Below are 454026 nucleotides of genomic sequence, written 5' to 3'. Positions count from 1 at the left end.
ATCCACAATGCCTCGTTCGACATCAGCTTCATCAATGCCGAGCTCGACCGGATCAAGCGCGCGGCGATCCCGCGCGAGCGGCTGGTCGATACGCTGCTGCTGGCACGGCGCAAGCATCCCGGCGTGTCGAACCGGCTCGACGATCTCTGCTCACGCTATGCGATCGACAATTCACGCCGCACCAAGCACGGCGCATTGCTCGACGCCGAGTTGCTTGCGGAAGTCTATGTGGATCTGGTCGGGGCGCGGCAATCGCAGCTGCTGCTGGCTTCGGAATCCGAGGAAACTCGCGCCAATGGGGCTGCCGATGCGCCCCGGCGTCAACGGCCGGCGCCGCTTCCACCGCGGATTTCAGACGCCGAGCGCGAGGCCCACCGGGCCTTCATCGCAACGCTCGGCGACAAGGCGATCTGGAACGAGTTCTTGCCCGCTCCAGCGGTCGCTTCGGCTGGTTAAGCCTGGCCGCCCGGCTGAGCGGCCATTTGCCGCTCCATGTTCTGACGATAGAGGCCGACGAAGTCGACCGGATCCAGCATCAAAGGCGGGAACCCGCCGTCGCGCACGGCAGTGGCGATGATCTCACGGGCGAACGGGAACAGCAGGCGCGGGCATTCGATCATGACCAGCGGATGCAAATTGTCCTTCGGCACGTTGGAGATGCGGAACACGCCGGCATAGGCGAGCTCGAACGAGAACATGATCTTGCCGGCGGTCTCGGCCTTGCCCTCGACTGACAAAGTCACCTCGAACTCCTGTTCGCTGAGGTTGTTGGCGCTGACATTGATCTGGATGTTGATCTGGGGCGGCTGGCTCTGCTGCTGGAGCGAGCTGGGCGCATTCGGGTTTTCGAAGGAGAGGTCCTTGGTATATTGCGCCAGGACGTTGAGCTGGGGAGCCTGGGCCGCCTCGGGAGGGGTGCCGTTACCGTTGGTCATAAGAGTGTCTCCTTACCCGATTGGGCTGAATTTCGCGGCGGTTGGCTAACATAGGGCTACCTCGTTCCACAAGGACGAACGGTCCCGGATGGGGAATTCCGGCCACGCCCACAACTGTGGCGTCCATCCCACCGATCCAGCGCAACCGCGGCTTAAACGATTGAAGATGCGCGATTTCCGGGCAGGATCGGGTTTCCCCTTAAGCATAAAACGCGCTACACTCGGTGCTGTGCCAAAAGGCGCCATTGGCCGGGCAAGATTTCGTGCCTACATCCCACGGACCTGACGCGCGGACCCGAAATGGTGATGTAGACTTGCCGTTCCGGTATGGAACGGTCTACTGGCCGGATCGATTTTCCCGGCACGACCCTTCGAGACGGCCCCTTCTACAGACGACCAGAAAGCGAATACGACGTGGACATCTACACCATCATCTTCCTGGCGCTGGCGGTCTTCATCTTTCTGAGGCTGCGCAGCGTGCTGGGGCAGCGCACCGGCAACGAGCGGCCGCCGTTCGACCGCAACGCGCTCCAGGGTGCCCAGGACAAGAACGTCGTCACCATGCCGGGCAAGGTCATCGACCAGGCCCCCTTGGCGCCGACGGCCGAGCCGACCCCGCCCTCCGACCGCTGGAAGGGCCTGACCGAGCCGGGCACCGTGCTCGCCCAGGGTCTCGACTCCATCGTCGAAAAGGATTCCACCTTCGATCCGCGCCATTTCATCTCCGGCGCCCGCGGCGCCTATGAGATGATCGTGCTGGCCTTTGCCAATGGCGACCGCCGCGCGCTGCGCGACCTGCTGTCGTCGGAGGTCTATGAAAGCTTCGACGCCGCGATCAAGGAGCGCGAGAAGAACGAGCAGAAGACCGAGACGCGCTTTGTCTCGATCGACAAGGCCGAGCTCGTCGGCGCCGAGCTGCGCGACCGCACCGCCCAGCTCACGATCCGCTTCGTCTCGCAGATGATCTCGGCCACCCGAGACAAGGCCGGCAACATCGTCGACGGCAGCGCCGACACGGTCGCCGACATCACCGACATCTGGACTTTCGCCCGCGACATCACCTCTCGCGATCCGAACTGGAAGCTGGTTGGCACCGGAAGCGCGAATTAAGGTTTTCCTGAAGACCAGCGCGACGGCGCTTTGCGCAGGTGCCGTCGCGCTGTCGTCGTTTTCACTCGGCGCCGAGGCGGCGCGGCGCCACTATCGCAGCCATCACCATCATCTCCCGGAATTGCCTGCCGCGCCGCCGCGCGCCTTGCCGTATCCGCAGCTTCCCCTGCCGTTCGAGATTCCCGGCGCGCAATATCTGCCGCTGGCCTGGGCCGACGTGAAGGGCTGGAGCGACGACAATCATCTCGCCGCCTACAAGACCTTTCGCGCGAGCTGCCGTCCGATCAGCGCGCAGACCGGCGCTCCCGAACCCAAGGCTTTAGGCGCCTCGCTGGGCGAACCCTGCCGGGTCGCCAAGTCGCTCGAGCTTGCCGACGACGCCAAAGCCAAAACCTTCTTCGAAGAGAATTTTGCACCGCTGCGGATCTCGCGCCTCGGCGAGCCCGACGGTTTCGTCACCGGCTATTACGAGCCGGTGCTGGAGGGATCGCGCACGCAGACCGAGGTCTACAACGTCCCGGTCTATCGCCGCCCCTCGAACCTGTTCGTGCGCGGCTACAAGCAGGATTCGGTCAGCCTGCCCAACAAGGGCCCGGTCTATCGCAAGATCGGCCGCCGCAAGCTCGTACCCTATTATGACCGCGCCGAGATCGAGGACGGCAAGATCGCCGGCCGCGGACTCGAGATCGCTTGGCTGAAGGACCCGACCGATCTGCTGTTCGCCCAGATCCAGGGCTCGGCGCGGATCAAGTTCGACGACGGCGGCACGGTCCGGCTCAATTACGACGCCTATAACGGCTATGCCTACACGGCGGTCGGTCGCATCCTGATCGAGCGCGGCATCATTCCGAAGGAAGAGATGTCGATGCAGAAGATCAGGGAGTGGATGGCCCAGACCCCTGACGGTGCCAGGGAGCTGCGCCGCCAGAACCGCTCCTACATCTTCTTCCGCGAGGTCAATCTGTCCGACAAGGAAGAGGCGGTCGGCGCGCAGGGCATTCCGCTGACGGCCGGACGTTCGATCGCGGTCGACAAGTCGCTCCACGTCTACGGCACTCCGTTTTTTATCGAAGGCGAGCTCCCGATCGATTCCGAACGCGCGAAGACGCCGTTCCATCGGTTGATGATCGCGCAGGACACCGGCTCGGCCATCATCGGGCCGGCGCGCGCAGATCTCTATTTCGGCGCGGGTCAGGAGGCCGGCCGCGTCTCCGGGCGGCTGCGCCATGCCATGCATTTCGTGATGCTGGTGCCGAAGGGCCTCGATCCCACGGCGCGCGGCGCGCGGCTGCCTGTGCCGGATCCGCGGCCCTCGGAGAAAATTGCAAAACTGTTTCCGCAAACCGATCCTGCGAAGGACAAGCCGGCGGCAGCCGTGGCGCAAAGCAAGAGCGAGACGGTCGCTGTCGCCGGTCCAGTCCCGCTGCCGGTGCCGCGTCCCGTGATCGAGCCAGTTCAGGAGCCGCGGCGGCCGGTGAAAAGTCGTTCCCATCGGCAGCAATGAAGCGATCGTCCCGCTCGCCCGTGCTGGAGCCTCGTCCCTCGCCGCGCCGTCGCGCGCTGAGCGAGGAAGAGCGCGCTGCTGTGGGATACGATCGCAAAGCAGGTCAAGCCGCTCAGGAAGCCTCGTGTCGCCAAGGCACAGGCTTCACCGCGCACCGAGCCTTCTCCTGCAGCGCCCGCCACGCGGCTTGCGCCATCGCCACGTCCGATTGCCGCTGCCCCGGCACCGCGTGCGGCGAAGCCGGCGGTGCCGCCGCTCGCGCCGCTCGGCAAGCGCGAGCGCACAAAGCTGTCGCGCGGGCGCAGCGAGATCGAGGCGCGGCTCGATCTGCACGGCATGACCCAGATGCGGGCCCATCGCGCTCTGAGCGGCTTCCTGCACCGCGCCCATCATGACGGCCTGACTTTCGTGCTCGTCATCACCGGCAAGGGCCGCAGCGGCGGCGAAAGTGGTGTGCTGCGCCGTCAGGTGCCGGAATGGCTGAGCCTGCCGGAATTCCGCGCCTTCGTCGTGGGGTTCGAAGAAGCCGGTATCGGCCACGGCGGCGAGGGCGCGCTTTACGTGCGGATCAGGCGGGCGAGATATTAGGGAGCATGATCCGGAAAAGTGGGCCCCGGTTTTCCGACCGGATCATGCTTGGCTAGAAAGGCCGCACGATTCCGACGCGCGGGATCAGCGTGAGGATCAGACCGAAGATATTTGTCTTCTGATCTTCCGCCGGAATCAGCGGCGTCTCGTGAACTGCGGGCAGCATCTTCACCGCGTGCAGGATCAGGAACATGCAGACCGCCCAGTTCGAGATCCAGCGCGAATAGTCGAACACCGTCGCGAACATCACGAGACAGGCGAGGCTGACGCCGGCGAGCGCCGCGACCACGAGACGGCGATGCGTGTCGTTTGCGAGCGCGCCGATCAGGTCCGCAAAATAGCGCCACAGCGGAGTGTGCAGCCAGATCAGCAGCAAGAACACGGGCACGCCGAGGATGTTGTGCGGCAGGCGGCCCCAGGTGTCGGAAATCTCCTTCGCCAGCGGCTGATACCAGATGTAGGCAAACTGCAGCAGGTCGGTCCGCGACGGATCGGCCATCCGGCTCTTCAGATAGGCGACGAAATCCGGCTCCGGGATCGGCATCGTTCCCCAAAATTGCGCGGCGAAGAACAGCGCGGAGACGGCAAGCAGGGCGATGATGCCGAACGCGACATTGGTGCGATCGCAGCCGTGCGTCAGATAATGCCTGATCATGACGATGGTGATGATGGTCGGCACATACATCAGGAGATGGATGTGGTGGATCAGGACGAGAACGATCGAGAACAGCGCAGCCAGCGCCACGAACAGCAGCGAGCCCGCCGGCAGCAGCAGCAGGACGATCGCCAGCGCGCAGCCATAGATGTCGAAATGACCGAGCGTGTGCATGAAGTTCTTGAGGAAGAACGGCGAGCCCGCGATGAAGACGAACAGCGGCAATGTCTTCGCGGTGAAGCCGAACGTCGTCTGGAATAGTCTTGCGTACAGTCCCAGCGTCACCAGCCATGTCGCGCCGCCGAGCGCGAACACCAGCCATAGCGACACCTTGTCGGTGAACAGCGCGACGATCGTCCCGATCAGGGCGCGCTTGATAAAGCCGAAATGATAGTCGACGAGGAGGTGGATGTAGGGGACGTAAGGCGGCAGCTGGATCTTGTGAACGAAAACGCCGACGATGACCGCGGCGTTGACCGCGAGCAGGATGCGCCAGGGGTTTTTCTGAAAGTCAGCGAGCATATGGCACTCGACGCGCGGCACCTTCCGCTGTCGTCCCGGCGAAGGCCGGGACCCATAGCCACGAATGTTTGCTTTGAGCCAAGGCTGGAGCCGCTATCTCTTCCAACAATAACCGCTGGTGGTTATGGGTCCCGGCCTTCGCCGGGACGACGGCGGAATAAATAGCGCGGCCCGGTCAAATTACAAAATGAACCGGCTCAAATCCGCGTTCTTGGCGAGGTCGCCGACGTGCTTCTGCACGAAATCGGCATCGACCCTGACGGTCTCGCCGCTGCGGTCGGGGGCGGTGAAGGAGATCTCGTCCAGCACCCGCTCCATCACGGTCTGCAGCCGCCGCGCGCCGATGTTCTCGACGGTGGAATTGACGGCGACCGCGACGTCCGCAAGCGCGTCGATGGCGTTGTCGGTGATGTCGAGCGTGACGCCCTCGGTCTGCATCAGCGCGACATACTGCTTGATCAGCGAGGCCTCGGGCTCGGTCAGGATGCGGCGCATGTCGTCGCGGGTCAGCGCCTGCAGCTCGACGCGGATCGGCAGGCGGCCCTGCAATTCCGGCAACAAATCGGACGGCTTTGCGACGTGGAAGGCGCCGGAGGCGATGAACAGGATGTGGTCGGTCTTCACCGCGCCGTGCTTGGTCGAGACCGTGGTGCCCTCGATCAGCGGCAGCAGGTCGCGCTGCACGCCCTCGCGCGAGACGTCGCCGCCGGCGCGGCCTTCGCGGGCGCAGATCTTGTCGATCTCGTCCAGGAACACGATGCCGTTGTTCTCGACCGCGCTGATTGCCTCCAGCGTCAACTGATCGCTGTCGAGCAGCTTGTCGGATTCCTCGTTGACGAGGATCTCGTGCGAGCTCTCCACCGTCAGCCGCCGCGTCTTGCTGCGCCCGCCGAGCTTGCCGAAGATGTCGCCGATCGAGACCGCGCCCATCTGCGCGCCGGGCATGCCCGGGATCTCGAACATCGGAAAGCCGCTGCCGCCCCCTTGCGTCTCGATCTCGATTTCCTTGTCGTTGAGCTCGCCCGCGCGCAGCTTCTTGCGGAAGGAGTCCCGCGTCGCGGCGCTGGAATTGGCACCGACCAGCGCGTCGAGCACGCGCTCCTCGGCGGCGAGCTGTGCGCGTGCCTGCACGTCCTTGCGCTTGCGCTCGCGGACCTGAGAGATCGCGACCTCGACGAGATCGCGCACGATCTGCTCGACGTCGCGACCGACATAGCCGACCTCGGTGAATTTCGTTGCTTCCACCTTCAGGAACGGCGCGTTGGCAAGCTTGGCGAGCCGCCGCGCGATCTCGGTCTTGCCGACGCCGGTCGGGCCGATCATCAAAATGTTCTTCGGCAGCACCTCCTCGCGCAAGGAACCTTCGAGTTGCTGCCGCCGCCAGCGGTTGCGCAGCGCGATCGAGACGGCGCGCTTGGCATCGGCCTGGCCGACGATGAAACGGTCGAGTTCGGAAACAATTTCGCGGGGGGAGAAGTCTGTCATGGGACCTTAGCTAGGATCAGATGCGGGGCGGGACAAGCCGCTTTTTTTGCCGTCAGATGATCGGCGGACCCGATTGCCATTGTTTCACCGCCTCGATCGGATGGATCAGCATCAGGATATTGAGCGTCAGATTGTCGCGAATATGGAGCGCCAGCATGATTTCGAAGGCGAGCCCGAGCAGGACGGTCACCGATACAGGCAGCAAGCGCGCGGCGAGGAAGCCCAGCATCATGGACAGATTGTCAGAAACCGAATTGACGATGCTGTCGCCGAAATAATCCAGCGAGATCGTGCCGGCGCGGTAGCGTTCGATGATGAAAGGCGAGTTCTCGACGATCTCCCAGGCGCCTTCGATCAGCATGGCGACGATCAGGCGCGCGGGCCAGGACAGAGACACGAATGGCAGCCGCGCGAACAGCAGCCAGGTCAAGCCATAGAACAGGAACCCGTGCAGGATGTGCGAGAAGGTGTACCAGTCGGCGATGTGCTGCGAATTCTCGGAGCTGTTCACCACGCCATGCCACAGCTTGACATAGCCGCAGGTGCAGATCGGCACCCGGCCCATCGCGAGCAGGATCGAGGCCTGCATCGCCAGCAGCAGCAGCGCGATGCCGACCCAGGCGAGCGGCGGAAACGCGGCCCTGCTCTCATGCGTGGTTGCCAGCGTCATGGCGCGCGCACCATCAGCAGCGCCGGCCCGTCGGGCGTCTCGACGATGCGGTCGCGGACAAAGCCGGCCTTCTCATAGGCACGCACGGCGCGCGCGTTGAGCGGATCAGGATCAGTGACGATGCGCGGCAGGCCCTGCCGCAACTGCGCGTCGGCGAATTGGCGGATGAATGCCGAACCGTGCCCGCGCCCGATCATGTCGCTTTCGCCGATGAATTGATCGATGCCACGCGTGCCCTCCGGTTGCGGCCCAAGACCCGTATTCCAGGCGGTCAGGCGGTAGCATTGAAGATAGCCGAACGGCTTGTCGCCGGCCAACACGATGAACTGGTCCATGTCCGGCTCATCAAGATCGCCGCTCACGAGCGCGAACTGCTCGTCCGGATCGCCCCACCAGTCCCGCACATGTGCCTCGCCCAGCCATCGCCGGATCAGCGGCAGGTCGTCCGCGGTCATCGGGCGGAAGGTGTAGGCGGGGGTCATGGCCTAGCGGCCAACGGGTGGTGCACTCCCTCTCCCGCCTGCGGGAGAGGGTCGGGGAGAGGGTGCTTCCGCAATGGGACAGCCCCCAAGAGGACAGAACCCTCACCCGCGCCTTCGGCGCGACCTCTCCCGCAAGCGGGAGAGGTTACAGCCAGTTCTGAGCCCCGCTGTTCAATCACAGCCCTACCCGGCCGACAGCGCTTCGACGGTTACATTGCGGTTGGTGTAGACGCAGATGTCGGCGGCGATGTCGAGGGAGCGGCGGACGATGGTCTCGGCGTCCTTGTCGGTGTCGAGCAGGGCGCGGGCGGCTGCCAGCGCGTAATTCCCGCCGGAGCCGATCGCCATCACGCCGGCTTCGGGCTCCAGCACGTCGCCGGTGCCTGTCAGCACCAGGGAGACGTCCTTATCGGCCACGATCATCATGGCCTCCAGCCGGCGCAAATAACGGTCGGTGCGCCAGTCCTTGGCGAGTTCGACGGCGGCTCGGGTCAATTGCCCCGGATATTGCTCGAGTTTGGCTTCCAAACGCTCGAACAGCGTGAAGGCGTCGGCCGTTGCGCCGGCAAAGCCGCCGATGACGTCGCCCTTGCCGAGTTTCCGGACCTTCCTGGCGTTGTGCTTGATCACGGTCTGGCCGATCGAGACCTGGCCGTCGCCGCCGACCACCACCGTGCCGCCCTTGCGGACCGTCAAAATCGTGGTGCCGTGCCAGACCGGCGAGCTGTTTGGGGAGTCCTGCATGAATGATCCTCGTTGTCCGGCCTGATTTAGGCGGTCGGGGCCAAGGGGACAACTGGCGCACAACGGGCCGCTCCGGGACCAATTTCGCTCACCATAGGCAGAAGTAGAGGCCCGGCCAGCCGTTCCCGCAGTAGCGAAGGCGTCATTTGGCTGTTAAAAGACCGGCGTTTTCGGCCCCGAACGAGGATGAAAGCTAGTTTTGATGCGCACCGCGACGATCAAGCGCAAGACCAAGGAAACCGACATCGAGGTCACCGTGAACCTCGATGGCTCCGGCGTGTCCAATATCGCGACCGGCATCGGCTTTTTCGACCATATGCTCGATCTCCTCGCCCGCCATTCCCGCATCGACCTCACGGTCAAGGCGGTCGGCGATCTGCACATTGATCATCACCATACCACCGAAGACACCGGCATCGCGCTCGGCCAGGCCGTCAAGCAGGCGCTCGGCAACATGGCGGGTATCACCCGCTATGCCGGCGTGCACATGCCCATGGACGAGACGCTGTCGCGCGTGGTCATCGACATCTCGGGCCGCCCGGTCCTGGTGTTCAAGGTCGACTTCCCCCGCGACAAGATCGGCGAGTTCGACACCGAGCTGGTGCGCGAGTGGTTCCAGGCCTTTGCCATGAACGCCGGCGTGACTCTTCACGTCGAGACCCTATATGGCGATAACAGCCACCATATCGCCGAGTCCTGCTTCAAAGGTCTGGCACGGGCGCTGCGGACTGCCGTTGCGATCGACCCGAAGACGGTGGGCGAAATCCCTTCCACCAAGGGCTCGCTCGGCGGCTGACGTCTTTCGGCCGGCGGCGCGCGCCGCTTGCGGTATCACTGAATTCCTAGGGAACGGGGCATCGCCATGTCCGTCTACACAGTTCATGCTCCCTCACCTGCCGGAGCCGATCTGCGCGCGACCGACAAGTTCGTCTTCGTGCGCGACGGCTTCCATTTCTGGGCGATGATCTTCGGACCGTTCTGGCTGCTGTGGAATCGGCTGTGGCTGGCGCTGATCGGCTGGCTGATCTTCGTGGCCGCCTTCAATGTCGGGCTGTCCAGCCTCGGCGTCGGCCGGTCGTCGATCTTCTTCGCCGACGTCATCGTCGCGCTCCTGATGGGATTCGAGGCCTCCAGCCTGCGCCGCTGGACGCTGTCGCGCGGTAAATGGCGGCAGCTCGACGTGGTCATTTCCGACGATGAGGATACCGCCGAGCACCGCTTCTTCGAGCGCTGGAGCCAGAAGCAGCGCGGCATCGTCAACGATCAATGGGCCGTCGATCGCGGCGGCCCACCGCCGACCCGCAACGTGCCGGGTCAGCAATTCTCCAATCCGCCGCCGATGCCGGCGGGTGGCATCATTGGTTTGTTTCCAGAACCGGGAGGGTCAAGATGAGCGTCGCCATCATCGATTACGGTTCCGGCAATCTGCATTCGGCTGCCAAGGCGTTCGAGCGCGCCGCGCGCAGCATGGACAACCCGCAAAAGGTGTTCGTCACCAGCGATCCGGACCAGGCCTACAGCGCCGACCGCCTGGTGCTGCCGGGCGTCGGTGCGTTCGCCGATTGCCGGCGCGGGCTCGATGCCGTCAACGGCATGGTCGAGGCGATCACCGAAGCGGTGCGCGTCAAGGCGCGGCCGATGTTCGGCATCTGTGTCGGCATGCAGTTGTTCGCCACCCGCGGCAAGGAGCATGTCATCACGCAAGGCCTGAACTGGATCGGCGGCGACGTCGAGAAGATCACGCCGCGCGACGAGAGCCTGAAGATCCCGCACATGGGCTGGAACACGCTCGATGTGCTGCGCGAGCATCCGGTGCTGGACAAGCTGCCGCTCGGCCCCAAGGGCCAGCACGCTTATTTCGTGCACTCCTACCACCTCAATGCCGCCAACGAGGCGGACGTGCTCGCGCGCGCCGATTACGGCGGGCCTGTCACCGCGATCGTCGGCAAGGATACCGCCATCGGTACACAGTTTCACCCCGAGAAGAGCCAGCGCTTTGGTTTGGCCCTGATCTCGAATTTTTTGCGATGGAAACCGTGATCCTCTTTCCCGCGATCGACCTCAAGAACGGCCAATGCGTGCGCCTCGAACAGGGCGACATGGCGCGCGCGACCGTGTTCAACCTCAATCCCGCCGCGCAGGCGGCGAGCTTCGTCGCGCAGGGCTTTGAGTATCTCCACGTCGTCGATCTCGACGGCGCGTTTGCCGGCAAGCCGGTGAATGCGCAGGCCGTCGAGGCGATGCTGAAGACGATCACGATTCCGGTGCAGCTCGGCGGCGGCATTCGCGATCTCGCGACTGTCGAAGCCTGGCTCGACAAGGGCATCACCCGTGTCATCATCGGCACCGCCGCGGTGCGCGACCCCGAATTGGTGAAGGCGGCCGCCAGGAAATTCCCCGGCCGCGTCGCGGTCGGGCTCGATGCACGTGACGGCAAGGTCGCCGTCGAAGGCTGGGCTGAGACCTCGCAGGTGACGGTGCTGGAGATCGCACGGCGTTTCGAGGATGCCGGCGTCGCCGCCATCATCTTCACCGACATCGCGCGCGACGGGCTGCTCAAGGGCCTGAATCTCGATGCGACCATCGCGCTAGCGGATGCGATCTCGATTCCCGTGATTGCCTCCGGCGGCCTCGCCTCGATCGAGGACGTCAAGGCGATGCTGACGCCGCGCGCCAAGAAGCTCGCCGGCGCGATCGCCGGCCGCGCGCTCTATGACGGCCGGCTCGATCCCGCGTCCGCCCTCAACCTGATCCGCAACGCGCGCGCCGCCTAGGAGACATCCAATGTTCAAGGTGCGCGTGATCCCCTGCCTCGACGTCAAGGACGGCCGCGTCGTCAAGGGCGTCAACTTCGTCGATTTGCGCGATGCCGGTGACCCCGTTGAAGCGGCGATCGCTTATGACGCCGCCGGCGCCGACGAGCTCACCTTCCTCGACATCACCGCGACCCATGAGAATCGCGGCATCATGCTGGACGTAGTCCGGCGCACCGCTGAAGCCTGTTTCATGCCCGTGACCGTGGGCGGCGGCGTCCGTGAGGTCAACGACATCAAGACCCTCCTGCGCGCCGGCGCCGACAAGGTCTCGATCAACAGCGCCGCGGTGTCTCGGCGTGAGTTCGTCAAGGAAGCCGCCGAGAAATTCGGCGGGCAGTGCGTGGTGGTCGCGATCGACGCCAAGCGGGTCAAGCGCGCCGGTGGCGGAGAGCGCTGGGAGATCTTCACCCATGGCGGCCGCAACTCGACCGGCATCGACGCCATCGAATATGCCCAGGAGGTGGTCTCGCTCGGCGCCGGTGAAATCCTGCTCACCTCGATGGACCGTGACGGCACGCGGCAGGGTTTTGACATCCCGCTGACCCGGGCGATCGCCGACAGCATCCCCGTTCCCGTGATCGCCTCGGGCGGCGTCGGCAATCTCGACCACCTCGTCGACGGTATTCGCGACGGCCACGCCACCGCCGTGCTGGCCGCCTCGATCTTCCACTTCGGGGAATTCACCATCCGCGAAGCCAAGGAGCACATGTCCCGGCGCGGGCTGCCCATGCGCCTCGATGCCTGACGACTCCCGTCCATAAAAATGCTACACGATCGGCGGGGAGCGACTTATCCCGCCGGATAGACGGCCAATACCGGCCAAGGCGCGTTTTCCGAGTATTTGTATGCCGCGTTTCACGATCCACGATCTGGCCGAGACCATCGACGCCCGCGCGGCAGCGGGTGGCGAGGCGTCCTATACCCGCAAGCTCCTCGACAAGGGCGCCGAACATTGCGCCAAGAAGTTCGGTGAGGAAGCAGTCGAAACCGTAATCGCAGCAGTCGAAAACGATCGCGCGCATCTGATCGCCGAAGGCGCCGACCTGCTCTATCATTTCCTTGTGCTGCTCAAGGCCCGCGGCGTAAAGCTGGAAGAGGTTGAGGCCGCATTGGACAAGCGGACCAATATGTCAGGGTTGGAAGAAAAGGCGTCGCGCAAGGGCGGCAGCTAGCCGAGGTGGAGAGTCGCGTCATGGATATCCGCGCACCCGAGCAGCAGTATAATCCGTACCGCGTCTATACGCGCGAGGAGTGGTCGCGACTCCGCGACGACACGCCGATGACGCTGGAGCCGGGCGAGTTCGACCGGCTGCGCTCGCTGCACGACCGCCTCGACTTGCAGGAAGTCGAGGACATTTACCTGCCGCTGTCGCGCCTGCTGTCGATCTATGTCGATGCGATGCAGCGGCTTTATTACGCGGAGCGCCAGTTCCTCAACATCCGCGACCGCAAGATGCCCTACATCATCGGCGTCGCCGGTTCGGTCGCGGTTGGAAAATCCACCACGGCCCGCGTGCTTCAGGCGCTGCTGGCGCGCTGGTCGCCGCGCCCCAAAGTCGAGCTGATCACCACCGACGGATTTCTGTATCCCAACGCCGTGCTGGAGCGGCAGGGCATCATGCAGAAGAAGGGTTTTCCGGAGAGCTACGACCTGCCGTTGCTGCTCAGCTTCCTCTCCGACATCAAGGCCGGCCGCCGCCATGTGCGCGCGCCGGTCTATTCGCATTTGACCTACGACATCGTGCCGAACCAGTGGGCCGAGATCGACCAGCCCGACATCCTGATCGTCGAGGGCGTCAACGTGCTGCAGACCGGCAAGCTGCCGCGTGACGGCAAGGCCGTGCCCGTGGTGTCCGACTTCTTCGATTTCTCGGTCTATATCGACGCCGACGAGGCCGCGCTACGGCAGTGGTACATCCGGCGCTTTCTGTCGCTGCGCGACACCGCGTTCACGAATCCGAAATCCTACTTCAACCGCTACGCGCTGTTGTCGGACGAGGAGGCCACCGCCACCGCGATCGCGATCTGGGAACGCACCAACCTTGCCAATCTCGAGGACAATATCCTGCCGACCCGCCCCCGCGCGACCCTGATCCTGAAGAAGGGCGCCGACCACACGGTGTCGAGCGTGGCGCTGAGGCGGCTGTAACAGCCTTGATGAACGCGGCTCTTTAAATTTCGGGCTGAGTATCTTTTGTTGCAGACCGGCGAGGGGTAGTTGGTTATGGCTTTCGGAAACGCACACGGGCCCCATGGTTGATCGTCTCAGAAGCGCTGCCGAGCATCTCGAAGCACCGATATGCCCGGACTGCCATATCGAGATGAAGTGGTTCCGTTCCGAGCTGCTGGCGGACGAGCCGACCCCGATCATCGCGCATCTCTTCGTGTGTCCACATTGCAAGCGCGCGGTCCAGGCAGACACCAAATTCAAGGGCACGGCAGTGCCGCCGGCCAAGCTGTCCGCGCCGCGCTTTGCTGCTCACGCCGCATAGCATTCGGCGTCGGCCGAATTCGGCGCTCGGCTGACCGCCGGGTCGTCACTCGACATGACGGTCATTTCCGGGTCTCCTGTCGCGCTTTCGAGCCGATGAAGATGTGCCACGTCGTGAGAAACATCGCGGCGACGAGTGGGCCGATGACGAACCCGTTCGCTCCGAAAGCCGCAAGGCCGCCCAAGGTGGCGAGCAGCACGACATAGCTCGGCATTTGGATCGACTGGCCGACCAGGATCGGGCGGAGAAAATTGTCCGCAAGACCGATCACGAAGGTCCCGAATGCGAGCAGGATGATCCCTTTCGTGACTGAGCCTGCCACAAGCAGATAGAGCGCGACCGGAACCCAAACCAGGGCGGAGCCAAGCACGGGCAGGAGCGAGAGCAGCGCCATGAGGGCGCCCGCGAGCAGCGGCGCCGTCAAGCCGAGCAGCCAGAAAATCAGCCCGCCAAGCGCTCCCTGGATCAGGGCAACGAGAACGATCCCCTTGATCGTCCCGCGAACCGCGAGGGTGAACGCATTCAGAATCTCGGTGGTGTGGCTCGGCCGCAGCGGGAGCGCGTCGCGGATCCGTGCGTTGAGCTCGTCACCATCGCGGAGCAGGAAGAACAGCAGGTACAACATCACGAGCAAGCTTGCGACGAACTCCAGCGTCAACTGACCGATGTTGATGGCGTGCCCCGCCAGCTGTTGGCCGGCAGGGACGACCAGACTCGATAGACGTTCTTTCAGAGCCGAGAAATCGATGCCGGCCAAGCGATCCGCCAAGGAAGCGGCCCAAGCGGGCAGCGCGGATTTCAGCTGCTGCAGGGGATGAGCGAAACTGATCTCCCCAGTCTGAGCGCGCTGATACAGCTCCCCGCCCTGGTCGATCAGCGAGGCGATGACGACCGCCACGGGGATGAGGACCATGACGATCACGACGACGACAGCGAACGATGCCGCAAGGTTGCGGCGTCCCGGAAGCGTTTCCAGGGCGCGTCGATAGAGTGGTGCGAAGATGATCGCTAGAAGCGTGGCCCACAACAGCGCGCCGGAGAACGGCCAAAGCACCCACCCGAACGCAAGGGAGACCGCGGCAAGCAAGATGAGGAATGAGCGGTCTTCCGATGTTCTCACTGGTTCGCCAGCCCTTCTGTTGTCAAAGCATGATCCGGACTGATGTCGGGGCCGTCACTTGTCTGCTTTCGCAGTCCAGTCGGCAAGCTTGATCCGTCCTGCAAGGGTTGCGGGACCCGAGCTGCCCGCCTTGTAGACGAAAGCTTCGCCTTCCTGCACGTCCCCGGCATCCTTGCCGAAGGCATCGGCGATGTTGGTCTTATGGGTGACCAGGAAGGTGTTAGTGCCGGCTTTAGGCGGCGCGTCGACGAACTGCCGCACGGCTTGGCCCGCCTTTGCATTTGCACCCGTCGGATTTGCCATGCCCGACGCACTCGCGTTGCTGCTGTCCGTCAACGCATCGACCGGCTTGACCTCGCGGCCGGAGATCAGTCTCCCCGCCTCGATCGCGCGGTTCAGCCTGCTGGTGTAGACCTCGCCGATCGGGATCGCGAGTTCCTTGATGGCCGCCCCGATCTGGCGCGCCATGTCGCGGCCCTTTTCACTGAGCTGACGCTGGGCGCTCATGTCGTCGAATTTGAAAGGGTAGACATCCTTTTGGCTGTCGTCGGTGGCGGTGTGGCGAAACACCAGCACGTAACCGCCTTGCTTGAGCGAGGCGATCAGTTCCGGGCTAGCGGCCGCGGTGGCTTGAGTGGAACCACAGAGAAGGATCACGAAAGCGAGGCGGCACAGCACGTTCATGCGAAATCCTCTGTTCAAAATGCCCCAGAGGATGGTGACGCGCGACGCAGTCGATTTCAATTGTCGATTGCGGGCCGGGATCGGATTCCTATGAAATCCGGGTCAAACCGCCAGCTGCCGCGCCGCCGCCAGTCCGGCCAGCGCCCCTTCCAGCTTCTCGCGATCGAGCGGCTTGATCAGAAATCCGTTCATGCCCGCCTCAAAGCAGGCGTAGCGATCTTCCACCAGCGTATTGGCGGTGAGCGCGAGGATCGGCGTGTGGTGGCCGCCTGTGGCGGCCTCGTGCGCACGGATGCGTTTTGTCGCCTCGATGCCGTCGAGTTGCGGCATCTGGATGTCCATCAGCACGAGATCGTAGGGCGTGCCGGCCGATGACGCGCCGAGCCAGGATTCCAGTGCGGCCTCGCCATGGACGGCGATGACGACGCGGTGCCCGAGTTTCGTCAGCAGCGAGCGCATCAACAGCGCGTTGATTTCGTTGTCCTCGGCGACGAGAATTGATAGGCCCGTCGCCGGTACCGCGCCGGTGGATGGGGCCGATGGCTCCGGCGCGAGATCGGGCGAGGCGACCTCCGGGGGCAGCGCCAGGCGTGCGGCGAGTGAGGCCGCGCGTAGCGGCTTCACCAGGAAGCCGGTGAAGGCCGGCGAGAGCTTCTCGTGGCGCGAGCCCGACGTCAGCAGCACGAGGCGTTGCGTCGCATGGCTGCGTGCGGCCTCGCCGAGGCGGTCGGCGATGGCAGCGCCGAGCGCGCGATCGATCAGCACCGAATGCCATGAGCGCTCGGGCAGCAGCGCTTCCGCCACCGCGGCGTCCGTCACCATGCAGGTCTGGCCGCCCCAGCGCTCCAGCCGCCGCGCGATCAGCGAGGCCTCGATGCCGTCGGCAATCAGCAGGATTGACTTGCCCGCGAGATCGGGACTCGGGAATGCCGCCTGTTCCGTATCTACGGCGGATGACGCCAGCGGGACCGCGACCTCGAAGGTCGACCCCTTGCCCGGCTCGCTCGTGAGCGTGATGCGGCCGCCCATGCGCTTGACGATGCGTTCGCTGATGGAGAGACCGAGGCCGGTGCCGCCATGGGTGCGCGCGACGCGTTCGTCGGCCTGCTCGAACTCGCGGAAGATGCGCTGTTGCGCCTCCGGCGCAATGCCGATGCCGGTGTCGCGCACCAGAAAGCTGATCTCGTTCGGCCAGATGCCGGGTTCGACGATCAGCGCAACGCCGCCGCCCGCAGTGAACTTGATGGCGTTGCCGGCAAGGTTGAGCAGTACCTGGCGCAGCCGCGCGGCATCGCCGACCACTTCGAGCGGCAGCCGCTCGTCGACATAGGCGGCGATCTCGAGCTGCTTTGCCTGCGCGCGCGGCGCGAGCAGTTCGGTGATGTCCTCGATCAGGCCCGAGAGCGCGAAGGGACGCTGCTCGAGATCGAGCTTGCCGGCTTCGATCTTGGAATAGTCGAGCAACTCCTCGATCAGCGCCATCAGCGCTTCGCCGGAGGTCTTCACGGCCTTGGCGTAGGTCGACTGCTCCGGCGTCAGCGTGGTGTCGAGCAGCAGCCCGCCCATGCCGATGATGCCGTTGAGCGGCGTGCGGATCTCGTGCGAGGCCATCGCCAGGAAGCGCGATTTGGCGCGGTTGGCGGCGTCAGCCTGGTCGCGGGCGTCGGACAGCGCACGCTCGGTCTCGGTGCGGTCGGTGACGTCGCGTCCGACGCTCTGCAATTCGGCGGGTTGGCCGGCATCGAGGCGGACATAGCCTTCGCGCCAGGCGATCCAGCGCGCGCCGAGCGGGGTTGCGATCTTCTGATCGTGAATCCGCGTGCCGTTGCTTTCGCGGGCGCTGTCGCCCTGCTCCAGCACCTCGAAATCAAAGCGCGTGCCGACCAGCGCGCCGCGCGCCTGTCCGGCAAGCGCGCAATAGGCGTCGTTGGCGAAGGTGATGCGGCCGCTTGTGTCGCGCAGCACGATCAGATCGCCCTGCTGTTCGAACAGGCTGCGAGCGCGTTCTTCTGCTTCCTTCAGCTCCCAATTACGGTCGATCAGCGTTTCGTTGTGGGCGGCCAGCGCACGCATCCGCTTGTTGACGAAGCGCAGGCGCATGCTGAGCGTGGCGAGGCCGAGGCAGGCGAGCGCGAACAGGAAGCTGGCGCCGATCGCAAACGCATTGGGATCGTAGCCGGAATTCTCGGACCGGCTGCCGGAGACAAACCCGTAGGCGCCGCCGAAGGTCGCCGAAAAGATCATGGTGGAGCGGATCGCGAAGGCGATTCGGGGGTACTGTCGCCTGAAGCGGCGCATGCGCACCTTGATCCGGAACGTCCGATCCATCGCCACCGACCCGACTCTTTTCTTAAAACGCTGTGCTCGCTGTAAACGACGATGTGCCGCCGACCTTGCGAACAGTTTGATGCCCTGCGACCGCCTCCAAACAAGGTTGACGAGGCGTTAACGGCTCAAGGTGAGGCGGCTCAAAGCGAAGCGGCCTGGAGATGGCGGTGGCCGCCGCGGGCGCCGACGATCAGCGCCGCCGCCTCGCGCTGCGAGAACGTCTTCGAGCGTACATAGATGCGGTAATCCGCCGGCCCCTCGGTGGAGAGATAGACCACCTGACCGCCGTCGACGGGCTGCGCGGCAATCGAGATCAGGCGAGTCGAGGGGTTGGCCTGGCAGGATTCCGATTCCGAACCGGGGCCGTCGTCAACGACGGCGAAGTCGGCAGCGTCCGCGTCCTCCGTGATCTGAACCCGCACCGTGGCGCGCGCGGGATCATCGGTGAAGGCGACATGCATGCCGGCGGTCCAGAACAGCGACGTCAGCTCGACCGAGGTGTCGCCGAGGGCGATGCAGGGATGCGAGACCGATCCGATCTCACTGCGCGCGAACACCGCGGCCGCCAACAGGGGAATAACCGAGGCCAGGATCTTGAAACGCAACATGACACGCTACTCGCCGGGCCCTGGGGAAACTCGTGGCGGGAACTGATGGGCCTTATGGTTTGCAGAGCGTAAAGGAAACTCGTTACCGCCGGGTTGATGCGCGGGATGATCACGCCAGCTGGCGCACATCCTCCGCGAGTGCGCGGTAGGACAGCGCCTCGGCGAGATGCAGCCGACCGATCTTGTCGGCGCCGTCGAGATCGGCGAGCGTGCGCGCCACCCGCAGCACGCGGTGATAGCCGCGCGCCGACAGCCGCATGGTCTCGGCGGCGTCGCGCAGCAGCTTCTGGCCTTGCGCATCCGGCTTGGCGATCTCCTCCAGCACCGAGGCCGGCGCTTCGGCATTGGTGCGAACCTTGGGCAGGCGGGCATCCGCGTAGCGCGCGAGCTGGATGTCGCGCGCGGCGGCCACGCGCGCGGCGACTTCGGCCGAGCCCTCTGCCGGCGGCGGCAGGATCAAATCGGCAGCGGTCACCGCGGGAACCTCGATGCGCAAATCGATACGGTCCATCAGCGGCCCCGAGATGCGAGCCTGGTAGTCGCCGGTGCAGCGGTCGATGCGGCCGCGCTTGCAGGCATAGCCGGGCTCGAACGCATTGCCGCAGCGGCACGGATTCATCGCCGCGACCAGCATGAAGCGTGCCGGATAGGTGACGCGGTGATTGGCGCGCGACACCGAGACCTCGCCGTTCTCCAGCGGCTGGCGCAGCGAATCCAGCACGCGCGGATCGAATTCGGGGAGCTCGTCGAGGAACAGCACGCCCTGATGCGCGAGCGAGATCTCGCCGGGCCGTGCGCGCATGCCGCCGCCGGTAAGCGCGGCCATGCTGGCGGAATGATGCGGGGAGCGAAATGGCCGCCGCGCCGTCAGCGCGCCGCCCTCGATCTCGCCGGCAACAGAGGCAATCATCGAGACCTCGAGCAACTCGCCCGGTGACAGCGGCGGCAGGATCGAGGGCAGGCGTGCCGCCAGCATCGATTTGCCGGCGCCGGGCGCGCCGATCATGAGCAGATGATGGCCGCCGGCGGCCGCGATCTCCAGCGCCCGCTTGGCGCTCTCCTGGCCCTTGATGTCGCGCAGGTCGAGCGGCGAGGCAGCGGCTTCATGCACCTTCGGCACGGGCCGCGACAGCACCTGCGTTCCCTTGAAGTGGTTGGCGATCTGGATCAGCGAACTTGCGGCGATGATCTGGATGTCCGGGCTCGCCCACGCCGCTTCCGAGCCGCAAGCCGCCGGACAGATCAGCCCCTCCTCGCGCACATTGGCGCCGATCGCGGCGGGAAGAACGCCGGCCACCGGCGCGATCGATCCGTCGAGGCCAAGCTCGCCCAGAACGGTGAAGCCGGTCAGCGCATCCGGGGGGATCGCGCCGATCGCTCCCATCAGCCCGAGCGCGATCGGCAGGTCGTAATGGCTGCCCTCCTTGGGCAGATCCGCGGGCGCGAGATTGACGGTGATCCGCCGCGCCGGCAGCGCCAGCCCGGAGGCGATCAGGGCCGAGCGGACCCGCTCGCGCGCCTCCGACACCGCCTTGTCCGGGAGACCGACGATGGCGAAGGCCGGCAGACCGGGCGCGACCTGCACCTGCACGTCGACCGCGCGGGCCTCGATTCCCTCAAAGGCGACGGTAGAAACCCGCTGAACCATGCCCGAACCAGCCTGCCCTTTTGCACAATTAGGGGTAGCAGAGCGGGCCACTTCTGGCAAGAACAATACGGGAACGTGTTGAGGGGGGCCGCAAGGCCCTAACCGATCGTAAACACGACGAAGACACTACGCCTCGAATGCAAACTGCTCCGCTCAGCACATTCCAACGAATGTCCGCTACTCCTAGGGCTGCGGGATGGGCCGTGGTCTAACGGGTGAACAATTCAAATGCTTGCAAATCGCCGGAGAAGCGAACGACGGATGTGCACGCGGCTCGCCAAGATTCATTTTGGCGCGGGTTCGCTGCCGCGGGACTGCACGATCACGGATATTTCGGATGGCGGCGTGAAAGTCGTGGCGGAATTTCTGGAAGTGCCGCCGCAATTCACCATCATCTTCGCGCCCGACTATTCCCGCCAGTGCCGCCTGCGCTGGCGCATCGGCTGCGAGTTCGGCGCTGAATTCACCGACTGAGCTATCGGAAGCGCCCCGCCTTAACGGGACTTTAGCGTTAATCGGTAAGCATCTCTGATCAGTCGCCGAGTGATCAGAGTATGTCCAAGCGTTCGTCCGTCGCCTCTCCTCCGGCGAGATATCTGTTTTCCGCGCTTCTGATCCTGGCCCTCGGCGGCTGTCAGACCACCGGCATCGAGGACATCACCGGCGCGCTCGGCGGAAAGTCGGACACGGCCGGCTGGGCCGACGCCAAGCCGGAAGCAAAGCCGGACATGGATGCGCTGCGCGAGCGCTATCGCGCCAAGCCTGGCGATCCCAACGTCGCGCTCGAATACGGCAAGGCGTTGCGCCAGACCGGCCAGCGCGCGCAGGCGCTCGCGGTGCTGGAGCAGGCCGTGCTCGCCCATTCCACCAACAAGGCGCTGCTCGCCGGCTATGGCCGGGCCCTTGCCGACAGCGGCAGTTTCCAGCAGGCGTTCGACGTCCTCGGTCGGGCGCATTCGCCCGAGGATCCCGACTGGCATATCCTGTCGGCGCAGGGCGCTGCGCTGGATCAGCTCGGTCGCAACGAGGAGGCGCAGCAATACTACGGCGCCGCGCTGAAGATCGTGCCGGACGAGCCTTCGGTGCTGTCCAACCTCGGGCTGTCCTACATGCTGCAGAACAATCTGCCGCGGGCAGAGGAAACGATGCGCCGGGCGCACGAGCGCAATCCCACCGATTCCCGCGTGCGCGCCAATCTCGCGCTCGTGCTGGGACTGCAAGGAAAGCAGGCCGAGGCCGAAACCATGGTGAAGGCGGACCTGCCGCCGGATCAGGCGGCGGCAAAGGTCACGGCGCTGCGGCAGTTGCTGGTGAAGAAGCAGCAGCGGGCCGAGAAGTAACCCGCCCGCGCGCGTGTCAGGACGCCTTGGTCAGGACGCTTTGCGATGCGGGGCTGACGCGCGCCCCGACCTGCCCTTCAGCCTCTTCAGCAGCGGCCCGAGCAGCGAACGCTTCGGCTTCTTCACTTCGCCGCGCCCGGCGAGGCGGTTCGCCATGTTCTGGAACAGCTCGGTGGTGCGGTGGCTCTTGGAGACCTCCGCGATCATCTGGCCGTTGTTGGCCGCGGTCGAGAACAGCTTCGAATCGAACGGGATCACCGCGATCGGCTGGCTCTCCATGGTCTTGGCGAAGGCCTTGACCTCGATCTCCGCCCGCTTGGGCATGCCGACCTGGTTGATGCAGTAGAGCGGTGGCCGGTCGTTCGGCCGTGCCGCCTTCAACACGTTCAGCATGTTCTTGGTGTTGCGCAGGTTCGCAAGATCGGGCTCGGCCACGATCACGATGTCGTCCGCGTTGACGAGCGCACGCCGCGTCCAGCCCGACCATTGGTGGGGAACGTCGAGCACGATGCAGGGCGTGGTCATGCGCAGTGTGTCGAACACCGCGTCGAAGGCCTCCGCGCCGAAATCGTAGACGCGGTCAAGGGTGGCAGGCGCAGCAAGGAGGCTGAGACGCTCGGTGCATTTGGAGAGCAGGCGCTCCATCAGGGCCGTGTCCGGCCGATCCTGCGACAGCACCGCATTGGCGATGCCCTGCGCCGGGTCCTGGTTGTAGTCGAGACCCGCGGTGCCGAAGGCGAGGTCGAGATCGATCACGACGGAATCGAGCGCGAGGTCGCGGGCGATGGTCCAGGCCACATTGTGCGCGACGGTGGAGGCGCCGACACCGCCCTTGGCGCCTACCACCGCGATGACGCGGCCAGTGATGATGGTTTCGGACGCCGAGAACAGGCTGCAGATCGAGCGGACGACGTCGAGCGTTTCGACCGGTCCCACCACATAGTCGTTGACGCCGCGGCGGACCAACTCGCGATAGGGCGCGGTGTCGCTGGGATTGCCGATCACGACCACACGGGTGCCGGGATCGCAGACGCCGGCGAGATCGTCGAGGCCCTCGAGGATGTCGCGCGTGCCGTCGGATTCGATCACGATGACGTTCGGCGTCGGCATCGTTTCATAGACTTCGATGGCCGCAGCGAGGCCACCGTCCTTGGCGGTGAGATGCGCCTTGGCGAGACGGCGATCCTGCCCGGCCGCGGTCACCGCGGCGAGCGTCTGCTCGGTCTCGCAAAAGGCCTGCACGGAGATGCGAGGAACCGGCGCAATGTGTTCCTCGGGGTGCTGCGGATCGTCCGCTTCTTCGTCGTGGACGCGTGTCATCTGCCTGTGTCGCTGAGTTTGGCCTTGTCGGCGTCTGGATTCATGGTCGCGATCGGCGTCCCCTTGCGATAGCGCTCGAAGGCCATGTCACGCCGTGCGTTATAGGCCGGCGTCTCGGACCGCGGCTGCTCAAGGTCGGCCGGATTGTCGATCATTGCCGCGAGGTTGCGCTGGTTGGCGCAGCCCAGATTGAAATAGGGCCGGTTCTCGTTGTAGCCGGGGTCGAGGATGGAGGGGCCGATATCTTCCGGCCACAGACCGCAGGGGCCGGCGACCGCAGCGATCCGGGAATAGCTCAGGCGGATGGTGGGCAGTAGTCCGGGATCCTCCGGCCGATAGGGATGCTGGACGATGGCACGCGCGGGTACGCCGCCGGATGCGAGCACGGAACGGATCTCGTGATAGGTCGCTGCCGCCGCGCGCGAATTGGCGGCGTGGACGGGGACGTCGACGACGACCGAGCCGGTGCCTTCGCGCACCCAGTCCCGGGCAATGCCGGCGACGTCCGCGTGCTGCGCGGCCGAGAGGCCGCCGCGAGCCTTGCCGACGAAGATCACGATCGACTTCTTGGCTTCCTCGACCGCGATCGGGTGACGCTGGCGATAGTCGGTCGGCACCGTCTGGGTGACGATCTCGCCGGTGGTGTTGCAGGCGCCCAGCATCACGGAGAGCCCCGTCAAGGCCAGTGCGACGCTCAACTTGCGACGTCGCTCGGCCATGGTCTTCGTCATCGCTTCATCCCCTCGTGCCCCGTCTCTTGTCCCGTTCCCCAAGCCGTCCGTTCGTCATCAGTCGATGATGAAGCCGAAATCGCCCGGCGTGCCCGCGATCGGATCGACGCGGCGCGCGATGCCATAGAGGCGGTTCATGCGGCCGAGCAGCGCCGTCTGGGCATCAGACGCCGGCGCGAAGCCGTCGTCGGGCCGGGACAGTTCCTTCTGAGCCACCGCGCGCACCACATAGGGGGTCACGATCACCATCAGCTCGGTCTCGTTGTTGACGAAGTCCTGGCTGCGGAACAGCGCGCCGATGATCGGCACCTGGTCGACGCCGGGCAGGCCGTTGATCGCCTGTTTGGTCTGCTGCTGGATCAGGCCGGCCATCGCCATCGAGCCGCCCGAGGGAATTTCCAGCGTCGTTTCGGCGCGGCGGGTCTGGATCGAGGGGATGGTGATCGAATTGGTCGAGGTCGAGGACAGCGCCTGGGTAACGGTGATGGCGCTCTGGTTCGACAGCTCGGACACCTCGGTCATCACCCGCAGGCTGATCCGGCCCTCGCTCAGCACGACCGGGGTGAAGTTCAGGGAGATGCCGAACTTCTTGTAGGTGATCTGGGTGGTGCAAACGTGGGTGACGGGATCGCAGGCGTAGCCCGACGGAATGGGGAATTCGCCGCCGGCGATGAAGGTGGCGGATTCGCCGGAGATCGCGGTCAGGCTCGGCTCGGCGAGCGTGCGCATGACACCGGCACTTTCCATCGCGCGCATCGTGGCGCTGACGGTCGCGAAGCCCTTGGTGAGGCCGGCGACACCTAATCCGTTGTTGCTGACGATCGGTCCGCCGCTGACCGAGAACGGGTTGGAATTGTTGAAGTTCACCACCGCGGTGCCGGCGTTCAGGCTGGCGCTGAGATCGACGCCCAACTGCTTGACGATATCGCGGCGCACTTCGCCGACGACGACCTTGAGCATCACCTGGTCGCGGCCGCGCACGACGATGTTGTTGACCACCTTGTCGGAGCCGCCGACCAGTTTCGCGGCGACGTCGCCGGCCTGCTGGGCCTCGACCGGGCTGGACACCGAGCCGGTCAGCATCACGCTGTCGCCGACGCCTTCGATCTGCACGCCCGGCAGCGCCTGACGCAGCGCCGTGCGCATGCCGTTGAGATCGCGCTTCACCGCGATGTCGTAGGCGGCCACCTGCTGGCCGTCGGCGGCGAAGAACACGACATTGGTCTGGCCGACCTGTCCGCCGATGATATAGGCGCGTTGGGCCGAGCGGATCACCGCATTGGCGATCTTGGGATCGGCGACCAGCACGTCCTTGACGTCGCGCGGCAGGTCGATGACGGCGGACTTGCCGACGCCGAGCGACAGGAAGCGCGTCTTCGCCGGCACGATGGTCCCGACCGGCGACAGATCGAGATCCGTTGCCTGCATCGGTGCCTGGTCGCCGACCGGTGCATCTGCGGCGCTGGCGACATCGGGGGCTGCGAGGAGCCCCAGGATCAGCACCGTCCCCGTCCAGAACGAGCGTGCGCGATTCCCCCGAATGCGCATGCTCGTCCGATCATCCCCAAAGTTCATCATATCCCCATCACTTCTGTGACGTCAGTTGCCGCGCCTGTACGCCGTAGCGGATCACGTTGACCCCGCCGGACCGCTTGCTCGCCTGGTCCTCGGGCGCGCTGTCGATCGAGTTGGCATCGACGATGCTGCGCAGCGCGAGCGTCAGCGTGCCGCCCTGGCGTGCTGCCGATAGCGTGGCGACCTGGTCGGGTTTGAGCTCGAGCGTGACGGTCCTGCCGACGACGGCGTTCTGGCCGTCTTTTTCCTTCGGCGCCTGGTCGATCGCGAGCACGCGGATATTGGTCAGGATCGCTTCGGACAGGATGAGGTCGTTACCGCCGGCCCCGTCAGGATTCTTCAGGCGGCGGGTCAGCATGATGTCGACGCGGTCATTCGGCAGGATGAAACCGCCGGCGGCAGTCTCGGCTGAAATCTCGGTGGAGACGGCGCGCATGCCCGACGGCAGGATCGCGGCCATGAAGCCGGAGCCGTCGGCCTTGACCAGCTTCTGCTCGCGGATCGGCTCGCCCTGCATCAACGGAACGCGTGCGATCGAGCCTGCGATCTGGGCCTGCGCCTCGGGCCTGTTGTCACGGCGGATGAAGGCGCTGCTCGCGGTCGCCGCCGGCCAGACCTGCCATTGCAGGTCCTCGGGCTTCACGGCTTGACCGAGCTGGATGTCGTTCTTGGCGACGAGGACCTCGACCGTCGGCAGCTTTTCGGCGACGGGGAGAACGGGTGCGGGCCTGTTGTCATAGCCGCTCGCCAGATACGCAGCGACGCCGCCGGCGCCCAGTGCGATGACGAGAACGACAATGCGTGCGGTGTTCATACGCTTCTACTCTTACGCGGGGCACTCGAACCGCACCTGGCGGGTTCCCCGTGTCGATGAGTAGGCAGTAAAAGTATAAGCGGTGTTGCGAGGCCGAACGTGATCGACGGCCGCGCTGTGGTCTTTCGGCAGATGGTGAACGTCGCGTTAGCCGGTCGGCCACTGGCCCCGTAGTTTCACGCAGTGCTGCCACTGCGTTCGAATGATGCGCGCCGCGTCAAGGTGAATGGGTGGTTAGTGATGCGTGAGGTGATGCCGCACATGCATTACGTAGCCCGGATGGAGCGAAGCGCAATCCGGGGCCGCTGAAGATGGTGTGGCATCCCGGATTTCGCTGCGCTCCATCCGGGCTACGGGCCAATGCCTACTTCGTCCGCTTCCGCTCGATCACGTCCCAGAGCTTTGCGGCGACGTCCGGTCCGCCGAGCCGCGCGATGGCGCGGATGCCGGTCGGCGAGGTCACGTTGATCTCGGTGAGATTGCCGTTGATGACATCGATGCCGACGAACAACAGCCCGCGCTCGCGCAGCGCCGGGCCGACGGTGGCGCAGATCTCACGCTCGCGCGGCGTGAGCTCGGTCTCCTGCGCGGCGCCGCCGCGCACCATGTTGGAGCGGAGGTCGTCGGCGGCCGGGACGCGATTCACCGCGCCGGCGAACTCGCCGTTGATCAGGATGATGCGCTTGTCGCCGTGCTTCACCTCGGGAATGAACTGCTGGATCACCCAGGCTTCCTTGAACGTCACCGAGAACATGTCGAACAGCGAGCCGAAATTCATGTCCTGCGGCATCACGCGGAACACCGCCGCGCCGCCATGGCCGTGCAGCGGCTTCATGACGACGGCGCCATACTTGTCGCGGAACGCGTTGATCTCGTCGAGGTCGCGCGAGATCAGCGTCGGCGGCATCAGCTGCGGAAAGTTCATCACGAACAGCTTTTCCGGCGCGTTGCGCACCGAGGCGGGATCGTTGACGACGAGTGTCTTCGGATGGATGCGTTCGAGGAGGTGCGTCGAGGTGATATAGGCGAGGTCGAACGGCGGATCCTGGCGCAGCAGCACCACGTCGAAGCCGTTGAGCGCCTCGCGCCTGGGTTCGCCCAGGGTGAAATGGTTGCCCGGCTCGTCGCGCACGGTGAGCAGCTGAACGGGAGCGACGATCTCCTCGCCGACCATCGAGAGCTTGTCGGGCGTGTAATAGGACAGGCCGTGGCCGCGCTTCTGCGCCTCCAGGAGCAGCGCAAAGGTGGAATCGCCCTTGATGTTGATGCGGGCGATGGGGTCCATCTGGACGGCGACGTTCAGTTTCATGGTCTGCCTTTCAGGTCGAGGCGTCGAATGCCGCCAACACATGGCGTGGAAGTGACCGCGGCGCAATCAGCATGGCATCGAATCGCATTTCAAATTCCGCATGCTCGGGATGCGCGACGAGCCAGCCTTGGGCGGCATCGATGATGCGCTGCTGCTGGCGCGGTGTCACCGCGAAGGCGGCGTCGTACAGCGTCGCGCGCGCCTTGACCTCGACGAAGGCGATCAAATTGCGGCGGCGCGCCACGATGTCGATCTCGCCATGCGGCGTGCGGAAGCGCTTGGCGAGGATACGGTAGCCCTTGGCCATGAGATAGGCCGCGGCGCGGCTTTCCGCAGAGACGCCGGTGCGAAACGCGGCGACGCGCTCGGGCGAGGCGATTTTCGGTTCCGCCGGGACGTTAGTCTTCGCCATCGCCGCCCCGCAGATCTTTGGCAAGCTCGAGCGCGCGGGCATAGACCTCGCGGCGCGGCCGGCCCGAGAGCGCGGCCGCATGCGCCACCGCATCCTTGACGCTGTTGGCGGCGAGCTGCTCGCGCAGAACGTCGTCGAGCGCATCCGATGTCAGCATCTCGGCATCCGCCGCAGGCGGAGCGATCACCAGCACGAATTCGCCGCGCGTCTCCAGCGTGTCGGCATCGCGCGCGAGCTCACGCAGCGTCGCGCGCGAAATCTGCTCGTGCAGTTTCGTCAGCTCGCGGCAGATCGCGGCTTCGCGGGTCCCCATGATCTCGGCCAGCTCGGCGAGCGTGTCCTGTACGCGGTTGCCAGAATCGAACATCACCAGTGTCGCATCGATGCGCGCCAGCTCGGTCAGGCGCGACCGCCGCGCGGCCGATTTCGCCGGCAGAAAGCCCTCGAAGAAAAAGCGGTCGGTCGGCAGCGCTGCGACCGACAGCGCCGCCAGCACCGAGGACGGGCCGGGCAGCGCGTAGACGGCGTGGCCGGCGGCGCAGACCTCGCGCACCAGCTTGTAGCCGGGGTCCGAGATCAGCGGCGTGCCGGCGTCCGACACCAGCGCGATCGAGCCGCCCTGCGAAAGCCGCTCCAGGATCTTTGGGCGGGCCGCTTCCGCGTTGTGCTCGTGATATTGCTTGAGCTGCGCGGAGATGTCGTAGCGCTCGGTCAGGCGCCGCGTGATCCGGGTGTCCTCGCAGGCGATGATATCGACCCCGGCGAGGGTCTGCAGCGCCCGCAGCGTGATGTCACCGAGATTGCCGATGGGGGTCGCGACCAGGTGCAGGCCCGGCGCGGCCTTCGGCGCAGCAAGCCGATGGGCGTCGATGGAGAAACCGCGCGAGGCGGGCTCCATCGTCTCAGGTGTATTTATCGGGGACGGCTTTGCGCGCATAATCAGACGAACTTAGGCATGATCCCCGAGGCTGGGAACCGGTCCCCGGAAAAAGATCGTGCTGGGCAAGGGGCGAGGAAGGACTGGAATGTGATCCATTCGGCACACATTCCCAAGGGAATGAAGCGTCAGCGCCATATTCGCGGCGGAAACGCCGCCTTGATGCTGAGTGACGGACGGCGGACAGCTAGCCAGAACTTGAGAGGAAGCCGCGTTAAGCGGGCATTATCCTTTTGTTTGAGTTAACTATTTGCCGACAATATGCCTGAATCCATGGCTGGTGTCGTGGAAAGAATATCGTGAGCGACTGGCGACGGTCGGTCAGAAGAGAAACTGTCATGACGGGCCCACGTGATCCCAGATCTTCCTTTTCGGAGGAGTCTCCCGTTCAGGGGCCCCTGATATCGGGGGCAACCCGGCGAAGCGCGCTCGGCCTGTTGCTCAGTACGCCGCTGCTGTCGGCCTGCGCCGGCGTGCAGCAGAGCCTGAGCCAGTTCTCCAATCCGTTCAGCAGTTCCTCCCCGCCTCCGGCCCAGCCGGCCGGCCCGCCGCAGCAGGCAACGACCGCCGGCACCGGCGGGGTGAAGGTTGCCGTGATCCTGCCGCTCTCGGCATCCGGCAATGCCGGCCTCGCCGCGCAGTCGATGCGCAACGCCGCCGAGATGGCGCTGGCCGAGTTCCAGAATCCCAACATCCAGCTCCTGATCAAGGACGACAATGGCAGCCCGCAGGGCGCGCAGGCGAGTGCGCAGCAGGCCGTGGACGAGGGCGCCGAGATCATCCTGGGGCCGCTGTTCGCGCAATCCGTGCCTGCGGTGGCGCAGATCGCGCGCACGCGCGGCATCTCGGTGATGGCGTTCTCGACCGATTCCAGCATCGCCGGCCGCGGTGTCTATCTGCTGAGCTTCCTGCCGGAGTCCGACGTCAACCGCATCGTCGAATATTCCGCCAGCATCGGAAAGCGCTCCGTCGCCGTGCTGGTGCCTGACAATGCCTATGGCAATGTGGTCGAGGCCGCGGTGAAGGCGGCGGTGCCGCGCCGCGGCGGGCGCATCGTCGCGTTCGAGAAATACGGCGCCGATCGCACCACGCCGGCCCGGACCGTGGCGCAGCAGCTCGGCAGCGCCGATGCGCTGTTCATCGCCGATGATGGCGACGCCGTTGTCTCGGTCGCCGATGCGATGAGCGCGGCGGGTGCGAACCTCCGCAATATCCAGCTGCTCGGTACTGGCCTGTGGGACAGTCCGCGCGTCTATGCCAGCTCAAGCTTGCAAGGCGGCCTCTACGCCGCGCCCGACCCGGCCGGCTTCCGCGCCTTCTCCGGCCGCTATCGCACCAAATACGGCGCCGAGCCCGTGCGCACCGCAACGCTCGCCTATGACGCCGTCGCCCTGGTCGCCGCGCTGGCGCGTACGCAGGGCACGACGCGCTTTTCGTCGGACGTGCTCACCAATCCCTCCGGCTTCGCCGGCATTGACGGCCTGTTCCGCTTCCGCGCCGATGGGACGAACGAGCGGGGCTTGGCGGTGATGAAGGTCACGACGGGCGGCGGCGTTGCGGTGGCGGGCTCGCCGAAGAGTTTTGGAGCGTAGCTGTGTCCTGGACGACGGAGAGACCTTACGCCGCGAGATCCGCGACCACTGCGTCCAGCACCGGAAAACCGCTGCTGGTCACGCGCAGCCGACCCGTTGCATCCACCGTGATCGCGCCTTCTTCGCGCAGCAGCGTGATGCGCTTGGGATCGAGCGAGCGGCCTGACAGTGCGCGGTAGCGCTCGGGGTCGATGCCCTCGGCGAGGCGAAGTCCCATCAGCAAAAATTCGTCGGCGCGCTCTTCGCTGTTGAGGAGGTCGTCGGTGACGTTGCCATGGCCGTTGGTCTCGACCCGCATCAGCCAGGCTTCGGGACGCTTCTCGGTGGCGGTTGCGTGCCTGATACCATCGATATCGAGCCGGCCATGGGCGCCGGGGCCGATGCCAGCATATTCCTCGCCGCGCCAGTAGACCAGATTGTGCCGGCACTCGGCGCCGCGCCGCGCGTGATTTGAAATCTCGTACGCGGGCAGGCCGAGCTTGTCGCAGGTCTCCTGCGTGACGTCGTAGAGCGCGCGTGCGACCGCTTCATCCGGCGTCTTCAGCTTGCCGGCTTGATGCAGGCCGAAGAACGGCGTGCCTTCTTCGATCGTCAATTGATAGAGCGACAGATGCTCGGCCGCCTCGTCGATCGCGAGACGCAATTCATCGGCCCACATCGCCGGCGTCTGGTCGGGACGGGCGTAGATCAGGTCGAACGAATAACGATCGAACGAGCGGCGCGCGATGGCAACCGCGTCGAGGGCCTCGCGTGCGCTGTGCATGCGGCCGAGCGCCTTCAGCGAGGCATCGTCGAGCGCCTGCACGCCGAGCGAGACGCGATTGACGCCGGCGGCGCGATAGCCGGCGAAGCGCGTAGCCTCGACGCTGGTCGGGTTTGCCTCCAGCGTGACTTCGACGTCTTTCGCCACGGTCCAGTGCTTGCCGATGGCGTCGAGCACAGCGCCGACGGTTGCAGGCTGCATGAGCGAGGGCGTGCCGCCGCCGAGAAAGATCGAGGTGACTTCGCGGCCGGGCGAACGTTGCGCGGTCGTTTCGATCTCACGTGCGAATGCTGACGCAAAACGCGCCTCGTCGATCGCGGCGTGGCGAACGTGGCTGTTGAAGTCGCAATAGGGGCACTTCGACAGGCAGAACGGCCAGTGCACGTAGACGCCGAAGGCTTCCTTAGCGCGGCTCAAGGCAGATCTCCGCCAGTTTCACGAAGGCGCGGGCACGGTGCGACAGGCCGAGACCGAGCGGCGGCAGGCCGTGCTTCTCGATGCTCTCCATCTCGCCGAAGGTGCGGCTATGGCCGTCGGGCAAAAACATCGGGTCGTAGCCGAAGCCGGCGGTGCCGCGCGGCGGCCACACCAGCGTGCCGTCGACGCGCGCCTCGACCTCTTCGAGATGATCGTCGGGCCATGCAACGCAGAGCGCGGAAACGAAATGCGCCTTGCGCTTGGCGGGCGTGGTCGCGCCGCGCTCCTGCAACAGACGCTCGATCCGCGCCATCGCCGCGGCAAAATCCTTGTTTGGACCGGCCCAGCGCGCCGAGTAGATGCCGGGCGCGCCGTCGAGCGCGTCGACCACGATGCCGGAATCATCGGCGAAAGACGGCAGCTTCGTCGCCTGCGCTGCCGCGATCGCCTTGATCGCGGCATTGCTGCGGAAATCGTTTCCGGTTTCTTCCGGCTCGGGAAGACCTAGCTCGCCGGCCGAGACCGCGTCGATGCCGTAAGGCGCGAGCAGCTCCTTCATCTCGGCGAGCTTGCCGGGATTATGGGTCGCGATGACGAGCTTTCCGGTGATTCGGCGATGCATCGGCCTATTGACTACGCTACCGCCAGTTTCTGCAAGTCCACGAGACGCGCGACGCCCTTGCGCGCCAGCGCCATCAGCGCCAGGAACTCGGCCTCCGTGAACGGCTCGCGTTCCGCGGTGCCCTGGACTTCGATGATGCGGCCATCGCCCGTCATGACGAAATTGGCGTCGGTGTCGGCTTCGGAGTCCTCGGCATAGTCGAGGTCGAGCACGGGCGTGCCCTTGTAGATGCCGCAGGAGATCGCGGCGACGTTGTCGCGCAACACATTGGCCTTGACCATGTTGCGCGCCTTCATCCAGGTGATGCAATCGGCGAGGGCGACCCAGGCACCGGTGATCGAGGCGGTGCGGGTGCCGCCGTCGGCCTGCAGCACGTCGCAATCGACCGTGATCTGGCGCTCACCGAGCGCTTCGAGATTGATGATGGTGCGAAGCGAGCGGCCGATCAGGCGCTGAATTTCGACGGTGCGGCCGCTCTGCTTTCCGGCGGAGGCCTCGCGGCGGGTGCGTTCCGAGGTCGCGCGCGGCAGCATGCCGTATTCGGCGGTGACCCAGCCGCGGCCCTGGCCCTTCAGCCATGGCGGCAGGCGGTCTTCCAGCGTGGCGGTGACCAGCACGTGGGTGTCGCCGAACTTCACCAGGCACGAGCCTTCCGCATATTTGACCACGCCGCGCTCCAGCGTCACGGGGCGCAATTCGTCGGGCGCACGGCGGCTTGGCCGCATGGGAAATCCTCCAAAACTCTCGGAAAGGGGCTGTTGGCGGTGCTTGTAGGTGGGGTGAGGGTGGGCGGCAAGGGGGAAGATCGAGGCCTTGTCCACCCCCGATTTTCAATCCGCGAACGCCACGCTTGTCAGAAGCCCCAGGGATAGACAAATTACCTGTATCTGAGAGGAGTTACCGTCTGTGGCCCATCACGATCCGATCCATCTGATCGCGCCGCGCGCGGGCCTCGCCCAGCTCAACGAGCGTTCCCGCGACATCTTTCGTCAAATCGTCGAAAGCTATCTCGCGACCGGAGAGCCGGTGGGCTCGCGCAATATTTCGCGCCTGATCGCCATGCCGCTGTCGCCCGCCTCGGTTCGTAACGTCATGGCCGACCTGGAACAGCTCGGCCTGATCTACGCCCCGCACACCTCCGCCGGCCGGTTGCCGACGGAACTCGGCCTGCGCTTCTTCGTCGATGCCCTGATGCAGGTCGGCGACCTCAATGATAGTGAACGGCAGGCGATCCAGAGCCAGTTGACCTCCGTCGGCCACGCGCAATCGGTCGAGGCTGCGCTCGAGGAGGCATTGACGCGGCTCTCCGGCCTGACCCGCGCAGCCGCCGTCGTGCTGACGCCGAAATCCAATGCGCGGCTGAAACATATCGAATTCGTCCGCTTGGAACCGGAAAAGGCATTGGTGATCCTGGTCGGCGAGGACGGGCAGGTCGAAAACCGCGTGCTGACGCTCCCGCCGGGGGTTCCATCCTCGGCGCTGACTGAAGCCGGCAACTTCCTCAATGCACGTATCCGTGGCCGGACCCTGGCCGAGGCCCGGCTGGAGCTCGAGACCGCGCTCGGAGAGGCGCGGACCGAGCTCGATCAGCTGACGCACAAGGTGATCTCGGCCGGCATCGCCAGCTGGTCGGGCGGCGAAAACGAGGACCGCCAGCTGATCGTCCGCGGCCACGCCAATCTCCTCGAGGATTTGCATGCGCTGGAGGATCTCGAGCGCGTTCGCCTGCTGTTCGACGATCTCGAGACCAAGCGCGGCGTGATCGACCTGCTCGGCCGGGCCGAGACCGCGGAAGGCGTGCGGATCTTCATCGGTAGTGAGAACAAGCTGTTCTCGCTGTCGGGCTCGTCCACCATCATCTCGCCCTATCGGGATGCCGCCGGCCATATCGTCGGCGTTTTGGGCGTGATCGGGCCGACGCGGCTGAATTATGCCCGTGTGATCCCGACCGTGGACTACGCTGCCCGCATCGTCAGCCGGCTCCTGGGGGGCTGACCGGCGTCTCTCCCGATCACGGGCGCTTGATTTTCGGCGCCCGAAGCACGATATCCGGGCCAGAAACCCCCTGAGACGAATGCGAAAAGAGAGCCGATGACCGATCGAGACCGGCAACCCGAAGACACGAGTGCTGCGGCCGGCGAGCCCGTGGTGTCAAAACCCTACATCATGCCCGACGATCCCGAGCCCGGCTCGGTCGAGCTCCTGCAGAAGGAAGCCGCCGAGGCGCGCGACCGCATGCTGCGGACGCTGGCCGAGATGGAGAATTTGCGCAAGCGCACCGCCAAGGAGGTCGCTGACTCCAAGCTCTACGGGGTCACCGGCTTTGCCCGCGACGTGCTCGACATCGCCGACAACCTCCAGCGCGCGCTCGATGCCGTTCCGGCCGAAGCCCGTGCGGCGGCCGATGCGGGCCTGGCCTCGCTGATCGAAGGTGTCGAGCTGACCGAGCGCTCGCTGCTCAGCGCGCTGGAAAAACACGGCGTGAAGAAATTCGACCCCTTGGGCCAGAAGTTCGACCCGAACTTCCAGCAGGCGATGTTCGAGGTGCCCGATGCGTCGGTGCCCGCAGGCACCGTCGTGCAGGTCATGCAGGCCGGCTACACCATCGGCGAGCGCGTGCTGCGTCCCGCCTTGGTCGGTGTCGCCAAGGGCGGCGCCAAGGCTGCGCCCGCCAACAGCAACGAGCCGAACGGCGCTGCCAACTGATCGATCCTCATGGTGAGGAGGCGCGCGCGAAGGGCGCGCTCCTCAGGATGAGGGTCTGGCAGTTCGGTCGCGCCTGTTACGCGCTCGCCGCGATATCCGCGGACTGAATGCGCTTCACGCCGGCCTTGGCCATATCGGCCCAGGCTTTTGCGAGCGAGCCCTGATTGTCGATGCCGCGGCAGGCGTCTTCCACCACATAGACCTCGAAGCCCGCCTTGCGCGCGTCGAGCGCGGTCCAGGCGACGCAGAAATCCGTCGCGAGCCCCGCAACGAAGACGCGCTTGATCTTGCGCGCCTTCAGATAGCCGGCAAGGCCCGTCGAGGTCTTGCCGTCGGCTTCGAGGAAGGCCGAATAGCTGTCGACGTCCTTGTGAAAACCCTTGCGGATGATGAGCTCGGCGTGCGGGATCGCAAGGTCCTTCGACAGCGCGGCGCCGTCGGTGCCCTGCACGCAATGGTCTGGCCACAGCACCTGCTTGCCGTAGGGAAGATCGACGGTCTCGAACGGCTTCTTGCCGGCGTGGACTGACGCAAAGGAAATATGGCCCTGTGTGTGCCAGTCCTGCGTCATCACCACGTTCGAAAATGCTTTCGAGATCTTGTTGATGACGGGCACCACCTGCTCGCCTTCCTTCACGGCAAGGCTGCCGCCGGGAAGGAAGCAGTTCTGTACGTCGATCACGAGCAGCGCGGATGCATCGTCCGGCTTGATCGATGCAGCTGCCAGAATTGCGGTTGGCGCGAGGGCCACGAGAGCGCTCGTCCCGAGCGCCGCCAAGATTTGTCGCCGATCCAGCATCATTCGCCTCCCTCCAGGATGAACTCAACGGAAGGGGAGCCTAGTTCCGTTCGTATACGAACAGAAGCCCGAAAATGCAGCCGGCTTTGGTGAGTCGTTGGGCTGCTGACCGGATATCGTCGTCGTCCCGGCCCCGTGCGCAATTGCGCACTAGGCCGGGACGACGGTTAGTGTCGGGTCAGCCCTTCGGCTGGATGCCGTCGCGGACCGCGCGGAAGCGGGTGAAGGCGGCCGGCCACTGCTCGCGCGGGGCGCTGGCGATGATGCGCAGCGAGGCGCCGCCGCTGCTGAAGCGGATCCACTGCACCACGGTCACCGGCGTCTTGTCCTTGCCGCTGACGCCGTCGATCCGGGTCTCGAAACCCTGCTGGCCGCTGATGCGGATCGGCTCGGACATGGTGACCCGCGACTCCCGCACGCCGGGAATCTGGAGCGCCGCCTCCTGGGCAAAGCGGGCGCGGTCGTCGGCGGCTTGCGGGGTGGCGCCAATCACACCGAGGATGATGAAGGGCTTCGATTCATAGCCGGTACTCTCGTCGCCGTCGGCCAGGATGATGCTCGAGCCCGGCGCCAGCGTGCGAATGTCCTTGAAGTCGGCGAGATCGGTGATCTTGAACGGCATCAGCGCGATCTGCTCTTCGGCCGAGACCTGCTTGCGGGTGACGACGCTCGCGAACATCTGCCGCACCGCCTCGTCGGTGTAGATCTTGATCGCATTCTCCGGAATCTGCACCGCGACATAGCCGGAGAAGCCGGCGCCCGGCACGATCATCGAATAGCGCCGCACCGGCGTCTCGCCGGCCTTGCCGCTCTCGGTGGTGAAATAGGCAAGACCCGCGGGCGTCTCGATCTTGTCCTGCTTGACGCCGTTGGCTCCGGCCGGATTGGAGTTGAAGGCGCTCACGACCTCGCCATAAGCCGCCGGCGGCAGCTCTGTGATCAGCACCTTGACGCTGCCGTCCTCGCTCTCGAAGCCGGGAAAGGTCTTGGCCGTGTTAAGACCGACCAATGGCACCATGCCGAGGCGCAGGCCAGGCGGGAAAACGGCGTCGGCAGCCAGAGCCGGAAGCGCAGAGGCGACGAGGAGGGCGAGCGCGGCGAGGGGACGGATCAGCTTCATGGGCACTCTGATTGGTTCACATTGAGGCCGTTCGATGGTGGCCGGCCGGCCGCTTTGTCGCGCGAGGCAGCCCGATGACGAGCCCAACCGGCTGCCCGCCTTTTAGCGGGTTTGGACTTGCCGCAACAGGGCGGGGCGGAATGCGGTAGCGGATGCCGGTCGATCGCGGCACCTGTTAATAATTCCTCACCTGCAAGGGCGGTGCAGCCCGGATATGTTCTTCCAAAACCCAATGTTTTCACGGCCGAAACTTGCGTTCGGTCCTTGCGGGCACCTCCCCCCCTCCTATATGACCCCCAACCATCGCAATATCGCGAATGTTTGATCTTAGGGGGTTTCGGTTCGGGTGCCTTCTGGGCCCAGCCAGCCTGCCGCAAAAACAAGGATATAGGACCATGGGAAAGGTCATCGGGATCGACCTCGGCACCACGAATTCGTGCGTCGCCGTAATGGATGGCAAGAACGCCAAAGTCATCGAGAATTCCGAAGGCATGCGCACGACGCCTTCGATCGTCGCCGTGACGGACGACGGTGAGCGCCTCGTCGGCCAGCCGGCCAAGCGCCAGGCCGTCACCAATCCCGAGCGCACGTTCTTCGCAGTGAAGCGCCTGATCGGCCGCCGCTACGACGACCCGATGGTCGAGAAGGACAAGAAGCTCGTTCCGTACAAGATCGTGAAGGCTTCCAACGGCGACGCCTGGGTCGAGGCCGACGGCCAGACCTACTCGCCCTCGCAGGTCTCGGCGTTCATCTTGCAGAAGATGAAGGAGACCGCGGAAGCCCATCTCGGCCAGAAGGTCGACCAGGCCGTCATCACAGTGCCCGCCTACTTCAACGACGCCCAGCGCCAGGCGACCAAGGACGCCGGCAAGATCGCGGGTCTTGAAGTGCTGCGCATCATCAACGAGCCGACCGCGGCCGCGCTCGCCTACGGCCTCGACAAGACCAAGGCCGGCACGATCGCCGTGTACGACCTCGGCGGCGGCACGTTCGATATCTCGATTCTCGAAATCGGCGACGGCGTGTTCGAGGTGAAGTCGACCAACGGCGACACCTTCCTCGGCGGCGAAGACTTCGACATGCGCCTGGTCGGCTATCTCGCCGACGAATTCCAGAAGGAGCAGGGCATTAACCTGCGCAACGACAAGCTCGCGTTGCAGCGCCTGAAGGAAGCCGCTGAAAAGGCCAAGATCGAGCTGTCGTCGACGACGCAGACCGAGATCAACCTGCCCTTCATCACCGCGGACCAGACCGGCCCGAAGCATCTGACGATGAAGCTTACCCGCGCCAAGTTTGAGGCGCTGGTCGATGACCTCGTTCAGAAGACCGTCGAGCCCTGCCGCAAGGCGCTGAAGGATGCCGGCCTTACCGCCGCCGAGATCGGCGAAGTGGTGTTGGTCGGTGGCATGTCGCGCATGCCGAAGGTCCAGGAAGTCGTGAAGCAGCTGTTCGGCAAGGAGCCGCACAAGGGCGTCAACCCGGACGAAGTCGTGGCGATCGGTGCCGCGATCCAGGCCGGCGTGCTTCAGGGCGACGTCAAGGACGTGCTGCTGCTCGACGTGACCCCGCTGTCGCTGGGCATCGAGACGCTGGGCGGCGTGTTCACCCGCATCATCGACCGCAACACCACGATCCCGACCAAGAAGAGCCAGGTGTTCTCGACCGCCGAGGACAGCCAGAACGCGGTCACCATCCGCGTCTTCCAGGGCGAGCGTGAAATGGCGGCCGACAACAAGATGCTCGGCCAGTTCGACCTGATGGGCATTCCGCCGGCCCCGCGCGGCATGCCGCAGATCGAGGTGACCTTCGACATCGACGCCAACGGCATCGTCAACGTCTCGGCCAAGGACAAGGCCACGTCCAAGGAGCAGCAGATCCGCATCCAGGCCTCCGGCGGTCTGTCGGAAGCCGACATCGAGAAGATGGTCAAGGACGCCGAGGCCAATGCCGAGGCGGACAAGAAGCGCCGCGAGGCCGTGACTGCCAAGAACGACGCGGACGGACTGGTGCATTCGACCGAGAAGGCACTGGCCGAGCACGGTTCGAAGGTCGCCGAGACCGAGCGCCGCGCCATCGAGGATGCCGTCAGCGACCTCAAGGAAGCGCTGAAGGGCGACGATGCCGAAGCGATCAAGGCCAAGACCCAAACGCTGGCCCAGGCTTCGATGAAGCTCGGCGAGGCCATGTACAAGCAGCAGGCCGAGGCCGACGCCAAGAAGGATGCGGCCAAGGACGACGTCGTCGACGCGGAATTCACCGAAGTCGACGACGACAAGAACAACAAGAAGTCCGCCTGAACCCTGCGAGGGTGATGATGCGGACGGCTTGGACCCCACACGCGCCAACGGCCTCCTCCCTCGCGGGGGAGGCCATCGTGTCGGGCTCGACGGGCCAAGGCTCTAAAGTCGGCCCCGTTACGATCGATCAATTCCCAGCCGTTATTCTGAACACTGCCGTGCAATCCTCTGCCGCGAGGCGGAAGGGTGCTTATATCGCTGCATGGCGACGTTGCTTCGCTCCGACTTGAATCGCGATCGGATAGACCGAGCTCATCATGTCCACGTCCACCAAGCGCTGCTACTACGAAACCCTCGAAGTCGAACGCGATGCCGACGATTCCGTCCTGAAATCGTCGTTCCGCAAGCTGGCGATGAAGTTTCACCCCGACCGCAATCCCGGGGACGACACTAGCGAAGTCAAGTTCAAGGAAATCAACGAGGCCTACGAGGTCCTGAAAGACAGGGACAAGCGCGCGGCCTATGACCGTTACGGCCATGCCGCCTTCGAGCAGGGCGGCGGTGGCGGCGCTGGTTTCGGCGCGGGCTTCGCCTCCTCCTTTTCCGACATTTTCGAAGATTTGTTCGGCATGGCTGGACAGCGCGGCGGCCGTGGCGGCCGCGAGCGCGGCGCCGACCTGCGCTACAACATGGAAATCACACTCGAGGAAGCTTTTGGCGGCAAGACCGCGCAGATCGAGATCCCGGTCTCGGTCACGTGCGAAGCCTGTTCGGGCATCGGGGCCAAGGCCGGCACCAAGCCGAAGACCTGCTCGACCTGCGGCGGCGCCGGACGCGTAAGGCAGTCGCAGGGCTTCTTCACGCTGGAGCGCACATGCCCGGGCTGCCAGGGGCGCGGCCAAATGATCGAGGACGCTTGCCCGTCCTGCTCAGGTCAGGGGCGCGTCACCCGCGAACGGACGCTGTCGGTGAACATCCCCCCGGGCGTCGAGGACGGCACCAGGATCAGGCTCGCTGGCGAGGGCGAGGCTGGGGTCCGCGGCGGCCCGCCCGGCGACCTCTACATCTTCCTGTCGCTGGCCCAGCACCAGTTCTTCCAGCGCGACGGCGCCGATCTGCATTGTCGTGTGCCGATCTCGATGGTGACGGCGGCGCTTGGCGGCGAATTCGAGGTGCCGACCATCGAGAAGGGCAAGACCAAGGTGAAGGTCCCCGCAGGGACCCAGTCCAGCCGCCGATTTCGCATCGCATCAAAAGGCATGCCGGTGCTGCGCTCGCGCCAGATGGGCGACATGTACGTTCAGGTCGTGGTCGAGACCCCGCAGAACCTCACCAAGAAGCAGCAGGAATTGCTGGCCGAGTTCGACAAGCTCTCCTCCGGCAATACCCAGCCGGAATCCGAGGGTTTCTTCACCAAGGTCAAGGATTTCTTCGGTAATCGCGCGAGTTGACGCGTCTTGACCGTGCCGCCTTCGGCCTATACGTCTTTATGACCATTTTCTGACACGCCGCGGTCACGCGGTCCCGGCCGGTCCCGACATGCCATTGCCATCGTCCGCGCGTGCGTTGAAGAAGCCCCGTCTCGATGACGAGGTGCGTTTTCTCCGGTCATGGATCGAAAAGCCCCTCCACATGGGCGCGGTGATGCCGTCGGGCAAGCTGCTGGCCCGGACCATGGCCCATTACGTCGACGTCAATTCGGACGCACCGGTGGTCGAGCTCGGGCCCGGCACCGGCGCCATCACCTCGGCTCTGGTCGAGCGCGGCGTCGACCAGAAGCGTCTCGTCCTCGTCGAATACAATCCAGGCTTCTGCGCCCTGCTGCGCGACCGCTATCCGCAGGCCAAGGTGGTGCAGGGCGATGCCTACCGCCTGCGCGATACGCTGTGGAACGTGCTGAGCGCGCCGGCCTCCGCGGTCGTCTCGGGCCTGCCGCTGGTCACAAAACCGATGCTGACGCGGCTGCGGCTCATCCGCGACGCCTTCACGGCCCTGGCGCCCGGTGCGCCCTTCGTCCAGTTCACCTATGCGGTGGTGCCGCCGATTCCGAAATCGCTGCCCGGCGTGTCCACAGAGGCCTCCGAACGGATCTGGATGAACCTTCCGCCGGCCCGCGTCTGGGTGTATCGCAAGGACTAATTCCGCCGGCATTCCTGTTTGCGTGGCGGGCTCGTTTCGCCGAACGCATGGAAGCGGATGTCCGCACCGAAGATCCTGATCATTCCCGGCTCTCTGCGCACCGGCTCGCACAATGCGAAGCTGGCAGCGGTCGCCGCCTATGCATTCGACCAGGCCGGTGTCGACGTCACACGCATCTCGCTCGCCGATTTTCCGCTGCCGATCTATGACGGCGACCTGCAGGCCAAGTCCGGTGTGCCCAAGCACGCGATCAATCTCAAGCGCATGATCGGCGCGCATCATGGCGTGCTGATCGTCTCGCCCGAATACAATGCCTCGGTGCCGCCGCTGCTGAAGAACGCGATCGACTGGGTCAGTCGCGTGCATGAGCTGCACGAGCCGCGCGGCGAGGTGTTCCGCAACCGCGTCTTCGCGCTCGCCGGCGCCTCGCAGAGCCGGCTCGGCGCGGCTCGCGCGCTGCAGGCGTTGCGGCTGATCCTGACCTCCTGCCACGCCAATGTGATTGCCAGCCAGCTGACGCTCGCCTTTGCCGACCAGGCCTATGACGATATGGACAGGCTGAAGCACGAGGGCGATATCGCCGCGTTGAAGGAACTGGTGCGGCAGTTGATCGATTTTTCCCAACGCATGATGTGAGGTGACATGACGCCAGCCGAGATTGCCCCGAAAGACCGCCTGATCGTCGCGCTCGATCTGCCCGGCGTTGATGCCGCGGAAGCGATGGTCAACCGGCTCGGCGACAGCGTCACCTTCTACAAGATCGGCTATCGGCTCGCTTATGCCGGCGGCTTGCCGCTGGTCGGCAAGCTCGCCGACAAGGGCAAGAAGGTCTTTCTCGATCTCAAGCTGCACGACATCGGCAACACCGTGGCGCAGGGCGTCGACAGCATCACCAGGCTCGGCGCGACCTTCCTCACCGTGCACGCTTATCCGCAGACCATGAAGGGTGCCGTCGAAGGTCGCGGCAGCTCGAACCTGAAGATCCTGGCCGTCACTGTTCTGACTTCCTACAACGAGGACGATCTGCACGCGGCGGGCTTCAGGCTTGGCGTCTCCGAGCTCGTCGAAGCGCGCGCGCAGCAGGCGCAGGTGCTCGGCATCGACGGGCTGGTGTCGTCGCCCGAGGAAGTCGGAGCCTTGCGCAAGATCGTCGGCCACCAGATGAGCCTCGTCACGCCCGGCATCCGGCCGGCGGGCGCTGCGAGCGGCGACCAGAAGCGCATCATGACGCCGGGCCGCGCGATCGCGGCCGGCGCGGACTATCTCGTCGTCGGGCGGCCCGTGGTGGAAGCCGCGGACCCCAAGGCGATCGCCGAGGCGATCCAGGGCGAGATCGCCGAGGCACTCGGAGCATGATCCGGGAAAGTGTGCAGCGGTTTTCCGATCAGATCATGCTCAAATAGAAACCCAACAACGCAGGGAGAAGAACAATGGCAAAAGGCTACTGGATCGGACGCGTCGACGTGAGCAGTGACGAGGGCTACAAGCCCTATGCCGTCGCGAATGGTCCGATCTTCAAGAAATGGGGTGGCCGCTTCGTCGTCCGCGCCGGCAAGTTCACCACTGTCGAAGGCAGTAGCCGCACCCGCAACGTCGTGATCGAATTCCCGGACTACGAGACCGCGATCGCCTGCTACAACTCGCCGGAATACCAGGCCAACATCAAGGTGCGCCAGCCGCACTCCATCGCCGACCTCATCATCATCGAGGGCTATGACGGCCCGCAGCCGTCAGACGGCTGAGGCCCCATCGAAGCTGAGCCGCTGTCTTGCTGTCCGCTTCCGAGCGGCGGCAAACATATGAGCAACAGGTCGTCATGCCCGGGCTTGTCCCGGGCATCCACGTTCTTCGTGCCGTGTGGTGAGGCGTGGATGGCCGGGACAAGCCCAGCCATGACGCCGTGGAGCCCTTCGCACCTGAACTCTCGCGTGCGATAGCCCCCTCCGGGGGCCGTAAGAGCTTGCCCGTCAGCCTAATCCCCCTCGGTTGCCGGAACTGCGTCCCCCCGCTACAACGACCGTGAGAGGATCGCACCATGTCCGACATGCGCTTGATTGTTGCTGGAGCTGGCGGCCGGATGGGCCGGGCGCTGACGCGGGCGATTGCCGAGAGCAAAGGCGCGGTGCTGGCCGGCGCGCTGGAGGCGCCGGGCTCGGAGCTGCTCGGCAAGGATGCCGGCGTGCTCGCAGGCCTGCCGGCCAACGGCATCAAACTTTCCGGCGATCTCTGGGCGTTGTCGAAGGACGCCGACGGCATTCTGGACTTCACCGTGCCCGCGGCGACCCTCGCCAATGTCGCGATCGCTGCCGAGCGCGGCCTCGTGCACGTGGTCGGAACGACCGGGCTGTCGGGCTCCGACAACGCGGTGATCAAGAGCGTCACCAACCGCGCGGTGGTGGTGCAGTCCGGCAATATGAGCCTCGGTGTCAATCTGCTCGCCGCCGTGGTCAAGCGCGTCGCCAAGGCGCTCGACGAGAGCTTCGACATCGAGATCGTCGAAACCCATCATCGCATGAAGATCGACGCGCCCTCGGGCACGGCACTGATGCTGGGTCAGGCGGCAGCTAGCGGCCGCGGCATCGCGCTCGACGAGCATGCAGACCGCGGTCGCGACGGCATCACCGGCGCGCGCAAGCCCGGCGACATCGGCTTTGCGTCGTTGCGCGGCGGCACCGCGGCCGGCGATCACAGCGTGAGCTTCCTCGGCCCGTTCGAGCGCCTGACGCTGTCGCATCACGCGGAGGATCGCATGCTGTTCGCCCACGGCGCGCTGAAGGCCGCGCTCTGGGCGCATGGCAAGAAGCCGGGGCACTACTCCATGGCCGATGTGCTCGGCCTGTCTGACATTTGAACGAAGCATGTTCCGGAAAAGTGTGAAGCGGTTTTCCGACAAGATCATGCTTAGACAACGAACGAAACGGAAAGCAGTCAATGAGCGAACGTCTTCTCGTGCTGGTGCGGCACGGCCAGAGCGAATGGAATCTGAAGAACCTGTTCACGGGCTGGAAGGACCCTGATCTCACCGAGCTCGGCGTGAAGGAAGCCTCGGAAGCCGGCCGCAAGCTGAAGGCGCAGGGCCTCGTATTCGACGTCGCCTACACCTCGGTATTGACGCGCGCACAGCACACGCTCGATCTCATTCTCGGCGAGCTCGACCAGAAGGGCCTGCCGACGACGAAGAACCTCGCGCTGAACGAGCGCGACTATGGCGATCTCTCCGGCCTCAACAAGGACGACGCCCGCAAGAAATGGGGCGAGGACCAGGTGCTGATCTGGCGCCGCTCCTACGACGTGCCCCCACCCGGCGGTGAAAGCCTGAAGGACACGCTGGCGCGCGCACTGCCGTATTACGTGCAGGAGATTTTGCCCGGCGTGCTCAACGGCAAGCGCACCTTGGTTGCCGCTCACGGCAATTCGCTGCGCGCGTTGATCATGGTGCTGGAAAAACTCTCGCCCGAAGGCATCTTGAAGCGCGAGCTCGCGACGGGTGTGCCGATCATCTACCGCCTCAATGCGGATTCGACGGTGGCGTCGAAGCTGGACCTGGCTGGTTAAAGACGTTCGCGCGCGACGGAGCCGGCTAAATACTCAGCCGTCGTCCTGGCGAAAGCCAGGACCCAAAACCACCGTCGTTGGTTTTGCGATGACTGGTGGTTGGCAGTCGGCGCCAAAACATCTCCCTGGGGTAATGGGTCCTGGCTTTCGCCAGGACGACCACGTTGAGGCAATTGCAAATGCTCTACTGCATCCCCAGCTGTCCGGCCTCCCAGCCCAGCATCGCCTGCTTGCGGGTGATGCCCCAGTGGTAGCCGGTGAGCGTGCCGCTCTTGCCGAGTGCGCGGTGGCAGGGCACGACGAAGGACACCGGGTTCTTGCCGACGGCGGCGCCGACGGCGCGTGAGGCTTTCGGGCTGTTGATGTTGCAGGCGATGTCCGAATAGGACACCGCGCGACCCATCGGGATCTTCAGCAGCGTCTCCCACACCCGGACCTCGAAATCGGTGCCGATCATCACCACGCGCAGCGGCTGATCCGGCCGCCACAGTTTTGTGTCGAAGATGCGCTGCGCCAATGGCGCGGTGCCTTCGTGATCCTCGACGTAAGTTGCGTTCCGCCATCGCCGCGTCATGTCGGCAAGCGCCACCTGTTCCTCACCGGGATCGGCGAAAGCGAGCCCCGACAATCCGCGATCGGTCGCGATCACGATTGCGGTGCCGAACGGCGAGTGATGGAAGCCGTAGCGCAAGATGAGACCCGCGCCGCCGTTCTTCCATTCACCCGGCGACATCGCTTCGTGCGTGACGAAGAGATCATGCAGCCGGCCCGGACCTGACAGACCGGAGTCGAGCGCGGCGTCGAGGATGCTTGCGGAGTCCCGCAGCAGGCCCTTGGCGTGATCGAGCGTGAGCGCCTGCATAAAGGCCTTCGGCGTGATCGAGGCCCAGCGGCGGAACAGATGGTGCAGCTCGTCCGGCGTGACGCCGGCCGCATCCGCCATCGCCTCGATGGTCGGCTGTGTGCGCCATTTTTCGGAGATGAAGGCGATCGCCCGGCGCACGGAATCATAGTCGCGCAACGCGGCGTTCTGGGAGCCCGGCCCGGCCAGGCGCTGGTCATGTATCGCGAGTGTCATCATGAGCACAAATGTAGGAGAGGGCGGGGTGCCAAACCACCCGATTTCCGATCCGCAGATCAGGTGACCGGATTGTAGGTCGGACCCCGCCTGGCGGCATTTAATGCCTCAACCAAACCCTTGTAAAAACTTGCCTTTTCGTCCGGTCCCAGAAAGCGGGCGATCTGGATCTGGTGACCTCGCGAGATCAGATAGAGATGCTCGATGCCAAAATCCTCGTCGATTTCCATGTCGAGCCGGACCCAGAGCGGATTGAAGGTCCACTCGACCACCTGGCCGTGCTGGCTGACGCGCCGCACGCGCAGTTCGGATGGCGTGACCACGATCTCCTCGCTGGCTCGCGCCGCGCGGAAATTGGCCTTGAAGGCCCACCAGATCACCAGCACATCGAAGCCGAAAAAGCCGAACACCGGCCACGCGCCCATCATCAGGAAGACGAGGCCGGTGACGAAGCTGACGGCGCTCAGGAACAGCATCACGGCGAGGAAGCCGGTGCGGTTCAGCGAGCGGTGCGGCGTCAGGCGCGCGGAAAAGATCTGAGGCTCAGCCTCGCTTCCGGATCGTTCCCGCTCAATTTCGTTGCCTGTGCTCATCGTCCCTCAGTATATCCCGATCATGGCGAAAATCACCCGCAAGCCGGCCCCGCGCAAAACGTCCGTGCCGAAGAAAAAGGCAAAGCCGGTCGCGGCAAAACCGAAGGCGGCCGCGAAGAAATCGCTCAAAGCCATGAAGCCCTGGACGCCGCCCGAGGTCCACGAGGCCTTCAGCCGTTTCCGCAAGGCCAATCCCGAGCCGAAAGGCGAGCTCGAGCACGTCAATCCGTTCACGCTGCTGGTCGCCGTGGTGCTATCGGCACAGGCGACTGACGCCGGCGTCAACAAGGCGACGCGCGCGCTGTTTGCGATCGCCGACACACCGCAGAAGATGCTGGACCTCGGCGAGGAACGCCTGCGCGAGTACATCAAGACCATCGGCCTCTACCGCACCAAGGCGAAAAACGTGATCGCGCTGTCGGCAAAGGTGCTCAGCGAGTTTGGCGGCGAGGTGCCGCGCACGCGCGCCGGGATCGAGTCGTTGCCCGGCGCCGGGCGCAAGACCGCCAATGTCGTGCTCAACATGGCGTTCGGCGAGCACACCATGGCGGTCGACACGCATGTCTTCCGCGTCGGCAACCGGACCGGACTTGCGCCCGGCAAGACGCCGCTGGAGGTCGAGCTCGGTCTCGAAAAGGTGATCCCGGCCGAGTTCATGCTGCATGCCCATCATTGGCTGATCCTGCATGGCCGCTATACTTGCATCGCGCGCAAGCCGCGCTGCGAGGTATGCCTGATCAACGATCTCTGCCGGTGGCCGGAGAAGACGGTCTGAGACTGGCGTTCGGAAAGTGTTTTTGGAGTCTATCGTGAGTCAGCAGGAACAAATCCCGTCGTCGCCACCTGCTGCCACACCGGCGCCGCCACCGAAGCCAACGCAGCCACCGGCGAGTTCGCTCTGGAGCCGACTCGCGATTCCGCTGTTCGCGGTGATCGTCGCACTCGGCTTCGTCGCGCTGGCAACCCAGCGCTTCGACGAATGGGTGGGCAATTCGGTGGTCCAGACCACCAACGACGCCTATGTGCGCGCCGAGCTGACGCGGCTTGCCAGTCGCGTCTCCGGCGAAGTGCTGACCGTCGGGGTCACCGACTTCCAGCGCGTCAAGGCCGGCGATCTCCTGATCCAGATCGATCCCGCCGACTATGAGGCGCAAGTCGCGCAGTCCGAAGCGGCGGTCGCCGCCGCGCAAGCCGTGCTCGACAATCTGGCCAATCAGATCGAGCTGCAATATGCGACGATCGCGCAGGCGCAGGCCGCGCGGCTCTCGGCCGAAGCCATGGAGGTCGAGGCGCGGCAGGAGCAGGAGCGCCAGCAATCGCTGACGCAGACCGAATCCGGTACGCGGCAGCGCTTCGAGCAGGCGGTCGCAGGCTATGCCAAGGCGCAGGCCGATGTGCGCGCAAGCCGCGCCGTGATCGCGGCCCAGCAGCACCAGCTTGAGGTGCTGCAAGGCACCCGGAAACAGCGCGCCGCCGATCTCGAAGCGACCAAGGCAACGCTGGCGAGTGCGAAGCTCAAGCTCGGCTACACCAAGATATCGGCGCCGTTCGACGGCGTCGTCGGCGAGCGGCAGGTCCAGCCCGGCGACTACGTCAATATTGGCGCCAACCTCATCAACATCGTGCCGTTGCCGAAGGTCTATGTGATCGCGAACTACAAGGAGACCCAGCTTACGCACGTCGCACCGGGCCAGCCGGTCGAGATCACCGTCGACAGTTTCCCGCGCGAGAAGCTGCGCGGCCGGGTCGAGCGCATTGCGCCCGCGACCGGCGCGCAGGTCGCGCTGCTGCCGCCGGACAACGCAACCGGCAATTTCACCAAGGTCGTGCAGCGCATTCCCGTGCGCATCCAGTTCGACGACAACCAGCCGTTGCTGGGGCGGCTGGTGCCGGGCATGTCGGTCGTCACGAGCATCGACACCAAGGCCGGCAATGGCGGAAAATGACGATTCCAGCCGCGGGCCGCTCTCGCGCGGCGGCGTCGCCCCGCAGCCGCTGTTTGCGGTGGCGGCGGTGCTGCTCGGCTCGTTCCTCGCCAATTTCGACAGCCGCCTGACCACAATAGGCCTGCCGGACCTGCGCGGCGCGTTCTCGCTCTCGTTCGACGAGGGCGCCTGGCTCTCCACTGCGGGCATCGGCTCGCAGATCTTCATTGCGCCTGCGGTGGCCTGGCTTGCCACCGTATTCGGCCTGCGCCGCGTGCTCGGCATCCCCAGCCTCGTCTATGCCGCGATCTCGCTGATCATCCCGTTCGTGCACGACTATCCGACATTGCTCGCGCTCAGCGTCGTGCATGGCCTCTTGCTCGGCACCTTCGTGCCGGCGACGCTGATGATCGTGTTCCGTAATTTGCCGATCCGCTGGTGGCTGCCGGCGATCTCGATCTATTCGATTCGCGTCGGCTTCGCGCTTGATACTTCGAGCTCTCTGGTCGGCTTCTATGTCGACCATCTCGGCTGGCAATGGCTGTACTGGCAGAGCGTCGTGATCGCGCCGTTGATGGGCCTGATGGTCTATTGGGGCACGCCGAACGAGCCGGTGAATCGCGCTTTGCTGCGCGACGCCGATTGGGGCGGCATGCTGCTGCTCGGCGCCGGCGTCTCGATGATCTATGCCGGGCTCGACCAGGGCAACCGGCTGGACTGGCTGGGGTCGGGGACGGTGATGGCATTGATCACTGCCGGCGCGGTGCTGGTCGCGGGCTTCCTCGTCAATGAGGCCCTGGTGCGACAGCCATGGGCGCATATCAACGTGCTGTTCTCGCGCAATATCGGCCTGGGGTTGGTCCTGATCCTGCTCTACACGCTGACCAGCCTGTCCAACGCGTCGCTGGTGCCGAATTTCCTCGCCACCATCGCCCTGCTCAGGCCGGAGCAGAGTGGCTTGCTGCTGCTTACCTACGGCGCGTTGCCGATGTTCGTCCTGGTGCCGCTGTCGATCTGGCTGCTGCGGCATTTCGATACGCGGACGGTGGTGGTCATGGGATTTGCCTGCTTCGCCGCCGCCAATCTCTGGGGCACGCAGCTCAGCCACGATTGGGCGCGCGAGGATTTCGCCGGCATCGTGCTGCTCCAGGCGATCGGGCAGTCGCTGACCTTGCTGCCGCTGATCATCACGCTGCTGTCCAACTCCGATCCGAGCCGTGCCACCTCGTTTGCCGCCTATATCCAGATCATGCGGCTCGGTGGTGCCGAGATCGGCGTGGCGTTGATGGGGACGTGGCTGCGCGTCCGCGAGCAGATCCATTCCTTCTATCTCGGACAGAATCTCGGCGTCGGCGACGTCGATGTGGTCCGCATGCTGAAACAGCTCGCCGACCATTTTGCGGCCCATGGTGCCGGCTCGGCACAGGCACGCGCGGTCGGCACGCTCGCCGGCTTCGTCCAGCGCGAGGCCAATGTGCTCGCCTATATCGACGGCTTCTGGCTGTGCTTTTGGGTCGCAATGGCCGCGCTCGGCGTCGTCGCGCTGGTTACCCGTGCGCCGCCCGGCCCGTTCACGCCGGCGCCGTTCGGCTTCGCCAGGATGCTGTTGCGGAAGTGCGGGGTGAAGGTGACGTAGACACCCTCACCGCATTTGCCGCGCCGGCTCGATCAGCTCGGGCCGCGGGCCCGATAGCCGCTTGTGCATGTGAACCATGAAGGCCATGGCGAAGATCGGCGTCGCCAGATTGACGATCGGGATCGAGACGAAGGCTGCGATGAACAGGCCCGCGGTGAAGATGGTCGCGGCATTGTCGCGCCGCATCGCCTTGGCTTCCTCCGGCGAGCGAAACCGCATCGCCGCGAGCTCGAAATATTCGCGGCCGAGCAGCCAGGCCGTGGCGAGGAAGAAGACCAGGAAACCGGCGCCGGCAAAAAGCACCAGCGGCAGCGCGACCAGATAGACCAGGATCGTCAGCAGCGCGGTCTTGACGCCCTCGTAGATCGCCTGGCTGAACGGCAGCGCGACGCCCGGCCGCTCCGCCGGATAGTGCTCGCGCTCGACGATGTCGGCGACGTCGTCGACGAACAGGCTCGCCACCAGGGAGGTGATCGCGGGCATCAGGAACACAGCCCCGAACACGACGCCGAGGCCCGCGGCGATCGAAATGATCCAGGACAACACCTCGAGCGATGAGTGCCAGCCCGGACCGAGCAGGCCCTCCAGCCACGCCTCGCCATAGGTCGCAAACCAGCTCAGGAGCCGCTGCAAGCCGACCGCCAGCACGATGATCAGCACCAGTGCGACGCCGATCGACCGCCACAGGATCGAGCGCATTGGCGGCGAGATCATTTGCGACAGCGCCTTGACGGCGGCATCCAGCATGGGAGCACCTCTCGGGAAAACCACCCGCGAGAGGTAGACACAGCAGGCCCGTTCGGCAAGAGAGATCGGCGGCACTAGCGCAGTGGCGGATTGACCGCTCGCATCAACGAAGCCACGATGAATTCGGCAAGACTGTTGCTTCATCAACCCGCTTGACAACAAGCGGAACCAGCCGGGCAAAGGAACAGGCTCATATGGCGATGGAAGAACCGGCGGCCGGATTGCCGCTTGCAGGCGTGCGCGTCGTCGAGATGACCCACATGGTCATGGGCCCGGCCTGCGGCATGATCCTGGCGCAGCTCGGAGCCGACGTGATCAAGGTCGAGCCGCCCGCGGGCGACAAGACCCGGAGCCTGGGCGGCATGGGCACCGCCTTCTTTCCGCTGTTCAACCGCGGCAAGCGCAGCGTGGTGCTGGATTTCGAGAAGCCCGAGGATCGCGACACCATGCACCGGCTGCTGGCGACGGCCGACGTGTTCCTGGAGAATTTTCGCGACGGCCAGCTCGAGAAGCAGGGGCTTGGCGCGGACGAATTGCGCCGCCGGCATCCGGGTCTGATCATCGCCGGCCACAAGGGTTTCCTCTCCGGTCCCTACGAGCACCGCCCCGCGCTCGACGAGGTCGTGCAGATGATGGCGGGCCTTGCCGCCATGACCGGCACCAGCGAAAAGCCCCAGCGCGTCGGCTCGTCCGCCAACGACATCATGGGCGGCATGTTCGGCGTGATCGCGATCCTCGCGGCGCTCTATCAGAAGCGCGGGGGACAACGCGACGGCGCCGACATCCGCATCGGCCTGTTCGAGAACTGCCTGTTCCTGGTCGCCCAGCACATGGTCGAATACGAGATGACCGGCAACAAGCCGCGCTCGATGCCGGAGCGCGAGCATGCTTGGCCGATCTACGACATCTTCGAGACCGCCGGCGGCGAGCGTATCTTCATCGGCGTCGTCACCGAAGGCCATTGGCAGAGCTTTTGCCGCGAGTTCGGCCTGACTGAATTCCTCGATGATCCCGCCTTGCGCACCACGACCGATCGCATCCTGGCGCGCGGGCGGATCATTCCGCGCGCGGCCGGGATCATCAGGCAATGGGACGTGGCAAGACTGTCGCAGAGGCTCGATGCGCTCAACATCTGCTTCTCGCCGATCAACCGGCCCGAGGATCTCTTCACCGATCCGCATGTGCTGCGGCCGGGCGGCCTCGTCAACAATGTCACCGCCGACGGCAAGCCGTTCCGGGTGCCGGCGCCGCCGATCGAATGGAACGGCAGCCATATCGGCGAAGGCCTGAAGGTCGCGCCGCTCGGCGCCGACACCGCGGTCGTTCGCGCCGAGATCGACAACGAAAATGAAGACGTCACGTCAAAAACAACAGGGAGGCGCGCATGAGCCGGATCCAGGAGATTTACCCCGCGGAGCGCGTCAGCCTGCGCGAGGTGGGCTTGCGCGACGGGCTCCAGCTTGTGAAGCAAATTCCGTCGACCGACGCCAAGCAACGCTGGGTGCGCGAGGAATATGCCGCCGGCGTGCGGCATTTCGAGGTCGGCTCGTTCCTGCCGGCAAAGACGTTTCCGCAGTTCGTTGATGTCCGGGACGTCGTCGCAACCGTAGCTTCATTGCCCGGCGCGCATGGCACCGCGCTTGCGCTCAACGAGCGCGGCGTCAACGAGGCGCTGGAATCCGGCGTCGGCGAGATCGCCTCGGTGGTCTCGGCGACGGAAGAGCACAGCCAGGCCAATGCGCACCGCTCGCGCGAGTCCGCGATCGCCAATCTGAAACGCTTGTGCGAGCTGCGCGATGCCACCAGCCACAAGCCGCTCGTCAACGCGGCGATCTCGATGGCGCTGGGCTGCTCGATCACGGGGGCGGTTGATCCCGCGGAAGTGCTGCGGCTGGTCGACAAGTGCCTCGAGGCCGGTGTCGATTTCGTCGGCATCGCCGATACCGTCGGCTATGCCGGGCCGAAGCAGGTGGCGGAGCTGACGCGTGCCGCGGTGAAGCTCGCAGGGTCAAAGCCGATCTGCATTCATCTCCACGACACCCGCGGCATGGGTATCGCGAACGCGGCCGCGGCGCTCGACGAAGGCGCGCGTATCCTCGACGGCTCGCTCGGCGGCCTCGGTGGCTGCCCCTTCGCTCCCGGTGCGACCGGCAATGTCGTGTTCGAGGATGTCGTGTTCCTGTGCGAGAGCAAGGGCTTTGCGACGGGTATCGATTTGGAGAAGTTGATAGCAGTGCGCAGGATCCTGCGCGAGGAGATGCCGAGCGAAGTGCTCTACGGCGGCGTCGCGCGGGCGGGCTTGCCGCGTGGGAATGCGAAGGCAGCCTGAGGCTCTTTCTTCACCTCGCCCCGCTTGCGGGGAGAGGGAGAAGTATCAGCCATGCCGGTGCGCCTGCTTGCGCGCTTTCGCCTGCTTGCCGTCACCCGTCGGGATCATGACGACGCGGCCGTAGCGGACGCCGCGTTCGGCGATGATGTGGTCGGCGAAATGTCTGACCTCGCCGGCGTCGCCGCGCAGTGCCGTCATCTCCATGCAATTGTTGTCGTCGAGATGGACATGCAGCGTCGCCAGCGCGAGGTCGTGGTGGCCGTGGAATTCCTGCACCAGGCGTTTTGAGAGATCGCGGGCGGCGTGGTCGTAAACATAGACGAGGCCGGCGACGCAGGGCCCGGTCTGGGCAGTGTCCTCGCTGCTCTGTTGCAAGCCGGCGCGGGCGAGGTCGCGAATGATCTCGGAGCGGTTCTGGTAACCGCGCGCTTCCGCCGCCGCGTCGATCTCCGCCAGGAGATCGTCCTCGATCGTGATCGTAATTCGCTGCATCAGAATGCTCCCTCGCGCGCTCGATGCGGTTTTACACGGATTCAACGACGCTCACAGCCGCGTTGCCCGCAGCCGCAGCGCATTTCCGACCACGCTGACCGAGGACAGCGCCATCGCGGCCGCGGCGATGATCGGCGAGAGCAGGACGCCGAAGGTCGGATAGAGGATTCCGGCCGCGATCGGAATGCCCGCTGCGTTGTAGATGAAGGCGAAGAACAGGTTTTGCCGGATGTTGCTCATCGTCGCCTGCGACAGTTTTCGCGCCCGCACGATGCCGGTGAGGTCGCCCTTCAGCAGCGTGACGCCGGCGCTCTCCATCGCCACGTCCGTGCCGGTGCCCATGGCAATGCCGACTTCGGCAGCTGCCAGCGCCGGCGCGTCGTTGACGCCGTCGCCGGCCATCGCGACGCTGCGGCCGGCCTTCTGCAGCTTTGTCACCACCGCGCTCTTCTGATCCGGCAGCACCTCGGCCTCGACATCGGCGATGCCAAGCCTGCGCGCGACGGCCTCCGCCGTGGTGCGGTTATCACCGGTCAGCATGATGACCTTGATGCCTTCGGCCGCCAATGCCTTCAGCGCCTCCGGAGTGGAGGCCTTGACCGGATCGGCGATCGCGAACAGGCCGGCAAGCCGGCCGTCGACCGCCATGTTGATCACGGTCGCGCCATCGCCGCGCAGCCGTTCGGCCTCGCCATCGAGCGCGTCGGTGTCGATGCCGATCGACGTCAGATATCTGGCATTGCCGAGCACGATGGTTTTGCCGTCGACCTTGCCGGTGGCGCCCTTGCCGGTCGGCGAATCGAATTGTTCGACCTGGCCCAGCGCCAGCTGCTTCTCCTTCGCCGCGCGCATGATCGCGTCGGCCAGAGGATGCTCGCTGGCGCGCTCGACGCTGGCGGCCAAGCGGAGGATGTCATCTTCCGCAAAACCGGCGGCCGGCACGATCGCGACCACCTTCGGCTTGCCCTCGGTCAGGGTGCCGGTCTTGTCGACCACCAGCGTGTCGATCTTCTCCATCCGCTCCAGCGCCTCGGCGTTCTTGATCAGCACGCCCGCTTGCGCACCGCGGCCGACGCCGACCATGATCGACATCGGAGTCGCCAGGCCAAGCGCGCAGGGGCAGGCGATGATCAGCACGCTGACGGCGGCAACGAGGCCGAAGGCCAGCCGCGGCTCCGGCCCGAACCAGGCCCAGGCCGCGAAAGCAGCGACCGCGACCGCAATCACGGCCGGCACGAACCAGCCCGCGACCTGATCGGCGAGGCGCTGGATCGGCGCACGCGAGCGCTGCGCGTCGGCCACCATCTGCACGATCTGCGACAGCAGCGTCTCGCGCCCGACCTTGTCGGCGCGCATGATGAAGCTGCCGGACTGGTTGAGCGTGCCGGCGATCACCTTCGCGTCCGTCTCCTTGGTCACCGGCATGGATTCGCCTGTTACGAGCGACTCGTCGAGCGAGGAACGGCCTTCCAGAATGACGCCGTCGACCGGCACTTTTTCGCCCGGCCGCACGCGCAAGCGGTCACCGGCATGAAGTGCGTCAATCTCGACCTCGTGCTCGCCGCCGTCAGCATCGACGCGGCGCGCTGTCTTGGGGGCGAGCTGCAGCAGCGCCTTGATCGCACCCGACGTCGCGTCGCGGGCGCGCAGTTCCAACACCTGCCCGAGCAGCACCAGCACGGTGATGACGGCCGCGGCCTCGAAATACACCGCGATAGCGCCTTCGTGGCCGCGGAACGTTGCGGGGAAGATCTGCGGCGCGATGGTGCCGATCAGGCTGTAGACATAGGCAACGCCCGTGCCCATCGCGATCAGCGTGAACATGTTGAGGTTGCGCGTCAGCAGCGACTGCCAGCCGCGGACGAAGAACGGCCAGCCGGCCCACAGCACCACGGGCGTGGCGAAGACGAGCTGGATCCAGTTCGACAGCGTCGCATCGATCCAGTTGTGCGGGCCCGCGAGATGGCCGCCCATCTCCAGCACCACCGCCGGCAAAGCCAGCGCGCCGCCGATCCAGAACCGCCGCGTCATGTCGGCAAGCTCGGGATTGGGGCCGCTCTCCAGGCTCGCCACTTCCGGCTCGAGCGCCATGCCGCAGATCGGGCAGGTGCCGGGTCCGGCCTGGCGGATCTGCGGATGCATCGGGCAGGTGTAGATCGTGCCTGCGGGCATCTCGGGCCCGGGCGTCTTGTCCTTTGCGAGGTACTTTGCGGGATCGGCGGCGAATTTGGTGCGGCAGCCGGCCGAGCAGAAATGGAAGGTCTCGCCGTGATGGTCGAAGCGGTGCTTTGAAGTCGCGGGATCGACGGTCATGCCGCAGACGGGATCGCGGACTTTTGCCGCGGCGCCGTGGTCATGCGCGTGATCGCCGTGCGCGCCGCAGCAGGAGGCAGCGGCGGGCTTGTCGACCGGGGCAGCTTTACTGGAACAGCCGCATCCGGAATGTGTTTCCGGCTTGTGATGGTGTTCGTGTTCGGCGTCGTTCATTGCCACGCTCCGGCCTTGCAAGTTATACCCTAGGGGGGTATATAGTCCGCATGCGCAAGGACATCAAGGCATCGCTCGGAAAACGTCTCGGCCGGATCGAGGGGCAGGTTCGCGGCCTCTCGAAAATGGTCGAGGAGGACCGCTATTGCATCGACATCGTCACGCAGATCTCGGCGGTCCGCGCCGCACTGCGCCGGGTCGAGGAAGAGGTTTTGAAGGACCACGTCGCCCATTGCGTCGAACATGCGGTCGCGAGCGGCGACAAGGCCGACCAGCGTGAGAAGATCGCGGAGCTGATGGCGGTGATCGGGCGAGCGGAGCGGTAGGTCGCCGTCATTGCGAGGAGCGTAGCGACGAAGCAATCCAGACTGTTCGGGCAGAGGCAGTCTGGATTGCTTCGCTGCGCTCGCAATGACGATGCTGGAGGAACGGCTACGCCGCCATCTCCAGCGCGTGTCCCCGTGCGCGGTACTTTGCGAGATCGTTCAGCAGCACAAAATGTTCGGAGAAGGCAACGCTCATCTCCGCAGCCGCCTCACGCATCACTTCTTCAACCGAAACCGGCGCCTCTTCGTCAATCGCTTCAGGAACGAGCGGCGGCGCACTGAACGTTTCTGGAAACACACTGAATGTGCCGGCTACCTCCTCGAGCGGCTTCTGCTTGTCGGCCCAGTGCAAGGCGGTGTAGTCGAAGCCGTGCACGATGGTGGGTTTGACGACTTCGAAATAGGGCGAGATGTCGAAGTCGCGGGGCATGTAGAGCGAGGAATCGCGGATGTGAAGGATCTCGCGGCGGGCGGCGCGGCTGCCGGCCTTGGTGATCTTGGGCAGGATCGGGTAACGCACGGCGTCGAAAGCCTGCGCGATCAGGGCCGAGCAGATGATCTTGGTCGGATCGCCGGAGCCGATCGAGATCATGCGGCGGCGCCAGCGCTGCGGAATCGGCAGCGGAAACAGAAAGCGCATCAGGTCGACGATGTTCTTGGTGTCGTAGCCGAAGCCGATGCGGTTGATCGCATAGCGGCAGACCGTGGTGCGGTCCTCATAGGACAGCCCGACCGGGCGGCAGAGGCGGGTGTGATAGGGGAAATATTTCGACAGCGGCGCGGAGGTGACGCCTTCGCCGATATTCGCCTCGATCAGCACGTGCGGCTCGCCGTCGGGCTCTTCCGCACCCTCGATCGGTCCGACATAGAGTGCGCCGTGGGACCAGGTCGACTGCGTCAGATATTTGATGATGCCCGAGATGCGGTTGTTGCCCTCGACCAGCAGCACGTCGCCGGGCTCGATGACGCCGCGCAGATGCTCGGGGTCGCTCGGCGTGAACGGCTCATAGCCCGGCACCTCCTTCGAGAGGTACGCGGCAATCAGCTTGCCGACTGAATCCAGGACCGTCCCCATTTCAAAACTCCCCCACGGCCTTTTCCGGCCGTCTTTTTCTCTTCTCTACCATGGTCGGAACGTGTTGCAATTCGGTTCATCGATCTGTGACATCAAGCACGATTGATTCACCATGATGGTTGCCGCGCAACATCAGATACGGCAAGGTTCGCTAGCTGTTCCCGTTTGCTGCAAGTCTCCGGAAACCATGCCATGACAATCACGCGCCGCAGCTTCCTATCGGCATCGGCGGGCCTTGCCGCGATGCCGGTCCTGCGCGCAACCGCCGCGCCCCTTCCGCGCGAGGCTGACATTGTCGTGATCGGCGCGGGCGCGGCCGGAATTGCCGCGGCGCGGCGCATCATGGCGGCCAATCGCAAGGTCGTGGTGGTGGAAGCTGCGTCGCAGATCGGCGGGCGCTGCATCACGGATATGACGACCTTCGACACGCCGTTCGATCGCGGCGCGCGCTGGATGCACAATCCCGATACCAATCCGATGATCCGGCTGGCGCGCAGCGCCGGGCTCGACGTTCTGCCGGCGCCCTCAGGCCAGAAGATGCGCATCGGCCGCCGCAACGCACGGGCCGGCGAGACCGAGGAGTTCCTGGCGGCGCTGGTGCGTGCCAACCGCGCCATCGACGAGGCCGCGCGTGGCAAGCTCGATACCGCCTGCGCCTCGGTGCTGCCGAAGGATCTCGGCGACTGGGCCGGCGCGGCCGAGTTCATGCTGGGCGCGAGCTTCGCCGGCAAGGACCTGAAGGAGCTGTCTGCGATCGACAAGGCGCGTGCACAGGATCGCAACGCCGCGATCGCCTGCCGGCAGGGCCTGGGGACCCTGATCGCTAAACTCGGTGAGCAGGCGCCGGTCGCGCTGTCGACGCCGGCGAGCCGGATCGTCTGGAGCAATCGCGACGTCAGCGTGGAGACACAGGCCGGCAGGATCGCCGCCCGCGCCGCCATCATCACGGTCTCGACCAATGTGCTGACCTCGGGCGCGATCAAGTTTGGGCCCGACATTCCGAAGCGCACGCTCGATGCCGCATCGAAGCTCACGCTCGGAAGCTATGATCATATCGTGCTGCAACTGCCGGGCAATCCGCTGGGCCTGTCGCGCGACGACATCCTGATCGAGCAAAGCAACTCGACGCGCACGGCGCTGATGTTCGCCAATATCGGGGGATCCTCGCTGTGCTCGATCGATGTCGGCGGCTCGTTCGGCCGCGATCTCACCCAGCAAGGCGAAAAGGCGATGACGGCCTTCGCCAGAGAATGGATCACGAAGCTGTTCGGCAGCGAGGTGGCCGCCGCCGTGCAGAAAGCCAGCGCGACGCGCTGGAACGCCTCGCCTTTCGTGATGGGTGCGATGTCGGCGGCCTCGCCCGGCGGTCAGCTCTCGCGAAGAATTCTCGCCGAGCCGATCGGCAACATGTTCCTCGCCGGCGAAGCCACGCACGAGACGCTGTGGGGCACCGTCGACGGCGCCTGGGAAAGCGGCGAGCGCGCCGCGGACGCAGCCTTGCGCAAGATCGGCGCGCTGAAGGACGAGCCGGCCGACGTGCCGACGCAGTCGACGAAGAAGCGCAGGGCGAGGCCGCAATAAGCTTAACTCGTCGTCCCGGCGAAGGCCGGGACCCATAACCACAGGATGTGGTTTGGCGAGGACTCGGAGTTACCAGTTCGCGTAACAAAAGCCGATCGGGACTATGGGTTCCGGCCTTCGCCGGGACGACGTGGATGATTCAGCGCAAAATCCCATCCAGCGCCGGCAGTCCCGCGATCACGGCCAGCGCGATCAGCCCGTAGCAAATCGCGCGAAACACTTTCTCGCTGGCACGGCCGAACAGCGACGCGCCGAAGGCGACGCCGATCGCATAGACCGGACCGACGATCAGCGAAAGCACCAGCGATTCGCGACTGATCAGGCCTGTGGTTGCATAGCTGACCATCGAGAAGAAATCCGACGCGCCAAAAAACAGCAAGATGTTGGCGCGCGCGACGATCGGGGCGATGGGCCGGCCGAGCCAATAGCCGACGATCGGCGGGCCGCCGGTCTGGGCGAGGCCGCTGCAGAAGCCGGAGAGGCTACCGATGCCGACCGAGAGCCAGGCGTGGTCCTTGCCGCGATAGCGCCAGCCCGACAGCAGCAGAAGCAACAGCGCGGCGACGAAGCAGGAGATGATCCATCGTGTCGTGACGGGTTCGAGCACGCTGAGGAAATAGGTGCCGACGGGGACGCCGACCAGCGCGCCCAGCACGAGCACCGCGGTGGCCTTGCGATCCGCCTTGCGCCAGGCGTCAGGCAGCAGCGGCGCGGCCGCGACGAAATCGATCACGAGGAGCAGCGCGGCAACGAGACGCGGCGCCGCGATGCTGCTCGCCAGCGGCATGAAGATCAGCGCCGAGCCGAAGCCGGAGAAGCCGCGCGCGGTGCCCGAAACGAAAGCGACGGCGCAGAGCGCCGTCGCAACAGTGAGGCTGACGTCCTTCGGAAGAAAGTCAGTGAGATTCATGCTCTACTATTTCTCGAGCATGATCATGCTCGCAAAGTGCCGCCGGTCTTCTTCGTCACCTCCGCCACGATTTTCGCGGCGACGGCCTCGATCTCCTGGTCGGTCAGGGTCTTCTCGCGCGGCTGGATCGTCACCGCGATTGCGATCGACTTCTTGCCGTCGTCGATGCCCTTGCCTTCGTAGACGTCGAACACGTTCACGGCGGTGATCAGCTTCTTGTCGACGCTCTGAGCCGCGCGCACGATGTCGCCGCCCTTCACGGTGCGGTCGACGATGAAGGCGAAATCGCGTGAGACCGGCTGGAATGCCGACAGCTCGATCACGGGCTTGGCGCGGGTCGGCTTCTTCTTCGCCTCGGGGATGCGGTCGAGGATCACCTCGAACACCATCAGCGGGCCACCGGCGCCGAGCGCATCGAGCGCGCGCGGATGCATCTCGCCGAAATAACCCAGCACGTTCTGCGGTCCGATCTGGATCGTGCCGGAGCGCCCGGGATGTAGCCAGGACGGGCCGCCCGCGACGATCTGAAGGGCCTGCATCGGAGCGCCGGCAGCCGCGAGCACCGCGAGCGCATCGGCCTTGGCGTCGAACAAGTCAGCCTGCGCCGAACCCGACCAGTGCCGTCCGAGACCCTGCGATGATGCAAAACCGCGGCGGACGCCGCTCGCCGCCATGAACTGATCCTGCGGGCGGTCGCCTTTGAACACCTGCCCGACCTCGAACAGGGCGACATCGCCAAAGCCGCGATCGGCATTGGCCTGCGCCGCCGCGATCAGGCCGGCCAACAGGGTCGGGCGCATGTCGGACAAATCCGACGCGATCGGGTTGGCGACTTCGAGTTCGCGCTGGCCGCCGCCGAACAGCTGTGCGGCAGATTTGGTGATGAAGGACCAGGTCACCGCTTCGATGATGCCGCGGCTCGCGAGCGCCCGCCTGGCGCGGCGGGTGCGGAGCTGGAGCGGGGTCAGCACGGATTTTCGTGCGTCCTCGCCCCGCTCGAACGGCGTCATCGGCACCTTGTCGACGCCGTGGATACGGACGACTTCCTCGACGATGTCGGCCTTGCCGTGCACATCGGTCCGCCATGACGGCACCGCGACCTTCACGACGGGGCCCGGGCCCGCCATCATGAAGCCGAGATGGGTCAGGATGCGCTTCATCTCCGGCATCGGTACTTCGATGCCCGAGAGTCGCTTGACCTCGGTGACCGGAAAATCGATCACGCGGTCGTCGCCGAAGGTCTTGCCGACCACGACGTTCTCCGACGGCGTGCCGCCACACATCTCCATCACGAGTTTCGTCGCGAGCTCCAGCCCCGGCACCATGAAGGCCGGATCGACACCGCGCTCGAAACGGTAGCGCGCGTCCGAATTGATGCCGAGCTTGCGGCCGGTCTGGGCGATGTTGATCTCGTTCCACAGCGCCGATTCGATCAGCACGTCGGTGGTGCCTTCGTCGCAGCCCGAGGCCTCGCCGCCCATGATGCCGGCGAGCGATTCGACGCCATGCTCGTCCGCGATCACGCAAATCGTGGGATCGAGGTTGTAGCTGCGGCCGTCGAGCGCGAGCAGCGTCTCGCCGTCACGGGCGCGGCGCACCACGAGATTGCCGTTCACTTTCTTCGCGTCGAACACGTGCAGCGGCCGCGCGCGGTCGTAAGTCATGAAGTTGGTGATGTCGACCAGCGCGTTGATCGGACGCAGGCCGATCGCGGTCAGCCGCTTCTGCAGCCATTCCGGCGAGGGCCCGTTCTTCACGCCGCGCACGAGGCGTAGCGCGAAGCCCGGGCAGAGCGCGGCGTCCTCGACCGTAACATTCACCGGACACGGGAATTCGCCCTTGATCGGCTTGATGGTCGGGTCCTTGAACTTGCCCATGTCGGCAGCGGCGAGATCGCGCGCGATGCCGTGCACGCCGGTGCAGTCCTGCCGGTTCGGCGTCAGATTGATCTCGACCACGGGATCGCCGAGGCCGGCCCATGCGGCGTAAGCAGCGCCGATCGGCGCATCCGCGGGCAATTCCATGATGCCGTCATGGTCGTTGGAAATCTGCAATTCAGCCGCCGAGCACAGCATGCCGCGGCTCTCGACGCCGCGGATGGTGCCGACACCGAGCGTGATGTCCTTGCCGGGAATGTAGGTGCCCGGCGGCGAGAACACGCTGACGAGACCTGAGCGCGCATTCGGTGCGCCGCACACGACCTGCACGGGCGCGCCACCGTCGCCGGTGTCGACCATGCAGACGCGCAGCCGATCCGCGTTCGGATGCTGCTCGGCCGAGATCACCTTCGCGATGGTGAAAGGCTTCAGCGCCTTCGCCTTGTCCTCGATGTTCTCGACCTCGAGCCCGATCATGGTGAGCTTCTCGGCGAGCTTGTCCAGCGGCTCGTCGGTCTCGAGATGTTCCTTCAGCCAGGAGAGAGTGAATTTCATGGCTGCGTGCCTCGGCTTTTGTCGGTGTTCACTGAGTTGCTTTGGTCGGTGTCAATGTTCCCTCCCCCCTTGTGGGGGAGGGTCAGGGAGGGGGGTAAGCCGCGGGCTCCGGCGGATGCCGCCTGGCGGATTGCCTCAACAACTCCCTCCAGATTTGTCATCACCTGCTCGTTGGTGAAGCGCAGAACCTGAAACCCTTCGGCAGCGAAGAATGCGTCGCGCCGTCGATCCGCCTTTTGGCGCTCTTCGAAATCGTGGGATTCCCCATCGACCTCAATGATGATCTTTGATGAGAAGCACACGAAATCGGCGATGTAGTTTCCGATCGGCGTCTGACGACGGATGCCGACACCATCCATCCGGTTAGCTTTTAGATAGCGCCACAGCAGTGTTTCGGCGCGCGTCATCGCTTGGCGAAGTTGCTTCGCCCGGCCGCGCTGACGCTGGCTTACAACTGCGTGCGGCATCCGCGGCTACCCCCCTCCCTGACCCTCCCCCACAAGGGGGGAGGGAACGGAGAGAGTCTTCGTGCGTCCGAGCAAGCCCATCACGAGCTCAGCCCTCCCGCCAGCGTCGGCACTTCGAGCGGCTTGAAGCCGTAATGGGACAGCCAGCGGACGTCGCTGTCGAACAGCTGGCGCAGGTCGGCGATGCCGTATTTCAGCATGGCGATGCGGTCGATGCCCATGCCCCAGGCAAAACCCTGGTACTCGTCGGGATCGATGCCGCAGGCGCGCAGCACGTTCGGATGCACCATGCCGCAGCCGAGAATCTCGAGCCAGTCCTCGCCCTCGCCGAAGCGGATCTCGCCCTTGTCGCGGCGGCACTGGATATCGACTTCCAGCGACGGCTCGGTGAACGGGAAGAACGAGGGGCGGAAGCGCATGTTGATGTGATCGACCTCGAAGAACGCCTTGCAGAATTCGTGCAGGATCCATTTGAGGTGGCCGAGATGGGAGTGCTTGTCGATGACGAGGCCTTCGACCTGGTGGAATTGCGGCGTGTGGGTCGCGTCCGAATCGATGCGATAGGTGCGGCCCGGGCAGATCACGCGGATCGGCGGCTTCTGGCTCAGCATGGTGCGCACCTGCACCGGCGAGGTGTGGGTGCGCAACAGCATGCGGGAGCCGTCCTCCTTCGGATGGAAGAAGAAGGTGTCGTGCATCTCGCGCGCGGGATGTCCTTCCGGAAAATTCAGCTTGGTGAAGTTGTAGTCGTCGGTCTCGATATCGGGCCCTTCGGCGACCGAGAATCCCATATCGGCGAAGATCGTGGTCAGCTCGTCCCAGACCTGGCTCAGCGGATGGATGCGGCCGGCCTCGGCCGGCGCATCGCGCAGCGGCAGGGTGACGTCGATGGTTTCCGACGCAAGCCGCGCGTCGAGCGCCGCCGATTTCAAGACGTCGCGCCGCGCGGCGAGCGCCTCGGTGACCTTGTCCTTGGCCTGGTTGATCGCAGCGCCTTGCGTCTTGCGTTCGTCCGGCGACATTTTTCCGAGCGTGGCAAGCAGCGCCGAGATCGAACCCTTCTTGCCGAGGGCAGCGACGCGCACCGCTTCGAGGGCGGCCTCGTCGCCGGCGGCGGCGATCTGGTCGAGGATGGATGTTTCGAGCATTGCGAGGTCGGACACGGTCAAATCCCTGCTGCCAAATTCGGCTGGGTTGTCGCCGCCCGAAGGCCGTAACGTCAAGCGAAAAGCCGGTCATTTCGGGCTGACGAGCGGCTAGGTTGAACCTCGCGCGGGGGGCTGGCACCAAGGGGAAAGCGAGGAGGCTTTCGCGATGCTCTCAAGATCCTGTCTGGCTGCTCTCGCCGTCGTTCTCTCCGTCGCGAGCACCCCGGCGCGCGCCATGGTCTGCATGGAGAAGTCGATGACGCTGGACGAGGTCGTCGACGCCATCGCTGCCCAGAAGGGCTGCGAAAGCGCGATGAAAATGTTTCAGGATTGCCAATTGACCGCGAGCGGCGATGTCCAGCTCGGCGCCGCCGTCGAGAAGAAATGCGAGGCGGACTTCATGCCCGGCCTCAACACTGCGCGGAAACAGGCTTACCAACGCGAGATGCGCGTGTGCGACCGGAAGTACCGGAATAAATCCGGCACCATGTATCTGTCATTCACGGCATTCTGCCGGGCGGAGATCGCCCAGCGCTATTCGCAACGCGCGCTGAAGGCCGGCGGGGCCGGCCGTTAGGCCTCAGGCCGCCAGAGCGGCTTTGGCCTTCTCGGCGATCGCCTGGAACGACGCGGGCTCGTTGATCGCGAGATCCGACAGCACCTTGCGGTCCACGGTGATCCCGGACTTGGCCATGCCGTCGATAAAGCGGCTGTAGGTCAGGCCGAACGGACGCACGGCAGCGTTGATGCGCTGGATCCAGAGTGCGCGGAACGTCCGCTTCTTGCGCTTGCGATCACGGAAGGCATACACGAGAGCCTTCTCGACCGCCGGCTTGGCGGTGCGGATCGTGTTCTTGCGGCGGCCGCGGAAACCCTTGGCGGCCTTGTAGACTTTCTTGTGCTTGGCGTGGGCGGTCACACCGCGTTTGACGCGAGCCATGACAAAAATCCTTCGAAAGATGACTTGATGTTCGGATCGCCGCGAAAGCTGCGGCGCGGGTGGCAATGATCGTGGACGCGATCAGGCGTTGGGCAAGAAGTACTTCTTGACGTTGTCGCCGTCGGTCTTGAACAGCACGGCGGTGCCGCGCAGCTGCCGGATCTGCTTCTTCGTCCGCTTGATCATGCCGTGACGCTTGCTACGATGCGCGAACATCACTTTGCCGGTGGCAGTCACCTTGAAGCGCTTTTTAGCGCCCGATTTGGTCTTCAGCTTGGGCATTTGGCTCTCCTAATGGCCATAGCAATCCGCCCGCAAAGGCGGCTGGCCGTCAAAATGCTCGTTAGAGCGTTGATTGTGCTCAGGTTTTACGAACAAGCGCGAAACCCGCACGGACACCGCCACGGCAGCCCTTAATCAGCCGGGCAATGAAGGCTGGGCTTATGACAGAGGACGGGCGAATTGGCAACGATGAACCGGTGGAACCTAGCCGCCGACTATCCGGGATTGCTATCTTCATGTCCGAGCCGTGTCGCCCGGAGCAGGATTAACATGCCCTATTTTTCCCAATCGCTTCCGTCTTTGACGGATGTCGCTCGTCCGCGCTGCCTGGCGCTGTTGGCCGTGCTCGCCATGGCTGCGTTTCCCTCGACTGCCGATGCGCGCATCCGCGGCTATGACGGCGTCTGGAACGTCACCTTCGCCACCACCCGCGGCAATTGCAGCTCCGGCTACAGCGTTCCCTTCACCGTCGCCGGCAGCCGGGTGTCGTCCGCAGGCGGTGGCCGGGTCTCCGGCAAGGTCAATCGCAGCGGTGCCGTCGCGGTCCAGGTTTCGGTCGGGGCGTCCCATGCCAGCGGCGGCGGCCGGCTCGCCGGCGTGAAGGGCGCCGGTTCGTGGAGGGGTATCATCTCCGGCGATCAGTGCAGCGGCACCTGGCAGGCGACGAGGACGTAACTATCGCTAACAGGACGGGTGCCCAGGGAAAACAAAACGGCCCGCCGGACATCCGGACGGGCCGTTGAACTCTCAATCCTGAACAACTCGCGTCAGCGCGGCGCCAGCACCATGACGACCTGACGGCCCTCGAACCGCGCGTCCTGCTCCACCTTGGCGAGCTCGGCCACGTCGGTCTTGATCTTGTCGAGCAGCTTGGTACCGATCTCCTGGTGCGCCATTTCGCGGCCGCGATAGCGCAGGGTGATCTTGACCTTGTCGCCCTCTTCGAAGAACCGCTGCATGGCGCGCATCTTCACTTCGTAGTCGTGGTCGTCGATCATCGGGCGGAGCTTGATCTCCTTGATCTCGACGATCTTCTGCCGCTTGCGGGCTTCGGCGGCTTTTTTCTGCGCGGAATATTTATACTTCCCGTAGTCCATGATCTTGCAGACGGGAGGGCTGACGTTCGGCGAGATCTCGACCAGATCCATGCCGGCTTCCTGGGCCAGGCGGATAGCCGCGACGGTCTCGATGGTGCCCTTGTTGTCACCGGTCTGATCGATCAGCTGGATCTGCGCATTGCGAATGTCGTCATTGATGCGCGGCCCGTCTTTGGCGGCAGTGGGCGGGGCTTTATTGGGACGGCGAATGGGTGGTTCTCCAAAGTTATGAAAAGAGGCGGCTATTTTGCAGGAAGATACGCTTGCCGGCAAGCAATCGCTCGTGCGGCGGTCGAAAAAGCCTCAAATGCGAGGCATTTTGGCCACGGCGGGGCACGCAGACCGACATAGACACCTTGCTTCTGTTCCGCAAGCGTCCCAAAGGGCAAATGCCGACGTCCGGCTGCTGCGGAGCACGTCCGGACAGCTCAAACTGCACAGCCAGAGTAAACGTTCCATGACCCCTGCAATTCCCGATGCCGTGCTCGACTTCATCGATGTGGGCGAGGGCCCGTCCGCACGCCGGATCGCGGTGCGCCGCCGCGCCAGCCAAAAATCTGGTCAAGGACCGGGACTGGTCTGGCTCGGCGGGTTCAAATCGGACATGCGGGGCAGCAAGGCTGTGGCGCTGGACGATTGGGCTCGTGATCACGGCCGTGCCGTGGTCCGGTTCGATTATTCCGGCCATGGCGAATCCGGTGGCGATTTCGCCGACGGAACCATCGGGCGCTGGCTCGAGGAAAGCGTCGCGGTATTCGAGCGGTTCTGCGACGGCCCGCAAGTCCTGATCGGCTCGTCCATGGGCGGCTGGATGGCGCTCCTGCTCGCGCGCGAAATCAAAAAGCGGCAACAGAAACAGCAAGCCAAAGCCTCGCTGGCGGGCCTGGTGCTGATCGCGCCGGCGCCCGACTTCACCGAGGAGCTGATGTGGAAGAATTTTCCGGCCGCAGTGAAGAAAGAGATCGAGACCAAGGGCGTCTGGCTGAGACCGTCGGATTATGGCGACGGCTCGCCCTATCCGATCACGCGGAATCTGATCGAGGAGGGGCGCAACCACCTCGTGCTCGGCAGCGCCATCGATCTCGGCTGTCCCGTCCGCATCTTGCAAGGTGCTCAGGATCCTGACGTGCCTTGGCAGCATGCGTTCGCACTGACCCATCGCCTGCCCGCCGACGACGTCGTGCTGACGATGATCCAGGACGGCGATCACCGCCTCTCGCGCCCGCAGGACATCGCCCGCATTCTTGCCGCGGTGGCCGAGATCGGGTGAAATCGCGACCTAGCACTCGGTGTCATCGCCCGACTTGATCGGGCGATCCAGTATTCCAGGCGCTCGTGCTCAAGCCGAGAAGCCGTGGCGTACTGGATGCCCCGGTCAAGCCGGGGCATGACTGAGAAAGGGAGGGGAGAATCGCCGATGACCACTATCGCCATGCTGCGCGCCTTCTGCGACGCCGTCGAACAACGCAACGGAAAAGCCTTCGCGGATCTCTTCACCGAGGACGGCGTCTATCACGACGTGTTCTATGGCGCCTTCGCCGGCCCCGAAAAGATCGCCGCAATGATCGACGACTGGTTCTATCGTACGGCAACCGACTTCCGCTGGGACATGCATGATCCAGTCTCGAACGGCACCACGCTCTACGCGCGCTACACGTTCAGCTATCGCTCGACCTTGCCGGAAGCGAACGGCGCGCGGGCGATGTTCGAGGGCGTGGCGATCATGATACTTCGCGACGGCAGGATCGTCAGCTATCACGAGGTCGCCAACACCGCGCCGGCGTTTGTCGATTTGAAGTTTGCGCCGGAACGGATCGCGAAGATCGTCGCCAGGCAGGGCGCGGAGCTCAGGGCGCGTCCCGAGATGAAGCGGCATCTCGCCTAGCCGTCATTCCGCGTCCTTACCGCTTCGACGGATTTACCATCGGCTTGCGCTGCGCCAGCGCCGCGACCGTGGCAGTGCCGATCGGGCCCTGCTCGTCATAGAGCCAGCATTCGCCGATCGCCACACCGTCGGTGGCTTGGTGGTTCACCACCTCGAAGCCGATCCAGTTCGTCACCGGCAGGCGGTGCAGATAGATCGTGACGTCGCTGTTGATGTAGCCGAGGCCCTTGTCGCCGGCGTTCGCGAACGGACTGGCGAAGTCCGCGCCGGTGGCGACATGGACGAACGGCGTCATCGGCACGCCCGCGACCAGCTCGCGCACCTCGCTCATCCAGAGTTTTCGTGGCCCGAGCGAGCCCATCTGGCCGACGATCGGTCGCGTGGTCCATTTGCCGTTCATGCCGAGCCTGGGATCGGTCGGCTTGGGAATGTCGGCCGGCTTCGGCACGTCCCAATTCGGCGGCGACCAGACATTGCCGTCCGGATTCTGCGTTCGCCGCAACAGCTGGAACGAGGCGCGCGCCATGCCGACGCCGCCGGAGACAAACTCCGCTTCCACGACGCGGATGCGCATCCCGTCGCGCACGAGACGCGTCGTCACCTCGATCGGTTTGTCGATGGTCGGCAGCCGAAACATGTCGACGGTCAGCCGCGCCGGCACGAATTCGGGGCCGGAATGGCGCTCCTCGATGGCGAAGCCGAGCAGGCCGACGATGACGCGCCCGTGCAGCGATTTCGGATCCCACGGGCCGTTGGCGACTTCCGTCGGATGGAATGTGTCGCCGTCGCGGGTGAAGAAAGGCATGTTTGTCATGACGCGCGAGCTTGAAGGAACGTGTGGGGAAATCAAGATGCTCAATCCTCACGGTGAGGAGGCGCGAAGCGCTCTCACAACAACGGTGTCATCGCCCGGCTTGACCGGGCGATCCAGTACTCCGAGACGGCTGTGGTTCAATCGAGAGGCCGCGGCGTACTGGATGCCCCGCTTGCCGCCTACGCTAAAGCTTCGGCGCCCCTGGATCTCAACCCCGGCGAAGCCTTGGCGTAGCCGGGTCGCGGAGCATGACAGCGGAGGATTAGGAGGCGGTGCGCCACTCCTCACGCACGCTCTCATCGCGCTCGCTCGCGATTGCCGTTGCTCTCATCGCCTCGAACTCATCCCGCGGCATCAACTGCCCCAGCGCCCACACCGCAGCCCCGCGCACCAGCGCGCTCTCATCCTCCAGCAATCGCCGCGCCTCGTCCGCCAGTGCCGCATCGCCGGAGTTACCGATCGCGATCAGCACGTTGCGCAGAAACCGATCGCGGCCGATGCGCTTCACCGGGGATTTCGTGAACAGCGCACGGAACGACGCGTCGTCGAGCCGTGCAAGCTCGGCAAGACCTGGCGCGCGCAAAGCGTCACGGGCGGCAAGCTTTGCCTCACGGCCCTCCTGCGCGAACTTGTTCCAAGGACAGGCGGCGAGGCAATCGTCGCAGCCATAGATGCGGTTGCCGATGCTTTTACGAAACTCTTGCGGGATGGGTCCCTTGTTCTCGATGGTGAGGTACGAGATGCAGCGCCGCGCATCGAGCTTGTAGGGCGCGGGGAAGGCCGCGGTCGGGCAGATGTCGAGACACGCCCGGCACGAGCCGCAATGATCGATCTCGGAATCGTCGCGCGGCAGCTCCAGCGTGGTGTAGATCGCGCCGAGAAACAGCCAGGAGCCGAACTCGCGCGAGACCAGATTGGTGTGCTTCCCCTGCCAGCCCAGATGCGCGGCTTGCGCCAGCGGTTTCTCCATCACCGCCGCGGTGTCGACGAACACTTTCACTTCGCAAGGCTTCACCTCACAAGGTGCGGTCGCGACCAGCCATCGCGCCAGCGCCTTCAGGCGCTTCTTGATGAGGTCGTGATAGTCGTCGCCCTGCGCATACACCGAGATCGCCGCGCGCGTGCGCTGTTGCAGGATCGCGAGCGGATCCTGATCGGGGCCGTAATTGACGCCGAGCATGATGACGCTGCGCACGTCCCGCCACAGCCCGCGCGGATCGACCCGGCGCTCCGGCTGCGCGGCGAGCCAATCCATGTCGCCATGGCCTCCGGATGCGATGAATTCGAGAAAATGCTGTCCGGCGCTTTCGATCGTGCCGGGCTCCGTGATGCCGATACAGTCGAAGCCGAGCGCGCGTGCCTCGTTTGCAAGCGCCGTACGAAGCTCATCAATGTCGATGCTGGATTTGATCATCGATGCATCCACGCGCGTCATGGCCGGGCTCGTCCCGGCCATCCACGTCCTTGCGTCGCGTAACAGAAAGAACGTGGATGCCCGGGACAAGCCCGGGCATGACGTTCACCATCAGAAGTCCAGGTCCACGTAGGTCCGCGACGCCGGCACGCCGGCCAGCCATTCGCTCAACAGCGGACGGAACGACGGGCGGGATTTCACCCGTGCGTACCACGCCTTTGCCGCGTCGTCCTCGCTCCATGGCACGTCGCCCAGATAGTCGATCGCCGAGAGGTGCGCCGCGGCGGCGAGATCCGCGTAGCTGAGCCGGTCGCCGGCGAGGAAATTACGCGTCTGCGCCAGCCAGCCGATATAGGCCAGATGATAGCGCACATTTGCCTTGGCCGCGCGCATCACGTCGGCCGAGGGCGGGCCGCCGCCGTTGTCCTCGCTCATGAAGCGCTTGTAGATGCGCTCGGTGACGAGCGGGTGGGAGACTTCCTCGAAGAACTTTTCGTTGAACCAGGCCATCAGCCGGCGGACCTCGACGCGCTCGCCGATCGTGTCCGGCATCAGGCGCTTCAGTCCCATCTCGGAGCCATAGGCCTCGTCGACATATTCGGCGACGATCGCCGCGCCCGGGATCGGAGGCTGCTCGTCGTCCACCAGGACGGGCGTCATGCCCGCCGCATTGAGCAGCAGAAATGCTTCGCGCCGCTCCCAGCTGCGCTCTTCGATCAGCTTCAGCTCAAGCCCGTATTCTCCCGCGATCAGGCGGATGAACCGCGAATGCGGGCAGAACGGATGATGAAACAGCGTAAACATGAAGCCTTTGACTATGTGATGGTGCTTAAGAATCCATCAATGTTTGTGCGGCGCCACACTAGTCATTCAAAACCGCGAAGCAAGGGCGCGCCGCCGCATTTTGCGATTGCAGCAAGGGAGCGGATGGGCGAGAAGAGCCCCGCTTTTCCAGCCGAAATGGACCGTAAATATGTCAGATGCAATACGGGCAGTGATCCTCGGCATCATCGAGGGTGTGACCGAGTTCCTTCCCGTATCCTCGACCGGCCATTTGCTGCTTGCGGAGCGCTTCTTCCATCTCGGCGAGGGCGCGTTTTGGGATTCGTTTACGGTCCTGATCCAGCTCGGCGCGATCCTCGCGATCGTCGTGTTGTACTTCAAGAAATTGTGGGACGTCGCGATCGGCATGTTCACGGGCGACGCCTATGCACGCCGCTTCGTGATCGGCGTGCTGGTGGCGTTCCTGCCCGCTGTCATCGTCGGTCTCGTCGCCGGCAAATACATCAAGAGCATGCTGTTCAATCCGTGGGTGGTGTGCTTCTCGCTGATCGTCGGCGGCGCCATCCTGCTTTGGGTCGACAAGCTCGATCTCAAGGCGCGCGAGCACGACGCCACCCGGTTTCCGCTGCTGATGTATCTCTATATCGGCATCGCGCAGTGCATCGCGATGATCCCGGGCGTCTCGCGCTCCGGTGCCAGCATCGTCGCGGCGATGTTCCTGGGGGCCGACAAGCGCGCGGCGGCGGAGTTCTCGTTCTTTCTCGCCATCCCCACCATGATCGGGGCGTTCGCCTACGATTTCTACAAGAACCGCTCCGAGATGACGATGGACCACATGGGCATCGTCGCGATCGGCTTCGTGGTGTCGTTCGTCACCGCGATCATCGTGGTGAAGACATTCCTGGAATACGTCACCCGCCACGGCTTCGTGGTGTTCGCCTGGTGGCGCGTGATCGTCGGCACGCTCGGCCTGATCGCGCTGGCACTGGGGCGGTAAACCCGAACGTCAAACAACTGCAGTCCAGACATTGAAGTTCGTCATGCCCGGCCTTGTGCCGGGCATCCACGTTCTTGGCGCCATTGAATGGCGTGGATGGTCGGGCCTTCGCCTCGCCGAAGCGGCTTCGGCCGCACAGGCGGGACAAGCCCGGCCATGACGGCTGGGATGGTTACGCGCTCTTGCGCTGGAATTGCCCGGCGGCGCGGAAACGCCAGAGATATTGCGGGGCGATCGCTTCCAGCGAGTCGGGCGTGATGCCGAGGCCTTCCAGCGTTAGCCCAGCGGCCTTCGCCGCATCCGACACCACATTATCGCGCGCGAGCAGCGTGACCTGGTCCGGCGTCAGCTTCAGCGCGCCCGGCGCGAATTGCAGGAAGTTGGCCTTGAAGCGGGCGAGGCCAAACGGCAGCGGCATCAGCATCGGCTTGCGATCGGCGATCTCGAGAATGGCCTCGATGATCTCGCGCATGGTCAGCACTTCCGGGCCGCCGAGCTCGTAGGTCGCGCCCGCCTTGGCCTTGCCGTCGACGGCATCCGCGACCGCGGTGGCGACGTCGCCGACATAGACCGGCTGCATCTTCGTGTCGCTGCCGATCAGCGGCAGTACCGGCGACATCCGCGCCAGTGCCGCGAAGCGGTTGGTGAACTGATCCTCGGGGCCGAACATCACGGAGGGGCGGAAGATTGTCGCCGACGGCACCGCGGCCAGGACTGCGGCTTCGCCGGCCGCCTTGGCCCTGGCATAGCGCGAGGGCGATTCCGCGTCGGCGCCGATCGCCGAGACATGGATCAGCTGTGCCCCGGCGGCCGCGGCCGCCTTGGCGATGGTCTCGGCGCCCCTGGCCTGGACGGCATCGAAGCTCTGCGCGCCGCCTTCGGTCAGGACGCCGACCAGATTGATCACGACCTGCGAATCACGCAGCGCCGCCTCGATCGAGGCCGGATAGCGGACGTTGGCCTGGACGGTGTGGACCTGACCGACCTTGCCGGACGGCTGGAGGTACCCGGCCAGCTCCGGCCGCCGCACCGCGACCCGGACCCGGTAGTCGCGCCGGCACAGCGCGCGGACGACATTCCGGCCCAAAAACCCCGATCCGCCGAAAACCGTGACGAGCGTGTCCAGATTCGATGCCATGGGATCCATTCCTGGGGTCCATATCCTGCGGGAAGAGTGCGTCTCGTCAGGCTTGTATCGGGCCGGTTTGCGATGCGCAATCCGCATCCCGAAGCGGGGTTCAAGCATGAATTGACAACCGCGTCACCGAACCGTAGTAACCGCCTCCGTGCCTAACCGGCATGCCCAGGTGGTGGAATTGGTAGACGCGCTGGCTTCAGGTGCCAGTGGCTTAACGGCCGTGAAGGTTCGAGTCCTTTCCTGGGCACCATCTCCTACTCAAGCGATTGAAATCGCTTTTGCAGGGAATTTGAGCTGCTGACCGGTACACAAAACCGAGGCACGGCGCTCATGGCGTACCGAATGGCCTACATCGCTCGTCGGGTCGGCTCGGATCGCAGGCGATCTGGAGGCGGCTGGCTTCAGTCGCTCAGGCAAGCGCTACGTGCCGAAAGGTCGGCAAAGCTGATGACCCCAAGCGCCTAAGAGGTCTCAGTGCTCGTTGACTGCAGCACCGAGCTTGATCAGGCTCAGCGAGCGGTTCGCGGTCTCGCGCAGGCGGCAGTAGCTCGCGTCGCCCGGGTACATGCCGGGCTCGACCTTGTCGAAGACCGCGCAGAAGCGATCACGCGACGCGGCGAAAGTTTTCTGCGAGTCATTGACCGCCTGGATCACGTCGGCGAACCCGCCGGCCTGAACCTTCTTTAGCGCCTCACTTGTTTTCTGGGTCCAAATGGCGAGTTCGCGCGCCGCGCATGCTTTCCATTTGGCGACGTCGTCATTCGCGCCCTTTGCCGCTTTGATGCAGGGGTCGGCGACGAGCCCGACGCACGCGCCGCCGAAACCGCCGGTTTTCTCCGCGGTCTTCAGGCAGCCATCGATCACCGCAAGGTCGGCTGGCGCGGTGCCTTGGGCGAAAGCTATCGATCCGAGCGGGAGGCTTGCGGCGAGCATCGCGGCGGCAAGTTTGAGCTTCATTGGAGATCTCCGTTCGGCGCATCGAAAATATGGAACACAATACCACCGCGAGCGCATGAAGCTCAGCGAGACGGTAGACCGGCGGGTGTGGCGGAAGGGCCGGACGGCGAGTGCGAAGGGAAACGAGGGGGTATGCGCTTCGGCTCCGCCCTCTCCAATCAATGCCTTTGAATGCGCCTTGACCTGACTTACGAGATTTCGACCAATAGGTGATACATGCAACTTTGGTCATCAAAGGCCCAGGGTTGGTTCACCTGAATGTGGAACAGGAGCTACGCTGACGAATAATGACGGCGGCACCGGCCGGACGCCACGAGTTCGTTCATCACGCTCTCGAGCGTCTCTCCCAAATCGGCGCTCACGGCCATGCCGGACCCTCCGTTCAATGTCTAATAACTTTTATTGGGCGCTGAAACTTTCAAGTCTAAACAGCTGCTTAGCGGCCTCGGAAGCCCGCCGTCGCGCCAAAATTCATTCCGCCAAACCCCATCGATTGCACCGTCCGAATTTACCCTACTTTAGACAAACTGGCCCTAAGTCAGCGGGCAGGCTCGCATCCGACCGTCGGCGAGCGCGGAGCCATCGGGCTCGCTTTGTCGTGAGGGAAGCGGTGGATCAGCACCAGGTCTGGCACGAGCCGGCATTCGACAAGGTTGCGAACGCGATCAGCCCGTTCTTCCTGAGATCGGGGATTTATCTGTTCCTGATCTCGTTCATTTGCCTGTTCTACGTCCTGAACGCACCGCTTCTGCTCGGTCACTACGATCTGGGCTGGCATCTCGCGGCTGGAGATCTCATCCGGGAACGCAACGCCATCCCGCTCCAGGATCCGTGGTCGTTCACCCACGGCGACAAGCCATGGCTCAATCTGTCCTGGCTCTGGGACGCGCTTGCCAGTGCGACGTTTCAATACACAGGCTTCGGCGGCCTCGTCCTGTCGACGGTCGCCTGTGGCGCAGCGATCGTCGGCATCCTGACTGCGATCTCTCTCGGCTACGGCGCGTCGGCCATCGCAGTCTGCGTCTCGGTCTTCCTGGCCTGCCTGCTCTATCCCGCTTACGAAGCTTCGCCGAACATGTATCTCGCGGTCTCGCCGAATACATGCACGATGCTGTTCTGCGTCGTCTTCTATCGCGAATGCCTGAGACGAACGCGATGGTTCGTGCTTCCCGTGTTGATGGTGCTCTGGGCCAATCTGCACGGCGGTTTTCTGCTGGGCTTTTTGGTGATTGGCGTCTTCTGCGGCGCCGCCTTGCTCAGAGGGGCCTGGGCCGACCTCAGGGTCCTTGCTCTCGCGGCGATCGCGTGCCTTGCCGCGACATTCGTCAATCCGCTCGGCTGGACTATCTATGCCGGTGCCGCCGCGACGATGGGGCACTTCGTCCAGGGCAATATCGGCGAATGGCTGTCCTACTATCACAACATGGAAATGCCGGGCAGCATTCCCGGCATCCTGTACATGCTGGCCTTTGTCGCGCTCGAGCTCCGCTACAGAAACTCCAGGCCCATCCCGCTCGAGCCGAGGTTGATGTCCTGGCTGTTCCTGATTCTGGGGCTGTATCAGTTCAGGTACATCGCTTTCTTCTTCATCTTCTCGACCGCGCCGATGGCGCTTCACCTCAGCCGCTTGCTGCCTGAGCGTCTCACTGGTCGCGACGTGCGGGGAGCGTTGCTGGCCGCCGGCATCGTCGGTCTCGGCACCCTCCCGATGGCTTACTTGCGCGTGGCGCCGGCGCTCGCACTTCCGCCGATGCTGTCGAGCGAAGATGCCGGCTATCTGCAAAGGCATCTCGAAGGCCGGCGGGTCCTGAACAATTGGAACGTCGGCGGCTATCTGATTTTCGCGACGCACGGGACCGTTCCCCTGTTCGTCGATGGCCGCGCCGCGACCGCCTACCCGGACGATTTGCTGCGTGACTATTTCAAGCTGGTGAGCTGGGAGATCGACGAAACCGCGTGGGACCTGGTGCTCGACAAATACCGGATCGACGCCGTGCTGTGGGTCAAGGCGCACCAACAGCTGCGGCAGTTCCTGGTGGAGCGGCGAGGCTGGCGCGAGCAATACACCGGCGCCTACGAGACCGTTTACGTCAGGCCGCAATCCGGTTTGGCCGGCGAAGCCAAAACACAATGACGACCAGCGCCGCAGCTCTGCCCGCCATCGCGCCCGCCGTCAAAGCCGAGAGCTTCGCGATGCGGTACGGCGCCTTGTGCGCATTGCTGCTGCTGGCCGCGGCAGTCCGGCTGCCGCTCGCCTTCTGGCCGAACATCGTTCACGTCGACGAGCTGTATCAATATCTGGAGCCGGCCTGGCGCCTGCTCGGAAACCAGGGGGTCGTCACCTGGGAATGGCGCGACGGCATTCGGAGCTGGTTTCTGCCGACCTTGCTCGCAGGGCCTGTCGCTCTCGGAGACTGGCTTGCGCCGGGCGGGTGGGGCGCCTTCGTCGTGCCTCGCCTGGTGGTCGGGCTCGCCTCGCTGTCGATCGTCGCAACCGCCTGGCATTTCGGCGAACGCATCTCCAGGTCGCATGCCGTCGTTGCGGCGTTTGCCGCCGCGGTCTGGTTCGAGCTGGTCTACTACGCGCCCCACACGCTGAGCGAACCGCTTGCGACGGCCGCGATCCTGCCGGCGGCTTATCTGCTGACGGGCGAACTGGCGCGAAACCGGCTCTTCACCGCAGGTGCACTGCTTGCTCTCGCCTGTGTCTGGCGCTTTCAATATGTGCCGGCTTGCGCGGTGTTTGCGTTGGCGGCGTGCTGGCGCGACCTGCGAAACGCGATCGCGCTGGTCGCGGGCGCATGCGTCGTCCTGGTGCTGTCCGGCGCCCTCGACCTGGTTCACGGCTCAGCGCCGTTTGCGTGGCTCGTCCGGAATATTCAGCAAAACCTCCTGTATGACCGCGCATCCGAATTCGGTGACGCGCCGGCGGCCGCTTACGTTCTCCAGGCTTCAATTCTGTGGTCGGGCACGACGCTGCTGATGCTGCTGGCGCTCTGGCGCGGTTGGCGACATGCCCCCCTGCTGATCGTCGCGGCCGTCGTCAACGTCGCGTTTCACAGCATGATCGTGCACAAGGAATACCGTTTCATTTTCCTGTCGATCGTGCTGCTGATCATCGCGGCGGCGCTTGGCTCCGCCGATTGGGTCCAGATGATGCGCCGGCAGCGCGCGTGGCGCTCCCGGGCCCTTGCCGTCGCATGTGGCGGCTGGCTGCTGCTCTCCCTCGGTCTGTCGGGCGCTACGCTCATCATGCGCGACAACTGGATGCGCGGCATCGGCGTGGCCCAATTGATGGCGGAGCTCGAGGCCGATCCTGAAGTCTGCGGTCTGGCCCTGTACGCCATCAACTATCCCTTTGTGCCCGGGCGTGGGCAGCTCGCGGCCCGCAAGCCGATCTATTCCTTTTATCGGGACGACCCCCTGGCCAAGGGACGACTTCCGGCTGTGGTGCAGACGCACCAGGCCGGGTTCAACCGCATCATCGGCCCGGCGACCTTGGCCAGCGAATTGCCGGCGGATTTCTCGCCACGAAGTTGCGCGACAATGAGCGATGACAAGCCGGCCTGCGTCTTCGCGCGCCGCGGCGCTTGCGATGCGCCCGCCAGCCCCTTCGGCGTCAACGACGTACTCGTACGCCTGAATTACTAGCCGCGCCTGACGCTTGCGCCGGCAGCTGCCAGCGGATACATCGCGGCCGGCCCTCGCCAGCATCTGTCCCGGGGATTAGCCTGCCTAGGCGCATCGATTCGATTGAGGTTTGAAACGCCATGACCGTACGCCTGCACCGCGGCGACCTGCCCGATCTGTCCCGCTACACCGGAGCGGTGGCGATCGACACCGAGACCATGGGCCTGAACCCGCACCGCGACCGGCTCTGCGTGGTGCAGCTCTCGCCCGGCGACGGCAGCGCAGACGTGGTGCAGATCCCCAAAGGGCATACCGACGCGCCGAATCTGAAGGCCCTGCTGGCCAATTCCGCCAACACGAAAATCTTCCACTTTGCGCGGTTCGACGTCGCGGTGCTGTACCAGACGTTTGGTGTCATGACCGGGCCGATCTACTGCACCAAGATCGCCTCCCGCCTGATCCGCACCTATACCGACCGCCATGGCCTCAAGGACCTCGTGCGCGAGGTGCTCAATGTCGACCTCTCCAAGCAGCAGCAATCGAGCGATTGGGGTTCCGACAGCCTGACGGAGCCGCAGCTCGCCTACGCCGCTTCCGACGTGCTGCATCTGCACGGCTTGCGCGAGCGGCTCGATGCCATGCTGGTGCGCGAAGGTCGCACCGCGCTGGCCAAAGCCTGTTTCGACTTCCTGCCGACCCGCGCCCTGCTCGATCTCCAGGGCTGGGCTGAAGAGGACATTTTCGCGCATTCCTAGGCTTTCGCGTGGCGGCCGGATTGGGCGGTCGCCCCGTTTCAGACACTTTCGTGACGGCCTGTCGCAGGCTGCATATTTTGGCGTTGCCGGCTACAATGGGGCGCCCGCCAACCGGACAAGGCGAGCGACACCTCAGGAGCCCAGGTGAATTCGGCCCATAATGTCACCTATGATGCCGCGCTTGCGGCGAAGTTCGCCAGCGCGGCGCGCCACAGCCGCCTGGTGCGGATTCTGCGCATCGCGGTGCCGGCGACAGTGGCTGCGGCAATGGGTCTGCTCGTCCTCATCTCGACCATCTTCAACCCGTTCCAGATTCCCGTGAAGCTCGACTCCGGAAATCTCGTGGTGACAGGCACCAAGATCACGATGGAATCACCGCACATGTCCGGCTTCACGCCGGACCAACGGCCCTACGAGCTCTGGGCCAAGACCGCGACCCAGGACATCACCGATCCCGATCATGTCGATCTCCATGATTTGCGCGCGAAAGTGCTGATGGAAGACCAATCGACCCTGTTCCTCGATGCCCGCACCGGAAGGTTCGACAACAAGCAGCAGCAGCTCGACCTGCACAAAGACATCTTCCTGCGCACCTCGACCGGTTACGAGGCGCGGCTGAACTCGGCCTTCGTCGACATGGGCAAGGGCACGGTCTCCTCGGACGAGCATGTCGACGTCAAGCTGACCAACGGAACGCTGACCGCGGATCGGCTGCGGATCACGGAAGGCGGCGACGTCATCCGCTTCGAAGGCAATGTGGTGATGCACCTCGACAAGCTGGACGATCCCGCCGCCAGCGCGCCTGCGCCGGCCGAGCCCGCGTCGCCGGCGAAGACACGTACGCCCCAGAACAAGTCTGCCAATTCAAAGTGATTTTCATGATCAGGTTTTTTCCGCGCAACGACGACAAGCGGCGCGTCATCCCTGGTGCGGCCGCGCTCGCTGTCGGCATCATCGCACTGATCGCAACCGGTGCGGCAAGCGCGCAGAGCACGATGCAAGGCGTGCCCAACGCGATGCAGGGGTTCTCGCAGAACCGCGATCAGCCGATCCAGATCGAAGCCGCCTCGCTCGAGATGCGCGACAAGAAGAAGGAGGCGACCTTCTCCGGCAATGTGAAGGTCATTCAGGGCGACACCACCATGACCTCGAAGACGCTGGTGGTGTTTTACGATTCGGGCGGCGACAAGCCGGCCGCGCCGCAGCCTGCGGCGAAGTCGGCAAAGGGGGCGCCGATGCAGTCGGCGACGCCGGGGCCGGGGGGCAACTCCTCGATCAAGCGGCTGGAGGCGCGCGGCAATGTCGTCGTCACCCAGAAGGACCAGGTGGTGACGGGCGAGACCGCCGTGTTCGACACCAGGACCAACCTCATCACCATGCTTGGCGGCGTCGTCCTGACGCAGTGCAAGAACGTGCTGCGCGGCGACCGGCTGGCGGTCGACATGACCACCGGCGTGTCGCGTGTGGAATCCGACAGCGGCCGGGTGCAGGCGCTGCTGCCGCAGGGCGGCGGCAATGATTGCGGATCCGGAGGCGCGGCCAAGCCCAATGCGGGACCTTTGCAATTGCCTGGCGCAGGTAAGCCCAAGTAAGTCAAAGTAAGTCAAAGTAAGTCAAAGTAAATTTGAAGAATGATTTCAGATGGTTGGGTCGAGCGCTGCCGATCCGAGGTTGAAGCTTGCCCGCCGAGACTGTATCTAGCGCGAAGGGCTTTCGAAGCGGGGTCCGCCGCTTTTCGGGCGTGTTTCACTGGGCATGAGACATCCCTTCATTCATGCTGCGTCGGCGAATCCTGAGGCCGGCGCGGCAGATCGCGCGAAGACCGCGCAGGATCGTCGCGAAAGGCTAGAAGGCGGGGATGGTCGATCTCTTCAGCATGTTCCGTCGGCGCCCCGCCAAACGCGGCCGGCCAGGATTTGCGCGCCAGGACATCACCGCGCTCGGTGACAGCGTCGGTGGTCTCGTGGCCAGTCCCGTACGGGACGCGCCGCCGATCGCCCGTAACCAGCCGATGCATGCACCCGATCAGTTCCATGGCGACTATCAGGCCGAGCAGCCCCGGGCCCAGGCGGTTCACCCCGTGAGGGCCGCCGGCAGGCCCAACGGCGCGGGCGGGCCTCAGCTCTTGAAGCGGCCGGGCTTCCTGGCTGTGCATAGCGTGGAAAAGAGTTTTGGCAGCCGCCAGGTCGTGCGCGGCGTCAGCATCTATGTGCGCCGCGGCGAAGCGGTCGGCCTGCTCGGCCCCAACGGCGCCGGCAAGACCACCGTGTTCTACATGATCACCGGCCTGATCAAGGCCGATCGCGGTGCGATCGAGCTCGACGGCCACGACGTCACCAAGCTGCCGATGTATCAGCGTGCGCGGCTCGGCATCGGCTATCTGCCGCAGGAAGCCTCGATCTTCCGTGGCCTTACCGTCGAGCAGAACATCCGCGCCGTGCTCGAAGTGGTCGAGCCCTCGCGCAAGAAGCGCGAGCAGCAGCTCGACTCGCTGCTCGACGAATTCAACATCACGCGCCTGCGGAAATCGCCGTCGATCGCGCTGTCCGGCGGCGAGCGGCGCCGCGTCGAGATCGCGCGCGCGCTGGCGACGCGCCCGAACTACATGCTGCTCGACGAGCCCTTTGCCGGCATCGATCCGATCGCGGTCGGCGATATCCAGGACCTCGTCCGCCACCTCACCAACCGCGGCATCGGCGTGCTGATCACCGACCACAATGTGCGCGAGACGCTTGGCCTTACTGATCGCGCCTACATCGTCTATGCCGGTGAAATCCTCACCGAGGGGAGCCCGGATGAGATCGTCGCCGATCCGGACGTGCGCCGCCTTTACCTTGGCGAGGAATTCCGCCTCTAGCCCGTTTTTCCATTTCGTCAAGACGTGTACATCGGGCTTGGACTAGGATAAGCAAAAATCGGACCAACTTTTTGGGATCGGTTCTTGCTTCATGGCGCTTTCGCAGAGATTAGAGTTCCGGCAATCGCAGTCGCTGGTCATGACGCCGCAGTTGATGCAGGCGATCAAGCTGCTGCAATTGTCCAATCTCGATCTCACGACGTTCGTCGAAGAGGAACTCGAGCGTAACCCCCTGCTGGAACGGGCCAATGACGAGCCGCCCGCCGGCGAGGGCCCGGCCGAGACCGGCCAGTTCAACGATAGCGACGGCGGCCACAACGACGAGCCCGGCGGCGGCCCGGGCGAAGCCTTCGAGCCCGGCCAGGAAGAGTGGATGAGCAAGGATCTCGGCACCCGCGCCGAGATCGAGCAGACCATGGACACCGGCCTGGACAACGTCTTCTCCGAGGAACCGGCCGAGGCCGCCGCCCGCAACGCCCAGGATGCGGCGCCGACCACCTATACCGAATGGGGCGGGGGCGCCTCCGGTGACGAGGACTACAATCTCGAAGCCTTCGTCGCCGCGGAGATCACGCTTGGCGACCATCTCGCCGAGCAGCTCTCGGTCGCCTTCACCGGGGCCGCGCAGCGCATGATCGGCCAGTATTTGATCGACCTCGTCGACGAGGCCGGCTATCTGCCCCCGGATCTCGGCCAGGCCGCCGAACGGCTTGGCGCGTCGCAACAGGACGTCGAGAACGTTCTTGCCTTGCTGCAAAAATTCGACCCGCCCGGGGTCTGCGCGCGCAATTTGAGCGAATGCCTGGCGATCCAGCTCCGCGAGCTCGACCGCTACGATCCCGCGATGCAGGCCCTGGTCGAGCATCTCGACCTCCTCGCCAAGCGCGACATCGGAGCCTTGCGCAAGGTCTGCGGCGTCGACGACGAGGACATCGCCGACATGATCGGCGAGATCCGCCGGCTCAATCCCAAGCCCGGCATGAAGTTCGGCTCGGCCCGGCTGCAGACCATGGTGCCCGATGTCTATGTCCGCCCGGGTCCCGATGGCGGCTGGCATGTCGAGCTCAACAGCGACACCTTGCCGCGCGTGCTGGTCAACCAGACCTACTATTCGCAGCTCTCGAAGAAGATCGGCAAGGACGGCGACAAATCCTATTTCACCGACGCGCTTCAGAACGCGACCTGGCTGGTGCGCGCGCTCGACCAGCGCGCCCGCACCATCCTGAAAGTCGCAACCGAGATCGTGCGCCAGCAGGACGGCTTCTTCACCCATGGTGTGGCGCATCTGCGACCGCTGAATCTGAAGGCCGTCGCCGACGCCATCCAGATGCATGAATCCACGGTGTCGCGTGTCACCGCCAACAAATATATGGCGACCAATCGCGGCACGTTCGAGCTGAAATATTTCTTCACGGCCTCGATCGCTTCGGCCGATGGCGGCGAGGCGCATTCGGCCGAAGCCGTGCGCCATCACATCAAGCAGCTGATCGATGCGGAGGCGCCGTCCGCGATCCTGTCCGACGACACGATCGTGGAACGCTTGCGCGGCTCGGGCATTGATATCGCCCGCCGCACGGTCGCGAAGTACCGCGAAGCCATGCGCATTCCTTCCTCGGTGCAACGCCGTCGCGACAAGCAGAGCGCTCTTGGTAACGTCCTCTCCACCGCCATGGCCGATCGCTCCCGCAATCCCGAACCGGCCTGATTGCGCCGGCGCCAAATCGCGCTACTCTCGATCTGCTATCGGGCCCGATCCTGGCCAGGCACGAACCAAGCGAGGTTCACATGACTCTCCGCATCTCGGGAAAGAGCGTCAATGTCGGCGAGGCCCTGCGCGGCCGCGTCACCGACCGGACTGAAGAGGTCCTGCGCAAATATTTCGACGGCAATTACTCGGGTCACATCACGCTGAGCAAGGACGGCTTCGGCTTCCGCACCGACTGTGCGCTGCATCTTGATTCGGGAATTACGCTCGAGGCCGATTCGAACGCACCGGACGCTTATGCCAGTGCCGACCAGGCGCTGCTGATGATCGAGAAGCGGCTCAAGCGCTACAAGAGCCGGCTCAAGGACCGCTCCGCCCGCAAGGCCCATGTCGCCTCCGCGGCGCTGGCCGCCATGGATGCCACCAGCTACGTGCTGGAGGCACCGGGCGAGGGTGAGGACGAGGACGAGATCACCGGCTACAGCCCCGTCATCATCGCCGAGGCCACCACCTCGCTGAAGCCGCTGTCCGTCAGCGAAGCGGTCATGGAACTCGACCTCAGCGGGGCGCCTTGCTTGGTGTTTCAGCACGGTTCTTCGGGTCGGGTGAACATCATCTACCGCCGGGCCGACGGCAATGTCGGCTGGATCGACCCCCCGGGCACCAAGGCGGACGGCAAGGACGGCAAGGCCTGAGGCCGTCGGGCGACGCCCCTGGGGCTCCGCGCCGGGGCCCCTTTCGGCCTTAACAATGACCGGGGCAAAGCTGCACGCGGGAGTTGGCACCGGGATTGCGTTGGAGTAGAAGCCCCCCACATCAGGGGCGAGCTAAGTCCCGCTTCCTGCTTCAACTTCTCGACGTCGGCCCGCCCAGGTTCTTTGTCCAGGCTGGCCAATTCGGAACCTGACGTTTTCATTCACCTCGGAAGACTTCCATGCCGATTACCGATCTGGTCGCGCCCGAGGCGATTCTCCCGGCATTGAAGGTCAACAGCAAGAAGCAGGCGCTTCAGGAACTCGCGGCCAAGGCCGCCGAGCTGACCGGGCAGAACGAGCGCTCCGTGTTCGAGGTGCTCCTGCAGCGCGAAAAGCTCGGCACCACCGCGGTCGGCTACGGCGTCGCCATTCCCCACGGCAAGCTGCCCAAGCTGGAAAAGATCTTCGGCCTGTTCGCGCGCCTCGATCGCCCGATCGATTTCGAATCGATGGACGGCCAGCCGGTCGATCTCGTCTTCCTGCTGCTCGCCCCCGAAGGCGCCGGCGCCGATCACCTCAAGGCGCTGGCCCGCATCGCCCGCCTGCTGCGCGACCAGGACATCGCCAAAAAGCTCCGCGCCTCGCGCGATGCCCAGGCGATCTATTCCGTGCTCGCGCTGCCGCCGGCGACTGCGGCGTAACAAGTTAGAGCCTATATCGAGACGCTGCTCGCTCCTTTTGCACATACTGCGGCGAGCGTGCCCCGGTAAATTTGCGAGCGGGCTAGCCCTTGATGACATTCCTCGTACTCGCCGGCATGTTGGGATGGTTGGCCAGCGTGGTTTGGCAATTGCGGCTTGCGAGTACCAAGGGAAAGGTTTGGAGTCCCAACGGCTATGTAACCCGCGCAAGCAACGAGACGGTTTTCGGCGCCTCCGTGTGCTTCTACTGGGTCGCACTCGGGTGGGGAGCCGTGATGCTATTTTGCATGGTGATATCGACTATCAGGCAAATCTAGAATGGAGCGCGCCTCAGATTTGAGCGTGGCTCGTCGCCTTTCGGCTGATAGCCAGCAGTGAAGGCGCTCGCCCGCATCGCCCGCCTGCTCCGCGACCAGGACATCGCGAAGAAGCTTCGCGCCTCGCGCGACGCCCAGGCGATCTATTCGGTGCTCGCGCTGCCGTCGGCGACCGCGGCGTAACGCTGAGAGCCAATCGTCGATATCTCGATGCTCGGACCTCGCCTTGCGACGCTGAAGTTTGAACGTCGTCATGGCCGGGCTTGACCCGGCCATCCACGCCTTACCTCGCAGCACCAAGAACGTGGATGCCCGGGTCAAGCCCGGGCATGACGGCGAGTTTGATGCGCACAAATAGAAACGGGCACGCTCTCGCCTGAGAGCATGCCCGCTTGAAATCCTATTCGTGCGACGTGCGTGCGCTCAGTGCACGCTCACCGCTTGCAGCTCGTTGCTCCAGGCGTTGGCGATCGCGGCTTCGCGGCTGTCGGTCAGCATGATCGGCGTGCCGTCGGCGGCGTGGAGCGCGAAGAGCTTGAGGCCCGGCGCGATCTTCGGCGCTTCGGGAAACAGGCCCGGCACATCCTCGGAGCGGATCTGCTTCACATAGGCGATATGGCCTTCGCCGAGGGTTGCCAGCGTCTCCGGCGAGACGTTCTTGGCTTCGTATTCGAACGCAACGTGACCTTCACTCATGGTCTCGACTCCTTCACAGAAACTAAGCGGTCGAGTCCGCTACTCGTTCCATTATTCGTGCTCATTGATAGCGATTGTCTTAACGATCCTCTCCGGTTCCGGCCGGGCAAGATCGATCGCCAGCAATCCGTTCTTCAGATCCGCACCCAGCACCAACATCCCCTCCGCCAGCACGAAAGTGCGCTGGAAGTGGCGCGCGGCGATGCCGCGATGGATGTATTGCCGGGACTTGTCGTCCTGCTGCCGTCCGCGAATGACGAGCTGGTTTTCCTCAATGGTTACATCGAGTTGGTCGCGGGTGAATCCGGCGACCGCCAGCGTGATCCGCAAACGCTCGGGCTGGCCCTCCGATCGGTCGCACCTCTCGATATTGTAGGGAGGGTAACCGTCGGCGCCTTTGACGACCCGATCGAGCACGCGCTCGATCTCGTCGAAGCCCAGAAGGAACGGACTGGAAAGCGTGGGAACACGAGACATAGTTTACAAAGTCCTCTCGAAGCGACTTTGGTGCATCAGGGCCCGTCAAGGCACCCCTTGACCAGCAATATGGGCATATCCGCGTGTGGGTTCAAGGACGTAGCGGGGGCTGTGGATTGGCAGCTCACCCACTCTGCCATGCACGAATGCTGACTTGCCGCCATGGCGCGAAACGCCTGCGACAAGCCCGGCAAGACGAATTGCGGCGCGATTTTTCTCAACGAAAACAAACTCCCTTCTACTGTGCATGGGGTTGTTTTCGCGCTTTTTAATCGACGGCCCCGTGGAACCGGTCAGGCCTCGATCCGCGTCCGGCCGTCGCCGCTGAACAGATGCAGCTTTTGGCGCATCGCTGCGACGCGGATCTTCTCGCCGATCGGCGGCGCCTCTGAGCCGGGAATGCGGACGATGACCTCGCCGGGGGGCAGCTCGCCGGGATTGGCGGCGATGCGCTGCTCGTCCTGAGCCCGCGTGCCGTAGACGAAGGTTTCGGCGCCGACGCGCTCGATCGCTTCGACGGTCAGCGGCAACACGACGCCGTCGGCGGGCGTCTGGTCGGTGATGACGAAATCCTCCGGGCGGATGCCGAGGATGCCGGCGTCAGCCGCGCCGCTGCCGGCGAGCTGCGACCGGATCTCCTCGGGCCGCGTCGACATCAGATTCATCGGCGGCGCGCCGATGAACGAGGCGACGAAGGTCGTCGCCGGCTTCTCGTAGATCGCGAGCGGATTGCCGACCTGCTCGACCTGACCGCCATTCATCACCACGAGAACGTCGGCGAGCGTCATCGCCTCGAGCTGGTCGTGGGTGACGTAGATCGACGTGGTGTTGAGCCGGCGCTGCAATTTGCGGATCTCGACCCGCATCGCGATGCGGAGTTTGGCGTCGAGATTGGACAGCGGCTCGTCGAACAGAAACACTTTCGGCTGGCGCACGATGGCGCGGCCCATGGCGACGCGCTGGCGCTGGCCGCCGGAGAGCTGGCGCGGCTTGCGCTCCAGCATCGACGTGAGCTCGAGCACGCGCGCGGCTTCGTCGACGCGGCTCTTGACCTCGGCCTCCTTCATGCCGCGGTTGCGCAGGCCGTAGGCCATGTTGTTGAAGACGCTCATATGCGGATAGAGCGCGTAGTTCTGGAACACCATGGCGATGTCGCGGTCGGCGGGCTCGATCTGGTTGACGATGCGGCCGCCGATGTCGATCTCGCCGCCGGTGACGGTCTCGAGGCCTGCGACCATGCGCAGCAATGTCGACTTGCCGCAGCCGGATGGGCCGACCAGCACGCAGAATTGTCCGTCGCCGACATCGACGTTGACGCCCTTGATGGCCTCGAAGCCGCCGGGATAGGTCTTGCGGACGTTGCGCAGGGTGACGTTAGCCATGAGATTTACTTTTCCGTCTCCACGAGTCCGCGCACGAACAGTTTCTGCATCGCTACGACGACGAACACCGGCGGCAGCATCGCCAGCACGGCGGTCGCCATCACGATCGGCCATTCGGTCAGCGCGTCGGTGGTGGTGATCATCTTGCGGATGCCGACCTGGATGGTCTGCATGTCGTCGCGGGTGGTGATCAGCAGCGGCCAGAGATACTGATTCCAGCCGAGGATGAAGAGGATCACGAACAGCGCCGCCATGTTGGTGCGCGACAGCGGCAGCAGCGTATCCCAAAAGAAGCGCAGGGGACCGGCGCCGTCGATGCGCGAGGCCTCCAGCAGCTCGTCCGGCACGGTCATGAAGAATTGGCGGAACAGCAGCGTCGCGGTGGCCGAGGCGATCAGCGGCAGCGACAGGCCCGCATAGCTGTCGAGCATGTGCAGATCGGCGACGATCTTGTAGGTCGGATAGATGCGAACCTCGACCGGCAGCATCAGGGTGACGAAGATGATCCAGAAGATCGGCATCCGGAACGGAAAGCGGAAATACACGATCGCATAGGCCGAGATGATCGAGATCGCGATCTTGCCGACCGCGATCAGCAGCGCCATCACCAGCGAGTTCAGCATCATGTTGCCGACGGGCTCGCGGGTCGAGCCGCTCGTGCCGACGAAAATGGTCTGGTAGTAGACCTCGAAGAAATGACCGCCCGGCAGCAGCGACATCTGCCCGTTGGCGATCAGCGCGTTGTCCTGGGTCGAGGCGACGAACGCGATGTAGACGGGGAAGGCGACGATCGCGATCCCGATCCAGAGGATGATATGGGCGATGTAGCGCCGGAAGCCCTCTTCCTCGACCATCAGTAGGTCACCTTGCGTTCGACGAAGCGGAACTGGATTCCCGTGAGCACGATAACCATGACCATCAGGATCACCGATTGCGCCGCCGAGCTGCCGAGATTGCCGCCGAGCAAGCCGTCGGAATAGACCTTGTAGACCAGCGTGACCGTCGACGTTCCCGGACCGCCGCGGGTCATGGTGTCGATGATGCCGAACGTGTCGAAGAAGGCGTAGACGATGTTGACCACCAGCAGGAAGAAGATGGTCGGCGACAGCAGCGGGAAGGTCACGGTCCAGAACCGCCGCATCGGACGCGCGCCGTCGATCGCGGCGGCCTCGAACACGCTCTTCGGGATCGCCTGCAGGCCGGCGAGGAAGAACAGGAAATTATAGGAGATCTGCTTCCACGCGGCGGCGAGGATGATCAGCGCGGCGGCCTGGTCACCGTCGAGCAGCGGATTCCAGTCGATACCCATGTTGCGCAGATAGCGCGAAAGCACGCCGAGCGAGGGATGCAGCATGAAGATCCAGAGCACGCCGACCACGGGCGGCGCCACCGCATAGGGCCAGATTAGCAGCGTGCGATAGAGCATCGAGCCGCGCAGCGGCTTGTCCGCCATTACGGCGAGCAGCAGCGCGAAGGACAGCGACGAGACGGCGATGGCGAACGAGAAGAAGAACGTTCGGACGATCGCCTCGAAATAGGCTGCGTCCTTGAACAGGTCGATGTAATTCTCGAACCAGACAAAGGTGGTCGACAGCCCAAACGCATCCTGGAGCAGGAAGGACTGGATCACCGCCTGCAGGGCCGGCCAATAGAAGAAAATCAAGACGATCGCGAGCTGCGGCGCAACCAGCGCGTACGGTAACAGCCTTGACTGGAAAATGGCTTGCTTTTGCATGATGCCAGCAGAGCGGCAGGCCGGGTCGCGGCCTGCCGCTCATTGCCTCACTTGACGGCGGTCTTTTCGAACTGCCGCAGCATCGTGTTGCCGCGCTCGACGGCGGCATCCAGCGCCTGCTTGGCGGTCTTCTTGCCGGCCAGCGCCTGCTCGATCTCTTCCGACCAGACGTCACGGAGCTGAACCATGTTGCCGAGGCGCAGACCGCGTGAGTTCTCGGTCGGCTCCTTGTTGGTCAGCTCGAGCAGCGGGGTCTCGAGGTAGGGCTGATCCTTGTAGAAGCCCTCGGCCTTGGCCTTCTCATAAGCAGCCTTGGTGATCGGCAGATAGCCGGAGGCCTTGTGGATATAGACCTGGCGATCGGTGTCCGAGAGGAAGGTCAGGAACTTCGCGACGCCCTTGTATTCCTCGGCCGACTTGCCGCCCATCACCCACAGCGAAGCGCCGCCGATGATCGAGTTCTGCGGCGCGCCTTTGACGTCCGGATAATACGGCATCGGCACAGCGGTGAAGGCGAACTTGGCCTGCGCCTTGACGTTGCCGAAGAAAGCCGACGAGGTCAGGTAGATCGGGCACTCGCCGGAGGTGAAGCGACCCTCGCCGGTGTTGGTGCGGCCGGCGTAATCATACGTCTTGGTCTTCTGCAGCTCGACCAGGGTTTCGAGATGCTTGACCTGAAGCGGTCCGTTGAACTCGAGCACGGTGTCGAAGCCGTCGAGGCCATTAGCCTTGCTGGCGAGCGGCACGTTGTGCCAGGCGGAGAGCTGCTCGAGATTGACCCAGGTGACCCAGGAGCCGGAGAAGCCGCAGGTGTCGTGACCGGCAGCCTTCAGCTTCTTGGCGGCCTCGAACGTTTCGGGCCAGGTCTTCGGGATCTCGACGTTCGCCTTCTTCAGCTCGTCGAGGTTCACCCACATCACGGTCGAGGACGAGTTGAACGGGAAGGACAGCATTTCGCCCTTCGAGGTCGAATAGTAGCCGGTGATGGCGGGCAGGTAGATCTTGGGATCGAACTTCTCGCCGGCGTCGGCCATCAGCTTGTAGACGGGCTTCACGGCGCCGGTCGCGGCCATCATGGTCGCGGTGCCGACTTCGAACACCTGCATGATGTGCGGGGCGTTGCCGGCGCGGAACGCCGCGATGCCGGCGTTCATCGTATCGGGATAGTTGCCCTTGTAGGTCGGGATCACCTTGTAGTCGCTCTGCGACGCGTTGAAGTCGGTGGCGAGCTTGACGATGACGTCGTTGTTGGCGCCGGTCATCGCGTGCCACCACTGGATTTCGGTCGCGGCCAAGGCCGGCGAGGCCGATAGTCCAACCGTGAGTGCAATAGCGGCAGCTGCTCCAAAGTGTCGAAGAGCCATCAAGTAAACCTCCCTTGGCCGTTCTCTTAGGCCGTCAAAAATGATCGCTTGCGCTAGCAGCGCCATATGACGTTCACATGACTGTGTAAGCGGCCGAAACGAAAGCGGCAAGCGCGGCAAAAGGGAAGCCGTCAAATAGGCGAATGCCGCGCGCGCAGCGTCCTCCGTTCGCGGTGCACAGAGCGCCCGCGCCGCAGTGCGGCATTGCCGTCGGATTTGGAGGGCGAGGGCCCTACCGCTTGCGCTCGGGTCCGCAGACCGTGCCCTGCTCGACCATCGCGTCGATCTCGGACCTGGAGTAGCCGAATTCGCCCAGCACCTCGGCCGCGTGCTGGCTGAATTTCGGCGGCAGGCGCCGCAGGCTCGGCTTGCTGCGATCGAGCCGGATCGGCGACGCCACGCCCTTGTACCAATCCTTCTCGATAATATCGCCGCGCGCGATCGTGTGCGGGTTGGTCAACGCCTGGTCGATCGTCTGCACGGGGCCTGCGGGCAGGCCCGCGGCGAGGAGGCGATTGCACAGCGGCTCGGCCTCGTGCTGGCTGAACACCGCGCCGAGCTCGGCCCGCAACGCCTCGCGATTGGCGATGCGGTCCTTGTTGCGCGCAAAGCGCGGATCGGTGCCGAGCTCGGGCTTGCCGATCTCCTTGGCGAGCTTGCGGAAGGTGCCGTCATTGCCGACGCCGATGAAGATATTGTCGGTCTTGGTCGGGAAGATCGCATAAGGCACGAGGTTGGGATGCTCGTTGCCGGTGAGCGCCGGCGGCTTGCCATGCATGAAATAATTCGCGGTGTGCGGATGCATGATGGCCAGACCGGTCTCGTACAGCGTGGTCTCCAGGAACTGGCCCTGGCCGGAGCGCTGCCGTTCCGCCAGCGCCATCAAGATGCCGATCGCCGCATAGAGGCCGGTGCCGATGTCAACCAGCGGCACGCCGATCCGCATCGGTCCGCTCTCGGGCGAGCCGGTTGCCGCGATCATGCCGGTCATGGCCTGGATGATGGCGTCATAGCCGGGATTGCCGCCGCGCGGGCCGTCGGCGCCGAAGCCGCAGATCCGGCAATGCACGAGGCGCGGGAATTTTTCGCGCAACACCTCGTTGCCGATACCCCATTTCTCCAGCGTGCCCGGCTTGAAGTTCTCGATCAGGACGTCGGCGCTCTCCAGCATCTTGAGCAGCACGGTCCGGCCGCCCTCGGAGGCGAGGTCGAGGCCGATCGAGCGCTTGTTGCGGTTGATGCCGATGAAATAGGCCGCGTCTTCCTCGTGGAAGGGAGGGCCCCAGTCGCGCACCTCGTCGCCTGCGGGCGGCTCGACCTTGATCACGTCGGCGCCGTGGTCGGCGAGGATCTGGGTGCAATAGGGACCGCCGAGCACGCGCGTGAGATCGATGACGCGCAGGCCGCTCATTGCGCCCGTGGCAGCTCCAGAACTGACGGCTTCAGTCATGCCTTCGGGTCCCCTGTGTCGATGTGATCACAGGCCTAACGAGGTTCGTCCGAGCCGGCAATGGCTTCCCGCGTAGGGCGTCATGCAGGCCGGTTGCCGCAATCCCGCGGCATGGCAAATGAAGGCTAGGCAAATCAAGGGAAGCGGCCGGCCCGAGGGGTATCCCGGGCCAACCGCTTCACCGAACCGATCAGACGACCGTCAGGCGAACGTCGACATTGCCGCGCGTCGCGTTGGAATACGGGCACACTTGGTGCGCCTTCTCGACCAGCGCCTCGGCTTCCGCACGGGCGAGGCCCGGCAGCGAGACGGCAAGGTCGATATCGAGACCGAATCCGCCGGCCGCGCGCGGGCCGATACCGACGGTGGAGGTCACGGAGGCGTCGGCCGGAACCTTCGGCCCGCCCTGCGAGGACACGAACTTCATCGCGCCGATGAAGCAGGCGGCATAGCCCGCCGTAAACAGCTGCTCGGGATTGTTGCCGGCGCCGCCTCCGCCGCCGAGCTCCTTCGGCGTGGTGAGCTTGACGTCGAGCGCGCCGTCGAGGGTCGCAGCATGGCCGTCGCGGCCGCCGGTGGCCTTTGCGCTGGTCTTGTAGAGGACATTCGCTGACATTTTGGTCTCCCTGTGTTTCGGGTGGGGCGCGATCCTTATCGCAAACAATTAGATTGCGCACAATTGAAATTATGGCGTCTCACATTTAATTGTTGGCAATTGAATGTGGCGCCGGCCGGCCCCAGAATGGAGCTGGTCCTGTGAGATTCTCGATGCCCCGGAAACATTCAGCAGCGGACGCGCCGCTGCGCCTCGACAACCAGATCTGCTTCGCGGTCTATTCGGCCGCGCATGCCTTCAACCGCGTCTACAAGCCGCTGCTGGACCGGCTCGGCCTGACCTATCCGCAATATCTGGTGATGCTGGTGCTGTGGGAGCGCGACGACGTGCCGGTCAAAAGCATCGGCGAAAAGCTGCACCTGGATTCGGGCACGCTGACGCCGCTGCTCAAGCGCCTCGAGGCCGCCCACCTCGTCAAGCGCACGCGCTCGAGCGAAGACGAGCGTCAGGTGCTGATCGCATTGACACCGCAGGGCCACGCCCTGAAGGACAAGGCCCGCGCCGTGCCGCAATCGATCCTGGCAGCGTCGGATTGCTCGGTCTCGGAACTGGTCGCGATGAAGGATGAGATTGTGGCGTTGCGCGATCGGTTGAATGCGGTGATCGGGGAGTAGGGGGAGTTCGGCCCTCAGAAATGTTTCTTCGCGAACGCGCGCCCAGAGCCAGATTTGAGATAGCGCTCGAACGCGAGGGCGCGCGCGGCGTCATCGAACGCGAAATAGGTGCGAATTCGCCAAGGTCCATATTTTGAGGTGTGCGGCACCTCGCCAGCGTTATGTTTCGTCAAACGAGCCCGCAGGTCGTCGGTGATGCCGACATAGAAGTGCTCGTGGTCGAGACTTTCGAGGATGTAGACGTATTTCATTCCGCTTCCTCCCGAGGGCAGGATAGCAGTTCCCGGGAGCCTCGAGATGCTTGCCTCGTCCGCCGTCGCCCTGCGGGCTATGGCGGGACAGCCTTCGCTCACTTCGCTACGAGGGACTTCCCGGGCTTGCCCAGCCGTAGCTCGCGAAGCGAGCGAAGGCTGGTGGAGCCAGGCGGGATCGAACCGCCGACCTCTTGCATGCCATGCAAGCGCTCTCCCAGCTGAGCTATGGCCCCTTAACTGTCCGACGCGCCTTGGGCGACGCGTCGGGAAAGACCCAGAACCACAGTTCTGGAATTATCTCAAGTCTCTTCGTCACCGCCGACATCACCAATGATGTCGGTGACGTCCTCATCGCCTTCTTCGTCGTCGGCGATAAAGGTCGAATCATCGTCGTCATCGTCCTCGATGGTCTCATCGACTTCGATGTCGTCCTCGGATTCGGGCACAACGGCCTTGACCTTGCCGGTGTTCTCCTCGGCATCGGCCTCCTCGAGCGAGACCTCCTCGACCTCCGCCGGCTCCGGCGTGGCGTCGGCGGCAGCGGCTGCGTGGCGAGCTTCGGCGCCACGGGGCGCGCGAGCCGGCGCGATGGGCGCGATCGGCACGACTTCACCGGTATAGGGCGAGATCACCGGATTCTTGTTGAGGTCATAGAACTTTTTGCCCGTGGTCGGGCAAATACGTTTAGTTCCGAGTTCGGACTTGGCCACGGCAGAGGAATCCTGGAAATGTCTGAAAAGCGGTGCTTCACTTGGCTAGTTGGCGGCCCGCTGTCAATAGCGCATTGCGGGAGAACGACATGCCCGTGACGGCGGGGAGACCATGTGATACCTGCCCCGCGAGTCCCACAGGGACGTTTCGGGCCTATCCAAGGACACAAACTTGACCGATTCCGACAAGCCGACGCCGCTCCAGTCGCGCGCCAGCGGTCCCCTGACCGGGAAAGTAAGGGTGCCCGGAGACAAGTCGATCTCCCACCGCGCCCTCATCCTCGGCGCGCTCGCGGTGGGAGAGACGCGGATTTCGGGCCTCCTGGAGGGCGAGGACGTCCTTAACACCGCCAAATCCATGCAGGCGCTCGGCGCCAGGGTCGAACGCACCGGGGATTTCGCCTGGAAGGTGAACGGCGTGGGTGTCGCAGGCTTTGCGGAGCCCAAAGCGCCGCTGGATTTCGGCAACTCCGGCACCGGCTGCCGGCTCGTCATGGGCGCCGTTGCGGGCTGCCCGATCTCTGCGATTTTCGACGGCGATGCCTCGCTGCGGAGCCGGCCCATGCGCCGGATTCTGGACCCGCTGGAAAAGATGGGTGCGAAGGTCGTCTCCGGCGGCGAGGGCGGCCGTTTGCCGCTGACTGTCCAGGGTGCGCGCGATCCGCTGCCGATCACCTACAAGACGCCTGTCGCCTCGGCCCAGATCAAATCCGCCGTGCTGCTCGCGGGCCTGGCTGCGCCGGGCACCACGACCGTCATCGAAACCGAGGCCAGTCGCGACCACACGGAGCTGATGCTCAAGCATTTCGGCGCCGAGATCACCTCGGTGCAGGAAGGTCAGCACGGCCGCCGTATCACGCTCGTGGGCCAGCCGGAGCTGCATGGCGCCAATGTCGTCGTGCCCGCCGATCCCTCGTCGGCGGCGTTCCCCGTGGTTGCTGCGCTGATCGTCGAAGGCTCCGAAATCGTCCTGTCCGATGTCATGACCAATCCGCTGCGGACCGGTCTTTTCACCACGCTGCGCGAAATGGGTGCCTCGATCGAGGAAAGCGAAGTTCGCGGCGACGCCGGCGAGCCGATGGCGAAGCTGCGCGTACGCGCCTCGAAACTGCGCGGTGTCGAAGTGCCGCCGGAGCGCGCTCCGTCGATGATCGACGAATATCTGGTGCTGGCGGTGGCGGCCGCCTTCGCCGAGGGCACGACCATCATGCGCGGCCTCCAGGAGCTGCGCGTCAAGGAATCCGACCGTCTCGAAGCTACTGCCGCGATGCTCCGTGTCAACGGCGTCAAGGTCGAGGTCTCCGGCGATGATTTGATCGTCGAAGGCCGCGGCCACGTTCCCGGCGGCGGCGTTGTGGCCACCCACATGGACCATCGCATCGCGATGTCCGCGCTGGTGATGGGCTGCGCCTCTGACCAGCCCGTGACCGTCGATGACACCGCCTTCATCGCCACCAGTTTTCCGGATTTCATCCCGATGATGCGTTCGCTTGGGGCCGAGTTTTCATGATCATCGCTATCGACGGGCCCGCGGCGTCGGGCAAGGGCACGCTCGGCAAGCGTCTTGCCCATCATTACGGCTACCGTCATCTTGATACCGGCGTGATCTATCGCGCGGTGGCCTATTCCCTGATGCAGTCCGGGCATGATCTCCGGGACGAGGCGGCGGCGGTCGCCGCGGCGCTGGAACTCGATCCCGAAAAGTTCGGCAATCCCGCCCTGAAGACCCAGAAGGCCGGCGAGGGCGCCTCCATCGTCTCGGCGATCCCCAGGGTGCGCGAGGCCCTGGTCAGTTTTCAGCGGCAATTCGCCGCCGACCCGCCCGGCGCCGTGCTCGATGGCCGGGATATTGGAACCGTGATCTGCCCCCATGCCGACGTGAAAATCTTCGTCGTCGCCGACCCCAAGGTCCGCGCCCGCCGCCGGACCATGGAGGCCAAGGCGCGGGGCGAGGAGGCCGACGAGGCGGCCGTGCTCGCCGACATCATCCAGCGCGACGAACGCGACAAGAACCGGGCGATCGCGCCCCTGAAGCCGGCCGCGGATGCTTACTTGCTAGATAACTCCCAACTGGATATAGAAGGCGGCGTCCGGGCCGCCATCGACATTATCGAGGCCGTCCGAGCGGGCCGGTCGCGGGGTTAAGCCGCTGCCGTCATTGGAGGAAGCGCCCGCTCCCGCTCTTTGAGGTCGATACTCTCGGTCCCTGCTTGGGGCCGACGCGATCCAGGCTCCGGACAAAAGATTTCCACGTATCGAACGCGCGGGCCTCAGCCGGCCCGCTCCCGCTGTTCCGCCTCCAGGTCGGAGCAGCGAGCGGTCGCTCGAAGGTTCTGCGGACCTTCCGACACTGCGCGTACGATGCGCCCAAGAACCCAACGGCCGGCACGACATCCGCAACTGGAGAACAAATGGCTTCGACTTCTGCTGATACCTATAGCCCGTCGCGCGACGATTTCGCCGCGATGCTCGACGAGTCCTTCGCAGGCGGCAACCTGCAGGAAAGCTCCGTCATCAAGGGCAAGGTTGTTGCAATCGAAAAGGACATGGCCGTCATCGACGTCGGCCTGAAGACCGAGGGCCGCGTTGCCCTGCGCGAATTTTCCGGCCCCGGCCGTGACAGCGAGCTCAAGGTCGGCGACGAGGTGGAAGTATTCCTCGACCGGATCGAGAACGCCCTCGGCGAAGCCGTGCTGTCGCGCGACAAGGCGCGCCGCGAAGAGAGCTGGGGCAAGCTCGAGAAGGCCTTCCAGAACAACGAGAAGGTCAACGGCGTCATCTTCAACCAGGTCAAGGGCGGCTTCACCGTCGACCTCGACGGTGCCGTGGCCTTCTTGCCGCGCTCCCAGGTCGACATCCGTCCGATCCGCGACGTTGCGCCGCTGATGAACAACTCGCAGCCGTTCCAGATCCTCAAGATGGACCGTCGCCGCGGCAACATCGTGGTGTCGCGCCGCACGGTTCTCGAAGAGACCCGCGCCGAGCAGCGTCAGGAGCTGGTGCAGAACCTCGAAGAAGGTCAGGTCATCGACGGCGTGGTCAAGAACATCACCGATTACGGTGCGTTCGTTGATCTCGGCGGCATCGACGGTCTGCTGCACGTCACCGATATCGCGTGGCGCCGCGTCAACCATCCGACCGAGGTGCTCTCGATCGGCCAGACCGTGAAGGTCAAGATCATCAAGATCAACCACGAGACGCACCGCATCTCGCTGGGCATGAAGCAGCTGCTGGACGATCCGTGGCAGGGCATCGAAGCCAAGTACCCGCTGGGTGCCCGCTTCACCGGTCGCGTCACCAACATCACCGACTACGGCGCGTTCGTCGAGCTCGAGCCGGGCATCGAGGGCCTGATCCACGTCTCCGAGATGTCGTGGACCAAGAAGAACATGCACCCCGGCAAGATCGTTTCGACCTCGCAGGAAGTCGAAGTGCAGGTGCTGGAAGTCGATTCCGTCAAGCGCCGCATCTCGCTCGGCCTCAAGCAGACCATGCGCAACCCGTGGGAGGTCTTCGTCGAAGGTCACCCGACCGGTTCGACGGTCGAGGGCGAGGTCAAGAACAAGACCGAGTTCGGTCTGTTCCTGGGCCTCGAGGGCGACGTCGACGGCATGGTCCATCTCTCCGACCTCGACTGGAAGCAGCCGGGCGAGCAGGTGATCGACAACTACAAGAAGGGCGACATGGTGAAGGCCGTGGTGCTCGATGTGGACGTCGAGAAGGAGCGCATTTCTCTTGGAATCAAACAGCTTGAAGGCGACCCCTTCGCCGAGCCGGGCGATGTCAAGAAGGGCGCGGTAGTGACCTGCGAAGTGATCGAAGTGAAGGAGAGCGGCATCGAGGTGAAGATCACCGGTACCGACTTCACCACGTTCGTGAAGCGCTCGGAGCTTGCCCGTGACCGCAACGATCAGCGCGCCGAACGCTTCGCCGTCGGCGAGAAGGTCGATGCCCGCGTGATCCAGTTCGACAAGAAGGCCCGCAAGGTCCAGGTGTCGATCAAGGCGCTCGAAGTCGCCGAAGAGAAGGAAGCCATCGCGCAATACGGCTCCTCCGATTCGGGAGCGACGCTCGGCGACATCCTCGGCACCGCGCTCAAGAACCGCGACACCAAGTAAGCGAAACGCAGGTTTCACTGCATCAAAGCCCCGGCGCGAGCCGGGGCTTTTTTGTTGCTATCGTCGTCCCGGCCCCCGTGCGCAATTGCGCACTAGGCCGGGACGACAATGAGTGTGTCGCTACGTCGTGGCCCATGCCGCTAGCGGCCTTGTTTTCTTCTAATTGCGCCGCAATTGATGTATCCAGATAAGCCAATGGTGACGCTGCGACGGCACAACGCGCTTGGCCTTTCATTTGGAGATATTGAGATGTCGCTCGATTCGGACATCATCGTCGATCGCCGCAGGATCCGCCGCAAGCTGACGTTCTGGCGCGTATTGGCCGCGCTGATCGCGATCGCGGCGATCGCAGGCTTCGCGCTGGTCGCGACGCCGGGTGCGCGCGGCACGTTCGCGTCCGCCGGCTCGATCGCTCGGGTCCAGATTGACGGCCTGATCCGCAGCGATTCCGATCGCACGCAGGCGCTCGAGCGGTTGGAAAATTCGCAGGCTGCCGCCGTCATCGTTCACATCAATTCGCCGGGCGGCACCACCGCCGGCTCCGAGCAGCTCTATGATTCGCTTGTACGGCTGAAGGCAAAGAAGCCGCTCGTCGTGGTCGTCGAAGGCCTCGCCGCCTCCGGCGGCTACATCACCGCGATCGCCAGCGATCACATCATCGCCCAGCAGAGCTCGCTGGTCGGCTCGATCGGCGTGCTGTTCCAGTTTCCGAACGTCTCGGAGCTGTTGAAGACCGTCGGCGTCAAGGTCGAGGAGGTAAAATCCACGCCGCTGAAGGCCGCGCCCAACGGTTTTGAGCCAACCAGCCCCGAGGCACGGGCCGCGCTCGATGCGCTGGTGAAGGATTCCTACGCCTGGTTCAAGGGATTGGTGAAGGACCGGCGTGGCATGGATGACACGCAGCTCGAGAAAGTGGTTGATGGCCGTGTCTTCACCGGACGCCAGGCGATCGATCTCAAGCTGATCGATCAGATCGGCGACGAGAAGACCGCCGTGACCTGGCTGGTCGAGCAGAAGGGCGTCAAGAAGGGGCTCTCCGTGCGCGATTACAAGCTGCAGCCGCGCTTCAGCGATCTGCCGTTCCTCAAGACGGCGGCCGCAGTCACGCTGGAAGCACTGGGTTTAGGCTCGATTGCGCATCAAATCGGACAAACCGGCGTCGTGCAGGCGGTCGATCGGCTTGGAATGGATGGAATGCTGGCTTTGTGGCAGCCGGCGGCATCGAACTGACCGGCGCCGGGCGAGCCTCAGAGGTTTTTCCCGTTCGGCGCGTGCAGGGCCAGCCCGCTTTTTCGGCATTTGTCACGTATTTTCACGACGCTCAACCTTCATTTAGCGTCTTGACAGATCACGGTATTTTCACGGAAATGGTCGTCCGCACGCTCCCGGGTCCTATCTCTCGATGATCAAATCCGAACTTGTTCAGCGTATCGCCGAGCACAACCCGCATCTGTACCAGCGGGATGTCGAGAACATTGTGAATGCGATTCTCGAAGAGATCGTAGCGGCTCTCGCGCGCGGTGACCGCGTCGAGTTGCGCGGCTTCGGTGCCTTCTCGGTCAAGCATCGCCCTGCGCGCGCAGGGCGCAATCCGCGCACCGGCGCCCATGTACCTGTCGATCAGAAGAGCGTTCCGTTCTTCAAGACCGGCAAGGAAATGCGCGAACGGCTGAATCGCGACCACCCGGATCCAGGCGCGCCAGACTGAGGTCCACCTCAGGGTTTCCCGCGGCCGCGCGCGATGCGGCCGCAAGCTTGATTCAAGGCGAGCGAGCCGAGATGCGAAAATTCCTGACCGCGTTGGTCGTGATTCCGCTGGGCCTGATCCTGATGGTCTTTGCCGTCGCCAACCGGCAATTCGTCACGGTCTCGTTCGATCCCTTCGTTTCCAACGACCCGTCATTCTCGGTCACGCTGCCGCTGTTCCTGCTCCTGATCGTGGTGGCTGCGCTCGGGGTCCTCGCGGGCGGTTGTGCCGTCTGGTTCGGCCAGCGGCACTGGCGGCGTGCGGCGCGCCGGCATGACGCGGATGCCCGGGCCGCGCGAAGCGAGCTGGCTGATCTCCGGGCCCAGGCGGCCGCAGCAAGGCCTGAGTCCCAGCGCCTTCCCATTCCCTCCGGGATGGGGCTTTACGGGCCCGTCGGGCGAGACAAGCAGCGCGCGACGTTGTAGAAGCGGCCGCAACCGAAAAGCCCGTTTTCCGGCCGCGGACCTGCGGCCTCCATTTGCTTTGAGCCCATCCGTCGAGAACATGTCCCTGCTCGTCAAAATCTGCGGCCTGTCCACGCCCGAGACGCTCGAAACGGCGCTCGAGGCGGGTGCCGACATGGTGGGATTCGTGTTCTTCCCGCCGTCGCCGCGGCATTTGTCGCTGGAAGCCGGCCGGGAGCTCGGCCGGCAGGTGAAGCGGCGCGCGCTCAAGGTCGCGCTCACCGTCGACGCCGACGATGCCACGCTCGACAACATCATGGACGCGCTGTCGCCGGACATTTTCCAGCTTCATGGCACGGAGAGCGTAGCGCGGCTGCGCGACATCAGGCAGCGGTTCGGTCGCCCGGTGATGAAGGTCGTGCCGGTCGCAACGTCAGCTGATCTCGCCGTGCTGCCCGGTTACGCAGAGGTTGCCGAACGCATCCTGTTCGACGCGCGCGCACCGAAGGACGCGACCCGGCCCGGCGGCCTCGGTGCACCGTTCGATTGGCATCTGCTCGGAAACCTCGAGCTTGCGCTGCCGTATATGGTCTCGGGCGGCCTCAGCGCCGACAACGTCGCCGAAGCCGTTCGCGTCACCCGAGCCGGTGGTGTCGACGTCTCCTCCGGTGTCGAGAGCGCCCCGGGCGTGAAGGACCCCGAGATGATCAAGGCCTTCATTCGCGCTGCGCGCGCGAGCCAAGATGCAAGTCAAGAGTTGAGCGTCCGATGAATGTTGTAAAACCCAATTCCTATCGCAGCGGCCCCGACGAGCGCGGCCATTTCGGCATTTTCGGCGGACGCTTCGTTGCCGAAACCCTGATGCCGCTGATCCTCGATCTGGAGAAAGCCTACACCGAGGCCAAGGCCGATCCGGCCTTCCAGGCCGAGATGAACGGCTATCTCAAGAATTATGTCGGCCGGCCCTCGCCGCTCTATTTCGCCGAGCGTCTGACCGAGCATCTCGGCGGCGCGAAAATCTATCTCAAGCGTGAAGAGCTCAACCACACCGGCTCGCACAAGGTGAACAACGTGCTCGGCCAGATCATGCTGGCGCGGCGGATGGGCAAGAAGCGCATCATCGCCGAGACCGGCGCCGGCCAGCACGGTGTTGCCACCGCGACGCTGTGCGCGCGCTTCGGCCTCGAATGCATCGTCTATATGGGCGCCGTCGACGTCGAGCGGCAGCAGCCCAATGTCATCCGCATGGAGATGCTGGGCGCAACGGTGGTGCCGGTGCAGTCGGGCACACGCACGCTGAAGGACGCCATGAACGAGGCGCTGCGCGACTGGGTCACCAACGTGCACAACACCTTCTACTGCATCGGCACGGTCGCGGGTCCGCATCCCTATCCGACGCTGGTGCGCGACTTCCAGTCGATTATCGGCAATGAGACCAAGGTGCAGATGCAGGAGATCGAAGGCCGCCTGCCGGATTCGCTGGTCGCCTGCATCGGCGGCGGCTCCAACGCGATGGGCCTGTTTCATCCGTTCCTCGACGATTCCACCGTCGAGATCTTCGGCGTCGAAGCTGCGGGCCACGGGCTGACGCAATTGCATGCGGCATCGATCGCGGGCGGCCGTCCCGGCGTGCTGCACGGCAACCGCACCTATCTCCTGATGGACGCGGACGGCCAGATTCAGGATGCGCATTCGATCTCCGCCGGCCTCGACTATCCCGGCATCGGGCCTGAGCACTCCTGGCTCCACGAGATCGGCCGCGTGAACTATCTCTCCGCGACCGACGACGAGGCGCTCGCAGCGTTCCAGTTGCTGTCAAAGCTGGAAGGCATCATCCCCGCGCTCGAACCGGCACATGCCATCGCCAAGGTGATGGAGCTCGCGCCGAAGCGGACGAAAGATCACCTGATGGTCGTCAACCTCTCCGGCCGCGGCGACAAGGACGTCCCGCAGGTTGGCGACATCCTGAGGGGCAAGAGCAAGTGACCACGCGTATCGATACCCGTTTCGCCGAGCTGAAGAAAGCCGGCCGCGCGGCCTTCGTGACTTATGTGATGGCCGGCGATCCCGATCTCACGACGTCGCTCAATATCGTCAAGGCGTTGCCCAAGGCAGGCGCTGACGTCATCGAACTCGGTATTCCCTTCACCGATCCGATGGCGGATGGTCCCTCGATTCAGGCTGCCGGTCTGCGCGCGCTCAAGAACGGCATGACGTTGAAGAAGACGCTGGAACTGGTGCGTGATTTCCGCAAGGACGACAACGTCACGCCGCTGGTGCTGATGGGCTATTACAATCCGATCTACATCTACGGCGTCGACAAGTTTTTGGCTGATGCCAAGACGGCCGGGGTCGACGGTCTGATCATCGTCGATCTGCCGCCCGAGGAAGACGAGGAGCTCTGCATTCCCGCGCTGAAGGCAGGCCTGAACTTCATTCGCCTCGCGACCCCGACCACCGACGACAAGCGCCTGCCCGCGGTGCTCGCGAACACATCAGGCTTTGTCTATTACGTCTCTATCGCCGGCATCACCGGTGCGGCAGCGGCGGACGCGAATGCCGTCGGTGAAGCTGTCGCGCGCATCAAGCGGCATACCAAGCTGCCGATCTGCGTTGGTTTTGGCATCCGCACACCGGAGGCGGCACGCGCCATTGCCGAGAAGGCCAATGGTTCGGTGGTCGGCACCGCTCTGGTCGATGCCCTCAAGAACAGCCTCGATGCGGACGGGCACGCCACCGGCAAAACCGTCAACGCCGTCGCTGAGCTGACGGCGGCACTGGCCCAGGGCGTCAAAGGCGCGCAACAGGCGGCGGAATAGGCCTTAATTCCGCTGCCAAGTCCGACGAGCAAGTCCGACGAGCAAGGCGGACGATACGGCGGCTTGCCGGGCCGGGTCCCGGCCGCCATATAACCCTTCAGGCGGTCCCCAAGCGGGATCGCACATCGGAGCAAACCATGAACTGGCTTACCAATGTGGTCCGGCCGAAGATCCGCAACATGCTGCGGCGGGAGACGCCGGAGAATCTGTGGATCAAGTGCCCGGATTCCGGACAGCTCGTGTTCTACAAGGACGTCGAGGCCAACCAGTTCGTCATCCCCGGCTCGAACTATCATATGCGCATGAACGCGGTGGCGCGTCTGAAGTCGATTTTCGACAACGAGACCTGGTACGACGTCGCGCTGCCTGACGTCACGCCCGATCCGCTCAAGTTCCGTGACGAGAAGAAGTACGTCGATCGCATCAAGGATGCCCGCGCGCGAACTAACCTCAACGACGCGATCAAGGTCGGCTACGGCAAGCTCGAAGGCGCCGCCGTCGTCGTCGCCGTGCAGGATTTCGACTTCATGGGCGGCTCGCTCGGCATGGCCGCGGGCGAAGCCATCGTGCGCGGACTGGAACTCGCGGTCGAGAAAAAGTCGCCGTTCATCGTGTTTGCCGCCTCAGGTGGCGCGCGCATGCAGGAAGGCATCCTGTCGCTGATGCAGATGCCGCGCACCACGGTCGCGGTGCAGATGCTGCGTGAAGCAAAACAGCCCTACATCGTCGTGCTGACCAACCCGACCACCGGCGGCGTCACCGCGTCTTATGCGATGCTCGGCGACGTGCAGATCGCCGAACCCGGTGCGCTGATCGGTTTTGCCGGCGCGCGTGTGATCGAGCAGACCATTCGCGAAAAACTCCCCGAGGGCTTTCAGCGCGCCGAATACCTCAAGGAGCACGGCATGGTCGACATGGTCGTGCATCGTCACGAATTGCGTCCGACCCTGGCGCGGCTCTGCCGCCTGTTGACCAGGGCGCCGGCACTGGAGAGCGCATCGAAGCCGGTGCAGCCGGTCGTGAGCCCGGCGCAGATCGTATCGGCTCCCGAAACGGCGCCGGCCGCGCCGCACGCGTGAACGCTTCCTCTGACCGCGCCATGCCGTCGCTTGACGAATTGATCGGGCGGCTGTCGGCCCTGCATCAGAAACGCATCGATCTCGGGTTGGAGCGGATGCACCGCCTGCTCGAGCGGCTCGGTCACCCCGAGCGCAATCTGCCGCCGGTGATCCACATCGCCGGCACCAACGGCAAGGGCTCGACGCTCGCTTATCTGCGCGCGACGTTGGAAGCCGCCGGCCTGCGCGTCCACGCCTACACCTCGCCCTATCTCGTGCGCATCAACGAATGTTTCCGGCTCGGCCGGGTCGGTGGCGGCGTGCTGGTCGGCGACGACGAGTTGCGCGCGGCGCTGGAAGAGGTCGAGCGTGTCAATGCCGGCGAGCCGGCTACAGTGTTCGAGCTCAAGACGGCGGCTGCGTTTCATCTGTTTGCGCAGAACCCGGCCGACGTGGTTCTGCTGGAGGTCGGCCTTGGCGGCCGACTCGATTCAACCAACGTGGTCGATACACCGGTGGCCTGCGTGATCACGCCTGTCAGCATGGACCACATGGACTTTCTCGGCGATACGCTGACGTCCATCGCCGGTGAGAAGGCCGCGATCATCAAGCGTGGCGTGCCCGTGGTTTGCGCCGAGCAGCCGGCCGAGGCGATGGACGCGATCGAGGCCCAGGCCAAGCGCATGCGCGCCCCGTTGTTTGCCGCGGGCGAGAGCTGGCATGTCAATGTCGAGCATGGGCGGCTGGTTTATTCCGATGAGCGCGGCTTGATGGATCTCACCGCGCCGCGCCTGTTCGGCCGCCACCAGTTCGACAATGCCGGCCTCGCGATCGCGACGCTGCGGGCCACCAGCGCTTTCAAGATCAACCAGGCGGCGTTCGAGGCCGGGATCGTCGGGGCTGAATGGCCGGCACGGATGCAGCGCATCGCTTCGGGCGAGCTGCTCGCTCTCGGCCCGCAAGGATCGGAGATCTGGCTCGACGGCGGCCATAATGCGGAAGGCGGCCGCGTCGCGGCGGCCGCGCTCGGCGATCTCGAAGAGCGGGTGTCGCGGCCGCTGGTCGTGATCGCGGGCATGATGGCCAACAAGGACGCGCAAGGTTTTCTCGCCAATTTCGCCGGTCTGACGCGTCACATCATCGCGGTGCCGATTCCCGACACCGACAACGCGATGCCGGTCGACCGTCTCACCGATGCAGCCCGCAGCCTCGGCATGCGCGTCGAGCCCGCGCCCGGCGTCGAGGCCGCACTGCGCGCCTTGGCGAAGCTCGCCTACGAAGTGCCGCCGCGCATCCTGATCACCGGCTCGCTCTATCTCGCCGGCCATGTGCTCGCCATCAACGGCACGCCTCCTGCATAGAGGTTGGGTAGCCCGGATGGAGCGAAGCGCAATCCGGGACTGTACCGCAAGTGACGAAGGCCCCGGATTACGCTTCGCTCCATCCGGGCTACAGGAAGACCCATGCGTTTTGCCGCGATTGCCGACGTCCACGGAAATTACCTCGCGCTGGAAGCTGTGCTCGCCGACATCCGCGCGCAAGGCGTGGCCGACATCGTCAATCTCGGCGACATGCTGAGCGGTCCGCTCGATGCGCGCCGCACCATCGAGATCCTGATGCAGCTCGATGCAGTGCACGTGCTCGGCAATCACGACCGCTATCTGCTCGACCGTCCGCCGGAGAAGATGGGCTCGTGGGATCGCCCGGCCCATGCAGCGCTCAATGCCGCGCAACTCGACTGGCTGCGCGCGCAGCCGATGACGCGCGTGTTTCGCGAGCAGGTTTTCATGTGTCATGCGACGCCCGACAATGACGAAGTCTACTGGCTCGATACCGTGCATCCCGACGGCGCGGTGGCGCTGTCGCCGCTCGATCGCATCGAGCAATTTGCGCAAGGCATCGCGCAATCGCTGATCCTGTGCGCCCACACCCATCTCGCCCGTGCCGTGCGGCTTCGCGACGGAAGGATGATCGTCAATCCCGGCAGCGTCGGCGGCCCGGGCTTCCGCGACAAGCATCCATTCCCGCATGTCGTCGAGGCCGGCACGCCGCACGCGCGCTATGCAATCCTTGAGCTAACCGATGGTGCCTGGCAGGTCACGTTCCGCCATGTCGTCTACGATCACGAGGCGATGGCCGCGCTCGCTCGCCGCAATGGCCAGCCGGAGTTGGCGAACGCGCTGGCGATGGGATGGATCAGATAGCCATCGCTTCGTAGCCTGGATGGAGCGAGGTGCAATCCGGGAATCGTGCCACAAATGACGACGGCCCCGGATTACGCTGCGCTCCATCCGGGCTACCGGCTACAGCTGTTTCAGCAGCTTCATCGGATCGGCCACCTTCTGCTTCAACTGCTCGAAGCTGCATTGCCGCGGGGCCTTGTCGGGGCGCCAGCGCAGGATCGAGGTGCCGTGGCGAAAGCGCTCGCCGCTGAAATGGTCGTAGCAGACCTCGATCACCAGCTTCGGCTTGAGCGGACACCATTTTGCCGACCGCTCGGTGGACCAGCGGCTCGGCCCGCCCGGCGCGTTGCCGGTGAAGCCGGGCTCGCCGATCAGCGCCTCCAGCCGATCGGTCAGGTCAGGCTTTTCCGTCGCCTTGATTGCCGAGGTAAAACCGACATGGTGCAGGAGAGCTTCGTCATCATAGAGTCCGAGCAGCAGCGACCCCACCACGCTCCGGCCGGCGATCTTGTTGGTGGCATAGCGGAAGCCGCCGACCACGCAATCGGCGCTGCGGAATTTCTTGATCTTCTGCATGCCGTCGCGATTTCCCGCCTGGTAGGGCAGGTCGATGCGCTTGGCGATGACGCCGTCCGAGCCGCCGCCGGATTGCGCCAGCCATTTTTTCGCGATGGCATAGCTCGTCGTCACCGGTGAGAGGCGGAAGAGGCTGCCTTTCAGATTGGCTTTGGCAAACGCTTCCAGCGCCGGTCGCCGCTCACTCAGCGGCTGCTCGGCAAGTTGTTTCTCCCTGGCCGTCGCAAGCAGATCGAAGGCGAGATAGAGCGCCGGCGTTTCCTCCGAGAGCTTGTTCACGCGGCTCGCCGCCGGATGAATACGTTGCAGCAGCGCGTCGAAGGAAAACCCCTTGCCGTGCGGCACGACGATCTCGCCGTCGAGCGTGAAGCGATCCGCCTTCAGCTTCAGTGCCGCGGCGACAATCTCGGGGAAATAACGCGCGAGGTCCTCGCCGGATTTCGAGCGCAGATCAATGCTGCCGCCGTTGCGCGACAGCAGACAGCGGAAGCCATCCCATTTCGGCTCGTATTGCCACTCCTTGCCGCGCGGGATCGCGTCGACCGAGCGCGCCTCCATCGCCACGAGGGATGTCGATTTTCGCGCGCGTCTTGCAGGGGAAGGCACAGGCAGGGACTCGTCTTACGCTGGAACTGTCCCATCAACGCAAAACGGCCGGCTTTCGCCGGCCGCTTCCAAAAATATTCTTCCGCGAGGCGGATCAGACCGCGGAGGTGATCCACTGCTGCAGCTTCGCCTTCGGCGCCGCGCCGACCTGACGGGAGGCCATCTCGCCGCCCTTGAAGATCATCAGGGTCGGGATCGACATCACGCCATATTTCGATGCGGTCTTCGGGCTCTCGTCGACATTGAGCTTCACGATCTTGACCTTGTCGCCCATCGCGCCGGCGATCTCGTCGAGCGCGGGTGCGATCATGCGGCAGGGGCCGCACCATTCGGCCCAGAAATCGACGACCACGGGGCCGTTTGCCTTGAGCACTTCGGCTTCGAAATCGGTGTCAGAAACCTTACCAACGGCCATGGGAGTACCTCGTACCTGAGAGAAGGGGGCGACGGGAATCGCGCCCGAGATCATGGCGTCAACCTATGAATGGCTCCTTGCCGGGTCAAGGACGCTCACACCGAGATGAAGAGATGCCAGCGCCGCGTCCAGCGCGGGAGCCGAAACCTCCATATATTCAAGGGCCTCGGTCCAGAGCAGGACGGCGCGGACCGGCTTTTGGGGATAAAGCCTCGATAGCACCGCCCGGTAGAGCGCCAGTTGCCGGACATAGGCGACGGGCGCCGCATCGGCGCTCCTGGGAGCAGCCTGATTGGTCTTGAAATCGACGATCAGGACCTCGTCCGGCCGAACGACCAGCCGGTCGATCTGGCCGGACACCAGCGCCGGGGCGCGGCCCGGCCGCTCCAGCCTGCCGACGATCGCGACCTCCGCCCGGCTGCCGGCGGCAAACACAGGCGCAAACCGTGGCTCGGCGATCAAGCCGAGCACCTTGTCGGCCAGCGCGGCGCGGTCGGCCTCCGCCCAGTCCGCGGCATTGCGCGTCATGAAGCCGAGCGCGGCCTCGCGGCGGCGCTCAATGGCGATGTCGGGCAGCGATTGCAGCAGCCGGTGCACGAGCGTGCCGCGTTGCAGCGCGAGCGCGCGGGACTGCACTGATTCGCTCGACAGCACCGCGCGGCCTTCCCCGGACGACCGGCCGGAGGGACGCACCGGATCATCATCGATGGTCTCGCGCGGTGCCGGTGTCCGCAGCCAGTCCGGCAGCGCGGTGGTCTGGTCCAACGAGGTCGCGGGCGTGCCCAGCGCCACAACATCCTCCGGTCGGGAGAAGCGCGTCACCTTGCCCAGCGGCGTCTCGATTGTCTCTTTCGCCAGGCCCGAGCCGGCGAGCCCGGTGTCGACCAGATCGTACCAGCTCAGCTTGCGGACCGTTTTCCTGTTGCCGGGCATGCAGCCGCCGACGATGAGCCGGTCGGCCGCGCGCGTCATCGCGACGTAGAGCAGGCGGCGGTACTCGTCCTCGGTCTCCTCGAGCATCGCGTTGCGTGCTTCCGCGACGGGCTTCGGATCATCCGCCTTGCGTCCGGCCCAGACCACCACCTCGCTGCCATTACCGCGCGGGACGTGGATCAGTTGCAGCCGTTGGCTATCGGAGGGCGAAGAGGTCGTGTCGACCATGAACACGACCGAGGCCTCCAGCCCCTTGGCACCGTGCACGGTCATCACCCGCACCTCGTCGCGCGAAATCTCCATGTCGCGCTTCACCTCGGTATCGGCCGAGCGCAGCCAGGCCATGAAACCCTGCAGAGAGGCCGGCGCCTTGCGCTCGTAGTTCAGCGCGAGCTCCAAAAATTCGTCGAGCGCGTCATTGGCCTCATGACCGAGCCGGCGCAGCATGCGCGCGCGTCCGCCGTCGCCCCCGAGCAACCAGGCGTAAAAGGCGAACGGCGTCTCCTCGCGGGCTCGGGTTTCGCAGGCTCCAAGGCGTTTCAACGCCACACTGAATTTCTCGCTTGTCCCGGCATGCTCGCCAAGCGCGCGGCGCAGCGATCCCTTGCGATCCCAGGCAAGCTGGAACAGATCGTCGTCATCGAGCCCGAACAGCGGGCTCTTCAGCGCCACCGCGAGCGCGAGATCGTCCTGCGGCAGCAGCAGCGCGTCCGCGAGGTTCATCAGGTCGATAATCCCGATGTGCTCGGTCAGCTTGAGCCGATCGGCGCCGGCGACCGGAACATTGGCGTGCTTCAGCGCCTGGATCACCGCGTCGAACGCATTGCCGCGCCGGCGCACCAGGATCAGCATGTCGCCATAGCGCAGCGGACGCCGCTCGCCTTCGTGCCCGGTCAGCGTGCCGCTCTCGACCAGCCGCTTGATCTCGGTCTGGATCCGGCGCGCGAGCTTCACCTCCGGGCTGGTGGCGGCGACGCCGTCGAACGGTGCGCGCCAGCCCTCGATCTCCTGCCTGTCGTCGGCTTCCGCAAGGTCCCACAGCTCGATCACGCTGGGGCCTGCGTCGCCGAGTGCATTGTGCAGGGGATGACCGGTCTCGAGCGAATGGATGCTCTTGTAGATCGCGGGCTCGCGGAAGACGTGGTCGACCGAATGCAGGATCGCGGCGCCGGAGCGGAAGGAATAGGTGAAGGCGACCGGATCGAATTTCAGCCCGGCCGCCATGAACTTGCGGTGCAACTCGCGCCGGCGCGCGTCGAATTCCCGGGGCTGAGCGCCCTGGAACGAAAAGATCGACTGCTTCTCGTCGCCGACCGCGAAGACCGTGCGGTTCAGGCCTTCTCGCGCGCCTTCGCCGGCCGTGAACTCCGAGATGATATGCGCGACGATGTCCCATTGCCGCGGGCTGGTGTCCTGGGCTTCGTCGATCAGCACGTGATCGACGCCGCGGTCGAGCTTGTAATGCACCCAACCTGAAGAGACGCGATCGAGCATCGCCAGCGTCTTGTCGATGAGGTCGTCATAGTCGAGCAGCCCGCGCTCCTGCTTCTCGCGGCGATAGTTTGCGGCGGCAGCAGTCGCGATATGCAGCAGCGCTGCGGTGCGGTCGCGCAGGGTCACCGCGCGACGCGTCTCGACCAATCCGCCGACGCGCTGCGCCTCGTTCTCGAACAGGCGTGCGACGGACGGGTTGTGATCGCAGAACTTCTTGGTCAGCACCGCCTTGCGCGGCAGCTTTTCGTCAGTCAGGAAGACGCTGAGATAGGCATCGACCTGCGCGCCGCCGGAAAACACCTTCGCCTCGCGAAGCCGGCAGGCCTGGTCGTTGTCGGACTTGCTGCCATCCTCCAGCGCAAAGGCGATGTCGTCCCACCGCGATCGCGGCAGGAACGGACCGTCGACAATCTCGGTCTCGACGTCCTCGATGCGATCGCTGGCGGCCACGCCCAGCGCGGCCGCCATCTGCGCGGCGGCCAGCTCCGCGCTGCCGGCTTCATCGGTCCATGCCATGAAATGATCGCGGCTCAGGCAGGCCTCGCGGACCACCTCCTTGAAGGTGACATCGGCGGCGCTCGCCATCGCGGTCAGCAGTGCGCGGCCGGTCACGCTGTCAGGGTCCCGCGCGGCCTCCAGCAGCACCTTCAGATTGGCGCGTTCCATCATGTCGGTCTGGTCGCGCTCATCGATGACGGCGAAGCGCGCCGGGACATTGGCCTCGAACGGAAACTGCTGAAGCAGGCGGGTGCACAGGGCGTGAATGGTCTGCACCTTCAGCCCGCCCGGCGTCTCCAGCGCACAGGCGAATAGCTTCCGTGCGTCGCGACGCAATTTTGCAGTGGAGTGCGGGATGCCGACCGCCTTGATCGCTGCATCGAGTGCCGTGTCGTCGAGCGTCACCCAAGGCCCGAGTGTGGTGAACACGCGCTCGGCCATGTTGGCGGCAGCCGCCTTGGTGAAGGTGATGCAGAGGATCTTTTCCGGCGGCACGCCCGCGAGCAGCAGGCGGATCACCCGCTGCACCAGCACATGTGTCTTGCCCGAGCCGGCATTGGCCGACACGAAGGCCGACGCGGTCGGGTCCGATGCGCGCGCCTGTCGCGCGCGCACCTCGTCCGGGATGGGGCGCGGTGCCTTCACCATTCCTCGATCCCCAATCCGCCGGCCGCGGACCATTCCTTGATCCGGGCAAGATCGTCATAGGCGCCGTAGCGGTTGGTCCACATCGGCAGGTTCAACGAGGTGTAGGGCTGGTTCTCGTCCTCGAAGGCGCGAATCAGCGCCTCGAGCTTGGCCCTGGCCTCAGCAGCCGCGGTGTCCGGCGGCTGCGGCTCGTCGCCTTGCTTGAACTTGAGCTCGAGAATGCGTTCTTCGCCCGGCGGATTGTTGCCGCTCAGGCGAACATAGACGAGCTGGCTCACGGACGCGCCGGCATCGATGTCGGGAAAACCGCCCTCGCGCAGGATCGCGGCTTCCAGCGTGAGTTGCGGCGACAGGCCCATGCGGACCTGCTTGCCGGTCGGTGGCTGGCCGGTCTTGTAATCGAGGATGGCATAGCCGCCGCCCTGGCGCCGTTCGATGCGGTCGGCGCGCGCGGAGAGACGGAAGCTGCGCCCTTGGTCGAGCGAGATCGAAATCTCGCCGCGTGTTTCCGCGGCGATCGCCTCGATCGCGTCGCGCCGCGCCGTCTCCCATTCGCCGAACCAGCGCGCGATGCGCTGGAAGCGCGGCCACCACAGCGCCCGCGCCTCGGGTCGCTCCATCAGCGGCGCAAAGTATTTTTCGCCGATCGCGCGCAGCACGCGCGCGGGATCATCGGGCAGATCCTTGGCGTAGCGTTCCGTGAACTCCCCGAGCGCATCATGGATCGCCGAGCCGCGGTCGGCGGCCGATAGCGGCATGTCGACGGGATCGAGCGCGTCGAGCCGCAAAATGTGTTTTGCGTAGATCGTATAGGGATCGCGCAACCAGTCCTCGATCCCAGTCACAGACATCCTGAGCGGCCGGGTCGCGCGTGGCGGTCGCGGCTCGGGCTGCTTGATAGGCCTCACCTCGTCAGGCTGGTCCAGCGCGGCCGCGAACTGCACATATTTTTCACCCGCGCGAATGGCGGCCTTCCAGTGCGCATCGCCCGCCACCGCCTCCAACCGGTGCAGGAAGCGCGAAGCCACCGCCGGCGCACCGCCGGCCTTGGCGGAGTGGGTGAGGATGACCTCGTCGCCACCGAGCAGTTGCGCAAAATCATGCGCGGAGAGGCCGATACGGCGTTCCGGCAGATCGAGGCCGAGCTGGTGCCGCATCGGTCGGCTCAGCCACGGATCGATGCGCGGCGCCGGTGGCCAGACGCCCTCGATCAGCCCACCGACGATGATGCGGTCGGCCTGCATCAGGCGCGATTCCAGCGGGCCGTAAATCTGGAGCCGCGCGCCCGGCCTGTCCCGCCGCCGCACCGCGCGATCGCTGAACGCGGTCTGGAACACGTCTGCGTAGTCGGGCAGCGTGACTATCAATCCGCTGGTCGTGCCGCCGCGCAGGAGATCGTCGAAAGCGCTCGCGAGCGCGAGGCCTTCGCGCTCCTCGAACGCCAGGGGGATACCCTGCTCGTCGCGCGACAGCTCGATCATGATCTCGCGATGCCGATGCGCGAGTTCGGCGAAGTCAAACGGTTTTGATGACGCAAGACTCTCGATCGGCGCCAAGGCTTGTCGTAGGCCATCGATCAGCGCCTGAATGCGATCGAGGTCTTCCGCCTTGAGACGTGCGCGCGGCTCGGCCTTGTGCAGCGCGGAGACCTCGCTGCGCCACAGCTTTGCCAGGTCCTCGCGAAAGCGATTGAATTCGCGCAACAGCCCGGCGGTGGCCGCAGGCGGGCGCGTGCCGCGCAACAAAGCGAGCTCCAGGCTTTCGATCGCCGCCTTCCATGCGCCAGGCGCCCGGCCGAGCCGGCACAGCGGGTGCTTCAGCATTGCGAGCAGCGTCGGCGGCTCCAATCCCCTGGTCGCAGCCTCCGCTGTCAGTCGCGCAAAGACGCCGGCGGACGTTTCCATCAGGACGTCGCCGCCGGAATCGTCGAAAGCGAGATCCCACCGTGTCAGCGCAGCCATCACCCGCCGCGCCAGCGCACGATCGGGCGTGACAAGCGCCGCAGATTTGTCGAGATGCCGCGCCTCGCGCATCGCAATGGCGATGGCGAGCGCTTCCATCTCAGGGTTGGGAGCTTCGACAACCGCGAGGTTCTTCATGCCGCCGGTAATCTTCGCGGCCACATCCGGCTGCTTCAACCGGTCGTGCCAGATCTCGGTCTTGGCCGACGGCCGCATCGATTCGGACGCCAGCAGATCGCGGCCGCCTTCCGCCGGAGGCTTGAGGATATCGACGTCGCTGCGCTTGATGCCAAAGCGATCCAGCAGCGCGTGCATGGCATATTGCGGATGGTTCGAGACCGGGTGCTCCGCGAACTTGCCGAGCGAGTCGCGGACGCCGCCGATGCTGCGCCATGCATCGTCGTCGAGATCCGTGTCGAGGCCGGGCAGCACCACGGCGCCATGCGGCAGCGAGGCGACTGCGTGGAGAAATCTTGCCGTGGCCGGCATCGAGCCGGTCGAACCGGCCGCGATCACGGGGCCAAGGGGATGCGCGGTCAGCCGCCTGGCTTCGGCATCGATCAGGAGGTCGCGGCGGGCAGCGGGCTCGATGCGTTTGATTTCGGCGAGATGACCTGGCCAAGCGATGCGCGCGATGCGCAGGAATTCGAGCGAGTGCTGCCAGTACCGGTCGAGCATATCGGGCACCAGGCCATCGAGCGCGCTCCAGTCGACGCCGCGCGTGACCATGTCGTCGATCAGGCGCGCGAGATCGGACGCCAGCGCCAGCGTCGAAGCGGGGCCGCCGACGACCAGCGGAGACAGCACCGGGCCCTTGGCCCAGGCCGCGACGAGCTGCGCCAGCGTCAGCCGCCGTTCGAGCTCGCCGAGCCGCGGCGGAATGTCGAGCGGCGTTGCGCCGGAAAATTGTTCGCCCTTATCGGCGAAAGCGAGTTCATCCTCGTCGATGTCGCCGAGCGCGACGATGCGCGGCAGCACGACCGCATCCGCCTTCATCTCGTCGAGGAAGATCTCGCGGACGACGCGCATGGCGCGCCGTGTCGGCAGATACAGCGTAGCGTCCGCCAGCCGTGCCGGCTCCTTGCGCGCCTCAAAGCCCTCGACCAGCCGGCCGTCGAGCAGGCTTGAGACGACGGTGCGCAGGAATGGAACTGAGACTGGAACGCTGAAAACGCGCATGAGCTGCCTGATTCGGGAATCAGGCGCCAATATAGGGAGGCGGACTCAAATGGATATGGGGCGGAGGCGGATAGTCCCCGCTCTCCCGCTGTCATTCCGGAGCGGTGCGCAGCACCGAGCCCGGAATCTCGAGATTCCGGGTTCGCGCTTACGCGCGCCCCGGAATGACGAGGCAACTCTTACGCCACGCTCTCCAGAAACGCCTCTTCGGCCGCGTGCACGGCATCAGGCGTGCCGACATGCATCCAGACACCGTCGAGGCGAAGGCCGAACAGCCGCTCCTGCTCGTTGGCACGGTCGAACATCTTGGTCAGCGAGAACTCGTCCGTCGGGGCATCGGCGAAGATCGACGGCGACAGGATCGCCGCGCCGGCATAGACGAATGGAACGACCTCTTTTTCCTTGCGCTTGCGCAGGGCGCCGTCGGCCAGCATGCCGTAATCGCCGCGGCCGCTATAGCCGATGCTGGTCGCCGTCGGCGCCATCAGCAGCAAGATGTCCATGCGCTCGGGGTCGAAGTTTTCGGCCAGCCGCGTCAGGTTGGAGCGAACGCCGTCGATCCACAGCGTGTCGGAATTGACGTGAAAGAACGGTGCGTCCCCCAGCAGCGGCAGTGCCTTGACCACACCGCCGCCGGTGCCGAGCACCTGGTCGCGCTCGTCCGAGATGGTCACGCGCGGATGCTGGCGGGATGCGGTGTGATCGATGATCTGGTCCGGCAGATAGTGCACGTTGACCACCGCCTCGCTCACGCCGGCCTGGGCAAGCTTGTCGAGCACGTGGTCGAGCAGCGGCTGGCCGGCCACCGGAACCATCGGTTTCGGCATCTTGTCCGTCAAGGGACGCATGCGCAGGCCGAACCCTGCGGCGAGCACCATGGCTTTGGTCGGTTTGACGGGCATCCTTCGCTTTCTCAGACCCACTGATTTCGCGTTCGCAGCAATCCTAACACGAGGCTCAACTGACCGCACCGCGTCTTAACCGCCTTAACCACCTGCCGTGACGCTTGTACGACGGGTGTTGCCGTTACGCCCCGATGGATGTGGAACGCGCCTTTTTCTTCTTGTCGCCGAGCTTGAGAAAGTTGACGCCGATCTGGTCGCCATTGACCCAGGCGAGCTCGCAACGCCGGTACGCAAGTCCGGTGGACGATAGCAGCAGAAAAAACTCCTTCAGATGCAGGCCTTCGACCGAGCCGTCGATGGTCAGCTTGGCGCCGCTCTCGGAGACGTCTTCCATGGTGCAGTCGCGCCGCCAGGTGCCGTCGATACCCATCATCTGGGCCGCGATCCCGCGCTCGAAAACAACCCGACTGTTGCCGCGCTCGTCCGTCTTCACCGCCATCTGCCCTGCTCCAGCCCCGTAATCATCCGGCTGCCTCGCCGCCAGATTACCGGCGTCTTGGCTAACAGCCGGTAAATCGGGTTCCAAATCAGCCTTTTCAGCCTCTATTGGCCGTTCAGCCTTGGACGGGCCTTTGGGGCGGCGGGACATTGGCGAGATACCAGTCGCGCAGATGAGCGAGCGTGGGATGCGCCAGGGAGCGCTGGAGATAGGTCCAGATCCGCGGCTGGTGACGCAGATAATGCGGCTTGCCGTCGCGGCGGTTGAGGCGGGCGAAGGTGCCGAGCAGACGCGTGTTCCGCTGCGCTGACATGATGGCGTAGAGCTCAGCGAAGCCGGCCGCGTCGAAGCTCGCGTCGCTCGTGCGGCGCGCCTTGATGTAGCGCGACAGCAGCGTCAGTTCGATCGCCTCAGGCACGTCGATGCGGGCGTCCTGGAGCAGCGACACCACGTCATAGGATTGCGGCCCAAGCACGGTGTCCTGGAAATCGATCACGCCGACGCGTTCGATGCCGGTGCGATTCCCGAGCCAGATTAGGTTCGGCGAGTGATAATCGCGGATGATCCACGTCTTCGGCGAGGCCTGCGGCTTCTGCAGCAGCTCGCGCCACATCGCGAAAAACCCGGCGCGCTTCCCGTCGTCCAGCGGTGCGTTGCGATCGGGCAGGTACCATTCCGGCATCAAGCCGATTTCGATCAGCAACGCCTCGGTATCGAAGACGGGAATGGCGTAGGTCTGCCCCGTGAGCGGCAGTGTTTCCGGCAGCGTCTTGCCGTGGAGCACGGCCAGCAAATCGACCGCGGCTTCGTAGCGTTCGGCGATCGGGTGGGGCGGATCGCCCTCGATCACGCCTTCGCTGCCGAAGTCTTCGCTGATCAGGAATCCGTGGTCGAGGTCGGAATGATGGATCGCGGGCGCAGAAATTCCTTGCGCGCGCAGGCCCTCGTCGATGGCGACGAAGGGTTTGATGTTTTCGGCGAGATGCACCGCGGCGCTGTAGGATTTTCCGTTGTACATGGCAGCGCCATCTGGACGCTGCGGAGAATTCATGAGGATGACGATCTCGTCGTCGCGCAGCAGCCTTGCATAGGAGCGGGTCGAGGCGTCGCCCGCCATTCGTTTGCGCGTTGCCTCCATGTAGCCGGATGCATCGAGAAATTCGCGCAGCGCCTTCAGCCGTGCGACGGTGGCGGCAGCCTTGCCATGGCCGGTGATGTCGGCCGCGCGTGCATTCGAGCCCAGTGCCGGCCGGTGCGTCAGCGCGATATCGATGCGGTCTTGAGGCATCGCCGATGGTGCGCGCTCCGGCCATTCGATCAGGACGAGGGTTGCTTCCGGCAGCGGCGACAGCCCGATCTCTTCGAGCTCGCTCTCGTCCTCGACGCGGTAGAGGTCGGCATGCATCACCGGGAATGGCGGCAGCTCGTAACCCTGCACCAGTGTGAAGGTCGGGCTCGGCACTTCCAGTGCATCGTCGCCGGCGAGGTAGCGGATCATGGCCCGCGCCGCCGCGGTCTTGCCGGCACCGAGATCGCCGGTGAGCGTGATGACGTCGCCGGGGCCGACCAGCAGCGCGAGGTCGGCCATCAGTTGCGCAGTGGCCGTCTCGTTGTGGAGCGCGACGGAGAATGTGGTTGGCGCACTCATTCGGCGGCGTCGCGATGCGCCGCCTGGTCGGTCGGGAAGTCACAGATCACGACCGTGCCCCTGCCCACGATCGAATCGACCCGGATATTGCCGCCATGCAGCTCGACGAAGGAGCGCACCAGCGACAGGCCGAGCCCGGCGCCGCGATGACGCGAGCCTTGCGAGCGGCTTTCGAACCAGTTGAACACCTTGTCCTTCATGTCGGCAGGTATTCCAGGCCCGGAATCTGTCACAGTGAAGACCACACTGCGTTCGGTGCGGCGGGCGCTGATGCCGACGGTGGAATCCGGTGGAGAAAACCCGACGGCGTTGGCGAGGAGGTTATAGAGCACCTGCACCACGCGCTTCTCGTCGCCGGTGAAGCTGCCGACATCGGGCGCGATCTCGACCTTGAGGCGGATGCGGTCGGTGGCGAGCCGGTCCTGGAGACCCTCGGCGGCGAGCTCGATGGTCTTGCTGACGTCGACCGGGCCGAGTTCCAGCTTCATGGCACCGGCGTCGATGGTGGCGAGATCCAGGATGTTGTTGGTCAGCGCCAGCAGCGCATTGGTCGATTTGGTGACGTAGTCGAGATACTCGGCCTGTTTCGGCGTCAGCGGCCCGGTCGAGGGATCGCTGAGGAAATGCGCGAAGCCGATGATGGTGGTGAGCGGCGAGCGCAGCTCGTAGGAGACGTGGTGGACGAAATCCACCTTCATCTGGTCGGCCGCCTCCAGCGCCTCGTTGCGCTCGCGTAGCGCGCGCTCGACGTTCTCGGTGTCGGTGATGTCCTGGAACGTCAGCATCGTGGCGCCGTCGTGCAGGGGCCGGATCATGCCGTCGAGCACGCTGCCGTCCTTGCGCTCCAGCTTCAGCGGAACGTCGGCGCGGCTCTCGATCGAGGTGACGGCCTCGCGGATCTGGCGCCAGACGATCGCGTCGTCGAACAGCTGATGGCACCAGCCCTCGACCGTCTGGATGTGCGGCTCGTCGCGCATGGCGTCAGCGGACAGCTTCCACATCCGGACGAAGGCCGGGTTGAACAGCTGCGCTTTGCCGTTGCTGCCGAACACCGCGACGCCCTCGGCGAGGCTGTCCAGCGTCTCGCGCTGGACGCGGATCATGCCGTCGAACCGGCGGGCGAGTTCGAGGCTCTCGGTGACGTCGTCGAACAGATAAGTGACGCCGCCTTCCGGGTTCGGCGTGGTGACGACGGAGAGTGCGCGTCCATCGGGCAGGTACCAGGTGTCCTTGGCAGCCTCGACCGCGCGATAGGCTTCGTGCAGCTTGGCCTTCCAGGCGCGGAAGTCCGGCTGCTCCGGCAATTTGCGTGAGGAGCGGAGCTTGTCGAGCACGCTGGAATCATCAGGGTTGGCATCGAGAAAGGTGCGGTCGAGGTCCCACAGCTGGCGGTAGGAATCATTGTAGAAGGCCAGCCGGCGCTGGCCGTCGAACACGGCAACGCCGGAGGAGAGCTGGTCGAGCGTGCGGCGATGCGCTTCCGCCATCCGCACCAGCGCCGAGCTCAAGGCATCCGCCTCGCTGGCATCGATGGCAACGCCGACATTGCCGCCGCCCACATTGACGGCGCGCACGTCATAGATGCGCCGCTCGCCGCCGATCACGATCGGCAGCCGCGAGGTGAAATTGGCGGTTTCCTTCAGTCCGCGCTCCATCGCGGTCCGGTCGGCGCTGTCGAGCAGCTCGAGCTTGCGCTCCTGGGCGTCGGTGATGCTGGCTGCCTCGGTCGCACGGACATAGGCGGGGTTGGCGTAAGCCAGCGCGCCGTTCTCGCCCTTGGCCCAGATGGGCCAGGGTGCGGCGGTCGCGAATCCGCGCAGCATCTCCGTCTCGTCGGAGAGTGCCTTGTAACGCAGATTGGTCTCGGCCAGATCACGGCGGAGCCCCGAGAGTTCGCGTATCCTGACGATGGCCTGGCCACCGATGGCGCGGCCGATGGCCTCCAGCGTGTGGCCATGCGCGGTGGTGAGGGTCAGCTGGAACCCGTCACCGCGGTCGCGCAACGCATCGACCGCGTGATCCATCTGCAGCGCCGGTTCCGGCGGCAACCAGGTTCCAAACGCGAGCACGCGCTGTGGAGAAGAGTCCCGCGGCAGCACCAATGAGATGTCACCGGAGATCTGCGCGCGATTGTCGCCGGCGGGCCAGGAAATCAGGATCTGCGGCTCGGCGAACAGAAGTGCGCCGAAGCGGTCGGCCTGGAGCTGGAGTTCCCCGATCCGGGCGCGCAGCCGCGCCTCGTTCCTTGCCGTGCGCACGCGCGTGCGCATCAGGAGGATCGCGGCGACCACCGAGAAGCCGAGCAGGGCCAGCGCGGTGGCCAGCACCGCGAGCTCCTGCCGGTTGAAATCCAGCAACGTTGAGAGTGTGTCGACGAGGTCGGCGGCCTCAGCCGGCGCAGCCGGCAGCAGCGCCGCGAGAGCGCTTCCTAACAAGCCGTTGCGCACGAGCGATGTGCACGACAGCAGCGTCCGACGCATCGACACGATCACGCCTGACATAGTTGCCCCAAGATCGCACGAATTTGCGCGCGGCGACCCCCGTCGCGCGCGAATCAAACGACAATACCCTCACCGTGACTCCACCGGTAAGAGTCCAGATCGTGAACGCAAAGCCGGTCCCAAAAAAATGCGGGGCGCGGTGTTCCAGTTCACGTAGTTCCTCGGCTGATTCGGCGGGAATTGCAGCGCGCTAGCGTCCGGTTGAGCCGAATCCGCCGGCACCGCGGTCGGTCGCCGACAATGTCGCGACGGGAACCAGCGCGGCCTGCACCATTGGCGCGATCACCATCTGCGCGATGCGCTCGCCGCGCTTGACCGCGAAGGCGGTCTGGCCGTGATTGATCAGGATCACCTTGATCTCGCCGCGATAGTCCGCGTCGATCGTGCCCGGTGAGTTCAGCACGGTGACGCCGTGCTTGGCCGCAAGCCCCGAGCGCGGCCGCACCTGCGCCTCGTGCCCGGGCGGCAGTGCGATAGCGAGGCCCGTCGGCACGAGCGCGTATTGGCCGGGCGCCAGCGTCAGCGGCTCGTTCTCGGCCACCGCCGCCATCAGGTCGAGACCGGCGGCATCGGCTGTCTGATAGGCCGGCAGCGGCAGCCCCTCCGCATGGGGCAGGCGTTGCAATTCGACCGTGACTTTGGTGCTCAAGATGCGGGCTCCCGGGATTTGCCGGTCACGCTCTTTGCGATATGCGCGACCAGTTCAATGGCGACCTGTTCCTTGGTCATCACCGGCCAGGAATCAACTGCAATCTCGCCATCCTTCTCATCGTGCTTCTCACCTTTCTTGCGGCTGATGAGGTGCACGGTGTTGCGGTCCCCGCCCATCACGCCTGTTGCGGGGGAGACGTCGTTGGCGACAATCCAGTCGCAGCCCTTGCGGGCAAGCTTCGACTTGGCGTTGTCGATGAGGTGCTCGGTCTCGGCGGCAAAGCCGATCACCAGCGGCGGACGCTGGTCCGTCAGCTTGGCAATCGTCGCGAGGATGTCGGGGTTCTCGACCAGCTGGAGCGGCGGCATACCGGCCGAGGTCTTCTTGAGCTTCTGCTCGCCTTCATTGGCGACGCGCCAGTCGGCGACGGCGGCCGCGAAGATCGCGATGTCAGCGGGGAGCGCGGCCTGCACCTGCTCCAGCATCTGCCGTGCCGATTCCACATGCTTGACCGTCACGCCCTGGGGATCGCTGAGATCGACCGGGCCGCTGACCAGGATCACCTCGGCGCCCGCAGCCTGTGCGGCGGCGGCGATGGCAAAGCCCTGCTTGCCGGAGGATCGATTGGCGATGTAGCGCACCGGATCGATCGGCTCATGGGTCGGACCCGCGGTGATCAGCACGCGCTTGCCGGCGAGTGGGCGCGGCACTGGCGGCCGCAGCAGGCGCTCGGCGGCGACCGCGATTTCGATCGCCTCGGACATGCGGCCCATGCCGGCTTCACCGGCTTCCGCCATCTCGCCTGAATTCGGCCCTATCAGCATCATGCCGTCGCGCTGAAGCTGCGCGACATTGCGCCGTGTCGCCGCGTTGTTCCACATCAGCGGGTTCATCGCCGGCGCGAGCAGGACCTTGCGGTTGGTCGCGAGCAGGATGGCGCTGGCGAGATCGTCGGCATGGCCGTTGGCCATCTTGGCCATCAAATCCGCGGTCGCAGGCGCAACCACGATCAGGTCGCACTCGCGCGCCAGCCGGATATGACCGGCGTCGAACTCGCTCTGGGGATCGAACAGGTCGGTGTAGACGCGCTCATGGGAGAGCGCGCTCACGGCCAGCGGCGTGACGAATTGCTGCGCCGCCTTGGTCAACACGCAATGCACCTCGATCCGCCGCTCCTTGAGCCTTCGGATCAGGTCGAGCGATTTGTAGGCCGCGATCCCGCCACCGATGATCAGGGTGACGCTGGCTTCTGGAGCGGCGCCGCTGCGCTGGGGCGTGGGGGCGGGAGACGTCGCGGGCGGCGCCGTGAACGGCGTCAGGGGCTCCTCGCGGCCCTCGATCAGCTCCCCGAGGATGACCCGGACCTCTTCCTCGACCGACCTGCGGTTCTTGGCCGAGCGCAGCCTGAGGTAAGTTTTGATGCCTTCGTCGAGCTTGCGAATGGTCAGGCTCGCCATGGCGCCCTCCAGCACAAATGATAGCGATGCTATCATTTGCATGATTGCAGTGCAATCACAGATTCCGGACGGCGATCAGGATGCCGATGAAGGTCGCGGCGATGATCCAGAGCGCCACGGTGCGCCAACGGTTCTTGCGACCCTCGCTGCGGCCCATCGCCGCGATGCTTTCCGGCGACAGCCGGATGCCATCCCGCGTCATGGTCTCGAGCTGTTCGAGCACCGCAACCGAGCGCTCGGCGATGTCAGGCAGACGCATCAGGATGCGCGCGAGATCGCCGCCGCCCGCAATTGCGCCCTGGACCCGGCCGATCGGTCCGAGATTGCGCTCGATCCATTCCCGCACCACGGGGTCGGCGACCTTCCAGATGTCGAGCTTCGGATCGAAGCCGCGCGCCACGCCCTCGACCACCACCATGGTCTTCTGCAGCAGGATCAGCTCGGGCCGCGTGGTCATGTCGAACAGGCCGGTGACCTCGAGCAGCAGCGTCAGCAGCCGCGCCATCGAGATCTCTTCCGCCGTGCGGTTGTGAATGGGCTCGCCGATGGCGCGGATCGCTTGCGCGAAGTTCTCGACCGAGTGATGCGCGGGCACGTAACCCGCCTCGAAATGCACTTCCGCGACACGACGATAGTCGCGGGTGATGAAGCCGAGCAGGATTTCGGCGAGGAAGCGCCGCTCCTTCATGCCGAGCCGGCCCATGATGCCGAAATCCACCGCGACGAGGCGGCCCGCGTCATCCAGGAACAGATTGCCCGGGTGCATGTCGGCGTGGAAAAAGCCGTCGCGCAGCGCGTGGCGCAGGAAGCTTTGAATCACCTTGCGGCCGAGATCGGGCAGGTCGACCTGCGACTCTGCGAGGCGCTTGTGATCGTTCAGCGCGATGCCGTCGATCCACTCCATGGTCAGCACGTTATGCGTGGTACGGTCCCAGTCGACGGTCGGCACGCGGAAATCAGGATCGTCGCGCGTGTTCTCCGCCATCTCCGACAGCGCCGCGGCCTCGAGGCGCAGGTCCATCTCCATCGCGACCGAACGCGACATGGTGTTGATGACCTCGATGAGGCGCAGGCGCCGCGCCTCGGACGAATAGGATTCGGCCTTGTGTGCGACAAAAAAGAAGTCGGAGAGGTCGCGGCGGAAGCGTGCGGCCACGTTGGGGCGCAGCACTTTCACGGCGACTGCCTTGCGGATGCCGTCGCGCAGGACTTCGCCGCGATGCACCTGTGCGATCGAGGCGGCTGCGACCGGCGCACTAAGGCTCGCGAACACATCGGTCAGCGGCCGTTCCAGCGACGTTGCGATCGCAACTTCCGCTTCGGCTTGCGAGAACGGTGGCAGGCGGTCCTGAAGGCTTTCAAGGTCGCGCGCCATGAGGACGCCGACGACGTCGGGGCGGGTCGCCAGAAATTGTCCGAGTTTGAGATAGGCCGGGCCCATCCGGGTCAGCGCGCGCGACAGCCGCGGGCCATGCTTCGGACCGCGCCGTTCGATCAGGCGCGCAAGTTTCAGCGCGAGCTGTCCGTGCGGCGGGACCAGGCTCGGATCGACGGCGCCGAACACGCCCTCGCGCGCGAATACGAACGCGGCGCGCATCAGGCGCGCACTATGGGTTATGGCAGAGATCACAAACGCCAGCCCGAATGCAGTGCGACGATGCCGCCGGACAATATCTGCCAGTTCACGCGGGCGAAGCCGGCGTCGCGGATCATGTCGGCGAAGGCGTTGGGTCTTGGGAATTTGCGGATCGACTCGACCAGATATTGGTAGGACTCGGCGTCACCCGTGATCATGCGGCCGAGCGGCGGGATCACCTTGAACGAGAACAGGTCATAAAGGCGGTCGAGCCCGGGCATCTCGACGGTGGAGAATTCCAGACAGAGGAAGCGGCTGCCTGGTTTGAGCACGCGATACGCCTCTTCCAGTGCGAGATCGATCCGCGGCACGTTGCGAATGCCGAAAGCTATCGTATATGCGTCGAAGCTGCGATCGGCGAAGGCGAGCGCTTCGGCATTACCCTCGACGAAATCGACCCGGGTCTCGAGATGCCGCTTTGCGGCACGCTCGCGGCCCACCGCCAGCATCTCGGTGTTGATGTCGCAGACGGTGGCATGGAAGCCCACTCCTGCGGCCTTGGCGGCGCGGAACGAGATGTCGCCGGTGCCGCCGGCAACGTCGAGCAGCGCGAACGGCCGGTCGCCTCGCGGCGGGTCGAGCGCGGTGATCATGATGTCCTTCCAGACCCGGTGCAGTCCGCCGGACATCAAATCGTTCATCAAATCATAGCGCGACGCCACGCTGTGAAACACATCGTTCACCAGCGTCTGCTTGTCGCCCAGGGGAACGTCCCTGAAGCCAAAATGCGTGGTTTCGCCCGGCCGATCCATTACTCTACTCCACGAGGCGGACCATAGCGCGCCCGCCGCAATGGCGCTATCACACCGCCCTGATAAGGTGAATGCCTGACCATGCCCGAATTGCCCGAAGTCGAGACCGTCCGCCGCGGCCTTCAGCCTGTCATGGAGGGTGCGAAAATCCTCGTCGCGGAGGCCCGCAGGCCGGATTTGCGCTTTCCCTTCCAGCCGGATTTCGTGGCCCGACTGAAGGGACAGGTCGTCACCGGGCTCGGGCGCCGTGCAAAATATCTCATGGCCGATCTCGCCTCCGGCGACGTGCTGTTGATGCATCTGGGCATGTCAGGCTCGTTTCGCGTCATCAAGCCGGACAACGAGGCGGCGCCCGGCGAGTTTCACTATCCGCGAGCCAAGGACTCCACGCATGACCACGTGCTGTTTCGGATGTCCTCCGGCGCCGACATCATCTTCAACGACCCGCGCCGCTTCGGTTACATGAAAGTGATCGCGCGCAGTGCGCTCGACGAGGAGCCGCTGCTGCGGGGGCTCGGCCCCGAGCCGCTCGGCAACGAATTCGACGCCGCGATGCTGGCGCGGTCCTGCGCCGGCAAGACCACGAGCCTGAAAGCCGCGCTGCTCGATCAGCGCGTGGTCGCCGGGCTCGGCAATATCTATGTCTGCGAAGCCCTGCATCGTTCGCATCTGTCGCCGCGCCGGATCGCCGCGACGCTGTCGACAAAAAAGGGCGAGACGACGGACCACGCAAAGCGATTGGTCGGCGCGATCCACACCGTGTTGAATGACGCGATCAAGGCCGGCGGATCATCATTGCGCGACCACCGTCAGACCTCCGGCGAGCTCGGCTATTTCCAGCACTCGTTCAAGGTCTATGACCGCGAGGGCGAGAAATGCAGCACGCCGCGATGCGGCGGCACAGTGAAGCGTTTTACGCAGAACGGCCGGTCGACCTTCTGGTGTCCGAAATGTCAGAAGTGAAAATCAGGCTCGTAACCCAGAGGCCGCGAGCTTCTGCGAGGATGACGAGCCCACCACGATCGTCATTGCGAGCGCAGCGAAGCAAGCCAGAATCTTTCCGACGAAACAATCTGGATTGCTTCGTCGCAAGGGCTCCTCGCAATGACGGCACGATAGAGCGTTCTCACAAGCGCGAAGCGAAGCAATCCGGCCGGGCTGGTGGCCGGATTGCTTCGTCGCTAAGGTCCTTCCGGATGGTGAAGGGCCGGCTGCCGTCTGAGCGATTGCCCGCTCAGGACGCCAGTGTCGTGGTCTCGTCGGCCGCAAGCTCGGCGGCGACGTGCAACATTCCGTCCGCGGCCGCGATAACCTGGTCGATCAAGACATTGGTGGTGGCGGCGAGCTCGAGCCGGGTCTCGATCCAATGCCAAAGGCCGCGGATCTCCTCGGTCGATTTGCCGTTCGGCGCAAACTCGCTGACCGCAAGGCCGCTTGCGAGCGAATCCTGGTGGTCGTTGCGCATCACGATCAGGGGACGCGCGAGCACCTCGGCGAGATCGAGGGCTGCTTCCTCGGCGAGGGTGTTGGCAGCGTTATCGATGCGCTGGCCGCGGATCGGCGTCTGGTTCAGCACGAAGCTGTAAGGCCGCTTCCAGGCGCGCGCGACGCTCAGCGTCGAAACCGTCGCCTCGATGTCGGCAACGCTCGGGCGGGCCGGGATCAGGCAGAGGTCGCAATGGCGGATCGCAGCGGTGGTCGCGGCGCTGAGGCCGGCGGCGGTATCGACGATCGCGAGCTGGAGGCCGCTGTCGGCCAGCATTTTCAGGCGCGGCTCGATGTCGGCGGCGTGATAGATCGGCTCGACGACGAGATCGTCGGCGGTGCGGCGGCGCTGCCAGTTGGACAGTGTGCCCTGCGGGTCGGTTTCGATCAGGCGGACGGTGAAGCCGGCCTGCTTGGCTGCCAGCGCGAGGCCGATGGCGAGCGTGCTCTTGCCGCTGCCACCCTTTTGGGTGGCCAGTACGATCGTGTGCATTGAAGATCAATCCTTTGGAGTGCTCGAGTCTCGGGAAACGCCACGCGAACGTGCATCGATCTCGATGCTGAGCTCTTCTCGCTCAGGACGTGCCGGCCCGATCCAAAGGGGATCGCGGAGGTCCGAATCAGCAGTAACGATGATGGCGGAATCGGAAATGCCAGCGAATCCGTACCATTACTGGACCCGTACTCGTACGTGTGCTGTGCTTGCGGCCGTGAATAACTAAGGACAAGCGGCATGGGCGGAAACTGGCGCGACCGGACGGCGACGAATTTTGAATGCCAGAAGATGCCCGCGGTATCGAGCCGCGGCATGGTGGTCAGCAACCATCCACTGGCCTCCAGCGCCGGCGCGGAGATGCTGGCCGCCGGCGGCAACGCCATCGACGCCGCGATCGCGACCCTGTTCACGCTGACCGTGGTCGAGCCGATGATGGTGGGCATCATCGGCGGTGGCATGGCGCACATCCGGCTCGCCGACGGCAGCCACCGTTTCATCGACGGGCAGAGCACCGTGCCCGGGGCGGTGCTTGACACCAGCTACACCCCCACGCCGGGTTCCGCGCATGACGTGTTCGACACCGTCGGCAATGAAAATCTCAACGGACCAAAGGCGGTCGCTACACCGGGTTCGCTGAAAGCCTGGTGCGAGACGCTGCGGCGCTTCGGCACCATGAGCCTTGCCGACGTCATGCAGCCCGCGATCAAGCACGCCGCGCGCGGCTATGCGGCGACACCCTATCTGCACGAATGCATCAGCGAGAGCGCCGCCGAGATGCGCAAGGACAAGCCGATCGCGGCGATTTACTTGCCTGATGGAGAGCCGTTGAAGGTCGGTGAGCGCGTGGTGCAGGCCGAATATGCCGAGACGTTGCGGCATATCGCCGACCACGGCGAGCAGGCGCTCTATGAGGGGCCGCTTGGCGACATCCTCGTCGACTACATGAAAAAGGCCGGCGGATTCATCCGACGCAACGATCTCACCAGCTACAAGACCATCGAACGGCAGCCGATCCGCGTCGATTACCGTGGCTGGACCATCTTTGGCCCGCCGCCGCCTGCGGCCTCCGGCGTGCATATCGCGCAGATGCTGAACATCCTGGAGGGTTACGACATCGGTAGCCTTGGCTTCGGCACGCCGGAAACGATCCACTATCTCGCCGAGGTCCTGAAGATCGCATTCGCCGATCGCGCCGCGGCCAGCGGCGATCCGGATTATGTCGGCGTCCCCGTGCAGCGGCTGACCTCAAAAGCTTATGCCGAGGAACGCCGCGCTGCGATCGATCCGGCGCGGGCGCAGAGCTGGGGCGCCGGCGTGTCGCAGCTTGAAGGCGCTCACACCACGCACATGACGGCGGCCGATGCGTTCGGCAACGTGGTTGCGACCACGCAGACCATCAACAATCTGTTCGGCGCCAAGATCATGATCCCGGGCCTCGGCGCCGTCGCCAACAACTACATGAACCTGTTCGATCCGCGTCCAGGCCACGCCCTGTCGCTGGCGCCGGGCAAGCGGGTGACGACCTCGATGTCGCCGATGATGGCGCTGCGTGACGGCAAGCTGCGCTACGCGCTGGGCTTGCCCGGAGGAAAACGAATCTTCCCGAGCGCGATGCAGGCGCTGGTTAATCTGATCGACCACGGTATGAGCTTGCAGGAAGCAGTCGAGGCGCCGCGGGTCTGGACCGAGGGCAATGCGCTCGAAGTCGAACAGAAGGTGCCGGGGAGCGTGCGCGCGAAGCTCGAGCGCCTCGGCCACAAGGTGCAGCCTGTCGCAACCGTCGCCGGCGGCATGAACGGCATCGCCTTCCACCACGACGGCACCATGAGTGGCGCCGCTTGCTGGCGTGCGGACGGCACGCCGGTCGGAATCTCGGGTGGTCTCGCGCAGGCCGGATCAGGTTCCGGCTGAGCTAGCTCTCGTGCCCCGGACGCAGCGCAGCGCTTCTTCAGCGGTGCGCTGCCAGAGCCGGGGCCACGACTTGTTGCATGCGGTGTGGATGCACGGATCCTGGTTCAGCGGCGCGGCATTTCATGCCGCATCGCGCCCGGGACAGGAGAGTTACTTGCGCACGCAGATCACACGCACGACGGCGGCTTTCGCATCCGTCGAGGTGCCGTTCGCCGTGACACCATTCGCTTTCAGAAAATCACGTACGGTTTCCGCGGAGACCATCACCGCCTGCGACGCCGGTACCGATGTCGCGGGACCCGCAACCATCGCCGGCTTCAACAGTGCGATGCCGGCGAGCTTGCCGTCGCCGTCGATGGCGGGGCTGCCGGAAAATCCGACAGCCGGCGGCGGTGAGAGCGGGGAATCGCCGCCACCGACGGATGCCAGCGCCGCCTTGAGGCTCGACGCACCGGCGGCTCCGCCCTGGCTCTGCGGATCCGCGATACCGATGATATCGACACCCGTCTTCGCCGCGCCGGCGGCGAGGCTGAACGGCTTCAGGCCGCGGGCGCCGTAGATATGCAGCAGCGCGAGATCGTGTTCCCGGTCCTCGGCGAGCCGGTCGGCGCTGCCATAGCCGGCGATCGTGATCGCGAGACAGGAATCGGTGACGAGGCGGTCGGTGACGATCGCGCCATCGTCGCTGACGACGAGTCCGGTGCCATATTCGACGGTCTTGCGCGGCGGCGGCCCGGCCTGTGGTCCCGACGGAAATGCATTGAACGCGCTCGACATCGCGATCACGACCGGCTCGACCGTGTTCTCGGTCGCCTGATCGTAGAGGATCGTCATGATGCGGACTTCATCGCCCCTAGAGGTGCCGCGCACGTAAAATTTCTTCAGGCCCTGCAAACCCGACAGCACGAAGAAGTCGGGCTTCACCACGGTGTAGTCGACCTTGCGACCCGGCTCCTTCTTCTCCGCTTCGGCAAGCTTGGCGGTGGTCGGGTTCGTCTCCTTGCGCCGGCTGAGCAGCACCTGCACCGTGCCGGTCGGCGAGGTCCATTTCGAGCCGGTTGCGTCGGTCGCCTGCTGTGGCACCAGTTTTGAGGGAATGCCAAGCCGCGCGCCGCTGGTCATCTCCGTCACGATCTTCCAGCCGACGCTGTCCTGCTTTCGTCGCGCGGTCTCGGCGAGCGCGGCGCGTTCCTGCGGATTGAGCACGCCAGTCGGCTTGCCGCCCTTGGCCTTCTGATACTCCTTGATTGCCTCGACCAGGCGCGCGCTGACGTCGCCGGTGATGGCGCCGTTATATTGGCCGACCCAGGCGAGGTCGGACTGCAGCGACAGCCGCTCCGCCTGCGCCATGGCATCGGCCGTCGCAGCCGGCGTCTGCAATGCAGGAGGCCGGATCGGAACGGTCTGGACCGGCTTTGGCTTGGTGCCGGGGATCTGCGGTGTCGTCATCTGGGCGTGTGCGCCTGTCGCAGCCGCAAACATCAGTGTTGCCGCAAGCATCGATCTCATGACAAATCCAGCCAGCCCATTGAACGCAATGCCATTGAAGCACATCTCGTTGGTCGCGAACAATGTTGCGGTGGTTCAGGCCGGCGATAGAGGCACAGACTCAGGCCCTCATCCTGAGGAGCGGCCTCGAGGCCGCGTCTCGAAGGATGGCTCCCGGCGATAGCAGGGCCTGCATGGTTCGAGACGCGCGTTCCGCGCTCCTCACCATGAGGGTTGAGAGGACGAAGGATAACGATGCTGAGCCCGGACGAACTCGAACGTTATGCCCGCCATATCGTCCTGCGCGATGTCGGTGGCCCCGGCCAGGCTGCGCTGAAGCGGGCCTCCGTGCTGGTGATCGGCGCCGGCGGGCTCGGCGCGCCCGCTTTGATGTATCTGGCGGCTGCCGGTATCGGCACGCTCGGCGTGGTCGATGACGATGTGGTGTCGCTATCGAACCTCCAGCGCCAGGTCATTCACACCACGCCCGATATCGGCCGGCACAAGGTCGAGAGCGCGGCCGAACGGATCACGGCGCTCAATCCGCATGTCCGCTTCGTCGGCCACGCCACCTGGCTCAAAGCCGACAATGCGCTGTCGCTGATCGGCGACTATGACCTCGTGCTCGACGGCTCCGACAATTTCTCGACCCGCTATCTGGCCTCGGACGCCTGCTTCTTCGCCAAGAGACCGCTGATCACGGCGGCGCTCGGCACCTTCGATGGCTCGCTGACCACCATCCGCGCGCATGAGAAGAACGAGCAGGACGAATTCAATCCGACCTATCGCTGCCTGTTCCCGGAGGCGCCGCCGCCCGGGACCGTGCCGGCGTGTGCAGAAGCCGGCGTCATGGGCGCGCTCGCGGGCGTGATGGGCTCGATGATGGCGCTGGAGGCAATCCGCGAGATCGTCGGCTTTGGCGACGGCCTGGTTGGCCGTCTCCTGATGATCGATGCGCGCGCGATGCGCTTCGAGACGCTGCGTTACGCGCGCGATCCAGCCAATCCGCTCAATGGCGATGGGCCTGTGATCACTGACCTCAGCGCCCATCGCACCTGATCGCAGCTGCTACGCCGTGGCCGGCTTCTCGCTGTCGAGATGCGCCATCTGCTCGGCCGCGTAACGCGTACCGGCGGCGACATCGGGCGGGAAGGCCTTTGCCAGCACCGCGAGATGAGCCGGCGTCAGCGTGACCTTGGCCGCACCGAGTGCCTCGCTGAGGCGGTTGCGGGTGCGGGCGCCGACCAGCGGCACGATCTCTTTCCCTTGCGCCGCCACCCAGGCGATCGCGACCTGTGCCGGCGTTGCGCCAATCTCGGCGGCGATAGCGCGCAGCTGCTCCACCAACGCGAGATTGGCATCGAGATTCGATCCCTGGAAGCGCGGCGTCATCAGCCGGTAATCCTTGCCTGTCTTGCCGGCGTCCTTCGACCAGTGGCCGCTGATCAGGCCGCGCGCCAGCACACCGTAAGCCGTGATGCCGATGCCGAGCTCGCGGCAGGTCGTCAGGATGTCGCGTTCGATGCCGCGCTCGATCAGCGAATATTCGATCTGGAGATCGGCGATCGGGTGCACGGCATGCGCGCGGCGGATGGTGTCGGAGCCAACCTCGGACAGACCGATATGCCTGATGTAGCCGGCCTTCACGAGATCGGCGATGGCGCCGATGGTCTCCTCGATCGGAATGTTGGGATCGAGCCGCGCCGGACGGTAGATGTCGATGTAGTCGGTGCCGAGCCGCTGCAGCGAATAGGCCAGGAAGTTCCTCGTTGCGGCCGGCCTCGTGTCCATGCCGGTGAATTCGCCGGCAGGACCGCGCAGCGCGCCGAACTTGACGCTGATCTGCACCTTGTCGCGCGGCACGTCCTGGAGCGCTTCGCGCACCAGCATTTCATTGTGGCCCATGGCGTAGAAATCGCCGGTGTCGACCAGGGTGATGCCGGCATCCAGCGCCGCGTGGATCGTGGCGATGCTCTCGCCGCGATCGGCGGGGCCGTAGACCTCGGACATGCCCATGCACCCGAGACCGAGAGCGGAGACGGTGGGGCCGGTTGAACCGAGTTTGCGCTGTTCCATGATGGCTCTCCAAGGCGCTGACTGCGCCGCGTGACGAGGCCTGATATGCGCCTGATCGATTGCGCCGATAAGCTGGACAATCGAGAATGGCTTGTTCACACTAGCGAACAATGGCTGAACCCGACCTGCGTGATCTCGACGTCTTCGTGGCGGTTGCCCGCACCCGCAATTTCCGGCGTGCGGCGGTCGAAATTCGCGTGTCGGTGTCGAGTCTTAGTCAACGATTACGTGACCTGGAGGAGCGCCTCGGCGTCCGCCTGATGAACCGCACCACCCGCAGCGTCGCCCTGACCGAGGCGGGCGAGCTGCTGCTTTCGCGCGTAGCGCCGGCGCTGCGCGATGTCGGCGACGCCCTGGATCAGGTCCGCGGCCTGCGCGAAGTGGCCTCGGGCCGGCTGCGCATCAACGCGCCGCCGCCCGCGGTCGATCTCGTGCTGGCGCCGATGATCGGGCCGTTCCTCAAGGCCTATCCGCAGGTCGACCTCGACATCGTCTCCGAGAGCGGGTTCGTCGACATCGTCAGCGCGGGCTTCGATGCCGGCGTGCGTTATGGCGAGCATCTCGCGCAGGACATGGTGGCGATCTCGCTGAGCGGACCGCAGAGCTATGTCGTGGTTGCTTCGCCCGATTACCTCGGACGCCGCGGCAAGCCTGAGCATCCGAAGGATCTGCTCGACCATGATTGCATCCGCGCCCGCTACTCCAGCGGTGTCATGCATGATCTGGAGTTCGAGAAGGCCGGTCAGCTGGTGAAGGTCGATCCGCCCGCAAAGCTGATCTCGACCAACATGGGACTTTCCATGCGCGCTGCGCTCGACGGTGCCGGTATCTGGGCAACGCTCGATGGTTATGTCGGCGAAGCCCTGAAGTCGGGCGCGCTGGTCAGCCTGCTCCAGAACTGGTGCGAGCCGTTTCCGGGCCCGTTCCTATATTATCCAAGCCGGCGCCAAATGCCGCCGGCGCTGCGGGCCTTCATCGATTTCGTCGCCGACTGGCGCAAGCGCGAAACGCGCTGAGACACTGAATGCTCAGAGCATGCTCGGCAGCACGCGATCCGGCGGCTTGTGCGCGTCGAGGAAGGTGCGGATGTTGATGATCACCTTCTCGCCCATCTCGACGCGGCCCTCGATCGTGGCCGAGCCCATATGCGGCAGCAGCGTCACCTTGCCGGCCTTGGCGAGCCGCACCAGCTTCGGATTCACCGCGGGCTCGTGCTCGTAGACGTCGAGGCCGGCGCCGCCGATCTCGCCGCCTTCGATCAGCTTGATCAGCGTGTCCTCGTCGGTGACCCCGCCGCGCGCGGTGTTGACGATGTAGGCGTCCTTGCGGATCAGCTTCAGCCGGCGCGCCGACAGCAGATGGTAGGTCGCCGGCGTGTGCGGACAGTTCACCGAGATGATGTCCATCCGCGCCAGCATCTGGTCGAGGCTTTCCCAATAGGTCGCGCCCAGCTCTTCGGCGATCTTCGGCGCGACCGGCCGGCGGTTGTGATAGTGGATCTGCAAGCCGAAGGCGCGGGCGCGGCGTGCGACCGCCTGGCCGATGCGGCCCATGCCGATGATGCCGAGGCGCTTTCCCCCGATGCGATGACCGAGCATCCAGGTCGGCGACCAGCCCGGCCAGGGTTTTCCTTCCGTCAGGATCGAGGCGCCTTCGATCATCCGCCTGGGCACGGCGAGGATCAGCGCCATGGTCATGTCGGCGGTGTCTTCGGTCAGAACTTTCGGCGTGTTGGTGACGGTGATGCCGCGGGCATGGGCGGCCTCGACATCGATGTTGTCGACGCCGTTGCCGAAATTCGCGATCAATTTCAGCTTGCAGTCGGGCTGGTTGACGATGTCGGCGGAGATGTGATCGGTCACGGTCGGAACCAGTACGTCGGCGGTACGGGCGGCTTCCGCGATCTGCTCGGGCGACATCGGCGCGTCGTCGAGATTGATCCGCGCGTCGAACAGCTCGCGCATCCGGGTCTCGATCGAGTCCGGAAGCTTGCGCGTCACCACGACGAGGGGCTTTTTCTTCACCGACATTTCCTGCCCTCATGAGGCGTTGCGAGCCGCCTCTGTCGCCAAAGGCCGGCCGTTGAGGCCTCATTAACCCGGTTGTTCGACACTGCGCTTGCCGTGTCGTCCCCCGGCGTTTCCTTCAAGCTCTCCCGACATTTCCGGCCGGAAAATCGGGACAAACCGGTTGTTCAGATGTCCGTCCTCTCTAGCAGAAGGCCGGGCCAAGACAAGAACCACGGGTAAAGGGCTCGGGAACACCGGCGTGGGGCGGGCCAGGGGCGACAGCGGCCTGGTTTTGGAATTTTGGGGTGAGGGCCCGGCTCGGTCGGACCTTCGACAGGAGACGGGTTGATGGCGTTGGGGCGTTTTTGTTCGGTGATGGCGCTCGTTTGCACCTGGTTGAGCGCTTCGGTCAGTCCCGGGCATTCGGCAAAGGACAGCACACCCCAGACGGCCTCGGGCCTCCCGGTGCCGCGCTACGTCAGCCTGAAATCGGATCACGTCAACGTCCGCGCCGGCCCGACCAAGGACAATGACGTCGCCTGGGTCTACACCCGCTCCGGCCTGCCGGTCGAAATCACCGCCGAGTTCGAGAACTGGCGCCGGGTCCGCGATTCCGAGGGCGCCGAGGGCTGGGTCTATCACTCGCTGCTGTCGGGCCGCCGTACCGCTGTCGTCACCATGAAGCACAAGGACGACCTCGCGCCGATCTACGATCGCGCCGATCCCGACAGCGCGGTTGCGGCCAGGCTCCAGGCCGGCGTCGTCACACAGGTGAAGAAGTGCACCGCAAACTGGTGTCACGTCCTCGGCAACGGCTTTGACGGCTGGATCCAGCAGGAGCGCCTCTGGGGCGTCTACTCGGACGAGCAGGTGAACTGATCTGGTTGTCGTCCCGGCGAAGGCCGGGACCCATAACCACAGGCAGTAGTTTGAGGAAGACTGGTGGTTACACAGTCGTCCCGCGGTACAGATAGCTGTGTCTACCGATAAATCACGCGGTATGGGTGTCCCGGCCTTCGCCGGGACGACGCGAGATTCGAAGCTCAGCGCTTCTTGCGCAGCCGTACGACCATGTCGATGCGGGCGATCTCGTAACCCGCAGGCACCTCCGGCATCTTGGACAGCGCCAGATGCGGATCCTCGATGTCGACCAGCTCGTGGCTGTTCTCGAGATAGTAGTGATGGTGGGTCGTGACGTTGGTGTCGAAATAGGTCTTGGTGCCGTCGACGCTGACCTGACGCAGCAGACCGGCGTCGGTGAGCTGGTTCAGCGTGTTGTAGACGGTCGCCAGCGAGACCGGCACCTTGGCCAGCGCCGCTTCTTCGTAGAGCATTTCGGCCGTGAGGTGACGTGCACCCTTGCCGAACAGGAGCCAGCCGAGCGCCATGCGCTGGCGCGTCGGGCGAAGCCCTGCGGACTGGAGCATTTCGTTGACGTCGTGCCACGGGCAACCGGTCAAAGCCGGCTGGCGGCCGGACATAAGAGCCGCCGCGTGGGCCTCGTCGTCGCGATGGGGCGCGTTATTTTCGTTCATTTCCAGCTTCGGGCACGCGTGAACACTGTGGTTCTCAAACATATATGGAGAGATAGATGCAGATGCAAGTTTCTCGCAACTAGAGTGGTTCTAATTAGCGCGGGAACCGGCTTGGCGGCCCGTCATTTTACCTTCATGAGAGCGCTTTGCTACCCGAAATGGCCTGTGTTAGAGAGCCCGCGGTTCCGCTTAACCGATTTTGGCGCGACCCGGCATTGAAGGCCGCTCGCTATCCATTCGGGGCCCTTCGGTATTCTCGTCTGACAATGGCAGCAGATGTTGCTTTTCGAACAGGATGGGGCCCATTTTCGCCGGAAACGCCGCTCAATCGGGGTTAGAACACAAAGGCTTCCGCATGCTGAACAGGCGCAACGGTTACGAATATGAAGATCTGCTGGCATGTGCCCGCGGCGAGATGTTCGGCCCTGGCAATGCGCAATTGCCGCTGCCGCCGATGCTGATGTTCGACCGCATTACGGACATCAGCGAGACCGGCGGTGAATTCGGCAAGGGGGTGGTGCGCGCCGAGCTCGACGTGAAGCCCGACCTCTGGTTTTTCGGCTGCCACTTCAAGAACGATCCGGTGATGCCCGGCTGCCTCGGGCTCGATGCGCTGTGGCAAATGGTCGGCTTTTATCTGGGCTGGAGCGGCGGGGAAGGTCGCGGTCGCGCGCTTGGCCTGAATGAGCTGAAGTTCAGCGGCCAGGTGCTGCCGGAGGCCCGCAAGGTTGTGTACAACATCGATATCAAGCGCGTGATGCGTTCAAAGCTAGTGCTCGGTATCGCCGACGGATGGCTTTCGGTCGATGACCAGATTATCTATCGCGCGAAGGATCTGAAGGTCGGCCTGTTCAAGCAGGGCACGAGCCTGGGCTGAGCGCATCACCACGAAGACAACGATTGAGGCGAGGCTGTCATGAGGCGGGTTGTGGTCACCGGGATGGGCATTGTCTCCTCCATCGGAAACAACACCCAGGAAGTGCTTGCGAGCCTTCACGAGGCGAAGTCGGGCATTTCGCGGGCTGAGAAATATGCCGAGCTCGGCTTCCGTTCGCAGGTGCAAGGTGCGCCGACGCTCGATCCTTCGACGATGGTCGACCGCCGCGCAATGCGTTTCCTCGGTCAGGGCGCGGCGTGGAATCACGTCGCGATGGAACAGGCGATCCAGGATTCCGGTCTTTCGCCTGACGAAATTTCCAATATTCGCACCGGCATCATCATGGGCTCCGGCGGTCCGTCCGCGCGCACCATCGTCGAGGCCGCCGACATCACCCGCACCAAGGGACCGAAGCGCGTCGGACCGTTCGCAGTGCCGAAGGCGATGTCCTCCACGGCCTCCGCAACGCTTGCGACCTGGTTCAGGATCAAGGGCGTGAACTATTCGATCTCGTCGGCCTGCGCCACCTCGAACCATTGCGTCGGCAACGCCTATGAGACGATCCAGATCGGCAAGCAGGACGTCATCTTCGCCGGCGGCTGCGAGGAGCTGGACTGGTCGCTGTCGGTGCTGTTCGACGCCATGGGCGCGATGTCCTCGAAGTACAACGACACGCCGGCCACGGCCTCGCGTCCCTACGACGTCAACCGCGACGGCTTCGTGATTGCCGGCGGCGCCGGCGTGCTGGTGCTGGAAGAGCTCGAGCATGCCAAGGCGCGCGGCGCGCGCATTTACGGCGAGATCGTCGGCTACGGCGCGACGTCCGACGGTTACGACATGGTCGCACCATCAGGCGAGGGCGCCGAGCGCTGCATGCGCATGGCGATGTCGACCGTGAAGACCAAGGTGGACTACATCAATCCGCACGCGACATCGACGCCGGCCGGCGATCCGCCGGAGATCGACGCGCTCCGCAGGGTGTTCGGAAGCGGCGAGAAGTGCCCGCCGATCTCGGCGACCAAGGCGCTGACCGGTCACTCCCTGGGCGCAACCGGCGTGCAGGAAGCGATCTATTCGCTGCTGATGATGAACAATGGTTTCATCTGCGAGAGCGCCCACATCCAGGAGCTCGACCCCGTGTTCGCCGACATGCCGATCGTGCGCAAGCGCATCGACAACGTCAAGATCGGCACCGTGCTGTCGAACTCCTTCGGCTTCGGCGGCACCAACGCCACGCTGGTGTTCAGCCGGCTGGACGTGTGACGTTACTGTCGTCGACGGATAGTTAGTCATGGCCGGGCTTGTCCCGGCCATCCACGTCTTTGCTACTGGTTCGGAAGAGCGTGGATGCCCGGGACAAGCCCGGGCATGACGGAGAGCGGAGGGTAATTGCGAGATGGAAGGTTTAATGAAAGGCAAGCGCGGTCTGATCATGGGCATCGCCAATGATCATTCGATCGCCTGGGGCATGGCGAAGACGCTGCATGCCCACGGCGCCGAGCTCGCCTTCACCTTCCAGGGCGAGGCTCTCGGCAAGCGTGTCAAGCCGCTGGCCGAGCAGCTTGGCGTCGACATGGTGCTGCCATGCGACGTCGAGGACATCGCCAGCGTCGACGCTACGTTCACGGCCTTGCGCGAAAACTGGGGCCGGCTGGATTTCGTGATCCATGCGATCGGCTTCGCCGACAAGAATGAGCTCAAGGGCCGTTACGCCGACACCAGCCGCGAGAATTTTTCGCGCACTATGGTGATCTCCTGCTTTTCCTTCACGGAAGTGGCAAAACGCGGCGCTGAGCTGATGACGGAGGGCGGCAGCATGATCACGCTGACCTTCGGCGCCTCGGAACGCGCGATGCCGAACTACAACGTGATGGGCGTGGCCAAGGCGGCGCTGGAAGCCTCGGTGCGCTATCTTGCGTCCGATTTCGGGCCGCGCGGCATCCGCGTCAACGCGATCTCCGCCGGTCCCATCCGCACGCTCGCCGGCTCCGGCATCGGCGAGGCGCGCGCGATGTTCGCCTTCATGCAGAAACATTCGCCGCTTCGCCGCGGCGTCACGCTCGACGAGCTCGGCGGCTCGGCGCTGTATCTGTTATCGGATCTCTCCGGCGGCGTGACCGGCGAGATCCACTATGTCGATTCCGGCTACAACATCGTCCTGATGCCGAGGCCGGATGATTTGAAGTCGGAAGACTAACCCGCTGCGATCTTCTCCGCGCGCTGGAACGCCGGCCGCGCCATGCAGCGGGCGAGATAGGCGTCGAAGGCCGGGCGCGACGGCACCATCTTGAACAGGCGCACCGCGAAGTTCAGGCCCGAGCCGATCGTGATGTCGGCGGCCGAAAACTCCTCGCCGAGAATCCACGGTCCCTTGGCGAGCGCGGCTTCCAGCACGTCGAAGACCTGCGTCGCGCTGCCCCAGGCCGCGGTCGAGGTCGGGATCTCGATCTTGGTGAAGATCTGGATGATGGCGGGTTCGATGCAGCCCGGCGAGAAGAACAGCCATTGCAGGTAACGCGCACGGCGCGGGTCGGTCACGGCTGGCGCCAGCCTGGTCTCGGGATAGCGGTCGGCAATGTAGGCGCAGATGGCGGCGGATTCGCCGAGCGCGGCATCGCCGTCGGTCAGCGCCGGAACCTTGCCCATCGGATTGACCTTCAGATAGTCCGGCGCTTTCTGCGCACCGGTCGAAATGTCGGTCAGCATGCGCTCATAGGGCAGACCGCTTTCTTCCATCAGCCAGAGCGTCGTGAACGAGCGCGAGCGGGGCGACCAGTAGAGCTTGATCATGGGAGCGGACCTTTCAGCGACGGGAGGCGAACAGCGCGCAATTCATGGCGCGTTTGCCGCGCATTCGCAACGCACTACGCTCAGGTACAGAATGCTCCGGCTCAGTCTTCCTTGAGATAGCCGGGCAGACCCCGGTCGAGCCTGTCTGCGACGAGTGTTCGTGTCCTCTCGCGCAACGCGGCGTTGGCCGAAGCTGCCGCGGGCGGGTCGGGGAACATTGAGTTGTCGAGTTTGGTCAGCGGGTCTTCGGTCAGTCGCATACTTGCGGCGAAGTTCGCGCCGAAATTCACAAAGGGGCGCTTGATTTCCTCATAGCTTCTGCCGTCGATCAGGTTGATCGAGATGTTGGCGAACAAATGCGAATGCCGGATCAGATTTCCGAGCCCCTGATTGAACGTGCCGATGCCGTTTAACATCAGGCGGGTGCCCGGAAGTTCTCCCTTGTACGTGGTCGCAACCAGATAGCGATCGCAGCTCCCGTTCGGAGTGATGCCGCGCACGATCGCTGGCAGACGTTCGTTAGGATCGGGAATGAATCGCGATTTCGGATTGTAAAAGGGTTCGAAGGTTCCCTTGGGGTAGGCGATCCTGCGAATACCGGGATCGCCACCCGTTGCGGCTTTAACCCGCGCAAACACGAGATCGTCGAGACCCCAGTCGATGGGAACTTCGGTCTCCTCGTTCTCGAAAATGGTCAGCCCGAATTTTTGGACGGAATAGCGCTCGCCGATCACCGAGATCACGCCAAGCCGGCACGGGCCGCTCTCGAGCGCGACCGGCTGCTTCGCCACCGGTTTGGCTTTCGCGGGCTTCTTGGCAGCTGGTTTTGCCGGTGCGGCCGCTGCGGGAGATGCGGTGGTTGCGGAAGGAGTTTGCGCTGCTGCCGGAGCCAGAAAGGACAGCAGGACGAGCACTGAGGCAGCAAATCGAAACATGGATTCCAGGGGATTAGCGGCAGGGGATCAGCGACAGGAGGTCATCGGACGCGCCACATTAGGTTGCGATCGTGACAACCGCAAGCTGCAGCCGGGGATCTCTGCCTATCCGGTACGTCCCTGCCGCCGCCACCGATAATACTTCATCACAAACCCGTTCGACGGCTCGATCTCTTGCTTCTCGAACACAAAGCCTTCGCGCTCGTACCAGCGCCAGGCCTTTTCATTCTCGCGGACGCAGCGCAGATATATCTCGTCGGGCATTTGTGTGCGCGTGAAGGCGAGCAATTGGCGGCCGAGCGATTGGCCCTGATAGCCGGGCGCGACGAACAGCATGTCGAGATAGAGTTTTGGCAAATGCAGCGCCAGCATAGCGGCGATCGTGCCGCTGTCGTCGGCGACGAACAGGCTCCAGCCGTCCTCGATCTCGCGCCGGACGCGTGCACGCAGGTTTGCCAGCAGGAACTCGCTCGCCTCGCCGAGCCCGGTCGAGACCCAGCTCTCCATCCAGACACGGCCGATCTCGTCGTATTCGTCCGCGCGGGCCGGGCGGATGGTGGGATGCGACATCGAGGCCTCAGGTCGGCTTGCTGCGCACGGATGGGCGTGCGCGCACCTTGCCCGCCGACAGGCACACCACCTCGGAGATTTGCAGCAGCTGCCGCGCCAGTGGGCTGGTCTTGCGCCAGACCATGCCGATGGTGCGCGACGGCTGCGGGTCGCGGAAGCGCGCGAGCGAGACCGAGGCCGATCGCGTCTCCACCGACACCGCCATCTCCGGGATCAAGGTGACGCCGATGCCGGCGCTGACCATCTGGACCAAGGTCGACAGCGAATTGGCATCCAGCATCTCGCGCGGCGGTGCCGATTGCATGTTGCAGAATGACAGTGCCTGATCGCGGAAGCAGTGCCCTTCCTCGAGCAGCAACAGCCGCATCTCGCGCATCATCTCCCGCGATGGGGCCGGCGTGCCCTCATCCGCGCTCGGCCGCACCAGCAGGAATTTTTCCTCGAACAGGGCGACCTCGGTGAGCGAGGGCTCGGACACCGGCAACGCAACGATGGCGGTATCGAGCCGGCCTTCCACCAGTTCCTGGATCAGCCGCGGCGTCATCGTCTCGCGCACGCGGATGTCGAGCTCCGGATGCATGCGCGTCAGGTTCTTGGTGATCGTCGGCAGCAGATAGGGCGCGATCGTCGGAATCATGCCGATGCGCAGCCGTCCGGAGAATCGGTCCTGCGAGGCGCGGGCGAAATCGCCAAGCTCGTCGACCGAGCGCAAAATGTCGCGGACGCGCTGCGCGAGCTCCTCGCCAAATCGGGTCAACGCCACCTGCCGGGCGCTGCGCTCCAGCAGCAGACCGCCGAGCGCCTCCTCCAGCTCCTTGATCTGCATCGACAGGGCAGGCTGCGAGATCGAGCAAGACTCAGCCGCGCGCCCGAAATGATTGTGACGCGCCAGGGCGTCGAAGTACCGGAGCTGGCGCAGGGTGAGGTTTAGCATCAGAAAATCTTATCGCTGCGATCATTAAAGTCAACTTCCCCTGATCGAACGCGAAGCTTAGAGTGCTTCTACCTGGTCAAAGGCGCGAGTTCGACGCCACCAGAGGAGGTATTCATGGACGACTCTTCAAAGTGCCCGTTTTCGGGTGGAAAACGTGTGCCGGCGAACCGCGATTGGTGGCCGACCCAGCTCAGCATCGAGATGCTGCACAAGAATTCGGCCAAGTCCGACCCGATGGACAAGGACTTCGACTACGCCAAGGAATTCAAGTCGCTCGACCTGAACGCGGTCATCAAGGACCTGACCGCTTTGATGACCGAATCGCAGGAATGGTGGCCCGCCGACTTCGGTCACTACGGCGGCCTCATGATCCGCATGGCCTGGCACAGCGCGGGCACCTATCGCACCACCGACGGCCGCGGTGGCGCCGGTGCCGGGCAGCAGCGTTTCGCGCCGCTGAACAGCTGGCCCGATAACGCCAATCTCGACAAGGCACGCCGTCTGCTCTGGCCGATCAAGCAGAAATACGGCCGCAAGATCTCCTGGGCCGATCTGATGGTGCTGGCCGGCAACGTCGCGCTGGAGTCGATGGGCTTCAAGACCTTTGGCTTTGCCGGCGGCCGCGTCGACGTCTGGGAGCCGGAAGAGCTGTATTGGGGTCCGGAAGGCACGTGGCTGGGCGATGAGCGCTACAGCGGCGAACGCCAGCTCGCCGAGCCGCTCGGCGCGGTGCAGATGGGCCTGATCTACGTCAATCCGGAAGGCCCGAACGGCAAGCCGGATCCGGTCGCCGCGGCCAAGGACATCCGCGAGACCTTCTCCCGCATGGCGATGAACGATGAAGAGACCGTCGCGCTGATCGCCGGCGGCCACAGCTTCGGCAAGACCCATGGTGCCGGCGATCCGTCGCTGGTCGGACCGGAGCCGGAAGCAGGCGCGCTCGAGGATCAGGGCCTCGGCTGGAAGAGCAAGCACGCGTCGGGCCACTCGGGCGATTCCATCACCAGCGGTCTCGAGGTGACCTGGACGACGACACCGACCAAGTGGAGCAACAACTTTTTCGAGAACCTGTTCAATTTCGAATGGGAGCTGACGAAGAGCCCGGCCGGTGCGCAACAGTGGACGGCCAAGAACGCCGACGCCATCATTCCCGACGCCTTCGACAAGTCGAAGAAGCACCGGCCCACGATGCTGACGACCGACCTCTCGCTGCGTATGGATCCGGCCTATGAGAAGATCTCGCGCCGCTTCCTGGAGAATCCGGACCAGTTCGCGGATGCCTTTGCCCGCGCCTGGTTCAAGCTCACCCATCGCGACATGGGCCCGATCCAGCGCTATCTCGGCCCGCTGGTGCCGAAGGAAACGCTGATCTGGCAGGACCCGATCCCGGCCGTTAATCACGAGCTGGCCAGCGAGCAGGATATCGCCTCGCTGAAGACCAAGATCCTGGCCTCCGGTCTGTCGGTATCGGAGCTGGTCTCGACTGCCTGGGCGTCGGCCTCGACGTTCCGCGGCTCGGACAAGCGTGGCGGCGCCAACGGCGCGCGCATCCGCCTCGCCCCGCAGAAGGATTGGGAGGTGAACGAGCCGGCTCAGCTCTCGAAGGTCCTGGGCAAGCTCGAAGCGATCCAGAAGGACTTCAACGCGTCATCCGGTGCGAAGAAGGTCTCGCTGGCGGACCTCATCGTGCTCGGCGGCACCGCCGCGGTCGAGAAGGCCGCGAAGGATGCCGGCGTCGACGTCAAGGTCGGCTTCACGCCGGGCCGCATGGATGCCTCGCAGGAGCAGACCGACGCCGCTTCGTTTGCTCCGCTGGAGCCGCGGGCCGATGGCTTCCGCAACTTCATCGGCAAGCGGCAGCAGTTCATGATGCCCGAGGAGGCTCTGGTCGATCGTGCGCAGCTGCTCCGGCTTACCGGCCCGGAGATGACGGCGCTCGTCGGCGGTCTGCGCGTGCTCGGTGCCAATGCGAATGGTTCGAAGAACGGCGTCCTCACCTCGAAGGTGGGAACGCTGAGCAACGACTTCTTCGTCAACCTGCTCGACATGAGCACGCAGTGGACGCCGGCCGGCACCGACGGCACTTATGAGGCCCGCGACCGCAAGACCAATGCGGTCAAGTGGACCGGGACGCGCGTCGACCTGATCTTCGGCGCGCACTCGCAGCTTCGCGCCTACGCCGAGGTCTATGCCACGTCGGATTCCAAGGAGCAGTTCGTCAAGGACTTCGCCAAGGCCTGGACCAAGGTGATGAACCTCGACCGGTACGACATCGCGGCTTGATCGCTGAGTTCAGCAAGCGGTAATGAAAAGGGCGGCTGAGAAGCCGCCCTTTTTTTGCTCGAAATTTGCGGCGTCTACACCCCGAGCGTGCCGCCCTTCGCCGCAGCGTAACGCTCGCTGATCTTGCTCCAGCTCACCGTGTTCCACCAGGCCTTGAGGTAGTCGGCACGGCGGTTCTGATAATTCAGATAATAGGCGTGCTCCCAGACGTCGTTGCCGAGCAAAGCGCGCTTGCCGTCAATGATGGGATTGTCCTGGTTCGGCCGCGTCTCGATCGCCAGCTTGCCATCCTTGTCGACGATGACGAACACCCATCCCGAGCCGAACACCCGTCCGCCGGCAGCGTTGAAGTCAGTCTGGAATTTTTCCATGCCGCCGAGATCGCGATCGATCGCGGCCAGCACTTCGCCCTCCGGCTTGCCTCCGTTCGGTCCCATGATCTGCCAGAACATCGTGTGGTTGGCATGGCCGCCCATGTTGTTGCGCACGCCGGTGCGGATCGCTTCGGGCACCGCGGCAAGATTGCCGAGAACGTCGCCGATCGGTTTGTCGGCAATCCCTGGGTTGTCCTTGGCGAAATTGTTGAGGTTGGTGATGAAGGCCTGGTGATGTCGGTCGTGATGGATCTCCATGGTCTTCGCGTCGATATGCGGTTCGAGCGCCGCGGTCGGATAGGTCAACGGAGGCAGCATGAAGGGACCTGCTGCGGCGGCCGGTGACGCGGCTTGAGCGAACACACGCGGGGCGGCGGCGACCGCCGCAATGCCGGTGGCGGCCAGCATGAGATGGCGCCTGGAGATCGATGACATTTGAACTTCCTTCGCTTCATGGGTGAAGACGCCGATGAGATGCGGCGCGGGCAGTGCGCTCAGTTACGGGTCAAGCCGCATTGCCGGTTTCAGCCAAAGGCATTTTGATGCTGCGGCGGAATCGCACATCGCCGAGGCGCGCAAACACTCTAAAGGCGCACAAACAAAAAGGGCGGCCGCGAGGCCGCCCTTCGTGTTTCTGGCAGGCAGCGAGATTTACTCGCCGGCCGCTTCGCGCGCGGGCTGCTGGCTCTCGCCCTTGCCCTCGAGGTCCTCGCCGGTCTCCTGATCGACCACCTTCATCGACAGGCGGGTCTTGCCGCGGTCGTCGAAGCCGAGCAGCTTGACCTTGACCTTGTCGCCTTCCTTGACGACGTCGGAGGTCTTCTGCACACGCGCCGAGGCGAGCTGGCTGATGTGGACGAGACCGTCCTTGGAGCCGAAGAAGTTCACGAAAGCGCCGAACTCCATCACCTTGACGACGGTGCCGTCATAGATCTGGCCGACTTCCGGATCGGAGGCGATCGACTTGATCCACTTGATCGCGGCCTTCATGGCCTCGCCATCGCTGGAGGCGACCTTCACGGTGCCGTCGTCCTCGATGTTGACCTTGGCGCCGGTCTTCTCGACGATCTCACGGATCACCTTGCCGCCGGTGCCGATCACTTCGCGGATCTTGTCGGTGGCGATCTTGAACGTCTCGATGCGCGGCGCATATTCGCCGAGCTCGGCGCGGGCATTGGTGAGCGCCTTCGACATCTCGCCGAGGATGTAGATACGCCCATCCTTGGCCTGGCCGAGCGCGACCTTCATGATCTCCTCGGTGATGCCCTCGATCTTGATATCCATCTGGAGCGAGGTGATGCCCTGCTCGGTACCGGCGACCTTGAAGTCCATGTCGCCGAGATGGTCCTCGTCACCGAGAATGTCCGAGAGAACCGCGAAGCGCTTGTCTTCGAGGATCAGGCCCATCGCGATGCCCGCGGTCGGCCGCTTCAATGGCACGCCGGCGTCCATCAGCGCGAGCGAGGCGCCGCAGACCGAAGCCATCGACGAAGAGCCGTTGGATTCGGTGATCTCCGACACCACGCGCGTGGTGTAGGGGAATTCGTGGTGCGGCGGCAGCACCGGGTGGATCGCGCGCCAGGCGAGCTTGCCGTGGCCGATCTCGCGGCGCTTGGTGCCGCCGAGGCGGCCGGTCTCACCGACGGAGTAGGGAGGGAAGTTGTAGTGCAGCAGGAACGTCTCTTTGTACGTTCCCGACAGCGCGTCGATGTACTGCTCGTCCTCGCCGGTGCCGAGCGTGGTCACGACCAGCGCCTGGGTCTCGCCGCGGGTGAACAGCGCCGAGCCGTGGGCGCGGGGCAGCACGCCGACTTCGGCGACGATGTTGCGCACGGTCTTGGAATCGCGGCCGTCGATGCGCTTGCCGGTGTCGAGGATGTTCCAGCGAACGATCTTGGCTTCGAGCTCCTTGAACACGCCGCCGATGCGCAGCTTGTCGTATTTCGGCTCCTGCCCTTCCGGGAAGTAGTGCGCGATCACCTTTTCCTTGACCTTGCCGACCGCGGCGTAGCGATCCTGCTTGACCGGAATGGCGTAGGCGGCGCGCAGTTCCTGCTCGACCATGCCGAGCATTTCCTTTTCGAGCGCCGAATTGTCGATCGTGGTGACTTCGCGCGGCTCCTTCGCGGCCTTTTCGGCCAGCTCGATGATCGCGTTGATCACCGGCTGGAAGTGGCGGTGACCGAACATCACGGCGCCGAGCATGATCTCTTCGTTCAGCTCCTTGGCTTCCGATTCCACCATCAGCACCGCGTCCGCGGTGCCGGCGACGACGAGGTCGAGCTGGGTGTCGACCATCTCGTCGAGCGTCGGGTTGAGGATGAACTCGTCATTGGCGAAGCCGACGCGCGCGGCGCCGATCGGGCCCTTGAAGGGAGCGCCCGACAGGGTCAGCGCAGCCGACGAGGCCACCAGCGCGACGATATCGGGATCGTTCTCCATGTCGTGCGAGAGCACGGTGACGATCACCTGGGTCTCGTTGCGCCAGCCGTCGACGAACAGCGGACGGATCGGACGGTCGATCAGGCGGGAGACCAGCGTTTCCTTCTCGGTCGGACGACCCTCGCGCTTGAAATAGCCGCCGGGAATGCGGCCGGCTGCGTAGGTCTTCTCCTGGTAGTCGACGGTCAGCGGCAGGAAGTCGACGCCTTCGCGGGGCGACTTCGCGGCAACGACGGTGGCGAGCACCACGGTCTCGCCGTAGGTCGCGACGACGGCGCCGTCGGCCTGGCGGGCGATCTTGCCGGTTTCAAGCTTGAGAGGGCGTCCACCCCAGTCGATCTCGACTGAATGCTTATTGAACATAGAGGTCTTCTTTCATGGGTTCTCGAAAGAAGGACGGGTCGAAAAACAAAAACCATGCGCAAGATTGCGGGACGTTGATCGAAGCGGGCGATCAGCGTCCTGCGATCCTGCCATGGTTTTTGGATTTCGGATGGCGTCCATCCCTTCGTGTCATACGGGCGCCTTGCCCGTTGTGCCCAGCCGCCGGATTGCTGCTGGACTGTCAGTCGGCACGAACGCGAACACCGAAGCGCGGTGTTCGCTCATCATGCCCCGGATGCTCGCCCTCAACGGCTCGCATCCGACGCGCACGCAGCCTCGACGAAAAACCTTTAAACAAACGCTTTCGTTCGAAATCACGCGCGAAAACGCGCGCCGGTTGGCGCGCGCAAGAACTCTTAACGACGAATGTTGTGCTTCTCGAGCAGCGCCTTGTAGCGCGCCTCGTCCTTCTTCTTCACATAGTCGAGGAGCGAGCGGCGGGTCGAGACCAGCTTCAAGAGACCGCGACGCGAATGGTTGTCCTTCACGTGGGTCTTGAAATGGTTGGTGAGGTTGGCGATGCGTTCCGACAGGATCGCGACCTGAACCTCTGGCGAGCCGGTATCGCCGGCCTTGTTGGCATTCGTCTTGATGACTTCCGCTTTGCGTTCTGCGGCAATCGACATCGGTCAATTTCTCTCGTTGCGATCGGCGCTGGCAGTCAGGCCGGTCAGGTTGAACACACGCTTGGGGATGATTTCGCCATTGCCGACTTCGGCAAGCGCGAGAAGCCGGCCTGCCACCGTGACATAGACTGTGCCGCTACAAGTGGGCGCATCCCGTCCGCGCAACAAAACGGCTTGGCCCCGATGGAGCCTTGCCGCATCAGCCCGAGTGACGGCCAGTGCCGGGATGTCGTCCAGCGCGGTCTCAACGGGCATAAGCGCGTCGGCGAGGCTACCCTCGCCGGACGCGGCTCTATCGCACAAAGCCTCCAACTGATCCAGCGGAATCATGTCGTTCTCGCCAAATGGGCCGACCAGGGTCCGCCGCAGCGCGCAGATATGGCCGTAAGTGCCGAGAATCCGGCCCATATCGCGGGCCAGCGCGCGGACATAGGTGCCCTTGCCGCACTCGGCCTCGAACACGGCCCGGTCGCTATCCGGTTGATCTACAAGGCTTAAACGGTGAATCTCGACCGGACGGGGGGCAAGCTCCACGATCTCGCCGTCGCGGGCGAGGTCGTAGGCGCGCTCGCCCTGGACCTTGATCGCGGAGTAGCGCGGCGGGATCTGCTGGATCACTCCGGTGAAACGGGGCAGCAGGGCCTCGATGGCCTCCCGGGTCGGGCGCTGGTCCGAGGTTGCGGTCGCCCGGCCCTCGATGTCGTCGGTGTCGCGCTCCTCACCCCAGCACACCATGAATCGGTAGCGCTTGCGGCCGTCCATGACGAAGGGGACGGTCTTGGTGGCCTCGCCAAGCGCGATCGGCAGGCCGCCGGAAGCCAGCGGATCGAGCGTGCCGGCATGGCCGGCGCGTTTGGCGTTGAACAGGCGCTTGAGCACCGCAACGGCCTGCGTCGAGGTCATGCCGATCGGCTTGTCGAGCACGACCCAGCCGTGGACGTCGCGGCGGTCGCGGCGCGGCTGATTGCCCTTCTGCTTGTTGGCGCGCGGATCGTTATTGACGCGGCGCGGCTCCTGATGCGGCTGAGAATTGCCGCTCACGTCCGCAAAATTATTTTTCTGCACGTCGAGCTGATCGGTCTCTTCGCCGCCGATCGTGCCGTGAGCCGGGTCCATCGTCATCGTTCTTCTTCCCGATCCGAATCCGGATCCTGTTCCAGGTCCTTCTGCACCGCGGGTGTTCGCAAAAGCTTCTCGATCCGTTCCGCTTCGTCGAATCGTTCGTCGACGCGGAAGCGAAGGTCAGGTGCAAATTTCAGGTTAACGCGCCGCGCGACCTCGCCGCGCAGGAATTTCTTGTTGCGCTCAAGCGCAACGAGGACGATCTCGGTGTCGCGGCCACCAAGTGGCATCACATAGACTGTTGCGAGCTTCAGGTCGGGCGACATCCGCACCTCCGGCACGGTGATGATGTGGCCTTCAAGGTCAGCATCATGCACGCTGCCTTGCGCCAGAATCTCGGCTATCGCATGGCGAACCTGCTCGCCGACCCGCAACTGACGTTGCGAGCCGCCGGACGCGGAACTCTTTTTCTGATGATGGCGGGGCATGGTCTGAAAATCACCTCGTCGTGCCCGCTTTTGGGACACGGGCATTGTCATTTGTCTTGCTGAAACGAAGAGGGGTGGATGGCCGGAAAAAATCTGGCCATCGCACTCCCGCAATTCAGTTCAAAAAAGATCCAGGCGCTTCGGTAAGATTTGGACTTACAGGGAGCGCTGGATCGTCTCCACGCGGTAACACTCGATGACGTCACCGGCGCGCATGTCGTGATAGTTCTCGAAGGCCATGCCGCATTCCTGACCGGACTGGACTTCCTTCACTTCGTCCTTGAAGCGCTTCAGCGTCGACAGCTTGCCTTCGTGCACGACGACGTTGTCGCGGATCAGGCGCACGTTGGCGCCGCGTTCCACGGTGCCGTCGGTGACGCGGCAGCCCGCGACCTTGCCGACCTTGGAGATGTTGAAGATCTCCAGGATCGCGGCATTGCCGAGCATGGTTTCCCGCAGGGTCGGCGCGAGCAGGCCGCTCATGGCCTTCTTCACGTCGTCCACGAGGTCGTAGATGATGTTGTAGTAGCGGATCTCGATGCCGTTGCGCTTGGCGGCCGCAGCGGCTTCCTTGTTCGCACGAACCGAGAAGCCGATGATCGCGGCGTTGAAGCCTTCCGCGAGCGTCACGTCCGATTCCGAGATGCCGCCGACACCCGCATGCAGGATACGCGCGGCGACTTCGTCGGTGCCGAGCTTCTCCAGCGAGCCGAGGATCGCTTCCAGCGAGCCCTGCACGTCAGCCTTGATGATCAGCGGGAATTCCTTGCGGCCCGCCGTCTTCAACTGCGACATCATCTGCTCGAGCGAGCCGCGCATGCCGGAGATCGAGGCAGCCGCGTTCTCGCGCTTCTGGTGCGCGCGGTAGCTGGTGACCTGGCGGGCGCGGGCTTCGTTCTCGACCACGGCGAGACGATCGCCGGCTTCCGGCGGACCGTTGAAGCCGAGCACCTCGACCGGCACTGACGGACCTGCCTCCTGCACCGTTTCGCCCTGATCCGAGATCAGTGCGCGGACGCGGCCCATTTCGGCGCCGGCGACGATGATGTCACCGACACGGAGCGTGCCGCGCTGGACCAGAACGGTCGCGACCGGACCGCGGCCGCGATCGAGCTTGGCTTCGATCACGGTGCCTTCGGCCGGGCGATCCGAATTGGTCTTGAGGTCGAGGATGTCGGCCTGGAGCGCGATCATCTCGAGCAGCTTGTCGAGATTGGTCTTGTTCTTGGCCGAGACTTCGACGTCGACGACTTCGCCACCGAAGGATTCCACCTGCACCTCGTGCTGGAGCAGCTCGGTGCGCACGCGCTCGGGCTTGGCGTCGGGCTTGTCGATCTTGTTGATGGCAACAATGATCGGCACCCGCGCCGCCTTGGCGTGGTTGATGGCTTCGATCGTCTGCGGCATCACGCCGTCGTCGGCTGCAACCACCAGCACGACGATGTCGGTCACCTTGGCGCCGCGGGCGCGCATCGCGGTGAACGCGGCGTGGCCGGGCGTGTCGATGAAGGTGATCTTCTTGCCGCTTTCGGGCGACAGCACCTGATAGGCGCCGATATGCTGGGTGATGCCGCCGGCTTCGCCGGAGACGACGTTGGCGTGGCGGAGCGCGTCGAGCAGCGAGGTCTTGCCGTGGTCGACGTGACCCATCACGGTCACCACCGGTGAGCGCGGCTCGGTATCGGTGGAATCGTCGATGGCGTCGAACAGGCCTTCTTCAACGTCGGACGCGGCAACGCGCTTGACGGTGTGACCAAGCTCCTCGGCGATCAGCTGCGCAGTGTCGGCATCGATCACGTCGGTGATCTTGTGAATCGCGCCCTGCTTCATCAGCATGCGGATGATTTCCACCGCGCGCTCCGACATGCGGTTGGCGAGCTCCTGGATGGTGATCGCTTCCGGAATGACCACCTCGCGGATGAGCTTTTCTTTCGGCTCGTTCGCGGCATGGCCCTTCAGGCGCTGGGTGCGGCGGCGGAACGAGGCGATCGAGCGCTCGCGGACGTCGTCGGCATTGAAGGCGGTGACGACCGTCAGGCGGCCGCGCTCCTTCTGCGGGCCGGGCTTGTGGGTGGGCTTGGGAGCGACCACAGGCCGCGCAGCGCCGCCGGGGCCGCGACGGATCTGGCGCGGACCCTCGTCCTCGTCCGGTCCGGCTGCGACAGCGGGGGCGCGGCCCACCGGGCCTCCCGGCCGCTGCGTGGTCGTTCCGGGCCGTGCGGTCGTTGTTCCCGGGCGTGCCGTGGTGGTTGTGCCGGGTCGCGCCATCGGCGCTCCGGGTCGCGCTGCAGGAGCGGCCGAGGTCGCGGTTGCAGGGCGCGCCGTAGATTGCGGCTGCTCGCCTTCGCCAAAACGCTTCTTGGCCTCGGTTTCGGCCTTCCGCTTGGCTTCCTCTTCGTGGCGGTGACGCTCCTCCTCGGCCTTGCGGCGGGCTTCGGCGGCCTCGCGATCGGCCCGCTCGGCGCTTTCGCGGACGGCGCGGCGCTGGGCCTCTTCCTCGGCATGGCGGCGCTCTTCGACTTCGCGCACCTTGGCATCGGCCAGGGCGCTGGCGCGGGCGGAACGTTCGTCCTCGGTCAACGTACGCAGCACCACGCCGGAGCCGGCGTTGCGCGGCGGCGCGGGGCGGGCCGGAGCAGGCTTGGGCGCGGCGGCGGCCGGCGCGGGCTTCGCCACCTCGGCCACCTGCGGCTCGGGGCTGCCGTCGACACGGCGCTTGCCACGCTTCTCGACCACGACCTGCTTGCTACGGCCATGACTGAAGCTCTGGCGCACGGTGCCCGTTTCGACGCGCGGCTTGAGCGATAGCGTCTTGCTCGGAACGCTCAGCTTCTTGTCGCCAGGGGTCTTGGTATCAACCATTAAGCAGTCCTAATCCTGATCTTGTTGTCTTGTGCGTTGCCGCACCGTGCTATCGGGTGGTCGTTGTCTCTCAGAAATCCTGGCCGGGCTTTTCGGCAGTCCTGTCAGCGTCCGCCATCCGGTATCGGACCAGCATCTGGCTACGTGACAGGAATGACTTGCTCGCCGGGCCCGCGAGCAGGGCAGCATGTATCACATTTGACCGGGTAAGTGCCAAATCCAATTCTGTCGATTTTAGTGCGGTGACGACGGGAATCTGCGGCTTGGCGCCGCGATTTCCCTCATTTTGACGCGCCAGCATGTCCAATTTGCGGATTCCGTCCGCGGCCCCGTCGCTGGCATGGATCAGGACCTCGACCGTACCTTCCCGAAGCGCGCTTTCGACCTTGCCGAAACCGGCGACGATCTGGCGCGCCTTGGCAGCAATCCCAAGGGCTTCGACCACGCTCCGGACCAGGAGCGCCTCGAGGTCGGCGGGAAGCGTCTGAGGGATGCGCAGCTCGCGCTTGAAGGCTTTCGTAAAATGGTGACGCCGAACGGCTTCCGCAACCACCTCGCGCGAGGCGGTGACCCACATCCCGCGTCCGGGCAGCTTGCGCTTGAGATCGGGAACTATATGCCCTTGGGGCGAGACGACGAAGCGGATCAGCTCGTCGATCGGCCGGACCTCGCGGCTGACCGCACACATCCGCATGGTCGCGGACCTTTCGGTCCGCGGTCCATGGTCGAGTTCGAGGTCAGTATCGGCGAGCATCCGGGTGACATCCTCCTTCGCCCTAAGCCGGCTGATCTTCAGTCGCCTCGGCCTCTTCAGCGGGCTTGGCGAGATCGGCCTCGGTGATCCAGCCGGCCTTGACGCGGGCCTGCATGATCATCGCTTCAGCATCGTCACGGGAGATATCGAGGCCATCGAGCGCGCCCGGATATTTGGTCTGCTCGCCGCCTTCCTTGCGCTCGGTCCAGCCGACCAGATCGTCCGTGGCGCAGCCGGCGAGGTCGTCGACCGTCTTGATGTCGTTCTCGCCGAACTTCACCAGCATCTTCGAGGTGACGCCGGGCACGTCCTTTACGGCGTCCTCGACGCCGAGCTCCTTGCGCCTGGCCTCGAGCTCGGCTTCGAGCTGTTCGAGATATTCACGGGCGCGGTTCTGGAGTTCCTGCGCGGTCTCCTCGTCGAAACCTTCGATGCCGGCGAGTTCCTTGACATCCACCATCGCGAGTTCCTCGACGGAGGTGAAGCCTTCGGACGCCAGCAATTGGCCGACCACTTCGTCGACGTTGAGCGATTCCATGAAGACGCGGGTGGAGTTCTCGAAATCGGCCTGGCGGCGCTCCGATTCCTCCTGCTCGGTCAGGATGTCGATGTCCCAGCCGGTGAGCTGCGAGGCCAGACGCACATTCTGGCCACGGCGGCCGATCGCCAGCGAGAGCTGGTTGTTGGTGTCGGGCACGACGACCTCGATGCGCTCGCGGTCTTCGTCGATGACGACCTTGGAGACCTCGGCCGGCGCCAGCGCGTTGACCACGAAGGTCGCGATGTCGGGCGACCACGGGATGATGTCGATCTTCTCGCCCTGCAATTCGTTCACCACCGCCTGCACGCGCGAACCGCGCATACCGACGCAGGCGCCGACCGGATCGACCGAGGAATCGCGGGAAATCACGCCGATTTTTGCGCGCGAGCCGGGATCGCGGGCGACCGCCTTGATCTCGACGATGCCGTCATAGATCTCGGGCACTTCCTGCGCGAACAGCTTGGCCATGAACTGCGGATGGGTGCGGGAGAGGAATATCTGCGGGCCCCGGGTCTCGCGGCGGACGTCGAAGATGTAGGCCCGGACGCGGTCGCCGTTGCGGAACACTTCGCGCGGCAGCATCTCGTCGCGGCGGATGATGGCCTCGCCGCGGCCAAGATCGACGATCACGCTGCCGTATTCGACGCGCTTGACGACGCCGTTGACGATGTCGCCGATGCGGTCCTTGAATTCCATATATTGCCGGTCGCGCTCGGCTTCGCGCACCTTTTGCACGATCACCTGCTTGGCCGACTGCGCGGCGATGCGGCCATATTCCAGCGGCGGCAGGGTGTCGGCGATGGTGTCGCCGACCTGGGCACCGGGATTGGCGCGCTGCGCATCCACCAGCGAGATCTGGTTGGAATGGTTTTCGACCGTTTCGACCACCAGCATGTGGCGCGACAACCGCAGCTCGCCCTTCTTCGGGTCGATCTCGGCATGAACGTCGGTCTCGCTGCCGTAACGGGCCCGCGCCGCCTTGGCGATGGCATCCTCCATCGCCGCGATGACGATGCCGCGGTCGATCGATTTCTCGCGCGCAACGGCGTCGGCGATCTGAAGCAATTCAAGTCGATTGGCGCTGACTGCCATGGCTAGTCTCCTTCGTCAGGATCGATCTCGCCTCGTCGCGCGCGTTCGGCGGCCAGGCGATGTTTCTTGGTATTGGTCGGAGCCGGCTTCTTCGTAGGGGCCGGCGCCGGCTTCTTAGTCGGCTTGGTGTTCTTGGTCGTCTTTTCGCTGATGCTGGCGTGCGGTGCCGCCGGCGGCTCAAGGCCGAGATTGCGGCGCATCTCGCGTGCCTGGGCCTTGCCGCGGCGCATGGATTCCGCGATCAGCTCGTCGGTCAGCACCAGCCGAGCCTCGGCGATGTCTTCCATCGTCAGGAGAACGTCGGCAGCCTCGGTCCCCTTGACGTCGTCGCGATGCAGATGCAACCGGTCGCCTTCGACGGGGCCGATCGTGCCGCGGAACCGCTTCCGCCCCTCGTGGGCGACCGCCATCTCGATCTTCACCAGATGGCCGGCATAACGTTCGAAATCGGAGCGGCGCACCAGCGGGCGGTCGATCCCCGGCGAGGAGATTTCCAGCCGGTAGGCGCGATCGACGGGATCGGCGACGTCGAGCACGGGCGACAGCGCCCGCGAGATCGCCTCGCAATCCTCGATCTGCATGGAGCCGTCCGGCCGCTCGGCCATGACCTGCACGGTGCAGCCGGATTCCCCGGAAATGCGGATCCGCACCAGGCGGTAGCCCATGCCTTCGAGCACCGGCCCGGCGACCGCGGACACCCGTGCCGCCACGCCCGGCTCGACCACGAGCCTCGGCTCGGCCAGCAATTCGGCATCCGTGGAACCAGGGTTCGGTTCGGTCATGTCAGAGGTCAAGGCGCTCGATATGGTTAAGGCTTGGTTTAAGATCTCAAAGCTCGCTTCGGAACTCTCCCGACAGATCGCCGGGCCGCATATCTTCCACCAAGCCGCCTTCAGGTAATAAAAAAGAGCGGGTCCTTTCGGGCCCACTCTCACTACGCGGATCGTATGAGAAGATGAATTGGCGCTGATATAGCCCTTTCCGTCTTCCCGGACAAGGCCCATGCAGGGCAGGCTAGGCTTTTTGCGCCCGGCCCGCGGCCGCGCGCAACGCTTCCTTCACCTCCGAGGCCTAAATTCCCTGATTGTGGGGCGGCTTGGACCGAGGGCGCACCCGCGGCGTGCCCCGTACGAGTTTGCGTTTCATGACCGTTGCCACGTCGCTCATTCCCGGACTGGACGATATCGTCAAACGCGGCGACCCGCGGCGTCGCGGCGAGATCGCGCACGCCATCTCCCAATTGTTCTTTCAGGACGCCGAGAACCTTCGTCCCGATGTCATCGATCTCTTCGACAACCTGCTGATCGATCTCGTCCCGCATGCCGAGCTCGCCTCGCGCGTCGATCTCGCCGAACGCTTCTCGCGCCTGAACAACGCGCCGCGGCACCTCGTGAGCCAGCTCGCGCGCGAAAACGAAATCGCGGTGGCGGGCCCCGTGCTGCGCCATTCGCCCGTGCTCGACGACGCTGCTCTCGTCGAGATCGCGCGACTGAAGGGCCAGGGCCATCTGCTGGCGATGAGCGAACGCCCCACGCTGTCGGCCGTCATCACCGACGTGCTGGTCGAGCGCGGCGATCGCGACGTGGTGCGCCGCGCCGCGGGCAATTCCGGCGCGGCGTTCTCGCCCGGCAGCTATTCCGAGCTGATCAAGCGTGCCGCGCAGGATGGCGTGCTGACTCTCAGGATCGGCCAGCGTAGCGATCTTTCGGGTGAGAACCTGAAACAACTTCTCGACGGCACGCTCGACGTCATCCGCCGTCGCCTCTCGAGCGTGGTCAATCCCGTGCGCCAGGTCGAGATCAAGCGCGCCATGGCGGCCATCGAGGAAGCCACGCTGCCGCCGGGCCCGCGTCGCGATTTCTCGGGGGCGCAGCGCACGGTGCTGGCCTTGCATCGCGAGGGTCATCTTGGCGAGAGCGCGCTGCTTGGATTCGCGAAGGCGCACAAATACGAGGAGGCGATCGCCTCGCTTTCGGCGATGTCCGGCGTCCGCCTCACGGTCCTCGACCGCCTGATCACGGGTGACCGCTACGATCCAATTCTGGTTCTCGCGCGCGTACTGAATGTCAGCTGGCCGACGGTGCGGGCGCTGATCCTGATGTGGTACGGCCCGAATCGCACGCCAGCCGACGCCGATCTTGAGCAGGCGCGCGCGAACTTCACGCGGCTGATGCCGACGACCGCCGAGCGCGTCGTGAATTTCTGGCGCAATCGGCAGACGATCTAGACCCGCCTGAATCGCAGATACGCCGCCTTGCGTCCCTCGCGCGCGGCTTTCCTGCCGTAACGCGTCATGGTGTAGCCAGCCCAGGGCTGCCGGAAATCATCAGCGCGCTCCGCAAGCCAGACGAAATCCGTCGAGCGCGACAGATGCGACAGCGTCCAGGCGCAATAATCGTCGATGTCGCAAACGAAACGAAACTCGCCGCCGGCTTTCAACACGCGCGCCATCGCGGCGATGGTCCGGTCCTGGACGAAGCGCCGCTTCCAGTGCCGCCGTTTCGGCCAGGGATCGGGATGGATCAGGTCGATCCGCGACAGCGAAGCCTTCGGCAGCCAGGCCAGGAGCTCGGCAGCATCGCCTGCGAACAGGCGGATGTTGCCGATGTCGGCGACCTCGATCTGCGCGAGGATCTTCGCCATGCCGTTGACGTAGGGCTCGCAGCCGATGAAGCCGGTTGTTGCGAAGTTTTGCGCTTCCGCCGCAAGATGCTCGCCGCCGCCGAAGCCGATCTCGAGCCGCAAATCGTCGGCTGCGGGCACGAAGATCTCGCGGGCATCCGCCGGTGCTTCGCGATCGATGGCGAGCGCAAGACGCGGCAGCAAATGATCGATCAGCTCGGCCTGGTGCTGCCTGAGCTTGTGGCCCTTGCGGCGTCCGAAGAAGGCGCGCTCGCTGTCCTCGCGATCGGGATCTGATTTGCGCTCACTCATCGTAGCGTCTGGTACAGGCGATGAAGCAGCCGCGCGCGCGGTTCGAGCGACGAGACATAGAGCTGCTCATAATGAGTGTGCGCGCCCTTACCGTCGACGCCGAGCCCGTCGAGCGTCGCGGTGTGGGCGGCGGTGAAATTACCGTCCGAGCCGCCGCCGGTGTGAACGTCGACCAGCTCGAAGCCGATCTCCGTGGCAACCGTCTTCGCATGTTCGTACAGCGAGGCGCCGGCATTGCTCTTCTCGTAAGGCGGACGATTGAGCCCGCCCGTGACCTTGACGGTGACGCCATCCGTCTTCGATGTCAGGGCGAGGATCTTGCCGACGAATTCATCCGCGTCCTTCAGGCTCAGCACGCGCAGATCGATTTCGGCATAGGCTTCTTCCGGCGTCACGTTGGGCCGCGTGCCGCCGCGCACCACGCCGACATTGACGGTGACGCCGCGCGCCAGATCGTTCATCGCTTCCAGCGCCAGGATGACGTTGGCGAGCTCGCGGATCGCGCTGCGGCCATCCTGGGGCCGCGTGCCGGCATGCGCGGGCACGCCCTTGATGAACACTTCGAATCGCCCGACGCCCTTGCGGCCGGTGACGATCTTGCCGCCGTCGCGGGCCGGCTCCGTCACCAGCACGTACTTCGCTTTGCGCCCTTCGGTCTCGATGAGTGCGCGAGAGGTGGGGCTGCCGATCTCCTCGTCGGAGGTGAACAGATGGGTGATGCCGAGCGGCGAGCGATCGGCCGTGGCACAAAGCGCGCGAAAGGCGTGATGGGCGATGTAGGCGCCGCCCTTCATGTCGTAGATGCCGGGACCGAATGCGCTGTCGCCTTCGACCTTGAACGGCAGGCGCTCGATGAATCCCATGGGGTGAACGGTATCGAGGTGGCTCAGCACCAGGATGCCGGGCCGGTCCTGACCCCAGGTCGAGCGCGCCACGAGATGATCGCCGCAGCCATCGACGCCGGCGATGCGCTCGAGCGTAACAGGGAGGTCGCGGTATTGCTCCGCGACCATCGAGACCAGCTTGTTGACCTGTTCAGGCGCGTCCGTTGGCGTCTCGACCTCCACCCAGCGGCGGATGCCATCGAGAATAGTTTGGGAATCGAACCAATTGGAGCTGACCATGAGCGCATCTGTGCCTTTGAATCGCATCATCGAGGAAGACGCGCATCAAAGCGCGGCCACAAATGACGACATAGGCCAGATTTGACGCAGCCTCAAATCGAATTGAGATACCGCCTCAGCGCTTATCGGGGCCTTCGCGGGCCGCGATCTGCTCGACGAGATCGACGATCGAGCGGCGCATCTTGGAATCGGTGATTCGGGTGAACGCCTTGGTCAGGGCGAGTCCTTCGGAAGTCGCGAGGAAATCCGAGACGTAAGACGGCGATGCGCCTTCTGCGAAGCCGTCCGGCCCCGCCACGCCGCTCGGACCGCCCTCGAACAGGAACGACACCGGCACCTGGAGAATTTCGGCAATTTGCTGGATGCGGCTCGCGCCGACCCGGTTTGTGCCCTTTTCGTATTTCTGAACTTGTTGGAAGGTCAGGCCCAAAGCTTCACCCAGCTTTTCCTGGCTCATGCCCAACATGATGCGGCGCATCCGCACGCGACTGCCGACATATTTGTCAACAGGGTTGGGCGCTTTCGACATTTCCTCAGCCCTCCAAACATCACCTTCGGCGCAATCAGGAATGCCTCAGGTGTAAGCAACGTCAAAATCAGACCCTGTTATTGGGAAACATTGCGGAGAAATTTAGCAATACCCACTGTCTTTTGCAGCCGGTGCAGAATGAGGAGGCCGCGTGCAGTCTGTCAACCGTGGGACTACGGTTGTCAAAAGTTATCGGCCGCGGCTGCGCGATCAGAGGTGCCGTTTGGCAACACGTCGGCGGACCGCCCAAAACACGGCGAGCGCGACAAGCATGGCCGCGGGTACATCGCCTACGCGTGCATAGATGGTCGGCGGGATCGCGGCGGGCAGATCTGCATCCAAAATACCTTCGATCCCGAGACCGAGGCTGGCGACGACGCGTCCCACCGGATCGATCACTGCGGAAACGCCGGTATTGGCGGAGCGAACCAGCGGCAATCCGAGCTCGATCGCGCGCATCCGCGCCTGTTCGAGGTGTTGGTAGGGGCCGGTCGAGATTCCGAACCAGCCGTCATTGGTGAGATTCACGATCCAGCCCGGACGTTCATTGCGTCCAGCCACCTCACCGGGGAAGATAGCTTCGTAGCAGATGAGCGGCAGCGCGGACGGCGCACCGGGGACCGGGAGCGCATGCCGCACGGTGCCGGGAATGAAGCCGCCGCGCACACGCGTGAGTTGCTCGAAACCGAGCTTCTCCATCAAGCCCTGATAGGGAAGAAATTCGCCGAACGGCACCAAATGCAGCTTGTCGTACATAGAGAGCACGCTGCCGTCGTGGTCGATCACGTAAATCGAATTATAGGCGCGTGTGATCGGCGTGCCCCGCGGCAGGTCGGGCGCGCGGACCGAGCCCGTGATCAGCACCGTGCCCTTGGGCAGAAGCTCCGCGATTTGCGCCATCGCGTCGGCTTCGCGAGTCAGGAAGAACGGGAAGGCGGATTCCGGCCAGATCAGGATGGTGGCATCGCGCACGCCGGTCGATTGCGGCCCGGAGGCGCGGTCCGACAAGGCCAGATATTTCTTCATCACCTCCGCCTTGGCGGCGTAGTTGAACTTCGCGTCCTGCTGGAGATCCGGCTGCATCAGGCGCAACTTGGTGCCCGCGACCATCGTGGTCGGATGCAGCGACAGGCGGATCGCGCCGAAGATGCTCATGACAAGCAGGAGCGCCACGGCTGCGGCCGGTGCGCGCCACGCCAGGCGGCGATCGGGCGTGCGGTCGATCAGCGCCGCCGGGCTCGCGAAGATCGCAACCGTCAGGAACGTCATGCCCCACAGGCCGATCAGCGACGCCGTTTGTGCCAGCGGCAGCGGCTCGGAGAGCGCATAGCCGAACGCGTTCCAGGGAAAGCCGGTCAGCGCATGACCGCGCAGCCATTCGGTGATGGTGAGGCTTGCCGCCAGCGCAAGCACGCGCGTCGCATTCTTTGTCCAGAGCAGGCGGGCGAGCGCAAAGCCCATCGCCGTGAATATGGAAAGATAGGCCGGCAGGCCCAGCACCGCGAACGGTGTCAGCCAGGCGAATACATCGGCGTCGACGAAGAAGGCGTAGCCGATCCAGTAGAGGCCGGGCACGAAATAGCCGAGTCCAAACCAGTAGCCGGTCAGCGCTGCGGCCGGGACGCCGCGATATCGTCCGGCGCCGGCGCCGTCGATCAGCCAGACCAGCACCGGGAAGGTGATGAACAGCACCGGGAACGCGTTGAACGGCGCCAGCGCCAGCACCGAGAGCGCGCCGGCAGCCATCGCGACGAGCGCGCGCTTCCATCCCCAGGTCAGGATGATGGCAAGCGCGATCTGGCGAAATCGCTGGAACGGGCTCACTGCGGACCGGTCCCGTCGCTCGGCGGCGGGGTGGGCGTGTCGCTGGCCGCCGGCTGGCTGCCGTCCGGCGCAGCCTCGCGGCGCCGGCTCTCGCGCTGGGTGCGCGGCGCGGGACGCTCCTTTCGCGTCGAGATCCGCAGTCGCTTGACCCGGCGCGGATCGGCATCGAGCACCTCGATCTCGTAATGGCCAGGGCCCGAGATCACCTCGCCGCGCACCGGCAGGCGCCCGACGAAGCTGACGAGATAACCGCCCAGCGTCTCCACTTCCTCGCCGGCCTCCCCGGTGACGAAATCCTCGCCGATCACGGTGCGGACGTCGTCGAGGCTGGCGCGGGCGTCGGCGATGAAAGCGTTGTCGGGCAGCCGCACGATCGAGGGCGGCTCGTCGCTGTCATGCTCGTCGTCGATCTCGCCGACGATCTGCTCGACGATGTCCTCGAGCGAGACCAGGCCATCACTGCCGCCATATTCGTCGACCACCAGCGCCAGATGGATGCGGGTGGCCTGCATCTGCGCGAGCAGGTCGATCGCCCGCATCGATGGCGGCACGTAGAGCAGCTTGCGGATGATGCGCGCTTCTTCGAGCGGCAGCGCGAGATCGACCGTACGCAGATCGAGCCCGGCCGGCAGCGGCTTCTTGCGCTTGGTTTTCGTCACCCCCGACACGCGCGCACGCGCGGTCATGAAGGCGAGCAGATCGCGGATATGGACGATGCCGACGGGATCGTCGAGCGTCTCGTTGTAGACTACAAGGCGCGAATGGCCGGCGCTCTCGAAGCGGTCCATCAACTCGCCGAGCGGGATGTCGCGCTTCACCGCGATGATGTCGGCGCGATGCACCATGACATCGGCGATGCGACGCTCGTGCAGGCCGAGGATGTTGCGCAGCATGGTGCGCTCGACCGTCGAGAAGCCGGTGTCGTCCGGCGTCGTGGCGTCGAGCACGACCTGGAGGTCGTCGCGCACCGAACCCGCCTTCCAGCCGAACAGGCTGCGAATGGCACGCAGCAGCCAGCCTTCCGCGGTCGGGCGCATCACCTCGCCGGGCGTTACCACAACCGGCAAATTGGCCGTGGTGCGCGGATTGTCTTGAATCGGGTCCGAATCCGGCATCTCAATGCGTCCCTGGGCGGTCGGCATAGGGGTCGGGAATGCCGAGATGAGCCAGGATCTCTCGTTCGAGCGCTTCCATTTCCTCGGCGTCGTCTTCATTTTCGTGGTCGTAGCCGACCAGATGTAGGAAACCGTGCACGGCGAGATGGCTCAAATGATGATCGAACGGCTTTTGTTCCTCGTCCGCCTCACGCCGCATGGTCTCGTAGGCGATCGCGATGTCGCCGAGCATGCGCGGGGCATCGCCCGGTTTCCATTCGCCTTCCGGCTGCAGCGCGGGAAACGACAGCACGTTGGTCGGCTTGTCGATGCCGCGCCAGTTGCTGTTCAGCGTGCGGATGCCGGCATCATCGGTCAGCATCACCGCCACTTCCGCCTCCGCAACGTCTTCGTCGACATTCTCGGCGGCGGCCGCCACGGCGCGCTGGATCACGGCTTCGGATTCGGGCTCCCGCTGCCAGCAATCGGCGACGACGAGGACCTCGGTGATGGGAAGGTTGGAGTGTGACATTGTCCTTGTTCGGAACGAAGGGGCGGCTAGTCCGCGCCCATATGGTCCGGTTGCTGTCTCGTCAGGATTTACCGGCGGCCGGCCGCTGCGGTGCCCCTTCGTAGGCGGAGACGATCCGCGCCACGAGTTCGTGGCGGATCACGTCTTCGGCCTTGAAATGAACTTGCGCAATGCCTTCGACGCCGCTCAGCAGGCGCGTCGCCTCGGCGAGGCCCGAGGTCTGGCCGTTCGGCAAGTCGATCTGCGAGGGATCGCCGGTGACGATCATGCGGCTGTTCTCGCCGAGACGGGTCAAAAACATCTTCATCTGCATCGACGTGGTGTTCTGCGCCTCATCCAGGATGATGGCCGCGTTGGTCAGCGTGCGACCGCGCATGAAGGCAAGCGGCGCGATCTCGATCTCGCCGGTCTGCAGCGCGCGCTCGACGATACGCGCGTCCATCAGGTCATAGAGCGCGTCGTAGATCGGGCGAAGATAAGGATCGACCTTCTCGCGGAGATCGCCGGGCAAAAAGCCGAGCCGCTCGCCGGCTTCCACCGCCGGACGGGACAGGATGATCTTGTCGACTTCCTTGCGCTCGAACAGTTGCGCGGCATGGGCGACCGCGAGCCAGGTCTTGCCGGTGCCGGCGGGGCCGATGCCGAACACCAACTCGTGGCGCTTCAGCGCGCGGATGTAGGAATCCTGCGCCGCCGTGCGCGCGCGCACCGGGCGCTTGCGCAGATTGATGCTGTCGAAGGTGGATTTGGCCGACTTGGCGTCGAACTCGAACAGCGAGCCCTGCGCGATCACGGCTCGGATCGCGCCCTCGACCTCGCCCTGGTCGAGATCCTGTCCCTTCACGGCCTGGGCGTAGAGCGTCTCCAGCACGCGGCGCGCCGCATCGCAGCCGTCGCGCGAGCCGCCAATCGTGATGTGGTTGCCCTTGGAATCGACGACGACGCCGAGCCGCCGTTCGATCTGTGCCAGATGCTGGCCGTAAGGGCCGACCAGCGCGGATGCGGCGCGGTTGTCGTCGAAGTCGATGACGACCTGGGTCTCGGGTGGAACCTGCATGTCGCGGTCAAATTTGCGGTTAGGAGCGATGGAAGAAGACGAATCCGATGCGCTTTTGGGCAAGGGTTCAGGCTCCAGTGGCGATGGGCGATAAAGCGGGCTCGTGCGCCATGGCGAGCTCGCCGAGGAAGCTGTAGCGTTCGAGACTGTCGATCCGGACCGGCAGGATCTGTCCGATGATGTCGGGCGAGGCCATCACATGCGCGGGCTGGAGGAATGCGGTCCGGCCGACGATCTGGCCGTCCTTGCGGGCCGGACGCTCGAACAGCACATCGACCGTTGAGCCAATCGCAGCCTTGTTGAAGGCCGATTGCTGGCTGTCGATCAGTTCCTGGAGCCGCTCCAATCGCTGGTCCATCTCGGAGGGGGACACCGTCTCCTGCATGTCCGCGGCCGGCGTTCCCGGCCGGGCGGAGTATTTGAACGAATACGCCGCAGCGTAGCCGATTTGCGTGACGAGCGCGAGGGTCGCGAGAAAATCTTGCTCGCTCTCGCCTGGGAAGCCGACGATAAAATCTGATGAGAAAGCAATGTCTTGGCGTGCGGACCGGAAACGGTCGACGACACGCCGATAATCATCGGCGGTATGTTTCCGGTTCATGGCGGCCAGAATCCGGTCCGAGCCCGACTGCACCGGCAGGTGCACGAACGGCATCAGCGCGCCGAGATCGCGATGGGCTGCAATCAAGCTGTCATCGACATCGCGCGGATGGCTGGTCGAATAACGCAGCCGCGCGACGCCCGGGAGCGCCGCGAGATGCTCCAGCAGTCTGCCAAGCGGCCAGCTTTTTCCGTCCAGTCCCTCGCCGTGATAGGCGTTGACGTTCTGCCCGATCAGCGTGAGCTCGCGCACGCCGTTCTCGGTGAGCCGCTTCACGTCGTCGACAATCTTTGCCACCGGCCGCGAGACTTCCGAACCACGCGTGTAAGGCACGACGCAGAAGGTGCAGAACTTGTCGCAGCCCTCCTGCACCGTGACGAAAGCGGAAATGCCGCGGGCGCGGATCGCGCCGGGCTTGGGCTGGGCCAGGAAGCCGAACTTGTCCTGGGCCGGGAATTCGGTCTCGATGGCGCGGCCTTCATGGCCGGCGCGCTTCAACAGCTGCGGCAAATGATGATAGCTCTGCGGTCCCACCACGACGTCGACCGCGGGTGCACGGCGCACGATCTCCTCGCCTTCGGCCTGTGCCACGCAGCCCGCGACCGCGATCTGCATGGTCCGCCCGTCGCGCGCGGCGGCGTCCTTGGCGACGCGCAGGCGGCCGAGCTCCGAATAGACCTTTTCCGAGGCCTTCTCGCGGATATGGCAGGTGTTGAGGATGACGAGGTCGGCGTCATCAGCGCTGGCCGTCTCCACGAATCCTTCCGGGGCCAGCGTGTCCACCATGCGCTGGGCATCGTAGACGTTCATCTGGCAGCCATATGATTTGATGTGCAGCTTGCGCGGCGGCGTCATGGAATCCGGAAATGAGGTGGAGGACCGCCCTCAGATATAGGCTGGAGCCGCGAAAATCCAGCGATTGGGGGGTCTTTTCGGTCGTCATTCCGGGGCGCGACGCAGTCGCGAACCCGGAATCCGGAGGTTTTGGCACGAGATTCCCGGTTCGATGCTGGCGCATCGCCCGGAATGACGCCGAGAGGCGGGATTCAGCCCGCCAGGGTATCCGCCGCGACCCGCCGGACCAGTTCCGGCAATTGCCGCATATCGTCGAACGTCGATCCGGCCCCGGCGGCCCGTAGTCTTTCAGCGTGGCCTGGCGGGCAATGGCTGCCACCGTGAAAGCCCAGCACGGTCATCCCGGCGGCATGCGCGCCGGTCACCCCGGGGACGCTGTCCTCGATCACGAGGCACCGCTCCGGCGCGAATTTCATCTGCGCGGCGGCGAACAGGAAAAGATCGGGCGCGGGCTTGCCGCGTGCGACCTGGCTCGCGGAAAAGATGTTCGGAGCAAGCAGATCGTAGAGACCGGCGCAGGTCAGGCCATGGTGGATCTTCTCCGGCGTGCCGCTCGACGCAACGCATTTGGGCAAATCGATTGCGCCAATCGCTGCGGCCACATGGGTGATCGGCTGCAAATCGCTGGCATAGAATTGCAGCGTCGCCGCATTCACCTGGCTCTCGATATCGTCGGGAAGATTGCGGCCGATCTCCTGTTCGACCATTCGCCGTGCGTCTTTCTCGGATACGCCGAGGAAGCGGACCAGCACCTGTTCCGATGTGATCGGATAGCCGTGCCTCGACAGCACATCCGCATGCGCGCGACAGGAGATCACCTCGCTGTCCACGAGCACGCCGTCGCAATCGAAGATGACGAGATCGACGGGCACTTAATTCGTGGGTTTGTCGTCGTCGAGCGGGACGCAATAGAGTTCGAGCCGATGATCGACCAGCTTGTAACCGAGCTTGCGGGCGATCTCTGCCTGGAGCTTCTCGATCTCCTCGGAGGTGAACTCGATCACCTTGCCGTCGCGCAGGTTGATGAGGTGGTCGTGATGGCTGTCGCGCATCTGCTCGTAGCGCGCGCGCCCTTCGCGGAAATCATGGCGCTCGATGATGCCTGCATCCTCGAACAGTTTGACGGTACGATACACGGTCGAGATCGAGATCTTGTCGTCGACGGCGACACAGCGGCGGTACAGTTCCTCGACATCGGGATGATCGACCGCCTCCGCAAGCACGCGGGCGATGACACGGCGCTGCTCGGTCATGCGCATGCCGGTGGCGGCACAGCGCGCCTCGATGCCGGACGCCTTGGAAGCGGGGGAAGGTTTAAGACCAGTCATGTGATGTCCGCCTGACGGGGCGCTTTCTGCCATCAATGTTACGACAAGTCACGTCGCATCAGAAGTGCGTTCAATTGTTCCCCGTTCGGCTGCTTATAGTAGCGTTCGCGGCGTCCGACCACCATGAATCCGGCTCGGTCGTAGAGCCGCCGCGCCGGCTGGTTATTTTCCTCGACCTCGAGAAATATTGTGCGCACGCCGCGCCCTGCCAGGTGGCCGAGATGGGTCATCAGCAGCGTGCGAGAGAGGCCGCGGCCGCGATGGGCCTGGTCGACCGCGATCGAGAGGATCTCCGCTTCGTCCGCGCCGATCCGCGACACCGCGAAGCCCACGGTGTTGCGGCCGACGCGCAACCGGTGCACTAGCGTGTTGCGCTCGCTGAGCATGCTCTCGAACTCGCCTTCGCCCCAACCGCGTGCGAAGGAGGCGCCGTGGAGCTGCGCGAGCCGTGCGACGTCGCGCGCGACAGCCGGCTCGACGACGGCCGTGCCGCCGCGCCACCATTCCGAGATCCATCTCATCATGAGCTTGCGGCTTGTGCTGCAAGCGGCAGTTGTGCGGACGGCTTTGCGTCGGGCGCTCGCAGATAGAACGGCCGCGCCGGATTTGTCGCGGGATCGGCCGCGGCGCCAAGCCATGCGACCCAGCCGATGTCGGGCGCGGGCTGCGCGTCGACCGCGACCGGCTGCGGCATAGCTTTCGGCCAGCGCTCGGCGAGGATCTTCGCGGCATTGCCGACCAGATGCGGCGCGCCGAATTGCGAAGCCGCGATCGCCTCGTCGATGGGAGCGACGCCCGGCCGCACCAGCTGGCTGCCGTCACCGGCCACGATCTGGAAATAGACGTGGTCGTGCCGCGCGTCGATCGCCGAGATCACCGGCGCCGCTCCGCTCTGGCCGACGACGGCGGCGGCATAGGCCGACAAGGTGGTCAGGCCGATGGCGGGCCGCTTCGCGGCAAGCGCAAGGCCGCGGGCCGCCGAAATGCCGACGCGCAGGCCGGTGAAACTTCCGGGGCCCATGGTGACCGCGATGCGGTCGAGCGCGGTGAAGGCGAGATTGGCTGAGTGCATCACGCGCGCGATCATCGGCATCAGCGCTTCGGCGTGGCCGCGCTTCATCAGAAGCTGCTCCTGCGCGAGGAGCTGGCCGGAATCGGTGTCGAGAACGGCAACCGCGCACGCTTCCAGCGCGGTATCGATGGCGAGGATCAGCATGGAACGATCATAGCATCATCCCGGTCGTCATGGCCGGGCTTGACCCGGCCATCCACGACTTTGCGCCCCAAGAACGTGGATGCCCGGGACAAGCCCGGGCATGACGGAGTCCAAATTGATGGGTCGCGCGTGCAATTTACATCGGCCGGACTTCGACCACGTCGGGGACGAAGTGCTTGAGCAGGTTCTGGATACCGTGCTGGAGCGTTGCGGTCGATGACGGACAGCCGGCGCAGGAGCCCTTCATGTTGAGATAGACGATACCGTCCTTGAAGCCGCGGAAAGTGATGTCGCCGCCGTCATTGGCGACCGCCGGCCGCACGCGGGTCTCGATCAGATCCTTGATCATGTCGACCGTCTCGGCATCGGCCTCGTCGAAGAATTCGTCCTCGTCGTCGAGATCGACATCGCTCGCGGCCGCACCGTCGGCGAGCAGCGGCGCGCCGGACATGTAGTGCTCCATGATGGCGCCGAGGATCGCGGGCTTGAGCTGCTGCCATTCACCGTTCGCCTTCGTCACGGTGATGAAGTCCGATCCGTAGAACACGCCGGTGACACCGGGGACCTCGAACAGCTTTTCGGCGAGCGGCGAGCGTGCGGCCGATTCGCGGCTCGCAAATTCCATCGGACCGCCGTCGACCACGACGCGGCCGGGAATGAACTTCAGCGTGGCGGGATTGGGGGTGGCTTCGGTTTGAATGAACATGGTTTTCTCCAGACGTCGCCGGTTCAAGGCCGGCGCGTGCTCTATCCACTAGCAGATGGCGACGGCGAACGCACGGTCAAGGGGTAAGTTGGCCGTTCACCTGTTATATCAGCGGGTTAGTGTAGAGGTGCCAAACTCCCGCGGCGTCATGGCCGGGAGCCCGGGCATGACGAGGGCCTGGGTTACGACAGCGAATCCACGCTCTGGTCGCTCAGCGCGCCGGAAATGACCGTCACCGGCACCGGGAACGTGCCCAGCGCGTGCGCGAGCAGGTTGACCAAGGGCCCCGGGCCCTCCGCGCCGGGGTTCGCTGCGAGCACCAGCATGGCGATGTCGGGGTCCTCGTCGATGACCGCCAGCAGCTGTTCCATGGCGCCGCCTTCGCGGATCACCCGTTCCGGCGTGATCGCGGCGATGCCGTTGGCGCGGCCGGCGGCACGGTCGAGCGCGGCTTCTGCCGCCTCTTGCGCTTCAGCGCGCATGATGTCGGCGACCCCCAGCCATTCCTGGCTCTGCTGTTCGGGCTCGATGATGCGGAGCATCACCACGCCGCCGCCGGCGCGGATCGCCCAGCGGCTGGCATAGTAGACCGCGCGATCCCATTCGGCGGTGTCGTCGACGATGACGAGGCATTTGGGCTTGTGACCCGGCTCGAAGCAAAGTCGCTTGCTGGTCATGCATGTCCCGGAATGTGCACGGCTGACATGCTGCCACACTCCGTCGTGCTTGGGGAGAGCAGAAGCGGCCGGCGCGGTGGCGTCGGCCGCGTTTGCGCGAACGCGCCTTAGCGCGGGCGAATGAAGCCGACGATGTCCTTCGAGAGCTTCATGGTCTCGTCGGCGATCGCGCGGGCCCGGTCGGCGCCGTCGTTCAGGATCGCGTCGATATGGCCGGGGTCGGCGACGAGGCGCTTCATCTCGCCGGCGATCGGCGCGAGTTTGGTGACGCACAGCTCCACCAGCGCATTCTTGAAGCTGGAGAACTGGCCGCCGCCGAAATCCCTGAGCACGTCGGCCTTGGAGCGGCCCGAGAGGGCTGCGTAGATGCCGACGAGATTGTCGGCCTCGGGGCGCGCTTCGAGACCCTTCTCCTCGGTCGGCAGCGGCTCCGGGTCGGTCTTGGCCTTGCGCACCTTCTGCGCGATGGTGTCGGCGTCGTCGGTCAGATTGATGCGCGAATTGTCCGACGCATCCGACTTCGACATCTTCTTGGTGCCGTCGCGCAAGCTCATCACGCGCGTCGCCGGGCCCGTGATCAGGGGCTCCGGCAGCGGGAAGAACAGACCGTCGTTGGCGCCCTGGCTGCGGATCGAGTCAGCGAAGTCGTTGTTGAATTTCTGCGCGATATCCCGCGAGAGCTCGAGATGCTGCTTCTGGTCCTCGCCGACCGGCACGTGGGTGGCGCGGTAGAGCAGAATGTCGGCCGCCATCAGCACGGGATAGTCGAACAGCCCGACGGACGCGTTCTCGCGGTCCTTGCCGGCCTTCTCCTTGAACTGGGTCATGCGACCCAGCCAGCCCATGCGCGCGACGCAGTTGAAGATCCAGGCGAGCTCGGCGTGGCCCGAGACCTGGCTCTGGTTGAACACGATGTGCTTGCTCGGATCGATGCCGCTGGCGATGAACGCCGCGGTGACCTCGCGGGTGTTGCGCGCGAGCTCGACCGGTCCACCCCAGACGTCCACGCCCTGCGTGATCGCGTGCATGTCGACCACGCAATAGATGCAGTTGTGGGTTTCCTGCATCTTCACGAAGTTGACGATCGCGCCGAGATAATTGCCGAGGTGCAGATTGCCCGTCGGCTGGACACCCGAAAAAACCCGTTCAACGAATGGCATGGTTAGCTGTCCTGGCAAGCTTTCCTGGAGACAATCGGGCGTCGTTTCCAACAGCGGCGCTGCCCCGTCAAGGGTATTTCGCTAACCTCAGGCGCCGGGATCGGGCTGGGCGGGGCGCTTCAAGGCACCGGCCGCCTCGCGCCAGGACGCGACGCCGAGGATTTGCAGGAGCAAGCCATAGACGACGATTCCGGCGCCGATCTGTGAGCCCAGCGCAATGAAGCGGATGAGCCCATGGGCCTCCGAAGGCAAGAGGCCCGCGGTCAGCCAGAGCAGGGCGCCCATGACGAGCGCGGCGAGCACGATTCGCGGCAGCCGTTTGCGGGCGGCGGCATCGACCGAGAAGCCGAATTCACTGCTGCCTTTCCGGAGCAGCGAGATCGCACTGCTCCAGGCGCCGGCGGCAATGCTGGCGGCGATCCCGCTTGCGCCGAGGAAGTGACTGAGCAGGATCGCGAGCGCGACCGCGACCACGAACCCCTTCGCTGTCGCCAGCAGCGGCGTCATGGTGTCGCTACGGGCAAAATAGGCCGGGGACAGCGCCTTGATCAGCACGTGAGCCGGCAGTCCCAGCGCCAGCCACATCAGGGCGTGCGCCGTGGCCGCGCTGTCCTCCGCGCCAAAGGCACCGTGTTCGAACAGCAGCCGCACGATCGGCTCGGCGAGTACGATCAGGCCGAACGTCGCCGGCAGCGCCAGCCCGGTCGCGAGTTCCAGTGCGCGCGATTCCGCATGCGCAACCGCATTACGATCGCCGCTCCTCACCGCGCGCGTCAGCTCCGGCACCAGCACCGTACCCATGGCGACCCCGACAATGCCAAGCGGCAGCTCGATCAGACGGTTGGCGAAATAGAGCCAGGAGACCGCGGCGGGCGTGGCGGAGGCGATGATCGCGCCGGCCACCATCAGCCATTGCGGGCCGGAGCTTGCGATCATGCCCGGGATCGCCTTGGCGAAGAAGCCGCGCATGTCCTTGTCGAAGCTCACGCGCAGCGGTGTCGCCAGACGCGCGCTTCGCTGCGACAGCAGCATCAGGAGCTGCAATAGGCCCGCGATGCCGACGGTGGCCGCCAGCATCCACGCGGCGACGATTGCATCGGCGTGCCACAGCAGGAGTGCTGCGATCGCGGCGATCAGGGCGATGTTGAACAGCAGCGGCGAGAACGCGGTGAGTGCAAAGCGCCCCTGCGCATTGAGCAGGCCCATCAGCACCGTGACGGGTCCCGCGAAGGCGAGATATGGCAGCATCAGCCGCGCATTCTGGACGGCGAGATCGAGCGATGCGCTGCCGACGAAGCCCGGCGCGATGATCATGATGATCAGCGGCATCAGCAGTGCAATCACGATCGAGATCGCGATCAGGCCCGCGCTCACGGTGCCGAGCACGCGTCCCGCGAACGCCGCCGCAGCCGCCTCGCCTTCGCGGTCACCAACGCGCAGCCAGGCTGGGATCAACGCCGCATTCAGCGCCCCCTCGCTGAGCAGGCGCCGCACCACATTGACGAGCTGAAATGCCGCCAGAAACGCGTCCGCCACGGCGCCGGTGCCGAGCAGCGCCGCGATCAGGGAATCGCGTGCAAAGCCCAGCAGCCGTGAAGCCAGCGTCCCCGTCGAGACGGTCAGGAAGGAGCGGATCATCGGAACAGCATAATACCGTTGCTTGCCCGCGAAGGGCCGGTCGTGATAGGCCGCGAGCCAGATTTCAGACCGACAGGAAGCGGATTTCCGCGGGTATCGCAATCCGCCAAACAGGATCAAGGTGAATGGCTGACGTGAAATATGACGTTCTCGGCATTGGCAACGCGCTGTTCGACGTGCTGGTCAAGACCGATGAAGCCTTCTTGGGCAAGCACGGCATGACCAAGGGCAGCATGTCCCTGATCGACGAGGCGCGGGCCGCCGCCATCTACAAGGACATGGGCCCGGCGACGGAAGTTTCCGGCGGTTCGGCTGCCAACACCATCGTCGGCATCGGCAGCCTCGGGGCGCGCGCCGCCTATGTCGGCAAGGTCAAGGACGACCAGATCGGGAAGCTCTACGTCCACGATATCCGCGCGGCCGGCGTCGCCTTCAACACGCCCGCGGCGAAGGACGGCCCTGCGACCGGCTGCTCCTACATCCTGGTGACAGATGATGGCGAGCGCACCATGAACACCTATCTCGGCGCCGCGCAGGACCTGTCGCCCGCCGATATCGACCCGGCCGAGATCGCCGCGGCCGGCATCGTCTACCTCGAGGGCTATCTCTGGGACCCCAAGAACGCCAAGGACGCCTTCGTCAAGGCGGCCAAGATCGCCCATGATGCCAGGCGCAAGGTGGCGCTGACGTTGTCGGATTCCTTCTGCGTCGATCGTTACCGCGACGAGTTCCTCGGGCTGATGCGCAACGGCACCGTCGACATCGTGTTCGCCAACGAGTCCGAACTGCATTCGCTCTACCAGACCTCGGATTTCGACACCGCGCTCAAGCAGCTGCGCAACGACGTCAATCTCGGCGTGGTCACTCGCAGCGAGAAGGGTTGCGTGGTGGTGACGCCAACTGACGCAGTCGCAGCGCCGGCGTCTCCGATCGCGAAACTCGTCGACACCACCGGCGCCGGCGACCTCTTCGCTGCTGGCTTCCTGTATGGGCTGGCGCGCAACCTGCCGTTCAAGCAGTGCGGCGAGCTCGGCGCGCTCGCAGCCGCCGAAGTGATCCAGCACATCGGCGCGCGGCCGCTTGTGTCGCTGAAGGAGCTCGCGGGGCAACGCGGCCTGACCGTGTAACGCTCTGCTCTCTCTCCCGTCATTGCGAGGAGCGCAGCGACGAAGCAATCCAGATTGCCTCTGCGGAAAGATTCTGGATTGCTTCGCTGCGCTCGCAATGACGATTGGGTTGGCAACCTACGCAGTCTTCGCGGCTTTCAGCCCAAGCCGTTGCTCCACCTCGTCGCGCATCAGGAATTTCTGGATCTTTCCGGTCACGGTCATCGGAAACTCGTCGACGAATTCCACGTATCGCGGAATCTTGTTGTGGGCGATCTGTCCGTCGCAGAAGGCGCGCACCTCTTCCATCGTCAGCGTCTCGCCGGACCTGACGCGGATCCAGGCGCAGAGCTCCTCGCCGTAGCGGGTATCCGCAACGCCAAAGATCTGCACGTCCTGAATCTTGGGGTTGCCGATAGAGGAATTCCTCGATCTCGCGGGGATAGAGGTTCTCGCCGCCGCGGATCACCATGTCCTTGATGCGGCCGACGATGTTGCAATAACCCTGATCGTCGATAATGGCGATGTCGCCAGTATGCATCCAGCCGTTGGCGTCGAGCACATCCGCGGTCTTCTCCGGCTCCTCCCAATAGCCCAGCATCACGCTGTAGCCGCGGGTGCAGAGCTCGCCCCGTTCGCCGCGCTTGACGATCTTGCCGTCGAGATCGACGACCTTGACCTCGACATGCGGATGGATTCGCCCGACCGTCGAGACGCGGCGATCGAGCGGATCGTCGACGGCGCTCTGGAAGCTGACCGGGCTCGTCTCGGTCATGCCATAGGCGATCGTGACCTCGCCCATGTTCATCTCGCTGTTGACGCGCTTCATCACCTCGATCGGGCAGGGTGCACCGGCCATGATGCCGGTGCGCAGTGATGTCAGATCGAAGTTTGAGAATTCGCCGTGGTCGAGTTCGGCGATGAACATCGTCGGCACACCGTACAGCGCTGTGCATTTTTCCTGCTCGATCGTCCGCAGCGTCGCGAGCGGATCGAACCCCTCGCCGGGATAGACCATCGTTGCGCCAAGCGTGACTGAGGCGAGGTTGCCCATCACCATGCCGAAGCAATGATAGAGCGGCACCGGAATGCAGATGCGGTCCGCTTCGGTCAGGCGCATGGCGCGGCCGACGAAATAGCCGTTGTTGAGAATATTGTGGTGGGTCAGCGTCACGCCCTTGGGCGATCCCGTCGTTCCGCTGGTGAATTGGATGTTGACGGCATCGTCGAATTGCAGGGCGGCAGCGAGCGCGGCGAGCTGCTCGCGGTGCAGGGTTCCACCCATGCCGGCGACCTCGTCGAACGGGATCGTGCCCGGGCAGGCGGGGCCGCCGATCTGGATTACGATGCGCAGGGCCGGTAGCCGCGCGGCGCGCAATTGCCCGGGCTTGGCGCTCGCAAGCTCCGGCAACAGCGTGTTGAGCATATCCATGTAGTTGCTGGTCTTGAACGCCGTCGCGGTGACGATGGCGCTACATCCGACCTTGTGAAGCGCGAATTCCAGCTCGCTCAGCCGGTAGGCCGGATTGATCGTCACCAGGATGAGACCGGCCTTGGCAGCGGCGAATTGTGTCAGCGTCCATTCCGGCCGGTTCAGCGACCAGATGCCGATCCGTTCGCCGCGTTCGAGGCCGAGCGCGACAAAGCCGGCGGCGAGCGCGTCGACCCGCTCGGCAAACTCCTTCCATGTCCATCTCACGCCGTGGCTGGGCGAGACCAGCGCCTCGCGATCGCTCCAGCGCCGCGCGGCCTGATCGAGGCTGCGCCCGATCGTGTCGCCGAGCAGCGGCGTGTCGGAGATGCCGCAAACGTAACTGTCGGCTTTGTCTGCCAAAATGGTGTCCTCCAGCCAGCTGCGTGACGGCCGGGACAACAAGCCCGGCCGTGACGCGTCGTGAGAGTCAGGCGCGCCTCATGCCGCCTTCTGCCCGCTGCCGGCATCGAGCCCGGCATAGACGCCGCGCTCGAAGCCGGCAAAAGCCTCGAGACACTTTGCGTCGGCGAACGGCAGCAGCTGCATCAGGATCACGCCGGTGACGTCGCGCGCCGGGTCGATCCAGTAATAGGTGTTGGCGAGGCCAGCCCAGGCAAGGCTGCCTGCGCTGCGCCCCTCGGTGGTCTTGGCGGTGTTGATCATGAAGCTGAGGCCCCACTTCTTCACCTGCTCGGGGTAGAGATCGACGTCGTTGGTGTACATCGGCGCCGCCGTGGTCATCTTGCCCATGGCGAGGTCGCCGATGTGGTTCTGCCCCATCGTCGCGACGGTCTCGGCCTTCAGCACCTGATTGCCGTTGCCGCGGCCCTTGTTCAGGATCATCTGGGTAAACCTGATATAGTCGGCTGCGGTCGAATAGAGGCCGCCGCCACCCATGTGGAATTCGGGCTCCTGCTCGAGCTCGAACGGGATCGCGGCGAGTTGGCCATCCTCGCCGCGCGCATGCATGCCGACCAGGCGCTTGCGCATGTCGTCGGTGATCTTGAAAGCGGTATCGCTCATGCCGAGCGGTGCGAACAGATTGTCGCGCAGATAGGCATCGAGGCGCTTGCCGCTGACAGCTTCCACCGCCTTGCCGACGAAATCGATATTGGTGCCGTATTCCCAGCGCGTGCCCGGATCAGTCATGATCGGCGTCTTCAACGCCGCGTTCTGGCAGGTGGTGATGGCGGGGATGCCGTTCTTGTCCAGATAGACCGCGAGATCGCCGTTCCACATGTTGTAGCAGAAGCCTGCCGTGTGGGTCATGAGTTGGCGCAGCGTGATCGGCCCCTTGGCCGGCCGCAGTTTTGGTTCGCCCTTGGCGTCGAAACCTTCGAGCACCTGCGGCTTGGCGAGATCGGGCAACACGTCGCCGATCGGCGCATCCAGCGACAGCTTGCCTTGCTCGACGAGCTGCATCGCGCCGGCCGATGTCACCGCCTTCGTCATCGATGCGATCCAGAATACGCTGTCGGCGGTCATCGCATCCGGCTTGGACAGGTCGCGCTTGCCGAACGCGCCCTGATACAGCACGTCGGTACCGCTGGCGGCGATGGCGACGACGCCCGGAATCTCCTTGGCTTCGCTCTTCTGGCGCAGAATCTGGTCGATCTCAGCTTTGCCTTGCATACGCGTTTCCTCCGGTTTGATTATTGTTGGAAGCGATCGATTGTCCTCCCGCGGGCGCCGCGCGGCAAGCACATCCACATACCTGCCGCGGTCGCGATGTCGTGACTTGACGGTCCGTCACCCACGCAGGACGACAACAGGCCGAACCGCAACACGCCGTCACAATCTTCGGTGGATGGCCGCAACCAGCCGTGACCTTGGATGGCCTGGGCGAAATGTTTCAAAAGTTTTCGAGCACTTGAAACATTTTGTGAGTTGTGGCGTTCAGCACCGGGCTCAATCGCGGGCCAACGTTAAGACTTGATGCAAATTTGGCGGCCGCCCACCGGCCGTGAGGGGACCTCAGATGATTTCCACCTGGAGCGAATGGAAGCGCTATCCCCGTCCCGGACGGGGCGAAAACCTGGAAGCGCCGATCGCGCCCGGCATCTATGAGGTCCGCATCGCCGGCACCGGTGCGCTCTATTCGTTTGGCGCGGTCGACAATCTGGCGCAGGCGCTTGCATTGCTGCCGGTCGGTTCAAAGTCCTGGTTCGGCCGCCGCAACGCCTCCGACGTCCCCGATCTCGAATACCGGACCTGCGCGACCTCCTCGAAGGCCGACGCCAAGGCCGCCGCCGAGCGCATGATCGGGCGGCGCGAGACCTATTTGAGCGGCGCGGCGTAAGTCCGCCGCTCCGAGCCTGGCTTCCAGCAGATGCGCGTTGCGGGACGGTGCATTGCGCGCCGCCTGTCCCTATATTGCGGGCGAACCTGAAAAGCCCTCTGGGAGCAACGCCATGACCCCGACCGCCACCGCACTTGCTCAGCACGCCACGTCCAATCTGCGCGACCGGTTGAAGGACCCGTCGCTTCTGAAGGAGGCCTGCTACATCGACGGCGCCTGGGTCGGCTCGCCGGGCTTCGCCGTCAACAATCCCGCGACCGGCGTCGAGCTTGCAAAGGTTCCGCAGCTCTCCGCGGATGATGCCACCAGGGCGGTCGAAGCGGCCGAACGCGCGTTCCCAGCCTGGGCCAAGCACACTGCCAAGCAGCGCTCCAATATTTTGCGCAAATGGTTCGAGCTGATTGTCGCCAATCGCGAGGACCTCGCGCTGATCCTCACCTCCGAGCAGGGCAAGCCGCTCGCCGAAGCGCTCGGCGAGGTCGACATCGGCGCCGCCTATATCGAGTTTTTCGCCGAGGAGGCCCGCCGCGTCTATGGCGAGACCATCCCGACCCAGCGGCCCGATGCGCGCCTGCTTGCGATCAAGCAGCCGATCGGCGTCTGCGGCGCCATCACACCGTGGAATTTCCCGAACTCGATGATCACCCGAAAGGTCTCGCCGGCGCTGGCCGCGGGCTGCACCGTGGTGCTGAAGCCCGCCAACGAGACGCCACTCTCGGCCTTGGCGCTGGCCGTGCTCGCCGAGAAGGCCGGCATCCCCAGGGGCGTGCTCAACATCATCACCGGCGATGCAGCGCCGATCGGCAAGGTGCTGTGCGAGCATCCGGCCGTGCGTTTCGTCGGCTTTACCGGCTCGACCGCGGTCGGCAAAATTCTCTACCGGCAGGCCTCCGTCGGTGTGAAGCGGCTCGGCCTTGAGCTCGGCGGCAACGCTCCGTTCGTGGTGTTCGATGACGCCGATATCGATGCGGCGGTCGAAGGCGCAATTGTCTCGAAATACCGCAACATGGGCCAGACCTGCGTCTGCGCCAACCGCCTCTACGCCCAGGACAAGATCTACGACGAGTTCGTGCAGAAGCTGTCGAAGAAGGTTGCGGCGATGAAGATCGGCGATGGCACGGAAACCGGCGTCACGCAGGGTCCGCTGATCAATTTGAAAGCGGTCGACAAGGTCGAGCGCCACATCGCCGATGCCGTCAAGCGCGGCGCCAAGGTCGTCACCGGCGGCAAGCGCAGCGAACTCGGGCGCTCGTTCTTTGAGCCGACCGTCCTTGCCGACGTCAAGCCGGACTCGCTGGTGGCGCAGGAGGAAACCTTCGGCCCGCTCGCACCGGTGATCCGCTTCAAGGACGAGGCCGACGTCATCGCGATGTGCAACGCCTCGCCGTTCGGATTGGCGTCGTACTTCTACTCCCGCGATCTCGGCCGCGTCTGGCGTGTCGCCGAGGCGCTGGAATCCGGTATGGTCGGCGTCAACACTGGCCTGATCACCACCGAAGTCGCCCCCTTCGGCGGCGTCAAGGAAAGCGGCCTCGGCCGCGAAGGCTCGCATCACGGCATGGAAGAATATGTCGAGATCAAATACGTGATGATGGCGGGGGTGTAGGGCTCGCCATTTCTTCGTCGTCCTGGCGAAACCTGGCTTTCGCCAGGACGACATCCGAGTGTGCGGCAGGCTAGCGGCGTAGCCCGGATGGAGCGAAGCGTAATCCGGGGCCTCTGTGGTTTGTGGCACGATCCCGGATTGCGCTTCGCTCCATCCGGGCTACGCGCTAATTACCGCCTCAACACCGCGATCGTCCGGTTCGCAAAGGTCAGCCGCTCCGCCATCACGGACACGAAATAGGTCAGCAGCTTGTGGCTGAGCGCGGGATCCTCGGTCTTGATGGCGTCGAACTGGTGCGTATTCAGCACGTAGAGCACGCTGTCGACTTCGGCCTGGATGGTGGCGCTACGCGGTGTCCGTGACACCAGCCCCATCTCGCCGATCGTGGTGTACCGGCCGAGGCTGCGCACGCGCGTGGTGCGGTCGTCGTCGGCCGGAATCATGATGCCGACGCGCCCGTCGAGGATGAAATGCATGGAATCGGCGGGATCGCCGGCCTGCACGATGACCTCGCCGGCTTCGACCTCGATGCGCTGGCAGCGGCGGATCAGCTCGTCGGCGCCGTCCTCGCTGCCGAGCATTCGCGTGAACCAGTCGCGCAGGCTGGCTTCTTCCTGCGCCAGCTCCTGATGCTGCGAGATGAGCTCGTTTTCGCACCATTCCAGCGCGTGATCGAGCTCGGGAATGATGGTGACGCCCTCGCCGACGAAGTCGCTGGAGCGCAGCACCTTCTCGGCCGCAGCCGACAGATGCACCAGGATCAGCTCGACGCCCAGTTCGCCAGCGCTGCGCTTGATCTGGGCAAAGCTATACGCGGCCGATGAATCGACGCCGGTGACGAGCTTGAAGTCGAACAGCAGATAGCGGCATTCGGGGCGTTCCTGCAGCAGCCGCTTGACGTGCTGATAGAGCCGGTTGGCCGAGCCGAAGAACAGATAGCTCTGGAGATTGAGGCCTTGGATCTTGCCGCCATGGGCCAGCAGCACGTCCTGGTCGTCGCGCGAGCGGTCGAGCGAGGAGCGGTACTCCGAGCCGTCGAAACTGTATTTGATCGACTCCACCCGCGCGGCGCTGAATGCAAACGTCGCGCAGCCGATGATGACGCCGATCAGGATGCCCGGCACGAAACCCCAGGCGACGATGATCGCGATGATGGCGATCAGCGACAGATATTCCAACTTCGACAGCCGCTTGCGCGACTCGATGATCCATTTGTGCAACTGGTCGGCGCCGAGATAGAGCAACAGGCCGCCAAGCACGAATTTGGGGATGAAGCCGAGCAGATCGGGCGCGACAGCGAGCATCAGCAGTGACAGCGCCGCGACGGTGAGGCCGGACAGACGCCCGCGGCCGCCGCTGGAAAAATTCAGCATCGAGCGGCTGGTCGAGCTGCAGCCTGGGTAGCCGCCCAGCATGCCGGTCAGGATATTGGCGGCGCCGGTGACGTTCAGCTCACACTCCAGATTGGCTTCGCGATGCGTGGCCACCTCGATGCCGGTGGTGTTGAACAGCGTGCTCGAGGCCGTGACGAAGATGACGGCGACGACATTGCCAAGCAGGTCCGGGATGGCAAACCAGGGATACCGTGCGAGATCGTCGGTATGCCAGGGCAGCATGAAGGCCGCTTGCGGCGGGGGCTGAAAGGTCCAGCCCAATGTGCGCGCGTCATCGAAGGAAACGCCGGTGACCCAGAACGCCAGATGCGCGGTGAGCATGCCCGCGACCAGGATGATCGGCAGTCCGAACGGGCTGCGCGAGCGGTGCCAGGTGAGATACAGCACCAGCGCCATCACGCAGGCGGCACCGAGCTCCAGCAAGATGGTGCGGTTGGCGAAGTGCGACAGTGTCGCGAATTGCAGCGGATGGTCGGTGATCACCCGGACCGCACCCATGACGATGAGAAGTCCGGTTGCGCCGAGGAAGCCGCCGACCACGGGATAAGGCACGTAGCGGATGGCGCGGCCAAGCCGCGTCAGGCCTAGTCCACACAGCACCAATCCTGTCAGCATGGTCGACAGGCCGAGCGTGATCAGGATCGGCGACAGCAACGGTGCCGACAGGTTCGCCGTCTCGATGCGTTCGACCACGGAGGCCGCCAGGATACCCGTCACCGCCGCGGTCGAGCTGTCGGGGGCTGCAATCGCGAAGGGCAGGGAGCTGCCGAGCCCGACGACGGCCGCAAGCACCGCGGAGCTGACGAAAGTTGCCGTGATGCCGTAGGACAGATAGGGCGACAGCGGCCCCGCGAAGATCAGCAGCGAGTAGGACAGTCCGAACGTGACGGTCAGGACGCTGGCGGCGCTCCCGCCCAATATATCATTCAGCGCGCGCTTGAGCGCCGGATTGAGCCCGGTCGACGGAGTGAAGCCAATCGCTGGATCTGTCACGCCGTGACACTCGCTCGTGAATATTCCCCTCCGAGAGGTAGACGACTCGGACGGTAGCGCAACAACTTTCTTTCAAATGTGGAGTACCCGACAGTTTCGGGAGCATTCGGTGAGGATGCGGTCCACGGCGTGCGAACGGCCAATCATGCGCAGCAGGCGGATGGAGAGTCACCGAGCAGGCACACATACTCGGTGTCGTCCCGGCGAAGGCCGGGACCCATACCCCCAGGCAGATGTGTGGCGAAGATCGATTGTTCGGAATTAGAACCGTCAGCGATCGATAGACCTCGCGGTAGGGGTCCCGGCCTCCGCCGGGACGACGATAGCGCCTGCGCTAAATCTTCAGCTCGCTTCCCGTCACCCGGCAATACGCTTCCAGATACCGCTTGCTGGTCGCGTCCACCACGCTTGCCGGCAAAGGCGGCGGCGGAGCGTCGCCGTTCCAGCGGCCGGCGCGGCGTTCGACGTCGAGATAGTCGCGCAAGGGCTGCTTGTCGAAGCTCGCCTGCGGCTGGCCCGGCTTGTAGGCGTCGACGGCCCAGAAGCGCGAACTATCCGGCGTCATGACTTCGTCGATCAGGATGATCCGGCCGTCCTTGTCGCGGCCGAATTCGAACTTGGTGTCGGCGATGATGATGCCCTGCTCGCGGGCGAGCTCCTCGCCGAGAGTGTAGATCGCGCGGGTCATGCTCTCGAGCGTGTAGGCCGTCTCGTCGCCGACGACCTCGCGCATCTTCGCGATGGTGATGTTCTCGTCATGGCCGGTCTCGGCCTTGGTCGCCGGGCTGAAGATCGAAGGCTCCAGCTTCTCGCTCTCGACGAGACCCGCCTTCAGCTTCTCGCCGGCCAGCGTGCCGCTTGCCGCATATTCCTTCCACGCCGATCCCGAGAGATAACCGCGGATCACGCATTCGATCGGAAACACCGTGGTCCGGCGGCACAGCATGGCGCGGCCGAGAATTTCTGCGCGATGCGGCTTCAAGTCCGGCACGGCGCCGATGATCTCGTCGGTGTCGGCGCTGATCATGTGATGCGGCACTACGCCTTCGAGCTCGTTGAACCAGAACGCGCTGATTTGCGTCAGCACCGCGCCCTTCATCGGGATGGTCTCGCCCATCACGACGTCGAAGGCGCTGATGCGGTCGGTGGTGACGAGCAGCAGGCGGTCGTCATCGACGGCGTAGATATCGCGCACCTTGCCGCGCCCGATCTTGGGCAGGGGCAGGTCGCTGGAGAGCATGGCGGTCATCGGCAGAACTTTCGGAGCAAGGCCTTGCGACTGGGAATCCGGCCGCACCTGATCGCGCGACCGGAAAACCGGGATAGCCTATTCCGGCAGCGGAATGAACTCATGTTCCTGCGGAACTGCCGCGAAGCGGCCGGTTTTCCAGTCCTGCTTGGCCTGCTCGATCCGCTCCTTGCTGGAGGACACGAAATTCCACCAGATGTGGCGCGGGCCCTCCAGGGCATCGCCGCCCAGAAACATCATCCGCGTGGCCTTGAGCGCCTTCACCGTGATGCGGTCGCCCGGACGGAAGATCAGCAGTCGCGGCCCCTCGTAGCGCTCGTTCGCGATCTCGACCTCGCCGTCGACGACGTAGATGGCGCGCTCCTCGTGATCAGGATCGAGCGGCACGGTGGCGCCCCCGACCGCCGTGACCTCGGTATAGAACCATGGCGAAACCATCGACACAGGCGAGGTGATGCCGAAGGCCGAGCCCGCGATCACCTTCGCGGTGAAGTCGCGCTCGGAGACCATCGGCAGGTCACCCGCGCCGTAATGCTGGAACGACGGCGCGATCTCTTCCGATCCCGCCGGCAGCGCGATCCAGCTTTGCAGGCCCAGCATCTTCTGCCCCGAGGCGCGTTGTACATCCGGCGTACGCTCGGAATGCGCGATGCCGCGGCCGGCTGTCATCAAATTCATCGCGCCGGGCTGGATATCCTGGATGTTGCCCTCACTGTCGCGATGCATGATCGCGCCGTCGAACAGATAGGTGACAGTGGCAAGCCCGATATGCGGATGCGGCCGCACGTCCATACCCTTGCCGGAGACGAATTGCACCGGCCCGAAATGGTCGAAGAAGATGAACGGCCCCACCATCTGCCGCTTGCCGTGCGGCAACGCGCGCCGCACCGCGAAGCCGTCGCCGAGATCGCGCGTGCGCGGCACGATGACGAGATCGAGCGCATCGCAGGACATGGGATCGCCGAGCACGGGATCGTTCGAGGGTTGCCAGCTCATGATGGACTCCTTTTGGCTTTCTTGGTCCCGACGCTAGCAGAAATTTACACCGCCGTCGCGACAAAGCCGGGTTCAGACGTTGTGACGGCAGCAGTGCCGCATGCACGACTGTCATCGTCCGCGAAAGCGGGCGATCCAGTACGCCGCGGCCTATCGGTTCAATCATGACCGTCTCGGAGTACTGGATCGTCCGGTCAAGCCGGACGATGACAGCTGTGGTGCGGATGGTGCTTGAAAAAATCAACCCGACGGACGATGTTCGGCTCGCCCATACCGATGGCCACAGCATCTGATGACATCAGCCGCCCTTGAACTCGCATTCCGCGCCGCTTCTGTGGCGTTGCTATTAGTGCTGACGGCATCGCTTGTCAGCGATTTCCGCAATGTGCTGGCAGCCCGGCTCGGTGCGGCCTTTGCGCTCGGCTCGGCCGCGCATGCCGCGAGCTATTCCGTCGGAATATCGTCGTTGGTCCCGGCATGGCATGCGCCGCTGATTGCGTTGTCGACCGGCAATATCGTGGTGTTCTGGCTGTTCACGCGCGCGCTGTTCGACGACGAGTTTCGCCTGCACCGGCGGCACGGATTGACCTGGGGGTTGGTGACAGCCTTCAGCTTCGTCAGCTGTCTCTGGATCGCACCGAGCGGACATGTCCGGTTCGCCGTCACCGCGGTGAACCTGATCGTGCTCGGCTTCATTGCGCTCGCGATCATGCAGACGATCGCCTCATGGTCGGCCGATCTGGTCGAGCGCCGCCGTCGCGTTCGCGTCTTCATCGTCTGTGCCGCCGCGCTCTATGGCGGATTGAACGCGCTGCTCCAGATCCTCGTCGTCGGCAGCGACGTCGGCGATGTCGCCAACACCGTCAATACCGGCATGCTCGCCAGCATCGTCGCGGCCATCGCCTATGCGATGATGCGCGTGGATGGCGCCGACCTGTTTCCAGCCGCCACGGATGCTGCGCCGGCGATCGCGGCGAGCCAGCCTGTTGGCGAGGACGCCGCCGACCAAAAGCTCATCGACGCCCTGATGCGGCTGATGGCGGACGAGCGGATCTATCGGCAGGAGAACATCAGCATCGGCGTGCTGGCGGGCCGGCTGAAAATTCCCGAATACCGGCTGCGGCGGCTGATCAACCAGAGGCTCGGCTACCGCAATTTCAATGTGTTCCTGAACAACCACCGGATCGAGGAGGCCAAGGCCGCGCTGGCCGATCCCGCCCAAGCCGAGGTCCCCGTCATCACCATCGCGATGGATTCCGGCTTCCAGTCGCTCGGCCCCTTCAACCGCGCCTTCAAGGCCGTGACCGGCGTGACGCCGACGGAATATCGGCGGCTCAAGGTGAATGCTGTCTAATCTTTAGTGCACTGAAACATCTAGGTTATTTTGGAATCGGCGAGCGTCTCGCGGTTTTCGGCTACGCCGTTTCCAGATCCGGCGAGCGGGCATCGCGTGAATGCCGCCTCGTCTCCGGCACACGCCTCAAGCCGGAGCAAGCCTGTGACCCGCCGCCGCAAGATTGTCCTTCTCACCACCACCGTCGTCTTTGCCGGCCTCGCGCTCGGCGCGGTTCGCGCCCATGACGTACCCAAGGTCGCCACCGGCTTCATCGCCGACGTGCTCTGTTCCGAGACGTTTGTCTCGGGCCTCGATGTCAGGCGTAATTTGTCCGAGACCGCCGATGCGATGCCGGGCGCCGGTCTGCTCACCTGGGCGATGGAGTATCAGGTCGATCGCGCACGCAAGGACGTCACGGTGACGCTGTTCGGCATTGGCCGCAGCCATGCCGTCTATCGCGAGGGCCTCGGCTGCACGCTCGAGCACGGCACTGATATCGCCGACGTCAGGCTGCCGCCTGATGACAGGCAGCCGGCTTTGCTGCCCGAGATCGCCGGGCCCGCGGTCGTATCGCCACAAAGCCCGAAGCTGTCAGCCGCGCTCGACCGCGGGTTCGCCGAGCCGACATCGCCGCCCTTCCGCCGCACCCGCGCGATCGTCGTCATGAAATCGGGCCGCATCATCGCGGAGCGCTATGCGGACGGCATCGGACCGGAGACGCCGCTGCTCGGCTTCTCCATGACCAAGTCCGTGATCTCGGCTCTCACCGGGATCCTCGTGCGCCAGGGCAGACTGAAGCTCGACGAGCCCGCACCGGTCGCCGCCTGGACAAATCCGGACGATCCGCGTCACGCCATCAGCGTCGATCAGCTGCTGCGCCACACCGCGGGCCTGGCGCTCGGCAGCTCGCTTCAGGCCTCGCTCGGCTCCGCCTTCGAGCCGGTCAATCGCATGAAATTCATCGAAGGCGATATGGTCACCTATGCCGCGAGCATGCCGCTTGCGACCGCGCCGGGCACCGTGTGGAATTATCACGACGGCAACACCATCATGCTCGCGCGTCTGATCCGCAACGCCGTCGGCGGCAATCCAGCCGATGCGCTTGCCTTCGCGCGCCGCGAATTGTTCGCGCCGCTCGGCATGCGCCACGTCACGCTCCAGCTCGACGGCGCCGGCACGATCAAGGGGTCGAGCGAGATGCTCGCATCCGCGCGCGACTGGGCACGGTTCGGCCAGCTCTATCTCAACGATGGCGTCGTCGGCGGCCGGCGCATCCTGCCCGAGGGCTGGGTGAATTACTCGGCGTCGGCGACGCCAGGCGCGTGGGTCGGTATCGGCGCCGGCTTCTGGACCAACCAGGGCGACAGCTTTGGCGCGACCTTCCGCGTCAAGCACGGCTGGCCGCGCGATGCCTTCTTCGCCAAGGGCACGATCGGGCAGTATACGATCGTGATTCCGTCGGAACGTCTGGTGATCGTGCGTTTAGGCCGTTCCCCGAACGCACCGCCAGAAGCGGACGGTGTGTTCGATCTGGTGCGCGACGTGGTTGCGGCTACGCGCGAGAAGGGAAAGTTGGCGCGGACGAATTGAGGTGCTCTCTTCCCTTCCCCTTGTGGGAGAAGGTGGCGCGAAGCGCCGGATGAGGGGTATGCTTCCGCAAGCGCAATTGTGAGAGGTGTGCTCGCGGAGAGAACCCCTCACCCGTCTCGCCGCTGCGCGGCGAGCCACCCTCTCCCACAAGGGGCGAGGGTGCACCGCTCGTGTAGCGCAATTCTACTAACGCCCCAGCTCCGTCGCCTTCGCCACGCGATCGAACCGCTCCAGCGTCATGATCGCGTCCGCGAATTTCTCCGCGCGCGCGTTCAGCACCGGGCGGGCCAGCGTCAAAAACTTCTGCTGCATCGCCTGCGCATCGGGGAAGGAGGTCGGCTCTCCCGAGGGATCGGCATAGAGCCGCTCATGCACGCCGTCGTCGGTGGTGATACTCACGCGCGCGCCGAAGGGGTGGGTGCGGCCGATCTCGAGGCGGTCGTCCTGCACCACGTCGAACTTGTCGGCGAGCGCGTCGATGGCTGCGTCGCCCAGGCGGTTGTAGTCGTCCCAGCCAAATGAGCCCTGGTCGAGCGCGAGCGCGCCGGTGAAGAACATCGAGAACTGGCCGCCGACGATCGAGGTCGGGTGCCGCTTGGTCGCGGCGTCGCCGGTGAGCGTGATGCCGTTGCGATGCAGGCCGATCTCGACGCGCTTGACCTGATCGGGCGTCAGATTGTGCTCGCGCCGCATCGCGATCAGCGCGTCGATCGCGGCGTGGGTGTAGCGGCAGCTTGGATACGGCTTCACGCCGATCTTCATGGTCTCGTAGGTCTTGCCGAGCTCGGCGACCGCCTTGTCGGGATGCGCATCGTCGGTGTAGCCGGCGAGCAGGCCGTGCTTGCCCTCGACCGATTCCGTCGCGCCGACGAAATCGTTGCGCGCCAGCGTCGCGGCGATCACGCCATTCATCGCGGCGGCGCCGACCTGGTAGCGCTTGTTCCAGGCGCCGTTGACCAGGAATTGCAGCGAGCCCGCGGCCTGGCTGCCGGCGACGCCGAAGGCGGCGATGAGCTGTTGCTCGGACAGGCCAAACAGTTTGCCGGCGGCCGCGGCTGCGCCATAGGTGCCGGCGGTGGCGGTCGGATGAAAGCCGCGGGCATAATGCGAGGTCGGGTCGAGCGCGTTGCCGAGCCGGCAGCAGACCTCATAGCCCGCAACGATCGCGGTCAGCACGTCGCGGCCCGACGCGCCGACCATCTCGCCGATGGCGAAGGCGGCCGGAACCACCGGGGCGCTCGGGTGCAGCGAGGAGTCCGCATGGGTGTCGTCGAAGTCGAGGGAATGGCCGAGCGCGCCGTTGAGCAGCGCCGCGACTGCCGGCGTCCAGGTCTTGCTGTCGCCGAACACGGTGGATTCGCCTTTGGTGTCGAGCGCGAGCGCCTCCAGCATCTTCAGGATCGAGGGGGTCGATTCCGCTTCGCTGCGGGCCCTGATCGCGCTGCCAAGGAAGTCCAGCGTCAGCACTTTTGCGCGATCCAGCACTTCCGCCGGAATATCCTGGAATTTCAGGTTGGCGACATAGGCGGCGAGCGTTGCGGTTTCGTGAGCCATCGTGTTTCCTCGTTTTGGCGCGCAAGTTAGGCGGGCTGATTTGGCCTTTCAAGCGGCCTCGGGGCCGCGGGCATCAGCTATGCTTTTGGCTGGCTTTACCAGAGTTGGACCGGGATACGCGACCATGGCATTCGCAGGAGAGCTGTTCGACCGGGTCTGGTCGCGAAAGACCCAATTGGGGTTGGCGATCCGGGTCACGGTGGCGGCCACCGGCGCCTACGCGCTCGCCACCGCGCTGCATCTCTTGTTGCCGCTCTGGGCCGTCCTCACCTCCATCATCGTGACCCAGATGAGCGTCGGGCGCTCGCTGAAGGCGACGCGCGATTACATGCTCGGCACCATCGGCGGCGCGATTTATGGCGGCGCTATCGCGATCCTGATCCCCTATTCCGGTGAACTGGGCCTGCTGGGTCTGCTGGTGCTGGCCGTGGCGCCGCTTGCCTTTGTCGCATCGATCTATCCCAATCTGAGCTCTGCAACGGTGACGGCCGTGATCGTGCTCGTGCTTCCGTCGATGCATCATGCCGATCCCATGGCCTCGGCGATCGATCGCGTCAGCGAAGTCGCGGTCGGCGCCATCACTGGGTTGCTGGTCTCCTTCCTGGTGCTGCCATCGCGCGCGGTGCGGCAAATCCGCGCCAGCGCGGCGAAGCTGCTCGAACTGATCGCGGAGGCCTTCACCGAATTGCTCGCGGGCCTGACGCGCGGCCGGGACAACGACGCGCTGCATCGGATTCAGGACGGTATCGGCACCGCAATGGTCGGCATGAACACCATCGGTGCCGAAGCCGAGCGCGAGCGCTCGGCGCGATTGTCGAGCGGGCCGGACACCGGCCCGTTGTTGCGCACGATCTTGCGGCTGCGCCATGACGTCGTGATGATCGGCCGCGCGACCGTGGTGCCGTTGCCGGCCGAGGTGCAGACACGGCTTGCCGCGCCGCTGACGGAAGTCTCGACCGTGATCGCGCGCTTCCTGCGTTCGGCCGCCGCGGCCTTGCGCGAAGGCGCCGGCGCGCCGCCGATCCACCCCGTGCATGTCGCGCTCCAGCACTATGCCGAGGCGGTCGCCGCCGTGCGCCAGGACGGCCTGATCCGGGGCCAGCCCAGCGACACCGCGGAGCGCTTTTTCGCGCTCGGCTTTTCGCTGGAGCAGATGCACCAGAATCTCTGCGATCTCGATCGCGTCGTCGGCGAATGGTCGGAGGCCGCGGCCGACAAGCCCGCGCGCGTGGCGGAGTGAGCTAACTCCGCATCAAGCCCTTGCCTTCCATGCGCCAGACCAGCAAATCGATGCGGTCCTGGCCGAAGAACGGCTCGTTGTCGAACACGAAGGTCGGTACGCCCCAATGGCCGGAGCCGGCATGGTCCTTCTCGTTCTCCGTGATCACCTGCTCGTAGCGATCCGGGTCTGCGGTGATCGCGGCATCCATTGCGGCGAGATCAAAGCCGGCCTTGTCGGCGGCGCGCGCGAGATGATCGCCCTCATTCCAGCCCGCCACCGAGCCGTCCCACAGCACGCGGGCGATCGCATCGGTGAATGCGAGCGAGCGGTCCTCGAGCTGCGCCATGGCACCAAGCCGGGTCAGGCGGTGGATGTAGGGCTGCTCCGCCGCGACATCGAACGTCACCTTGTCCTGCACGATCGGATCTGGCCTCGGAAAGCGGAACGGAATGCCCTCGTGCTGCGCCACGCGCGTGCTGTCGAGCACCACATAGCGAATGAAGTTCGGGCTGGCCTTCTTGAAAAACCCGGGCACACGGACTGCGAGCGGATAGACCGGCCGCAAATTCACCGCCAGATCGTAGGTTTCGACCAGCTTGAGCGTTTTCGGCAGCGCCAGATAGCTGAACGGGCTGCGGAAGGAGTAGAAGAGATCGACGGAGAACGTCATCGGGCCGGCTCCGCGATCCGGCTCATCATGCCGCGGACCACGAGCTTGTGGAAGGGCATAATAACCGCAAGGTAGCTGCGGCCGAGCAGATTATGCGTCCGCACCAGGGTAGTCGAGGTGACCTGCCGTCCCGTCGCTTCGCCTGTCACATCGACCACGAGCCGAAAATCGAGGTGGGAATCGTCGAAGCCGGCGACCAGCCGTTCCGGCGTTTCGCTGAGCACCGGAAACGGGCCGATCAAACCGCCCGGCGCCGGCGCGCCCTCGCCCGATGTCTTCAGACCGAATGGCGCCACCAGAATATTGCGCAGGCGCATCAGTGCATCGATCCAGCGCAGTCCGTGCAACACCATCCTGGTGCAGGCCTCGCGGGCATTCACCGGTGCTGTGCCGATCTCCACGCGAAAGGCGTCGATGAAATGCGCACCGGCCAGCAGCGTGCCGGCATCGACATTGGGAGTGACTTCGCGGACGGTTCCGTTCATCCCGCCAGTTTGCGCGTCAGCATCCGGAAGCGCAAGATCAGAAGTCCGGCATAGACGAACGATCCGATCGACAATCCGATCCAGACACCGACCGCGCCGAGATCGGCGTGAAAGGCAAGCCACCAGGCGATCGGAAAGCCCACGCACCAATAGCCGATCGCGGCGAATACCAATGTCATCCTGGTGTCATTGATGCCGCGCAGCGCGCCGCCCATGATGGTCTGGATAGCATCGGCGATGAAGAAGGTCGCGCCGACCAGCAGCAGCTTCGCTGTCAGCTCGACGCTCGCCATGCTCGCATCGCCGCTCCCGAAGAACAGCCGTCCGAGCTGATAGCGGCCGAAGATGATCGCGACGGTCAGGGCCGAGACGAACGCGATCCCGATCACGGCCGCGACGAGACCTGCGCGCTTCACCGCGAGCGGCTCACCGCGGCCGAAGGCATGGCCGACCCGCACCGTGGCCGCCATGCCGATGCCGAGCGGGACCATGAACAGCACGGCGGTAACCTGGAGCGCGATCTGATGCGCCGCGAGCGCAGTGGTCGAGATCAAGCCCATCAGCAGCGCCGCCGAAGAGAACAGGCCGTATTCCAGCAGCAGCGAGAACGAGATCGGGGCGCCGATCGCGATCAGTTTTCGCATCAGGGGCCAGTCGATCCGCCAGAAATGGGCAAGCGGACGATAGTCCGCGAACGGCTTGCGCAGGCCCGCAATGGCGAGCGTGGCGACGAACGTGCCGAGATTGACCAGCGTTGTCGCAAGCCCCGCGCCGAACAGGCCGAGCTCCGGCAGGCCGAACAGGCCATGGATCAGGACGTAGACCAGCGCGGCATTGACGGGGATCGCCGCGAGCGTGATCCACAGCGGGGCCTGCGGCCGGTTCACCGCGCTCATCATGCTGCGTAGCGCGATGAAGCCGAGCGCCGGCGCGATGCCCCAGGCCAGCCCGTTCAGATAGCGCTGGGCGAGCGCGGCCGAGTGCGGCGCCTGACCGAGTGCGACCAGGATGTGCTCGCCATAGAGCGGCGAGGCCATCATCGGCAGCGAGATCAGCAACGCGACCCACAAGCCGACGCGCAAGGAGCGGCGGATGCGTCTGATATCGCCGGCGCCAAAGGCTTGCGCGACCAGCGGCGACACCGCCGCCATCAATCCGAGCCCGAAGGTGAAGCTGACGAAATAGACCGTATGCGCCAGCGCTGCTGCTGCGACCGCGCTCTCGCCGAGCCGCCCGATCAGCGCGAGATCGGTCGTGATCATCGCGATCTGCCCGAGCTGCGTCAGCATCATCGGCACGGCCAGCCGCAGCGTCTCGACGAATTCGTCGGCGAGAGGATTTAGCGGCACGCCGGCTTGCGGCTGCGTACGGGGTTGGATGGTGTCGAGCATGGCCGGGTCAATAGCACAGCCGGGCGACGAAAACATGGCTTCCGCTTCTTCCCCTCTCCCCTTGCGGGAGAGGGTGGCTTGCCGCGTAGCGGCGAGACGGGTGAGGGGTTGTCTCCGCGAGTCCATCTCTCGCGATGTGAATTTGCGGAGAGAACCCCTCATCCGGCGCTTCGCGCCACCTTCTCCCGCAAGGGGAGAAGGGAAAAGCGTCTCACCCCTTCCGTTCGGGCACGCGCCTGATCTTCGCGCCGAGCGCATTCAGCCGTTCGTCGATGCGCTCGTAGCCGCGCTCGATCTGGTCGGCGTTGTTGATCGTGGAGGTGCCCTCGGCGCAGACGGCCGCGAGCAGCATGGCCATTCCGGCGCGAATGTCGGGTGAGGTCATCGTCGCGCCGTGCAGCCGGCTCGGCCCTGCGATGATGGCGCGATGCGGATCGCACAGCACGATGCGCGCGCCCATCGCGATCAGCTTGTCGACGAAGAACATCCGCGATTCGAACATCTTCTCGAACATCAGGATCACGCCCTCGCATTGCGTTGCGGTGACGATTGCGATCGACATCAGGTCGGCCGGGAAGGCCGGCCAGGGCTGGTCTTCCAGCTTCGGCACGTGGCCGCCGAAATCGTCCTGGATCTTCAGCGTCTGGTTCGAGGGCACGATGAGATCGTCGCCCTCGATGCGGCAGACGATGCCGAGCCGCTCGAACCCCATCCGGATCGAGCGCAGATGCTCGACGCCCGCGCGCGTGATGCGAAGCGGCGAACGCGTCACGGCCGCAAGCCCGATCAGCGAGCCGACCTCGATATGGTCGGGCTGGATCCGGTAGGTCGCACCGCCCAGCGTCGCCGGACCGTGCACGATCATGGTGTTGGTGCCGATGCCCTCGATTCCAGCGCCGAGCGCGACCAGGAAGTTGGCGAGGTCCTGCACATGCGGCTCGGACGCGGCGTTGCGCAAATAGGTGGTGCCTTCGGCGGCGACGGCCGCGACCAGCGCGTTCTCGGTCGCGGTCACGCTGGGCTCGTCCAGGAACACGTCGGCGCCGGTCAGTTTCGAAGCGCGGAATTCGAGTCGGTCGGTCGCGGTGACCTTGGCCCCCAATTGCTCGAGCGCCAGCACATGCGTGTCGAGCCTTCGGCGGCCGATGACGTCGCCGCCAGGCGGCGGCAGCATCACTTCGCCGCAGCGGGCGAGCAGGGGGCCCGCGAGGAGGATCGAGGCGCGGATGCGGACGCACAGCTCAGGATCGAGATCGGCGGCGCGGATGCTCTTGGCGTGAATATGAAGCGTGTTGCGGGCCGTCCATTCCGCCGCCGCGCCGACCGAGCGGATCAGTTCGACCAGCGTCTCGGTGTCGCGGATCCGCGGCACGTTTTCCAGCGTCACCGGATGCTCGGTGAGCAGGGCTGCGGCGATGATCGGCAGCGCCGAATTCTTGTTGCCGGACGGCTCGATCGAGCCCGAGAGCCGGTGACCGCCCTCGACGATGTACTGGATGGGCGCCACGGGGTTCTCGCTGTCCTGTTGGTGGGGCGGGTTTCGAGGCGGAAACTACAGAGAATTGAGCGCGGTAGCAATTGCGCCGGCCGCGGCTCGAGCCTGTCCGAAGGGCCTTAAAACAGCCCGATGATATTCGCCACCACATAGAGGATCGCGATCAGAATCAGCGCGCCGATCACGACAAAGGAGATTTCGATCGCGACGGCGCCGGTGCCGAGCGTGGCCGCCACGGCCGCGAGGAGCCGTTCCTCCCGAAAAATGAGCGCAAGGACCGAGAGCAGGATCGCGAGCAGGCCGAGCGAGATCGCGGTGACCGAGGAGGCTTCGCTCCAGCTTCGTCCAGCCGATTTCTCGACCTTCGGAGCCTGATACTCCATGCCCTTCATCCGCGCGATCACGCGGTCCTTGATGCGGTGTCCGGTGTCGACGATGACCTGATCCGCCGGTGGTGGCGGAAACACGAGCGGCACCACCCAATGCGGCAACACCGCCGCCATCAGCGCCAGCATGCCGACAATGCTGCCGATGATGCCCAGACGGCGAGATGGCACAGCGGAACTGGTTGCTACGGAGCTGGTCATGGCGTGGCGCTTCCCGGCCGGAACAGGTCTCGCGGGTTCATGCCACTTCGTCGCGATCGCGGGTGGTGAGGTTCAGGGGGAGCCGAGCACAAGCTCCTGACGGCTCGGCCTCGTGGTTCGAGACGCGCCGCAGGCGGCGCTCCTCACCATGAGGGTTTAGAGTTTCGCGCGAAGCGAGACCTCATCCTGAGGAGCCCGCCAAAGCGGGCGCGCGAAGGATGGGCCGCAACAAGATCGCCGGTACGACCGATCTCAGATATCGATCGTCGCGCTCAGCGAATGTTCCTGGATGAAGTCGCGGCGCGGTTCGACCACGTCGCCCATCAGCTTGGTGAAGATGTCGTCGGCCTCGTCGACCTCCTTGACCTTCACCTGGAGCAGCGATCGCGCATTGATATCCAGCGTCGTTTCCCAGAGCTGTTCCGGGTTCATCTCGCCCAGACCTTTGTAGCGCTGCAGCGTGACGCCCTTGCGGCCGGCGTCGGTGACGGCCTCGAACAGATCGACCGGCCCGTAGACCATATGCTCGACGTCCTTGCGCCGCAGCTTGCCGGGGCGGGCATAAACGTCCTGGAGCTTCACCGTGTACTCGTCGAGCTTGCGGGCTTCGACCGAGCCCAGGAAGGCATCGTCGATGAGGGCGACTTCCTTGACGCCGCGCACCGTGCGCTCGAACTGGAAACCCTGGCCTTCCGCATATTGACCGATCCAGCCGCGCTCGACCTCGTCGGCGAGTGTGTCGAGCCGGGCGGCGATGTATTGCGCGGCGGCGGCTGCTTTCTCCGGATCGCCGTAGATCGCCTTGTTGAGCACGCCGGTGATGGCGGCCTGCTCGATCACCTTGCGATTATAGCGGGTGTGCAGGCTGCGCAGGATACCGCGGACGGCGCGGGCGTCGTCGACTAGCGAGCGCAGGTCGCGGCCGGTGCGATCGCCGCCGCTGCCGGGAATATAGAGGCAATCGTCTAGCCCGGTGTCGATCAGATAATCTTCCAGCGCCCGCTCGTCCTTCAAATATTGCTCGGACTTGCCGCGGTTGACCTTATAGAGCGGCGGCTGGGCGATGTAGAGGTAGCCGCCGTCGATGATCTCGCGCATTTGCCGGTAGAAGAAAGTGAGCAGCAGCGTGCGGATGTGGGCGCCGTCGACGTCGGCGTCCGTCATCACGATGATCTTGTGATAGCGCAGCTTCTCGATCGAGAACTCGTCGCTGATGCCGGTGCCGAGCGCGGTGATCAGCGTGCCGATCTGCTCGCTGCCCAGCATCTTGTCGGGACGCACGCGTTCGACATTGAGGATCTTGCCGCGCAACGGCAGCACAGCCTGGAATTCGCGGTTGCGGCCCTGCTTGGCGCTGCCACCTGCCGAGTCACCCTCGACGATGAAGAGCTCGGATTTCGCCGGGTCCTTCTCCTGGCAATCGGCAAGCTTGCCGGGCAGCGAGGAGACCGAGAGCGGGCTCTTGCGCGTCAGCTCGCGCGCCTTTCGCGCGGCTTCGCGGGCGGCTGCCGCCTGGATCACCTTGCCGACGATCATCTTGGCTTCGGAAGGATGCTCCTCGAACCAGGCCTGCAGCGCCTCGTTGAGCACGTTCTCGACCACGGGGCGCACTTCCGAGGACACCAGCTTGTCCTTGGTCTGCGACGAGAATTTAGGGTCCGGCACCTTCACCGAAAGAACGGCGGTGAGGCCTTCGCGGCAATCGTCGCCGGTGAGCGCGATCTTTTCCTTTTTCGCGTTGGCCTCCGCATAGCCGTTGACCTGGCGCGTCAGCGCACCGCGGAAGCCGGCGAGATGGGTCCCGCCGTCGCGCTGCGGGATGTTGTTGGTGAAGCACAGCACGTTCTCGTGGTAGCTGTCGTTCCACCACAACGCGGCCTCGACGCCGATGCCGTTGGCTTCCGCGCGCACCATGATCGGCGCCGGCACGATCGCCTTCTTGTTGCGGTCGAGATATTTGACGAATTCCTCGACGCCGCCGGAATAGTGCATCTCCTCGCGCTTCTCGACGGCGTGACGCATGTCGGAGAGGGCGATGTTGACGCCGGAGTTGAGGAAGGCGAGCTCGCGCAGCCGGTGCTCCAGCGTGGCGAAATCATACTCGATGTTCTTGAAGGTTTCGGTCGAGGCCTGGAACGTCACCTCGGTGCCGCGCCTGCCGGGCGCGTCGCCGACCACCTTGAGCGGCGCGACCGCATCGCCATGGGCGAATTCGATGTAGTGTTCCTTGTTGTCGCGCCAGATGCGCAAGCCGAGCTTGCTCGACAGCGCGTTGACGACGGAGACGCCGACGCCGTGCAGGCCGCCGGAAACCTTGTAGGAATTCTGGTCGAACTTACCGCCGGCATGGAGCTGGGTCATGATGACCTCGGCTGCCGAGATGCCTTCGCCCTTGTGGATGTCGACGGGAATGCCGCGGCCGTCGTCGCGCACGGTGACGGAATTGTCGGCATTGAGTACGACGTCCACGCGCGTAGCATGACCCGCGAGCGCCTCGTCGATCGCGTTGTCCACGACCTCGTAGACCATGTGATGCAGGCCCGAGCCGTCATCGGTGTCGCCGATATACATGCCGGGGCGCTTGCGAACGGCGTCGAGACCCTTCAGCACGCGGATCGATTCCGCCCCGTAATCGCTCGGATTTGAGGGTTCGTTTTCGGCAGGCGTCTGCCGAGCAGGTTCTGTCATGAGAGGCCTTCGAGATGTCGCCCGAATCAGCGGCGCAAAAGGCGCTGATATGCAGGCTATTTGTGCCACGAAAGACGGATTGCGCCTAGCGCAAAGTATCTCCCGGCAAGTCTTTGATGAGATAGGGTTTTTGAGCCTATTTTCAAGCCTCACGATGGCCGATTCCGGCCGCTGCAAAAAGCCTGATTCTAGGCCCTGTTTTTAGCCCTCAGAGACGTGGATTTTGCGGGGCGGAGAAGCGATCTGAGAGGGCCGTGGCGCCCCGGAACCGGCCAGCGGGTTCAGTAGATCTGATCCGGCTTCTGATCGTCGTCATCCCACCTGAGGGACCAAGCTTCGCCCGCAGCCAGGGTGATGGTGTCGGTACGCGACAGATGGCCGGACACGCGCAGCTCGTAGGAATAGGTGCCAGGCGGCAGATCCAGCGTTTGTGGGTGATTTGCGCCGCCCGCGATCTTGACGGTCCTATCGTTGATCGTGAGCGAAGCCACGTCAGGTACAAGATAGCCGAATATCAGCCGCGCTTGTCCGGCTATCGGTAGGAAGTTGGCCTTGGCCGCGGCCTCGGTATTCCGCTGCACAAGCTCGACCGTGGTCTCGTCCTTGGCACGGGCCAGCTTCAGGGTGGCCGGCCCCTTTGGGGAGACGAAGGCGAGTTGAGCGTGATCGGCGGCGACCATCGTGCCGTGCGGCTTTTCCTCCCAGCCGCGCTTTGCGAGCTCCGTGCGGTAGAAGGCCAGCACATCGCTGAGCTCGGCTTGCACATGGGTTTCGTATCCGACACGCAGCGGGACTTCAATGCCGGTCGCACGGGTGGTTTTGGAGGCGAAGAAGTTGTGTTGCTTCGGCACCGGCATGTCGGCGCCGGGATCCGCCGGTGTGAGTGCGGCCGAAGTTTGCGGCCATGGATGTGGTATCCATCCGCCCGCGCTTGCGGCGGCCAGACCGCCTGCGAGAAGCACGACGCCGCACAGCGGCAGCAAGCGGCGTGCCGGCCCTCTCATCATGCGCCTTACGGTCGCCATCTCCGTTCTCCGCATCAGCGCCCCTGGCTCAATACATCTGCAGCGGCAGCACGTCTCCGCTTGGTCCCACCAGGAGGCCCCAGGCATCGCCGGCGGCTACGGTGAGCGTCTCGGTGCGAGCAGGACGTCCGGGCAGGCGCAGCGCGTATTGGTACTTGCCGGGCGGCAGATCGAGCATCGGGCCTTTTGGCGACTGCGGACCGCCGGCGCCGGCCGCGATCTTCACGGTCTGATTGTTGATCGTCAGCGATGCTTCCTTCGGCCCCATATTGCCGAGCATGAGCCTCGCCTGTCCGGCCTTCGGCATGATGTCGGCCTTGGCCGCGGCCTGCGGATTTCGCTGCATCAGGCTGACCGTGGTTTCGTCCCTGGCGCGGCCGAGCTTCAGCACGGCCGGTCCCTCCGGCGAGGTGAACGCGAGCTCAGCCCGCTCGGCCGTCACGATCGCGCCGTCGGTCTTTTCCTGCCAGCCCCGCTTGGTCAGCTCCGCGCGATAGAACGCGAGGACCTCGCCAAGCTCGGCGGGGACGCTGGCTTCGAGCTCGGTCCGGAACGACTGGTCGCTGCCGGGGAATTTGGTGGAGCTTAATCCGGTCGAGCTGCGCTGCGTCGGCACCGGCAGGGCGGAATCGGGATCGGGCGTGAGCGGCTCCTTCGATTTGGTCTGGATCGTCTTGGCCTGGGTCGATTTGGCCTCGGCGGGCTTCGCCGCGGCGACGACCAGACCGGAGCCGTTGGCGCTGACATTCACCTTCGGCCCCATCTGCATCACGGTCATCGAAATCGACTTGCCGCTCTTGGAGAATTCCATCATCGCCATGTTGGGCTGGTTGATGACGGAGGGCTGCTCTTTCCAGCCCGCTGGCTTGAGCGATGCGCGGTAGAACGCGGTGAGCGCCTTCACGCTCGAGGTCGAGGAGAATTCGAGCCTGCCGTCCTCGCCCTCGAAGTTCACGCCTTCGGCGTTTTCGGGCAGCGGCACCGGAGTCTTGCTGTCGGCGAGCGCATTCAGCGGCGCGTCAGACAATGCGGCCGCCTGCACCTTGCGCCTTGCTTCGTCGGCGGTGATCAGCTGCTTGGCCGCACCTAACGCATCCCCAAGGAACTTTTCGTCCGCCTCTTTCTTCGCCTTTGCACGGGCGGCAAGCGCGGATCCCTTCACCTGCACGGTGAGGCTGACCATGGTGAAATCGTATTTGCGGCCGAGCCGCAGCACGCCGGTTTCCTCCGCCGAAGAGATCTTGATCGCGACCTCGTCGCCGGGCGCGAGTGGCGCGCTGCCGTCCTCCTGCCAGCCGCGCGCGGCAAGCTCGCGGTGATAGAAGGCGAGCACGGCGGGCAGCTCGGCCATCGCGGCGGCCGACATCTCGCGCTTGTCGGAGCTTGCGCTGCCGAGGCCCCTGGCCGTCTTGGTCGGGCTCGGCCGCGGCAGGCCGGCCAGATCGCTATCGGCCTTGAGCTCGCTGGGTAGGGCGAAGGGCGCGACCCGGATATCGACATTGGTGCGGCCATCGTCGCGGCGCGTCAGCGTCAGCATTACAGGCTTCTGCTGATAGAAGCCGGTCTCCTTGCTATCGGCGTGCGCGTAGAACGCGCGCAGGCCGTTGGGAGCGGTTTCATCCAGGCTGGTCGTCCAGCGCGCAGCGGTTTCCGGCGTGAGCTTCTGCCAGCCGATCGCAGCCATCTGGCTGGCATAGAAACCCGACGTTGCATCGAGCGGCGTCGGCGCGACGCAGCCGAGATAGGGTCGGGTCCCGTCGAACACGATGTCGCTTGCGCCTTCCGGAAACGGCACGTTCCCGTAGATCCGGTCGGTCGTGTAGTAAACCACGGACTGGTCGGGCCGGCCGGGCGCCTGCGTGAAATGAACGGAAAGGCCCTGTCGTCCCTTCCTGAACTTCAGCAGGGTGCTTTTCTCCTCAAGCGGCATCACATAGGACACCCAGCCGTTGGCGCTCAGGAGCTTTTGGATCGCGGGCAGTGTCACGGCCTGCGGCGTCGGTACGCGATATTCGACGCGATAGGGATCGGGGCGCGAGGTGTCTTCCACCGCACCTTCGAGCTGCGGCAGCGCGTGGACGTCGACGACGCCCTCGTCGGCGCCGGCTGCGATCGAGCAGCTCGCCATCAGGAAGAGACCGCATGCAAGCAGCCGCCATCGTGCCGGGACTTGCATCCCGCGCGGGATCATCGCCATCGTTACGTCTCCAGGATGCGGCGCGTCGCCTGGGCGCGCGCGATTGCAACGGCTGCGACACCGTCGGCGAGCCTCAGACGAGAAGTCGCGGCAGGAACCGGGCAGGTTCAAACATCCCGGACCAGTCAATACAGCTGGGGCGGCGACCATGCCTCGCCGTCGCGCCCGACGGTGAGCTCCCAGGCGTCGCCGGCCGCGACGGTGAGGACGTTGGCATGGGCGGGGCGGCCGGGCACGCCCAGTTCGTAGGAATATTTGCCGGGCGCCAGATCCAGCGAGACGGCGTTAGCGCCGGCGGCGCGCTTGATGGTCCGCGCGTTGATCCCGAGCACGGCTTCCGTCTCGCCGATGTTGCTGAACACCAGCTTCGCCTGGCCCGGTTCGGGCATGACATTCGCCCGGGTTGCAGTATCCGAGTTCTTCTGCACGAGATGGACCAAGGTGCTGCTGTCTTTGCGGCCGAGCTCCAGCATGGCCGGCCCGAGCGGAGAGGCGAACGCGAGTTGCACGTGATCGGCGGAGACGACGGCGCCATCGTGCTGCTCCTGCCAGCCGAGCTTTGCGAGCTCCCTGCGGTAGAAGGCGAGAACGTCGCTGAGCCCGGCGGGCACGGTGGCTTCGAGCTTGACGCGAAGCGGCGCTTCGACGCCCCGCATCAGGGTGGTGTGGATTCCTCTAAAGCTGTAGCGGGTCGGTGCGGGCAGCCTGGCATCGGGGTCCGGCGTGAGTTCGGCCGAAAACAGCGGCTGCGGCATCCAGGCGCCGGCGCTCGCCGCGAGCATGCACGTCGCGAGCAAGACGATGCCGCACGCAAACGCCCACCATCGTGCCGGGGCCTGCGCCCCGAACCTTGCCGCCCGCATCTCACTCTCCAGGGGTTCGCGCGTCCAGGGTCTCGCGCGTGATGTCATTGCGCGATTGCAAAACGGCTGCGACACCGTCGCCGCCGCCTCCGGCAACTAGTCGCGGCGGAAATGGGGCTGGTTCAACGGCGGCGACTAGCGCCGGGCCGATACCTGTCCGCTTTCGACGTCAAAGATCTCGCCCCCAGCGCCGATCTCGGCGAAGGCGGCGGGGTCTGCGCCGGTCAACCACACCTGCGCGCCGAGTTTGCGCAACTCGTCGAACAGCGCCGCGCGCCTATTAGGATCGAGATGCGCGACGACCTCGTCGAGCAGCAGCAGCGGCACGATGCCGGTCATCTCGGCGACTAGGCTCGCATGCGCCAGCACCAGCCCGATCAGCAGCGCCTTCTGCTCGCCGGTCGAGGCATCGCGCGCCGGCATGCTTTTCGGCGCGTAGATCACCTGCAGATCGGTGAGATGCGGACCATCCGTGGTGCGGCCGGCGATGGCGTCACGCGGACGGTTGTCGCGCAGGATCTGGCGGTAGCGGTCCTCGACCGAGGTCGCGGTCTCCGTCAGCAGCGCGTTCTCCATCCAGCCGTCGAGCGCGGTCTGCGCCGAGGGGAAGGCGGAGGCCTGCGCGCGCGCGTTCAGCATGCCGGTGAGACGCGCCGCGGTCTGGCCGCGGGTTGCGGCGACCGCGACCGCGAGCTCCGCGGTCTCGCGCTCGATCGCGTCACACCAATGGTCGTCGTAATTGCGCGTCTCGAGCAGGCGGTTGCGCGAGCGCAGGGAGCGTTCGAGCGCGGAGACGCGGCTGGAATGGTCGCTGTCGATGGCAAGCACCAGGCGGTCGAAGAAGCGCCGCCGCTCGGACGCCGCTCCCATGAACAGCCCGTCCATCGCCGGCGTCAGCCACACCATGCGGATGTGGTCGCCGAACGACGCCGCCGAATTGACCGGCTCGCGGTCGATGCGGCAGCGCCGGCTGACCGCGGCGTCTGCGCGCGGCGGATCGATGCCGGTGCCGAGCGTGGCAAGGCCCAGCGCGCCCTCGACCTGTGCCGACACCGCCCAGGAGCCGTCGCCCTGGTTGTCGGCGACGTCGTCCAGCGTCGCACGCCGCAGGCCGCGGCCCGGCGACAGGAACGAGATCGCCTCGATGCAATTGGTCTTGCCCGCTCCGTTCGGCCCGACCAGCGCCACCAAGTCAGCCTTAGCCTCGAGCCCCGCCGCCCGGTAATTACGAAAATGCGTCAGCGTCAGGCGATGAATGCGGGAGGGGGTCATCAGGTCTTCGTCATGGCCGCGATTCTTCCCCTCTCCCCTTGTGGGAGAGGGTGGCGCCTCACGAAGTGAGGCGACGGGTGAGGGGTATGTTACCGCAGGGCGAGCTTTGCAAGAACGTCGTCCAATACAGAGGTGGGCCGCTGCAACACGTCATTGTTCCAGTAGCGCGCGATGACAAAACCTTCAGCGGAGAGAGCCGCATCACGCGCTGCATCGCTTCGTGACTCTGCGTGCTGACTGCCGTCGATCTCGATCACGAGGCGCTTCTCGAAGCAGACGAAGTCGAGAATGTAGCTTTTGAACGGAACTTGTCGGCGAAGCTTGTAGGCGGACAATCGACGATCCCTGAGCAGGCGCCACATTGCGGCTTCCGCATCCGTCGGTTCATGCCGCATGTTCTTCGCGAATTGGCGGAGACGCTTGGGGACCGGCCGATGGGATGGCTCCTGCGGCACTAACCCCTCACCCGGCTGAGTTTGCATCTGCCAGCCGAGTAGCCCTCTCCCACAAGGGGAGAGGGCGCAGCAACGGGCATCGCGCTTGTTTCGAGAAGGGTAGCTGCCGCTTCACGAAGCGAAGCCGGGTGAGGGGTTGCCTCCACATAGATGGTATCGCGAGAGGACTCCTCACACCCGCATCGGCATCAGCACGTACAGCGCGCTCTTGTCGTCGCGGTCTTGCACCAAGGTGGGCGAGCCGGGGTCGGCGAGCCGGAGCGTTGCGACGTCGCCTTCGATCTGGGCGGCGATGTCGAGCAGGTAGCGGGAGTTGAAGCCGATATCGAGGGCGTCGGAAGCGTATTCGACCTCGAGCTCTTCGGTCGCGCTGCCGGAATCGGGATTGGTCACCGACAGCACCAGCTTGCCCGGCGACAGCGAGAGTTTCACGGCGCGCCCACGCTCGCTGGAAATCGTCGAGACGCGGTCGACCGCGTTCTCGAAATCCTTCTTGTCGACGACGAGTTCCTTGTCGTTGCCCTGCGGGATGACGCGGCCGTAATCGGGGAAGGTGCCGTCGATCAGCTTCGAGGTCAGCACCACATTGCCGATGGTGAAGCGGATCTTGGCCTGCGACAGCTCGATCGTGACCTCGGCCTCGTTGTCCTCGATCAGGCGCTGCACCTCGCCGACCGTCTTGCGCGGCACGATCACGCCGGGCATGCCCTCGGCACCCTTGGGCTGGACCAGGTCGAGCTGGGCGAGGCGGTGGCCGTCGGTGGCGACGCCGCGCAGGGTGGCGGCTTTGGCCGAGCCTGCGGCATGCAGATAGATGCCGTTGAGATAATAGCGGGTCTCCTCCGTGGAGATCGCGAATTGGGTGCGGTCGATCAGCCGCTTGACGTCCTTGGCGGCGAGACTGAACGAATGCGACATGTCGCCGGCGGCGAGATCCGGAAAATCATTCTCCGGCAGCGTCTGCAGCGTGAAGCGGGAGCGGCCGGCGCGGATCGCCAGCACGGCGCGGTCGCCGTCGGCCTCGAGCACGATCTGCGAACCGTCCGGCAGCTTGCGGACGATGTCGTAGAACATGTGCGCCGGCACGGTGGTGGAGCCCGCGGTCGCGGTTTCCGCCGCGAGCGTTTCGGTGACCTCGAGGTCGAGGTCGGTCGCCTTCAGCGACAATTTCGCGTTCTCGGCCCTAACAAGCACGTTGCCGAGGATCGGAATCGTGTTGCGGCGCTCGACCACGCGGTGGACGTGGCCCAGCGACTTCAGGAGTTGCGCGCGTTCGACCGTAACCTTCATTGCACTACTCGCCCGATCCCCAAGGAAACACACATCTGGAAAAGCCGGGCGGCTGGACGCGCGCCACGGCACCGAAGACCCCGGAAGGCCGGATCATCCAGCCGATATGACCAAAGCCGTCAGGGTCGCGCAAGGTGGCGCGGATGGCCCCCGGATTCAAGGGATCGGGAGGCAGTTCCCCACGATTTACCGATGTTTCCGCAACGCGCTGAACGCCTCGCCGGGCACGGACGTCTCTGCACCCGTCATGGCCGGGCTTGTCCCGGCCATCCACGTCTTGGTTCGCGGTCCTAAGAACGTGGATGCCCGGGACAAGCCCGGGCATGACGACCTCCGATGCAGCTTGGGATGGGGCCGGAAGAAAATAGGCGTTTATTCCTGAAGCTGGCGCTTGAGCGATTCGACCTCGTCCGACAGCGCCGTGTCCTTGGAAACCAGGGCCTCGATCTTGCGCACGGCGTGCAGCACCGTGGTGTGGTCGCGCCCGCCGAAGCGGCGGCCGATTTCCGGCAGCGATCGCAGGGTCAGCGTCTTGGCGAGATACATCGCCACCTGGCGCGGACGGACCACGTTGGCGGTCCGGCGCGAGGACAAGAGGTCGGAGCGGCTGACATTATACTGCCGTGCCACCACGCGCTGGATGTCCTCGATCTTGATCCGCTTCGGCTCCTGCGGCCGGATCAGGTCGCGCACCTCGTGCTCCGCCATCTCCAGCGTCACCGGCCGGCTGTTGAGCTTCGAATGCGCGAGCAGGCGGTTGATCGCGCCTTCGAGATCGCGGCCGTTGTGGGTGATGGCGCGGGCCAGATAGGTCAGCACCTCCTCCGGCACCTCGAAGGTCGCATGATGGGCGCGGGCCGCGGCGACGCGCGACTTGAGAATGCCGTGTCGCAGCTCCTCGCCGAGCGAGGCCATCTCGACCACGAGGCCGCCGGCCAGCCGCGAGCGCACGCGGTCGTCGAGGCTTTCGAGATCGGACGGCGGACGGTCGGCCGCGATCACCACCTGGCGGCCGGCATCGATCAGCGCGTTCAGCGTGTGACAGAACTCGGCCTGGGTCGACTTGCCCTGCAGGAACTGGAGATCGTCGATCACGAGCACGTCGATGCCGCGCAACGCTTCCTTGAAGGCCAGCGCCGTCTGCGTCTTCAGCGCGGCGACGAAACCGTACATGAATTTCTCGGCGGTGAGATAGAGCACCTTGCGCTCGTTGCCGGAATTGCCGGCCCAGGTCACCGCCTGCAGGAGATGCGTCTTGCCGAGGCCGACACCCGCATGGATATAGAGCGGATTGAACATGACGGGATCGCCGCGACGACCCTCGGCGACCTGACGCGCAGCCGCATGCGCCAGCGTGTTGGAGCGACCGACGACGAAGCTTGCAAATGTCAGGCGCGGATCGAGCGGCGAGCCGCCGAGCGCATCATGATTGGCCGAGACCGGCGCGGTCGCGGTCGAACGCAGCTCCGGCGCAGGCGAGCGGCGCGTTTCGATCGGCGCGGGCGCTTCCTTCTGCTGAACCACGGGGCGCACGGCCGAGCGCACGGTGAGATCGATGCGATGCACTTCGGGCATCTCGGCCTGCCAGCACGACAGCACGCGCTCGGCATAATGGGCCTGGATCCAGCTCTTCAGGAAGCGGGTCGGCACCGACAGACGCACGCTCTCGTCCTGGACGCCTTCCAGATCCATGCGCGCGAACCAGCTCGTATAGACGTCCTCGCCAACGTTCGAGCGCAGCCGACTCTTCACGCGTGACCAGCGATCCTGTTCCGGGGTTGTCATCATTTGAGAACTTTTCTTGAGAGATAAGGTTGCGTGGTGAGCGCCATGCAGAGTTCCTGCCAGGGATACCTGCCCAGGGATATTTGCGATGGCGGGACCTCAAGCGATTTCACCTGCAGGCATGGCTCGACCGTTCGGCGGAAACGCCGCGTCCGATCAGCAATGTCTAGAGATGGAGGGGTCGCGAGGTCAGCGCGTACTCGGCGCTCCGTGACACGCGGGAGGCTTGGTGTCCGACGGATCTAAAACGGCATCGCTGGAAGTCGAAATGCTGGAAGTCGAAATGTGTTTCAATACCGCGTTGAGTTCGTAAGACATGATACCTCCCCGTCCTGCCGTAATTGCTCACGACAAGGTCCTGCGTGTCTAAACGACACCCGCGTCTTAGTCGGATGCCTGCCCGTGTACTCGTCGTCCGCTCGGCTTCGCCATCATGCCTGTCGGGGCAGCTTTCAAGATGTCTCTTAAGCGCAAGAGATAGATCCCGCTTGGAGACATTCAGACAAAGAGCTACCGTCCCACATTGCTGTGGGTTTTGATCCGACAATCGCTTGTTGAAGCGCCGCCTACGTGCACATCGCCGCCGATTTGCACGCTCGCCCCGTTTCCGATACCGCGCTGGTCTCAAGATCGTGGGCGCCGCTGACCTCTTAAGGAATACACTATGCGGAAAGACTCGCAACGGAATTGATTCACACTTGAGGCATCAAAAATCTTGATCTGCGTTAACGCCACGCAGACTTGTGCACAGGCTTCAGAGCAAGTTTTTGGAATCGTGCTCAGAATCGAAGACGCCACGTTTGATGTGACAATTCTCCGCCACCGCCAAAAATTTTTTACAAAAGCGTCACGCGCGCGACGCGCGGGTGAATTTTCCAAATGCTTGGCGTCACTATGTCGATAAGTTGTTAGCGAGCCATCGTTTTTTGAGTCTCGTTTCACAGGGTAACTCCATCGCGTGACGCGATCCGGGGAAACTACGGTGTGCAGAACTCGCAGGCACACGAATTCAACTTGCGCCCGGCTCGCAGGGGTTTTTTGCACCGCGGTGGAAGTTTCCGCTGTTGCAAAACCATTCGCAGGTAAAACTACGGACGCATCATGGTGCAAACGCCGCAATCCTCCGATCGAAGGTCGTTCGCCGCGTGACTGCTTGCGTGAATATGAGGGGCAACAAAAAAGCCCGGCGCGATGCCGGGCTGTTTGACGGGTGTGATGTGCGATGTGATCGCCCGATCGAATGACTCGACCGGACGGCGTGCCAGAACGCTTGCGAGCTTACTTGGCGAGCTTGGCGATCTGCGCGGTGAGCCGCGAGACTTTGCGGCTGGCATTGTTCTTGTGAATGATATTTCGCTGCGCGGCGCGCATCAAAGCGGGCTCGGCATTCGCCAGCGCCGTCACGGCAGCGGCGCGGTCGCCGGTCTTGATGGCTTCTTCGACGTTACGCACGGCACCGCGCATCTGGGTGCGGCGCGACTTGTTGACGGCGGTGCGGCGGGCGATCTTGCGCGTTGCTTTCTTGGCGGAAGTGGTATTGGCCATGGTCTCAATGTCCTTTGCGGGTACCGGTCGCGTCTTGGTCGGGTAGCGCCGGCTTGCTTGACCGCGTAATCGACGCTCGGATTTAAGGTGTTCGGTTGCTAGGCCGTTCCCGGAACATGAGCGACAGCCTTTCGGCCGTCTCTGAGGCTCAAGGGGCCTCTGGGCCCAAAGAGCCTGCATCTGCTCAAAGAACAGCGGCGGCAGGATTGCGCCCGCCGCCAGTTGGCGCCCTTATAGAGAGGGTCTTTGGCACCGTCAACGCTTTCCCGGGCTGGACAAGCAGCCCCTTAGGGCGCGGATGAGTGCCGTAACGCCCTGAAGAGGTTGAATTTCTGCCGTCTCCCTTGTATTGGCTGGCGGCGTTCCGAGGGTCGTCCGATCGGACGACCATAGAGGGTGAGGCATGATCCGCGGCTTTTTCCGACTGATTGGGCTGTTGCTGCTCGCCGGCGGGTTCATCTTCATGGTCTACGACGGCGCCCGCTGGGTGGCCGACCAGACCCTGCGGTTCACCCGCTTCGGCCAGTTCTGGAACGACATCAATCAGGCCAGCCAGACGGCATTCCGGACCTGGGTCGAGGCCAAGGCGCCCTGGCTCTGGACCTCGGTGATCCGCCTGGTGCTGGATCAGCCGGTTTTCGCCGTCCTCGGCATTCTCGGCATCCTCCTGATGATCCTGTTCCGCCCGCGCAAGCCGCTGATCGGCTATTCCCGGGATTGAGCTTTCAATCCGCGCGACTCGAACCGGCGCGCGGGCGGCGTAACAGGGCTGCCCCTTTGCGCGTAAAGACTTATATTCCCAACTGATCACGAGCACGCCGCCTGAGCGCTTGGCTCATCGCCTTGGCTCAATAGCTTGTCCCAGGCGACCGACAGCTCGTTCTTGGAGATCCGTCCATGCTGTTCATGCGCAAGACCACCGCATTGCCGAGCGCCACGGAAGCGCTGCCGGGCCGTGCGCAAGCCATTCCGACCGCGACCACCCATTTCGTCAACGGCGCGAAGTTGCAGCCGCCTTATCCCGCCGGTCTCGAGCAGGCGGTGTTTGGGCTCGGCTGCTTCTGGGGCGCCGAGCGCAAGTTCTGGGAGCTCGGCGACGGCGTCTACGCCACCGCTGTCGGCTATGCCGGCGGCCACACGCCGAACCCGACTTATGAAGAGACCTGCTCGGGCCGCACCGGTCACACCGAAGTGGTGCTGGTCGTGTTCGATCCGAACAAGGTGCCGTACGAGAAGCTGTTGAAGACGTTCTGGGAGAGCCACAACCCGACGCAGGGCATGCGTCAGGGCAACGACGTCGGTACGCAATATCGAAGCGCGATCTACACCTATTCAGACGCGCAGAAGAAAGCGGCCGATCAATCGAAGGCGCTCTATCAGAAGGCGCTTGCTGCAAAAGGTCTCGGCACCATCACCACCGAGATCGCACCCGCCGGCGAATTCTACTTTGCCGAGGACTACCATCAGCAATATCTCGCCAAGAATCCCGCCGGCTATTGCGGCCTGGGCGGCACCGGCGTGTCCTGCCCGATCGGGGTGGGTGTGAGCGCGTAAGTCTAACCACGAACTCGCTGCACCTCTCCCGCTTGCGGGAGAGGTCGACGCGACTCGGGCGATGCGAAGCATCGTCCCGAGCGCGGCGGGTGAGGGCTCTTTCCTCTAGGGGACTGTCTCGTCGTGGAGAAACCCTCTCCCCAACCCTCTCCCGCAAGCGGGAGAGGGAGCGCACTGCGCCCTTAGCCGCATCGCCACCCACCCCCCCTCAACGCTTTATTAACCATAACCGGTGCATCACTGGATCTGTCTCGTTTCGAGGGATAGGTCCGGTGCCGGTTGCACGCGCGTTTCGATGGTCGATTTCGGCAGTGTCCCTGGCAGCGTCCGCCGCGCTTGCCCTTGGCGGCTGCATGCAGACCGCCGGCCCCGTCGCGGTGATGCAGCCGCGCGCCGATCTCGACTCCATGGCCTATGGCCAGCCCTATTACGCGCCACAGCCGGTCGCGGTCGCCGACGGTGGCGGCGCCATCGGGGCGTTGCGCAATTCCTTTGCCTCTTCGCCTGCGCCCATGCCGGTCGGTTACGCCGCACCGATGGCGGCGCAGGTCCGCTACGATTCCTCCTACCATCTCGACGCCGGCGACAGGCTGCGCGTCGTGGTCTATGGCCAGGAAGGTCTCACCAACAGCTACGCCATCGACGCCGGGGGCTCCATCACGATGCCGCTGATCGGCGGCGTGCCGGCACGCGGTCGCACGCCGGCGGGACTTGCCGGCGAGATCGCCGCGCGGCTGCGCAATGGCTACATCCGCGAGCCCTCGGTCGCTGTCGAGATCGAGGCCTATCGCCCGTTCTTCATTCTCGGCGAAGTCTCCGCGCCCGGCCAGTATCCTTACGTGCCGAACATGACGGTCGAAAGCGCCGTCGCGATCGCCGGCGGCTTCTCGCCTCGGGCCAAGCGCGACGTGGTCACCGTCACGCACACTGAAGCCGGCGGCGCCATGCGCGCCGTGGTGCCGCTCGGCACCCCCTTGAGCCCCGGCGACACCGTGTTCGTCGGCGAGCGCTGGTTCTAGAGCGTTTTCGAGCGAAGTGGATACCGGTTCGCGTTAAGAAAACGCGTCAAAAATGAATCTAGAGCTTCGGCTCTGATGCAATCAGAACCGAAGCTCTAGCTCACCTTCTGAAATCCAGCCGCCCGTTCGGAAAACACCCGTCAATGCGCGCGGCATCGACCACGAGCCCGACCCATGGCCGCGTGATCGCGGGATTGGTTAGGTTGATGTATTTCCCCACCAGGCGCGCGCCCTCGCGCGCAGCATCGATCAGCCCGTGCCGTCGGCCGTGATCCCAATCGAAGCGCAGATAGACGCGTCCGCCTGCGACCCGCACCTCCGCGCGCCCGTCTTTCCACGTCTCCGGCGTATCGCCGGCGATGGTCGGATCGGCGCCGCCATTCCAGCGGCTGGCCCACGGGCCTTCCAGAGGATCGGACAGCGCCTGAATGTCTGCCCAATGCGCCGCGTTGACGTCGGCCGCATCGCCCGAAACTAAGGCGATTGCGGCATAATCCATGACGTCGCGATCATCAGGCGCGGGCACGTCCATGGTACCGAACGGATTGCGGATGACGATGTTCGTATTGGCCTGCTGCATCACGATCTCCCGGCGTGAGGTGGCTTGATCAGCCAGCTCTATCGCCGCGCGGCGTGATGCAGCCACCCGATTCCTGCTCGCCATTCCGGGCGCGCGAAGCGCGAGCCCGGAATGACAGCGGAAACAGCCGCGCGCGCTACGATTTCAAATGCCTGGCGAAAAATTCCATGCTGCGCGGCCAGGCGATGTCGGCGCTGGTCTTGTCGTAGCTCGCCCGCTCATCGCAATGGAAGCCGTGCTGGGCGCCCGGATAGACGAAGACCTCGACGTCCGGCCGCTTCGTCTTGATGGTCTCGACGTCGGTCAGGGGAATGCCGGCATCCTTCTCGCCAAAATGCAGCTGCGTCGGCGCTTTTGGTGTCTCGTCGGCAAAGCGCACGACGGCGCCGCCGTAATAGCCGATAGCGGCCTTCAGGCCCGACAGCCGCGTCGCCGCGACAAAGGCGACGCTACCGCCCAGGCAAAAGCCGATGATGCCAACCGGGCCGACGCTCTTCACCGCAGCGATCGCCGCCTGCGTGTCGCGCAGCATCGCGTCCCAATCCGGACTGGCGACGAACTTGCGCGCTTCCGCGATCTCGTCAGGCGTGTAGCCGGACTGGAAGCCGGGCGAGGTCCGATCGAAGATCGACGGCGCGATCGCGACATAGCCTTCCCCGGCGAGGCGATCGCAGACCGAGCGGATGTGATGGTTGACCCCGAAAATTTCCTGGATCACCACCACCGCGCCTTTCGGGCTGCCCGCGGGGTCAGCGCGATAGGCACTGAGCTGGAAATTATCGGAGGCCGTCAGCTTGATGTCTTGTCCCACGCGGGTTGTCCTTTTTAGTTAGTCTTCGATTGCGGGTTCCGCTCGTTCCACAAACTCGTCATGCCCGGGCTCGTCCCGGGCATCCACGTTCTTGGTGAGGCAGGAAAGACCGTGGATGGCCGGGACAAGCCCGGCCATGACGATGTGGCAGCTTCAACGCATGATGGCGCAGAGAGGATTGCTCTGCGTCTCACTCCCACATCCAGTTCTCGCCGTAATCCTCCTTCCATCCCGCCAGCCGGCCATGACGAAACTGCAGGAACAGGCGGTGACGGTTGGAGATCAGTCCGCTGCCGCCGATATTGCGAAGCGCGAGATAGATCTCGTTGCCGGGGCGGCCCCTCACATATTGCAGGGGTTGGCCGAGGGCGCGCGCGGTTTGCCCGGCATCCATGCCGAAGGCGAGCGGGGTGTTGTTCGACAAGGTCGCGACGAAGGGCAGGCGGGGCGGTGTCCCGCCGAATTGCTCGGCCTGCGCGGATACTGACAGCAACACCGCGCCCGCAGCCAACATCGCTCGCTTCATTGCCAGTGTTCCTGTCCGATCTATTCCGGCAAGTTCTTCAGGAAAGGCAGCACCGCGTCAACAAAAGCCTGCGGCTGATCGATGTTGACGGCGTGCCCGGCGGCGGGGATCACGGCCTTTTGTGCGCCGGGAATTTTCGCGGCCATATAGTCGGACGCGGCGAGAAACGGCGTGTCGTCGGCGCCGACCACGATCAGGCTGGGCACCTTGATCTCCGGTAGCAGCTCGATCACCTTCGCATCGCGCTGGGTCAGCATGCCGCGTGCGGCGAGCGCCAATCCCCTGGCACTGCGATGGTTCGCGGTGGCGCGCTCGCGCGTCGCCGCCTTCAGCACGTCGAGCCCTTCGCGATCGAACTTGTCGGCAGTGGCGAGCGCCCGCGCATTCCAGGCCTCGCGTGCATCGTCCTTCTTGAAGCCCGGGCCGGTGTCGATAATCAGCAGCGCGCGGGCGCGCTTTGGGTACGCGCGAGCAAAGGCGAGCGACATGTAGCCGCCGAGCGACAGCCCACCGATGATGGCGCGCTCAGTGCCGACCGCATCGAGGATCGCCGCCATGTCGCCGACTGTGAGCGCTTCGCTGTAAGCGGCGGGATCGTCGGGATAATCGGACTGGCCGTGACCGCGCATGTCCCACAAGATCAGCTTGTGATCCCTGGCAAGCGCCTCGACCTGCCCATGCCACATCGCCGAGGTCGATGAGTAGCCGTGGGTGAGCAGCAGCGGCGGACCTTCGCCATGAACCTCGTAGTAGATTTTGACGCCGTCCCGATCGATCCCAGGCATTGCATCCACCCTGTTATCTCGTTTCTTCGCTCATCCTAACGCGGTCGGTTACTCGGAGGAAACCGCCGTGACGCGATGGCCTGCATGCTTGGCGTGCACTCTGTTGCGTTCAGCCGCTGCTTCACCGCTGGTCTCGCAACGCACAAGATGCGCGCGTCGCGTTTGTTTCGATCGATTCCAAATTGCATTTGCCTCCGCGCCTGAACGCGATCATTCTTGCGGACAAGGCTGGCGCCGGCCCGGTGGGCGTCCGCTACTCAAGTTGCCGCCGTAAGCGGCTTCATGCACCGGCAGGGGAAGACGCCTATGCCAACTCTCACCATCAACGGGCGGAGTCTGTCCGTGGATGCGGCGAACGACACGCCGCTCCTCTGGGCGATCCGCGAGCAATTGCAGATGACCGGCACCAAGTTCGGCTGCGGTGCCGGCCTGTGCGGGGCCTGCACCGTGCACGTCAACGGCGAAGCCGTGCGTTCGTGCCAGACCATGATCAGCGATGTCGCCGGCAAGAAGATCACCACCATCGAAGGACTCGCTGCCAAGGGCGACCATCCCTTGCAGAAGGCATGGATCGCCGAGCAGGTTCCGCAATGCGGCTACTGCCAATCCGGGCAGATCATGCAGGCGGCATCGCTGCTGGCGAAGAATCCGAACCCGACCAAGGAAGAGGTCGTGGCGCATATGGACGGCAATCTCTGCCGTTGCATGACCTATTCGCGGATCCAGAAGGCAATCATGCGCGCCGCAACCGAGATGCGCACCGCATCCGCCTCCGGCAACGAGCGGAGGCCCACATGAACAAGCACATCAAGAGCGTCACAGCCGAAACGACTGATCTTAGCCGCCGCTCCTTCCTGGTCGGCACCGCCGCCACCGGCCTCGTGCTCGGCTATGCCGGCGTGCCCGGTATCGGTGAGGCGCTTGCCGCGCCTTCGGCCTTCGAGCCGAGCGTCTGGTACGCGATCGCGCCCGATGGTCTCGTCACCGTCACTTGCGGCAAGGCTGACATGGGCCAGCACATCGCCTCCACCATGGCGCAGATCGTGGCCGAAGAGTTAGGGGCCAAATGGAGCGACATGCGCGTCGCCCTCGCCTCCAACGATCCGAAGTTCAACGATCCCGTGTTGGGCGCACAGATCACCGGCGGCAGCTGGTCGACCATGATGAACTTCGAGGCCATGAGCCGGGCTGGCGCAGCCGGGCGGATGGCGTTGAGCGAAGGTGCGGCTGCCGCGATGGGCGTGCCGGCGTCGGAACTCGTGGTGCGCGATTCCATGATCTCGCATCCGAAGTCGAAGAAGCAGATGTCGTTCGCCGATGTCGTCAAGAGCGGCAAGGCGACCAAGACCTTTACGCCGGACGAGCTCAAGGCGATCAAGCTGAAGACGCCGGATCAATACACCATGATCGGCGTGTCGGTGCCGCAGCTCGACATTCCCTCCAAGACCAACGGCACGGCCAAATACGGCATCGACGTGATGCTGCCGGGCATGGCCTATGGCGCGGTGGTGACGCCGCCGGTGCGCTTCGGCGCCACGGTGAAATCGGTCGACGACAGCGCCGCCAGGAAGGTGCCGGGTTTCATCAAGGCCGTCACCCTCGACGACAAGACCGGAACGACCTCGGGCTGGGTCGTCGCGGTTGCCAGCACCTATGCCAACGCCAAGAAGGCGGCGCAGGCGCTCAAGATCGCCTATGAGGGCGGTCCGAACGCGAAAGTATCGAGCCAGTCGCTGCTCGACGAGGCCAAGCGGCTTCAGAAGCTGGAGGATTCCGGGCAATTCTTCGTCAAGGACGGCGATCCCGCGGCGGCGTTCGGCACGGCGACCAAGGTGCTGGAGGCGGAGTACACGACCAGCATCAACATCCACGCGCCGATGGAGCCGATGAACGCCACTGCGGAGTTCAAGGGCGACATCCTGCACATCTATTCCGGCAACCAGTTCGCAACGCGCTCCGGCGCGATCGCGGCGGGTGCGGCCGGGATCGATCCGAAGTTCGTCGTCATGCACCAGATGTGGCTCGGCGGCGGCTTTGGCCGCAGGCTCGATGCCGACATGATGATTCCGGCGGTGCAGGCGGCGAAGGCCATCGGCAAGCCGGTGAAGGTGATCTACACGCGCGAGAACGACATGACGATGGATTTCTCGCGTCCGCTCACCTACCAGAAAGTGAAGGCGGGCGTGGACGGCGACGGCAAGCTCGTCGCGCTCAGCCATGACGTGGTTTCGGCCTGGCCGACGGCTCGCTGGGGAATCCCCGATTTCCTGACGCCCTCGGTGGACAAGAAGGGTCCGCTCGATTCCTTCACGGTGAACGGGGCCGACTTCTTCTACACCGTGCCCAACCATCATGTGCGCGCGATCAAGAACGAGATGGCGCACAACGCCACGCCGTCTGGCCAGCTCCGCTCGGTGGCACCGGGCTGGACCTTCTGGGCGGTCGAAAGCATGATCGACGAGATCGCGGCTGCGGCGGGCAAGGACCCCGCGCAGTTCCGCATCTCGCTGCTCGACGGCGCCGGCAAGAACGACGGCGGCGCGCAGCGGCTCCGCAATACGCTGCTCGCCGCAATGGGCCTTGCCGGCTACGGCAGCAAGAAGCTGCCGAAGGGTGAAGGCATGGGCGTGGCCTGCGTCTCGTCGCAGGAACGCGCGACCGCAAGCTGGACGGCCTGCGTTGCCCATGTCGCTGTGGCGTCGTCGGGCGAGGTGACCGTGAAGAAGCTCACGGTCGCAACCGACGTCGGCACGCAGGTGCATCCCGACAACATCCGCGCTCAGGTCGAGGGTGCGGCGCTGTGGGGCCTGTCGCTGGCGATGTACGAGAAGGCGACGCTGAAGGACGGTGGCATCGAACAGACCAATTTCGACAGCTACACGCCCTTGCGCATGAGCCAGGTGCCCGAGGTCGCGATTGCCGTGATCGCCAATGGCGAGAAGGCCACCGGCGTCGGCGAACCCGCGGTGACGGTGATTGCACCCGCGATCGGCAACGCCATCTTCAACGCCTCAGGCGCCCGCGTCCGGGCCCTGCCGATCACGGCCGAAGCCGTGAAGGGCGCGATGAAGGCGTAAGGCTGGTTGCGATTGTTGACCTGACATGATCCGCCGGGGGGGCAGCCCCCGGCGGTTTCGTCGTTAAAAAATCCCTGTGTTTGCAAGCACATCTTTACTGTGCATGGGGTTGTTTTCGAGGTTTTTGATTGGAGCCGCCCGGGAAGGCGAACTCCGTAAAATTGTCCCTGATTCCGCAGGGTTCCATTGAGCACGCCTCTTAAGGGCCGGAGAACCTGATCCGGCTTAGGCTTTGGCCCGAAACACGCCCGTGCTCTTGGGGAAGCCATGAACGCCTCAGCCAAACCAGCCGCCAAACGCCGGCTTCTGCTCGCCTCCGACCGGAGCGACGAGAGCACCGAACTCGCCAGCATCCTCAAGGCGGTCGGCGACGTTGCCACGGTGACGACGCAGGAGCTCCCCGAGCAGCCCTCGCGCGATCTCTCCGGCCTCGTGGTCGACATCAATTTGCGCTCGCCCGAGAGCGTGCAGCGGGTGCGCAACAAGCTGCGCGGCGACGCCTATCGCGCGATGCCGCGACTGTTCGTGCTTGCGGACGCCCTGCATCACGGCACCATGCAGGCCTGGGCGCTGGGCGCCACCGACACCATCTCGCGGCCGCTTCAGCCCGAGGACATCCTGCAGCGCATCCGTGCGGCCTTCCCCGACACCGCCGTCTATGACGCGACCGATCGCGGCAAGACGCTCAACCGCGGCGTCGAGGCCGCACACGTGGTGCTGAAGAAGATGTTCGAGAAGCTGCCGCTCGGCGTGCCCCTGACCTTCGACGACGTCATCGCCGCCGAGAGCAAGATCCTGAAGGCAATCAAGCACTCCTCGCTGCGCGAGTGGCTCACCACGGTGGGCTGCCACCATGTCGGCAGCTACCGCCACTGCCTGTTCGTGACCGGATTTGCGGTCTCCTTCGCCCAGCATCTCGGCATGCGCGAGGACGACCAGCGCCGGCTGACCCGCGCCGCGCTGCTGCACGACGTCGGCAAGGCGTTCGTCCCCTCCGCGCTGCTCGACAAGCCCGGCAAGCTCACCGACGAGGAGATGGCCGAAATCCGCCAGCATCCGCGCCGCGGCTATGACGCGCTCGCAGCGCAGGGCGGCTTCCCGCCGGAGATGCTGGACGTCGTGCTGCATCACCACGAATTCCTCGACGGCTCCGGCTATCCCAACAATCTCTCGTCGAACCAGATCAGCGATATCGTGCGGGTCACGACGATCGTAGACATCTACGCGGCACTCGTGGAGAAGCGCGCCTATCGCATGCCCTTCACCCACGCGCGAGCGTTTGCGATGATGGAAGGCATGGGCGGCAAGCTGGACCAGCAGCTGTTGCAGGCGTTCCGCCCGGTGGCGTTGGGATCGTTCTGAACTCGGTGTCGTAGCCGTAGGGTGGGTTAACGTAGCGTAACCCACCATGCTTCCGCATTTGCCGGACGAAGTTGGTGGGTTACGCCTTCGGCTAACCCACCTTACTTTACGCCTCACCCAACCATCTTCCTCAGCTCCGCCTTCGCGACCTTCTCCAGCGTCGAGCGCGGCATGTCGTCGACAAAGCGGATCTCGCGCGGCACCTTGAAGTCGGCGAGGCCGGCGCGGCAGGCGGCCATCACGGCGTCGTGCAGATCGGGCCGCGCACCGGCGACGCCCCCTTGCGGGATGATGAAAACGACCGGCACCTCGTCCAGCATCGGATGCGTCTTCGCCACCACGGCGGCCTCGCGCACGCCAGGGACGACTGCAACCACCTGCTCGATCTCGGACGCGGCGACGTTCTCGCCGCCGACCTTGAGCATGTCCTTGCTGCGGTCCCCGAAGCGGATGTAGCCGTTCTCCAGCCGCACCACCCGATCACCGGTGAGAAAGAAGCCGTGCTCGTCGAAGCTTTCGCGGGTCGCCTTCTCATTGTGCAGATATTCGGCGAACAGCGACAGGCCGACGATCCCCTTGATCGAGAGGTTGCCGGTGTCGCCGACCTCGGTCGGCCTGCCGTCGTCGTCGGTGATGCGGATTTCATATTCCGGCGCGGCGCGGCCGATCGACATCGGAATGTTGGGCTGGTCGATCTCGCCGACGATGCCGTGGGTGATGGTCTCGGTCATGCCCCACCAGCCGATGATCTTGACGCCGAAGGCGGCGAAGGCCGGCGGTTCGTTGATCGCGGTGCCCCACAGACGGAATTTGTGATCGCGCGGGATTTCCTGCTCGAGCAGCGCCTTCATGCAGAACGGGATCGTCGAGGTCCAGGTCGAGCCGTGCTCGCGCGCGGCGCCCCAGAACCGGCTGGCGGAAAAGCGCGGCTGGATCACGCAGGTGGCACCGACCCATAGCGTCGCCAGCATCGAATAGGCCAGCGCGTTCGTATGGAACAGCGGCAGATAGGTCTGATGCACGTCGCTTGCGTGCAGGTCCTCGTGCGCGGCGTTGATCTTGGCGCCCCACAGCGCGTTGGCGTGGGTCCACAGCACCGCCTTGGGGCGCGATGTCGTGCCCGAGGTATATTGCACGCTGCACGGCGCGAGCGGATCGGTCGCGCGCCTGGGACGGTTGGCACTGTCGGCGAACAACTCCTCAAAGCTGTCGTCGCGTGCGACCGATTTTGCGGGCGCCGCGCCCGAATCGTGCGAGGTCACGGCCATCCAGCGGATGTTGCGGCAGTTCTGCGCGACCATCTCGGCATAGGCCGGCTGCGTGATCGCGGCGACCGCGCCGCAATGATCGGCAAAATAGTCGAGCTCGGCCGGTGCCGAGCGTGTGTTGGTGGTCACCGCGATCGCGCCCAACTCGACGCAGGCAAACCAGGCCAGCAGCGCCTCGATGCAATTGTCGAGGTGAATAAGCACATACTCGCCCGGCTTGACGCCGCGCTTCGCCAGTCCCGCCGCGAGCGCGCCGACCCGCTCGTGAAACTCACCATAGCTCCAGCGCCGCGCGGGCGCGTCGAACGGCGCCCAGATCAGGAACGGATGTGAGCTGCGCACCTCAGCCCGCATCTTCAGCAGCCAGGGCACGTCGAGCCCGTCGAATGGGCCCACGATTCCGGCGGCGGCTTGCGAATTCGGCATGTGTCCTCCCGTGCAACCTGCATCTTGTCGTCGGCCGCGTTTTGATAATTGCGTCTTCCTGCTCTTTCCGTCGTCATTGCGAGCGTAGCGAAGCAATCCAGAATCCCTCCCCGGAGATAGCCTGGATTGCTTCGTCGCAAGGACTCCTCGCAATGACGGTGCGTGGGGCGGGCGACTTGGCCTTACCGGCCGTCAGTCCTCATACGACGAAATCTCGATCAGGCTGCCATCCGGATCCCTGCAATAGACCGAGCGCAGGGTGCCGCGGGCGCCCTGCTTGGGAACCGGGCCCTCTTCGATCGCGACGCCATGTGCCTTCAAATGCGCCACCACCTCGTCGGGGCTGGCGGAGGTGAGGAAGCACAGATCCTCGCTGCCGGCGGTCTGGTGGTCCGCGGTGAACCACTCCACCTTGTCGGCATCGCGAGGCCGGACGTTGATCTTCTGGTTACCGAATTGTAGCGAAGTCCGCGGCGCTTTGCCGCCGCCGGGGTCGAACACCTTGACTTCCATGCCGAGAATCTTGCCGTACCACGCGGCGGTCACTGCGACGTCCGCGACGTTGATCACGAGATGATCGAGGGCTTCGACCTTGACCGCCATGCCTTATCCTTTCGTCGCGATGCGCCCCGTGCACTTTCCGCCTGCGGCAAGCTTTGTTACAAGCGCGCCGACGCCATTTTCAAGCTATCTGGCTTCAAGAACAACACTTGGGAGAACCCTTGAGATGATCACTCGCCGTACCGCGCTGAGCCTGCTCGCCGCCAGTCCGCTTGCAGCCAGCCCGCTGTCGAAGGCGCTTGCCGCCGACTACCCGACCCACCCGGTGAAATGGGTGGTCGGTTATCCGCCGGGCGGGGCCACCGACATCCTGGCGCGGCTGATCGGTCAGCGGCTGTCGGAGAAGTTCGGCCAGCAATTCGTGATCGAGAACAAGCCGGGTGCCGGCAACAATATCGCCACCGAATCGGTCGTCAACGCCGAGCCCGACGGCTACACGCTGCAACTGGTCAATCCGGCCAACTACATCAACGCCTCGCTCTACACCAATCTGAAGTTCAACTTCGTGCGCGACATCGCGCCGGTCGCCTCGTTCCAGCGCGTGCCGAACGTGATGACCGTCAACAAGGACGTGCCGGCCAAGACCGTCGCCGAATTCATCGAATACGTGAAGGCCAATCCCGGCAAGGTCAACATGGCATCCTCGGGCAACGGCACCTCGGTGCATCTGTCCGGCGAGATGTTCATGGCGCTGACGGGCTGCAAGATGCAGCACGTGCCCTATCGCGGCGCCGCGCCAGCGATCACCGACATGCTCGGGGGCCAGGTGCAGGTGATCTTCGACAACATGCCCTCGATCATCCAGCACATCCGGTCCGGGGCGCTCCGCGCCATCGGCGTCACTACGGCGGAGCGCTCGCCGCAGCTGCCCGACGTGCCGGCGATCGGCGAGACCGTGAAGGGCTACGAGGCGAGCGCGCTGTTCGGCATGGGGGCGCCGAAGAACACGCCCAAGGAGATCATCGCCAAGCTCAACAGCGAGATCAACACGCTGATAAAGGAGCCGGACATGGCCAAGCGCCTGGTCGAGCTCGGCGGCGAGCCGCGGGCGCAGACGCCCGAGGCGTTCGGCGAGGAGATCAAGGCCGAGACCGAGAAATGGAAGAAGGTCGTCGAGTTCGCCGGCCTCAAGGTCGAGTAGCGATCTTGTGATGTCCGTGATTGGAGCCCTGCCCCGTTCGGCAGGGCTTTTTTCTTGCGTATCAAGGTTTCTTGCACGCCAGCCTCGTTGATCTGGAATAAAACGGCTTGGCGAAACCTGATGCTATATGGCGCGTATCTCGCGCTGTGAGGATAGGAGTTGGGATCATGCGCAAGACGCAATTGGCACTGCTGGGCCTCGGCGCCACACTCCTGGCCGGCTTCTCCGCCGTCACGCCTGCAGCGGCGCGCGACTATCCCTGGTGTGCCCAGGGCGGTGAGTATGACTATCCGGGCGAATGCTCCTACAGCACCTATGAACAATGTCAGGCTAGCGTGTCCGGCCGACTGCTGTACTGCGATCGCAATCCCCGCTTTGCCTACAGCCAGGTTTCGCCGGCGCAACCGCGGCCGCACCGGCGACCGCGGCCCGTCGCGCCGTACTAGCGAGCTGGCTGATTTCAGCCCGGACAGAGCGCTTCGTATAGGCCCAACCGCTCCATCCGGCCTGCGTTGCCGCTACCGCTTCGCCTCAGCCTGTTCCGTACCGTTGCACGAGATCAGCATCGTATACGGCCGCGCGTTGCCTGCGATGTCGGTGGTCTTGATCTCGCCCTTCGGTTCGGCAGTCTGGTAGGGCACCACGGAGTTGTCGAGGAAGTCACGCAGCGCGCCGGTCTTGATCGCGAAGTTGATGTTCTCGGGGATGTTGCCGGTCGCAGCCGCGACCCGTAATCCGTCCAGCTTTCCCGTAACGACGCCCACGATCTGCCCGGTGGTGTCGAACAGCGGGCCGCCGCTATTGCCGGGCTGCACCGGCGCACTGATTTGCAGGAAACGCGAATCGTTGCGCATGCCGCTGAGCGAGCTGACGATGCCGGTCGTCACGGTGAAGTCCGAAGTCAGCAGCCCATGGAAGGGAAAGCCGATCGCGACGACGGAATCGCCGGAGCGGATCGAGCGATCGCGGATGCGGGCGAACTCCTTGAACGTGGTCGTCGACGGCGCCTGCAGCAACGCGAGGTCGTTGTTGGCGTCGCTCGACACCACGCGCAACACCATTCCGGCTTCACCCGTGAGATTGCCCTTTATGTCGCCGACGCAGCCATTGATCACATGGTTATTGGTGACGACGTGTCCGCTGGCACTCACGACAAAGCCGGTACCGCTTTTGGCTCTGGTGGGCTTGCTAGCCGACGGGGATGCCTGTTTGTCCGGCGCGGCCTGCGGCTTTGCCGCAACCTTCGTAAAGTCTCCAGCCTTGCTCAGCCCGTCGGCTTTGACCTTGGTGACGCAATTGGCCAACGCCGCGATCACGGGCCCGGCCGAGGTCAGGTCGAAGTTCAGGACGGTGCGGCCGCTCGTCGCCACCATCAGGCTCGCCTTCTGAAACGTTCGTACCACGTTGGCAGGCATGACGGAGCTGAGCATGTTCGTCTGGTTGGCCGTGGCGAACAGTCTGGCCTGCTCCTGTCCGTCAAAGATGACGTCGATCGCGGCGTTCTCGCCCTTGGTGAAGCGGTAGCTGGGACTCGCAAAGCTCAATATCCACGAGCCCCCAGAATTCTGGCCGACCACGAGAATGACGCCGTTGGCATAAGGCGCCGTCGCGGCACAATGCGAGAAGGCTCCCGTTTCGTCATTGCTGAACGCGCCGCCGACCCAGTTGCCGATTTTTACGCTGCCGAATGGCCCGGCCGCGTGCGCTGCGGTGACGACGCCAAGCTGCAATAAAGACGCAACGATGAATGACTTAAGCCACATACTTTCCCCCAGAGCGCATTCGCGCGCATCTTATCTGTGGGAGGAGGTGACGCGCAACCGGCAGTTGTCCGGCGAGGGACCAGTGTTGAGAGGCGGCGTTCGGGCTTGCCTTTACTTTGCGATCCGATATACTTTGCATTACAAAGTAATGGAGCCGGTATTCCCGGCAAGCATGGGCGGAGCGAGGTTTTGGCGTTGCCAATGCGCGATCTCGACAAGGCACTGGCCGACATCGTGGCGATCCGCAGCCAGATTGCGGCCGGCACGGCATTCCGCGGCTACGGCCCGGCGACGATGGCCGCGACCGGCGCGGTCGCGCTTCTCACCGCGATCCTGCAATTCTGGTTGCTCGATGATCCCACCGGCGAGCCGCTCGGTTTCTTCTTCGGCTGGTTCATAGCCGCCGCGCTCTCCGGCCTGATCATCGGCGTCGAGATGCGTGCGCGTTCGCGCCGCCATCATTCGGGCCTCGCCGATGCGATGATCCACCAGGCAGTCGAGCAGTTCCTGCCCGCAGGCGTTGCCGGTGTGCTGCTTGCGGTGGTGATGTGGAAATTCGCAAGCGAAACGTTGTGGCTGCTGCCCGGCCTGTGGCAGATCCTGGTGTCGCTCGGCATTTTCGCCTCCGTCCGCTCGCTTCCACGCACCGTGGCGCTCGCCGGCGCCTGGTATTTCATCTCCGGCTTCGCGGTGGTCGTGCTCGCGAGCCAAACCCACACGCTGTCGCCATGGACCATGGGCCTGCCTTTCGTGATCGGGCAGTCGGTGATGGCGGGCATTCTTTATTTCGCATCCGGAGACCATGATGTCGAAGATTGACAGCGCACCCTTCTCTTATGAAGGACTGGACCGCGTGATCCACGAAAAGGCGAGGCTCGGACTTCTGACCTCGCTGATGGCGCACCCGAAGGGTCTGGCGTTCGCCGATCTCAAGCAGCTCTGCGGCCTCACCGACGGCAATCTCAGCCGGCATCTCGCCGTGCTCCAGGAAGCCGGCCTCGTCGAGGTGACCAAGGGCTATGAGGGCAATCGCCCGCACACGACCTGCCGCCTGACCAAGGCCGGCCGCCGCCGCTTCCTCGACTATCTCGCCGTGCTCGAACGCCTGGTGCGCGACGCCGCCAAGGCCGCCGGCCGCGAGACGGCGCCGCTCGGCCGTCTCGGTATCGTCTCGACCTGATCCCCTTCCCTTTTTTTGACCGGAGACTTTGCAATGCAAAGTGACCTTGCGTCCCGCAACGAGAAGCTTCACGTCGGCATCATCATGGACGGTAACGGCAGATGGGCGACGCGGCGCGGCATGTCGCGCGTGCGCGGCCATGAGGCCGGCGTCGAGGCGATCCGCCGCATCGTCGAAGCCGCGCCCAAGCAAGGTATCGGCACGCTGACGCTCTACGCCTTCTCGACCGACAATTGGCGAAGGCCGAGGGCCGAGGTCGGCGCGCTGATGACGCTTCTGCGCTTCTATCTCGCCAACGAGGTGCAGAGCCTGGTCAAGAACGGCGTGCGCCTCACCGTGATCGGCCGCCGCGACCGCCTGCCCGACGGCATTGCCAATGCGATTGCGCGAGCGGAAGACGCCACCGCGCAGGGCAGCACGCTTCATCTGCGCATCGCCGTCGACTATTCCGCGCGCGATGCCATCCTCAACGCGGCGGCCAAGGCGGCGGCGTTGACGAGTCTCACCCGCGAGGCGTTTTCGCAGCTCGTCACCGGCGAGGCCGGTTTGCGCGACGTCGATCTCATCATCCGCACCTCGGGTGAGAAGCGGCTGTCGGACTTCCTGCTCTGGGAAGGTGCCTATGCCGAGCTGCACTTCACCGAGCGGATGTGGCCCGAATTCGACGCGGGCGATCTCGCCGCCGCCCTGGCCTCCTTCCACGGCCGCGAGCGCCGCTTCGGCGGCCTTCAGGCGATCGTGCCGGAGGAGGTGCCGTCACTCTCTCGCGTGTGACGCCCGGCACTCGGCAACGAACTGTTCGTTTTCGGCCGCAAGATTGGCCGCAATGTCCAAGCGGTAAGCGCGCGGTCTCAGTTAGGTGTGCATTCGATGCAACCTGCCGAGAGCCTCGCGCATGTCACAGTTGTTGCTGGATGCCATTGTCGAGCCAGCCGAAGCCAACGCCACGGTCCGTATCAGGCCGGCCAGCGCGTCCGATCTCGAGAGCCTCTCGATCTATTTCACGGGCCTCTCCACGACATCGCGCAACAAGCGTTTCATGGGTGCGCGGGCGGACTTTGCCGTGGTCGCGGCCGAATGCGTCGCCAGGACCAGCCATCCCGATCAGTTCACCCTGCTCGCCGAGATCAGGCAGGAAGGGGAAGGCACGATCATCGGCGAAACCAGATACGCGTACGATGCGGCTGCACGGCATGGTGATTTCGCCATCTCCGTTGCCGATGGCTTTCAGCGCAAGGGCGTCGGCCTCCGGATGATGACGGCCTTGGAGAGGCACGCGAGCGATCTCGGTCACGAGATGATTGCAGCTGAGACCGCGCGCGTGAACGCCGAGATGCGCGGCCTTGCGAAGAAGGCGGGGTTCGAGGACACCGGTCTGGGAGACTGGCAGTCGGTCCACCTGGCGAAGCGGCTGTCGCGGGTGCGGGGCTTGCCGCAAATTTGAGCAAGCACGCGACGCCGATCGTGCCCTACTATCTCCCTGCGGCGGGAGCTTTGGTCGGATGCGCGCAGTTCTGGATTATTGCACCGGTGGGACGGAGCGGCAGGTTGCGGCCGGCACGATTATCGTCGCCGAGGGCGGCACCACCGGTCATCTTTTTGTGCTGATGCAGGGCAAGCTCGAGGTGCTCAAGGGCGAGATGGTGGTCGCCACCGTGGTCGAGCCCGGTGCGGTGCTGGGCGAAATGTCGGTGCTGCTGGGACAGCCGCACACTGCGACCGTTCGGGCCTGCTCTGATTCCGTCGTCTACGAATTCGAGGATGCCGCCTCGTTCCTCAAGCAGGAGGCGGGCGTGGCGCTTCTGATCGCCAAAATGCTGGCGCAGCGGCTCAATGTCGCCAACACCTATCTCGCCGATCTCAAGCAGCAATATGCCGGCCACGGCACGCATCTGGCCATGGTCGGCGAGGTGCTCCAGAGCATGATCAACCTGCCGCCGCTCGAGGTCTCGCCAGGCTCGGATCGGCAATCCGATCCAAGAATGTGAGCCAGTCGGGCGGCGCCTCGATCGGAGCGGCGGGCCGCTTCAGCGGCGCGCCAAGATCGATCCATTGCGCCTCACCGGCCGCAAGCCAGAACGCCCTGTCCGCATCGAGGTCCAGCACGATATATGTCGGCGGGCGGCCGGGTTGCAGGCCGGTATTGAAGACCCAGGTCTGGCCGAGCCGGTCGAACCACGAGCCATCGGTAATGAACGGCGACTGATGCACATGGCCCGAGATCACCATCGAGGGCTGGTACTGCATGATCCATTGCACCAGCTCGACGTCGCCAAAAAAACGCTTGCCGCCCCAGCTCGTCGGTGAATCCGCCGGCGGCGCATGATGTATCCAGATCCAGCGCTGCGGCCGGCCGGCCGCGGCGGCGGCGAGCTGCGCGACGAGGCGTTCCTTGACCAGCGGCCCATCCCACCATGGGCACACCGTGAACAGCGTGTCGCCGATGGTGAGGCCGTCACCGTCGCAGGCAACGCCCAACTCGCGCACCTCCGAGATCCAGCGCGAGATCTTTTCGCCTTCCGCATTGCGCTCGTCGAGATCGTGATTGCCCGAGCAGAGGATCACGCTTGTCTTCGCGGCGAGCAGGGCGAGGTACTTCTTCACCACCACGATCTGCGCGCGAAAATCCACCATCGAGCCAATGTCGAGCGCATCGCCGGCGAAGATCACGAGGTCGAATTGCGGAGCGGCGCTGACGAGCCAGTCGAGCTGAGGCAGCGAATAGTGCAGGTCGGCCACGACCAGGCAGCGCATTGGAAATCCACGGGTGAGACGTCAAAAATGCTCGGGGATTGCAAAATGTCTGAACGCAAGAAGCGGACCAGTGGCATTTCTTGCCAATTCAACGCGGGCAGTATGCTGCGGCCCATCCGCGGGTGCAAGCATCGAAGCGTTGCCGGGCTGGACCGGATCATCGAATTCTGATGTCGTAGCGTATCCTCAACAGCTCGCGCCCCCAACAGCTCGTTTCCCATGACCTCGTTCAAGACCATTTGTGCTCGCGCGGAAAAGCGCAAGGGCGGGCCCAAGGCGCTCGAAAAGCTGATGCCCGAAAAGCCCGACCTGAAAGGCCTCGCCAAGCGGGGCGACGACCGCATTCTCGCAGAGATGACGAAGCGTGTGTTTTGCGCCGGCTTTGCCTGGAGCGTGATCGAGACGAAATGGGACGGGTTTGAAGACGCCTTCCTGCGTTTCCAGCCGGCCAAGCTCACCTTCCAGCCGGAGGATTATTGGGAGGCCCTGCTGCGCGACGCGCGCATCGTGCGCAACGGTGCCAAGATCATGTCGGTGCGCGACAACGCCGCCTTCATCCAGGAGATCGCAAAAGAGCACGGCAGCTTCGGCAGGTTTCTGGCGAAGTGGCCGCCGTCCGACCAGATCGGCCTGCTCGATCTCCTGAGCAAGCGTGGCAGCCGGTTAGGAGGCAATACCGGTCAGATGCTGCTGCGGTTCGTCGGCTGGGACGGCTTTGTGACGTCCAGGGACGTCGTGGCGTGCCTGCGCGATGCCGGTCTCAACATTGCCGAAGAGGTCAAGTCCAAGGGCGATCTCGCAAAAGTGCAGGCGCAGTTCAACGCCTGGGCCGAGGAGACCGGGCTGTCCTACACATATCTGTCACGCATCTGTGCACTGTCTGTCGGCGAGAACAGAAGCGAGTAGCGAATTCGGCTCTTGGAATGTCGAATCATGTGCGTCCTGTGGCGATCTCGTGCCGCAAGCGCGGCAGATGCGACGCGCGATCACGAAATGCATTTCTCAGGAACATTTGTGCGCAGCACCTGTTCGGGACATTGAGCCAGGCGAACATCGGCGCAGGGAACGCCCGCTCTGGCTCAGCTCAATGAAACCGACGTGACAGAAACGGAGCAGCTCATGAAGCTCACATCCGAACAGGTGAAGCAGACCGTCAACCAGCTCGGCGCTCAGGTGCTGCCCGACGAGCATCCCGCCATGCCGCAGCTCAACAGCATGTTCGGCGAGCACACTTTCTTCGTCGATGAGACGGGGCTGAAGGTCGTCGAGCCGACGGCACCGCCCGGCACGGAGCGCCAGAGCGGCGAAGTCGTCAGCCTCGCCGATTGGGGCGATTCCGAGCTGACCCGCCTGATGGCGCACGAGCCCGAGCCGACCGGCGTGATCGTGGTGTTCGAGCACGTGAGGCATTGACCAGCCCCGTCGGATCGACCTTCGGTGGCGAGTCTGAAAACCCGCCACCGTACATTCACGGCGAGCGCGCTCTGCGCGCCTGTCGGCGTTCGCCAAAAGCCCGTCAGTTCGGTTCAGATGCCGAGAGTCAGCTGCGGCTCCGCATCGTCCCCGACCTGGAGGGAAGACAGCGATACTCCCAGCAGCCTGACGCTCTTGGGCAGCGGCATCTCGACTTCGAGCAGGCCGCAAGCTAGGCGCTCAAGATCGTCCCGGCCTGCGACCGGCGAAAGAGCGGACCTGCTTCGCGTGATGATCTCGAAGTCGGCGAATTTTATCTTCAAAGTGACGGTGCGGCCACGGCTGCCCGTCGCCTCGCAATGGCGCCACACTTTGTCGACGAGCGGCTTGAGCTCGGCGACCAGCGCGTCGAATTCGGTGAGATCGTTTGAAAACGTGGTCTCCGCGCCGATGGACTTGCGGACCCGGTTGGCCCGGACCGGCCGTTCGTCGACACCGCGCGAGATCCAGTAGTAATAGGCGCCCGACTTGCCGAAATTCGCATTCATGAACTCCAGCGTCTGACGACGAATATCGAGACCGGTGAACATGCCGAGCGCGTTCATCTTCGCGCCCGTCGCTGGACCTATCCCATGGAATTTTCCGACCGGAAGCGTCTCGACGAAGGCGGGTCCCATCTCCGGTGAGATCACGAACTGACCGTTGGGCTTGCGATGATCGGAGGCGAGCTTGGCCAGGAACTTGTTGTAGGAGATGCCGGCCGAAGCGTTGAGGCCCGTCTCGGCCTTGATCCTCTCGCGGATCCTAAGTGCGATGTCGCGCGCCAGCGGGATGCCTTGCAGATTCTCCGTCACGTCGAGATAGGCCTCGTCGAGCGACAACGGCTCGATGATCGGGGTGTGCTCCGCGAAGATGTCGCGGATCTCCCTGCTGATCGCCTTGTAGACCTCGAAGCGCGGTTTGACGAAGATCAGATCGGGACATTGTCGCTTCGCCGTCACGGATGGCATGGCGGAGCGAACGCCGAACTCGCGGGCCTCATAGCTGGCGGCCGCGACGACGCCACGTTCTGCGGAGCCTCCGACCGCGACCGGCTTTGCGCGCAGCTCCGGATGATCGCGCTGTTCCACGGACGCGTAGAAGGCATCCATGTCGATATGGATGATCTTGCGGACGGGCGGGGCTTCGTCGGTCGCCGTGTCGGATTCGCTCATGGCAGGATGATACAATTGAGCGGCGCGATGCGCGAGGTGAGGTGTGATTCACACAGCAATCTCAGGCTTGTGAGTGGCGAGCATGGGCATGCGATCTAATATGAGGTCGGGAGGACAGCCCATGCAATACAGCTCCGAACTCATTCGAACGATGCGTCAGGCGCTCGAGGCCGTGATGGCGAGCGTGCCGCCCGATCAGTCGGTGTTCGGCCTGAAGGCGGCCGTAGCCGAATGCATCCTGAAGACGGCCGCACACGGTCAGACGTCTTACGACGGACTGGTCACGTCGGCTTCCGACCAGGTCCAGGCGATCATCTCGATGCTGACGTGAGGGTCGGCTCGGTGGAGCAGGCGATGACCCAGCACGCACGGTAAAAAGGCCACTCGGGTGAGGGTGCCTCCAGTGCGGACTGGAAGAGACTGGCGCACCCGACACGATTCGAACGTGTGACCTTTGCCTTCGGAGGGCAACGCTCTATCCAGCTGAGCTACGGGTGCAGTCGAGGTTCATTTAGCCGATTGGCGAGAGGCGGGCAACCGCTTCCGCCGTCTCCGGCTAGGCTGTTTTACCGGCCACACGGCCAGGAACCGGCACGCCGCCCCGCCCGAGGTCGGCGAGGCAAGGGCGCCTGGCCTCGTAGAAGGCCTGCCAGTGCGTATTGGTGCGTCACCTCGGAGGCGGCGACGCCGGTCAGCCGCACGGCATAGGAATCCGCAACGTCAACCGCGTTGGCTGACGTTTTCCCCGGCTTCGCCATCTCAGGCCACCGCCGCCACCGGCAAGGCATGGCTCGGGCCGAACAGCTTTCGCACTTCGCTGGCCGGCTTCGGTCTGCTGAAAAGATAACCCTGCATCTCCGTGCAGCCGAGCGCGCGCAGCATCTCGCGCTGCGCCTCGGTCTCGACGCCTTCCGCGACCGTGGTCATGTTGCTGGCGGCGGCGATGTTCACCACCGCCTGCACGATCACGGGCGCGCCGCCCGTCTCGGCGATATCGGCGACGAAGCAGCGGTCGATCTTGATCTTGTCGAACGGGAAGCGCTTGAGATAGCTGAGGGAGGAGTAGCCGGTGCCGAAATCGTCGAGCGCGATGCGCACGCCGATGGCGCGGAGCTGGTGCAGGATCGAGAGCGCTGCCTCGTCGTCGCGGATCAGCACGGCCTCGGTGATCTCGAGCTCGAGCCGGCACGGGGCAAGTCCGGAATCGGCGAGCGCGCCGGCGATTCGCAGTGCCAGCGTCTCGCATTTGAGCTGTACCGGCGAGACGTTGACCGCGACGCGCACATGCGCCGGCCAGGTCGCGGCCTCGTTGCAGGCCATGCGCAGCACCCAGTCGCCGAGCTCGTTGATCAGGCCGGTGTCCTCGGCAATCGGGATGAACTCTGCCGGCGACACCATGCCGCGCTCGGGATGCCCCCAGCGCAGCAGCGCCTCGCAGCCCGTGACATCGTTGGTGCGCAGGTCGACCAGCGGCTGATAGTGGATCTCGAAACCGCCGTTCACCAGCGCCTGGCGCAGATCCTGCTCCAGGCTCAGGCGCGCCTTGGCGCTCGCATCCATCTCCGGCTCGAAGAAGCGGTGGGTGCGGCGTCCTTCGGCCTTGGCGCCGTACATCGCGAGGTCGGCATTCTTGATGAGCTGGTCGAGATCGGTGCCGTCCTGCGGCGCCATCGCGATGCCGATGCTGGCGTCGGTGGAGAGCTGATGGCCGAAGCAGTGATAGGCCCGGCGGATCGCCTCGAAGATCCGCGTCACGAATGACACCACGTCGGCGGATGAACTGATCCCGGTCTGGATCACCGCGAATTCGTCGCCGCCGAGCCGCGCGATCAAGTCGCCCTGTCCGAGGCAGCCGCGGATGCGCGCCGCAATCCCCTTCAACAGCTCGTCGCCGACGTGATGACCGAGCGAATCGTTGATGCCCTTGAACTCGTCGACGTCGATATAAAGCAGCGCGAACTGATTGCCGCCGCCGACCTTCTCAAGTTCGCGCTCGATCTGCTCGCGGAAAAGCGCCCGGTTCGGCAGGTCGGTGAGCGCATCGTAATGCGCCATATGCGCAATCTTCTCGTCGGCGCGCCGCCGTTCGGTGACATCCTCGACCACATTGATGAGGTAGCGCGGCTCGCCGGATTCGTCGCGGATTCCGATACGGGTCGAGGTGATGTAGCGCATCCCCTTGGCCTGGCTCTGCCAGGCATGCTCATCCTTGAATAAGCCCCCGCCCGCCTTCAGCGCCTTGCTGTCGTCGTCGGTGACGATCCTGGCGGAGGCATCCGGATAAATGTCGAAGGGGGTCCTGCCAACGATGTTTTCGCCTGATTGGCCGAATTGCTCTTCGGAGGTCCGGTTGACCAACAGATATCGCCGCGTGTGAGCATCCTTCACCGTGATCTGCGATGGAATGTGGTCGATGATCTCGCGCAGGAACATGTAGTTGCGGTCGCGTTCCTGCTCCAGCTTGCGGCGCTCGGTGATGTCTTCGATCGTGGCCACCCATCCGCCCTGCGCGAGCGGGGTGTTGATGACCTGGAAAGCGCGGCCACTCGGCAATTGATGGGTTCTCGTGGAGACCGTGCCCTCGGCGACGATCCTCATGACGTCGGCGCAAAATGCCTCGACATCGCCGTCGAACGCGCCGCGCTCCCTGCGATGATACATCGCCTCGCGGATGTGACAGCCGGGCTTGATGACATCGTGAGAGAGGCCGAACATGTCGGCGTAGCGGCGGTTGCAGGTGACGATGAATCCGGGGGCATCGTACAGGATCAACCCTTGCGACATGTTGTTCAAGGCGGTGTCGAGCCGCCCGCGCTCCGCCTCCAGCCGTTGCTGCGCCTCGCGATTCTGCCGGTTGATCTGGCGAACGATCAGAAACAGGATCAGCGCAATCACCGTGGCCGAAAGCGCGGCGGTGGTGACCATGAAGCCGGTCTGCTGCCGCCAGTCGGCCAGCGCGGCTCTCGTGGTGTTGGTCGCGACGATGACCAGCGGGAAATGCGACAGCGAGGCCCCGGAGCCGAGGCGCTCGTCGCCGTCGATCGGGCCCTTGACGCGCAGGGTGTGCCGGCCACCTTCGGCAAGCATCTTGCGCATCAGCGGCGCGTCCTTGAAGTCCCTGCCGATCAGCTCTTCGACATGCGGGTAGCGCGACAGCATCTTGCCATTGCGGTCGAACAGCGAGATCGCCGTGCCCTCTGCAAGCGCAACGGACGCGAAATAGTTCTGGTAGCTGTCCGGATCGATCCGGCGGACCATCGTGCCGAAGAAGCTGCCGTCCGCGCCGCTCAGCCGACGCGCGACAATCGTGGTCCATTTTCCGATGATGAAGCTGCGGACCGATTCCAGCGCCACCGGTTCGGCCATCGGATTCGATTTGAAGGTCTGAAAGTAGGCGCGCGAGGAGATGTTGATCTTGGGCAGCGGCTGGGCCCGCGACCAGTTGATCAGTTCGCCGTCGGCATCGTAGATCGCGATGTCGCCGAGGTAAGACACCGGGCCGATCTTGCTGCGCAGCATCTGGTTCGTCGCGGGTCCGGACATGCGCTCGCGGAACATCGCGGCCGAACTGATCTCCGGCAGATTCATCTGCCCGATCACATCGGCAGCGACGACGTCGGAGTCTTCGAATTGCTGATCGAAGTGCCGCGCGATCAGCTGCACCGTATTTTCCAGCTCGCGCTCGCGGTTGACCAGGGTACGTTCGCGAAATTCGCCGACGGCCATGGCGGTCACGGCGAAGATCCCGGCGACCAGCAACACGCCGCACAGGGTGAGCCACAGCACCGGTCCGCGCCGAATGGCCGCCTCCCAGCCGTGCTTCGCGGCTAGGAACATTCCGGCTGCAATCCCTGCAAAGACCTGGCGCATTCCCCCTCCCTGGAGGGACAGGGATACACCACACAAATGGCGTAAAGCTTAGGAAAGCCAGTTACCTGAGCGTTAATCTCGTTGCGTGATCGCAATCGTGTTCAGCGAGCCGCTGCGCTGCATCATGAATCGCGCGTTAATGCGAGCTGCCCGCACTCTTGTCGCCGCCGAGACTGCGCAGCCGTCCGACCACGCCGGTCGGAAAGAAGTAGACGCTGGCGATGAAGAGCAGCCCAAGCCACAGCAGCCACCGGTCGGGATGCAACAGCCCGGGCAGCAGCGGCAGGCCGGCTTCCGACGCCGCCTTGGAGGCAACGCCCATCAGCGACTGCAGATAGTTCTGGGCGAGGATGAAGATGGTGGCGCCGATGATCGCGCCGTAGATCGTGCCCATGCCGCCGATCACGACCATCAGGAGAATGTCCAGCATGATCGAGAAGCTGAGCGAAGTATCGGGGCCGGCATAACGCAGCCACAGTGCATTGAGAATGCCGGCGCCGGCGGCGACCAGTGCGGCGATGCAGTTGGCGTAGGTCAGGTGGAATACGGTGCGGAAGCCGAGCGCCTCGGCGCGGAAACGATTTTCGCGGATCGCCTGCAGCACGCGCCCGAACGGCGAGTTCACCACCCGCAGCAAAGCGAGGATCATCAGGGCCGAGACGGCGAACACCAGATAGTAGGTCAGGATGCGGCCGTTGACCTCGAATCCAAGCACGTTCTTCGAGATCAGCACCGTGCCGGGCCTGAGCAGCTCGGGAAGCTGAAAGCTGCGGCCGTCTTCGCCGCCGGTCAGCCAGGACAGCTGCGAGGCCAGCACCTGGAAGGCGGATGCGACCGCGAGCGTGATCATGGCAAAGAAGATCGCGGCGACCCGCAGCGAGAACAGTCCGATCGCAAGCGCAAGCAGCGCGGCAAGCGGCAGGCCGACCACAATGCCGGTTGCGACCGCGCCCCAATTCGGGCCCATTCCGTACAGCGCGATCGCGATCGCGTAGCTGCCGATCCCGTAGAACATGGTGTGTGCGAACGACACCGAGCCGGTATAGCCGAGCAGCAAATCGTAGGAGGCGACGAGCGCGGCGAAGACGCAAATCTTGGCCGCAACGTTCAGTGCCTTCGCCCCGGGAAACAAGAACGGCGTCGCCACCAGCGCCAGGACGACGAGGACGAGAACGAGCGTGAGCACGCGGCTGCGCGGCGGATCGCCTGACAGGATCATCATCGGCTGGTCACCGCATAGAGGCCGCGCGGCCGCCACATCAGAATGGCGACCATCAGCAGGATATTGGAGACGAGGGCGAGCTTCGGCACCAGGAAGCCGCCGTAATTGGCAATCATCGCCACCAGGATCGCGCCGATGAAGCAGCCGCCGATCGAGCCGAGGCCGCCGATGATGACGACGATGAAGATCAGGACGGTGAGGTCGTCGCTCATGGAGGCGTGGACCTGCTCGCGATACAGCGCCCACATCACGCCGCCGAGGCCGGCCAGCGCCGATCCCGTCATGAACACGCCGAGGAACAGACGGCGGATGCGATAGCCGAGCGCCTCGACCATCTCGCGGTTCTCGACGCCGGCACGGATCAGAAGGCCAAGCTTGGTCCGGTTGAGCACGAGCTGGATCGCGATGAAGACGGCGAGGCCGATCAGCGTCGCCAGCACGCGGTATTTCGCGATCGCGACGTCGCCGAGGATGAAGGAGCCGCGCAGCGACGTCGGCAGCGGTGTCGGGATGATCTGTGGCCCCCACACCGCATAGAGCGTCTGCTCGGCGACGATCAGGCCGCCCGTCGTCATCAGGATCTGTTTCAGATGCTGGCCGTAGACGGGCAGGATCAGCACCCGCTCGACGATCAGGCCGAGCGCGCCGGACACAGCCATCGACAGCAAGGCCGCCGGCGCCAGCACCGCGAGGTTGATCCACAGCGAATCAGCCTGGAGGGAGGCCGCGAACGGCGCCAGCACCAGGGTCGCGACATAGGCCCCGACCGCGATGAAGGCGCCATGGCCGAAATTGAGCACGTCCATCAGGCCGAACACGAGCGTGAGCCCCGAGGCCATGATGAAGATCATCATGCCCATCGCGAGGCTCGCGGCCGTCAGCGTCAGCCAAGTGCTGGGTGAGCCGATCAGCGGGATCATCACGAGGGCGACGGCGATCGGCAGCAGGATCGGCGCGATGTCGCGCTTCGGCTTCGGCAGCGGATCGGTTGCGGCGAGCTCGGTCATTGATGCGTCTCCAGGCTCAGACCGAGCAGTCGCTCCTGCAGCGGCACGTCGGAGGCCAAGGCCGCCATCTCGCCGCGATGAACGATGGTGCCGTTGTCCATCACCAGCACGTCGTCGCCGAGCTCGCGGGCGGCAAAGAAATTCTGCTCGACCATCAGGATGGTGGCGCCCTTGCGCTTGATCTCCTTCAGGCACTCGATCAACGCCATCACGATTGCCGGAGCCAGGCCCTTGGTCGGCTCGTCGATCAGCAGGAGCTTGCGCGGTTCGACGATGGCACGGGCAATCGACAACATCTGCTTCTGTCCGCCCGAGAGACTTCCCGCGCGGGACAGCCAGAACCGGCGCAGCGCGGGGAAGAAGCCGAAAATCCAGTCGAGCTGGGCGTCGTCGAGCGGTCCGTCGCGCGCCGCCAGCACGAGATTTTCCTTCACCGTGAGGTCGGAGAACACCGCCATGCTCTCCGGCACGTAGCCGACGCCGAGCCGCGCGATGTCGGGCGTCGCACGGCTCTCGATGCGCTCGCCGGCGAGACTGATCTCGCCGGAAGAGGCCTTCCAGAGGCCCATGATGGTGCGCAGTGTCGTGGTCTTGCCGGCGCCATTGCGGCCGAGCAGCATCGTGGTCTGCCCCTGCGCGACAGCGAGATCGATACCCTGGAGGATGTGATAGCGGCCGATATGGGTGTGCACCCCGGAGAGCCTCAATAGATCGGTCACGCGGCGCTCCCTGCAACATTCTTGGGCGCGACGCCGAGATAGGCCTCCTGCACGATCGGTGACGCGATCACTTCGGCAGGCCTGCCGTCCGCAACAAGCTGCCCGTTATGCAGCACGATGATGCGGTCGGCGAGCGATCGCACCACATCCATCTTGTGCTCGACCAGGAGAATGATCCTGCTCTTGTCCTGCTTAAGCTGCGCGATCAGGTTCAGCACGACCGGCACCTCGTCGATGCTCATGCCTGCGGTCGGCTCGTCGAACATGAACACCTTCGGTTCGAGCGCCATCATCAGCGCGACCTCGAGCTTGCGCTGATCGCCATGCGACAGTGCGGTCGCGGCGACGCCACGGCGGCCGCCAAGCGCGACCTGATCCAGAATAGCATCGGCGCGGGCGATCAGATCGCGGCGGACCATCCATGGCCGCAGCATGTCGTAGTGAGTGCCGTCGGCGGCCTGCACGGCGAGGCGGACGTTTTCCTCCACCGAGAGATTGGGAAAGAGATTGGTGAGCTGGAAGGCGCGCCCCAGGCCGGCACGCGTCCGCATCGGCGCGGAATGCTGGGTGATGTCGGTGCTGTCGAACAGGATGCTGCCGCTCGATGCGCGGAGCTGACCGGAGATCAAGTTGAAATAAGTGGTCTTGCCGGCGCCGTTCGGCCCAACGATGGCGGTGAGCTCGCCCGGCCGGAAACTGCAGGTGACGCTGTTGACCGCGACATGGCCGCCGAAGCGGATAGTGAGGTCGCGGGTTTCAAGGGTCAGCGTCATGGGTCTAGCAAATGGTGAGAGAGGAATATTTCCGCGATCGCGCCGCGCTCCCTCTCCCGCTTGCGGGAGAGGGGTGGGGAGAGGGTGTCTCCGCAATCGAGAGCCCCCAAGAGGACAGAGCCCTCTCCCGGCCTCTCCCGCAAGCGGGAGAGGTGAAGAAGCACCTACCGCTTGTTCTTGATCGGAACGTTCATGTCCTCGATCTTCAGCTCGCGCACCGGCTCGAGCACGGCCCAGGCGACATTCGGATCGACCTTGACCTTGAAGTGATACATGCTCTGGAGCGCCTGATGGTCTTCCTTGCGGAACATCATCTTGCCCTTCGGCGTGTCGAACTCCAGGCCTTCCATGGCGCTGATCAGCTTCTCGGTGTCGGTCGATTTCGCCTTGGTGACCGCGGCGACGACGGACATCGCGGCGGCGAAACCGCCCGCGGTGAAGAAGTCCGGCGGTGCATTGAAGCGCTTCTGGTGCTCGGCGACGAACCAGTCATTCACCGGGTTCTTCGGGATCTCGTAGAAGTAATAGGTCGCGCCTTCCATGCCGGGCAGGCCCTTATAGGCCGCGAGCGCCGGCAGGATGTTGCCGCCGGTGGACAGTTCGATGCCGTAGCGCTTCGGATCCATGTCCTGGAGTTTTGCCAGCGGATTGCCGGCACCGGCCCAGATCACCCAGATCACCTTGCGGCCCGGCTTGTCCTTCAGCGCGTCGAACAGGCGCTGGCCGACCGCGGTGAAGTCGGTGGTGGAGGTCGGGGCATATTCTTCGGCGGCGAGCGTCGCGCCGGTCTTGCCGAGCGCCTCCTTGAAAGCGGCGACGCCGTCGCGGCCGAAGGCGTAATCCTGCGCCAGCGTCGCGACGGTGACGCCCTGCTTGCCGATCGCGACCGCGTTCGAGATCGCATCCTGCGACGAGTTGCGCGCGGTGCGGAAGATGTAGCGATTCCACTTCTCGCCGGTAATCTGATCCGCGACCGCGGGCTCGACGATCAGGATCTTCTTGTTTTCCTCGGCGACGGGCAGGATCGCGAGTGCCGCGGCCGACGAGGTCGTGCCGATCGCGATGTCGGCCTTGTCGTCCTGATAAGCTTCCGCGAGCGCGGCCTTGGAAAGATCCGGCTTGCCCTGGTCATCCTTGGTGATGACGACGATCTTGCGCCCGTCGAGCGTCATGGTGCCCTTGGTGGCGTATTCAAAACCCATCTGCAGGCCGGTCTCGGTCTGCTTGGCATAGGCCTCGAGCGGGCCGGTCTTGCCATAGATCAGCGCGACCTTGAGATCGTCGGCCTGTGCGGAGGTGCCCGCGGCGAGGGCGAGGATGGTCGTTGTTATGATGAGCGATCGGCGCACGATGGTCCCTCCTGATGAATTCTTTGGCCATAGCGATTTGCACAACCGTGCGGACATTGCAATTCCACCTTCCGGCGGGACCAGGAAGGGCATGTGTGACATTGTCCCGGACCGGCCGCGCCGGATCGCTTCTGCCGAGGAAATCGGCAGATGCAATTGTTGACCTCACCCGTGGAACGGGCTGCTCAGGCTTTGCAAAGTAACGATCAGGCCCGGGGTTACCGCCGGTATCCGTTCGCCCGGGAATAGCCCTGCCGGTTCTGTTGCGTCGAGCGGTTTGTGACGCCGGCGCGTGCTTCGCTGGAGATGGGCGTTGCGAGCTTCAGCTCCTCCAGGAAGATCGGCCGGGAGAAATAGTAGCCCTGCGCGTACCGGATTTTGGTCGCAGCCTGAAGGTAGGCGAGCTCCTCGTAGGATTCGATGCCTTCGGCAATCACGGTCATGCCGAGCGCTTCGCTCAGGGATTCGATCGCGCGCAGGATGCCCTGGTTGCGTGGGCGCTTATGGATATCGGTGATGAAGGAGCGGTCGATCTTGATCTCGTCCGCGGTGATGTCGGCCAGCGCCGAGAGCGAAGAATAGCCGGTGCCGAAATCGTCGATCGAGATGGCGACGCCGAGCTTGCGGAACATCGGCAGGATCTCGGCCTGGAAATGATTCTTGGCGACGAAGGCGTCTTCCGTCACCTCGATCATGAAGCGCTGCGGAAAGCCGGTGTCGTCGAGCGCCTGGGCGAAGCTGCGCATGAATTCGGGGTTGCCGGCCTGCTTGGCCGCGACGTTGATGCTGATGGTCGCCTCCGCACCGAACGTCTCGTTGATCAGGTCGATCGACTTGACGATCTCGGCGAGCACGAGATGAGTCAGCTCGTCGATCAATCCGAGTTCGGTGGCAAGATTGATGAACGAGCCCGGCGCCTGGATCACGCCCTCGTCGTCGCGCAGCCGTACCAGAGCCTCGATGCCCTTCACGTCCTGCGTGCGGATGTCGACCTTGGACTGGAAGGCGCAGCAGAAGCGTTTCTCGAGGATGGCGAGCCGCAGCGACTGCTCGATCTTCATTCGCGCCAGCGCCTCGCGCTCCATGCTGGAGTCGAAGAAGGCCGCCGATCCCTTGCCGTCATTCTTGATGCGGTACATCGCGATGTCGGCGTTCTGACGCAGTGTCTCGAAGCTGCTTCCGTGATCGGGGTAGAGGCTGATGCCGACGGAGGTTGAGGCGAACACTTCCGAATTGTCGATGAAGAACGGCGCCGTCAGCCGCTCCAGCGTCGATTGCATAAATTCGGCGACTTCCTCCTGGCTCTGGATCGGCGACAGCAGCAGCAGGAATTCGTCGCCGGAGATGCGCGACAGCATGTCCGAATCGCGCAAGCCGCGTCCAAGCCGCTTCGACAGCTCGACCAGCAGCGCATCTCCCACCGCGTGGCCGTAATAGTCGTTGATGTGCTTGAAATTGTCGACGTCGAGAAAGGCGAGCGCAAAGCGCTCGCCGACGCGACCCTGCGCGAGCAGGCTGGTGGCGCGATGTTCGATAACGCGCCGCGAGGGCAGGCCAGTCAGCTCGTCGAAATAGGCCGAGCGGAACAGCTGGTCCTCGAAATTCTTCTGCTCGGTGATGTCGGAGGAGGCCGAGATCAGCAGCTCGCGTCCGTCGAGGCGGATCGGCCGATGAGTCGTCAGCAGCACCTGGCGTGTGGCTCCGTCGTGGAGCGCTTCTTCGGCGACGACCGCCTGGCCGGAGCTCAGGGCCTGTCGGCAGGCTTCCAGGCGCGACGCGAGATCGCGCGAGGGGCGGCTGCCGTCCATGCCGAGCTGGGCGGCCGCGACATCGTTGACCAGGAGAAGTTCGCCTTGCGCGTCCTGCACGGTCAGGCCGGCAGGCAGCATTCTAACGATTTCCTTGAGGAATCCGAGTTCGGCTTCACTCGCGCCGGAATATTTGTTGTCGTTCATAGAAGTCATGAATCTTGTTGTTTCAGCGCGACTTTGCAATGGCCGCGATCTTGCGTGGTTCCCTCTTAAGTTTGGTTAAGGGGTCCGGAGAATTACGGTGGTGTTTTGCGGCGATGCGACGCGCGCAGCCCATCGTCATTAACAGGGCGTCAACGCGTTCGGCGAAACCGCGAACGACGCACGCGAACGGGTTTCGTTTGCGCCGTGTCTAACCGTCCTTGGGGATACGGCATTGCATGGTGCAATGGAGTCCGGTCCTGAGATAGGAGACCTCCGTCTTGCCGTCGAAGGCCGACAGCGCCGACTTCAACAGCTTGGTGCCGAAACCTGGCTCGGAGACCTTGTCGACGCTCGGGCCCTCGGTTTCATCCCAGGTCACGGTCAGACGGTCGTCGCTGACGGTCCATGACACCTGCAACAACCCGCGCGGCGCGGAGAACGCGCCATATTTGCCTGCGTTGGTGGCGAGCTCGTGAAACATTAGCGACAGCGTGACCGCAAGCTTCGGCGGCAGGAACAGCCGTTCGCCGTTGAGCGTGAAGCGGACATGGCCATAAGGGCCGAGCTCGGAGATCAGGAGGTCGCGAATGTCGCAGCCGGCCTTGTCGATCCGCGAGATCAAATCGTCGGTCGCGGCAAGCGACCGCAGCCGCGGATCGATCCGGGCCCAGATTTGCGGCTGATCGTGCAGCACCTGATGCAGCACGGCATGCACCGTCGACAGCTTGTTCTTCAGCCGGTGCTGGAGCTCGTCGACCAGCAGCTTGCGGTAGTCTTCTTCCTCGATCAGGCGCCTGGAAATCCGGCGCTGCTCGACGAGGAGCGAGCGATAGTGCTCGACGCCCCAGATGGTGAGCGCGCAGACCGTCCAATACAGCGCCAGCAGGGCGAATCGCGCGTTATCGGCAAAGGCATCGCCGAAATTCACGACGACGCCGAGCACGCCGCCGACCAGCGCCGTGATGATGCCGATGCGGAAGCCGCCGAACGCGGCCGCAAAGAACACGGCCGGGAAATACGGCGTGAAATAGACGTCGGGCCGCACATGGGCGAGGGCCCAGCGCGCCAGCGTCGCAACCAGCAGGCAGGCGACCGCAAACGCAAGGCTCAGGCCGAGCGACGGCGGTGCTGCGCCGTGCCAGCCTTTGCGGAATTCGTCGATCAGCTTCCCCATGCGCAGTCCGGTCGCGATATGCGTTCGACAATCGAGCGGTCGCCGGGAATGTTACGCATGTCGCCGGCCCCAAGCAAAGCTTGCCTTGTCGGAAGCCGGCAGGAATAGTGCCTGCTGCGGCGCCGACCGTCGCGGCGCCGTCGTCGATTGGTGTCCGCCATTTGGCGTCAAGGGGTTCGAAAACAGGGACATTCCATGGGCAGGCTGGATGGCAAGGTCGCGGTGATCACGGGCGCGACGAGCGGGATCGGGTTGCGGACTGCTGAAGTCTTCGTTGCCGAAGGTGCCAAAATTGTGATCGCGGGCCGGCGCATACCGGAAGGCGAGGCGCTGGCGAAGCAGCTCGGGGCGAATTGCGTCTTCCGTCAGACGGATGTGACGGTCGAAGCGCAGATGCAGGCGCTGATCGCGCTCGCGGTGGACACATTCGGCCGCATCGACTGCCTGTTCAACAATGCCGGCGGCCCGGCGCAGACCGGCGGCATCGAAGGCCTTGAGGTCGAGCGCTTCGACGCGGCGATGGCGACCCTGCTGCGCAGCGTCATGCTCGGCATGAAGCACGCCGCGCCCCACATGAAGAAGCAGGGCTTTGGCAGCATCATCAACAATGGCAGCATCGCCGGCCGTCTCGCCGGCTTCTCGTCCTCGATGGTCTATGGTGCGGCCAAGGCGGCGGTGATTCATCTCACCAAATGCGTGGCGATGGAGCTCGGCGAATCCAACGTCCGCGTCAACTCGATCTCGCCCGGCGCGATCGCGACCGGCATTTTCGGCAAGGCGCTGGGGCTTTCGACCGATGCGGCGGAGAAGACGCCGGCGGTGATGCGCGAGGTCTACAAGACCGCGCAGCCGATCCCGCGCGCGGGCCTTCCCGACGACATCGCCCACGCAGCAGTGTTCCTGGCCAGCGACGAATCCAGCTTCATCAACGGCCACGACCTCGTCATCGACGGCGCGATGACCGGCGGCCGCAACTGGAGCCAGCAGCAGCAGGGCTACGTGGCCCTGCGCAAGGCGTTCGATCAGGGGGCGTAGGCGCCACGGGCGACGAAGCCGTAGGGTGGGTTAGCGAAGCGTAACCCACCACTTCTGTCACTGCGGACACCAAAGAGGTGGGTTACGCCTTCGGCTAACCCACCCTACGAGAGCGATGTTCACACTGCCTTCACCCGCACCCGCAATCCATCGCGCGGTTTCGGGATCGGCCACATCTGCCAGTCCGGCTTGTAGCCGGGCTCCAGCGATACCTCGATGTTCTGCAAGAAGTGCCGCGCGAAGCATTTGGCTTGCATGTAGGCGAAGTGCAGGCCGAGGCACATATGCGCGCCGCCGCCGAACGGTACCCAGGCGAAGCGGTGGCGATTGCGCTGGGCCTCTTCGGTGAAGCGCAGCGGATCGAACCGGTCCGGCTCGGGCCAGATGTCCTTCATGTGGTGGGTGTAGAGCGGATTGACGCCGATCGCGGTGCCGGCCGGAATCGAAAAGCCCTTGAAGGTGAAATCGCGCATGGCGCGGCGCGGCATCGAGGGCACCGGCGGCTTGATCCGCAGCGCTTCCTTGAACGCCATCTCCGACAGCGGCATCTTTTCGAGATCGTCGAAGCTGCTCGGCGCATTAGGGGCGAGCCCCAGCGCCATGACCTCCGCGCGGAGCTTGTCCTGCCAGTCGGGATTCGCGGCGAGCTCCCCGATGAACGACGTCAGCGACGAAGTCAGCGTGTCGTGCGCCGCCATCATCAGGAAGCTCATGTGGTCGATGATGTCCTGTTCCGAGAGCAGCGCGCCGTCCTCGTGGGTTGCACGGCAGAGCTGCGAGAACAGGTCATCGCCGCCGTGATTGCCGCGTCGCAGCGGAATCTGCTCGCGGAAATAAGCGACGATGCGCTTGCGTCCCCTGACGCCGGCCGCCATCTGCGTGCCGGGCAGCGGTCGGCGGATCGGGGCGACGGCGGCGGCGACCATGTCGACGAAGGCGCGGTTGATCTCGTCGACCTCCGGCCCGATATCGGCGCCGAGAAAGGACGCGGCGGCGAGATCGAGCGTGAGCTGCTTCATCGCCGGATAAAGCTGCATCTCGCCGGGCTTCGCCTTCCACTGCGCGACGCGGGCGCCGATGCCGCGGTCGAGATCGCTCAGATACGATTTCATCGGGCCGGACTTGAACGCGACCGATAGCGCCTTGCGGTGCAGCCGGTGCTCCTCGAAATCCAGCAGCATCAATCCGCGCGGAAACAACAGGCCGAGCACCTTGTTCCAGCCATGGGTCGAGGAGAACAGCTTTTGCTGGTCGAACAGCACGAGCTCGTTGGCCTCGGGGCCGAGCAGCACGACATTGGTCTCGCCGAAGAAGTGCGTGCGATAGACCAGGCCGTATTTGGCGCCATTCGCCTCGATGTGCCCCTTGGGGTCGGCGAGCACCTGGAAGGTCTTGCCGATGATCGGCCAGCCTTCGTCGCCGGGGATATGTGTCAGCTCGTTGCGCTTGGGCGGAGTGAAGCCGAGCACAGGGGCGGCCACATTCTGCATCGACATGTCGATTGCTCCGATTGGCTGGACCCGGCCAACATAGCACAATCCGGTGACGATGACTCCGCGCTACCGCTTCGCCGCTTCCTTCTGCAAATCCGGGGCGTTGACGGCCGGAATCGCGACGCGGCCGGCGCCGGTCACCTTCAACGCCTCGGCGGCCTTCTCGTTTTCCATGATCTTGGCCATCACGGCTTGGCCCGCGCGTTCGAAGATCGCGCGGTTCTCGATCACGAATTTTTGCGACTTGCGCAAGCCGTCGATGTAGCCGTTGATCTCGGGCACGACGTAGCGCGCGACAAGGTCCCAGCTCCGGCGCGTGTTCTCCGGATTGGCCCAGTCGTGCACGAAGCCGATGACGGCGCCGACGCCGCCGGAGACCTGCATCACATTCTTGATCATCTTGACGAGGTCGTCGGGCGTGCCGATGACGGAGGCCGCGCCGTCGACGAAGGCGGTCTTGTCCACGGCCTCGTCCGGCGAGGCGAACGCGGTGAGGCCCGGCCGTTGCAGCGTGCCGACATTATATTCGTTGTGCCAGCGCATCAGACCGGGACCGGCCTCGCGGCGGGCCTGCTCGCGGGTCTCGGCGACATGCCAGGTCAGCAGCACGCGCCAGTTCGCGCGATCGACCTTGGTGCCGTGCTTTTTCGCCGCGTCCTCGGCGAACTGCCATTGCTGTTGCAGCGACATCAGCCCCTGCGTCGTCATCGAACCCAGCGAGATGATGCCGATGCCGTATTTGCCGGCGAGCGTCATGCCGGAGGGCGAGATCTGCGACGCCACCACGAACGGCATCTCTTCCTGCAGCGGCAGGAGCTGCAGCGCGGCGTCGTTCATGGTGAACCAGTCGCTCTTCGCGGTGACGCGCTCGCCGTTGAAGAGGCGGCGGATCACGCCGATCGCCTCGTCCTGGCGGTCGCGCTGCGTCATCGGATCGATGCCGAGCGTATGCGCGTCGGAGGCGAGCGCGCCGGGACCGGAGCCGAAGATGGCGCGGCCGCCAGTCATGTGGTCAAGCTGCACCATGCGCTGCGCGACGTTGTAGGGGTGGTGATAGGGTAGCGACACCACGCCGGTGCCGAGCTTGATCCGCTTGGTGCGCTCGCCGGCCGCAGCCAGGAACATCTCCGGCGAGGCGATCATCTCCCAGCCGGAGGAATGATGCTCGCCGCACCAGAACTCGTCATAGCCGAGCGCATCGAGCTGCTCGACCAGATCGAGGTCGCGCCGGAACTGGAGCATCGGATGCTCCCCGATCGGATGATGCGGGGCAAGGAAGGCTCCGAACTTCAGGCGCGCCATGGCATTCTCTCCGGCTTTCATTTCTTGTTTGTTTGTGGCGCGAAGCTACGTGCTGAACGCAGCGAGCGCAATCACGCGATGTCCCGCGCGGTGGAATGCAGCCATGCGATGGAGCGCTCTCTCGTGGAAGACGTAAGGCCTCGCGATATCTGCCTCGGAGGTCATCGCGCGTTCGCGCGCCGATGCATCAAACCGTCACAAAGCAGATCGATTCATCGCGCGAGCTGGTGAGCGACCTTCAAGGCACCAAAACGTCTTTCTGATCGGCCTGCTCCGGCTTCACCCTGACCTTGCCGTGGAAGTCCTGCAATCAGCGCGCGCAGGAATGCTCGCGTCGCTCGCGCGGTTCCTAACATTAATCATGATCTGCGCCGCGTTCCTGGCGTGGATGCGCCGTTCATCTGCACGAAGTTGAGGCATTGCGGTCAATACGTGCGGATTTCTGCAGGTTTTCCGGCGATTTAGCGCGTCATCGACAGCACACGGTCTTTTTATTTTGCGCTGCAGCAACTATTTGGTTTGGGTGGACGTTGAACGTCGCCTGCCAGGAGCTGCCGTGTCGTTAACCAGAAATGTCGATCTCTTGAGACGTCTGCCAAAGCTGGACGGATTGCGCTTCGCCGAGTTTGGCCGGAGCGCCGATGCGTCCAGTCCTTTGCAAGAGGTCACGGGCTTCGGCGACAATCCCGGCAATCTGCGCCTGTTCGCGTTCGTGCCGCCGCAATTGCAGAAGCCGCGCGCGCTCGTCGTCGTGCTGCACGGCTGCGGCCAGACCGCGGCAAGCTACGACCTCGGCGCCGGATGGTCGACGCTCGCCGAGCACTACGGCTTCGCGCTGCTGATGCCCGAGCAGCAGCGCGTCAACAACAGCAACACCTGCTTCAACTGGTTCAATCCGGAAGACACGGCACGGGACAGCGGCGAGGCGTGTTCGATTCGCGAGATGATCGCGCACATGATTGAAACGCATCGCGTCGATCCCAAACGCATCTTCATCACGGGCCTGTCGGCGGGCGGCGGCATGACGTCGGTGATGCTCGCGACCTATCCTGAAGTCTTCGCGGCCGGGGCGGTCATCGCGGGGCTTCCCTACGGCATCGCGACCAATCTGCGCGAGGCGCTCGACGGCATGTTTCATTCCCCGGAGCGGCCGGCGCGCGAACTTGGCGATCTGGTGCGGCGGGCCTCGACTCATCGCGGGCCGTGGCCGAGGATCTCGGTGTGGCACGGCAGCGCCGATCGCACCGTCAATCCCGGCAATGCCAACGAGATCGTCAAGCAATGGCTCGACCTGCACGATCTGCCCGAGGCGCCGATGGCGGAAACCGACATCGACGGCTATCCGCGCCAGGCCTGGTGGAACAAGGACGGCGAGACCCTCGTCGAGTCCTACGCCATCACCGACATGGCCCACGGCACGCCGCTCGGCCTGGCCGACAACGACCAGCGCTATGGCGTAGAGGGCGCGTTCCTGATCGAGGCCGGCATCTCCTCGTCCTATCATATCGCCAAATTCTTCGGCCTCACCGGCTGGATCCCGGACGCGGCGAAGAAGGTCGAGCCAAAGCCGACGCCGGCCCGCTCGTCCGCGCCGCATCTGGCCCGCTCGATCCGCGCCGCGGTCGCCGAACAGCCGGCCGAGCCGAAGCGCGAGGAGGCCCGCGGCTTCGATCTCGGCCAGATCATCACGCGCGCGCTCACGGCCGCGGGATTGATGAAGTAACTCAGGCCGTCGCGCCGATCCATTCGATCGGCGTCGCCGTCACCTCGCCGCCGGCGACCTTGCGGGTCATCTCCTGATAGGCCTTGAAGAAGTCGCGCGATTGCAGCGCCTTTTGCGCGGCATCGTCGCTGACGCTGGCGAGATGGAAATAGCTGCCATTGTCGCGGTTCTTCAGGACGCGATAGCCGATCCGTCCTTTCAGTTCCGGATCGGCGTCGATCGCCTTGATGAAGCGGCCGACCTCCTGGTGCCAGGCCTCCGTCGTGCCGTTCTTGAATTCGTACCGGATCATGAAGTGCTTCATGTGACGCTCCCTGTTGGCGTTGTGCGTCATCATCTGCGTGTTGGATACGATCCTGCAAGTATGGACAAAATTGATAGTATGGACTTTTTCGGCGTCGCTCCTATTCTTCATCTCGCACATGGAGGAAACGACATGGCCAAGGAAGGGACAAAGCCAGTCCCCGCGCGCAGCTGCCCGGTCGCGGCCTTTCAGAAGATGATCAGCGGCAAGTACAAGCTGCGCATCGTCTGGGACCTCAAGGACGGCCCGCGCCGCTACGGCGAGATCAGGAGCGGCCTGTTGCGCGGCACGGAAGGCAGCGCGGAGATCACTCCGCGCGTGCTGAGCCGTGAATTGAAGGCGCTGACGGCGAGCGGCCTGATCGATCGCAAGGATTTTGGCGAGGTGCCGCCGAAGGTCGAGTATCGCCTCACCCGCAAAGGCAAGAGCTTCGTGCCGGTCGTCGCCGCGATCCGTGACTGGGGCGACCGTAACCTGAGTGCGCCCCGAGTGCTCGCGGACGCCGCCGAGTAGGGCCTACATCTCGCCGGTGATGAACGGATTGGTCATCCGCTCCTGGCCGATGCTCGAGCCGGCGCCGTGGCCGCAGATGAAGCCGACATCGTCGCCGAGCGGCAGCAGCTTGGTCTTGATCGAGTCGATCAGGGTCGCGTGACTGCCGCCGGGCAGATCGGTGCGTCCGACCGAGCCGGCGAACAGGACGTCGCCGACATGGGCGAAGCGCAGATCCTTGTTGAAGAACACCACGCTGCCGGGCGAGTGGCCGGGGCAATGATAGATCTCGAACTGGAGATCGCCGATCGCCACGCTGTCGCCTTCGTCGAGCCAGCGGTCCGGCTCGAAATTGCGCACGCCGGTCATGCCGAAGCGCGCGCCGCTCTCGACCACGTTGTCGAGCAGGAATTTGTCCGCGACGTGCGGGCCCTCGATCGGCACCTTCAGCGCGTCGCGGAGCTCGTCCGCGCCGCCGACATGGTCGATATGGCCGTGAGTTAGCCAGATCTTCTCCACGGTGACGCCGGTCTGCTTGATGGCGTCCAGGATCTTCGGCACGTCGCCGCCGGGATCGATCACCACGGCCTTCTTGGAAGGCTCGTCCCAGATGATGGTGCAATTCTGCTCAAACAGCGTCACGGGAACGATGATCGCGCCCGCTTTCGCGCCTGCCTGGGCCTGTGTCTCGTTTTGCTCGGTCATGGCGCCACAATGCCGATTTTTGCCATGTCGCCAAGCAAAAGATTTGTCCCCATGGCTCGGGAACAGTCGCGGACATCGTCACACAGCTGTCCCAATTCGCCTGCTGTTTTGAACCGGGGCGCTCCTTCCGCGTTCTCCCGCGCGAGAAGCAGTTTTTGGATGGATTTCCCGCATGGCTCAGAGCGGCAGCAATTGGTGGCGCGACGGCATCTTCTATCAGATCTACCCGCGCTCCTTTCAGGATTCAAATGGCGACGGTGTCGGCGATCTCGCCGGCATTTTGCAGCGGCTGCCGTATGTGAAATCGCTCGGCGTCGACGCGATCTGGCTGTCGCCGATCTTCCCCTCGCCAATGGCCGATTTCGGCTACGACATTTCCGACTATACCGGCATCGAGCTGCTGTTCGGCACGATGGCGGATTTCGATGCGCTTCTTGCCGCCGCGCACGACAACGGCCTCAAGCTGATCCTCGACCTGGTGCCGAACCACACCTCGGACCAGCATCCCTGGTTCGTCGAAAGCCGCGCCTCGCGCGACAATCCCAAACGTGACTGGTACATCTGGCGCGACCCGGGCGAGGGTGGCGGCGTACCGAACAACTGGCTGTCCGAGTTCGGCGGCAGTGCGTGGCAGTTCGACGAGACGACCGGTCAGTACTACTATCACGCCTTCCTCGCCCAGCAGCCGGACCTCAACTGGCGCAATCCCGATGTCCGCGCGGCGATCTATGACGTGATGCGGTTCTGGCTCGAGAAGGGCGTCGACGGCTTTCGCGTCGACGTGATCTGGCACCTGATCAAGGACGCCGATTTCCGCGACAACCCGCCCAATCCGCATTATGTCGAGAGCCGGCCGCCGAACGAAAGGATCCTCACACAATATTCCACCGACCAGCCGGAGGTGCACGACGTCATCGCCGAGATGCGGCGCGTCACGGATGCCTATGCTGCCCGCGTCCTGATCGGCGAGATCTATCTGCCGCTGCATCGCCTGATGGCTTATTACGGTAACGATCTCACCGGCGCGCAGATGCCGTTCAATTTCGCGCTGCTCTCGACCTTCTGGAGCGCGCGCTCGATCGAGAAGATCGTCGAGGACTACGAGAAGGCGCTGCCGAAAGGCGCATGGCCGAACTGGGTGCTCGGCAATCACGATCGCCCGCGCGTCGCAAGCCGCGTCGGGCCGGAGCAGGCCCGAATCGCAGCCATGCTGCTGCTGACGCTGCGCGGCACGCCGACGCTGTATTACGGCGACGAGATCGGCATGCATCAGCTCGCGATCGCCCCCGAGTTCGTGCGCGACCCCTTCGAGAAGAACGTACCCGGCATCGGTGTCGGTCGCGACGGCTGCCGCACGCCGATGCAGTGGGATTCCTCCAACTTCGCCGGCTTCTCGGACGTCAGGCCATGGCTGCCGCTGCCGGAGGATCACATCCACAACAACGTCGTCGATCTCGAAGCCGATTCACGTTCGATCCTCACGCTCTACAAGCGCCTGATCGCGTTGCGGCAGGCGTGTCCGCCGCTGGTTGCGGGCGACTATCATCCGATCGCGGCGCAGGGCGATCTCCTGGTCTATCGCCGAGAGGCCGAGGGCAGGGCGGTGATCGTGGTGCTCAATCTCGGCCCTGAGCCGATCCCGGTCACCACCAGCGCGATCAAGTTTGGCAGCGAGATTCTGCTGTCGACATTCCTGGATCGCGAGGGCGAGCGGCTCGAAGGCGTGCTGGATTTGCGCGGCAACGAGGGCGTGATCATCACGCCGCCATGACCGTCGTCCTGGACAAGCGAAGCGCAGAGATGGGCGACGCACTTTCCTCGTCATTGCGAGCGCAGCGAAGCAATCCGGAATCTTCCCGCGGTGACAGTCTGGATTGCTTCGCTGCGCTCGCAATGACGATCGTGGAAGCGGCGCAACTCCAGCATCTCCACATCACCCCGGATGCTTGTTGCCCCGTATCGTCTTGTCGATATCGCTCCGCTTCAGCAGATAATCCAGCCCGCCGACGCGATACCAGCGATAGCCGTAGGGTTCCAGCACGACGCGGTGCTGGCCGCGCTTGTCGGCATGGCTGTGGTCTTCCGCGAGCAGATTGATCAGGTGCTTGCCGGCCTCGCCCGGCAGCCCCGCCGAGAACGCGATCTCGCGCGGCTTCTCGTCGAGATTGTGCACGAACAGCACGGAATTGTTGCGCCAGTCGTAGCGCATGATGAAGACTGCGGGATCGCGCGTCGGAATGACTGTAAAATCGCCCCAGCCGATCTCCGGCACCTCCTTGCGCATGCGGACGATGCGCTCGGTCCAGTTCAGCATGGAGTTGGGATCGCGCCGTTGTTTTGCGACATTGAGGTGCTCGAAACCATAAGGTCCCTCGTCGATGACGGGCAAGGCCGGCTTGTCGCTGGTGGTGAATCCGCCATGCGGCTCGGTCGACCATTGCATCGGCGTGCGCGCGCAATTGCGTTCCGGCAGCGAAAGATCATCGCCCATCGCGATCTCGTCGCCATAGCGGATCACCGGCGTCCCCGGCAGCGTGCACATCAGGCTGTAGGCGAGCTCGAGCCGCCTGCGGTCGCCGCCCAGCATAGGTGCCAGGCGACGGCGAATGCCGCGGTCGTAGAGCTGCATGTCCTTGTCGGGACCGAAGCGCTTGAACACGATTTCGCGCTGCGCCTTGGTCAGCCGCCCCAAATCGAGTTCGTCATGATTGCGCAGGAACAGGCCCCATTGCGCCGAGGCGGGCCGCGGCTTGGTCGCCTTCAGCGCTTTCCCCAACGGGCGTGAATCGGACGAGGCCAGCGCATAGAACAGATGCTGGTTGACCTGGAAATTGAACATCATATGCATGCGGTCGGCATCGCGGCCGAAATATTCCATGTCCGTCTTTGGCAGCACGTTGGCCTCGGCGAGGATGATGGCATCGCCCTGCCGCCATTGCAGGAATTCACGAAACGTCCGCAGCATGTCGTACTGCTCGGCCGGCTTTTTCACCTTGGCGCCTTTGGTCGAGATGACGAAAGGCACGGCATCCATGCGAAAGCCTGAGACGCCGAGTTGGATCCAGAAGCCCATGATCTTCAAAATCTCGGCCTGCACGCGCGGGTTCGAGGTGTTGAGATCGGGCTGGAAATCGTAGAAGCGGTGGAAGTACCAGGCGCCGGCTTCCTTGTCGCGCGTCCAGGTCGATTTCTGAACGCCGGGAAACACCATGCCCTGATTGGCGTTGGCCGGCTTCTTGTCGGACCAGACATACCAGTCGCGGTAGGGCGAGTTCTTGTCGCTCCGCGCCGCCTTGAACCAGGGATGCTGGTCGGAGGTGTGGTTGACGACGAGATCGATGATGACGCGAATGCCGCGCTGCTTGCAGCCATGGGTGAACTCGACGAAATCGCCGAGCGTGCCGTAGCGGGCATCGACGCTGTAATAATCCGCGACATCGTAGCCGTCGTCGCGGCCGGGCGAGGTCTGGAACGGCATCAGCCAGATCGTGGTGATGCCGAGGCCGTGCAGATAATCGAGCCGGCGCAACAGGCCCTTGAAATCGCCGATGCCATCGCCGTTGGCGTCCATATAGGTGCCGACGGACAGGCAATAGATGATGGCGTTCTTGTACCAGAGATCGTCGATCATGCGCGCGCAGCCTCGGTGGTTCCGCCGAGGTGCGGCGGCTGCGTAATAAGTGCGAGGGAGACTTGAGGTTCCCCGCTTTTACTCAGGTGTCGTCCCGGCGAAGGCCGGGACCCATACCGCGTGATTTCTCCGTGAGGCGCGGTGCACCTACCGCGGGCCGCAACCATTAGCCTTCGCTAAACTCCTTTCCGTGATTATGGGTCCCGGCCTTCGCCGGGACGACATTTGAGAATGGAGCAAGGTGTCCGCGTTCGGAGGAATCGGCTATCCTCCCGCCATGGACAATCCCGCCCGCATTGCCCTCGTGCCACCACCCGACCGCCGTCAATCCGAGACAGCGCTGGCCATCGCGCGCGGCACGGCGCGATTGTTGGGCTCGCTCGGCTTCACCTGCATCAGCGAATTGCCGTTGCCCTCGGGGCGGCGCGCCGATCTCGTCGCGCTGAACGAGCGCGGCGAGATCTGGATCGTCGAGATCAAATCGTCGGTAGAGGATTTGCGCGCCGATCAGAAATGGCACGAATACCGGGCGCATTGCGACCGGCTGTTCTTCGCCTTCACGCAGGAGCTGCCTTGCGAGATCTTTCCGCAAGATACGGGGCTGATCATCGCGGACGCCTATGGCGCGCACCTGCAATGCGAGGCGCCCGAGCACAAGCTCGCTGCGGCCACGCGCAAGCAGATGACGGTGCGGTTCGCGATGGCGGCGGCGTTGCGGATCAACCGGCTGGTCGATCCGCAGGGGCATGCGGAGTTTTGGGAATAGGCCGGTCTCGTGTCCCGGACGCGCTGCAACGCTTCAGCGTTGCTGCGCAGAGCCGGGACCCAGCAGGCGACGATTCGAGCTGAGGCATGGGTCCCGGCTCAGCAGCGCATCACTTCGTGCTGCGCTGCTTCCGGGGCACGGAAGGCGTGACTATCAGCGCGGCGCGCGCTTGGCCAGGATCCGCTGCAACGTACGCCGATGCATGTTGAGCCGGCGCGCGGTTTCCGAGACGTTTCGGTTGCACATCTCGTAGATGCGCTGGATGTGTTCCCAGCGCACGCGGTCGGCCGACATCGGATTCGCCGGCAATTCGGACTTGTCCGAGCCGGTCGACAGCAGCGCCGCGACGACGTCGTCGGCATCCGCGGGCTTTGAGAGATAATCGACCGCGCCCATCTTCACCGCGGTGACGGCAGTGGCGATGTTGCCATAACCGGTCAGCACGATGGCGCGGGCGTCGGGACGCTTCTTCTTCAGCGCCGAGACCACGTCGAGACCGTTGCCGTCGCCGAGCCGCAGATCGACCACGGCGAATGCCGGCGCCGCCTTGCCGATCTGCGCCAGACCGTCCGAGACGGTGTCGCATGACGTCACCGCAAAGCCGCGCGTTTCCATGGCGCGCGACAGCCGCTCCAGAAACGGCTTGTCGTCCTCCACGATCAGCAGCGAGCGGTCGGTCTGTTCGTTCAGTTCGGCGATGGCGTTCAAGGTTTGGTCCTCTCTCCAGCGCGTCTACATATGGCGGCGCAATCGGGCGGTGCCAAGGGCGCCAATAGTCGATCGGCCCCGTTGTGCGACGCAAGGTCGCGGCCTATCCTATTGTTTCTTTGAAGGTCTCGATAGTCTCAAAACGCTCTCTCGGCCACGTGATCTGGACCACTGCGCCATGATCCGGAAAGGTCCGGTTGGTAAACGAGACCTTGGCGCCGGTGCGCTCCAGCAAGGTGCGCGCGATGAACACGCCGAGCCCGAGGCCGCCGCCTTCGTCCCGGTTGCGCCGCCGCGACAAATAGGGCTCGCCGATCCGGTTCAGGATGTCAGGCGGAATGCCGGGACCGTCGTCGGAAATCACGAGCTCGATCGTGTCCTTGTTCCACCACGCATTCACCTCGACGGTGGTGCGGGCGAAATCGACCGCGTTCTCGACGATGTTGCCGACGCCGTAAAGGATCGCCGGATTGCGCGAGCCCACCGGCTCGGCCACGATGGCGACGGCGATGCGCACCTTGATATCGACCCCGAAATCGCGGTGCGGCGCCACCACCTCCTCGATCAGCTCCGACAGCTTCATGCGGTCGAACGGTGCGCCGGTGGAGGAGAGCTGGGTGATCTTGCTCAATATGTCGCGGCAACGCTGCGTCTGCTCGCGCAGGGTCTTCAGGTCGGCGGCAAAGTTCGGCTCCTTCACCGTCTTCTCCAGCTCGCGCGAGATCAGGAAGATCGTCGCGAGCGGCGTGCCGAGCTCGTGCGCTGCGGCCGCGGCCAGGCCGTCGAGCTGGGTCAGATGCTGCTCGCGCGTCAGCACCAGCTCGGTCGCGGCCAGCGCGTCGGCGAGCTTGCGCGCCTCCTCGGTGACCTGGAACGAGTAGAGGCTGGTGACGCCGATCGCGAGCGCGATCGAGAGCCAGACGCCGACGAGATAGATCGGCGGCAGCACCAGCGGATCGTCGGAATCCCAAGGCAGCGGCAGATGGAAGAAGAACAGGACCGAGGCGCAGGCGACAGCGAGCACGCCGAGGCCGAAAGTGAAGCGGGCCGGCAGCGCGGTCGCCGAGATCAGCACGGGTGCGAGAAACAGGAACGAGAACGGGTTCTGGAGTCCGCCGGTGAAAAACAAGAGACCCGCCAGCTCCACGATGTTGAGCGCGAGCAGTCCGGCCGCCTGCATCGGCTCCAGCCGCTGCAGCGGATTGGACACGGTCTGGAGCCCCAGATTGAGCGCCGCCGACAGGGCGATGATGCTGACGCAGGGGACGATCTCGACGTTGAATTCCAGCCCCTGCGCCACGATGAAGATCGCGGCGAGCTGGCCCAGCACCGCGAGCCAGCGCAGCCGCAGGATCGTATCCAGGCGGATATGCCGCTGCGCGGGGCGAAAGTCGGAAGCGGCAAGTTCGGTCATTTCGGCCAATGGGGCGGTGCCTTCTCGATCACAAGCGCGCGGCTCACGGAACCACCGGATTACAAGCCTTGCGCTCTCCGCTGCAATAGCAGAAGAACGCCCAGCATGACCGAGAATGACAAGGCTTCAAGCTGGCCGACTGTCGCGGATCGCAGCCTCTCCGCGGCAATCGCGGTCGATCACCTCGTCAAGGTGTACAAGCAGACCCGCGCCGTCGACGACATCTCCTTTTCGCTTCCGCGCGGCAGCATCACGGGGCTGCTGGGCGGCAACGGCGCCGGCAAGACCACGACCATCGCGACGATCATGGGCCTCGTGCTGCCGACCTCCGGCCGCGTGCAGGTGCTCGGGCATCGAATGCCGGAGGAAAGTGCTTCCGTGCTGGGGCGGATGAATTTCGAGAGCCCCTATGTCGACATGCCGATGCGGCTCACGGTGCGTCAGAACCTCACCGTGTTCGGCAAGCTCTATGCGGTGAAGAACCTCTCCGAGCGCATCGCTGAGCTGGCCTACGATCTCGATCTCACCGAGTTCATCGACCGCGCTAACGGCAAGCTCTCCGCAGGACAAAAGACGCGCGTTGCGCTTGCCAAGGCGCTGATCAACCAGCCCGAGCTGCTGTTGCTGGACGAGCCGACCGCCTCGCTCGATCCCGACACCGCCGACTGGGTTCGGGGTCATCTGGAGCGTTATCGCAAGGCGAACAACGCCACCATCCTCCTGGCCTCGCACAACATGCTCGAAGTCGAGCGGCTCTGCGACCGCGTCATCATCATGAAGCGCGGCCGCATCGAGGACGACGATACGCCCGAAGCCATCATGGCGCGCTACAACCGCACCACGCTGGAAGAGGTGTTTCTGGACGTCGCGCGCGGCCGGGTGAACGGCGCGCAGGAGGACGCACGATGAGTGACTGCATTCGTAGCCCGGATGGAGCGCAGCGTAATCCGGGATTCGCGCATCTGGCCCGACCGGCCCCGGATTGCGCTACGCTCCATCCGGGCTACGGGAGGCCGCCATGAGCGAGCTCACCGTTCACCGCGGCATCTCCCTGCATCGCATCGGCGCGATGATCCTGCGCTATTGGTACCTCTTGCTGTCGTCCTGGCCGCGGCTGCTCGAGCTGCTCTACTGGCCGGCGCTGCAGGTCATCACCTGGGGCTTTCTTCAGCTTTATATCGCGCAGAATGCAAACTTCTTCGCCCGTGCCGGCGGCACCCTGATCGGCGCCGTTATCCTCTGGGACATCCTGTTTCGCGGGCAGCTCGGCTTCTCGATCTCGTTCCTGGAAGAGATGTGGGCGCGCAACCTCGGCAATCTCATGATGAGCCCGCTGAAGCCGATCGAGTTCCTGCTGTCGCTGATGATCATGAGTCTGATCAGGCTCGCGATCGGCGTCATCCCGATGACGCTGCTCGCGTTGTTCCTGTTTCACTTCAACGTTTATGCACTCGGCGTGCCGCTGATTGCGTTCTTCTGCAATCTGATCTTCACGAGCTGGTCGGTCGGCATCTTCGTTTCCGGCCTGGTGCTGCGAAACGGCCTCGGCGCCGAGAGCATCGTCTGGACCTTGATGTTCGGCATCATGCCGCTCGCCTGCGTCTACTATCCCGTCAGCGTGCTGCCGGTCTGGTTGCAATATGTCGCCTGGACGCTGCCGCCGACCTATGTGTTCGAAGGGATGCGCGCGCTGCTGATCGAAAACACCTGCAGGACCGATCTGATGCTGGGCGCGTTGGCCATCAACGTGGTGCTGTTGGTTGCATCTTTTGGGGCATTCCTTGCCCTTTTGCGCAGCGCCCGGATGCAGGGCTCGTTGCTGTCAGGCGGCGAATAACGTCACTTTCTCGTGGATTCAGCCCGGTTTGGGCACCTGGGCCACGTAGATGTACGGAACCATGCATTGACGCAATATTACGCATTCGGCAGTATGCTGCGATGCGAAGAGGAATATAGCGATGCCGATTGGTGAGTTTGGCGGCGCGCCGCCCCTGGTGGCCGAAGGCAGTCCGGTCCTGACGACGCCGATGTACTGGATGTACGAGATGGGGCAAGCCTCTCTCAATCCGGCGCGTGCGATCACGGACGCAACCAAGCTGCTGTTTCAAAATCCCCTCAATCCGTGGGCACGCACCGAGGTCGGCAAGTCGGTTGCCGCGGCTTGCGAATTGTTCGAACGCACCACGCGCCGCTACGGCAAGCCGGAATGGGGCCTCAACGATACCGAGGTCAACGGCATCCGCGTCCCCGTCGAGGTTCGCTCGGTCTGGGAAAAGCCGTTCTGCCGCCTGCTCTACTTCGATCGCAAGTTCACCCGTCCGCTGCGCAGTCCGCAGCCGCGCGTGCTGATCGTGGCACCGATGTCCGGCCATTACGCGACGCTGCTCCGCGGGACGGTCGAGGCTTTCCTGCCGGCGCATGAGGTTTACATCACCGATTGGGCCGATGCCCGCATGGTGCCGCTCAGCGACGGCCGCTTCGATCTCGACGACTACATCGACTACGTCATCGAGATGCTGCATGTCCTCGGCGGTAACACGCATGTGCTGGCGGTGTGCCAGCCCTCGGTTCCCGTCGTCGCTGCCGTTTCGATCATGGAAGCGCGGCGTGATCCCTTCGTGCCGACCTCGATGACGCTGATGGGCGGTCCGATCGACACCCGTCGCAATCCGACCGCGGTGAACAACCTCGCCCAAGAGCGCGGCATCGACTGGTTCCGCAACCACGTCATCACCAAGGTGCCGTTCCCGCATCCGGGCATGATGCGCGACGTCTATCCGGGCTTCCTGCAGCTGAACGGCTTCATCAGCATGAATCTCGACCGGCATATGGACGCCCACAAGCAGCTGTTCGCCAATTTGGTGAAGGGCGACGGCGACCTCGTCGACAAGCATCGCGACTTCTACGACGAATATCTCGCGGTGATGGATCTCTCCGCCGAATATTACCTGCAGACCGTCGACACCGTGTTCGTGAAGCATTCGCTGCCGAAGGGCGAGATGACCCATCGTGGAACACGCGTCGATCCCTCAAAGGTCACGCGCGTCGCGTTGATGACGGTCGAAGGCGAGAACGACGACATCTCCGGCATCGGTCAGACCGAAGCAACGCACGCATTGTGCAGCTCGATTCCCGATCATCGCCGCGTTCATTATGTCCAGAAGGGCGTTGGACATTACGGCGTGTTCAATGGTTCGCGCTTCAAATCGGAAATCGTGCCGCGCATCCATGACTTCATGGTGTCGGCGGCGAATCCGAGCTCATTGCAGGCGCTCGCGGCCGAATAATCGCGTTTTTCGGCTTTCCCGCTGAAAATCGACGCCCTGTCGGAGGCTCCGACAGGGGTGAGTTCCCGCCAGATTCGCGGTATTTAGGTAGCTTTGTAGGAGTGAGTCCAACCTCACCCCTTGGGGGTGCCGCATGCGCCTGACGGGGGCGAAAAAAGCCGGTTCCAACCCCAGTCTGTAGGGTCTCCCGGACGCCAGACCCCTGTATATTGGGCAAATGATTTGTTTTTGCGCCGAGCGCTTTCCCTGGCGGCGGTTATGGCAGAATCCGGGCGCTCTCCTGCCCCCCGGACTGACAGACATGGCCACTCGCGCACTCCTCTATCGTCGGCCCCACGAGCCGAAGACCCTCCTGATCACCCATGGATCGCAATATTTTGCGATTCGACTGCGCCGGCATCGCCGCGCGCGCCGTTACACGCTCAGAATTCATCCGAGCGATCGCGAAGCCATCCTCACCATGCCGCCGCGCGGCACGCTCGCCGAAGCAAAAGACTTCGCACAGCGTCACGGCGCATGGATCGCGGCACGTCTCGGTCGTTTGCCGAAGGCCGCACCGTTCCAGCCTGGCACAGTGATACCGCTTCGCGGCGTTTCTCATCGCATCGTTCATCGCGCCGGCACGCGCGGTACGGTGTGGACCGAAGTGCGCGATAGCGGTGAACGCATTCTCTGCGTCGCCGGCGGCGTCGAGCATGCCGACCGTCGCATCAGCGACTTTCTCAAGCGCGAGGCGCGCCGCGACCTTCAGCGTGCCGCGGAATCCTATGCCGCCGAGCTCGGGGTCAAGGTCAAGCGGCTCTCGATCCGCGATCAATCCAGTCGTTGGGGCTCCTGCACCTCGGCCGGCTCGTTGTCGTTCTCCTGGCGCCTGATCCTCGCGCCGCCCTACGTGCTCGACTACCTCGCGGCCCACGAGGTCGCCCATCTCGTCGAGATGAACCACTCGGCGCGGTTCTGGCGCGTCTGCGGCAAGGTCTGCCCGTCGATGGAGCGCGCCAAGAAGTGGCTCGATACGTACGGCAACGACCTGCACCGGTACGGGGTCGAGGATTAGGCTCTCGCTGCCAACTCCATCCGACACTGTCATCGCCCGCGAAAGCGGGCGATCCAGTATTCCAGAGACAGTTGTTATTGAATCAAGAAGCCGCGGCGTACTGGCTTCCCCGCCTCCGCGGGGAATGACAGCCCAGCGCGCGATTCCAGCGTCTGTGCTGCCCGCGCAAGCCGTTGATTTCGTTATCCTCGGCTACTGTGCATGGGGTTGTTTTCGCAGTTTTTGTTTTGAGGTCACCCGGACCTCAAGCACAACCTAGCGATTCCCGCCAAACAGCCGGTCCATCAGCCAGCCATCGAGTCCTGCGGCTGCTTCCGGTCGCGCATTGGCGCGCGTGGGGGCTGGACGATAGCCGCCGTTGTTGGCCGGTGCCGGTGCGGGCGCTGCCGCCGTTGGCGGCGACACTTGCGACGTCGCCTGCGCGAGGTTCGAGAGGCCCCAGCCACCTGGAGAGCTTGGCAAGGCTGCCACCGGCACGCCCTCGTGCGCCGTCTTCATGAAGCGCGACCAGACTTCGACCGGCAAGCCGCCGCCGGTCGCCTTCTTGGTCGGCGAGTTGTCGTCATTGCCGAGCCACACGCCGGTGACGAGGTTGGCGGTGTAGCCGATGAACCAGGCGTCACGGTAGTCCTGGCTGGTGCCGGTCTTGCCGGCCGCCGGCCAGCCCGGGATCTCCGCCTTCTTGGCGGTGCCGCTGATCAGCGTTTCCCGCATCATCGCGTTCATCATGCCGACATAGCGCGGGTCGACCACCTGGTTGTGCTCGTCCGCCTGGCGCATGTAGAGCAGCTTGCCACTGAGCGTCCTGATCCGCGTGACGACATGCGGCGTCGCCGTGAAGCCGCCATTGGCGAAGGGTGCATAGGCGCCGACCAGCTCGACCATCGAGACTTCGGAGGTGCCGAGCGCGATCGAGGCGTTGGGCTCGAGTTTCGAGGAGATGCCGAGCCGGTGCGCGGTGCGCACCACGTTCTTCGGCCCGACCTCGAGGCCGAGGCGGATGGCGACCGTGTTGAGCGACATCGCGAGCGCCTGGGTCAGCGTCACCGCGCCGAAATATTCGTGGGTGTAGTTCTCAGGCTTCCAGCCCTTGACCTCGATCGGCGCGTCCTGGCGGAGCGTGTCGGGCGTCAGCCCCTGCTCGAGCGCGGTCAAGTACACGAACGGCTTGAACGAGGAGCCCGGCTGGCGCCTGGCAGTGACCGCGCGGTTGTACTGGCTCTCGGAATAGTTCCGGCCCCCGACCATGGCGCGCACCGCGCCGTCAGGCGTCATCGCCACCAGCGCGCCCTGGCTGACATTGAACTTCACGCTCTTGGCCGCGAGCTCGTCGATGATGGCGGCTTCGGCCACGCTCTGGAGCTTCGGATCGATCGTGGTCTCGACCTTGATGCTCTCGTCGATCTGCCCGACCAGATCGTCCAGCACCTCGCCGATCCAGTCGGCGACGTAATTGACCGTGCCGGCGCCGACCGGCTTCACATTGTAGGAGGGTTGGCCGATCGAGGCCTGCGCCTGCGCCTCGGTGATGAATTTGGCGTCCGCCATCGCCGTGAGCACGATTTTCGCGCGCGCTTCTGCGCCCTCGGGGTTGCGGTTCGGCGCGAGCCGCGAGGGCGATTTGACGAGGCCGGCCAGCATCGCGGCCTCCGCGACGGTGACGTTCTTGGCCGACTTGCCGAAATAGCGCTGCGCGGCGGCTTCGACGCCATAGGCGCCGGAGCCGAAATAGACACGGTTGAGATAGAGCTCCAAAATCTCGTTCTTGGAATGCTTGCGCTCCAGCCAGATCGCGAGCTCCGCTTCCTGCAGCTTGCGCGCCATGGTGCGCTCTTGGGTCAGGAACAGGTTTTTCGCCAATTGCTGTGTCAGCGTCGAGCCGCCCTGCGACACGCCGCGATGGAGCACGTTGGTGACGAGCGCGCGCAGGATGCCTACGGGGTCAATTCCGAAATGCGAATAGAAGCGGCGATCCTCGATGGCGATGAACGCCTTGGGCAGATATTGCGGCAGATCCTTCAGCGCGACATTGGCGCCCGCCATCTCGCCCCGTTGCGCCAGCATGCTGCCGTCGATGCCGACGATCTGGATCGTCGGTGGCCGCTTGGGGATTTCCAGCGACTGGATCGGCGGCAGATGAGCGCCGACCCAGATCACGACGCCGATCACGGCGATTGCGCCCCACAGGCCCAGCACCGCGCCCCAATAGACCAGGCGGCCTAGACTGGCGCCAATGCGCGACTTGGATCGCCGCTTGGCGCTGCCGCGGCCGGCCGGCGCCTTCCGCTCGCGCGGCTGCTCGTCGCCGGCATCCTCGCTCTTGCGCTTGGCAGATGATTTCGTTGGTTTCTTCGGCTTGTCATCGCCGCCAGGAATGCGGTCGGCCGCGGTCAGGCGCAGATCGGCGAGTGCCGCAGGCAAGCCGAACAACGGCTCCTTCCGCCCACCCTTTTTCTTTCCCAACCCCATACGCAAACGCCCGGTCAGCCCGCCCCGCCGCACGCTAGCGGTCGCTGTTTAAGGCCCGGTTACCCAGAGCTTAACGCGTGATTAGGAGGTGCGGCATTCGGTGGCCGCAGTTCCGCTGGTCCGACGGCGGCGGTAGGATCGCCGGCATAAAACAAGAGGGAACTCAGATGGGCCACATCGATCCGACCAAGGAGATTTTCGCGCAGTTCCGGGACAACGACCGCCCCGGCCCGATCCACATGCTCAACCTGGTGCGCTTGCGCAAGGAGGCGGCCTATCCGGATGGCCGCAAGACGAGCGGTGCGGAAGCCTATGCGGCCTATGGCCGCGAGAGTGGCCCGGTGTTCGAACGCCTCGGCGGCCGCATCGTCTGGCAGGGCAAATTCGAACTGATGCTGATCGGCCCCGAGACCGAGCGCTGGGACCATTGCTTCATCGCCGAATACCCAAGCGTCGCCGCCTTCGTCGAGATGATCCGCGATCCCGTCTATCGCGAGGCGGTAAAGCACAGGCAGGCCGCGGTGGAGGATTCACGGCTCATTCGGCATGCGGTGCTGCCCGTGGGAAAGAACTTTGGCGAGGTGCCGGAGTAGAGCCACGTCGTTCCGGGGCGATGCGAAAGCATCGAACTCAGGTGCGCAATTGCGCACCTGAGAATCTCGAGATTCCGGGTCTGGCGCTCGCGCGCCAGCCCGGAATGACTGTGCGGAACTAACCCGCCGGACCCGCATCCTCCAGGATCGGGCCGAACAGCTCCCAGCGTTCGCCGTTGAACTTCATCATCTGAAGCTGCTTGTTGACGCGGTAGTCGGTCGCCGAGGTGTTGGCCTTGATGCCGGGCAGGGCGATATCGCTGGTCACGTCCTTTAGCGACGCCGCCTGCTTCATGACATTTTCGCGCGTCAGGTTGTCGCCGCACTGCTGCAGCACGTGGGCCAGAAGCTGGGCGGTGCCGTAGCCGTAGGTGTTGAAGTTCGAATCCTTGTCGCCGTCCGGATAGTACTTCGCCATGAAGTCGAAATACTTCTTCAGGCCGGCATCGTCCTTCCAGGTCGGGTCGAGCGGATCCTTGCCGTAATTGACACTGATCACGCCCTTGGCGGCGTCGAGACCGGCAGGCTTCATCACCGCGCCGACCGAGGTGGCGTTGATGTCGACGATCTGCACCGGCTTCCAGCCGATCTCGCCGATCTTCTTGATCGCCTGCGCCGCCTGCTTCGGCGTGCTGGCGCTGAAGAACAGATCGGCGCCCGCATCCTTGATCTTGAGGATCTGCGAATCGACCGTCGGGTCCGAGACTTCGTAGGAGGACTCGTTGACGATCATCTTGGCGGCCTTGTCGCCGAGTCCGGCCTTGATGCCGTTCAGATAGTCCTTGCCGAGGTCGTCGTTCTGATAGAGCACGCCGACTTTGGCGTTGGGATATTCCTTCAGGATGTACTGGCCGTAGATGCGGCCTTCGACGAAATAGTTCGGGTTGTACCCCATCGTCCACGGAAAGTTCTTCGGGTCCGTGAACTTCGAGGCGCCTGTGGCCGCGAACAGCTGCGGCACCTTCTTGGAGTTGAGATACTTTTGCACGGCCGCATTCGATGGCGTGCCGATGATCTGGAAGGTCAAGAGCACCTCATCGCTCTCGACCAGCTTGCGCACCTGCTCCACCGCTTTCGGCGGCGAGTAAGCGTCGTCATACTGGATCAGGTTGATCTTGCGGCCGTTGATGCCGCCCTGGTCGTTGATCATCTTGAAATAGGCGGCCTGGGTCTTGCCGATCGACGCATAGGCCGACGCCGGTCCCGAGAACGGCACGGTCTGGCCGACTTTGATCTCGGTATCGCTGGCGCCCGGATCATATTTCTTCTGGGCATTGGCCGCCGGCATCGACAGCGCCAGGGTCAGCGCCGTTGCAGTGGCCAGATGCAGAATTCCATTCCTCATTCGCATTTCCTCAGTGTTTATCGCCGGTGATCAATCGGTGCGCTTGTGCGCACCTGATGCCACCGCTGAGGGCGATAGTGGAGGAGGCATTGTTGCAACGCAAGCTGGGCGTGCGCCGGTAGTTCGTAGCATGCGCGGCTTCGTAGCAGGTTCGTAAGGTGGGCCGGCCCCGGCGGATGCGCGAAGCGCGTCCGCCGGGCGTGACCCACCCTATGAAATCTCCGAGAGACTAACCCGCTGGACCCGCATCCTCCATGATCGGGCCGAACAGCTCCCAGCGCTCGCCGTTGAACTTCATCATCTGCATCTGCTTGTTGACGCGGTAGTCGTTCGGCCCGGTGTTGATCTTGATGCCGGGCAGCGCGAAGCTCGGGGTGAAGTCCTTGATGTTGGCGACCTGCTTCATGACGTTCTCGCGCGACAGGTCGTCGCCGCACTGCTTCAGCACTTGCGTCAGCAATTCGGCGACTGAATAAGCATAGGTGTTGACGGTATTGAGCTTGTCACCTTCCGGAAAATACTTGTCCATGAAGGCAAAGAAGGCCTTCACGCCCGGATCGTCCTTCCACTGGGGATCACTGGGCTCCTTGCCGTATTGGGTGGAGATGATGCCCTTGGAGATCTCGAGGCCAGCCGGCTTCAGCGTCGCCGAGATCGGGCTCGCGTTGATGTCGAGAATGTGCACCGGCGTCCAACCGAGCTCGGCCACCTTCTTGATCGCCTGTGCCGCGAATTTCGGCGTAGAGGCGTCGTAGAAAAGGTCGGCGCCCAGCGACTTCAGTTTGACCACCTGCGAGTCCACCGTTGGATCGGTGACCTCGTAGGACACTTCGCCGACGATCATGCTGGCGGCCTTGTCGCCGAGCCCGCTCTTGAGGCCGGCGAGATAGTCGCGGCCCATGTCGTCGTTCTGGTAGAGCACGCCGATCTTGGCGTTCGGATGCTCCTTGAGAATGTACTTGGCGTAGATGCGCCCCTCGGACACGTAGTTGGGATTATAGGCGATGGTCCAGGGATAGTTCTGCGGATCGTTGAAGCGCGCAGCGCCGGTCGAGGCCAGCAGCTGCGGGATCTTCTTGCCGTTGAGATATTTTTGCACGGCGGCATTCGCGGCTGTGCCGATGATCTGGAAGGTGAACAGCACCTCGTCGCCTTCGACGAGCTTACGCACCTGCTCGACCGTCTTCGGCGGCGAATAGGCGTCGTCATACTGGATCAGATTGATCTTGCGGCCGTTGATGCCGCCCTGATCGTTGATCATCTTGAAGTAGGCGGCCTGGGTCTTGCCGATATTGGCGTAGACGGAATAGGCCCCCGAGAACGGAACGGTCTGGCCGATCTTGATCTCGGTGTCGCTCGCGCCGGTGTCGTATTTCTTCTGGGCGAGAGCTTGGTTGGCGGAGAACGCGAAGGCGAGCGCCGCCGTGGCAGTGATGAAGGCTCTGCGATTGCTCATGTGGGTTGTTCCTCCTGACGGAATTTCCGACCGACGGTCTTTTCCCGTTGATTGCCAACGGTCGCCATCGCTGTCGGAGATTGTGGAGGAACGGCAGGCGACGCGCAAGGATCGCGGCGGCGCGCTATGGCGTCTCAGGTCAGGAACAACGCTAACAGCGCGAGCGCCGCCGGCAGCGCCTGCACCATCAGGATGCGCGTGCTGACGGTCGCCGCGCCATAAGCGCCGGCCACGATCACGCAGAGCAGGAAGAATGCCTTGATCTGGAACGCGAAGGCCGGATTGCCGTGCACCAGCCCCCAGACCAGGCCTGCGGCCAGGAAGCCATTATAGAGCCCCTGGTTGCCGGCCAGCACCTTTGTGATCGCTGCCTTCTCCGGCGTGTTGCGGAAGACCTTCAAGCCCTGCGGCTTGTCCCAGAGAAACATCTCCAGGATCAGGAAGTAAGCGTGCAGTGCGGCGACCAGCGCCACCAGGATATTCGCGATCCAGATCAAGTTGAGCTCCCCCAGCGTCAGCTTTCGGGTGGACGTTAGCACGGCGGGCGTGGCAAGTGCGATGGCGTGTTTCGATGCCATGGTGCTGCAATGCCCGCGCGACCGACCAACCCACCTGTAAGCTTCGGCCTCGATCGGCTGGCGACGCCGATCGGGATTGCGCTGCTGGTCACCGACGCCGCGGGCGCCTTGCGCGCGCTCGACTGGGAGGATTACGAGCACCGCATGCGCGGGCTTTTGCGCCTGCATTACGGTGTGGTGGAGCTGAGTGACCAACTCGCGCCCGCGGCCATGCGGACCGCGCTGTCGGGCTATTTCGACGGCGACCTCGGCCAGCTCTCAGGCATCGCCTGGCGCATTGCCGGCACGCCGTTTCAGCAGAAGGTCTGGAATGCGTTGGCGCAAATCCCTGCCGGCACCACGATGAGTTATGGCGCGCTCGCTGCCAGGATCGACATGCCCAAGGCCATCCGCGCCGTCGGCCATGCCAACGGCTCCAACCCGATCAGCGTGGTGCTGCCTTGCCACCGCCTGATCGGCGCCGATGGTTCTCTGGTGAAGTATGGCGGCGGCCTCGAGCGCAAGCGCTGGCTGCTGCGGCATGAAGGCGTGGCGGTTTAGGTCTGCCCGCTCACGCCGCCGGCTGAACCGCCTTGTCGCCGGCCATCACGTGGGTCAGCGCGCTCTTGATCGCGGCCTGGCGCGTCGGCGCGCTGATCTGTGCGCCCAGGAGATCGGTGACGTAGAACACGTCGCGGGCGCGCTCGCCGAAGGTCGCGACATGGGCCGAGGCGATGTTGAGGTTGAGCTTCGAGATCGCGGTGGTCAGCTCGTAGAGCAGGCCCGGGCGGTCGAGACCGGACATCTCGATCACTGTGTAGCGGTCGGACCATTGGTTGTTGATGGTCACTTCCGGCTCGATCACGAACGGCCGCGCCTTGCCGCGCACGGTGCGCCGCGCCACCACTTCGGGCAGACGCAGCTTGCCTTCCAGCACGTCCTCGATCATCTCGCCGATACGGGTGGCGCGCCGTCCCTCGTCCTCGTCGCGGTCGTATTCCCTGGAGATCGAGATGGTGTCGAGCGCGCGACCGTCGGTCGTGGTGTAGATCTGGGCATCGACGATGTTGGCACCGGCCGAGGCACAGGCGCCTGCGATGATCGACAGCAGCCACGGATGGTCCGCGGCGAAGATGGTCAGCTCGGTGACGCCACGCACCTCGTCGAAGCCGACATTGATCGCGAGCTTGTGGCCGGCCTGCTCGCTGGCGCGGACAAAGCGCGCGTGGCGGATCTTGCGCGGCAGCTCGACCTTGAGCCAATAGGCCGGATAGTGCCGGCCGATATAGGCGTCGAGCTCTTCCGCCGGCCATTTCGCGAAGGCGTTGCGGAATTCGGCGTATGCGGCCGTGAGGCGCTTGCCGCGGTCAACCTCCGAGAAGCCGCCCGTCAGCACCGGTTCGGTCTCGTAGTACAGCGAGCGCAAGAGCTGCGCCTTCCAGCCGTTCCACACGCCCGGGCCGACGCCGCGGATGTCCGCGGTGGTCAGGATCGTCAAGAGCTTCATCTGCTCGACCGACTGCACCACGGCGGCGAAATTCTCGATGGTCTTGCGGTCGGAGAGATCGCGCGACTGCGCGACCGTGGACATCGTCAGATGCTCCTCGATCAGCCAGGCCACGAGCTCGGTGTCGGCCGGACTGAAGCCGAGCCGCGGGCAAAGCCGTCGCGCCACCTTGGCGCCGGCGATCGAGTGATCCTCGGGCCGGCCCTTGGCGACGTCGTGCAGCAGCGTCGCAATGTAGATCACGGAGCGATGCTCAGGCCGGATCTTGCGCATCAGGTCGCTCGCCACCGCGAATTCCTCGATGCCGCCGCGCTCGATGTCCTGGAGGAAGCCGACGCAGCGGATCAAATGCTCGTCGACGGTGTAGTGATGATACATGTTGAACTGCATCATCGAGACGATCTTGCCGAAGGCGCGGATGAAGTGGCCGAGCACGCCGGTCTCGTTCATCCGCCGCAGCACGATTTCCGCATTGTCGGATGTCAGGATCTCCATGAACAGCCGGTTGGCCTCGGGATTCTCGCGCATCTGCGCGTTGATCAGGCCGAGCGAGCGCGTTACGTCACGCATCGCGTCCGGGTGGAAGGCGAGATTGTTCTTCTGCGCCAGGCGGAAGATGCGGATCAAATTGACCGGATCGTGCTTGAAGACGTCGGGCGCGGCGACGTTGATGCGGTTGTTGTCGACGATGAAGTCGTCGCTGTCGGGCACCCGCCGCTTCACCGCGGTGGGGCGTAGCCGCGCCATCATCCGGCTCAGCACCGGCGCGGGCTTGGCCTGCTGGTCCTCGAGCTTGGCGCAGAGGATGGCGGTGAGATTGCCGACTTCCTTGGCGACCAGGAAGTAGTGCTTCATGAAGCGCTCGACGTCCTGCATGCCGGGATGCGAGGTGTAGCCGAGCCGGACCGCGATCTCACGCTGGAGGTCGAAGGAGAGGCGCTCTTCGGCGCGGCCGGAGTGGAAGTGAAGATTGCAGCGCACCGACCAGAGGAAGTCGGCGCAGCGGCGGAAGGTGCGGTATTCCTGCGCGTCGAATACGCCGCGGCCGACCAGCTCGTCGGTGTCGCTCACGCGGTAGACGTACTTCGCGATCCAGAACAGCGTGTGCAGGTCGCGCAGGGCACCCTTGCCGTCCTTGACGTTGGGTTCGACCAGATAACGCGATTGGCCGCCGCGGCGATGCCGCTCCTCACGCTCGGCGAGTTTCGCGGTGACGAATTCCGACGCGGTGCCTTGCACGACCTCCTTGTCGAAGCGGGCGACCAGCTCGTCATAGAGCGGCCGGTCTCCGGTGAGGAAGCGTGTCTCCAGGATCGCGGTGCGGATGGTCATGTCGCCCCGCGCCTGCCGGATCGACTCGTCGACCGAGCGCGTGGCATGACCGACCTTCAGCCCCATGTCCCAGAGACAATAGAGGATGGCCTCGGCGACCTGCTCGCCCCAGGCGGTCTGCTTGTAGGGCAGGATGAAGAGCAGATCGATGTCGGACTCGGGAGCCATCAGGCCGCGGCCATAGCCGCCGGTCGCCACCACCGCCATGCGCTCGGCACCGCTCGGGATCGGCGAGCGGTAGAGATGGCGGGTCGCGGCCGAATACAGGATGCGGATGATCTCGTCCTGCACGTGGCACAGCCGCTCGGCGCAGCGCCGGCCGTGGCGATCCTTCAGCAGGATCGTCTGTGCCGCGGCGCGCGACGCAATCAGCTCGGCCTTGAGCAGTTGCGCCATGGCCGTGCGGAACGCGTCCTCGCGTCCCTGGTGCTTCTCGGCAAGCGCATCGACCGCGGCGGTGATCCGCGCGGTGTCGAAACGATCGTCCACCTCGGCCTTTTGCTCAGTCGCGACGCTGTCCATGTCTCACCGGATATAAGAGGCGGCAGGCGCTGTCACCCGCCATTCTCTCGCAATGGTCGTTCCATGCTGGAAAGGTGCGGCTTTGGGCAAAGCTGTTCTCAGCCGGCGCGCTTTCGAGGGATGGATTTTCTCGTTGACCTCTAGATATAACTCATTGAAAAACAATGAAGTTTTGAGGAGGCCGGGCATGACCAGGTTTACACGACGCATACTGCTGGCGGGGGCGGTCGCTCTTGCCGTCTCCCCCGCGGCGCGGGCGGCGGATCCGCTCAAGGAAATCCGTATCGACTGGGCGACCTATAATCCTGTGTCGATGGTCCTGAAGCAGAAGGGGCTCCTGGAAAAGGAGTTCGCCAAGGACGGCATCACCGTCACCTGGGTGCAGTCGGCCGGCTCCAACAAAGCGCTCGAATTCCTCAATGCGGGCTCGATCGATTTCGGCTCGACCGCGGGCTCGGCGGCGCTGGTCGCGCGTATCAACGGCAACCCGATCAAGTCGATCTACGTCTATTCGCGGCCCGAATGGACGGCGTTGGTGACATCAAAGGATTCCAAGATCGCTGATGTGGCCGACCTCAAGGGCAAGCGCGTCGCGGTGACGCGCGGCACCGATCCGCACATCTTCCTGGTGCGCGCATTGCTTGGCGCAGGTCTCACCGAAAAGAACATCACCCCGGTGCTGCTCCAGCACGCCGACGGCAAGACCGCGCTGATCCGCGGCGACGTCGATGCGTGGGCCGGGCTCGATCCGATGATGGCGCAGGCCGAGGTCGAGGACGGCGCGAAACTGTTCTACCGCAAGGCCGACGCCAACACTTGGGGCATCCTCAATGTGCGCGAGCAGTTCTTGAAGGACTATCCGGACGCGGCCCGCCGCGTGCTTGCCGTTTACGAGGAAGCGCGAAAGTATTCGCTGGCGAATTACGACGAGCTCAAGAAGACATTCATCGCCGTGACCAAGCTGCCGGAACCTGTCGTCGACAAGCAGCTCAAGGAGCGCACCGAGCTGACCCACAGCCGCATCGGCGCGCCCCAGCGCGAATCGATCCTCGCCGCGGGCCTCGCTTTGCAACAGGCCGGCGTCGTCGACGCCAAGGTCGACGTGAAGGCAACGCTCGATGCTCTGATCGACGACCAGGTGCCATTGCCGACGAATTGAAGGCAGGTGCGTGGCAAACTCGGTCGTCGTCCCGGATCTGCGCTCCGCTTCGCTGCGCTTGTCCGTGACGACGCCGAGAGTGCCGCGCGCCCTTGCAATCCCCGATCAGACGCGCTTCCTACGGCCATGATCTTCGACGCGCCAGTGCTGCAACAAACCTCGGAACCGGCCGAAAGCGCCGCCGCGCCTTCGTGGTTGTCGCGCTATGCGGGGCCGACACTGGGATTGCTGTTGCCACTGACCCTCGCGCTTGGCTGGGAACTCCTAGTCTGGCTCGGCTGGTCCAACGGCCGGCTGGTGCCGCCGCCCTCGCGCGTGTTCGCCACCATCGCTGATCTTGCCCGCTCCGTCGAACTGGGCCGTCACATCGCCGCGACACTGTGGCGCGTCGGCCTTGGCTTTGCGTTCGGCGTGGTCGCGGGCACCTTGCTCGGCGCCATATCCGGCTATTGGTCGCTGGCGCGGCGGCTGCTCGATCCGACCGTACAGGCGCTGCGTGCAATTCCATCGCTGGCCTGGGTGCCACTGTTCATCCTCTGGCTCGGCATCTTCGAGACCTCGAAGATCGCGCTGATCGCGGTCGGCGTGTTCTTCCCGGTCTATCTCGGCGTGATGGGCGCGATCCTCATCGTCGATCGCAAGACGTCGAGGTCGGTCGCACCTTCCGTCTCTCCGGACCTGCCATGATCCGCCGTATCCTGCTGCCCGCGGTGCTGCCGGCCTATGTCGTGTCGTTGCGCGTCGGTCTTGGTCTGGGCTGGATGTTCGTGGTGGCGGCCGAGCTGATCGGCGCGTCCGAAGGCCTCGGCTACCTCCTGCTCGACGGTCAGCAGCTCGGCAAGCCCGCGCAGATCCTCGCCGCCATCGTGATCTTCGCGATCCTCGGCAAGCTCACGGATTGGCTGATCGAGATCGCGGCCGCGCCCTTCCTGCGCTGGCAGGACGCCTTCGGGCGTACGACGGGAGCATAAGGCGATGCTGGCGCTCGACCGGGTCAGCAAGACCTATCCCAACGGCGTGCAGGCGCTGGCGCGCTTTTCCGCCGAGATCAGGCAAGGCGAGATCGTCGCCATCATCGGCGGCTCGGGCTGCGGCAAGTCCACGCTGCTGCGCGCCATTGCGGGCCTCGACCGCGCAAGCTCGGGCACGGTGACGCTCGACAACGAGCCGATCGCCTCGCCGCATGCCAAGATCGGCATCATCTTCCAGGAGCCGCGGCTGCTGCCCTGGCTCAGCGTCGCCGACAATATCGGCTTTGGTCTTGCCGATGGGCCCGCGACCGAGCGGCGTGAAAAGGTGACGCGTGCGCTCGAGCGTGTCGGGCTCGCCGAGAAAGCGCAGGCCTGGCCGCGCGAGCTCTCGGGCGGGCAGGCACAGCGCGTCGCGATCGCCCGCGCCCTGGTGCCGCAGCCCGAGGTGCTCTTGCTCGACGAGCCGTTCTCGGCGCTCGATGCCTTCACCCGCAGGGACCTCCAGGATCATCTGCTCGATCTCTGGGCCGACACGCGGCCGACGCTCATCCTCGTCACGCATGACGTCGACGAGGCCGTGGTGCTGGCCGACCGGGTGCTGGTGATGCGGCCGCGGCCGGGCCGGCTGTTCGACCAGATCGAGATCAATCTCGGCCGGCCACGCGACCGCAATTCGCCACTGTTCGAGAATTTCAAGCGAAGTGTGCTGACGTCACTCGACCGTTCGCTCGACCGCAGCGTGCCCGACCGTGACGCAACCCAGGGTCCCGGTCAGGCCATGTGGTGGTGACAATTTCTCTCTGAGCCGGTACATCGCAATCCGGTACTTCGCAGAGATGATTTTCCCGGGAGAGACAAAATGGACGCCGCAGCACTGCGCCAGATGCAGGCCCCGATCAAGGAGCGCTACAAGACCGACCCCAAGACCGCGATGATCACGTTGAAGGCCAAGGGCTCGACCGACAGCGAAGGCATCGCCTGCAAGGTCGAGACCGGCCGCGCCATTGCAATGGCCGGCCTGCATCCCGCGACCGGCGGCTCCGGCCTCGAGCTCTGCTCCGGCGACATGCTGCTCGAGGCGCTGGTCGCCTGCGCCGGCGTCACGCTGAGATCGGTCGCGACCGCGATCGAGGTGCCCTTGAAGACCGGCAACGTCTACGCCGAGGGCGATCTGGATTTCCGCGGCACGCTCGGCGTCGACAAGGAGACCCCGGTCGGCTTCGCCGAGATCCGTCTGCGCTTCGACGTCGACACCGATGCGCCGCAAGACAAGCTCGACCTGCTGCTCAAGCTCACCGAGCGCTACTGCGTGGTGTATCAGACCATCAAGAACGGGCCGAAGGTCTCGGTGTCGATGCAGCGGATGTAGCGAGCGAAGGCCGCTCGCCCCCACAATTAGTGTCGTCTCGGCGAAGCCCGGGACGACAAAGAAAAAAATGTCCCCCGAGCTCCACTTCATCCTCATCCTCCTGCTGCGCATGGCGATCGCGGCGGCGTTCGTCGTGACGGCGTCGATCATCACCGAGCGCTCAGGGCCGGTGATCGGCGCGCTGGTCGCGACCTTGCCGGTTTCGGCCGGACCATCCTACGTCTTCCTCGCGCTCGACCATGATGCCGCCTTCATCGCACAGGGCGCACTGTCGAGCTTGCCGGTCAATGCAGCGACGGTCTTCATGTGCGTTGCCTATGTGGTGCTGGCACAGCGGCGCAGCCTGCTGGTGAGTTGCGGAAGCGCGGTCGCGGTCTGGATCGTGTTCGCCTCGATCATCAAGCAGTTCGACTGGTCGCTCACCGCCGGGCTCGCCGCCAATCTGATCGCGTTCGGCATCTGCATTCCGCTGCTGGCGGGCTATCGCTACGTCAAGATGCCACTGGTGACGCGGCGCTGGTACGACGTGCCGATGCGGGCCGCGCTGGTCGCGACCCTGGTCGCCATTGTCGTCTCGACCTCGGGCTGGGTCGGTCCCGTGATCAGCGGCATCATCGCGCTGTATCCGGTTGTGTTCTCCAGCATCATGTTGATCCTGCATCCACGCATCGGCGGTCCGCCGACCGCCGCGGTGCTGGCCAATTCGGCCTGGGGACTGCTCGGATTCGGAATGGCGATCGCGGTGTTGCACGTTGCGGTCGTGTGGTTCGGCTCCGCCACCGGTCTTGGGCTTGCACTCGCCACGTGCATCGTTTGGAATCTTACGCTGTGGGGGATCGGGCGGCGTACGCTGCACAAGGCGCGATAAGCACCGTGACACTACGGATAGCGCAATATCGAGTCGCGAACGGCCTCCTTCGGTGAAACCCGTTTGCGCCAACAGCGCGTCCATGTTCCGCAACGCGTTGAACAACAAGTCTCATTTCAAGTGACGCGATCGCGGCTGCCGCGTGCGAGCGAACGTTCGTGCAGCGCCAAGTTGCTCCTTTTGCCTGTCGATCTCCAAAAATCCGTTAGAACTTTATTCGACTTTTTCCCGTACGACTGACCTTGCGTACCCGCCTCGGTCTTCGCCATGCGACTTTTACCGGCGGAATTGTCGATTGGAATTCGGCACGTGTTGCCGCCGTCACGTCCCGTGATCCCCGTTACGCCATTTCATAATTTGGAGATTCCCATGTTTGGCCGCAAGTCCCGCAACGACGCGGATGCTAAGCTCGCTGCCATCGGCCGCTCGCAGGCCATGATCGAGTTTGCCATAGATGGCACGATCCTGAGCGCCAACCAGAATTTCTTGAACGCCCTCGGCTACTCCCTCGACGAGATCAAGGGAAAGAAGCATGCCATGTTCATGCCGGCCGATCAGCGCGAGAGCGCCGAGTACAAGGCGTTCTGGGCTGCATTGAACCGTGGCGAGTATCAGGCACGCGAGTTCAAGCGGATCGCGAAGGGCGGCCGTGAGGTCTGGATCGAAGCATCCTACAATCCGGTGCTCGACGGCAACGGCAAGACGGTGATGGTCGCAAAGATTGCGACCGACATCACCGAGAAGAGGATCCGGAGCATGACGGACGCGTCGAAGATCGCCGCCATCAGCCGGGCCCAGGCCGTGATCGAGTTCAAGCTCGACGGCACCATTGTCACCGCCAACGAGAATTTCTGCAACGCGCTCGGCTATTCGCTGACCGAGATCCAGGGCAAGCATCACAGCCTCTTCGTGCCACAGACTGAGCGCGACGGCACGGCCTATCGCGAGTTCTGGGCCGCGCTCAACCGTGGCGAATACCAGGCCGGCGAGTTCAAGCGCATCGGCAAGGGCGGTCGTGAGGTCTGGATTCTCGCCTCCTACAATCCGCTCCTCGATGAGAACGGCAAACCGTTCGGCGTCGCCAAATTCGCGACCGACGTCACGGCGGAGAAGCTGAAGAATGCCGACCTTGCCGGCCAGATCTCGGCGATCGAGAAGGCGCAGGCGGTGATCGAGTTCAACATGGACGGCACGATCATCACCGCTAACGCCAATTTCCTCGGCGCCCTCGGCTATTCGCTGGCTGAGATCAAGGGCAAGCACCACAGCATGTTCGTGGAGCCGTCGGAGCGCGATGGCAATGGCTATCGCGAGTTCTGGGCGGCCCTCAACCGCGGTCAGTACCAGGCGGCCGAATACAAGCGTATCGGCAAGGGCGGCAAGGAGGTCTACATCCAGGCCTCGTACAACCCGATCATGGATCTCAACGGCAAGCCGTTCAAGGTCGTGAAATATGCGACCGACGTCACGAAGCAGGTGCTGGTCCGCATGGGCAACGAGCGCGTCCGCGGCATGATGGAATCGGTCGCCGCCGGATCGGAGGAGCTGAACGCCTCGGTGCGGGAGATCTCCGAGGCCATGACCAAATCGCGCGAGACGGCGATGAGTGCGGTGGAGCAGGTCGCGTCCGCTGATGCCCAGGCCCAGCGCCTCACTGAAGCGGCGCTGGCGATGAGCGGGATCGTCGAGCTCATCAACAACATCACCGGGCAGATCAACCTCCTGGCACTTAACGCCACCATCGAATCCGCCCGCGCCGGCGAAGCCGGTCGCGGCTTCGCGGTGGTCGCCTCGGAGGTCAAGAGCCTCGCTAACCAGGCCAAGCAGGCCACTGACAAGATCGGCGCTGAGATCGGTAGCCTCAACGGCATCTCCGGCGACGTCGTGAGCGCGCTCGGTTCGATCAAGCAGGCGATCACCAGCGTCAGCGAATATGTGACGTCGACCGCCGCCGCCGTCGAGGAGCAGAGCACGGTCACGAACGAGATGTCGAATAGCATGCAGCGCGCGGCAGCCGAGGCAGCGGCGATCACGGCAAGGGCGTAAGGCGCCTAGAACCGTAGGAGGTCCTACGGCACCTCATTCCTTCGGCAGCTTGGCCTTCAAGGCATACAGCGCATCGAGCGCTTCGCGTGGCGACATCTCGTCCGGATGCAGCGCCTTCACCGCGGCCATCAGCAGTTCGGCCTCGCTCGGCGGCGCGGCCTCCGCGGCGGCGCGCGAGGGCACTGCGAACAGCGGCAGATCGTCGGCGAGCGCGCGCGCCGTCTGACCGCGGTCCTGGGCTTCCAGCTTCGCCAGTACCGATTTGGCGCGCGTGATCACGGCGGGCGGCAGGCCCGCGAGCTTGGCGACCTGGATGCCGTAGGAGCGATCGGCCGAACCCGGCAACACCTCGTGCAGGAATACGACGTTGCCCTGCCATTCCTTCACCCGCACCGTCGCGTTGAACATCCGTGGCAGTTTTGCGGAGAGCGCCGTCAGCTCGTGATAATGCGTCGCGAACAGCGTGCGGCAGCGGTTGCTCTCGTGCAGGTGCTCGATTGCGGCCCAGGCGATCGAGAGGCCGTCGAAGGTCGCGGTGCCGCGGCCGATTTCATCAAGGATCACGAGCGCGCGCTCGCCGGCCTGGTTCAGGATCGCAGCCGTCTCGACCATCTCGACCATGAAGGTGGAACGGCCGCGGGCGAGATCGTCGGCGGCGCCGACACGCGAGAACAGGCGATCGATGATGCCGATCCGCGCGCGTGTCGCCGGCACGAAGCTGCCGATCTGGGCAAGCAGCGCAATCAGCGCGTTCTGGCGCAGGAAGGTCGATTTACCGGCCATGTTCGGACCCGTCAGCAACCAGAGCTGGCCGGATTTTTGCGCAGGGCCTGGCGAGAGGTCGCAGGCGTTGGCGATGAACGGCTCGCCATTGCGCTTCAAGGCCTGCTCGACGACGGGATGGCGGCCGGCCTCGATGGCAAAGCCGAGAGACGAGTCCACCTCGGGTCGCACATAGTTCTCGTCGATCGCCAGCTTGGCCAGCGACGTCGCGACGTCGAGCAGCGCAAAGGCGTGGGCGGCGGCGCGCAGATCCTCGCTGATTACCAAAGCCTTGGCGCAGAGCCGCTCGAAAATTTCGAGCTCGAGCCCGAGTGCGCGGTCGCCGGCATTGGCGATCTTTGCTTCGATCTCCCCGAGTTCCGAGGTGGTGAAGCGGACCTGGCCGGCCAGCGTCTGGCGGTGGATGAAGGTTGCGTTCAGCGGCGCCGACATCAGCTTGTCGCCGTGCTGCGCGGTGACCTCGACGAAATAACCGAGCACGTTGTTGTGCCGGATTTTGAGACCCTTCACACCCGTGTTGTCGGCGTAGCGCGCCTGCATCGAGGCCACCACCAGGCGCGAGGCGTCGCGCAGGTTTCGCGTTTCGTCCAGCGCAGGCTCATAGCCCTGGCGAACGAACCCGCCGTCGCGCTTGATCAGTGGCAGTTGATCGTCGAGCGCCCGGGCGAATTCCGCCGCGAGCTCGCGCGATGGCCTTTGCAGCGCCGCCATCACCACGACGATCTCCTGCGGCGGCTGGTCGAGTTCGCCAAGCCGCGTCAGCACCTGGTCGGCGGCGACGATGCCGTCGCGCAGGCCGGCGAGGTCACGCGGCCCGCCGCGGCCGACGGATATACGGGCCAGCGCCCGCGACATGTCCGGGGCGCCGCGCAGGATGCTGCGGATGTCCTCACGCGCGGCCGAGTCGGCAACGAAGCTGCCGACGGCATCGAGCCGCCGCGCAATCGCCGCCGCATCGGTCAGCGGCGCGGCAAGCCGCTGCGCCAGCAGGCGCGAGCCGGCCGAGGTCACCGTGCAGTCGATCGCATCGAGCAGCGAGCCGCGGCGCTCGCCGGCCAGCGTCCGCGTCAGCTCGAGATTGGCGCGCGTCGCCGGATCGATCGCCATGGTCGCACCCGAGGCCTCGCGCGCGGGCGGCGACAGCGGCGGATGCTTGCCGACCTGGGTGCGGTCCACATAGGTGACGGCGGCGGCGGCGGCAGTGGCTTCCAGCCGCGTGAGCTGAGAGAGTCCGTCCATGGTCGCGACTGCAAAATAGTCGCACAGCCGCTTCTCGGCGGTGGCGCCGTCGAAGACGTCGCGGGTCAGCGGCGTCACCGCCGGCAGCTCGCGCAGGGTCTGTCCGAGCTCGCTATCGTTATAGAGCGCGTCGGTGACGATCACCTCGTTCGGATTGATGCGCGCCAGCGTCGCGGCGAGTTCGCCGCCCGAACATTCCGTCACCGTGAATTCGGCGGTCGAAATGTCGATCCAGGCGAGGCCAAAGCGGTCACCGCCCGCCGATGAGCGCGCACGCGCGAGCGCCAGCAGGTAATTGTTGGCGCGCGCGTCGAGCAGCGTGTCCTCGGTCAGCGTGCCCGGCGTGACCAGCCGCACCACGCCGCGGCGCACGACGCTCTTGTTGCCGCGCGCCCTGGCGGCGGCGGGATCCTCGGTCTGCTCGCACACCGCGACCCGGTGGCCGGCGGTAATCAGCCGGTGCAAATAATCCTCGGAGCGCTCGACCGGCACGCCGCACATCGGGATATCGGCGCCCTGATGCTTGCCGCGCTTGGTCAGGACGATGCCGAGTGTCCTGGAGGCGATCTCGGCGTCCTCGAAGAACAGCTCGTAAAAGTCGCCCATCCGGTAGAACAGCAGGAGGCCCTGATGCGCCGCCTTGATTTCAAGGTACTGTTCCATCATCGGCGTGACGCGCGCGGCAGTCTCCGCCTGCGGCGCGGGCGTATCGTCGGGGGGCGGTACAGGGATCGGTTGTTGCATTGTCATGGGCGGCGCAACCTACAAAATTTCGCCCCGCGCTCCTATCGCTTTGGCCGGCGAGGCAAGGTTTTCCACGTTGTCCGCACCCCGGCATGCGCAACTCGCGTGCGCACCCCAGGAACACGCGCGTATCGGTCAATTGACCTGCCGCGGGCGCCCTCCTAAAAACTCCGTCGACATTGAAGAATTTGGCCGGATCGCGGCATTCAGGGAGAACAACGATGCGTGACGTCTTTATCTGCGATGCCGTGCGGACCCCGATCGGCCGTTTCGGCGGCTCGCTCGCCAAGGTGCGTGCCGACGACCTTGCGGCGGCCCCGATCAAGGCGCTGATGGCCAAGCATCCCAATCTCGATTGGGCAGAGGTTGACGAGGTCTTCTTCGGCTGTGCCAACCAGGCCGGCGAGGACAACCGCAACGTAGCACGCATGGCGCTCCTGCTGGCGGGCCTGCCGGATTCAGTTCCCGGCCAGACCCTTAACCGGCTCTGTGCCTCCGGCCTCGATGCGGTCGGTGCCGCCGGTCGCGCCATCCGCTCCGGCGAGATCGAGCTTGCGATTGCTGGCGGCGTCGAATCCATGACGCGCGCGCCCTTCGTGATGGGCAAGGCGCAGGAAGCGTTCTCGCGCTCGGCTGAGATATTCGACACCACGATCGGCTGGCGATTCATCAATCCGCTGCTGAAGGCGCAGTATGGCGTCGACGCGATGCCCGAGACCGGCGAGAACGTCGCCGAGGAATTCCAGGTCTCGCGCGCCGATCAGGACGCCTTCGCAATCCGCTCGCAGCAGCGCGCGGGCGCCGCGATCGCGGCCGGCTATTTCGCCGAGGAGATCATCCCGATCACCATTCCCGGCGGCAAGGCCGGGCCTGTGACCGTCGACAAGGACGAGCATCCGCGTCCCGAGACCACGCTGGAAGCGCTGACGAAGCTCAGGCCGATCGTGCGCAATCCCGGCACGGTGACCGCCGGCAACGCCTCCGGCGTCAATGACGGCGGCGCCGCGATGATCCTGGCGTCCGAGGCCGCCGTGAAGAAGCACGGCCTGACGCCGCGCGCGCGCATCCTCGGCCTCGCCTCGGCCGGCGTGCCGCCGCGCATCATGGGCATCGGCCCGGTGCCTGCCACTCGCAAGCTGATGGAACGTCTCGGCAAGAAAATCAGCGATTTCGACCTGATCGAGCTCAACGAAGCCTTCGCCTCGCAGGGTATCGCCTGCATGCGCCAGCTCGGCGTTGCCGACGATGCCGATTTCGTCAATCCGCATGGCGGCGCGATCGCACTCGGTCATCCCCTCGGCATGAGCGGCGCGCGCCTTGCGCTCACCGCTGTGCACGGCATGGAGAAGCGCGGCGGCAAGCTGGCGCTCGCCACCATGTGCGTCGGCGTCGGCCAGGGCGTTGCCGTCGCGATCGAGAAGCTGAATTGACCGGACGCGCCAGACTCGTCATGCCCGGGCTTGTCCCGGGCATCCACGTTCTTGGTGCCGCGAGAAGAAGGTCGTGGATGGCCGGGACAAGCCCGGCCATGACGCAAGGTGAGGGAGCAGCCCATGATCATCGCGCGCGAGCAGGACGTCACGGCCGCGGCATTGGCGGTGATGGAGCAGACATCAGATCCCCGGCTGCGCCAGATCATGGTCTCCCTGGTCAAGCATCTGCACGGTTTTGTTCGCGACGTTCGCCTGACCGAGAAGGAGTTCCGCGACGCCACGGCTGTTATCGCCGAACTCGGCAAGCTCTCGACCGACACGCATAACGAGGTCGTGCTGATGGCAGGCTCGCTCGGCGTCTCGCCGCTGGTGTGCCTGCTGAACAATGGCGATGAGGGCAACACGGAAACCGACCAGTCGCTGCTCGGACCGTTCTGGCGGCTGAACTCGCCGCGGGTGGAAAATGGCGGATCGATCGTCCGCTCCGAGACCCCGGGCGCGCCGCTGTTCGTCAACGGCCGCGTCGTGGACAAGGACGGCCGTCCCGTCGCCGGCGCCGAGGTCGACGTCTGGCACGCCTCGCCGGTTGGTCTCTATGAAAACCAGGACCCCGAGCAGGCCGACATGAACCTGCGCGGCAAGTTTACGACCGACCAGGACGGAGCCTTCTCTTTCCGCTCCGTGATGATGGTCGGCTATCCCATTCCGACCGACGGCGTGGTCGGCCGGCTCCTGGAGGCGCAGAGCCGGCATCCCTATCGTCCCGCGCACCTGCACGCCCTGGTCTTTAAGCCCGGATTCAAGGTGTTGATCTCGCAGGTCTACGACCCCGCCGATCCGCATATCGACAGCGATGTGCAGTTCGGCGTGACGAAGGCCTTGGTCGGCAAGTTCCTGCGCCATGACACGCCACATCCGACCGAGCGCGACGTCGCGACGCCCTGGTATTCGCTCGACCATGTCTACCGGCTCGAAGCCGGCGAGGCCGTTCTGCCGCATCCGCCGATCAAATAGGGCTCAAACCCGCTTCCCCCAATTAGTTATATCCTATAATGATTGGCGGAAGCGTTGACCGGTCGAAAAAGGACCGGGGAGGAGTTCGCCAATGACATTCATCTATCCCGTCGACAGCAACACGGCGCATCCGTTGCCGCTGTCGCCCGAGTACAAGAGCTCGATCAAGCGCGCACCGAACAAGCCCTTGATCCCGATGCGCCATACGCTGTCGGAGCTGACCGGCCCGGTTTACGGCCACGAGACCGTGCGCAAGGGAGACAACGACCTCACCACCCAGCACACTGGCGAGCCGCTCGGCGAACGCATCATCGTGCACGGCCATGTGCGCGATGAGGACGGCCGCGGCGTGCCGAACTCGCTGGTCGAAATCTGGCAGGCCAATTCCTGCGGCCGTTACGTTCACGTCCGCGACCAGCATCCGGCTCCGCTCGATCCGAACTTTACGGGCGCCGGCCGCACCGTGAGCGACGCCTCCGGGTACTATCGCTTCGTCACGATCAAGCCTGGCGCCTATCCGTGGGGCAACCATCACAACGCCTGGCGTCCCGCACACATCCATCTCTCGGTGTTCGGCCATTCCTTCGTCACGCGTCTCGTGACGCAGATGTACTTCCCGGCCGATCCGCTATTCCCGTTCGATCCGATCTTCAATTCGGTGCCGGACGAGAAGGCGCGGGCGCGGATGGTGTCGTCGTTCGATCTCGAGAACACGCAGCCCGAATGGGCGCTGTGCTACCGCTTTGACGTCGTACTGCGCGGCAAGAACGCCACCCCTATGGAGAACCATTAAGTGCAGGACAATGGGATCACGCCGTCACAGACTGTCGGCCCGTTCTTCAAATACGGCCTGACGCCGACCGGCGAGTATGCCTGGAACGATGCGTTCACCAACTCGACCCTGACGCCCGACGTCACCGGCGATCGCGTCCGGATCGAGGGCCGCGTGTTCGACGGTGACGGCGTCGTTGTGCCCGATGTCATGCTGGAGATATGGCAGGCCGATGCGCAGGGGCGCTTCGCCGATCCGCAGGACAAACGCGCGCTGCCGAATGCGAGCTTCCGTGGCTTTGCCCGCTGCGGCACCGACAAGGATGGCAATTATTCCTTCGAAACCATCAAGCCGGGCGCTGTGCCCGATCCCGATGGCAAGCCGCAGGCGCCGCATATCCTGCTTGCGGTGTTTGGCCGCGGCATGCTGCGGCATCTCTATACCCGCATCTATTTCAGCGACGAGGCCGGTAATGCCGCCGATCCCGTGCTGGCGGTGGTGCCCGCCGACCGTCGCGCCACGCTGACGGCCGTGCGCGAGGCCGGCAAGCCGGTGTACCGGCTCGACCTGCGGCTTCAGGGCGACAACGAGACGGTGTTTTTCGACGTGTGAGCCCAGCCTCGTCCCGGACAGGCGGAGCGCCGATCCGGGACGACAGCGGAGGACGGGCCTGATTTCGCTGCCCGAAACCGTTCACCTGACGCCGTTTCCCGTAGTTTTTCGGAGTTCGCGCGATGCAATTTCCGCGCGATGCAATCCCGTGTTTACCGTAATCCTTTAGGGTCCGTTGGATTCGGCGCCGCCCCATTGGATTGTTCCATGAAAATTCGCCTTTCGCTTTCTTCCGCAATCATTGCTTTCGGCGTCGTTCTGGCCCTCGGCTTCACCGCCGTGGTCTCCACCAGCCTCTACGCCTTGAAAGAGCTCAAGGTCGGCGGTCCGCTCTATTCCGACATCAAGCTGGGCAACGATCTCATCGCCGACATCCTGCCGCCGCCGGAATATGTGATCGAGGCCTATCTCGAGGCCACTCTCGCCATGCGCGAGCCCGACCAGCTGGCGGCCCATGGCGAACGCCTGGTCCAACTCCGCAAGGATTACGACGAGCGCAAGGCATTCTGGGTCACCTCCAGCCTCTCGGCCGACCTGAAGACGGCCCTGGTGTCGAAATCCGACGGCGAGGTGCAGAAGTTCTGGAAGCTGTTGTCCGACCAGCTCCTCCCCGCCCTCAAGGCCAAGGACCCGGTCGCCTCCGAGCGCGCCTACGCGCAGCTCAAGGACGCCTACACCGCGCATCGCGCCGTCATCGACAGCATTGTCGAGAGCGCCAACAAGCAGAATGCCGACATGGAGAAGCTGGCCGCGGACCGCGACAGCTCCATGCTTTATATCCTCCTCGGCGTTTCCGCCGCCGTCCTCGCCTTCACTGCGGTGGGCCTGCTCGGCGTCGCCCTCGGCGTGGTGCGCCCGATCGTGCGCATGACGAGCGCGATGCAAAAGCTCGCGACCGGCGATCTCGCCGCCGACATTCCTTTCGCGCACCGGCAGGACGAGGTCGGCTCGATGGCGGGCGCGCTCCTGGTGTTCAAGCAAGCGGCGGTCGAGAATTCCCGCCTGCGCGAGGAGCAGTTGCAGAAGGAGCAGGAGGCGGCGCTCGCCAAGCGCGGGGCCCTGCACCAGATGGCTGAAACCGTCGAGCGCGAGACCGGCCGCTCGGTCGACACCGCGAGCGCGGCGACGCAAGGCGTGGAGCGTGCCGCCTCCAGTCTGTCCGAGATCGCAAAGTCGCTCTCGACACAGTCGCAGGCGGTCGCAGCCGCGTCCACCCAGGCCCTCGGCAGCTCGCAGACCGTCTCGGCCGCAGCTGAAGAACTCAGTGCTTCGATCCGAGAGATCGCAACCCAGGTCGCGCGGACCAGCACGGTTACGAAGTCCGCGGTCGCCGGTCGGGAACAGGCGCGCTCGACCATCCAGGCGCTGGCCGGATCGGTGAAGAAGATCGCAGAGGTCTCCGACCTCATCGGCGGCATCGCCGGCCAGACCAATCTGCTGGCACTCAACGCCACGATCGAGGCGGCGCGCGCCGGGGAGGCCGGCCGTGGCTTCGCGGTGGTCGCCGCCGAAGTGAAATCCCTGTCCGACCAGACCGCCAAATCCACCGAGGAGATCGCGCGGCTGATTGCCGAGATCCAGGCCTCGACCCAGGCCGCAGTCGATGCCGTAGAAACCATGGGCGGCCACATCGTCGAGATCGACGGCGTCGCCACCTCGGTTGCCGCGGCGATGGAAGAGCAGGACGCCGCGACCCGCGAGATCACGCGGTCGATCTCCGAATCGGCTTCCGCGGCCAAGGAGGTCTCGGCCAAGATCGGTGATGTCAGCCGCGACGCCGCCTCCGTGAACGAGCGCGCCGCCGAGGTCAGGCAGGCGATCGTCGGCATGGCGGCCAATCTCGAACAGCTCCGGTCGGTTGTCGTCAGGACCGTGCGCGACTCGACCGCTGCGGCTTGAGTCGGCTGCTGAGGCCGCTGGCGCCCGGCAGCGCGGTTGTGCAGAATGGAGCAACGCGACGGGGGTCGGGCGCTCATGACAGATATACGATTGCCGGAGGTGGCGGACGCGGCAAATCTCACCGCGGCGCTGCGCAAGGCCGGCGCATTGGACGCCGGTGCCGTGCGCGAGGTCAAGGTACTGCATGAGCGCGACACGGTCGTGTCGCATATCACCCGACTCGGCCTGCGCTATGTCGGGGAATCCGCCGGGTCGCCGCAGTCACTGATTCTCAAGACGCCGCATGCTGCGTTCGCAAAGCCGCTGGCAAATGCCGGTCGCCACGAGGTGGCCTACTACACACAGCTTGCAACCAGAATGCCCGCGCAGTTGGTGCCGCGCTGCTTTGACGGGAATTTCGACGAGGAGAGCCTCGCCTGGCATCTCCTGCTGGAGGATCTCACCGATAGCCACGAGATCGCGACCCAATGGCCGCTGCCGCCATCGCGCGGTCAGGCGATGGCCATCGTCGCCGCGCTCGCGCGCTGGCACGCGGCGTGGTGGGACCATGCTGGTCTCGGCGAGACCGCTGGGGTCTGGGCGAGCACCGACGATACGGCCGAGCATATGGAAACGTTCGCATCCCATTACGACAGGTTCGCCGATCAGCTCGGCGATCGTCTCAGTGAAGAGCGCCGCACGCTCTACCGCCGCTTCATCGATCAGTCCGACAGGATGTCATTGCGCTACCACTCGCACCGTCACCTCACCGTCACCCATGGCGATGCCCATATCTGGAATTTTCTGCTGCCGCGTGCCGGCGTGTCCGACACCGTCCGCATCTTCGACTTCGACCTGTGGGATATCAACGTGCCGACCCACGACCTCGCCTACATGATGGCGCTGCACTGGTATCCGGAGCGCCGGCAGGCGTTCGAACGCTTTCTGCTCAACCATTACCACGACACGCTGATCGCGCACGGCGTCAGCGGCTATACGCGCGGCGCGCTCGATCGGGACTATCGCTGGTCGGTGCTCTGGCACATCACCAAACCGGTCCGGCAATGGAGCATCAACATCCCGCCGGTGATCTGGTGGAATAATCTGGAACGCGTAATGATGGCGGTCGAGGATCTGGGCTGCGAGGAGTTGTTGGGGTAGGGACGCGCAACACCATCGGAGTCGTCCCGGCGAAGGCCGGGACGACGGCGTTACTCCATCACCGCATGTTCCGGCCCGGCCGCCTGCTTGCGCAGGGTGGCCTTGGTCGAGCCGATCAGCAGGGCGAGCGGGATGGTGCAGAGGATGAAGAACATCACCAGCTCGTAGTCGTGCGCGAAGGCGATGATCTGCGCCTGCACGCTGACCATGCGATCGGCCATGGCACGGCCGGCGTCGGTGGAGAGATTGATCATGCCGCTGACGCTGGGCATCTGGAGTGCATGGTTGAACGGATTGATGTGCTCGGACAGGATCGCGTAGGTCCGCCGCGTGCCCTGTGTCAGCTGGGCGATGACGACCGAAATGCCCACCGAGCTCGCGACGTTGCGCATCAAGGTCAGCATCGCGGTGCCGTCGGTGCGCAGCTCATTCGACAAGGTCAGAAACGCCACCGTCGATAGCGGCACGAAGACCAGGCCGAAGCCGAAGCCCTGGATGACGCTGACGGTCACGATCTCCGGCACCTGGGTCAAATCGGTCCAGCCGGTCATCTGGAACAGCGAGGCCGCGGTCAGCGTCAGGCCTGTGATGATCAGCGTGCGCGCCTCGATGTAACGCATCATGCGGCCGACCAGCATCATGGCGAAGAAGGTGCCGAAGCCGCGGCTCGCCAGCAGCAGGCCTGCGGTGATGATGGGATAGCCGATCACGTTCTGCATATAGGGCGAGGCCAGCGCCATGGTCGAGAACAGCACGAGCCCCATCACGACCATGAACATGCAGCCGGTGACGAAGTTGCGATCCCTGAAGAGCGCGAAGCGGATGAACGGCGTCGAGGTCGTGAAGGAATGCGCGATGAAGAAGTAGAAGGCGACGGCCGAGACGATGAACTCCGCAAGGATCTCACCCGATTCGAGCCAGCCCAATTGCTCGCCGCGGTCGAGCGCGAGCTGAAGCGAGCCGATCGCGACCGCCAGCGCAGCGAAGCCGAACCAGTCGAACTTGAGGCTGAGATCCTTCCGGGTCTCGTCCATGAAGATGATCAGCCCGATCACGGTGATGGCGCCGAACGGCAAATTGACGAAGAACACCCAGTGCCAGGAATAAGTCTCGGTCAGCCAGGCGCCGAGCGATGGACCCATGATCGGCCCCATCATCACGCCCATGCCCCAGATCGACATCGCCTTGGCGCGTTCCTGGAGCGTGTAGTAGTCGAGCATCACCGATTGCGACAACGGCACCAGGGCCGCGCCGAACACGCCTTGCAGCAGGCGGAACAGCACCATCTGGTTGATGTCCTGCGCAAGCCCGCACAGCACCGACGCCATGGTGAAGCCGGCCGAGCAGATGATGAAGATGCGCTTGCGGCCGAAGCGGTTGGCGACCCAGCCCACCGGAGCCGTCATGATCGCGGCGGCGACGATGTAGGAGGTCAGCACCCAGTTGATCTGGTCCTGCGAGGCCGACAGCGTACCCTGCATATAGGGCAGGGCGACGTTGGCGATGGTGGTGTCCAGCGCCTGCATGATGGTTGCCGTCATGGCGCAGATCGTCACCATGTTCCGGCGCAGGCCGGGAACCATCAAATGGGCATTGGGGCCGGACATCGGATCAGTCCTTGTCTCAGTCTTTGTCCGAATCTTTGTCTTGGCTCGCGGTCGCCGACAGGCCGAGCAGGCCGGCGAGCGAGCGCTTGTGGCCGGTGTCGATGGTGGCGTAGACGCTCATGCCGGCCTTCAGCTTGCGCACGTATTTGTCGGTCTCATCGAAATAGATGCGGATCGGCACGCGCTGCACCACCTTGACGAAATTGCCGCTGGCGTTCTGCGGCGGCAGGATCGCGAATTGCGCGCCGGTGCCGGGCGAGAGCGAGCCGATCTTGCCCTTGAAGACATGGTTCGGGAACGCGTCGACCTCGAGCGTGACCGGCTGTCCTTCGGTGACGTACGTGAGGTCGCTCTCCTTCGGATTGGCGTCGACCCAGGGATGGGCGACGTCGATGATGGAGAACACCGGCGTGCCGGCGGCGACGTAGCGGCCGAGCTGGATCTGCTCCACCTGTGTTGCCACGCCATCCATCGGCGCGCGGAGCACGGTGTGGTCGAGGTTGCGCTGGGCATCGTCCAGCTTGGCTTTCGCCTGCGCGTAGGCGGGGAATTGCTCCAGCGGCAACTCGGGATTGCCGAGCAATTGCGTCCTGGCATTGGAGAGTTGCTGCTTGATGTATTGCGCCTGCGCGCCGGCGGTAACCAGTGCGTTCGAGGCGTTGTCGAGATCGAGCTGCGAGCCGTAATTGTTCTTCACCAGCGACTGCTTGCGCTCGACGTCGCGCTGTTTCAGGTCCATGCCCTGCTGGGCGAGATTGAGCATGTCGCCGTAGATCTTGATGTTGGCAACGAGATTGTCATAGGTGATGCGGGCTTGGGCGAGTTGCGCTTTGGCTTCTTCCAACGCATGACGAAACGGAGCGGGGTCGATCTCGAACAGCTCGTCGCCGTGCTTGACGATCTGGCCTTCCTTGACGACGACCTTCTGGATTTTGCCAGAGATATCGGGCGTCACCAGCACCTTCTGCGCGCCCACATAAGCATCGTCGGTGCCGACATAGCGGCCGCCATTGAGATAGAAAGTGAGGCCGGCGACCGCGACGACGACCGGCAGCACGACCAGGAGCAGCACGCGGCGATAGCGGCGCAGGCCCGCCAACAGGCGGCGGCGCGGATTGGTGCCGGCTTTCTTGGTGGGCTTGCCGCCGTCGATTTTCTGCTCGGGCTGGAATTTGAGAACCTGATCAGCCATAGCGCTGCTCCTTACGCGCTTGCTCCGCTCCGCTGGTCTGGATCGCGGTACGCACGTTTTCTTTGATTGTTTCGAGTTGGGTGAGGAGCCGATGGGCGTCCGCCGGAGTGATGCCGTCGAGCGCGTTGGCCGTGAGCTCGGACTTCAGCCCGCTCATCCGCCCGAGCAACTGCCGCCCGGCCTTCTTCAGGTACAGCCGCTTGACGCGGCGGTCCGAAGGATCGTTGCGTCGCTCGATCCAGTTGCTGTCACAGAGTTTGTCGATCAGGCGCGTCAGCGTGATCGGCTGCACCTCGAGAAGCTCGGCGAGTTCCGACTGCTTCATGCCTTCGCTGCGCTCGACCTTGGCGAGCACCGCCCATTGTGCGCGGGTGATGCCGAAGCGCGAGGCTTCCTTGTCGGCATAGACCCGGAGCAGGCGATAGAGCTCGGCGAGCGTAAACAGGAAATTCTGGTCCACGGGGCCTGGGCTCATGAGCTTGGTCTCCAATAAGCTTGGAATATAATAAGCAAGCTTATGATTATTTCATGGCGGGTTTGCGGGATACTGTCCCGCAGCAAGAGCATGGCTGATCGCCGCATCGCCGGTCCTGCTTTGGGTTCCCCTTTCGAAATGCTAGAACGCCGGTCGCATGACGCTCGCAAAACCTGCATTTCCCGCGCCCGACCACGATCACGGCCGCTGCACCGCGGATGCGCTGGCGCATGCCGAGGCCGTCTGCGGAGAGCGCGCGCAGAAATTCACGCCGATACGCCGCCATGTATTGGGGGCGCTGCTCTCGAGCCACCGCCCGCTCGGCGCCTATGAGGTGATCGACGAGCTGGCGAAATCGATGCCGCGGCCGGCGCCGATTACGGTGTATCGTGCTCTCGATTTTCTGATGGCCAACGGCCTTGTGCACCGCATCGAAAGCCGCAACGCGTATCTCGCCTGCGCCGCTCACGACCACGATGCGACCTCGGCGGTGACGTTCCTGATCTGCGAGCGCTGTGGCTTGGTCGGTGAGATTCCGTCGGCTTCCTTCGCCAAGGACCTCAACGCCGCCGCGCGCAGCTCAGGCTTCGCTCCCAAATTGTCCGTGGTGGAAATCACGGGCGTTTGTGCGCATTGTCAGAAAGCTGCATAGAGCAACAACGGCGCAAAGCCGGTTTTTCAGGAAGAAATGTCCTCACCTCAAGCCATACCGTCCGCCGGTCGTCCCCTTAGTGCCGGCGCCATTGCCCTGATGCTCATGCTGTGCCTGACCTGGGGGTTCAACCAGATCGCGGTGAAGCTGGTGCTGCCGGACATTCCGCCGATGCTTCAGGCCACGTTCCGCTCGATGGGCGCGCTGCCGGTGCTGTTCATCATCGGCAGCTTGCGCGGCGTTAAATTCTTCGAACGCGATGGCACCTGGAAGCCGGGCGTGATCGCCGGACTGATGTTCGGCATCGAGTTCGTGCTGATCTTCCAGGGCCTGCGCTTCACACCGGCGTCGCGGGCGGTCGTGTTCCTCTACACCGCGCCGTTCTTCGTCGCGCTCGGCTCCTACCAGGTGCTTGGCGAGCGACTTGGCGGGACGCAATGGCTGGGGCTCGCCATCAGCTTTGCCGGCGTCGCACTCGCGATCGGGGTGCCGCAGCCCAATGTCGATTCGCATGTTCTGCTCGGCGACCTCATGATCGTCGGCGGCGCCGCGCTGTGGGCGGCGACCACGCTGGTTGCCAAGGGCACCCGGCTGCGGTTCGCCGCGCCCGAGAAGGCGCTGGGCTATCAGGTCGCGACGTCGATCCCGATCCTCGGGCTGGCCGCCTGGCTGTTCGGGGAGACCATCCCCCACACCCCGTCGCCGCTGTCGCTGGGCCTGATGGCCTTCCAGGCGATCTGGGTCGTGGGAACCACGTTCACGCTTTGGTTCGCACTGGTGAAGAGCTATTCGGCCAGCAAATTGTCGGCTTTTACCTTCATCACCCCTTTGTTTGGCGTGGTGGGTAGCTATTTCATCATGCACGACACGCTGAACCTGACATTCGGGGCTGCCGCCGTCCTTGTCATTGCTGGGCTTTTTCTGGTTAACCGTCCCAGTCAATCCGCTGCGGCGCCGCGCGATGCATTGCTGAACGTCACCAAAACCTGATATTTGGACGCCATGAACAAGCTCGAAAACACCATCGATTCCGACGTTGCGGGCCCCGCGCCCCGGCACAGGACCACCCAGGTCAAGGTCGGCGACGTTGCGGTCGGCGGCGGCGCGCCGATCGTCGTGCAGTCGATGACCAACACCGACACCGCCGATATCGACGGCACCATTGCCCAGGTCGCGGCGCTCGCCCGCGCCGGCTCCGAAATGGTCCGCATCACCGTGGACCGTGAGGAGGCCGCCGCCGCCGTCCCGCACATCCGCGACGGCCTGCTCAAGCGCGGCATCACCACGCCGCTGATCGGCGACTTTCACTATATCGGCCACAAACTGCTCGCGGCCTATCCGGCCTGCGCCGAGGCGCTCGCCAAATATCGCATCAATCCCGGCAATGTCGGCTTCAAGGACAAGCGCGACACCCAGTTCGGCGACATCATCGAGATCGCCAACAAGAACAACAAGCCGGTGCGCATCGGCGCCAATTGGGGTTCGCTCGACCAGGAGCTGCTGACCAAGCTGATGGACGAGAACGCCGCGTCCGCCGATCCGCGCGACGTGCGCGCGGTGACGCGCGAGGCCATGGTGCAGTCCGCGCTGCTCTCGGCCGCGCGCGCCGAAGAACTCGGCATGCCCAAGAACCGCATCATCCTCTCGGCCAAAGTCTCGGCCGTGCAGGATCTGATCGCGGTCTATCAGGATCTCGCCAGCCGTTCCGACTACGCGATCCATCTCGGCCTGACCGAGGCCGGCATGGGCACCAAGGGCATCGTGGCGTCCTCGGCCGCGCTCGGCATCCTGTTGCAACAGGGCATCGGCGACACCATCCGGATCTCGCTGACGCCGGAGCCCGGCGGCGACCGCACCCGCGAGGTGCAGGTCGGTCAGGAGCTCTTGCAGACGATGGGCTTCCGCACCTTCGTGCCGCTGGTTGCGGCGTGCCCCGGCTGTGGCCGCACGACTTCGACCACATTCCAGGAGCTGGCCAGCTCGATCCAGGGTTTCATCCGCGACGAGATGCCGACGTGGAAGACGAAATATCCCGGCGTGGAAGAGCTCAACGTTGCGGTGATGGGCTGCATCGTCAACGGCCCCGGCGAATCCAAGCACGCCAATATCGGCATCTCGCTGCCGGGTACGGGCGAGGCGCCGGCTGCCCCGGTGTTCGTCGACGGCAAGAAGTTCCGCACCCTGCGCGGCCCGACCATCTCCGCCGACTTCAAGGCGCTCGTGATCGACTACATCGAGCAGCGCTACGGCCAGGGCGCCAAGGTGCCGGTGACCGCGGCGGAGTAGGTTTACTCCGCTTTTGCGGCGTGTAGCCCGGATGGAGCGCAGCGAAATCCGGGTTCTCGCAAACTGACGAACTCAACCCGGATTGCGCTTCGCTCCATCCGGGCTACGATGTCCCCAATCAAGAGCGATCGGGAGACACGCCATGAGCTCACTCGCCGGCAAGCAGGGCCCGCGCTATCGGCATACGGCGGATGACGGGGCGCCGTATGAAACCATCGCGGTCGAAAAGCTCACCCCGATCATCGGCGCGGAAATCTCCGGCGTCGACATCGGCAAACTCGTCTCCGACGATGCGCGGTCCAACCGGCAGGTGGACGAGGTCCATCGCGCGCTTGCCGAAAACCTCGTCATCTTCTTCCGCGACCAGCACATCACGCCGCAACAGCATCTCGCCTTCGGCCGCAAGTTCGGCGAGCTGCATTTTCATCCTGCCGCGCCGCACGAGGATGAAGACCCGGCTCTGATGAAGATCTATGCGGATGCGAACTCGCCGCGTGCCAACGGCGAGGGTTGGCATTCCGACGTGTCCTGCGATCTCGAGCCGCCGATGGGCTCGATCCTCTACATCAAGCAGTGCCCGCCGCGCGGCGGCGACACGCTGTTCGCCAACATGTACGCGGCCTACGAGGCGCTGTCGGATCGCATGAAGGCCTATCTCGACGGCCTGACCGCGCTGCATGACGGCGAGCCGATCTATCGCGGGCTCTACGCCAATTACGGCGTCGCCGACCGTCCGTCCTATCCGAGTGCCGAGCATCCCGTGGTGCGCACGCATCCGATCACCGGCAAGAAGGCGCTCTATGTCAACCGCGGCTTCACCCGGCACATCAACGGCATCCCGCGCGACGAGAGCGACGCGATGCTCGCCTATCTCTACCAGCACGCGGAGAACCCGCTGTTCCAGTGCCGCTTCCGCTGGACCGAGAATGCCATCGCGTTCTGGGACAATCGCTGCACCCAGCACCGCGCGATGTGGGACTACTGGCCGCACACGCGCTCCGGCACGCGCGTGACCGTGAAGGGGGAGCGGCCGGTTTAAGCCGCCTGCGCACCGCGTTCCGCGTTGACGTCCTCCCGCGTCCGCGCCAATCTTGCCGAAAACAAAGACCGTCGGGAGGATCCGCCATGCTCCGCGCCGAGGACAACAAATTCATGACCGAGTCCGGCCCCGGAACGGGCATGGGCGAATTGTTGCGCCGGTTCTGGATTCCCGTGCTTCTGTCCGAAGAACTTCCCGAGCCCGACGGCGAGCCGAAGAAGATCATCGTTCTCGGCGAGGAGCTGCTCGCCTTCCGCGATACGCGCGGCGTCGTCGGACTCATCGATCAATACTGCCCGCATCGCGGCGCCAATCTCTGGCTCGGGCGCAATGAGGAATGCGGCATCCGCTGCGTCTATCACGGCTGGAAGTTCGACACCGACGGCCGCTGCGTCGACATGCCGACCTCCTATCCCGACCTCAACGCCAAAGACCTGATCCGGATCAAATCCTATCCGGCGCGCGAATGGGGCGAGATGATCTGGGCCTATATGGGCCCGGCTGACGCGATGCCCGAGCTGCCCGATCTCGAAATGGCACTGCTGCCGGCCTCGCACCGCTATGTCAGCAAGAAATGGCAGGACTGCAACTGGGTGCAGGCGCTGGAAGGCTCGATCGATACCGCGCATTTCACCTTCGCCCATCTCTCCTTCGACAAGGAGGAGGACGAGATTCTGGACATCAAGAAGCATTTCGTGAATCCGATCGCGCGGATGTCGAGCGATCACATGCGCTGGATCGCGGAGGATCCGCGCCCTGTGATCAAGATCGCGCCACACGCGGCGGGCCTCACCATCGCCGGTGGGCGGCTCACCGGGGGCGACAACATCTACTGGCGCATCGCACAGTTCCTGATGCCGTTCCACGCCTATGCCCCGAGCGCGATGCCGGGTGAGAACATCTTTGGCCAGACATTCGTGCCCGTCACCGATACCAAATGCTGGATCTACACTTATGCCTGGAATCCAGAGCGGCCGCTGACGCAAGCCGAGCGCGACGCCTTTGACCGCGGCAACGGCGTGATCGCGGAGGTCGGCGACGATTACGTGCCGCTGCGCCACAAGGGCAACGACTATCTGATCGACCGCAAGCTCCAGAAGACCAGGAGCTACACCGGCATCAAGGGCGTCTCCGAGCAGGATGCGGCCGTGCAGGACAGCCAGGGCCCGATTGCCGACCGCACCCGCGAGCATCTCGGTCCGACCGATCTCGGCATCATGCATTTCCGGAAAGTCGTGATGGAGCTGGCACGAGGGCTTCAGCAGGGCGAGCCGCCGCCGCAGGCCGCGCATCAGGATCGCTACGCCGTGCGCTCGGGCGCCTGCGTTACCAGCAAGGCCAAGGACCTTTCCGCGGTAATGCTGGAGCGTTTCGGTGACGTTACAGGCTTTGTCGGCCGGCCGCGAATCGCGGCAGCGGAGTAGCGCTTGGGGCAGCCGCGCAACATCGTCGCAAGTCTCGTCTCGACGCTGGTCGCGTCGATCTTGCTATGGTCGCTGGCGCCTGCAGGCACGGGTCATGCTGCTATCGCGCGGAAACTCGTGAAACCCAAGCCGCCGCACGCGCCGGTCAAATGTGAGATGCCGAAATTTCGGATCGTCGTGGATGTCGGGCACACTCCGGACTCCTACGGCGCGTTGAGCGCACGCAACGACACGGAGTTCGGCTTCAACTTCCGGCTCGCAAGTCTGATCACGGCGAGGCTCAAGGCCGAAGGCTTTGCCGCGGCCCGCCTGCTCGTCACGGACGGCAAGGCGCGGTCGAGCCTGCTCAAACGCGTCGATACCGCGAATGACGCCCGGGCCGATCTCTTCCTGTCGATCCATCACGATTCGGTGCCGGACAAGCTGATCGAGACCTGGGAGTTCGACGGGGCGAACAGCTATTTCAGCGACCGCTTTTCGGGTCACTCTCTGTTCGTGTCGCAGCGGAATCCGCACTACGCCACGAGCCTGATGCTGGCCCGGATGATCGGCCGGCAGCTGAAGGATCAGGACCTGCATTATGCCGGCCAATATGCCCTGCCGGTGATGGGTCGCTACCGGCGCCAGTTGCTCGATAAGGATGTCGGCGTCTACCGCTATGACGGGCTCGTCGTGCTCTCGCAAACCCGCAGCGCCGCAGTGCTGCTCGAAGCGGGCTCCATCATCAACCGCGACGAAGAGATGGCGATGAACTCCCCGGAGCGTCAGGAGATCATCGCGCGCGCCGTGGCGGTGGCGATGAAGGAATTTTGCGAGAGGCGGTAGTTTGCGCCGCCAGCAATGACGGGAATCTACAGCGGCCCGCCCCGATACTCGCGGTTCGCCAAACTCGCCTCCTCCAGATCCAGATCCCGCTCGATCCGCCGGCGCGTCTCGTCGGTGATCTGGCCGTCGCGCAGCAGTTCGTGGATGAATTTGCGCTCGGCGGCGATCAGGTCACGTGTCAGCGCGGTGCCGGCGGCGGAGACGTCGTGGTGGGTGGGATCGAGCGAATCCGGTAGCTGGTTGACCCGGATCTCGTGGCGGGCGCGCAGGAGCCGCATCACCTCGTCCGATACGTCCTTCTCCTCGGTCAGCGCGTCGAGCGACTTCAGGGCGGCATCGAGGGCCTGGCGCCGTGCTGCGATCTCGGACTCGTGCTCGGCGGCATGCTCGCTGCGACCGGCTTCCGCGACGCCGAGCCAACGCACCACCGGAGGCAGCGTGAGGCCGACGCCGATCAGCGTGATGAAGATGACGCCGAAGGCGACGAACAGGATCAGGTCGCGAAACGGAAAGGCCTCGCCGCCGGGCAGCGTAAACGGGAGCGCCAGCGCTGCTGCCAGCGACACCGCGCCGCGCACGCCAGTGAACGCAAGCACGAACGGCCATTGCCATGGTGGTGACGGATCGCGCGCGCGCAGCGACTTGCTGAGCATTCGTGGCAGATAGGTCGCGGGATAAAGCCAGGCGAAGCGCGCGATCACGACGACCGCCAGCACCACGGCGGTCGCGATCATGATGTCGTCGAGCGGAAACGCCTTCGACTTCTCGTAGAGCGCGCGCATCTGGAATCCCGTGAGCAGGAACAGCAGGCCCTCGATGAGGTAGATCACGAGGTCCCAGAAGAAGATGCCTTGCAGGCGCGTCGATGCCGAGATCAGCAGCGGGCCGTTCCAGCTCACATAGAGGCCGCAGGCGACGGTTGCGATCACGCCGGAGCCGCCGAGATGCTCGGGCAGCCAATAGGACACGTAGGGCGTGATCAGCGAAAGTGTCAGCTCGACCTGCGGGTCCCCCGACCATTTGCGGAACCGCAGGGAGAGCCAGCCGACACCGATGCCGAAGGCGATCTCGCCGGCGACGATGAGCAAGAACTCGCCGCCCGCCAGAGGCAGCGAGAAATGCCCGACCATGATTGCGGCGAGCGCGAACCGATAGAGGATCAGCGCTGTGGCATCATTCGCGAGCCCTTCGCCTTCGAGAATGACCATCAGCCTGCGCGGCAAATGCAGCCGGCGCGCGATCGCGAGCGGCGCCACCACGTCGGGCGGCGCGACGATGGCGCCGAGCAGGAAGCCGATCGTCCAGGGCAGGCCGATGAAATAATGCGTGGCGGTTGCGACCAACGCCGCGGTGAAGATCACCGCGCCGACCGCGAGCATCACAATGGGGCGAAGATTCTTTTTGAATTCGCGCCAGCTCATCGCGACGCTGGCCGAGTAGATCAGCGGCGGCAGCACCATCAGCAGCACCAGTTCCGGCGGCAGTTCGACCGGCGGCATGCCCGGCACGAAGGCGAGGCCGACGCCGGAGAGCATCAGCAGAATGGCGGGCGCGATGTTGAAGCGGCGCGCGACAAGCGCGGTGCCCGCCAGCACGGCGAGCAGGATGAGAAAGGTCTGAAATTTCGCTTCCATGATGATCTGTCTTCACCCGGAAGCGGTCGCAAGGTCAATGCGTGCGGCTTACGCCAGCCGATCGGCCACCATGCGGCCGATGCGTGCGAACGCGGTTTCGATCTGCGCCGCAGTCGGCGTGCCGCCCTGGGTGTAGGCGGCGATCAGGATCGGCGCATCCGGCTTCGTGTCGGGCTTGGGCCAGGCCACCGCGATGTCGCCGGAGGCGTCCTTGCCGTTGTTGCCGGTCTTGTCGCCGATCTTCCAGCTTGCGGGCAGCCCGCCACGCAGCCGGTTCGCGCCGGTCTTGCAACCCACCAGCCACTCCGTGAGCTGCGCGCGCGAGGTGGTCGACAGCGCCTCGCCCGTCACCAGCCGGCGCAGATTGCCGGCCATCGCCGCCGGCGTGGTGGTGTCGCGGGGATCGCCGGGCGGTGAGCGGTTGAGCTCGGGCTCGTTGTGGTCGAGCCGCGAGGTGGTGTCGCCGAGCGACCGCCAGAAGGCGGTGAGTGCGGCGGGACCGCCGATCCGCGCCAACAGCAAATTGGCGCAGGTGTTGTCGCTGAGCTCGACGATCGCCTTGCACATCTCGGTGACCGACATCGCGCCGGCGGCAATGTTTTGCTTGGCGACCGGTGCGTACTCCAGCAGGTCGGCGTTGCCGTACGGAATCATGGCCGCAAGCTGATCTTCGCCTCGATCGACCCGGGCCAGTACGCAAGCCGCGAGCGAAGCCTTGAATGTCGAACACATGACGAACCGTTCGTCGGCGCGCCACGCGAGCTTTGCGCCGGTCGCGAGGTTCTCGGCATAGACCCCGATCCGGCCGCCGCTCTCGCGCTCATAGGTTTCGAGCTCAGGCTGCGCGTCCGCGGCGAGCGCAGGGGAGGCAGCAATCCAGCACAGCGAGGCGAGCAGCGAACGGCGGTCGAGAAGCATGGGGGACCTTGAGCGAGACTGGGGCGGGGGGAGATGCGGCATGCAGTCCATCCGCATCGTCGTTGCGAGCGCAGCGAAGCAATCCAATCTGCCTCCGCGGAAAGACTCTGGATTGCTTCGCTGCGCTCGCAATGACGGAGGATGTGGGACGAGTGCGCCCGATTTCGGGCAGCGGAAGATTAGGCCCCCCTCACTCCCGCAGGTCGTACCGATAAGACTTCGACACGATCTGCCAGCCATCGGCGAGCTTCATCGCCACGAGATAGTCGGTGAAAAAACGCGGCGGCAGTTGGCACCGGACCTTGATGAAGGCGGTCTTGTCGTCGGAACGGTCGATGGTGACGATGAAATCCTCGCGCGGCTTGCCTTCGGCCTTGCCGGAGGGACGCTTGCGCACGCGGTCGAGCCAGTCCGGCACGGTCAGCACCTGCAGTTCACCCTTCTCGACCCAGCGCAAATCGGCGGAGGGGTGGAAGATGGCGCCGAGTTTTTCGGCATCGCCCTCGTAAAGTCCGTCGAAATAGGATTGCACGACGGCTTCGACGCTCGAACGGTTCTGGCTCATGGGTCATCCCTTTGAATGATGGCTTAGGGTGAACTTAGTCGTACACGTCAAAATGCGCTATGGGAGGGCGTGCCATTTGCGCAAGGACACTGTGATGACCGGATCAGAGAATACGAACGCTTCCTTCCTGATCGGCGAATGCTACTGCCGCGCCGTGCGCTACGAGGTGGCGGACGCGTTCTCCTATGCGATGAATTGCCACTGCTCGAACTGCCGCCGCACCACCGGCGCCGCCTTCAAGCCGTTCGCCGGCATCGAGCAGAGCAAGCTCCGCATCCTCAGCGGCGAGGACCAGCGCACCATCTACGGTGACGACACCACCCATGACGCCCACTGCGCCCGCTGTGGCTCGCTGCTTTATTCCCGGGTGCGCGACGGAAAATGGGTCCATATCGCCATGGGAACCCTGGTCGATGCCCCCTCGATCCGACCGAGCGCCCACATTTTCGTGGGCTCGAAGGCGCCCTGGCACGAGATTACGGACCATCTGCCTCAATATCGGAGCCACATCGGGGATGCCTGAGGGAACCTGCTGTGGGACTGTTTCTCGGCGAACCGCGCCCGGACTGGCGCGACAAACAAAAGGGGCCTTTCGGCCTGCCGCCGGCGCCAGCTTCGTGACCTCCGTCACAAGCGCCCGCGGCGGACCCTGCTAATAAAGCCGTCTCAAAGGGGCTTGAAATGCCCTGAACCCGGAAGTCGTGTCATGCGCAAGTTGCTCAGACTTTGCCCCCTTCTCCTTGCGGTCGCGCTGCTATTCGGCGCCGGGCCCGCTTTCGCCGGGAAGCGCGTCGCGCTGGTGATCGCCAACTCCGCCTACCAGCACGCGCCGTCGCTTACGAATCCCGTCAATGACGGTTCGGTGATGGCCAGGACGCTGAAGGAGGCCGGGTTCGACATCGTCGATTCCCGGCACGACCTGACGGCGCAGGAAACCCGGCGTGTGCTGCGCGAATTCGCCGACGGGACCCGCGATGCCGATATCGCCGTGGTCTACTATGCCGGCCACGGCATCGAGGTCGAAGGCTCGAACTATCTGATCCCTGTCGACGCCAAGCTGGAGCGTGACACCGACGTTTTTGACGAGGCGCTCTCCCTCGACCGCGTCCTGGTCGCGGTCGAACCGGCCAAGCAGCTTCGCCTAGTGATTCTGGATGCCTGCCGGGACAATCCGTTCGGCAAGACCATGAAGCGCACGGTTGCCTCGCGCGGTATCGGCCGCGGTCTCGCCCAGGTCGAGCCGACCAGCTCCAACACGCTGATCGCCTATTCGGCCAAGGCCGGCTTCACCGCGCAGGATGGCGATGGTGCGAATAGCCCCTTTACCGTGGCGCTGTCGAAGCATCTGACGACGCCCGGCCTCGACGTCCGCCGCGCCTTCGGCTTCGTGCGCGACGACGTGCTCAAGTCGACGGGTAACAAGCAGGAGCCGTTCGTCTATGGCTCGCTCGGCGGCGAAGACGTGCCGCTGGTGCCGGTGAAGGTGACCGCCGCAGCTGCCGCGGCCACGGCGAATCCTCAGGCCGACATCCGCCGCGATTACGAGCTCGCGCTCCAGGTCGGCAACAGGCCGGCATGGGAGGCGTTCCTGGCCCAGCATTCCGACGGCTTCTATGCGAGCCTCGCCAAACTTCAGCTCGAAAAAATCGGCGCCGAGCAGGCTCATGCGGCGGCCACCGAGAAGGCCAAACAGGCCGAGGCCGAGCGCGATCGTCTTGCCGCACTTGGCGCGCAGAAGGATACGCAGGCCAAGGCAGCCGCCGATGCGAAGGCCGCCGAGCAGGTACAGCTTGCGGCGCAAAAGGCCAAGGAGCAGGCGCAGCAGCAGGCGGCCGCAGCCGAGCAGCAGCGCGTCAATCTCGCCGCCGCGGCCCCGAGTGCAGCGCCCGCCAGCACGGCGAGCCCCGCCGGTACCAACGTCGCGTCGCTGACGCCGGCCACCGCTCCGGCCGATCTCAGCCGCTCGGTGCAGACCGAGCTCGGCCGCGTCGGCTGCTTCTCCGGCGCCCCCGACGGCAACTGGACCACGTCCGCGCAGCGCTCGTTGTCGCAGTTCAACCGTTACGCCGGCACCAAGCTCGACGTGAAGGTGGCGAGCACCGATGCGCTCGACACGGTCAAGTCGAAACAGTCGCGCGTCTGTCCGCTGGTTTGCGAGCACGGCTTCAAGGCCGACGGCGACAAGTGCACCAAGATCGTCTGCCGTGATGGCTTTGCGATCAACGACGACAACGAATGCGAGAAGCAGCGTGCCGCCAAGTCAGCCAAGCCTGCGACCGCCAAGCCTGCGACCGCAAAGCGTGATGATGGCGACGAGCGTCCCGCACGGCAGCGTCGTCAAGCCGGCGGTGAGGCTGCCGGAGCGGCGGGCGGCTTTGGTGGCGCTGCGGGCATCGCTGCTGCCGCTGGCACTAGCCGCCGCTCGAGTGGCGGACAGCTGTTCTGCAATAACAGCGGCTGTCGTGCGGTCAACCGCGGCTGTCATCTCGAATATCGCGGCGGCGGAGGCCCCGGCAACGATGCCAATGCCGAGGTCTGTAACTAGGATTGCGGGAGTGAGTTCAGGCCGAGATCGCGCTCGCCGCAATGTTGACCGTCAGCGCCAGCAAGGCCGTGTTGTAGATGAATGAGATGATGCCGTGCGCGGTGGCGGTGCGGCGGATGGTCTTGTCGGATATGCCGACGTCGGAGACCTGCGCAGTCATGCCGATCACGAACGAGAAGTAGACGAAGTCCCAATAATCGGCGTGGTCTTCCTTGTCGCCACTGGGAAACTCAAGGCCACCCGGCGTTGGGTGACGATAATAATCATGCGCGTAATGCAGCGCGAAAGTTGTATGCACCGCGGCCCAGGACAGCGCGATGGTGGTGATCGCGATGGTCAGCTCCGCGGCGCCGCGGTGGGCGCCGAGTTCGGCCACAATAGCGGCGATGCTGGCGAACGCGCCGGTCGCCGTCACCAGCAGGATCACGAAGCGGCCGTCGTCCTGCATCGCAGCGGCGCGGCGGATGTGCTGGTGGTCGTTGCACAGCATCATCGCATAGACCAGCACGAGATAGACCGCGATCAGCGCATCCCAGCCGAGCACAAGCCGCGTCGTCAGCCGGGGTGAGCCCGGCAAAAGCAGGCAGACGAGGATACCGACACCAAGGGAGATGAACGTCCGCGGCCGCGCATAAATCAGCCGCATCGGCCGCGACATCTTGCGAAAGCGGGCGAGGGCCGGGTCTTCCTTGCTGCCGCCCGTCATCGCACGGCTAGTTCTTGCGTTCGGCGACGAACCGCGCAGCCGCTTGCAGCACGGCGGCCCGTTCGCCGAAGATCGACACGGCGCTGTCGGCTCGCGCGAGCAGGTCGCGGACGCGCTGCTTGGCGCCTTCAATTCCGAGCTGGGTGACGAAGGTGGTCTTGCCGAGCGCCGCATCGGCGCCGGCAGGCTTGCCGAGCGCGGCGGCGTCGCCTTCGACGTCGAGCAGGTCGTCGGCGATCTGGAAGGCTTCGCCGAGCGCGCGGCCGTAATCGTCGAGCGCCTGATATTCCTTTTGCGAGGCTTGGCCGAGGATCGCGCCGGCGATGCAGCCGTAGCGCAGCAACGCACCGGTCTTCATCTGCTGAATACGGGCGACGTCGATCGGTTCGTTGCCGCCAAAGCGGCCTTCGCCGGCGAGATCGAGGATCTGGCCGCCGACCATGCCGCCGATGCCGGCGCAGCGCGCGAGCGCGCGCGTCAGCAAAAGCCTCACATTGGCGTCGCGATGGATCTCGTCGCGGGTAATGATGTCGAAGGCGAGCGTCAACAGGCCGTCGCCCGCGAGGATCGCGGTCGCGTCGTCGGTCTTCTTGTGCAGGGTCGGGCGGCCGCGGCGCAGGTCCGAATTGTCCATCGCGGGCAGATCGTCGTGGATCAGCGAATAGCAGTGGATGCATTCGAGCGCCGCACCCGCGAGCAGCGCGGCTTCGCGCGGCACGCCGAACACGGCCGCGCTCTCGACCACCAGGAACGGCCGCAGGCGCTTGCCGCCGTTGAGGCTCGAATAGCGCATTGCGTCCATCAGTCGCTTGGGCCGGGCGATCTCATCGGGCAGGATGTCGTCCGACAGCAGGCGCCCGAGCAGGGCCTCGGTGTCATCAGCGGTCTTGTCCAGACGTTTGGCGAAATCGGACGGGGACGTGCCGGTCATCAAGAAGGGCTCCAGAACTAAAATTCGGCGGGACAATCCTTTATGCGCCCGCCTCAGTCAATCGTTTGGAAGGCCTAAAAAGTGCTGGAAAACGCCCGAATTATCACAGACTTAATGCCGGGCCCGTGGCCGCGTTTCGTTCTGCGCCGGAAAGGTTGATTTGCGCGTCGTCAAAACCCTTCTCCTGGTGCTCGCGGTCGCGGTTCTCGCGCCCTACGTCATCGCGCCGTTCTACCGTGCCGGCCATCCCGTTTCGACGCTGATGGTCTGGCGCTCGCTTCGGGGTGCGCCGATGCAGCGGGAATGGATCGATCTGGCGGCGATGTCGCCCTCGCTGCCACGCTCGGTGGTGGCGGCCGAGGACGCTCATTTCTGCAAGCATCACGGCATCGACTGGGGCGCGTTGCGTGAGGCGATCGACGATGCCAAGGAGGACGGCACCCCGTTCCGGGGCGCTTCCACCATCACCCAGCAAGTGGCGAAAAACCTGTTCCTCTGGCAGGGGCGGGACTTCGTCCGCAAGGCGCTGGAATTCCCGCTGGCGCTGTGGATCGATCTCGTCCTGCCCAAGGCACGAATCCTGGAGATTTACCTCAACATCGCCGAACTGGGACCGCAGGGCCAGTTTGGGGCCGAGGCGGCCAGCGCCTATGCCTTCGGCAGGCCAGCCGCCAGTCTTTCCCCCCGGGAGGCCGCTCTTTTGGCCTCGATCCTGCCAAATCCGGTCAAGCGCAGCGCGAGGACGCCGGGACCGGGCGTCCGGCGGCTGGCCGGGACCTATGTGGCGAGAGCGCAGGCCAGCTCGCTTTCGACCTGCTGGCGGGAGAATCGCTGATTTCGGGCCCTTTTCGGGCGCATTTTCCGGCCCAGAGCCCTAGATTTAAGGCAAGCCTTCCTCTATAAGCCCGGCCTTGACCGGCATTCAGCTCGCCTCGGTTTGCGGGTGCTGAGCCGTCCCCTCGTGGACGATGCCCTGATGACACCAATCCCTAGAGGATACTGAAATGGCCGTTCCGAGAAGAAAAACCTCGCCGTCGCGCCGTGGCATGCGCCGCTCGGCTGACGCCATCAAGAAGCCGACCTATGTGGAAGACAAGGACTCCGGCGAGCTCCGTCGTCCGCATCATCTCGACCTTAAGACCGGCATGTACAAGGGCCGTCAGGTCGTGAAGAAGAAAGAGTCCTGAATTCGGGACCTTTCCCCAGGCAGGATAATTTCGCCTGCCTGATTTCGGCCAACCCATGAGATATGACAGTGACGGCGGCGGAGCTAATGCTTCGCCGCCGCATTGTCCTGTCTGGATATCTTGATCGAGAAGGCATTTCGCCGATGGTCGGTTTCCCGCTGCTCCTGATCCCGCTCGCGGTCTACAACATCATCGCCTTCCTGATGCCGAGCGTGTCCTTTACGGACGTGCTGTTCAAGGTGCCGATGATCACGGGCGAGGCCTGGCCGGTCACGCTCTCCGACGTGATGCTCGCGCTAGGCGTCGTGCTGCTGCTGCTCGAGGTGGTCAAGGGCGCGCGGCCCGGCTCGAAATTCCTGATGGATCATTTGCTGTCGCTGATCGTGTTCGGCGCGGCTGCGGCCGAATTCGTGATGTGGCCCAAATTCGGCAACTCCACCTATTTCCTTCTGGTGCTGCTCGCGATGGCGGATTTCCTCGGCGGCATCGCCCAGCGCACGCGCCGCCGCGTGGCTTATGTCGCCGAAACGGCACCAGCGCCGCGCAAGGCCAGGCGTCAGACTGAAGTGCCAGTCGATGAAGCGGTGGTCGAGCCCAAGTTCGAGCCGGTCGTTGCGCCGCCCGCATCCGCACCTTCCGCGCAGTCGGTTGCCGAATCCGTGCTGATGGATCATCCCGCGCCGAAGCCGGTCCAGAGCCCGGCCTCGCCGGAAATCCCCTCGCCGCATTTGCAGCCGGGCAACGGCACCCAGCCGTCTCCCGACGCGCCGCGCTGATTTACTTCAAGCCACCTGCCGCGTGCGCGCGGTGACGCTTGGAAGCGAGCGCTTGCTGCCATAGGCGACCTGCGCATCCTCGGAAGACACGCGGCGCAGCCGGCTCGTCTGCGGCAGGTGCTCGGCATTGGCGATGAGCTGGGCGACGAAGCTGGGATCGGGGCGCGGCAGCGGTGCCTTGTGCACCCACTGCAAAACCGGCATCAGCGGCACCACAGCCGAGCCTGTGCCGTTGTCCGCCACGTCCGCTTGATCAGTACTCAACATCGCAATCACCGTTGACCCGGCCAATTGTCGCGTTTCGAGACGCTGGCGCCGGTGCGTGTCATGTACTCGCAAGGCCTATGCCGGACGGGCCGATTTGGTTCCTGCGAGTGAGAAAACGTGGTTTCCAAATTGTTTATCAACTTTGCCTAGGGTCAATGGCGAATCTGGCTTTATCCTGTGCCGACTCAGGACTCCCCGCTGTCCCGAAACGAGGCGATTTTGACCCCCGCATTGCCGCAAGCCTCCGACATCCTGGCCGCCCTCGGCCAGGCCGTGTTCGCCTGGGACATCGCCAGCGATGCCATTGTCTGGGGTGAGCAGGTCGGCGCCATCTTTCCCGGGATTCCCGCCGAACGGCTGGCCACCGGCGCCGAATTCGCCAGGCTGATCGAGCCCGCGCAATCGCTGCGGAGCGCCGCGCTGGCCCAGACCTCAGCCGTGCATGGCGCCGACGGCACGCCCTACCGGGTTGAGTACGGCGTGCGCATGAGCGCCACGGATCCCGTGGTTTGGATCGAGGAGACCGGCCGCTGGTTCGCCGGCCCCGACGGCCGCCCGGTGCGTGCGATCGGCTCCGTCCGCATCAACAATGAACGCCATGCCCGGGACGAGGAACTGACGAAGCTCGCCCGGCTCGATCCGCTGACCGGCGAGCTCAATCGCTCGCATCTGATCGCCGCGCTGGCCGAAGCCATCGAGGAGACGACCCGTTTCCGCTCGACCGCGGCCTTCATGCTGGTCGGCATCGATCATCTCGCGCGTGTCAACGAAGCCTTCGGCTTCGACGTTGCCGACGCTGTGATCCTCGACGTCGCCACGCGCATTCGCGCGCGGTTGCGCGGCGGCGACGTGCTTGGCCGCTTCTCCGGCAACAAGTTCGGCCTGATCCTGAAGAACTGCACCGTCGACGACATGAACGTCGCTGCCGAGCGCTTCCTCGCCGGCATCCGCGACGAGGTGGTGCCGACCAAATCCGGCCCGGTGTCGGTCACCGCCTCGATCGGCGCGGTCAGCGTGCCGCGCTATGCCCGCAACACCGATGAAGCCGTCAATCGCGCCCACGAGACGCTGGACACCGCGAAACAACGCCGCGTCGGCTCGTTCGCAGCCTGGCGCCCGGATGCCGCGCGCGACGCCCAGCGCCGCGTCAACATCCGCGTCACCGACGAGATTGTCACCGCACTGAATGAGCGCCGTATCAAGCTCGCCTATGAGCCGGTGGTTGCTGCCCTCTCGCGCGAATGCGCCTTTCACGAATGCCTGGTGCGAATGGACCAGGGCGACGGTCAGGTGCTGCTCGCGCCAGACATCGTGCCGGTCGCAGAAAGGCTCGGCCTGATCCGCCTGGTCGATCACCGCGTGCTCGAGCTCGTCGTCGCCGAGCTCGCGGCCGCGCCCGGCATCTGCCTCAGCCTCAATATCTCGCCGGACACCACCATGGATCCGGATTGGTGGGCGGGAATCGAATCGCTCATGCGCGCCCATCCCGGCGTCGCCGAGCGGCTGATCGTCGAGATCACCGAAACCGTCGCGATTCAGGACATCGACGATGTGCGTGGCTTCGTCACCCGGCTGAAGAACTTCGGCAGTCGCATCGCCATCGACGATTTCGGCGCCGGCTACACTTCGTTCCGCAATCTGCGCAAGCTCGGCGTCGACATCGTGAAGATCGACGGGGCCTTCGTGCAGAACATCACTCGTTCCGCCGACGACCGCGCCTTTGTGCAAACCTTGATCGACCTCGCCCGCCGCCTCGACATCAAGACGGTGGCCGAATGGGTGCAAGACGAAGAAGCTGCCAACATGCTGCGCGACTGGGGTTGCGACTACATCCAGGGCCGCCTGATCGGGCTCGCCTCATCCGAGCGGCCGTGGGGCGCGCCGCCGCCGGACAGCGCGTTGCCCGCAGCAGGCTGAGACACCCTACCAAGCCCTCACGCCCCCTCATCCAGCGCCACGAGTTCGCGCTTCTTGCGCAACGCGGGTAATAGCGGCGCCATCAGCAGCACCAGCGCGAGCGTAAGACACGCTGCCGAGATCGGCCGCTGCACGAAAGTCCAGAGGTCGCCCTGCGAGAGGATCAGCGACTTGCGCAGATTGTTCTCCATCATCGGCCCCAGCACGAACGCCAGCACCAGCGGCGCGGGCTCGAAGCCGAGCTTGCGCATGAAATAACCGATGATGCCGAATGCGATCATCACGTAGACGTCGAACACGTTGTTGCTCGAGCAGTAGACGCCAAGGATCGTGAACAGGATGATCAATGGAAACAGGATGTTGTAGGGCAGCTTGAGCAGCTGCACCCACATGCCGATCAGCGGCAAATTGAGGATCAGCAGCATCACGTTGCCGATATACATGCTGGCGACGATGCCCCAGAACAGGCCGGGGTTTTGCGTGATCAGCAGCGGCCCCGGTTGCAGGCCGTGGATGACGAAGGCGCCGAGCAGCAGCGCCATCACCACGTTCGGGGGAATGCCCAGGGTCATCAGCGGAATGAACGCGCCGCCGGCCGCCGCGTTGTTGGCGGATTCGGGACCCGCTACGCCCTCGATTGCGCCATGGCCGAAGTGCTCGGGCGTTTTCGACAGCCGCTTCTCCAGCGCATAGGACGCGAACGAGGCCACCACCGCGCCGCCGCCCGGGAGAATGCCGAGCAGGAAACCGAGCAACGTGCCACGCGCCACCGGGCCAGCGCTCGCTTGCCAATCGGCCTTGTTGGGCAACAACTGCGTGATCTTGGCGTTCATGATGTCGCGCTTAATCGCCTGCTCGGTATTGAGCAGCACCTCGGCGACGCCGAACAGGCCCATCACCACGGGCACGAGTCCGATACCGTCGATCAGCTCCATGCGGCCGAACGTCAGCCGCGGCTGCGCCGTGATGCTGTCGAGGCCGATCAGTCCGAGCACGACGCCGATACATGCCATCAGGAGCGCCTTCGGCATCGATCCCTGAGTGAGGAAGGTGAGCACGATGAGGCCGAGCACCATCAGGCTGAAATATTCGGCAGGGCCGAACGCGATGGCGATGTTGGCGAGCCGCGGCGCCACCAGCATCAGCGCAACGAGCGAAAATGTGCCGGCGATGAATGAGCCGAAGGCCGAGATGCCCAGCGCAGGGCCCGCGCGGCCCTGCTTCGCCATCTGGTGTCCGTCGATGCACGTGACAACCGAAGCAGCTTCGCCGGGGATGTTGACCAGGATCGAGGTTGTCGAGCCGCCATACATCGAGCCGTAATAGATCCCCGCCATCATGATGATGCCGGATTCCGGCGTTCCCGACAGTGTCACCGGAAGCAACAACGACATCGCCGAGATCGGCCCAATGCCTGGCAGCACGCCGACCAGCGTACCGATGAAGACGCCGATGAAGCAGTAGAGCAGGTTGATCGGCAGCAGCGCGACGCCGAACCCATGCGCGACGTTGACAAGCGTATCCATGCGATCAACCGATCCCGAACAGGCCCGAGGGTAGCTGGATCAGCAGCAGCCGCTTGAGTACCCACCACATGCCGAGCGGCACCAGCGCGGCGATTGGGATCGCCAGCGTCCAGCGCACGGGATCGATCAAGCGCAACAAAAGCAGCATGAGCGGGATCGACGACAGCAGGAATCCCAGCGGCTCGAGAGCAAAGGAGAACGCGGTGAGGCAGACGATGACGAGAAGCGGCTTGCTCCAGCTCACATTGTCCCAGCGCGAGGCCAGCGTCGGGCCGCCCTCCGCAATAGCCGAGATGATAATGCTGACCGCGAACACGCACATCAGGATGCCCGTGTAGAACAGCACGTAGCCGGAGCCGGGGTCATTGATGGTGCCGAGCTTGAGCTTCACGCCCTGCCAGATCACGAAGCCGCCCAGCGCGAGCCCGATCAAGCCGCCCCAGATTTCGGAGTTGTTGAGACGGAGTTTGACGGAGGTTTGGTCGTTCATCGATACCCTCTCGGCCGTGCTCCGGATGCTACGCAGCGCGAAGCGGCGCGCTGCAGATCCGGGACACGGAAGTGGCTCAATCCTACTTCTTCGCAAGCCCGAGCGTGTCGATCACCTTGCGCTCTGACTCCGTGACCTCAAGGACGAACTTCTTGTAGTCCTCGGTATTCTTGTAGCTCGGCACCATGTCGTATTTGGCGAGCGTGGCGATTACCGCGGGGTCCTCGACCGCCTTCTTGAAGGCATCGTGCAGCTTGGCGACGATCTTGGGATCCATGCCCTTGGGCCCTCCGATGCCGAACGGGGAATCATAGACCATGGGATAGCCGAGTTCCTTCAGCGTCGGCACGTCAGGATAGTTCGGTGATCGCGCGCCGGTCCACACCATGAGAAGCTTCAGCTTGCCGGCGTCGACCAAGGGCCGCCAACCGGTGGAGTCGGCCTGCAGCATGGTGTGCTGGCCGAGTACCGCGGCGTTGGTCTCCGCCCCGCCCTTGAACGGCACCTGTGTGAGCTTGATGCCGGACATCGCGGCGATCTGCTCCATGCCGATATGAAGCGAGGTGCCGGTACCCGGCGTCGCGTAGGTCACCTTGCCCGGATTTGCCTTTGCGAACTCGACCACGTCCTTCCAGGACTTGAACTGCGACTCCGCGCTGGTGGTTACGCCGAACGTATAGCCGGTGAGGTGAACGATATAGGTGAAGTCCTTCGCCGGATCCCACGACACCTCCTGCATCAGGGGCAGGCGGAAAACGGTGATCGGAAGCTGTGAAATGGTGTAGCCGTCCGGCCTCGCGGCCGCGGCCATGGTGGCAGGTCCAACCGTGCCGCCGCCGCCGGCCTTGTTGTCGATCACGATCGGTTGCCCCAGGACCTTGGAGGCGCTGTCGGCGATCGCGCGCATCGAGATGTCGGTCGATCCGCCGGCCGGCCATGGCACGATCAGCGTGACCGGTTTGGTGGGATAGTCCTGCGCACCGGCGGCAGTCGAGAGCAACGCGCCCACGACATGCATGGTGGCAAAGGCGATTGTCTTCAGCCTGTATCGCGACATCGAACTCCTCCCAAGCAGTGGCCACGTTCGGGCCGCCGTTTCTCATTGTTATGACGGGATTGTCCCCGAAATCATGGGAGATGAAAAGCGCATTGCGAGGGCGCGATACGGTGATCCCGCCGAAAAGCGCACGTGCGACAATTGGTCGTTTGGAGGCGTGCCGAGATACGGAATTTGCCTTCGGCTGAGCCCTTACGCGACGCGGCGGACTGCGCTCAGCGTCTCGATCATGCGTCCGACCTCCGCGGCCGGGGAGGGCTTGCCGAAATAATATCCCTGCACGGCGGTGCAGCCGCATTCGCGGACGAAGTCGAGCTGTTCGATCGTCTCCACGCCTTCTGCCGTGGTCTCGACGCCGAGCACCGAGCCGAGGCTGGCGATGGTGCGGACGATCGCCACACTCTCCGGGCTTTCGCCGAGCGTGCCGACAAAGGAGCGGTCGATCTTGATACGGTCGAACGGAAACTTGCGCAAATAGCTCAGAGAAGAATAGCCGACGCCGAAATCGTCGAGGCTGACGCGCACCCCTAACGCGCGCAGCTGGTGCAGGATCCCGATCGTCGCCTCGCTGTCGTCGAGTAGCGCCGTCTCCGTGACCTCGAGCTCGAGCCGATGCGGTGGCAAGCCGGCCTCCGCAAGCGCGCTCGTGACCATTGTCACCAGCCCGCGCGAGCGGAACTGCACCGGCGACAAATTCACCGCGATGGTGAGATCGGGCCAGGTCGCGGCGGTCGCGCAGGCCGTGCGCAGGACCCACTCTCCGATCGGAACGATCAGCCCGTTCTCTTCCGCGATGGGAATGAATTCGGCCGGCGAGACGAGGCCACGCGTGGGATGTTTCCAGCGCAGCAACGCCTCGAAGCCGGTAAGTTCGGTGGTGTCGAGCCGCACCTGCGGCTGGAACGCCAGGTGGAATTCACGGGCCTCGAGTGCGCCGCGCAGATCGCGCTCCAGCGCGTGCCGGCTGCGAGCCTCTTCTTCCATTTGGGGCTCGAACAGCCGATAAGCGCCGCGCCCCTTCGCCTTGGCCTGGTACAGCGCAAGGTCGGCGCATTTCATCAGCTCGTCGGCATCGAGCCCGTGATCGGGCGCGATTGCGATGCCGACGGAGACGCCGACATGGATCGACTGGTTCTCCAGCGGCGGCGGGTGACCGATGATCTCCACCAGGCGGCGTGCGAGCCTTTCCGCCGATTGCGGCTGCGGTCCGCGCTGGAGAACCGCGAATTCGTCGCCACCGAGCCGCGCGACGGTGTCGTGCTCGCCGACATTCTCCTTCAGCCGCGCCGCGACCCAGCGCAACAGCCGGTCGCCGGCCGCGTGGCCGAGGCGGTCGTTGACGGTCTTGAAATTGTCGAGGTCGAAGCACAGCACGGCCATCGCGCCGCCGGCGATCGCGACCTGGTTCAGCCCCTCGCCCATCTTCTCGCGGAACAGTGTGCGGTTGGGCAGGTCGGTGAGCGAATCGTGCCGCGCCATGTGCGCCACGCGGGCCTGGGCCTTGTGACGCTCGGTGACGTCCTCATAGGTGACGACCCAGCCGCCATGCTCCATTCGCTTGTGATTGAGCTTGATGATGCGGCCGTCGCCCAAATAGCGGTGCAGCGTGTGCTCACCCTCGCGCAGCCTCTCGACATAGTCGGCATAAAGCTGCGCGGCGGTGGTGTTTGGATGGATGCCGAGCTCGCAGCTGTGCTCCATGATCTCGCGCATCGACACGCCCGGCTTCACCAATTCGGGCGACAGTCCGTACATCTCGATATAGCGCCGATTGCAGACGATGACGCGCAAGCTCGAATCGAGCATGCACAGACCCTGGCTCATGTTGTTCAGGGCCGCGTCGAAGCGCCGATACTGCTCGCTCAACTCCTCGACTGCGTGCTCGCGCTCGGTGATGTCCTCGTAGGTGGCCACAAAACCACCCTCGGCCAGGGCGCAATAGCGAACCGAGATCGTGGTGTCGTTCGACATCCGCCGGCGTATCGGCGAGGTGTTGCGGTCGGCAATCCTTGCACTGGCGGCTTCCAGGAGTTGTTGCGGACTGTACTCGGACGAGAACGCGCCGTTTGCCATCGAGCGTTCGATCAGTTCGCCGAGGTGCGTGCCCGGCTTGGCTTCCTCCGGCGAGAGCCGATAGATCTTCCGGTAGGTGGTGTTGCAGACGCGCAGGCGCATGTCGCTGTCGTAGAAGGCGAGCCCGTGCGCCATGTTCTCCAGCGCCGCATCGAGCATGAAGTTCTGCTGCCGCAGCATCTCCTCGTATTGCAGCCGCTCGGTGACGTCTTCGTGCACGGTCACCCAGCCGCCGTCGGGCAGGAAACGGGAGATCGCCTGCACCATCCGTCCGTCATAGCGCATCACCAGCAGGGTTTTCGCCGTCCTGGTGCGCACGTCCTCCAGTCTGGTGCCGTGGAATTCTTCGCCCGGCATGCCCGGCAGGTTGCCGCGCAACATCCAATGTTCGATCACCGTGCAATGCGAGATGCCCGGCTTCACGATGTCAGGGTCGAGATTGTAGAGGTTCAGGAAGCGATCGTTGCAGACGACGACGCGGCTGTCGGCGTCGTACATGATCAATCCGTGCGACATGTTGGCGAGCGCGTGCTGGCTGCGCTCGGTCTGCACGCGCAGTTCCGCCTCGACCCGGGCGAGGCGGCTGACGTCGTCGCAGATCGTCATCCAGCCGCCGCCGGGGAGCGGCTTTAACTCGAGCGCCATGACGAGGCCGCTCGCGAGCGTCTGTTGAGTCCGGAACGGCTGGCCGGCGGCGATCCGCGCCATGCGCGCGGCATAGAGTACGTCGACTTCTTCCGCGGGGATGTTGCCGAGGGCCACGCTGTGGGCGAGCACGTCACGGTAGCTCGTGCCGACCCGCACTTTCTCGGCCGACATGTTGAACAGGCTGAGATAGCGCTGATTGACCAGCACGATCCGGTTGCCGGCGTCGTAGACGCAGACGCCTTGCTCCATGTGGTCGAGCGCAAGCTGGCTCAGCCCGACCAGGGCCTTCGGGCCGTGATCGCGGCGTGCATCAAGCTCGTTGTCGCGGATCGATGTCATGGGGCGGCGGGGTCTCGGCGGGCAATAGACCTAACGCAAGGTAATTCAGTCGCCGAGGCTAACGAAGAGGCGGGAAAATTCCCTTAAGCGCCGTAGTTTACGGAGGGTGACCAGGAGATGCAGGAATGCGTCGAATGCAGAGGGGAGTGCAAGGCGGCCTGCGTAATTGCGCGCTGGGCCCGCATGACATCTGGTTCAAAACACGAACTACGGCCCATACAGCACGAGTTCCGTATCCGTGAGGTCGGCGAGCTGCGGCCGGTGCGGGCCCTTGAAATATTTGCGGCCGCGACGCTCGGTGTAGATGCCGACGAGGCCGGGAACCGGGCCGTTGGAATCGACGGCGACCGCGATCTTGCCGAGCCGCAGCAGCAGCCGGCCGATGCGGCCCGCGCATTCGGTGTATTCGGCCGCGTTGCGGCAGTAGATCAGCTTCATCGCGGGCGGCGCAATGATGCCACGCCGGATGCGCACCGGTTGCAGGATGAAGGGGAACGTTCCATTTGGCGTGCGGCAGACGAGGCTGAGGCAATTGTAGCGCGCATGCCGCGTCAAGAGATCAGTCTCGGCATCGGAAAGCCCGTCGATCGTTTTGGCGTGCTGCGAGATGACCTCGATCTTGCTCCAGCGCGGGACCCGCGCCAGAGCAGGCACCGAGAAGAATATCCCCCTGCAATAGGCGCGAAAGCCCTGCGTCTCGATAATCGGCCAGGTCCACGGCGCCGGGCTGATGTTGAGATAGGTGACGTCCTTGTGCCGCTGCGCGATCTTGGTCAGGAGCGGGGCGTAGTTCCTGTAGGCCGGATCGACGTACCAGCTCGACAAATTGCACTGGATGGCGGTCTCATCGCCGTCCCTCCGCGCCGTGTAGATCAGCAGCAGCACGCCGACCGGCGTACCATCATTGTCGAGCATGTAGCCGAAGCGCGGGAAGCCGTCCGGTACCGGCCGGAAGGCTTGCCGGCGCAGTCCCTGAATCCAGTAGCCGCGCGAGCGGCCGACGAAGCCGCGCGTCAGCAAGTCCGCGACCGCATCGACGTCGGACTCGGTGATCTCGCGGCATCGGACCTTGGTATGGATCACGCTCGTCTTTCCCGTGGAAATGACCGGCCTCGTTCCGTTAGCGCCAGCCTTCGCCGTGGGCATCGGCCGCGATCTGCGGCTGCAGGCCCATGATCTCCCGCACCTTGGCGGGCCAAGCGGAAGGGTCGGTGCCGTGGGTGTGGAACATGGCGACGGCCAGGCGGTCCATGCCGAAGGCGACGCAGCCGGTATGGGCCGGCTCGCCATTGGCGTCCTGGATGTCCCAGGTCGTGCCGAAATGCTCGCGGTGATAATTGAAGCTCATGCAGGCGGTCGGCTGCTCTTCCGAGCGCAGCGGGATCAGCAGTTCGAACTTGAGCTGCTGCTGCTTCTGGCTCACGGCCTTCATCTGACCGACGCGGCCGAAGAACGGATCGCTGGCATAGTCGACGCGGAAGCTGAGACCGAGATCGGTCGCAATCGCTTGCGCGCGCACCATCCAGCGCTCGCGGAAATCAGCGACGTCATCGGGGCTGCCGATGCAGACATATTCCCGCATCCGGAACGATTGCAGCCGGTCGAGATGTTTTGACGGTTCACGGCGGAAGCAGTCGGCGGCGACGTCGAAACGCAGGCCACCCTTCGGCAACTGGCCGCGGCTCGCCGCGATCGGATAGACGGGGTAGCAGGCCGCCGGCGACAGCACGAGGTCTGCCGGCGAGAGCGAGCTGGTCCAGTCGCCGCCGGCATCAAAGCGGCTGACCGCGGCGTTGATCTCGCGCTCGGTGCCGTGCAGGCCGCAGACGCAGCCGAGCAGGTTCGGAAAGCTCTTGAGGTAGCCGGACTTCTCGAGCTGTGAACGGCTCATCACCGGTGGGAATCGCATCACCTCGGTGCCGGCTTCACGATGGCTCGTGATCAGTGCGGCGAGCCGCTCGACGATGCCCTCGTAAAGCGCGGTGCGGGCGTAGACGCCGTCCGAGCCCATGGGGTGGAACAGCTTGTCGGCGAGATGATCGAGCGGGTCCGCGATTTGCGGGGCGATCTCGGGCGAATTGGGGAGGACGGCAATGTTCATGGTTCGATGTCCTGCTATCTCAAAATTGTTCTTGTTGGTCTAGTCGTGAAGGCACGTCAGTCGTGAAGGCTCAAGGGTACGCCGCTCATCAGGGTCGACGTCGCGGCATTGGCCAGAATGCGGTCGTTGTTGATCATGATCGGCGACGACAGCACGTCGCGAAGATGGCGGCCCATGGTGAACTCACCGTCGTTGCGGTAGCCGGAAAGGCCTGCGGTGCGCATCGCATGCATCACGGTCTCGACCGCGAGCTCCGAGGCCTGCACCTTCAGAAGCGTGATCGAAGACTGGAAGTCGAGCGAGCCGAGCGCGCGTTCGTCGTGCTCGGCGCGAGCAAAGGCGTCGATATTGGCCGATATCAGCGCCCGCAGCTTGGCCAGCGACATCTTGGCGGCGGTGAAATGCGCGGCTGCCGGGGGCATCTGGCCGCCTGAGGTGCGGGCCGCCTTGCGGACGAAGGCCTGCGCACGTGTGACCGCGGCTGCAGCGATACCCGCCCAGGCCGAGGACCAGCACAGATGCGCGAACGGCGTCATGGTCTGGGCGTGGATCTTGTCGTAGGCTTCCGGAAAGACGCGGTCGGTCGGGCAGTCGACCTTCAGCTCGAAACCGGTCGAGCAGGTGCCGCGCATGCCGAGGGTTTCCCAGCCCAGCGTCCGCTTCAGCGAATAATCGTCCCTGGCGAGCGCCAGCAGCACCTGGTCGGACGCGGAAGCATCGGTGGCGCGGCGGGCGATGGTGACGAGGCCGTCGGCCTCGGCGCCGTAGGAGATCACGGTGGCGTCGCGCAGCAGCGAGACGGTGTCGCCTGCGACGTCGACGGCGGCTGCGCTGGCGCGGATGTTGCCGCCGTTCTGGCCTTCGGTGGTGGAGGAGGCGAGCAGCCACTGGTCGCGCGCGACCCGGCGCATCATGGTTTCCATCCAGGGGATGCCGTGGCCGTGCCTGACGACGCAGGCGACCTTTGTCGTGTGCATGGCGTAGATCATCGCCGTGGAGGCGCAGGCCCGTCCGAGCGTGTAGCAGACGTCGGTGACGTCGTGGATCGAGGCACCGAAGCCGCCGAACTCGGCCGGGATCATGACGCCGAGCAGCTTCTGCTCACGCGCGACATCGAAGGCCTTGTGGGGGAAGCGGGCATCGCGATCGACCCCCTCTGCGTCGGCAGCCGCCGTGGCAGCGGTTCGAGCGGCGCGTTCGACGAGGGAGGGACCCTGCTCGAGAAAGCTCGTCTGCGTCTCGTCGACAGTGAGGACTGCTTCACGCACGTTCATACTCGTCCGCCTCCGGTTTGCCGTTCAGGATCGCCGGCATCATTCGCGATGCCGCTTGAGCGATCCTTCGACCATCTTTGCTTATGAGATGAGGCTACGGATTTAATTCAAATTCGTCGATGAAATAGAGGGTAAACAAAGCCCAATTCCGAACGAACAGTTAAGTTCGGGTTGTTTGCATCGTCCGGATTCCCGCGATCGCATTAGGGATCTGTAAGAAGCCAGAAATCCAGACAATCTGAGTCATCGTTTACTAAGAAACGCGAAGTAATGGTGGTGTCCATTGCGGGATCGGCCTGCCGTGCCCATCGTAGCCGGCAACCGGTCCGACCTTTGTCGACAGATGGGAATTTACCGATGCAGGCTTTCGATACCGATTTGCGCAATCGCATCATCAAGCTGGTGAAGGGCATCCTCGCGCAGAACTCGCTCTCCGCCGAGGTCACGTCGCAGGCCAAGCTCGTTGACGTCGGCCTGACCTCGATGGACATGGTCAATCTGATGCTCGGCGTTGAAGCCGAGTTCGACTTCACGATTCCCCAGGCCGAGATCACACCGGAGAACTTCCAGTCCGTCGAGACGCTGGAGCGCATGGTCTCGGCTCAGCTGCAGTCGGCGGCCGCGGCTTAGTCAGGCGCGCTGGCGCGCGTCCTCCTGACGGCACTTCCGCCCCATCACCCGTTCCAAAACCCACATAAAACTGGCATAGCTTCTCCACGGAATCGCCAAGGCGCGAACGGGGTGGAGCAAGCATGACGCAGGCGGTATTGGGCATCATCGGCGGTTCCGGCATCTACGATCTGCCGGGGCTGGAGGATGCTCGCGAAGAGGTGATCAACAGCCCCTGGGGTGAGTCGTCGGCGCCCTTGCGGCGCGGCTCCATTGCCGGCCTGCCGATCGTGTTCCTGCCGCGCCACGACAAGGGCCACCGGCTGTCGCCCTCCGACATCAATTATCGCGCCAATATCGACGTCCTCAAGCGCGCCGGCGTCACCGACCTGATCTCGCTGTCGGCCTGTGGCTCGTTCAGGGAGGAGCTGCCGCCGGGAACCTTCGTTCTCGTCGACCAGTTCGTCGATCGCACCCACAAGCGCGAGAGCTCGTTCTTCGGCCGGGGATGCGTCGCGCATGTGTCGATGGCGCACCCGGTCTCGCCGCGGCTGCGCATCCATCTTGCCACGGCGGCCGAAGCCGAGGGCATCGCGTTTGCGCGCGGCGGCACCTATGTCTGCATGGAGGGACCGCAATTCTCGACCTATGCGGAAAGCACGACCTACAAGACGCTGGGCTATTCCGTGATCGGCATGACCAACATGCCCGAAGCGAAGCTCGCGCGTGAGGCCGAACTTTGCTACGCCACCGTTGCGATGGTGACGGATTTCGATTGCTGGCATCCCGATCACGACGCCGTCACCGTGCAGGACATCATCCGCGTTCTGAGCTCGAATGCCGACAAGGCAAAAGCGCTGGTGGCGCGGCTGGCGAAAGACTTCCCGCGCGAGCATGAGCCGTGCCCGATCGGCTCGGACCGCGCGCTCGATACCGCGCTGATCACCGCGCCCGAGGCGCGCGATCCCGAGCTCTTGAAGAAGCTCGATGCGGTGGCCGGGCGCATCCTGCGCACGTGATACGAAAGGCAGAATGCCATGAAGGTCGACGGCAAGCATTTTCGCAGCATCTGGCGTGAGCGCGACGGCTGGTCGGTCGGAGCGATCGACCAGCGCCGGCTGCCGCATGAGTTCATTGTTGCGAAGCTGACCTCATGCGAGGACGCGGCCCTCGCCATCCGCGACATGCTGGTGCGCGGTGCGCCGCTGATCGGCGCGACCGCAGCTTACGGCATGGCGCTCGCGATGCGCGAGGACGCCTCCGACGCCGGCCTGAAGCGTGCCTACGACACGCTCGTAGTGGCGCGGCCGACCGCGATCAATCTGAAATGGGCGCTGGACGAGATGCGCGCGAGCCTCGCGCCGATCGATCCGCTGGAGCGCGCCGAAGCTGCCTATGCGCGCGCCGACGAGATCGTCGAGCAGGACGTCGAGATCAACCGTGGCATCGCCGGCAACGGCCTGAAACTCATCGAGGCGATCGTCGCAAAGAAGAAGCCGGGCGAGACCGTCAATTTGCTGACCCATTGCAATGCCGGATGGCTCGCGACCGTCGACTGGGGCACGGCGACGGCGCCAATCTATCTCGCGCATGAGCGCGGCATCAAGATCCATGTCTGGGTCGACGAGACGCGTCCGCGCAACCAGGGCGCCTCGCTCACGGCCTGGGAGCTCGGCCATCACGGCGTGGCGCATACCGTGATTCCCGACAACACCGGCGGGCATCTGATGCAGCACGGCATGGTCGATCTCGCCATCGTCGGCACCGATCGCGTTGCCGCCAACGGCGACGTCTGCAACAAGATCGGTACATATTTGAAGGCTCTGGCCGCGCATGATAACGGCGTGCCGTTCTATGTCGCGCTGCCGTCGCCGACGATCGATTTCGCCGTCGATGACGGCATCCGCGACATCCCGATCGAGCAGCGCAGCGGCACGGAAGTCACCGATATGACCGGCCGCACCGCGGACGGAAGACTTGAGACGGTGCGCATCGTGCCGGAGGGCTCGCCGGTCGCGAACTATGCCTTCGACGTCACCCCGGCGCGGCTCGTCACCGGCCTCATCACTGAGCGCGGCGTATTGAAGCCCGATCGTGCTTCACTTGCCGCCGCGTTTCCGGAACGGATCGCCGCCGCGGCCGAGTAGGTCTGGTTCGGCGATAGCTCGCCACAGTCGTCATTGCGACCGCAGCGAAGCAATCCAGAATCGTTCCGCGGCGGCAGTCTGGATTGCTTCGCTGCGCTCGCAATGACGGAGAATGATGCTCTAGCTCAGCTTCAATCCCGTCGCGGCCTGGAGCTCGGCGATCGCCTGGGCGCCGCTGGTCACCTTGATCGTCGTCATGCCCATCTCGCGTGCCGGCTTCAGATTGACGCCGAGATCGTCGAGATAGACGCAATTGTTCGGATCGACCTTCAGCGTCTCGACCATCAGCTGATAAATGCGCGGGTCGGGCTTGCGCAGGCCGATCTTGGCGGACTCGATGACATGGTCGAACAGCACCATCACCTCGGCGACATAAAGTGAGCGCCCGGTCATGCTGCCGATCGCATTGGCCGGCAGATTGTTGGTAATGCAGCCGGTCTTGAATTGCGCCTTGATGCGCTTCAGCGCTTCGACCATCTCGGGGCGCAGATCGCCCTGGAGCAACGGCAGCACATCGCGGCCGCGCACCTCCGCGCCGAGCGCCAGCGACTCCGTCGCGAACAAATGATCGAACGTGTCGATATCGACCTCGGCGCGCTCGAACTTGGCCCAGGCATTTTCCAGATGATTGGCGGCGTTGGTGCGCCGGATGATGTCGATGGGCAGGCCACGCTCTGTCTCGAACCGCGTGAACGCTTCGAACGGCGAACTCGTCAGCACGCCACCAAAATCAAAGATCACAGCCTCGATCGTCAAGATCCCGCCCTCGTCTGTTCCTTTCCAAGAGCGCTAGCATGCGCTATCGGCAAGGGCCAGTCCGAAGCAATCCCACCGCCGTCAACGATGCCGACACCGAAGCGTGTTCCCATGAAAAAGCTCGTAACCCTCATTACATCCGCGCTGCTGCTCGCCACGCCCGCCTATGCCATCGTTGGTGGCGGCACGCCGCAGGCCGATGGTGTCGCGCGCGCCGTCGTCACCATCGTCGGCTCCCGCGGCAATTTCTGTACCGGCACCCTGGTTGCGCCAAAGCTTGTGCTCACCGTTGCCCACTGCGTGCAGCCAGGCGCGGACTACAAGATCGTCGATCGCGGCACCGACGGGCAGCCGCAATTGCTGAACGTCCGCACCGTCGCGATCCATCCGAATTTCAACATGCAGGCAATGCAGGCGCATCGCGCTACCGCCGACTTGGCGCTGCTGCAACTGGAAATTCCACTCAAGGGAAAATCGACGGTGCCGGTCGGGACGCCGAATATACCGATCCAGGTCGGCAGCCGCTTCGTCATCGCCGGTATCGGCGTCACAGTGCGTGGCGACGGCAAGAGTGGCGGCGCGACGCGTGTTGCCGGCCTCGTCGCGACGGGGCAGCCCGGCACGCTCCAGATCCGGCTGGTCGACCCCGTAACCAACGGTGTTCGCGACGGAATTGGCGCCTGCACCGGTGATTCCGGCGGTCCCGTGTTCGAGGACAAGGCGACCGGATCCGTGCTCGTCGGCGTCATCAGTTGGTCCACGGGGCCGAACGGAGCCGCCGGCTGCGGCGGGCTGACCGGTGTCACGCCGCTCACGCTCTATCGCGACTGGATCTTGCAGACCGCGCGGAGCTGGGGTGCGGCGCTGTGATTTGACCGCGTCCTGATCTATGTCATCTTGAAGCGGAAGCGCGATGGGCAACCACGTCCGTCGCGGAGGAAACGCGCCGCCCAATCAAGGGCGGCCACAAAAACAAGCAAGGCATAGAAGCAACAATGAATGTCGCTGTTCGCAGTCACGCCACGGCCAAACAGGCTTCTGAACATTTCGACGTGCTGATCGTCGGCGCCGGTATCTCGGGCATCGGTAGCGCCTATCACATGACCAGGCAGCTTCCGGATGCGAGCTTCGTCATCCTGGAAACGCAGGCGACGTTCGGCGGCACGTGGACCACGCATCGCTATCCCGGCATCCGCTCCGACAGCGATCTCCACACCTTCGGTTATAGCTTCAAGCCCTGGGTCGGGCCGCCGATCGCGACCGCCGACGAAATCCTCGCCTATATGAACGAGGTGATCGATGAAAACGATATCGCGCGACATATCCGCTACAAGCACAAGATCAATTCCGCGAGCTGGTCGAGCGAGCAGAACCTCTGGACCATCGAGGCGGTGACGACCGACACTGGCGAGCCAAAGACCTTCACCGCGAATTTTCTCTGGATGTGCCAGGGCTATTACCGCCATTCGGAAGGCTATACGCCGGAATGGAAGGGTACGGATCGCTTCAAGGGCCGCATCGTTCATCCGCAGACCTGGCCTGATGATATCGACCTCGCGAACAAGAAGGTCGTCGTGATCGGCTCCGGCGCGACGGCGGCGACGCTGGTGCCGAACATCGCCGACAAATGCGCGCATGTCACGATGCTGCAGCGTTCGCCGACCTATTTCCGTCTCGGGCGCAACGCCATCGAGATCGCGGAGGAGCTGCGCCGGCTGCAGGTCGACGAGGCCTGGATCCACGAGATAGTCCGCCGCAAGATCCTGTTCGAGCAGGACGCCTTCACGAAACTCTGCATCTCCAAGCCCGAGCAGGTGAAGAAGGAGCTGATCGGCCAGATCAGCGCGGTGCTCGGTCCGGAGTACGATGTCGACACCCATTTTACTCCGAGCTATCGGCCGTGGCGGCAGCGCATCGCCTTCGTGCCCGATGCCGATCTGTTCAAGGGCATCGCAAGTGGCAAGGCGTCCGTCGTCACCGACGAGATCGAGTGTTTCGTCGAGAACGGCATCCAGCTCAAATCCGGCAAGCTGCTCGAAGCCGACATCATCGTCACCGCAACCGGATTCAATCTCGCGGCGCTCGGCGACATCGCCTTCGAGGTCGACGGCAAGCCGCTCGACTTCGGCGACACCGTCACCTATCGCGGCATGATGTTCACGGGCGTGCCGAACATGGTCTGGGTGTTCGGCTATTTCCGCGCCAGCTGGACGCTGCGCGTCGACCTCGTCGCCGACTTCGTCTGCCGCCTGCTCGGTCACATGAAGGCCAAAGGCAAGAAGAAGGTCGAGGTCAAGTTACGCGCCGAAGACCACAACATGCCGATCCTGCCCTGGATCGATCCGGAAAACTTCAACCCCGGCTACATGATGCGCAACATGGACCTGCTGCCCAAGCGCGGGGACAAGCCGGAATGGCAGCACAGCCAGGATTACTGGACCGAAAAGGACGAGATCCCGAAGACGGATCTGGATGGCGGGGAGTTTGTGTACGGGTGAGGAGAGGCAGGTGTCGCTACAAGCTTCTCCGTCGTCCTGGCGAAAGCCAGGACCCATTACCCCAGGGAGAAGTTGCGGCGCGAGCTTGTCATAAAGAATCGTCGCCAAACCACGTACTGTGGTAATGGGTCCTGGATCGGCGCTCCGCTTCGCTGCGCTTGTCCAGGACGACGGCGGTGGAGGCGTCAGGAATTCCTTCTTGTCGCATTCGTTGCAATCGCCGCCGCCGCAGTCCGGTTCTCGACCCCGAGCTTGGAGTAGATCTGCTCGAGATGCTTGTCGACCGTGCGCGGGCTCAAGCCCAAAATCTGCGCGATGTCGCGGTTGGTCTTGCCCTTGCTGAGCCAGGCCAGCACCTCGCCTTCGCGGGTGGTGAGGCCGAGCTCGCTGGTGAATTCGGGTGGCGGCGCGGTGCCGGACTCCCTGGACAGCCGAAGCAGAAACTCGTTCGGCGCGGTCTCGCCCATGTAGTACAGCCGGAGCTGAGGATTGTCGGGCAGGGAAGCCGCCTGAGATTTCGAGCTGCCCTTGCCCTTAGCCTGCTCCAGCCATTGCAGCAATGATACTGGCAGGACGAAGTCGTCGTCGGCCTGCGCGCCGTGGTGGTCCGTCAGCAGCTTCTGCGCCTGCGGGGTCGCCCACAACAATTTGCCCTGGCGGTTGACCGCGAACAGGAATCGGCCGGAGACGTCAAGCGCGGCGCGTGCGCTTTGCGTCAGCCGCGCATTGCCGAGATGAACGCGGATGCGCGCCAGCATCTCCTCGATCACGATCGGCTTGGTCACGTAGTCGACGCCGCCGGCTTCCAGCCCGCGCACGATGTGCTCGGTCTCGGCGAGCCCCGTCATGAATATCACCGGGACATTGGCAAGGCCCGCATCGCGCTTGAGGCGGCGGCAGGTCTCGAACCCGTCCATGCCAGGCATCACCGCGTCGAGCAGCACGATGTCAGGCGTGATCTGGTCGACGATGCGCATTGCGGCCGCGCCGTCGAGCGCCACCATTACCGTCATCCCGGCGCTGTCGAGCGCGTCGGTGAGCAGCCGCAGCGTCTCCGGGGAGTCGTCGACAACGAGCGCGACGTCGCGCTTTTTCGACTCAGTGCTCATACGCATGCAACGTCTTCAATGTGGCCATGTACTGGTCGAGATCGAAGCGGTCGATCAGCGACCGCATTTCCGCGACGAAGTCGGCATGTTCGGGGTGCTCACTGCCGATCTCGTCCAGCTTCAACTGGATAGCCTTGACGTAGCCGATCTGACCGAGCCCGATCAGCGCCTCGATGTGTCGTACAGGCGGCCGCGAGCCGCTCTCCGGCCGCCATAGCGGCACGGCGATCTCGTCCGAGCCGTATTGCCATTCGATCTTGAGAAGCTGGCGGATGCCTTCCAAAAGCCTGGGAATGTCGATCGGCTTCATCAGATAGCCGTCGTGGAAAGGCTGCGCCAGCGGTGCGCCGTGGGCCTCGAGCGCGCTGGCGGACACCATCAGGATGCGCGCCTGATGGTGGCCGTTCGCACGCAACGTCTCTGCGACCGTCCAGCCATCCATACCAGGCATGGAGATATCGAGCAAAAACAGATCGGGCCGGCAGTGTTGGGCCAGCGCCAGGCAGCCAGGTCCGTCCGGCGCGCTGAGCAGGATGAAGCCGAGTGGTGTCAACACCTCGCGCAGGAGGTCGCGATGCACGGGATCGTCGTCGGTAATGAGGATGGTCTTGCGCGTGCCGTGATAGCCGGAGATCGGGGCCTCCACCGGCGCAATGCGCTGCGGATTGGTGACTTCCGAGAGCAGCATCTTGACCTTGAACGTGCTGCCGCTGCCGACCGTGCTCGAGACCTTGATGTCGCCGCCCATGACGCCGGCGAGCAGCCGGCTGATGGTCAGGCCCAGCCCGGTCCCGGTCTGCGGCTGCGAGACACCGAGCGCGCCGCGTTCGAAAGGTGCGAAGATGCGTTCGAGATCGTCGCCCTGGATGCCGGGGCCGGTGTCGATCACCTCGAACTCGGCGACCGGGCTGCGATAGTGCACCACGAACTGCACACTGCCGGCCTGGGTGAACTTGATCGCGTTGGACAGCAGATTGATCAGCACCTGGCGCAGCCGCTTCTCGTCGGCATAGACCACGACCGGCAAATGCGCCGGCCGCCTGAACACGAAGTCGATGCTCTTGGCCGCGGCTTGAAGGCGGAACATGCCGACGAGCTGGTCGAGGAATTCGCTCAGGCGCACCTCGTCGCGCGACAGGTACAGCCGCCCCGCCTCGATCTTGGAGATGTCCAGAATGCCGTCGATCAGGCCGGAGAGGTGATCGGCACTGCGGCGGACGACGCGGACCTGGTCGCGCGGCTTGGTGCTGAGCGTCGTGTCCTGCTCCAGGAGTTGGGCATAGCCGCTGATCGCATTGAGCGGCGAGCGCAGCTCGTGGCTCAGGCCCACCACGTAGCGGCTCTTGGCGAGGTTGGCGGATTCGGCGATTTCCTTGGCGCGCTGGAGCTCGGCGTCGGTGCGCTTGTGTGCGTCGATCTCCTGGATCAGCAGCGTGGTCTGGCGCCGGGTCTCGGCCTCTGCGGCCCGTCTGCTCTGCTGCGCCAGCACGAACAGCCAGGCCACCACGCCGATGATGATGCTGAGTGAGAAGAACACCTTCCAGAGCACGTTGGAGACGAGCATGTTCTCGCCAGGCACGCTGACCGAGGTCTGGAGGTAGATCAGCCCCAACACCAGCGCGACGAGGCCAGCCGAGACCATGAACACACCGATGTAGTGACCGAACTGCGAATTGATCCGCTGATAGATCGGCTGCGGCAAGATCCTGGCGAGCGCGTCGGCGAATTGCACCTGCGCGCGCGCATGCGGTTTGCATAGGTCATGGCAGCGCGCGTCGAGCGAGCAGCATAGCGAGCAGATCGGGCCGGCATAGGCAGGACAGGAGGTCATGTCCTCCGGCTCGAAATGGTGCTCGCAGATGCAGCACTGGATCGATTCGATATTGGCCCAGCTCCTCTTCGGCTTGCGCGCGATGTAGTATTTTCCGTCGGTGAGCCAGGCGATGACGGGTGCGGTGACGAAGGCGACCGTCAGCGCGACAAAGGCCGCGAGCGCTTTCATGGTCGAGCCGAACAGGCCGTAGAATGCCGCGATCGAGACGATGGTCGCGATCGTCATCGCGCCGACGCCGACCGGATTGATGTCGTAGAGATGGGCGCGCTTGAACTCCATCTGCGGCGGGCGCAGGCCGAGCGGCTTGTTGACCACGAGATCGGACACCAGCGCGCCGACCCAGGCGATCGCGACATTGGAATAGAGCGCCAGCGTCTGCTCCAGCGCCTTGTAGACGCCGATTTCCATCAGCAGCAGCGCCACCATCACGTTGAACACCAGCCAGACGACCCGGCCGGGGTGGCTATGCGTCAGACGCGAGAAGAAGTTCGACCAGGCGATTGAGCCTGCATAGGCGTTGGTGACGTTGATCTTGAGCTGCGACAGGATCACGAACGCGCCGGTGAGTGCCAAGGCCATGTCCGGTTGCGACAGCACGTAGCGAAACGCTTCGAGATACATGTGCGCAGGCTCGGCGGCCAGCTCGCTGGAGAGACCGTGGCTCAGCGCGAAGAAGGCGAGAAACGAGCCCAATAGCAGTTTCAGCGCGCCGAAGATGATCCAGCCGGGGCCCGCGATCAGCAGGGCGGTCCACCACGACGTTCGCGAGGTGCGGCGGTCGCGCGGCAGGAACCTGAGGAAGTCGACCTGTTCGCCGATCTGGGCCACCAGCGAAAACACCACGGAGGATGCGACACCGAACAGCAGCAGATCGAAATGTCCGCTGGGGTCGCCGTGCTCGCCGGCGAATTTGCGCCATTCCGTGAACGAGTAAGGATTGGCCCAGGCGATCGCGGCAAAGGGCAGGATGTGCAGGATGATCCAGATCGGCTGCGTCCAAAGCTGGAAGCGGCTGATCAGCGTGATGCCGTAGGTGACAAGCGGGATGATCGCGACCGCGCTGATGAGGTAGCCGATCGGGCGGGGAATGCCGAAGCACATCTCAAGCGCCGTGGCCAGGATCACCGCCTCGATCGCGAAGAAGATGAAGGTGAAGGAGGCGTAGATCAGCGAGGTGACGGTCGAGCCGATATAGCCGAAGCCGGCGCCGCGGGTGAGCAGGTCAATGTCGATGCCGCATTTGGCGGCATAATAGGCAATCGGAACGCCGCAGCAGAAGATGATGGTGGAGACGACGAGGATCGCTGCGGTGGCGTTTGTGACGCCGTAGTTCAGGGTGATTGTGCCGCCGATCGCCTCCAGCGCCAGAAAGGAGATGGCGCCGAGTGCAGTGTTGGCTACGCGAGCGGCGGACCAACGGCGCGCGCTCTTGGCGGTGAAGCGCAGCGCGTAGTCTTCCAGCGTCTGGTTGGCGACCCATTGGTTGTACTGGCGCCTGACGCGATCTATTCGCTGCCGCCCTGCCACTTAAGCCCCACTCCCACTCCCGAACTTACCGGACCCCTCGCAAAACCCGTACCAAAAGCCTACGTCGTCATTTTGCGGTGCAGTATACGCGATCTTGCGTATGCTTGCAGTGCACAAATTCGAGCCATCCTCACGGCACCAATCGCGTGTCCTCGAACAACAGTGGGGTGCTCATGTCAGACGAAGCGAACAAGGGCCTGTTATCGCCGCTCCGGCGCAAATTATTGATGGGAATGGCGGCCGTCCCGGCCATCACCATGCTGCCGCGAGCATCCTTTGCGCAGGCCCCGGCGACCTCGGCGGTCAATACCACGGGCCTCGCGGTCACCGACACCGAGGTGACGGTCGGCATCCTGCATTCGGCGACCGGCACCATGGCCATCTCCGAGACCGGCTCGATTGAAGCCGAAAAGCTCGCCATCGAGCAGATCAATGCCATGGGCGGCGTGCTCGGGCGCAAGATCAAGTTCATCCAGGAGGACGGCGCCAGCGATTGGCCGACCTTTGCCGAGAAGGCCAAGAAGCTGCTGGTCAACGACAAGGTCGCGGCGATCATGGGCTGCTGGACCTCGGCGTCCCGCAAGGCCGTGCTGCCCGTCATGGAGCAGTACAACGGCATGCTCTATTACCCGACCTTCTATGAGGGTCTCGAGCAGTCGAAGAACGTGATCTACACCGGCCAGGAAGCCACTCAGCAGATCCTCGCCGGCCTGAATTGGATCGCCAAGGAGAAGGGCGCGAAGTCGTTCTTCTTCATCGGGTCCGACTACATCTGGCCGCGCACCTCGAACAAGATCGCGCGCAAGCACGTCGAGAACGTGCTGAAGGGCAAGGTCGTCGGCGAAGAATATTATCCGCTCGGCAATACGCAGTTCAATTCGGTCATCAACAAGATCAAGCTGACCAAGCCCGACGTGATCTTCACCGACGTCGTCGGCGGCTCGAACGTCGCATTCTACAAGCAGCTCAAGGCGGCCGGCATCGACCTCTCCAAGCAGGCGCTGCTGACGATCTCGGTGACCGAAGACGAAATCGACGGCATCGGCGGCGAGAACATCGCGGGCGCCTATGCCTGCATGAAGTACTTCCAGTCGCTCGACAATCCGAACAACAAGAGCTTCGTCCCGGCGTTCAAGAAGATGTGGGGCGAGAAAACCGTGATCGGAGACGTCACCCAGGCTGCCTATCTTGGCCCGTGGCTGTGGAAGTTGACGGTGGAGAAGGCGGGCTCCTTCGACATCGACAAGATCGCGGCGGCGTCGCCGGGCATCGAGTTCAAGGGCGCTCCGGAAGGCTATGTGCGCATCCACGAAAATCATCACCTCTGGTCGAAGACCCGGGTGGGACGCGCCAAGCTCGATGGCCAGTTCGAACTGATCTACGAGACCGCCGATCTGGTCGAGCCGGATCCGTTCCCCAAGGGCTACCAGTAAGACTGGGGTTACCAGTAAGACGCGGCGCCTGCCGCGGCTTCCCCCGAGATCAAGCGTCTCCCTGGCGTGGATCGCAAGTCCCACGCCCAAGACCCCCGCGTCGCGAACCTGCTCGCGACGCGGGACCCTTTCCCGACGGAGGACATCGATGTTCGGCGACTACTCGCTTGGTGACCTTGGCTCCATCTTCGTCATGCAGGGCTTTGCAGGACTGATCCTGTTCTCCGTCTACGTCCTGATGGCGCTCGGTCTTGCGATCATCTTCGGCCAGATGGGCGTCATCAACATGGCCCATGGCGAGTTCATGATCCTTGGGGCCTACGTCACCTGGATGACCTCGAATTTCTTCCAGTCCTATTTGCCGAGTTTGTTCAGCGGCTACTTCTTCCTCGCGATGATCCTGGCCTTTGTCGCGTCCGGTGCGCTGGGGATGCTGGTGGAATGGGTGCTGATACGGCATCTCTACAAGCGCCCGCTCGACACGCTGCTTGCGACCTGGGGCCTCAGCCTAATGCTGCAACAGGCCTATCGCTCCGTGTTCGGCGCGCGTGAGGTCGGCGTAGAGCTGCCGCAATGGATGCTCGGCTCGCTGCACGTCACCGACAGCATCGAAGTGCCGATCAACGGCGTCTTCGTGATGTGCCTCACCGTCCTGATCACCGTCGGCGTCGCCTACGTGATGTACAAATCGCGCTGGGGTCGACAGGTGCGCGCCGTTGTGCAGAACCGCATCATGGCCGGTGCCGTCGGCATCAACACCGAAAAGGTGGACCGCTACACGTTCGGCCTCGGCTGCGGCATTGCCGGTGTCGCCGGGAGTGCCTTCACCATGATCGGCTCGACCGGGCCGACTTCCGGACAGCTCTACATCGTCGATACGTTCCTGGTGGTCGTGTTCGGCGGCGCGGCAAGCCTGCTCGGCACCATCGCATCGGCCTTCTCGATCTCGCAGACCCAATCCACCCTCGAGTTCTTCCTGTCGGGCTCGATGGCCAAGGTGCTGACGCTGCTTGCCGTTGTCGGAATCCTGATGCTGCGGCCGCAGGGTCTCTTCGCCCTCAAGGTCCGCAAATAACAAGAAGCAGGCAAGTCATGGTCATCAACTCACGCTTCTTCAATCGATCCGAGCTCATGGGCTTCCTCGTGTTGGCCGCCGTGCTGTTCGTGATCCTGCCGCTCTCGCTGGATGTGTTCCGTCTCAACCTGGTCGCGAAGTATCTGACCTACGCCTTCGTCGCGCTCGGTCTCGTGCTGTGCTGGGGCTACGGCGGCATCCTCAGTCTGGGGCAGGGGGTGTTCTTCGGCCTCGGCGGCTATTGCATGGCGATGTTCCTCAAGCTCGAGGCCTCCAGCGTCGAGAATACCAAGATCCAGTCGACGCCAGGCATCCCGGACTTCATGGATTGGAATCAGATCACGTCACTGCCACTGTTCTGGCAGCCATTTCACAGTCTCACCTTCACCATCCTCGCCATCATCCTGGTTCCCGGCATCTTCGCGCTGATCATCGGCACCGCGATGTTCAAGCGCCGCGTCGGCGGCACCTATTTCGCGATCATCACCCAGGCCGTCGCGGCCATCCTGACCATCCTGATCGTCGGTCAGCAGGGCTACACCGGTGGCATCAACGGCATGACCGACCTGCGCACCCTGAAGGGTTGGGACATCCGGCCCGACCACGCCAAGGTCATCCTGTACTTCGTCGAGGTAGTGCTGCTGTTCGCCTGCATCGGCATCGCGCAGTTCATCCGCCTGACCAAGCTCGGCCGCATCCTGGTGGCGATGCGCGAACAGGAGGACCGCGTCCGCTTCTCCGGCTACAGCGTCGCCAACTTCAAGATCTTTGCGTTCTGTATGGCCGCGGTTTTCGCCGCGATCGGCGGGGCCATGTTCGCGCTCAATGTCGGTTTCATGTCGCCGTCCTTTGTCGGCATCGTGCCGTCGATCGAGATGGTGATCTACACCGCGGTCGGCGGACGGATGTCGATCTTCGGCGCGATATGGGGCGCCATTCTGGTGAACTTCGCCAAGACCAGCCTTTCGGAGTCCTTCCCGCAACTCTGGCTGTTCGGTCTCGGCGCGCTGTTCATCGCGGTCGTGCTTGCTTTCCCGAACGGCCTGTCGGGGCTCTGGGCCGACTATGTGCAGCCGCGCATCGATCGCCTGTTCGCCTCGCGCAAGAAGCCGGGCTGGAGCGACAATTCGGTTGCCGACGGCGCACCCGCAGAGTGAGGAGACCATCATGCTCGTCGGTCATCACGATGCCGATGCCACGCTGGCAGTAAGGAAATAGATCATGCTCGTCGGTCATCACGATGCCGATGCCATGCTGGCAGTGAGGAGATAGATCATGCTCGTCGGTCATCACGATGCCGATGCCATGCTGGCAGTGAGGAGATAGATCATGCTCGTCGGTCATCAGCCCAAGGAATTCCTGCTCGCGGTCTCCGGGCTGACGGTTTCCTTCGACGGCTTCAAGGCAGTCAACGATCTCTCGTTTTACATCGAGGAGAACGAGATCCGCGTCATCATCGGCCCCAATGGGGCCGGCAAGACCACGGTGCTCGACCTGATCTGCGGCAAGACCAAGGCGACCGAAGGCTCGATCCAGTTTCGCGGTACCGAGCTGACCAAGCTCAAGGAGAACGAGATCGTCAAGGCCGGCGTCGGCCGCAAGTTCCAGACGCCGTCGGTGTTCGAAGACCTCACCGTGTTCGAGAATCTCGAGATCTCGTTTCCGCGCGGCCGCACCGTATTCGGCTCACTCACTTTCCAGCGTGACCAGCCGGTGAAGTCACGCGTCGAGGAGGTCGCCGAGATGATCTTCCTCAAGGACAAGCTCAATACTTATGCCTCCGAGCTCAGCCACGGCCAGAAGCAATGGCTCGAGATCGGCATGCTGCTGATCCAGGACCCCGACCTCTTGATGCTCGACGAGCCCGTCGCCGGCATGAGCGTCTCCGAGCGTGCCAAGACGGCCGAGCTGCTCAACCGCATCATCAAGAACCGCTCGGTGCTGGTGATCGAGCACGACATGAAGTTCGTCGAGGACATCGCGCACAAGGTGACCGTGCTTCACCAGGGCCAGATCCTCTCGGAAGGGACCATGGAGAAGGTGAAGAACGACCCCAAGGTCATTGAAGTTTACTTGGGTCATTGAGGAGCACGCTGATGCTGGCAATTTCCGATCTTCACGTCGCCTATGGCCAGAGCGAGGTGCTGCACGGGCTCAACGTCAAGGTCGCGCCTAACGAGATCGTGGCGATCATGGGCCGCAACGGCATGGGCAAGACCACGCTGATGAAATCGCTGATGGGCATCCTGCCGGCCAAGAGCGGCTCGGTGACCATGGACGGCGCCGAGCTCGGTGCCTTGCCGAGCTACGCGCGCGTCGCCAAGGGCCTCGCCTATGTGCCGCAAGGCCGCATGATCTTCTCCACCATGACGGTGAAGGAGAACATCGAAACCGGCCTCGTGGTCTCCGGCGGAACCGAGGTGCCCGGCGACATCTACGAACTGTTTCCGGTGCTGCTGGAGATGAAGGACCGCCGCGGCGGCAATCTCTCCGGCGGCCAGCAGCAGCAACTCGCGATCGCTCGCGCGCTGGCGACCAAGCCAAAAGTGCTGCTGCTGGACGAGCCGACCGAAGGCATCCAGCCGTCGATCATCAAGGAGATGGCGCGCACGCTCAAGCGCATCCGCGACGAGAAGGGGCTTTCGATCGTCGTGTCCGAGCAGGTCCTGAGCTTCGCGCTCGATATCGCCGACCGTGTGCTGGTGATCGAGAACGGCGAGATCGTCCGCGACGATCCGCGCGACGCCGTCGACGCCGCGCAGGTCTCGAAATATCTGTCCGTCTAACCAACCGTGTAAAAGGGGAGCATCTCGATGCCAGAGACACTGATCAAGGTCGATCTCACCAAGTCGGCCTATGAAAATGACATGGTGCATAACCGCTGGCACCCCGACATTCCGATCGTGGCCTGGGTCAATCCCGGCGACGATTTCATCATCGAGACTTATGACTGGACCGGCGGTTTCATCAAGAACAACGATTCCGCCGACGACGTCCGCGACATCGATCTGTCGATCGTGCACTTCCTCTCCGGCCCGATCGGGGTCAAGGGCGCCGAGCCCGGCGACCTCCTCGTCGTCGACCTGCTCGACGTCGGTCCGATGAAGGAGAGCATGTGGGGCTTCAACGGCTTCTTCTCCAAGCAGAACGGCGGCGGCTTCCTCACCGATCATTTCCCGCTGGCGCAGAAGTCGATCTGGGACATCAAGGGCCTCTACACCTCGTCGCGGCATATTCCGGGCGTCAACTTCGCCGGCCTGATCCATCCCGGCCTGATCGGCTGTCTGCCCGATCCGAAGATGCTGGACACCTGGAACAAGCGCGAGGCCGAGCTGATCGCGACCAACCCGACCCGTGTGCCCGGCCTTGCCAATCCGCCGTTCGCGCCGACCGCCCATGGCGGCCGCGCCAAGGGCGACGTCAAGGACAAGATCGGCGCGGAAGGCGCGCGCACGGTGCCGCCGCGTGAGCATGGCGGCAATTGCGATATCAAGGACCTCTCGCGCGGCTCGAAGATCTACTTCCCGGTCTACGTGCCCGGTGCCGGTCTCTCGATGGGCGACCTGCACTTCAGCCAGGGCGATGGCGAGATCACCTTCTGCGGCGCGATCGAGATGGCCGGCTGGCTGCATCTGAAGGTCGAAGTTATCAAGGACGGCATGGCGAAGTACGGCGTCAAGAATCCGATCTTCAAGCCGTCGCCGATCACGCCGAACTACAAGGACTATCTGATCTTCGAAGGCATCTCGGTCGACGAAGCCGGTAAGCAGCACTATCTCGACGTCACCATTGCCTATCGCCAGGCTTGCCTGAATGCGATCGAATATCTGAAGAAGTTCGGCTACTCCGGCGCCCAGGCCTATTCGATCCTTGGCACCGCACCGGTTCAGGGTCACATCTCAGGCGTGGTCGACGTGCCCAACGCCTGCGCCACGCTATGGCTGCCGACGGAGATCTTCGACTTCGACGTGATGCCGTCCTCGGCAGGTCCGATCAAGCACATCAAGGGCGATATCCAGATGCCGATCTCGCCGGACAAGTAACCCCTGCGCGACGTGATGCGGGACGGCGTATCTGCCGTCCCGCATCCGCCGCGGAATGGTTTCTCTTACAGGCAACAGCGTAGGGATGATGCGATGCCGGTCTATGAATATCTCTGTGACGATTGCGGTCCGTTCAAGGATATGCGCCCGATGGCCGAATGCGACGATCCGCAGGTCTGTCCAAGTTGCGAAATCATGGCCCCGCGGGTCATTCTGACCGCGCCGAATTTCTTCTGCATGCCGTCGGAGACGCGCAAAGCTCACGCGGTCAACGAGCGCAGCACGCATGCGCCGCAGACACTGGCGCAATACAAAGCCGCGCACGGTCCCGGTTGCGGCTGCTGCTCCACGGGCAAGAAGTCATCGAAAAACGCATCGGACAAGAAGCCGGCGCGGCTGGTGACCAAGACCAGGAGCGGCGCCAAGGGCTTCCCCACCGCGCGGCCCTGGATGATCAGTCACTGATTCACGCGGCAATCTCAAACAGAGTAGAGGAGCAATTCAATGCTTCACGGTGACATCTCCAGCAGCAACGACACCGTCGGCGTCGCGGTGGTCAACTACAAGATGCCCCGCCTGCACACCAAGGCCGAGGTGCTCGACAATGCCCGCAAGATCGCCGACATGGTGGTGGGCATGAAGACCGGCCTTCCCGGCATGGATCTCGTGATCTTCCCGGAATACTCCACCCAGGGCATCATGTACGACTCCAAGGAGATGTATGAGACCGCTTGCGCGGTGCCCGGTGAAGAGACCGCGATTTTTGCGGAGGCCTGCCGCAAGGCCAAGGTGTGGGGCGTGTTCTCGCTGACCGGCGAGCGCCACGAGGAGCATCCGAACAAGGCGCCCTACAACACCCTGATCCTGATGAACGACAAGGGTGAGATCGTGCAGAAGTACCGCAAGATCATGCCGTGGGTGCCGATCGAGGGCTGGTATCCCGGCAACTGCACCTATGTCTCCGACGGCCCGAAGGGAATGAAGGTCAGCCTGATCATCTGCGACGACGGCAACTTCCCGGAGATCTGGCGAGACTGCGCCATGAAGGGGGCCGAACTGATCGTGCGCTGCCAGGGCTACATGTATCCGGCCAAGGAGCAGCAGGTCATGATCTCCAAGGCGATGGCGTGGGCCAACAACGTCTATGTCGCGGTCGCCAACGCCGCCGGATTCGACGGCGTCTACTCCTATTTCGGTCACTCCGCGATCATCGGCTTCGACGGCCGCACCCTCGGTGAATGTGGCGAGGAGGACTACGGCATCCAATATGCCCAGCTGTCGAAGCATCTGATCCGCGATGCACGCCGCAACGGTCAGTCACAGAACCATCTCTACAAGCTGGTCCATCGCGGTTACACGGGTATGATCAATTCCGGCGAAAGCCCGCGCGGCGTAGCGGCCTGCCCCTATGATTTCTACAAGAACTGGATCGCCGATCCCGAGGGGACACGGGACATGGTCGAGGCGATGACGCGCGCGATGCCCGGGACCGCCGAATGCCCGATCGACGGCATCCCGGATGAAGCGGCGCCGAGCAACTACTGAGCCGTGGCCCCAAACCAGTGTGTGTGAAGGGGTGCCGCTCGCTCCCATTGGGACGCGGCGCCGCCCCAGATGGTCAATGATTGATGTGAACGACAGTCAATACTGCGACCGAACCGCACACGCACACGTCGTGGATCGACCAGGCTGCGCCGGAAAAGCGTGCCTCTGGTGCAACATGGTCAGCTGAATCAGTCCGGTTTTGCTGCCCCCCAGCGATTCCGCCGATTCCGTAGTTCCACGGAGTGGCCCGGCGGCCTAGTTTGCCGGCGGCGCCGCTGGGGAGCGCTGGACTGAGGGCATCAAAGTGGAATTTGGGCCGCCGACGGCTGGTCGAATTGGGCTGCGCCTTGCCGTGGTCGCTTCGTCTGTCGTGGGGGTCGTTCTCAGCCTCGGCCTATCGGCGATACCAGCGCAGGCGGACTGCGCGCCCGACCCGGCGGCAAGCGGGCAGACCGTCACCTGTAGCGGCACCGATGCCGACGGCTTTGTGGCAGGCGGCGGCGTCACCAATCTGACCGTAAATGTGCTGACTGGTGCTAGCGTCAACGATAACGGCACGGCGGCGATCAACGTCAATGACACCAACGTCATCACCAACGACGGCACGGTGTCGGCGGGCTCGGTCCTCACCGGCATCAATGGCGGCAATTCGAACACCGTGACCAACAACGGCGCCATCACGGTGCTTGATAACGGCCTCGGTATCTCCGCGCTCGATCACAACATCATTATCAATGCCGGGACCGTCACCACAGGCGACCACGGCAGTGCGATCTCGGTAGGAAACAACAATAGCGTTAGCAACAGCGGTGCGCTGTCCATCGGCACATCGGGCGCGGGCATCTTCGCGGTCCAGAGCAACACGATCACCAACGCCGCGACGGGCACGATCACCGGCCTCGATGATTCAATCGGGATTTACGCTTCGTTCGGTGGCACGACCGTGACCAATGCAGGCGCGATCAAGGTCGGCGATTCCTCGGGCTTCTCCGGCGGCATCGTTGCGATTATGGATAACAACACGGTCACCAACGCTGCCACCGGCACGATTTCCGTCGGGCAGAGTGCCGCCGGCATCTTTATGCAGGGTAATTTTCAAACCGTCAGCAATTTCGGCGCCATCACGGCCAGCGACTTTGGCGTTGGCATCGCCTTGTTCGGTGATGACGGCAAGGTGACCAATAGTGGTTCGATCAAGTCGGGCGACGGCGCATCCGCCGGCATTGCGGTGCAAGGCAATCGGACCGCGATCAACCAAAACGGGACGGTCAGCGTCGGTCTGGGCGGTGCGGGCATCGCGTTTACGGGCCTGTCCTCCACGATCAGCAACAATGGACGGATCACAGGGGCCGATTTCGCCGAGGGCATCGTAGCTCTCGGTGATTCCAACACCATCATCAACAGCGGTACGATCACCGTCGGCGATTCCGGCTTAGGCATCGACGTGAGCTCGTTCACGACGACAAACCAGATCGTCAATACCGGAACCATTACCGTCGGTGCTGGCGGTGTCGGCATCAGCGCGAACGGCGGGGCCAACGTCTTCAACTCGGGGACCATCAACGCTGCGGCCGGAATTGCTGCAATCGAGTTTTGTGTCTGCGGCCCCAACACGCTGACGCTCGGACCCGGCAGCATCATCAACGGCCTGGTGCTAGGCACCGGCGCCGACACCTTCCAGCTCGGCGGCACCGGCAAAGATACGTTCAACCTCGACCTGATCGGTCCCCTTCTTCAGTATGACGGCTTCTCGACCTTCAACAAGGTCGACAATTCGAACTGGAGCGTGACCGGCACGGGTAATCAGGACTGGAATGTGCTGGGCGGCACGCTCACGCTGGTCGGTACCATCAACGGCAATGTAAGCGTCGCGACCGGTGGCACATTCGGCGGCGTCGGCAGTGTCAACACGATCAACGTCAATGGTGGCACGCTGTCGCCGGGCAGCCCGACCGGAATGCTCAACGTGAACGGCGATCTCACCTTCACGGCGGCGTCGGCGTACATGGTGCAGGTCTCAGGTACGAGCAACGGCATCGCTGTGGTCACCGGGACCTCCACGCTCAATGGGGCCACGGTTACAGTCGTCCCGACCGGCTCGATCGCGAAACACTACACGATCCTGACTTCGGCGACGCTTCCCGACAAATTCAATCCGGCCGTCGCGGGTCTGTCTTCGAACCTGAAGGCCAGCCTGAGCTACGATCCCAACAACGTCTTTCTGGATCTCTCGCTAGGCTACGGTACAGGTCTCAACGTCAATCAGCAGAACGTCGCCAACGCGCTGACGAGCGTCTTCAACCGGACCGGCAGCCTTCCCGTGGCTCTCGCGAATCTCTCGCCGACGGGGCTGACACAGGCCTCCGGCGAGTCGGCGACGGGCACGCAGCAGACGAGTTTCAACGCGATGAACCTGTTCCTCGGCCTGCTCACGGACGTGTTTGGCGCGGGGCGCAACGGGACGCCGGGTGCGACGCCCTTCGCCGAAGAGACGAGCGCGAATGCGTATGCTGCGACCGGCAAGGGCACACGCGACAGGAACGCACGCGACGCTCTTGCCTCGATCCATCGCAAGACGCCGCCGGCGAGTTTCGAACAACGCTGGGACCTGTGGGCGGCCGGCTATGGTGGCTCGCAGACCACCGACGGCAATGCCGGCCTCGGCTCAAACAACACCAGCAGCAGCGTCTACGGCACCGCCGTCGGCCTCGACTACCGCTTCTCGCCGTCCACGATCGCCGGCTTTGCGCTTGCGGGCGGGGCAACCGGCTTCAACGTCAACGGACTCGGCTGGGGCCGCTCCGACCTGTTCCAGGCCGGCGCCTTCGTGCGTCATACGGCGGGGCCGGCCTACATAACGGCCGCGCTGGCCTATGGTTGGCAGGACGTCACGACCAACCGCATCGTCACCGTGGCCGGCGTCGATCAGTTGCGTGCGCAGTTCAACGCCAACGCGCTCTCGGGCCGAATCGAGGGCGGCTATCGCTATGCCTCGCAGTGGATCGGCCTCACGCCCTATGCGGCGCTCCAGGCCACCGTGTTCAGCCTTCCGAGCTATTCGGAGTTCGCTGTGGTCGGCAGCAACATCTTCGCGCTGAATTATGCCGCCAAGGACGTGACCAGCACCCGCACCGAGCTCGGCCTGCGCGCGGACAAGTCATTTGCCGCAGCCGGCGGCCTGATGACCCTGCGCGGCCGCGTCGCCTGGGCACATGACTACAATCCGGATCGCGCCGTCGGTGCGGTCTTCCAGACGTTGCCGGGATCGGCGTTCGTGGTGAACGGCGCCGCCCAGGCGCACGATTCCGCACTGACCACGGCGGCGGTGCAGATGAGCTGGATGAACGGCTGGTCTGCGTCGGCGACTTTCGAGGGGGAGTTCTCGAACGTCACCCGCTCTTACGCCGGCAAGGGCGTCGTCCGCTACGCGTGGTGACGGTCTACCGCTTCTGCTGCGCCGGCTTGCGCGGCGGTCGCGGAGCGGCGGCGGGGGTGGGTGTCCCGCTCATCTTGTTGGCGGCTTCGCTGACGTCGAGCAGCGAACGGCGGATGTCCTCAAGGAAGTTTGCCGATTTCTTCTTCATGGTGTCGGCGAGCTCGTGCAATCCCTGGATCTTTTCGAACAGCTCATCCGCCTTGCCGTCGGCAAAGCCGGGCACCACGCCCTCGATCTTTGTGACCGCCTTGTCGAAGCCCGCGAAGGCGCTGTCGACCTTGGCCATGACGGAATCGATTTCGCCGCCCTTGCTCCGGAGATCGGCGGTGTATGTCTCGAACGTGCGCAGGCCCTCCTTGATCGCCGGGGCGTTGGTGACGATGGTGCGATCGACACTATGCAGGGTGTCGACGATCGATTCGGCGTCGCTGAGATCAGCGGTCAGCACGGGGACGCCGTCCGAGTCGAGCGGCACTGGCGGCGCCGAGGGCGCGCCGCCGATCAGCGACACCGCGGCGACGCCGGTGAGACCCTGGAACTCGATGCCCGCGACGGTGTCCTTGCGGATCGGCGCGGAGTTGTCGAGCATTACCAGGGCCACGACCTTGCGCGGATTGTCCAGCTTGATCGACAGGATCTGGCCTGCGGGGACGCCGTCGAAATTGACCGGCCCGCCGCGGCGCAATCCGCTGGCGGAGCCGCCCTCGAATACGACGCGCAACGGGCTGCGGCTCTGGAGGGTGCGCCATTTCTGCACGCCGAGCACGCCGCCGAACGCCACGGCGATCACCGCCAGCGTCGCCGTTCCGATCACCAGATTGCTCGCGCGTGCCATGCGGGATGATTTTACGGCCAAAGCGGGGAAGTTGGAAGGATGATGCTGTGGCCGCAATAATAGGATGGGCGGGTTAGGGAAGCGTAACCCGCCACTTCCTCTCGCGTTTGTCGCAAGGATTAGCGGATTACACTGCGCTAATCCGCCCTACGCGACATCAATGCCCGGCGGCGCGTTTGGCCGCAGCATTGTTCAGCACGATCAGGGCATCGACGGCGACGCCTGTTTTGGCATTGATCAGGAACGGATTGACGTCAATCGAGGCGATCCGGTCGCCGGCGTCCGCGATCAGGTTGGACAGGCCGACCAGCGCCTTCACCGCGGAGGCCTCGTGCAAGGCCGGCTTGCCGCGATAGCCGCGCATCTTGATACCGGCCTTGGTCCGGCCGATCAGAAGCCGGGCCTCAGCCTCGTCCAGCGGCGCACCGGCGAGCGCGACGTCCTTCATCAGCTCGATGTCGATGCCGCCGGTGCCGAACAGCACGACCGGACCCATCTCGGCATCGAGAGAGGCGCCGACCACGAGTTCCAGATCGGCCTTGACCTGTTGCGCGATCAGGATGCCGTCGAGCTTCGGCTTGCCCTTCAGCTTGTTCACCCGCGCGGTGATGTCGGCGAATGCCTTCTTCACTTCGGCCGGGTTGTTGAGATTCAGCACCACGCCGCCGATGTCTGATTTGTGCAGGATCTCGGCGCTGACGACTTTTGCCACGACCGGGAAGCCGATCTGTTTGGCGATCTTCACGGCCTCGGCTGCTGTCTGTGCGATTGCCTCCTTCGAGATCGGGATGCCATAGGCCTTCAGGAGCTTCTTCGAGGCGACCTCATCGAGCGCCGCGCCGGTTGCCGATTTCAGTGCCTTCTCCAGCACAGCACGCGCGGCAGGCTTCGAGCTCGAGACGATATCGGGCACTTCCTTGCGCAGCTTGGCGTAGTCGAGCAGCGACTTGATCGCATTTACCGCGCGATCCATGCCTTGCAAGACGGCGAGATGCGGCAGCGATTTGCGCAAGGTCTTGGTGAATTCAGTAAAGCCGATCGACATCGCGCTGATATAGATCACCGGCTTGCCGGCCCGGCTCGCCATCTCGTCGACGATGCGCAGATTGCGCTCGCGCAGCTCGTGCGGCGCCTTCGGCAGCTCGGCATCGATGATGACGATATCGATATCGGGGTCGTCGATCATCAGCCCGATCGATTTCATGTAGACGGAGGGATCGACCACCGCGGCAAAGCCAGCGTCGAGCGGATTGCCGACGATCGAGCCCGGCCCGAGCATTTTTGCCAGCTCCGAGCCGACATGCGAGCTAAGTGGTGCAAAATTCAGGCCTTCTGCATCGAAGGCGTCGATCAGCATGCCGCGCTTGCCGCCGGATAGCGTCACCGCAGCGAGCCGGTCGCCCCTGGGCACAGTGGCGTGGACGAAGCATTCGGTGGTCTCGATCAGTTCGTCGAGCCCGTCGACCCTGATGACCCCTTCGCGTGTTGCAATGGCGTCGAATGTCTCGATCGAGCCCGCAAGCGCGCCGGTGTGTGCCATCGCCGCCGCGCGGCCGCCCTCGGATGCCCCGAGCTTGAGCGCGATCACCGGCTTGCTCGCGGCGCGCGCCGCCTTGCAGGCGTCCCGGAATGCCTTGGTGTTGCGGACGCCTTCGAGGTAGACCACGATCACCTTGATGCTCGGATCCTCGGCGAAATAGCGCATCAGGTCCGGCGTCTCGAGCCCGGCCTCGTTGCCGGTCGTCACCATGTAGCCGACCCCGACGCCGCGATCTTCCAGTGCCTGGCGGATCGCCATGACGATGGCGCCGGACTGCCCGGCAATCGCCACCGCGCCCTGTTCCATGGTGACGATACGGTCGTCGATATTGGTGAAGAGCTTTTCGCCGGCGCTCAAATTGCCGAGGCAGTTCGGGCCGGTGACCGCCAATCCCGTCTCGCGCACGGCCGCTTGCAGTTCGGCGGCGAGCTTCTGGCTCTCCTCGTCCTGCAACTCGCTGAAGCCCGAGGTGACGATGGTGGCCGAGCGCGCGCCGGCCGCGGCGGCATCGCGGATCACCTGCACGGCAAAGCGCGCCGGCACCAGCACCAGTACGTGGTCCGGCTTTTCCGGCAGGCTTGCAAAGTCCTTGTAGCAGGGGACACCCCAGATGGCGTCGCGTTTGGCGTTGACCGGATAGAGCCCGCCCTCGTAGCCGTATTTGACCAAATTGTTCCAGATGCGCTCGGCATAGTTGCCGGGCTTGTCGGTCGCGCCCACCAGCACGATGTTGCGCGGATGCAGCATGGCGTGGATGCCCTTGACGATGTCGCCGGCATCGGGCGGCGGAGACCATGGGCGCGATGAACCGGAGGCGGCAGATACGCGAGCTTCCATGGTGTGACCTCACCTGTTGTTCTTGTTGGCGGTGCGTCACTCTGTTCTATGGCGAGTTCTTCGGACTGGCAACCAGTTGGGCGGGTATGCCGTGCGATGGAATGAGCGCGCATCAAGCTCTGGTGATCGGCGATCGATGAAGACGCGAAGACCGTAGACGACGTCGACACGCGGACAGGTCGGGGGCGGATTCAAGAGGGGGCGGATCGATTGCTAACCGCTATTCATCGGCTCCGATCAGGGCGGCATGAAGGATGTAGCGCTCGGGGCCGGACGCGATGGCGTCGAACGGCCAGCAGGTCGCGAGCACGAGCTCAAAGCCCTGAGTTGCGAGACCGAGACCTGATGCATCGAAACGAACGACAGCGGAGGAATCCGCGCGATAACGAAAGTGCTTGCCGTCACTGCGTGTGACATCGATTACGTCACCAATGGCGACATTCCGCAGGAAGCGGAAATGAGTGTCGCGGTGCGCTGCATATACGGCAACACCCCGCTCGCCCGCGTCAGCCGTTTGGCGGAGATGGCCGGGACCAAAAGCGAGCGCCTGGCCGCTCGTGCCTTCCAGCACGATCGCGCTGGCGCCGATCCGCCTGACCTCGATCCGCGCGACCGGCCAGGTGTCGGCCCATGACCATGGCCTGACGACCTCGCCGGTCGCAACGCTCCGGTCGAACGCGCGCTCCAGCAGCACCTGCGCGAGCCACGCTTTGGCATGGATGTAGGCGCCGTCGCCGAACAGGATGATGCCGATCAGGGCGAGAACCAGGGGAGAGATGAAGCGGGGCATTGTTTCCACACTCGTCATTGCGAGCGAAGCGAAGCAATCCAGAATCTTTCCGCGGAGGCAGCCTGGATTGCTTCGCTGCGCTCGCAATGACAACAAAAAAGGCGCGCGCGGCCGTTGGTGTGGGACGGGCAGCCGCGCGCGCTAACAGAGGAGTTCGGGGGGCTCCTCTCTCAAGCGGCGTCAGCGAGCAAGGACTGACGCCGGTTGAACACGAACAGGATTAGGGCGAGCACGACCAGGATCAGACCTGCGGTCATTTTCAGCTCGGCCGAGGTCGCGGTCTTGGGCAGGCGGATCGCATCCGGTGCAGCAGGCGTCGGCCGCCTCGTGGCCGGTTGGTTGCGCGCATCGGCGTGACGCTCGTGGAGCTGCGCCCGGGCCTGATGTGGCTCGCCAAAGACCTTCGCGAAATCCCAACCGGCCGGCAGGTTTATCGGCAATTCGCTGAGCTTGAGCGGCTCGCCTTCGGGACGGCTCGGCGTCTTGTCGACCGCGACGAGGCTGGTGAGCCGCGTAACGATCTGATGGTCGAGCGCCAGTGCCAGGATCGCCTTGTCGGAGTCTTCGGGCGTCATCTCGCGCAGGGTGCGCGCCACTTCCGCATCGTCGATCTTGCGCTTGGCCCAAAGCTTCGACAGGCCTTTGCCTTCGGCCGCATTTTGCAGCGGCAGCGTCACCGACCATGGGCGATCGGCGACGCGGCCTTTGATCTCGACCGAGCCCGCGAGCGTGTCGAGCTTTGCCGCCAGCACCAGCGGCTCGTCGCGATAGACATCGGGAATGATCGCCGGTGTGACGTCGGCCTTGGCTTCGGAGAACTTCGCGCTCAGGCCAGTCACGGCCGGGTTCTCGAGCTTGGCAAACAGGCCGCGCATGCGCTCCTCGACCTGCTCGACGGAGCCGATATGGGTGAAGGCACCGCGGCCGAGCTCGGCGGCGCGTGTCATCAGATAGGTGTTGGGCGCCGACCCGATGCCGACCATGAACACGCGCGAGCGGCCGCGCATCGCCGTGATCGTTTCGAACAATTGCTGCTCGTTGCCGATTGCACCATCGGTCAGGAATACGACCTGACGAACCATGCCGGCGTCACTGACCTTGTCGGTCAGCGCGGCCCGCATCGCCGGCACCATCTCGGTGCCGCCACGCGCCTGCAGCGCGCTGACGAACGAGGTGGCTTCACCGACACGCTCGGCATCCGCGGCCACGGAGGCCGGAAACAGCACGTCCATGGTGTCGTCGAAACGGATGACGTTGAAACGGTCGGTCGGCTGGAGTCGGGAGAGTGCGTAGGTGAGGCTCGCCTTGGCCTGAACGATCGACGTGCCGCCCATCGAGCCGGAATTGTCGATCACGAATACCACCTCGCGCGGCCGTGGCTTCTGCGTCGCCTGCTCGGCGGCGGGCGGGGTGACGAAGGCGAGCAAATAATCGGCGTCGCCGACGCGCTCGCGGAATATGCCGACCGACGGCGCCATCACGGCGGCCGGCTTCCAGGTCAGTTCGAAATCGCGGTCGGCAGGCACCGCACCGTCGGCAAGCGAGACGATTCGCGTCGTTTTGTCCGGGCTCTCGACCTTGACGTTATGGTGAGGGCTCTTGATCTCGCCGAGCGCAAAGCCGGCGTTCAGGCGGACCGTGATGCTGGTCGGGTTGACCGGCGCATCCTTGGCGGGATCCAGCACGGGCGGCGAGATACGATCGCGGTCCGGCACCGGGTCCGAACTCGTCGCGCCCCAGCCGGAGCCATCGTTGCGGAAATCGACGCTCTGGACGATCGGCGCCGGATTGTAGCGCGGCCCGACCACCAGCGGCAGGCGGAGCGAATATTCGTTGCCGGATTGGTGCACCGGCTCCTGATATTCGATTTGCACCAGCACGGTTTCGCCGGGGCCGATATTGGCGACCGAGTTGGTGAAGATGTTCGGCCGCTCCTGTTCCGTGAGCGCGGCCTTCTGGCCGGCGCGGCGCGCCTCTTCGTAGATCACGCGCGCCTGCTGCCGCTCCTTGATGTCACCGACGATGACGCGGTCGCCGACCACCATCTTCAGCGAATCGACGGCACCGCCGGTGGGGAGCGGATAGACATAGGTCGCCTCGACCCAGTCCTTGGTCGGGTTGCGGAAGATTTGGGTGACTCGTGCTCGCAGTGTCGGGCCCGAGACCGTGATGTCGACATCGATGCCGAGGTGGATCGCTTCCGTGTAGGCCCCGTCCTCCTTCAGAAGCAGGGTGCCGGACTTGGCGTCACCGGGCTGAAGCAGGCTGGCCTGCTCCGTCGTTGCCGACCAGCCCGGCTGGAAACTCACCAGCAGGGCCACGAAGGCGACCAGCATCACCGCGATGCCTTGCGCCAGAAGGAACAGTCCGACCACGATGAGTCTGCCCAGCCAGGGGTGTTCGTTGCTGTCGACTGCGTCGTAATTGTCCATTTGGCCTGCTCCCGAAGGGTGTTTGACGATGGCGAGCATCGGTCGGGAGAGGGCGATCGCGCGAGCAGAATGATCGGCAATGATCCGCCGCGGCCGGCCCGCGCGGCCTGCCGCCGGGTGGCCAAGTGCGGTTTTGTGCTGGTTTGTCCGCCCTGCTAGGGTGTCGTCCTGGAGCAGGGCCACGATGCAGACGCAGGACAAATTCGCCGACAAGCAGCTTTCGGACGAGCAGAGTCGCGAGATCGCGGAGACCATTCGGGAGGAGCTCGCCAGGCGCCGGATCTCCCGGCAGGCGCTGGCCGAGCAGGCCAAGCTCAGCCTGTCCACTCTGGAGAAGGTGCTCGGCGGTCGACGGCCGTTCACGCTGGCGACCACGGTGCGGCTGGAGCAGGCGCTGGGCGTCTCCCTGCGCAGAAGCGCCGCCATGGTGGCGCCCCCGGCCGTAAGCGATGTCGCGCCCGACAGCCTCGGCTCCTATGCCCATCGCGCGGTGACCTGGCTCGAGGACGTCTACATCACGCTGCGACCGTCGTTCGGCGACAAGGACGCGATCTTCGCCTACCGCACCGAGATCGTCTGGGAGCCGAAGGTCTCCTCACTGGTGTTCCGCGAGGGGGAGCGGACCGATGCCGCCTATGAACACACCGGCGAGGTCGCGGTGCCGCATCAGTCCGGCTTCATCTATCTCGTCATCATCAAGCACGGCCAGCATCGTGTGATCACGGTGTCGCGGCCGACGGTCGCCGGCGAGATGTACGGGATCATCTCGACGCTCCGCGCCGGCCCCGGCTCGCAGCTGACGCCGATCGCAGCGCCGATCGCCTATGTGCCGCTCAGGAATGTTCAGAAGCCGTCGCTGGGACGGATCGGGCCCGACGATGAAAACCACGCGTCGTACCGAAAGCACCTGCGACGCACGGTCGAGGAGTCCTTCGCGCTGTTCCTGCCGGGATAGCCTCCCTCGCCGGCGCACACAAAAGAATAGCGGCCTTTCGGCCGCTATTCTCGTCGAGGTCCGCGCGATCGTCGCGAGCTAGCCGCCGGTTTCGGCACTGATGATGTCGCCGAACAGCTCCCACTGGCCCTTCTTGAACCGCCACATCTTGAGCTGCTCGATCGGCGCGAAGTCCGTGGCGGAGGTGTTGATCTTGATGCCCGGGATCAGGGTGTCGGGGACGAAGTCCTTGAGGCTCGCTGCCTGCTTCATCACATTTTCACGGGTCAGATTGTCGCCCGCCTGCTTCAGTACCTGCACCATCGTCTGGGCCGCCGCATAGGCGTAAACCAGATTGGCGTCCGAAATATTTGCGCCAGGCATGTACTTGTCGATGAAGACCATGAACTTTTTCATGCCCTCATCATCCTTCCACTGCGGATCCGAGGCATCCTTCAGATAGCCCGCCGACAGCACGCCTTCGGATGCCTCGAGGCCGGCCGGCTTCATCACCGCGCCGATCGACACCGAGACATCAGTCATGAGATGCATCGGCTTCCACTCAAGCTCCGCGATCTTCTTGATCGCCTGCGCCGCGAATTTCGGGGTCGCGATGTTCACGAAGACATCGGCGCCGGTCCCCTTGAGCTTGACGATATGAGCATCGATCGAGGGTTCCGACGTCTCGTAGCTCTCTTCGGCCACGATCATTTTCGATGCCTTCTCGCCGAACACGTCCTTGATCCCGGCGAGGTAGTCTTTGCCGAAATCGTCGTTGGCGTAGAAGATGGCAACCTTCCCGTCCGGCTTCTCCTTCAGAATATATTTGGCGAAGATCTGGGCTTCGACGCGGTAGCTGGGCTGGAAGCCCATGGTCCAGGGAAAGTTCTTGGGGTCGTTCCACTTGCTGGCGCCGGTGGCAAGGAACAGCTGTGGCACTTTCTTGGCATTTTGATATTTCTGCACGGCGGTCTGGGTCGGCGTGCCCAGCGCGTTGAACACCAGGAAGACCTCGTCGCTCTCGATCAGCTTGCGGATCTGCTCAACGGTCTTCGGCGGCGAATAGCCGTCATCGTAGGAGATCCAGTTGATCTTGCGGCCGTTGATGCCACCCTGATCGTTGATCATCTTGAAATAGGCTTCCTCGGTCTTGCCGATGACGCCGTAGGCGGAAGCCGGGCCGGAATAGGCCTCGACATTACCGATCTTGATCTCCGTGTCGGTGACGCCCGTGTCGTACGCTTTTTGGGCATGGGCGCTTTGGGTTGTGAGCAGCGCCAACGCCGTTGCTGCGGCAAGCAGGGGGAGTTTCTTGTTCATGAAAATTCCTTAAATCCCTTGAGGTTTCTTCTGGGTCGGAGCAGGCACGTCGAAAAAGAAAAGCGCCCGCGAGAGGGCGCTTTGATCAGGCGTTGGCGGCTATCTTGTCGACTTCCGAGGCGCCTGAGAATTCCTTGCGCAAGGTCGGCTTGTGGATCTTGCCGGTGGCGTTGCGGGGTAACGCATCGACGAAGCAGACCTGGCGTGGACATTTGAAGCGCGCGAGATTCGCCGCGCAGTGCGCGAAGACATCGGCCTCGGTCAACCGATGGCCGGGCTTGATCGCGACGATGGCGAGGCCAACCTCGCCCCATTGCGCATCGGGAATGCCGATTACGGCGGCTTCCGCGATGGCGTTGAGTTGGTGCAGGACGTTCTCGACCTCGGCCGGATAGACGTTCTCGCCCCCGGAGATGTACATGTCCTTCCAGCGGTCGACGATGTAGTAAAAGCCTTCCTCATCGACGCGTGTCGCGTCTCCTGTGTGCAGCCAGCCATCGGTGAACGACGTCTTATTCGCCTCCGGCCTGTTCCAGTAGCCGGGCGTGATGTTGGGTCCCTTGACCCAGAGTTCGCCGAGCTCGCCGACATCGGCGTCGCTGCCATCAGGGCGAACAATGCGCACTTCCGTGTGCAGCACCGGCTTGCCGGCGGAGCCGGCCTTCCGTGCCGCATCCTCGCGGTCGAGCACCAGCACGGCCGGCGAGGTCTCGGTCATGCCGTAACCCTGCTGCAGTGCGACGCCACGCGCCTCCCAGACTTTGAGCAACGGCACCGGCATTGGTGCGCCGCCGACACCGCCGACGATCAGGCGACCGAGGTCGGTGGTCGGGAAGGCCGGGTGCTGGGCCATGAACTGGTAGATCGCGGGCACGCCGAAGAACACGTTGATGCCCTGCGCGGGATCATTGATCAGACCAAGCGCCGTGCCGGGATCGAAGGCGCGCATGATCATCACGGTGCCGCCGGCATGCAGCACCGGATTGGTGTAGCAATTCAGACCGCCGGTGTGGAACAGCGGCAGCACGGTGAGCAGCACCGAGGACGGCCCGATGCAGGCGGGGCCGCCGAGATTGACGCAATTCCAGAACGTCATGCCATGGGTGATGGTGGCGCCCTTGGGATGGCCCGTGGTGCCCGAGGTGTACATGATGGTCGAGACATCATCGAGGGTAACCTCCTCGATTGTCTCAAGCGGCTTTGCGGCGGCGATACCGGCCTCGTAAGTCCCGCCGGGACCAAGCAGCAGGCTGGTCTCAATGCCGCAGAGCTTTGCGACGGCAAGCGCCGTTTCGGCGAGATCGGTGTCGTGGATCATCACCTTCGGGGCGCAATCGCCGGTGATGAACTGGAGCTCGGGAACGGTGAGGCGGGTGTTCAGCGGTACGAAGACCGCACCTAGCCGTCCGCAGGCGAATTGCACCTCCAGCGTATCGGTCGTGTTCAGTGCCAGCACCGCGACCCGCTCGCCGCGTGAGACTTTCAACGTGTGGCGCAGGAATGACGCGAGACGCGAGATACGCGCATCGAGCTGCGCATAGGTGAAGCGGCGCTCGCTCGCGAGGTCGATCACCGCAATCTTGTTCGGCGTGCGGCGGCCATGGTGGGCGATCCAGTCATAGTAACGAACGGCCAAGAATTCCTCCCTCGGCGGTCTGGTGCCGCCCGCGTCCCTATTGCCGTGCACCATGCCCGGCATGGCCCTGGGGCCAGCCGGAGTTTGTGCACCGCGCCTTTTTTGATCCGGAGTTGGCGCGCGAGCGGTGAAAATCGTCTTGCGTTGAGTTGCTAGAGCGGGCCTGCTCGGAGGGGAGCCCCGGCCAGCCACTCCGCGCAAGTGAGCCGCCAAGGTTCCGGCCATGGTGGACGAGACGAATCCGCCAGCAAGGCGAGAGTGCGATGATGAGCCCGTTCTATACCGCCGAGCATGACGCCTTTCGCGAGGTGATGCGCCGCTTCGTCGACAAGGAGATTGCGCCCTTCGCCCACGAGTGGGACGAGGCCGGCGAATTCCCGCGCGCGCTCTATCGCAAGGCGGCCGAGATCGGGCTCTTGGGGCTCGGATTCCCCGAGGAATATGGCGGGATCGCCGCCGACCAGTTCATGAAGATCGTCGCCAGCCAGGAGCTGGCGCGGGCTGGCGCCGGCGGCGTCAGCGCCAGCCTGATGAGCCATACGATCGGTTCGCCGCCGATCGCGCGGGCCGCGCGTCCCGAGGTCAAGGCGCGCGTGCTGCCTCAGCTGCTCGCGGGTGAGAAAATCTCCGCGCTCGCGATCACCGAGCCGGGCGGCGGCTCTGACGTCGCGGGCCTCAGGACCAAGGCGCGGCGCGATGGCGATCACTACGTCGTGAGCGGTGAGAAGACCTTCATCACCTCGGGCATGCGCGCCGACTATCTGACCGTTGCGGTGCGCACCGGCGGCGAAGGCGCCGGCGGCGTCAGCCTGCTCCTGATCGAGGGGGATACGCCCGGCCTGTCGCGGACAAAGCTGAAGAAGATGGGCTGGTGGGCCTCTGACACCGCGACGCTGCATTTCGACGATTGCCGCGTGCCGGCGGAGAACCTGATCGGCGAGGAAGGCCAGGGCTTCAAGATCATCATGCGGAATTTCAACAGCGAGCGCATGGGCATGGCTGCTGGCTGCACCGCGTTCGCGCGCGTCTGCCTCGACGAGGCGATTGCCTATGCCAAGGAGCGCAAGACCTTTGGCAAGCCGCTCGCGCAGCACCAGGTGATCCGCCACAAGATCGTCGACATGGCGCAGAAGGTCGCCGCATCGCAAGCGATGCTGGAGATGCTGGCCTGGCGGCTGGAGCAGGGCGAAAGCCCGGTTGCCGAAATCTGCATGATGAAGAACCAGGCGACCCAGACCATGGCGTTCTGCGCCTCTGAAGCCGTGCAGATTTTTGGCGGCGCAGGCTTCATGCGCGGCATCAAGGCCGAGCGCATCTACCGCGAGGTCAAGGTCAACGCCATCGGCGGCGGCACCGAGGAGATCATGAAGGATCTGGCCAGCCGGCAGATGGGGTTGTGACCTCGGTCGTTCCGGGGCGACGCGAAGCGTCGAACCCGGAATCTCGATATTGTAGGACTCATCTCTGGATTCCGGGTTCGCGCTTCGCGCGCCCCGGAATGACAAAGGGAAAGAAATGCTGTTTACCGCCGACCACGACGAGATCCGCCGGTCCTTACAAAAATTCATCGCCAACGAGATCAATCCTCATGTCGATGAATGGGAGAAGGCCGAAATCTTCCCGGCGCACCAGCTGTTCAAGAAGATGGGCAGCCTCGGCTTTCTCGGGCTGAACAAGCCGGTCGAATTCGGCGGCTCCGGCCTCGACTATTCCTATGCGCTGATGATGGCGGAGGAACTGGGCGCCATTACCTGTGGCGGCGTGCCGATGGCGATCGGGGTGCAGACCGACATGGCGACGCCGGCGCTGGCGCGGTTCGGCTCGGACGAGGTGCGGCGCGAGTTTCTCAGCCCGTCGATCTCAGGCGATTACGTCGCTTGCATCGGCGTCTCCGAGCCGGGCGCGGGTTCTGACGTCGCCTCGATCAAGACCAATGCGCGCTCCGACGGCGACGACTACGTCATCGATGGCGGCAAGATGTGGATCACCAACGGCACTCAGGCCGACTGGATCTGCCTGCTCGCCAATACCGGCGACGGGCCCGTTCACCGTAACAAATCGCTGATCTGCGTGCCCATGAAGACCAAGGGCGTCACCGTCGCGCGAAAGCTCGACAAGATGGGCATGCGCTCCTCCGACACCGCGCAGATCTTCTTCGACAATGTCCGCGTGCCCAGACGCAACCGGATCGGCGAGGAGGGCAAGGGTTTCACTTACCAGATGATCCAGTTCCAGGAGGAGCGGCTCTGGGGCGCGGCCGCCTGCCTGAAGGCGCATGAATACATCATCAACGAGACCATTGAATATACCCGCAACCGCAAGGCGTTCGGGAAGTCGATCCTCGACAACCAGGTCGTTCACTTCAAGCTCGCGGAGATGCAGACCGAGGTCGAGCTGCTGCGCGCGCTGATCTATCGCGCCGCCGAGGCGCTGGTGGCGGGCGAGGATGTCACGAAGCTCGCGACCATGGCCAAGCTGAAGGCCGGGCGACTCGGCCGCGAGCTCACCGACGCCTGCTTGCAATATTGGGGTGGAATGGGCTTTACCAACGAGACGCCGGTCAGCCGCGCCTATCGCGACAGCCGCCTGACATCGATTGGTGGCGGTGCCGACGAGGTCATGCTGATGGTCCTGTGCAAGATGATGGGCACGCTGCCCGGCAGCAAAGGAAGTTCCTGATGGTCACGCTCTATCACTGCGACGGCGCACGCTCCTTCCGTCCGCTCTGGATGCTGGAGGAGATGGGGCTACCTTACGAGCTCAAGATGCTGCCGTTCCCCCCGCGGGTCTTCGCTAAGGAATATCTCGGCATCAATCCGCTCGGCACGATTCCCTTCATGGTTGATGGCGAGACCAAGATGACGGAATCGTCCGGCATCTGCCACTATCTCGGCATCAAGCATGGACCGACACCACTGATGGTCGGGCCGGAAGATCCCGCCTATGGCGCGTTTCTGAACTGGATGTATTTCAGCGACGCGACGTTAACCTTCCCGCAGACGCTGGTGCTCCGATACACACAGCTCGAGCCGGAAGAGCGCCGCAATCCGCAGGTCGCCGGCGACTATGCCAAATGGTTCTTGGGCCGGCTGCGCGCCGTGGAGGCAGCGACCGCAAATACCGAGGCCTTGTGCGCCGGCCGCTTCACGGCCGCCGACATCGTGATCGGCTACGCGCTCCGCCTCGCGGAAAATATCGGGCTTGCCAAGGATTTTGGGCCAAATGTCGCAGCCTATTGGGCGCGCTTGCAGCAGCGCGATGGTTTCAAGCGCGCGGTTGCTGCGGAGCAACAGGCCGGCCTCGAGCAGAACGTGGCGCCAAGGGTGAGGGCTTAAGACTGGTCGTCCCGGCCCCGTGCGCAATTGCGCACTAGGCCGGGAGGGCGGTAGTTGAAGAGTTCCGGGCCCTCCGCCATCCGTCCCGGAGTGCCGAGCTTTTGCGCTTCATGATAGCGCTATCCCGCCGTGACAGCGCCCAGATTTCCGCTAAGGTGACCTCCGTCCGCAGCGGCCAAAGAGTCGCGCGAGGAGGATCCCAATGGAAGATAACGGTCGCGAATCCGACCATTTGATGCTGATCACGCCGGAGCGGGTGTTCTACGCTGGCCTGCTCGGCCGCCCGCGCAAGCGGACGCCCGGCTGCTGCCATGTCTATGTCGCGGTGAAGGGCAGCCTGCATCTGACGATCGATGATGCCCTCGCCACCGGCGAGCTGTTCGTCACTCTGCCGAACCAGCGGCATTCCATTGCCAGCGACTACCGCACCGCGATCAGCGTGACGCTGGAGCCGGAGAGCATGCCTGATGGCGTGATCGCGGTCCTGGCCGAGCGGCTCACCGGACCCGACAGGGCGGTCTATGCCCGCAAGATCCTTGCCGCCTACACGCTGCTGCGCCAGCGCCGCTACGGCGACATCACCACTGCCGAATTCGACGAGATGTGTTTTGGCGAAGCGCTGCCGCGCCGCGTGCTCGACCCCCGCGTGACGCGTGCGGTCGCCCGTATCGGCCGCTTCACAGGTGAGCCCGTGACGGCGGACACATGCGCGGCGGACGCCGGACTTTCCGCTTCGCGTTTCCTGCATCTGTTCAAGGAAGAGACCGGCATCTCGTTCCGCTCCTTCCGCGCCTGGAAGCGCGCGCGGCATCTGCTGCACTTCGCCAACCAGGACCTCAACCTCGCCCATCTCGCGCAGGACATCGGCTATCCCGACAGCACCCATTTCAGCCACTCGATCCGCCGCTTCTATGGACTGAAGCCCCGCGCGATCTTCGTCGGCTCGCGGGATCTTGCGATTTATCGCAGCAGCGAGACGGTGAGGCTGGCGGAGGCGAGCTGATATCCTTCGTAGGGTGGATTAGCCGAAGGCGTAATCCACCAACTCTGTCTCCAAGGAAGCTCAAGAGGTGGGTTACGCCTTCGGCTAACCCATCCTACGACTCGTCGCTTTCCAGCTTCTCCGCGCAAGAAGCCGCATGCCGCCCATCACATGATCGCAAACGTTGAATTATCAACGTGCGAGACATTCAAGGCATGAGCGACAAGGCCGTCATCACCTGCGCGCTGAACGGCGTGCTCACCGATCCGAAGCAGCACAACGTGCCTGTGACGCCCGAGCAGATGGCGCGCGAGGCCAAGGCTGCGTTCGATGCCGGCGCGTCCATCATGCACATCCATCTGCGCCAGCAGGCGCCGGACAAGGGGCATCTGCCGTCCTGGGAGGTCAGCGTCAGCAAGGAAATCCAGCAGGCGATCCGCGAAGCCTGCCCCGGCGTGATCATCAACCACACCTCCGGTGTCTCCGGGCCGAACTACAGCGGTGCCTTGGATTGCATCCGCGAGACCAGGCCGGAGATCGCGGCCTGCAACGCCGGCTCGTTGAATTACCTGAAGGTGAAGGCCGACAACAGCTGGGCCTGGCCGCCGATGATGTTCGACAACGCGGTCGAGAAGGTGAAGGACTATCTCGACGTCATGAACGCGGTCGGCACTATCCCCGAATTTGAATGTTTTGACGTCGGCATCGTCCGCTGTGTCGGCATGTACCGCCAGGTCGGCATGTACAAGGGCCCGCTCGAATATAATTTCGTGATGGGCGTCGCCTCCGGCATGCCGTCGGATCCCGATCTGCTGCCGATCCTGATCAAGCTGAAGCGTCCCGAGGCGCAGTTTCAGGTCACCGCGATCGGTCGCGAAGAGATCTGGCCGCTGCACCAGCGTTGCGCCGAACTCGGCGGCCATCTGCGCACCGGTCTCGAGGATGCCTTCTATCTCGCCGACGGCAAGAAGGTGACGTCGAACGGCCAGCTGATCGAGGCCATCGCCGCCTGCGCCCGCCGTGCGGGCCGCGAGATCGCGAGCCCGGCGGAAGCGCGGAAGATTTTTGGTACGAATCGCTAAACGTCGTTCCGGGGCGTGCGAAAGCGCGAACTATGGTGCGCAATTGCGCACCTGGGAACCTCGAGATTCCGGGTTCGATGCTTCGCATCGCCCCGGAATGACGGAGTAAAACTGTGTCCATTCTCGAAAGCACCATTTCCCCCGGCAGCGCCGCCTACCGCGCCAACCGCGACGGCATGCTTGGCCTGATCGACCGCATGCGCGCGTTGGAAGAGCGTACGCGCGAGGCGTCGGCTGCGGCGAAAGACCGATTCCACAAGCGCGGCCAGCTGTTGCCGCGCGAACGCGTCGCGCTGGTGCTCGATCCCGGCGCGCCGTTCATCGAGCTGTCCACGCTCGCCGGCTTCATGTTCGACGTCTCAGATTCCGAGAAAAGCGTGCCCGGCGGCGGCGTCATCGCCGGCATCGGCTTCGTCTCGGGCATCCGCTGCATGGTCAGCGCCAACGATTCCGGCATCGATGCCGGTGCGCTTCAGCCCTACGGTCTCGACAAGACGCTGCGGGTGCAGGAGCTCGCGCTTGAGAACAAGCTGCCTTACGTCCAGTTGGTCGAAAGCGCCGGCGCCAATCTCCTGCGTTACCGCGTCGAAGACTTCGTCCGTGGCGGCAACATCTTTCGCAATCTCGCGCGGCTCTCGGCGGCGGGGCTGCCCGTCGTCACCGTGACGCATGGCTCGTCGACCGCGGGCGGCGCCTATCAGACCGGCCTGTCCGACTACATTGTCATGGTCCGTGGCCGCACCCGCGCCTTCCTTGCCGGGCCGCCGCTGCTGAAGGCCGCAACCGGCGAGATCGCGACCGAGGAGGAACTTGGCGGCGCCGAGATGCACACGCAGGTTTCCGGCCTCGGCGACTATCTCGCCGAAGACGACCGCGACGCCCTGCGCATCGCGCGCGAGATCATGGCGGCGCTGCAATGGGAGCGGCCGGACCAGGGAGCTGCGCAATACAAGCCGCCGCGCTACGACCAGGACGAGCTGCTCGGCATCATGCCGATGGACCACAAGCGCTCCGTGGACATGAAGCAGGTCATCGCGCGCATCGTCGATGATTCCGATTTCACCGAGATGGCGCCGAACTACGGCCCGGCCACCGTCTGCGGCCATGCCCGCATCGAGGGCCAGGCCATCGGCATCGTCACCAACAACGGTCCGCTCGATCCGGCGGGCGCCAACAAGGCGACGCATTTCATCCAGGCGTGCTGTCAAACCCGCACGCCGCTGCTCTATCTCAACAACACCACCGGCTACATGGTCGGCAAATCCTACGAAGAAGCCGGCATGATCAAGCACGGCTCGAAGATGATCCAGGCGGTGACGTCGGCGACGGTGCCGCAGATCACCATCTATTGCGGCGCCTCGTTCGGTGCCGGCAATTACGGCATGTGCGGGCGCGGCTTCCATCCCCGCTTCTGCTTCTCCTGGCCCAATGCCAAGACGGCCGTGATGGGCGGTGAGCAGGCCGCCGAGACCATGGCGATCGTCACCGAAGCCGCAGCAGCTCGCCGCGGCAAGCCGGTCGAAAAAGAAAAGCTCGATGTTATGAAGGCGCAGATCGTCGGCGTGTTCGACGGCCAGATGGACGTGTTCTCGACCAGCGCCCGCGTGCTCGACGACGGCGTGATCGATCCGCGCGACACCCGCGCGGTGCTCTCGGAAGTGCTCGCGATCTGCCGCGAGGGCGATGCGCGTACGCCCCAACGCATGCAGTTTTCGGTGGCCCGCCCATGAGGAACGGATCAGTGCAGCACCGGCCGTTCTTCAAGGTCATGATCGCTAATCGCGGCGAGATCGCGCTACGCGTGATGCGCAGCGCGCGGAAGCTCGGGCTCGGCGTCGTCGCGGTCTATTCGGATGCGGATCGCGATGCGCTTCATGTGCAACAGGCCGACCAGGCCGTGCGCATCGGCGAAGCGCTGCCGGCGCAATCCTATCTCAACATCGCCGCGATCATCGCGGCCGCAAAGGCCAGTGGCGCGGATGCCGTTCATCCCGGCTATGGCTTCCTCGCCGAAAACGAGGATTTTGCGCAAGCCTGCAAGGATGCCGGGCTCGTCTTCATTGGCCCCTCGCCGCAGGCGATCGAGTCGATGGGCAACAAGGCCGGTGCCAAGGAGATCATGAAAAAGGCCGGCGTGCCCGTCGTGCCGGGCTATCAGGGCGCCGACCAGGGCGACGAGGTGATGCTCGTGGAGGCCAAGAAGATCGGCTTTCCCGTGATGATCAAGGCGGTCGCCGGCGGCGGTGGGCGCGGGATGCGGCTCGTGGTGGATGCGAATTCGTTCCCCGATGCACTGCGTAGCGCTCGGTCCGAGGCGAAGGCGGCGTTTGGCGATCCGACGGTGATCCTCGAACGCGCCATCCAGAATCCCCGTCACATCGAGATTCAGGTATTTGGCGACAGCCATGGCAACGCCATCCATCTTGGCGAGCGCGACTGCTCGGTGCAGCGGCGTCACCAGAAGCTGATCGAGGAGGCACCGTCGCCCGCAGTCACGCCCGACCTGCGCGGAAAGATGGGCGAGGTCGCGGTCGCCGCGGTGAAGGCACTGCGCTACGAGGGGGCCGGCACGCTCGAATTCTTGCTCGATGCTAGCGGCGCGTTCTACTTCATGGAAATGAACACGCGGCTCCAGGTCGAGCATCCCGTGACCGAGGCGGTCACCGGGCTCGATCTCGTCGAATTGCAGCTGCGCGTCGCGCGCGGCGAGCCATTGCCGGTGAAGCAGCAGGATATTCGCTTCACCGGCCACGCCATCGAGGTGCGGCTGTGCTCCGAGGATGCCGCGCATGATTTCATGCCGCAGTCCGGGCGCATGGCGCGTTGGCAGGTGCCGAACGGCATCCGGGTCGAGCATGCGCTGCAATCGGGCTCCGAGATTCCACCGTTCTACGATTCCATGGTCGCCAAGGTGATCGCCCATGGCGCGACCCGCGAGGAGGCGAGGGGGCGGCTGATCGTCGGCCTCGAGCAACTGACCGGATTCGGTGTGACCACCAATCAGGCCTTCCTGATGTCGTGCCTGCGGCATCCCGGTTTCGCCAAAGGCGAGGCGACCACCGTGTTCATTGGTGCGCATCGCGACGAGTTGCTGGCGCCGCGCGCGGACGCCGCATTCGATATGGCTTTGGCCGGCCTGCTGCTCTACGTCACGAACCCGCAGGCACCGGCTTGGCGCCGCGGACGGAGCCTTGCGGCAACGTTCCAGCTGCCTGCAAAGATCGAGATCGCAGGCCAGGCGTATGAGTACGAAGTCTGGCGCGAGCGCGATGGCAGCTACACCGTTGCCAGCGACGGCCGGCAGGACAAGTTCGAGATCGATCAGCTCGATTTCGACGCACTCCGCTTCCGCCATGACGGCGTGATGGACAGCGCCAAATTCCTGCGCGATGGCGACCGGCTCTACCTCCAGCACCGCGGCATACCGCTCGCGGCGACCGATCTCACGCTCGCGGCACCGAAGGCCGCCGCAAGCAACGGAGACGGCAAGGTTCGCGCCGCCATGAACGGCCGTGTCGTCGCCATTCTGGTCAACCCCGGTGACCGCGTTACAGCCGGGCAACCGGTGTTGACGCTGGAAGCGATGAAGATGGAGCACGTCCACAAGGCCGGCATCGACGGCGTGGTCGCCGCGATCGACGTCGCCGAGGGCGAGCAGGTCACGACGGGGAAGATCGTGGCGGAGATCGGGGCGGGGTAGGGCGGCAAGCGTAGCTATCGTAGGGTGGGCAAAGGCGCGCAGCGCCGTGCCCACCATCGTGCGGCGATTGCGATTGAATGGTGGGCACGCTTCGCTTTGCCCACCCTACGACATCGCATTTGGTCGCCCCGTCCCGTCATTCAGCAGGCACGCCACCTGGTGTCCCTCGCCCGCGTCCACCAGCGCCGGCCGTTCCGTCCTGCATCGCTCCATCGCAAACCGGCAGCGGGTGTGAAACGCGCATCCCGGCGGCGGATTGACCGGGCTTGGCACGTCGCCGTCCACCAGCGGCACGAGCTTTTTGGCGAGCGGGTTGGCGACCGGCACCGAGGCGAGCAGAGCCTGCGTGTAGGGATGGCGCGGATTGCGGAACAGCTCGTCCTTGTCGGCAATCTCGACGATGCGGCCGAGATACATCACGGCGACGCGGTGACTGATATGGGCGACCACCGCGAGGTCATGCGCGATGAAGAGATAGGAGAAGCCGTGCTCTCGTTGCAGGTCGATCAGGAGGTTGATCACCTGCGCCTGGATCGAGACGTCGAGCGCGGAGACCGGCTCGTCGCAGACGATCAGCCGAGGCCCGAGCGCCAGCGCGCGGGCGATGCAGATGCGCTGGCGCTGGCCGCCGGAGAATTGGTGCGGGAAGTTGCGCATCTGGTCGGGCCGCAAGCCGACTTGTTCGAACAGGTTTGCGGTACGCGCCTCCAGTTCCTTGCCGGTCGCGAGCCCGTGCACGAACAGCGGCTCGCCGACGATGTCGCCCGCGGTCATGCGCGGGTTGAGCGAGGCGAACGGATCCTGGAACACGATCTGCATCGAACGGCGGTGCGGCCGCAGCGCGGACTTGGAGAGGTGGGTGATGTCCTCGCCTTCGAGGCGGATCTGGCCTGAGGTCGGCTCGACCAGCCGCAGCACGCTCCGCGCCACCGTGGACTTGCCGCAGCCGGATTCGCCGACAAGGCCCAGCGTCTCGCCGACACCCACCGAGAACGAGACGCCGTCGACCGCATGCACTGTGCCGATTTGTCGGCGCAACACACCGGCGCGCACCGGATAGTGCTTCCTGAGATCGGTGACTTCGAGCAGCGCCTCGGTCATGCCACCTCCGCAATCTCGGCCGCGCGCCAGCATGCAGCGAGATGGCCACCGCCCCAATCGATGAGTGGCGGATATTCGGCCTCACAGCGTTTGATCGCGAGCTTGCAGCGCGGCGCGAACGCGCAACCCTTCGGCAGTCGCACCAGCGACGGCACCGTGCCCGGAATTTCGTTCAGCCGCGCCTGCGCGGCGACGCCCGACGCCGGCACCGCCGGGATCGAGGCCATCAGCCCGCGCGTGTAGGGATGCTTTGGCGCGGCGAACAGTGCCTCGACGCTGGCTTCCTCGACCTTCCGTCCCGCATACATCACGATGACGCGCTGCGCGGTCTGCGCGACGACGCCGAGATCATGCGTGATCAGCACGAGCCCGGTGCCGAGCTCTTTCTGCAGGTCCAGGATCAGCGCCAGGATCTGCGCCTGGATGGTGACGTCGAGCGCGGTCGTGGGCTCGTCCGCGATCAGCAGCGCCGGCCGGCACGCCAGCGCCATCGCGATCATGGCGCGCTGGCGCATGCCGCCGGACAGCTGATGCGGATATTCCCGCGCACGCCGGGTCGGTTCGGGGATGCGCACCAGACGCAGCATCTCGATCGCGATGTCCCGGGCCTCCTTGCTTGACATGTTCCGGTGCAGCCGCACGGCCTCGACGATCTGGTCGCCGATCCTCATCACCGGATTGAGCGAGGTCATCGGCTCCTGGAAGATCATGGAGATGCGGTTGCCCCTGACGGCGCGCATCTCTGCTTCGTCCAGCGTCAGAAGATCGGTTCCTTCGAGCGTGACGGAGCCACCGACGATGCGGCCGGGCGGATCCGGCACCAGCCGCATCAGGGATAGTGCGGTGACGCTCTTGCCGCAGCCGGATTCGCCAACGATCGCCAGCGTCTCGCCGCGCTTCACCGTGAAGGAAACATCGTCGACGGCCTTGAACAGACCGGAGTTGGTGAAGAACACCGTCTTCAGGTTCTTCACCTCGAGCATGAGATCGGATTTGTCAGCCATCAGCCGCGCTGCCGGGGATCGAGGATGTCGCGCAAGGCGTCACCGAACAGATTGGCGCCGAACACCGCGAGGCTGATGGCGATGCCCGGGAAGATCACCAGCCAGGGCGCCGTGCGGACATATTCGGCAGCCGATTCAGAGAGCATGCGGCCCCACGACGGGTACGGCTCGGGAATGCCGAGGCCGAGGAAGGAGAGCGAGGCTTCGGTGAGGATGGTCGAGCCGAGCTGGGCCGTCGCAAGCACGATCAGCGGTGCCAGCGTGTTCGGCAGCACGTGACGCAGTGCGATCCGTACCTCGCTCATGCCGATCGATTTGGCGGCCTCGATGAATGGCAGCTCGCGTAGCGCCAGCGTGTTGGCGCGGATGACGCGCGACACGGTCGGGATCAGTGGAATGGCGATCGCAATGATGACGTTCGGCAAGGACGGTCCAAGCGCCGCGGTCATGATCAGGGCCAGCACCAGCAGCGGCAGTGCCTGGAGGACATCGGACACGCGCTGGAACACGAGATCGACCCAGCCGGAGAGATAGCCGGAGGTGAGGCCGACGATCACCCCGATCGAGCCACCGAGTGCAGTCGAGCCGATGCCGACCGCGAGCGAGATCCGCGCGCCATGAATGATGCGGCTGAAGACATCGCGGCCAAAGGAATCCGTCCCCATCCAGTGTGCCAGGCTTGGGCGCGCCAGTGCCCGGGCGGCGTCGATCGTCAGCGGATCGTAACGCGCGATGAAGTCGGCGAAGATTGCGGTGAACACAAACAGGGTCATGATGACGAGCCCGGCCGCACCCAGCACATGCCGCTGTGCCAAAAACAGCACGCGCCGCCAGCCGACGGTCGCGTGCGCCCCGGCGCGTCTCAGTTCAACGTCATAGTCGATTGCGGCCAAGCGCCTCTCCTAATCCGTGTACCTGATGCGCGGGTCGAACACGGCGTACAGCATGTCGACGATGAAATTCGCGCTCACCACGACGATGGCAATCAGCATCACCAGGTTCTGCACGATCGGATAATCGCGCCAGCGAATCGCCTCGACCAGGAAGCGCGCGACGCCGGGGATGTTGAACACGGTCTCGGTGACAATGAGGCCGCCGATCAGGAACGCCGCCTCGATGCCGATCACGGTGATGACGGGCAAAATCGCATTCTTGAGCGCATGCTGATAGTTCACGGCGGCGTCCGATGCGCCCTTGGCACGCGCGGTGCGGATATAGTCCTGCCGCAGCACCTCCAGCATCGAGGACCGGGTGATGCGCATGGTCAGTGCCGCGCTGCGGAAGCCGACGGCGGCGGCGGGCACGGCATAGGTCGCAAACGCTTCCAGCCAGGTCTGCGGATTGGGATTGAAGATCGGCATCTGGTTGAACATCGCCACCGAGGCGGTGAGGATGAGCAGGCCGAGCCAGAACGAAGGCAGCGACAATCCGCTGAGGCTCACCACACGCAACGCGTAGTCGAGCCTCGTTCCCTGCTTCACCGCGCTGATGACGCCCAAGGGAATGCCGATCGACGCCGAGAACAACAGCGCCAGGCCGGCAAGCCGCGCGGTGATCGGGATCCGTGGCAGGATCTCCTGAAGCGCGGGCTTCTCGGAGACATAGGAGTAGCCGAAATCGCCGCGCAGAAAACCGCTGATCCAGTGCCAATATTGCACCACCAGCGGCTGGTCGATGCCGAGTTCTTTTTCCAGATTGGCCTTGTCGGCAGGGTCGACATAGCCGGCTGCGGCAAACAGGATGTCGACGATGTTACCGGGGACGATGCGCAGCAGGAAGAAGATGACGATCGAGATCCCGAACAGGGTCACGAGCATCAGGAACAGGCGCCGCACCAGATAGGCAAACATGCATCGCCTCCCGTCGAACCCGTCAGCCGCCCGCGCTACTTGTCCATCCAGACATCCTCGTACCGGTATCCATTATACGAGCTGTTCGACATCACCGTCACGCCTTTGACGTACGGTTGCCAGCAGCTGCCGGTCCGTGCGTGGAAGATGATCGGACGGGCGACGTCCTCCTGCAACTTCTTGTCGATGTCCCACACCAGCTTCTTGCGCTTGTTGACGTCGGTCTCCTGGGACTGCACGTCGAACAGCTTCTCGATCTCCTTGTTGCAGTAGTTGGTGTAGTTGCGCTCGGAGCCGCAGGAATAGTTCTCGTAGAAGGATTGGTCGGGATCGTCGACGGCATTGCCGGTCAAATTGAGCCCGAGCATGTAGTCCTTGCGCGCAACCTTCGGGAACCAGTTTGCGGTCTCGACCACGTCGAGCTCGCCGTCGATATAGATGCTCTTGAGCTGGTCGATCAGGATCACAGCGGGATCGCGATAGACCGGAATGTTGCGGGTCGAGACCTTGACGGCGAGGTGCTTGTCCGGCCCATAGCCGGCCTTCTGCATCAGCTTCTTGGCTTCCTCGCGGTTGGCGTTGATGTCGGGGCCGTAGCCCGGAATGGTCTCGAGCATCTCCGTCGGCATGCCCCACAGCCCGTTCGGCGGCGGCAGCAGGGTGCCGCCGACGTCGCCCTGACCCTCGAACATGATCGAGATGAAGGCCTTGCGGTCGAGCGACAGCGCCATGGCGCGGCGGATGTCGATATTGTCGAACGGTGGCGCGGACGAATTGACGATGATGTTGGTGGCGACATTGTTGGGTTCGACCACGCAGACCGCGTTCGGCGCCTGCGATTTCACGTCCTTCAGGAGCGGAATGCTCACCTCGGTCGGGAAGGCCATGTCGAACTTGCCGGCGACGAAGGCGAGGATAGCGGTCGAGCGGTTCGGGATGATGGTGAACTCGATGCCGTCGAGATAGGGCCGGCTCTTGCGCCAATAGTCGGGATTGCGGGTCAGCTTGATCGATTCATTGGCCTTGAACTCGACGAACTTGAACGGCCCGGTCCCGATCGGGTGCGTGCGCATGTCGCCGGGCGAGACGTGGCAGGGATAGACCGGCGTGTAGCCGGAGGCGAGCAGCGCCAGCAGCGAAGGCTGCGGCCGCTTCAGGTTTAAGGAGACCTCGAGATCGCCGTTGGTGGAGACGTCGTTGACCTGTTCGTACCAGCTCTTGCGCGGGTTCTGCCGGAACTTCTGCTGCGACTTGCCCATCAGCATCTCGAAGGTGCATTTGACGTCAGCCGAGGTGAACGGCTTGCCGTCGTGCCACTTCACGCCCTGGCGCAATTTGAAAGTCAGTGTCTTGTTGTCGTTGACCCAAGCCCAGCTCTCGGCGAGCTCGGGCACGATGGTGTCCATGCTGTTCTGCGCCACGTCCTGCTTGTAGATGACGAGGTTGTTGAACACCGGCATGAAGGGAACATTGAGCGAGTAGGTCGCGCCTTCGTGGATCGAGGCATTGCCGGGACTGTCGCGGTGATACATCCGCAAAATGCCGCCCTGCTTGGGCTCGCCGGCGAGTGCAATGGTCGAAAACGCCAGCAAAGATAGCGCCGCCGTCGCGGCGAGCGCCCGTACGCTCCGCATCCTCGTCCTCCCTGGACATCAGCCTTTTGCGGCCTGTTTGAGCAGACGATAGCGACGCGAGCGCGGTGAGGCAACCGGCAAGGTCTGCTACTCTCTCGGCAATTCGGATGACGGAAGGCCGCAGGGGCGGCTCTCTCACAAATTGCGAGACGTCCCTCCGGCGTCGTCCTCGCGAACGCCCGGACCCATGACCCCAGGGAGGTGTTTGGCGAAGAAAGTCGTTCGGTATTGCTACCTCCGACGATCGTGAGATCACGCGGTATGGGTCCTGGCATTCGCCAGGACGACAGCGGTTTTCACACGATCCTTGACGCCTTGTTCCCCCAATACCGGTCCCGAAGGAGCCGCTTGTACAGCTTCCCCGTCGGCAGCCGCGGCAACTCCTTTTCGAAATCGACCGAGCGCGGCACCTTCTGCCGCGAGAGCGACGCCCCGCAGAACGCGATCAGCTCTCGGCGAGCGCCTCGTCCGGCACGACGCCCGGCATCGGCTGCACCACCGCCTTCACCTCTTCACCGAGATCTGGATTGGGCACGCCGAACACCGCGGCGTCCGCGACCTTGGCATGGGTGATCAACAGATTCTCGCACTCCTGCGGATAGATGTTCACGCCGCCGGAGATGATCATGAAGGTCGCGCGGTCCGTTAGATAAAGGAAGCGGTCCTCATCGACATAGCCGACGTCGCCGACCGTGCTCATGCTGCCGTCGGCCGAGCGCGCTTCCTTGGTCTTCTCCGGGTCGTTGAAATATTCGAATGGCGTAGCCGTCTTGAACCAGACCTGTCCCGGCGTGCCGGTCGGGCATGGCTTCATATTCTCGTCGAGAATGTGGAGGTCGCCGAGCAGCACCTTGCCGACGGTGCCGCGATGGGCGAGCCATTCAGCGCTGTCGCAGGCGGTGAAGCCAAGTCCTTCGGTCGCGCCGTAATATTCGTGGATGATCGGTCCCCACCATTTGATCATGTCGTCCTTGACCAGGGCCGGGCAGGGCGCGGCGGCATGGATCGCGATCTCGAGCGAGGAGAGGTCGTAGCGCTGTCGCACCTGCTCCGGCAGCTTGAGCATGCGTGAGAACATCGTCGGCACCAGCTGGGTGTGGGTTATACCCCATTGCTCGACGAGCTGGAGGTACCGCTCGGGATCGAAATTTTCCATGATGATCGCGGTGCCGCCCATCCGGATCGTCAGGTTGACCGCGGCCTGCGGCGCCGAATGATAAAGCGGCGCCGGGGAGAGGTAGATCATGCCCTCGCGGTATTGCCAAAGCTTTGTCAGGAAATCGAACAACGGCAGATTGTGCTTTGGCGGCTCCTCCGGAAGCGGCCGCAGAATCCCTTTTGGCCGTCCCGTCGTGCCCGATGAATACAGCATGGCAGTACCGAGCCATTCATCGGGAATCGGCGTCTTCGGCAGGTCGGCGGTCACCTCGGTGAGACCGACGATGCACTCACTCTCGCCCGGGCCGTCGACGATGATGCACAGTTTGATGTCGGGGCAGACCTTGATTGCCTCCCGGGCGATATCGAGCTTCGCAACCGATGTGATCAGGATCCTCGACTGGCTGTTGACCAGCAGATAAGCGAGCTCGCCCGGCGTCAGGAACGAGTTGATGCAGGTGTAGTAGAGACCGGAGCGCTCACCCGCGCCGCAGGCTTCGAGGTAGCGGGAATTGTTCTCCATGAAGATCGAGTAGTGGTCGAGCCGCCTCAGGCCATGATTGCGAAACAGATGCGCCAGCCGGTTGCTGCGCGCATCGAGCTCGCGATAGGTGACGGCCTCGCCCGTCGCCGCCATGATGAAGGCAGGCTGGAGCGGGCGCAGGCGGGCATGTTGACCTGGATACATCGGTCCTCCGGCTCTAGATCATGCGGCAAGAAGCAGGATTTCGCGCAACTGCGCGGGACCGTCGATCTTGCGCGGGTTGCGTGGGATCCAGTTCGTGCGCATCGCGGCTTCCGCGATGGCGTCGAAATGCTCCGGGGAGACCTGCACATCGGCGAGGCTGCGCGGCATGCCGAGCGAGCGGATGAAGGCGTCGAGCACATCGGCCGCCTTGTGGCCGGGAAAGCCCATCGCGGCCGCGACGATCATCTGGCGCTCGGCATTGTCGGGCGCATTCCAGCGCATCACAGCCGGCAGCATGACGCAGGAGGTGTAGCCATGCGGCACATTGAAGGCTGCGCCCAGCACGTAACCGATGCCGTGGCTTGCCCCCATCGGCACGCCGGCAGCGAGCGCGCCCATCGACAGCCATGTGCCGATCTGCGCATCCATGCGCGCGTCGAGGTCAGCAGGGTCTGCCTTCACCCGCGGCAGCGCGTCGGCGAGCATCGCGAGGCCCTTCACCGACTGCGCGTCGGCATAGGGGTGCGTCTCGCGCGAGCAGATCGCCTCGACGCAATGATCGATGGCGCGGATGCCGGTCGAGAGGAATAGCCATTCCGGCGTGTGCACGGTGATGGCGGGATCGAGGATGGTCGCGCGCGGAACGCTGAGCGGATGCCGCAGCATCTGTTTCACATGGGCGGTGCGGTCGGTGACGCCCGCGATCGAGCTGAACTCGCCGCCGGCGATCGTGGTCGGGACGCTGATCTGACGCACGGTCGGCGCCGTCATCTCGGGCGCGACGCCCTTGTGCACGCGGATGCGCTCAATGCCGTCGACATCGTCGATGCCGTTGGCAAGGCAGAGTTGCACCGCCTTGGCGCCGTCGGTGATCGAGCCGCCGCCCACGGTGACGATCAGGTCGGCACCCGCTTCGCGCGCCGCATTGGTGGCGGCGATCACCGCCTCGCGCGGTGTGTGGGCCGGCATGGCATCGAAGACGCCCGCGCAGCGTGTGCCCAGGGCCTGTTTGATCTTCGCGATTTCGTCGGTCTGCCGGTTGAGCGTGCCCGAGACCATCAGGAAGGCGCTGCGCGTCCCCAGCCGGTCCATCTGGGCGACCACGGCTTCGGCCGCGGGGTGGCCGAACACGACCTCCTCGATGGCGCCGTAAACGACACGTCCCTGGTGCACGCCTGGCCTCCCCGGACAATTCGTCTTGTTTTATGAGGGGTAATCTAGCCGAGCCGGCTCCGCCCGTCATGTGTGAAGACGCTGTCGCTCTCTCGTCCACCTTTCCCCAGTCTTGCCGGAGAGAGGCGAACAAGGCCTGTCAACCCGTCATCCGGCCAGGGCATTCTTCCGAGCATTGCGCGTGCGGTGGTCTTGAAGAGTTCATCATTGAAACCCATCTTGTGGCGCCCGCGGGTACAGGCGTACCCTGCTATTTCCGCGGTTTTTATGCGAGGACCTGGGATGACTGGACCGGACGGAAGCGAGCAGTTTGTCAAAAGGCACGATTTCGTTTCGCCTCGACCTCGCGTGATCGCCGGGCTTTTCGCCGCGGCATTCGGTCTTGCGGGCTGTGGCCAGCCGACCCCGCAAGCGGCCGCGCCGCCGCCGGCGCCGGTGACGGTAGCCCAGCCGGTCAAGCGCACCGTCACCGATTGGGACGAGTTCACCGGCCGCTTCGAGGCCATGGAGGAGGTGCAGGTCCGCCCGCGCGTCGGCGGGTTCGTCAACTCTGTCGAATTCCAGGATGGCGCCATCGTGCGTCAGGGTGATCTGCTCTATGTCATCGACCCTCGTCCGTTCGAGGCGGTGGCCACGCAGGCGGAGGGGCAGCTTTCCGATGCGCGTGCCAAGGTGGAGCTTGCAAAGCGGGAGCTCGATCGCGGTTTGAGCCTGGTGCAGACCAGCGCCGTCTCCGAGCAGGTGGTCGATCAGCGCCGTCAGGCCTTGCAGGCCGCGCACGCTGCCGAAACACAGGCCGAGGGTGCGCTCAAAGTCGCCAAGCTCAATATCGAATTCACGCATGTGACGGCGCCGCTGACCGGCCGCGTCAGCCGCCATCTTGTCAGCCCTGGCAATCTCGTGCAGGGCAGCGATACCGGAACGTCGACGCTGCTCACCTCGATCGTGACGCTCGACCCGATCTATATCTATTTCGACATGGATGAGGCGACCTTCATCAAATACAGCAAGCTGTGGTTCGAAGGCCGCCGCCCAAGTTCGCGCGATACGGCGAACCCGGTGCAGGTGACCCTCGCCGGCGAGACGAAACCATCCCGTGAAGGCAGCATCAATTTCCTCGACAACCGCCTCGATGTCTCCACCGGCACGCTGCGCAGCCGCGCCGTGATCAAGAACACCGATCTGTCGATCCTGCCGGGTCAGTTCGGTCGCGTCCGGCTGATCGGCAGCGCGCCCTATGAGGCGCTGCTGATTCCCGACGTCGCGGTCGCGACCGACCAGTCCCGCAAGATCGTGTTCGTGGTGAAGCCTGATGACACCGTCGAGGCACGTCCGGTGACGCTGGGGCCGCTCGATGACGGCTTGCGCGTAATCCGCGAGGGGCTGAAGGCGGAGGACCGCGTCATTGTCAACGGCATCCAGCGCGCCCGCGTCGGCGCCAAGGTCGCGCCGCAGACTGCACCAGCGCCGGCTGGCGGCAAGCCCGGTGACAAGTCATGAATCTCGGCCGCCTCTCCATCAACCAGCCCATCCTCGCCATGGTGCTGTCGATCGTGCTGCTGATCGTCGGCGCGATCGCATACACCACGCTGCCAGTCTCCGAATATCCGCAAGTGGTGCCGCCGACCGTCGTCGTCACTACGCAATATCCCGGCGCTTCCGCGCAGACCGTGTCCGACACGGTTGCAGCTCCCATCGAGCAGGAGATCAACGGCGTCGAGGACATGCTGTATCTCTACAGCCAGGCGACCTCGAACGGCCAGCTTACCATCACCGTTACTTTCAAGCTCGGCACCGATCTCGACAAGGCCCAGGTGCTGGTGCAGAACCGCGTCGCGATCGCGCAACCGCGCCTGCCTGAAGAGGTTCAGCGCAACGGCGTCACCACGCGCAAGAACTCGCCCGACATTCTGATGGTCGTGTTCATGCTGTCGCCCGACGACACCTTCGACCAGCTCTACATCTCCAACTATGCGCTGCTCCAGGTCCGCGATCAGCTGCTGCGGATCGACGGCGTCGGCGACATCCAGATCTTCGGCGCGCGCGATTATTCGATGCGGCTATGGCTCGACCCCGACCGGATCGCCAATCTCGGCCTGACTTCTGCTGAAGTGCTCGCCGCGATCCGCGCGCAAAACGTGCAGATCGCGGGCGGCCAGATCGCCGAGCCGCCGATCGCCGACCGCGCCTTCCAGCCGAACCTCACCTTCACCGGGCGTTTGAAAGACCAGAAGCAGTTCGAGGACATCCTGATCAAGGCCGGCTCCGACGGCCGCACGGTGCGGCTGCGCGACGTCGCCCGTATCGAGCTCGGTGCTCTCGCGTACTCCACCAACAGCTTCCTGCTGCGCAAATCGGCGGTCGCGATGCTGGTGACGCAGCGGCCGGGATCGAACGCGCTCGCGACCGCGAAGAACATTTCGGACACGATGACGAAGCTGAAGGAGACCTTTCCGAAAGGCCTCGACTTCAATATCGGCTACAACCCGACCGAGTTCATCGCGCAGTCCGTCCATGAGCTGATCAAGACCATCTACGAGGCCATGCTGCTCGTGGTCATCGTGGTTCTGGTGTTCCTGCAAGGGTGGCGGCCCGCGATCATTCCGATCATCGCGATTCCGGTTTCGCTGGTCGGCACCTTCGCGGTGATGGCGGCGCTAGGGTTCTCAATCAACAATCTGACGCTGTTTGGGCTCGTGCTTGCCGTCGGTATCGTGGTCGACGACGCCATCGTCGTGGTCGAGAATGTCGAGCGGCATCTCGAGCACGGCATGAGCCGGCGCGACGCCGCGCTGAAGACCATGGAGGAGGTCGGCGGCGCACTGGTATCGATCGCGCTGGTGCTGTGCGCGGTGTTCGTCCCGACTGCGTTTCTGGGCGGTATCTCGGGGCAGTTCTTTCAGCAATTCGCCGTCACCATTGCGGTCGCGACCGCGATCTCCTGCTTCTGCTCGTTGACGCTGTCGCCGGCGCTGGCCTCGCTTCTCCTCGTCCCCCACGAGGAGAAACGGCCGCCGGCGCGCTGGAATCTTGTCGCACGCGGCTGGAACGCTTTCACCGGCGTCTTCAACCGAGTGTTCGACCGTCTCGCCCATGGCTATGCGGGCCTAGCCAATTTCGTGATCCGGCATTCGGCGGTGATGATCCTGATCTACGTCGTGCTGATCGGCAGCGCCGGCTGGCTGATCGCGACTACCTCGCAGGGCTTCATTCCGGCGCAGGATCGCGGCTACGTCATCATCTCCGTGCAATTGCCGGGCGCGGCCTCGCTGGCACGCACCACCGAGGTCGTGCGCGAGATCGAGCGGATCGCGCTGGATACGCCGGGTATCATCCGTGTCGCCGCCTTCGCCGGCTTCTCCGGCGCCACGCGCACGCAGGCCGGCAACGCGGCCGCGCTATTTCCGGTGTTCGACGAGCCCGAGGCGCGGATGAAGAAGGGATTGTCCGCGAACGCCATCACGGTCGAGCTGCGCAAGCGCCTGGCCGCGATTCAGGGGGCTTTCATCATCGTGATTCCGCCGCCGGCCGTACCCGGCATCGGCACCGGCGGCGGCTTCACCATTCGCATTCAGGACCGCCAGGGCCGTGGGCCTGAGATGCTCGCCGCGGCTACCGACGAGCTCGTCGCAGCATCGCGCAAATCGCCCTCGCTGCTCGCTCCCTCAGTGTTCTCCCCGTTCTCAGCCAACACGCCGCAGCTGTTCGTCGACATCGACCGCACCAAGGCGCAGAAGCTCGGCGTTCCCATCGCCAACATCAACGACACGATCCAGACCTATTTCGGATCGACCTATGTCAACGACTTCAACCTGTTCGGCCGGACCTACCACGTCACCGCGCAGGCGGATTTCCCGTTCCGCAAGGAGCCCAGCGATCTCTCGCGCCTGCGCACGCGCAATGCTTCCGGCGACATGGTGATGCTCGGCAGCGTAGTCGAGTTCAAGGACGTCTCGGGCCCCGACCGTGTCGCGCGCTACAATCTCTATGCGGCGTCCGAGTTGCAGGGCGAGCCGGCGCCGGGCACCAGCTCGACCACCGCGCTCAACGCCATCAAGAAGCTCGCGGACGACACCCTGCCGAGCGGCTTCACTTTCGAATGGACGGACCTGTCCTACCAGCAGATCACTGGCGGCAATGCGGGTCTCTACGTGTTCCCGATCTGCGTGCTGTTCGTCTATCTCGTGCTCGCCGCGCAATATGGCAGCTGGACCTTGCCGTTCGCGGTGATCCTGATCGTGCCGATGTGCCTGTTGGCCGCCACGATCGGCGTGCGCATCATGGGGCAGGACGTCAACATCCTCACCCAGATTGGCTTTGTCGTGCTGGTGGGATTGGCGGCGAAGAACGCGATCCTGATCGTCGAGTTCGCGCGCGACATCGAGAAAGAAGGCAAGCCGCGGCTGGAGGCCGTGATCGACGCCTGTCGCTTGCGCCTGCGGCCGATCCTGATGACGTCCTTCGCCTTTATTCTCGGCGTGCTGCCGCTGGTGATATCGTCCGGCTCGGGCTCGGAGATGCGGCAAGCTGTCGGCGTCGCCGTGTTCTTCGGCATGATCGGCGTCACCCTGTTCGGACTGTTGTTCACGCCGATCTTCTACGTGGTGGTGAGGAACCTGGCCGAGGGGAAGAACGAGGGGAAGCCGAGGGTGGTGGCTCCTTAGCGCGGGGATGATCACTGGCATATCAACCAACCCGGTGTCGTCCCGGCCTAGTGCGCAATTGCGCACGGGGGCCGGGACCCATAACCCCAGGGCGAAGTTTGATGCGAAGCGCGCAACCACGAGTCCTCGCAAAACGACGCCCTGTGGTTATGGGTCCCGGATCTGCGCTGCGCTTGTCCGGGATGACGCCGTTTGCTTGGCACGCCCTTCATACTAACGACCAACATGCAATGGATGGGCAGGCGCGGGGTTCTTCACTAGTATCCGCGCGATTTCAAAACAGAAAACTGCTGGGAGCTAACGAATGAAATCAGCACTTTTGGCCGCTGTCGCAACCTCCACCCTGCTGCTGGCCGCGCCGGCCTCTGCGCAAGGCGTCAAGATCGGCATCCTCAACGACCAGTCCGGCGTCTACGCCGATTACGGCGGCAAATGGTCGGTCGAGGCCGCCAGGATGGCGATCGAGGATTTCGGCGGCGAGGTGCTGGGCCAGAAGGTGGAACTCGTCACCGCCGACCACCAGAACAAGCCGGATCTCGCGACCTCGATCGCGCGCCGCTGGTACGATGTCGAGAACGTCGACATGATCACGGAGCTGACGACCTCGTCGGTCGCGCTCGCGATCCACGAGCTGTCCAAGGAAAAGAAGAAAATCGACATCGTCGTCGGCGCTGCGACCTCGCGCCTCACCGGCGATGCCTGCCAGCCCTATGGTTTCCACTGGGCCTATGACACCCGCGCGCTCGGTGTCGGCACCGGCGGCTCGCTGACCAAGGCCGGCGGCGACAGCTGGTTCTTCCTCACCGCGGACTACGCCTTCGGCTACGCGCTGGAAAAGGACACCAGCGAGATCGTCGCGGCCAATGGCGGCAAGGTGCTCGGTTCGGTGCGCGTGCCGCTCAACTCCTCGGACTTCTCCTCCTTCCTGCTCCAGGCGCAGAGCTCGAAGGCGAAGATCGTCGGCCTCGCCAATGCCGGCCTCGACACCACCAACTCGATCAAGCAGGCGTCCGAGTTCGGCATCGTCTCCGGTGGCCAGAAGCTCGCGGGCCTCTTGATGACGCTCGCCGAAGTGAACGGCCTTGGCTTGCAGGCTGCGCAAGGCCTGGTGCTGACCGAGGGCTATTACTGGGATATCAACGACCGCACGCGCCATCTCGGTGAACGCTTTCTCAAGCGCACCGGCCGGATGCCGAACATGATCCAGGCCGGCACCTATTCGGCGACGCTGAGCTATCTCAAGGCGGTCAAGGCCGCCGGCACCAAGGATCCGGATGCGGTCGCCAAGAAGCTGAAGGAGCTGCCGGTCGACGACGACTTCGCGCAAGGCGGCAAGGTGCTCGAGAACGGCCGCATGGTCCACGACATGTATCTGTTCGAGGTCAAGAAGCCCTCGGAATCGAAGAAGCCCTGGGACTATTACAAGCAGCTCGCGGTCGTTCCCGGCGAGAAGGCGTTCTTCACCGCCAAGGAGAGCGGCTGTCCGCTGACGAAGTGAAGGTCAGGACCGCGCCAATAACTCCCATGTCGTCCCGGCGAAAGCCGGGACCCATAATCCCAGGAAGAAGTTGTGGGCCCGAACTGGTAACTCCGAATCTTCGTCAAACCACATCCCGTGGTTATGGGTCCCGGCCTTCGCCGGGACGACACTGAGTGTGTGGCGTTTGCCCGCCCCTCACACCAGCCGCAGCACCAACGCTCCCAGCGACCCCGCCCACAATGCAATGGCCGCGATGCCCTGAATAAAGAATCCCGGGCCGCGTTTTGCAGCGGCCTTCGAGTAGCCGATGAAGTAAACGATGCGGCCGATGATCCAGATCGCACCGATCGCCGCTGCGCCGGCATCGCTGATGTAAATCGCAAACAGCCAGAGCGACGGCAGGAAGATCGGCATCCATTCCAGCGTGTTCATCTGGATTCGGAACGCGCGCTCAAAATCCGGATGGCCCGACATTGCCGGCACTTTGACGCCGGTTTTGGTGCGCGAGCGCGACACGTTGATGGTGATGAAGAAGTAGAACAGGATCGCCAGCAGCGTGACGAGGGCGGTGAAGTGATACATCGCTAGTCCCTTCGACGAGGTCCCGGTTCAATACCCGGTCAGCTCGAGATAGCCAACGCCGTCATGCGTGCCGGCAAAGCTGATCGGCCCTTCCCAATAGGAAAAGCCGGTCCCCATCCACGCCTTTGGATTGAGCGGCTTGCACTGGACCGAGAACGACCGCGACGGGATCGCGATCTGCCATTCCACCGGCAGCTTGTGTCCCGCGACCTCGGCGGTCGCCTTCGGACTCATCTGGACGTCGTCGCCCGCAATCATGTGCGTGTCGCCGGCGGCGGAGATCCAGTTGCCGAATGGATGATTTTGTCCGTCCTTCTGGCGCAGCCGGTACAGCATCAGCTTGTCGCCGGACGCCAGATGCAGCGACAACCAGTCCCAGCCGGTCTGGTCGGCGTCGAGCGGCTGGCTGCTCCATTCCCGGTCCATCCAGGCCTGACCGGAAACATCGACCGGCCTGTCGTCGATGGTGAGCGTGCCGCGGGCGCGATAGAACGGCTGGCTGTAATAGTAGGAGGCCTGCCCGCGCTCCGACTTGCGGCTGTAGCCGCCGTCGCCCTGCAACACCACGGGACGATCGGCCTCCAATGTCAGCGCGTAACTGAAGTCGGCGCCCGAGGCCTTTAACGTCAGCGGCGCCAGGGTTCGATCGCCGGTGTGCTCGGATCCGTTCATCTCCCAATCGTCGATCCAGGCTGAGAACGGCTTTGCGGTGACGCCAGCCTGTCCAACGCCGCCGCGTGAAAACAGCTCGCTGAAGCGGTGGGTGTCGGCACGCGTCACCGCCGCATGCGCCATCCACACCTGCTGGTTGGCCCAGCCCTCGCCCTGCGGCCCCGGCTGGGTCGCTTGGCGAAACAGCGTCCATTGCAGGCCGCAAGCCGCACCGCTGCTATCGACAAGATTCGCCGTGAGATACCACCACTCGATGCGAAACTCCGGATGCGGCCCGTGATCGCCCGGAAAGGCGAACGTCTTTCCCGGTGTGACCTTCGCAAAGCCATCGGCCGTCGCGCCGAGCCCGGCATAGCCTTGCGCGCCCGCGCGGCGGACTGCCGCGAGCGCGGCGATGCCGCCGGCGAAGGCGCGCCGGGAGATCCTGTCAGCGCTCATTGGCAAACACCTTGACGAGGCTCGCCGGTTGCATCCGGGCCAATCGGATCATCGGCAGCAGGGCGGCAAGCAACGAGGCGAACAGCGCGACTGCGACCAGTTCGACCAATTGCAAGGGAAACACATGGAACGGCAGCCGCCAGCCGAACGCCTTCACGTTGACGATCGCGATCAGGCACCACGCCACCAGCAGCCCGAGCGGCACGGCCAGGAGCGAGGTGAACAGCGCGACCGACAGCGTCTTGGTCAGTTCGATCGCGGCAAGGCGCGGCCGCGTGATGCCGATCGCCCAGAGTGGCGCAAGCTGCGGCAGGCGGGAATTCGCCAACGTGAGAAGGCTGGTCAGAAGCGCGATCCCGGCGACGCCGAGCGTGAACGCGTTCAGCGCCGAAGTCACCGCGAAGGTGCGGTTGAAGATCCGGATCGACTCCGCCTTCACTGTCGCCTGGTCGGCGACGCTGCGGTCGTCGAGCGCAAACTGCTTCTGCAGCGCCGCGATCAGGCCGGGGATATTCTCCTTCGCGACAATCAGGCCGATGCGCGTCTGCGGCGTCTGCGGAAATTGCCGGATCAGCGCCGCGACATTCACCGCAAGCTGTCCCTTGGGGTTGCCGTAGTCGGCATAGATGCCGACGATGTCGAGCTGCCAGGTCCCGCCCGGCGCCGGGACGTCAACGACATCGCCGACGCGGACGTTGAGGCGGCGGCTCAGCTGCTCGCTGATGAACGCGGCATTGCCGGGTATGAGTTGTGTCCAGGCACGGGGCGCGGTTTCCAGCAGCGGCCAGCGCTCGCGATAGAGCGCATGATCGGGCAGGCCGAGCAGCTCCACCGGCTGGCCCTGTACCTGCGTCTCGGCACGTCCGCCCGACAGGATCGCCTGGACATCGCTGCGCTCCTTCAGCCAGTCGCGGATCGCGACGCCTTTGGCATTGTCGGAGGCGCTGATGTAGACATCGGCTGCGAGCCGTCCGTTGAGCCAGCCAACAAAAGTGCGGCTGAACGTTTCCACCATGGTGGACACCCCGACATTGACGGCGAGCGCGAGCAGCAGCGCCATCAGTGCCAGCGACAAACCCGAGAGCTGCTGCCGGCTGTCCGCCCAGAACCACAGGGCGAGCGGCCTCCGCGCCAAACGCTGCCCGGCCAGCAGGATGAGTTCGAGGAACGCGGGCAGGATCAACGCGGCGCCGAACATCAGCGCTGCCAGCACGCCAAAGCCGGCGATCAGCGATTGCCCGTACTGGAGCAGCAATAGCGCGACCGCGAACACGGCGCAGGCTGCTCCGCTTTGCAGGATCAGCCAGCGGCGCTGCCTCTGTTGCCAGGCGCGCGGCTGCGCGGTCGCCAGCACCGGCATCCTGACAGCCTTGATCAGGCTGGTCGCCGCGGCCACCAGCGCGCCCGCAATGCTGATGCCGATTCCGGCGAGCCACCATTCAGGTCGCAAGCTGAGCTGCCCCGGGATTTGCGCGCCATAGAGTCCACGCAGAGACGCCGCGACGTCGGGCAAGAGCGCGGCCGCAATGAAATAGCCGCAGGCAAGCCCGATCAGGCCTGCGACCAGCGACAGCGCCACGAGCTCGACCACCAGCACGGTGTTGACCAGTCGCGCCGAGGCACCGCAGGCCCGCAGCGTGCGTAGCATCGGCAGCCGCTGCTCGAAGGCGAGGCCGACGGCTGAATTGACGATGAAAAGACCGACGAAGAACGACAGCAGGCCGAACGCGGTGAGGTTGAGATGAAAGCTGTCGGTGAGACGCTCCAGCTCGGTCTCCGCATCCGGCTCGACCCGCTGCAAGCGATGGCCGACGACGTTCGCCAATGGCGCGGGCTTGCCCTTCGGTTTGCCGATCAGCAGTCGCGAGATCTGGTCGGGCTTGTTCAGCAGCCGCTGTGCCACGCCGATATCGACCACCAGCACATCGGGCACGAGCTGCGGCAGCACGCGCAGCGGCGGCAGTTTTGCGCCATTGCTGATCGCTGGTGCCGCGCCCTCCTGCTCCTGCAAATCGCTCAGCGTTTCCTTCGCCACCAGCGTCTGACCCGGCGGCGCGACGAAGCTGCTCAGATCGGCGGCGCCGAGGCGCGGTGCATTGCCGACATCGACCGGCAGCGTCACCGGCTCGATGCCGAGCAGCCGGACCGAGTGCCCGTTGACCTGGACCCGTCCTTCCAGCATCGGCGAGACCGGCCAGCCGGCGCGACGGAGCTTGACGAACAGCTCCTGCGGAAAGGTGGCGGCATCAGGCGCGACCAGCATCGGCGTGCGCGCGCCGCCGAAGGTTGCCGCGGCGCGATCATAGGCGTTGCGGGCCTGCTGGTTGATCGCCTGCACGCCGCTCCATAGCGCGGTCGCCGCGATCAGCCCGATCAGAAGCGTCGCGAATTGCATCTTGTGGCGCCGCCAATGGCTGAGCAGCACGGCGAGGACCCAGAGCGCGCGCCTCATGCGATTCGCCCGGCATGCAGATTGACGTGGCGATCGAGTGTCGCGGCCAGATGCAGGCTGTGCGTCACCATCAGAAAGCCGCAGCCGGTGCGCGTGACGAGGTCGCGCGTCAGCGCCAGCACGTCCTCGGCGGTGGCCTCGTCGAGATTGCCGGTCGGCTCGTCCGCCAGCAGCAATGACGGTTTTGTTGCCAGGGCTCGGCCGATCGCGACCCGTTGCTGCTGCCCGCCTGATAGTTGTTCTGGATAACGCTTGAGCAGGCCGCCAAGCCCGAGACGCTCGATCAGCTCCTTGTACCAGGCTGCGTCGTACCGGCCGGCGATCCGCGCCTGAAACACCAGATTGTCTCCGACCGACAGACTCGGGATCAAATTGTACTGTTGAAACACCAGGCCGATCCGGTCGCGCCGCAGGCCCGCGCGGCCCGCATCAGACAGCTTGGTGACCTCGGTGTCTTCCAGGCGGATCGTGCCGCCATCGGCGGCATCGAGCCCAGCGATCAGGTGCAGCAGCGTGCTCTTGCCGCTGCCGGACTCGCCCGTCAGTGCGACGCGTTCTCCTGCCTTGAGGTCGAGATCGACACCGCGCAGGACATGGACCGGCTCACCGGCCGAAGAGAACGTCTTGGAGAGGTTTCGGATGCTCAGCACGATGAATGGCGCCGGACGGAATTAGTGGAATTGCTGCGTAGCACACTTGCTGCGGAAATGCCGGGTTGCGTTGGTATTGAAGCCGTTGTTAGCTCCTAAGAGGACCACATCAAAAAAGTGCCAAAAAGGGACGACGGGGAGAACGATGAGCGCTCAGGCAACGCAGCCCGCGGCGGGCAAGATGACAGGCACGTCCAAGGAAACGTCCAAGGAAACGCCGAAGGGGGCGTGGACCGTCACATTTCTCCTGTTTCTTTTCATGCTGGTGAACTTCGCCGACAAGATCGTCGTCGGTCTTGCGGGCGTTCCGATCATGACGGAGCTGAAGCTCGAGCCCGAGCAGTTCGGTCTGCTCGGCTCGTCGTTCTTCTTCCTGTTCTCGATCTCGGCCATCGTGGTCGGCTTCATCGTGAACAAAGTGCCGACCCGCTGGGTGCTGCTGACGCTCGCGGTGATCTGGGCGCTGACGCAGTTTCCGATGGTCGGCACCGTCTCTTTCACCACGCTCCTGATCTGCCGCATCGTGCTCGGCGCCGGCGAAGGCCCGGCGGCCTCGGTGGCGATGCACGCGGTCTACAAATGGTTCCCCGACGAGAAGCGCACCATGCCGACCGCGATCCTGTCGCAGGGGTCGGCCTTCGGCGTGATCCTGGCGGTGCCGGCGCTGAACTGGATCATCGTCAATCATTCCTGGCACTATGCGTTCGGCGCGCTCGGAATCGTCGGCCTCATCTGGGTCGCCGCCTGGCTCGCACTCGGCAAGGAAGGCCCGCTGGACACCCACGCATCGGCCGTGATCGAACCGAAAATACCCTATCTCCAGCTCCTGACATCGCGCACCTTCATCGGCTGTGTGACCGCGACCTTCGGCGCCTATTGGGCGCTGTCGCTCGGGCTCACCTGGTTCACGCCCTTCATCGTCAAGGGCCTCGGCTTCTCGCAGTCTCAGGCGGGCTTCGTCTCGATCTTGCCCTGGGTGTTCGGGGCGACCATCGTCATTCTCACGGGCTGGATCTCGCAGGTGATGCTGGCACGCGGCTACACGTCGCGGATCTCCCGCGGCGTGCTCGGCTCGGTGCCGCTGATCGTCGGCGGCCTGATCCTCGCGATGATGCCGCACGTCCAAGGCGCCGGCCTTCAGATCGCCCTGCTCGTGGTCGGCTCCGGCCTGTGCGGCGCGATCTACGTCGTCTGCCCGCCCATGCTCGGCGAGTTCACGCCGACGTCGCAGCGCGGCGCGGTTCTCGCGATCTACGGAGCGCTCTATACCCTTTCGGGCATCATCGCGCCGCTCGTGATGGGCAGCGTGATCCAGCGCGCCGGCAGCATGCTTGACGGCTACATGACCGGCTTCACCATCAACGCCGCAATCATGGTCGGCTCCGGCCTGCTCGGGCTGCTCCTGCTCTGGCCGAACACGGAAAAGGCCAGGCTGACCGGTGGTGCTACGCCGCAGGCAGCGCCGCTGAAGAGCGCGGTGTCGCCGACGTAAGGGGCGGCTTCAGCCAACCCAATCACAACTGTCATCCCGGCGAAGGCCGGGATCCATAACCACGATTTTTAGTTGGACGAAGACTGGTATTGACCAGCCCGCGCCGCAACACCTTTCGGTGGCTATGGGTCCCGGCCCCCGTGCGCAATTGCGCACTAGGCCGGGACGACGGTTAAGTTTGTAGTGGCGCTGGTGACTTAAGAACCGGCTTTCGCCTTCCGCTCCGTGAACGGCGACAGCACCACCGTCGCGACCATGAAGATCACGGAGGCCCCGAACACCCAGTGGGGCGCGCTCTGGTCCATGATCCAGCCGAACAGCAGCGGGCTGACGATGCCGCCGAGATTGAAGCCGGTGGAGACGATGCCGAAGGCGCGGCCGGCCGCGCCCGGAGGTGCTGCATTGCGCACCAGCATGTCGCGCGAGGGCGCGATCACGCCGGAGAGGAATCCCGCGGCTGCCATCGTGGCGGTCAGCGCCCAGCCCGGCAGCGTGACCAGCGCGATCAGCAGCACGATCGCCGCGTTCGCGGCAAAGCAAGCGGCGGCGACATAGCCGTGGCGCTCGGTGTGGTCGGCAAGGAAGCCGCCCGCGAGCACGCCGGCGGCGCTTGCACCGAGGAAAGCGGTGAGCGCGACATTGGCCGCGGAATAGGTCACGCCATAGCCACTCATCAGCGCCACCACGCCGAAATTGTTGATGCCGGCGACCGACAGGCTGAGCAGCATGAACAGCGCCGTGAGCGTGATCAGCGCCGGCGTGATCACGGCCTGTTTTGGTGCGTTCTCGGCGCCCGGCTTCGTCTTGTGCGCGACGGCATCGGGAATGTTCATCGTCACCAGCAACAGCGCAACCAGAACGCCGATCGCGCCCGATGCGATCAACGCACCGGTACCGCCGGATACGATGACCAGCGCGGCGACGATCGCCGGTGCCACCGCGCCGCCGAAATAGCCGGCAAAGGTGTGGATCGAGAAGGCGCGGCCCATCCGCGCTTCGTCCATGTGCTCGGCGAGGATGGCGTAATCGGCGGGATGGTAAACGCTATTGGCGAGCCCGAGCAGCACGGCGCAGGCGATCAGCGAGGCGTAGCTCAGGTGCAGGCCGAGCAGGATCAGCGCGAAGCCGCCGAGGGTGAGGCCGCCCAGCAAAATCTTTCGGGCGCCAAAATGGTCGACGAGATAGCCCGTCGGTGCCTGCGTCAGCCCCGACACCACGGCCGACACGGTCAGGGCAAAGCCGAGCTCGACATAGCCGACGCCGAGTTGATTCTTGAGGAACGGAAACAGCATCGGCAGGACCAGCAGATGAAAATGGCTGACCCAATGCGCGATCGAGATTCCCGTCAGCGTGCGTAGCGCGCTGTCCGCCTTGCCTTGTTGCGGTGCGGCGAGAACGTCGACCATTGCAGTTCCGTTTCACGTCCTTTGGAGACGCGCAAACTATCGGGCAGAGCGGTTATTTGTCCATGAACGCAGGCGCATGGCAGTAGCGCGGACGGGGGAAGTGAGGGGCAGGACGCTTCCGCATCGTCGTCCCGGCGAAGGCCGGGACCCATAACCACAGGGAGGAGTTTGGCGGAGGATCGTCGTTGGGTACTGCGACCTACCTCGATCGAGAGATCACGCGGTATGGGTCCCGGCCTTCGCCGGGACGACACTGATGATGTGGCGCCAGCGCGCGACTAAGGCGCTGTCTGCGCTACCCCTCAAAACGGCTCGTCATCCGGCCCGTAGCGGTCGCGCTTCGGTGTCGCGATGTCGCCGTCTTCGTAATCATCGTCTTCGGTGTCGCGCGGAGGCGGAGGCTTCTTCGCCTTGTCTTTTGCTGGCGTGTCGCCCGCAATTTTGGGCGGCGCGCTCGACTTGCCGATCTTGGCCATGGCTGGTCCCGGATGGTGATGCTGCATCCGTCCTAGCCTGAATATATGGGCAGCTGCTGATTTATCTCAAGAACGGCGGCAAGGCGGTCAGTGCACCACCGGCCCGCCGGCCTTCTTCCAGGCATCGATGCCGCCGACGATGTGCGCCGTGTTGGTGAGCCCGGCCTCCTTCGCCGCCGCAACCGCCATGGCAGAGCGTTCGCCGAAGGCGCAGAAGAACACGACGCGGCGGCCGGTGGCGGCCGCGACCTCGCGCAGCATGCCGCCCGGCTTGAGGCTGTCTTCAACGGACGGATAGGGCGTATGCAGTGCGCCTTCGAGCATGCCGTGCTTCATGCGCTCATTGGTCTCGCGCAAATCGACCAGCAGGATATCGGGACGGCCGAGGCTGCGGATCGCCTCGACAGCGCGAAGCGCACGGCCCTCTTTCTCCAGATCCTCCTGGTGCAGGCCGACATGCATGTTGGCGGGCACCGCGACGTCCATCATCTTCGGATTGGGCAGCTTCAGATTGGCCATCAGCTCGATATAGTCGTCGACCGAGCGCACCTGGAGCCGCGGATTGTAGCGTTTCTCCTCGCCGATGGTGGAGACGGTGTCGCCCTTGTAGTCATGCGCCGGAAACACCATGGTCTCGTCCGGCAGCTTGAGCAGGCGGTTGAAGATCGAATCGTACTGCGCGCGCGAAGAACCGTTCTGGAAATCGGTGCGGCCGGTGCCGCGGATCAGCAGCGTGTCGCCGGTGAAGACGCGGTCGCCCATCAAATAGGAATAGGAATCGTCGGTGTGGCCGGGCGTGTACATCACGTCGAGCGCCAAGCCCTCGATCGTCACCTTGTCGCCGTCGGCAACCCGCATCGCCACCACGTCGGCCTTGGTCTGGTCGCCCATCACGGTCATGCAATGGGTGCGATCGCGCAGCTCGCCAAGGCCGGTGACGTGGTCGGCATGCAGATGGGTATCAACGGCCTTGACCAGCTTGAGATCGAGCTCGCGCAGCAGCTGGCAGTAGCGGTCGACCTTCTCCAGCACGGGATCGAGGATCAGCGCCTCGCCGCCGGCGCGGCTCGCCAGGAGATAGCTGTAGGTACCCGAAACACTGTCGAAGAGCTGGCGGAAAATCATGGCAAGACCCGGCGTGAATTACCCGGAGATTCTACTACATTTCGGGCTCACAAGAGAAGCAATTCACTGTGTAAGCAAGAAAATTTGGAAGATTCTTGTTCCTGTGCTGCGCGGGTGGGCGTCACCTGGCCACCGCTGTCATTCCCCGCGAAGGCGGGGAATCCAGTACGCCGCGCCCTTTCCGTACCCTCGCCCTCTCGGAGTACTGGATCGCCCGCCTTCGCGGGCAATGACACCGACTGTGCCGCGACGCTTTGCCCCGGCAAAAGGCTCAGGGCCTCACCAATGTGTACCCGTTCTCGCTGAGAAACAGGATCTGCCCGACCCCCACCTGCACCGGCGTGGCGGCGGGGATGAACTCCGGCCGCTTGCCCGTCTCCCGCTCGATCGTGTCGACGGTGTTGAGGCAGATGTCGAAGCGTACGCCTTGCGCGATCAGGCTCTCGACCTGCTTGCGCCGCTCGCTGCCTGACAACAGGAGATCGATGCCGGGACCGAAGGCCACCACCTCGATCGCGATCTCGTCGGGGTCGTAGGCCTTCAGCAAATTGTTGGCGACGCTGAGCACCAGCGCCTGCTTCCTGGCCTCGCCATCAGAGAGCTGCAGCACGATCTTGTGCTCGGCGAACGGCTTGTCCTGGAGTGGCACCTGTTGCGCAAAAGCCGTCGGCATCACCGTACATGCGAGCAGCGCCAGCAGCATCGCGGATAAGGTTTGCGACCGCATCATCCCTGTCCTGCGATGCCCGGATTGCCCTCGACGCCTTTCAGCGTGACGCCGGAGCCGAGCCGCTCCTGAAACATTCGGCCCGAGCGCAGATATTTTGCCACCACATCCCACACCGGCGCGCCCTGCTGCCCGTTGACCGAGGCCCAGCCCGCGACCTTGTAGCGGTGGCTGGCACTGAGCGCCTTGCCGCCATTGAGCTTCAGCTCCGAGATGCGGCTGCCGATCGCCGCCGTCGGCGTGCAGGTGTAGCTGAGCCCGCCGGCGCGCACCATGTCGCCGCCCTGCTGGTAATAGGGATCGGTATTGAAGAGGTTGTCGCAAACGTCTTCCAGCACGTCCTTGATCTGGGCGCCGGTCATTTCCTGCACATAGGTCTCGGGATAGCTGATCGCGGTTTCCGCGAGCAAATCCTCCATCGTCAGCGCCTGGCCGGACAGCCCGGTGACGCCCCAGCGGAAGCCCGGCGACAGCGCGATCTCGGCGTCGAGCTCGGTGCGCAGCGCACTGCAGATCAGCTCGTCGACCGGGCCGGCGAAATTATCGCGGCGATACAGCAGGCGATCGGGCGTCGCGATCTTGTCCGACCAATCGGTAACGAAGGGCGCCCGCAGCCGGCCGATCAGTTCTGCCATCCCAGGATCGGGCTTCAACAGCTCGGAATAGACCGGCAGCAGATGATATCTGACGTCGCCGACCTTGCCTTTGTCGAGCGCGAGATCGAGCACGGCAAGGAATTTGCCGTTGGATCCGGCATTTGTGACGAGCGTCGTGCCGCTCGCATTCTTCACCGCGATCGGCTGCGGGACCGCGTCATGGGTATGGCCGCCGAGGATGACGTCGATGCCGGTGACGCGGCTTGCGAGCTTGAGATCGACGTCCATGCCGTTGTGCGACAGCAGGATGACCGCATCGACCTTGTCGGTGCCGCGCAAGCCATCGACATGCTTCTGGAGTTCTTCCTCGCGGATGCCGAAGGTCCAGTCCGGCGTGAACCGTTTGGGATGCGCGATCGGCACGTATGGAAACGCTTGGCCGACGATGGCGACGCGATGGCCGCCGAGTTCCTTGATCACGGAGGGCTTGAACACGCGCCCCGTCGCCTTGTCGAAGGCGGGGGCGTCGTTGAATGCGGCTTCCTCGGTCAGGAAAACGTTCTGCGCCAGGAACTCGCCCTTGAAGCGGGCGAGATTGTCGCGCAGCGCCTGCTCGCCGTAGGTGAATTCCCAATGCCCGGTCATCGCCTCGATACCGAGCAGGTTTGCGGCCTCGACCATGTCGCGGCCCTGCATGATGTTGGCGAGTCCCGTGCCTTGCCAGAGATCGCCGCCGTCGACGAGCGCGGAGCGTTTTTCGCCGACATCGCCGCGCAAGCGGTCGATCAGCGTCTTCAGATGGGCGAAGCCGCCAAGCTTGCCGAAGCGGCCTGCCGACTTCTCGAACTCGAAGCAGCTGAAGGCATAGGCATCCGCGCTGTCGGGCCTGATGCCGAAACGGTCGAGGAAGGCGCGGCCGACCAGATGCGGCGGCCGTCCGGCCATCTCGCCGATCCCGATATTGACGCTGGGCTCGCGAAAATAGACCGGATTGAGTTGCGCATGCGTGTCGGTGAGGTGAAGTATGCGCGCATTGCCGAACCGCTCGAGGTCGTAAATGCTCGCGGCCTCAGCACCGCGCGCAAGCCGCGGCAGGCTGAGCGATGCGGCAGCAAGGCCTGCATTCTTCAGGAAATCGCGGCGGCGGATCGCCATCCAGAAATTCTCCGCGCCCTCTCATGGTCGCAACGCTGTTGCAGGAGCGAACAGTCTAGCGGATTTCCATCGCCTTCCAGGCTTCTTTTTCGGAAATCGCCTGGAAGATCGACGCCTTCGCCAGCGCCTCGGCCTCCCTGGCTGCGGCCACGGCGCGGTCGAAATCGCCGCCATCGGCCGCCTTCTTCGCGGCGGCCAGCGTCGAGACGGTCACGGTCCATTGGTGGCGCAAGCTGGCAGCCTCCTTCGCGGCAGCTTCGGCTGCGGAATAGGCCGTCTTGTAGTCCGCCTCATTCGCCGCGCGCGCCGCCGGCGCGAGGCCCAAAGCGAGCAGCAAGGCGAGGAACATGGTGACGGCAAGTGACCGGTTCATGGCCGCGCTCCCGGTCCCGATATCGGCAGGCCGTTGGCGACGTAGGACAGGAAATATTCGACGTCGCGGTATTCATCCGCCTGCGGCTCCAGCGGAACCGCGCGGGTCTGGCTGTTGCAGGTGACGAAGCGGCGGCTGGTCGTGCCCATGCCGCTCCATTCGGAGCGGTAGATCGGCATCGCGTTCAGAATGCCGAGCGCCGGCGCCAGGATCTCGGCGCGGATGCGCTCGCCCGGGCTCTGCACATGGCAGCTCGCGCAGGAGAAATTCATCTGGCCGCGGCGCGTGTAGAAATAGCGCTTGCCGTTCTCGAATGCCGCGAGCGCGCGAGGATCGTCGGGGATCTTGATGTCCATCGGCTTGCCGCGCGAGGTGAAGGCCATGTAGGCGGTGAGCGAGGCCATCTCGTCCTTGACGTAGGAATAGGGCGCCTCGCCATTGGCCTCGCGGCAGCGGTTGAGCGCCAGTTCCAACGTGACGACCTTGCCTTCCTTCTCGTCGAAATAAGGATAGTTCTGGCGGATGCCTATGCCGCCGTTCGGGAAACAGTCGGCATAGGTCTTGCCGTTCTTGAACGGGGTGACGAACATCTCCTTGCCGGCGTCGAGCGCGAACTCGTAGGGCGGGAATTCCTCCTTCTCCTGCCACTGCCGCTTCATGTCCTCGTTCATGGAATAAGGACCGTTGACGAAATCCTCGTGCTTCACGGTCGGGAATTTCTGGAAGAAGAAGTTCTGGAATGCCTTGGCATCTGCAACGGGATCGACCTTGTCGGCCGCCACCACGCGCGGAGAGGTGAGGGCCAACGCGACGAGCGCGGCGCTCAACGAACCAAGCAGGATGGAGGTGCGGGCCGCCTTCATCACGAGATCTTCGCGGTGATCGTATCCGACGCACCCTTGTTATCCGTCCAGGAGACCTTCAGATCGTCGCCCTTCTTGGCCCCCTTGAAGCTGAACTTGACATAGGGGTCCTTCGAGACCGCGGTGCCCCAATCGGCAACGAAGACGTCCTTGCCGTTACATTCGAATTTCAGCTGCTGGATGTAATGCGCCGGGATCAGCTCGCCTTTGGCGTCCTTGACGAAGCCGGTATCCATGGGGTGCTGGATCAGCGCCTGCACCTCGGTGGTGTCGCCGTTGGCGGTGGCGCGAACGCGAATGCTGGATGCCATCTCGATCTTCCTCGCTTAACCGCCGCAGCCGCCGACGGTGACTTTGACTTCCTTGGTCGCGCTGTAGAGCTTGCCGTCGGCCTCCACGATCGCGACCACGTTGGTGGTCTTGGCCATCTTCAGCCGGTTAGCGACAGTAGGGATTGTGCCTTCGGGAATCCTGTAGGACGCCGCAAGCGCGCTCGGGTTCTCGGCCACGAAGAACGAGATCGAGGTGACCTTGTCGAGCGTCGTCGTCACCGAGATCGGCACCACGCCGCCATTTTCGGCGATCTCGGGGGCGTCCAGCTTGATCTTGTCGGAGGGCTCGGCGGTTTTGCCGTAGAGCGCCTTGATGGCATCCGCCTCGCTCTTCTGCTTGAAGGCCTCTTCCGGATATTTGTCGTTGGCCGCGGCCCGCGCGGGAGCGGCACCGAACGGCAGATTGCCGAGGCCGAGCAGCGCGACCGAGGCTGCGCCCTGAAGGATCAGGCGCCGCGTCGCGGTAGGGCCGGTGAGTGTGGTCATCTCGGGTCTCCTGGGCAATCTCGTGCCTGAAGTCACAGGGTCTGCAGGAAATCAACGATCGCGCTGATCTCCTGTTCGGTCAAAATCCGGTTCCGGCCGAACGGCGGCATCATGGTCTGCGGATTGCGCTTGGTCTCGTCGAAGATGATCGCGGCCAGCTCGTTGCGATCGGGGTATTTGGCCTTGAGGTCCTTCAGTTCCGGCCCGATCGTTCCCGGCAGGTCGCCACCCTTGATCACGTGGCAGGTCAGGCAATTGCCCTTGCCGCGATCGAAAGCGAGTTTCCGGCCGTCGGCCACAGCGGACTGCGCCCACGCCGGGCTGGCGAGGCCGGCGGCAATGGCCAGCAAGATGAACAGAACGGGCGTCCGGGAAAAGGCGGTCAAGGCGTCATTCCGAGGCGTTATAGCGTTGGTCTCGATCGCGAAATAGAAGCGTTCCAAAGCACAAAGGGCACCGTCTGACAATCAAGACTATGCACGCGACAAAATGGAGTTAATATCTTCCCCATTGCAACTGATGAGATTATTTGTTCAGCCGATTTGGCCCGAGAGTTTAGGGCCGTGGCGCGGGCCGGCTGTTTCCTGAGCGTTTTGCCGCTCAACCTGTTTTCAACGCGTTCTCGTTTTTTCAAGGGGACCTCACTTGGCTGAATATGTCGTCGAATTCGGCAGGGATGGCGGTCGGGTCGAGTCCGATGGGCGGCTCGACGCACCGGCATTTCATCGCAATCACGAGCCGCTCTGGGCGGCACTGGAACAGCATCTCGCCGGCTGCACCGGCAATGTGGTCGAGCTCGGCAGCGGAACCGGCCAGCACGTGGTCTACTTCGCGCGTCATACGCCCGGCCTGATCTGGTGGCCCAGCGATCTCAACCAGCGCCACCTCAAGAGCATCGAGGCCTGGCGCGTTCATTCAGGCCTGAAAAACATCCGCTCGCCGCTGCGGATCGATCTCACCGACCCCGACTGGTGCCCGGAGATGAAAGGCGGGCAGGCGCCGTCAAGTCTTGCCGCCGTGTTCTGCGCCAATGTCATCCACATCGCGCCATGGAGCGTCGCCGAGGGCCTGTTCGCCGGCGCCGGCCGCTATTTGCGGGCCGACGGCAAGCTGTTCCTCTACGGCCCGTTCAAGCGCGGCGGCAAGCACATCGCGCTCAGCAATGCTGTGTTCGACACCTCCTTGCGTGAAGGCAATCCCGACTGGGGCGTGCGTGACATCAGCGATGTCGAGGCGCTCGCCCGCGGCGCAGGACTTCGCCTCGTCGATACGATCGACATGCCGGCGAATAATCTGACCTTGGTATTCGCGCGATAGGACGTCGTCATGCCCGGGCTTGTCCCGGGCATCCACGTTCTTCGTGCACCAGCCAAGGCGTGGATGGCCGGGTCAAGCCCGGCCATGACGATGCGGAAACGTCAGCCCCGCAAACGCTAGCCCTCGTCCTTCCACCCGATCTTGTCTTTCAAAAACCGAAAACCAATCACCTCGAACCCCGCGCGCTCCTTGTTGTCCTTGCCGTAGCCGTGGCCGCCCGCTTCAGGCTCGTAAAACCAGGCCTCGTAGCCCATGGCCTGGAGCTTTGCCGCCATCTTGCGCGCATGCCCGGGATGGACACGGTCGTCGCGCCGCGTGGTGGCGATCAGGATCGGCGGATAGGGCTGGCCGGCCTTGACGTTGTGATAGGCGGAGTAGGTCTTCAGCCAGTCCCACTCCTCAGGCTTGTCGGGATCGCCATATTCCGCGATCCAGCTCGCGCCGGCGAGCAGCTTCGTGTAGCGGCGCATGTCGATCAGCGGGATGGTGCAGAACAGCGCGCCGAAACGATCGGGGTATCGCACCAGCATGTTGGTGATGAGGATGCCGCCGTTCGATCCACCCTGCGCGGCGATGCGCTTTGCTGTCGTCACGCCGCGGCGGACGAGATCGGCGGCAACGGCGGCGAAATCGTCGTGCGACAATTTCTTGCCGGCGAGCCGGCCGGCATCGTGCCAGCGTGTGCCGAATTCGCCGCCGCCGCGCAAATTCGCCTGCACCGTCGTGCCTCCGCGCTCCAGCCACAGCTTGCCCAGCGATGCGTTGTAATACGGCTTCACCGAATGGGCGAAGCCGCCATAGGCGCTCATATAGACCGGTGCATCGCCGGTCTCGCCGCTGGGGCCGGTCTGCACATAGGGAATGCGCTCGCCGTCGATCGAGATCGCCTCGTGCTGGGTCACCACGAGATCGTCGGAGGTGAATGTTTTCGGCGCCTGCTTCAACACGGTCGGGCTCGCGACGCCGCGCTCCATCAGCAGCAGCGACGGCGGCGTCAGCGGATCCTGCACGTTGGCAAGCAAGTCGCCATTGCTCTCGGAGGGATGGCGATCCAGCGGCCAGATGTCGACGACGCCGATCTGCGGCAGGCCGCCGAGTGACGCGCGGCTCCAGCTTGTGGCGGACGGCGTGCAGATCTCGAATTGCGGCTGGAGCTCGTCGAGGATCGACAGCACCAGCTTTCCTCCCGTCCAGAACAGACCTTGCAAAGCGCGGCGAGGTTCCGGCTCGAACAGCACCGCGAAATCGCGGCTGCCGGCCAAGAACGCCGAGAGCGACATGCCGAGCACGGTGTCGGCGGCATAGGTTCTGCCCTCGATCGACCAGGCTTCGCGCAGCTTCATCGCGAACCAGTCGCCATGCGCCTGCAACCAGATGCCGGTCGGCAGATCGAGCTTCGTCGTCGTGCCGTCTGCATCGCGCAGCCAGAGCGCATGATTGAAGAAATCGATTTGGTCCACGATCCAGCTGCGTGGGGCCGCAGCGGTGTCGTCGACCAGTCCCGAGATCGCCATATGATCGGCCGTGGTCTCGATGATCGTTTGCGCCTGATCGACAGGCTCGCCGCGCCGCCACAGGCGAACCGTCCGCGAATATCCCGAACTCGTCGCCATGCCTTCGCCATGGGCGCTCGACAGCAGCAGCGTGTCGGCATCGAGCCAATCGGCGCCGCCCTTGGCTTCCGATAGCGCAAATCCGTCCGCAACGAAACTCTTGGTGTCGAGGTCGAATTCCCGCAAGGTGACGGCGTCGCTGCCGCCGCGCGACAGGCTCAAAATGGCGCGCGCGCTTCCCTTCTGGGTGGTGATGCCGCTCAGCAGCCAGTCCTCGCCTTCGCGCGCGGCGAGCTGGTCGACATCCAGCATGATCTCCCACGTGGGATGCGGTTTGCGAAACTCCGCAAGCGAAGTCTTCCGCCACAGGCCGCGCGGGTTGGTGGCGTCCTTCCAGAGATTGTGCAGGTCGTCGCCGCGGCGGCTGACATAAGGAATGTTGTCCGGACGATCGTAGATCGCCGCGAGGATATCGCGGTCGCGCGCGAAGGCCGCTCCGCCGAACGCGTCGAGCGTCAAGCTGTTCTGTCGCGTGACGAAATCGAGCCCCTGCTTGCCTTCGATCTCCTCCAGCCAGAGCCAGGGATCGTCGTCGGGAGCGCTGAGCGTAGGCCTGTCGTCGACGGACATGAACGAAACTCCGGAAGGTCGCGGCGGATAGGATTTGATCAAGCGCACGCCGTCAAGTGCGCGGCCCATTATCATCGGCCCGATTGCGTCAGAGACATGGCCTGCGCCCGTTTGCGCCGGTTGCCCGCCCTCCCGCGCCCCGCCATAGTGCCGGGAATCAAGCGAGCCCTTGAAAGCCTTTGAAGCCCCTCGAATGCCCGTTGGGGCGGAAATGCCGATGCTGGATGTGACTGCAGCCAATGAGATCGCCGCCGACGCCCGCGTGCGCGGCAATGTTGTGCGCCTTGCCGCCGCGCAGGCGCTGACCGGCGCCAACTCTGCCGTGATCTTCGCCACCGGCGCGATCGTCGGCGCGACGCTCGCGCCCGACGTCTCGTTCGCGACCGTGCCGATCTCGATGTATGTGCTCGGCCTCGCCGCCGGCACGCTGCCGACCGGCGCGATCTCGCGCCGCTTCGGCCGCCGCGTCGCTTTCATCGTCGGCACCGGTCTGGGCGCGCTGACCGGTTTGCTCGGCTGTTTCGCCATCCTGCACGCTTCGTTTCCGTTGTTCTGTCTGGCGACTTTTCTCGGCGGCCTCTACGGCGCGGTGGCGCAGTCCTATCGCTTCGCTGCCGCCGACGGCGCCAGCGCGGCGTACCGGCCCAAGGCGGTGTCCTGGGTGATGGCGGGCGGCGTGTTCGCCGGCGTGCTCGGTCCGCAGCTCGTGCAATGGACCATGGATGTCTGGCAGCCCTATCTGTTCGCCTTCAGCTTCCTGGTCCAGGCTGCTGTCGCGCTCATCGCGATGGGCATCGTCGCCGGGGTCGACATGCCGAAGCCGGCACCGGCCGATCTTCGCGGCGGGCGGCCGCTGCTCGACATCGTGACCCAGCCGCGCTTCATTGCGGCGGCGCTCTGCGGCGTCATCTCCTATCCCATGATGAATCTGGTGATGACCTCGGCGCCGCTCGCCATGAAGCTGTGCGGCTTGAGCGTTTCCGATTCCAATTTCGGCATTCAATGGCACATCGTCGCCATGTACGGGCCGAGCTTCTTCACCGGCGCGCTGATTGCCCGCTTCGGCGCGCGGAAGGTCGTTGCCGCCGGTCTGCTGCTGGAGGCCGGCGCGGCCGGCATCGGCCTGTCCGGCATCACCGCGATGCATTTCTGGGCCACGCTGATCGTGCTCGGTATCGGCTGGAATTTCTCCTTCATCGGCGCCTCAGCGCTGGTCTTGGAGACGCACCGGCCGCAGGAGCGCAACAAGGTGCAGGCCTTCAACGATTTCCTGGTGTTCGGCATGATGGCGATCGGCTCGTTCTCGTCCGGCCAATTGCTCGCCAGTTACGGCTGGTCCGCAGTGAACATGGTGGTGTTCCCACCGGTAGCACTCGGTCTCGCCGTGCTCTCGCTGGCGTCCTTTGCCCGCCGCCGCAAGGCGCGGCTGGACGCGGCCATGGGCGAGTTCCCGGATGCGATCTGAGGTGGCGGGAGGCTGTCAGCAGCGTTGATAGTTCGATCCAGGTCGAAGTGATTTCCGATGTCTGGGTTGTTACATGATGCTCGTCATGAACAGGCGAGCGTGAAGCAGGGCGCTCGCGGGGGAAACGAAGGACAAGCGCAAATGCTCGATAACCCCCGATACGACGCATCCGTCGACGAATCCTCGTTCCGCTACGAAGGCTGGCGCATCGTTGCGGTCTGCTTCCTGCTCGCGACCTTCGGCTGGGGGCTCGGCTTCTACGGCCAGAGCGTTTATGTCGCCGAGCTCCAGCGCGCGCACGGCTGGTCGGCCTCGCTGATCTCATCCGCCACGACCTTCTTCTATCTGTTCGGCGCGCTGCTCGTCGTCTTCGTCGGCGAGGCCGTCAACAAATACGGCCCGCGTCTCGGCCTGATCGCGGGGACGCTGGCGATGTCGGCTGCGGCGGTCGCGATCGGCGCGGTGCGCGAGCCGTGGCAGCTTTATCTCGCGAATGCCGTGCTCGCCTTCGGCTGGGCCGGCACTAGCCTCGCCATGATCACCAACACGATCAGCCTGTGGTTCGACCAGAAGCGCGGCATGGCCATCAGCCTCGCGCTGAATGGCGCAAGCTTCGGCGGCATCGTCGGCGTGCCGCTGCTGGTGACGTTGATCGGCCAAGTCGGCTTCGCCCGCGCGATGTTTATCGTCGCGGGCGCCATGCTGGCGCTGCTCCTGCCGGTGATCCTGTTTGTCGTCGGCCGCCCGCCCGATCTGCATGGCCGGCGCGCCGCGACGAAAACGAAGCCGCAATCGTCGGCGCAAATTCGCAGCCAGGCGTTGCGCGATGTCGGCTTCCTCACGGTGACCATTGCCTTTGCCTTGGTGCTGTTCGCGCAGGTCGGCTTCATCGTCCACCTGATCTCGTTCCTCGATCCCGTGATCGGGCGCGAGCGCGCGGCCGTCGCGGTTGCGGTGCTGACCGCGATGGCGGTGATCGGCCGGGTGCTGTTTTCGCTGGTGATCGACCGCCTCAACCAGCGGCTTGCCTCGGCGTTGTCGTTCCTGAGCCAGGCCGTGGCGCTGTGCGTCGTCATCAATTTGCACAATGATTACGTGCTGATCGCCGCCTGCGCATTGTTCGGCTTCTCGGTCGGCAATCTCATCACGCTGCCGTCGCTGATCGTGCAGCAGGAATTCGATTCCGCCTCGTTCGGAGTGCTGATCAGCCTCAACACGGCGATCAACCAGGTGACCTATGCGTTCGGCCCCGGCGTGGTCGGCTTTCTGCGCGATTTCACCGGGGGCTATGAGCTGCCGTTCTATCTCTGCATCGCGCTGGAACTGGCGGCGGCGGCGTTGATCATGGTGCGGGGGAGGCCGCATGTGAAGACTGCGTAGAGGCGCGACGCCGCTTCGACATCCTCCGTCATTGCGAGCGCAGCGAAGCAATCTAGGCTGCCACTGCGGAAAGATTCTGGATTGCTTCGTCGCTTCGCTCCTCGCAATGACGAGGAGAGAGTGGAGCTTAAGCCTCACGCTGCTTCAGCAGCTCCTCCACATCCAGCCGCTTCGTAAACATCGACAGCTTGCCATCCGGCCCGAACGGCCATTGCTCCCGCGGCTTGTCCCAATACAGCTCCACGCCATTCTGGTCCGGATCGCGCAAATAGAGCGCTTCGGACACGCCATGGTCGCTCGCCCCGTCGAGCGCGATGCCGGCCGAGAGCACGCGGTGCAGCGCATCCGCCAGCGCGGGCCGCGTCGGATAGAGGATCGCGGTGTGATAGAGCCCGGTCGTGCCTGGCAGCGGCGGCGAGCCGCCTTTGCTCTCCCAGGTGTTGAGCCCGATGTGGTGATGATAGCCGCCGGCCGAGATGAAGGCCGCGCCGGAGCCCATGCGCTGCATCAGCTCGAAACCGAGCACGCCGCAATAGAAGCCGAGCGCGCGGTCGAGATCAGCGACCTTGAGGTGAACGTGGCCGATCCTGGTGCCGGCGGCGACGGCTTGGTTCTGCGACATGTGGCTGCTCCGTTGATCATCCCCACATAAGGCGAGCCTCGGAGCAGTGCTACTGACCTATCCCGAAACCCAGCGTTTCCATATGCGAAACTATGACAGCTCCCGCACCTCGCCCTCCGGCAGCTCGAACTCAAACGTGTTCAGCGTCATCGACACCAGCGTGTAATAGCCGCAGAGACCAATCACCTCGACCACGCCGCGCTCGCCGAGCAGCTTCACCGCCGCGTCATAGAGGCCCTTCTCGACGCCGTGGCCCTCATGCAGCGACTTCGCGACGTCGTAGATCATCTTGGCCTTGGGATCGTCGAAGACGGGCGTGCGCCGGTCGCGGATCGCGTCGATGATGTCAGGATCCATGCCGCCGGCAAGCGCCAGGCGCTTGTGCGCGTACCATTCGTAATGCGCGGTCCAGTGCCGCGCCGTCACCAGGATCGCGATCTCCGAAAGTTTCGCGGGGAAGATCGTATCGTAGCGCAGGACCTCGCCGAGCCGCGTGGCATGTCGCGCCATGTCGGGGCTGTTGAGCCAGGCCATCATCGGCGCCGGCGGCTTGCCGCGCTTGCCGGCAATCGACTCGTCATAGGTCTGCCGCTGGCTCTCGTTCATTTCGCCAGGCGAAAGAAGCTTCAGGCGCATTGTTGTTTCCTCTTTGTTTTCAAGCTCGCCGAAGCCGCGACTATAGCCGATGCGTGACACGGAAGTGGTTGAATTCCGCGGGAGCTTGGCCCAGAGTCGCGCCCAACAAGCCGAGTTTGAATGATGGAAACGACCAATGACTGACTCCAGGGCCAGCGAGACTGAGACCGCCGATCTCGAAACATTCCGCAGTGAAACCCGCGCCTGGTTGGAAGCCAACTGCCCGCCGGAAATGCGGAAGCCCGCAACATCAGATGCCGACGTGTTCTGGGGCGGACGCAATGCAAAGTTCTCGTCCGAGCCGCAGCGCATCTGGTTCGAGCGCATGCGCGACAAGGGCTGGACCGTGCCTGATTGGCCGAAAGAATATGGCGGCGGTGGCCTGAGCGCTGCCGAGCACAAGGTGCTGCGCGCGGAGATGGGACGAATCGGCGCGCGGCCGCCGCTGTCGAGCTTCGGCATCTGGATGCTCGGGCCGGCGCTTTTGAAATACGGCAACGATGCCCAGAAGAAAGAGCACCTGCCGAAAATCGCCGCGGGCCTGATCCGCTGGTGCCAGGGCTATTCCGAGCCGAATGCCGGCTCCGATCTCGCCTCGCTCCAGACCCGCGCCGAGAGCGACGGCGACGACTACGTCATCACCGGCTCGAAGATCTGGACGTCCTACGCCAACTATGCCGACTGGATCTTCTGCCTCGTCCGCACCGATCCCGCCGCGAAGAAGCACGACGGCATCAGCTTCATCCTGTTCGACATGGCCTCGAAGGGCGTGACGACCAAGCCGATCCTGCTGATCTCCGGCTATTCGCCGTTCTGCGAGACCTTCTTCGACAATGTCCGCGTGCCGAAATCGCACGTGGTCGGCACCGTCAACCGCGGCTGGGACGTCGCAAAATATCTGCTCCAGCATGAGCGCGCGATGATCTCCGGCATGGGCGAGCGCGGCGTCGGCCGTCCGCTCGGCCAGATCGCGGCCGATTCCGTCGGCACAGATGCGCTGGGGCGGCTCGACGATGCGATGCTGCGTGGCCGGATCGCCAGCTTCGATGTCGACGAAGCTGCGCTTGCAGCTTGCGCCGAGCGCGCGGTCGATCTCGCCAAGGCGGGGCAGGCGCATCCGGCGTTCTCGTCGGCGATGAAATATTACGGCACCGAGCTCAACAAGCGCCGTTACGAGATCCTGATGTCGGCTGGCGGCGTCGATGCGTTGGAATGGGGGAGCGAGCGCTCGAAGCGAGGCGCTCGTCCGCGTGCCTGGCTGCGAACCAAAGCCAACTCGATCGAGGGCGGCACCACCGAGGTCATGCTCGGCATCGTCGCCAAGCGCATCCTCGATCTGCCGGGGGCGTAACTCCACCGTCGTTCCGGGGCGCGCGAAGCGCGAGCCCGGATACCATTTCACCGCGTATATGCCGCCTGATGGATTCCGGCCTGGCCCTTCGGGCCATCCCGGAATGACCAAGACAAAATAGATTTCGAATCGGAACTCGCACATGGCCCTCGTCCTCACAGAAGAACAATCGATGCTCCGCGACAGCGCGCGCGGGCTGATCAGCGACAAGGCGCCGGTGTCGCATTTGCGACATCTGCGCGATAGCAAAGACCCCATCGGCTTCTCCAAGGAGTTTTGGTATTCCTTCGCCGAGATGGGTTTTGCCGGCTTGCTGGTGCCGGAAGAGTTCGGCGGCAGCGGGCTCGGCTATGTCGAGGCCGGCGTCGTGATGGAGGAGATCGGCCGCACGCTGATGCCGTCGCCCTTCCTCGCCACCAGCGTGGTCGCGGCCTCGGCGCTGAACCGTGGCGGCAATGCCGCGCAGAAGTCGGAGTATCTGCCGAAGATCTCCAACGGCTCCCTGCTCGCGACGCTCGCGATCGACGAGGGCGCAAAACACCGGCCGCTTCAGACCAGCCTCCAGGCCGTGCGCGCCGGCAACGGTTTCAGGCTGTCCGGCGCCAAGGCGCTGGTGGTCGACGGTCACGTCGCCGATCTTCTCATTGTCGCTGCGCGCACCGCGGGTTCGGCCGGCGAGCGCGAGGGGCTGACGCTGTTCCTGGTCAATCCCAAGGCCAAGGGCGTCGCGATCGAGCGCACCATCATGGTCGACGCGCACAATGCGGCGCGGCTCGAGCTTGCCAATGTCGAGGTCGATGCCGACAGCGTGCTCGGCGAAGTTGACCAGGGGGCCGGCTTGCTCGACGGCGTGCTCGATATCGGACGCGGCGCGGTGGCCTCCGAAATGGTGGGCCTGAGCGAAGAAGTGTTCAACCGCACCGTCGAGTACCTGAAGAGCCGCAAGCAGTTCGGCAAGCTGATCGGCGAATTCCAGGCGCTGCAGCACCGCGCCGCCGAACTCTATGTCGACATCGAGATCACCCGCGCCGCGGTGATGAAGGCGCTGCAAGCGCTCGATACGGACGTCGCCAAGGCCGCATCAAACGTCGCAGTGGCAAAGGCCCGCGCTGGCACGACCGCCACGCGCGCGGTGCAGGAAGGCGTGCAGATGCATGGCGGCATGGGCATGACCGACCAGTTCGACATCGGCTTCTTCATGAAGCGCGCGCGCGTTTGCGAGGAATTGTTCGGTGACGCCAATTACCACACCGAGCAGCTGGCGAGGGCGCGGGGGTATTGAGGCGAGGCACAGTGGTGCCCCGCTAGCAGGTGTCGTCCCGGCCTAGTGCGCGATTGCGCACGGGGGGCCGGGACCCATAACCACAGGAAGCAGTTTGGCGGAGGCTCGTAGTTGAAGAGTCCTCCCGCGGTATTGTCACCTGCGCTTATCGATCGATCACGCGGTATGGGTCCCGGCCCCCGTGCGCAATTGCGCACTAGGCCGGGACGACGCAGGAGTTACCTCACCGGCGGTGCATACTGCACGCCGCCCGCATTCCACAGCTGGTTCATTCCGCGCGGGATCTTCAACTTCGACTTCTCGCCGATGTTGCGCTCGTACATCTCGCCGTAATTGCCGACGTGACGGATGATGCGGACCACCCAATCCTTGGTGAGGCCGAGCTGCTCGCCGTAATTGCCCTCGGTGCCAACCAGCCGCATCACTTCCGGCTTCTTCGACTTCAGGGCTTCGTCGATGTTCTCCGAGGAGACGCCGAGCTCCTCGGCGTTGATCATCGCGTACAGCGTCCACTTCACGATCATCATCCAGTCGTCGTCGCGCTGGCGCACGACGGGCGCGAGCGGCTCCTTGGAGATCATGTCGGGGAGGATCATGTGGTCGCCGGGCTTCGACAGGTTGATCCGCAGCGCGTAGAGCTGGGAGACGTCGGCGGAGAGCGTGTCGCATTTGCCGGTATCGTAGGCTTTCACGACATCGTCCAGCTTGTCGAACTTCACCTCTTCATACTTCATGTTGTTGGCACGGAAGTAATCCGCGACGTTGAGCGCCGTGGTGGTCCCGGTTTGGACGCAGACCTTGCTGCCGGTCAGATCCAGCGCGGTTTCCTTGTTGCGCGCGCGCGGCAGCATGAAGCCTGCGCCGTCGTAATAGGCGACCGCGGGGAAATAGAGATCGTAGTCGAGTTCGCGCGCCATGCTCCAGGTCGAGTTGCGCGAGAGGATGTCCACTTTCCGGCTCTGCAATTCCTTGAAGCGCTCGTTGGCATCGAGCGCGACGAATTTCGCCTTGCTCGGGTCGTTGAAGATCGCGGAGGCCACCGCGCGGCAGAAATCGACGTCGAAGCCGGTCCAGTTGCCCTTGTCGTCGGGGATCGAGAAGCCCGGCAGGCCCTTGTTGACGCCGCACAGCACTTCGCCGCGGCGGACAGTGCGCTTCAGCGTGCGGGTGTCGTAGAATTCATAGATGATGGCCAGGACGGCGACCAGCACGGCGACTGCGAGCCCGATCAGCAGGCCGCCACGAAAAGTGCGCATCATGTTGCTCTCTCGAAATAATCGGGAAAAGGAATATTCGCCAGGGCGAGAAGATCAGAGTTCAGGCTTCTGCCGGATGACAACCTTGGTGCCCACAGGGACGCGATCGTAGAGATCGGCGACGTCGCGATTGACGAGCCGGAAGCAGCCCGAGGAGACCTTGGTGCCGATCGTGTCGGGCCGATTGGTGCCGTGAATGCGGTAGACCGTGGTGCCCAGATACATGGCGCGCGCGCCGAGCGGATTTCCGGGGCCGCCGGCCATGAAGCGCGGCAGATAGGGCTGGCGCTGGATCATCTCCGGCGGCGGCGTCCAATCCGGCCACTCCTTCTTGTTGGTGATGTTCACCAGCCCCTGCCACTGAAAACCATCGCGGCCGACGCCGATGCCGTAGCGGATCGCGCGACCACCGGGCTGCACCAGATAGAGATGCCGTTCGGCGGTCGAGATGATGAGGGTGCCGGGCGCTTCGGTGGTGCGGAAGTAGACGACCTGCTTCTGCCATTCCGGATCGAGCTCGAAGGCGTCGTCAGCGACCAGACCCGGCTCATCGCCGCGGTCGGGCTGCTGGGCGTAGGCATGGGGCGCGGACAGGATCAGGCCGATCACGGCCACAAACATCCCGGTCAGGCGACGAAAATCCGTCATTTCAAGCTCTCCCCCGCTGCCACAGCGAATATCGTTCGGAACCATCTGAACCCAGCGGCAGCTTCATGGCAAGTTGATGGCGCGCCCGGCTGGTATGTCACGAGAATGCTTTGGTTTTTTGACGGACCTCCGGCAATGCCACAAACAGGGGATGGCGCGAAAAGCAGTGAGCTGGGCGCGATGTGCTCCCTCCCCCGCCCGCGGGGGAGGATCGGGGAGAGGGTGTCTCCGCAATTGGGCACTCCCGATGTGGAGAGAACCCTCACCCGGCGCGCGGGACGATGCTTCGCATTGCCCGGGGCGCGCCGACCTCTCCCGCAAGCGGGAGAGGCTCAGACCGAACTAGCGGCGAGATCAACTTCGCCAATTCGCACGAGATGCCAGCTAGATCTTGTTATTCTCCGGCGCGATCCCGAGCCGCCGGACGATTTCGGCGCCCACGGCCCGGGCCTCAGGCCTCGACCCGATCCGAGGGCTGCGAAACCGTCGTCCTGAGAGCAATCGGATCACCACGATGCAGTGCTCCTCCTCGGACCGGCCGCGGCGCTCGACCGTGATTGTCTTTACGTCGCGCCCTTCGATGTGGTCGGCGCGCAATGTGCCGTCGCCCCACAGGCGTTCGACCCGGATATCGCCTTGGCGGATGATCCAGAAAGCGCCGGTCACAAGGTTGGCATACCGGTAAACGCCGAAAGCGGCGATCCCGCCGACCGGCAGCATCATGATGTCGACCGGCCCGGGCGACAGGCCGCGCCAGAGCCTGTAGGCGTAGGGAACGGCGCACAATGCGACGACGATCAGTGCGACGATCCTGATGTCCCTCGTGGAAAACGGCTCGAGAGGGTCGCCGAGACGCATCTCGGGATTGCTGGCATCGAGTGGATTGACCGGAGACTCGACGTCGGGAACGTCGAATTGCGCGGCGATCCGCGCCACCGTGTCGTGCACATGCGTGACGTCGGTGATCGGCGGCGACGTCAGGCGTTCTCCAGAGGCCAGCGTGAAGGCCAGCTGAAAGCGGGCTTTCGCCCTCTTGCTGCCGGGAACCTGCATTCCCCTGATGTCGTCCTTGGCAACGATCCGCGTCCGGAGTTTTCCGAACGGGCGCTGCTCCCCGATCAGGATCTCGTCCGGCGTGATGATCCACACCACCGCCGGCGCCATCATGATGACGCCGACGAACGCCGCTCCCACCAGCAGCGCGACCACGGAGATGATCACCTCCAGGGGGTCGTGCGTGAACAGACCCGGCGTGAAGCACAGCGCAACGGCGGCCGCAAAGCCGGACATGACCAGCCGCTGCGCGATCGAGGCGCCTTCACGAAGGCGAATGTCAGTGCTGCTGGTGGCGTCGTCCATCGCGGGCGGCTGATTGCGTGGCCCGCGAAACTCCACGGACGGGTCCGTGGAGTCAAGCAACAACGGCGAGACCAGCGCCGCGTGTTAGCTGTTGGCGTTCAGCAGCCGGCCAACGGTGCGATCGATCTCGTCATAGCGGCCTTCGCCCTCGTGCTGGAACACGATCTTGCCGTTCTGGTCGATGATGTATTGCGTCGGCCAATATCGGTTGCGGTACGCATTCCAGGTCCTGGAATCATTGTCCTGTGCCACCGGATAGGTGATGCCGTGGCGCTTCAGCGCCGCCTGCACATTGGACGCCGAGCGCTCGAACGGGAATTCCGGCGTGTGCACGCCGACCACGACGAGCCCCTTGTCCTTGTACTTGGCATAGAGCTCGGTGACGTGCGGCAGCGTGTTGACGCAGTTGACGCAGCCATAGGTCCAGAAATCCACCAGCACGACCTTGCCGCGGAGATCGGCGATATTGAGCGGCTTCGAGTTGAACCAGTTGTTGATGCCGGTGAAGTCGGGCGCGCTGTCCTGGCTGGCGGCGGCGGTGACGACAGGAACGGCGCGCGCGGCTTCGTCGCAGATGCCGGGGATGACGGCGCCTGTTATGGCGATGCCGATCAGTGCGGCGGAGACGGCGAGCAGTTTGAAAGTCATGGACGAGTCCTCCGGTTGAGATGCGCGATGATCACAGGCCGATCTGGCCGGTGGGATAGAAGCCGGTGAGCCACGCCAAGATCAGCGTGTCGTATTGGAAATAGGCGGCGACGGCGAAGCCGATCACGACGACGCCAAAGCCCTGCTGCAGCCTTGGCGAAATGCGCGCGAGACTGCGCACCCGCGTCGTCGCGGCCTGCCCGCCATAGGCGATCGCCAGCATGGGAATCGCTGCGCCGATCGCGTAGGCGACCAGCAGCGTGCCGGCCCAGCCAACATTCTTCGTGGTCGCGACCAGTGTCAGGATCGAGCCGAGCACCGGGCCGGCGCAGGGCGTCCAGACCAAGCCAAGCGTGGTGCCGAGCACGAGCCCGCCGAGCGCGCCCTCGCGCTGCGTAGCGCCGGAGTTGCCGAGATCGAGCCAGCCATTGAGCCGGATCGACAGCCATTCGAATGGCGCTGGCCACAGCATCAACAGACCGAAGCCGAGCAGCAGGATCGATGCCGCCTCGCGCAGCACGTTCGGATCGAAATCAAACAGCCGCGTGATGGCGCCGAGCAACAGCGCGGTCGCGGAGAACGAGATGACGAAGCCGAGCGCGATCATCGCGGGGCGCAGATGCGAGCTGCGGCCGATCGAGGCGCCGAGCAGGATCGGCAGCATCGGCAGCGTGCAGGGCGCGGCGATGGTGAGGATGCCGGCGAGGACAGCGAAGAGAAGTTCGAGCATGGGGCACTCGTGAAGGGGGTCACGAGGGCTGTTCGGGATGGATGTGTCGGACGTTACGCGCCGTCACACGTTCGTGACGGGGACACGAATTCGCAGGGGGGCGTCATGCCCGGGCTTGTCCCGAGCATCCTCGTCTTTGGACCGCGGGGAAGTCGTGGATGGCCGGCACAAGCCCGGCCATGACGACAAGGAAGCGCCGTGCCCAGCACCGCTGGCGCCGCGTGCGTTACCCCAGACACAAAACGACCCGGAGGGGGGCATCCCGTCCGGGTCGTTGGAGGTCTTGGGAGGTTTAACGAAACCGTATGTGAGCCTTATAGGAGGGAAGTTTTTCCGCCTGATGTTGTGCTTTGTTTCAATTGTTTCGTCGGCGGTAACACTTCCGTGTCCGGGATAGGGCCAAAACAAAAGTCCTATCCCATTGAAATAGCTGAGCTTCAGGCGGCGAAGCGCTCGACGCCACAGCCCTTAAGCAATTCGGCCAGTTGCTTGCGGGCGTAGAACATCCGGGTCTTCACCGTGCTCTGCGGGATGCCGATGATCTGTCCGACCTCCTCCACCGACTTCTCATGGTAGTAGACGAGGTTGATGATTTCGCGATGCGCGGGTGACAGCTTCTGAACGCAGGCGCGCAGGATGGCGCTGGTGTCGCTGCGGTCGAGCGAGGTCTCCGGCGTGTCGCAACCGTCGGCGATCTGGCGCACGTCTTCCTGGTCGATGTCCTCGAAGCGGCGCTGGCGCATCGCGGTCAGCGCCTTGAAGCGGGCGATCGAGAGCAGCCAGGTCGAAACCTGCGAGCGGCCCTGAAACTGGCCAGCGGTCCGCCACACGTCCAGGAACACCTGGCTGACGAGGTCTTCCGCGGTGGTGGCGTCGCGCACGATCCGCAGGATGAAGCGGTAGACGCGCACATTGTGCCGGCAATAAAGGATGTGCATCGACGTCCGGTTGCCGTCGGCAATGCTTTCGAGAAGCATGTCGTCCGAGGTCGCCTGAGCGGCAATGATGCTCTGGCTGGCTTGGGCGTTGATGGCGATGACGTTCGGCATTGACTTGGCTCCCCGTAGCGCCGCAACCGAGCGGCGTTTCCTTGGACCAAAGTGTTAATGAGCCAACGTTTCGGGACGTCTGCACGAAAAGGGGAAAATGGTTTCGTGCGCCATCAAATTGTTTCGTCGGATTAGCCGCGACGAAACATTCGGGGCAAAAAAGCCTGGAATTTCAATGTACGGAAAATACGAGAGTGGGGATTGGAGGCGGACGGAGGCGCCGGGAACGTATTCCGGGGGTTTGAGTTCGCACTCACCGTGTCGTCCTGGACAAGCGAGCAAAGCGAGCGCCGATCCAGGACCCATTACCCCAGGGAGACGTTTTGCGAAGACGCGTGGTTGCCAGCCTCGCGCCACAACTTCTCCCTGGGGTAATGGGTCCTGGCTTTCGCCAGGACGACGATGGGGCCCCTACGCCTTCTCGCCCGCCGGCGAGAACAAATAGCCGCCGCCGCGGATGGTGCGGATCACGGCGGGTTTTGTGGGATCGGGCTCGATCTTGCGGCGGATGCGCATGATGCGCAGATCGACCGCGCGGTCGAAGGCTTCGGCGTCGCGCGCATTGGCCAATTCCAGCAGGCGCTCGCGCGACAGCACGCGCTTCGGATTGGCCGCGAACACTTTCAAGAGCCCGAACTCGGATGCGGTCAGCGGGTGCTCGTTGCCCTCGTCGTCGCGCAAGGCCTGCGCTTCGAGATCGAGCCACTTCGTCCCGAACCGTACCAGTTGCTCCTTGTCCGACTTCGCAGCCGCCGTTTCCGCCCCCACGGCTTTCGCCGGCACGCTCCGGCGCAGCACCGAGCGGATGCGCGCCATCAGCTCACGCAGTTCGCACGGCTTGGCCACGTAATCGTCGGCGCCGAGTTCGAGGCCGACGACGCGGTCGATCGGGCTCGCCGTCGCCGTCAGCATGATCACCGGCACGTTGATGCGGCTCTTGAGGTCGCGGATGATCGAGAGCCCGTCCTCCTCCGGCATGTTGAGGTCGAGCACGACGAGGTCGGGCATGCTGCCGTCGATCGCCGTGCGCAAGGACTTGCCGCCGTCGCACAGCGTCACGGTGAAGCCGTGCATCTTGAGGTAATCGCCGACCATCTCCCGGGCCGGGGCCTCGTCGTCGACGATCATGATGTGCTGGCTTTGGGTCATGGTCCTGAGATCACGGAATTTCGGTCGCGGGGAGGGTGATGGTGAAGGTCGAGCCCTTGCCGGGGCCCTCGCTCTCGGCGGTCACCTCGCCGCCGTGCATGTCGATAATACGCTTGACGATGGACAACCCAAGGCCGGTCGAGCTCTCGCCGGCGGTCGGTTTTGCCGACAGCCGCTGGAACCGGCCGAACAGGCGGCCGAGATCCTCCGGCGACAGGCCGGCGCCCTCGTCGCTGACGCGGACGATGGTGTCGCCGCCCTCATGGTTCACGATGACGCCGATCTTGCCGCCGATCGGTGAGTATTTGATGGCGTTGCTGATCAGATTGTCGATCGCCTCGCGGATGCGGTCGGTGTCGCACATGGTGACGATGTTGACGGGCGCGGTGACGCTGATTGCCTGCTGCTTGTTGACGGCGAGCGGCTGGTTGGCTTCCGCGACCTCCTTGACCAGGGCCGCGACGTCGACCGGCTCGCGGCGGATGGTGATGTCGAAGGCATCGGCCATCGCGTCCGAGATCAGATGATCGACCATCGTGGTCAGGCGCTTGGTCGCATCGCGGATGTGATCGACCTGGGCGACCACGCCGCTTGACGACGCGCCGGTCGAGATCAGCTCCTTCAGCATCTCGGTGCGGCCGAGGATGACGCCGAGCGGATTCTTCAGATCGTGGGCGACGGTGCCGAGGATCTCGTTCTTGAAGCCGTTGGCGCGCTGCAGCCGCAGCCATTGCGCCGAGAGCCGGCGGTTGGCCTGCATCAGCGCGCGGGTGCGCTGGGCGACGCGGTCTTCCAGCTGGGTGTTGGCGGCCTGCAGCTGCTGGTAGAGGATGACGTTGTCGAAGGCGATCGAGAGCCGGCTGGAGAAGATCTCGACCAGCGAGCGGTCGGTCTCGGACAGCTCGCGCTCGGCCTGGAGCAGCACCACGACCTCGCGGCCGCTTCCGGTGCGCAAATAGATCACGCTGCGGTGGTCGGCGAATTCGTTCTTGCGGCCCTGGAAAGCGGCTTCCACCATCGCGCGCAGATCGGGGTCGAGCGCCTTCGACGAGGTCGTGCCGATGAAGCGGCTGTAGCAGCCGCTGCCGGCGAGCACCGAGAGCTCGGGGTCGATGCCGCCATTGTCGCGCAAGACCAGGATGCCGGCGCAATCGACGTTGAGCAGCGAGGCGAGCTGGGTCAGCACGCCCTCGGCCAGCCGCTGCATCGACTTGAAGTCGTACAGCGTCGAGGCCGCGTCGATGATGATCTCGAGCCCGCGCCGGGTTTGCAGCATGCGCTCGAGTTGCTGGTAGGAGCGCAGCGCCGCGGTCAGCGAGGTGAACAGCTTGTCGGCGGTGAGCTCGGTCTTGGCCTTGTAGTCGTTGATGTCGTACTGCACGATCACGCGCCGCTCGGGCGCCTGGCCCGGCTGTCCGGTGCGCAGGATGATGCGCACGGTCTCGTTCTTGAGCTCGTTGCGGATGTACTCGACCAGCTCGAGGCCGGCGACATCCGTCTCCATGATGACGTCGAGCAGCACGGCGGCGATGTCGCTGTGCGCGGCCATCAGCTTGCGGCCTTCCGCCGCGGAATGGGCGGAGAGGATCTCCAGGCCCTGGCCGTTGAGGGAATAGTCCGAGAGCGCAAAACGCGTGCCGTCATGCACGGCCGGATCGTCGTCGATGACGGCGATCTTCCATTTCCGGGCGTCAACATCCTCCGATGCAGTACCGGTATCGTCGATCAGGTGGAGGACATCGTCCTGTTCGGCCATTGAGAAGTCCCGTCAGTCTCTGTGCTTTGCCCGCCGCCCCTGGCGACCCGGGGCATGATAATGCGAAATGTAGTGCCTTGTCCCAGCTTGGATTCCAGCATCATGCGACCGCCGAGCTGCTGGGTGACAAGGTTATAGACGATATGGAGGCCGAGTCCCGTGCCACCTTCATTGCGCCTGGTGGTAAAGAATGGGTCAAAGGCTTGGCGCTGCACGTCGGAGGTCATGCCGGCCCCGTCATCGGTGAAGATGATCTCGACGTCGTCGGCCCCGCGGGGCCGCGCCGAGATCGTGATCGTGCCGGCGCGGCCGTCGGCAAAGGCGTGGTTGGCGGCGTTGAGGAACAAATTGGTCAGGATCTGGCCATAGGAGCCGGGATAGCCGTCGAGCAGCAGCCCCTCGGGCATGTCGACATGGAGCGTGATCGGCGAGCGCTTCAGCACCGGGCGCAGGCTCGCGATGATCTGGTCGGTGGCTTCGCTCAGGGAGAACTGCCGCCGTTCGGCGTGGGAGCGGTCGACCGCGACCTGCTTGAACGACTGGATCAGTTCGCCGGCGCGCTGCAAATTGGCGACCAGCTGCTGCGAGGCGTCGCGCGAGGACTGCACGAATTCCTCCAGCTGCGAGCGGCGCAGGCCGCCTTCGCCTTTGAGCTGCGCCTCGAAGATCTCCGTGCGCCGGGCAAAACTCGACGCAACGGTGAGGCTGATGCCGATCGGATTGTTGACCTCGTGCGCAACGCCGGCGACGAGGCCGCCAAGGGCTGCGAGCCTCTCGGCATCGATCAGATTCTGCTGCGCGGCGTTGAGCTCGAGTAGCGCGCTTTCGGCCTTCTCCTTGGACGCGCGCAGCTCGTCCTCGGTCTCACGTTTCGCAATCGCGTTTTCGCGGAACACTTCCACCGCGCGGGCCATGGCGCCGACTTCGTCGCGCGCGCGCGTGCCCTGTACCTCGCGGCCGAGGTCGCCGAGCGTGATCGCGCGCATCGCCGCCATGATCTGCTGCAGCGGCAGCCGGATCGACAGCGCGATCAGCACGCCGGCGGTGAGGATGATGCCGAGGAAGATCACGGCGATGGAAAGAACGCGACGGGAAATGTCCGCCAGCGTGCGGTCGAACGTCTCCTGCGCCTTCTGCTCGCGCTGGCGCATCTTGGTGGAGAGGTCGTCGATGGCGCCGATCGCCTCGGCCTGGTTGGCGTCGATGGTGTTGCGCAGCAGCTCGGTACGGTTCATGAGCTGCTCGGAGAGCTTTGCAAAGCCCTCGCGCAGCGCGGCGGTCCGGGCCGCCAGCCGTCGCAGCGCCATGCGCTGGAGGTCGTTGTCGGCGAGATCGATCATCACGGGGATGGTCTTCTCGATCGTCTCGGTGTTGCGGCGGGCGTCGTCGGCCGCACCCGGTGACAGCGACAGATAGTAGGAATTGGCCGCGACCAGCATCGCGGTGAAGGCCTCGCGCGACTTGCCCAGCGAAGGCCAGATCAGCGCGTCGCGATGGCCGGTGGCGCCTTCGATGATGGAGTAAAGGCCGGCCATATCCCTGGCCGGTCCCTGCACTTGATCCTCATAGGTCCTGGCGATGGTGGCCTGCACGCCGCGCAGCTCGCCGAAGCCGTTGAGGAAGCGGTCGGTGGTGCGCTCCAGCTCCTCGACCGAGCCCGACAGCATCGGGTCCTTGGCGGCGCGGTTGGTCAGCGTCCCCAGCACCGCCTCGCGCAGCAGCAGGATCTCGGCGAACAGGTCGGGGCTCGGCTGGTTGATGTAGCGGTGGATCAGATTGTGCAGCCGCCCGGTCTCACTTTCGAGCAGCGCCAGGATCCGGTCGGACTCGCGCACCTGGCGCACGTCATCCCAGGCCGAGCCGAGCACCTGCGACCCGTTCCAGATCAGCCCAACCAGCACGATGACCACGGCGGAGTTCAGCGCCGCGATCGACAGGATGCGCCAGCGAATCGGCACGGCCCGGAGCACGCCGACCAGCCGCGCACGCAGCCGCCCCATCGGGCCGGGCGACCTGTCTGCATGCTCGCTGTGTCCAAGCCCGGGCAAGTGGCCTCACTCCACCTTGCGAATGCGTTCGATCAGCGCGGCCGCGGCCGGATCTTGCCCGGCCTTGGCGTAGATCGCGACCATCGCGTCCTCGAACGGCTTGCGGTCGATATCCCTGACGATGGTGACGCCCGCTGCTTCCGCCTTGTGCTGCGACTGCTCCTCGAGGTCGCGCCATTTCTCGCGCATGAACCGGCTGGAGCGCTGCGCGGCTTCCCTGAAGATGGTCTGGTCGTCGGCCGACAGGCTTTTCCAGGCCTTCAACGAGATCACCAGCACTTCGGGGCTCATCGTGTGCTCGGTGAGGGCGAGGTAGCCGGCATGCTTGTAATGGTCCGTCGTCACGTAGGATGGCCAGTTGTTCTCGGCGCCGTCGATCAGGTGGTTGGCAAGCCCGGCAAGCACCTGCCCATAGGGCATCTCGACCGGCTCCGCGCCGAGCGAGCGGATCATCTGGCTCATCAACTCCGACTGCTGCACCCGGATCCGCAATCCCTTGAGGTCCGCGACACTCCGCACGGGCCGGGCGCCGTTGTAGATCGACCGCGCGCCGGAATCGTAGAAGGCGAGGCCAACGAAGCCGTAGGGCTCGAAGCTGCCGAGAATCTCGCTGCCGACCGGACCGTCCAGCACCTTCTGCATGTGCTCGATGGACCGGAACAGGAACGGCATCGCCAGCACGTTCATCGCCGGAACGAAGTTGCCGATCAGCGCCACATTGGTCCGATTGAGATCGATCGCGCCGACCCGGGTCTGCTCGATGGTCTCCTTCTCCTCGCCGAGCTGGCGGGAGTGGAACACCTTGACCTCGTGCCGGCCGCCGCTGCGCTCGGCGATCAGGGCGCCCATGTAGCGCAGCGCCTGCACGGTCGGATAATCCTCGGTCTGGGTGTCGGCGGCGCGGAACTCCCGCGCAGCGGCTCCCGTCGCGCAGATGGCGATCAGAAGCGCGACGAAAACCACCCCGGTCCGCGAGCGTTCGGCACGGTTCAACACTGGCACACTCAACCCCTCAGTGGTGGAGTCTATGGCGGGAGGAAAAGGTTCAATGCAATCTAGCAGATGGTCGTGGGAAGGCCATCCCGCGCGGCACTGCTGCGTGATTGTGCGTCGCGGCCGGGGCTCATTCCCGGTTGAAACCGCAAATGCCGCGCCTTAAGCAGGGACAGCCGCTTTCGTCGTGCGGCATGGAAAGAGCCATCGTGATTTCAGCATTGCGCTTGTTGCAGGTCGCCGCCGCCGTTGCGGCCCTCTCACTGGCCGCGCCGGTGCGTGCCGCGACCGACATCGCGTGGTGGCACGCCATGTCCGGCGAGCTCGGCCGCCAGCTCGAGAAGCTCGCCTCCGACTTCAACGCCTCGCAGCCGGACTATCGCGTCGTGCCGACCTACAAGGGCAATTACACCGAGACCGTGACGGCCGCGATCTTCGCCTTTCGCTCGCGCAGCCAGCCCGCGATCGTCCAGGTCAACGAGGTCGCCACCGCCACCATGACCGCGGCCAAAGGCGCGATCTATCCCGTCTTCAGCCTGATGCGGGACATGAACGAGCCGTTCTCGCTCAATGACTACCTTCCCGCGGTTTCCGGCTACTACACCGATGCGGCCGGCAATCTCTTGTCCTTCCCGTTCAATTCGTCGACGCCGATCCTCTATTACAACAAGACCATGTTCCGCGACGCAGGGCTCGACCCGGAGACGCCGCCGAGGACCTGGCCGGAGCTCGGTGCCGCTGCAAAGCGCCTGCGCGATCGTGGCGCGGTGTGCGGCTTCACCACCTCCTGGCCGTCCTGGATCCATGTCGAGAATTTCTCAGCCTTCCACAACCTGCCGCTGGCGACGCGGACCAACGGCTTCGCCGCGCTTGATGCCGAGCTGACCATCAACAATCCGTCTCTGGTGCGTCATGTCGCCGAGCTCAGCGAGTGGCAGAAGACGAAGGTGTTCGACTATAGCGGCCGCGGCCAGTCGGCCGAGCCGCGCTTTCAGAACGGCGAATGCGGCATCTTCATCGGTTCTTCGGCGACGCGCGCCGACATCAAGGCGAATTCAAAATTCGAGATCGGGTACGGCATGATGCCGTATTGGCCCGACGTGAAGGGCGCGCCGCAGAACTCGATCATCGGCGGCGCCACGCTGTGGGTGCTGCGCGACCGGCCGCGCGAGGAATACAAGGGCGTGGCGCGATTCTTCGCCTATCTGTCCCAGCCCGGCGTGCAAGCCGCCTGGCACCAGAACACCGGCTATCTGCCTGTTACCCGCGCTGCCTTCGAGCTGACGCGCGCGCAGGGTTTTTACGAGCGCAATCCGGGCTCGGCGATCTCGTTCGAGGAGATCACGCTGCATCCGCCGACGGAGAATTCCAAGGGGATCCGGCTCGGCTCCTTCGTACTGATCCGCGGCGCGATCGAGGACGAGCTGGAGCAGGCCTTTGCCGGCCGCAAGAGCGCGCAAGCAGCGCTCGATGCCGCGGTCGAGCGCGGCAACAAGATCCTGCGCCAGTTCGAGCGCGCCAGCCCGGATCGGTAGAGTTCTCAGATTGGACCTCTCTTTAACCGCGAAGGAAGTGCGCTCCCTCTCCCGCTTGCGGGAGAGGGTTGGGGCGAGGGTCTCTCCGCAAAGGGACAATCCCCTAGAGGAGAGAACCCCCACCCGGCGCTTCGCGCCGACCTCCCCCGCAAGCGGGAGAGGTGCACCGTCTGCTTGGCGCGCATCAAATCAACCAAAACCCGCTTGCCTGATCGGGCGCGCATGACCGGCGTTCCATCGCAAATCTTGCCAACTTTCGCCGACGCCGACGCCGACGCCTTTCGCGCCTTTCGCGCCGACCCTCCGCGATGGCTGCCGATCGCCATCGACATCGCCCGCAGCCACGATCTCGATGTCAGCTCCCCGCACGTGTTTTCGACCGGCACCAATCTCGTCGTCGGGCTCGGCGACAAGCTGATCCTGAAAATGTTCCCGCCGCTGCTCCGTGCGCAGTTCGTCTCCGAGCGCGGCTCGCTGACGCAGCTTGCCGGCCGCCTTCATCTGCCGATCCCCGAAATCGTCGCGGAAGGGACGCGCGACGGCTGGCCTTATCTGATCATCACGCGCCTTGCCGGCACGCTCGGTTCGGAGGTCTGGCGGCAATTGCCGGAGGCGCAGAAGGAGCACGTGCTGCGCCAGGTCGGCGAGACCATCGCCGCCGTGCAGCGGGCCCCGCTCGGCCCGCTCGCGCAGATCCAGCCGCGCTGGGACGACTTCATGCGAGCCCAGATGCAGGGCTGCAAGGCGCGGCACACGCGTCTTGGCCTTGCGCCAAAATTTCTCGCCGGCCTCGACGACCTCCTGCGTGATGCGGCCGCGCTCATTCCGATGGATGCGCCGCCGGTGATCCTGATCGGCGAATACATTCCGGAGAACTTCCTGCTCACCTGCCATGACGATCAATGGTCGCTCGCCGGCCTGTTCGACTTCGGCGACGTGCTGGCGGGATGCCGCGACTATGATCTGCTCGGCCCCAGCGCCTTCATGGCAGCGGGCCGGCCGGGTCGCGTGCGCAGCCTGCTCGAAGGCTTTGGCTACGCCAAGCCCGACTTCGCGCTCAAGCGCCGCCTGATGGCGCTGATGCTGCTGCATCGCGCCAGCGACCTCAACAGCCACATCTGCATCGAGGGCTGGCAGGAGCAGGCGGACGATCTCGTCGAGCTCCAGGACGTGATCTGGCCGGGGTGATCGCCGGCGATCCCCGCCGTCGTCCTGGACAAGCGCAGCGCTGATCCAGGACCCATTACCCCAAGGAGGGGTTTTGCGAAGACTCGTGGTTGCCAGCTTCGCGCCGCAGTTCGCCCTGGGTAATGGGTCCTGGCTTGCGCCAGGATGACGGCAGTGGAATTCACCGCCCACCAAGCAAGCCGCTGCTCCATGCAGCTCATTTTATGGGCAAATACGCCTCTTTGTATGCAATACCGAGCGCCTTGCGCCAGGATCACGTCGCACGCACTTGGAAATTTACTTGTAACTTCAGCATGTTATGCCGAGAGGTAAACTCTCGTTAAGCCTTGGCACGAACCTTGCGAATCCAGTTCCAACCAGAAAACTTTGTGTTGGAGCCATTTCATGAAGCGCCGCGATTTCCTCAAGTCCGTTTCCGGATTGGCCGCAGGCGCGGCGCTTCCGGCCATGCCGTCCGTGATCTCGTCGGCCCAGGCCGATGCGCGCTCGGAGACGCTGCTGATCGTCTCGGAAGGCGGCCCCAACAATCTCGACATCCACGGTGTCGGCACCAATGTGCCCGGCTATGAGGTGTCCTGGAATTGCTACGACCGCCTGATCAGCCACGAGATGAAGACCGGCCCCGGCGGCGTGCCCTATTACGACCGCGACAAGTTCAAGGGCGAACTCGCCGAGGACTTCAAGATCGACGACATGTCGGTCACCTTCAAGCTGAAGAAGAACGCCAAATTCCACGACGGCGCGCCCGTCACCGCCAAGGACGTGAAGTGGTCGCTCGACCGCGCCGTCAGCGTCGGCGGCTTTCCCACTTTCCAGATGAGCGCGGGCTCGCTCACGAAACCCGAGCAGTTCGTCGTGATCGACGACTACACGGTGCGTATCGACTTCCTGAAGAAGGACAAGCTGACGATCCCCGATCTCGCGGTGATCGTGCCCTGCATCGTCAACTCCGAGCTTGTGAAGAAGAACGCCAGCGAAAAAGATCCGTGGGGTCTTGAATACACCAAGCAGCAGACCGCCGGCTCCGGCGCCTACAAGGTGACGAAGTGGACCGCCGGCACTGAAGTCGTGATGGAGCGCAACGACGATTGGGTCGGCGGCCCGCTGCCGAAGATCAAGCGCGTGATCTGGCGCATGGTGCCGCAGGCCGGCAATCGCCGCGCGTTGCTGGAGCGCGGCGACGCCGACATTTCCTACGAGCTGCCGTTCAAGGATTTCCAGGAGATGAAGGCGAGCGGCAAGCTCAACGTGGTGTCGCTGCCGTTCTCCAACGGCATCCAGTATATCGGCATGAACGTGACCAAGCCGCCGTTCGACAATCCCAAGGTACGTCAGGCGGTCGCCTACGCGATTCCCTATCAAAAGATCATGGACGCGGTGATGTTCGGGCTGGCCAACCCCATGTTCGGGGCCGCCAAGGACAAGCCGACCGAAGTCGCCTGGCCGCAGCCGCACAAATACAACACCGACATGGACAAGGCGAAGGCGCTGCTCGCTGAAGCCGGTTATCCCAACGGCTTCGAGACCACGATCTCGTTCGACCTGAATTTCGCCGGCGTCAACGAGCCGCTCTGCGTGCTGGTGCAGGAGAGCCTGGCCCAGATCGGCATCAAAACCACCATCAACAAGGTGCCCGGCGCCAACTGGCGTACCGAATTGAACAAGAAGGAGATGCCGCTCTTCACCAACGTGTTCTCGGGCTGGCTCGATTACCCCGAATACTTCTTCTACTGGTGCTATCACGGCAATAATTCCGTCTTCAACACCATGAGCTACAAGTCGGCGGAGATGGACAAGCTGATCGACGGCGCACGCACGGCCGCCGCGACCGGCGACACCGCGACTTACGACACCGACGTGAAGGGCTTCGTCGACCTCGCCTACAGCGACATCCCGCGCATCCCGCTGTACCAGCCCTTCGTCAACGTCGCGATGCAGAAGAACATCAGCGGCTACCAATACTGGTTCCACCGCCGCCTGGATTATCGCGCGATGGCGAAGGGGTGAGGGCGCGTGGCGGGCGAGATGGTCGCGTCGTCGACTCTCTTTCTGAGTGAGGTGGCCACCGCTCTCTCATTCCCTCTCCCCTTGTGGGAGAGGGGCAGGGTGAGGGGTAGCCACGAACTCCGACCTCGCTTGGGGCTACCCCTCACCCCAACCCTCTCCCACAAGGGGAGAGGGGGCGCAGCGGAGCAGGTGGCGCGAACCCGCTCACAAACGCAGAGCAGAAGGAGCACCCCATGCTGACCATGATCGGCAAGCGCCTGATGTTCGCGATTCCCTCGCTGATCGGGGTCGTCATCGTCACCTTCCTGCTGACGCGCGCGCTGCCGGGCGATCCCGCTGCATATTTCGCCGGCCCCGCCGCAACGAAGGAAGCTGTCGAGCAGATCCGCAAGAAGCTCGGTCTCGACAAGCCGCTGATCGAGCAGTTCTTCCGTTACACCAACGATCTCGCCCATGGCGATTTCGGCAACTCGCTCACCACGGGCCAGCCGGTTGCGGCCGAAATCCGCAACCGCCTGCCGGCCTCCGCCGAGCTGACGCTGCTCGGCCTCATCGTTTCGATCGTGATCGCCATCCCGCTCGGCGTGCTGGCGGCGACTCGGCCGGGCTCATGGGTCGATCATCTATGTCGTGTGACGACGACGGCCGGCGTCTCGCTGCCGGTGTTCTTCACCGGCCTCGTGCTGGTCTATGTGTTCTATTTCCGGCTCGGCTGGTCGCCCGCGCCGCTCGGCCGGCTCGATGTGTTCTACAGCGCACCGCCGACGATCACGGGCTTCTATCTGATCGACACCCTGATCGCGCGTGACTTCGAGGCGTTCCGCTCGGCATGCAGCCAGCTCATCCTGCCGGCGACGACGCTTGCGATCTTCTCGCTGGCGCCCATCGCGCGCATGACGCGCGCCTCGATGCTGGCGGTACTGTCGTCCGAGTTTGTGCGGACTGCGCGGGCCAGCGGCCTGTCGCCCGCGACCGTCATCGTCACCTACGCCTTCCGCAACGCGATGCTCCCGGTCATCACCACGCTCAGCATGGTGTTCTCCTTCCTGCTCGGCGCCAACGTGCTGGTGGAGAAGGTGTTCGCCTGGCCCGGCATCGGGTCCTATGCGGTGGAGGCGCTGATCTCGTCGGACTTCGCGCCGGTGCAGGGGTTCGTGCTGACCATGGCGGTCATGTACGTGCTGCTCAATCTCGTGATCGATATTCTCTATGGCGTGATCGATCCGCGCGTGCGGCTGGAAGGGTAGGGGACCACAATGAGCTCCGTTGCGCCTGCTGTTGAGCCCGTCGGTCCCGCGCGGACGTCAGGGTTCGTTGCGTTGCTCGACCAGACCCGCTACGTGCTCGGCGAGAACAAGGTCACCGGCTTTGCGTTCGCGCTGCTGATCGTGATCCTCCTTGCCGCGATCTTCGGCCCCTATGTGGTGCCGTATGACCCGCTGGCGTCCGACACCGCGGCGTCGCTGAAGCCGCCGTCGGCGGCACACTGGTTCGGCACCGACCAGTTGGGCCGCGACATCTTCAGCCGGGTCGTGGTGGCGACGCGGCTCGATACGTTCATCGCGGTCGCCTCCGTCGCGCTGGTGTTTTTGATGGGCGGGCTCGCCGGCATTGCGGCCGGCTATTTCGGCGGCTGGACCGACCGCATCGTCGGCCGCATCGCCGATACCATCATGGCGTTTCCGCTGTTCGTGCTGGCGATGGGCATCGTCGCAGCGCTGGGCAACACCGTGCAGAACATCATCCTGGCCACCGCCATCGTGAACTTCCCGCTCTATGCCCGCGTCGCGCGCGCTGAAGCGAACGTGCGCCGCAACGCCGGCTTCGTGCAGGCGGCGCGGCTGTCCGGCAACGGCGAATTTCGCATCCTTCTGGTGCATATCCTGCCGAACATCATGCCGATCATGATCGTGCAGATGTCGCTGACCATGGGGTACGCCATCCTCAACGCCGCCGGTCTCTCGTTCATCGGCCTCGGCGTCCGTCCGCCGACGGCGGAGTGGGGCATCATGGTCGCCGAAGGCGCCGGCTTCATGGTGTCCGGCGAATGGTGGATCGCGCTATTCCCGGGCCTCGCTCTGATGATCGCGGTGTTCTGCTTCAACCTCCTCGGCGACGGCCTGCGCGACATCGTCGACCCCCAGCGGAGGACGTGATGGCTGGATTCCGCGCAAATTTGCGCTCGAAATTCTCCAATGAAATCAATCCCGTTCTACTGTGCATGGGGTTGTTTTCGACATTTTTAGTTGGGAGGCATCCATGACCGCCCAGCCCCTGCTCGACGTCCAGGACCTCACCGTCGAATTCACCACCCGCCGCGGCATCGTCAAAGCCGTCCAGCACGTCAACATCTCCGTCGCCAAGGGCGAGACGCTGGCGATCGTCGGCGAGTCCGGCTCGGGCAAATCGGTGACGTCGTATGCGGTGATGCGCATCCTCGACCGCGCGGGGCGGATCGCCGAGGGCTCGGTGATGTTCTCGGGCATCGACGTGAAGGCCGCGAGCGAAGACCAGATGCGCGATTTGCGCGGTCGCGAAGTCTCGATGATCTTCCAGAATCCGCGCGCCGCGCTCAACCCGATCCGGAAAGTCGGCGACCAGATCGAGGACGTGCTGCGCACCCATGTCCAGCAGGCCATGGTTTCAGACCGTGGTGAAAAGGCGATCGAGGCGCTGGAGCAGGTCAAGATCGCCCGCCCGCGCGAACGCTATCACGCCTATCCGTTCGAATTGTCCGGCGGCATGTGCCAGCGTGTCGTCATCGCGCTCGCGCTCGCCTGCAATCCGCAGCTGCTGATCGCGGACGAGCCGACGACCGGATTGGACGTCACCACGCAGAAGGCGGTGATGGATCTGATCGTCGAGCTGACCAAGCGCAAGGCGATGTCCACCATCCTGATCACGCATGACCTCGGCCTTGCCGCAGCCTATTGCGACCGCGTCGTGGTGATGGAGAAGGGCAGGGTGGTCGAGACCGCCAAGGCCGCCGACATCTTCGCCAACCCGCAGCACCCCTACACGAAGAAGCTGATGCGCGCGACGCCGCGGCTCGGCGTGTCGTTGCGGGATCTGTTGCCGGAGGAGGAAGGCTCAGCCGTCGTGGCTGGGCCTGACCCGGTCATCCATCAGGCTTCGCAGGACGAGGCCAGGAACAGCGGGCAGTCCCTTCTCCTCATCGACAAGCTGGTCAAGGAATATCCCCGCCAGGGCGCCACAGCCACGCTCGGCAAATTGTTCGGCCGCAAGCCGCCGGTCGAGCCGGACGTGTTCCGCGCGGTCGACGGCATCAGCTTCTCGGTCGGTCACGGCGAGAGTGTCGGCCTGGTCGGCGAGTCCGGCTGCGGCAAATCGACCACGTCGATGATGGTGATGCGGCTGCTGGACCAGACCTCCGGCCTGATCCAGTTCGACGGCGAGGACATCGGTGCCATCGCGCCCGCCGGCTTTGCCCGGCTGCCGCAGCGCAGCCGCATCCAGATGGTGTTCCAGGATCCGACCGACAGCCTCAATCCGCGCTTCACCGCCTTGCGTGCCATCGCCGATCCCATCATCCAACTCGGCGACATCAGGGGGCGCGACGCGCTCCGCGCCCGCTGCGAGGAGCTCGCCACCATGGTGGGCCTGCCGCACAATCTGCTGGATCGCTTCCCGCACCAATTGTCGGGCGGCCAGAAAGCCCGCGTCGGCATTGCCCGCGCCATCGCCCTGCACCCAAAACTCGTCATCCTGGACGAGCCGACCGCCGCGCTCGACGTTTCGGTCCAGGCCGTGGTCCTCAATCTGCTCCAGGACCTCAAGGCGCGGCTAGGTATGAGTTATCTGTTCGTCTCGCATGATTTGAACGTAGTGCGCTTGTTGTGCGATCGTGTCATTGTCATGCGGTCGGGTCGAATCGTCGAGGAAGGATCTTCCGAGAGGGTCTTGAGCGATCCGCAGGACGATTACACCAAGGAGCTGTTGACGGCGATCCCACACCCGCCGCTGCAGACCCTGGGCGCACACTGAGAACTTGTTTGGGAGCGTGATGGCCGAACCGCTGGACGATTATATCGACGCTGTCACGAAAGCGTTGGCGTTGCCCGTCGAGGAAGCATGGAGGTCGTCCATACGCGCCAATCTCGAGGTCTCGCTGCGGCTCGGCCGCCTCGTCGACGAATTCGCGCTGCCGGACGAGACCGAGCCGGCGCCCGTGTTCACGGTCTGACGCCGCCATGACGACCAAGCCAGAGATGACGGCCTCCGAGATCGCGAGCGCGGTTGCCGGCCGCAAGATGTCGGCGCTCGATGCGACCGAAGCAGCGCTTGCGCGCATCACGCAGCACGACGCCATCCTCAACTCCTTCACCGACGTCACCGCCGATCGCGCCCGTGCCAAAGCGCGCGCGATCGATGCCGATATCGCCGCCGGCAAGACCGTCGGCCCATTGGCCGGCGTGCCCTTCGCGGTGAAGAATCTGTTCGACATCGCGGGCCTCGCCACCCGCGCCGGCTCGAAGATCAACCGCGACCTCGCGCCCGCCAAGCGCGATGCCACGCTGATCGAGCGCATGGATGCGGCCGGCGCCGTGCTGGTCGGTGCGCTCAATATGGGCGAATACGCCTATGACTTCACCGGTGAGAACGTTCATGACGGTCCCTCGCGCAACCCGCACGACACCACGCGGATGAGCGGCGGCTCCTCGGGCGGATCCGGCAGCGCCGTCGGCGGCGCGCTGGTGCCGATCGCGCTCGGCTCCGACACCAATGGTTCGATCCGCGTGCCGTCCTCGTTCTGCGGCATCTTCGGCCTGAAGCCCACCTATGGCCGGCTCTCGCGGGCGCGCTCCTTTCCGTTCGTCGCGAGCCTCGATCATCTCGGACCGTTCGCGCGCTCCGCCACCGATCTCGCGCTGGCCTATGACGCCATGCAGGGACCGGATGCCGACGATGCCGCCTGCACCACCACACGTGGTCTGGAGCCGACGACGCCGCTGCTTGCCAATCCGGTTTCGGACCTGCGCATCGCGATTGCCGGCGGCTACTTCCAGCAGAATCTGTTTCCGGAAGCGGTCGAAGCCGTCAGCCGCGTCGCCAAGGCGCTGGGCGCAACGCGCGTGGTGGACGTGCCCGAAGCCGCGCGCGCCCGCGCCGCGGCCTATGTCATCACCACCACCGAGGGCGCCTCGCTGCATCTCGATCGGCTGCGCAAGCGGCCGAACGACTTCGATCCCGCCGTGCGCGACCGGCTGATCGCGGGCGCCATGGTGCCGGCGCCGCTGGTCGACCGCGCGCAAAAATTCCGCCGCTGGTATCGTGCGCAGCTCGCTGAGATTTTCAAATCCGTCGACGTGCTGATCGCGCCCGCGACGCCGTGCACTGCGCCAAAGCTCGGCCAAGTCAATTTCAATCTCGGCGGCGTCGAGCTGCCGGTGCGCGCCAATATCGGCATCCACACCCAGCCGATCTCCTTCATCGGCCTGCCAGTGGTCGCAGTCCCCGTGCCGCTCGAGCCATTGCCCATCGGCGTGCAGATCATCGCCGCGCCATGGCGCGAGGACATCGCGTTGCGTGTGGCGTACGCGTTGGAGAAGATGGGCGTCGCCGCCGCGCCCAGCCCAAAAGGATTTTGAGATGGAGATCGATCTCCCGGACGTGATCGCGGACGTCAAAGCCGCGTTCGAGCGCTATGAGCAGGCCCTGATCACCAACGACGTCGCAGTGCTCGGCGAGCTCTTCCGCAACGATCCCCGCACGCTGCGCTATGGCATCGGCGAGAACCTCTACGGCTATGAAGCGATCTCCGGCTTTCGCGCCGGGCGCTCGCCGGTCGGTCTCAATCGCCGCACTGCGAAAACCGTGATCACCAGCTATGGCCGCGACACAGCGGTCGCCTCCACCCTGTTCTATCGCGACACGATGCCGGGCAAGGTCGGCCGGCAGATGCAGACCTGGGTAAAATTCCCGGAGGGCTGGCGCGTCGTCGCGGCCCATGTCAGCATCATCGACGAGCCGAAAGAGACCCGACCGTATGACGCTTGACGATCTTCCGCCCGGAACGCTGCCGCTCGAACCGGCGGTGCCGCGTGTCGACCGGGCGTCGCCATCAGCGCACAAGGTCACGCGCGCCGAGGAGTTGCGCCTGCAGCTCGCCGACGAGATCGTGCGCGGAGCCCTGGCCCCCGGCGCGCCGCTTGACGAGACCGACATCGCGCGCCGCTTCAGCGTTTCGCGCACCCCGGTGCGGGAAGCACTGCGCCAGCTCGTGGCAAGCGGCCTCGTCGAAGCGCGCGCCCATCGCGGCGCGGTGGTGGCGCAGCCCTCGTTCGAACGGCTGACGGGCATGTTCGAGGCGATGGCGGAGCTGGAAGCGCTGTGCGCGGGTCTGGCCGCCGAGCGCATGTCCGCCACTGAGCGTCACGGCCTCGAGGCCATCCACGAAGAGCTGCGGGTGTTGAGCTACGCCGGCAATCCCGATCGCTTCCACGAGGTCAATGAGCGCTTCCACAATGCGATCTATGCGGGATCGCAGAACGGCTACATCGCCGAGATCACGCTGGCGACGCGCGTGCGTGTGCAGCCGTTCCGCCGCGCCCAGTTCCGCAATCTCGGCCGCCTCGCCAAATCCCAAGCCGAGCACGACCGCGTCGTCGTCGCCATCATGCGCGGCGACAAGCAGGGCGCCGCCGCCGCGATGCGCGCGCATATCGAGCTGGTGCGCGGAGAGTACGAGATCTACGCGGTCTCGGTGTAGGGCCGCGCGCACGGTGCCGTAGGGTGGGCAAAGGCGCAAAGCGCCGTGCCCACCATCTACCCAAGCTGACGGTGTGGTGGGCACGCTGCGCTTTGCCCACCCTACGAGACCTACGCCGTAGCAGTTTCCGCCATATACTTCCGCCACCCACCATACGCCGTGATATCTCGCGCATCGCCCAGCACTTCGGGCTCGACGAGAAATCCCTTCACGCTGCGGCCATCTGCCAGCCGTACCGTGCCGATCGCCATCGGCGCGGGAATCGCGTTGACGAACTTGCCGAAGGCGGACGACGACAGCGACCAGATCTCCAGCTCGATCGAGGCGCCCTTGCCGGCCTCGACGCGCAGCATGCCCGGCTTCGGCGGCGTGGTCTTCAATGCGTAGAGCTTGTAGTCAGCCGCGGTCCTGGTCGCCTCGATCAACTGGCCGTTCAGCGCTTTCAACTCGCCGTTCAGCGTCATGCCGGACAGATGCGCGCCGACGACCGCGATTCGAATCTCGTCGATGCCGCTTGCGGCAAGCGGCGTCAGCGCAGCTTGCGCCACGCCCTTTGCGCCAAGCGTCAGTTTGGTATCGGCATGGAATACGCGGCCGATGCTCGCGAGCAGCGCGTCGTGACCCGTGGGTGCAAGAAGTGTGATGCCGAACGGAATGCCGTCGGCGCGCATTGCCGCCGGCAGCGCGAGGCCGCAGAGGTCGAGCAGATTGACAAAGTTGGTATAGGTGCCAAGCCGGCTGTTGAGCTCGATCGGATTGGCCAGCACCTGCGCGGTCGTATAGGCCGTTGGCGCCGTCGGCAGCACCAGCGCGTCGATATGGGTGAAGGTGCGTTCGGCGATCTTGCGCAGGCCCTGCAGGCGATAGAGCGCGGAGAAGGTGTCCGCGGCCGTCAGCCGCGCGCCGGCCGCGGTGATCTCGCGCGTTACGGGGTGGATCGTATCCGGCGCGGACGCCAGCAGGTCGCGGATCACGAGATAGCGCTCGGCGACCCACGGTCCTTCGTAGAGCAGCCGCGCGGTCTCGTAGAACGGTTCGAGGTCGAACTCGACGAGCGTTGCGCCAAGCGCGGTCCAGCGCTTCAACGCATCGGCGTAAGCCGCTTCCGCCTTCTTGTCGCCGAAGAAGATCAGCTGTCCGCTGCGCGGCACGCCCAGGCGCAGGTTTGCCGGGAGCGGGGTGATCGCGCCGAGCGGCCGGTCGCGCGAGAACGGATCGGCCTGATCTGGACCTGCCATCACCGACAGTGCGAGCGCGGCGTCGTCGACCGTCAAAGCGAATACCGAGATGCAGTCGAGCGTCCGGCAGGCCGGCACCAGGCCAGCGGTCGAGATCATGCCGAGGCTCGGCTTGAGCCCGACGATGTTGTTGAGCATCGCCGGCACGCGCCCGCTGCCGGCGGTGTCGGTGCCCAACGACAGCGGCACCAGCCCGGCGCCGACGGCGGTCGCCGATCCCGAGCTTGATCCGCCGGGAATGAGGTCATCGCGGATCGCGTTTCGGGGGATGCCGTAGGGCGAGCGCACGCCGACAAGGCCGGTTGCGAACTGGTCGAGATTGGTCTTGCCGATGATGATGGCGCCGGCGGCGCGCAGCCGCTGCACCGCGGTCGAGTCGTGTGTCGGGGTATACGTGAAGGCCGGGCACGCAGCGGTCGTCGGAAATCCCAGCGCGTCGATATTGTCCTTCACCACGACCGGCACGCCATAGAGCGGCAGGGTGGCGGCCTCCCTGGTGGCGAGCTTCTCGGCCTCGGCGATCGCGTCCCTTTCGTCGCGCAGGCTGATGAAGACGGCGGGATCGTTGTGGTCGCGGATGCGCTGATAGGTGCGCGCGACCGTCTGCGCCGGCGTGAGCGTGCCCGCGCGATGCGCGGCCACAATCGCGGCGATCGTTTCAGGCTGCTCAGCCCCCATTTCAGCCCTCATGGCGAGAAAACTCCGGCTAGGTCTCTTCACCCGGATTGAAGCAAGCGATGTGCCATTGTGTACAGAATCCGGGCAGGACGGATGCTCCGGATATTATCGAGGGATCAGTGGCTTGTGGGATATTTCGAGCACCGGCGGGCCTTCGCGTCAGCGCCCTGTTACGAGCATTTGCGCAAATAATGGGCAGCTCACCGGGCTCGAGCTTGCGCCCCAACAATTGTCGTGGCCAACATGCCGGCCAACGCGGTCCGCGACGAGGCTGCGACGATCCCGGCTTCCGGGTGAGGAGGAAACCATGACAGCCGCCCCTCGCGGTGATGCTTCGAGCCTGTTCGCGACACCCAGAACCGCTGCCGAGTATCGCGCGGACGGCAGCATTCTGCTGCGCTCGCCGGAGCCCCTGCGCGATGGCGCGCGCTGCGTCGGCGACTGGCTGGAGCAATGGGCGCGGCAGAGGCCTGATGCGATTTTCCTCGCGGAGCGCAGCAGTGCCGAATCGCCATGGACCACCGTCACCTACGCGCAGGCGCTGCGCCAGGTGCGCGCGGCAGCGTCGTGGATTCTGGCGCAAGGTCTCGGTACGGAGCGCCCGCTCGCGATCCTCTCCGACAACAGCATCGATCATGGGCTGCTGGCGCTGGCGGCCCAGCATGTCGGCGTGCCCTCGGCGGCGATCTCGCCGGCCTATTCGCTGATGTCGAAGGATTTCGACAAGCTCAAGAGCATGATCACGCTGCTTGAGCCCGCCGCGATCTATGTCGCCGCGACGCGGCCGTTTGCGGCGGCGCTGGCCGCGATCAAGCCGCTGCATGGCGCGCAGATCATCAGCGGCAATGCCGACGATGCCGAAGCACTGGCCTTCCGCACCATTGCGGCAACGCCGGAGAGCCCCGACGTCGCAAGGGCGTTCGCCGCGGTGACGCCCGCTACGATCGCAAAGCTTCTGTTCACATCGGGCTCGACCGGCGCGCCGAAGGCGGTCATCAACACCCAGCGCATGCTGACATCCAGCCAGCAGGCCAAGGCGCAGACCTGGATCTTTCTCGAGCAAACTGGTCGCGATCTCGTCGTTCTCGACTGGCTGCCCTGGAGCCATACGTTCGGCGCCAACCACAATTTCAATCTCGTGCTGCGCAATGGCGGCTCGCTCTATATCGACGGCGGCAAGCCGGCGCCCGGCCTGTTTGCGACGTCACTTGCCAATTTGAAGAGCGTGATGCCGACGGTCTATTTCAACGTGCCGCGCGGCTTCGACATGCTGATCGCGGCGCTGCGCGGCGACGAGGAGCTGTGTCGCCGCTTCTTCAGCGAGGTACAATTCGCGTTCTACGCAGGGGCAGCGCTGCCGCAGAATCTCTGGGACGCGCTCGAACAGCTCTCCATCAAGACCGTTGGCCGTGCGATGCCGATGGTCTCTGCGTGGGGCTCGACCGAGACCTCGCCGCTGGCCGCCGACTGCCATTTCCTCGCGGAGCGCTCGGGCAATATCGGCGTGCCCATTCCCGGTACCGAATTGAAGCTCGTCACCTCCGGCGACAAGCTGGAGGTGCGCGTGCGCGGCCCCAACGTCACACCGGGCTACTGGAAGGCGCCGGAGCTGACCAGGCAGGCCTTTGACGACGAGGGCTTTTATCTCATCGGTGACGCCGTGAAGTTCGCCGATGCGAAGCGGCCCGAGCGCGGCCTGTTCTTCGACGGTCGCGTCGCGGAGGACTTCAAGCTCAATTCCGGCACCTGGGTCAGTGTCGGCACGCTGCGCCTCGCCGGCATCGCCGCGCTGGCGCCGCTCGCGCAGGACATCGTCGTCACCGGCCATGGCGGCGACGAGGTGCGCTTTCTGGTGTTCCCGAACATCGCTGCGTGCCGCGCGCATGCCGGCCTGCCCGAGACCGCAGGCGTGAACGACGTGCTCGCGCATGACGAGGTCAGAGCCGCGATCGCACAGGGGCTGGCGAAACTCAAGCAACAGAACGCCAACTCCTCCGGCCACGCCACGCGCGCGCTGCTGCTCGCCGAGCCGCCGTCAGTGGACGGCGGCGAGATCACCGACAAGGGCTACATCAACCAGCGCGCCGTGCTGACGCGCCGTGCCGATGCATTGGCGCGGTTGAATGACGATGTCTCGGGTGAATGGATTGGTCTGTAGCAGTTGAAACGGCAGCTCTTCGCATTAGGTGGGCGGCCGTAGGCCTCCTCTCTCCCTGTTGTCATTGCGAGCGCAGCGAAGCAAATCCAGAGTCTTTCCGCGGAGGGATTCTGGATTGCTTCGCTGCGCTCGCAATGAGGGGGCTGAAACAGCTCGCCGTTAGGCCAGCCGCCCTGCCGCATTATCCTGCACGATTCTTTTGTTGCTTAAGCAACTAATTTATGCGAACCGTTCCAGACAAGGATGACGGCGGAGGAACCGCCGCGTCGGATCGGAGGAAGCAATGCTCGGCAGAGAGGGTGCCGCGGGCGAATACCGGCGCATGCCTGGAACTGACAGAGGTCGGCGACCGCTGCGTGGCCGGTCAGGTCTCGGTGCTGCCGGTCACCGCGCCGAGATTCTCGTGCAGGCGGCGCAACAAATCGATCAGCACCTCGCGCTCGTCCTTGTCCAGGCAGGACAACAGGCGCCGTTCGCGCTCGAATGCCGCGACGATCACCTTGTCATGGATGGCGCGGCCCTTCGCCGTCAGCGAGATCGAATGGGTGCGCCCGTCGTTGGGGTCGGTGCGGATCGAGATCAGCCCCCGCTTTTCCAGACCGGCCAGCGTCCGGCTCACCGGACCCTTGTCGAAGCCGATGACGTGACAGATGCGCGAGGCTGGAATGCCGGGCTCGATCGCCAGCAGCGACATGATCCGCCATTCCGTGACGTTGACGCCGAACTGCCGCTGATAGAACGCGGTGGCGCTGTTCGAGAGCTTGTTGGCGATGAAGGTGATGAACGCGGGGACGTAGCGGTCGAGATCGAGCGTCGGTCCCGTTTCAGTGGGCGCAGGTTTTTGGCGGGCTCTGGTCGAAGACGGCGGCATATCGGGATTCTGTCTCGCGGCGTGTCGAAAGACCTAATGGTAAGCGCCGCCCTTTCACAAGATCAAAATAAGGGAGGACTTCCATGAGCGCTTCCAGCTCCCCGGAAATCAACGGTTCGTCGGCCGTCCCGCATCTCGACGTCGACCCCTTCGCAATGGATTTTTTCGCCGACCCCTATCCCACGCATGAGCTGCTGCGGGAGGCCGGACCTGTCGTCTATCTCGACAAGTGGAACGTCTATGGCGTGGCGCGCTATGCCGAGGTCCATGCCGTCCTGAATGATCCCGCGATTTTCTGCTCCAGCCGCGGCGTCGGCCTCTCCGACTTCAAGAAGGAGACGCCGTGGCGGCCGCCGAGCCTGATCCTCGAAGCCGATCCTCCCGCGCACACCCGCACCCGCGCGGTGCTCTCAAAGGTGCTGTCGCCGACGGTGATGAAGGGGCTCCGCGACCGCTTTGCCGCGGCAGCGGAAAAGCGTGTGGACGCGCTGTTGGAGAAGCGCAGCTTCGATGCCATCACGGACCTCGCCGAGGCCTATCCGCTGTCGATCTTCCCGGATGCGCTCGGGCTGAAGCCGGAGGGCCGCGAACATCTGATTCCCTATGCGAGTGTCGTGTTCAACGCCTTCGGCCCGCCGAACGAGTTGCGACAGGAAGCGATCGCGCGCTCGGCGCCGCACCAGGCCTACGTCACCGATCAGTGCCAGCGCGACAACCTCACGCCCGGCGGCATCGGCGCCTGCATCCACGCCCATGTCGACGAGGGTGCGATCACCGCCACCGAAGCGCCGCTGCTGGTGCGTTCGCTGCTGTCGGCCGGCCTCGACACCACCGTCAACGGCATCGGTGCAGCGGTCTATTGTCTGGCGCGCTTCCCGGAGCAGTGGCAGCGCCTGCGCGGCGATTTCACGCTGGCGCGCAACGCTTTCGAGGAGGCCGTTCGTTTTGAAAGCCCGGTGCAGACCTTCTTCCGCACGACAACGCGCGAGGTCGAACTGTCAGGCGCGACCATCGGTGAGGGCGAGAAGGTGTTGATGTTCCTAGCGGCTGCCAATCGCGATCCGCGGCGCTGGGACAAGCCGGACAGCTACGACATCACCCGCCGCACGTCCGGCCATGTTGGCTATGGCTCAGGTATTCACATGTGCGTCGGCCAGCTGGTCGCGCGGCTTGAAGGCGAGACAATGCTCGCGGCGCTGGCCCGCCGGGTCGCGAAGATCGAGATCACGGGCGAGCCACAGCGCCGCTTCAACAACACGCTGCGCGGGCTCGACAGCCTGCCTGTGAGCATCACTCCGGCCTGACGCTGGCGGCATCGAAAACAACAGGGGAGGGAACAATGAAGAACTTGAAGTGGACGCTTGCGCTGGCCGCGAGCTTGATTGGCGGCGTGGCAAATGCCGAGATCTCGGACAATGTCGTGCGTGTCGGCGTTCTCAACGACATCTCCGGCATCTTCCAGGATACCAACGGCATGGGCTCGGTCGAGGCCGCGCGCATGGCCGCCGAGGATTTCAACGGCGGCGGCAAGGGCATCAAGGTCGAGATCGTCTATGCCGATCACCAGAACAAGGCCGACGTCGGCAACGCCATCGCGCGCAAATGGCTCGATGTCGAGGGCGTCGACGCCATCGTCGACGTGCCGAACTCGGCCGTCGGTCTCTCCATCAACACGCTGCTGCGCGACAGCCGCATGACGTTCCTGGCGTCGTCCACCGCGAGCTCGGATCTCACCGGCAAGGCCTGCTCGCCCAACACGATCCAATGGGTCAACGACGCCTGGGCGACCGGCAACACCACGGCAGCCGCGATGATGTCGCGCGGCGGCAAGGACTGGTATTTCCTCACGGTCGATTACGCGCTCGGCAAGGGCATCGAGGCGGAAGCCCAGAAATACATCGAGGCGCATGGCGGCAAGGTGATCGGGTCCTCGAAACATCCGCTTGGCACATCCGACTTCGCCTCCTTCCTGTTGCAGGCGCAGGGCTCGAAGGCGCAGGTGATCGGGCTCGCCAATGCCGGCGGCGACACCATCAACGCGGTGAAGCAGGCGGCAGAGTTCGGGATCCAGCAGGGCGGACAAAAGCTCGTCGCTTTCCTGCTCTTCATCAACGACGTCCACGGCATGGGCATCAAGGTGGCCCAAGGGCTCCAGCTCATGGAAGCCTTCTACTGGGACATGAACGACGACACCCGCGCCTTCGCCAAGCGCTTCGCGGCGCGGCCGGGCATGAACGGCAAGATGCCGAGCGGCAACCAGGCCGGAGTTTATGCCTCCACGCTCGCTTATCTCAACGCGGTCGCCGCGACCGGCAGCGACAATGCCAAGGACGCCCTGCCCGAGATGAAGAAGTTCAAGGGCAAGGACAAGCTGTTCGGCGACACCACGATCCGCCAGGACGGCCGCGTCGTGCATCCGATGTATCTGTTCGAGGTGAAGAAGCCGGAGGAGTCGAAATATCCGTACGACTATTACAAGCTGGTCTCGACCATCTCGGCGGAGCAGGCGTTCCGCCCGCTGACGGAGGGCGGCTGCGAGCTGGTGAAGTAGGGGCGGCGAACGCGCCTCACTTAACCTCTCCCCGCCCGCGGGGAGAGGTCGGATCGCTCTTGCGATCCGGGTGAGGGGTACAGGTCTCACCAATATCTCGTTCGCGGAGAGGCCCCTCACCCCAACCCTCTCCCCGTAAGAACGGGGAGAGGGAAAAGAAACCCTACACCACCTTGCTCGATCCCTGCGTGATCAGCCGCGCGGCGCGCTGGTCGCGGGCGTAGATCCAGAGCCAGCTCAGCGCGACGCTGAGGCGGTGGCGCAGGCCGATCAGGAAGTAGATGTGGGCGATGCCCCAGATCCACCACGCGATGGTGCCGCGCAATTTGATGCGACCGAAGTCGATTACCGCGAGCCGCTTGCCGATCTGCGCGAGGCTGCCGGAGTGCTTGTAGCGGAACGGGCCTGTCGGCTCTTGGCGCAGCCGGGCCTTGATGGTCTCGGCCACGTGACGGCCCTGCTGCTTGGCGGCCGGCGCGATGCCGGGCACGGGCTTGCCGTCCCAGGCGTTGATCAAGACGGTGTCGCCGATTGCAAAGATTTCCGGATGCCCCGGTATCGTCAGGTCCGCCTCGACCTGCACGCGTCCGGCACGATCGGCCGGCGCACCCAGCCACTCGGCCGCGGGCGAGGCGCGCACGCCGGCGGCCCAGATTCTCGTCTTGGCTTCGAGCAGCTTGCCGCCGAACACCACGCCCTCGCGATTGATCTCGGTGACGGCCTGTCCGAGCACGACCTCGACGCCGATCTTTTCCAGCGAGGCCTGGGCATAGGCCGAGAGATCATCTGGAAAGCCTGCGAGCACGCGCGGACCGGCCTCGATCAGCACGACGCGCGCCTTGTTGGTGTCGATGTTGCGGAAGTCGGCTGGCAAGGTGTGGTGCGCCATCTCGGCGATGGTGCCCGCGAGCTCCACGCCGGTGGGACCGGCGCCGACGATGACGAAGGTCAGCCGCGCCGCGCGCTTGGCCGGATCGGTCTCGCGCTCGGCACGCTCGAACGCCACCAGGATATGACGGCGCAAGGTGGTCGCGTCCTCCAGCGTCTTCAGGCCGGGCGCGAACTGCTCCCATTCGTCGTGGCCGAAATAGGCATGCCGCGCGCCGGTGGCGAGCACCAGCGTATCGTAAGGAACCTCGCTGCCGTCGTCGATCAGCACGCAACGCCTGTCGGCATCGACGCCGCTCACGGTCGCAAACAGCGTCGTCACATCGCGCCGGTCGCGCATCAGGTGCCGAACCGGCCATGCGATCTCGCTGGTGGCGAGCGAGGCGGTCGCGACCTGGTAGAGCAGCGGCTGGAACAAATGATGGTTGCGGCGGTCGATCAGCGTGATCTCGACCGGGCTGCCGGCGAGCCGGTGGGTCGTCTCCAGCCCGCCGAAGCCGGCTCCGACGATGACGACGCGATGCGGTGTCGTGGTCATGATGCGCCCCTCGAATCTCGCTGCTCTATTCTCTCATTTAAGTGCGGATTGGGCGTGGCGGTCCAATAGCCATCATCAATGGACGGATAGGCCAAGGGCATCGAGTGTATCGCCGTCCCGCGAAAAAGCGCCGCAGCCTCCGTCTAAGTAAGTAGAATTATATTTCTTGCTATCGCCGATCGGGGCGAAATATGGTGCAGGGGCGGGCGCTGAGCCATTGGCGGCGCGACGGATTTTGCGTTCAATAGAGATGACCCGGGGCGGCAATCACCCCGCTTCCGGGCGTAATAATATGGAGGGGAGTTGTTATGAGGACGGCATTCTGGCTGGCAGGCGCAGCGGCGCTGGTGCTGGCAAGTCCGGCATCCGCCGGCGACACCATCAAGATCGGCTTCGTTTCGACCTTCAGCGGCCCGACCGCCGTGATCGGCAACGACATGCGCAACTCGTTCGAGCTCGCGCTGGATCACATCGGCCGCAAGATGGACGGCAAGCCGGTCGAGGTGATTTACGAGGACGACGGGCAGAAGCCCGACGTCGGCAAGCAGAAGACCGAGAAGCTGGTCCAGTCCGACAAGGTCGATTTCATCGTCGGCTACATCTGGTCGAACGTGCTGCTGGCCTCGCTCAAGACCGCCGTGGATTCGCAGACCATCCTGATCTCGGCCAATGCCGGTCCGTCGCAGCTCGCGGGCGAGCTCTGCTCGCCCTACGTGTTCTCGACCTCCTGGCAGAACGACCAGACCCCGGCCGCCATGGGTCTCTACATGAACCAGAAGGGCGTCAAGAGCGTGTTCCTGATCGGCCCGAACTACGCCGCCGGCAAGGACATGCTCGCAGGCGTGAAGAGCACGTTCAAGGGCGAGGTCAAGGGCGAGGAATACACGGTCTGGCCGAGCCAGCTCGACTTCTCCGCCGAGCTGTCCAAGGCGCGCGCCTCGGGTGCCGAGTCGATCTTCGTGTTCTATCCGGGTGCAGCCGGCGTGCAGTTCCTCAACCAATATGCGCAAGCCGGGCTGAAGAGCACGATGCCGCTCTACACGGCTTTCACCGTCGACGAGCTGTCGCTGCCGCTGCAAAAGGAGAACGCGCTCGGCGTTCCCGGCGCGCAGGAATGGGTGAATGATCTGCCCAACGAGCAGAACAAGCGCTTCGTCGCCGACTACCGCAAGAAGTATCCCGGCCTGCGCCCGACCTATTACGGCGCGCAAGCCTACGACGCGGCCCAGCTCATCAACAGCGCGGTGGTCGCGGTGAAGGGCGACACTAGCAAGAAGGACGCGATGAAGGCCGAGATGGAGAAGGCCAACTTCAAGTCGCTGCGCGGCCCGTTCAAGTACGGCAAGAACCACATCCCGGTGCAGAACTTCTACCTGCAGGACGTGGTCAAGGATGGCGAAGGCCAACTCTCCCTGAAGACGGTCGCGACCATCGTCGAGAACGACCAGGATCGCTTTCACGACAAATGCGCGATGAAGTGAGCTGATTGCTTCTTCCTCTCCCCGTTCTTACGGGGAGAGGGGTTCTCAGCTCTCGCTTTCGTCATTGCGAGCGTAGCGAAGCAATCCAGAATCTTTCCGCAGAGGGATTCTGGATTGCTTCGTCGCAAAGGCTCCTCGCAATGACGGCGTGGAGGCAGCTACACCCGCGGCATGCTCACAGGCCGCACCTCTCGGGCTTGCGCCGCGAGCCTGATGCCGGCATTGGCCGCACCAAATCCCTGATAATCCCTTCGCTCCACGATTTCGAAGAAGAAGCGCTCGTCGAAGATGTGGGTGTAGACCTGGAAGAACTCCCCGTCGCCTTCGCGGTCGTAAAGAATGTGGTTGGCGCGCAGCTGCGCCATCAGGTCGGGCGCGAGGTCGTATTTGGCTTCGATGTCGTCGTAGTAATTGTCCGGAATATCGAGGAAATCCGCGCCGCGCTTGCGCATCTCCGCGACCGCCGCGAAAATGTCCGGGCACGTGAACGCGACGTGCTGCACGCCCGAGCCGAAGAACTCCGAGATGAAGCGGGCCGGCAGCGTGCGGTTGGCGGATGAGCCGTTGAGCACGAAGCGCAGGCTCTGGTCGCCGTTGACGACGGCCTGGCTCTGCACGAGTCCTCTGGGATCGGCGATCTCCATCTGCGGCAGCCGCTTGAGGTCGAGGATGCCGGTGTAGAACAGCAGCCACGACAGCATCTCGTCATAGGGCATCGACTGCGCGATGTGATCGACGGCCAGCAGGGCGTCCGCGCGAGCGTCGCTCGGGACCTGTTCGAAATCCGTGTCCCAGTTCTTGCCGGCTTGGTCTAGAAAATACAGCAGGCTGCCGCCGACGCCGTGGATTGCGGGGATCTCGAGCTCGCCCGGCCCGACCGGCTGGTAGAAGGTGCGCGCTTTCAGTGTCTCGGCGCGCTGCATGACGAGGCCGGCATTGTCGACGTCGAGCGCGATGGCGCAGACGCCGGGGCCATGCGTCACGTAGTGCGAATGCGCAAAGCCATCGGTCTCGGAGTTGACGACGAGCTCGACCTTGCCCTGCGACCAGCGCTCCACCGCCTTGCTGCGATGCTTGCCGGTCTTTCGGAAACCGAGCTGCGAAAGTAGGTGGGCGAGTTCGCCGGCCTTGGTCTCGTTGACGGCAAACTCGATGAAGCCCGTGCCGCGACTTTTGGGCTTCGGTGCCAAGGGCTCGCTGATGAGCTTTGGCCAATCCGGTGCAAGCTGGTCCTCCAGCAGGATCAGCGAACGCAGGCCGTCGACCGCGGTCTGTACGGCCGAACCGGCGCGGAATTGGTCGTTGAAGATCTCCAGCGACAGCGGCCCGGCATAGCCGGTCGCCGCGATCGCCGCCATGAACTCGCCGACCGGCAGGTCGCCCTGGCCGGGGAAGGAGCGGAAGTGGCGGCTCCAGGACAAGATGTCGAGCTCGAGCTTCGGCGCGTCCGCAAGCTGGACCAGGAAGATCTTGTCGCCGGGGATCGAGGCCATCGCGCGGACCGGAAAGCCGGGGGCCAGCGCATGAAAGCTGTCGAGGATGATGCCAATCGCGGGGTGATCGGCGCGCCGCACGATTTCCCAGGCATCGCGGTAATCGTTGACGTGACGTCCCCAGGCCAATGCCTCGTAGCCGACGCGCAAGGACCGTTTGGCCGCGCGCTCGCCAAGCTCGCGAAAATCATCCGCAGCACGGTCGATGCCGCCAAGCGCGGCCGGCGACACGTTGGAGCAGATCAGCAGCAGATCGGTGCCGAGCTCCTGCATCAGATCGAACTTGCGTTCGGCGCGGGCAAAGTTGCGCGAACGCTGCGGCTCCGGCATGCCCTCGAAATCGCGGAACGGCTGAAACGCGCAAATCTCGAGATTGAGGTCCCCGCAGAGCTTTGCGATGTCGCGCGGGCTTGCCCCGAACGACAGCAGATCGTTCTCGAAAATCTCGACCGCGTCGAACCCGGCGGATGCGATGGCGCGGAGCTTTTCGTCGAGAGCGCCGGAGAGAGAGACGGTTGCGATCGAGCGTTTGGTCATGCTGCGTTGTCCTCCATCGCGCCGCCGAGGAACAATTGTCCGATGCGGGGATCATTCAAAATGCGCTTCGCACCGTCGACCATGCGGGTCCGGCCGAGCTCGAGCACGATGCCGATGTCGGAAATCTCCAGCGCCGAGCGTGCGTTCTGCTCGATCATCAGGATGGTGACGCCGCGGTCGCGCAGGGATTTCAGGATGTCGAAAGTCTGCTGTACCATCAGCGGCGACAGGCCGATCGAGGGCTCGTCGATCAGCACGAGCTTCGGCTCGAGTAGCAGCGAGCGGGCGATTTCCAGCTGCTTCTGCTCGCCGCCGGACAGCGTGGAGGCCTGCTGCGTCGATTTCCGGCGCAGCGCCGGGAACAGGTCGAGCGCGGCCTCAATCCGGCTCTGCAGGTCGATGCCCTTGCCCGCGGAAACGCCGCCGAGCTCGATATTGTGGCGCACCGACAGCTCGGGAAAGATGTTGCGGCCCTGCGGCACGTAGCAGATGCCGGCATTGAGCAGCGCGCGCTGGCTCAGATTGGTGACGTCGCGGCCGGCGAAATTGATCTTGCCCTCACGCAGCTTGAGCAGGCCGAAGATCGCCTTGAACACGGTGGACTTGCCGGCGCCGTTCGGGCCGATGATGGTGGTGATGGTGGCCTGCGGCACGGCGAAGGTGGTGCCGTTCAGGATGGTCATTTTGCCGTAACCGCCGACGAGATTGTGAACCGAGAGGATCGGATCGCTCATGATGTCTCTCCCTAGTGTCCGAGATAGGCTTCGATCACGGCGGGGTCCTTGCGGACCTCGTCCGGCCGTCCCATCGCCAGCACCGTGCCTTCCGCCATCACCATCACGCGCGAGCACAGCGACATCACGAATTCCATGTTGTGCTCGATCACGACGAAGGTGGCATTCTTTTCGCGGTTGATCGCGACCAGCCGCTCCTTCAGGTCCGTCAGCATCGACGGGTTGACGCCGCCGGCGGGCTCGTCGAGCAGCACCAGCCGTGGTCCGCCCATGAACGCCATGGCGGCGTCGAGCAGTTTTTGCTGGCCATAGGAGAGCCCGCCGGCGGGCTCTTCGGCGAGATGATCTAGCTTGAAAAAGCCGATCATCTGGTTGGCGGCCTCCGTCAGTCCGGCGTCGGAGCGGCCGACCAGCCGCGAGGCCATGCTGCCCTGGTGCTCCTGTCCCGCGAGGATCAGGTTCTCGCGCACCGAGAGTTTTGGAAACACCTGCAGGAGCTGGAAGGTGCGGCTGACCCCGAGCTTGTTGAGCTCGGCGGGTCGCAACCCCGTGACGACCTTGCCGTCGAGCTTGACCTCGCCCCCGCTCGGCGTGAGCTGGCCGAGGATGCAGTTGAACAGGGTCGACTTGCCGCAGCCGTTCGGGCCGATCAGGCCGAGGATCTCGCCCTCGCGGACGTCGAAAGAGACGCCGCCGACGGCGCTGATCCCGCCAAAATTCTTCTTGATGTCGGTGACCTCGAGGACCGCGCTCATTGCACCGTCTCCAGCCGGGACTTTGCGACGGCGCGCTGGGCCGAGGCCGCCTTGGTTCGCCGCTCGGCGAGATAGCGGTCGAGGATTCCCAAAATGCCGGTCGGCGACCAGATCAGCAGCCCCATCACCGCGATCGCGTAGAGCATCAGATAATAGCCCTCGGTGAAGCGCAGCCATTCCGGCAGCAGCACGGCGATCATCGCGCCGAGGAACGGACCCAGGAAGAATCCGGCGCCGCCGACGATCACCATCATCAGGAGGTCGAGCGAGAGCGACAGGTTGAACGGCACGGGATCGATATATTGCGTCAGCGGCGCATAGAGCGCGCCGGCGACGCCACCGAGCGCCGAGCCGATCGCGAACGCCATCAGCGTATAGCGTCGCGTGTCGACGCCCAGCGACTGCGCCCGCAGCGGGTTTTCGCGCAGCGCCATGAAGGCGCGGCCCCAGGGCGAGCGGATCAGCCACCACACTGCCAGCGACACGATCGCGAGCGAGCCGAGACAGACATAGTAGAACGGCAGCGGCTTGTTGGTCGCAATGCTGAAGATGTGCGGACGCGGAATGTTGGAGATGCCGTAGATGCCGCCGGTGAGCCAGCTCTCGTTGCGAAACACCAGGAAGGCCAGCGTGGAGAAGGCGAGCGTGACGAAGGCGAGGTAGTGGTGCTGCACCCGCAGCGCGGGATAGCCGAGCACCCAGCCGACCGCGAAGCTCAAGGCGATCGCGACGACGATCGCCGCCGGCAGCGGCCAGCCATGCGTGGTCATGATCGCCGCGGCGTAGGCGCCGATGCCGACGAAGGCGCCCTGCGCCAGCGAGACCTGGCCGGCATAGCCAAGCGTGAGGTTGAGGCCCATCGCAGCGATGGCCATCACCGCCCACTGGCTCAGGATGAACAGGCCATAGCGGTTGAAATTCATGGGAACGACGATCAGCGCAGCGATCACGATGAGGCCGAACGCGATCTTCAGAGGTTTGGCGAAGCCGCTCATACGGTGCGCTCCTCGGCGCGGCCGAGCAGGCCCTGCGGCCGGAACAGGATGACGGCGATCAGGAAGATCATCGGCACGGCGGCGCGGTACTGCGTCGTGACATAGGCGGCCGCGAGATTGTCGAGCACGCCGATCAGGAGACCGCCTGCGATCGCGCCGCGCACCTGGTTGAACCCGCCGACGATCGCGGCGATGAAGGCGGCCTGGCCCAGCACCTCGCCGGACGTGAACTTCGCGAGATAGATCGGCGTGATCAACAGCGAGGCGAGAGCGACCAGGAACGCGTTGATCAGGAAGGTCAGGAGGATCATGCGCTCGACGGGGACGCCGATGATGCGTGCCACCGTCGGGTTCTGCGCCGCCGCCTGCATCTGGTGGCCGAGCGAGGTGCGGTTGAGAAGCGCAGTCAAGCCGAAGACGGCAAGGATAGCGAGGACGAGGACGCCGATGCTTTGCAGCGAGACGGCATGGCCGAGGATGGAGACGTCGCCGGTCGGCACGATCGAGGGGAACGGTGAGGCTTCGGCGCTGAAGAACTGTTTTACGGCCTCCTTGAGGCCGATCGCGAGCGCCATCGTCGCGATCGCGAGCGGCAGCACGCCATGGCGCATCATCGGATCCACCAGCAGCATCTTGAAGGCGAGGCCGAGCAGGAGCATCGAGAGCAGGATGCCGAGGATGATCGCGAGCCAGAACGGCGCGCCGGCATGCATCGCCGCCAGCATCAGGAACGCCGGCAGCATCACGAACTCGCCTTGCGCAAAATTGATGGTCTGCGAGGTCTGCCATAGCAGCGTGAAGCCGACCGCGACCAGCGCATAGATCGCGCCAGTGGCAAGTCCCGCGACCAGAAGATCGAATAGATTGGACATGGGTTCTCTTGGATCGTTAGAGCCCGAGTGAACTAGATCGACGCGAATTCAGGTCCATCGCTCCCTCTCCCCGCGAAGAGCGGGGCGAGGGAGACAATAGAATCCCTCACTTCACCTTCGGCAGCACCTGCTTCACCACTTGCTTGCCTTCGACCACCTCGACCAGAAAGCTCTGGCGGTCGATGTCGCCGGTGTCGCTGAAGGTGACGTCCATCAGAATGCCCGGCTCGTCCGCGGCTTTGATGGTCAGGCCATGCAGGGTGTCGGCGAACGCCTTGGAATCGGCCTTGCCCATCTTGTCGGTGGTGGCCTTCACCATGTAGATCGCGAGATAGCCTTTCAGCCCGTTATGGTCGGGCACGTAATTGTACTTCTTCGCGAACTTGTCGCGAAACGCCTTGATCAGGTCGACCGGCGCATCGGTGGTGAGACCCACATGGCCGCGCGCGCCGTTGGCGGCATCGCCCGCGAGCTCGATCACCTTCTGCCCGATCAACGTGGTCTCGCCCATCAGCGGCGCGGTGACGCCCTGGCGCTTCAGCTCCTTCAGGATGCGTGCGCTCTCTTCCTCGTTCAAATAGACGAACACGGCGTCGGGATTGGCGGCCTTGATCTTGCCGACGTCGGCAGCGAAATCGGCCTGGCCCGCCTCGGTGGAGAGATCGGCGACAACCTTGGAGCCGAGACGGTCGAGCTCCTTGACGACGACATCGCGGCCGCCGCGGCCAAAGTCATTGTTGACCCAGACCACCGCGACCGCCTTCGCCTTCATGTCGTCGTGTATGTATTTGGCGACCTTCGGCATCGACGATTGCTGGCCGAACGAGGTGCGGAACAGGAATTTGTTTCCGGCCTGCGTCAGCTCGGCGGCTTCGCCGCCCATGATCTGCGCGATGCCGGCCTCTGCCGCCAGCGGCGCGGTCACCTTCACGGAGCCGGAATAGCCGGGTCCGAGCAGCACATAGGGCTCGGCGTCGAGCGCCTTTTGCACCTGCGCGCGCGCGACGCCCGGGTTGGATTGCGAGTCCGCATGAGTGACTTCGAGCTTGCGGCCGAGCACGCCGCCCTTGGCGTTGATCTCCTCGATCGCGAGGTCGATGCCGTTCTTCCAGTTGGTGCCGACGGTGGCGCCGCCGCCGGAAAGCTCGGCGACGTCGGCGAGCTTGATCGCCTGGGCGTGGACACTGGTTGCGGTCGCGAAGGCAAGCAGGGCGCCCGCCAGAATGGTCGATTTCATGGTCTCTCCTCCGATTTTTTCGTTGATGTTGCGTGCGGCCTTGTGTCCGGCCGCTTCGATTACGCTGCCTGATAGGCCGAGCTTCGTGCCGCCATCACCTCGTCGAATGCCTCTCCCATGACCTCGGTCGATGGGGCAAGGCCCGTGAACAGTTCAAAAGCGTCGGCGGCCTGGTAGATCGCAAGCTCCCGCCCGGTCATGATCCGCGCGCCCTTGGCTTGGGCGGCCGCCAGCAGCGGCGTGATCAGCGGCGAGTAGACGGCATCGGCGACCCACAGGTTCTGACGCAGTAGCGTTGGCGCGACCGGCGTTTCCCGGTTCGGCAGCATGCCGACCGGCGTGCCGTTGACGAGGCCCGTTGCGCCGTCGAGCGCGGCCTCGGCGCTTGCCGCGACCCTGGCGCCACCCTGCTTGACGAGCAGCGCGGCGAGTTTTTCGGCGCGTGCCGGCTCGCTGTCGAAGATGCGGATGTCGGTCACGTCAAGGCTCGCCAGCGCAAAGGCGATCGCCTTGCCGACGCCGCCGGTGCCGATCACGGCGACCGCGTTTCCAGAGGGCGCCAGCAGCGGCGCGACGGCGCGCGCAAAGCCCGTCGTGTCGGTGTTGTGGCCGATCAGCCGGCCGTTGCTGACGACGACGGTGTTGACCGCCCCCATGGCGGCCGCACCCGGTGCCAGTTCATCGAGCAGCGGGACCACCGCCTCCTTGTAGGGAAAAGTGACGTTGACGCCGGCAAAGCCGAGGCGCCGCACGCCTTCCAGCATCATGGCCAGCTCGGCCGAGCCGGCGCCGGCCACCTCGATGAGCTGGTAATGGCCGCGCAAGCCCAGCGCCTCGGCGGCGCGCTCGTGCATGGCGGGGGATGCGGAATGCGCAATGGGAGCGCCGATCAAGCCGGTGAGAAGCTTTTTGCTGGCGGCGTGTCCGGGCTTTGACATGGTTCGCTATCGTCTCGTTGGGAGCGTTCGGTCCCGGCCATTAGCGGAGAAATCCGCGCAATTCCAAGGGGGCTTCCGCGTGCGACGATAGCGCTTCCCCCGCCTAACACAATTACCCTCTTGTCCTGCAAACCTAACATAATGTTATTTCCTCCGCCCGCGTGGCGGCGCGGCCCTGCCTTTGCCCCGCGATGGCTCGACCGCGCGCATCTCGGCGCGCAGGGCCTCGATGAAATACTCGACGTGAAGCGACAACGGCGCGCCGCGCTTCACCGCGATATAGGTGTCGAACCGCGTCGGCTCGGTGATCTTGATCAGCTCGATGCCGGGATAGCCGCCATGGGCCACCGTGAACTGGTCGATGATGGCGATGCCGAGCCCCGCCTTCACCAGCGCGCAGACCGTGGTGCCGAAGCGGGCGCGGATGGTGATGTTGTACTCGAGCCGGTGGCGCGCGAAGATCTCGGCCATGATCCGCCCGTAGGGATCGTTGGGATCGATGCCGATCAGCGGATAGCGCGTGATCTCGGCCGCGGAGACCTGCTTGCGGCCGGCGAGCTCGTGGCCCGGCGGCACGATGCAATAGAGTTCACCGGAGGCGAGCGGCAAGAAATCGAGCCCGGAATGTTCGAGCCGGTAGCTCATCGCAACGCACTCGCCGCGGCCGAGCAGGAGATAGTCGATGGCTTCCTCGAGCTTGAGGATGTTGATGTCGATGCCGAGATCCGGATAGCGCCGCCGGACCCGCTCGATCGCGCGCGGCACCATGACTTGCGAAATGCTCGGCACTGAGCCGATCCGCAGCTCCGACAATCCGCCGCGACCGATCTTGGAGATGATCTCGGAGAGGTCGTCGACCTTCTTGTAGACGCCGTTGATCTGCTCGAAGATGTTCTCGGCTTCCGGCGTCGGGAAATAGCGGCCGTTCTGGCGCTGGAAGAAGCGGATGCCGAGCGAGCGCTCGGTGTATTTGACGAGGCGGCTGATACCCGGCGCCGAAACGTTCAGCAGCTTCGCCGCGCCGCCGATAGTGCCCGTCACCATCACGGCACGGATCACTTCAACCTGGCGCAGCGTCATCATGTCCCGGGCATCCGAAAGATAATCGTTGGCGGCGATTATCTCACGAGAGCCATGACGTCAGCCAGCGGTAAGGACGGCCAGCGGTCAGGAAGGCGCGCGATCTGTTGTAGCGGCGTCGGTTGCCTCAATTGCGTTCTAGCTCGCCGGTCCGTCCGGCGAGGCGCTCTCCGCCGGCTTGCTGCGCTCGCTTTGCAGCACTCCGCGTGCGAACTCGATGATCTTCTGCTTGTTTGCCGTTTCGCGGACAGCAAAAAACACGCGGTTGAGTTCCAGGCCGAGCACGCTGTTGAGGGCGATGTCCTCGTCTTCCATCGTGGTGTTCCCGCTTCGACATTGTAGGTGTATCTTGACGTCACTTCTTCCACAAGTAGATTAAACCTTCGGGGTCAATGGGATACCGGGAAACTACGGAAACGCTGAATTGAGGCAGTGCCCAAAGACGTGCTATAACGGACAGCGAGGGTCAGGAAACGCACCGATGTCCGCCGTGGATTATGGCCGGGAAGCGCTCGACTTCATTGAGGGGCTGGGAGCCTATACCAAGGTTCCGGACGCCATGGACGCGCTTGCGACCGCGTTCGGGCGCTACGGCTTCGAGCACATCATCGTAACCGGCTTGCCGAATCCCGATCAGCGCTTCTCCCAGATGGTGCTCGCCAAGAAGTGGCCGGCGGAGTGGTTCAGCCTCTATACCCAGAAAGGCTACGACCGCGTCGATCCCGTAATCCGCAAATGCCGGCAGACGGTGAACCCTTTCGAGTGGTCCGAGGCGCCGTACGATCCAGAGTTGGAGCCGGGCGCAGTGGAGGTGATGCGGCGCGCTGCCGATTTCCGCATGTCGCGCGGCTTCGTCGTGCCGATCCACGGATTGACCGGCTACGAGGCCGGCGTCTCGCTCGGTGGCGTTCACCTCGACCTCAATGCGCGCAGCAAGCCGGCGCTGCACCTGATCGGCATGTACGGCTTCGATCACATTCGCCGCTTGCTCCATCCGGCGCCGCATCGATCGATGCGCCTTACCCCGCGCGAGCGCGAGGTGCTCGCTTGGGCCTCGCAGGGCAAGTCGGCCTGGGAAATCGGCGAGATCCTGCACATCACGCAGCGAACCGCCGAAGAGCATCTTGCAACTGCCGCGCGCAAGCTTGGTGCCGTCAACCGGACGCATGCGGTTGCGATCGCGATCCGCCACAGAATCATCACCCCCTGAAATCCGCGCCTACTGGGAAATTTCCCAATAGTCGCTTTGGCCGTTTTCCGTGAGTGTTCCCCTTATTTCGAACAATGGGGGAATAAATGATTCATGTGATTTCTGCCGCCAACCGGCACCTCTACGAGGATGTTCTCGAGCAACATTTCAGGATGCGTCACCAGATTTTTGTCGAGGAGCGGAAATGGGAGGCGCTGCGCAAGCCCGATGGCCGCGAACTCGATAGCTACGACAATGAGGACGCGATCTACCTGCTGGCTCTCGAAAATCGCCGGGTGCTCGGCGGCTCCCGCCTGTATCCCACCACCAAGCCGACGATGATGAGCGAGGTCTTCCCGCATCTCGCCGCGGTGCGCGGTTGCCCCTCCAACCCGCTGGTCTGGGAGTGGTCACGCTTCTTCGTTTCGCGCGAGCGCCGCGACGGTGCGTTCAATTGGCAATTGATGGCAGCGGCGCAAGAGTTCTGTCTCGATCAGGGCATCGAGCGTCTCTGTCTTGTCATGGAGACCTGGTGGCTGCCGCGCTTCCACGAGATCGGATTCATCGTCACGCCGCTGGGATTGCCGGCGCTGGTCGAGAATTCCTGGACGATGGCGGCCACGATCGAGATCCGTCAAGAGTCGCTGGATGCCGTGTGTGACCGTATCGGAATGACAAACGTCATGCATCAGGACGGTCCGCGTATCGATTGCATCGCCCTTGCCAACCTCTGCGGCCTCGCTGCCGCGCAACGAAAGAGCGCCTGAGATGTCGAATATGATGCGGGACAGCCAGATCATGGCACAAATCAAGGACGAAAATCTCGGCTACATGTCCGACATGGCGCTCGAACTCGCGGAGATGGCGGAAGACACCGGATTGGCGACGCTCGCCTATCTTTTCCGGATGGCGGCGCTGGAGGCCTCGACAGCCAACAGCGTGCTCGCCGAGCCGGATGACCATTCCCGGCAGATGACGTCGCACTAGGCGTCTCCTTCCCAACGTTGCGACGATTTTCACACCCTCTCTCCGGCAATGGAGGGAGGGTGATCCGTTTGGGTGCGGCAGGTTGACCCATCCTGCGCGGCAGTCTTCTTGCAAGGGCCGATTACAGGGCCAGGATCGATCGCATGCATCGGCATGCAACAAAGTGCATGTTGGATGTCGAATCGCTCTTGCCTCGGAACGATACTGCCATTACCCATTTTTCCGCCTTGTACAGGCAGGGGGAGCTCTTTCACTGATGGCGACCGTGTTCGAACATCGGCGCGAACCTGCGTGCGCCTGAAAGAGTTTTGATGCTGCTCGTCGTCGAACAGTTCTTGAACGGTTTGCAGTTCGGCCTGCTGCTGTTCCTGCTCGCCGCCGGCCTGACGCTGGTGTTCGGGATCATGGATCTCGTCAACCTCGCGCACGGCTCGCTCTACATGATGGGCGCCTATTTCGCCGCGACCTTCGCAGCCTGGACCGGCAGCTTCCTGCTCGGCGCGCTCTTGGCGCTCGGCGCGACCCTGGTGCTCGGCATCGTGCTCGAGATGACCGCGCTGCGGCATCTCTACGGACGCGACCATCTCGACCACGTGCTCGCGACCTTCGGCCTGATCCTGTTCTTCAACGAAGCCGTGCGGCTGATCTGGGGCCCTGCCGGGCTGGCGCTGCCGCTCCCGGCCTGGCTCACGGTGCCGGTGCCGATCCTGCCGGGCATCCACTATCCCGCCTATCGCCTCGCCATCATCGTCGTGGCGCTGCTGGTTGCGCTGCTGCTCTATCTCGGCGTGATGCGCACCCGCATCGGCATGCTGATCCGCGCCGGCGCCTCCAACCGCGAGATGATCGGCGCGCTCGGCATCAACATCAAGCTGCTCTACACCCTGGTGTTCGGCCTCGGTGCCGCGCTCGCCGGCCTTGCCGGTCTGATGCAGGCGCCGATCCTTACCGTGCAGATCGGCATGGGCGAGAACATCCTGATCCTCGCCTTCGTCATCATCGTGATCGGCGGTATCGGCTCGATCCGCGGCGCGTTCCTGGCCGCGATCTTCGTCGGTATGATCGACACGCTCGGCCGCGCCTTCCTGCCCAATCTGCTGCGGCAGGTGCTGAGCGGCGCCGCGGCCTCCACCGCCGCGCCCGCGCTGTCGTCCATGCTGATCTATCTGCTGATGGCGATCGTGCTGGTGGTGCGGCCGGAGGGGCTGTTTCCGGCCAACCGTCGATGAAGTCATTCACTGTGAGCAAGGCCGTGACGGCCCTGATGCTGGCGGGCCTCGTGCTGCTGCCGCTCTATTCGCAACTCTCAGGCAACATCTTCATCCTGACGCTGTTCACCCGCATCGTCATCCTGGCGCTGGCGGCCGCGAGCCTCAACCTCATCATGGGTTTTGGCGGCATGATGAGTTTTGGCCACGCCGCCTATCTCGGCATCGGCGGTTACGCGGTCGGCATGCTGGCGCAGGAAGGCGTCGGAAGCGGCTTCATCCAGTTTCCGGTCGCGCTCGCCGCCTCCGCGACCTACGCGCTGGTGATCGGCGCGCTCTCGCTTCGCACCCGTGGCGTTTACTTCATCATGATCACGCTCGCCTTCGCGCAGATGGCCTATTACGTCGCCTCGGGGCTGGCGCGCTATGGCGGCGATGACGGCCTCACCGTCTACAAGCGCAGCGACTTCTCCGGGCTGATCAATCTGTCGAACCGCACGCAGTTTTATTATCTCTGCCTCGCCTGCCTGTTCGGCGTGGTCTTCCTGATCTGGCGCATCGCCAATTCGCGCTTCGGCCTCGTCCTGCAGGGCCTGCGCTCCAACGAGCAGCGCATGCAGGCGATCGGCTTTCCCTCGAAACGCTACCAGCTGGTCTGCTTCGTCATCTCGGGCATGATGTGCGGCCTCGCCGGCGCGCTGCTCGCCAACAACACCGATTTCGTCAGCCCGGCCGTGATGTACTGGACGCGTTCGGGCGACCTCATGGTGATGGTGATCCTCGGGGGCATGGGCACGCTGTTCGGCCCGGTCATCGGCGCGGTGGTGTATTTGCTGCTGGAAGAGTTTTTGTCGCAGCTCACCGAATATTGGGCGCTGATCATGGGCCCGATGCTGCTGCTGATCGTGCTGTTCGGCCGTGGCGGCATCATGGGCCTACTCGGGAGGCTCAATCGTGGCTGAGTCGCTGCTTCGCGTCGACAGGCTGGTGCGCCGCTTCGGCGGCATTATTGCGACGGACAACGTCTCGCTCGACGTCGCCGCAGGCGAGCTGCACGCCATCATCGGCCCGAACGGCGCCGGCAAGACCACGCTGATCAGCCAGCTCACCGGGCATCTGGAGCCGCATTCCGGCAGCGTCTCGCTGGCGGGGCGCGACATCACCTATCTGCCGGCCCATCGCCGCTGCGCGCTGGGCCTGGCACGTTCGTTCCAGATCACCTCGCTGCTGCTCGATTTCACCGCCGCCGACAATGTCGCGCTTGCGGCGCAAGCGCATGCCGGCACCTCGTTCCGCTTCTTTGCCAATGCGCGCAAGGAGAAAGGCCTGCGCGATGCCGCGCATGCCGCGCTCGACCGCGTCGGTCTCGCCCATCGTGCCGATGTCCTGGTGTCCAGGCTCAGCCATGGCGAGCGTCGCCAGATCGAGCTGGCGGTTGCGCTGGCAAGCAAGCCGAAGCTTTTGCTGCTCGACGAACCGATGGCGGGCCTCGGCGTCACCGAGTCCCAGCGCATGGTGCAGCTGCTCCAGGAGCTGCGCAAAGAGGTCTCGATCGTGTTGGTCGAGCACGACATGCCGGCGGTGTTTGCGCTGGCCGACCGTATCTCGGTGCTGGTCTATGGCCGCGTCATCGCCTCCGGCGATCCGGCCGCGATCCGGGCGAACGAGGACGTCAAGCGCGCCTATCTCGGCGAGGCGCATGTGGTGACGCACCATGGCTGAAAATATGGTGGCTGACACGCTGCTCGAGGTCGACGGCATCGAGACCTGCTACGGCCTGTCCCAGGTGCTGTTCGGCTTGTCCCTGTCGGTCAAATCAGGCGAGATGGTCTCGCTGATGGGCCGCAACGGCATGGGCAAGACCACGACCATCCGCTCCATCATGGGCCTGACGCCGGCGCGCGCAGGCAGCATCCGCTTTGCGGGCTCGGAAGTGCGGACGCAACCGTCCTACCGGATAGCGCAACTCGGTGTCGGCCTCGTCCCCGAGGGGCGGCAGATCTTCCCGAACCTCACCGTGCGCGAAAACCTGGTCGCGGCCGCCGCCGATCGTTTCGATAGCAGCAACCCCTGGACGCTGGCGGCGATCTACGTGATGTTTCCGCGCCTGGCCGAGCGCGCCTCCAACATGGGCAACCAGCTCTCCGGCGGCGAGCAGCAGATGCTCGCAATCGGCCGCGCGCTGATGACCAACCCGAAGCTCCTCATCCTGGATGAAGCCACCGAAGGCCTGGCGCCCCTGATCCGCGAAGAGATCTGGAGCTGCCTGTCGCTGCTCAAGAGTCGGGGACAGTCGATCCTGGTCGTCGACAAGAACGTCGACCACCTTGCCCGCATCTGCGACCGCCACACCATCATCGAGCGCGGCAAGACGGTGTGGAGCGGCACCTCTGAAGAGCTAATGGCCGAGCCGGATCTGCAGCACAAATATCTGGGGATTTGACGGGGCGGGGCGCTGGTGCCAGCGCCAGCGCCGCTCACACGGTGTCGTCCTGGCGAAGGCCAGGACCCATAACCACCGAATTCAGTTTGGCGAAGATTGGCGGTTGGCAGTCGCGTGCGACAACTTCTCCTGGGGTAATGGGTCCTGGCCTTCGCCAGGACGACGTTGGCAATCACCAATAAATCCCATGCCGATGCAGTTCGCGGATCACGCGTGCCTCGGTGGATGGCTGGCGACGTTTCGGCTTTGCCGTTTCTCTCGCGCTGGCAACCGGCGCGGCGCTGGGCTGAGTTGCGGCCGGAGCGGTCGCGGTTGTTGTGGCAGTCGCTGCCGGAGGCGTTGAAGCTGGGGCGGTGGTCGCCGTCTGGACATTCGTGGGCGCTGCCGCCGGAGCTTGTGGCGGCGTTGCTGCTGTCGTTGCCGGGTCGGCGGTCTGCTGGCTCGCATTTGTCGCTGCAAGGCTGAGGCTCCGCGGTCCGCCGGCATAGGCCTGGCTTGCCAGCAGCGACATTGCCGCGATCAGAATCAGCTTTCGCATGACACCCTCCGTTATCTGGTCAATCCGTCTTACCTAACTCGCCTGTCTCTATCGCGACGAGCGGCCCATCCCGATTTCGATCAGGGTGGCACGGCAGGACAGGCGATAAATCAAGCTGAACAGATGATCCCACATGATCGAACTCCGTTGTTGATCAGTCCGGGGATTGTGACCCTCCATCGTTTCCGGCCATCTTCGCGGGGGCGGAAAAATGACTTCGTCGGCAATGTCAAAGGTTTCGTCGGAAGCACCGGCGCGAAACCGGCTCACGCCGGCGTGAGGGCCTGTCGGAGTAATGGTCGTTGGCTCGGCGCCCCGGCGATCCTAATCGTGGACCAACATCAGCCGACCATCCTCGAGGCCGAACACGAGTGCGGGATGATCGCGGTATTTCATGCCGCCGATATTCGTCGCGATCCTTGCCGGAAGCCTGATGCGCGCGATGTCATGCGGACCAGCGACGAACCCGATGAGCCGCAGCGTTCGCCGTTCGAGGTCCGGCACCGCGAGATCTGGATGGCCGTCGCCATCGAAATCGGCCGTAAAGCTCATGTGCAGCGATCGCGAGCCGATGAAATGGTTCGATACGTCGGAGACTTCCGCCGATTTTTCCAAACGATCATGCCGCCAGGACCACATTTCGAGAATCCCGAGCACATGAGGCTGGCGGACAAGCACGATATCCGTGGTGCCATCGCCGTCGAAATCGGCGATGCCGGCCGGGTTGAGCCAAGCATGGGCGTGGCCGATCGGAGGCGTCTCCGCAACGATCGCCGCCGAGGCGGGATCAATGACAGCCAGCGCGGAGCCGCGTTTCAGATAGGATTTGACCAGCACAATCCTTTCGCGGCCGCCGATCGCGGCGACGCGCGGCTCGAGGTCTTCGAACACGGCGTCACCATCCAGGCGCAGCGTGCGTTGTCCGCCCCCGCGCGGCTCGATCACCAAGCTACCGGCCTCGATGGCATCGCCGAGGACGCCATGGCGATAGCGTTCGGTCGGCTCAGCGAGCCAAGCACGCGCGACGGTATCGCGGCCCGTCGCAACGCGCCCATCCTCAAGGGCCCCGGTCGGCGGCGCCGGACGTTCGAGCGCCGGGGTCGGCACCATGCGCATCGCTTTCGCGTCGAACTGGTACCAATTCGTGCCGATTGCAATTCGGACGTCGCTATCCGCTAGATCAATTTCGCTGACGCGGCCGGGGGTCCGTACGGTGCTCGCCTGCCAATCGGCCAAAGCTGGCGCGGACAGGGCTGGCGCGAACAGTGTCAGGGAAAATAGCAGGACCGCCGGGCGTAACCGCATCATGGTACTCCTGGAAAATCCGGCCGTGTTGCGGGGATCAGCGGCCGGTTGGCGGCGGCTCAAAACACCTCGAAATATTCGCGGTGCTCCCAGTCGGTCACCTCGGACAGGAAGCGGTCGATCTCGGCATTCTTGATGTGGGTGTAGTAATCGACGAACTCTGCACCGAGCTTTTCGCGGAAAAACGGATCGTCCTTCAGCGCGCTGACCGCGTCGCGCAGCGACTTCGGCAACAGCGGCGCCTTGGTTTCGTAGGGTGTGTCGGCGGACGGGCCGGGATCGAGCTTGCGGTCGACGCCATCGAGGCCGGAGAGGATTTGCGAAGCCATGTAGAGATAGGGATTGGCGGCGGGCTCGCCGATGCGGTTTTCCAGGCGCGTGGCGGCGTCGCCGGCAGCGCCGAGCACTCGGATCATCACGCCGCGATTGTCGCGGCCCCAGATCGCGCGGTCCGGCGCCAGCGAATAGGAGCGGTAGCGCTTGTAGCCATTGATGGTCGGGGTGGTGAACACGGTCGACGCGCGGGCGTGGTCGAGCAGGCCCGCAAGCCAGGCCCGTCCGAACGCGCTGAGCGGCTCGCCGCCCTCCTTGGCGGTTTCCTTGGCCATGAACTGGTTGTCGCCGGTCGCGCGCGAGACGACCGATTGGTGCAGATGCCAGCCGCTTGCGAACAGGTTCGGCAGCTTCGGCCGGCACATGAAGGTGGCGTGATAGCCGTGGCGGTGCGCGATCTGCTTCACGGCGCTCCGAAACAGCACCATGTTGTCCGCGGGCTCGAGGCCCTTCTTCGGCGCGAAGGTGAATTCGCACTGGCTCGGCCCAAACTCGACCTCGACCGAACGCAAGGGCAACCCGAGCGCGACGATGTCACGGCGCAAAATCTCCAGCACCGGCTCCATCTGATCGAAGCGCTGCTCGGTGAGATATTGATAGCCGTGGCTGAGCAGGCTCACCGAAGGCGGCGTGCCGGGCTGTCCGGCGTCCTCGGGCCGCATGTGGGCGTCGTCGAGCTTGAAGATGTGGAATTCGACCTCGAGGCCCGCGACGAAATCGTGGCCGCGGCTTGCGAGTTCGTCGAGCACCTTGCGATAAAGACCGCGCGTCGCGAACGGCACGGGACGGCCGTCGTTGAAATAGAGGTCGCAGAGAACCCAGCCCGTGGTCGGCGCCCATGGCAAAACGCGAAACGTCGTGGGATCTGCGACCATCAGCACGTCGGCCGCGCCCTCCATCTCCTTCATCCCGAAGCCGCCGCCCGAGGTGAACACCGGAAACACCGTGCGGTGCGAGGTGTCCTTGGCGAGCATGGTGGTGGTGATGGAGCAGCCGCTCTCCAGCGAGGCGATCGCCTCGGAGGCGACGATGGTCTTGCCGCGCAAAATGCCGTGCTGGTCCGGGAAGGCGAGGCGGATGACCTCGAGGTTCTTCTCCTCGACGATGCGCCGCATGCGCGTCGCCGCGTCCTTCTGCTCGTCCGACCATAGCGCATGACGCGCGACGAAAGTCACTTTGGTTGCTCCTTGATCGTTAGGCGCGACGCTGCTGCAACACATTCCGTCATTGCGAGCGCAGCGAAGCAATCCAGAATCCCTCCGCGGAAACAATCTGGATTGCTTCGCTGCGCTCGCAATGACGAAGGAGGCACCTGCATTCCGTGCTACTCCGCCGCCGTCAGCCGATGCACGTTGTCCGCGATCTCCTTCGGCACGGGGGCCGTCCATGGCGCGCTGCGGCGGCGCTTGACGTCGACTTCCATCCAGTAGATCTCCCAGCCTCGGGTCGGCCCGATGCCGTCCATGGTTGCCGGGCCCTGGATCGAACGTGCGGTGGCCTCGTCGAGATGCAGCATCGGCTTCTCGCCGCCTGCGACTTTCTCGATCTCCTGCCGCAGCAGGCGGCGGTATTGCACGATCGCCTTGTCGCTCGTGCCGAGGTGCTCCTTGGTGCGATCCTGGATCGCGCCCATCGATTCCACCGCCCACTGGTCGTGCACGTTGATGTCGGTACCCATACCGGTATAGGTCGCCGTCTGTTGCTCGTGCGGGTCGAAGCCGTAATCGTTGGTCCTGTTCTTGCGAGATTTGTAGTCCGGTAGCTCATAGAGCTCGAGCCGCTGGTCGCGCATCTTCTTCTTGTCGACCGGGCTCGAATAGCTGGTGAAGATCGCGTACCAGTAGCAGTTCTCGTCGTCGACCGGCACGTGCCACTGCGTGATCGTCATCTCCGTGCTCATGGGGATGACGAAGCCGTGCGGGAAGAGCTGGTTGGTGACGCGCACATGGGTGCGCTCCTCGTCAATCTCGCGCAGCGCGATCAGCCGCAGGCCGTATTCGGTGTGCTCGACATTGATGATCGGGCGATCGTATTCGCGCAAAATCTTCGTCATCGGCAAGTCGCTGCCGGCGGAGGCGCCGCGGAACTGCTTGCCGTAGGCCGTCGAGGTGTCCTCGTCCTCGAAGAAGCGATGCAGATAGGAGGCGTGCGCGGGATCGATGCCGACTTCGAGCGCCTGGAGCCAGTTGCAGGCCATGTGCCCCTTGAACGCGAATGTGTGCGTGCCGGGGGCGACGAAGCAATCGAGCTCGGGAAATGCCGGCGGCTCGCCTTCGCCGAGATAAGCCCAGAGGATGCCGCTCTTCTCCACCACGGGATAAGAGCGCTGACGGATGTTCTGGCAGAGTTTTGAATCCTTCGGCTCGGCCGGGGTCTCGATGCACTGGCCGGTGGCGTCGAACAGCCAGCCATGGAAGGCGCAGCGCAGGCCGCCGTGCTCGAGCCGTCCGAAAGCGAGATCGGCGCCGCGATGCGTGCAGTGGCGATCGATCAGGCCGTAACGGCCGGTCTCGTCGCGGAACAGCACCAGGTTTTCGCCGAGCAATCTGATGGGACGGATCGGACGATCGCCGTCGAGCTCATCCACCAGCGCCGCCGGCTGCCAGTAGCTCCGCATCAGCTTTCCGCAGGGATCCTTTGGACCGGTGCGGGTGATCAGGTCGTTCTGCTCCTGGCTCATCATGGCGAGTGCATCCTCTGTGGAGTGGCGGTTGTTCGCCTATTGAACGAATGGGCGAATTATGACATGCCTTGATCCGGCAGCAAGCACTATTTTGCAGGATGTTCCGCCACCATGCCCAAGCTGAAGCGAAGCGAGAGCGACGAACGCGCGACCGATTTCGTCGAGAGCCTCGATCGCGGACTGCGGCTGCTGCAATGCTTCGGCACCACGGCCGGCCCGATGACGCTGAGCGATCTCGCCCGTGCCGCTGAGCTTCCACGCGCCACCGCGCGGCGCATGCTGTTCACGCTCCAGCGCGGCGCCTTCGTCAGTGGCGACGGCAAGCTGTTCTCGCTGACGCCACATGTGCTGACACTCGCCGCGTCCTATCTGCGGTCGAACCAGCTCGTCACGGTCCTGCAACCAGTGCTCGACCGCGTCGCGACAGCGGCCAACGAAATCTCCTCGCTCGCGGTGCTCGACGGCGATGAGGTCGTGTTCATCGCGCGCAGCAGTCCGGCGCGGATGTTCTCGGGGGGGCTGGACATCGGCTACCGATTGCCGGCCTTCTGCACCTCCGTCGGTCGCGCCATGCTCGGCCAGCTCGACGACGCCGATCTCGCCGCGCGTCTGACGGCAATGAAGCGCGAGGCGCTGACGCCGCACACGGAGACCGATCCCAAGGCATTGCTCTCGCGCATCGTCGCCGACCGCGCGCAGGGTTATTCGCTGGTGGACCGCGAGGCCGAGCCGCATTTCCGCTCGATCTCGGTCCCCGTCCGCCGCTACGATGGCGTGATCGTCGCCGCCATCAACATGGGCGCCCATGTCGACCGCGTGCCGGCGCAGGAGTTGATCGAGCGATTTTTGCCGCTGTTGCGTGAGAGCGCGGAAGCCGTGCGGTCGCAACTCTTGTAGCCCGGGTGAGCGAAGCGATACCCGAAAGTCATCGTGAAGACCCGGATGTCGGTTCGCTCATCCGGGCTACTGCGCTGCTAGCGGTTGCGCATCCAGTCGGCGAGGCCCGACAGTGCGCGCTCGAGATCCTGCCGCGCGGCAACGTCCATAACCGTCTCCTCCAGTGCGCAGCGCATGCAGAGCATCCACGCGTCGCGCTCGGCATCGCCGATGGCAAAGCCGATGTGGCGCTGGCGCAGCCGTGGATGGCCTTTCTCGGGGGAATAGAGTTTTGGGCCGCCGGTCCATTCGGTGAGATAGCGCTTCAGTACGTCCCTGATGAGGCCGAGATCGGCGGCGTGCATCGCGCGGATCATTTGGGCCTCCGGCAGCGTATCCATCCGCTCGTAGAAGCGATCGACCAGCCGCTCGATGGTGGCGCTGCCGCCGATCCGCTCGAACATGGAGAGTGCGACGTCGCTATCGGCCATGGACGTTCAGACCTACAGCGCCAGGCTGCGCAGCCCGAAGCTGCGCGCTTCGTTCTGCAGCACCGGACGCACCGCATCGATCAGGCGCGCGGCGGCGGCATCGACGGACAGTCCCGCCGTGTCCACCACCGCCGTCGCGCGCGCATATAGCGGCTCGCGGCTCAAGAGGATGTTGCGCAGCTCCGCCATGGCGGAGCGGTCGTCGGCCATCGGGCGCAGATCGCCCTGGCGGCGGACGCGGGCCATGTGCTCCTCGGGCTCGGCCTTCAGCCAGATCGTGTAGAACGACGACAGGATCTGGTCGAACGTCAAGGGCTCCGAGACGATGCCGCCGCCGGTCGCCAGCACCATGAGCTCGTTGCGCGCGAGCAGCTGCTGCAGCGCCGCCTGCTCCATGCGGCGAAAGCCTTCCTGGCCGTAGAGCGCGATGATCTCGGCGACCGAGAGGCCGTTCTCCTGCTCGACCTCCTTGTTGAGCTCGACAAAACTCCAGCCGACCTTCTTCGCCAGCATCCTGCCGAGCGTCGATTTGCCGGCGCCGCGCAGGCCGATCAACGCGATGCCGCAGAACGGCGCGCGCCGCGGCGCGGTTGTGCTGCCGCCCGCAAGAAAATCCTTGGCTTGCGCGATCTGCGCCGGCGTCGCCTTGCGCAAGAGATCGCGAAACATCTGCCAGTCCGGGGTCGGATCGACCGAGGGAAGCAGATCTTCGAGATGCGCGCCCATAGCGTCGGAGACGCGGCGGAGCAGCACGATGGAGACATTGCCCTTGCCGCTTTCGAGCTGCGCGATGTAGCGCTCCGAAATCCCTGATACCTTGGCGAGCACCTTGCGCGACATGCCGCGCAGCGCGCGCATGGTGCGCACGCGCTGGCCGAGCTGTTCGAGAAATCGGGATTCGGCGTCGGGACTGTCGGTCATGGACTACGGATCACGGGCTTCTTGTGCGGAGGTCTTCTTTTAGGGGTGTCCTGCGGCGCGTATTAATGAAACATAGTGCCTGCTGGCATTGACAGCAAGCCGATGCGGTGTCTTTCTATGAATTATAATTCTAAATTCAGGGGAGAAGTCCGTGAGCGAGGGATCCTATAACGCGGTGACCTGGCTGCTCGACCGGAATGTCGAGGAGGGACGCGGCAACAAGCTCGCCTTCGACGACACCGTCTCACGGCTCACCTATGGCGAGCTCCAGCGCGAAACGCGGCGCGCCGCCAACATGCTGCGCCGACTCGGTGTCCGCCGCGAAGAGCGCGTGGCCATGATCATGCTGGATACTGTCGACTTCCCCATCGTGTTCCTGGGCGCGATCCGCGCCGGTATCGTGCCGGTGCCGCTCAACACGCTGCTGACATCAGATCAATACGCCTACATCCTCGCCGATTGCCGCGCGCGCGTGCTGTTCGTTTCGGAAGCGCTCTATCCCGTCATCAAGGACGTCGTCGGCCGCATGCCGGATCTCGAGCATGTCGTAGTGTCCGGCGCCAAGCAGAACGGCCATAAGCAGCTCGCCGAGGAGATTGCGGACGAGAGCGACCGGTTCACCACCGCTGCGACGCATCCGGACGAGCCAGCGTTCTGGCTGTACTCGTCAGGCTCGACCGGCATGCCCAAGGGCGTACGCCACATCCATTCGAACATGCAGGCGACCGCGGACACTTATGCGAAGCAGGTGCTCGGCATCCGCGAGAACGACGTTTGTCTTTCTGCGGCAAAGCTGTTCTTCGCCTATGGCCTCGGCAATGCGTTGACCTTTCCGATGTCGGTCGGCGCCACCGTGGTTCTCAACAGCGAACGGCCGACGCCGGCGCGCATGTTCGACCTGATGAACCGCTATAATCCCTCGATCTTCTACGGCGTGCCGACCCTGTTCGCGGCGATGCTCAACGACGAGGCGATGAAGGGCGAGCGCGGCGGCAAGTCTTTGCGCATCTGCACCTCGGCCGGCGAGGCGCTGCCGGAGTCCGTCGGCAACAGCTGGAAGGCGCGCTTCGGCGTCGACATTCTCGACGGCGTCGGCTCGACCGAGCTGTTGCACATCTTCCTGTCGAACGCTCCCGGCGACATCAAATACGGCTCCTCCGGCAAACCGGTGCCGGGCTATGCGGTGCGGCTCGTCAACGAGGCCGGACAGGATGTCGCCGACGGCGAGGTCGGCGAGCTCCTGGTCGATGCGCCCTCCGCCGGCGAGGGCTACTGGAATCAGCGCCACAAGAGCCGCCGCACGTTCGAGGGACCTTGGACCCGCACCGGCGACAAATATGTCAGGGACGCCGAGGGCCGCTACACCTTCTGCGGCCGCGCAGACGACATGTTCAAGGTCTCCGGCATCTGGGTCTCGCCCTTCGAGGTCGAGAGCGCGCTGATCACGCATCCCGCCGTGCTGGAAGCTGCCGTCGTGCCCGAAGCCGATCCGGAAGGTCTGCTGAAGCCGAAGGCCTTCGTCGTGCTGCGCCCCGGCGCGACCACGACGGGCCTGCAGGAGATGCTCAAGGACCACGTCAAGCAGAAGATCGGCCCGTGGAAATATCCGCGCTGGATCGACGTGGTGGACTCGCTGCCGAAGACTGCGACGGGCAAGATCCAGCGGTTCAAGCTGCGGGACGGGACGAATTGACAACAGGTCGTCATGGCCCGGCTTGACCCGGCCATCCACGTGCGTCTGCAATTGAGGGAAGACGTGGATGCCCGGGTCAAGCCCGGGCATGACGACTGAGAGAAGAGCGACAGAACATGACCAATCTCACCCCCACCGGCTTTCTCAGCATCGATGGCGCCAGCCTCGAATACAAATGGCTGGCGCCGCAATCTGCCGATGCACCCACCATCGTCATGCTGCATGAAGGCCTCGGCTCGGTCGGGCTCTGGGGTGACTTCCCCGAGAAGCTGCACCAGGCGACCTCCGCCGGCATCTTCGTCTATTCGCGCGCGGGCTACGGCCAGTCGAGCAAGGTCGCGCTGCCGCGGCCGCTCGACTACATGCAGCGCGAGGCGCTGGACGTGCTGCCGAAGATCCTCGCTGCGATCGGCTTCAAGCGCGGCCTGCTGCTCGGCCATTCCGACGGTGCCTCGATCGCGACCATCTATGCCGGCGCGCATCAGGATCATCGCCTGAACGGCCTCGTGCTGATCGCGCCGCATTTCATCGTCGAGGACATCTCGGTGAAATCCATCGCCGCGATCAAGAGTACCTTCGAGACCACCGACCTGAAGGCAAAGCTCGCGCGCTGGCACAAGGACGTCGACCACGCCTTCTACGGCTGGAACGGCGCCTGGCTCGATCCAAAGTTCCGCGACTGGGATATCTCGGAATATCTCGCCTATATCCGCGTTCCTGTCCTGATCCTGCAGGGCGTCGACGACCAATACGGGACGCTGCGTCAGGCCGAGATCGCGCAGCAAGAATGCTATTGCCCGGTCGATTTGAAAGTCATGTCAGGCGCGGCGCATTCTCCGCATCGCGAAGCTCCGGCGGCGACGCTTGATGCGATTGAGCAATTTGCAGCAGCGGCCCTACGAGATGACATGCAACAAAATGCATGTACGAGCCGCTAAGGACTAGACGCGCGCAATAATATGCATTATTGTGCATCTAACGGTAAAACCAAGACGAACTCAAGGGTGGCCCATGGCCGGGGAAGATCGGCGCCTCGCAGGCGGCGCGACATTCATCGATTTCCAGACCGAACCGTCCCGCTACAAGCACTGGAAGCTCGCGGTCGACGGCGATGTCGCGACGCTGACCATGGACGTCGATGAGAACGGCGGCCTGTTCGAGGGCTATCTGCTCAAGCTCAACTCCTACGATCTCGGCGTCGACATCGAGCTTGCCGACGTCGTCCAGCGGCTGCGCTTCGAGCACCCCGAGGTCAAGGTCGTGGTGATGCGCTCGGCCAAGAACCGCGTGTTCTGCGCCGGCGCCAACATCCGTATGCTTGCGGGCTCGACGCATGCCCACAAGGTCAATTTCTGCAAGTTCACCAACGAGACGCGCAACGGCATGGAAGACTCGTCGGAGAATTCCGGCCAGCGCTTCATCACCGTCGTGAACGGCTCGGCCGCGGGCGGCGGCTATGAGCTCGCGCTCGCCACCGACTACATCATGCTCGCCGATGACGGCGCCTCCGCCGTCGCCTTGCCGGAAGTGCCGCTGCTCGCGGTGCTGCCGGGCACCGGCGGCCTCACGCGTGTGGTCGACAAGCGCAAGGTGCGCCGCGATCACGCCGATTTCTTCTGCACCATCGAGGAAGGCGTGAAGGGCAAGCGCGCCGTGCAATGGCGCCTGGTCGACGAGATCGCGCCGAACAGCAAACTCGAAGGCAAGGTTGCCGAGCGCGCCAGGGAATTCGCCCAGGCCTCGAAGCGCGCGGGCAGCGGCAAGGGCATCGCGCTGACGCCGCTCAAGCGCATCATCGATGAGACCAGCATCCGCTACGGCTTTGTCACCGTCGACATCGATCGCGCCGCGCGCATCGCCACGATCTCGATCAAGGCGCCTGAAGCCGCGCCGCCCGCCGACATCGACAGCATGATGGCGCAGGGTGTCGCGTTCTGGCCGCTCCAGGTCGCGCGCGAACTCGACGACGCGATCCTGCATCTGCGCATCAACGAGCTCGAGATCGCCATGCTGGTGTTCAAGAGCCATGGCGACCGCGCGCATGTGCTCGCCTGCGACGCCTTCCTCGAAGCCAACAAGACGCACTGGCTGGTCAACGAAATCAGGCACTACTGGAAGCGCGTCTTGAAGCGCATCGACGTCACCTCGCGGACGCTGGTGACGCTGGTCGAGCCCGGCTCCTGCTTCGCCGGCACGCTCGCCGAGCTCGTATTCGCTGCCGACCGCTCCTACATGCTGATCGGCACGCGCCAGGGCGACAACCGCCCGCCGCCGTCGATCGAACTCTCCGCCATGAACTTCGGCCCGTATCCGATGAGCCATGGCCTGACGCGGCTTCAATCGCGCTTCCAGGCTGATCCGTCGGATGTGGAACGCGCGGAAGCCACGATGGGCACGGCGCTGGACGCCGAGCAGGCCGAAGAGCTCGGTCTCGTCACCTTCGCGCTCGACGACATCGACTGGGACGACGAGGTCCGCGTGTTCCTGGAGGAGCGCGCCAGTTTCTCGCCCG

The 454026-nt window shown here is 64.4% G+C and carries 402 protein-coding genes, 3 tRNA genes and 5 pseudogenes (2 of these 410 running past the window's edge); 184 read left to right on the top strand and 226 right to left on the bottom strand.

The window, feature by feature from the left end:
- Window positions 1-456 carry the 3' portion of a DNA polymerase III subunit epsilon gene (dnaQ, locus tag GWG67_RS09420; protein ID WP_275168982.1) on the top strand. It extends 261 nt beyond the left edge of the window, so only the last 456 of its 717 coding nucleotides appear in the window; its start codon lies off the left edge, out of view; it ends in the stop codon at window positions 454-456.
- Here the strand turns inward: dnaQ and secB are convergent.
- Window positions 453-935, bottom strand: coding sequence for a protein-export chaperone SecB (gene secB / locus GWG67_RS09415; RefSeq protein WP_275168980.1), 483 nt, complete (start codon window positions 933-935; stop codon window positions 453-455). The two genes, dnaQ and secB, sit on opposite strands and share 4 nt — an antisense overlap.
- Window positions 936-1349: 414 nt before the next feature.
- Here secB and GWG67_RS09410 point away from each other — a divergent pair, with 414 nt between their 5' ends.
- The 3 genes and pseudogenes from GWG67_RS09410 (at window position 1350) to GWG67_RS09400 (ending at window position 4137) form a co-directional block, all read left to right on the top strand.
- Entirely contained in the window at window positions 1350-2045 is a 696-nt protein-coding gene (locus GWG67_RS09410) for a Tim44/TimA family putative adaptor protein (RefSeq protein ID WP_027566245.1), read from the top strand.
- Window positions 2023-3549, top strand: coding sequence for a murein transglycosylase A (locus tag GWG67_RS09405; protein WP_275168978.1), 1527 nt, complete (start codon window positions 2023-2025; stop codon window positions 3547-3549). The genes GWG67_RS09410 and GWG67_RS09405 overlap by 23 nt, the downstream gene beginning before the upstream one ends.
- Window positions 3546-4137: pseudogene (locus GWG67_RS09400) on the top strand (Smr/MutS family protein). Before GWG67_RS09405 ends, GWG67_RS09400 begins: the two are co-directional and overlap by 4 nt.
- Before the next feature lie 52 nt (window positions 4138-4189).
- On the opposite strand, the gene GWG67_RS09395 reads toward GWG67_RS09400, so the two are convergent.
- The 5 genes from GWG67_RS09395 to hslV all read right to left on the bottom strand — a co-directional run bounded on the left by GWG67_RS09395 (window position 4190) and on the right by hslV (window position 8695).
- Window positions 4190-5314, bottom strand: a complete 1125-nt coding sequence (locus GWG67_RS09395; RefSeq protein WP_275168977.1) for a hypothetical protein — start codon at window positions 5312-5314, stop codon at window positions 4190-4192.
- Between the two features lie 180 nt (window positions 5315-5494).
- Window positions 5495-6799 (bottom strand): ATP-dependent protease ATPase subunit HslU, encoded by a 1305-nt coding sequence (gene hslU, locus GWG67_RS09390; RefSeq protein ID WP_275168975.1) that lies wholly within the window; start codon window positions 6797-6799, stop codon window positions 5495-5497.
- A gap of 52 nt (window positions 6800-6851) precedes the next feature.
- Window positions 6852-7469, bottom strand: coding sequence for a DUF2585 domain-containing protein (locus GWG67_RS09385; protein WP_275168973.1), 618 nt, complete (start codon window positions 7467-7469; stop codon window positions 6852-6854).
- Window positions 7466-7951: a GNAT family N-acetyltransferase gene (locus GWG67_RS09380; RefSeq protein WP_275168971.1), complete on the bottom strand. Its 486-nt coding sequence runs from the start codon at window positions 7949-7951 to the stop codon at window positions 7466-7468. Before GWG67_RS09380 ends, GWG67_RS09385 begins: the two co-directional genes overlap by 4 nt.
- 183 nt (window positions 7952-8134) lie before the next feature.
- Window positions 8135-8695: an ATP-dependent protease subunit HslV gene (gene hslV, locus GWG67_RS09375; protein WP_027566238.1), complete on the bottom strand. Its 561-nt coding sequence runs from the start codon at window positions 8693-8695 to the stop codon at window positions 8135-8137.
- A 202-nt stretch (window positions 8696-8897) separates the two neighbouring features.
- Between hslV and hisB the strand changes: the two genes are divergently transcribed.
- The 8 genes from hisB to GWG67_RS09335 all read left to right on the top strand — a co-directional run bounded on the left by hisB (window position 8898) and on the right by GWG67_RS09335 (window position 14003).
- Window positions 8898-9491, top strand: coding sequence for an imidazoleglycerol-phosphate dehydratase HisB (gene hisB / locus GWG67_RS09370; protein WP_275168969.1), 594 nt, complete (start codon window positions 8898-8900; stop codon window positions 9489-9491).
- Between the two features lie 66 nt (window positions 9492-9557).
- Complete coding sequence (locus GWG67_RS09365) at window positions 9558-10088, top strand: DUF2628 domain-containing protein (protein ID WP_275168967.1); 531 nt, start codon at window positions 9558-9560, stop codon at window positions 10086-10088.
- Window positions 10085-10735: an imidazole glycerol phosphate synthase subunit HisH gene (gene hisH / locus GWG67_RS09360; protein ID WP_027514809.1), complete on the top strand. Its 651-nt coding sequence runs from the start codon at window positions 10085-10087 to the stop codon at window positions 10733-10735. Before GWG67_RS09365 ends, hisH begins: the two co-directional genes overlap by 4 nt.
- Window positions 10723-11469: a 1-(5-phosphoribosyl)-5-[(5-phosphoribosylamino)methylideneamino]imidazole-4-carboxamide isomerase gene (gene hisA / locus GWG67_RS09355; RefSeq protein ID WP_275168965.1), complete on the top strand. Its 747-nt coding sequence runs from the start codon at window positions 10723-10725 to the stop codon at window positions 11467-11469. The genes hisH and hisA overlap by 13 nt, the downstream gene beginning before the upstream one ends.
- A 10-nt stretch (window positions 11470-11479) precedes the next feature.
- Entirely contained in the window at window positions 11480-12256 is a 777-nt protein-coding gene (hisF, locus tag GWG67_RS09350) for an imidazole glycerol phosphate synthase subunit HisF (RefSeq protein ID WP_007604055.1), read from the top strand.
- Between the two features lie 100 nt (window positions 12257-12356).
- Window positions 12357-12683, top strand: a complete 327-nt coding sequence (locus tag GWG67_RS09345; RefSeq protein ID WP_007598445.1) for a phosphoribosyl-ATP diphosphatase — start codon at window positions 12357-12359, stop codon at window positions 12681-12683.
- A 20-nt stretch (window positions 12684-12703) separates the two neighbouring features.
- The gene (coaA, locus tag GWG67_RS09340) at window positions 12704-13660 is read left to right on the top strand and encodes a type I pantothenate kinase (RefSeq protein WP_027514807.1); all 957 of its coding nucleotides are present in this window, start codon (window positions 12704-12706) and stop codon (window positions 13658-13660) included.
- 103 nt (window positions 13661-13763) lie between these two features.
- Complete coding sequence (locus tag GWG67_RS09335; protein ID WP_275168963.1) at window positions 13764-14003, top strand: hypothetical protein; 240 nt, start codon at window positions 13764-13766, stop codon at window positions 14001-14003.
- Between the two features lie 61 nt (window positions 14004-14064).
- On the opposite strand, the gene GWG67_RS09330 is transcribed toward GWG67_RS09335, so the two are convergent.
- The 5 genes from GWG67_RS09330 to GWG67_RS09310 form a co-directional block, all read right to left on the bottom strand.
- A complete protein-coding gene (locus tag GWG67_RS09330) occupies window positions 14065-15123 on the bottom strand; it encodes an AI-2E family transporter (RefSeq protein WP_275168961.1) in 1059 nt (352 codons plus the stop codon).
- A 54-nt stretch (window positions 15124-15177) separates the two neighbouring features.
- Window positions 15178-15807, bottom strand: coding sequence for a histidine phosphatase family protein (locus GWG67_RS09325; protein ID WP_275168959.1), 630 nt, complete (start codon window positions 15805-15807; stop codon window positions 15178-15180).
- A 102-nt stretch (window positions 15808-15909) separates the two neighbouring features.
- A complete protein-coding gene (locus GWG67_RS09320) occupies window positions 15910-18135 on the bottom strand; it encodes an ATP-binding protein (RefSeq protein ID WP_275169151.1) in 2226 nt (741 codons plus the stop codon).
- 140 nt (window positions 18136-18275) lie between these two features.
- On the bottom strand, window positions 18276-18743 hold the full coding sequence (locus GWG67_RS09315; RefSeq protein WP_275168957.1) for a hypothetical protein: 468 nt from the start codon (window positions 18741-18743) through the stop codon (window positions 18276-18278).
- A 109-nt stretch (window positions 18744-18852) separates the two neighbouring features.
- The gene (locus tag GWG67_RS09310; RefSeq protein WP_275168956.1) at window positions 18853-20391 is read right to left on the bottom strand and encodes a YifB family Mg chelatase-like AAA ATPase; all 1539 of its coding nucleotides are present in this window, start codon (window positions 20389-20391) and stop codon (window positions 18853-18855) included.
- A gap of 228 nt (window positions 20392-20619) precedes the next feature.
- Between GWG67_RS09310 and GWG67_RS09305 the strand changes: the two genes are divergently transcribed.
- Together GWG67_RS09305 and GWG67_RS09300 are read left to right on the top strand one after the other, a co-directional pair.
- Window positions 20620-20865, top strand: coding sequence for a PilZ domain-containing protein (locus GWG67_RS09305; protein ID WP_007598461.1), 246 nt, complete (start codon window positions 20620-20622; stop codon window positions 20863-20865).
- Window positions 20866-20945: 80 nt separating this feature from the next.
- Complete coding sequence (locus GWG67_RS09300; protein ID WP_275168954.1) at window positions 20946-21731, top strand: tetratricopeptide repeat protein; 786 nt, start codon at window positions 20946-20948, stop codon at window positions 21729-21731.
- A gap of 30 nt (window positions 21732-21761) precedes the next feature.
- On the opposite strand, the gene GWG67_RS09295 is transcribed toward GWG67_RS09300, so the two are convergent.
- The 7 genes from GWG67_RS09295 to rsmI form a co-directional block, all read right to left on the bottom strand.
- On the bottom strand, window positions 21762-23051 hold the full coding sequence (locus GWG67_RS09295) for an AAA family ATPase (RefSeq protein WP_275168952.1): 1290 nt from the start codon (window positions 23049-23051) through the stop codon (window positions 21762-21764).
- Window positions 23048-23782, bottom strand: a complete 735-nt coding sequence (locus tag GWG67_RS09290) for a CpaD family pilus assembly protein (protein ID WP_275168950.1) — start codon at window positions 23780-23782, stop codon at window positions 23048-23050. The genes GWG67_RS09295 and GWG67_RS09290 overlap by 4 nt, the downstream gene beginning before the upstream one ends.
- 57 nt (window positions 23783-23839) lie before the next feature.
- On the bottom strand, window positions 23840-25357 hold the full coding sequence (locus tag GWG67_RS09285; RefSeq protein ID WP_275169149.1) for a type II and III secretion system protein family protein: 1518 nt from the start codon (window positions 25355-25357) through the stop codon (window positions 23840-23842).
- Between the two features lie 10 nt (window positions 25358-25367).
- Complete coding sequence (gene cpaB / locus GWG67_RS09280) at window positions 25368-26171, bottom strand: Flp pilus assembly protein CpaB (protein ID WP_275168948.1); 804 nt, start codon at window positions 26169-26171, stop codon at window positions 25368-25370.
- Between the two features lie 364 nt (window positions 26172-26535).
- Window positions 26536-27480, bottom strand: a complete 945-nt coding sequence (gshB, locus tag GWG67_RS09275; RefSeq protein WP_275168946.1) for a glutathione synthase — start codon at window positions 27478-27480, stop codon at window positions 26536-26538.
- A 10-nt stretch (window positions 27481-27490) separates the two neighbouring features.
- Window positions 27491-27892, bottom strand: coding sequence for a YraN family protein (locus tag GWG67_RS09270; RefSeq protein ID WP_275168944.1), 402 nt, complete (start codon window positions 27890-27892; stop codon window positions 27491-27493).
- Window positions 27879-28829: a 16S rRNA (cytidine(1402)-2'-O)-methyltransferase gene (gene rsmI / locus GWG67_RS09265; RefSeq protein WP_275168942.1), complete on the bottom strand. Its 951-nt coding sequence runs from the start codon at window positions 28827-28829 to the stop codon at window positions 27879-27881. The genes GWG67_RS09270 and rsmI overlap by 14 nt, the downstream gene beginning before the upstream one ends.
- Window positions 28830-29167: 338 nt before the next feature.
- Here rsmI and GWG67_RS09260 point away from each other — a divergent pair, with 338 nt between their 5' ends.
- Window positions 29168-30421 (top strand): penicillin-binding protein activator, encoded by a 1254-nt coding sequence (locus tag GWG67_RS09260; protein ID WP_275168940.1) that lies wholly within the window; start codon window positions 29168-29170, stop codon window positions 30419-30421.
- A gap of 25 nt (window positions 30422-30446) precedes the next feature.
- Here the strand turns inward: GWG67_RS09260 and hemW are convergent, their stop codons facing one another.
- Genes hemW through rph form a run of 3 tightly spaced genes read right to left on the bottom strand, consistent with a single transcriptional unit; the run spans window position 30447 to window position 32948 of the window.
- A complete protein-coding gene (gene hemW / locus GWG67_RS09255; protein WP_275168938.1) occupies window positions 30447-31601 on the bottom strand; it encodes a radical SAM family heme chaperone HemW in 1155 nt (384 codons plus the stop codon).
- The gene (gene rdgB / locus GWG67_RS09250) at window positions 31588-32223 is read right to left on the bottom strand and encodes an RdgB/HAM1 family non-canonical purine NTP pyrophosphatase (protein ID WP_275168935.1); all 636 of its coding nucleotides are present in this window, start codon (window positions 32221-32223) and stop codon (window positions 31588-31590) included. The genes hemW and rdgB overlap by 14 nt, the downstream gene beginning before the upstream one ends.
- An 11-nt stretch (window positions 32224-32234) precedes the next feature.
- Window positions 32235-32948, bottom strand: a complete 714-nt coding sequence (rph, locus tag GWG67_RS09245; RefSeq protein WP_027514789.1) for a ribonuclease PH — start codon at window positions 32946-32948, stop codon at window positions 32235-32237.
- A gap of 181 nt (window positions 32949-33129) precedes the next feature.
- Between rph and hrcA the strand changes: the two genes are divergently transcribed.
- The gene (gene hrcA / locus GWG67_RS09240) at window positions 33130-34218 is read left to right on the top strand and encodes a heat-inducible transcriptional repressor HrcA (RefSeq protein ID WP_007598483.1); all 1089 of its coding nucleotides are present in this window, start codon (window positions 33130-33132) and stop codon (window positions 34216-34218) included.
- A 96-nt stretch (window positions 34219-34314) separates the two neighbouring features.
- A complete protein-coding gene (grpE, locus tag GWG67_RS09235; protein WP_275168934.1) occupies window positions 34315-34929 on the top strand; it encodes a nucleotide exchange factor GrpE in 615 nt (204 codons plus the stop codon).
- Window positions 34930-35005: 76 nt separating this feature from the next.
- On the opposite strand, the gene pncA is transcribed toward grpE, so the two are convergent.
- Window positions 35006-35728, bottom strand: coding sequence for a bifunctional nicotinamidase/pyrazinamidase (pncA, locus tag GWG67_RS09230; protein WP_275169148.1), 723 nt, complete (start codon window positions 35726-35728; stop codon window positions 35006-35008).
- A 178-nt stretch (window positions 35729-35906) separates the two neighbouring features.
- Window positions 35907-36848 (bottom strand): hypothetical protein, encoded by a 942-nt coding sequence (locus GWG67_RS09225; protein ID WP_275168932.1) that lies wholly within the window; start codon window positions 36846-36848, stop codon window positions 35907-35909.
- Between the two features lie 395 nt (window positions 36849-37243).
- Between GWG67_RS09225 and dnaK the strand changes: the two genes are divergently transcribed.
- The 8 genes from dnaK to GWG67_RS09185 all read left to right on the top strand — a co-directional run bounded on the left by dnaK (window position 37244) and on the right by GWG67_RS09185 (window position 44779).
- The gene (gene dnaK / locus GWG67_RS09220) at window positions 37244-39145 is read left to right on the top strand and encodes a molecular chaperone DnaK (protein ID WP_007604023.1); all 1902 of its coding nucleotides are present in this window, start codon (window positions 37244-37246) and stop codon (window positions 39143-39145) included.
- A 257-nt stretch (window positions 39146-39402) separates the two neighbouring features.
- Window positions 39403-40536, top strand: a complete 1134-nt coding sequence (gene dnaJ, locus GWG67_RS09215; protein ID WP_275168930.1) for a molecular chaperone DnaJ — start codon at window positions 39403-39405, stop codon at window positions 40534-40536.
- Between the two features lie 88 nt (window positions 40537-40624).
- Window positions 40625-41224: a class I SAM-dependent methyltransferase gene (locus GWG67_RS09210; protein WP_007598495.1), complete on the top strand. Its 600-nt coding sequence runs from the start codon at window positions 40625-40627 to the stop codon at window positions 41222-41224.
- Window positions 41225-41281: 57 nt separating this feature from the next.
- Window positions 41282-41860 carry an NADPH-dependent FMN reductase gene (locus GWG67_RS09205; RefSeq protein WP_275168928.1) on the top strand — a complete coding sequence of 193 codons (579 nt, stop codon included), beginning with the start codon at window positions 41282-41284 and terminating at the stop codon, window positions 41858-41860.
- Between the two features lie 6 nt (window positions 41861-41866).
- Window positions 41867-42580 carry an orotidine-5'-phosphate decarboxylase gene (pyrF, locus tag GWG67_RS09200; protein WP_275168927.1) on the top strand — a complete coding sequence of 238 codons (714 nt, stop codon included), beginning with the start codon at window positions 41867-41869 and terminating at the stop codon, window positions 42578-42580.
- Window positions 42581-42654: 74 nt separating this feature from the next.
- A complete protein-coding gene (locus GWG67_RS09195) occupies window positions 42655-42966 on the top strand; it encodes a DUF1330 domain-containing protein (protein WP_275168925.1) in 312 nt (103 codons plus the stop codon).
- A gap of 293 nt (window positions 42967-43259) precedes the next feature.
- Window positions 43260-44075, top strand: coding sequence for a 4-hydroxy-tetrahydrodipicolinate reductase (dapB, locus tag GWG67_RS09190; protein ID WP_275168924.1), 816 nt, complete (start codon window positions 43260-43262; stop codon window positions 44073-44075).
- A gap of 80 nt (window positions 44076-44155) precedes the next feature.
- Window positions 44156-44779: a 2,3-bisphosphoglycerate-dependent phosphoglycerate mutase gene (locus GWG67_RS09185; RefSeq protein ID WP_007598504.1), complete on the top strand. Its 624-nt coding sequence runs from the start codon at window positions 44156-44158 to the stop codon at window positions 44777-44779.
- Window positions 44780-44963: 184 nt separating this feature from the next.
- Here the strand turns inward: GWG67_RS09185 and GWG67_RS09180 are convergent, their stop codons facing one another.
- Together GWG67_RS09180 and GWG67_RS09175 are read right to left on the bottom strand one after the other, a co-directional pair.
- Window positions 44964-45860 (bottom strand): bifunctional helix-turn-helix domain-containing protein/methylated-DNA--[protein]-cysteine S-methyltransferase, encoded by an 897-nt coding sequence (locus tag GWG67_RS09180; RefSeq protein ID WP_275168923.1) that lies wholly within the window; start codon window positions 45858-45860, stop codon window positions 44964-44966.
- A gap of 56 nt (window positions 45861-45916) precedes the next feature.
- The gene (locus GWG67_RS09175) at window positions 45917-46450 is read right to left on the bottom strand and encodes a DUF2244 domain-containing protein (RefSeq protein WP_275168921.1); all 534 of its coding nucleotides are present in this window, start codon (window positions 46448-46450) and stop codon (window positions 45917-45919) included.
- A 22-nt stretch (window positions 46451-46472) separates the two neighbouring features.
- Here GWG67_RS09175 and nth point away from each other — a divergent pair, with 22 nt between their 5' ends.
- Genes nth through GWG67_RS09160 form a run of 3 tightly spaced genes read left to right on the top strand, consistent with a single transcriptional unit; the run spans window position 46473 to window position 50011 of the window.
- A complete protein-coding gene (gene nth, locus GWG67_RS09170) occupies window positions 46473-47225 on the top strand; it encodes an endonuclease III (protein ID WP_275168919.1) in 753 nt (250 codons plus the stop codon).
- A gap of 34 nt (window positions 47226-47259) precedes the next feature.
- Window positions 47260-48396 carry an HlyD family secretion protein gene (locus GWG67_RS09165; RefSeq protein ID WP_275168917.1) on the top strand — a complete coding sequence of 379 codons (1137 nt, stop codon included), beginning with the start codon at window positions 47260-47262 and terminating at the stop codon, window positions 48394-48396.
- Window positions 48383-50011 (top strand): MFS transporter, encoded by a 1629-nt coding sequence (locus tag GWG67_RS09160; protein ID WP_275168915.1) that lies wholly within the window; start codon window positions 48383-48385, stop codon window positions 50009-50011. The genes GWG67_RS09165 and GWG67_RS09160 overlap by 14 nt, the downstream gene beginning before the upstream one ends.
- Window positions 50012-50017: 6 nt before the next feature.
- On the opposite strand, the gene GWG67_RS09155 is transcribed toward GWG67_RS09160, so the two are convergent.
- Entirely contained in the window at window positions 50018-50758 is a 741-nt protein-coding gene (locus GWG67_RS09155; protein WP_275168913.1) for a sulfate transporter family protein, read from the bottom strand.
- Window positions 50759-50952: 194 nt separating this feature from the next.
- On the opposite strand from GWG67_RS09155, the gene GWG67_RS09150 reads away from it, so the two are divergent.
- Together GWG67_RS09150 and GWG67_RS09145 are read left to right on the top strand one after the other, a co-directional pair.
- A complete protein-coding gene (locus GWG67_RS09150) occupies window positions 50953-52146 on the top strand; it encodes a CaiB/BaiF CoA-transferase family protein (protein ID WP_275168911.1) in 1194 nt (397 codons plus the stop codon).
- Window positions 52143-53087 carry a hydroxymethylglutaryl-CoA lyase gene (locus GWG67_RS09145; protein WP_275168910.1) on the top strand — a complete coding sequence of 315 codons (945 nt, stop codon included), beginning with the start codon at window positions 52143-52145 and terminating at the stop codon, window positions 53085-53087. Before GWG67_RS09150 ends, GWG67_RS09145 begins: the two co-directional genes overlap by 4 nt.
- Before the next feature lie 45 nt (window positions 53088-53132).
- Here GWG67_RS09145 and nikR read toward each other — a convergent pair whose 3' ends face one another.
- Entirely contained in the window at window positions 53133-53579 is a 447-nt protein-coding gene (gene nikR, locus GWG67_RS09140) for a nickel-responsive transcriptional regulator NikR (protein ID WP_275168908.1), read from the bottom strand.
- A 51-nt stretch (window positions 53580-53630) separates the two neighbouring features.
- The gene (locus GWG67_RS09135; RefSeq protein WP_275168906.1) at window positions 53631-56066 is read right to left on the bottom strand and encodes a heavy metal translocating P-type ATPase; all 2436 of its coding nucleotides are present in this window, start codon (window positions 56064-56066) and stop codon (window positions 53631-53633) included.
- 50 nt (window positions 56067-56116) lie between these two features.
- Between GWG67_RS09135 and GWG67_RS09130 the strand changes: the two genes are divergently transcribed.
- Entirely contained in the window at window positions 56117-56392 is a 276-nt protein-coding gene (locus tag GWG67_RS09130; protein ID WP_275168905.1) for a metal-sensitive transcriptional regulator, read from the top strand.
- A gap of 106 nt (window positions 56393-56498) precedes the next feature.
- Here the strand turns inward: GWG67_RS09130 and GWG67_RS09125 are convergent, their stop codons facing one another.
- Entirely contained in the window at window positions 56499-57467 is a 969-nt protein-coding gene (locus GWG67_RS09125) for a YiiX/YebB-like N1pC/P60 family cysteine hydrolase (protein ID WP_275168903.1), read from the bottom strand.
- A gap of 192 nt (window positions 57468-57659) precedes the next feature.
- On the opposite strand from GWG67_RS09125, the gene GWG67_RS09120 reads away from it, so the two are divergent.
- On the top strand, window positions 57660-59048 hold the full coding sequence (locus GWG67_RS09120) for an FAD-dependent oxidoreductase (protein WP_275168901.1): 1389 nt from the start codon (window positions 57660-57662) through the stop codon (window positions 59046-59048).
- 139 nt (window positions 59049-59187) lie between these two features.
- Here the strand turns inward: GWG67_RS09120 and GWG67_RS09115 are convergent, their stop codons facing one another.
- The 4 genes from GWG67_RS09115 to pheS all read right to left on the bottom strand — a co-directional run bounded on the left by GWG67_RS09115 (window position 59188) and on the right by pheS (window position 64020).
- Window positions 59188-59958 carry a sulfite exporter TauE/SafE family protein gene (locus GWG67_RS09115; protein ID WP_275168899.1) on the bottom strand — a complete coding sequence of 257 codons (771 nt, stop codon included), beginning with the start codon at window positions 59956-59958 and terminating at the stop codon, window positions 59188-59190.
- Window positions 59959-59981: 23 nt separating this feature from the next.
- A complete protein-coding gene (pheT, locus tag GWG67_RS09110) occupies window positions 59982-62390 on the bottom strand; it encodes a phenylalanine--tRNA ligase subunit beta (protein WP_275168897.1) in 2409 nt (802 codons plus the stop codon).
- Window positions 62387-62857 carry an endonuclease domain-containing protein gene (locus tag GWG67_RS09105; protein ID WP_275168895.1) on the bottom strand — a complete coding sequence of 157 codons (471 nt, stop codon included), beginning with the start codon at window positions 62855-62857 and terminating at the stop codon, window positions 62387-62389. The genes pheT and GWG67_RS09105 overlap by 4 nt, the downstream gene beginning before the upstream one ends.
- Before the next feature lie 80 nt (window positions 62858-62937).
- Window positions 62938-64020 carry a phenylalanine--tRNA ligase subunit alpha gene (gene pheS / locus GWG67_RS09100; protein WP_027514765.1) on the bottom strand — a complete coding sequence of 361 codons (1083 nt, stop codon included), beginning with the start codon at window positions 64018-64020 and terminating at the stop codon, window positions 62938-62940.
- A gap of 151 nt (window positions 64021-64171) precedes the next feature.
- On the opposite strand from pheS, the gene GWG67_RS09095 reads away from it, so the two are divergent.
- Window positions 64172-64582 (top strand): hypothetical protein, encoded by a 411-nt coding sequence (locus GWG67_RS09095; RefSeq protein ID WP_275168894.1) that lies wholly within the window; start codon window positions 64172-64174, stop codon window positions 64580-64582.
- A 3-nt stretch (window positions 64583-64585) separates the two neighbouring features.
- On the opposite strand, the gene rplT is transcribed toward GWG67_RS09095, so the two are convergent.
- Window positions 64586-64945, bottom strand: a complete 360-nt coding sequence (rplT, locus tag GWG67_RS09090; RefSeq protein ID WP_007598538.1) for a 50S ribosomal protein L20 — start codon at window positions 64943-64945, stop codon at window positions 64586-64588.
- A gap of 81 nt (window positions 64946-65026) precedes the next feature.
- The gene (gene rpmI / locus GWG67_RS09085; protein ID WP_007598540.1) at window positions 65027-65227 is read right to left on the bottom strand and encodes a 50S ribosomal protein L35; all 201 of its coding nucleotides are present in this window, start codon (window positions 65225-65227) and stop codon (window positions 65027-65029) included.
- Between the two features lie 270 nt (window positions 65228-65497).
- Between rpmI and GWG67_RS09080 the strand changes: the two genes are divergently transcribed.
- A complete protein-coding gene (locus GWG67_RS09080; protein WP_275168893.1) occupies window positions 65498-65902 on the top strand; it encodes a hypothetical protein in 405 nt (134 codons plus the stop codon).
- 92 nt (window positions 65903-65994) lie between these two features.
- Here the strand turns inward: GWG67_RS09080 and infC are convergent, their stop codons facing one another.
- Window positions 65995-66534, bottom strand: coding sequence for a translation initiation factor IF-3 (gene infC / locus GWG67_RS09075; RefSeq protein WP_085349942.1), 540 nt, complete (start codon window positions 66532-66534; stop codon window positions 65995-65997).
- Between the two features lie 247 nt (window positions 66535-66781).
- Between infC and GWG67_RS09070 the strand changes: the two genes are divergently transcribed.
- A complete protein-coding gene (locus GWG67_RS09070) occupies window positions 66782-67594 on the top strand; it encodes a carboxylesterase (protein ID WP_275168892.1) in 813 nt (270 codons plus the stop codon).
- 147 nt (window positions 67595-67741) lie between these two features.
- Complete coding sequence (locus GWG67_RS09065) at window positions 67742-68209, top strand: nuclear transport factor 2 family protein (RefSeq protein ID WP_275168890.1); 468 nt, start codon at window positions 67742-67744, stop codon at window positions 68207-68209.
- Between the two features lie 16 nt (window positions 68210-68225).
- Here the strand turns inward: GWG67_RS09065 and GWG67_RS09060 are convergent, their stop codons facing one another.
- The 3 genes from GWG67_RS09060 to GWG67_RS09050 all read right to left on the bottom strand — a co-directional run bounded on the left by GWG67_RS09060 (window position 68226) and on the right by GWG67_RS09050 (window position 71241).
- Complete coding sequence (locus GWG67_RS09060; protein WP_275168888.1) at window positions 68226-69023, bottom strand: acyl-CoA thioesterase domain-containing protein; 798 nt, start codon at window positions 69021-69023, stop codon at window positions 68226-68228.
- Between the two features lie 262 nt (window positions 69024-69285).
- Entirely contained in the window at window positions 69286-70437 is a 1152-nt protein-coding gene (gene queG / locus GWG67_RS09055) for a tRNA epoxyqueuosine(34) reductase QueG (RefSeq protein ID WP_275168886.1), read from the bottom strand.
- Window positions 70438-70548: 111 nt separating this feature from the next.
- Complete coding sequence (locus GWG67_RS09050) at window positions 70549-71241, bottom strand: glutathione S-transferase family protein (protein WP_275168884.1); 693 nt, start codon at window positions 71239-71241, stop codon at window positions 70549-70551.
- Window positions 71242-71410: 169 nt separating this feature from the next.
- Here GWG67_RS09050 and GWG67_RS09045 point away from each other — a divergent pair, with 169 nt between their 5' ends.
- Complete coding sequence (locus GWG67_RS09045; protein WP_275168882.1) at window positions 71411-72217, top strand: undecaprenyl-diphosphate phosphatase; 807 nt, start codon at window positions 71411-71413, stop codon at window positions 72215-72217.
- Window positions 72218-72389: 172 nt separating this feature from the next.
- Here GWG67_RS09045 and GWG67_RS09040 read toward each other — a convergent pair whose 3' ends face one another.
- On the bottom strand, window positions 72390-73355 hold the full coding sequence (locus GWG67_RS09040) for a complex I NDUFA9 subunit family protein (RefSeq protein WP_275168881.1): 966 nt from the start codon (window positions 73353-73355) through the stop codon (window positions 72390-72392).
- Between the two features lie 163 nt (window positions 73356-73518).
- Here GWG67_RS09040 and GWG67_RS09035 point away from each other — a divergent pair.
- A tRNA-Leu gene (locus tag GWG67_RS09035) sits at window positions 73519-73605 on the top strand.
- A gap of 221 nt (window positions 73606-73826) precedes the next feature.
- Here the strand turns inward: GWG67_RS09035 and GWG67_RS09030 are convergent.
- Window positions 73827-74288, bottom strand: coding sequence for a lysozyme inhibitor LprI family protein (locus tag GWG67_RS09030; RefSeq protein WP_275168880.1), 462 nt, complete (start codon window positions 74286-74288; stop codon window positions 73827-73829).
- A gap of 634 nt (window positions 74289-74922) precedes the next feature.
- Here GWG67_RS09030 and GWG67_RS09025 point away from each other — a divergent pair.
- The 10 genes and pseudogenes from GWG67_RS09025 to GWG67_RS08980 form a co-directional block, all read left to right on the top strand.
- Complete coding sequence (locus GWG67_RS09025; protein WP_275168878.1) at window positions 74923-76446, top strand: hypothetical protein; 1524 nt, start codon at window positions 74923-74925, stop codon at window positions 76444-76446.
- Window positions 76443-77963, top strand: coding sequence for a 4-amino-4-deoxy-L-arabinose transferase (locus tag GWG67_RS09020; RefSeq protein WP_275168876.1), 1521 nt, complete (start codon window positions 76443-76445; stop codon window positions 77961-77963). The genes GWG67_RS09025 and GWG67_RS09020 overlap by 4 nt, the downstream gene beginning before the upstream one ends.
- A gap of 119 nt (window positions 77964-78082) precedes the next feature.
- Window positions 78083-78697, top strand: a complete 615-nt coding sequence (locus GWG67_RS09015) for a ribonuclease D (RefSeq protein WP_275168874.1) — start codon at window positions 78083-78085, stop codon at window positions 78695-78697.
- Window positions 78698-78841: 144 nt separating this feature from the next.
- Window positions 78842-79570: an LPS export ABC transporter periplasmic protein LptC gene (gene lptC / locus GWG67_RS09010; protein WP_275168872.1), complete on the top strand. Its 729-nt coding sequence runs from the start codon at window positions 78842-78844 to the stop codon at window positions 79568-79570.
- A gap of 5 nt (window positions 79571-79575) precedes the next feature.
- Complete coding sequence (locus GWG67_RS09005) at window positions 79576-80289, top strand: LptA/OstA family protein (protein ID WP_275168870.1); 714 nt, start codon at window positions 79576-79578, stop codon at window positions 80287-80289.
- 266 nt (window positions 80290-80555) lie between these two features.
- Window positions 80556-81554, top strand: coding sequence for an LPS export ABC transporter ATP-binding protein (gene lptB / locus GWG67_RS09000; RefSeq protein WP_275168868.1), 999 nt, complete (start codon window positions 80556-80558; stop codon window positions 81552-81554).
- A 91-nt stretch (window positions 81555-81645) separates the two neighbouring features.
- The gene (rpoN, locus tag GWG67_RS08995) at window positions 81646-83259 is read left to right on the top strand and encodes an RNA polymerase factor sigma-54 (protein WP_275168866.1); all 1614 of its coding nucleotides are present in this window, start codon (window positions 81646-81648) and stop codon (window positions 83257-83259) included.
- 80 nt (window positions 83260-83339) lie between these two features.
- Window positions 83340-83954, top strand: a complete 615-nt coding sequence (raiA, locus tag GWG67_RS08990; RefSeq protein WP_275168865.1) for a ribosome-associated translation inhibitor RaiA — start codon at window positions 83340-83342, stop codon at window positions 83952-83954.
- Window positions 83955-84193: 239 nt separating this feature from the next.
- Window positions 84194-84655, top strand: coding sequence for a PTS IIA-like nitrogen regulatory protein PtsN (gene ptsN / locus GWG67_RS08985; protein ID WP_027514736.1), 462 nt, complete (start codon window positions 84194-84196; stop codon window positions 84653-84655).
- 374 nt (window positions 84656-85029) lie between these two features.
- Window positions 85030-85155 (top strand): annotated as a pseudogene (locus GWG67_RS08980) (transcriptional regulator); the annotation flags it as partial.
- 240 nt (window positions 85156-85395) lie between these two features.
- On the opposite strand, the gene GWG67_RS08975 reads toward GWG67_RS08980, so the two are convergent.
- The 8 genes from GWG67_RS08975 to GWG67_RS08940 form a co-directional block, all read right to left on the bottom strand.
- Window positions 85396-85668 (bottom strand): DUF1150 domain-containing protein, encoded by a 273-nt coding sequence (locus GWG67_RS08975; RefSeq protein ID WP_007598581.1) that lies wholly within the window; start codon window positions 85666-85668, stop codon window positions 85396-85398.
- A gap of 51 nt (window positions 85669-85719) precedes the next feature.
- The gene (locus tag GWG67_RS08970) at window positions 85720-86145 is read right to left on the bottom strand and encodes an Hsp20 family protein (protein ID WP_027566176.1); all 426 of its coding nucleotides are present in this window, start codon (window positions 86143-86145) and stop codon (window positions 85720-85722) included.
- A gap of 293 nt (window positions 86146-86438) precedes the next feature.
- Window positions 86439-87527: a sn-glycerol-3-phosphate import ATP-binding protein UgpC gene (locus GWG67_RS08965; protein WP_275168863.1), complete on the bottom strand. Its 1089-nt coding sequence runs from the start codon at window positions 87525-87527 to the stop codon at window positions 86439-86441.
- Between the two features lie 5 nt (window positions 87528-87532).
- Entirely contained in the window at window positions 87533-88381 is an 849-nt protein-coding gene (ugpE, locus tag GWG67_RS08960; protein WP_275168862.1) for a sn-glycerol-3-phosphate ABC transporter permease UgpE, read from the bottom strand.
- Entirely contained in the window at window positions 88381-89262 is an 882-nt protein-coding gene (gene ugpA, locus GWG67_RS08955; protein WP_275168860.1) for a sn-glycerol-3-phosphate ABC transporter permease UgpA, read from the bottom strand. Before ugpA ends, ugpE begins: the two co-directional genes overlap by 1 nt.
- A gap of 47 nt (window positions 89263-89309) precedes the next feature.
- The gene (gene ugpB / locus GWG67_RS08950; RefSeq protein ID WP_275168859.1) at window positions 89310-90626 is read right to left on the bottom strand and encodes a sn-glycerol-3-phosphate ABC transporter substrate-binding protein UgpB; all 1317 of its coding nucleotides are present in this window, start codon (window positions 90624-90626) and stop codon (window positions 89310-89312) included.
- 232 nt (window positions 90627-90858) lie between these two features.
- Complete coding sequence (locus GWG67_RS08945; protein WP_275168858.1) at window positions 90859-92076, bottom strand: CaiB/BaiF CoA-transferase family protein; 1218 nt, start codon at window positions 92074-92076, stop codon at window positions 90859-90861.
- Window positions 92077-92266: 190 nt separating this feature from the next.
- A complete protein-coding gene (locus GWG67_RS08940) occupies window positions 92267-92692 on the bottom strand; it encodes an organic hydroperoxide resistance protein (RefSeq protein ID WP_275168856.1) in 426 nt (141 codons plus the stop codon).
- 152 nt (window positions 92693-92844) lie between these two features.
- Here GWG67_RS08940 and GWG67_RS08935 point away from each other — a divergent pair, with 152 nt between their 5' ends.
- A complete protein-coding gene (locus tag GWG67_RS08935) occupies window positions 92845-93306 on the top strand; it encodes a MarR family winged helix-turn-helix transcriptional regulator (protein ID WP_275168854.1) in 462 nt (153 codons plus the stop codon).
- Window positions 93307-93320: 14 nt separating this feature from the next.
- On the opposite strand, the gene GWG67_RS08930 is transcribed toward GWG67_RS08935, so the two are convergent.
- From GWG67_RS08930 to GWG67_RS08920, 3 genes are all read right to left on the bottom strand, one after another.
- Window positions 93321-93557 (bottom strand): GIY-YIG nuclease family protein, encoded by a 237-nt coding sequence (locus GWG67_RS08930; RefSeq protein ID WP_275168852.1) that lies wholly within the window; start codon window positions 93555-93557, stop codon window positions 93321-93323.
- 160 nt (window positions 93558-93717) lie between these two features.
- Window positions 93718-93793, bottom strand: a tRNA-Ala gene (locus tag GWG67_RS08925).
- A 66-nt stretch (window positions 93794-93859) separates the two neighbouring features.
- Window positions 93860-94270, bottom strand: a complete 411-nt coding sequence (locus GWG67_RS08920) for a TIGR02300 family protein (protein ID WP_007598417.1) — start codon at window positions 94268-94270, stop codon at window positions 93860-93862.
- Window positions 94271-94442: 172 nt separating this feature from the next.
- Between GWG67_RS08920 and aroA the strand changes: the two genes are divergently transcribed.
- The 12 genes from aroA to GWG67_RS08860 all read left to right on the top strand — a co-directional run bounded on the left by aroA (window position 94443) and on the right by GWG67_RS08860 (window position 106620).
- Window positions 94443-95780, top strand: coding sequence for a 3-phosphoshikimate 1-carboxyvinyltransferase (gene aroA, locus GWG67_RS08915; RefSeq protein ID WP_275168850.1), 1338 nt, complete (start codon window positions 94443-94445; stop codon window positions 95778-95780).
- Window positions 95777-96415 (top strand): (d)CMP kinase, encoded by a 639-nt coding sequence (cmk, locus tag GWG67_RS08910; RefSeq protein ID WP_027514724.1) that lies wholly within the window; start codon window positions 95777-95779, stop codon window positions 96413-96415. Before aroA ends, cmk begins: the two co-directional genes overlap by 4 nt.
- A gap of 266 nt (window positions 96416-96681) precedes the next feature.
- A complete protein-coding gene (gene rpsA / locus GWG67_RS08905; protein ID WP_027566167.1) occupies window positions 96682-98388 on the top strand; it encodes a 30S ribosomal protein S1 in 1707 nt (568 codons plus the stop codon).
- A 249-nt stretch (window positions 98389-98637) separates the two neighbouring features.
- Window positions 98638-99618 carry a signal peptide peptidase SppA gene (sppA, locus tag GWG67_RS08900; protein ID WP_275168848.1) on the top strand — a complete coding sequence of 327 codons (981 nt, stop codon included), beginning with the start codon at window positions 98638-98640 and terminating at the stop codon, window positions 99616-99618.
- 172 nt (window positions 99619-99790) lie between these two features.
- Entirely contained in the window at window positions 99791-100096 is a 306-nt protein-coding gene (locus GWG67_RS08895; RefSeq protein WP_007598410.1) for an integration host factor subunit beta, read from the top strand.
- 71 nt (window positions 100097-100167) lie between these two features.
- Complete coding sequence (locus GWG67_RS08890; RefSeq protein ID WP_275168846.1) at window positions 100168-100560, top strand: lipopolysaccharide assembly protein LapA domain-containing protein; 393 nt, start codon at window positions 100168-100170, stop codon at window positions 100558-100560.
- 79 nt (window positions 100561-100639) lie between these two features.
- Entirely contained in the window at window positions 100640-101311 is a 672-nt protein-coding gene (locus GWG67_RS08885; RefSeq protein ID WP_275168844.1) for a phosphoribosylanthranilate isomerase, read from the top strand.
- The gene (gene trpB, locus GWG67_RS08880; RefSeq protein WP_275168842.1) at window positions 101308-102525 is read left to right on the top strand and encodes a tryptophan synthase subunit beta; all 1218 of its coding nucleotides are present in this window, start codon (window positions 101308-101310) and stop codon (window positions 102523-102525) included. The genes GWG67_RS08885 and trpB overlap by 4 nt, the downstream gene beginning before the upstream one ends.
- On the top strand, window positions 102522-103358 hold the full coding sequence (trpA, locus tag GWG67_RS08875; RefSeq protein ID WP_275168840.1) for a tryptophan synthase subunit alpha: 837 nt from the start codon (window positions 102522-102524) through the stop codon (window positions 103356-103358). Before trpB ends, trpA begins: the two co-directional genes overlap by 4 nt.
- Before the next feature lie 137 nt (window positions 103359-103495).
- On the top strand, window positions 103496-104437 hold the full coding sequence (gene accD, locus GWG67_RS08870; protein WP_275168838.1) for an acetyl-CoA carboxylase, carboxyltransferase subunit beta: 942 nt from the start codon (window positions 103496-103498) through the stop codon (window positions 104435-104437).
- Complete coding sequence (locus GWG67_RS08865; RefSeq protein WP_275168836.1) at window positions 104434-105777, top strand: folylpolyglutamate synthase/dihydrofolate synthase family protein; 1344 nt, start codon at window positions 104434-104436, stop codon at window positions 105775-105777. The genes accD and GWG67_RS08865 overlap by 4 nt, the downstream gene beginning before the upstream one ends.
- Window positions 105778-105879: 102 nt before the next feature.
- The gene (locus GWG67_RS08860) at window positions 105880-106620 is read left to right on the top strand and encodes a metallophosphoesterase (protein ID WP_275168834.1); all 741 of its coding nucleotides are present in this window, start codon (window positions 105880-105882) and stop codon (window positions 106618-106620) included.
- 99 nt (window positions 106621-106719) lie between these two features.
- On the opposite strand, the gene GWG67_RS08855 is transcribed toward GWG67_RS08860, so the two are convergent.
- From GWG67_RS08855 to ubiE, 12 genes are all read right to left on the bottom strand, one after another.
- The gene (locus tag GWG67_RS08855) at window positions 106720-107733 is read right to left on the bottom strand and encodes an ATP-dependent DNA ligase (protein ID WP_275169146.1); all 1014 of its coding nucleotides are present in this window, start codon (window positions 107731-107733) and stop codon (window positions 106720-106722) included.
- Window positions 107734-107875: 142 nt separating this feature from the next.
- Window positions 107876-108196 carry a thioredoxin gene (gene trxA, locus GWG67_RS08850; RefSeq protein WP_007598398.1) on the bottom strand — a complete coding sequence of 107 codons (321 nt, stop codon included), beginning with the start codon at window positions 108194-108196 and terminating at the stop codon, window positions 107876-107878.
- 63 nt (window positions 108197-108259) lie between these two features.
- A complete protein-coding gene (gene addA / locus GWG67_RS08845) occupies window positions 108260-111769 on the bottom strand; it encodes a double-strand break repair helicase AddA (protein WP_275168832.1) in 3510 nt (1169 codons plus the stop codon).
- Window positions 111763-114909: a double-strand break repair protein AddB gene (addB, locus tag GWG67_RS08840; protein WP_275168829.1), complete on the bottom strand. Its 3147-nt coding sequence runs from the start codon at window positions 114907-114909 to the stop codon at window positions 111763-111765. Before addB ends, addA begins: the two co-directional genes overlap by 7 nt.
- 179 nt (window positions 114910-115088) lie before the next feature.
- On the bottom strand, window positions 115089-115811 hold the full coding sequence (locus tag GWG67_RS08835) for a nucleotidyltransferase family protein (RefSeq protein WP_275168827.1): 723 nt from the start codon (window positions 115809-115811) through the stop codon (window positions 115089-115091).
- 124 nt (window positions 115812-115935) lie between these two features.
- Window positions 115936-116253 carry a PilZ domain-containing protein gene (locus tag GWG67_RS08830; RefSeq protein ID WP_275168825.1) on the bottom strand — a complete coding sequence of 106 codons (318 nt, stop codon included), beginning with the start codon at window positions 116251-116253 and terminating at the stop codon, window positions 115936-115938.
- 115 nt (window positions 116254-116368) lie between these two features.
- On the bottom strand, window positions 116369-117901 hold the full coding sequence (gene tsaE / locus GWG67_RS08825; RefSeq protein ID WP_275168823.1) for a tRNA (adenosine(37)-N6)-threonylcarbamoyltransferase complex ATPase subunit type 1 TsaE: 1533 nt from the start codon (window positions 117899-117901) through the stop codon (window positions 116369-116371).
- Window positions 117898-120402, bottom strand: a complete 2505-nt coding sequence (locus tag GWG67_RS08820; protein ID WP_275168821.1) for a PAS domain-containing sensor histidine kinase — start codon at window positions 120400-120402, stop codon at window positions 117898-117900. The genes tsaE and GWG67_RS08820 overlap by 4 nt, the downstream gene beginning before the upstream one ends.
- 190 nt (window positions 120403-120592) lie before the next feature.
- A complete protein-coding gene (gene dut, locus GWG67_RS08815; RefSeq protein ID WP_275168819.1) occupies window positions 120593-121051 on the bottom strand; it encodes a dUTP diphosphatase in 459 nt (152 codons plus the stop codon).
- Window positions 121048-122511 (bottom strand): bifunctional phosphopantothenoylcysteine decarboxylase/phosphopantothenate--cysteine ligase CoaBC, encoded by a 1464-nt coding sequence (gene coaBC / locus GWG67_RS08810; protein ID WP_275168817.1) that lies wholly within the window; start codon window positions 122509-122511, stop codon window positions 121048-121050. Before coaBC ends, dut begins: the two co-directional genes overlap by 4 nt.
- Window positions 122512-122566: 55 nt before the next feature.
- Window positions 122567-124141 (bottom strand): 2-polyprenylphenol 6-hydroxylase, encoded by a 1575-nt coding sequence (gene ubiB, locus GWG67_RS08805; RefSeq protein ID WP_275168815.1) that lies wholly within the window; start codon window positions 124139-124141, stop codon window positions 122567-122569.
- Window positions 124138-124899, bottom strand: a complete 762-nt coding sequence (gene ubiE / locus GWG67_RS08800; RefSeq protein ID WP_275168813.1) for a bifunctional demethylmenaquinone methyltransferase/2-methoxy-6-polyprenyl-1,4-benzoquinol methylase UbiE — start codon at window positions 124897-124899, stop codon at window positions 124138-124140. The genes ubiB and ubiE overlap by 4 nt, the downstream gene beginning before the upstream one ends.
- Before the next feature lie 81 nt (window positions 124900-124980).
- On the opposite strand from ubiE, the gene mutM reads away from it, so the two are divergent.
- Window positions 124981-125862: a bifunctional DNA-formamidopyrimidine glycosylase/DNA-(apurinic or apyrimidinic site) lyase gene (mutM, locus tag GWG67_RS08795; RefSeq protein WP_275168811.1), complete on the top strand. Its 882-nt coding sequence runs from the start codon at window positions 124981-124983 to the stop codon at window positions 125860-125862.
- A 271-nt stretch (window positions 125863-126133) separates the two neighbouring features.
- On the opposite strand, the gene GWG67_RS08790 is transcribed toward mutM, so the two are convergent.
- On the bottom strand, window positions 126134-126877 hold the full coding sequence (locus GWG67_RS08790) for a ParA family protein (RefSeq protein ID WP_275168810.1): 744 nt from the start codon (window positions 126875-126877) through the stop codon (window positions 126134-126136).
- 240 nt (window positions 126878-127117) lie between these two features.
- Between GWG67_RS08790 and ggt the strand changes: the two genes are divergently transcribed.
- Complete coding sequence (gene ggt, locus GWG67_RS08785; protein WP_275168807.1) at window positions 127118-128791, top strand: gamma-glutamyltransferase; 1674 nt, start codon at window positions 127118-127120, stop codon at window positions 128789-128791.
- A 150-nt stretch (window positions 128792-128941) separates the two neighbouring features.
- Here the strand turns inward: ggt and GWG67_RS08780 are convergent, their stop codons facing one another.
- On the bottom strand, window positions 128942-130300 hold the full coding sequence (locus GWG67_RS08780) for a serine protease (protein WP_275168804.1): 1359 nt from the start codon (window positions 130298-130300) through the stop codon (window positions 128942-128944).
- Window positions 130301-130534: 234 nt separating this feature from the next.
- On the opposite strand from GWG67_RS08780, the gene GWG67_RS08775 reads away from it, so the two are divergent.
- Window positions 130535-131338, top strand: coding sequence for a molybdopterin-synthase adenylyltransferase MoeB (locus GWG67_RS08775; protein WP_275168802.1), 804 nt, complete (start codon window positions 130535-130537; stop codon window positions 131336-131338).
- 9 nt (window positions 131339-131347) lie between these two features.
- Here the strand turns inward: GWG67_RS08775 and GWG67_RS08770 are convergent, their stop codons facing one another.
- The gene (locus GWG67_RS08770; protein WP_275168800.1) at window positions 131348-132355 is read right to left on the bottom strand and encodes an aldo/keto reductase; all 1008 of its coding nucleotides are present in this window, start codon (window positions 132353-132355) and stop codon (window positions 131348-131350) included.
- Between the two features lie 110 nt (window positions 132356-132465).
- On the opposite strand from GWG67_RS08770, the gene GWG67_RS08765 reads away from it, so the two are divergent.
- Window positions 132466-133371 carry a LysR family transcriptional regulator gene (locus GWG67_RS08765; RefSeq protein ID WP_275168798.1) on the top strand — a complete coding sequence of 302 codons (906 nt, stop codon included), beginning with the start codon at window positions 132466-132468 and terminating at the stop codon, window positions 133369-133371.
- A gap of 12 nt (window positions 133372-133383) precedes the next feature.
- Here GWG67_RS08765 and GWG67_RS08760 read toward each other — a convergent pair whose 3' ends face one another.
- Window positions 133384-134385 carry a D-glycerate dehydrogenase gene (locus GWG67_RS08760; RefSeq protein ID WP_275168796.1) on the bottom strand — a complete coding sequence of 334 codons (1002 nt, stop codon included), beginning with the start codon at window positions 134383-134385 and terminating at the stop codon, window positions 133384-133386.
- Between the two features lie 327 nt (window positions 134386-134712).
- On the opposite strand from GWG67_RS08760, the gene GWG67_RS08755 reads away from it, so the two are divergent.
- A complete protein-coding gene (locus GWG67_RS08755) occupies window positions 134713-135243 on the top strand; it encodes an SH3 domain-containing protein (protein WP_211395128.1) in 531 nt (176 codons plus the stop codon).
- A 164-nt stretch (window positions 135244-135407) separates the two neighbouring features.
- On the opposite strand, the gene irrA is transcribed toward GWG67_RS08755, so the two are convergent.
- Window positions 135408-135899: an iron response transcriptional regulator IrrA gene (irrA, locus tag GWG67_RS08750; protein WP_275168795.1), complete on the bottom strand. Its 492-nt coding sequence runs from the start codon at window positions 135897-135899 to the stop codon at window positions 135408-135410.
- A gap of 355 nt (window positions 135900-136254) precedes the next feature.
- On the opposite strand from irrA, the gene fabA reads away from it, so the two are divergent.
- The 3 genes from fabA (at window position 136255) to fabI (ending at window position 138973) form a co-directional block, all read left to right on the top strand.
- Window positions 136255-136776 carry a bifunctional 3-hydroxydecanoyl-ACP dehydratase/trans-2-decenoyl-ACP isomerase gene (gene fabA / locus GWG67_RS08745; RefSeq protein WP_007603915.1) on the top strand — a complete coding sequence of 174 codons (522 nt, stop codon included), beginning with the start codon at window positions 136255-136257 and terminating at the stop codon, window positions 136774-136776.
- Window positions 136777-136815: 39 nt separating this feature from the next.
- Entirely contained in the window at window positions 136816-138039 is a 1224-nt protein-coding gene (gene fabB / locus GWG67_RS08740; RefSeq protein WP_275168792.1) for a beta-ketoacyl-ACP synthase I, read from the top strand.
- A gap of 133 nt (window positions 138040-138172) precedes the next feature.
- On the top strand, window positions 138173-138973 hold the full coding sequence (gene fabI, locus GWG67_RS08735) for an enoyl-ACP reductase FabI (RefSeq protein WP_275168790.1): 801 nt from the start codon (window positions 138173-138175) through the stop codon (window positions 138971-138973).
- On the opposite strand, the gene GWG67_RS08730 is transcribed toward fabI, so the two are convergent.
- The 4 genes from GWG67_RS08730 to GWG67_RS08715 all read right to left on the bottom strand — a co-directional run bounded on the left by GWG67_RS08730 (window position 138970) and on the right by GWG67_RS08715 (window position 142005).
- Complete coding sequence (locus GWG67_RS08730; RefSeq protein WP_275168788.1) at window positions 138970-139566, bottom strand: glutathione S-transferase family protein; 597 nt, start codon at window positions 139564-139566, stop codon at window positions 138970-138972. The genes fabI and GWG67_RS08730 overlap by 4 nt on opposite strands.
- A gap of 101 nt (window positions 139567-139667) precedes the next feature.
- Window positions 139668-140480 carry a hypothetical protein gene (locus tag GWG67_RS08725; RefSeq protein ID WP_275168786.1) on the bottom strand — a complete coding sequence of 271 codons (813 nt, stop codon included), beginning with the start codon at window positions 140478-140480 and terminating at the stop codon, window positions 139668-139670.
- Window positions 140481-140606: 126 nt separating this feature from the next.
- Entirely contained in the window at window positions 140607-141071 is a 465-nt protein-coding gene (locus GWG67_RS08720; RefSeq protein WP_275168784.1) for a GNAT family N-acetyltransferase, read from the bottom strand.
- A 7-nt stretch (window positions 141072-141078) separates the two neighbouring features.
- On the bottom strand, window positions 141079-142005 hold the full coding sequence (locus GWG67_RS08715; RefSeq protein ID WP_275168783.1) for a hydrogen peroxide-inducible genes activator: 927 nt from the start codon (window positions 142003-142005) through the stop codon (window positions 141079-141081).
- Window positions 142006-142119: 114 nt separating this feature from the next.
- On the opposite strand from GWG67_RS08715, the gene katG reads away from it, so the two are divergent.
- Entirely contained in the window at window positions 142120-144288 is a 2169-nt protein-coding gene (gene katG, locus GWG67_RS08710) for a catalase/peroxidase HPI (RefSeq protein WP_275168781.1), read from the top strand.
- Between the two features lie 74 nt (window positions 144289-144362).
- Here katG and GWG67_RS08705 read toward each other — a convergent pair whose 3' ends face one another.
- The 9 genes from GWG67_RS08705 to rimP form a co-directional block, all read right to left on the bottom strand.
- Complete coding sequence (locus GWG67_RS08705; protein ID WP_275168778.1) at window positions 144363-145097, bottom strand: superoxide dismutase; 735 nt, start codon at window positions 145095-145097, stop codon at window positions 144363-144365.
- Window positions 145098-145313: 216 nt separating this feature from the next.
- Window positions 145314-147467: a polyribonucleotide nucleotidyltransferase gene (gene pnp / locus GWG67_RS08700; protein WP_007603907.1), complete on the bottom strand. Its 2154-nt coding sequence runs from the start codon at window positions 147465-147467 to the stop codon at window positions 145314-145316.
- Between the two features lie 377 nt (window positions 147468-147844).
- On the bottom strand, window positions 147845-148114 hold the full coding sequence (rpsO, locus tag GWG67_RS08695) for a 30S ribosomal protein S15 (protein WP_007598346.1): 270 nt from the start codon (window positions 148112-148114) through the stop codon (window positions 147845-147847).
- Window positions 148115-148117: 3 nt separating this feature from the next.
- Entirely contained in the window at window positions 148118-149236 is a 1119-nt protein-coding gene (gene truB / locus GWG67_RS08690; RefSeq protein WP_275168776.1) for a tRNA pseudouridine(55) synthase TruB, read from the bottom strand.
- Window positions 149233-149664: a 30S ribosome-binding factor RbfA gene (gene rbfA / locus GWG67_RS08685; protein ID WP_275169145.1), complete on the bottom strand. Its 432-nt coding sequence runs from the start codon at window positions 149662-149664 to the stop codon at window positions 149233-149235. Before rbfA ends, truB begins: the two co-directional genes overlap by 4 nt.
- Window positions 149665-149820: 156 nt before the next feature.
- On the bottom strand, window positions 149821-152526 hold the full coding sequence (gene infB / locus GWG67_RS08680) for a translation initiation factor IF-2 (RefSeq protein WP_275168774.1): 2706 nt from the start codon (window positions 152524-152526) through the stop codon (window positions 149821-149823).
- A gap of 70 nt (window positions 152527-152596) precedes the next feature.
- Window positions 152597-153280, bottom strand: coding sequence for an RNA-binding protein (locus tag GWG67_RS08675; protein WP_275168772.1), 684 nt, complete (start codon window positions 153278-153280; stop codon window positions 152597-152599).
- Window positions 153281-153302: 22 nt separating this feature from the next.
- A complete protein-coding gene (gene nusA, locus GWG67_RS08670) occupies window positions 153303-154913 on the bottom strand; it encodes a transcription termination factor NusA (RefSeq protein WP_007598336.1) in 1611 nt (536 codons plus the stop codon).
- Window positions 154914-154915: 2 nt separating this feature from the next.
- Window positions 154916-155695, bottom strand: a complete 780-nt coding sequence (gene rimP / locus GWG67_RS08665) for a ribosome maturation factor RimP (protein ID WP_275168770.1) — start codon at window positions 155693-155695, stop codon at window positions 154916-154918.
- 362 nt (window positions 155696-156057) lie between these two features.
- On the opposite strand from rimP, the gene GWG67_RS08660 reads away from it, so the two are divergent.
- Window positions 156058-157140 carry a DUF2336 domain-containing protein gene (locus tag GWG67_RS08660; RefSeq protein WP_275168768.1) on the top strand — a complete coding sequence of 361 codons (1083 nt, stop codon included), beginning with the start codon at window positions 156058-156060 and terminating at the stop codon, window positions 157138-157140.
- Here GWG67_RS08660 and trmB read toward each other — a convergent pair.
- The 16 genes from trmB to murJ all read right to left on the bottom strand — a co-directional run bounded on the left by trmB (window position 157137) and on the right by murJ (window position 172188).
- Window positions 157137-157847 carry a tRNA (guanosine(46)-N7)-methyltransferase TrmB gene (trmB, locus tag GWG67_RS08655; protein WP_275168766.1) on the bottom strand — a complete coding sequence of 237 codons (711 nt, stop codon included), beginning with the start codon at window positions 157845-157847 and terminating at the stop codon, window positions 157137-157139. The two genes, GWG67_RS08660 and trmB, sit on opposite strands and share 4 nt — an antisense overlap.
- The gene (locus tag GWG67_RS08650; RefSeq protein WP_275168764.1) at window positions 157844-159001 is read right to left on the bottom strand and encodes a M20 family metallopeptidase; all 1158 of its coding nucleotides are present in this window, start codon (window positions 158999-159001) and stop codon (window positions 157844-157846) included. Before GWG67_RS08650 ends, trmB begins: the two co-directional genes overlap by 4 nt.
- Before the next feature lie 85 nt (window positions 159002-159086).
- Window positions 159087-159500 (bottom strand): helix-turn-helix domain-containing protein, encoded by a 414-nt coding sequence (locus GWG67_RS08645; protein ID WP_007598327.1) that lies wholly within the window; start codon window positions 159498-159500, stop codon window positions 159087-159089.
- A gap of 210 nt (window positions 159501-159710) precedes the next feature.
- On the bottom strand, window positions 159711-161324 hold the full coding sequence (gene lnt, locus GWG67_RS08640; protein ID WP_275168762.1) for an apolipoprotein N-acyltransferase: 1614 nt from the start codon (window positions 161322-161324) through the stop codon (window positions 159711-159713).
- On the bottom strand, window positions 161321-162439 hold the full coding sequence (locus GWG67_RS08635) for a hemolysin family protein (protein WP_275168760.1): 1119 nt from the start codon (window positions 162437-162439) through the stop codon (window positions 161321-161323). The genes lnt and GWG67_RS08635 overlap by 4 nt, the downstream gene beginning before the upstream one ends.
- A 1-nt stretch (window position 162440) precedes the next feature.
- Complete coding sequence (gene ybeY / locus GWG67_RS08630; RefSeq protein WP_275168758.1) at window positions 162441-162950, bottom strand: rRNA maturation RNase YbeY; 510 nt, start codon at window positions 162948-162950, stop codon at window positions 162441-162443.
- Between the two features lie 61 nt (window positions 162951-163011).
- On the bottom strand, window positions 163012-164070 hold the full coding sequence (locus tag GWG67_RS08625) for a PhoH family protein (RefSeq protein WP_275168756.1): 1059 nt from the start codon (window positions 164068-164070) through the stop codon (window positions 163012-163014).
- 4 nt (window positions 164071-164074) lie between these two features.
- Complete coding sequence (miaB, locus tag GWG67_RS08620; RefSeq protein ID WP_275168754.1) at window positions 164075-165463, bottom strand: tRNA (N6-isopentenyl adenosine(37)-C2)-methylthiotransferase MiaB; 1389 nt, start codon at window positions 165461-165463, stop codon at window positions 164075-164077.
- A 191-nt stretch (window positions 165464-165654) separates the two neighbouring features.
- Complete coding sequence (locus GWG67_RS08615; RefSeq protein WP_275168752.1) at window positions 165655-166335, bottom strand: HAD family hydrolase; 681 nt, start codon at window positions 166333-166335, stop codon at window positions 165655-165657.
- Window positions 166336-166791: a Fur family transcriptional regulator gene (locus tag GWG67_RS08610; protein ID WP_275168750.1), complete on the bottom strand. Its 456-nt coding sequence runs from the start codon at window positions 166789-166791 to the stop codon at window positions 166336-166338.
- A 38-nt stretch (window positions 166792-166829) separates the two neighbouring features.
- The gene (gene rimI, locus GWG67_RS08605) at window positions 166830-167315 is read right to left on the bottom strand and encodes a ribosomal protein S18-alanine N-acetyltransferase (protein ID WP_275168748.1); all 486 of its coding nucleotides are present in this window, start codon (window positions 167313-167315) and stop codon (window positions 166830-166832) included.
- Entirely contained in the window at window positions 167312-168007 is a 696-nt protein-coding gene (gene tsaB / locus GWG67_RS08600; protein ID WP_275168746.1) for a tRNA (adenosine(37)-N6)-threonylcarbamoyltransferase complex dimerization subunit type 1 TsaB, read from the bottom strand. Before tsaB ends, rimI begins: the two co-directional genes overlap by 4 nt.
- A 136-nt stretch (window positions 168008-168143) precedes the next feature.
- Window positions 168144-168713 (bottom strand): NifU family protein, encoded by a 570-nt coding sequence (locus GWG67_RS08595; protein ID WP_275168744.1) that lies wholly within the window; start codon window positions 168711-168713, stop codon window positions 168144-168146.
- Between the two features lie 182 nt (window positions 168714-168895).
- Complete coding sequence (locus tag GWG67_RS08590; protein WP_275168742.1) at window positions 168896-169390, bottom strand: universal stress protein; 495 nt, start codon at window positions 169388-169390, stop codon at window positions 168896-168898.
- A 107-nt stretch (window positions 169391-169497) separates the two neighbouring features.
- Window positions 169498-170550, bottom strand: coding sequence for a tryptophan--tRNA ligase (gene trpS / locus GWG67_RS08585; RefSeq protein ID WP_275168741.1), 1053 nt, complete (start codon window positions 170548-170550; stop codon window positions 169498-169500).
- An 87-nt stretch (window positions 170551-170637) separates the two neighbouring features.
- On the bottom strand, window positions 170638-172188 hold the full coding sequence (gene murJ, locus GWG67_RS08580) for a murein biosynthesis integral membrane protein MurJ (RefSeq protein ID WP_275168740.1): 1551 nt from the start codon (window positions 172186-172188) through the stop codon (window positions 170638-170640).
- A 125-nt stretch (window positions 172189-172313) separates the two neighbouring features.
- On the opposite strand from murJ, the gene GWG67_RS08575 reads away from it, so the two are divergent.
- On the top strand, window positions 172314-173315 hold the full coding sequence (locus tag GWG67_RS08575; RefSeq protein ID WP_275168738.1) for an adenosine kinase: 1002 nt from the start codon (window positions 172314-172316) through the stop codon (window positions 173313-173315).
- A gap of 117 nt (window positions 173316-173432) precedes the next feature.
- Here GWG67_RS08575 and GWG67_RS08570 read toward each other — a convergent pair.
- Together GWG67_RS08570 and GWG67_RS08565 are read right to left on the bottom strand one after the other, a co-directional pair.
- Window positions 173433-175128: pseudogene (locus GWG67_RS08570) on the bottom strand (AMP-binding protein).
- A 78-nt stretch (window positions 175129-175206) separates the two neighbouring features.
- Window positions 175207-176400: a serine hydrolase gene (locus GWG67_RS08565; RefSeq protein ID WP_275168737.1), complete on the bottom strand. Its 1194-nt coding sequence runs from the start codon at window positions 176398-176400 to the stop codon at window positions 175207-175209.
- A gap of 346 nt (window positions 176401-176746) precedes the next feature.
- Between GWG67_RS08565 and GWG67_RS08560 the strand changes: the two genes are divergently transcribed.
- A complete protein-coding gene (locus GWG67_RS08560) occupies window positions 176747-177067 on the top strand; it encodes a hypothetical protein (protein WP_007603877.1) in 321 nt (106 codons plus the stop codon).
- A gap of 112 nt (window positions 177068-177179) precedes the next feature.
- Window positions 177180-178673 (top strand): NAD-dependent succinate-semialdehyde dehydrogenase, encoded by a 1494-nt coding sequence (locus GWG67_RS08555; protein WP_275168736.1) that lies wholly within the window; start codon window positions 177180-177182, stop codon window positions 178671-178673.
- Window positions 178674-178843: 170 nt separating this feature from the next.
- Here GWG67_RS08555 and GWG67_RS08550 read toward each other — a convergent pair whose 3' ends face one another.
- From GWG67_RS08550 to GWG67_RS08540, 3 genes are all read right to left on the bottom strand, one after another.
- Entirely contained in the window at window positions 178844-181060 is a 2217-nt protein-coding gene (locus tag GWG67_RS08550) for an SLC26A/SulP transporter family protein (protein WP_275168735.1), read from the bottom strand.
- Between the two features lie 334 nt (window positions 181061-181394).
- Window positions 181395-182309 carry a phosphoribosylaminoimidazolesuccinocarboxamide synthase gene (locus tag GWG67_RS08545; RefSeq protein WP_275168734.1) on the bottom strand — a complete coding sequence of 305 codons (915 nt, stop codon included), beginning with the start codon at window positions 182307-182309 and terminating at the stop codon, window positions 181395-181397.
- A gap of 78 nt (window positions 182310-182387) precedes the next feature.
- A complete protein-coding gene (locus GWG67_RS08540) occupies window positions 182388-183305 on the bottom strand; it encodes a pirin family protein (protein ID WP_275168732.1) in 918 nt (305 codons plus the stop codon).
- 292 nt (window positions 183306-183597) lie between these two features.
- Here GWG67_RS08540 and GWG67_RS08535 point away from each other — a divergent pair, with 292 nt between their 5' ends.
- A complete protein-coding gene (locus GWG67_RS08535; RefSeq protein ID WP_275168730.1) occupies window positions 183598-184659 on the top strand; it encodes a helix-turn-helix domain-containing protein in 1062 nt (353 codons plus the stop codon).
- A gap of 144 nt (window positions 184660-184803) precedes the next feature.
- Window positions 184804-186231 carry a serine hydrolase gene (locus GWG67_RS08530; RefSeq protein ID WP_275168728.1) on the top strand — a complete coding sequence of 476 codons (1428 nt, stop codon included), beginning with the start codon at window positions 184804-184806 and terminating at the stop codon, window positions 186229-186231.
- Window positions 186232-186417: 186 nt separating this feature from the next.
- Here the strand turns inward: GWG67_RS08530 and GWG67_RS08525 are convergent, their stop codons facing one another.
- Window positions 186418-187785 (bottom strand): MmgE/PrpD family protein, encoded by a 1368-nt coding sequence (locus GWG67_RS08525; RefSeq protein ID WP_275168726.1) that lies wholly within the window; start codon window positions 187783-187785, stop codon window positions 186418-186420.
- A gap of 124 nt (window positions 187786-187909) precedes the next feature.
- Here GWG67_RS08525 and GWG67_RS08520 point away from each other — a divergent pair, with 124 nt between their 5' ends.
- The gene (locus GWG67_RS08520; RefSeq protein ID WP_275168725.1) at window positions 187910-189025 is read left to right on the top strand and encodes an aromatic acid exporter family protein; all 1116 of its coding nucleotides are present in this window, start codon (window positions 187910-187912) and stop codon (window positions 189023-189025) included.
- 1 nt (window position 189026) lies between these two features.
- Here the strand turns inward: GWG67_RS08520 and GWG67_RS08515 are convergent, their stop codons facing one another.
- The 14 genes from GWG67_RS08515 to rpsT all read right to left on the bottom strand — a co-directional run bounded on the left by GWG67_RS08515 (window position 189027) and on the right by rpsT (window position 206755).
- Window positions 189027-189677: a 2-hydroxychromene-2-carboxylate isomerase gene (locus GWG67_RS08515; protein ID WP_275168723.1), complete on the bottom strand. Its 651-nt coding sequence runs from the start codon at window positions 189675-189677 to the stop codon at window positions 189027-189029.
- Window positions 189674-190162 (bottom strand): DUF2867 domain-containing protein, encoded by a 489-nt coding sequence (locus GWG67_RS08510; protein WP_275168721.1) that lies wholly within the window; start codon window positions 190160-190162, stop codon window positions 189674-189676. The genes GWG67_RS08515 and GWG67_RS08510 overlap by 4 nt, the downstream gene beginning before the upstream one ends.
- On the bottom strand, window positions 190159-191553 hold the full coding sequence (locus tag GWG67_RS08505; RefSeq protein ID WP_275168719.1) for an MATE family efflux transporter: 1395 nt from the start codon (window positions 191551-191553) through the stop codon (window positions 190159-190161). Before GWG67_RS08505 ends, GWG67_RS08510 begins: the two co-directional genes overlap by 4 nt.
- 211 nt (window positions 191554-191764) lie before the next feature.
- Complete coding sequence (gene murA, locus GWG67_RS08500) at window positions 191765-193060, bottom strand: UDP-N-acetylglucosamine 1-carboxyvinyltransferase (protein WP_275168717.1); 1296 nt, start codon at window positions 193058-193060, stop codon at window positions 191765-191767.
- Window positions 193061-193167: 107 nt separating this feature from the next.
- The gene (locus GWG67_RS08495) at window positions 193168-193635 is read right to left on the bottom strand and encodes a hypothetical protein (protein ID WP_275168716.1); all 468 of its coding nucleotides are present in this window, start codon (window positions 193633-193635) and stop codon (window positions 193168-193170) included.
- A gap of 252 nt (window positions 193636-193887) precedes the next feature.
- Entirely contained in the window at window positions 193888-196323 is a 2436-nt protein-coding gene (gene gyrB, locus GWG67_RS08490; RefSeq protein ID WP_275168715.1) for a DNA topoisomerase (ATP-hydrolyzing) subunit B, read from the bottom strand.
- A gap of 281 nt (window positions 196324-196604) precedes the next feature.
- Window positions 196605-197180: a hypothetical protein gene (locus tag GWG67_RS08485; protein WP_342761028.1), complete on the bottom strand. Its 576-nt coding sequence runs from the start codon at window positions 197178-197180 to the stop codon at window positions 196605-196607.
- Window positions 197181-197376: 196 nt separating this feature from the next.
- A complete protein-coding gene (locus GWG67_RS08480) occupies window positions 197377-199545 on the bottom strand; it encodes a hypothetical protein (protein WP_275168711.1) in 2169 nt (722 codons plus the stop codon).
- Between the two features lie 125 nt (window positions 199546-199670).
- A complete protein-coding gene (locus tag GWG67_RS08475) occupies window positions 199671-200408 on the bottom strand; it encodes a hypothetical protein (protein WP_275168710.1) in 738 nt (245 codons plus the stop codon).
- Between the two features lie 135 nt (window positions 200409-200543).
- Window positions 200544-201680 carry a DNA replication/repair protein RecF gene (recF, locus tag GWG67_RS08470; RefSeq protein ID WP_275168708.1) on the bottom strand — a complete coding sequence of 379 codons (1137 nt, stop codon included), beginning with the start codon at window positions 201678-201680 and terminating at the stop codon, window positions 200544-200546.
- A gap of 89 nt (window positions 201681-201769) precedes the next feature.
- A complete protein-coding gene (locus GWG67_RS08465; protein WP_275168705.1) occupies window positions 201770-202135 on the bottom strand; it encodes an endonuclease domain-containing protein in 366 nt (121 codons plus the stop codon).
- A gap of 171 nt (window positions 202136-202306) precedes the next feature.
- On the bottom strand, window positions 202307-203425 hold the full coding sequence (dnaN, locus tag GWG67_RS08460; protein ID WP_007598262.1) for a DNA polymerase III subunit beta: 1119 nt from the start codon (window positions 203423-203425) through the stop codon (window positions 202307-202309).
- 372 nt (window positions 203426-203797) lie between these two features.
- Window positions 203798-205210, bottom strand: coding sequence for a chromosomal replication initiator protein DnaA (gene dnaA / locus GWG67_RS08455; protein WP_275169143.1), 1413 nt, complete (start codon window positions 205208-205210; stop codon window positions 203798-203800).
- A gap of 1278 nt (window positions 205211-206488) precedes the next feature.
- Window positions 206489-206755, bottom strand: a complete 267-nt coding sequence (rpsT, locus tag GWG67_RS08450) for a 30S ribosomal protein S20 (protein ID WP_007598259.1) — start codon at window positions 206753-206755, stop codon at window positions 206489-206491.
- A 403-nt stretch (window positions 206756-207158) separates the two neighbouring features.
- On the opposite strand from rpsT, the gene GWG67_RS08445 reads away from it, so the two are divergent.
- The 3 genes from GWG67_RS08445 to GWG67_RS08435 all read left to right on the top strand — a co-directional run bounded on the left by GWG67_RS08445 (window position 207159) and on the right by GWG67_RS08435 (window position 209328).
- The gene (locus GWG67_RS08445; protein WP_007616084.1) at window positions 207159-207476 is read left to right on the top strand and encodes a hypothetical protein; all 318 of its coding nucleotides are present in this window, start codon (window positions 207159-207161) and stop codon (window positions 207474-207476) included.
- Between the two features lie 176 nt (window positions 207477-207652).
- Window positions 207653-208309, top strand: a complete 657-nt coding sequence (gene msrA / locus GWG67_RS08440) for a peptide-methionine (S)-S-oxide reductase MsrA (protein ID WP_275168704.1) — start codon at window positions 207653-207655, stop codon at window positions 208307-208309.
- A gap of 272 nt (window positions 208310-208581) precedes the next feature.
- Window positions 208582-209328: a polysaccharide biosynthesis/export family protein gene (locus GWG67_RS08435; RefSeq protein ID WP_275168702.1), complete on the top strand. Its 747-nt coding sequence runs from the start codon at window positions 208582-208584 to the stop codon at window positions 209326-209328.
- Window positions 209329-209428: 100 nt separating this feature from the next.
- On the opposite strand, the gene GWG67_RS08430 is transcribed toward GWG67_RS08435, so the two are convergent.
- The 4 genes from GWG67_RS08430 to GWG67_RS08415 all read right to left on the bottom strand — a co-directional run bounded on the left by GWG67_RS08430 (window position 209429) and on the right by GWG67_RS08415 (window position 212030).
- Window positions 209429-209908, bottom strand: coding sequence for a hypothetical protein (locus tag GWG67_RS08430; protein WP_275168700.1), 480 nt, complete (start codon window positions 209906-209908; stop codon window positions 209429-209431).
- 136 nt (window positions 209909-210044) lie between these two features.
- A complete protein-coding gene (locus tag GWG67_RS08425; RefSeq protein WP_275168699.1) occupies window positions 210045-210719 on the bottom strand; it encodes a dienelactone hydrolase family protein in 675 nt (224 codons plus the stop codon).
- A gap of 190 nt (window positions 210720-210909) precedes the next feature.
- On the bottom strand, window positions 210910-211245 hold the full coding sequence (locus GWG67_RS08420; protein ID WP_007598242.1) for a hypothetical protein: 336 nt from the start codon (window positions 211243-211245) through the stop codon (window positions 210910-210912).
- A 20-nt stretch (window positions 211246-211265) separates the two neighbouring features.
- Entirely contained in the window at window positions 211266-212030 is a 765-nt protein-coding gene (locus GWG67_RS08415) for an alpha/beta fold hydrolase (RefSeq protein ID WP_275168697.1), read from the bottom strand.
- 306 nt (window positions 212031-212336) lie between these two features.
- On the opposite strand from GWG67_RS08415, the gene GWG67_RS08410 reads away from it, so the two are divergent.
- The 3 genes from GWG67_RS08410 (at window position 212337) to GWG67_RS08400 (ending at window position 216469) form a co-directional block, all read left to right on the top strand.
- Entirely contained in the window at window positions 212337-212828 is a 492-nt protein-coding gene (locus GWG67_RS08410; protein WP_275168695.1) for a (2Fe-2S)-binding protein, read from the top strand.
- Window positions 212825-215107: a molybdopterin cofactor-binding domain-containing protein gene (locus GWG67_RS08405; RefSeq protein ID WP_275168693.1), complete on the top strand. Its 2283-nt coding sequence runs from the start codon at window positions 212825-212827 to the stop codon at window positions 215105-215107. Before GWG67_RS08410 ends, GWG67_RS08405 begins: the two co-directional genes overlap by 4 nt.
- A gap of 267 nt (window positions 215108-215374) precedes the next feature.
- Window positions 215375-216469, top strand: coding sequence for an HD-GYP domain-containing protein (locus GWG67_RS08400; protein ID WP_275168691.1), 1095 nt, complete (start codon window positions 215375-215377; stop codon window positions 216467-216469).
- A 113-nt stretch (window positions 216470-216582) separates the two neighbouring features.
- Here the strand turns inward: GWG67_RS08400 and GWG67_RS08395 are convergent, their stop codons facing one another.
- Together GWG67_RS08395 and GWG67_RS08390 are read right to left on the bottom strand one after the other, a co-directional pair.
- Window positions 216583-218163 carry an ATP-dependent acyl-CoA ligase gene (locus GWG67_RS08395; protein ID WP_275168689.1) on the bottom strand — a complete coding sequence of 527 codons (1581 nt, stop codon included), beginning with the start codon at window positions 218161-218163 and terminating at the stop codon, window positions 216583-216585.
- A 192-nt stretch (window positions 218164-218355) separates the two neighbouring features.
- Complete coding sequence (locus tag GWG67_RS08390) at window positions 218356-218766, bottom strand: VOC family protein (RefSeq protein ID WP_275168687.1); 411 nt, start codon at window positions 218764-218766, stop codon at window positions 218356-218358.
- A 124-nt stretch (window positions 218767-218890) separates the two neighbouring features.
- Here GWG67_RS08390 and GWG67_RS08385 point away from each other — a divergent pair, with 124 nt between their 5' ends.
- Together GWG67_RS08385 and GWG67_RS08380 are read left to right on the top strand one after the other, a co-directional pair.
- On the top strand, window positions 218891-219865 hold the full coding sequence (locus GWG67_RS08385; RefSeq protein ID WP_027514642.1) for a tripartite tricarboxylate transporter substrate binding protein: 975 nt from the start codon (window positions 218891-218893) through the stop codon (window positions 219863-219865).
- A 167-nt stretch (window positions 219866-220032) separates the two neighbouring features.
- Entirely contained in the window at window positions 220033-220311 is a 279-nt protein-coding gene (locus GWG67_RS08380) for a DUF3551 domain-containing protein (RefSeq protein WP_275168685.1), read from the top strand.
- Window positions 220312-220383: 72 nt separating this feature from the next.
- On the opposite strand, the gene GWG67_RS08375 is transcribed toward GWG67_RS08380, so the two are convergent.
- On the bottom strand, window positions 220384-221628 hold the full coding sequence (locus tag GWG67_RS08375) for a S1C family serine protease (RefSeq protein ID WP_275168684.1): 1245 nt from the start codon (window positions 221626-221628) through the stop codon (window positions 220384-220386).
- Between the two features lie 201 nt (window positions 221629-221829).
- Here GWG67_RS08375 and GWG67_RS08370 point away from each other — a divergent pair, with 201 nt between their 5' ends.
- From GWG67_RS08370 to GWG67_RS08350, 5 genes are all read left to right on the top strand, one after another.
- Window positions 221830-222447 carry a hypothetical protein gene (locus tag GWG67_RS08370; RefSeq protein WP_275168682.1) on the top strand — a complete coding sequence of 206 codons (618 nt, stop codon included), beginning with the start codon at window positions 221830-221832 and terminating at the stop codon, window positions 222445-222447.
- Window positions 222434-222808, top strand: a complete 375-nt coding sequence (locus GWG67_RS08365; protein ID WP_199198451.1) for a transcriptional regulator — start codon at window positions 222434-222436, stop codon at window positions 222806-222808. Before GWG67_RS08370 ends, GWG67_RS08365 begins: the two co-directional genes overlap by 14 nt.
- 33 nt (window positions 222809-222841) lie before the next feature.
- Window positions 222842-223582, top strand: coding sequence for a di-trans,poly-cis-decaprenylcistransferase (locus GWG67_RS08360; RefSeq protein ID WP_275168680.1), 741 nt, complete (start codon window positions 222842-222844; stop codon window positions 223580-223582).
- A gap of 121 nt (window positions 223583-223703) precedes the next feature.
- The gene (locus GWG67_RS08355) at window positions 223704-224252 is read left to right on the top strand and encodes a GNAT family N-acetyltransferase (RefSeq protein ID WP_275168679.1); all 549 of its coding nucleotides are present in this window, start codon (window positions 223704-223706) and stop codon (window positions 224250-224252) included.
- Between the two features lie 58 nt (window positions 224253-224310).
- Complete coding sequence (locus tag GWG67_RS08350; RefSeq protein ID WP_275168678.1) at window positions 224311-224796, top strand: Crp/Fnr family transcriptional regulator; 486 nt, start codon at window positions 224311-224313, stop codon at window positions 224794-224796.
- Here GWG67_RS08350 and GWG67_RS08345 read toward each other — a convergent pair.
- On the bottom strand, window positions 224735-225562 hold the full coding sequence (locus GWG67_RS08345; protein WP_275168677.1) for a metallophosphoesterase: 828 nt from the start codon (window positions 225560-225562) through the stop codon (window positions 224735-224737). The two genes, GWG67_RS08350 and GWG67_RS08345, sit on opposite strands and share 62 nt — an antisense overlap.
- 219 nt (window positions 225563-225781) lie before the next feature.
- On the opposite strand from GWG67_RS08345, the gene GWG67_RS08340 reads away from it, so the two are divergent.
- Both GWG67_RS08340 and GWG67_RS08335 read left to right on the top strand, forming a co-directional pair.
- Window positions 225782-226468: a DNA-3-methyladenine glycosylase I gene (locus tag GWG67_RS08340; protein WP_275168675.1), complete on the top strand. Its 687-nt coding sequence runs from the start codon at window positions 225782-225784 to the stop codon at window positions 226466-226468.
- A 213-nt stretch (window positions 226469-226681) separates the two neighbouring features.
- Window positions 226682-226975 (top strand): hypothetical protein, encoded by a 294-nt coding sequence (locus GWG67_RS08335; protein WP_007598221.1) that lies wholly within the window; start codon window positions 226682-226684, stop codon window positions 226973-226975.
- A gap of 113 nt (window positions 226976-227088) precedes the next feature.
- Here GWG67_RS08335 and dinB read toward each other — a convergent pair whose 3' ends face one another.
- On the bottom strand, window positions 227089-228189 hold the full coding sequence (gene dinB / locus GWG67_RS08330) for a DNA polymerase IV (protein WP_275168674.1): 1101 nt from the start codon (window positions 228187-228189) through the stop codon (window positions 227089-227091).
- Between the two features lie 121 nt (window positions 228190-228310).
- Between dinB and GWG67_RS08325 the strand changes: the two genes are divergently transcribed.
- Window positions 228311-228520 (top strand): hypothetical protein, encoded by a 210-nt coding sequence (locus tag GWG67_RS08325; protein WP_275168672.1) that lies wholly within the window; start codon window positions 228311-228313, stop codon window positions 228518-228520.
- Between the two features lie 90 nt (window positions 228521-228610).
- On the opposite strand, the gene GWG67_RS08320 is transcribed toward GWG67_RS08325, so the two are convergent.
- The 9 genes from GWG67_RS08320 to GWG67_RS08280 all read right to left on the bottom strand — a co-directional run bounded on the left by GWG67_RS08320 (window position 228611) and on the right by GWG67_RS08280 (window position 240258).
- A tRNA-Arg gene (locus GWG67_RS08320) sits at window positions 228611-228687 on the bottom strand.
- A 261-nt stretch (window positions 228688-228948) separates the two neighbouring features.
- Window positions 228949-232059, bottom strand: coding sequence for an EAL domain-containing protein (locus GWG67_RS08315; protein WP_275168669.1), 3111 nt, complete (start codon window positions 232057-232059; stop codon window positions 228949-228951).
- 136 nt (window positions 232060-232195) lie between these two features.
- Window positions 232196-233281 carry a branched-chain amino acid ABC transporter permease gene (locus GWG67_RS08310; RefSeq protein ID WP_275168667.1) on the bottom strand — a complete coding sequence of 362 codons (1086 nt, stop codon included), beginning with the start codon at window positions 233279-233281 and terminating at the stop codon, window positions 232196-232198.
- Window positions 233278-234288: a branched-chain amino acid ABC transporter permease gene (locus GWG67_RS08305; protein WP_027566072.1), complete on the bottom strand. Its 1011-nt coding sequence runs from the start codon at window positions 234286-234288 to the stop codon at window positions 233278-233280. Before GWG67_RS08305 ends, GWG67_RS08310 begins: the two co-directional genes overlap by 4 nt.
- Entirely contained in the window at window positions 234285-235007 is a 723-nt protein-coding gene (locus tag GWG67_RS08300) for an ABC transporter ATP-binding protein (RefSeq protein ID WP_275168666.1), read from the bottom strand. Before GWG67_RS08300 ends, GWG67_RS08305 begins: the two co-directional genes overlap by 4 nt.
- The gene (locus GWG67_RS08295) at window positions 235004-235780 is read right to left on the bottom strand and encodes an ABC transporter ATP-binding protein (protein WP_275168664.1); all 777 of its coding nucleotides are present in this window, start codon (window positions 235778-235780) and stop codon (window positions 235004-235006) included. The genes GWG67_RS08300 and GWG67_RS08295 overlap by 4 nt, the downstream gene beginning before the upstream one ends.
- Before the next feature lie 164 nt (window positions 235781-235944).
- Window positions 235945-237129 carry a substrate-binding domain-containing protein gene (locus GWG67_RS08290; RefSeq protein ID WP_275168662.1) on the bottom strand — a complete coding sequence of 395 codons (1185 nt, stop codon included), beginning with the start codon at window positions 237127-237129 and terminating at the stop codon, window positions 235945-235947.
- Between the two features lie 218 nt (window positions 237130-237347).
- Window positions 237348-239084 carry a bifunctional diguanylate cyclase/phosphodiesterase gene (locus tag GWG67_RS08285; RefSeq protein WP_275169142.1) on the bottom strand — a complete coding sequence of 579 codons (1737 nt, stop codon included), beginning with the start codon at window positions 239082-239084 and terminating at the stop codon, window positions 237348-237350.
- Window positions 239085-239292: 208 nt separating this feature from the next.
- Window positions 239293-240258: a sensor histidine kinase gene (locus GWG67_RS08280; protein ID WP_275168660.1), complete on the bottom strand. Its 966-nt coding sequence runs from the start codon at window positions 240256-240258 to the stop codon at window positions 239293-239295.
- 195 nt (window positions 240259-240453) lie between these two features.
- Here GWG67_RS08280 and GWG67_RS08275 point away from each other — a divergent pair, with 195 nt between their 5' ends.
- Window positions 240454-241293, top strand: coding sequence for an SDR family NAD(P)-dependent oxidoreductase (locus GWG67_RS08275; protein ID WP_275168659.1), 840 nt, complete (start codon window positions 240454-240456; stop codon window positions 241291-241293).
- Between the two features lie 119 nt (window positions 241294-241412).
- On the opposite strand, the gene GWG67_RS08270 is transcribed toward GWG67_RS08275, so the two are convergent.
- On the bottom strand, window positions 241413-242789 hold the full coding sequence (locus tag GWG67_RS08270) for a cytochrome P450 (RefSeq protein ID WP_275168658.1): 1377 nt from the start codon (window positions 242787-242789) through the stop codon (window positions 241413-241415).
- 63 nt (window positions 242790-242852) lie between these two features.
- Complete coding sequence (locus GWG67_RS08265; RefSeq protein ID WP_275168656.1) at window positions 242853-244088, bottom strand: LLM class flavin-dependent oxidoreductase; 1236 nt, start codon at window positions 244086-244088, stop codon at window positions 242853-242855.
- Between the two features lie 556 nt (window positions 244089-244644).
- Here GWG67_RS08265 and GWG67_RS08260 point away from each other — a divergent pair.
- A complete protein-coding gene (locus GWG67_RS08260) occupies window positions 244645-245811 on the top strand; it encodes a PHB depolymerase family esterase (RefSeq protein WP_275168654.1) in 1167 nt (388 codons plus the stop codon).
- A 1-nt stretch (window position 245812) separates the two neighbouring features.
- Here the strand turns inward: GWG67_RS08260 and GWG67_RS08255 are convergent, their stop codons facing one another.
- Window positions 245813-246115 (bottom strand): hypothetical protein, encoded by a 303-nt coding sequence (locus tag GWG67_RS08255; protein WP_275168652.1) that lies wholly within the window; start codon window positions 246113-246115, stop codon window positions 245813-245815.
- A gap of 132 nt (window positions 246116-246247) precedes the next feature.
- On the opposite strand from GWG67_RS08255, the gene GWG67_RS08250 reads away from it, so the two are divergent.
- Window positions 246248-246628 (top strand): helix-turn-helix domain-containing protein, encoded by a 381-nt coding sequence (locus GWG67_RS08250; protein ID WP_275168650.1) that lies wholly within the window; start codon window positions 246248-246250, stop codon window positions 246626-246628.
- A gap of 3 nt (window positions 246629-246631) precedes the next feature.
- On the opposite strand, the gene GWG67_RS08245 is transcribed toward GWG67_RS08250, so the two are convergent.
- Window positions 246632-247312: an MBL fold metallo-hydrolase gene (locus GWG67_RS08245; protein ID WP_275168649.1), complete on the bottom strand. Its 681-nt coding sequence runs from the start codon at window positions 247310-247312 to the stop codon at window positions 246632-246634.
- Between the two features lie 172 nt (window positions 247313-247484).
- Between GWG67_RS08245 and GWG67_RS08240 the strand changes: the two genes are divergently transcribed.
- Window positions 247485-249083, top strand: coding sequence for an alpha-amylase family glycosyl hydrolase (locus GWG67_RS08240; RefSeq protein WP_275168647.1), 1599 nt, complete (start codon window positions 247485-247487; stop codon window positions 249081-249083).
- Window positions 249084-249245: 162 nt separating this feature from the next.
- On the opposite strand, the gene GWG67_RS08235 is transcribed toward GWG67_RS08240, so the two are convergent.
- On the bottom strand, window positions 249246-250943 hold the full coding sequence (locus GWG67_RS08235; RefSeq protein ID WP_275168646.1) for an alpha-amylase family protein: 1698 nt from the start codon (window positions 250941-250943) through the stop codon (window positions 249246-249248).
- A gap of 277 nt (window positions 250944-251220) precedes the next feature.
- On the opposite strand from GWG67_RS08235, the gene GWG67_RS08230 reads away from it, so the two are divergent.
- Window positions 251221-251709 carry an MmcB family DNA repair protein gene (locus GWG67_RS08230; RefSeq protein ID WP_275169140.1) on the top strand — a complete coding sequence of 163 codons (489 nt, stop codon included), beginning with the start codon at window positions 251221-251223 and terminating at the stop codon, window positions 251707-251709.
- Window positions 251710-251862: 153 nt separating this feature from the next.
- On the opposite strand, the gene GWG67_RS08225 is transcribed toward GWG67_RS08230, so the two are convergent.
- A complete protein-coding gene (locus GWG67_RS08225; protein ID WP_007598178.1) occupies window positions 251863-252417 on the bottom strand; it encodes an ActR/PrrA/RegA family redox response regulator transcription factor in 555 nt (184 codons plus the stop codon).
- Between the two features lie 103 nt (window positions 252418-252520).
- On the bottom strand, window positions 252521-253831 hold the full coding sequence (locus GWG67_RS08220) for an ActS/PrrB/RegB family redox-sensitive histidine kinase (protein ID WP_275168645.1): 1311 nt from the start codon (window positions 253829-253831) through the stop codon (window positions 252521-252523).
- 105 nt (window positions 253832-253936) lie between these two features.
- Between GWG67_RS08220 and GWG67_RS08215 the strand changes: the two genes are divergently transcribed.
- From GWG67_RS08215 to GWG67_RS08200, 4 genes are all read left to right on the top strand, one after another.
- Complete coding sequence (locus GWG67_RS08215) at window positions 253937-254740, top strand: ABC transporter ATP-binding protein (RefSeq protein WP_275168644.1); 804 nt, start codon at window positions 253937-253939, stop codon at window positions 254738-254740.
- Between the two features lie 109 nt (window positions 254741-254849).
- Complete coding sequence (locus GWG67_RS08210) at window positions 254850-255668, top strand: ABC transporter permease (RefSeq protein WP_275168642.1); 819 nt, start codon at window positions 254850-254852, stop codon at window positions 255666-255668.
- A gap of 121 nt (window positions 255669-255789) precedes the next feature.
- The gene (locus GWG67_RS08205) at window positions 255790-257118 is read left to right on the top strand and encodes a polyhydroxyalkanoate depolymerase (protein WP_275168641.1); all 1329 of its coding nucleotides are present in this window, start codon (window positions 255790-255792) and stop codon (window positions 257116-257118) included.
- Between the two features lie 217 nt (window positions 257119-257335).
- On the top strand, window positions 257336-258175 hold the full coding sequence (locus GWG67_RS08200; protein ID WP_275168640.1) for a M48 family metallopeptidase: 840 nt from the start codon (window positions 257336-257338) through the stop codon (window positions 258173-258175).
- A gap of 255 nt (window positions 258176-258430) precedes the next feature.
- Here GWG67_RS08200 and GWG67_RS08195 read toward each other — a convergent pair whose 3' ends face one another.
- Complete coding sequence (locus tag GWG67_RS08195; RefSeq protein WP_275168639.1) at window positions 258431-260644, bottom strand: transglycosylase domain-containing protein; 2214 nt, start codon at window positions 260642-260644, stop codon at window positions 258431-258433.
- Between the two features lie 167 nt (window positions 260645-260811).
- Between GWG67_RS08195 and GWG67_RS08190 the strand changes: the two genes are divergently transcribed.
- Window positions 260812-261237, top strand: coding sequence for a DUF1330 domain-containing protein (locus tag GWG67_RS08190; protein ID WP_275168638.1), 426 nt, complete (start codon window positions 260812-260814; stop codon window positions 261235-261237).
- A gap of 118 nt (window positions 261238-261355) precedes the next feature.
- On the opposite strand, the gene GWG67_RS08185 is transcribed toward GWG67_RS08190, so the two are convergent.
- From GWG67_RS08185 to GWG67_RS08175, 3 genes are all read right to left on the bottom strand, one after another.
- Window positions 261356-262582: an ABC transporter substrate-binding protein gene (locus GWG67_RS08185; RefSeq protein ID WP_275168636.1), complete on the bottom strand. Its 1227-nt coding sequence runs from the start codon at window positions 262580-262582 to the stop codon at window positions 261356-261358.
- A 229-nt stretch (window positions 262583-262811) separates the two neighbouring features.
- A complete protein-coding gene (locus tag GWG67_RS08180; protein WP_275168634.1) occupies window positions 262812-264038 on the bottom strand; it encodes an ABC transporter substrate-binding protein in 1227 nt (408 codons plus the stop codon).
- A gap of 134 nt (window positions 264039-264172) precedes the next feature.
- Complete coding sequence (locus GWG67_RS08175) at window positions 264173-264616, bottom strand: DUF1304 domain-containing protein (RefSeq protein ID WP_275168632.1); 444 nt, start codon at window positions 264614-264616, stop codon at window positions 264173-264175.
- Window positions 264617-264625: 9 nt separating this feature from the next.
- On the opposite strand from GWG67_RS08175, the gene GWG67_RS08170 reads away from it, so the two are divergent.
- The gene (locus GWG67_RS08170; protein WP_275168631.1) at window positions 264626-265156 is read left to right on the top strand and encodes a methylated-DNA--[protein]-cysteine S-methyltransferase; all 531 of its coding nucleotides are present in this window, start codon (window positions 264626-264628) and stop codon (window positions 265154-265156) included.
- A gap of 10 nt (window positions 265157-265166) precedes the next feature.
- Here the strand turns inward: GWG67_RS08170 and GWG67_RS08165 are convergent, their stop codons facing one another.
- A complete protein-coding gene (locus GWG67_RS08165) occupies window positions 265167-267956 on the bottom strand; it encodes a [protein-PII] uridylyltransferase (protein WP_275168629.1) in 2790 nt (929 codons plus the stop codon).
- Window positions 267957-268143: 187 nt separating this feature from the next.
- Between GWG67_RS08165 and GWG67_RS08160 the strand changes: the two genes are divergently transcribed.
- The 6 genes and pseudogenes from GWG67_RS08160 to GWG67_RS08135 all read left to right on the top strand — a co-directional run bounded on the left by GWG67_RS08160 (window position 268144) and on the right by GWG67_RS08135 (window position 274369).
- Entirely contained in the window at window positions 268144-269115 is a 972-nt protein-coding gene (locus GWG67_RS08160; RefSeq protein WP_275168627.1) for an aliphatic sulfonate ABC transporter substrate-binding protein, read from the top strand.
- 126 nt (window positions 269116-269241) lie between these two features.
- Window positions 269242-270086 (top strand): annotated as a pseudogene (locus GWG67_RS08155) (ABC transporter permease).
- Window positions 270087-270090: 4 nt separating this feature from the next.
- Window positions 270091-270876, top strand: coding sequence for an ABC transporter ATP-binding protein (locus GWG67_RS08150; RefSeq protein WP_275168625.1), 786 nt, complete (start codon window positions 270091-270093; stop codon window positions 270874-270876).
- 69 nt (window positions 270877-270945) lie between these two features.
- A complete protein-coding gene (locus GWG67_RS08145) occupies window positions 270946-271455 on the top strand; it encodes an OsmC family protein (RefSeq protein ID WP_275168623.1) in 510 nt (169 codons plus the stop codon).
- Between the two features lie 67 nt (window positions 271456-271522).
- The gene (locus GWG67_RS08140; RefSeq protein WP_275168621.1) at window positions 271523-272323 is read left to right on the top strand and encodes a hypothetical protein; all 801 of its coding nucleotides are present in this window, start codon (window positions 271523-271525) and stop codon (window positions 272321-272323) included.
- A gap of 369 nt (window positions 272324-272692) precedes the next feature.
- Window positions 272693-274369 (top strand): PAS domain-containing methyl-accepting chemotaxis protein, encoded by a 1677-nt coding sequence (locus tag GWG67_RS08135; RefSeq protein WP_275168620.1) that lies wholly within the window; start codon window positions 272693-272695, stop codon window positions 274367-274369.
- Window positions 274370-274402: 33 nt separating this feature from the next.
- Here GWG67_RS08135 and mutS read toward each other — a convergent pair whose 3' ends face one another.
- Window positions 274403-277141, bottom strand: a complete 2739-nt coding sequence (mutS, locus tag GWG67_RS08130; protein WP_275168618.1) for a DNA mismatch repair protein MutS — start codon at window positions 277139-277141, stop codon at window positions 274403-274405.
- A 215-nt stretch (window positions 277142-277356) separates the two neighbouring features.
- Here mutS and pcaF point away from each other — a divergent pair, with 215 nt between their 5' ends.
- The 6 genes from pcaF (at window position 277357) to GWG67_RS08100 (ending at window position 284005) form a co-directional block, all read left to right on the top strand.
- Entirely contained in the window at window positions 277357-278565 is a 1209-nt protein-coding gene (gene pcaF, locus GWG67_RS08125; RefSeq protein ID WP_275168617.1) for a 3-oxoadipyl-CoA thiolase, read from the top strand.
- Window positions 278566-278688: 123 nt separating this feature from the next.
- Window positions 278689-279582, top strand: coding sequence for a dioxygenase (locus tag GWG67_RS08120; RefSeq protein ID WP_275168615.1), 894 nt, complete (start codon window positions 278689-278691; stop codon window positions 279580-279582).
- 91 nt (window positions 279583-279673) lie between these two features.
- Window positions 279674-280375, top strand: a complete 702-nt coding sequence (gene pcaH / locus GWG67_RS08115) for a protocatechuate 3,4-dioxygenase subunit beta (protein WP_275168614.1) — start codon at window positions 279674-279676, stop codon at window positions 280373-280375.
- On the top strand, window positions 280376-280966 hold the full coding sequence (pcaG, locus tag GWG67_RS08110; protein WP_027566037.1) for a protocatechuate 3,4-dioxygenase subunit alpha: 591 nt from the start codon (window positions 280376-280378) through the stop codon (window positions 280964-280966).
- Window positions 280967-281173: 207 nt separating this feature from the next.
- Complete coding sequence (locus GWG67_RS08105; RefSeq protein WP_275168612.1) at window positions 281174-282865, top strand: methyl-accepting chemotaxis protein; 1692 nt, start codon at window positions 281174-281176, stop codon at window positions 282863-282865.
- A 75-nt stretch (window positions 282866-282940) separates the two neighbouring features.
- A complete protein-coding gene (locus GWG67_RS08100; RefSeq protein ID WP_275168610.1) occupies window positions 282941-284005 on the top strand; it encodes a phosphotransferase in 1065 nt (354 codons plus the stop codon).
- A gap of 50 nt (window positions 284006-284055) precedes the next feature.
- Here the strand turns inward: GWG67_RS08100 and GWG67_RS08095 are convergent, their stop codons facing one another.
- From GWG67_RS08095 to GWG67_RS08085, 3 genes are read right to left on the bottom strand one after another with little or no spacing between them, the layout of a single operon-like run.
- Window positions 284056-285612, bottom strand: a complete 1557-nt coding sequence (locus tag GWG67_RS08095; RefSeq protein WP_275168608.1) for an MDR family MFS transporter — start codon at window positions 285610-285612, stop codon at window positions 284056-284058.
- A 16-nt stretch (window positions 285613-285628) separates the two neighbouring features.
- Window positions 285629-286804, bottom strand: a complete 1176-nt coding sequence (locus GWG67_RS08090) for an HlyD family secretion protein (protein WP_275168606.1) — start codon at window positions 286802-286804, stop codon at window positions 285629-285631.
- On the bottom strand, window positions 286797-287279 hold the full coding sequence (locus GWG67_RS08085) for a MarR family winged helix-turn-helix transcriptional regulator (RefSeq protein WP_275168604.1): 483 nt from the start codon (window positions 287277-287279) through the stop codon (window positions 286797-286799). Before GWG67_RS08085 ends, GWG67_RS08090 begins: the two co-directional genes overlap by 8 nt.
- Window positions 287280-287436: 157 nt before the next feature.
- Between GWG67_RS08085 and GWG67_RS08080 the strand changes: the two genes are divergently transcribed.
- From GWG67_RS08080 to GWG67_RS08055, 6 genes are all read left to right on the top strand, one after another.
- Window positions 287437-287931: a Fur family transcriptional regulator gene (locus GWG67_RS08080; RefSeq protein WP_007598132.1), complete on the top strand. Its 495-nt coding sequence runs from the start codon at window positions 287437-287439 to the stop codon at window positions 287929-287931.
- A 36-nt stretch (window positions 287932-287967) separates the two neighbouring features.
- On the top strand, window positions 287968-288921 hold the full coding sequence (locus GWG67_RS08075) for a DMT family transporter (RefSeq protein ID WP_275168602.1): 954 nt from the start codon (window positions 287968-287970) through the stop codon (window positions 288919-288921).
- Between the two features lie 12 nt (window positions 288922-288933).
- Complete coding sequence (ispG, locus tag GWG67_RS08070; RefSeq protein ID WP_275168600.1) at window positions 288934-290217, top strand: flavodoxin-dependent (E)-4-hydroxy-3-methylbut-2-enyl-diphosphate synthase; 1284 nt, start codon at window positions 288934-288936, stop codon at window positions 290215-290217.
- 142 nt (window positions 290218-290359) lie between these two features.
- On the top strand, window positions 290360-291256 hold the full coding sequence (locus GWG67_RS08065) for a TauD/TfdA family dioxygenase (protein WP_275168598.1): 897 nt from the start codon (window positions 290360-290362) through the stop codon (window positions 291254-291256).
- Between the two features lie 86 nt (window positions 291257-291342).
- Window positions 291343-292680, top strand: coding sequence for a Rieske 2Fe-2S domain-containing protein (locus GWG67_RS08060; protein ID WP_275168596.1), 1338 nt, complete (start codon window positions 291343-291345; stop codon window positions 292678-292680).
- Window positions 292681-292683: 3 nt separating this feature from the next.
- Window positions 292684-293505 carry an N-acetylmuramoyl-L-alanine amidase gene (locus tag GWG67_RS08055; RefSeq protein WP_275168594.1) on the top strand — a complete coding sequence of 274 codons (822 nt, stop codon included), beginning with the start codon at window positions 292684-292686 and terminating at the stop codon, window positions 293503-293505.
- Between the two features lie 26 nt (window positions 293506-293531).
- On the opposite strand, the gene GWG67_RS08050 is transcribed toward GWG67_RS08055, so the two are convergent.
- The 3 genes from GWG67_RS08050 to GWG67_RS08040 all read right to left on the bottom strand — a co-directional run bounded on the left by GWG67_RS08050 (window position 293532) and on the right by GWG67_RS08040 (window position 296622).
- Window positions 293532-295139, bottom strand: coding sequence for a Na+/H+ antiporter (locus GWG67_RS08050; RefSeq protein WP_275168592.1), 1608 nt, complete (start codon window positions 295137-295139; stop codon window positions 293532-293534).
- Window positions 295140-295187: 48 nt separating this feature from the next.
- Window positions 295188-296057: a class A beta-lactamase gene (gene bla / locus GWG67_RS08045; RefSeq protein ID WP_275168590.1), complete on the bottom strand. Its 870-nt coding sequence runs from the start codon at window positions 296055-296057 to the stop codon at window positions 295188-295190.
- Between the two features lie 190 nt (window positions 296058-296247).
- Entirely contained in the window at window positions 296248-296622 is a 375-nt protein-coding gene (locus GWG67_RS08040) for a nuclear transport factor 2 family protein (RefSeq protein WP_007598116.1), read from the bottom strand.
- Window positions 296623-296716: 94 nt separating this feature from the next.
- Here GWG67_RS08040 and GWG67_RS08035 point away from each other — a divergent pair, with 94 nt between their 5' ends.
- Both GWG67_RS08035 and GWG67_RS08030 read left to right on the top strand, forming a co-directional pair.
- Window positions 296717-297145: a GFA family protein gene (locus GWG67_RS08035; RefSeq protein WP_275168588.1), complete on the top strand. Its 429-nt coding sequence runs from the start codon at window positions 296717-296719 to the stop codon at window positions 297143-297145.
- A 183-nt stretch (window positions 297146-297328) separates the two neighbouring features.
- Window positions 297329-299167, top strand: a complete 1839-nt coding sequence (locus GWG67_RS08030) for a caspase family protein (RefSeq protein ID WP_275168587.1) — start codon at window positions 297329-297331, stop codon at window positions 299165-299167.
- Between the two features lie 16 nt (window positions 299168-299183).
- Here GWG67_RS08030 and GWG67_RS08025 read toward each other — a convergent pair whose 3' ends face one another.
- On the bottom strand, window positions 299184-299873 hold the full coding sequence (locus GWG67_RS08025) for a DUF1345 domain-containing protein (protein ID WP_275168585.1): 690 nt from the start codon (window positions 299871-299873) through the stop codon (window positions 299184-299186).
- Between the two features lie 7 nt (window positions 299874-299880).
- On the bottom strand, window positions 299881-300804 hold the full coding sequence (locus tag GWG67_RS08020) for a polyprenyl synthetase family protein (protein ID WP_027514555.1): 924 nt from the start codon (window positions 300802-300804) through the stop codon (window positions 299881-299883).
- A 160-nt stretch (window positions 300805-300964) separates the two neighbouring features.
- Here GWG67_RS08020 and mtgA point away from each other — a divergent pair, with 160 nt between their 5' ends.
- From mtgA to GWG67_RS08005, 3 genes are all read left to right on the top strand, one after another.
- Window positions 300965-301639, top strand: coding sequence for a monofunctional biosynthetic peptidoglycan transglycosylase (gene mtgA, locus GWG67_RS08015; protein ID WP_275168583.1), 675 nt, complete (start codon window positions 300965-300967; stop codon window positions 301637-301639).
- Between the two features lie 169 nt (window positions 301640-301808).
- Window positions 301809-301991, top strand: a complete 183-nt coding sequence (rpmF, locus tag GWG67_RS08010; RefSeq protein ID WP_275168581.1) for a 50S ribosomal protein L32 — start codon at window positions 301809-301811, stop codon at window positions 301989-301991.
- Window positions 301992-302134: 143 nt separating this feature from the next.
- A complete protein-coding gene (locus GWG67_RS08005; RefSeq protein WP_275168579.1) occupies window positions 302135-302767 on the top strand; it encodes a hypothetical protein in 633 nt (210 codons plus the stop codon).
- Between the two features lie 6 nt (window positions 302768-302773).
- Here the strand turns inward: GWG67_RS08005 and GWG67_RS08000 are convergent, their stop codons facing one another.
- Window positions 302774-303034, bottom strand: coding sequence for a hypothetical protein (locus tag GWG67_RS08000; RefSeq protein ID WP_275168578.1), 261 nt, complete (start codon window positions 303032-303034; stop codon window positions 302774-302776).
- Between the two features lie 219 nt (window positions 303035-303253).
- On the opposite strand from GWG67_RS08000, the gene GWG67_RS07995 reads away from it, so the two are divergent.
- Window positions 303254-304951, top strand: coding sequence for a GGDEF domain-containing phosphodiesterase (locus GWG67_RS07995; protein ID WP_275168576.1), 1698 nt, complete (start codon window positions 303254-303256; stop codon window positions 304949-304951).
- Between the two features lie 17 nt (window positions 304952-304968).
- Here the strand turns inward: GWG67_RS07995 and GWG67_RS07990 are convergent, their stop codons facing one another.
- The 7 genes from GWG67_RS07990 to GWG67_RS07960 form a co-directional block, all read right to left on the bottom strand.
- A complete protein-coding gene (locus tag GWG67_RS07990; protein ID WP_275168573.1) occupies window positions 304969-306477 on the bottom strand; it encodes a tripartite tricarboxylate transporter permease in 1509 nt (502 codons plus the stop codon).
- A 4-nt stretch (window positions 306478-306481) separates the two neighbouring features.
- The gene (locus GWG67_RS07985; protein ID WP_275168571.1) at window positions 306482-306967 is read right to left on the bottom strand and encodes a tripartite tricarboxylate transporter TctB family protein; all 486 of its coding nucleotides are present in this window, start codon (window positions 306965-306967) and stop codon (window positions 306482-306484) included.
- Window positions 306968-307049: 82 nt separating this feature from the next.
- Window positions 307050-308024 (bottom strand): tripartite tricarboxylate transporter substrate binding protein, encoded by a 975-nt coding sequence (locus tag GWG67_RS07980; protein WP_275168570.1) that lies wholly within the window; start codon window positions 308022-308024, stop codon window positions 307050-307052.
- Between the two features lie 192 nt (window positions 308025-308216).
- Window positions 308217-311084 carry a PAS-domain containing protein gene (locus GWG67_RS07975; protein WP_275168569.1) on the bottom strand — a complete coding sequence of 956 codons (2868 nt, stop codon included), beginning with the start codon at window positions 311082-311084 and terminating at the stop codon, window positions 308217-308219.
- A 207-nt stretch (window positions 311085-311291) separates the two neighbouring features.
- Window positions 311292-312167: an acyl-CoA acyltransferase gene (locus GWG67_RS07970; protein ID WP_275168567.1), complete on the bottom strand. Its 876-nt coding sequence runs from the start codon at window positions 312165-312167 to the stop codon at window positions 311292-311294.
- 37 nt (window positions 312168-312204) lie between these two features.
- The gene (locus tag GWG67_RS07965; RefSeq protein ID WP_275168565.1) at window positions 312205-313185 is read right to left on the bottom strand and encodes an amino acid--[acyl-carrier-protein] ligase; all 981 of its coding nucleotides are present in this window, start codon (window positions 313183-313185) and stop codon (window positions 312205-312207) included.
- 56 nt (window positions 313186-313241) lie between these two features.
- Window positions 313242-314459, bottom strand: a complete 1218-nt coding sequence (locus tag GWG67_RS07960) for an acyl-CoA dehydrogenase family protein (RefSeq protein ID WP_275168563.1) — start codon at window positions 314457-314459, stop codon at window positions 313242-313244.
- A 357-nt stretch (window positions 314460-314816) separates the two neighbouring features.
- Between GWG67_RS07960 and GWG67_RS07955 the strand changes: the two genes are divergently transcribed.
- The 3 genes from GWG67_RS07955 (at window position 314817) to mtnA (ending at window position 317215) form a co-directional block, all read left to right on the top strand.
- On the top strand, window positions 314817-315089 hold the full coding sequence (locus tag GWG67_RS07955) for a phosphopantetheine-binding protein (RefSeq protein WP_275168561.1): 273 nt from the start codon (window positions 314817-314819) through the stop codon (window positions 315087-315089).
- Between the two features lie 122 nt (window positions 315090-315211).
- Window positions 315212-316087 carry an S-methyl-5'-thioadenosine phosphorylase gene (locus GWG67_RS07950; protein WP_275168560.1) on the top strand — a complete coding sequence of 292 codons (876 nt, stop codon included), beginning with the start codon at window positions 315212-315214 and terminating at the stop codon, window positions 316085-316087.
- An 18-nt stretch (window positions 316088-316105) separates the two neighbouring features.
- On the top strand, window positions 316106-317215 hold the full coding sequence (gene mtnA, locus GWG67_RS07945) for an S-methyl-5-thioribose-1-phosphate isomerase (RefSeq protein WP_275168558.1): 1110 nt from the start codon (window positions 316106-316108) through the stop codon (window positions 317213-317215).
- 120 nt (window positions 317216-317335) lie between these two features.
- Here mtnA and GWG67_RS07940 read toward each other — a convergent pair whose 3' ends face one another.
- Complete coding sequence (locus GWG67_RS07940) at window positions 317336-317971, bottom strand: HAD-IA family hydrolase (RefSeq protein ID WP_275168556.1); 636 nt, start codon at window positions 317969-317971, stop codon at window positions 317336-317338.
- A gap of 111 nt (window positions 317972-318082) precedes the next feature.
- Here GWG67_RS07940 and GWG67_RS07935 point away from each other — a divergent pair, with 111 nt between their 5' ends.
- Together GWG67_RS07935 and GWG67_RS07930 are read left to right on the top strand one after the other, a co-directional pair.
- Window positions 318083-318841 carry a trypsin-like serine protease gene (locus GWG67_RS07935; protein ID WP_275168555.1) on the top strand — a complete coding sequence of 253 codons (759 nt, stop codon included), beginning with the start codon at window positions 318083-318085 and terminating at the stop codon, window positions 318839-318841.
- 125 nt (window positions 318842-318966) lie between these two features.
- On the top strand, window positions 318967-320469 hold the full coding sequence (locus GWG67_RS07930; RefSeq protein ID WP_275168554.1) for an NAD(P)/FAD-dependent oxidoreductase: 1503 nt from the start codon (window positions 318967-318969) through the stop codon (window positions 320467-320469).
- A gap of 185 nt (window positions 320470-320654) precedes the next feature.
- Here GWG67_RS07930 and GWG67_RS07925 read toward each other — a convergent pair whose 3' ends face one another.
- Both GWG67_RS07925 and GWG67_RS07920 read right to left on the bottom strand, forming a co-directional pair.
- Window positions 320655-321584, bottom strand: a complete 930-nt coding sequence (locus tag GWG67_RS07925; RefSeq protein ID WP_275168553.1) for a response regulator — start codon at window positions 321582-321584, stop codon at window positions 320655-320657.
- A complete protein-coding gene (locus tag GWG67_RS07920; RefSeq protein ID WP_275168552.1) occupies window positions 321568-324939 on the bottom strand; it encodes an ATP-binding protein in 3372 nt (1123 codons plus the stop codon). The genes GWG67_RS07925 and GWG67_RS07920 overlap by 17 nt, the downstream gene beginning before the upstream one ends.
- Window positions 324940-325112: 173 nt before the next feature.
- On the opposite strand from GWG67_RS07920, the gene urtA reads away from it, so the two are divergent.
- The 9 genes from urtA to GWG67_RS07875 all read left to right on the top strand — a co-directional run bounded on the left by urtA (window position 325113) and on the right by GWG67_RS07875 (window position 336471).
- Window positions 325113-326372, top strand: coding sequence for an urea ABC transporter substrate-binding protein (gene urtA / locus GWG67_RS07915; protein WP_007615926.1), 1260 nt, complete (start codon window positions 325113-325115; stop codon window positions 326370-326372).
- Window positions 326373-326520: 148 nt separating this feature from the next.
- On the top strand, window positions 326521-327447 hold the full coding sequence (gene urtB, locus GWG67_RS07910; RefSeq protein ID WP_211395282.1) for an urea ABC transporter permease subunit UrtB: 927 nt from the start codon (window positions 326521-326523) through the stop codon (window positions 327445-327447).
- Window positions 327448-327464: 17 nt separating this feature from the next.
- Window positions 327465-328604, top strand: a complete 1140-nt coding sequence (gene urtC, locus GWG67_RS07905) for an urea ABC transporter permease subunit UrtC (RefSeq protein WP_275168551.1) — start codon at window positions 327465-327467, stop codon at window positions 328602-328604.
- A 172-nt stretch (window positions 328605-328776) separates the two neighbouring features.
- Window positions 328777-329532, top strand: coding sequence for an urea ABC transporter ATP-binding protein UrtD (gene urtD / locus GWG67_RS07900; RefSeq protein ID WP_275168550.1), 756 nt, complete (start codon window positions 328777-328779; stop codon window positions 329530-329532).
- A gap of 11 nt (window positions 329533-329543) precedes the next feature.
- On the top strand, window positions 329544-330233 hold the full coding sequence (urtE, locus tag GWG67_RS07895) for an urea ABC transporter ATP-binding subunit UrtE (RefSeq protein WP_007598073.1): 690 nt from the start codon (window positions 329544-329546) through the stop codon (window positions 330231-330233).
- 27 nt (window positions 330234-330260) lie between these two features.
- Window positions 330261-331490, top strand: a complete 1230-nt coding sequence (gene fmdA, locus GWG67_RS07890; protein WP_007615916.1) for a formamidase — start codon at window positions 330261-330263, stop codon at window positions 331488-331490.
- A gap of 93 nt (window positions 331491-331583) precedes the next feature.
- Window positions 331584-331955 (top strand): zinc ribbon domain-containing protein, encoded by a 372-nt coding sequence (locus GWG67_RS07885; protein ID WP_275168549.1) that lies wholly within the window; start codon window positions 331584-331586, stop codon window positions 331953-331955.
- A gap of 39 nt (window positions 331956-331994) precedes the next feature.
- A complete protein-coding gene (locus GWG67_RS07880; protein ID WP_275168548.1) occupies window positions 331995-333035 on the top strand; it encodes an aliphatic amidase in 1041 nt (346 codons plus the stop codon).
- A gap of 352 nt (window positions 333036-333387) precedes the next feature.
- Window positions 333388-336471: an autotransporter domain-containing protein gene (locus GWG67_RS07875; protein ID WP_275168547.1), complete on the top strand. Its 3084-nt coding sequence runs from the start codon at window positions 333388-333390 to the stop codon at window positions 336469-336471.
- A gap of 4 nt (window positions 336472-336475) precedes the next feature.
- Here GWG67_RS07875 and GWG67_RS07870 read toward each other — a convergent pair whose 3' ends face one another.
- From GWG67_RS07870 to GWG67_RS07855, 4 genes are all read right to left on the bottom strand, one after another.
- The gene (locus GWG67_RS07870) at window positions 336476-337306 is read right to left on the bottom strand and encodes an MlaD family protein (protein ID WP_275168546.1); all 831 of its coding nucleotides are present in this window, start codon (window positions 337304-337306) and stop codon (window positions 336476-336478) included.
- Between the two features lie 157 nt (window positions 337307-337463).
- A complete protein-coding gene (locus GWG67_RS07865) occupies window positions 337464-339683 on the bottom strand; it encodes an acetate--CoA ligase family protein (protein ID WP_275168545.1) in 2220 nt (739 codons plus the stop codon).
- Window positions 339684-339903: 220 nt separating this feature from the next.
- Complete coding sequence (locus tag GWG67_RS07860; protein WP_275168544.1) at window positions 339904-340473, bottom strand: class GN sortase; 570 nt, start codon at window positions 340471-340473, stop codon at window positions 339904-339906.
- Window positions 340474-340643: 170 nt separating this feature from the next.
- Window positions 340644-342905, bottom strand: coding sequence for a marine proteobacterial sortase target protein (locus tag GWG67_RS07855; protein WP_275168543.1), 2262 nt, complete (start codon window positions 342903-342905; stop codon window positions 340644-340646).
- Between the two features lie 184 nt (window positions 342906-343089).
- Here GWG67_RS07855 and GWG67_RS07850 point away from each other — a divergent pair, with 184 nt between their 5' ends.
- The gene (locus GWG67_RS07850; protein WP_275168542.1) at window positions 343090-343860 is read left to right on the top strand and encodes a helix-turn-helix transcriptional regulator; all 771 of its coding nucleotides are present in this window, start codon (window positions 343090-343092) and stop codon (window positions 343858-343860) included.
- A 78-nt stretch (window positions 343861-343938) separates the two neighbouring features.
- Here the strand turns inward: GWG67_RS07850 and GWG67_RS07845 are convergent, their stop codons facing one another.
- Together GWG67_RS07845 and GWG67_RS07840 are read right to left on the bottom strand one after the other, a co-directional pair.
- Complete coding sequence (locus GWG67_RS07845) at window positions 343939-345159, bottom strand: ABC transporter substrate-binding protein (RefSeq protein WP_275168541.1); 1221 nt, start codon at window positions 345157-345159, stop codon at window positions 343939-343941.
- 85 nt (window positions 345160-345244) lie between these two features.
- Window positions 345245-346795 (bottom strand): long-chain fatty acid--CoA ligase, encoded by a 1551-nt coding sequence (locus GWG67_RS07840; RefSeq protein ID WP_275168540.1) that lies wholly within the window; start codon window positions 346793-346795, stop codon window positions 345245-345247.
- A gap of 263 nt (window positions 346796-347058) precedes the next feature.
- Between GWG67_RS07840 and GWG67_RS07835 the strand changes: the two genes are divergently transcribed.
- The 7 genes from GWG67_RS07835 to GWG67_RS07805 all read left to right on the top strand — a co-directional run bounded on the left by GWG67_RS07835 (window position 347059) and on the right by GWG67_RS07805 (window position 355894).
- Complete coding sequence (locus GWG67_RS07835) at window positions 347059-348195, top strand: acyl-CoA dehydrogenase family protein (protein WP_275168539.1); 1137 nt, start codon at window positions 347059-347061, stop codon at window positions 348193-348195.
- Window positions 348196-348310: 115 nt separating this feature from the next.
- Complete coding sequence (locus GWG67_RS07830) at window positions 348311-349474, top strand: acyl-CoA dehydrogenase family protein (RefSeq protein ID WP_275168538.1); 1164 nt, start codon at window positions 348311-348313, stop codon at window positions 349472-349474.
- A complete protein-coding gene (locus tag GWG67_RS07825; protein ID WP_275168537.1) occupies window positions 349474-350130 on the top strand; it encodes a glutathione S-transferase family protein in 657 nt (218 codons plus the stop codon). The genes GWG67_RS07830 and GWG67_RS07825 overlap by 1 nt, the downstream gene beginning before the upstream one ends.
- A gap of 202 nt (window positions 350131-350332) precedes the next feature.
- Window positions 350333-351133, top strand: a complete 801-nt coding sequence (locus GWG67_RS07820) for an AraC family transcriptional regulator (RefSeq protein WP_275168536.1) — start codon at window positions 350333-350335, stop codon at window positions 351131-351133.
- Between the two features lie 194 nt (window positions 351134-351327).
- Window positions 351328-352194: a 3-keto-5-aminohexanoate cleavage protein gene (locus GWG67_RS07815; RefSeq protein ID WP_027514515.1), complete on the top strand. Its 867-nt coding sequence runs from the start codon at window positions 351328-351330 to the stop codon at window positions 352192-352194.
- Between the two features lie 113 nt (window positions 352195-352307).
- Window positions 352308-353924 (top strand): acyl-CoA carboxylase subunit beta, encoded by a 1617-nt coding sequence (locus GWG67_RS07810; protein ID WP_275168535.1) that lies wholly within the window; start codon window positions 352308-352310, stop codon window positions 353922-353924.
- Window positions 353921-355894, top strand: a complete 1974-nt coding sequence (locus tag GWG67_RS07805) for an acetyl-CoA carboxylase biotin carboxylase subunit (RefSeq protein WP_275168534.1) — start codon at window positions 353921-353923, stop codon at window positions 355892-355894. Before GWG67_RS07810 ends, GWG67_RS07805 begins: the two co-directional genes overlap by 4 nt.
- A gap of 105 nt (window positions 355895-355999) precedes the next feature.
- Here the strand turns inward: GWG67_RS07805 and GWG67_RS07800 are convergent, their stop codons facing one another.
- The 7 genes and pseudogenes from GWG67_RS07800 to GWG67_RS07770 form a co-directional block, all read right to left on the bottom strand.
- A complete protein-coding gene (locus GWG67_RS07800) occupies window positions 356000-356995 on the bottom strand; it encodes an ABC transporter ATP-binding protein (RefSeq protein WP_275168533.1) in 996 nt (331 codons plus the stop codon).
- On the bottom strand, window positions 356992-357999 hold the full coding sequence (locus GWG67_RS07795; protein ID WP_275168532.1) for an ABC transporter ATP-binding protein: 1008 nt from the start codon (window positions 357997-357999) through the stop codon (window positions 356992-356994). The genes GWG67_RS07800 and GWG67_RS07795 overlap by 4 nt, the downstream gene beginning before the upstream one ends.
- Window positions 357999-358892: an ABC transporter permease gene (locus GWG67_RS07790; RefSeq protein ID WP_018455966.1), complete on the bottom strand. Its 894-nt coding sequence runs from the start codon at window positions 358890-358892 to the stop codon at window positions 357999-358001. The genes GWG67_RS07795 and GWG67_RS07790 overlap by 1 nt, the downstream gene beginning before the upstream one ends.
- A 9-nt stretch (window positions 358893-358901) precedes the next feature.
- Window positions 358902-359849, bottom strand: a complete 948-nt coding sequence (locus GWG67_RS07785) for an ABC transporter permease (RefSeq protein WP_275168531.1) — start codon at window positions 359847-359849, stop codon at window positions 358902-358904.
- 35 nt (window positions 359850-359884) lie between these two features.
- The gene (locus tag GWG67_RS07780) at window positions 359885-361483 is read right to left on the bottom strand and encodes an ABC transporter substrate-binding protein (RefSeq protein WP_275168530.1); all 1599 of its coding nucleotides are present in this window, start codon (window positions 361481-361483) and stop codon (window positions 359885-359887) included.
- Between the two features lie 296 nt (window positions 361484-361779).
- Window positions 361780-363329 (bottom strand): annotated as a pseudogene (locus tag GWG67_RS07775) (AMP-binding protein).
- An 18-nt stretch (window positions 363330-363347) separates the two neighbouring features.
- On the bottom strand, window positions 363348-364502 hold the full coding sequence (locus GWG67_RS07770) for an iron-containing alcohol dehydrogenase (protein WP_275168529.1): 1155 nt from the start codon (window positions 364500-364502) through the stop codon (window positions 363348-363350).
- A 282-nt stretch (window positions 364503-364784) separates the two neighbouring features.
- Between GWG67_RS07770 and GWG67_RS07765 the strand changes: the two genes are divergently transcribed.
- The 3 genes from GWG67_RS07765 to GWG67_RS07755 all read left to right on the top strand — a co-directional run bounded on the left by GWG67_RS07765 (window position 364785) and on the right by GWG67_RS07755 (window position 370664).
- Window positions 364785-366002, top strand: coding sequence for an efflux RND transporter periplasmic adaptor subunit (locus GWG67_RS07765; RefSeq protein WP_275168528.1), 1218 nt, complete (start codon window positions 364785-364787; stop codon window positions 366000-366002).
- A complete protein-coding gene (locus GWG67_RS07760; protein ID WP_275168527.1) occupies window positions 365999-369166 on the top strand; it encodes an efflux RND transporter permease subunit in 3168 nt (1055 codons plus the stop codon). Before GWG67_RS07765 ends, GWG67_RS07760 begins: the two co-directional genes overlap by 4 nt.
- Window positions 369167-369470: 304 nt before the next feature.
- On the top strand, window positions 369471-370664 hold the full coding sequence (locus GWG67_RS07755; RefSeq protein ID WP_275168526.1) for an ABC transporter substrate-binding protein: 1194 nt from the start codon (window positions 369471-369473) through the stop codon (window positions 370662-370664).
- A 177-nt stretch (window positions 370665-370841) separates the two neighbouring features.
- On the opposite strand, the gene GWG67_RS07750 is transcribed toward GWG67_RS07755, so the two are convergent.
- Genes GWG67_RS07750 through GWG67_RS07735 form a run of 4 tightly spaced genes read right to left on the bottom strand, consistent with a single transcriptional unit; the run spans window position 370842 to window position 375440 of the window.
- Window positions 370842-371228 (bottom strand): MAPEG family protein, encoded by a 387-nt coding sequence (locus tag GWG67_RS07750; RefSeq protein WP_275168525.1) that lies wholly within the window; start codon window positions 371226-371228, stop codon window positions 370842-370844.
- 27 nt (window positions 371229-371255) lie between these two features.
- Complete coding sequence (locus tag GWG67_RS07745) at window positions 371256-372338, bottom strand: lipocalin-like domain-containing protein (RefSeq protein ID WP_275168524.1); 1083 nt, start codon at window positions 372336-372338, stop codon at window positions 371256-371258.
- Complete coding sequence (locus GWG67_RS07740; protein WP_275168523.1) at window positions 372328-374790, bottom strand: FtsX-like permease family protein; 2463 nt, start codon at window positions 374788-374790, stop codon at window positions 372328-372330. The genes GWG67_RS07745 and GWG67_RS07740 overlap by 11 nt, the downstream gene beginning before the upstream one ends.
- On the bottom strand, window positions 374787-375440 hold the full coding sequence (locus GWG67_RS07735) for an ABC transporter ATP-binding protein (RefSeq protein WP_247426723.1): 654 nt from the start codon (window positions 375438-375440) through the stop codon (window positions 374787-374789). The genes GWG67_RS07740 and GWG67_RS07735 overlap by 4 nt, the downstream gene beginning before the upstream one ends.
- A gap of 145 nt (window positions 375441-375585) precedes the next feature.
- Here GWG67_RS07735 and GWG67_RS07730 point away from each other — a divergent pair, with 145 nt between their 5' ends.
- A complete protein-coding gene (locus tag GWG67_RS07730) occupies window positions 375586-376932 on the top strand; it encodes an MFS transporter (RefSeq protein WP_275168522.1) in 1347 nt (448 codons plus the stop codon).
- 197 nt (window positions 376933-377129) lie between these two features.
- Here the strand turns inward: GWG67_RS07730 and GWG67_RS07725 are convergent, their stop codons facing one another.
- The 10 genes from GWG67_RS07725 to soxX form a co-directional block, all read right to left on the bottom strand.
- Entirely contained in the window at window positions 377130-378338 is a 1209-nt protein-coding gene (locus tag GWG67_RS07725; protein ID WP_275168521.1) for an MFS transporter, read from the bottom strand.
- Between the two features lie 302 nt (window positions 378339-378640).
- The gene (locus GWG67_RS07720) at window positions 378641-378814 is read right to left on the bottom strand and encodes a hypothetical protein (protein WP_275168520.1); all 174 of its coding nucleotides are present in this window, start codon (window positions 378812-378814) and stop codon (window positions 378641-378643) included.
- Window positions 378815-378901: 87 nt separating this feature from the next.
- A complete protein-coding gene (locus GWG67_RS07715; protein ID WP_275168519.1) occupies window positions 378902-379939 on the bottom strand; it encodes an MBL fold metallo-hydrolase in 1038 nt (345 codons plus the stop codon).
- 271 nt (window positions 379940-380210) lie between these two features.
- Window positions 380211-380669, bottom strand: coding sequence for a hypothetical protein (locus GWG67_RS07710; RefSeq protein ID WP_275168518.1), 459 nt, complete (start codon window positions 380667-380669; stop codon window positions 380211-380213).
- Complete coding sequence (soxB, locus tag GWG67_RS07705; protein ID WP_275168517.1) at window positions 380666-382417, bottom strand: thiosulfohydrolase SoxB; 1752 nt, start codon at window positions 382415-382417, stop codon at window positions 380666-380668. The genes GWG67_RS07710 and soxB overlap by 4 nt, the downstream gene beginning before the upstream one ends.
- Window positions 382418-382472: 55 nt before the next feature.
- A complete protein-coding gene (locus GWG67_RS07700) occupies window positions 382473-382790 on the bottom strand; it encodes a hypothetical protein (RefSeq protein ID WP_275168516.1) in 318 nt (105 codons plus the stop codon).
- Window positions 382787-383653 carry a sulfur oxidation c-type cytochrome SoxA gene (soxA, locus tag GWG67_RS07695; protein WP_275168515.1) on the bottom strand — a complete coding sequence of 289 codons (867 nt, stop codon included), beginning with the start codon at window positions 383651-383653 and terminating at the stop codon, window positions 382787-382789. Before soxA ends, GWG67_RS07700 begins: the two co-directional genes overlap by 4 nt.
- On the bottom strand, window positions 383653-383964 hold the full coding sequence (soxZ, locus tag GWG67_RS07690; RefSeq protein WP_275168514.1) for a thiosulfate oxidation carrier complex protein SoxZ: 312 nt from the start codon (window positions 383962-383964) through the stop codon (window positions 383653-383655). The genes soxA and soxZ overlap by 1 nt, the downstream gene beginning before the upstream one ends.
- A gap of 15 nt (window positions 383965-383979) precedes the next feature.
- Window positions 383980-384471, bottom strand: a complete 492-nt coding sequence (gene soxY, locus GWG67_RS07685; protein WP_275168513.1) for a thiosulfate oxidation carrier protein SoxY — start codon at window positions 384469-384471, stop codon at window positions 383980-383982.
- 32 nt (window positions 384472-384503) lie between these two features.
- A complete protein-coding gene (gene soxX / locus GWG67_RS07680; protein ID WP_275168512.1) occupies window positions 384504-384857 on the bottom strand; it encodes a sulfur oxidation c-type cytochrome SoxX in 354 nt (117 codons plus the stop codon).
- A 259-nt stretch (window positions 384858-385116) separates the two neighbouring features.
- On the opposite strand from soxX, the gene GWG67_RS07675 reads away from it, so the two are divergent.
- Window positions 385117-385788, top strand: coding sequence for a DUF938 domain-containing protein (locus GWG67_RS07675; RefSeq protein WP_275168511.1), 672 nt, complete (start codon window positions 385117-385119; stop codon window positions 385786-385788).
- Window positions 385789-385904: 116 nt separating this feature from the next.
- Here the strand turns inward: GWG67_RS07675 and GWG67_RS07670 are convergent, their stop codons facing one another.
- The gene (locus tag GWG67_RS07670; RefSeq protein ID WP_275168510.1) at window positions 385905-387971 is read right to left on the bottom strand and encodes a prolyl oligopeptidase family protein; all 2067 of its coding nucleotides are present in this window, start codon (window positions 387969-387971) and stop codon (window positions 385905-385907) included.
- Between the two features lie 217 nt (window positions 387972-388188).
- Between GWG67_RS07670 and GWG67_RS07665 the strand changes: the two genes are divergently transcribed.
- On the top strand, window positions 388189-389436 hold the full coding sequence (locus GWG67_RS07665) for an MFS transporter (protein ID WP_275168509.1): 1248 nt from the start codon (window positions 388189-388191) through the stop codon (window positions 389434-389436).
- Window positions 389437-389577: 141 nt separating this feature from the next.
- Window positions 389578-390816 carry an MFS transporter gene (locus tag GWG67_RS07660; protein ID WP_275168508.1) on the top strand — a complete coding sequence of 413 codons (1239 nt, stop codon included), beginning with the start codon at window positions 389578-389580 and terminating at the stop codon, window positions 390814-390816.
- Between the two features lie 127 nt (window positions 390817-390943).
- On the opposite strand, the gene GWG67_RS07655 is transcribed toward GWG67_RS07660, so the two are convergent.
- Together GWG67_RS07655 and GWG67_RS07650 are read right to left on the bottom strand one after the other, a co-directional pair.
- Window positions 390944-391438: a VOC family protein gene (locus GWG67_RS07655; RefSeq protein ID WP_275168507.1), complete on the bottom strand. Its 495-nt coding sequence runs from the start codon at window positions 391436-391438 to the stop codon at window positions 390944-390946.
- A gap of 90 nt (window positions 391439-391528) precedes the next feature.
- Window positions 391529-392074 carry a carboxymuconolactone decarboxylase family protein gene (locus GWG67_RS07650; protein ID WP_275168506.1) on the bottom strand — a complete coding sequence of 182 codons (546 nt, stop codon included), beginning with the start codon at window positions 392072-392074 and terminating at the stop codon, window positions 391529-391531.
- Window positions 392075-392210: 136 nt separating this feature from the next.
- Here GWG67_RS07650 and GWG67_RS07645 point away from each other — a divergent pair, with 136 nt between their 5' ends.
- Both GWG67_RS07645 and GWG67_RS07640 read left to right on the top strand, forming a co-directional pair.
- Window positions 392211-393425, top strand: a complete 1215-nt coding sequence (locus tag GWG67_RS07645) for an acyl-CoA dehydrogenase family protein (RefSeq protein ID WP_275168505.1) — start codon at window positions 392211-392213, stop codon at window positions 393423-393425.
- Between the two features lie 142 nt (window positions 393426-393567).
- The gene (locus GWG67_RS07640; protein WP_275168504.1) at window positions 393568-394707 is read left to right on the top strand and encodes an acyl-CoA dehydrogenase family protein; all 1140 of its coding nucleotides are present in this window, start codon (window positions 393568-393570) and stop codon (window positions 394705-394707) included.
- Between the two features lie 218 nt (window positions 394708-394925).
- On the opposite strand, the gene GWG67_RS07635 is transcribed toward GWG67_RS07640, so the two are convergent.
- The 10 genes from GWG67_RS07635 to GWG67_RS07590 all read right to left on the bottom strand — a co-directional run bounded on the left by GWG67_RS07635 (window position 394926) and on the right by GWG67_RS07590 (window position 406352).
- Entirely contained in the window at window positions 394926-395963 is a 1038-nt protein-coding gene (locus tag GWG67_RS07635; RefSeq protein WP_027565946.1) for an amino acid ABC transporter substrate-binding protein, read from the bottom strand.
- 54 nt (window positions 395964-396017) lie between these two features.
- Entirely contained in the window at window positions 396018-396611 is a 594-nt protein-coding gene (locus GWG67_RS07630; RefSeq protein ID WP_275168503.1) for a L,D-transpeptidase, read from the bottom strand.
- Window positions 396612-396995: 384 nt separating this feature from the next.
- A complete protein-coding gene (locus GWG67_RS07625) occupies window positions 396996-397970 on the bottom strand; it encodes a hypothetical protein (RefSeq protein ID WP_275169139.1) in 975 nt (324 codons plus the stop codon).
- 84 nt (window positions 397971-398054) lie between these two features.
- Window positions 398055-398618 (bottom strand): thioredoxin family protein, encoded by a 564-nt coding sequence (locus tag GWG67_RS07620; RefSeq protein WP_275168502.1) that lies wholly within the window; start codon window positions 398616-398618, stop codon window positions 398055-398057.
- 31 nt (window positions 398619-398649) lie between these two features.
- Complete coding sequence (locus tag GWG67_RS07615) at window positions 398650-399348, bottom strand: cytochrome c biogenesis CcdA family protein (protein ID WP_275168501.1); 699 nt, start codon at window positions 399346-399348, stop codon at window positions 398650-398652.
- Between the two features lie 437 nt (window positions 399349-399785).
- Window positions 399786-400397: a sigma-70 family RNA polymerase sigma factor gene (locus GWG67_RS07610; protein ID WP_275168500.1), complete on the bottom strand. Its 612-nt coding sequence runs from the start codon at window positions 400395-400397 to the stop codon at window positions 399786-399788.
- Between the two features lie 411 nt (window positions 400398-400808).
- Window positions 400809-401546 (bottom strand): response regulator, encoded by a 738-nt coding sequence (locus tag GWG67_RS07605; protein WP_275168499.1) that lies wholly within the window; start codon window positions 401544-401546, stop codon window positions 400809-400811.
- Window positions 401547-401556: 10 nt separating this feature from the next.
- Window positions 401557-403302 (bottom strand): DUF3369 domain-containing protein, encoded by a 1746-nt coding sequence (locus GWG67_RS07600; protein WP_275168498.1) that lies wholly within the window; start codon window positions 403300-403302, stop codon window positions 401557-401559.
- Window positions 403272-405302 (bottom strand): ATP-binding protein, encoded by a 2031-nt coding sequence (locus GWG67_RS07595; RefSeq protein WP_275169138.1) that lies wholly within the window; start codon window positions 405300-405302, stop codon window positions 403272-403274. Before GWG67_RS07595 ends, GWG67_RS07600 begins: the two co-directional genes overlap by 31 nt.
- 54 nt (window positions 405303-405356) lie before the next feature.
- Window positions 405357-406352, bottom strand: a complete 996-nt coding sequence (locus GWG67_RS07590) for a TRAP transporter substrate-binding protein (protein ID WP_275168497.1) — start codon at window positions 406350-406352, stop codon at window positions 405357-405359.
- Between the two features lie 185 nt (window positions 406353-406537).
- On the opposite strand from GWG67_RS07590, the gene ugpB (GWG67_RS07585) reads away from it, so the two are divergent.
- The 10 genes from ugpB (GWG67_RS07585) (at window position 406538) to GWG67_RS07540 (ending at window position 417803) form a co-directional block, all read left to right on the top strand.
- Window positions 406538-407878 carry a sn-glycerol-3-phosphate ABC transporter substrate-binding protein UgpB gene (gene ugpB, locus GWG67_RS07585; protein ID WP_275169136.1) on the top strand — a complete coding sequence of 447 codons (1341 nt, stop codon included), beginning with the start codon at window positions 406538-406540 and terminating at the stop codon, window positions 407876-407878.
- A gap of 222 nt (window positions 407879-408100) precedes the next feature.
- Window positions 408101-409066 (top strand): phosphotransferase, encoded by a 966-nt coding sequence (locus tag GWG67_RS07580; RefSeq protein ID WP_275168496.1) that lies wholly within the window; start codon window positions 408101-408103, stop codon window positions 409064-409066.
- A 384-nt stretch (window positions 409067-409450) separates the two neighbouring features.
- A complete protein-coding gene (locus GWG67_RS07575; RefSeq protein WP_275168495.1) occupies window positions 409451-411073 on the top strand; it encodes an ABC transporter substrate-binding protein in 1623 nt (540 codons plus the stop codon).
- Window positions 411074-411306: 233 nt separating this feature from the next.
- Window positions 411307-412320: an ABC transporter permease gene (locus tag GWG67_RS07570; protein WP_275168494.1), complete on the top strand. Its 1014-nt coding sequence runs from the start codon at window positions 411307-411309 to the stop codon at window positions 412318-412320.
- Window positions 412321-412329: 9 nt separating this feature from the next.
- Window positions 412330-413229 (top strand): ABC transporter permease, encoded by a 900-nt coding sequence (locus tag GWG67_RS07565; RefSeq protein ID WP_247357577.1) that lies wholly within the window; start codon window positions 412330-412332, stop codon window positions 413227-413229.
- Between the two features lie 103 nt (window positions 413230-413332).
- A complete protein-coding gene (locus tag GWG67_RS07560; RefSeq protein WP_275168493.1) occupies window positions 413333-415078 on the top strand; it encodes an ABC transporter ATP-binding protein in 1746 nt (581 codons plus the stop codon).
- A gap of 19 nt (window positions 415079-415097) precedes the next feature.
- A complete protein-coding gene (locus tag GWG67_RS07555; RefSeq protein WP_007615797.1) occupies window positions 415098-415277 on the top strand; it encodes a DUF4089 domain-containing protein in 180 nt (59 codons plus the stop codon).
- A 7-nt stretch (window positions 415278-415284) separates the two neighbouring features.
- On the top strand, window positions 415285-416682 hold the full coding sequence (locus GWG67_RS07550) for an AtzE family amidohydrolase (protein WP_275168492.1): 1398 nt from the start codon (window positions 415285-415287) through the stop codon (window positions 416680-416682).
- A 1-nt stretch (window position 416683) separates the two neighbouring features.
- Window positions 416684-417091 carry an oxalurate catabolism protein HpxZ gene (hpxZ, locus tag GWG67_RS07545; protein WP_275168491.1) on the top strand — a complete coding sequence of 136 codons (408 nt, stop codon included), beginning with the start codon at window positions 416684-416686 and terminating at the stop codon, window positions 417089-417091.
- Window positions 417081-417803 carry a GntR family transcriptional regulator gene (locus GWG67_RS07540; protein ID WP_275168490.1) on the top strand — a complete coding sequence of 241 codons (723 nt, stop codon included), beginning with the start codon at window positions 417081-417083 and terminating at the stop codon, window positions 417801-417803. Before hpxZ ends, GWG67_RS07540 begins: the two co-directional genes overlap by 11 nt.
- Before the next feature lie 110 nt (window positions 417804-417913).
- On the opposite strand, the gene atzF is transcribed toward GWG67_RS07540, so the two are convergent.
- Window positions 417914-419731 carry an allophanate hydrolase gene (gene atzF / locus GWG67_RS07535; protein ID WP_275168489.1) on the bottom strand — a complete coding sequence of 606 codons (1818 nt, stop codon included), beginning with the start codon at window positions 419729-419731 and terminating at the stop codon, window positions 417914-417916.
- A 295-nt stretch (window positions 419732-420026) separates the two neighbouring features.
- Between atzF and GWG67_RS07530 the strand changes: the two genes are divergently transcribed.
- Complete coding sequence (locus tag GWG67_RS07530; protein WP_275168488.1) at window positions 420027-421877, top strand: feruloyl-CoA synthase; 1851 nt, start codon at window positions 420027-420029, stop codon at window positions 421875-421877.
- A 364-nt stretch (window positions 421878-422241) separates the two neighbouring features.
- Here GWG67_RS07530 and GWG67_RS07525 read toward each other — a convergent pair whose 3' ends face one another.
- Complete coding sequence (locus tag GWG67_RS07525; protein WP_275168487.1) at window positions 422242-422748, bottom strand: MarR family winged helix-turn-helix transcriptional regulator; 507 nt, start codon at window positions 422746-422748, stop codon at window positions 422242-422244.
- A gap of 83 nt (window positions 422749-422831) precedes the next feature.
- Here GWG67_RS07525 and GWG67_RS07520 point away from each other — a divergent pair, with 83 nt between their 5' ends.
- Entirely contained in the window at window positions 422832-424052 is a 1221-nt protein-coding gene (locus GWG67_RS07520; RefSeq protein WP_275168486.1) for a cytochrome P450, read from the top strand.
- Window positions 424053-424087: 35 nt separating this feature from the next.
- Window positions 424088-425299, top strand: a complete 1212-nt coding sequence (locus tag GWG67_RS07515) for an ABC transporter substrate-binding protein (protein ID WP_275168485.1) — start codon at window positions 424088-424090, stop codon at window positions 425297-425299.
- A 163-nt stretch (window positions 425300-425462) separates the two neighbouring features.
- Here GWG67_RS07515 and GWG67_RS07510 read toward each other — a convergent pair whose 3' ends face one another.
- On the bottom strand, window positions 425463-426725 hold the full coding sequence (locus GWG67_RS07510) for an NAD(P)/FAD-dependent oxidoreductase (RefSeq protein WP_275168484.1): 1263 nt from the start codon (window positions 426723-426725) through the stop codon (window positions 425463-425465).
- 308 nt (window positions 426726-427033) lie between these two features.
- Between GWG67_RS07510 and GWG67_RS07505 the strand changes: the two genes are divergently transcribed.
- Window positions 427034-428206 carry an ABC transporter substrate-binding protein gene (locus GWG67_RS07505; protein ID WP_275168483.1) on the top strand — a complete coding sequence of 391 codons (1173 nt, stop codon included), beginning with the start codon at window positions 427034-427036 and terminating at the stop codon, window positions 428204-428206.
- Between the two features lie 158 nt (window positions 428207-428364).
- Here GWG67_RS07505 and GWG67_RS07500 read toward each other — a convergent pair whose 3' ends face one another.
- The 9 genes from GWG67_RS07500 to GWG67_RS07460 all read right to left on the bottom strand — a co-directional run bounded on the left by GWG67_RS07500 (window position 428365) and on the right by GWG67_RS07460 (window position 437162).
- Window positions 428365-430236, bottom strand: coding sequence for a bifunctional sugar phosphate isomerase/epimerase/4-hydroxyphenylpyruvate dioxygenase family protein (locus GWG67_RS07500; protein WP_275168482.1), 1872 nt, complete (start codon window positions 430234-430236; stop codon window positions 428365-428367).
- Entirely contained in the window at window positions 430233-430970 is a 738-nt protein-coding gene (locus tag GWG67_RS07495; protein ID WP_275168481.1) for an ABC transporter ATP-binding protein, read from the bottom strand. The genes GWG67_RS07500 and GWG67_RS07495 overlap by 4 nt, the downstream gene beginning before the upstream one ends.
- A gap of 11 nt (window positions 430971-430981) precedes the next feature.
- A complete protein-coding gene (locus GWG67_RS07490; protein ID WP_275168480.1) occupies window positions 430982-431725 on the bottom strand; it encodes an ABC transporter ATP-binding protein in 744 nt (247 codons plus the stop codon).
- Window positions 431722-432720, bottom strand: a complete 999-nt coding sequence (locus GWG67_RS07485) for a branched-chain amino acid ABC transporter permease (RefSeq protein ID WP_275168479.1) — start codon at window positions 432718-432720, stop codon at window positions 431722-431724. The genes GWG67_RS07490 and GWG67_RS07485 overlap by 4 nt, the downstream gene beginning before the upstream one ends.
- Window positions 432717-433592: a branched-chain amino acid ABC transporter permease gene (locus GWG67_RS07480; protein ID WP_275168478.1), complete on the bottom strand. Its 876-nt coding sequence runs from the start codon at window positions 433590-433592 to the stop codon at window positions 432717-432719. Before GWG67_RS07480 ends, GWG67_RS07485 begins: the two co-directional genes overlap by 4 nt.
- 106 nt (window positions 433593-433698) lie before the next feature.
- The gene (locus tag GWG67_RS07475) at window positions 433699-434829 is read right to left on the bottom strand and encodes an ABC transporter substrate-binding protein (RefSeq protein ID WP_275168477.1); all 1131 of its coding nucleotides are present in this window, start codon (window positions 434827-434829) and stop codon (window positions 433699-433701) included.
- A 59-nt stretch (window positions 434830-434888) separates the two neighbouring features.
- Window positions 434889-435767, bottom strand: coding sequence for a shikimate dehydrogenase (locus GWG67_RS07470; protein ID WP_275168476.1), 879 nt, complete (start codon window positions 435765-435767; stop codon window positions 434889-434891).
- A 144-nt stretch (window positions 435768-435911) separates the two neighbouring features.
- Window positions 435912-436850 (bottom strand): LysR family transcriptional regulator, encoded by a 939-nt coding sequence (locus GWG67_RS07465; RefSeq protein ID WP_275168475.1) that lies wholly within the window; start codon window positions 436848-436850, stop codon window positions 435912-435914.
- 135 nt (window positions 436851-436985) lie between these two features.
- Entirely contained in the window at window positions 436986-437162 is a 177-nt protein-coding gene (locus tag GWG67_RS07460) for a hypothetical protein (protein WP_007597932.1), read from the bottom strand.
- Window positions 437163-437328: 166 nt separating this feature from the next.
- Here GWG67_RS07460 and GWG67_RS07455 point away from each other — a divergent pair, with 166 nt between their 5' ends.
- The 7 genes from GWG67_RS07455 to GWG67_RS07425 all read left to right on the top strand — a co-directional run bounded on the left by GWG67_RS07455 (window position 437329) and on the right by GWG67_RS07425 (window position 442674).
- Window positions 437329-438057: a LuxR family transcriptional regulator gene (locus tag GWG67_RS07455; protein ID WP_275168474.1), complete on the top strand. Its 729-nt coding sequence runs from the start codon at window positions 437329-437331 to the stop codon at window positions 438055-438057.
- An 86-nt stretch (window positions 438058-438143) separates the two neighbouring features.
- Window positions 438144-438803 (top strand): acyl-homoserine-lactone synthase, encoded by a 660-nt coding sequence (locus tag GWG67_RS07450; protein ID WP_275168473.1) that lies wholly within the window; start codon window positions 438144-438146, stop codon window positions 438801-438803.
- A 1-nt stretch (window position 438804) separates the two neighbouring features.
- Window positions 438805-439023 carry a hypothetical protein gene (locus GWG67_RS07445; protein ID WP_275168472.1) on the top strand — a complete coding sequence of 73 codons (219 nt, stop codon included), beginning with the start codon at window positions 438805-438807 and terminating at the stop codon, window positions 439021-439023.
- Window positions 439024-439334: 311 nt separating this feature from the next.
- Entirely contained in the window at window positions 439335-440252 is a 918-nt protein-coding gene (locus tag GWG67_RS07440; protein ID WP_007615745.1) for a branched-chain amino acid ABC transporter permease, read from the top strand.
- Window positions 440249-441193 carry a branched-chain amino acid ABC transporter permease gene (locus GWG67_RS07435; RefSeq protein WP_275168471.1) on the top strand — a complete coding sequence of 315 codons (945 nt, stop codon included), beginning with the start codon at window positions 440249-440251 and terminating at the stop codon, window positions 441191-441193. The genes GWG67_RS07440 and GWG67_RS07435 overlap by 4 nt, the downstream gene beginning before the upstream one ends.
- Entirely contained in the window at window positions 441186-441953 is a 768-nt protein-coding gene (locus GWG67_RS07430; RefSeq protein WP_275168470.1) for an ABC transporter ATP-binding protein, read from the top strand. Before GWG67_RS07435 ends, GWG67_RS07430 begins: the two co-directional genes overlap by 8 nt.
- Complete coding sequence (locus GWG67_RS07425) at window positions 441946-442674, top strand: ABC transporter ATP-binding protein (protein ID WP_275168469.1); 729 nt, start codon at window positions 441946-441948, stop codon at window positions 442672-442674. The genes GWG67_RS07430 and GWG67_RS07425 overlap by 8 nt, the downstream gene beginning before the upstream one ends.
- Window positions 442675-442846: 172 nt before the next feature.
- Here the strand turns inward: GWG67_RS07425 and GWG67_RS07420 are convergent, their stop codons facing one another.
- The 4 genes from GWG67_RS07420 to GWG67_RS07405 form a co-directional block, all read right to left on the bottom strand.
- Complete coding sequence (locus tag GWG67_RS07420) at window positions 442847-443212, bottom strand: hypothetical protein (RefSeq protein ID WP_275168468.1); 366 nt, start codon at window positions 443210-443212, stop codon at window positions 442847-442849.
- Window positions 443213-443536: 324 nt separating this feature from the next.
- Window positions 443537-444520 (bottom strand): VCBS repeat-containing protein, encoded by a 984-nt coding sequence (locus GWG67_RS07415; RefSeq protein WP_275168467.1) that lies wholly within the window; start codon window positions 444518-444520, stop codon window positions 443537-443539.
- Between the two features lie 56 nt (window positions 444521-444576).
- Window positions 444577-446025: a glutamine synthetase family protein gene (locus tag GWG67_RS07410; protein WP_275168466.1), complete on the bottom strand. Its 1449-nt coding sequence runs from the start codon at window positions 446023-446025 to the stop codon at window positions 444577-444579.
- A gap of 149 nt (window positions 446026-446174) precedes the next feature.
- Window positions 446175-447533, bottom strand: coding sequence for an aromatic ring-hydroxylating dioxygenase subunit alpha (locus tag GWG67_RS07405; RefSeq protein ID WP_275168465.1), 1359 nt, complete (start codon window positions 447531-447533; stop codon window positions 446175-446177).
- Window positions 447534-447644: 111 nt separating this feature from the next.
- On the opposite strand from GWG67_RS07405, the gene GWG67_RS07400 reads away from it, so the two are divergent.
- Window positions 447645-448430 carry an IclR family transcriptional regulator C-terminal domain-containing protein gene (locus GWG67_RS07400; protein ID WP_275168464.1) on the top strand — a complete coding sequence of 262 codons (786 nt, stop codon included), beginning with the start codon at window positions 447645-447647 and terminating at the stop codon, window positions 448428-448430.
- 77 nt (window positions 448431-448507) lie between these two features.
- Here the strand turns inward: GWG67_RS07400 and GWG67_RS07395 are convergent, their stop codons facing one another.
- Both GWG67_RS07395 and GWG67_RS07390 read right to left on the bottom strand, forming a co-directional pair.
- A complete protein-coding gene (locus GWG67_RS07395) occupies window positions 448508-448900 on the bottom strand; it encodes a group II truncated hemoglobin (protein WP_275168463.1) in 393 nt (130 codons plus the stop codon).
- Between the two features lie 12 nt (window positions 448901-448912).
- A complete protein-coding gene (locus GWG67_RS07390) occupies window positions 448913-449821 on the bottom strand; it encodes a helix-turn-helix transcriptional regulator (protein ID WP_275168462.1) in 909 nt (302 codons plus the stop codon).
- 151 nt (window positions 449822-449972) lie between these two features.
- On the opposite strand from GWG67_RS07390, the gene GWG67_RS07385 reads away from it, so the two are divergent.
- The 3 genes from GWG67_RS07385 to boxC all read left to right on the top strand — a co-directional run.
- Entirely contained in the window at window positions 449973-451514 is a 1542-nt protein-coding gene (locus GWG67_RS07385) for a benzoate-CoA ligase family protein (RefSeq protein WP_275168461.1), read from the top strand.
- A gap of 116 nt (window positions 451515-451630) precedes the next feature.
- Window positions 451631-452452 carry an alpha/beta fold hydrolase gene (locus tag GWG67_RS07380; RefSeq protein ID WP_275168460.1) on the top strand — a complete coding sequence of 274 codons (822 nt, stop codon included), beginning with the start codon at window positions 451631-451633 and terminating at the stop codon, window positions 452450-452452.
- Window positions 452453-452525: 73 nt separating this feature from the next.
- A protein-coding gene (gene boxC / locus GWG67_RS07375; RefSeq protein WP_275168459.1) for a 2,3-epoxybenzoyl-CoA dihydrolase crosses the window boundary here: on the top strand, window positions 452526-454026 show its 5' portion. The gene runs 188 nt beyond the window's last position; the window shows 1501 of its 1689 coding nt (coding positions 1-1501); the start codon lies at window positions 452526-452528; its stop codon lies beyond the right edge, outside the window.

Source organism: Bradyrhizobium sp. CSS354 (assembly GCF_029051725.1).
Classification (GTDB): domain Bacteria; phylum Pseudomonadota; class Alphaproteobacteria; order Rhizobiales; family Xanthobacteraceae; genus Bradyrhizobium.
This window is presented reverse-complemented; position numbering and strand designations above follow the sequence as displayed.

What these genes read in the sequence shown, in the direction of transcription:
- secB (WP_275168980.1), bottom strand. Translation starts at nt 935, where the DNA reads ATGACCAACGGTAACGGCACCCCTCCCGAGGCGGCCCAGGCTCCCCAG.
- GWG67_RS09395 (WP_275168977.1), bottom strand. Translation starts at nt 5,314, where the DNA reads ATGCTCGCTGACTTTCAGAAAAACCCCTGGCGCATCCTGCTCGCGGTC.
- hslU (WP_275168975.1), bottom strand. Translation starts at nt 6,799, where the DNA reads ATGACAGACTTCTCCCCCCGCGAAATTGTTTCCGAACTCGACCGTTTC.
- GWG67_RS09385 (WP_275168973.1), bottom strand. Translation starts at nt 7,469, where the DNA reads ATGACGCTGGCAACCACGCATGAGAGCAGGGCCGCGTTTCCGCCGCTC.
- GWG67_RS09380 (WP_275168971.1), bottom strand. Translation starts at nt 7,951, where the DNA reads ATGACCCCCGCCTACACCTTCCGCCCGATGACCGCGGACGACCTGCCG.
- hslV (WP_027566238.1), bottom strand. Translation starts at nt 8,695, where the DNA reads ATGCAGGACTCCCCAAACAGCTCGCCGGTCTGGCACGGCACCACGATT.
- hisB (WP_275168969.1), top strand. Translation starts at nt 8,898, where the DNA reads ATGCGCACCGCGACGATCAAGCGCAAGACCAAGGAAACCGACATCGAG.
- GWG67_RS09365 (WP_275168967.1), top strand. Translation starts at nt 9,558, where the DNA reads ATGTCCGTCTACACAGTTCATGCTCCCTCACCTGCCGGAGCCGATCTG.
- hisH (WP_027514809.1), top strand. Translation starts at nt 10,085, where the DNA reads ATGAGCGTCGCCATCATCGATTACGGTTCCGGCAATCTGCATTCGGCT.
- hisA (WP_275168965.1), top strand. Translation starts at nt 10,723, where the DNA reads ATGGAAACCGTGATCCTCTTTCCCGCGATCGACCTCAAGAACGGCCAA.
- hisF (WP_007604055.1), top strand. Translation starts at nt 11,480, where the DNA reads ATGTTCAAGGTGCGCGTGATCCCCTGCCTCGACGTCAAGGACGGCCGC.
- GWG67_RS09345 (WP_007598445.1), top strand. Translation starts at nt 12,357, where the DNA reads ATGCCGCGTTTCACGATCCACGATCTGGCCGAGACCATCGACGCCCGC.
- coaA (WP_027514807.1), top strand. Translation starts at nt 12,704, where the DNA reads ATGGATATCCGCGCACCCGAGCAGCAGTATAATCCGTACCGCGTCTAT.
- GWG67_RS09335 (WP_275168963.1), top strand. Translation starts at nt 13,764, where the DNA reads ATGGTTGATCGTCTCAGAAGCGCTGCCGAGCATCTCGAAGCACCGATA.
- GWG67_RS09325 (WP_275168959.1), bottom strand. Translation starts at nt 15,807, where the DNA reads ATGAACGTGCTGTGCCGCCTCGCTTTCGTGATCCTTCTCTGTGGTTCC.
- GWG67_RS09320 (WP_275169151.1), bottom strand. Translation starts at nt 18,135, where the DNA reads ATGGATCGGACGTTCCGGATCAAGGTGCGCATGCGCCGCTTCAGGCGA.
- GWG67_RS09315 (WP_275168957.1), bottom strand. Translation starts at nt 18,743, where the DNA reads ATGTTGCGTTTCAAGATCCTGGCCTCGGTTATTCCCCTGTTGGCGGCC.
- GWG67_RS09310 (WP_275168956.1), bottom strand. Translation starts at nt 20,391, where the DNA reads ATGGTTCAGCGGGTTTCTACCGTCGCCTTTGAGGGAATCGAGGCCCGC.
- GWG67_RS09305 (WP_007598461.1), top strand. Translation starts at nt 20,620, where the DNA reads ATGCTTGCAAATCGCCGGAGAAGCGAACGACGGATGTGCACGCGGCTC.
- GWG67_RS09300 (WP_275168954.1), top strand. Translation starts at nt 20,946, where the DNA reads ATGTCCAAGCGTTCGTCCGTCGCCTCTCCTCCGGCGAGATATCTGTTT.
- GWG67_RS09295 (WP_275168952.1), bottom strand. Translation starts at nt 23,051, where the DNA reads ATGACACGCGTCCACGACGAAGAAGCGGACGATCCGCAGCACCCCGAG.
- GWG67_RS09290 (WP_275168950.1), bottom strand. Translation starts at nt 23,782, where the DNA reads ATGACGAAGACCATGGCCGAGCGACGTCGCAAGTTGAGCGTCGCACTG.
- GWG67_RS09285 (WP_275169149.1), bottom strand. Translation starts at nt 25,357, where the DNA reads ATGAACTTTGGGGATGATCGGACGAGCATGCGCATTCGGGGGAATCGC.
- cpaB (WP_275168948.1), bottom strand. Translation starts at nt 26,171, where the DNA reads ATGAACACCGCACGCATTGTCGTTCTCGTCATCGCACTGGGCGCCGGC.
- gshB (WP_275168946.1), bottom strand. Translation starts at nt 27,480, where the DNA reads ATGAAACTGAACGTCGCCGTCCAGATGGACCCCATCGCCCGCATCAAC.
- GWG67_RS09270 (WP_275168944.1), bottom strand. Translation starts at nt 27,892, where the DNA reads ATGGCGAAGACTAACGTCCCGGCGGAACCGAAAATCGCCTCGCCCGAG.
- rsmI (WP_275168942.1), bottom strand. Translation starts at nt 28,829, where the DNA reads ATGCGCGCAAAGCCGTCCCCGATAAATACACCTGAGACGATGGAGCCC.
- GWG67_RS09260 (WP_275168940.1), top strand. Translation starts at nt 29,168, where the DNA reads ATGACGGGCCCACGTGATCCCAGATCTTCCTTTTCGGAGGAGTCTCCC.
- rdgB (WP_275168935.1), bottom strand. Translation starts at nt 32,223, where the DNA reads ATGCATCGCCGAATCACCGGAAAGCTCGTCATCGCGACCCATAATCCC.
- rph (WP_027514789.1), bottom strand. Translation starts at nt 32,948, where the DNA reads ATGCGGCCAAGCCGCCGTGCGCCCGACGAATTGCGCCCCGTGACGCTG.
- grpE (WP_275168934.1), top strand. Translation starts at nt 34,315, where the DNA reads ATGACCGATCGAGACCGGCAACCCGAAGACACGAGTGCTGCGGCCGGC.
- pncA (WP_275169148.1), bottom strand. Translation starts at nt 35,728, where the DNA reads ATGCTGGATCGGCGACAAATCTTGGCGGCGCTCGGGACGAGCGCTCTC.
- GWG67_RS09225 (WP_275168932.1), bottom strand. Translation starts at nt 36,848, where the DNA reads ATGAAGCTGATCCGTCCCCTCGCCGCGCTCGCCCTCCTCGTCGCCTCT.
- dnaK (WP_007604023.1), top strand. Translation starts at nt 37,244, where the DNA reads ATGGGAAAGGTCATCGGGATCGACCTCGGCACCACGAATTCGTGCGTC.
- dnaJ (WP_275168930.1), top strand. Translation starts at nt 39,403, where the DNA reads ATGTCCACGTCCACCAAGCGCTGCTACTACGAAACCCTCGAAGTCGAA.
- GWG67_RS09210 (WP_007598495.1), top strand. Translation starts at nt 40,625, where the DNA reads ATGCCATTGCCATCGTCCGCGCGTGCGTTGAAGAAGCCCCGTCTCGAT.
- GWG67_RS09205 (WP_275168928.1), top strand. Translation starts at nt 41,282, where the DNA reads ATGTCCGCACCGAAGATCCTGATCATTCCCGGCTCTCTGCGCACCGGC.
- pyrF (WP_275168927.1), top strand. Translation starts at nt 41,867, where the DNA reads ATGACGCCAGCCGAGATTGCCCCGAAAGACCGCCTGATCGTCGCGCTC.
- GWG67_RS09195 (WP_275168925.1), top strand. Translation starts at nt 42,655, where the DNA reads ATGGCAAAAGGCTACTGGATCGGACGCGTCGACGTGAGCAGTGACGAG.
- dapB (WP_275168924.1), top strand. Translation starts at nt 43,260, where the DNA reads ATGTCCGACATGCGCTTGATTGTTGCTGGAGCTGGCGGCCGGATGGGC.
- GWG67_RS09185 (WP_007598504.1), top strand. Translation starts at nt 44,156, where the DNA reads ATGAGCGAACGTCTTCTCGTGCTGGTGCGGCACGGCCAGAGCGAATGG.
- GWG67_RS09180 (WP_275168923.1), bottom strand. Translation starts at nt 45,860, where the DNA reads ATGATGACACTCGCGATACATGACCAGCGCCTGGCCGGGCCGGGCTCC.
- GWG67_RS09175 (WP_275168921.1), bottom strand. Translation starts at nt 46,450, where the DNA reads ATGAGCACAGGCAACGAAATTGAGCGGGAACGATCCGGAAGCGAGGCT.
- nth (WP_275168919.1), top strand. Translation starts at nt 46,473, where the DNA reads ATGGCGAAAATCACCCGCAAGCCGGCCCCGCGCAAAACGTCCGTGCCG.
- GWG67_RS09160 (WP_275168915.1), top strand. Translation starts at nt 48,383, where the DNA reads ATGGCGGAAAATGACGATTCCAGCCGCGGGCCGCTCTCGCGCGGCGGC.
- GWG67_RS09155 (WP_275168913.1), bottom strand. Translation starts at nt 50,758, where the DNA reads ATGCTGGATGCCGCCGTCAAGGCGCTGTCGCAAATGATCTCGCCGCCA.
- GWG67_RS09150 (WP_275168911.1), top strand. Translation starts at nt 50,953, where the DNA reads ATGGCGATGGAAGAACCGGCGGCCGGATTGCCGCTTGCAGGCGTGCGC.
- GWG67_RS09145 (WP_275168910.1), top strand. Translation starts at nt 52,143, where the DNA reads ATGAGCCGGATCCAGGAGATTTACCCCGCGGAGCGCGTCAGCCTGCGC.
- nikR (WP_275168908.1), bottom strand. Translation starts at nt 53,579, where the DNA reads ATGCAGCGAATTACGATCACGATCGAGGACGATCTCCTGGCGGAGATC.
- GWG67_RS09135 (WP_275168906.1), bottom strand. Translation starts at nt 56,066, where the DNA reads ATGAACGACGCCGAACACGAACACCATCACAAGCCGGAAACACATTCC.
- GWG67_RS09130 (WP_275168905.1), top strand. Translation starts at nt 56,117, where the DNA reads ATGCGCAAGGACATCAAGGCATCGCTCGGAAAACGTCTCGGCCGGATC.
- GWG67_RS09125 (WP_275168903.1), bottom strand. Translation starts at nt 57,467, where the DNA reads ATGGGGACGGTCCTGGATTCAGTCGGCAAGCTGATTGCCGCGTACCTC.
- GWG67_RS09120 (WP_275168901.1), top strand. Translation starts at nt 57,660, where the DNA reads ATGACAATCACGCGCCGCAGCTTCCTATCGGCATCGGCGGGCCTTGCC.
- GWG67_RS09115 (WP_275168899.1), bottom strand. Translation starts at nt 59,958, where the DNA reads ATGAATCTCACTGACTTTCTTCCGAAGGACGTCAGCCTCACTGTTGCG.
- pheT (WP_275168897.1), bottom strand. Translation starts at nt 62,390, where the DNA reads ATGAAATTCACTCTCTCCTGGCTGAAGGAACATCTCGAGACCGACGAG.
- GWG67_RS09105 (WP_275168895.1), bottom strand. Translation starts at nt 62,857, where the DNA reads ATGCCGCACGCAGTTGTAAGCCAGCGTCAGCGCGGCCGGGCGAAGCAA.
- GWG67_RS09095 (WP_275168894.1), top strand. Translation starts at nt 64,172, where the DNA reads ATGCTCTCAAGATCCTGTCTGGCTGCTCTCGCCGTCGTTCTCTCCGTC.
- rplT (WP_007598538.1), bottom strand. Translation starts at nt 64,945, where the DNA reads ATGGCTCGCGTCAAACGCGGTGTGACCGCCCACGCCAAGCACAAGAAA.
- rpmI (WP_007598540.1), bottom strand. Translation starts at nt 65,227, where the DNA reads ATGCCCAAGCTGAAGACCAAATCGGGCGCTAAAAAGCGCTTCAAGGTG.
- GWG67_RS09080 (WP_275168893.1), top strand. Translation starts at nt 65,498, where the DNA reads ATGCCCTATTTTTCCCAATCGCTTCCGTCTTTGACGGATGTCGCTCGT.
- GWG67_RS09070 (WP_275168892.1), top strand. Translation starts at nt 66,782, where the DNA reads ATGACCCCTGCAATTCCCGATGCCGTGCTCGACTTCATCGATGTGGGC.
- GWG67_RS09065 (WP_275168890.1), top strand. Translation starts at nt 67,742, where the DNA reads ATGACCACTATCGCCATGCTGCGCGCCTTCTGCGACGCCGTCGAACAA.
- GWG67_RS09060 (WP_275168888.1), bottom strand. Translation starts at nt 69,023, where the DNA reads ATGACAAACATGCCTTTCTTCACCCGCGACGGCGACACATTCCATCCG.
- queG (WP_275168886.1), bottom strand. Translation starts at nt 70,437, where the DNA reads ATGATCAAATCCAGCATCGACATTGATGAGCTTCGTACGGCGCTTGCA.
- GWG67_RS09050 (WP_275168884.1), bottom strand. Translation starts at nt 71,241, where the DNA reads ATGTTTACGCTGTTTCATCATCCGTTCTGCCCGCATTCGCGGTTCATC.
- GWG67_RS09045 (WP_275168882.1), top strand. Translation starts at nt 71,411, where the DNA reads ATGTCAGATGCAATACGGGCAGTGATCCTCGGCATCATCGAGGGTGTG.
- GWG67_RS09040 (WP_275168881.1), bottom strand. Translation starts at nt 73,355, where the DNA reads ATGGCATCGAATCTGGACACGCTCGTCACGGTTTTCGGCGGATCGGGG.
- GWG67_RS09030 (WP_275168880.1), bottom strand. Translation starts at nt 74,288, where the DNA reads ATGCTCGCCGCAAGCCTCCCGCTCGGATCGATAGCTTTCGCCCAAGGC.
- GWG67_RS09020 (WP_275168876.1), top strand. Translation starts at nt 76,443, where the DNA reads ATGACGACCAGCGCCGCAGCTCTGCCCGCCATCGCGCCCGCCGTCAAA.
- GWG67_RS09015 (WP_275168874.1), top strand. Translation starts at nt 78,083, where the DNA reads ATGACCGTACGCCTGCACCGCGGCGACCTGCCCGATCTGTCCCGCTAC.
- GWG67_RS09005 (WP_275168870.1), top strand. Translation starts at nt 79,576, where the DNA reads ATGATCAGGTTTTTTCCGCGCAACGACGACAAGCGGCGCGTCATCCCT.
- lptB (WP_275168868.1), top strand. Translation starts at nt 80,556, where the DNA reads ATGGTCGATCTCTTCAGCATGTTCCGTCGGCGCCCCGCCAAACGCGGC.
- rpoN (WP_275168866.1), top strand. Translation starts at nt 81,646, where the DNA reads ATGGCGCTTTCGCAGAGATTAGAGTTCCGGCAATCGCAGTCGCTGGTC.
- raiA (WP_275168865.1), top strand. Translation starts at nt 83,340, where the DNA reads ATGACTCTCCGCATCTCGGGAAAGAGCGTCAATGTCGGCGAGGCCCTG.
- ptsN (WP_027514736.1), top strand. Translation starts at nt 84,194, where the DNA reads ATGCCGATTACCGATCTGGTCGCGCCCGAGGCGATTCTCCCGGCATTG.
- GWG67_RS08975 (WP_007598581.1), bottom strand. Translation starts at nt 85,668, where the DNA reads ATGAGTGAAGGTCACGTTGCGTTCGAATACGAAGCCAAGAACGTCTCG.
- GWG67_RS08970 (WP_027566176.1), bottom strand. Translation starts at nt 86,145, where the DNA reads ATGTCTCGTGTTCCCACGCTTTCCAGTCCGTTCCTTCTGGGCTTCGAC.
- GWG67_RS08965 (WP_275168863.1), bottom strand. Translation starts at nt 87,527, where the DNA reads ATGGCTAACGTCACCCTGCGCAACGTCCGCAAGACCTATCCCGGCGGC.
- ugpE (WP_275168862.1), bottom strand. Translation starts at nt 88,381, where the DNA reads ATGGTCGAGGAAGAGGGCTTCCGGCGCTACATCGCCCATATCATCCTC.
- ugpA (WP_275168860.1), bottom strand. Translation starts at nt 89,262, where the DNA reads ATGCAAAAGCAAGCCATTTTCCAGTCAAGGCTGTTACCGTACGCGCTG.
- ugpB (WP_275168859.1), bottom strand. Translation starts at nt 90,626, where the DNA reads ATGGCTCTTCGACACTTTGGAGCAGCTGCCGCTATTGCACTCACGGTT.
- GWG67_RS08945 (WP_275168858.1), bottom strand. Translation starts at nt 92,076, where the DNA reads ATGACTGAAGCCGTCAGTTCTGGAGCTGCCACGGGCGCAATGAGCGGC.
- GWG67_RS08940 (WP_275168856.1), bottom strand. Translation starts at nt 92,692, where the DNA reads ATGTCAGCGAATGTCCTCTACAAGACCAGCGCAAAGGCCACCGGCGGC.
- GWG67_RS08935 (WP_275168854.1), top strand. Translation starts at nt 92,845, where the DNA reads ATGCCCCGGAAACATTCAGCAGCGGACGCGCCGCTGCGCCTCGACAAC.
- GWG67_RS08930 (WP_275168852.1), bottom strand. Translation starts at nt 93,557, where the DNA reads ATGAAATACGTCTACATCCTCGAAAGTCTCGACCACGAGCACTTCTAT.
- cmk (WP_027514724.1), top strand. Translation starts at nt 95,777, where the DNA reads ATGATCATCGCTATCGACGGGCCCGCGGCGTCGGGCAAGGGCACGCTC.
- rpsA (WP_027566167.1), top strand. Translation starts at nt 96,682, where the DNA reads ATGGCTTCGACTTCTGCTGATACCTATAGCCCGTCGCGCGACGATTTC.
- sppA (WP_275168848.1), top strand. Translation starts at nt 98,638, where the DNA reads ATGTCGCTCGATTCGGACATCATCGTCGATCGCCGCAGGATCCGCCGC.
- GWG67_RS08895 (WP_007598410.1), top strand. Translation starts at nt 99,791, where the DNA reads ATGATCAAATCCGAACTTGTTCAGCGTATCGCCGAGCACAACCCGCAT.
- GWG67_RS08890 (WP_275168846.1), top strand. Translation starts at nt 100,168, where the DNA reads ATGCGAAAATTCCTGACCGCGTTGGTCGTGATTCCGCTGGGCCTGATC.
- GWG67_RS08885 (WP_275168844.1), top strand. Translation starts at nt 100,640, where the DNA reads ATGTCCCTGCTCGTCAAAATCTGCGGCCTGTCCACGCCCGAGACGCTC.
- trpB (WP_275168842.1), top strand. Translation starts at nt 101,308, where the DNA reads ATGAATGTTGTAAAACCCAATTCCTATCGCAGCGGCCCCGACGAGCGC.
- accD (WP_275168838.1), top strand. Translation starts at nt 103,496, where the DNA reads ATGAACTGGCTTACCAATGTGGTCCGGCCGAAGATCCGCAACATGCTG.
- GWG67_RS08860 (WP_275168834.1), top strand. Translation starts at nt 105,880, where the DNA reads ATGCGTTTTGCCGCGATTGCCGACGTCCACGGAAATTACCTCGCGCTG.
- GWG67_RS08855 (WP_275169146.1), bottom strand. Translation starts at nt 107,733, where the DNA reads ATGGAGGCGCGCTCGGTCGACGCGATCCCGCGCGGCAAGGAGTGGCAA.
- trxA (WP_007598398.1), bottom strand. Translation starts at nt 108,196, where the DNA reads ATGGCCGTTGGTAAGGTTTCTGACACCGATTTCGAAGCCGAAGTGCTC.
- addA (WP_275168832.1), bottom strand. Translation starts at nt 111,769, where the DNA reads ATGGTGAAGGCACCGCGCCCCATCCCGGACGAGGTGCGCGCGCGACAG.
- addB (WP_275168829.1), bottom strand. Translation starts at nt 114,909, where the DNA reads ATGCGCGTTTTCAGCGTTCCAGTCTCAGTTCCATTCCTGCGCACCGTC.
- GWG67_RS08835 (WP_275168827.1), bottom strand. Translation starts at nt 115,811, where the DNA reads ATGCCCGTCAAACCGACCAAAGCCATGGTGCTCGCCGCAGGGTTCGGC.
- GWG67_RS08830 (WP_275168825.1), bottom strand. Translation starts at nt 116,253, where the DNA reads ATGGCGGTGAAGACGGACGAGCGCGGCAACAGTCGGGTTGTTTTCGAG.
- tsaE (WP_275168823.1), bottom strand. Translation starts at nt 117,901, where the DNA reads ATGAGTGCGCCAACCACATTCTCCGTCGCGCTCCACAACGAGACGGCC.
- GWG67_RS08820 (WP_275168821.1), bottom strand. Translation starts at nt 120,402, where the DNA reads ATGTCAGGCGTGATCGTGTCGATGCGTCGGACGCTGCTGTCGTGCACA.
- coaBC (WP_275168817.1), bottom strand. Translation starts at nt 122,511, where the DNA reads ATGGCGAGCCTGACCATTCGCAAGCTCGACGAAGGCATCAAAACTTAC.
- ubiE (WP_275168813.1), bottom strand. Translation starts at nt 124,899, where the DNA reads ATGGATCGGCCGGGCGAAACCACGCATTTTGGCTTCAGGGACGTTCCC.
- mutM (WP_275168811.1), top strand. Translation starts at nt 124,981, where the DNA reads ATGCCCGAATTGCCCGAAGTCGAGACCGTCCGCCGCGGCCTTCAGCCT.
- GWG67_RS08790 (WP_275168810.1), bottom strand. Translation starts at nt 126,877, where the DNA reads ATGCACACGATCGTACTGGCCACCCAAAAGGGTGGCAGCGGCAAGAGC.
- ggt (WP_275168807.1), top strand. Translation starts at nt 127,118, where the DNA reads ATGGGCGGAAACTGGCGCGACCGGACGGCGACGAATTTTGAATGCCAG.
- GWG67_RS08780 (WP_275168804.1), bottom strand. Translation starts at nt 130,300, where the DNA reads ATGAGATCGATGCTTGCGGCAACACTGATGTTTGCGGCTGCGACAGGC.
- GWG67_RS08775 (WP_275168802.1), top strand. Translation starts at nt 130,535, where the DNA reads ATGCTGAGCCCGGACGAACTCGAACGTTATGCCCGCCATATCGTCCTG.
- GWG67_RS08770 (WP_275168800.1), bottom strand. Translation starts at nt 132,355, where the DNA reads ATGGAACAGCGCAAACTCGGTTCAACCGGCCCCACCGTCTCCGCTCTC.
- GWG67_RS08765 (WP_275168798.1), top strand. Translation starts at nt 132,466, where the DNA reads ATGGCTGAACCCGACCTGCGTGATCTCGACGTCTTCGTGGCGGTTGCC.
- GWG67_RS08760 (WP_275168796.1), bottom strand. Translation starts at nt 134,385, where the DNA reads ATGTCGGTGAAGAAAAAGCCCCTCGTCGTGGTGACGCGCAAGCTTCCG.
- GWG67_RS08755 (WP_211395128.1), top strand. Translation starts at nt 134,713, where the DNA reads ATGGCGTTGGGGCGTTTTTGTTCGGTGATGGCGCTCGTTTGCACCTGG.
- irrA (WP_275168795.1), bottom strand. Translation starts at nt 135,899, where the DNA reads ATGAACGAAAATAACGCGCCCCATCGCGACGACGAGGCCCACGCGGCG.
- fabA (WP_007603915.1), top strand. Translation starts at nt 136,255, where the DNA reads ATGCTGAACAGGCGCAACGGTTACGAATATGAAGATCTGCTGGCATGT.
- fabB (WP_275168792.1), top strand. Translation starts at nt 136,816, where the DNA reads ATGAGGCGGGTTGTGGTCACCGGGATGGGCATTGTCTCCTCCATCGGA.
- fabI (WP_275168790.1), top strand. Translation starts at nt 138,173, where the DNA reads ATGGAAGGTTTAATGAAAGGCAAGCGCGGTCTGATCATGGGCATCGCC.
- GWG67_RS08730 (WP_275168788.1), bottom strand. Translation starts at nt 139,566, where the DNA reads ATGATCAAGCTCTACTGGTCGCCCCGCTCGCGCTCGTTCACGACGCTC.
- GWG67_RS08720 (WP_275168784.1), bottom strand. Translation starts at nt 141,071, where the DNA reads ATGTCGCATCCCACCATCCGCCCGGCCCGCGCGGACGAATACGACGAG.
- GWG67_RS08715 (WP_275168783.1), bottom strand. Translation starts at nt 142,005, where the DNA reads ATGCTAAACCTCACCCTGCGCCAGCTCCGGTACTTCGACGCCCTGGCG.
- katG (WP_275168781.1), top strand. Translation starts at nt 142,120, where the DNA reads ATGGACGACTCTTCAAAGTGCCCGTTTTCGGGTGGAAAACGTGTGCCG.
- GWG67_RS08705 (WP_275168778.1), bottom strand. Translation starts at nt 145,097, where the DNA reads ATGTCATCGATCTCCAGGCGCCATCTCATGCTGGCCGCCACCGGCATT.
- pnp (WP_007603907.1), bottom strand. Translation starts at nt 147,467, where the DNA reads ATGTTCAATAAGCATTCAGTCGAGATCGACTGGGGTGGACGCCCTCTC.
- rpsO (WP_007598346.1), bottom strand. Translation starts at nt 148,114, where the DNA reads ATGTCGATTGCCGCAGAACGCAAAGCGGAAGTCATCAAGACGAATGCC.
- truB (WP_275168776.1), bottom strand. Translation starts at nt 149,236, where the DNA reads ATGACGATGGACCCGGCTCACGGCACGATCGGCGGCGAAGAGACCGAT.
- rbfA (WP_275169145.1), bottom strand. Translation starts at nt 149,664, where the DNA reads ATGCCCCGCCATCATCAGAAAAAGAGTTCCGCGTCCGGCGGCTCGCAA.
- infB (WP_275168774.1), bottom strand. Translation starts at nt 152,526, where the DNA reads ATGGTTGATACCAAGACCCCTGGCGACAAGAAGCTGAGCGTTCCGAGC.
- GWG67_RS08675 (WP_275168772.1), bottom strand. Translation starts at nt 153,280, where the DNA reads ATGCTCGCCGATACTGACCTCGAACTCGACCATGGACCGCGGACCGAA.
- nusA (WP_007598336.1), bottom strand. Translation starts at nt 154,913, where the DNA reads ATGGCAGTCAGCGCCAATCGACTTGAATTGCTTCAGATCGCCGACGCC.
- rimP (WP_275168770.1), bottom strand. Translation starts at nt 155,695, where the DNA reads ATGACCGAACCGAACCCTGGTTCCACGGATGCCGAATTGCTGGCCGAG.
- GWG67_RS08660 (WP_275168768.1), top strand. Translation starts at nt 156,058, where the DNA reads ATGACCGTTGCCACGTCGCTCATTCCCGGACTGGACGATATCGTCAAA.
- trmB (WP_275168766.1), bottom strand. Translation starts at nt 157,847, where the DNA reads ATGAGTGAGCGCAAATCAGATCCCGATCGCGAGGACAGCGAGCGCGCC.
- GWG67_RS08650 (WP_275168764.1), bottom strand. Translation starts at nt 159,001, where the DNA reads ATGATGCGATTCAAAGGCACAGATGCGCTCATGGTCAGCTCCAATTGG.
- GWG67_RS08645 (WP_007598327.1), bottom strand. Translation starts at nt 159,500, where the DNA reads ATGTCGAAAGCGCCCAACCCTGTTGACAAATATGTCGGCAGTCGCGTG.
- GWG67_RS08635 (WP_275168760.1), bottom strand. Translation starts at nt 162,439, where the DNA reads ATGCCGGATTCGGACCCGATTCAAGACAATCCGCGCACCACGGCCAAT.
- ybeY (WP_275168758.1), bottom strand. Translation starts at nt 162,950, where the DNA reads ATGTCACACTCCAACCTTCCCATCACCGAGGTCCTCGTCGTCGCCGAT.
- miaB (WP_275168754.1), bottom strand. Translation starts at nt 165,463, where the DNA reads ATGACGCCGCCGCGCAAGCTGCACATCAAATCATATGGCTGCCAGATG.
- GWG67_RS08610 (WP_275168750.1), bottom strand. Translation starts at nt 166,791, where the DNA reads ATGACTGGTCTTAAACCTTCCCCCGCTTCCAAGGCGTCCGGCATCGAG.
- rimI (WP_275168748.1), bottom strand. Translation starts at nt 167,315, where the DNA reads ATGATGAGATGGATCTCGGAATGGTGGCGCGGCGGCACGGCCGTCGTC.
- tsaB (WP_275168746.1), bottom strand. Translation starts at nt 168,007, where the DNA reads ATGCTGATCCTCGCCATCGATACCGCGCTGGAAGCGTGCGCGGTTGCC.
- GWG67_RS08595 (WP_275168744.1), bottom strand. Translation starts at nt 168,713, where the DNA reads ATGTTCATTCAAACCGAAGCCACCCCCAATCCCGCCACGCTGAAGTTC.
- GWG67_RS08590 (WP_275168742.1), bottom strand. Translation starts at nt 169,390, where the DNA reads ATGACCAGCAAGCGACTTTGCTTCGAGCCGGGTCACAAGCCCAAATGC.
- trpS (WP_275168741.1), bottom strand. Translation starts at nt 170,550, where the DNA reads ATGCCATTCGTTGAACGGGTTTTTTCGGGTGTCCAGCCGACGGGCAAT.
- murJ (WP_275168740.1), bottom strand. Translation starts at nt 172,188, where the DNA reads ATGATCCGCTCCTTCCTGACCGTCTCGACGGGGACGCTGGCTTCACGG.
- GWG67_RS08575 (WP_275168738.1), top strand. Translation starts at nt 172,314, where the DNA reads ATGGCTGACGTGAAATATGACGTTCTCGGCATTGGCAACGCGCTGTTC.
- GWG67_RS08565 (WP_275168737.1), bottom strand. Translation starts at nt 176,400, where the DNA reads ATGCAAGGCAAAGCTGAGATCGACCAGATTCTGCGCCAGAAGAGCGAA.
- GWG67_RS08560 (WP_007603877.1), top strand. Translation starts at nt 176,747, where the DNA reads ATGATTTCCACCTGGAGCGAATGGAAGCGCTATCCCCGTCCCGGACGG.
- GWG67_RS08555 (WP_275168736.1), top strand. Translation starts at nt 177,180, where the DNA reads ATGACCCCGACCGCCACCGCACTTGCTCAGCACGCCACGTCCAATCTG.
- GWG67_RS08545 (WP_275168734.1), bottom strand. Translation starts at nt 182,309, where the DNA reads ATGACCGCCATGCTCTCCAGCGACCTGCCCCTGCCCAAGATCGGGCGC.
- GWG67_RS08540 (WP_275168732.1), bottom strand. Translation starts at nt 183,305, where the DNA reads ATGAGCTGGCAACCCTCGAACGATCCCGTGCTCGGCGATCCCATGTCC.
- GWG67_RS08535 (WP_275168730.1), top strand. Translation starts at nt 183,598, where the DNA reads ATGACATCAGCCGCCCTTGAACTCGCATTCCGCGCCGCTTCTGTGGCG.
- GWG67_RS08525 (WP_275168726.1), bottom strand. Translation starts at nt 187,785, where the DNA reads ATGGCTCACGAAACCGCAACGCTCGCCGCCTATGTCGCCAACCTGAAA.
- GWG67_RS08520 (WP_275168725.1), top strand. Translation starts at nt 187,910, where the DNA reads ATGGCATTCGCAGGAGAGCTGTTCGACCGGGTCTGGTCGCGAAAGACC.
- GWG67_RS08515 (WP_275168723.1), bottom strand. Translation starts at nt 189,677, where the DNA reads ATGACGTTCTCCGTCGATCTCTTCTACTCCTTCCGCAGCCCGTTCAGC.
- GWG67_RS08510 (WP_275168721.1), bottom strand. Translation starts at nt 190,162, where the DNA reads ATGAACGGAACCGTCCGCGAAGTCACTCCCAATGTCGATGCCGGCACG.
- GWG67_RS08505 (WP_275168719.1), bottom strand. Translation starts at nt 191,553, where the DNA reads ATGCTCGACACCATCCAACCCCGTACGCAGCCGCAAGCCGGCGTGCCG.
- GWG67_RS08495 (WP_275168716.1), bottom strand. Translation starts at nt 193,635, where the DNA reads ATGACCAGCTCCGTAGCAACCAGTTCCGCTGTGCCATCTCGCCGTCTG.
- gyrB (WP_275168715.1), bottom strand. Translation starts at nt 196,323, where the DNA reads ATGACAGAACCTGCTCGGCAGACGCCTGCCGAAAACGAACCCTCAAAT.
- GWG67_RS08485 (WP_342761028.1), bottom strand. Translation starts at nt 197,180, where the DNA reads ATGCCGGTGCCGAAGCAACACAACTTCTTCGCCTCCAAAACCACCCGT.
- GWG67_RS08480 (WP_275168711.1), bottom strand. Translation starts at nt 199,545, where the DNA reads ATGGCGATGATCCCGCGCGGGATGCAAGTCCCGGCACGATGGCGGCTG.
- GWG67_RS08475 (WP_275168710.1), bottom strand. Translation starts at nt 200,408, where the DNA reads ATGCGGGCGGCAAGGTTCGGGGCGCAGGCCCCGGCACGATGGTGGGCG.
- recF (WP_275168708.1), bottom strand. Translation starts at nt 201,680, where the DNA reads ATGACCCCCTCCCGCATTCATCGCCTGACGCTGACGCATTTTCGTAAT.
- dnaN (WP_007598262.1), bottom strand. Translation starts at nt 203,425, where the DNA reads ATGAAGGTTACGGTCGAACGCGCGCAACTCCTGAAGTCGCTGGGCCAC.
- dnaA (WP_275169143.1), bottom strand. Translation starts at nt 205,210, where the DNA reads ATGACAACCCCGGAACAGGATCGCTGGTCACGCGTGAAGAGTCGGCTG.
- rpsT (WP_007598259.1), bottom strand. Translation starts at nt 206,755, where the DNA reads ATGGCCAATACCACTTCCGCCAAGAAAGCAACGCGCAAGATCGCCCGC.
- GWG67_RS08445 (WP_007616084.1), top strand. Translation starts at nt 207,159, where the DNA reads ATGATCCGCGGCTTTTTCCGACTGATTGGGCTGTTGCTGCTCGCCGGC.
- msrA (WP_275168704.1), top strand. Translation starts at nt 207,653, where the DNA reads ATGCTGTTCATGCGCAAGACCACCGCATTGCCGAGCGCCACGGAAGCG.
- GWG67_RS08430 (WP_275168700.1), bottom strand. Translation starts at nt 209,908, where the DNA reads ATGCAGCAGGCCAATACGAACATCGTCATCCGCAATCCGTTCGGTACC.
- GWG67_RS08420 (WP_007598242.1), bottom strand. Translation starts at nt 211,245, where the DNA reads ATGAAGCGAGCGATGTTGGCTGCGGGCGCGGTGTTGCTGTCAGTATCC.
- GWG67_RS08415 (WP_275168697.1), bottom strand. Translation starts at nt 212,030, where the DNA reads ATGCCTGGGATCGATCGGGACGGCGTCAAAATCTACTACGAGGTTCAT.
- GWG67_RS08410 (WP_275168695.1), top strand. Translation starts at nt 212,337, where the DNA reads ATGCCAACTCTCACCATCAACGGGCGGAGTCTGTCCGTGGATGCGGCG.
- GWG67_RS08405 (WP_275168693.1), top strand. Translation starts at nt 212,825, where the DNA reads ATGAACAAGCACATCAAGAGCGTCACAGCCGAAACGACTGATCTTAGC.
- GWG67_RS08400 (WP_275168691.1), top strand. Translation starts at nt 215,375, where the DNA reads ATGAACGCCTCAGCCAAACCAGCCGCCAAACGCCGGCTTCTGCTCGCC.
- GWG67_RS08395 (WP_275168689.1), bottom strand. Translation starts at nt 218,163, where the DNA reads ATGCCGAATTCGCAAGCCGCCGCCGGAATCGTGGGCCCATTCGACGGG.
- GWG67_RS08390 (WP_275168687.1), bottom strand. Translation starts at nt 218,766, where the DNA reads ATGGCGGTCAAGGTCGAAGCCCTCGATCATCTCGTGATCAACGTCGCG.
- GWG67_RS08385 (WP_027514642.1), top strand. Translation starts at nt 218,891, where the DNA reads ATGATCACTCGCCGTACCGCGCTGAGCCTGCTCGCCGCCAGTCCGCTT.
- GWG67_RS08380 (WP_275168685.1), top strand. Translation starts at nt 220,033, where the DNA reads ATGCGCAAGACGCAATTGGCACTGCTGGGCCTCGGCGCCACACTCCTG.
- GWG67_RS08375 (WP_275168684.1), bottom strand. Translation starts at nt 221,628, where the DNA reads ATGTGGCTTAAGTCATTCATCGTTGCGTCTTTATTGCAGCTTGGCGTC.
- GWG67_RS08370 (WP_275168682.1), top strand. Translation starts at nt 221,830, where the DNA reads ATGCGCGATCTCGACAAGGCACTGGCCGACATCGTGGCGATCCGCAGC.
- GWG67_RS08365 (WP_199198451.1), top strand. Translation starts at nt 222,434, where the DNA reads ATGTCGAAGATTGACAGCGCACCCTTCTCTTATGAAGGACTGGACCGC.
- GWG67_RS08360 (WP_275168680.1), top strand. Translation starts at nt 222,842, where the DNA reads ATGCAAAGTGACCTTGCGTCCCGCAACGAGAAGCTTCACGTCGGCATC.
- GWG67_RS08355 (WP_275168679.1), top strand. Translation starts at nt 223,704, where the DNA reads ATGTCACAGTTGTTGCTGGATGCCATTGTCGAGCCAGCCGAAGCCAAC.
- GWG67_RS08350 (WP_275168678.1), top strand. Translation starts at nt 224,311, where the DNA reads ATGCGCGCAGTTCTGGATTATTGCACCGGTGGGACGGAGCGGCAGGTT.
- GWG67_RS08345 (WP_275168677.1), bottom strand. Translation starts at nt 225,562, where the DNA reads ATGCGCTGCCTGGTCGTGGCCGACCTGCACTATTCGCTGCCTCAGCTC.
- GWG67_RS08340 (WP_275168675.1), top strand. Translation starts at nt 225,782, where the DNA reads ATGACCTCGTTCAAGACCATTTGTGCTCGCGCGGAAAAGCGCAAGGGC.
- GWG67_RS08335 (WP_007598221.1), top strand. Translation starts at nt 226,682, where the DNA reads ATGAAGCTCACATCCGAACAGGTGAAGCAGACCGTCAACCAGCTCGGC.
- dinB (WP_275168674.1), bottom strand. Translation starts at nt 228,189, where the DNA reads ATGAGCGAATCCGACACGGCGACCGACGAAGCCCCGCCCGTCCGCAAG.
- GWG67_RS08325 (WP_275168672.1), top strand. Translation starts at nt 228,311, where the DNA reads ATGCAATACAGCTCCGAACTCATTCGAACGATGCGTCAGGCGCTCGAG.
- GWG67_RS08315 (WP_275168669.1), bottom strand. Translation starts at nt 232,059, where the DNA reads ATGCGCCAGGTCTTTGCAGGGATTGCAGCCGGAATGTTCCTAGCCGCG.
- GWG67_RS08310 (WP_275168667.1), bottom strand. Translation starts at nt 233,281, where the DNA reads ATGATGATCCTGTCAGGCGATCCGCCGCGCAGCCGCGTGCTCACGCTC.
- GWG67_RS08305 (WP_027566072.1), bottom strand. Translation starts at nt 234,288, where the DNA reads ATGACCGAGCTCGCCGCAACCGATCCGCTGCCGAAGCCGAAGCGCGAC.
- GWG67_RS08295 (WP_275168664.1), bottom strand. Translation starts at nt 235,780, where the DNA reads ATGACGCTGACCCTTGAAACCCGCGACCTCACTATCCGCTTCGGCGGC.
- GWG67_RS08285 (WP_275169142.1), bottom strand. Translation starts at nt 239,084, where the DNA reads ATGAACGACAACAAATATTCCGGCGCGAGTGAAGCCGAACTCGGATTC.
- GWG67_RS08280 (WP_275168660.1), bottom strand. Translation starts at nt 240,258, where the DNA reads ATGGGGAAGCTGATCGACGAATTCCGCAAAGGCTGGCACGGCGCAGCA.
- GWG67_RS08275 (WP_275168659.1), top strand. Translation starts at nt 240,454, where the DNA reads ATGGGCAGGCTGGATGGCAAGGTCGCGGTGATCACGGGCGCGACGAGC.
- GWG67_RS08270 (WP_275168658.1), bottom strand. Translation starts at nt 242,789, where the DNA reads ATGTCGATGCAGAATGTGGCCGCCCCTGTGCTCGGCTTCACTCCGCCC.
- GWG67_RS08265 (WP_275168656.1), bottom strand. Translation starts at nt 244,088, where the DNA reads ATGGCGCGCCTGAAGTTCGGAGCCTTCCTTGCCCCGCATCATCCGATC.
- GWG67_RS08255 (WP_275168652.1), bottom strand. Translation starts at nt 246,115, where the DNA reads ATGAAGCACTTCATGATCCGGTACGAATTCAAGAACGGCACGACGGAG.
- GWG67_RS08250 (WP_275168650.1), top strand. Translation starts at nt 246,248, where the DNA reads ATGGCCAAGGAAGGGACAAAGCCAGTCCCCGCGCGCAGCTGCCCGGTC.
- GWG67_RS08245 (WP_275168649.1), bottom strand. Translation starts at nt 247,312, where the DNA reads ATGACCGAGCAAAACGAGACACAGGCCCAGGCAGGCGCGAAAGCGGGC.
- GWG67_RS08240 (WP_275168647.1), top strand. Translation starts at nt 247,485, where the DNA reads ATGGCTCAGAGCGGCAGCAATTGGTGGCGCGACGGCATCTTCTATCAG.
- GWG67_RS08235 (WP_275168646.1), bottom strand. Translation starts at nt 250,943, where the DNA reads ATGATCGACGATCTCTGGTACAAGAACGCCATCATCTATTGCCTGTCC.
- GWG67_RS08230 (WP_275169140.1), top strand. Translation starts at nt 251,221, where the DNA reads ATGGACAATCCCGCCCGCATTGCCCTCGTGCCACCACCCGACCGCCGT.
- GWG67_RS08220 (WP_275168645.1), bottom strand. Translation starts at nt 253,831, where the DNA reads ATGACCGAACTTGCCGCTTCCGACTTTCGCCCCGCGCAGCGGCATATC.
- GWG67_RS08215 (WP_275168644.1), top strand. Translation starts at nt 253,937, where the DNA reads ATGACCGAGAATGACAAGGCTTCAAGCTGGCCGACTGTCGCGGATCGC.
- GWG67_RS08210 (WP_275168642.1), top strand. Translation starts at nt 254,850, where the DNA reads ATGAGCGAGCTCACCGTTCACCGCGGCATCTCCCTGCATCGCATCGGC.
- GWG67_RS08205 (WP_275168641.1), top strand. Translation starts at nt 255,790, where the DNA reads ATGCCGATTGGTGAGTTTGGCGGCGCGCCGCCCCTGGTGGCCGAAGGC.
- GWG67_RS08200 (WP_275168640.1), top strand. Translation starts at nt 257,336, where the DNA reads ATGATTTGTTTTTGCGCCGAGCGCTTTCCCTGGCGGCGGTTATGGCAG.
- GWG67_RS08195 (WP_275168639.1), bottom strand. Translation starts at nt 260,644, where the DNA reads ATGGGGTTGGGAAAGAAAAAGGGTGGGCGGAAGGAGCCGTTGTTCGGC.
- GWG67_RS08190 (WP_275168638.1), top strand. Translation starts at nt 260,812, where the DNA reads ATGGGCCACATCGATCCGACCAAGGAGATTTTCGCGCAGTTCCGGGAC.
- GWG67_RS08185 (WP_275168636.1), bottom strand. Translation starts at nt 262,582, where the DNA reads ATGAGGAATGGAATTCTGCATCTGGCCACTGCAACGGCGCTGACCCTG.
- GWG67_RS08180 (WP_275168634.1), bottom strand. Translation starts at nt 264,038, where the DNA reads ATGAGCAATCGCAGAGCCTTCATCACTGCCACGGCGGCGCTCGCCTTC.
- GWG67_RS08175 (WP_275168632.1), bottom strand. Translation starts at nt 264,616, where the DNA reads ATGGCATCGAAACACGCCATCGCACTTGCCACGCCCGCCGTGCTAACG.
- GWG67_RS08170 (WP_275168631.1), top strand. Translation starts at nt 264,626, where the DNA reads ATGCCCGCGCGACCGACCAACCCACCTGTAAGCTTCGGCCTCGATCGG.
- GWG67_RS08165 (WP_275168629.1), bottom strand. Translation starts at nt 267,956, where the DNA reads ATGGACAGCGTCGCGACTGAGCAAAAGGCCGAGGTGGACGATCGTTTC.
- GWG67_RS08160 (WP_275168627.1), top strand. Translation starts at nt 268,144, where the DNA reads ATGACCAGGTTTACACGACGCATACTGCTGGCGGGGGCGGTCGCTCTT.
- GWG67_RS08150 (WP_275168625.1), top strand. Translation starts at nt 270,091, where the DNA reads ATGCTGGCGCTCGACCGGGTCAGCAAGACCTATCCCAACGGCGTGCAG.
- GWG67_RS08145 (WP_275168623.1), top strand. Translation starts at nt 270,946, where the DNA reads ATGGACGCCGCAGCACTGCGCCAGATGCAGGCCCCGATCAAGGAGCGC.
- GWG67_RS08140 (WP_275168621.1), top strand. Translation starts at nt 271,523, where the DNA reads ATGTCCCCCGAGCTCCACTTCATCCTCATCCTCCTGCTGCGCATGGCG.
- GWG67_RS08135 (WP_275168620.1), top strand. Translation starts at nt 272,693, where the DNA reads ATGTTTGGCCGCAAGTCCCGCAACGACGCGGATGCTAAGCTCGCTGCC.
- mutS (WP_275168618.1), bottom strand. Translation starts at nt 277,141, where the DNA reads ATGACAATGCAACAACCGATCCCTGTACCGCCCCCCGACGATACGCCC.
- pcaF (WP_275168617.1), top strand. Translation starts at nt 277,357, where the DNA reads ATGCGTGACGTCTTTATCTGCGATGCCGTGCGGACCCCGATCGGCCGT.
- GWG67_RS08120 (WP_275168615.1), top strand. Translation starts at nt 278,689, where the DNA reads ATGATCATCGCGCGCGAGCAGGACGTCACGGCCGCGGCATTGGCGGTG.
- pcaH (WP_275168614.1), top strand. Translation starts at nt 279,674, where the DNA reads ATGACATTCATCTATCCCGTCGACAGCAACACGGCGCATCCGTTGCCG.
- GWG67_RS08105 (WP_275168612.1), top strand. Translation starts at nt 281,174, where the DNA reads ATGAAAATTCGCCTTTCGCTTTCTTCCGCAATCATTGCTTTCGGCGTC.
- GWG67_RS08100 (WP_275168610.1), top strand. Translation starts at nt 282,941, where the DNA reads ATGACAGATATACGATTGCCGGAGGTGGCGGACGCGGCAAATCTCACC.
- GWG67_RS08095 (WP_275168608.1), bottom strand. Translation starts at nt 285,612, where the DNA reads ATGTCCGGCCCCAATGCCCATTTGATGGTTCCCGGCCTGCGCCGGAAC.
- GWG67_RS08090 (WP_275168606.1), bottom strand. Translation starts at nt 286,804, where the DNA reads ATGGCTGATCAGGTTCTCAAATTCCAGCCCGAGCAGAAAATCGACGGC.
- GWG67_RS08085 (WP_275168604.1), bottom strand. Translation starts at nt 287,279, where the DNA reads ATGAGCCCAGGCCCCGTGGACCAGAATTTCCTGTTTACGCTCGCCGAG.
- GWG67_RS08080 (WP_007598132.1), top strand. Translation starts at nt 287,437, where the DNA reads ATGACGCTCGCAAAACCTGCATTTCCCGCGCCCGACCACGATCACGGC.
- GWG67_RS08075 (WP_275168602.1), top strand. Translation starts at nt 287,968, where the DNA reads ATGTCCTCACCTCAAGCCATACCGTCCGCCGGTCGTCCCCTTAGTGCC.
- ispG (WP_275168600.1), top strand. Translation starts at nt 288,934, where the DNA reads ATGAACAAGCTCGAAAACACCATCGATTCCGACGTTGCGGGCCCCGCG.
- GWG67_RS08065 (WP_275168598.1), top strand. Translation starts at nt 290,360, where the DNA reads ATGAGCTCACTCGCCGGCAAGCAGGGCCCGCGCTATCGGCATACGGCG.
- GWG67_RS08060 (WP_275168596.1), top strand. Translation starts at nt 291,343, where the DNA reads ATGCTCCGCGCCGAGGACAACAAATTCATGACCGAGTCCGGCCCCGGA.
- GWG67_RS08050 (WP_275168592.1), bottom strand. Translation starts at nt 295,139, where the DNA reads ATGGAAGCGAAATTTCAGACCTTTCTCATCCTGCTCGCCGTGCTGGCG.
- bla (WP_275168590.1), bottom strand. Translation starts at nt 296,057, where the DNA reads ATGCTTCTCGACCGCCGTTCGCTGCTCGCCTCGCTGTGCTGGATTGCT.
- GWG67_RS08040 (WP_007598116.1), bottom strand. Translation starts at nt 296,622, where the DNA reads ATGAGCCAGAACCGTTCGAGCGTCGAAGCCGTCGTGCAATCCTATTTC.
- GWG67_RS08035 (WP_275168588.1), top strand. Translation starts at nt 296,717, where the DNA reads ATGACCGGATCAGAGAATACGAACGCTTCCTTCCTGATCGGCGAATGC.
- GWG67_RS08030 (WP_275168587.1), top strand. Translation starts at nt 297,329, where the DNA reads ATGCGCAAGTTGCTCAGACTTTGCCCCCTTCTCCTTGCGGTCGCGCTG.
- GWG67_RS08025 (WP_275168585.1), bottom strand. Translation starts at nt 299,873, where the DNA reads ATGACGGGCGGCAGCAAGGAAGACCCGGCCCTCGCCCGCTTTCGCAAG.
- GWG67_RS08020 (WP_027514555.1), bottom strand. Translation starts at nt 300,804, where the DNA reads ATGACCGGCACGTCCCCGTCCGATTTCGCCAAACGTCTGGACAAGACC.
- rpmF (WP_275168581.1), top strand. Translation starts at nt 301,809, where the DNA reads ATGGCCGTTCCGAGAAGAAAAACCTCGCCGTCGCGCCGTGGCATGCGC.
- GWG67_RS08005 (WP_275168579.1), top strand. Translation starts at nt 302,135, where the DNA reads ATGGTCGGTTTCCCGCTGCTCCTGATCCCGCTCGCGGTCTACAACATC.
- GWG67_RS08000 (WP_275168578.1), bottom strand. Translation starts at nt 303,034, where the DNA reads ATGTTGAGTACTGATCAAGCGGACGTGGCGGACAACGGCACAGGCTCG.
- GWG67_RS07990 (WP_275168573.1), bottom strand. Translation starts at nt 306,477, where the DNA reads ATGGATACGCTTGTCAACGTCGCGCATGGGTTCGGCGTCGCGCTGCTG.
- GWG67_RS07985 (WP_275168571.1), bottom strand. Translation starts at nt 306,967, where the DNA reads ATGAACGACCAAACCTCCGTCAAACTCCGTCTCAACAACTCCGAAATC.
- GWG67_RS07980 (WP_275168570.1), bottom strand. Translation starts at nt 308,024, where the DNA reads ATGTCGCGATACAGGCTGAAGACAATCGCCTTTGCCACCATGCATGTC.
- GWG67_RS07975 (WP_275168569.1), bottom strand. Translation starts at nt 311,084, where the DNA reads ATGACATCGATCCGCGACAACGAGCTTGATGCACGCCGCGATCACGGC.
- GWG67_RS07965 (WP_275168565.1), bottom strand. Translation starts at nt 313,185, where the DNA reads ATGAACATTGCCGTCCTCCCCAATTCGCCCGAGATCGCCCCGCAAATC.
- GWG67_RS07960 (WP_275168563.1), bottom strand. Translation starts at nt 314,459, where the DNA reads ATGAACGTGCGTGAAGCAGTCCTCACTGTCGACGAGACGCAGACGAGC.
- GWG67_RS07955 (WP_275168561.1), top strand. Translation starts at nt 314,817, where the DNA reads ATGCAGGCTTTCGATACCGATTTGCGCAATCGCATCATCAAGCTGGTG.
- GWG67_RS07950 (WP_275168560.1), top strand. Translation starts at nt 315,212, where the DNA reads ATGACGCAGGCGGTATTGGGCATCATCGGCGGTTCCGGCATCTACGAT.
- mtnA (WP_275168558.1), top strand. Translation starts at nt 316,106, where the DNA reads ATGAAGGTCGACGGCAAGCATTTTCGCAGCATCTGGCGTGAGCGCGAC.
- GWG67_RS07935 (WP_275168555.1), top strand. Translation starts at nt 318,083, where the DNA reads ATGAAAAAGCTCGTAACCCTCATTACATCCGCGCTGCTGCTCGCCACG.
- GWG67_RS07930 (WP_275168554.1), top strand. Translation starts at nt 318,967, where the DNA reads ATGAATGTCGCTGTTCGCAGTCACGCCACGGCCAAACAGGCTTCTGAA.
- GWG67_RS07925 (WP_275168553.1), bottom strand. Translation starts at nt 321,584, where the DNA reads ATGCGTATGAGCACTGAGTCGAAAAAGCGCGACGTCGCGCTCGTTGTC.
- urtA (WP_007615926.1), top strand. Translation starts at nt 325,113, where the DNA reads ATGTCAGACGAAGCGAACAAGGGCCTGTTATCGCCGCTCCGGCGCAAA.
- urtB (WP_211395282.1), top strand. Translation starts at nt 326,521, where the DNA reads ATGTTCGGCGACTACTCGCTTGGTGACCTTGGCTCCATCTTCGTCATG.
- urtC (WP_275168551.1), top strand. Translation starts at nt 327,465, where the DNA reads ATGGTCATCAACTCACGCTTCTTCAATCGATCCGAGCTCATGGGCTTC.
- urtD (WP_275168550.1), top strand. Translation starts at nt 328,777, where the DNA reads ATGCTCGTCGGTCATCAGCCCAAGGAATTCCTGCTCGCGGTCTCCGGG.
- urtE (WP_007598073.1), top strand. Translation starts at nt 329,544, where the DNA reads ATGCTGGCAATTTCCGATCTTCACGTCGCCTATGGCCAGAGCGAGGTG.
- fmdA (WP_007615916.1), top strand. Translation starts at nt 330,261, where the DNA reads ATGCCAGAGACACTGATCAAGGTCGATCTCACCAAGTCGGCCTATGAA.
- GWG67_RS07885 (WP_275168549.1), top strand. Translation starts at nt 331,584, where the DNA reads ATGCCGGTCTATGAATATCTCTGTGACGATTGCGGTCCGTTCAAGGAT.
- GWG67_RS07880 (WP_275168548.1), top strand. Translation starts at nt 331,995, where the DNA reads ATGCTTCACGGTGACATCTCCAGCAGCAACGACACCGTCGGCGTCGCG.
- GWG67_RS07870 (WP_275168546.1), bottom strand. Translation starts at nt 337,306, where the DNA reads ATGGCACGCGCGAGCAATCTGGTGATCGGAACGGCGACGCTGGCGGTG.
- GWG67_RS07865 (WP_275168545.1), bottom strand. Translation starts at nt 339,683, where the DNA reads ATGGAAGCTCGCGTATCTGCCGCCTCCGGTTCATCGCGCCCATGGTCT.
- GWG67_RS07860 (WP_275168544.1), bottom strand. Translation starts at nt 340,473, where the DNA reads ATGCCCCGCTTCATCTCTCCCCTGGTTCTCGCCCTGATCGGCATCATC.
- GWG67_RS07855 (WP_275168543.1), bottom strand. Translation starts at nt 342,905, where the DNA reads ATGGACAATTACGACGCAGTCGACAGCAACGAACACCCCTGGCTGGGC.
- GWG67_RS07850 (WP_275168542.1), top strand. Translation starts at nt 343,090, where the DNA reads ATGCAGACGCAGGACAAATTCGCCGACAAGCAGCTTTCGGACGAGCAG.
- GWG67_RS07845 (WP_275168541.1), bottom strand. Translation starts at nt 345,159, where the DNA reads ATGAACAAGAAACTCCCCCTGCTTGCCGCAGCAACGGCGTTGGCGCTG.
- GWG67_RS07835 (WP_275168539.1), top strand. Translation starts at nt 347,059, where the DNA reads ATGATGAGCCCGTTCTATACCGCCGAGCATGACGCCTTTCGCGAGGTG.
- GWG67_RS07830 (WP_275168538.1), top strand. Translation starts at nt 348,311, where the DNA reads ATGCTGTTTACCGCCGACCACGACGAGATCCGCCGGTCCTTACAAAAA.
- GWG67_RS07825 (WP_275168537.1), top strand. Translation starts at nt 349,474, where the DNA reads ATGGTCACGCTCTATCACTGCGACGGCGCACGCTCCTTCCGTCCGCTC.
- GWG67_RS07820 (WP_275168536.1), top strand. Translation starts at nt 350,333, where the DNA reads ATGGAAGATAACGGTCGCGAATCCGACCATTTGATGCTGATCACGCCG.
- GWG67_RS07815 (WP_027514515.1), top strand. Translation starts at nt 351,328, where the DNA reads ATGAGCGACAAGGCCGTCATCACCTGCGCGCTGAACGGCGTGCTCACC.
- GWG67_RS07805 (WP_275168534.1), top strand. Translation starts at nt 353,921, where the DNA reads ATGAGGAACGGATCAGTGCAGCACCGGCCGTTCTTCAAGGTCATGATC.
- GWG67_RS07800 (WP_275168533.1), bottom strand. Translation starts at nt 356,995, where the DNA reads ATGACCGAGGCGCTGCTCGAAGTCACCGATCTCAGGAAGCACTATCCG.
- GWG67_RS07795 (WP_275168532.1), bottom strand. Translation starts at nt 357,999, where the DNA reads ATGGCTGACAAATCCGATCTCATGCTCGAGGTGAAGAACCTGAAGACG.
- GWG67_RS07785 (WP_275168531.1), bottom strand. Translation starts at nt 359,849, where the DNA reads ATGTTTGCCTATCTGGTGCGGCGCCTGTTCCTGATGCTCGTGACCCTG.
- GWG67_RS07780 (WP_275168530.1), bottom strand. Translation starts at nt 361,483, where the DNA reads ATGCGGAGCGTACGGGCGCTCGCCGCGACGGCGGCGCTATCTTTGCTG.
- GWG67_RS07765 (WP_275168528.1), top strand. Translation starts at nt 364,785, where the DNA reads ATGACTGGACCGGACGGAAGCGAGCAGTTTGTCAAAAGGCACGATTTC.
- GWG67_RS07760 (WP_275168527.1), top strand. Translation starts at nt 365,999, where the DNA reads ATGAATCTCGGCCGCCTCTCCATCAACCAGCCCATCCTCGCCATGGTG.
- GWG67_RS07755 (WP_275168526.1), top strand. Translation starts at nt 369,471, where the DNA reads ATGAAATCAGCACTTTTGGCCGCTGTCGCAACCTCCACCCTGCTGCTG.
- GWG67_RS07750 (WP_275168525.1), bottom strand. Translation starts at nt 371,228, where the DNA reads ATGTATCACTTCACCGCCCTCGTCACGCTGCTGGCGATCCTGTTCTAC.
- GWG67_RS07745 (WP_275168524.1), bottom strand. Translation starts at nt 372,338, where the DNA reads ATGAGCGCTGACAGGATCTCCCGGCGCGCCTTCGCCGGCGGCATCGCC.
- GWG67_RS07740 (WP_275168523.1), bottom strand. Translation starts at nt 374,790, where the DNA reads ATGAGGCGCGCGCTCTGGGTCCTCGCCGTGCTGCTCAGCCATTGGCGG.
- GWG67_RS07730 (WP_275168522.1), top strand. Translation starts at nt 375,586, where the DNA reads ATGAGCGCTCAGGCAACGCAGCCCGCGGCGGGCAAGATGACAGGCACG.
- GWG67_RS07725 (WP_275168521.1), bottom strand. Translation starts at nt 378,338, where the DNA reads ATGGTCGACGTTCTCGCCGCACCGCAACAAGGCAAGGCGGACAGCGCG.
- GWG67_RS07720 (WP_275168520.1), bottom strand. Translation starts at nt 378,814, where the DNA reads ATGGCCAAGATCGGCAAGTCGAGCGCGCCGCCCAAAATTGCGGGCGAC.
- GWG67_RS07715 (WP_275168519.1), bottom strand. Translation starts at nt 379,939, where the DNA reads ATGATTTTCCGCCAGCTCTTCGACAGTGTTTCGGGTACCTACAGCTAT.
- GWG67_RS07710 (WP_275168518.1), bottom strand. Translation starts at nt 380,669, where the DNA reads ATGATGCGGTCGCAAACCTTATCCGCGATGCTGCTGGCGCTGCTCGCA.
- soxB (WP_275168517.1), bottom strand. Translation starts at nt 382,417, where the DNA reads ATGGCGATCCGCCGCCGCGATTTCCTGAAGAATGCAGGCCTTGCTGCC.
- GWG67_RS07700 (WP_275168516.1), bottom strand. Translation starts at nt 382,790, where the DNA reads ATGAACCGGTCACTTGCCGTCACCATGTTCCTCGCCTTGCTGCTCGCT.
- soxA (WP_275168515.1), bottom strand. Translation starts at nt 383,653, where the DNA reads ATGAAGGCGGCCCGCACCTCCATCCTGCTTGGTTCGTTGAGCGCCGCG.
- soxZ (WP_275168514.1), bottom strand. Translation starts at nt 383,964, where the DNA reads ATGGCATCCAGCATTCGCGTTCGCGCCACCGCCAACGGCGACACCACC.
- soxY (WP_275168513.1), bottom strand. Translation starts at nt 384,471, where the DNA reads ATGACCACACTCACCGGCCCTACCGCGACGCGGCGCCTGATCCTTCAG.
- GWG67_RS07670 (WP_275168510.1), bottom strand. Translation starts at nt 387,971, where the DNA reads ATGTCCGTCGACGACAGGCCTACGCTCAGCGCTCCCGACGACGATCCC.
- GWG67_RS07665 (WP_275168509.1), top strand. Translation starts at nt 388,189, where the DNA reads ATGCTGGATGTGACTGCAGCCAATGAGATCGCCGCCGACGCCCGCGTG.
- GWG67_RS07660 (WP_275168508.1), top strand. Translation starts at nt 389,578, where the DNA reads ATGCTCGATAACCCCCGATACGACGCATCCGTCGACGAATCCTCGTTC.
- GWG67_RS07655 (WP_275168507.1), bottom strand. Translation starts at nt 391,438, where the DNA reads ATGTCGCAGAACCAAGCCGTCGCCGCCGGCACCAGGATCGGCCACGTT.
- GWG67_RS07650 (WP_275168506.1), bottom strand. Translation starts at nt 392,074, where the DNA reads ATGCGCCTGAAGCTTCTTTCGCCTGGCGAAATGAACGAGAGCCAGCGG.
- GWG67_RS07645 (WP_275168505.1), top strand. Translation starts at nt 392,211, where the DNA reads ATGACTGACTCCAGGGCCAGCGAGACTGAGACCGCCGATCTCGAAACA.
- GWG67_RS07640 (WP_275168504.1), top strand. Translation starts at nt 393,568, where the DNA reads ATGGCCCTCGTCCTCACAGAAGAACAATCGATGCTCCGCGACAGCGCG.
- GWG67_RS07635 (WP_027565946.1), bottom strand. Translation starts at nt 395,963, where the DNA reads ATGCGCACTTTTCGTGGCGGCCTGCTGATCGGGCTCGCAGTCGCCGTG.
- GWG67_RS07630 (WP_275168503.1), bottom strand. Translation starts at nt 396,611, where the DNA reads ATGACGGATTTTCGTCGCCTGACCGGGATGTTTGTGGCCGTGATCGGC.
- GWG67_RS07625 (WP_275169139.1), bottom strand. Translation starts at nt 397,970, where the DNA reads ATGGACGACGCCACCAGCAGCACTGACATTCGCCTTCGTGAAGGCGCC.
- GWG67_RS07620 (WP_275168502.1), bottom strand. Translation starts at nt 398,618, where the DNA reads ATGACTTTCAAACTGCTCGCCGTCTCCGCCGCACTGATCGGCATCGCC.
- GWG67_RS07615 (WP_275168501.1), bottom strand. Translation starts at nt 399,348, where the DNA reads ATGCTCGAACTTCTCTTCGCTGTCCTCGCCGGCATCCTCACCATCGCC.
- GWG67_RS07610 (WP_275168500.1), bottom strand. Translation starts at nt 400,397, where the DNA reads ATGCCGAACGTCATCGCCATCAACGCCCAAGCCAGCCAGAGCATCATT.
- GWG67_RS07605 (WP_275168499.1), bottom strand. Translation starts at nt 401,546, where the DNA reads ATGACCCAAAGCCAGCACATCATGATCGTCGACGACGAGGCCCCGGCC.
- GWG67_RS07600 (WP_275168498.1), bottom strand. Translation starts at nt 403,302, where the DNA reads ATGGCCGAACAGGACGATGTCCTCCACCTGATCGACGATACCGGTACT.
- GWG67_RS07595 (WP_275169138.1), bottom strand. Translation starts at nt 405,302, where the DNA reads ATGGGGCGGCTGCGTGCGCGGCTGGTCGGCGTGCTCCGGGCCGTGCCG.
- ugpB (WP_275169136.1), top strand. Translation starts at nt 406,538, where the DNA reads ATGGAAAGAGCCATCGTGATTTCAGCATTGCGCTTGTTGCAGGTCGCC.
- GWG67_RS07580 (WP_275168496.1), top strand. Translation starts at nt 408,101, where the DNA reads ATGACCGGCGTTCCATCGCAAATCTTGCCAACTTTCGCCGACGCCGAC.
- GWG67_RS07575 (WP_275168495.1), top strand. Translation starts at nt 409,451, where the DNA reads ATGAAGCGCCGCGATTTCCTCAAGTCCGTTTCCGGATTGGCCGCAGGC.
- GWG67_RS07570 (WP_275168494.1), top strand. Translation starts at nt 411,307, where the DNA reads ATGCTGACCATGATCGGCAAGCGCCTGATGTTCGCGATTCCCTCGCTG.
- GWG67_RS07565 (WP_247357577.1), top strand. Translation starts at nt 412,330, where the DNA reads ATGAGCTCCGTTGCGCCTGCTGTTGAGCCCGTCGGTCCCGCGCGGACG.
- GWG67_RS07560 (WP_275168493.1), top strand. Translation starts at nt 413,333, where the DNA reads ATGACCGCCCAGCCCCTGCTCGACGTCCAGGACCTCACCGTCGAATTC.
- GWG67_RS07555 (WP_007615797.1), top strand. Translation starts at nt 415,098, where the DNA reads ATGGCCGAACCGCTGGACGATTATATCGACGCTGTCACGAAAGCGTTG.
- GWG67_RS07550 (WP_275168492.1), top strand. Translation starts at nt 415,285, where the DNA reads ATGACGACCAAGCCAGAGATGACGGCCTCCGAGATCGCGAGCGCGGTT.
- hpxZ (WP_275168491.1), top strand. Translation starts at nt 416,684, where the DNA reads ATGGAGATCGATCTCCCGGACGTGATCGCGGACGTCAAAGCCGCGTTC.
- GWG67_RS07540 (WP_275168490.1), top strand. Translation starts at nt 417,081, where the DNA reads ATGACGCTTGACGATCTTCCGCCCGGAACGCTGCCGCTCGAACCGGCG.
- atzF (WP_275168489.1), bottom strand. Translation starts at nt 419,731, where the DNA reads ATGAGGGCTGAAATGGGGGCTGAGCAGCCTGAAACGATCGCCGCGATT.
- GWG67_RS07530 (WP_275168488.1), top strand. Translation starts at nt 420,027, where the DNA reads ATGACAGCCGCCCCTCGCGGTGATGCTTCGAGCCTGTTCGCGACACCC.
- GWG67_RS07525 (WP_275168487.1), bottom strand. Translation starts at nt 422,748, where the DNA reads ATGCCGCCGTCTTCGACCAGAGCCCGCCAAAAACCTGCGCCCACTGAA.
- GWG67_RS07520 (WP_275168486.1), top strand. Translation starts at nt 422,832, where the DNA reads ATGAGCGCTTCCAGCTCCCCGGAAATCAACGGTTCGTCGGCCGTCCCG.
- GWG67_RS07515 (WP_275168485.1), top strand. Translation starts at nt 424,088, where the DNA reads ATGAAGAACTTGAAGTGGACGCTTGCGCTGGCCGCGAGCTTGATTGGC.
- GWG67_RS07510 (WP_275168484.1), bottom strand. Translation starts at nt 426,725, where the DNA reads ATGACCACGACACCGCATCGCGTCGTCATCGTCGGAGCCGGCTTCGGC.
- GWG67_RS07505 (WP_275168483.1), top strand. Translation starts at nt 427,034, where the DNA reads ATGAGGACGGCATTCTGGCTGGCAGGCGCAGCGGCGCTGGTGCTGGCA.
- GWG67_RS07500 (WP_275168482.1), bottom strand. Translation starts at nt 430,236, where the DNA reads ATGACCAAACGCTCGATCGCAACCGTCTCTCTCTCCGGCGCTCTCGAC.
- GWG67_RS07495 (WP_275168481.1), bottom strand. Translation starts at nt 430,970, where the DNA reads ATGAGCGATCCGATCCTCTCGGTTCACAATCTCGTCGGCGGTTACGGC.
- GWG67_RS07490 (WP_275168480.1), bottom strand. Translation starts at nt 431,725, where the DNA reads ATGAGCGCGGTCCTCGAGGTCACCGACATCAAGAAGAATTTTGGCGGG.
- GWG67_RS07485 (WP_275168479.1), bottom strand. Translation starts at nt 432,720, where the DNA reads ATGAGCGGCTTCGCCAAACCTCTGAAGATCGCGTTCGGCCTCATCGTG.
- GWG67_RS07480 (WP_275168478.1), bottom strand. Translation starts at nt 433,592, where the DNA reads ATGTCCAATCTATTCGATCTTCTGGTCGCGGGACTTGCCACTGGCGCG.
- GWG67_RS07475 (WP_275168477.1), bottom strand. Translation starts at nt 434,829, where the DNA reads ATGAAATCGACCATTCTGGCGGGCGCCCTGCTTGCCTTCGCGACCGCA.
- GWG67_RS07470 (WP_275168476.1), bottom strand. Translation starts at nt 435,767, where the DNA reads ATGTCAAAGCCCGGACACGCCGCCAGCAAAAAGCTTCTCACCGGCTTG.
- GWG67_RS07465 (WP_275168475.1), bottom strand. Translation starts at nt 436,850, where the DNA reads ATGATGACGCTGCGCCAGGTTGAAGTGATCCGTGCCGTGATGGTGACG.
- GWG67_RS07460 (WP_007597932.1), bottom strand. Translation starts at nt 437,162, where the DNA reads ATGGAAGACGAGGACATCGCCCTCAACAGCGTGCTCGGCCTGGAACTC.
- GWG67_RS07455 (WP_275168474.1), top strand. Translation starts at nt 437,329, where the DNA reads ATGTCCGCCGTGGATTATGGCCGGGAAGCGCTCGACTTCATTGAGGGG.
- GWG67_RS07450 (WP_275168473.1), top strand. Translation starts at nt 438,144, where the DNA reads ATGATTCATGTGATTTCTGCCGCCAACCGGCACCTCTACGAGGATGTT.
- GWG67_RS07445 (WP_275168472.1), top strand. Translation starts at nt 438,805, where the DNA reads ATGTCGAATATGATGCGGGACAGCCAGATCATGGCACAAATCAAGGAC.
- GWG67_RS07440 (WP_007615745.1), top strand. Translation starts at nt 439,335, where the DNA reads ATGCTGCTCGTCGTCGAACAGTTCTTGAACGGTTTGCAGTTCGGCCTG.
- GWG67_RS07435 (WP_275168471.1), top strand. Translation starts at nt 440,249, where the DNA reads ATGAAGTCATTCACTGTGAGCAAGGCCGTGACGGCCCTGATGCTGGCG.
- GWG67_RS07425 (WP_275168469.1), top strand. Translation starts at nt 441,946, where the DNA reads ATGGCTGAAAATATGGTGGCTGACACGCTGCTCGAGGTCGACGGCATC.
- GWG67_RS07420 (WP_275168468.1), bottom strand. Translation starts at nt 443,212, where the DNA reads ATGCGAAAGCTGATTCTGATCGCGGCAATGTCGCTGCTGGCAAGCCAG.
- GWG67_RS07415 (WP_275168467.1), bottom strand. Translation starts at nt 444,520, where the DNA reads ATGATGCGGTTACGCCCGGCGGTCCTGCTATTTTCCCTGACACTGTTC.
- GWG67_RS07405 (WP_275168465.1), bottom strand. Translation starts at nt 447,533, where the DNA reads ATGATGAGCCAGGAGCAGAACGACCTGATCACCCGCACCGGTCCAAAG.
- GWG67_RS07400 (WP_275168464.1), top strand. Translation starts at nt 447,645, where the DNA reads ATGCCCAAGCTGAAGCGAAGCGAGAGCGACGAACGCGCGACCGATTTC.
- GWG67_RS07395 (WP_275168463.1), bottom strand. Translation starts at nt 448,900, where the DNA reads ATGGCCGATAGCGACGTCGCACTCTCCATGTTCGAGCGGATCGGCGGC.
- GWG67_RS07390 (WP_275168462.1), bottom strand. Translation starts at nt 449,821, where the DNA reads ATGACCGACAGTCCCGACGCCGAATCCCGATTTCTCGAACAGCTCGGC.
- GWG67_RS07380 (WP_275168460.1), top strand. Translation starts at nt 451,631, where the DNA reads ATGACCAATCTCACCCCCACCGGCTTTCTCAGCATCGATGGCGCCAGC.